Raw genomic sequence first — 461373 nt, forward strand, 5'->3', positions numbered from 1 at the left:
GGATTAGGGGTAAAACAAATGATTTATTACGAAACGAAGGTAAAATTTTATGATAAAAATAATATAAGAGGGCTACGGTTTTATCAAGCAAAGTTATTAGCTTTAATAAATAAATATAGGTTTTTATTGAATATTCATGAAAGACAATTATTTTTTGTAAAAAGATTTGCAACTGATCAATATATGGGTTTAATGATTAAAGCTATGGTTGAAGATATGCAATTTAATTTAGCACTAGTTGCTGATGTCTATAAAGATAGCGACCCAGAGGTTGAAGAAACAATAGCTTGTATTGAAGCTTTAGCAAGGGTGCCTCAACAGGTTATGAAATGGGGTTATCTTACAACTATGGAAACAATGCAAGGATTGTATAAAATATATTACAATGAGGTTATCCCTTCTTTAATCACTAACTATACGCTTATGACTCAGGAAAATTATAAACGTGACCTCTCAAAATCAAAATCTCTCATTCATTTACTGCGTAGGTTAAATATCTTTAGCGCAAAGAAAAGCTTTAAGCCAGTAAGGGAGATATAACGAATGGGCCACGTGCAAAAAAGTCTAGTAAAAATTTAAATAAAACCCTTAAGCGGTAAATTAATTATCCCAGCTAAAGTAATACTATTATCGCAATTATATGATAGCCTTGGCTCCAAGGGAATTTTACCTATGAAGGGAATATTATGTTCTTCAGCAAAATTTTTGCCATTTTGGCTAAACGTTTCAATGATTTTGTGAGATGTTGGTTCAACTAAATAACTCATATTTTCTATAATTCCTAGGATCGGTAAATTAAATTTTTTATATAAGTCAATTGATCTTACCACGTCTATTTGTGACATTTTTTGAGGGGTTGTTACTATTATTACCCCATCTAATTGATAATTTTCTAAAATACTTAAATGTATATCGCCAGTGCCTGGGGGCATATCAATAATTAAATAATCTAACTCATGCCAATCAGTTAAAGACAAGAGTTGATAAATTGTTTTACTAGCTACCGGGCCGCGCCAAATAGCTGCCGAATGATGGTGAATGAGTAACCCAATAGAAATAATTTTAATATTTCTTGATTCTAAAGGTTTCATCTTATTATTGAGAATCTCTGGTACGCCACTAATACCGAAGATATGAGGAATTGATGGGCCATAAATATCTGCATCCATTATTCCTACCTTATACCCTTCGGTATTTAATTGCTCTGCGATTAATGCAGCTATAGTGGATTTCCCAACTCCACCTTTACCAGAAGCAATTAATATTATTTTCTTTACGCCTTCAATAAGATGTTTAGCTTTAACATTACTAGGCTTTTTTGCTATATCTAGACTATTAGTTAAAGCTATATTTATTCTGCCAATATTAGGTATGCTCCTAAGTTGATTGATAGCTTTATTTCTAATATGATTAGCTTCCTGTAGCTCTTTATTCAGTGTATCAATAGCAAAACCAATATTTGTATCTTTAATTATGATATTAGAGATAATATCTATTAATTTTGTATTATCCTTAAAGGTGATATCGGAGATCTTACTTAATATCTCTTGCTTGCTTATATTAGTCATCATTTTCTTAAGTTGTCATTTTTTTATAAAAATTGGTGTAACTTTAAGTAGGTAGTAACAGCTTGACGTAAAGGGAGATACAAGATATAGTACTTTATTAAAGTTCTTTTGTCGATATACTCCTCGTGATATGAATTTGCATGCGTTGTGACTCAATGCTCTCCTAGATTTACTAGGCTTCGCTCCTCAGCCTCGCCGCAAAATCATCGAAAGAGGAGTATATCTCGATATAACATATAAATTAAAAGGCAATAATAACATATGTTTAGACAAATATATGCCCAAATTATGAAAAAATCTCCTTGGGAAGAGTTTGACCAGGACAATGAAAAAGCTGAATATAATATATTTACTAAACCTAGAAAGAGAAATAATTTTAATTTTAACGACTTTTATACTAAGTTTAGTTTTAATAATAATGCAGTGATATTAATCTTATTATCATTAGTTGCTATTTGGTTTGCCTCTGGGATTTATGAAGTAAAAGAAGGAGAAGAAGCCGCAGTAATGAGGTTTGGAAAATTTGTCCGTAAAGGTTCTCCTGGCTTAAACTATCACCTACCTCTTCCTTTTGAACAAGTAGTAATTGAAAAAGTTAATCAATCGCGTCGAATTGAGATAGGGTACAGATCTAGCAGCAGTTTTAAATCTAACATCAGTTTAGATAATACTAAAGCTGTAGTAGCAGAAAGCACCATGCTTACAGGAGATGAAAATATTGTAGCTTTAAATTGTGACGTTATGTGGCATATTAATGATTTAGAGAAATTTATTTTTAACATAGTGAGTCCCGAAGAGTCAGTAAAAATTGCTGCTGAAAGTGCAATAAGAGAAGTAGTAGGTAATACTCCTATATCTTCTATATTATCTGACCAGAAACAAGAAATTACCAATAAGATTGAATTGTTAACCCAAAAAATTCTTGATCAGTATAATGCAGGCGTTAACATAGAAAAAGTTCAATTACTTAAGGCGGAACCGCCAGCGGAAGTGATAGATGCATATAGAGATGTCCAAACTTCTAAGGCGGATAAAGAACGGGAAATAAATCAGGCGCAGTCATATAATAATGATATTTTGCCTAAAGCTCGCGGGGAAGCAGCGAAAATTGTTCAAGAAGCAGAAGGATATAGACAATCAGTGATATCAAGAGCTGAAGGGGACACTAAAAGATTTGCTGCTGTTTATAAACAATATCTGGCTAACAAACTGATAACTAAAGACCGTCTTGCTTTGGAAGCTGTAGAAAACGTTTTAGAAGGTACTAATAAAGTTATTATGAGCACTAATGGTGTATTACCACATATGGCGATCCAGCAAAGTAAAAATAAGGAGTAGTGCTATATGAAAGCAATTTATTATATAAGTTTTGGGGTTTTGGCCTTATTATTATTAGTTACCAATGCCTTGTTTACTGTTGATCAGCGTCACTCTGCAGTAGTATTTCAATTTGGGGAGGCTCTAAGAACTATTGAAAATCCGGGATTAAATATAAAAGTCCCTTTTATACAAAATGTTGAATTTTTTGATAAACGAATTTTAAATGTAGAAGCAGAGGCAAAAGAATTGACTGCTTCGGATGGCAAAAGGGTCATGGTGGATGCTTTCGCTAAATTTAAAATTACAGATCCTGTGATGTTTTATAAAACTGTGCATAATTATCAAGGAGTCAAAATTAGAATTAATAAAATCTTAGAATCTTCGATGAGAAAGGTTATAGGTAGAGTTCCTTTAACCAGTCTGCTTACCAGTGAAAGGTCAGACATAATGTTGAATATTTTAACACAAGTTAATAAGGAGGCTCAAAATTTTGGTCTTGCTGTAATAGATGTTAGGATTCTCAGAACAGATTTACCCAAAGAGAATAGTGCGGCGATTTACCGCCGTATGCAAACTGCTCGTGAAAAAGAGGCCACCCAGATAAGAGCAGAAGGACAAGAAGAAGGGGCGCGTATAAGATCTAAAGCTGATAAGGAAAGTAAAATATTATTGGCGGAAGCTTATATGCAAGCACAAATAATAAAAGGGGAAGGGGAAGGAGAAGCAGGCAGAATATATAATCAGGTCTACTCTATTGACCCCGAATTTTATAAATTTTATAGATCATTAGAAGTATATAAAAATACATTTAAAAAAACTGATACTTCTTTGGTTCTTTCACCGGAGGCAGAGTTATTAAAATATCTAAATTTAGGTAAATAATAATATTTAAGTAATTATATGATTATAAGTATTTGTAAATTTGATAATTTGCTAAAAATTTTATTTCTAATTTTTGTAATAAATCTACCTTTTTTATCTTATATTTTTGCTGAAGATGCTACTCCGCATCAGGATACTGTGCCTATAGAAGGTCAAGAACTCACGGAGCCCCTAGTAAAAAGCGAGGTTACGCCTCATTATCATAGTTTTGCAGATATTGTAGAACCATTAGTGCCAGCAGTAGTAAATGTATACACTGTACAATACAACCAAAAATTAGACAATAGCTCGAAAAAATCTTTTGAAAAATTTCCACTAGAGCATTTTAATGAGCTTTTAGAAAAGTTTAACCTTCCTTTTAATTTTGATGAGATATATTCCAACCCTAAATCTATTCCTTTAGGTTCTGGCTTTATTATAGATCCTGCTGGCTATATCGTTACTAACCATCATGTAATTGAAAATGCAGATAAGATCTATATTAAGTTAATGGATAATAGAGAATTACCTGCTACCTTAATAGGAAGTGATAAAAAAACTGACTTAGCTCTTATAAAAATCGATAGTGAGAGCGCTTTGCCTTTTGTAAAATTTGGGGATTCAGGGAAAGCAAGAGTGGGGGATTGGGTCATTGCTATTGGTAACCCATTTGGTAAGCTAGGTGGTACTGTTACTGCTGGCATTATATCTTCAAAAGGTAGAGATATTGATGACGATACTAATGTTATAGTGGATTTTATACAGACGGATGCAGCTATTAACAATGGTAATTCTGGTGGTCCTATGTTTGATGTTGAAGGCCAAGTGATAGGCGTAAACACAGCCATTTTTTCACCTTCAGGGGTCAACATTGGTATAGGATTTGCTATACCCTCCAATACCGCTAAGACTGTTATAGAGCAGCTAAAGAAAAATGGCAAGATTAACCGAGGAAGATTTGGCGTAATAATTCAAGAAGTAACCCAGGAAATAGCTGAAGGACTAGACTTAAAGGAAGCTACTGGTGCTTTGGTAGTAGAAGTAAAAAAAGGAGGGGCAGCTGATAATTTTGGTATAAAGCCTGGAGATGTGATAATAGAATTTGCCGGACAGAAGGTAAAAAATTCCAGAAAATTGCAAATATTGGTTGCAGAAACTCCTGTAGAACAAGAAGTAAAAATTATAGTAGTGCGTGAAGGTAATAACCACGAGTTAAGTGGTAAAATTAATGATATTGACCTAGAGCAGCAGCCTAAGGTAATAAGTGAAAAAGTAAGGGAAAACGGTGAAGATAATAAATCTTCAGTTATAAAAGGTAATGTTACTTTCTGTAATCTGACCGATGAGATTAAGCAAAAATTTGCTATTAAAGGTCAAGCTAAAGGTATTATTGTGACGGATATTATAAAAAATGAAAAAAATTATGATTTTAAAATTGGTGATTTAGTAGTAGCAAGCAAACAACAGCCAATTGAATCTGTTGAGCAATTAAGTGCATTATATGAGAATGCAAAAAATGCTAAAAAGCAAAATATAATTTTGTTAGTTAAAAGGCGTAATAATTCTATTTTCGTACCTTTGCCAGTACTAGATTAAAGCTAATTGGGCCTCTTGTGAAACTCATATTGAGCTGGTCAACTCATTTGCTTTCAAGGATTGGGTTTGAAAAGATCATGCGCTTAGGCGCTCACATACCATTAAGCACGCTGCAGTTTGGTGTTCCTCATCTCGTTCAAATGCCCTATGCGGTGCGAGTTTTGAAAAAAGTCTATTGTTAAATTAAAGTGCCTAGGTTATAGGTTTCTATATCTATATAGAGATTTTTTATTATGGATAATAATGTTAAAGTAGTAGTATTAAGTTTTTATAGTTTTGTTAATCTAAGAAACTTAGAATTTTTATTACCGAAGATTTTATATATTGGTAAAAAACTACGAGTGAGAGGGACAATTCTCTTAGCGGATGAAGGTTTTAATGGTTCAGTGTCTGGCATAGAATCAGATGTAAATCTATTGTTAGAGGAAATTATAAAACTTACATTAGCGCAAAATGTGAATAGTAAAGTAAATTATTGTGATAAGCATCCTTTTCAAAAATTAAAGATAAAGCTTAAAAAAGAAATAATTTCTATGGCGGTAGAAAATCTTGATACTCAAAACCTTAAAGGAGAATATATTGAGCCAAAAGATTGGGATAAATTTATTAGCCAGGATAATGTAGTATTGGTGGATACTAGAAATGAGTATGAAACTACTATAGGTACTTTTAAAGGTTCCTTAATTCCTAATACAGAAACATTTAAGCAATTTCCTGGTTGGTTGGAGCAAAATAAAGAATTGTTTTTAGGCAAAAAAATTGCAATGTTTTGCACTGGAGGGATTAGGTGTGAAAAATCAACCGCTTATTCTAGAAAGATAGGTTTTAAGGAAGTGTATCATCTTCAGGGAGGCATTTTACAATATTTAGAAGCTACCAAGAATAATAATAATTTATGGCACGGGGAGTGTTTTGTATTCGATGATAGAAGAGCGGTAACAAGTGATTTAACTCCTGCTGCAGGATATTGGTTAGAGCGTAAATAGCTTTGGCAACTTTTTTCCGTATCTGAATTGGCTAAGCGTAATTTAGGAACCTTCCTGCCTACAAATTCCCTGCTTGATGCGAATGTTGCAAGAGCTCTATTAGACCTCTTGCATAACCTAATCTAATTGGTAATTTTGTCGTCGAAACTCCTCTCTGTTCCTCACGTACGTCTATGTACGCTGCGGTACTCGACTTCGTTGCTCCTAAAAATTCTTCAATTATCTTTAGGTTATGCAAGAGGTCTATTGAGCTTTTATGAATATTTTTCATAAAATTCTACTATTCTATCTTTAACTTCTTTTGAATCATTAAGCAAATTAATTTTTCCTCTAAATTCTGCTGAATTTGTTAGGCCGCTACTATACCAACCTATATGTTTTCTTGCGAGTTGTACCCCGGTATCATTACCATAATACTCTAACATATCATTGTAATGTTCTAATATTATTGATAATTGTTCTTTCATTGTAGGAGGAGGTAATTCTTCCCCTGTTTTAAGATAATGAGCTATTTGTGAGATAAACCAAGGTTTACCATATGCGCCTCTACCAACCATTATTCCGTTAGCCCCCGATTGCTGTAGGCATTCTTTTGCCGCGGTGAGAGAAGTAATATCTCCATTAGCAATGACAGGAATTTTCACTATATCTTTAACTTGTTTAATAAAACCCCAATCAGCTTTCCCTGAGTAAAACTGGCACCTCGTTCTTCCATGAATAGTGATCATTTGTATCCCAAGCTCATAGGCTATTTTGGCAAGAAGCGGGGCATTTCTATTATTCTCATCCCAGCCAGTTCTCATTTTTAAAGTTACTGGAATTTTGACAGCTTTTACTGTAGCTTCCAAGATTTTTGCTGCTAATTTTTCATCCCTCATTAAAGCAGCGCCAGAATATCCCCCTACCACTTTTTTTGCAGGGCAGCCAAAATTTAAGTCAATAATCTTAGCACCCATACCTTCATTCATTTTAGCAGATTCTGCTATCACCTCCGGTTCGCAACCAGCAAGTTGGACGCAGGCAGCGGTAGCTTCTTCTTTGATTATAGCGCATTTTTGTAGCGATTGCCTTGTTTCAATAATCATTGCTCTACTAGCAACCATTTCTGATACTACAAGCCCAGTACTAAATTTTCTTACTAATTTTCTAAAAGGCAGGTCTGTAACCCCGGACATTGGAGCCAATATAACAGGATGAGGTAGAGTGATATTTCCTATTTTAATGCTCATAGAATAATTTAATTGTTTGAAAGAGTAGTATATATATTATTTTCTTTGGTAATTATATCATACTCCCGTTGAGCTATTGAATCGATAAAATGAATATTACCGGAGCTCCCAATATAGGGAGACTGCGTGTTAATAGCGGATAGGAATCGCCCTTGCGTAAATTCAGTACCCATATATTTAGCAGTTAGTTTGCCTAAATCATATGCCATAGTGTGCATAAAAGTTAAGTGAGGAATACCGATATTTTTAGCTTTTTCTGCTATGGTACTATTTAAAATATTTAATGATCCTGTGAAGGTTATATCTATTGGTTCAGGGTAATCCACGTCAATTCTATTATCACCAATTATTATTGCTTTTTTAGCTAAATTATGTTTATTAATACTTGCAAATAGTAAAGGTATGTTTTTTGAGTCGTCAGATATGTAAATAACAGGTTTAGTTGGCACGTCTTCCCTCTCATTTAAATTATCAACGCTAGCTGCTACGGTGGCTACAGACTTTTCTATTGCCTCTGGGAAGGTGGAATAAAACTCACTACGTACTAACGTAGCATTTTTTTGAATTAATATATTTTGAATTACTTGGTTTACAGTATGGGAGTATTGTCCTGCAGGGAGTAGGGCGATAAAGTGTTTATAATTATTATCTGCAAAATAGTTAATTATTTTTGTAAGTTGTTTTAATGGGGCATGACCAAAAACCAAAAGTTTATCATCTGCTAACACCGGATTATTGGACATAGTAATTACAATAATATTATGAGCTTTGGCTTTGTTAGCAATAAGAGTAGTAAGGTTTGAGTATAATGGGCCAAGGATAATTTTTGTTTTACGCGCTATTATTTTTTCCATTGCAGCAAGCACTTGCTTTTCATTAGAACCATCATAAGAAGTAACATGAGAATAAGTTTGTAACCCATCATCTAGCCCCATTTTAATTAATGCATTATATTGCTTACCAAGGGCAGAATTTTCACCTGTTAAGGGCATTAGAATAGCAATTTCTATAGGTTGCTTAACCGCTGCTATTTTTTGTTCATGTATCACTTCTTTATGAGGAGTTTGACAACCAAATAAAGAAAAAAAACATATATTTAATAACAAGATACTTAAAAATTTTTGCTTCCCAATGCTCATAATCCTATGTCTCCATCTTATTTTCTTGCTTAATAACCTTGTTCTAAAAATCACATTATGTATACTCAAACTTTAAAATATTTAAGTAGGTTCTGTAAAAATGCCTATAAATCTACTCATTATACTGCTCGTACTTCAAGAATTGGATTTTATTTTAAATGGCGAGCGCGCGCAGCGTACATGCCAGTACGTGAGCACGTGAGTCCATGATAAAATAAAAAAACAATTTTTGAAAGACGAGTAGTATACATAGAAATGTTCACAGAACCTAGATAATTAACAAGATTTTAAATTATGTTTTTTAAACCAGGACTATATATCGTATCTACACCTATAGGTAATCTAGAGGATATCACCTTGAGAGCTCTGAAAGTGTTGAAGAGTTCTACAATTATTTTCTGTGAAGATACTAGAATATCAAGAAAATTACTAGTAAAACATAATATCCAAGCAAAATTGTACGTGTATAACGATCTGAGTTCTGCAGGTGATCGAGAAAATATCAAGACCTTGATTGATGGTGGAGCGGTAATTAGCTTAATATCTGATGCAGGGACTCCTTTAATCTCCGATCCTGGTTTTAAGCTAGTTAAAGACTTAAGAACATTTAATTATCATATCGATGTTATTCCTGGAGTATCCTCGTTAATTACTGCTATAACAATTTCCGGCTTATCATCTGCTCGTTTCTTATTTTCTGGCTTTTTACCTAAAACTGTTGAAAGTAAAAAGAAGATTTTTAGTGAATTATCTAATATTAATGCAACTTTAATTTTTTTTGAAACCGCTACTAGGCTAAAACAAACTCTACAAACTGCTCTGACAATTCTTGGCAATAGAGAAATATGTGTAGCGCGAGAGCTCACTAAATTATATCAAGAAGTAAAAACTGGCTGCCTAGAAGACATTATAAATTTTTATCAGCATAATATTATTAGAGGAGAAATCGTTTTGCTGATTGCAGGGGCTTCCATGACAATTGATAAAGATAACTTAGAAAATGACTTAAAAAAAATGGTTTGTTTATACTTATCTAAAGGTTGGAGTGCTAAAAGCGTAACCGATATAGCTAATGAAAATTTTGGCAAAATATATAGTAAAAAAACAATATACTCTATAGTTAATAAATTGAAAGATAGTAGTAATTAATAGACTTCCTGCATAAGGCGAAAATAGTTAAGGGATTTTTAAGAAACACCAAGCTGAGCCGAGCTGCGTACAATAGATGCAGCTGAGGAGCGAAGGCGAGTTTTGACGACAAAATCACCCACTAGATTGAATTATGCAGGAAGTCTAATGAATCTAGGCGGGGAGATCCCAGCAGCACCCAAGTACGCTACAGCTATATGAGGAGGCCTCATCTTCTTCAAATCTTCTTCTAAAAGCGAGTTTTGGAAGAGATCCATTGTCGATTTTATGCCGCTTGATCCCTTAAGCTATGTAATCAAAATCAAAATAACAGCCTTTATACGGCTCATCTATTAAGGTATAGTGCCACCATTCACGATAATACCCTTTCCAGCCGTTGGCTTCCATTTTACCGCTTAGATAACTACGTTTTTGTAAATATTCTTCCTCAATTAATTGACTATCAGGGGCAGATGACTCATCCATACAATCTATAGAGTTACCCATATCCACAGTATTATCATCAAAACGAGCAATAAGGCGCCCATCTTTTAAAGTTCTCCAGGTCACCGTGGGTTCTTGCTGTACTGTTTTGCCTAGCTCAATTATGGTTAAGTCTACAGTGCTACCACTACTATGGGCTGATGGCTCTGCAACATATCCTAATTCAAAAATCTTTTCTTTATTAATATAAGGATAATATAATACTTTCATCTTTTGATCATTAGGGTCTTGTGCCCATTTGACAAAATGTCCTACAGCTTTGCTAGGCCTATAAGCATCATAAACTACTAGCGAATAATTATCCTGTTTTATATCTTGTTGGACCTTTTTAAGCGCTTGTGCTGCGGCTTCAGTTATAATAGCTCTTCTTGTCCCATTATAGCCTTCAACTGCTGTTCCTATAAAATTTTTGTTGCTGGAGTACATCATATTTTGGATGATCGTATCGTCGATATCCTCTAAAAATACAAAACCCTTGGGCAGATTAGCGCTGACGTTCAACATACTGATTCTTTTAATAATAGGATTATATTTGAAAAATAGAACTAAATTTGATTATTAATAGCAATAAATTTATTGTCAATATAAAATATTATCCTATTATTCATTTTTAACATTAGACTTTTTGCATAAGTCAAAGTAGTTTCTGGGAATTGTGAGAAGAAACTAAGGGCGCTACCTGTGCGTACCTAGACGTACGTGAAGAATGTCGGCGTGTTTCAATGACAAAATTACCGACTAGATTGACCTATGTAGGCAGTCTATTGCCTTATCTTAAAATTTGGAGAGTGAAATAGGTAGCAATTATGAAGGAAATATTTCAAGTACCAGGCGGGGAGAATAAAGTGCTCTTACATTCGTGTTGTGCGCCTTGTTCAGGAGATTTAATGGAAAAAATGCTAAATTCAGGGATTAATTTTAGTGTTTTTTTTTATAACCCTAATATTCATCCTAAACAAGAATATGAAATACGAAAAAATGAAAATATTCGTTTTGCTAAAAAGATGGGAATAGAATTTGTCGATGTAGATTATGATGTCCAAAATTGGTTTACTAGAGCTAAAGGTATGGAATATGAGCACGAGAGGGGTAAACGGTGCTCTATGTGCTTTGATATGCGTTTTGAGCGTACCGCGCTTTACGCTTATGAACATGGCTTTAAGGTGATTACTAGCTCTCTTGGTATTTCTCGGTGGAAAGATATGGAGCAAATTAACGAGTCAGGCATTAGGGCCGCTTCTCATTATGAAGGGATAACTTATTGGACTTATAATTGGCGTAAAGATGGAGGAGGTAGCAGAATGTATGAGCTAGCAAAACGCGAAAGTTTTTATAAGCAAGAATATTGTGGTTGTATATATTCGCTTAGAGATAGTAATAATTGGCGAAAAATGAATAATCGTCCGGAAATTAAAATTGGTGAAGAGTACTATAAAGAATAATTTTTAATTACAATACAAATCCCTTCTAAAAAAATTTCTTTCGCAGAATTTAGGTATTGCAAGTATTAATAAAATAAAAAAAAGCTGTGGCAAAATTTTCGTTTGATTTAAAATCTCAATATAAAAAAGCTAGAGTAGGTACTATAAATACCCAACACGGACAGATTCAGACTCCTGCCTTTATGCCAGTGGGAACAAAAGGTACCGTAAAAGCTATGTTACCTGAGGCAATTGAATCTACAGGTTCGGATATAGTACTTGGTAATACTTACCACTTAATGCTGCAACCAGGTGCAGAAAGAATTTTTAAGCTTGGTGGGCTTCATAAATTTATGAATTGGCAAAAGCCTATACTTACTGATTCCGGCGGATTTCAAGTTATGTCTCTTTCTAAATTGCGTAAAATTACTGAAGAAGGGGTAATTTTTAACTCGCATATAGATGGCAGTAAGTTTATGCTGTCCCCCGAATATTCAACTGAAATACAACGGCTTCTAGGTAGCACAATTACTATGGCCTTTGATGAATGCACCCCATATCCTAGCACCTATGAACAAGCACAGTTATCTATGGAACTAACAAGCCGGTGGGCTGCAAGATCCAGGAAGGCTTTTAGTCAGAAGGAAGGTTATGGCCAGTTTGGGATTGTGCAAGGAAGTATATATAATGATTTACGGCTTAAATCAGCGGTAGATTTGTTAGAATTAGATTTTGAAGGTTATGCTATTGGAGGATTAGCGGTAGGGGAAGGGCAGGAAATAATGTTTAAAGTGCTCGATTATACAGCGGATTTATTGCCAGTAAATAAACCTCGATATCTTATGGGAGTAGGAAAACCTGCCGATATTATTGGCGCTGTTAGTAGAGGGATTGATATGTTTGATTGTGTGATTCCCACTCGATCTGGTAGGAATGGACAAGCTTTCACTAAACATGGGACGGTAAATATCCGCAATAGTCGATATAAGGATGATAATACGCCGCTAGACGAGGATTGTATGTGCCCTGCCTGCACAGACTATACTAAAGCTTACTTGCATCATTTAGTAAAAGTAAAAGAAATTTTAGGAGCAATGCTTATGACCTGGCATAATTTAATGTATTTCCAGGGACTAATGTTAAAAATTAGGAAATATATTGAGCAAGGAAAAGATTTTGATTTTATAAATTAATCTAAGAATTGATGTTATAACGTAACCAAAGAGGTGAAAGAATTTTTGCTAAAAATTCTTTATGTTTGCGCAATTCTTCTTTAGTTGGTTTTATTACTACAATATCCTTGTGTTGTACTGTAAAGGTTCTAATTGCAGCTTCCTCTATTTGCGTATTATTTTTAATATTAAAGCTGACCTGTCTTCCGCCTGTAAGCTCTACATAAACTTCTGCTAGTAATGCGGCGTCCTTTAATGCCCCATGAAGCTTACGTGCGGAATTATCAACCTTATATCTCTTACATAACGCATCAAGGCTAACTTTCACGCCTGGAAACATTTTGCGAGCTAAAGCGAGGGTATCAATAGTATTAGAAAGTTCTAGAAATTCTGTAGAGGGCATATTCAATAGAGATAATTCATAATTGATAAACTTAATATCAAAAGCAGCATTATGGATAATTAGCTTACTGTCTTTAAGAAAAATTAAAAAATCTTCAGCTATTTGTTTAAATAGAGGCTTATCTTTTAAAAACTCCCCTGATATGCCATGTATCCGATAAGCTTCAGTAGGCATATCCCGCTCTGGATTAATATAAAAATGGAAATGCTTACCAGTCAGCACTTTATTAACCATCTCTATCGCCCCAATCTCAACGATACGGTGCCCATCTCTTGGCTCTAGCCCTGTTGTTTCGGTATCTAAAATTATTTCTCTTAATTGATGCACTTTAATTCCTTAATTAGTTGAAATATTTGTTTATCTAAATCTACTTGATTAACATCTGTATTAATAATAAAATCTGCTTTTTCCATTTTAATTTTTTGAGATAATTGAATTTCCGCTATTTTATTATAATTCTTTAAAATAAACCCGGCTCTACTCTTGGCTCTTTCTAATCTAGTTTTTTCGCGGCAGAAGGTAGTGACACAGAAATCAAAATATTGTTCAAAATCTGCTTCAAATAGTAGAGGTACTTCCGCAAAATTAATTTCTTCCTGACTAGGGTATTGTTTAAAAAGAGATAATTTTTCTACCACAAAGGGGTGAATAAAGTTTTGTAGTTCGTAATGCGCCCCGAAAACTAGAGCAGTGATAGAGAGACTATTTTATGTTAAAATAAATATAAAATAGGAGCAGTCGAAAATGAGTAAGCCAAAAAGTTACAGTAAAGAATTTAAGTTTAAAGTATCGCTAGAGATGATCCGAGGAGATTTGAGTATTGCTGAAATAATCTCAAAATATCAAGTTCCAAGGTCGGTAATGACAAGGTGGAAGAAACAATTTTTGGAAAATGGTGCTGATATTTTTAAGTTTAGCTATGAAAACGGTAATTCCTCTAGTTCTACAAGCGAAATAGAGAAACTGCATGCAACTATTGGCAAATTGAAGGTAGAAAACGATTTTTTGCAGCTCGTATCTGCCAAGTTGAAACTATAAAGAGGAAAGTGATGGTAGATAAGGATTATAAAGATTTAAGTGTTCGTCGGCAAAGTCAGCTATTGAATCTGAACCGCTCCAGCCTATATTACAAGGATTCGGAGAAGGATCAAGATAATTATTTAAGTAATAGAATAGTTGAGATCTATAGTAATTATCCGATATATGGTTACCGGCGAATAACGGCGATACTTAGGAGAGAAGTGGTAATTGTTAACAGCAAAAAAGTCAGGAGGTTGATGAAACTAATGAATTTGCAAGCAATTTACCCTTCGATTAATACAAGTAAAAGAAACCTAAAAGAAGCTATTTATCCATATTTGCTATCAGGGTTAGAGGTTATAAAGCCAAATCAGGTATGGCAGGTGGATATCACTTATTTAAGGGTACAAAGTGGTTTTATGTATTTGGTTGCATTAATCGATGTTTATACTAGATTAGTAGTAGGATATCGTTTATCAAATAGTTTAAATACAGAGAGCTGTTTGCTAGCGTTAGAAGATGCTATAGCTAAATATGGGAAGCCGTCGATAATTAATAGTGATCAAGGTAGCCAGTTTACCAGCGAGGATTGGATTAATGAATTGAGGAGATGCGTCATAAGCATCAGCATGACGGGCAAAGGCAGGTGTAACGATAATGCCCATATTGAGCGTTTATGGCGATCGTTTAAGTATGAGGGGTCGTATTTATACCGGTGTACTTCAGTTTTAGAGTTGAAAAATAATATCCCGAAATGGTTGAATTGGTATAACAATCAAAGGCCCCATCAGGCTTTGGAGTACAAAACGCCGTTTGAGATATATAGTGGATTTATGGATAAGTCTTGCGACTTACCCACAATTCCACTATTACCACAACAGCTACAAAATTATAAAAATAATATTTTTGTAGATAGTTTATGAAAATAATAGTCTCTCTATTTAAAGCTTTTTTGGTCTAAACATAGGGGCGCAGTTCAGTTTGTTTCTTGCTAAATCATCACTATAAATAATTTCAGCTATGTTGGTTTTATTAAAAATTTTTAAATCAGGCATGCTCATCATAGTTTTATAACAAAGCTTTTCGATTTGCAAAATAGTAAAGATCCGGCACTTAAGTCAATAGTATTAAATATATTAAAAGGTCCATTAGGATTACTAACACATCTTGCTCCAGAAGCTCATTCGAGTCTTATTGCGAGCTTATTCAATCTTTTAAAGTATAATGATCCTGAATTGAGGACAACAGTACTAAATATATTAAAAGATCCATTAGATTTATTAGGCCACCTTCAGCCACATGCTCATCCTAATTTTATAACAAAGCTTTTCGATCTTTTAAGCAGCAAAGACTCTGAACTAAAAGCGATAGCCTGCACTTTATTAAAAGAGCCAATAACATTGCTAGCGCGCCTTAGCCCCGGAGCTTATCATAGCTTTATGCCAAAACTTTTTAGCCTTCTAAATAGTCAAGATCAGAGCCTAAAGTTAATAGCCTTAACTGCACTACAAACACCGATTGAACTATTTAAAGTCCTTGATATAAAGGATAGAAAAGCTTTTCAACAAAAATATTCATCTTTTGATAAAGTTTTAACAAAAGATCAAGAAAAACTTAAAGCTTTTGTATCTGACGAAGCATTAGCAATAGATCAAGCTGGCTATGCAACCATTGATGATTTAAAAAATTTAAGCGTAGACAAAATAGCAAGCTTCACTTCCAAAGAAGCAAAAACTGTATATGAAAGTGGAGGCACCTTAACCTTTATGTTAAATTATTCTTTAGACACAAATGAAGGGAAAAAATTATTAGAGTTATACTCGCAAGGAAAAAAAGAAGAAGCAGATAAATACCAAATAATAGAGTGTACTAAAAATATGGTAGCAGCCTATTTATTAGTCGCGAGCCCAAAATTAGTATTATTTAGTCAGACAATGGACAAATTTATTGATCAGCTAGCCATTTCTAAGATAGGAACAAAAGAATCAACAGCTAACAATAAACAGCAAGTGAGAGAAGAGATTAAAGTAGTATTAGAAAATAGTCTCAAGATATTAATAGAGAATCCTGTTCAACAAGGTCTTTTGAGAGTAGCACTGCAGTTTATGGAAGTACATGATTTGAGTAAGCATGTTTCTAAAAAAAATATATTGCCTGATAGTACTGAATAAAATTATATTTAAAGCTAAGATTTTTTATCTTATTTGAGTAAAATCCGATAAACTTTTAGCAAAGAAGAAAACAATATACTGCTCGTACTTCAAGAATTGGATTTTATTTTAAATGGCGAGCGCGCGCAGCGTACATGCTAGTACGTGAGCACGTGAGTCCATGATAAAATAAAAAAAACAATTTTTGAAAGACGAGTAGTATATTAGTAAAAATTTGTTTTGAAAAATCAGTCCAGTATCCTCTTCTTAAATAAAAGGTTATAATCGTTTAGCTATTGCTTCTTGTTCTTTGCATTGCTTTTGGAGTAGTTCATTACAACTAGCCAGCACCTCAGGATCCGATGCTATTTGTTGTAATTTTTCAGTATTATCTGCTAGGAGTTTAATTAAAATATTTTTCTCATTAGTAAAGTAATATTTGAATAAAGTACATTTTGCTTCTTGTCCGTCATCACATATTACTGCGACTGGGACTTTACTTATATCTACCTTACAATTTATGCAAAGTTTTAACAATTTTTCTAGTGTTAGTTTATCGTAAACACCTAATATACTACTTAATTGATGAGCGCCTTTAACGAAACAATTTCCCTCTAATTGATCTTTATAAAATTTCCCTCTATAATCATTTAGTTTCAATATTTCCCACTCTGATTCTAATAATATTTTTGCAAATTCAAAAAGTTTATGCTTTAGTGCGATAAGCAACAAATTGAAAGGCAACTCTCGCACTTTTTGAGTTACTAAATTAGTGATAATGTTGCGAACTTGGAGTCTTTCATAATGTTCTTTATCATATTGTAAAAGTATAGCGGCATGCTCCTGTTTTTCTAATGTTATAGCAAAAAACATAGGAAAGTGAGATTCTTTACACTGTCCATATCCTTCTTCTATAATACCTTTAACATTTCCCTTCATGACTTCAAGTAATAGGTTGTCGGGAATCTTTTCTAATAGCACCTTTAATACTTCTGGCATAGGGTTAATAATAGCATACTCTAACAAAGAAAAACCTTTCCTATTACGTAAAGTGTAATTCGCTGTTTGAAGTATAGAGTTTACTAATTCTATTGTTCCATCTTGTGTGTTTGCAATTTGACACAGCACCTCTATAGGCCCTCTTTTTAATAAAGCAAGCTCCTTTACCTGCATGCTTTTTTTCATCATTTTGAACTATTTGTACAATAGTATTATTATCATATTTGCTACTATTTTCTTCATATTCATTAAGGGTTGGCAATGGTGTTTTATATTGGCATATGATAGACATATTGGCATTAAAGCGCTCGTGATTTATTAAGCTTTTAAGTTTAGCTACATCTTGAGAATTAATTGGTTGTTTACTGTTGTAGTAATCCTTTAATATTTCCATAATTTGGCAAGTAATACTTTGACTATCAATGGTAGAATGGTCATACTCTGGGGGTGGTAACGTATTGAAGTAGTCTAGTACCTTGTTTAGAGAGGGCTCTGCTTTTATTGCTTTATGCTGCGTGGCTTTTGTAAAAGTTTTGTTAGTTTTCTGGATATACCTGCCATTTTTGCTGGCTTTTCTTCCTTAGTTTCCTCAACTTTAATAGTAGAAGATATGCTTAAGTTTTTTATTTCTTTAATACAGTTATTATAATATTCTTTATTAGTACCGGTATTTAAGAAGCTTTGTAACTTTTGGTAATGTATACCAATATTATTATATGCTATATTCAAATATAACATATTGGTGCTGTGGGCTGTGCTATTTCGAATTGGGATGATTTCCGTATAGCTTTTCTTCTCATCCCTACTTATTGGTTCTGGGTTAAAATTCTCCTGAATTTGCAAATATTCTTTGTAATCATTAGTATATTTAGAAATTGAGTTTAAACAATTAGCATTCACCTGGTTAATAAAAATATATAAAGTTCTTGCTTCAAGTTCTTGACTATAAAATAGCTCTTGATTACTTTGATTTGCTAGAATTTCTTTTAGGAAAATAAAGTTAAAAGATAATAATCGATAAAAATCATCTTTAGATATATTACTTTCAGTATTTTTATCATTAGTTAACGGTAATTGCTTAGTAACCTCTGTCATGCATTCATCAATCTGGAAATTGTTTATTGTGCCTTGGATTTCAGGGCTATCTAAAGATTGACCTTGTGGTAATAAGCTTTGACAATATTGAGTAATTAACTGCAACAGATTATTATCAAAAAACTCTACCTCTACATATCCTAATATATTGTCCTTATTTTTATTGTAAAATGCTGATAGATTTATAACATGCGTAGTAGAAAGTCTATCTGCTGCTCTCCACTCATAGCCCTGAGCTATTATTTTTGCTATTTCTTTAAATTCTTCCTTTGCTACATAGTGGTCAGGTAATGCTTTAAAATTGTTAGAAATTTGCTGTAATAAAAAACAAATTATATAAAATTCACTAAATGTTACTTGCCGATTTCCAGACGCTGAGTTGGTATTTAGCTTGTCACAAATATTTTTTAAAACCACCAGTGATTCAAAAATATTTAATAAATTAACATCACCAATGGGAACATTACCTATTCCATAATGTTTTTCTAATTTACTTTTATTATTAGGTAGGAAAATTTGCATAGAAATTCTCTAAAAGATTTGTATATTCATATATATGCAGCTCGGCTCGGCTTCGTTTTGCCTAAAAATCCCTCAACTATTTTTGACTTATGCAGGAAGTCTAATGATCAATAGAAAGTATTTTAAATAGATAGTGCAATAACATAATTCTTTTTTGATTAGATTCTTTTAATATATTTATTATGTGGTAAAGTGATGTGCTGTTCATAATATTAGGGTCATATTCAAAATGCACCCCGCTTAAGATAGCGGTCCCCTTCCCGTATTTGCACTCAATTATTGCGGCATATGAATTGGCAATATTATATTTAGCAAGAATTTTAGTGTTTGAAATATTCTCTGCATTAACAAAGTACCCCCCTCCATTATAGAAAACATAACAATCTTTTAAATGTTGGTTAAAATTAGGATTTATAATTATCTCAGCAGCCCTAGCCCCTCTATCAGAATCATAATAATAATCGCATAAAATTGGTCCTCTAACTGTGCCATTATATAAACCCAGTTCTCGCTTACCAGTTACTTCTATATTGGATGATTTTGCAAATTCTACATAATTACCCCCGTAATAACTACCTGCACATATTCCAAGAAAATTACCTCCTTGTATTATAAATTTTTTTATTAGGTTGTTTCCTGGCCCATTTAATGCCCTAGCATAATGTATGTCAGCTCCACCTGGCAACACTAATAAATGAGTTTCCTGGATCCAGGTTCCACGAATAATTTCTTCTGGTGAAATATAGCTTATGCTATATTTAGAAGAAGTATAGAGTTTTAAGGTATTGTAAGAATGTTTAAGGCTTTCTTCTGATACTCCAGCTCCATTATAAATTTTGATTATCAATGTAAAAGCCTATAAACTATTAAAATATAATTTTTTATACTCCTCTTTCGATGATTTGGCTGCTAGGCATGAGGAGTGAAGCCTAGTAAAATCTAGGAGAGCTATTTGAGCAACGACGCATGCAAATTCATATCAGAGGAGTATATTAATATTTAAGATATTTAAGGGGATCAATAGCAATTTTGCCTTCACGAATAGCAAAATGTAATTGCGGGAATTTTACCTCGCCAGTATGACCAACATGTCCTATTATTTCTCCTTGTGTAACTAGAGCACCTTTCGTAAGTATTAGGTCCCCTAAATGCGCATACGCCGCATATAAATCTCCTTGATCTAATTTGATTATTAATAAATTACCAAATTTTTTATGATGCCCTGCAAAGGCTACTCTTCCCGATGCAATAGATTGCACTACACTGCCCTCATTTGCCGCAATATTAATGCCTTTATTCTCTCCAGTAGGTGTTGGATCACCAAAACGAGTAATAATCTTGCCTTCAATCGGCTTGATGAATTTAGTATTAGTAAGCAATATGGCATCAGGAGCCTTTGACTGACTAAAATTTTTCTCAGTATTTTTTAGGCTATTTTCTTTATTTTTCTTGTTCAATAGCTCCATGCTAGTTTTTATTTTGATAAGCTGAGATTCTTGGAGCACATATGACCTAGAGATATTATTAAGGTTTTCTAACTCTTCAATTGTTTGACCATAATCGTTAGCAATAGAAGCCAGGGTCTCCCCTGCTTGCACTTGATGGTAAATCACTTTTCTATTATCCAATGGTATTTGAGGCACTATTATTGTATCCTCTTGAGCTAATGTATGTTTCACATTAGGGACTTGTAAATAGCCGGTAGTAGGAATAAAAGAGTTTTCCTCTTGCGGAATAGGACTATTGATTATTTCCTCTTCATTATTCTCTATGATCTTGCCATTTTGATAATTTTCTTTCGAGGACAAGATAATTTCCGAAGAATTTTTAGTGTAACTTTTGTTATAATTATATTCAATAGGTGCAGGGGCTTGCTCAGCGCAACCTGAAATTATTAAAATGACTAAACAAAAAAGAGCTAGATTAATCTGCATAAACTTACCAAAAAATTTGCGATTTTATTATGCATTAATCTAACTTTAATGTACAATTATTTCTAAATTTTTTTACTAAAAAATTAGTTATGAAAACTTATAATATTTTAATAGCCAGCGACCATACAGGATTTTTAATAAAAGGTAAAATTATCGATTATCTACGTAACAAAAATATCTCGGTCCTTGATTACGGCACTAATAGTCAGTTAGCAGTTGATTATCCAGACTATTCTAAAAAAGTAGTAGATGGCATCCTAGAAAATATCGCTCCTTTAGGAATTTTAATTTGTGGGACAGGAATAGGCATGTCAATTGCAGCCAACCGCACCTCTGAAATTAGAGCCGCCTTATGCTTTGACTTATTTATGGCGGTAAGAGCAAGAGCTCATAATGATGCTAATATACTAGTACTTGGGGCTAAAATACCCGAGGAAAAACTTGTCTATGAAATGGTGGATAAATTTTTGATTACTAGCTTTGAAGGCGGGCGCCATACTGCACGCTTATCAAAAATAAATTAATCATGTGTCTAGGTTCTGTGCAGACTCAGGGCAGCTAGCGCTCCTCGCGCTTTTTTACGACCCTTCCTCTTCTTGAAGTTGAGCTTCGGCTAACAATAGACCTCTTGCATAACCTAAAGATAATTGAAGAATTTTTAGGAGAAACGAAGTCGAGTACCGCAGCTTACATAGACGTACGTGAGGAACAAAGAGGAGTTTCGACGACAAAATTACCAATTAGATTAGGTTATGCAAGAGGTCTAATTCTTGAAGCACGGGTAGTATATATACTGCTCGTAACTGAAGAGTTGGTATACGAAGGTCAACTTCAAGAAGAGCTAGAAGTGTCAAAGTCGAGAAGCGCAGCGTACTATAGTACGTGAGCATCGCAGATCTTTAGGGCACAACGACGCCAATTCTTGAAGTTCCTAGAGTATATACAAATAATCAGGCTGCAGCTGATCCGCAGTTAGATTGTTGAATAAAGTAAAAATACCTTCCTCCTTCCCTTCAAGCCGGTGATTTTCTTAATCTTACTAGATAATCCTGGGTAAGAATAATTATTTTTATTTAGTATTGAGATGTAGAGACTTAAAAATTTTTCTGTAACTCTCTTGAACTGTTATAAATTAGGCCTATATAGAATATACATTTAACAAGTAATAAATATAAATATGGAGGTGAAGATGTCGTTTAGACCATTATATGATAAAATCGCAATAGAGCCAATTCAACAAGACGAGAAAACTCAGGGGGGCATTATTATTCCTGACACAGCTAAAGAAAAACCAATGCAAGGTATAGTAATAGCAGTGGGTAAGGGAATTAGGAGCGAAGACGGTACTATTCAGCCACTTGAAGTTAAAGTTGGAGATAAGGTGCTCTATGGTAAATGGGCTGGCACTGAAACGAAAATTAATGGGCAAGAATTGATCATCATGAAAGAAAGTGATGTGATGGGAATAATTAGTTAACAATTTTATTTAAAGGAGAGAATATTAATATGGGAGATAAAATAATAACACACGGTGCAGCTGCACGTGAAGAAATATTAAAAGGAGTTGAGCTTGTAGTTAAGACTGTAAGAGTTACTCTAGGTCCAAAAGGCAAAAATATTGTTATTGAGCAATCTTACGGGGCCCCAAGAGTCACTAAAGATGGTGTGACTGTGGCAAAAGCGATTGATGTAAAAAACAAAGAGCAAAATCTTGGAGCTCAGTTAGTAAAATCTGTCGCTAGTAAGACTGCAGATGTTGCTGGTGATGGAACAACTACTGCCACTATTCTAGCACACGCCATTGGTAAAGAAGGGTATAAAATAGTAGCAGCTGGTGGTAACCCTATGGATATAAAACGTGGGATAGAAACAGCGGTTAATATAGTAGTAGAAGCAATTAAAACCGTAAGCAAAAAAATTAGTAATCAAGAAGAAATTGAACAGGTGGCAACTGTATCAGCAAATCATGATAAAGATGTTGGTACAAATATTGCTATTGCTATGGCAAAAGTTGGGAAAGAAGGCGTCATTACTGTAGAAGAAGCTAAAAATTTCAGTTTTGAAGTAGATGTAGTTGAAGGAATGATGTTTGATAGAGGATATTTATCTCCATATTTTGTTACTAATTCCGAGAAAATGATCACCGAGCTGGAAAACCCATATATTTTACTAATTGAAAAGAAATTATCCAATTTACAGCAAATGTTACCTGTACTTGAAGCAGTACTACAATCAGGCCGTCCCTTACTTATTATAGCTGAAGATGTGGAAGGGGAAGCGCTAGCGGCGCTGGTGCTAAACAAATTACGTGGTGGGTTAAAAGTAGCTGCAGTTAAAGCTCCTGGATTTGGTGATAGAAGAAAGCTCATGATGGAAGATATTGCTATTTTAACATCGGGACACCTGATTACTGACGATTTAGGGATGAAGCTTGAAAACGTGAATATTAGTATGCTTGGTACTGCTAAGAGAGTAAATATTTCTAAAGAAAATACTGTTATAATTGACGGTGCTGGTAATAAAGCAGATATTGAATCACGTTGTTCACAAATTCGTAACCAAATTGAGGAATCTAGCTCTGATTACGATAAAGAAAAACTACAAGAACGCTTAGCTAAACTTAGTGGTGGAGTTGCGGTATTAAAAGTTGGCGGTGCCACTGAAGTAGAAGTTAAAGAAAGGAAAGACCGGGTAGAAGATGCTTTGCATGCTACTAGAGCTGCTGTAGAAGAAGGAATTGTTGCAGGAGGCGGGGTCACCTTATTTTATGCTGCTAGAGCTTTAGATAATGTAAAAGGCGCTAATGAAGATCAACAAGCCGGTATTAACATCGTGAAAAAGGCATTACAAGCTCCAGTAAGGCAAATTGCTGAAAATGCTGGAATGGATGGGGCTGTTGTTGTTGGTAAACTTATGGATAGCCAGGACAAAAATTTTGGCTTCAACGCCCAAGATATGGTTTATGTTGATATGATCAAAGCTGGAATTATTGATCCTACAAAGGTTGTACGGACAGCGTTGCAAAATGCTGCCTCAGTTGCTTCCCTAATAATTACCGCTGAAGCTATTATTGTTGATGACGCATCTGATAAGGAGAATTCTGCTATGCCACGTGGTGGCATGGGAGGTATGGGTGGCATGGGAGGTATGGACTTCTAGCTTATATATAGTCACTTAGGTTGAATTAGATACTAGGCGCTAGGAGTGAAGCCTAGGAGAGACTAGGTAAGCGACGAGCAACAACGTAGTTAGTTTAACCTAAGTGACTATATTTCCTCTTCAAGAATTGTTTTTACATTAGACCTCTTCCCCAATTATGCAAGAAGTCTAATGTAAAAGTGCTTTTAGTATAGCTTATGTCATTATGATATATTATATACTGCTTGTACTTCAAGAATTGGATTTTATTTTAAATGGCGAGCGCGCAGCGTACATGTCAGTACGTGAGCACGTGAATCCATGATAAAATAAAAAAACAATTTTTGAAAGACGAGTAGTATACACGATAGTACGCGGGAAGTATAGTATAGTCACTTAGGTTAAACTAGCTACGTTGTTGCTCGTCGCTTACCTAGTCTCTCCTAGGCTTCACTCCTCGCGCCTAGTATCTAATTCAACCTAAGTGACTATAGTCATGCATACTTGAAGCTAAATATTCTGTATATACTCGGTGAATTTCAAGAATTGGCGTCGTCGTGCTCTAAAGATCGAGGCTGCTCATGTACCTTAGTACGCTGCGCTGCGCGACTTTCACACTCCTAGCTCTTCTTGAAGTCGACCTTCGTCTACCACCTCTTCATTTATGAACAGTATACACCTTAATAGACTATGCTATATGCCTCTTGCATTATTTAGCAACAAATGCTTATATTAATTCTTATGAAACTATCCTTATAGGCAAATTGGATTATTCTAATAAAGAAGCTTCTGCATAGAATTCAAAGTAGTTTCTAAAAGCATGCTGGCAGCTATTGCATCGTCTTTATTATTACGTTCTCTTCGGTTAAAGCCTAGAGATTTCAATAAACTATTGGCGGCTTTGGATGAAAGCCTTTCATCTTGGAGATAAATTGGAAGCTCAGTAGCAAGATTTAAGGTATCAGTAAATTTTAGTAGAATTGTCGTCTGCTCGCTAATTGTTCCATCCATATTAATTGGTAAGCCTATAACTATTCCACAAGCTAAGCAGCTAGTAGCTAAATTTAATATTGCTTTAATTTTTTCTTTTTTATCAATTTGATATATAGTATTAAAAGGCATAGCTATAATCTTGCCTGGGTCGGAGAGAGCAAGCCCTGTTTTCCGCATGCCATAGTCAATTGCTATAATTGGTTTATTAATTTGTAATAGTGCTTTAAATTCTAGGAGAGTTTTTGTAATCATGCTAGCTTAGGTTAATATCTATATAATTAATATCTAATACTATTTCACAGAACCTAATTAGTTTTGGGAAATGGTATTAGATACTGCTCGTGCCTCAAGAACCTTACAAAAACAAACCTTCCTCGAAAGTTGAGTAGTATGCTCGAATGCTCTCCAGACTTAGATTTGAAAATGAATGACAAAGGAGTAAGGTCAGTACAAAGGTATAACATAGACCATTAAGGTACGTATAGAATATTTATCTTCAAGTATCTATGACTACTATACTTCCCCGCGTACTATCGTGTATACTACTCGTCTTTCAAAAATTGTTTTTTTATTTTATCATGGATTCACGTGCTCACGTACTGACATGTACGCTCCGCGCGCGCTCCACCCCTGGCAAATAAAATCCAACTCTTGAAATCCATTGCGTATATACTATTTTGCTCCCCTATGAAGATTTTAATCACAAGTAAGTTTAGTCTTTAGCACATCCTTCCATACCGATTCCCACCCTATAGTGTGAGTGATGCCAGGAAAAACTTTAAAGCGCACACACGGCGAAGCACTGGCAGCTACATAAGCGTTAGGGATGCTGCTTGGTACTGTTAAGTCTTTATCCCCTGCAATATGTAGCTGAGGGATGTTATTTATTACCTTAGCGTATTTAATAGGATTTAAGGATTCCTTTAAAGCATATACTTCATGGTGCCGACTAAATCTTTCAATATCCAGATTGCCGGCTATAGTGATTATATTCTGAATATTTTTATTGCGAGCTGCAACTAATATAGCAACGCCTCCCCCTCCTGAGAAACCAATTAAACTAACTGGCCTATTATTACTTATAGCTATTATCGCGGTATTAATTGATTCTATAACTTCTTCAGACAACCTTTTATCTACCCAGTAATCTGAGATACATTTAGGGTTCAATTCAACTGGAGTATATTGACAAGGCCGAGCAATGTAGATTATATTAGGCCTAGGATCAAGGGAAGCCAGTTTTAATAACATCACTTTAGAAGGGGTAGGATTACTAGCAATAGCATAATGCCCTGAAGTTATACTACCGTCTCCCTCAATATAGACTATATATGGGCTATATTTATCTGTGATGCGTTGATAAGTTGTAAGAACAAAACTTCCAGCTGGAACTAACTTTTTTTCAAAACTATTGAATGAGGCTACTTTTTCTGCCTCTTTAATTCTAGTCTCTATATTTGCAGCACAAGCAGCCAAAAATAAAGGACCCAGAATAAGTAATAATATATTTACACCTTTTAGCACGGCTGTTTCTAATTTTTTTTTATAATTCATTATATCCCTACACAAAAATTAGATTTTTTAAGAAGTTATGGAATTCTTAAAAAACAACAAGCTTAAAAAGGTATTTCATCATCTAAATCACTATGGTCAAAATTATTACTAGAATTTTTTGGGGGTAAAGCTTCCGAATTGTTGCTGCCACTTCCTTTGGAATCTAACAGAATAAATTGTGAGTTAAAATTTTGTAATATTATTTCAGTGGTATATTTTTCTTGACCTGAATTATCTAACCATTTTCTTGTATGAATGCTTCCCTGCAAATAAACCTTCATACCTTTTTTAGCATAATTTTTTATCACCCCTACTAAACTTTCATTAAATACTACTACTCTATGCCACTCTGTTTTTTCTTTTTTTTCTCCAGTAACCCGGTCTTTCCAAGTTTCAGAAGTAGCTATGCTAAAACTTACTATTTCTTTACCATCATTTGTTTGTCTAATTTCTGGATCGCGCCCTAAATTTCCTATTAGTGTTGCTTTATTTAAACTACTAGCCACAGTTTATTGCTCATTTTTATGAATATAATTATTGCAATAATAATTTAAAACAACCTATAATGCTACAGGTTTTTTAAAAACCTTACAATAATTTATAGAAAATAATTATGCAAGAATATATTAAAGTTCGTGGTGCTAAAGAACATAATTTAAAAAATGTTAATATTGATATACCAAGGAATAAGTTCGTAGTCATTACAGGGCTGAGCGGTTCTGGTAAATCTTCACTAGCTTTTGATACTATTTACGCAGAAGGGCAACGTAGATATGTGGAGAGCCTATCTTCTTACGCCAGACAATTTTTACATCTTCAGAGTAAGCCTGATGTTGAATCAGTTTCTGGTTTATCTCCGGCCATCGCTATTGACCAGAAGACTACCTCTAAAAATCCCCGTTCTACAGTGGGCACCATAACTGAAATTTATGATTATTTGCGGTTACTATTTGCAAGAGTGGGAGTTCCTTATTCACCCGCGACAGGTTTACCAATAAAAAATCAGACTATATCTGAAATGGTAGATGCTATTAAAGAAATGCCTAAAAATACCAAATTATATATCTTAGCTCCAATTATAAGAGGGCAAAAAGGGGAATTTAGACGCGAAATTCTTGAGTTAAAAAAGCAAGGTTTTAGCCGAGTTATAGTCAATAATGAAATATATGAGGTGGATAACCTTCCAAAATTTGATAAAAATAAAAAACATAATATTGAAGTAATAGTTGATAGGATTACTCTAGAAGAGAATTTAGGTAATAGACTGGCAGATAGTATAGAAATTTCTTTAAAGCTAGCAGATGGCATTATTTATGTTCAGATAGTTAATATTCCTGAAAATGAGAATACAAAATTTACTACAGGACAAAGAGTAATTTTTTCTGAAAAATACTCTTGTCCTGTTTCTGGCTTTCAAATTACTGAAATTGAACCAAGAATTTTTTCATTTAATAGCCCGTTTGGAGCCTGCCCCAAATGTGAAGGTATAGGAAAAGAATTATTTTTTGATAAAGAATTAATTATTCCAGATGTAAAAATTAATATTAAAGAAGGGGCAATAGCTCCTTGGGGGAAAATATCCTCGAAGCTATTTTTAGAAACTTTAAAAGCCTTATCCGAACATTATAACTTTTCATTAGACACCCCTTTTTCACATTTATCAAAATCAGTACAGGATATATTACTCCATGGATCAGGTGAAGATATTATTACCTTTCAATATCATGATGGTTCAAAATCCCAAATTATACAACAACCTTTTGCTGGAATCATACCTAGCTTAGAAGAAAAGGAACGTAAAGCAGATTCTTCTTTAGTAAAAGAAGAATTATTAAAATACAAATCAGAACATAAATGCATAGCTTGTCAGGGCTATAGATTAAAAGAAGAATCTCTATGTATTAAAATTGCTGATATGCATATAGGACAAGCATCAAGCATGAGCATTTTACAGCTCCAAAAATGGTTTAATAGCTTAGATAACCAATTAAACAAAAAACAAATGACGATCGCTGAACGCATATTAAAAGAAATTAAAGAAAGATTACAGTTTCTTATGAATGTCGGGCTCGATTATCTTGATTTAGCTAGAGAATCTGGTACATTATCTGGAGGAGAGAGTCAACGTATTCGCCTAGCTTCACAGATTGGTTCAGGGCTTAGTGGAGTCTTATATGTACTTGATGAGCCGTCAATTGGTTTACATCAGCGGGATAATGCCAGATTAATAGAAACCTTAAAAAAATTGCGAGATCTGGGTAATACTGTGCTGGTGGTGGAGCATGATGAAGAAACTATGTACGAAGCAGATCATATTATAGATGTGGGGCCTGGTGCAGGTATTCATGGGGGGCAAATAATAGCTCAAGGAACAATTGAAGAGATCAAAAATACTGAAGGCAGCATAACAGGAAGATATTTAAGCGGAAAACAATTTATTGCTGTCCCAAAAGTTATTCGCACCCCTCCCCATCCTGGCAAAGTAATAAATTTAAATGGTGCGTCCTCTAATAACTTAAAAAATGTTAATATTACAATACCTTTAGGTAGTTTTACGGCTATCACCGGGGTCTCCGGTAGCGGCAAATCTAGTTTAATAATTCAAACTTTATATAAAGCTGCTTTAAAATATTTAGAGCCATCTGCTAAAATTTCTCCAGGAGAATATCAGTTAATTACAGGGCTGGAATATATTGATAAAGTGATTGATATTAATCAATCACCAATAGGTCGAACTCCACGTTCTAATCCAGCAACTTACACCGGCTCTTTTACTCATATTAGAGATTGGTTCGCGGAATTACCGATGGCAAAAGCGCGTGGGTACAAAGTAGGTAGGTTTTCATTTAATGTCAAAGGTGGTCGTTGTGAATTATGTCAGGGAGATGGTTTAATAAAAATAGAAATGCATTTTTTACCTGATATCTATGTAAAATGTGATGTTTGTAATGGTGATAGGTATAATAGAGAAACTCTAGAAATTAAATATAAAGACAAATCTATTGCTGATGTTTTAATGATGACCGTTGAAGATGCAATGATTTTTTTTGCTACAGTACCTCTAATTTATGAAAAACTTGTTACTTTAAATGAAGTAGGACTAGGCTATATAAAAATTGGCCAATCAGCTACTACGTTATCCGGAGGAGAGGCTCAAAGAGTAAAACTAGCAAAAGAATTATCAAAGCGTTCAACGGGTAAAACTTTATATATACTTGATGAACCTACTACAGGTTTACATATAGATGATATTAATAAGCTACTTAAAGTATTACATAAACTAGTTGATATGGGAAATACTGTGTTAGTTATTGAGCATAACTTAGATGTTATTAAAACAGCAGACTATATTATAGATGTAGGGCCGGAAGGAGGCGATAAAGGCGGGAAAATAGTAGCGGCTGGTACTCCTGCAGATATTGCTGCTTGCCTAGAAAGTTACACTGGACATTATTTAAAAAATTATTTAACCTAAATTTAATATAAGGGCACTTATGGGTTATATAGACAGCAGGTTAAGCAGGAATTAGGATGAAAAAAGCTATAGTTTTAGTTAGTGGTGGTGCGGATTCTGCTACTGTATTAGCGATCGTACAGCAGAAAAATTATGAGATTCATGCTATAAGTTTCAATTATGCTCAACGCAATAACATTGAGCTAGAAAAAGTTCATAAGTTAATTAAAAATTATAATGTTAAGCAACATAAGATTATAAATATTGATTTAGGGAGTTTTAAAGGCTCCGCTATGCTTGAGCCTGGGATAGAAGTACCAAAATACCAGAACGCTAGTGAGATCAATATGGACATACCTATCACTTATGTACCAGCACGGAACACTATATTCTTAAGCTATGCTCTTGGCTTTGCGGAAGTAATAGGAGCTCAGGATATTTTTATAGGAGTGCATGCAACTGATTATGCGAACTACCCTGATTGTCGCCCTGAATATATAGAGGTTTTTCAAAAACTTGCAAATTTGGCAACCAAAGTAGGAGTACAAGGAGGAAATATTGTCATTCATGCTCCATTAATCAATATGTCAAAAACTCAAATTATTAAAGCTGGTTTAGATTTGAAGGTAGACTACTCTAACACAATTTCTTGTTATGACCCTTCAGATGAAGGCTTATCTTGTGCTACCTGCCATGCATGCTTGGTAAGAATTAAAGCTTTTAAAGAAAATAATGTAAAAGATCCTATTAACTATACTCCTCTGCTATGATTTTGCTGCTAGGCGCGATGGTAGAGCCTATGATAATAGGCTCGCTATTTGCGCAACAGACTTCTTGCATAATTAACTTATGCTAGGGAATTTGTAGGAGACACGGCACCTCGACCCACAGCGTACTAATATGTAGGTGAGGATTCGAGTACCGGATCGACGCACAAATTACCAGCATAAGTTAATTATGCAAGAAGTCTAACGACGCATGCAAATTCATATAACGAGGAGTATATACTGCTCGTAACTGAAGAGTTGGTATACGATAGAATCAACTTCAAGAAGAGCTAGGAGTGTCAAAGTCGAGAAGCGCAGCGTACAGTACGTGAGCATCGCAGATCTTTAGGGCATGACGACACCAATTCTTGAAGTTCACCGAGTATATACACTATAATTCTCTTCTATAGCAGAGAATATGGTGAACTCATTTGAGGAAAATTTTCGCAAGATTTAAGACTTAAATATGTTTAATCACTCTTTATATTATCAATTCCCGATATTAGACCTTGATGATATTGTACTTAGAGAACTATCTACTGATGACGCTGAAGAATATCTGAATTACATGATAAAACCTGAAATGTTGCCTTTTTTAACGGATAATAATATCCCTAAAAATATTGCACAAGCTATTGAGGAAGTAAAATATTGGAGTAGCTTATTTCGTAATCGTAGAGGTTTTTATTGGGCTATTGCTCTTAAAAGTAATAATAAGCTCATCGGAACGGCAGGTTTTAATAGCGTTTCGACAATACACCTTAAGGCAGAAATAAGCTATGATCTTGACCCAGCATATTGGGGTCGAGGAATTATGTTAAAATCTATTAAAAATATTTTAAAATTTATCGGATATGCGGGTGTAGTACGTATTCAAGCAACTGTAGTAAACGATAATATTCGTTCAATCAACCTGCTTGAGAGATGCAACTTTACCAAAGAAGGATTACTTAAAAAGTATGAAATTATTCAGTCTGCTCACCGAGATTATTATCTATATGCAAAAATAAATTAGCACTTATAGCCAAAGTGATTTACAGAGAATTTTTATCGAAAAATAGTAGAAAAGAAAAATAGACTTCCTGTATAAGTCGAGAATAGTTAAGGGATTTTTAAGAAAAACGAAGCTAAGCCGAGCTGTGAACAAGGATGCAGCTTAGGAGCGCGGGCAATTTTGACGACAAAATCACCAACTAGATCGACTTATGCAGGAAGTCTAATAGTAGAAATTTTGTGGGAATAGTTTGTTATATTTTAAAAAATTTAACAAACAAAATTTGAGGGGGAAAAGGGAATGAAAAATATTTACAAGCCAAATAATAAAAATAACCTTTTAGTACCTCAAAGCCCAACGGAGGTAAAGATTACAGCCCAATCTACTTTTGATCACTTAAGTTCTAATATTAAAGAGAGTATATTTGTCTGGCTATATCATATTACAGTAGATAATTATACTGCTAATAATATTAAACTAGTTAGCGGGCGCTGGGAGATTTTTGATAAATATGGAAAGGCAGAACTAGAAGATAAAGCCTTAATTAATAACCCTTATATTATAAAAGCAGAACAATCGTTTGAAGGAACAAATATTATCCGTTTATTTTCAGATTCTGGGTTAATTTATGGAAAATATTTTTTTCTAAATTTAGAAACTCATGAAGAGTTTTATGTGAACATAGAGGCGGTATCCTTGGATAATATAGTAGAAGAAAAAAGGTGGAACTAGGTGCTGGGAACATTTCTATATACTTATTTACGTATAGCCAAAGTGATTTATAGTCAATTCAGGAGAAGTTGGTGACACTTGAATTGTTTTTCCTTAGAATTCTCTCGAAACTCGCATCGCGCAGGGAATTTATCAGGAGTAATATTTGGTAGAAACAAGATGAATAAAAATAAAGAGCTACGGTTATATTTGTATTCTTTCGCCCAAAGGTATTGGCTATACTTGTGCGGGCTCGCAGTAGCAGGAGTTTTTGGCGCATTATTTAAAATGTTTGTTAATTATCAAACCAGGGAGATTATTAATATTATTGTCCAAAGCCCAAAAAATGATGTTACAGCAGCTATTTTATTATTTATATTTTATCAAATAATGCATCATATGGTCTATTTTGTTAGTAGGTTATTTGATATGAAGTATAAACCGCTAATTCTTGCCGAGCTAATTGAGAGCATGTATATTAAAACAATGAGTCATTCTCTACATTGGTTTGATTCACATTTGTCTGGAGAAATTGCTAATAAAATTACTGATTTTCAGGATAGTATTTTAAGCCTAATTAATAAATTAGTTCAGACGTTAGTACATCTTGCAGTTATTATATTTGGGATAATATTTCTATTCACAGTCAACAGTATAGTAACAAGCGTCTTAATCATTTTTATTATTGTATATGTACCAATATTGTCAATTTTGTTAAAAAAACAAATGCAGCTTCAAGGTAGATGCGTTAAAGCTAAGCAAGAAGCAGTAGGTATCATAAACGATTCTATTGCTAATGTATTTGGTATTAAGATTATTAGTAATGTATGGAGCGAACTCCAGCTTAAACTTATGCCTGCCCTTAATAAATGGAAAGACTGGGATAAAAAAACTAAATATTATGATGCTTATTATGTAGACCTTGTAGATACTATTTTAGCTGTCATTATGATTGCCGCTCAAATATTTTTGTTAGTATATTTATATCAAAATGGTCAAATTACTGTTGGAGATTTTGCATTTGTTGCTACTACTACCCTTATGATACATGGAGAAGTAGGATATTTATTAGATAATATCCTATTTTCTATTAACCCTAAAATTGCTACTATTCAGGTTTCTTACAATTTTATTAATGCTATATCGGATATAGTAGATAACACAAATGCTAAACTGCTTCCTCGTGTTAAAGGCGATATTACCTATGAAGAGGTAACATTTAGCTATATTAAAGGGACAAATATATTTGAAAATCTTTCTCTACATATCAAAGCAGGCGAACGAGTGGGTATAGTAGGAAAATCTGGGGCTGGTAAAACGAGCTGGGTCAAATGTTTATTAAGGTATTTTAATTTACAAAAAGGACGTATTCTAATCGATGGCTATGATATCTCAGAAGTAACGCAAGAATCTTTAAGAAGCAATATCGCAGTAATACCGCAAGATATTACAATGTTTCATCGTAGTATCCTAGAAAATCTACAACTTGCTCAATATGATGCTACTTTAGAAAATATTCAAGAAGCTTGCAAAAAAGCAAGAATACATGATGATATCGAGCGTATGCCGCATGGCTATCATACAATAGTGGGAGAACGAGGGGTAAAGTTAAGTGGAGGGCAAAGGCAAAGAATTGCCATTGCTAGAGCTATTCTAAAAGATTCTCCTATTCTTATTTTAGATGAAGCTACATCAGCCCTAGATTCTTCTACCGAACTGCTGATCCAAGAATCTATTAAAGCCATTTTAGAAACTAGGAATGCTACTACAATAGTGATTGCTCATCGTTTATCTACCCTTTTATATATGGACCGAATCTTAGTATTTGAGCATGGTAAAATTATTGAAGAGGGAAGCCATCAGGAATTGTTGATTCAAAATGGAAGTTACAAAAAACTTTGGGAGTCTCAAGTCGGTGAATTTATAGCGAATTAAATAAAAAAAGTAAATTTCTTCTTCCGTATATTTTATAGAAAAATAACTATGAGCAATTCACAATTTTATCAGAAAACTTCTCCTTATAAATTAGCAGAAATTATTAAGTTGATAGGTAAAGATTTAGTGTCATTACCTACTAACTATGAGGATATATTAATTCATGATATTAAATCCTTGAAAGAAGCAGGAGCGCAGGATATCAGTTTTTTAATTAATAATAAATATCTCCCCCAGCTTCACGAAACTAGCGCCGCTTGTTGTATTGTACCAGCTAATATAGTATATCCTTCTAGTAATAGGACAATTTTATTAAAAGCAAAAAATCCACATTTTGTTTATACTACCCTAGTTAATTTGTTTTATAAGCCAATCAAACACTATCCCAGGAAAATTATGCCCTCTGCTTATATAGCAGAGACGGCCACCATAGGGGCTAATTGTTATATCGGTCATAATGTAGTTATTGAAGATAATGTGGTAATAGGAGATAATTCTATTATTGAATCTGGGACTTTTATAGATTATGGAGTGACAATAGGGGATAGAGCCATGATATACTCCAACGTCTCTATAAGTTATAGTATAATTGGGGAGGATGTTGTAATATTACCTGGCGCAAGGATTGGGCAGGATGGCTTTGGTTTTTCTACAGAAAATGGAATACATTACAAAATTTTTCATACAGGTATAGTAAAAATAGGCAATAATGTAGAAATAGGAAGTAATACTACCATTGATAGAGGAACTCAAAATGATACTATAATAGAAGATTTATGTAGGATAGATAATTTAGTACAAATCGGACATAATGTTATAATAGGAAAAGGTTCTATTATTGTGGCCCAAGTAGGGATCTCTGGTAGTACAAAACTAGGATCATATTGTGCTCTTGGAGGACAAGTGGGGTTAGCGGGGCATATAATAATAGGAGATAAAGCGCAAGTAGCAGCACAAGCAGGGGTGATGCAAGACGTACAGCCCGGTAGCGTAGTAGGAGGATCCCCTGCTCTGCCAATAAAAGAATGGCTTAGACAAGCAGTAATATTAAAACAGCTGGCAAGCAAAAGAGTAAAAAATGAAAATTAATATTATAGAAATTATGGAGATGTTACCCCATCGCTATCCATTTTTATTAATAGATAGAGTAGAGGAGTTCAAACTTAATGAATCAATTGTGGGTATTAAAAATATCACCTTTAATGAACCACAATTTACCGGACATTTTCCTAATAAACCCGTAATGCCTGGGGTGCTCATTGTAGAAGCTATGGCGCAGCTTTCTGCTATTTTAATAGCAAAATCAATGGATTCTACTAAAAATAAGGATGTATTCTTTATGTCGATCGAGGAAACAAAATTCCGAAAAATTGTGGAGCCTGGAGACACCTTATATATCTATGCTAAAATAGAGCAAAATAGAGGTTTTGTGTGGAAATTTTCCAGCTATGTAAAAGTTAATGACCAGGTAGTAGCAGAAGGCAAATTTACTGCAATGGTTAAAGATAGGAATTGATAATGTTAGTCCCCTACATACATCCAACAGCTATTGTAGACCCAAAGGCGAGAATTGGTAAAAATGTAAAAATAGGCGCCTTTTGTACTATAGGCCCCAAGGTTATCTTAGGAGATGATGTTGAGCTAAAATCTCATATAGTTATAGAAGGCAAGACTCAAATCGGGGCTAATACCCTTATATACCCATTTGCCTCGCTTGGGCAACCTCCACAAATATTTAAGTATGCTGGAGAAGAATCTGAGACTATAATTGGAGAAAATAATATTATTAGAGAATATGTTACTATTCAAGCTGGTAGTAAAGGCGGCGGTATGGTAACAAGCGTGGGTAATAATTGTTTATTTATGGTGGGGGTACATATAGGGCATGATTGCATAGTAGGAAATAATGTGGTATTTGCCAATTATGTTAGTTTAGGGGGGCATGTTAAAGTAGGGGACTTTGCTATTATTGGTGGGCTCTCTGCAGTATTGCAATTTGTGCGTATAGGAGAACATTCTATGACCGGAGGTTTATCAGCAGTAGTAAGAGACTTAATCCCCTTTGGCCTAGCTGCAAGTGAAAGAGCAACGCTTGAAGGGATAAATTTAGTAGGTATGAAAAGACGGGGGTTTGACCCTACCCAAACTCTAGAGGCAGTCAAAGCGGTAGATGAAATATTTACTGGCGAAGGCGTTTTTATTGATAGAATTGAACTAGTTTCAAAAAAATATAAAGAGAATATTATTGTAGAGCAAATCATCAATTTTCTAAAGCAGGATAGCAGCAAAGCATTTTGTCAACCAAAAGCAGCTCAGCATGGTAAGTCAGACTAGTAAGGAAAACTTGGTTGGAATTATAGCAGGAGAGGGAAATTTACCCATATTACTAGCAAATAATTTTATCCAGCAAGGCAAGCAGTGCCATATTGCAGTTTTATCAGATAAAGTAGATTTAATATCATATAGGAATTTTTCATATCAGATTTTTAAAATTGGCATGGTTGGGGCGATAATTGAATATTTTCATCAACATAATGTGAAAGATATAGTACTTGCTGGCGGAATCAAAAGAGTAAATCTACGGTCTATTAAGGTAGATTTGATAGGTTCCCTATTATTAGCTCGTATATTAAAGCAAAAATTTCTAGGAGATAATAAGCTATTAAGCGTAATAATAGCTTTTCTGCAGGAAAAAGGCTTTAATATAATATCTTACTATGAAACCTTAAATGCTAGTACTGAAATTATTACTCTCGCCTTACCTTCAGCACAAGATTTACTAGATATAGAATTAGGAAGAAAATTATTAAATAATATAAGCGCTGTAGATGTAGGGCAGTCAGTGGTTGTAGAAGATGGATATATAATTGGGATTGAAGCAGCAGAAGGAACCGATAGTTTAATCACAAGATGTGCGGCTTTACGTAAAAAATCTGTCGGGGGTATATTAGTTAAAGGAATGAAAAAAGGGCAAGATACTAGAGTTGATATGCCTACGATAGGCCTCAAGACCATTCATAATCTTATTAATAATCACTATAAAGGATTAGCATTAGAAAAAAATAAGGTAATTATTATAGAGCCACAGTTACTTATAGAATCGGCTAATAAATATGGACTTTTTATTCATAATATGTAAACAGATTTTATAAAAATAAATATTTATTAGAATGATATGTGTAGGAATTACTGGTAGTTATGCTTCGGGGAAGACTTTTCTATTAAACTGTTTAGCTAAGTTAGGTTTTAACACTTTTTCTTCTGATGAATATATTAGAGAATTATACAGCCAGCCAAAAATACAAAATATGGTTCTGGCTTTACTTGAACTGCGCCCCTATGTTTAGACCAAAAAAGCTTTAAATAGAGAGACTATTATTTTCATAAACTATCTACAAAAATATTATTTTTATAATTTTGTAGCTGTTGTGGTAATAGTGGAATTGTGGGTAAGTCGCAAGACTTATCCATAAATCCACTATATATCTCAAACGGCGTTTTGTACTCCAAAGCCTGATGGGGCCTTTGATTGTTATACCAATTCAACCATTTCGGGATATTATTTTTCAACTCTAAAACTGAAGTACACCGGTATAAATACGACCCCTCATACTTAAACGATCGCCATAAACGCTCAATATGGGCATTATCGTTACACCTGCCTTTGCCCGTCATGCTGATGCTTATGACGCATCTCCTCAATTCATTAATCCAATCCTCGCTGGTAAACTGGCTACCTTGATCACTATTAATTATCGACGGCTTCCCATATTTAGCTATAGCATCTTCTAACGCTAGCAAACAGCTCTCTGTATTTAAACTATTTGATAAACGATATCCTACTACTAATCTAGTATAAACATCGATTAATGCAACCAAATACATAAAACCACTTTGTACCCTTAAATAAGTGATATCCACCTGCCATACCTGATTTGGCTTTATAACCTCTAACCCTGATAGCAAATATGGATAAATAGCTTCTTTTAGGTTTCTTTTACTTGTATTAATCGAAGGGTAAATTGCTTGCAAATTCATTAGTTTCATCAACCTCCTGACTTTTTTGCTGTTAACAATTACCACTTCTCTCCTAAGTATCGCCGTTATTCGCCGGTAACCATATATCGGATAATTACTATAGATCTCAACTATTCTATTACTTAAATAATTATCTTGATCCTTCTCCGAATCCTTGTAATATAGGCTGGAGCGGTTCAGATTCAATAGCTGACTTTGCCGACGAACACTTAAATCTTTATAATCCTTATCTACCATCACTTTCCTCTTTATAGTTTCAACTTGGCAGATACGAGCTGCAAAAAATCGTTTTCTACCTTCAATTTGCCAATAGTTGCATGCAGTTTCTCTATTTCGCTTGTAGAACTAGAGGAATTACCGTTTTCATAGCTAAACTTAAAAATATCAGCACCATTTTCCAAAAATTGTTTCTTCCACCTTGTCATTACCGACCTTGGAACTTGATATTTTGAGATTATTTCAGCAATACTCAAATCTCCTCGGATCATCTCTAGCGATACTTTAAACTTAAATTCTTTACTGTAACTTTTTGGCTTACTCATTTTCGACTGCTCCTATTTTATATTTATTTTAACATAAAATAGTCTCTCTATCACTGCTCTAGTTTTCGGGGCGCATTACGATGTGACCTAAGGTGGGCTAGTAAATCTAATGGATCTTTTAATATATTTAGTACTGTTGATTTTATCTCAAGATCTTTACTATTGTACAGATCAAATAGGCTTGTAACAAAACTAGGGTAAGCTTCTGTACTAAGGCGGCTTAATAATTCTAAGGGGTTTCTGAGTAGTTGTAATATTGTTGATTGCAACTCAGGAGTTTTACTATTTTGAAGATTAAAAAAGTTTGATATAAAACTAGGATGAGCTTCTGGAGCAAGATGTGGCAGTAGCCCTAGTGGATCTTTTAATATATTTAAAGCTATTAACTTTTGTTCGGGCTCTTGGGAATTTTTCAAGTCAAAAAGGCATGATATAAACCTATGATGAGCGTTAGATTTAAGATATGTTAGCAATTTTATTGGATTGTTTAATGTGTCTTGTATTATTAATTTTACCTCAAGATCTTTACTATCTTTCAAATCAAAAAATCTTGTCACAAAATTATCATGAGCAGGTGGTTTAAGGTATGTTAACAACTCTGATGGATTTTTTAATATATTCAGCACTATTGATTTTAATGCAGGTTCTGAAGTATTTAAAAGATTAAAAAAACTTAAGATGAAGCTAGAATGAACAGGTGATTTAAGATGGATTAATAATTCGAAAGACTGTTTTAATGTATTTTGTAGTAGAGCCTGGATTTTAGGATCTTCATTATTTCGTAAATCAAAAATTCTTAATATAAAGTTAGAGTGAGCTTCTGAGTTAAGGTATCTTAACAATTGTAAGGGCATTTTTAATATATTTATTATTGTGGCCTGTAGTTCAGAATCTTTACTTTCCAAAAGATTGAAAAGGCTTGATACGAAATTAGGATGATCTTCTGCATTAAGTTGTATTAGTAATTTTAGGGGATCCTGCAATATAGCTAGCACTATTAGATTGAGTTCAGGATTTAGACTAATTTGAGGAGAAAAAAGTTTTGGTAATAAACTAGACTGCACTTCGGGATTTAACTCCTGCCACCACTTCGTGGATGTTTGCATCGATTTTTTAAAATTAGTCAGTTGGTTTTTTAATATATTTTTTATATTTTCTAGCGTAGGATCATTATTCAATATTAAATATATCAATAATAAAACTTGTTCTGTCTCAGTAGTGTGCTGCAAAAATGCTATTAATAATTTATTGACATTAGTGCCAGATTTTTCAAAAAAATGTTTTACTAATTCTTTGGGTAATTTGTGTTCATGTAGCACAATAATTTCAAACAATTCTCTCGCATCACAAAAATCTAGAATTTTACTTAATACTTCAATATGAGATTTATTTAAATTACTGCTAGTAGATGATGTATTAAAAAATTTAGTTGGTTCAATTAACATAATTTTGGCCACGTTAGCTAATTCCTTAAATTCCTCAATGGCAAGTTGATCATATTGCTTTAATATGTATAATCTTTGTTTCATCAATTTAACTTTAGCTAATGGTAACTGTAAATCTCCACGTATTATCTCAAAGCTAGTGTCAATAGATTTATTTATATTTTGAATTATTAAATTTACTTGTTGGTTGTCCTTAATCTTGGCAGAATAAGCTACTTCTCTTTCTTTTGTGTTAATAGATGGTCCCTTAATAAATTGAATTCCTGCTGCTGTTAATGCAATATCTTCATCAAGTTTTATATGATCCAGCCTACCATATGCATTACTACCAAACATACTAAAGCTTATAGAAGTTTCTCTAATAGTAAAATTAAACTGTATACTAGCTATACAGGCATGATGTCTTAAAGGAATATTTTTTGTGATAGTTAATTGGTTATCTTCTAATTTAATCATAGTGGTGGGAATGATATGTTTTTTATTAAAAACAATCGCATCATCAAGTTGTTGATTTAAATTTTTTACTAGATCAGGGCATTGATTTATTATTATACGACAATGCGGTTCACTAAGCTTAGCAATAATAGTTTTCCCATTTTGATGCGTTAAAGTTAAAAAATCTTCTAGAGTTTTATATGTTACTCGTCTACTTTCATTACCCGGAACATTGATAGTAGAGGTATTCACAGCAAAGTTAGGAGAGGGATTAAATTCTTCCTTAGTTAATATTTGGTTCTTTTTTTGAATTAACAATTGTTCCATTTGTTCTAAATAAGGCTCTACATTTTCAAACTCATTATGTTTTATCCAAATTTTCATGACCCCATAAAACTGAGTTACTAGCAAGAGAAACCGTGCTGCTTGAAGGTTATTGCCTTTATCATCTTCTAAATCTTTGCCCTGTGGATCTTGGTAATTGCTGGAATGTTCTAAGGATTTATTAATTTTATCTAGTGTATCAGTTAGGGTATCTAAATTTTCTAGTTTTAAGATCTTTTCTAAGCTAGAAGCTTCGGGATTCCACTGCAAATCTGGATTGATTTGTTGTATTTTTTCTTTAAATTCTTCATATAATCTGGGAAATTTATTAGCCTCTTCCCATAAAGGAATTTGAGCTATCATTTCTTTAATTAAATTGTTGGCTTGTTTAATAGGTTCAAGTTTTAACTGATTAAAATCTTCTTCTAAAGCTCTCAGTATTGCGGTAGGTGGTTTAAGCCTATATTCCAGTACCTTTTCCATAAAAACAATGTTAAGCCATTTACTTTGTATATCATATGATACTACTTTATCTACCAAATCCGCTAATTGATTAGTGTTTCTCTCTCTAGTAGCAAGAGCGATAGCTGCATCTGCCATTGTTTTTATCTGTTGTGTTTTACTGGTACTACTCACATCAAAACAAAAATCTTGCCAAGCCTTACCCTCATTATTACTAATAGCATATTGCCCTAACTTTAAAAGTTGGATTAAGTATTCTTTTTGGGTAACAGAAAATTGATAATTATTCTCTTGTTCATATTTATCAATTTGTTGTTGGGATAAATTCTCTTTTGTTCTTTCAGCTCTTTCAATCACTAGCGAACTTGAGAAAATATTTTTTTCCTTATTGCTAGTAATTAAGCCTGTAAACTTTTTTTGAATATTCAAATATCCTGAATAGACTTCCTGCTCCCCTACCTCAGTAAAACCGCGTAGTTTTTTCATTTCATTTAAGTACTCAAATAACGTAGCTCCGTGCAGCATTATCTCTTGAAATAATTCCTGTGAAATATTACCTTCTTTATAAAAATTGTATATACCTCTAAGAACATAGGCTAGCCCCAGCTTAGTGTCACGGTTGCTGCTACCAAGCTGTGCCCTTGTTAATTTCTCTAAATTATCTATAAATCTTTTATCACGAGGTTGGTTAGGTTCTTCTGCTGCTAATTGCTCTTGTTCATATCTTGCTTGCCTATATTGGGCAGCTGCAGCAGCTATGGACAAAAGCCGCGTAGTGCTTTCGAGATTACCTAATTTTGCTTCCGCTAATAATTGACCAACAGTTTTATTTTTAGATAAGGCTTTTATAGCTATTTGCTCTTTACTTAAAAATTCATAAGGGGGAAAAACATATGGTACTGTGGTAACATAAGGTGATAATGGTGAAGCATAAAGTCCTTTAGCCAAAATATTTTGATCATATAGCGATTGTTCAATATTAGTTTGATTAGGAGCTGCAAATATTTTGTCAGGTAATTGATAAATCTTACTACGCTGAGGATCCATTATTACCAGCCCTCCTGTTTCTAATAATTGCCTTACTTGCTCGAGATTGTTTACTTGCATTATTAATACTGCTGCGTTATTAAATACTGCAGCTTCATGAGAGGTGCTAGGAGATGGCTCTTGAATAATCCCTACTTTTACTTGATTATCTTTCCCTAGCTTATTATATTGATCTAATGCTTCCTTAATAGCATGGGAGATGATTACTTGTTCCTTATTAGTAATCACCATAGCTTTATTCACTTTTGGCGTTACTACTTGCAAAGCTTTAATAGTTTTTAATTCGTCAGCGTGGTTAACTAGAAATTTGGGGGCCACAGCAGATGGTTCTAAGCCTTTCCTTCTACCTTCTGGAATTGCTCTTGCTTGTACTATATAGATAGTGTTACTTACCGGCTCAAAAACAAATTCAATATCCATCGGTTTGTTATATTTCCTTACTATGAATTTAGCTAGCTGATGTAAAACAAATACTGTATTATCATCTAGTGATAATACATCACGCACGCTTGAATTATTATCTACTCTTACTAAATGTATCTTACCGTTAGCATCTTGTTGTTCTTGGATTCGAAAATCTTTTCTACAACGTATCTTAGAGATTAAATCATTTTCACTAATATGATACTCATCAGTAGGGCCCTTACTATTTACTACATATTCACCATGGCCAGGTGCAACTTGCAAACTTGTTGCTCCTAAAATACTACTATACATCACTCCAGAATAAACGATTCTTTCCTTTATTTTAGCAAGTTCTTGGCTTGTACTTAAGGCTGCCTTGATCATTTTTTGTGCTAATATCGGCATTACTGGAAAGTCAGTAATTGATTTATCTCCTGCTATTAAACGTTGCGATAGGGATTTCTCACTAAAATAAGATGCCGCTACTTGCGTCATTACTTCTACTATTACCTCTAAATGTGCTTTACAGGGAAAACTTTCATTGCCCCCAGCATTTGCCATATCGGCTTTGTCTTCGTTCACTCCGGTGCTGCGAATCATTAATAACTGATCTTTTCGGATATTATTCTTGTCTAGAAAAGTCTGTATTTGCTGAGTTAGCTCTTTATTCATTGACAGTGGATGTTGGCTAAGAGTGTCAATAATACATTGTTCTATTTTGTTTCTACTCTCTTCTGTATCTGGATCGAACTTTCCTTTATCTAACTGTTGTTGATAGCTGGCTTTGAAGTTATTAAGTAAATCTGCAAAGTTGTGAGCGTATTGATCTAAATGCTGTTTTATTATATTGCCTGCTAGTGGTAAAAATGCTGGCACCTGTATTTTAATAGCAGTTTGCGCTAGTAAATCATTTTCTGAGGAAATAAATTCTTCTATTATTTCCTCTTGTAAATAAATTAAATTAGCTGCTTTAAAGCCATAAATTCTACCATTTCGTTCAATAGAATCAATATACTTATCCTTACAATCTTTATTATCCGCTTTATTATCAGACATAATTCCTCCCTATACCCCATAATATAATTATAGTTTTAATTAATAGTATTCTGTTATATTCGAATGATCCTCAAGTATAATTTGCAAGTCAAATTTAGACGAAGATCCAATTCTTGAAGTACAATCAGTATACTTGATACTATATAGAAGTAACATTTAATTATTAACCACATTAACTATTATTAATAATAGCGCCGTTTATACCGGTATGATATATGAGTTTATTTAGGATGCAATTATTTTATTATGTTCTGTGAAGGTTTTTATCTAATGGTAGGTTTATAGGTATTTTTGCTCACGGAACCTAGACTACTTTTATCGCGCGCATCTCACAGGGGAGTAGAAGGAGATGAGGCATGCCAATTATACTACTCGTCTTTCAAAAATTGTTTTTTTATTTTATCATGGACTCACGTGCTCACGTACTGGCATGTACGCAGCAAACGCTCGCCATTTAAAATAAAATCCAATTCTTGAAGTACGAGCAGTATACCAACACGATATGAGCTCTAAAAGAGGTCTATTGTAGCGAAGAGGTGGTAGACGAAGGGCTACTTTGCCTTAAGCAGGAGGTCTATTGATTCTTGCTCAAATATTTTCATGCGTCAAAATTTTCATGCTTCAAAAATTCTTTTAATTGCTCAAGACTCTCGGACATATTTTTTCTGCCAAATCCAATACGAAAATGATTGCCTACGTGGCTATAGGTCAATGCCGGCAATAGTAAAACGCTTTGTTGTTGAACTAAACGATCACAGAAAATATCTATAGGCTCAACGCCCTTATATTTCACAAAACCGGTACATCCCCCTTGCGGCCTAACCCATTCAAATAAGGGGCTGTACTCTCTGAAAAACTCATCAAGCAGTTTTAAATTATCTGCTACAATCTTGTTATTGCGTGTTAATATCTTATCTTTATTGTGCAGAGAGATAAGTGCTAAAATCTCAGCTGGCGCGCTATTACAGATGGTAGTATAGTGTTTTAGCTGTTCGATTTGCTTGAGTAAAGTTTTGTCCTGACAAGCGATCCAACCAATCCTAAGGCCTGCCATACCAAAGGCTTTGCTCATTACTCCAAGCGACAGCGCTCTACTATACAAACATGTAGCAGGACTTGCCCATGGTTTGCTCGGGGTACCAAGCAGCCTATAAACTTCATCTGAAAATAACCAAATATCCTGAGCCTTGCAAATATCTATCAGACCTGCGAGTTCCTCTTCTTCTATTACTTGACCAGTTGGATTATGGGGAAAGTTGATGATTATACACTTTGTGTTTGGCTTTATTGCTTTCTTAATTGTACTTAAATCAATACGCCAATCATTTTCCTCTTTAAGAGGGACTTCCGATATATCTGCCCCCTTTAATTTAGGGATTTCAAGCAAAGACTGATAACAAGGGGTTAAAACAATCACATGGTCATTATTTTCAATCAGCGCATGAAGGGTACAAAAGATGCCTTCTTCAGCCCCTGCGAAACACAGGATATTATCTGCCTCAAGCCGGTGATATAATTTATTAGCTATGGTTTGGCGTAAGATAGGTAAACCTGGCGTTTCTGTATAGCTGAGGCGTAAATGATCCCAAAGCTTTTTGTCATCAGGCGATGCCATCTCCAAAATCTCAAGCATATTAAAACTTTCTGCATCCGAACAGCAAAGCAGATATTTAGCCGAGAACTCATAGCGTGCTAGATATTCCTCTAGCTTAAATACATTTAGACTCATTTGATCCTTAATTCTTTTAAATATTTAAAAACAGTAGCTCTACTAAGATCTAAGATTTTTGCTATATAATCAGCCGCTTTTTTTTCATTAAAGGCTCCTAAGCCAAATAAATGCTTCACAAGAGCTTTTTTATTTGGTGCACTTAAATTCTTAAAAGATAGGCTGTAATTTTGCAAATAATCATGAACACTAATATGCAATTTTTCCTGCCAGTCATTCACAAAGAGAGACTTTGGCTGATAAGTGGAGACACTTTGCAAAATAACCTCACTTAAAGCATGCATATTGCTGAATAAAGAAATATCTGCGTTAATGCACAGCACCCATTTGCCTTCTAGTACCACTGATATTGACTTCACCAGCTTTCCATCGAAATTGATTTTTGGATAGACTATTTGGTCTAAATTATTTACAACCTCTTTATCAAGTAGTGCAGGGTCACCAACTTTTCTTGGCGACAGATGGCCATTCATATAGATAATGCTGTCAGATTCAATATCATGAATCACAATCTCAATGAGCGGATGCATTAAGCGAACAATTGCATCACATATTGGTATATAGGTAGATAAAGCCATGAATATACTTAATAGTCTGTATATTTGTTTAATATATACTAAACAGTATATATTAGCAAGAATAAAATTGTAGTCTCTTCATTTTTCAACGATTCGCCTGCGCACGGGTTATATTTGGTAAAATTTGTTTTTATTACTATAGTCAATTGATAAGAAGTTGGTGACATCGTCACTCAATGCTTACCTATTATATATACTCGGTGAACTTCGTATACCAACTCTTCAGTTACGAGCAGTATATAGGCTCTACCATCGCTCCTATAGTCACTTAGGTTGAATTAGATACTAGGCGCGAGGAGTGAAGCCTAGGAGATACTAGGTAAGAGACGAGCAGCAACGTAGCTAGTTTAACCTAAGTGACTATAGCACCAAATTCTCCTGAATTGACTATATATTTTCAAGTTATTTTCCATTTTTCTGGAAATTCTGAATATTTAAGAAAGTGCAAGATATTAAACCATATTTTTTTGCTTCTTGACTGATACCAATGCGGTACTTTCACCACTATATGATCGTGCATACCTACAATTTTTGTGCTTTCTACTGTTACTTTACCATCGTTTGGTTTGCCTCGCATGAATACAAAGCATGGGTCTAGAGGCAAGCTACCTGCTATTACTCCACATTTATAGTATATACTACCAAATATCTCACTAAATTCCTCTTGATCAGTAATTAATTGCTGGCCGGCAGGGCCATATAACTTTTGGTACAGTTTGTTATTTTTTAGAAAATCTGCAACCTCGCTTCCTTTATTTGGGGTACCTACTAACACTACTTTACTTAAATTAAGTATTTTATATTTATGCAAATAAGCTCTAATTATTAACCCGCCCATAGAAAACCCAACAAATGAGACATTAGTGTATTTCTCTTGAAGTTTCTGGTTAATCTGGGAGTCAACTATATCAATTAAGTGTTCTATAGGAAATTTAGTAGAAGGATAATCAATATTTAATACGGCCAAACCTTGCTTACAAGCAAATTGCTCCAGTCCTTTTAGAACCTTACTAGATTTATTAAGCCCATGAATTAAAATTAGTAAATGCATTTTAGAGCTCTTCTAAGTAATTTTTATAAAATTCATTATAAAAGATCATATCTGGATCATATTTATTCTTGATTGCTTTAAATTTCTGAAATTTTAAGTAGGCTTTAATAAAATGTTCTCTATGTTCTCTTGTTTGATAAGGTCGATAAGGAAGATAGTAACTACCGTTTAACTCTAAGGCTTTATCGGTCATTTTAATTGCTGCTTTTTTTAGAGCTTGATCAAATTTTTCAAGTTTAGGCCCCCGAAAATACATTACAAAGCATATCATATCTTCTTTTGCATAATTTAACAAAGTTTCAAGATCTTGCTGGACATATCGCAGAGTCAAATTCATCAGATAAGGGCTAATATCTTTCTCAAGTGTTTGCAAGAAACTGACAAATTCACTAAAACGGTTTATAGGAATAAAATATTCTTGTAAGAGATCTATTGTATTTTGGTCTTGAGTCCCATAGATTTTTGTAGAGTGGTATAGTAATTGATTACGAGATAGTGCTTTAAAAACTTTGCTAACCCAGTTACTTGTCTCAATATGCCACCGCAGCTTTTTAAAAAATTGATTATTATAAGTTGAGGCAAATAATAAACTAACAAATTTTTTACCTCTGTTTAAAACGGCAAGTGAAGAATTAGTAATTGGCAAATCAGAATCTTCATATACCCTTACAATCAGCTTTTTTAAAAAATAATTTTTGTGGATGGAGAATCTACCAAAAAACATACTAGCCTTTGTATTATCTTGAACTTCTCTTTGAAAATAATGAGGAAATTCACTGCTATTAAAAACTTGTTGTTTTAGTCCATATAATTTGTTTTGAACTACTTTAAGATCAACATCTATGATAACTCCAAACAACCCATAACCCCCTATTGCTGCTTTAAATAAATCATAATTCTTGTCTCGACTACAGTAAATTACCTTCCCTTCAGAAGTCAAAATATGAAAACCATAAATAGTAGAAATTATCGGCGGCTTATTAGCTTGCCAACCATGAACATTAGTAGAAATTGTACCTCCTACACTAAAATCATAATCTGATTGCATAATAGCAATAGATAAATCCAAGGGATGTAAGAACTCAATCACTTGTTGCCATGTTGCTCCTGCTTGAATGCGCACTAAGTCACCGCTTAAAAGTTTTATATCGTTAAGATGAGATAAATCTAAAACTATTCCTTGGGGGCTATAGCTGTGTCCTCCTTGGCTATGCTGAGTGCCTTTCACAGAGATATGAGCCTTGGTAGTTTTTGCTTTTGCAATTATTTTCCTTATATGTTCTATACTATATTCCTTAGGAATAATTTCATATTCAGAAATTTCAGTATCATGTAAGCTACCTGTATCACGAGTAGCGGGTACAGCTTGTGCGTTAATGGCTAAGAAACATGTCAGAAATAAGATAATTCGCATAATCATTATTAACCCCTGGCATCCTTTTAATTAGACCTCTTGCATAACCTAATCTAATTGGTCATTTTGTCGTCGAAACTCCTCTCTGTTCCTCACGTACGTCTATGTACGCTGCGGTACTCGACTTCGTTTCTCCTAAAAATTCTTCAATTATCTTTAGGTTATGCAAGAGGTCTATTGTTGTTTTCTCTTCAATCTGAAATTGCTGTAACTGATACGCTTAATTCTAATGCTCCTTCTTGTAACATATTAATTTGATCACGTAACTTTGCTGCCTCTTCGAATTCTAAATTACTTGCCGCTTGGTGCATTTCTTTTTTTAACTTATTAATATGCGCTTTTAATTTTACCGGGTGATCTAATAAAGAATGAAGTTGTTTTTTATTATCTAATTTACTATCTAATTTTTCTAATTCAATCAGTGCATGAATATTGTGATTAATAGTTTTAGGTATTATAGAATGTTTTTGATTATATTCTTGCTGCACTTTCCTTCTCCTATGTGTTTCACCTACTGCTTTCTCAATAGATTTAGTAATAATATCAGCGTATAATATTACTCTCCCTTGACTATTGCGTGCAGCCCTTCCAATAGTTTGAATTAGGGAAACCTCTGATCGTAAGAATCCTTCTTTATCTGCGTCTAATATAGCAACAAGCCCACATTCTGGAATATCTAAACCTTCACGTAACAGGTTAATACCTACTAGAATATCAATATTACCTTGACGTAAATCTCTAATAATCTCTATGCGTTCCAAAGTATGTACGTTAGAATGTAAGTATGATACTTTATACCCTAATTCTTGCAGATAATTTGTTAAATCTTCTGCCATTTTTTTTGTAAGAGTTGTTACTAAAATACGTAACCCTTGTGCTATAGTAGCCTGGAGTTCGCTTAATAAATCTTCCACTTGTTTAGTAACTGGCTTTATAATGCATTCTGGATCAAGTAATCCTGTAGGCCTAATAATTTGCTCTACTACCTCTCCTTTGCTTTCTTGTAATTCAAAAGGTGCTGGCGTAGCCGAAACAAATACTGTTTGAGGCCTAAGATCTTGCCATTCTTCGAATTTTAATGGCCTATTATCTAGCGCTGAAGGGAGGCGGAAACCATGCTCTACTAGAGATTCTTTTCTTGCTCTATCCCCGTTATACATAGCTCTAATTTGTGGTACAGCTACATGGCTTTCATCCACAAATAATAATGCATCTTTAGGTAAATATTCGAATAAAGTAGGGGGAGGGGCCCCAGAAGCTTTACCTGTTAAAAACCGTGAATAATTCTCAATACCTTTACAGCTGCCTGTTTCCATCAACATTTCTATATCATATTGAGTACGCTGATTCAACCTTTGGGCTTCTAATAATTTATTATGTTTATTTAGGAATTCCAAACGTTGTTGTAATTCTTCTTCTATTTGAGTAATAGCTGTTTGCACTACTTCTTTTGGTGTTACGAAGTGAGAACTCCCATAAATTACCGCTTTATCTAATTGAACTAATTTCTCTCCGGTCAAAGGATCAAATTCTCTAATATATTCTAACTCATTACCAAAGAATGATAATCGCCAAGCTTTATCGTTATAATGCACTGGAAAAACATCAATATTATCTCCTTTAACTCTAAATGTTCCTCGTTCGAAACCTATATCATTACGCTCATATTGTAAATTTACTAAATCATTAAGTAGCTTATCTCTAATATAAGTTTCTCCAGCTTTAAGTGTTATAGTCATTTGATAATAAAGCTCGGGGGACCCAAGGCCATAAATGCAAGAAACTGATGACACTACTATGACATCACGGCGCTCTAGTAGTGATCTAGTAGCAGAATGCCTTAATAAATCTATTTGTTCATTAATTGAAGAATCTTTTTCTATGTAGGTATCTGTTCTGGCAATATATGCTTCCGGCTGATAATAGTCATAATATGAGACAAAATATTCTACCGCATTATCAGGGAAAATGGCCTTCATTTCTGAATAAATTTGTGCTGCTAATGTCTTATTATGTACCATAATCAGAGTAGGACGCTGCAAATAAGCAATTATATTAGCCATAGTAAAAGTTTTACCTGAACCGGTAATACCCAGTAACATTTGAGAACGTTTTCCTGCTCCAATTCCTTGAATAATTCCCTCAATTGCTCTTGGCTGATCACCAGCTGGAGAATAATTAGATTTAATAGAAAATTCATTTACCATTTATTTGTCACTTGCTAAAAATTGTTGGTCTCGATAATATACTACCCTGTAACTAACTATAGCTATAAAATTGAAGAATTTTTAGTAAATTATAATAAATATAGGGTAAATTCGGTATAACTAGTGCTACCGAATTGAGATTAAACTTAAATATATAGGTAAAATATGAGTACCACACTTTTACATACAGTTATTATTTATACATTATCAACTTGTCCATGGTGTGCGAAAGCTAAACTCCTCTTACAACAAAAAAACGTAGCTTATGAGGAAGTAGTGGTAGATTCCTTTACTCCAGAAGAAAAAGCAGAAGTAGGAAATAAATCCAAGGGAAAAGTAACATTTCCTCACATATTAATTGATGGTCAATCCATTGGTGGGTACGATGACCTGTATGCGCTGGAAGAGGAAGGCAAGCTAGATGAGTTGCTCAAATAGCTCGCCTATTATCTATAGGCTCTACCATCGCGCCTAGCAGCAAAATCATCTAAGAGGTCTATTATCGGGAATTAAATTGTTAGTCTCAAGAAGTCTAATACCATTTCCCAAAACTAAATTAGCACTAGGAGTACGAGCGTCGGCTACCTGCGCGTACATACTAGTACGCAAGGAGGGAGATCATGAAGTAAGGCGGACGTAGATGAGTAGTTTTCGGAAATGTTATAATATCGAATTATCACCACATAGGGTGTACCAGATGAATCGCCAACCACCGCCTCGTAAAAAGAATTTCTTTTGCTTGCTTCTACCGTATTTGTGGGCTCAGGACTTAGCGATTCGCTCGCGTGTTATTAGCTCAATATTTTGTCTTATCATTGCTAAAATAATTAGTTTAGCAATTCCAATTACTTATAAACATACAATAGATAGCTTAACGAATAATTTAACTACCACGATATTTTTAGGTATGTTATTAGCATATGGAGGAACTCGTATATTTTCAGTGCTCTTTGCTGAACTCAGAGATGGAATTTTTGCCAGAGTCGGGCAACGGGCAGCGCGGCAAGTAGCGCTAAAAGTGTTTGAACATATGCATAAGTTAAGTTTAAGCTTTCACCTTAATAGACAAACTGGCGGGATCAGTAGATCAATTGAAAGAGGGGTGAAAGGTATTGAGACTATTTTACGCTTTTCGATTTTTAATATTATTCCTACTGGTTTTGAGATCGTATTAGTTTGCGGAATTCTATGGTTTAGCTATGGTTTGTGGTTTTCTATAATCACCTTAATTACTATGATATTCTATGTACTATTTACTCTCGCGGTCAGTAGGTGGCGTATTGCTTTTGTAAGACAAATGAATGAAAGTGAAAATCATTCTAATACTAAAGCGCTTGATAGCTTATTAAATTTTGAGACAGTAAAATATTTTGGTAATGAAAATTATGAGAGTCAAAGATTTAATCAGTCCTTAATAAAATATGAAAATGCAGCAGTCAAAAACTATGCTACCTTATCTGCGTTAAATATTGGTCAAGGTATTATTATAGCACTAGCGTTAGTTAGCGTTATGCTTTTAGCTGGTTTTGAGGTGCAAGGCGGTAATATGACTATTGGAGATTTTGTTTTAGTTAATACTTATATAATTCAGCTGTCTATACCCCTTAATATGTTAGGTTTTGCTTACCGTGAGGTTAAAAGCGCTATAATTAATATGGAAGATATGTTTAATTTATTAGATATTCCATCTGACGTAGCCGAAAACCCTGATAGTAAACCTTTAAAAATCTCTAAAGCAAAAATTATTTTTGATAATGTTAATTTTGCATATAATCCTAATAGACAAATATTAAAAGGACTCAGCTTTACCATTGAGAGGGGCCACACCTTAGCTATTGTAGGGCATAGTGGTTCAGGGAAATCTACAATTTCTAGACTTATATTCAGATTTTATGATGTCACAACTGGTAAAATTACCATTGATGGGCAAGATATAAGAGATATTACCCAAAATTCTTTACGTCAAGCAATAGGAATTGTTCCGCAAGATACAGTATTATTTAATGATACGATTTATTATAATATAGCTTATGGTAATATCAATGCTACGCGAGAAGAAGTGATAAATGCCTCAAAAAAAGCTCATATACACGAATTTATTACCTCACTCCCTGAAGGATATAACACTACAGTAGGAGAAAGAGGGCTCAAGCTTTCAGGAGGAGAGAAACAACGCATCGCTATAGCCCGCACTATCCTAAAAAATCCTTATATTTACATTTTTGATGAAGCAACTTCCTCGCTTGATACTAATACAGAGAAATCTATTCAAGCTAGTTTAAAAGAATTATCCTCTAACCATACCACACTTATCATAGCCCATCGTTTATCTACTATTATTGATGCTAATGAAATTCTAGTGATAGATCATGGCCGTATCATCGAACGTGGTGCCCACTCAGAGCTTTTGGCGTTAAATGGGCAGTATGCAGGCCTATGGTATAAACAACAGAGTGAGAGCTGATAATTAAGATTTAATTAATTAATTAAATTATCAGTTGACTGAAATATAATAATATATTATATATTAACTCCTGATTGAATAATATCAAGAGATATCATATGTTAAGTACAGTATACATCGTAAAAAATTCTCTATCCACAGGGGTAGCGGCCGCAGCGGGTTGGGTAGCCGCTCGTATAGAGACTCGTACAGAGACTAATATTAAATCCCCTACTGAGCTTGAACGTTATTTAGGAAAGATATGGGCTGAAAATTTTTATTTGCCGCCGGGAATGATTATTGATGGCGGCAGATTCCCCTCACCACATGCAGAAACATATAGTGTATATCAAGCCACAGGTTTTTTATATAAAAAAACAAATTTTGCGAAGGTAAAAGAAGAATTAAGATCTAAAAAAACACTCTCTTATCTGGAAAAATATCTACTTAGAAAATGCACTGCACGGGGAGAATATCCTGAAGAACTGGAAAAATTTACTAAAGGCGGCAGAGAGATAAAAGGATTAAATAAAGAGATACGTGAGGAGCTAACTCTATTATTACAAGAATATGAGGACAAAGTACAAGAACATGCGACACAAAGATCGAAAGAATATACTGAAAAGAAGGAATTATATAAAGATCCGATAGTAAAGGAAGTCTTTGAAAGTGTTGGAGGAAGAATACCTGAAGATTACTGGACACTCCAAGAACTCATGGGTAAAGAAAATTTTCCTGATATATTATCAGAGCTTAGACATAAGTACCCAAGTTCTGCTCAATTTAAATGTAGTGACGAATTATTCCGAAAATGCCCAGTAACTATGTGGACGATAATTGGACCGATTATCGATGAATATAATAATAAGGAAAATATTACGACCGGATTAGATTTCGATATTTTAGATGTCGATACTAAATGCCCAAGAGCTTTTGTACTCTGTGCAGAAGCCTGGGTACAGGCCTGGAAAGAGGCTTGGGCAGCGTCTTATACTGAAGAACCTACTAGTGGGTTTGAACGTGCCGTGGCACAGGAAAGGGCAAAGGCCTGTGTAGCGTCTCGTACAGAGCCTAATACTGAAACTGCGCTTGAACGTTATTTAGGCAATATATTAGCTGACCAGGATGATTGGTCGTCGGTATATTTGTATTTGGTTGGCTGTTATAGCGAAGGCATGCTTCCCAGAAGATATAAAAAAACAGATTTTGCAGAGGTAAAGGAAGAATTAAAATCACAAAAAGTAATCTCTGAGGGGGAAAAATTTCTACTTAGACAATGTACTAAAAGAGAGGGGAAATACCCTGAAGAAGTAGAAAAATTTACTAAAAGCATAGAGATAGCAGGATTAAATAAAGAGATACGTATGGACCTGACTCTATTATTACAAGAATATGAGATAAAGGTACAAAAACATGTGGCACAAAAATCGAAAGAACGTAAGGAAAAGGAAGAATTATATCAAGATCCCATAGTAAAGAAAGTCTTTGAAAGTAATCAAGGAAGAATACCTGAAGATTATTGGACATTCAAAGAACTCCTGGGTGGGAAAAAGCTTACTGATATAATACCAGAGCTTAGCACTCAGTACTCAACTTCCTCTAAATATCAAAATTATATCGAATTACGCAAAAAATGCCCAGACACTGTGGCCCTGATAATTAGGCCGCTTATAGAGGAAAAGGAGAGTATAGAAAAGACTATAGAGAACGATAATAAAATGGATCTATTGATAAAAAAACTTAAGGCACAAGTACTGAAAGAACGTAAGGAAAAGGAAGAATTATATAAAGATCCGATAGTAAAGGAAGTTTTTGAATGGCTTGGAGAAATACCTGAAGATTACTGGCAGCTCAAAGAACTCATGGGTAAAGAAAATTTTTCTGATATGATATCAGAGCTTCGCCATAAGTACTTAAGTTCCAGCCGTCAATTTAAAGATTGTGACGAATTACTCCGAGAATGCCCAGTCACTCTGCAGCTGGTAATAAAAAAGATTATAGAGAAAAAGATTATAGATGAAAAGAATAAAAAGGAAAATACTACGGCGGAATTAAATATCAATACTGAAGCTGCTTCTTCTCTAGACCTTCATCCATCTACTCAAGACAAGGATAAGGTTACTGTGCTAGCTGATTTAGGTGAATTTGATGCAGCAGCTTAGAAAAACTTTCGAACAAAGGCTAAAGTCTAGGTTCTGCGAAGGTTCTATGTAATAGACCTCTTGCATAACCTAATCTAATTGGTAATTTTGTCGTCGAAACTCCTCTCTGTTCCTCACGTACGTCTATGTACGCTGCGGTACTCGACTTCGTTTCTCCTAAAAATTCTTCAATTATCTTTAGGTTATGCAAGAGGTCTAATGAATAGATTTATAGACATTTTGGCTCATAGAACCGCAGCGCACTAAATGTATAGCTTATATCATAATGACATAAGCTATACGCTCCAGTGCAAGGGCACTCGTACTCCTAATGTTAATTTAGTTTTGGGAATATGGTATTAGATAGATAATTTAATAGTCTCCAAAGTTTTTTTAAGCACCGTATTTAAGCCAGTTTTTGCATAAGAGGAAATTATAAAAATTTCCCCTTGTACCACTTCCTGTAATTGATTAAGTTTATCATGTACTTCTTGCTCGAGTAAAGCATCAGCTTTATTCAAACAAACTATTTCTATTTTCTTCTCTAACAAAGCTGAGTAAGAATTTAGTTCATTTCTAATAGTTAAATAATTAGCTTTAATACTTTCACTTGTGGCATCTATTAAATGAATTAGTACATTGCATCTTTCAATATGTTTTAAGAACTTGTCACCAAGCCCATGACCAAGAGAAGCTCCTTCAATTAAGCCAGGAATATCAGCTATAACAAATTCTTCACTGTCTAAATAAACCACCCCCAGATTCGGGGTTAAGGTAGTAAAAGGATAATCAGCAATTTTTGGTTTTGCAGCAGTAGTAGCGGCTAAGAAAGTAGATTTTCCTGCATTAGGCAAGCCGATAAGACCAACATCAGAAATAAGCTTTAAACGTAGATTTACCCATAGCTCCTCCCCTACTTCTCCTTCTGTACTACGTCTGGGAGCTTGATTAATGGATGACTTAAAATGACTATTACCCAGCCCTCCTTTTCCTCCTTTGAGTATTTCAAAACTTTGCTGCTCTGTAGTAAAATCCCAGAGTACGAAATCCATATTCTCTGAAAATATTTGCGTTCCTACCGGCACCTGTAAAATTACTGGCGCTCTAGATTTACCGCTTCTATTTGCGCCTTTCCCATTTTCACCATTTTCTGCTTTAAAATGCTGCTTATATCTAAAATTTACTAAAGTATTTAGGTGAGAATTACTTTGTAATATTATACTACCGCCACGACCGCCATCACCACCATCTGGTCCTCCATTATCAATATATTTTTCCCGGCGGAAGCTCACTGCTCCATGCCCTCCATTACCGGCTTTTAAATATATTTTAGTTTCATCAATAAAATTCATCGCACCTTATATATATCATAGTTAATCTTATTATCTACTGATTCTACCAAACTAGTAGATAATTCATGAACAAAATTTTGTCTAGCCATCCCTAAATTTTTCTTAATCCAGGATTGCTTGGCAGTAATATGTTTAATGGTCGCAGTCTCATATCTTTGTTTTATAAAATTATACATATCATCTATACCGTCAATTAATCCAAAATCAACTGCAGTTTGCCCACACCAAAACTCTCCATTAAACAAAATACTATCTTCTTGAGTTAATTTACCAATACGGCGTTCTTTCACATAATCTATAAAATGCTCATGTATTTGTTTTTGTAAATTCTTAATAATTTTCACATCCTTTTCTTGGACCGGCTGAAATGGATCAAGGATAGCTTTATTCTTTCCTTCAGTATAGACTCTTCTTTCTATCCCCATCTTATTGATGGCAGTAGGAAAGCCGAAACCAGCTGAAATTACTCCTATACTGCCAATAATTGAGCTTTTAGAAGCGTATATCTTATCACCAATACAAGCAAGCCAATATCCCCCTGATGCTGCCACGTCCTCTACAAAGCTATAAACCGGTACTTCTTTTTCAACGGCTAAAGCTCTGATACGTTTGGCAATTAAATCAGACTGCACAGGGGAGCCGCCCGGTGAATTAATAGTCAAACAAATAGCTACCAAGTTTTTGGTATCAAAAGCTCTCTCTATTAACTCATTTAAGGTTTCAATATTTAACCCTAATTTAACGGCATTAACTTTACCTATTACACCATTAAGATGAAGGACCGCAACTATTTGGGGACTTTTAGAACCTATTATAGGTAGCATAGAAAATAACTGCGCGAGCTTCCCAGCTTGACGTTTAGCAATTGCTCTCTCAAACCCAGCACCAGCAATTGAATTATTATTGTGCGCCTTATTATTGCTCATTTATGCTCCTTCTTATCTTGCATGTTATTATTTTTTTTAGGGTTATTATCTAGCTTATCTTCGGCAGTTTCTGCCTCTACTTTTTGCTCTTCTTGCCCCTCTAATTTTTCTTCCAATTTTTGTGCTTTTTTCGCTGGTAATTCCTGGGTTTTTAGATTTCTATGAACTGGCTGATTTAGCGATTGTTCTTGATAACTATTTTTAGGTTCTGGGTGATTTCCTGGAATATGGGACAAAATAATTTGGCGGATCTCGTCATCATACCAATTGATAGAACCTACAAAACTTACCAACTTTTTTCCATCAGTATTAATTAGAATAGCAGTTGGTAGCCCGACTATTCCAAAGGCTTTAAATAGTTGATTTTTAAAGTCATGATAGAGGGGCAAATATCTTATCTCATAATTTTGGTAATATTTTTGCACCACTTCTATTGCCTGATAATCTTGAGAGATAGGAATTATTTCAAATGGTAATTTTCTAAAATCTTTTTGTAATATGTCCAAATCTGGCATTTCTTTCACACAGGCAGGGCACCAAGTAGCCCAGAACACTAATAATATAGTTTTGCCTTCAAACTTATCAAGTGAATGTTTTTCTTCTTTCTCATCAAAGAAAAATACGGAATCAGGGACACTAGATAAATCCAGCATCTTAACACCAGTTTTAATATTTTCGCCTGCTATACTATTATAGGTGATAGATAAGCACATTATAATGAAGATTAAATATTTACTGTACTTCTGATTATTCATATAGATAATGTAAACATATAAGCATGATTATAATACTAAATTTTAAGAGATAATGAAAAATAATATTTTATTAGACTTCCTGCATAAGTCGAAAATAGTTAAGAGATTTTTAGGAAAAACGAAGCTGAGCACCGCAGTGTACGGGGAGGTACATGAGGAGCGGAGGCAAGTTTTGACGACAAAATCACCAACTAGATCGGCTTATGCAGGAAGTCTATTACCTACAGTCTTATGGCTGCTCGTCCTTTTAACTTCTTGCGGGCTCAAAAAGCCATTAGAGGTTCCTAGGCAGGCTCCAACTAATTTATTAAAATAGACTTCTTTCGAAACTCTACTCGAGCTGATAATTTGTATGTCGAATCTAGGCTCGAATCCTCACGTATATTTAAGTACGCTATGATTTGAGGCAAAGAGTCTCCTTCAAATTCCCTGCGCGATGCGAGTTTCGAAAGAGGTCTATTCTATAAAAGAAAATTAATATCTCCTCAAAGTCTTACCTCGCATTACAATATCGAAATCATAAATAGTTAATTCTTCTGAAATCTCAGAGAGAGCATGGTTAACCTCCCCGCAATTTTTAGAACCGGCTAATTTCTGAGTTAAAGAAAGCTGAGTTTGCAAAGTCCCAAGATCACGATGCTCTGCTCGTATATTAACAGAAGCTTTATTAGGATTTCGCCCAGGGTAGATAGTAATAAAATAAAACTCCCCTTTATTATTAGTAGTAGCCGTGCCAGAGCCGGTAAAAGTAGAGCTATTAGCTAAACTAAACATATTCTTGTTAACCCTTGTCCGCAAGGGCTTATACGGGTATTTTCCATCACCTCCAAAATGCCATAAATATATTTTGGCATCTGATATAGGTACACAATTTTGATCTAACAATTTACCTTTTATGATAATTTTTGTGCCGCTATATATAGCTTCTTGGCCCGTTTTCCGCAATAAATTATTCGCAGGCTGAAACTCTTCTGGTTCATAATCATTTATTACGCTTTTACTAATCTTACAACGATTGAGTTTATTAGGAAATTTAGCCTCGCTTGCTATAGCAAGGCTAGAATATAAACATATTATATATAATAAAAGTTTTTTCACTTTGTTTCAGCGTATTATTAAATTTATAATAGACCTCTTGGTAACTCGATGAGGCTCCAAAAAAGGCCTGATTAATAGTTTCTATTGGTTGGCGCAAAAAACTCTATATTATCAATTGATTGCCGCACTGCCCGCCGACTACACCTTATATCCTGATTAATATAAATAGTATGGTATAAAAAATTGTGGTCATCCCTATCTGGGTAATCATTGCGCCAATGGGATCCTCTACTCTCACAACGCCAAAGAGCGGAACATATAGTGGCTTCTGCAGAAACAATCATATTTCCCACTTCTAAATATTCCTGTAATTCGTTATTCCACAATAGTGAACTATCCCCAACTCCGCTACTATTATAAGCTTGTTTAATATTATCAAAAATTTTTATTGCTTCAAACAAATTATTTTGCGACCTAAATACTCCAACGTTTTTTTGCATTAGTAATTTTAGCTCCCGCTTTAATATAGGAGTTTTTCCTGGTTTTCTTTTAAAATGGCCTAAAAATCTATTAACTATAGCTTCTACCAGCTCGTTATTATCAGAATTTTCTCTATAAGATGCAGAATACGCACTATTTACAATATTTTCAACCGTTAACCTAGCAAATACTATTAAATCAAGCAATGAATTACAGCCTAACCTGCCAGCACCATGCACTGAAGTAGATGCAGCTTCTCCTATTGCGTATAGCCTTTCTACTAGCCTCTCTTCTTGATCAAATTTGACCACTTGGCAAAATTGATTAGTAGGCACCCCCCCCATAGTATAATGCGCAGCAGGAGCAATTGGTATAGGTGATTTACTGGGATCTATTTTCAAGAAAAGTTGACAATTTGCAAAAACAGTAGGCAAATTATTTTTAATATATTCGGCTGTTAAATGAGTTAAATCAAGTAATACATGATCTTGATATACCCCGCACCCTTCCCCTGCAGCTATTTCAGTAGCAATAGCTCGCGTTACTATATCTCTTGAGGCTAGCTCCATAAATTTAGGGGCATATTTTGCCATAAAACGCTGATTATGCCTATTAAGTAAAGTGCCGCCTGCGGAGCGCGCAGCTTCAGTGATCAATACTCCAATCTGATTAATAGCAGTTGGGTGAAACTGAATAAATTCCATATCCTGTAAGTTAATTCCTGCTTTTACTGCTAAACCATTTCCATCACCAGTGCAAATTGCTGAGGAAGTTGAGGTATCGTAAATTTGACTATAGCCACCAGTGGCAATAATAGTATGGAGCCCATATATTACATTTAATAAGCCATTTTCTATATCCCAGCTCACTACCCCATAACATTTATTATCCTGCATTATTAATTCAAGAGCAAAATTATAATTAAAAAAAGTTATCTTACCCAAATTTACGGCTGTATTATATAGTTTACTCATAATAGAAGGGCCGGTCCTATCATCTGAATAACAAGCGCGGTATGCTAATGCGCCTGTGCCATAATGGGTACTTTGCCCTCCGTAAATTTTTTGATCAATAAGGCCATCACGGCGCCTATTAAATTGCACGCCTATCTCATTTAGCATTGTTATCGCGTTAACAGCTTGGCTACACATTATCTCAACAGAATCTTGATCTGCTAACCAATCCGCAGCTTTTATAGTATCATAAGCATGCCAGCGCCAATCATCCGGCGTCACATTACCAAGAGCCGCATTAATACCACCTTGCGCAGCGACAGTATGGCTATGCATCGGATGTACTTTGCTAATTACTGCTACTTTATACCCATGGTTGGCTGCATAAATAGCAGCAGCCAAGCCAGACCCTCCAGCCCCAATAATGATTAAATCGTAGTTATGATATTTTTTCAGCTTTTATACTATTTTCAATATTATCTTTGACACAATTTTTTTTATTTTATTAACTGCAGAAGATGATGAAACTAAAACAGTTAAGAGAGCTTTTGTGTTGGTTAGTATATCTCTCCCTAGATCTATTGTCTCTCCATTTTTTAACTTTATAAAACTTATTTTAACATTTGCATAATCCACTTACTAGGTTCTGTGAAGATTTCTATGTAATGAGTAGATTTATAGGCATTTTTACTCACAGAACCGCAGGGTACTAAATAGACCTCTTGCATAACCTAATCTAATTGGTAATTTTGTCGTCGAAACTCCTCTCTGTTCCTCACGTACTTAACATGTACGCTGCGGTACTCGACTTCGTTTCTCCTAAAAATTCTTCAATTATCTTTAGGTTATGCAAGAGGTCTAATGTACGTGAGGATTCGAGAACGAAAATAACGACGAAATCTACCATTAGAGAGAAACCTTCACAGAACCTAATATCTTGTAATAATATCTTGCAATTGGTGAATTAGGTTATATATACTTCTTTGAACTACTACCATCCTAAATAAAAATAAGTAAAAAAACCTAATCTTAGATATAAAATGCCCCACTATACTGATGTTGCTAAAAGAGTTATATTAAAAGAATCTGAAGCATTAATTGAATTATCGAATAACTTACCTAATGATTTTAATCGAGTGGTAGATTATATCATTAATTTTAAAGGTCGTATTATTTTAACTGGCATAGGAAAAAGCGGTTATATCGCTCATAAAATAGCAGCAAGTTTTGCGTCTACTGGTACCGTGGCTTTTTATTTACACCCAGCAGAAGCTAGTCATGGAGATCTTGGGATGGTAACAGAAGGGGATCTGATATTTATGTTGTCTAATTCAGGAGAAACAAAAGAATTATTTGACATAATGAAATATTGCAAGAGGTTTGCTATAAAAATAGTAGCTATGACCATGAATGCCAGTTCAACTATAGCTAGCAACAGTGATTTTTTATTGTTGCTACCTAAAATCAAAGAAGCAGCAGATATTGCCGCTCCTACCACTTCTGCGCTAATGATGCTATCGCTTGGAGACGCACTGACTACTGCGGTACACGAAGCCAGGGGGTTTTCTGCAGAAGATTTTTATGTATATCATCCTGGTGGCAAGATTGGTACAAATCTGATAAAGGTAAAAAACGTAATGAGGATAGGGGATCAATTACCTTTAGTATATAATAAAACTTCTTTTACTGATACAATATTAATTATGAATCAAAAAGCTTTAGGGTGCGCTGTGGTAGTAGAGAAAGATTTACAACTAATTGGTATTATTACAGATGGAGATTTACGTAGGCATATTAATGATAGAATAAACATGAAATATGCTGGCGATGTAATGACCGCTCATCCCCAACACATCTTACCCGATAAGCTAGCGGCCGAGGCGTTAGCTATGATGAATAGTAAATCAATCACTAGCTTACCGGTGGTCAATGAGGAAAAAGTGGTTGGTATTATCCATATTCACGATTTATTACGAGCAGGAATTAATTAATGATCAATAGTATTTCTAATCCTACAATTTTACATAAATATGTTCGATACAAACGTTTAAATGGCTGGTCGAAGGTTTTAACTTTTTTAGCAGTTTTATTAATTTTGTATTTTATTTATATAAATTCAAAATCCCCGGTTAGCCCTATTGATTTTAAGCAAAACGACAATATTACCGAAGAAAACATTATTGATTCAGAAGAGAAATCCAATTATACTGTAAAAATTTTAAACTCTACTTTTAATGGAGTTAATGAGAATCTGAACCCCTACCAAATTAGTACTGCTAAGGCTATTAGAACTATGGATAATAATTATTTATTAGAAAAAATTGCTGCTAAGTATAAAATAAATAATGAGGAAGAGCTGAAGGTAAGCGCGAAAGATGGTATATTAAATGAAATGACGCAAGTATTAGAATTAAAAAATAATGTACAATTCCTATTAGGAGACGGACTTTTAACAACCCCAAAAGCTCAACTAAATTTACTAGATAAAGAAGCTTCCAGCGAGGCAGGGGTGATATTATTATTTAAAAATTCTAAGCTTAAGGCTAATAATTTTAGTTCTACTAATAACAATATGCTGATAAATTTTGAAGGGCAGGTTTCTACTAGTATCAACATTTCAGATTTTTAGGTTATACCATTTTCAAAAACTAATCATTTACGTTCGTCGTATAGCTAAATACCGCAGGTTATATATTGTTCGTACCTGAAGAGTCGGTAGACGAAAGTCAACTTCAAGAAGAGGCAGGAGGGTCAAAGTCGCGCACCGGAGCGTATAAAGTACGCGAGCAGCCTCGATCTTTAGGGCACGACGACGCCAATTCTTGAAGTTCCTAGAGTATATTTCATGATCTCCGCTCCGGTGCAGGGCGCTCATACTCCTAATGCTAATTTAGTTTTCGGAAAAGGTATAAGTATGTGAGCACGTGAGTTCACGATAAAAAAACAATTCGGCAAAGTGAGTAGTATATTTTAATTTTTTAATGAGTTATATATGTTCAATCAATCTATTGACAATAATAATTTGACCATTTTGCCAAAAAAATCACATCCTTTTCATATTGTTGATCCTAGCCCCTTACCAATTTTAACCTCCTTTGCTTTATTGCTTTTATCGGCTGGCATAATAATGTTTATGCATAGTTATAAATTTGGTGAATATATTTTAGGCCTAGCTATTCTCTCAGTAATTTATTGCTTATATTCCTGGTGGAGGGAAGTCATTAAAGAAGGATTAGTCGGGAAATGTCATACTCTAGAAGTTACCACTGGCTTCCGGATAGGTATGGCTCTATTTATTTTAACTGAAATAGCATTTTTTGCTGTATTTTTTAGTTCCTTCCTCAAAACAAGTATTTTTCCCGCTGGAATATTAGATGGGGTTTGGGTCGTCAAGCCCGGTATATGGCCCCCAGCATCCATTAAAACCTTTGATCCATTTGATATCCCTTTCATTAACACATTGATACTTTTATTATCAGGCACAACTGTAACTTGGGCTCATTATGCGCTGGAAGAACATAATCAAAAAGATTGTTTGCAAGCTCTTAAATATACTATAATACTGGGAATCTTGTTTAGTTTAATGCAAGCATATGAATATTATCATGCAGCTTTTGGCTTTAAAGATGGAATATATCCTTCTAACTTCTATATGGCGACTGGTTTTCATGGTGTCCATGTGATAATAGGTACAATATTTTTAAGTATTTGTTATCTTAGAGCTAAAAGAGGAGATTTTGTTAAAGGGAATAATATTTTAGGTTTTGAATTTGCTGCTTGGTATTGGCATTTTGTCGATGTAGTATGGCTGTTTTTATTTATTTTTGTATATATTCTCGGTAGATAAGACCGCAATGAGAGACTTAGCTGCTCAAGACCTGTCTAATTGCGGTTAATATAGTATTTAATCTGTGACTAAAACAGCACGTAAGTGGCCATTTCAAGGTAATTACTTAGTATGGGAATATTAAATACTATATTAACTCTTGAATGGCCAGTGAGTAATGTATAAAATCTGCTTCATGGTAAGAAGTTAGTTTAAATATAGGTAAAATTATGAATGATAGATACTCTGCGGAACAATTTGATAACACCCTGATATGGCGTCTACTTTTTATGTTTTGTAGTATTGCTCTGATTCTCACCGCATCTGATGCTCTTGCTGCTACCCCTAAGGATGATCCAATCGGTACAGTATTTTGTAATTTGGTTAAAGTGTTTCGTGGTAACACAGCCAGAGGTATAGCAATAGTAGGAGTAGTTGTCTTAGGAATCCAAACTCTTAGAGGCCAATTAAAATGGGAAGTAGCTTTAGTAATTGTTACTGGAATAATAATATTATTCAAAGCGCCTGACATTATAGATATGGTAGCTGGAGATGCCTCAACTGCAAGTAAATGTGGAATTAGTTCACTACCAACATCATAAAATAAGATAGGCAAGAACACTATATATGTAGTTAAGCTTTGCTGCATCGCTTTTAAACTCAAAGCTGCAACTTAATTATGGAGTATAATTAGCCATTTACCACTAACATAGCTTTTGTTCAAGATAGGGATATAACTATCCCTATCTTGAATTGAGGTTAAGTAAGTAATCGCTAGTAAGCTTAACATAGTTTTCCGTATTATCTAACATCGCATTTAACTCTTCGCTTGTTAAATATCTAGCGAATTTAGCAGGCGATCCCATCCATAGTTCTTTTGATTTAATAGTTTTGTTTGGAGTCACCAAACTACCCGCGGCTACAAAACCATATGGCTCAATTATCGAATAGTCCATAATAGTGGCTCTCATTCCGACAAACGCATTGTTCTCTATAGTGGCGGCATGGATAAGACAGCAATGCCCTATAGTGACATTATCTCCTATCAGTGCGGGCCCATTAAATCTAGAAGTATGGATAACAGTTCCATCTTGGATATTGGTATTACATCCTACTCTAATTGGAGCGACATCTCCTCTTAGTACACAATTATACCAAATACTTGATTTATTACCTATAATTACATCCCCTATTATGCAAGCATTATCGGCAATGTAAGCTTCTTTATCAATACTAGGACAAATATTATTGTATGAAATTACTTTCGGTGACATAATAATTACCATTTTTATTAGACTTTTTGGATAAGTCGAAGCAGGCTTCGGAATTTTAGAAGAAACGAAGCCTGCTACTATAAGTCAATTAAGATGAATTAGGGACGCCGTTGCTCGCTGCTCACCTAGTAATTCTAGGCTTCGCGCCTAGTCCCTAATTTATATTAATTGACTATAGCGCGCCTTATGCAGGAAGTCTAAAGTATACACTTAATTTTTAAATTTATCACTACTAATGTAGGGTCCCTACTAGTTGATAGCTTGATGTTTACTGTTATTTGTGTTAAAAAGGCTTTCTGTAATCCTTGATAATGTGACCCTCCTAGGTTCTGGGAACATTGCTAGGTAATGAGTAGATTTATAGGCATTTTTGCTTGCTAAGCTCAGCGCCCTGGGGGGCCGCATACTGGGGGGCAGCGAAGGAGCCGAGAACAAAAATAACGACCAAAGCAATAGATAGCAAGGCAATAGATAAAAATGTGCGCAGAACCTAATAACTTAATAGAAAAATATGACTTTTAACAGACCCTCGGCACTCGAAGCAAAAGAAGCGGTAAAAACCTTGTTGAGATTTATTGGGGAAGATCCCGATAGAGAAGGTTTACTTAAAACGCCTGAGAGAGTAATAAAAAGCTATCAAGAAATATTTTCTGGTTATGATCAAGATGTAGAAGATATATTAACTACTAAATTTTATGATACCTGTAATTTTCAAGATTTTATTTTATTAAAGGACATAAATTTTAATTCTTTTTGTGAGCATCATTTGTTACCGATATCTGGTACAGTAGATATCGCTTATATCCCTGATAATTGTATTATAGGGATTAGTAAGCTAGCAAGGGTAGTAGAAGTTTTTGCTAGGAGATTACAAATCCAAGAAAAGCTGACCGTTCAAATTGCTGAAACTTTACAAAAATATATTAAACCTTTAGGAGTCGCGGTCAAGATTTCGGCTCTGCATAGCTGTATGACTCTTAGAGGGGTCATGCAAAATGATACCGTAATGAATACTATGCATTATACTGGCATCTTTGTTGAGCAGCAAAAATATCGCCACGAGTTCTTAAATATAGTTTCCAAAAAATAATCAAAGGCTCTCATGTTATTATCTAAATATTTTTTACCTGTTTTGAAAGAAGTACCCGCTGAAGCGCAGGTGATTTCTCACCGTTTAATGTTAAGGAGTGGAATGATCAGACAGCAAGCGTCTGGCATTTATAGTTGGCTCCCTTTAGGTTTACAGGTCTTGCAAAATATTGTCAACATTGTTAATCACAATATGAATAAAGTAGGTAGTCTTGAGCTATTAATGCCCTGCATACAGCCAGCTTCTTTATGGATAGCGTCGGGCAGGTTTGAAAATTATGGGAAAGAAATGTTAAAATTTCAGGACCGCCATGATAATACCTTATTATTTGGCCCTACTAATGAAGATATGATCACCGATATTTTTAAGAATAATATTAAGTCGTATAAAGATTTACCCAAAAATTTATACCATATCCAGTGGAAATTTCGTGATGAAATTAGACCTAGATTTGGAGTGATGCGTGCGAGAGAATTTTTGATGAAAGATGCTTATTCTTTTGATATAGATCAAGCTAGTGCTGTGCAGCACTATAATAACATGTATCTTGCTTACCTACAAACCTTCCGCGATATAGGGCTGAATGTTGTGCCAGTGTTAGCTGATAACGGGCCTATAGGGGGAAATTTGAGTCATGAGTTTCATATTCAAACAGAAAATGGTGAGAGCACTATTTTCTATGATAAAAAATTCTTAAATTTAATTGATTCCGAAAGCTTGGATATTGAAAAAATACAGTCTTTATATGCAGTAGCAGAAGAAAAACACGATCCAACTAAATGCCCGTTAGCTCCCGAAGAGTTGACTAGTAGTAAGAGTATTGAAGTAGGGCATATTTTTTATATTGGCAGCAAATATTCAAAAGTAATGAATGCAGTAGTAAACGATAAGCACGGGAACTTGGTACCAGTAGAAATGAGTTCTTACGGGATTGGTATTTCTAGATTAGTAGCTGCTATTATTGAAGCTCACCATGATGATAAGGGTATTATATGGCCTACAAATATTGCCCCTTTTTGTGTCTCAATATTAAATTTGAATATATTGGATAATAAATGTAATGAGTTATCGCAAAATTTATATACTCAGTTAAGAGCCAATAATATAACAGTATTATATGATGATACTGAAGAGAGAGCGGGAAGTAAATTTGCAACGCACGATTTGATAGGCTCTCCATATCAAGTAATTGTAGGATCTAAAAAAGCTATAAATAATATTGTGGAATTAAAAAACCGTAAAACTGGTGTGATAGAAGAGTTAGAGGTAGAGGTATTGTGTGATAAAATTATAAATTTAATAAAAATTATTCACTAATATCACTTTTTAATAACTTAAGTTATTTTAATATATATGTTATAATTAATAATATGTTCAAATAAATATTTATATACAGATATATTATGCAACAAAACCTGCTTAAAGAAGGTTATTACCTCGACAGTGATACGGTAGACGGTAATCTAGTATTGCAAGAAATTAAAAGACTAATAAATGGGAAATTAGGAACTGAGAGTATATTAGATGCAGAAGAATTACAGCTAATCTATAAGATTCCTGACCCTAAAAACAAATTATTAAATAATGGTCTTAACTATCCCTTAGAGATTGAGATAACAGAACAAAGCAAGAATTCTACAGCGGTGATTGAAATATTGCCTACCGTAGGCGGGACAGTGCAAGTTAATATTGGTCCTGTAGCTATGAAGGGGGAAACAAAAGATGTGCAGTTAAGCGCTCAAATAGCGGTTTGCTTGGGCATGCGATTAATACATATTGAACCAAATTATTTTCCAGAACAGGAGTACCAATACCAGTACAGTATTTATACGGAACAGTATAGAGTGAATCAGAAGGAACAAAGTAAAAAGTTTGAGATAAGAGCGGGCAAAATTAAAAGTGAAGCTAAAGAAAGTCCAAATAAAGCCGAGATATCTGTGAGTAAAGCTAAAGAAAATAAAGTTATGCAGAAGGTAAGGAACCTTGTTAAGGGCAAGATAACATTATTATCCCGTAATTTTAAAGAGATAGTAGGCGTTAAATTCTCTAAAAAGGATAAAGGCAAAGCAAAAATTAGGGGTAGATAACGCTATAGGCGTGATATATTTATTACAATTATCAATGATAGGAAATTTATCAATAGAATAGACTTGCTAAAGTATTATTAAAATTTATAAAAATGTTACAACCTAGGTTATTAATTAAGCGCTGGTTAATTACCTGCTGCTTAATGGTATTATTGATGATTTTGCTGGGCGGAATCACCAGGCTTACGGATTCTGGCTTATCAATTGTTGAATGGAAACCTATAGTAGGTGTTATCCCCCCGCTCAATAATGCGCAATGGAAGGCTGAGTTTATAAAATATCAACAATTTCCGGAATATCAGCAACGCAATATTCATATAAAACTTGCAGAATTTAAGTTTATTTTTTGGCTTGAATTTATTCACCGTTTGGCTGCTAGGCTGACGGGTTTATTATATTTATTGCCGTTATTATATTTGTTGGTAAATAAGCGCATTGATAAAAAAGCAATGGTGATATATTTAGCAATATTGATATTATTCTTTGTGCAAGGATTTATGGGATGGTATATGGTAAAAAGCGGCCTGACCTTATCGCCATATGTAAGCCATTTCCGTTTAAGTGCTCATTTAGTTATTGCTGTGATCATCTATAATTTATTATTTTATCAGTTGATGCAGAATAATTTTGATATATTACTCGTGCCGCAAGGAACCAAATTAAACTCTCAAAAATTTTGGTGCTTACTCTCTTTTCTACTACTGTATCTTCAAATTACCTTAGGGGGGCTAGTGGCTGGGCTTGATGCAGGTTTAATATATAATAGTTTTCCCTTAATGGGTAATAGCTTTATCCCGGAAGAGATAAATTTTCACTCATTTAATATACAAGGTTTGAATAATCCTGCCATTGTTCAGCTTCTACATAGAATAGGGGCATATATTGTTTGCATTAGCATAATATTTTTAGTAACCACCCTATTAACAACAGCTCATCTTAAGCTTAAGAAAGTTGCATATAGGATCGCTAGTATATTAACGTTACAAATGGGAGTGGGTATAGTTCTCATCCTCTATTCAAGGCCAATCTTAATAGCCTTAGTACACCAAATTTTTGCCGTGATATTATTATCGTGTTTATCATGGTGCTATTTTTTGTTAAAGAGTACAGAAGTGAATAAATAAAATATGATAATATTAGAGGTAAATACGCCTGTACCGTGTCGGTTAGATCGCTACTTAAAAAAATTATATCCTGAACTTACTCAAGGATTAATTGAACGCAGCTTACGCCTTAAAAAAATTATGGTTAACGCCCGTAAGATAGAAGCAAGTTTTAAAGTAACAGGAGGGGATAAAATCTTTATAGCCCCGACCCTTCGCTTTGACTCCCCCAAAAGCGATAAAAGTTTTTCTCAGTCAGCTATTATATTAGCAGGTAAACTATTAAATGATTATTTAATTTATCAAGATGACTATGTGATTGCTATTAATAAGCCAGCTGGCCTTGCTACTCAAGGCGGCAGCAAAATTAGCTTATCTATACGATGCTCTCCAATACTTGAACAGTAGGGGGAATGAGCTTAAATTAGTCCATAGATTAGATAAAGATACTTCTGGTATATTATTAATAGCCAAAAATTATTCTAGTAGCATAAAATTAGTACAATCCTTTCAAGAAAAAATTATCCAAAAAACTTATCTTGCTGTGGTTTTAGGCAATCTTCTAAAAAATGAAGGAGAAATTTCAGCTAAAATAGGAAAAAATAGAGGGGGAGTATATGAAACTGTACAAGATGATCCAAAAAATGGGAAGTTAGCGATAACTTACTATAGGTTATTGGAGACGCTAGGATCTACTGCCATAAGTAAGCTCAAAATATCCTTGATAGAATTTGTTCCCTTGACTGGCAGAATGCATCAGCTGAGGTTTCATGCTAAAATGCTCAACTGCCCTATAATAGGAGATAGAAAATATGGTACTTCAGAATCAATTGCCTTATCTCCCATAATGCTACTACACGCAAAAACAATAATATTACCGGAGCAAATATTTGGTCAAAAAATAGTAATTAATACTGATCTGCCTTGCCAATTTTATAAATTAGTTAACCTGAATTCGACGTAATTTATTCCAAAATGATCGGCTAGGTTGACTGAGGCGGCAAGCCTATTATCACAAAACTAAAGCCTAACAATGCTACGGTAATCCCTATAACTGGAGCTTGATAATATGCAATAGTTGAGGCGTTAGTACCCGTAATTAATAACTCGCTAACTTTTCCTAATACAAATAATATACCTGAGCATATAAAAGTAAACAGAGCAATATATTTTTTTATCTTATTATTTTGTAGATAGGTTTTTGCTGATTCCCTGCTCGATACGAATTCTCCAAGAATACGTGAGGGGCGGAGATCAGGAAGTAAGGCGAGGTGATGATTAGTTTTCGGAAATGGTATAATAAAGTCATATAGCATCAATAACAAAGCCAGCACTGGGGTAATTATAGTTTCATATTTTACTACCCTTACATAATATTCCTTAAAACCATAATCTAAAATATTATATAATAAATGTCCCCCCAGGGCAACGGCCGCTATAACAAAATTTAAAGCTAATAATACTAGATAATACTTATCATATTTTAATTCTCTACCTGTACCATTATAGAATAAAGTTACCCATACTAAAATAAGAATTTGAGTATAAAGAAATTGCAATAAATGCCCACCGCTCCAAAATAGTAGTTCATAATAAAATTCTATACTTATCTCTGTTAACCTAATCACTTTTTGTAACTGTAAATAGGATATAGTAAAACATAGGCAGGATAACAGGAACAATATTACCGTAGAAAAAATCGTGTATTTAATTAACTGAGCACCGCTACCCCAGTCATTGAAATAGATAATAGTATGATATAGAGTATAGAATGCGAATAATAATATAGTGACCCCAAATAAACTCAAACCTAATATAAACAAAATATTTTCCAGCACCGGAATATATTTATTCATTACCGAAAAATTTTGCCCACAAATTAAGGATAAAGCTATTAGCGCCGTAGAAATAAATGCTAATATTACACAAGTGATAGTAAAATAGGAGAGTTGCAGCTTATAACTCCAAACAGCAGCAATACTCGATAAAAACCACACCAGGATGGACAAATTAGTGTGAATAACCAAAGCTGATCTAAGGATTTCGGTAGTTGCAAATAAATTGCTGCCTAAAGGAGTAAGTAAAAATGCTATTAGGATTAAATAAATAGCGGAAAGGATAAGGGCGAAAATGCCATTTTTAAGCCAATAAGTAGCTAATTTATTATAACTTAAATGAGCAAACAAAATATTGTTCAGGCTCCTCTATTGTGCAAGTTCCTCTAGGTTCTGTAAACATAGTAAATTACTTAAAAATGGTGGGTTTGAGAAGACTTGAACTTCCGACCTCACGCTTATCAGGCGTGTGCTCTAACCAGCTGAGCTACAAACCCATTAGACTTATATACTACTCGTCTTTCAAAAATTGTTTTTTTATTTTATCATGGACTCACGTGCTCACGTACTGGCATGTACGCAGCAAACGCTCGCCATTTAAAATAAAATCCAATTCTTGAAGTACGAGCAGTATACTCTTCTGCTATGAATTTGCATGCGTCGTTGCTCAAATAGCTCGCCTATTATCTATAGGCTCTACCATCGCTCCTAGCAGCAAAATCATTGGAAGAGGAATTGCGAAACCGCATGTTTCCCCGCATGCCAGAAAATTACTAAGTAAATACCCTGAAATGGTGGGTTCGCCGGGACTCGAACCCGGGACCCCCTGATTAAAAGTCAAGTGCTCTACCAGCTGAGCTACGAACCCAATAATACTGCTCTTAATGACTCTAAGAACGTGTTGTTTATGCTTTACTTTATCGTGTAAAAAGGCTAATATGTCAACTATTATTTTTTATCTTCGCTATTAGAAATTTCATTTAGCTTAATATTAGCAACACAATCTCAATAGACTTCCTGCATAAGTCGAAAATAGTTAAGGGATTTTTAGGAAAAACGAAGCTGAGCACCGCAATGTACTTAAATGTACATGAGGAGCGGAGGCAAGTTTTGACGACAAAATGACCAACTAGCTCGACTTATGCAGGAAGGTCTAATACACAAAACCAAAGAAATAGCACCTACAGCTGATTATTAGAACTAATTAGCTTCTAGTTATAGAAGAAGCAGGCCAACAAGAAACAAGATGAAGAAAAAATCTATGATTCCCAATTAGGTACCCCATGCACTCAGACGTAGCAATTATTATTCCCTCAAGGCTCAATTCCACAAGGCTTACTCAAAAACCGTTGCAATTGATTGGTAATATTACTATGATTGAGCATGTGCTAAGCCAAGTACAATCTACTGGCTTAAAGAATATTTTTGTTGCCACAGATTCAAATGAGATTGCAGAAAAAGTTACTGGTCATGGGGGCCAATTTATTTTCACACCGACTGGCTGTACTTCTGGCACCGACAGGGTATATGAAGCATTTCAGCTAATTCCCGATAATCATAATATTAATTATATACTTAATGTACAAGGCGACATGCCTTTTATAGACCCCAAAATCATTTTATCGGTTATTGAAAATCTAAAAAGCAGTACTTATGATATAATGACCCCAGTGACAAAAGTTGGCTTACAATTAGCCAATAGTAATAGCAATGTAAAAGTTATTACTGATAATAATAATAGAGCGTTATACTTTTCCCGCAGCGTAATTCCTTATGGGGCTAATGAATTTTTATATCACATTGGTGTTTATGGTTTCCGTAAAAAAGCGTTAGGGCAATTTGTGAAACTACCATCTTCTTCTTTAGAACAAAGTGAAAATCTGGAACAACTCAGAGCTTTAGAAAACAATATGACTATAGGAGTATGCTATGTTAATAACATACCTATTTCTGTAGATACTGAAGCAGATTTAAGGCAAGCTATAAAGTTTCATCAACTACAATAGACCTCTGTCAAAACTCGCATCGAACATGGAATTTGAAGGAGGCTCTTCCGCCTCAGGCCGCAGCGTATTCTGGGGCTGCGAAAGGGCCCCAGGACGAAAATAACTACGGAAATCCAACTATTAAAGGAAAATATTCACTCAGTCTAGACTGCAGTATCCCTAACTTGCTCTATATTAATTATGATAATTGGAGTTTTATTGATCTCCTGTTTTAACGTTTTTCTTATAAAAGATCTTACAGCACTTTCAATTTGTTCATTAAATACTTTACCTTTAATCGATTGCGCTTGAACTTCTATGACGTTAGCGATACCATCTTTTATAATATTAATTAACTGAGCATCATCATTAAGATCTAGAAGCCCAGGCATTGAAACAATTGGTCTACAGCTTAGCATTCCTTTTTTATTAATTAATAACGAAATAACCGCTACTCCAGCTTCTCGCAGGCGGCGGCGCATCTTAAAAATGGACGATTCTGTAGGTAAAAGATAGTTGCCATCGACAGCTAAATAACCTGTTTCTACTTTCGCTATAATTTGTGGATTATAAGCATCAAGTAATAATAAACTACCATTTTCTACCTCAACTGCCTGTTTTATGCCATTTTTACGCGCTAATTTTACATGCTCGTGGATATGCACAGGCTCTCCATGTACTGGGACACAAATTTGCGGTCTGACCAGTTGATACATACGCTTAAGCTCTTCAATAGAAGGATGACCAGAAACATGCACAAAATGATCTCGTTCTGTGATTACTTCCACCCCTAGCCTTACAAAAATATTAAATAAGCGGAAAATTTTCTTTTCATTACCCGGGATAATTTTTGAAGAAAATATAATAGTATCTTTTGGAGCTAACTTGACGTTGGGGTGACTATTATTAGCCATTTTAGCGGTGGCAGCTAGTGGTTCTCCCTGACAACCAGTAGCGATAATCAATAACTCTTCTCTTTTAAACCTAGCTATATCACGCTCATCAACTAATGGCAAAATATCTTGCATATAGCCACTTTCCTGAGCAGCTTGTAAAATCCTGTGTAAACTTCTGCCGGTTAAGACAACTTTTCGTCCCGCAAGTTGACCTGCATGAATCAAAGTGTCAAGCCGTGCTAAGTTTGAAGCAAAAGTTGTTACTACCGCCATTTTAGGACAGCCAGCTATAATATCTACTAAACTTTTTCGCACCGCTCCTTCAGATCCCGAGATACCTTCATTAAATACATTCGTCGAATCGCAAACTAGTGCTAAAACGCCTTCATCTCCATAAGATTTTAATAATTCTTCATCCGCTTTCTCCCCAAGCACAGGGTCCTCATCAAATTTCCAATCCCCTGTGTGCAGAACATTTCCTGCTTCTGTTCGGATCATGATTGCTTGCATTTCTGGGGCTGAGTGAGTTAAGGGCACCATTTCTAGCTGAAAAGGATCCAGATCTATTTTAGCCGAAGGACTTACCGTATAAATCTTAACATCTTTAGTAAAATCATATTCCGCTAACCTGAGTTTTAGGAAATTTGCGGTAAAGGTTGTGGCATATATAGGACATCTTAGGTTACTCCATAAATACTGAACTGCGCCTAAATGATCTTCATGAGCATGAGTTAACACTAATCCCACTAAATCATTTTTATATTTTTCTATAAAGCGGAGATCAGCAACTACCATATCAACACCTGGCAAATAATCGTCTGCGAAGCCACTACCGCAATCAACCATCAGCCATTTTCCTTTATAATGATACAGGTTAACATTTATGCCTATTTCATTTGCCCCTCCTAGGGGTAAAAATAGCAGATCATTTTTGTAATTTTTAAGGTTGAATGACATATTAACTTCTATATTATTATTCTAATTATTGTATTGTTTTAAAATTATTTATAGGACCTTATAGAGGGTGAACCTTGATTATACTGCTCGTACTTCAAAAATCATCATTTTATTTGAAATCGGCGAGCGTTTGCTGCGTACTATGTAAGTACGTGAGTTCACGATAAAATAAAAAAACAACTCGGCAAAGTGATGTAGTATATCCTCTTAAAATAAAGCCTCTTCTCTCTTATAACTTATTCTAGGTCTTCCGTCTATGATTAATACACGATTAGTATACGCTAGTATATCTCTCTCTGGTACTATTTTACTATTAGTTATATTATTCCCGCACATTGATATAGAGTTTTCTGAATTATTTTATAATGATTCAGAAGGATTTTCTTACCGCAATAATGTGCTGGTAAAGTTATGTTTTATCATTATCCCTATCCTTACGATTACATTAGGTATAGTAACGTTATTATACTTACTTTACTTTATTATTAAGGATAAAACTTTCAATAAAATTATATTTTCTTGGGGTTGTTATATAATTCTCTCCATTGCAATAGGACCTGGTTTATTGGTAAACCATATATTTAAAGAAAATTTTGGTAGAGCAAGGCCAGCACAGATTACTAATTTTAATGGTCCAAAAAATTTTACTAAGGCTTTTTGGATTAGTAATGAGTGTGACCATAACTGCTCATTTTCATCAGGGCATGCCGCTATGGGTTATAGTTTTACCTGTCTAGCTTATGTTTTCTCTCCTATATTTTTTACCAGAATTTATAGCTCCGCGTTAATTTTAGGTTCTCTAGTAGGGATAAGTCGTATATTAATGGGAGGACATTTTTTCAGTGATGTATTAGCCTCCTGTTTTGTAGTACTAATTATTAATCATTTATTATATTTATGTTGGCAAAGATTAAGATCAATTTAGATAAAGTAGCAATTACTCACAATAATTCTACTAAAACCTTGGAATTAGTTAAACAATTACAACAGCTATATAAATTTTGCGCTGTGGAAGAGGCAGAGGTTATAGCGGTAGTAGGGGGAGATGGAGAATTGCTACATGCTATACATCGATATATGGACTTAGAGATTCCTTTTTTTGGGGTTAATTCTGGAAATATTGGTTTTTTAATGAATACAGTTACCGCAAAAAATTTAATGCATAATTTACAGGGCGCCAAAATATCCTATGTCCATCCCTTACAAATGCAAACAGAAACTATCGAAGGAAATATATATACTGCTTTAGCTATTAACGAAATATCGATTTTTCGTAAAACTAACCAAGCTGCTAAATTTAGGATCGCCATCGATCAAATCGAGCGTATACATTTAGTAGCAGATGGAGCAATGGTGGCAACCCCAGCAGGTAGTAGTGCTTATAATTTATCAGCCGGAGGACCTATATTGCCGCTTGAATCAAATGTGTTATGCTTAACTCCTATATGCCCCTTTAGACCAAGGCGTTGGCATGGAGCATTGTTGCCATTTTCTACTACAATAAAATTTGAAATTTTAGAGAGCAATAAAAGGCCAGTAAATGTTGCTGCAGATTTTCAAGAATTTAGTGATATTAAATCTGTACTAATCAAATCAGCAAAAAACAGAACGATAAAGCTACTTTTTGATAAGAGAAATACGTTGGAAAATAGAATTATTAAAGAGCAATTTAATGCTTAGGTGCTGTGAGGGAAAATTAGATTTTTTACACCTTATGCATGAAGTCTATATAAATAAACAAAATTATGTAACAAATGTTAATATATAAATATTATATCATAAAAAATATTTTACCGTCGTTAATCACAATTATTTTGTCATTAACTGCGCTAGTATGGATTACCCAGATACTAAAGTTTTTATATTTAATTGATAAGGGGATAAAAATTAGTCATTTTTTTAACTTAATTATTCTCATTATTCCTTCTTTATTATTTATTCTTTTACCTTTTGCTACCATTATCTCGACTATTTACACCTATATTCACCTAAATGAGCGTCGCCATCTAATGATTCTTCAAAATTTTGGGCTAAATAACCTCCAAATTGCTAGCCCCGCTTTATTAATCTCTTTTATCATGATGTTGCTTACTTATTATATTTCTGCAAGTTTATTACCATTATCTTATACAAAACTCAAAGCAGATCTTAGGTCTATGAAGCATAATTATACTACTAATATATTAGAGGAAAAAATTTTCACTACTGTTGCTAAAAATATAACAGTCTATTTTGATAATAAATTAGCAGATGGCACTATGAGGGGCTTAATTATTTTTGATAATCGTAAAGCGGATAGCCATGCAATTTTATTTGCGCAATCTGGTAATCTTAAAATATATAATAATGCTTCTATTTTTCAATTACATAACGGTCTTAGACAAGTACATGACTATAATGGCAATTTAACTAACTTAAAATTTACTTCACTAACGATAGAATTAGGTAATGAGAATCAGGCCGGTTTAATGCCTAATAATAGTAATCGAGAAATTAATGAATATTACATCCATGAGCTGCTTAACCCCCCTGCTGACTTACCTCCACAACGGCGAACGAAATTAATTGCTGAAGGCCACCAACGGCTTATTTGGCCACTGTATAATTTTGTCTTAGTATTCTTAACTTTATCTATATTTCTAAGGCAACCATATAACAAAAAATCCCATTTAAGGCAAGTGTTAATCACGGTATTTTTTATAGTAATTATCACATATTTACACTTTGTGTTTCAAAATTTTACTGCTAAAAACCTAATTTTTATCTTCGCTTGTTATGGCAATGTTATTACTGCTATTATATTGAGTATATATCTATATTTTCGCAGAACTATATGACCTTCCAAGATTTACCTCAATTTCTAAAACTTTTAGAAAAAAATGAGCTGCTTAAACGTATATCCTACCCCGTTTCCACTAATTTAGAGATAACCGAAATCAGCAGGAGGGTTTTAGTTAAGAATGGGCCCGCCCTATTATTTGAAAACGTTATTAAAAATGATGGCACTAAATCTAATATACCAGTCTTAACTAATTTATACGCTAGCACTCAACGTATTGCAGTAGGATTGAATTTAGACAACAAAGAAGATTTAAGAAAATTCGGGGAGTTGTTAGCTTTCCTTAAAACCCCCGAATTACCAGCCTCTTTTAAAGAAATATTTGCCATGCTACCCTTAGCAAAAAGAATATTTGCTATGTCTCCTAAGAGAGTCGTAAAAGCTCCTTGTCAAGACGTGGTAATACATAATCCTGACATTAATATATTGCCAATCCAGACATGCTGGCCTCTGGATGTTTCTCCATTAATTAGCTGGGGAATAGTGATAACGAAAGGACCTACGAAAGAAAAAATCGATAATTATAATCTTGGGGTATACAGGCTACAAGTAGTAGCCCCAAATAAGTTGATTATGCGCTGGCTTAAAATGCGAGGAGGGGCCCAACATCATCAGCGTTGGCAAGCAGCAAAAAATGATGCCTTCCCGGCAGCAATTGTGATTGGTGCAAGCCCCTCCATAACTATGGCTGCTGTTATGCCCATACCTGATAATATTTCTGAGTATAATTTTGCGGGTTTATTAAGGGGTAAATCTATTGAATTAGTAGATTGTGTTAGCATCAATATGAAAGTTCCAGCTCACAGCGAAATTGTCCTGGAAGGATATGTCAGTTTAGACGAGTACCTACCCGAAGGACCATTTGGAGATCATACTGGGTATTATAATGATATAGAATATTTTCCAGTCTTTAATATTAAAGCTATCACTATGAAGAAACAACCAATATATCTTAGTACATATACTGGTAAACCCCCGGATGAGCCTTCTATATTAGGGGAAGCATTAAATGAAATATTTATTCCTATACTGCAACAACAATTTCCTGAAATTATAGATTTTTGGTTACCTCCTGAAGGTTGTTCCTATAGGGTGGCAGTGGTATCTATTCGTAAAGCATATCCCGGACAAGCAAAAAGAATTATGATGGGTATTTGGTCATTTTTAAGGCAATTTATGTATACAAAATTCATTATAGTAGTGGATGATGATATAAATATTCGTGATTGGCCAGAAGTAATCTGGGCTATATCTACTAGAAGCGATCCTGCCAGAGATAGTATGATTATTGAGAATTCTCCAATAGATTATCTTGATTTCGCTTCACCTTTATCAGGATTAGGTAGTAAAATAGGGATCGATGCAACCAATAAAATCTCTCCCGAGACTAACAGAAATTGGGGCAAAACAATAGAAATGACTGATGAAATTATTAAGAAAATTGATAAAATATGGGAATTTCTTAAAATATGAGGTAGGATTGATAACAATTCTAACTTAAAATTGATCTCACATGTTAAATAATAAGCCGATTGATCAGATAATCCATAATATCAAACAAATTAGCGATAAATATCAAGAAATTATATTATATCTTATGCAAGGGAAGGGGAATATCATACCTCCATCACTTATCGATATGGATAAGAATCGCATAATAATGACAAGTATAAGCGAGCAAATGCTCAAAAACCCTGAAAAACTTTGGCAATTAAATATAGAATATATAGAAAAACTTCGATCTCTGATTACTAATTCCTTAGATAAGTTCATCGGGAAAGCTACTGCTCCCCTATTTTCTCCTAATAATAAAGATAGGAGATTCAAAGATTTAGCTTGGGAAAATAGTGCATATTTTGATTTTATTAAGCAATTTTATTTAATGTCGTCCGAATGGTTAGAAAAAAATATTACTCAATATGATTTACTGCCTGATCTTAAACAACATTTGGAGTTTATCACAAGCCAGTTTATTAATGCCTTTTCTCCTACAAATTTTGCTTTTGGAAACCCATTAGTTTTAAACGAAATTTTAAAAACTGGAGGGCAAAACCTGGTCCAAGGTTTAGAAAATCTTCTGATGGATATAAAAAATTCTGATGAAATATTAAATATTAACATTACTGATAAGAATGCTTTTCTGCTAGGACAAAATATAGCAGCCAGTAAAGGCAAAGTTATATTACAAAATAAATTAATGCAATTGATATGTTATGAACCTAAGCAACAAACCCATGCGACTCCTTTACTTATAATCTCTCCTTTTATTAATAAATATTATATCCTTGATCTTTCAGCCCATAATTCTTTGGTAGCATTTCTTACTGCGAATAACTTTCAAGTATTTATGATTTCTTGGGTTAATCCTGACCAATTACTTGCGGATGTAAGTTTTGAAGATTATTTAAAACTAGGAATTCTAGAATCATGTGAATATTTACTACAACTCGGCTATCAAAATATTAATGGGGTTGGCTATTGTATTGGTGGCACTTTACTTGCCTCAGCAGTTGCCTACCTTAAAGCTAATAATTTAAATTATATTAATAGTGTTAGCCTTATTACTACTATTTTAGATTTTAAAAACCCAGGCGAATTAGGTATTTTCATCAATGAACCAGCCATCGCTATAATTGAACAAGAGATGCTCTGCAAAGGTTATTTTGATGGCCGTTATTTATCAAATAGCTTTAGTTTATTAAGAGCTAATGATTTAGTATGGTCTTTTTTTGTGAATAATTATTTACTTGGAAAAACCCCAATGCCCTTTGATTTGTTGTACTGGAATTCTGATCCCACAAATCTACCTGCCACTATGCATAGCTATTACTTGCGTAACATGTACCTAAATAATTTATTAAAAGAACCAAATGGATTAACACTACTTGGTACGCCTATTGATCTTAGCAAAATTGATTGTAATTCATTTTTTCTTGCCGCACAGGAGGACCATATAGCGCCCTGGCAATCAGTATATGAAGGGGTAAAACTATTAAATGGGCATAAAACTTTTTGCTTAACTAGTTCCGGGCATGTGGCGGGGGTAATTAACCCCCCACTCAATTCTAAATATAATTATAAAACGCATAATGATTTAACTGTTGCTAGTGAATCATGGTTGATTAATTCTATAGAGCATCAAGGGTCATGGTGGACTTATTGGCTAACTTGGCTCCAAAATAATAGTGGTATTCAATTACCCTCAATAGATTATAGTAATTTAACCGCAATTGAAGAGGCCCCTGGGAGTTATGTAAAAAAAAGGATTGTTTAGTAGACTACTCGTCTTTCAAAAATTGTTTTTTTATTTTATCATGGACTCACGTGCTCACGTACTAGCATGTATAGCTTATGTCATTATGATACATACACACGCCATGTTCGACTTTTTTTTAAGATTGACAAAAGAATAGGATAGCCTAATAAGGTCATAGTTCAATTATCGAGAAAGAAGCTATGACCCTAGAAGAGTTTATCATTACTGTGTATTGTTTCATAGAAGAAAAAATGACTATAATAACCAAAAATATCAAAGTAAGGAAAGCAGGATTTCCACCTTGCTTAAGTGACGTGGAAGCATTAACAATGGAAGTGGTGGGAGAATTTATCGGTTTGCACCAAGACAAGCAGATATGGGAATATTTTAAACGTCATTTTCAAGAATGGTTTCCCAATCTAAAGAGTAGACCGTCTTATGTGAAGCAATGTAGCGGTCTTTTATCTATTAAGAACATGCTGCTTGCCGACTTGTTTAAGAGTGCAAGCAAATCAGATCTGCATATGATAGATGGGGTACCGATTCCTGTAATAAATTTGGCCCGAGCAACGAGAGGGCGATGTTTTAAGGAATACGCTGACTATGGGTACTGCGCTTCGAAAGATAGCTATTATTACGGTTTTCTAGGACACGTATTAATTAATGAAGAAGGTCGAATAGCTGGATTCATGATAACTCCTGCTAATGGGTCTGAACGTGAAGCTCTGCAAGTAATGTCTCCTAATATTAGTGGCATGGTACTGGGCGATAAAGGCTATCTTGGTCAGGATTTAAAAGATGAATTGGCCACCAAAAACATTGATTTACAAACACCTTTAAAAAAGAATATGAAGGATAATAGATCCAAGAATTTCCTTAAATGGATTACTGCTACTCGTCGTTTAATTGAAACTGTTATTGGTCAGCTTACAGAACGTTTTGCTATTAATGCTATCAGAGTTAAGAGTTACTGGCATCTACAATCTCGCATCGCTAGAAAATTACTTGCTCATACTATTGCTACATTTTTGACAAAGTCTTTAAAACTTGTGCCAACACAACTCGAAAAATTAGTTACCTGCTAAAAAAAAGTCGAACATGGCGTATACACGATAGTATGCGGGAAGCATAGTAGTCGTGCACACTTAAAGATAAATACCCTGTACACACCTTAATAGTCTATGCTATACGCTGCGCGCGCTCGCCATTTAAAATAAAATCCAATTCTTGAAGTACGAGCAGTATATATACTGCTCACTTTGCCGGATTGGATTTTATTTTATCGGAAACTCAAATGCTCACGTACCTAAGGGTACGTGAGCATTTGAGCCTGGACTCTACATACAAATTAGCAGCTCGATGCGAGTTTCGAAAGAATCCTAATAAAAATTAGAAATTCAAACGAACTTTCAAACTACCCTGATGCGCCGCATACTTATTAGCTAAATGGGCATCGTAGCCAAGGCCATATTCTATATTATTAGATTTAGAACTAACACTTACCCCTAGGTTGTAAATTGTTTTTACTACATCATTAACACGACTAAATGGTTTAGGAGCGCCGTGTAGGGTAGCGATAAATTTACCAGCTTTTCCTCCAACATAATGAGAAAGGATAGCATGCGCTTCAGGTACTACTATCATATTATTTGCCATATTCATTGAGGTTGACACTCTAGCTCCAACAACCCCATCAGTTCTACTACTATTACAAGCAGCAATTGTTTTATTTGCAAATGTTGTACCGGTTTCTGTATGAGCTTCATCCTCGGATTTGATATAGCTCACACCAGCTAAAGGAGTTAGCAATACTGAATTATGGAATACAGCGTTATATCCCATTAATACTTCTCCTCCATAAGCTAGGGAGCCATAATTAGCCTTAGCAATTTGCTCTCCGAAGGAGAATTGTCTTCGTTCTCTATTCCTGATTTGAGTTGAGCCACAAGATGCAACCCCTTCTACAAAAAGCTGTTTAGTAAGTTTGTGTGCGCCATAAACAGATAACATGATGGTTTTAGTGCTCATTTTATCACCAGCTTTAAGGTTTTTATACTTAACCTCTGAATTAATAACAGAAATAGCAGCCCCTAATGTAAGGTTATTATTTAGAGCTACGTCCAATCCTCCTATTCCCCCTAACGTTTTTACTGTATATGAAGGCTTACTAACATATTTTTGCTTCTGATGGGCGTGACTATAAATTGGTATTGCCCATGCGCCTGGTTTTGCTTTTGTTGGCCCGTCCTCATCGCCAGCTCCTATTCCTGCGGTTGTCAAATGAGGGCGAACGGCCTCATTTAATCTCCCAAGCACTACAGAATGGCTTGCACTCATATGAGCTTGATGCATAGTTGCTAATGCTTCAGTATTACCTGAAGTATTTTTTATCCCCTCTTCTCCACGAGTTTTTGGGTCCGCAATTTTACCCATATCAGTAGTGAGAGTTACGGCATCCCCTATGGTAGCACTAACTAAATTCTGAGTATTTTGTTGATCTGTGTCATCCCCTCCTGCACCTCTTATATCTCGCTTCACAACTTTTCTTGCGATATTGCTACGTACCAATATCAGCTTGTCATCTTCTCGCTCCTCTGTCCACTCTGCGTAATCCTGACCGACACTTTTTAAATCTATATTTTCTATATCCTTGTTAATAAGTATAAACCTTTCTGCCTTCTCTCCAGGTAAAGTTTGCTCATCATTAACTATGATAGAGAGAGGGGTAGGGGTATGAGGGTTAATAACAACTAAGCCGGACTTTACTTCAATAGAACCCAGCTGGCTATTATTACTAAAAGTAGTAATAATAGAAGTGTCAGGGCCCCAAGTTGAGTCATCCAATATTAATTTATTACTGCCTAAATTAATATTACCATTAATATAGGTGGAACCATCAAGAGTGGTAAGCTTGTTATCATTCCGTTCTAACAGAGTAATATCATTATCGCCAAACTCAATAATCTTGGCATATATAGAGCCTCTTAACTTTTGCTCCTTTCTAGTACCGGTAAAATTAACTTCATCCATCTGCTTGTCTGCTTGACCCACATCGCCTAAAATATTACTATCTCCTTCAAAAGTCACTAGGGAGGGGGAAGCATGGATATTAGCTCCCCCATTGTTATTTTCAATATTGGCTACTAACTCTACCTGATCTCTAAAGGTTAATGTACCCTCCGGCCCAAGTTTAACAATGCCTGCTATTATCTCGCCTGCCTTATAGTGTGCATTAACATTTGTAATATAAGCATAGGTATTTCCGTAGTTCTCCGTATCTTTATTGATATTAACTTCTTTTAATTTTTTATCCTTGGAGCCTAATCCAGGTAATATAACTTTATTACGTTCCCACTCCATTCGCTCAAGATTCACGGTTCCTTGATGATCTATTGCAGTGTTTAATGTAGCATGAAAATTATCAGACTTGATATTGATGGTGCTGTCATCCTGTAATATTATATTAACCAATCGATTTTCCGCACCAATGAGCTGCTGGCGGTCGATGTTATGCACACCGCCTGATAGTAAGACAGTAGGGGTTGGCCCTTCGTTTCTTTCATTTACAATATCCGTACCGTCCAGCTTCATACCTTTGGATAAAGTTACAGTGGCGCCTTTCTGAAAAATAATCTCTTTCAAGGTTAATCCGTACCCCCCTAACTCCACATCTTTTTCTCCTGTTATTATTACCCTATTATCTATTGGATCCCCAAGGCTATGTTGAGCTTCATCTGGAGTACAAGTAGTAATAAATTTTATAGGTTTTTCATTGAGCAAGCTTATTTTTGCCTTTTCCCCGACCGTATTAACGCGCCCTACCGTCCAATCATCCTGTACTATTAATGTAGCATTATCATTCAAAGTCAGATCACGTGTTAAATTCCCTTTCCCTGTTACTTTAAATGTTTTCTCCTTATTAACAACAAGATTACTCAGCGGAACAGTTGTACCAATGCTTCCCTCAATAGTAGCGTCATTAGCAATTAAACTTCCTGTCCTAATATTGGCTGCCCCAGGAGCGCCATTAATATTCCCCTTTAAATTATAACCATCTTTTAACTGTACGTTCGAAAAAGCCTCCGATGAGGTGGTTTCTAAAAACCCAATATCTCCATTCCATGCCCCACTCTTAGTTACCTCTCCTTCTGCAATATTTAATGCTATCCCATCTTTACTAGCTGTGGTCACTTGAGCCTTAAGAGATAACGGGCCTTGCGCGTTGATAGTGAAAGGGTTATCAACCTGTAATTCTCCAAAATTCACTGTTTGTCCTTTAAGATTAAGTTTTACTGGCCCTATAGAACCAGTTATAGTCTTTCCTCCAGCTCCTACCTCTATATTATTAGCATTTATGCTTCCTGCAAGTAACTGTAGATTGGCTACAAAGATATTTCCATCTAGAACTGCCTCACCACTAGGGGAGGCTTCAACTATAAACTCTTCTGCTCTTTCTTCGCTACTTTTACCTATTAAAGGGTTATTGAGAATAATATGGCTAAGTTTACTATTCGGGGCGTGAGATTTAAATGTAACCTTCCCGCTTTTATCTTCCTGCCCTCCTAAAAAGCCATTTTCAATCATAAAAGCTTCATTAGGGCTGCTACCATTAATCTGATAGCCCTCTGCACTATTATATACCTTATCCTTTACATCTGGGTGTTCTGCATCTATATCTACAGCAAGTGCCGATATACTGCTAATTGTTAAAGCGGAAGCTATTGAAACACTAGCCAACCAACCTCTTTGCAGAGTATTTTTTTTTCCCTTGTTACTCATTATTTTTCCTATTTTAAGTTAATTTAAAGGAAATTTTTATAGAAGTAATTTATAGAGATTTTGATAAAAAAATAGTAGAAATTTATAGAAATAGTGGACCTATTTTCAAAAAATTTCTACCATTTCGCAGATAAAATATCCATAAATTAGTCTATAAAAATTTCCTTCACAGACCCTCCTGGCCTTCCCGTAGACTATTTTCATCCGGTGCACTTTAAAATTAGACCTCTTCGAGCTTCGCCTCGAGCTGTGACAGAGCTTGGTTTAAAAGAATTACCACCTAATCTTTTTAGTTGTAATAAAAATAGATTAATAAATTTATTAGTTGTTAATCTTTACATTTAAAAAAATGCAAGTCAATTAAATTATGAAAAAGCGGTATGATAAAGTAACGGATGGTGTTGATTATAGACAATTGATATACTGCTCATACTTCAAGAATTGGATTTTATTTTAAATGGCGAGCGTGCGCAGCGTACATGCTGGTATAGCCTGCGGTATTTAGCTGGTGACACTTGATTTTGCAGGATTCGGTTGTGCTCACGTATTCTCTATACGCTGCGCAACCTCGCCTTTAAATTCAAGTGTCACCAGCTAAATCACTTTGGCTATACGTGAGCCCATGATAAAATAAAAAAACAATTTTTGAAGTATGAGCAGTATATAACCTGAATTAGATATCACTTATTAGGTGCTGTGAAGGTTTCTCTCTAATGGTCGATTTCCTCGTTATTTTCGTTCTCTAATTCTCACCTACACCCTAGTGCGCTGCGGTTTGGGGCGAAGAGTCTCCTTCAAATGCCCTGCGCGATGCGAGTTTCACAAGAGGCCTATTATATCCAACTCAAGTTAATTTAAGTTAACTTATTAGAGAGATATTCATTTTTGATGATAGTTGCCGCTATATTAGAGGGAGAATGAATGGAATTAAAACCTAATTCTATTAGAATTTTTCTACTTTCTTTTAACTGCCTATCAGCTTGTTCCCGATTAGCTAATAATGAGATTAATGTCTTAGCGATTTTTGAGCTAGTACAATTATATTGTATTAATTCTGGTAATATTTCTCTATCTGCCACTATATTAATCAAAGAAATATAATTGACCTTTATCAAAAATTTGATTAGCCAGTAACTTAATAAATTTAATTTATATGCAACAACCATAGGGGTATTACAAGCAGCTATTTCTAAAGTATTAGTGCCAGATTTAGCTAAGGCAATATCCGAAGCGGCAAAAATTTTCAAACGATCAGTTGAAAAAATATAGTAAAAATCTACCGTTGTCAAGAACGGTGTAAGCAGTACTTGGTGATCCATATCCGCTAAAACAAATATTACTAAAAGTTTAGGATACTGATTCGCTATTATATTGATTGCTTCAACAAAAACTGGCATATGCCTTACTATTTCCCCCTTACGACTTCCACAAGTTACTGATAAGATTTTAGTGTCCCAATTTATTTTTGGAGTTAAATCATTGTAGTATATTTGCAACTCTTCTCTCAGCTGTTTTTTACTTTGTCCTTCATAAAAATTTTGCTCTATAACAGGATGGCCAATATATCGGCAATCTAATCCCAATTTCTGGAAATAAGGAGGCTCAAATGGTAATAAAACAAATAAATAATCATAAACCTTAGCATATTTTAATGCTCGCGAAGGCTTATATGCCCAAACTGTGGGAGCCACAATATGGAGAATCTTTAAGTGGGGTCTTAGCTTTCGAATTTTCTGCACTACTCTATAAGTAAAGCCAGGAGAATCTATAGTAATTAATAAGTTGGGCTTTTGCTGCTCAATATCCCTTACCACTTGTTTAATTAATTTAGTAATTTTAAAAAGATGAGGTAATATTTCCGTAAACCCAATAAGGCTTATTTGCTTAATAGGAAAAAGACTTTTCTTTATCCCAGCTTTTTCCATTGATCCTCCTCCTACCCCTACAAAATCAATGTTTTCTCCCTCTATTTTATAAAGATTTTTAAGGCTTTCTATTAAATGACTTCCTATAAAATCACCTGAAATTTCTCCAGCAATCAAATAAACCTTAACCATTTCTCTGTTTCTCACATATACTTAAATTTTTGTTAATGCCTTTAGATTGTATTCCAGCACAGTCAAGTATTGAATGAAATATATAATCATGGCTTAACTCAGAGCCTAAATGAGTTTTTATAGCTTTTACTAGATTAGGATGACGCATTTTAAATAGGTCAGATACCCAAACTATCAACGGTATTGTGGTTTGTTCTGGAATCAACGGGCCTCCATGACCATAATAACCATTCTCCCCTAACGACTCCGCATGATCAGAAACGTATATTAAAAAAGCATTATTATTCTTTAATAACTCTACAAGACTAAATAAAAAAAAATCTGTATATAGAATAGAATTATCATAATCATTTATCAACCCTTCAATACCACAAGTACTAGGGTCTGATTTAGCAACTTGATTACATCCAGGAGTAAATTTTCGAAATTCTTTAGGATATCTTGCAGAATAATTCCAATGGCTTCCTGAAGTATGAACCACTAGGAGTTTTTTCTCCGTCTTGGCCTCCACAAACTGTTCAATATAAGGTAGCATTTTCCCATCATAATCATTCATTTTCAACAGGGCAGATCCTCCAGGAATCATAACAAATTGCACTTCATCATAAATTGTAGATTGTTTTTTACCTTTTAAATATTGTAGTAAAGTTTGAGTGCCAAGCCAGTGAGTATTAAACCCTAAAGACGTAAAAACTGATAAAAAGCTAGTTTCATCTAGGCTCTTATCTAAATCTCTACTTGAGTATCGGGACAAAAGAGACGGCACAGAAAGATAGGTATGATTAGAGGCAGACTGAGCTTTAAATGAAAAAAGATTATTAATTTTTCTTAAATAGGGGGTAGTATCCTTGGAGTAACCATTTATACCAAAATGATCAAATCTTGCTGATTCTCCTATTACCAATACTACAATAAGGTTGTTGTCTGCTTTATCAATAAAAGAAAATTTTTGATTTATATTCTCATGACTGGCGGCTATTTTGCTATTCATAGACAAATATAAGTAGCTATTATGTAAATATTGGAGAGGAAAATACTGACATAATAATTTAAATTGCGGAATAAAAATATTGTTAATGGTGATTAACAGGCAAACTGCTGATAGTAGCTTGTGACTAAATAATTTACTATTAGCAAATGAAAAATATTTTATAGGATATATACAGATAAATAAACTAAAGCCTAACCAAAGCAGTAATTTGATACTGATAATTTCATATAATTCATTAAAATGAGTAGAAAAAACGCTCCCCATCATTTCCTTAGTAGGGGAAATTTTAAAATAGTATAAGTAATAACTAGCGACCGCCCCTGTTATAAATAATAATATTGTTCCTATTATAAAAACCAGCCGCTGAATCGTTAAGCCTAAGAAAATAATAAAAGTAAAAAGATAAATATAAACAGCATCTTTCGTTAATTCTAATATAGCCTTAAAAAAAGTTACCTTATAGTAACCAAATTTATAAGAAAACACTACCGAGTTAAAGAGGCATAAGTAAATAAAAGCAAAAGTTAAAGATAGAGTAATTAATCTAGTATCTAAATTCTTACCCAATAGTTTTATCATATGGCTATAGTAGAAAAATAATTATTATACTCCAATGCTCCCTAGGTTGTGTGGAGGTTTCTATCTAATGGTCTTATCGATCGTTATTTTCGTTCTCGAATCCTCATGTACATTTAGTACGCTGCGGTTCTGTGAGCAAAAATGCCTATAAATCTACTCATTACATAGAAACCTCCACGGAACCTAAAATTATTTTTAGCAAATATTAGGGGAGGGGCGGCATGCGTTTTTGTAGTGCTTACCGCACTCTTTTTCTCTTAAAACACAATAAGTACTTTAGAAGTATACCAGAACTTTTCTTTACATGCGGTTACAAATTTGGAGGAGAGAATATGGTGGCTGTTTCGACAAGTTTGCAAATTCATATCACGAGGAATATACGCTAAGGAAAACAAGAAAATTACTAACTTTTTGTACAAACCTGATATTTGTCACTACCCTATGGTAAAATTGAAGTAAATTCTTCAATTTTACCGCTTAAATTTTATCAAAAACTTAAAAATTATTTTACTAATTTTACAAGTTTTTGTGTTCTATACTAAAGTAATTATTTAACAACAGTTACCGCTCTACGGTTTTGGGACCAAGCAGCTTCATTATCACCAATTACAGCAGGTTTTTCTTTACCATAAGAAATAGTGTCTAATCTACTTTTATCAACTCCCTGACTTTGTAAGTATTGGGATACTGCTTCTGCTCTTCTTTCCCCTAGCGCTAAGTTATACTCTCTTGTACCTCTAGCATCGCAATGACCTTCGATAGTAGCTTTTATGTTGCTATGTCTTTTTAGCCAACATGCTTGTCTATGTAATTGTCCTTTTGCAGTAGAGGAAAGCTCTGACTTGTTGTAATCAAAATGTACTCTATCACCAATAGTTTTTTCGAAATCAGATAATTTAGTATATTCGGTGGCGGTAGGACTTACCGCAGCAATAGTAGTACTTTGCTTTTTAGTAGTACAGCCAGAAAGTAAGAATAGCGCTAGAAAAGCTATTGCGGATTTTTTTAGTAGCATAACAAACTCCTTATAAGGTTAATTAATTGTTTTATACTCTTTTGCTTTAGAGAATTGTTGTTTTGAAAAATATTAAGATGTATGGGATAATACACCTTGAATATTACTTAAGCTTATTCTTTATTAGGCTTCTTTGCTCAACATTACGTCTATTCATTTAGGCGAGGCTCACATTAATAGTATATATTTAAATACCCTATAATTTTAAAGCGAAGAACCTTGCTTAAAAATCCCTGAGCAGAAGCATGTTGTGAAAGGAACCTAGTATACTCCTCTAATATGAAATTTGCATGCGTCGTTGTCAAATAGCTCGCCTATTATCTATAGGCTCTACTATCGCGCCTAGCAGCAAAATCATCGAAAGAGGAGTATATTTAAGAAAAAACCTATTTTCAAGTTCAATTCTGTAAAACACATACTAGTATTACTATTCGTTTAACAAAAATTGCTAAACACTTCACCCATGCATTATACATCATCATATTAATACTTAAAAGCTTAAAATAATACTACGAATAAACTCCTAAACACTATATGTGGTAAAAATATCGTATTAAATCGATTTGAAAGTGATTTTTTAGCCCAAACTAACATTAATTAAGTCTATTAGTAAATCTTTTATTTTTTCTGGTAAAAGACTTATTTTACTGGTATCTACCCCGCCGGCCTGGGCTATATTAGCTTTTCCCCCTCCGCCAGCACCACCAAGAAATATAGAAATTGATGTAGCGAAATTGCCGGCATGTACTTTATTAGTAATTTCTTTACTAACCGCTACAGTGACAGATAATTTACCAGCTTTATTTATATATACAATTACTAAATCACTACATTTATTAGATATTTGTTCAGCTGACAAGCGTAATATTTTATTATCAATATTTTTGACTAATTTATAAATAAATTTTACCCCCGATATATCTATAGAGTCTTGGGTAATTTGTTTCTCATCCAGGTCAAGCATAGCAATCTGCAATGCCATTACCTCCTCTGTCAGCTCTTTTTTACTGCTCACTAGCTCTTTTACTTTATCAGATACTTCATCTCTACTGGTTTTTAAGATTGAAGATAGATTATCGATAATAGCCTCATTATTTCGCATTAACTTTAATACAAATTCTCCACAAATGGCTTCTATTCTTCGAACACCTGCGGCAATCGCATATTCACTGGTAATTTTAAATACCCCAATATCGCCTGTTCTAGTAACATGTGTACCACCGCATAGTTCTAGAGAATAAGCTTTGCCATTGATTAAATTACTACCCATAGACACTACTCTTACCTCAAAATCATACTTCTCTCCGAATAACGCTACAGCTCCTGCTTGAATAGCGTCCTGAGTAGACATTAAAGTAGTAGTAACTTTAGAATTTTCCCTAATAATGTTATTCACCTGCTCTTCAATTAGGATAATTTGCTCTTGGGTTAAGCTACTCATATGGCTAATATCGAAACGCAGTCGGTCATGTGCTACTAGCGAACCCTTCTGGGTCACATGTTTGCCTAATATCTGATGTAACACTGCATGTAATATATGAGTGGCAGAATGATGAATCTTTAAATTTTGCCGGTATTGAACATTAATAGTAAAATCAGCATTGTCTCCCGTTTTAATGCCCTCTCCTGTCTCCAAAATACAGACATGTGCTATTATGCCACCGATGTATTTTAGAGTGTCAATTACCTTAATCCTACAGTTAGCAGTGTTTATAAACCCAATATCTCCCAGTTGTCCACCTGCTTCTCCGTAAAAAGGGGTTTGGTTGCTAATTAAGAGAAATTTATCGTTTATTTTTTCTATGCTATTTACTAAAGTATTATCCTTAATCAAAGCTAATACTTTACCTTCTAGCTGCTCTAGAGAATAACCTAAAAATTCAGTACTCCCAAAGGTAGCTTGAATATCAAACCAAATTTTATCTGTTTTGCTTCATTGGAACCCTTTCCATGCTTTTCGAGCTCTCTCTTTTTGTTCTTGCATCTTATTATTAAAGCCCTCAAGTTCAATTGACACCTGCTTACTCTTTAATATTTCTTCAGTTAAATCAATAGGGAAACCATATGTATCATATAGTTTTGAAAGCTACCTCGCCAGATAGAACAGAGCTATGCTGTGAGTGGGTAAGTTCTTCATCAAGCAATTTTAAGCACGTTCTAGGGTCAATTTAAAGCGTAATTCTTCTTGCTCTAAAATATTACTAATGAAATCTTCTGCTCTCTTTAGTTCAGGGTAAGCATTGCCCATAAGATCTACTAATTTTGGCAATAATCTATGCATTAAAGGTTCAGTTGCCAAGTATGTGTGCATGTCTTATACTGCGGCGCATGATGCGCCTAAGCACATATCCTCTCCCTTCATTTGAGGGCATAATACCATCGCTAATCAAAAAAGCACATGCACGTAAATGATCCGCAATAACCCGATACGAGAATTGCGCATTCCCTTCCGCCTTTACTTTGACTATGTTTTCGGTATAGTCAATTATTTCTTTAAATAAATCTATCTCATAATTATCATGAACATTTTGCATAACCGCACTAATACGTTCAAGTCCCATTCCAGTATCGATAGATTTGTTGGGTAATTCTATCCGAGTATTAGCATCTAATTGCTCAAATTGCATAAATACCATATTCCAGATTTCAATAAAGCGATCCCCATCTTGTTCTTTTGTTCCAGGTAGCCCTCCTTTTATTTGATCGCCATGGTCATAAAAAACTTCTGAACACGGACCACAAGGCCCCGTATCTCCCATAGACCAAAAATTATCATTGGTTTTAATTCTAATAATTCGGTTATCACTTAGGTTGGCAATTTTTTTCCAATAAGAAGCTGCTTCCTCATCAGTATGATAAACAGTAACATATAATTTCTCTTTGGCGAGAGCAAATTCCTGCGTCAAAAGAGTCCAGGTATGGTATATTGCTTCTTCTTTAAAATAATCTCCAAAAGAAAAATTACCTAGCATTTCGAAAAATGTATGATGCCTTGCTGTGTAACCAACGTTTTCTAGATCATTATGCTTACCTCCAGCCCGGAGTGATTTTTGACTAGTTGTAGCTTTAGTATAATTCCTCACTTCTTGCCCGGTAAAAACATTTTTAAATTGTACCATGCCGGAATTAACAAACATTAAGCTAGGGTCGTTATGAGGTATTAAAGAGCTAGATGGAATATGTATATGGTTATTTGCTATAAAATAACTTATAAATTTACTTCTAATCTCTTCAGTGGTAAGTTTAATCATTTAACAATTGCCTTAGGTTCTATGAAAGAAATTTTTATAACTTGATTTATGCATATTTTATCTGCAAAATAGTAGAAATTTTTTGAAATAGGTACACTATTCCTACTATTTTTTCGTTTAAATGAGGATCTTGAAATACGCACAGTATATTGTCAGCACCTGAAGAGGAGGTAGACGAAGTTCCGAGAAGTATACTCTTCGCCTTTCAAGAGTTGTTTTTTCATTTTATCAAAGTTTCGCGTGCTCACGTACTTTAGTTGTACGCTCCGCGCTCTCACTCCTGGCAAATAAAATCCAACTCTTGAAATCCATTGCGTATATATAATAAATTTTCTAGCAACTACTAAATAATATATACTGCTCGTAACTGAAGAGTTGGTATACGAAGGTCAACTTCAAGAAGAGCTAGGAGTGTCAAAGTCGAGAAGCGCAGCGTACTATAGTACGTGAGCATCGCAGATCTTTAGGGCACAACGACGCCAATTCTTGAAGTTCCTAGAGTATATACTAAATAATATATAATTTGCACCTAATATTTATGCTTAGAATATTTAAATTTTTACAAAATTAAGAGCCTGTTAAAAAATATGCTGAAGTTTTTGCTTGGCTATTTTTTATGTAGGAAAAATATTATTATATTAATAGGTGATAAGGGAGTGTTCCTTTTTGCTTTTATACATAATAAAATCATTGATAGTTTATTTATACCGTTAGAAAATCAAGAAAAATTAGAGCTATATAAAGCATTTTTTCAGAAATTTAAAAAGTTTATGTGTTCTTCTTATTAAATAATTCTGATTGTAAACTGCGCCATGATTTAGTGCCAGTGCTTCCCTCAATAGTTAAGACTAATCCGGTTGAGAAATTTATAGAAGAGTATTTTTCCAAGGATAATATAGTGGGCTATAATGTTTATAATGTAACTACTAAACCTAGCGAAATATGGAACACTTTAATCGTCTCTTCTCATTATACTCCATTTTTAAGTACATTACTTGATCATGTGTTACTAAATACTAATCTTAAATTTGGGGGAATGTATTTTGTAGTTTTAGAACTTAATATAATCATTGATAAGATTATCAACCAGATTGATAGAGCGCAATATATAGAACATTTACAAATTTTTGTATGTATTTTGCAAAGTAGTGGAATAAAATTGATTGTAAAACATAAGGGGAATATTATTTCTATCCAAACCTTTGATTATCCTGCTGATAAATCTGATTCTTATATCCAAGGAATAATTGAACAAGAAATCGCAGATTGTTTGATAGAATCTAAAAATTACATTATCAGCTTAGGCCTTAAGGTTTGTATAATTATTATAGTGAATGAGCACTTAAAGACACTACTTGCCAATTCTAAATTTGGAGAACACGAAGTAATAAGTGTCACGAATCATACGTTATTGGGTAAACATTATATTAATAGTGACAAGTTTTTTGATCCTATGCTTGTTAAATTATTTAATAAACATAAAAATTATCCAGCATATAATAAGGATTTAAAGATAATATCTAAGCTTAATATTTTTAGCTCTTTTGTTTTTAAACCATTACTAATTATAATAATAGGATTGGTCATTACATTGGTAGTGGTTAAACTTAAAACTTTAGAAAATTATAAAAAATTAGCTATCTTAAATTTACATTACTCCAGTGTAGAGCAAGAATATTATAATATAAAGCAAAAATATCCATATATTCAAAATGCTACTAACTTAGCTGATCTCTATATTTTTGAGGCATTGTTGCAGATACCTATTCCTATACCCTTTGATATATTAGAAAATTTTGTAAGAAGCCTACCGCCTAGTTTAATTTTAGAAGGAATGAAATGGCACAGGTTAGACCTCAATAATACATTATTATCACCTACGCAATATACCGAGACGACAATATTTTTAAAATTTATTACTGTTAATACCTCTATAGAAGATTCTATAAAGATGCTAAAGCAACAAATAGCAGATTATACCAAAATATTTGGCAATATGGAAATTAGCCTTAGAATATTTAATGATCAAATAGTTAATTTATCTAATAGGGTAGTGATACCTCTTTCTTTGATAATTACTAAACGGTTAGGTTAAGCATGCTTAAAAATTTTATTATCAATTTAAAGAATGTTATCTTTTTTAAGATAGTGATGTACTTCTTAGCAATTGGTATGTTTTTATTTTTACTGCAAATTTTTAATAAAGACTATAGAAGCTCAGTTAAAAAGAGAGACAGCATTGAAGAGTCATTAGCTCAGGAAACATTAAGGCTTTACTCTATAAAAAATTCTGAAGAGACAATATTAAATACCTATTTAAAATATCAGGGTTTATTATCTATTTCATATAAACAAAGTTGTTTAAATAGGGCAAAATTAATAAAAAAGATTACTAGTTTTTCTACAAAATATAACTTAAATGAACCTATCACTACCTCGATCAAACAAGAATTTTCAAGTAATCTCAAGTCAAATATAGGGGTAGAAAAAGAGACCATAAAAATAAGAAATTATGATGCAAAAATAAAATTTGCTACCCAAGATTTTATAACTTTTGGCGCCATTATGAAAGAAATATATGCCTGCATGCCGGAAAATACTATTATATTATCGGTAGAAGTAAAAAAAGAAGATGTGCTAGAGCCGGACGTGATTTATAAATTATCTCCTAAAAGAGCGCCTGATATGATATTTGCAAAACTTACCATGCGTATCAGGGAAATAGCAGCAAATAAACGAATCAACCAATAGAAAGTTTAAAATAAACTTGTGATTAATCAAAGATTAGGTTAGTCTTTTTTTTAAGATAATAAATTAATTTTTAAGTACAATGACAAGAATGTTAAAAGTTATCCTCTTCTTTGCACTGCTTTTACAATTACTCTCGTGCACGCCCGGGGCTCCCTATGAAATAAAAAGTCCTTGCGTATCAATTGAGCCAATAGAAGGAGCTCCTACTTTTGGAAATCCATGTGTTCGGAGACCCGTTAATTTAAAGAACGATATAGTCTAAAATTACTCTCTTTCTGCTAGAGCTTCTCCATATAATGGTACATCAGTATCTGACGCCGTCATTAAGTTATTATATAATTGTTTATCTTCAGGGTGTGCCTTAAAATGTTCAGCTAAAACTTTCTGCAGTGCCTTATCTTCTGCTATCTCCCTTTTAGATCTGGACAATGTCTCGTTGGTAGTTAAACAAGGGATATTTGTTCCGATTCTGTCTGGAGGAGTCTTATTTTTATTTGCTGTTTTAGCCTCCGCTGGATCAAGATAAAAGTCTGTAGCTTCCGTAAAACAATCACCTGTAAACCAGTTATTTACAGCATCTATATAAGTCCCTCTGGTTGCTAAGTGATTAATTTCATGTTGACAAATTACTGCAGAGTGACCTGGATATTTTTTAACCTGAAGCTGTAGATCAGGGAGTGAGTAAAAAGCAATGAGGACTTCGTCATAAGTGTCCACCCATGCTCCCTTGGCTCCTATAGCACTTAAACAGCCATGAGCAAAACCTGTTTTTTCTACGCTATGTCCTACTATTACAGGATTAACAAATGCTTCCTCGGGTACATAAAGTGCTGGGTCTGCATCTTCACGCTTTATAACAAAAATAGCGTAAGGATTTGTAGCTTCGCCTACTTTCTGCAGCTGGTTATGAGCAAGTCCTATGCCACAACTTTTCATATCTGTAAACATCTTATCAATGATGTCCCTAGCTTCTGCCTTATTTGTATCAGTGATAGGAAATTTTATAACTGGTTGATTAAAATAATTAGTTTTTGCTTCTAATTCATTAGTAGCTCTTTGTTCAAAATAAACCTCAGTCTCACCATTTGGCTCATTCGTTGGAAACTTCTTTGTATTTGATACTATACGCATAGCTTTGCCTATTTTTTTACAGAAAGTTAATTATAATAGGTCAGGTTAAATTTGCAATAAACTTCTTAATGACTATATTAATTATGTATAAAATTTATAAATATATTACAGATTACATCTTACCGTCTAGGTGCGCTTCTTGTGCTGAAATAATCTATAGTAATGAAGATTTTTGCTCTAATTGCTGGAAAAAGCTTCACTTTATTACTAAGCCTTATTGTGTTATTTGTGGCCGCCCCTTCAACATATCAATTCTAGAAGGAATGAAGTGCGGAAAATGTCTCCAGGCTAATCATTATTATGATTTAGCTCGTAGCTTGATTAAATTTGATGAGTATAGTAAAAAAATTATTCATAATTTTAAATATAAAGATAAGACTAGTTTAGCTAAAACTTTTACTAAATTACTTTATAATCAATATCAACATGAACTGCATGGTATTGATTATATTATTCCCGTTCCAATGAATAGGTTTAAAAGGTTATTTAGAATGTATAACCCAGCTTTAATTTTAGCTTTAGAAATAAGTAAGAGAATAAGAACGTCAGTGGTTCCAGGGATGTTAATTAAAACGAAATGGACTAAAGCTCAAACTTATTTATCTAAAAATGAACGAGAAAAAAATTTGGCTGGGAGTATTATTATGAATAAAAAATATCAAATTAATGGTAAGAGAATATTGTTGATAGATGATGTATTAACTACAGGGACCACCATTAATAAATGTGCTAAAATATTAAAAGCTGCGGGAGCGCGGTATGTTGTTGTTATGACCATAGCTATGACATAAAAATTCATTAGACTTCTTTCCTATAGTCACTTAGGCTGAATTAGATACTAGGCGCGAGGAGTGAAGCCTAGGAGATACTAGGTAAGCGACGAGCAACAACGTAGTTAGTTTAACCTAAGTGACTATAGCTCGCATCGCGCAGGGAACTGAAGGAGATGAGGCGCGCAAAACCGTAGCGTACTTAGGTGCAACGCAGGATTTGAGCCTAGATTCATTGTCCCAATTATACTCGGTGAACTTCAAGAATTGGCGTCGTCGTGCCTTAAAGACTGCGCTCCTTGCGTACTAATATGTACGCTCCGGTGCGCGACTTTGACCCTCCTTGCTCTTCTTGAAGTTGATTCTATCGTCTACCAACTCTTCAGGTACGAACAGTATACCAGCTCGATACACGTCTTAAAAGCAGTCTATTAAAAAGTGGAGGATTGAATGCCTAAAGTTGATAAGATAAAAGGGGATATCCCCCCTAGAATAAAAATGTCGCCATTGCTTACTGCAGTAAAGCGCGCAGAAATATGTATTTATTTCTGCCAGCAATTATATCCGGAATTAATAAAAAGCCAGGAAATTATTGATCGCTATAAAGAACTGCTTATTCGTGAATTTGAGAAAGTCGACTTAAGTGAGGATATTCCTGAGCTAATTAAAACTAATAATGAGGCTATTACATTTAAATTTTATTATGCCCTTGCTCTTAAGCATACGATTATACGAAGCAAAGCTAAAACTCCTGAGTTTCTTCAGAATGCAGAAGATATTAAATCATTTCATGACATATTTTTGCAACAATGGTATGATAAATCCTCTTCTTTTTCTTTTAGCCCTATCGCTGCCAAGTTAGCAAGAGGAGAGATTATTAAGAGCATTTTGATAGGTTATACCTTACCTGTAATAGAGGAGTCTTTAGATTCGTTATTAATAGGAAAACTAAATTGTGTTGACCACCCACATTTTTGAATAACTTAGCTCAAAAATTTATCTAAGTTATTTTAATGAATATTTCTTATCATTTTAATAATACTTATTAAAAAATTAACTTCTGCTTGACCCATGTCCCTTTATTAGTTAAATACTATTAAGCAATATAATTTTAAGTTGTGTTGTGTGATATTTATAGTTTAAATTAATAAAATTGTAGGAATTTTTTATGGGTAAAGAAGGGAAAATAGAAGTGGTCCATCATAATCTTGAACATGCAAATATTACAGGAGAAGACACGGGTATAATAGGCTTGCACTGGATTAAATTTTGGTTAAAAGCAGGAACTAAAAATCTAGCGCAACAGGTAAATGATCATGCAATGGAAATAGTAGCAGAGAATTGGGGTGTTATGAGCTTAATTCAGGCAAAAGAAAGAGACGAAGTGGTAATGGGAGATAATGATAGCACCATGCAAGGTGACATCTATTAGGTTTGCGCCTCTATTCCAGTAAATTATTATAATTACTAAAGGCTTTACCGTAAATCTTGCGGCAGTTACCAATTATTTTACAATTGGTAACTAAAGGTGACGTAGTTTTCAAGCCATTTTAACCCGTATGATGACTGGTTGGGAATTTAATTCAATATTAGCTTCATAATCTGGGGAAATATTAGTGGCAAATTCACTTAATGTTTGCTCATTAATAAAGTTACTATAGTGATGAATTATGGTTTTTAGTATAGGATCGCTGATAATTTCCAGGTAAATCCGGTCGCTCATTTCAAAATTAGCTTCTTTTCTTGTTTGTTGAATGAAACGGACTAGATCTCTTGCCAACCCTTCTTCAAATAGCTCTTGTGAAATCTCTAAATCTAATATTATTAACGCTTGGTTACCTGTTAGAGCTCTACTATTTTTGTTGTTCTTAGGCTCTAAAATTAACGAAAATTCGTCGCTAGTTAACTGCTCGCCAGCTATTAATAAATATTCACCTTCAACTTGCCATTGATGCTTTTTAGAAGCGGTAATAATATCCTTCACTTTAGAGGGTAGCCGCTTGCCAAGGCTTGGGAAATTAATAGATAATTTATAGTCGGCATGATTTGCTAAATCCTCTTCATAAATTATTTTTTTAACATTAATTTCTTCTTTAATTAGCTCCTCAAATTTTTCAAATGTTATACTATTGATATTGACAATTGTCAGGCTGTTAAGTGGTTGACGAATGCGGATATTCTCCGTATTTCTGATAAATAAAGCATTGGTACAAATATCTAATACTTGGTCCATATTCTGCACTAAATTATAATCTATATCTAACATTTTAAGCTCAGGAAAATCTGTTAAATGAACACTGCTACCTTTATGCTCTGCTCCTGTTATTCCCAAATAAATTTCCTCTGAAATTAAGGGTAATAAAGAAGCCATAGACCTAGCCATAATTTCTAAGCAACTATACAAAGTATCATAGGCACTTTTTTTATCTTGATCTTTTGCACTTTTCCAAAATCTATTCCTACTTCTTCTAATATACCAATTATTTAATACTTCAAAAAAATCAGCTATACTATTATAAGCTATCTGCGTATCGAAATTATCTAGTCCTTGCTTGATCTTTTGCACGGCTATTTTGAGCTTTGATAATATATAACGATCGAGAATATTTGAAGAATTTAAGCTCAATTCCGCTTTAATGCTATCAGCATTAGCATACATGGTAAAGAAATGGTAAGTATTCCAAATTGGCTTTATAAATAACCGCAAAGTATCATATACCATCTGTCCATCTTTATCGATCAATAACTCCTGGCCTTTCACTACGCTTGAAGATAACATAGTCACTCTTAAAGAATCAGAGCCATATTTATCAAATAACTCTAATGGGTCAGCATAATTATTTAAGCGCTTCGATAATTTTTGACCAGTACTATCTAATATCACTCCGTGACAAATACAGTTTAAAAAAGGAGGCTGATCAAATAGGGCAGTGGATAACACCATTAAAGTATAAAACCACCCTCTAGTTTGGGCCGAATATTCTACTATAAAGTCAGCTGGAAAATGATTCTCAAACCAGTCTTTATTTTCAAAGGGGTAATGTACTTGAGAATAGGGCATAGAGCCACTTTCAAACCAGCAGTCAAAGACATCTGTAATCCTACGCATCATTGATTTGCCAGTAGGATCGGAAGGATTTTTACGAGTTAACTGATCAATGAAAGGCCTGTGTAGATCAACTATTTTAACACCAAAATCCTCTTCCAATTCTTGTATTGAGCCATATACATCAATTCTAGGATAGGCGGAATTATCTGATTTCCAAACCGGCAAAGGCGTTCCCCAAAATCTATTGCGACTAATTGACCAGTCTCGTGCATTTTCTAGCCATTTGCCAAATAAATTATCTTTAATATGCAAAGGGATCCAATTAATTTGCTGATTAAGTTTTACCATTTTATTTTTAAACTCGGTAACTTTTACATACCAAGAAGGCACCGCTTTATATATAAGAGGAGTATCCGTTCTCCAGCAATGGGGATAATTATGGATATATTGCTCCGTTTTTAACCAATTTCCTTGCTTTTTCAGCTTAATAATAATTTGGTCATTTGCCTCAAACACCTGTATTCCAGCAAAATCATGCACCTCATTAGTAAATTTTCCGGAATTATCTACGGGACACACTAGCTTTATCCCATAGGATTCACATAGAATTTGATCTTCCTCGCCAAAGCCGGGAGCCATATGCACGATACCTGTACCTTCCCCTTCAACTACAAACTCGCCTGCAAGTATCTTGAAAGCTTCAGGGTGATTAGCAAAATAATCAAATAATGGCTGATAGGTTAGGTTTAATTTGACTAATTCTTCCCCTTTTATTGTAGCGTAATTTTCTTCTCCACTAACCCCTAGTTCCTGACAATACTTAGCTAAAGCGAATTTAGCTAAGATATAACAAGTGCTTCCCTTTGGTACTAAAACATATTCCATCTCCTTTCCAAGTGCTAATCCTAAGTTGGAAGGGAGAGTCCAAGGCGTGGTAGTCCAAGCCAGCATTCTATATTCAGTATATCCAGGAAAATTTGATAATTTTTCGTTAAGTACAAAACTGATAGTGACTGCTTTATCTGTTCTCTCTCTATAAGAATTATCTAGCCTAGTTTCAAAATTAGATAAAGGAGTTTCACAAGCCCATGAGTAAGGCATTACCCTCATTGATTCATATAATAAATCTTTTTTATATAATTCCTTAAAAGCCCAGAACACCGATTCCATAAAGTCTTTGTCCATAGTTTTATAGGAATTAGTAAAATCTACCCATCTTGCTTGCTTAGTTACATACTCATGCCATTGCTCAGCATATTTCATCACTGAAGATTTACAATGTTGGTTAAATTTCTCAATACCAAAATTAATAATTGCTGTTCTCCCAGCAATGCCTAATTCCTTTTCTGCTTGCATCTCTGCTGGTAAACCGTGGCAATCCCAACCAAAACGCCTTTCTACTCTTTTGCCTATGCTAGTTTGATAACGAGCATATACATCCTTAATAAAACCAGTGAGAAGGTGTCCATAATGAGGTAAGCCATTAGCAAAAGGAGGGCCATCATAGAAAACAAATTCATTGTTTATCCCCTCTTTTACCCTAGGTCTTGCCTCTATTGATTTTTGAAAAATGTTATTTTTTTGCCAATAAGTAAGTATTTTTTGTTCAATAGTAGGAAAATGCACATTAGATTTAATATCTGGATAATATTTATTAGACATATTATAAATTTTAATTATTAAGAAAATAGGCGAATAATCGGTAGGTCCACTAGCTTTGGTAATGTAAAAATACTCTTAAACTTAGAAGTTATGTTAACTATATCCGACAAAGATTCAATAATATATTGATCCGTCTCTACACTATTTTCTGAATCATCTTGAAGATAATAAATAATTGAAGTTACATATACCCCTAATAATAAACTTCTCTTAGTGTAATAATTATGATCTGTTGAGCGATCACCGGCATACCGCCAAATTAAATTGCAGGTACGCAACGCTATTTTAATAGCACTTATAGTATTTGTTGGCCTAGCATAATAAATACTATTTTTTAAATGCACAAGCTTAGGTACATAATTTTTAATTCTAATTTTTAAAGCTAAAGCTATTCTGTCTTTTATTTTAATAGGTACTTCATGTTCAGCTAATAGTTTCAACATTTTTTGATCATATTGATTTTCTAAAAAATCAATAATTTCTATTATGCCATTTGGAAAAATTATACGATGGTATCCTTCTGCAAAGCCACATTGTACTTCTGCCTCTGTTAATAACTTATCCCCCCAATCATCAAAAAATAGTAAATCTGCTAAGGCTTGGGTAAATAGCACTTTTAAGTTATGATGTTTTAGTTCAATATCGCTCATAATTCAACTTTTCACCTTGACATAGAAGCTTATTATATAGATAATATTAGCATCATTGCAACAATCTATTTACACTAAAAGGGGGTAATTAAAAGTGATATTAGTGAATGTTCATGCGGGAAACGGCGAACAAGCGATTAAAAATTTAAAAAGAAAAATGCAAAGAGAGCTTGTGTTCCGTTCGATGAAGATGTCTCGTTTCTATGAACCCCCTTCTGTAAAGCGTGTTAGAAAAGATCAAGAAACAGAAAGAAGAAAAAGAAAAGTTGCTCGTAAACAATTAATGGAAGGTTAATAAATTATAGAGCGATTCTACTCCTATGATACTTAGGTTATCATAAAAAATTATTCCTCTGATAACTTAAGTATTATAATATAGTTCAAATATTTTAATAATCCGTAAAGCCTGTATAGTTATTAGGTAGGGTAGTCACTTTTGTCATTACTATCTTTCTCTCCTGTCTTTTCTGTCTCTCCTATCGGAGTGCAGGTGTCAAACCCACCGTGATCGCTGGAACAATACGAATCATTGTTTGAACTACCAGTGCTTACGCTGCTGTCTTTACTCATAAAATCCTCATTATTTTGTTTTTAAAATATTTTAGAAATTCCTAAAGCTTAGCTAAAGCTAACGTTAAAATTCTCCTGCTTCGTGTTCTCTACAATCTCCTGTTCCACAGATATCGCTACAGGAATCGTTACCAGAGTCACTAGGATCCTCAGGATCTGCAATATTATCTTGTCTCATAAAATCCTCACTATTTTTAATTTATTTAATAATATATTATATAAATTAGTAATGATCTAATAAACTAACTTATACTAATTCAAGAGTAACAATAATTTTTTCACAATGCAAGAATATTTGCATTAAAAATGATTGAATTATTATTTATTTTCATATATTAATCTCAACTAATCATCTAAAAACAATAAGGGTTATGGTGTTAAGGGTTATTTTGCTAATTATATACTGGGGTGTTACTTTGGCAACAGTTAGGACATTTGCTATTAATATTGAAGATAAATATACCACCCCGCTTATTCCTCGCGAAATATTATTTGGTCCCTTGGATAAAACTGATGTCGCTATTAGTCCAAATGGGCAATATATAAGCTATTTAGCAAAAAAAGATAGAAGGAAAAATTTATGGATAGTTGATAGCAATGATATAGAAAATATTAAAGTTGTTACAGATGATCCAGAAGGTATTACTAATTATTTTTGGGCACATGATAATAAGCATCTCTTATATCAAAAAGATAATAATGGTGATGAAAATTTTCGTCTTTATAGCTATAACTTAGACACTAATATTACAAAATTATTAACTCCTGAAAATACCAAGGTTCAGATCTATGGCCGGGGTGCCAGAAAACCGAATGAAATACTAATTGGATTAAATAACCGTGATAAACGATATCACGATGTATATAGGTTAAATCTTATAGATTATAGTACAACCTTAATTGCCCATAATAATACATTTTCTAATTTTATTGTTGACCGTGATCTTAATATACGATTTGCTACATTAATTAATAACGAAGGGGAACGTGAATATTTTCAATATAAAAATAATCGGTGGCTTTTTTTTATGAAAGTATCTAGTGAAGACACGCTGGGTACTAGGATGTTTAGATTTGATAATACTGGCTCTAAAGTTTATTTATTAGACAGCCGGGGACTTAATACTACCGCGCTTAAAATATTAGATTTGAATAAGGGCAAATTAACACTAATTGCTGAAGATCCACGTGCTGATATTAGTATTTTTACAGTACATCCAGCTACTATGAAAGTTCAAGCAGTTGCAATTAATTATGATAAAGTCACGTATAAAATATTAGATAATTCCATTAAGAAAGATATGGAGTATTTTAAGAATATCAACTTAAACAATATCAATATTATTAATCGCACTCTAAATGACCAAATTTGGCTTCTATCATCTTATAATGATACTATCTCAACTAAATATTATAAATATGATCGAAGTAACAAACAAATTAAATTTTTATTTAGTAATAAAGTAGCATTAGAACAATATCACCTTGCCCCTATGATACCTGTAGTTATTAAGTCTCGGGATAATTTAGATTTAGTGAATTATATTACCTTGCCTAAAAATATAACGTTATATAATAAAATATATCCGATTAAACCGGTACCATTAGTACTTTTTGTGCATGGAGGGCCTCATGTAAGGGAAGTATGGGGGATGCATTGGGCACATCAATGGTTGGCGGATCGTGGATATGCTGTTCTCAGTGTTAACTTTCGCGGTTCTAGCGGTTTTGGCAAAAAATTCTTTAATGCTGGTAATAGACAATGGGGTTTAAAAATGCAAGATGATTTAATTGATGCTGCTAATTGGGCCATTACCAATAAAATAGCTGATCCTAAAAAAATTGCTATTATGGGTGGAAGTTATGGTGGTTACGCAACGCTTGTTGGGCTTAGCTTTACTCCTAATGTTTTTGCTTGTGGTATAGATATGGCAGGACCAACTAATCTTTTAACATTATTAAGAAATATTCCTCAATACTGGGCGCCAATAATAAATCAATTAAAAGTAAGAGTAGGGCCTTGGGACACAGCTCCGCAAAGAGAAATGTTAAAACAGGTATCTCCATTAACATTTGCAAGTAAGATAATAAAGCCTCTACTGATAATGCAAGGAGCTAATGATCCTCGAGTCAAACAGGCTGAAGCAGATCAAATTGTCCAAGAAATGACTAAGCACAATATTCCTGTTATATATGCTCTATATAAAAATGAAGGACATGGTTTTTCTAAGGCTGCTAATAGATTATCTTTTTTTGCTATAGCCGAACAATTTTTAGCTAAGTTCCTGGGGGGAGCAGCAGAACCTATAGATTTTGACTTAAACGATCCTAATCTCATATTAAATGGAAAGCCTCCTTCTACAAAATTATTGATAGAATTATTAGATAAAAATGCTACTATAAAGGGTATGAATCTTAATTAAGCGCCTTGAGGCTACATAAAATACAAAACTATATATTAATTTATCAAATATGTAAGACTTTTGAACTATCCTGGCGCCATTTGAATTTCGTTTTTATTAGAGGTTTAATCATATCTTTACCCACAGCTTGTATAGTAAATTAATTTGAGGTAGGGCCGAAATAATGTTAAGATTAGGTACAAATATTAAATAATTTAAGTATAAAAAGTTAAAATCATAAATACTGTTCATAAATGAAGAGGGGGTAGACGAAGTTCACCGAGTATACGTGTAGATTTAAGAGCAAGAAGAATAGGATATGTAGGGGCAGGAAATAGCCTAAGAAGAGCATCCAAAATATTTAAGGTAAGTAAAAGTACTATAGAGAGGTGAAAGAGATAGAGCTTTTGCGGCTAAAAAAATGCATAAAAACATGGTATGAGTATCACTGGCCTTTGTAAAAATCTTAAAAATATTACGTGCGAATTTCTATAGTGATATTGTAAATAAGATTAATGATAAGTAAGAAATTTATAATAAACTTAGTACCTTAATGTTTAATTCAAAATATTTATCAAGATTTTGTTATCCTCTGCTTATTTTTACTAGACGCGTATTATTATTTATTAAGGATGTCTTTTTTACCCCTCCCATTTCTCAAAAACCTTTTATTGAGATGATATTTGATAAGAAAGCTGCTAAGGTGCCACGAATCTTACAAAAGCGTTATTCTCTTATCCCTTATTCTACTAATTATCTTTTATTAACAGGCACAATTAATATCAGCATCTCAAAGATATTTAATATATTTGCACCATTATTTAAGTTTATAGGGAGCCTTCCTTTCTATCCAGAGAAAAATATCCCGGTGACTGTAGAGTTGATAAGCGAACAAGCTTCTGATAAAATTTTGATGAATCGTACCTTTCATTATCATCAAAAACCTGCTTATCATTTTAATTCAAAAATTATTCATATTAAAGATAATGTCGTTTTAGAGCTCATGCAATTTGGTATGGCTGCAAAATTAATTTATCGCCTTGAGGCAAATAAGATAATTATGGATTATGGTGGATATTTTCTACAGGTTGGCAGATGGCGAATGCCATTGCCTCTTGGATGGGTTATTGGTAAATTTTCTGCCTGCGAAACGGCAATTGATGATGCAAAATTTAGCATGGTGGTAAGTTTGCAACATCCTGTTTTTGGTAAAATATATCAATATGATGGTATATTTACAATAGAAGAGGATAATAGACCTCTTGCATAACCTAAAGATAATTGAAGAATTTTTAGGAGAAACGAAGTCGAGTACCGCAGCGTACATAGACGTACGTGAGGAACAGAGAGGAGTTTCGACGACAAAATTACCAATTAGATTAGGTTATGCAAGAGGTCTAATGAATAAATTAGTAATGATCCTAGGTGCTGCCGGAACTTTCGGTAGTAAAATAGCAGTTAGCCTTGCCAAAACAAATATTCATCTTATTTTAGCTGGACGTACTAAGGAAAGTTTGCAGTTATTAGCAACTAATATCAAAGCTATTTATCCAAAGGTATTAATAGATATTGCAGTTTTTGATATAATTAAAGAAATTACAGAACAATTAAGATACTTCAAACCATTTATTATCATTAACACTTGCGGACCATTTCAAATAGCAGATTACTCTATTGCCACAACTTGTATCAATTTTGGCATTCATTATATTGATCTTGCAGATAGTAGAAAGTATGTATGCGGTTTTCATGAGGCTTTAAATAGTAGAGCGGAGGAGAATAATTGCCTTGCTATTACAGGCGCTAGTACTGTGCCATGCTTATCTTCAGCAGTACTTGAGCATTATAAAACATCATTTAGCAAACTTGATGGTTTAATATTTGGTATTAGTCCGGGTCAAAAAACAGAGAGAGGGCTAGCTACGACTACTGCTATCCTAAGTTATTTGGGTCAATCATTCCCCCCATATGCTGGAACAAAAGACAAAGTATATGGGTGGCAAGACTTATATTGGCAAACATATCCTATTATTGGCAAACGCTGGATGGCAAATTGTGAAGTACCAGATCTTGATTTATTGCCACAATATTATGGTTTAAAGTCTATCAAATTCTCAGCCGGCATGGAAAGTAATATACTTCATTTTTGTATATGGATTTTATCGTGGTGTGTAAGGCTTGGGGTAATAAAGAATCTAGTAAATTATGCCAAGCCTTTGCTTAAATTGAGTCATCTATTTGATTATTTTGGTACTGCTGATGGAGGCATGCATATGATCATAAGCGGCAAGGATCAAAATAACTACCCTAAAACTATTAAGTGGTTCATTGTAGCTAGAAATGGCGATGGACCTCATATTCCTACCATTCCTGCTATAATACTTACGAAAAAATTATTGCAAAGTGATGTGCATGTTAAGGGAGCTAGGGCATGTATTAATTTAATTACTCTAGCAGAATATTTAACGGAATTAAAAGAATATGATATAAAGATTTACTATAGCACATGAAATAGTAGTTAAGATATTAGACCTCTTGCATAACCTAATCTAATTGGTAATTTTGTCGTCGAAACTCCTCTCTGTTCCTCACGTACGTCTATGTACGCTGCGGTACCCGACTTCGTTTCTCCTAAAAATTCTTCAATTATCTTTAGGTTATGCAAGAGGTCTATTGTACATCTAATACCATTTCCGAAAACTAATCATCACGTCATCGTATAGCTTATATCATTATGATATATACTTCTCGTACTTCAAGAAGCATAAAGTGTAACTGTGCTAATTTTGTTACGGTTGTTTAAAAAATATAATGTTATAACTGTTATATATCAGCTAGGTTCTGTGACGGTTTCTATGTAATGGTAGATTTATAGGCATTTTTGCTCATAGAACCGCAGCGTACCAAATGTATGTGAGGATTCCAGAACGAAAATAACGACGAAATCGACTATTACATAGAAACCGTCACAGAACCTAATCTATTGCCTCCAAAACCTTACTGCTTACCCAGGCCATAGCGCGTTAATCATAATTTGTAGGTGCTATGGAAATTTGTACCTTGATGCGTAAAAATAATGCTTTACTTTTTAAACTTAATTTACTTAACTTGACGATGCTTTTTAAATTTGTTTTAATAAAAATTCATAGATATTCCATTTTTCTTAAAATTGCTCAAATATTTTTGCATAAAACAGTAAGTTGGTAATAGATATAGAATCGGTAAAATGGCTTATCTTAGTTAAGTAGATAATATTATCAAGGATTAATATTATTATATATAAAATCACGTGTTAAGAAGCACTCGTTTCATAAGGTATAATATTATGTTGCATAATCATGGGAAGAAAAAGAAATATACACCTAAGTATGATAAATATATCAAAAGTAATGACGGTTATACTACTAAGGATCAAAAACTAAATTTAACCCTGCCTTTAAAGCACGATCCCTTTGATAATACACAAAGTAATATAATTTTGTCCGATAGGGAGCAGTGGCATAGCAATATCCTAGAAAATAGGTATTCTCAAAATGTCAGTATAAGTAGTAAAGTAGCTAAAAGCCTATTGTTATATTACACCATAGTACAGCTATCTTCATATATTAAACTTGTCACTACTAATCCTGTTATCCAAGCTACGGATATTCATAATGTTTCAACAGATCATAATAATGCTTCACCCTATACTCATACGTTACACAAAAATAGCACTGATGAGATCTCAGATCTCTTATTATTCAATAATAGATCTGAGCCTCCTCTTATAGGTCGTATTACTGGATTTCATAACATAGTACACCCAAAAAAGACATTCCATAAACAAAAACTGGGTTATGAAGAGTTCTATAAGAACAGCATGACCTTAATGAGACAACGTAAATATCCAGAGGCATTAGCAGCTATTGAAAAAGCTATTACATTGAATCCTCGCAATGATCAAATGTTCTATCACAAAAGTATTATCTTAACGCATCAACGCAAACATCCAGAGGCATTAGTAGCTATTGATAAGGCTATTGCATTGAATCCTAAAAATGACCAAATATTTTACTATAAAAGTACTATTTTAAAGTATCAAAATAAATATCCCGAGGCGCTAGCAGCTATTGATGAGGCTATTGCATTGAATCCTAAAAATGACCAAATATTTTACTATAAAAGTACTATTTTAAAGTATCAAAATAAATATCCCGAGGCGCTAGCAGCTATTGATGAGGCTATTGCATTGAATCCTAAAAATGAACAAATGTTTTACTATAAAAGTACTATCTTAAAGTATCAAAATAAATATCCAGAGGCATTAGCCGCTATGGATGAAGCTTTAAAACTTAAGCCAACCTATAAAGTATATTATGAGAAGAGCCTCACCTTAAAGCATCAAAATAAATATCCTGAGGCGCTAGCAGCTATGGATGAAGCTTTAAAACTTAAACCAACTTATAAAGCATATTATGAAAAGGGTCTGATCTTAAAGTATCAAGAACAATATCCAGAGGCATTAACAGCTATGGATGAGTCCTTAAAGCTTAAACCAACCTACGAAGCATATTATGAAAAGGGTCTGATCTTAAAGTATCAAGAACAATATCCAGAGGCATTAACAGCTATGGATGAGTCCTTAAAGCTTAAACCAACCTACGAAGCATATTATGAAAAGGGTCTGATCTTAAAGTATCAAGAACAATATCCAGAGGCATTAACAGCTATGGATGAGTCCTTAAAGCTTAAACCAACCTACGAAGCATATTATGAAAAGGGTCTGATCTTAAAGTATCAAGAACAATATCCAGAGGCATTAACAGCTATGGATGAGTCCTTAAAGCTTAAACTAACCTACGAAGCATATTATGAAAAGGGGCTGATCTTAACACATCAAAGTCAATATCCCGAGGCATTAACAGCTATTGACGAGGCTTTAAAGCTTAACCCAACCTATGAAGCATATTATGAGAAGGCTCTAATTTTGCAACGTCAAAGCAAATATCCCGAAGCATTAACAGCTATTGATGAGGCTTTAAAGCTTAACCCAACTTATGAAGCATATTATGAGAAGGCTCTAATTTTGCAACGTCAAAGCAAATATCCCGAAGCAAAGGAGGCTATGGATGAAGCTTTAAAGTTTGACCCAACCTATGAAGCATATTACTTAGAACCTCCCAACCCCTATTTAAAGGTATCTGAAAATGAACTACAGAGCATAGGAGATTATAGCTATGAAGACGGGGGTTAAAGCGTATACCACTCATTAACTAATAGTTTAGCAATGTTGAGGTGTTAAATTTAAAACGCCATCCTGTAAGCAAGTGAGATGGGCTTTGTAGTATTTGCAAGTGTAGGTTTATCTGAGTCCAAAAATCATGGGATTTAGCTATTAAGCTGGGTGATTCGTACAGGTTATTACCATTTATTTGTAAGAGAGTAACAACAATCTGGCTACTTTTGAGAACTTTATAACTTTCATGGCATCTTAATATTTCAATCCTAAGGTTTTTCAATTCGGGCAAATTTGTATGCCCAAATGCAACAAAGTCTGTTGGAAGATATATTAAAACAGCCCTGAACAAAAAGCTGAATTTACATAAGATATAATATTATGTTGTATAATAATCGTAAGAACAAGAAATATGCCCCTAAGTATGATAAGTATGTTCAAAGCACTGTAGTATCTACTACTAAATATGAAACAATAAATTTAAAGCTTAAAAAACAATATAATACCTTTGATGATACACACAATAATATATTTTTATGCAATGGGGAACAATGGCATGACTATATACTTGAAAATCAGTATTTTCAAAATATTGATATAGGGGGTGGTAACGTAGCTAAAAGACTACTTGTATATTACACTATTATGCAATTATTTGCATATATTAAACCTGTGACTACTAATCCTATTAACCAGGAAGGTTTTGCTCATAATAATGTTTCAGTAAATAATAGGGGAATAGCAAGGCATTATGATATATTACATGAGAACAGTACTAATCCTCTATTATTGCCTCCTTCAACGAATAACTTAAGGCATTCTTCTATTAACCTACTGATCAATAAAAAACATAATTCACAGCATTCCAACTATCAGCCCCCTGCTCAAGCGCTATATGTACAAAGTATGTTATGGGTACATATGGGTAAATATAACGAGGCATTAACAGCTATTAATAGTGCTATTGAATTAAATCCTAAAAATGATCAAATATTCTATCACAAAAGTGTGATCTTAGTACATAAAAGCCAATATGATGAGGCATTAACAGCTATTAATAGTGCTATTGAATTAAATCCTAAAAATGATCAAATATTCTATCACAAAAGTGTGATCTTAGTACATAAAAGCCAATATGATGAGGCATTAACAGCTATTAATAGTGCTATCGAGTTAAACCCTAAAAATGTCCAAGCATTCTATCACAAAAGTGTGATCTTAGTACATAAAAGCCAATATGATGAGGCATTAACAGCTATTAATAGTGCTATCGCATTAAATCCTAAAAATGACCAAATGTTCTATCACAAAAGTGTGATCTTAGTAGATAACAGCCGATATGATGAGGCATTAACGACTATTAATAGTGCTATCGAATTAAATCCTAACAATTATCACTTGTTCTATTATAAAAGCGTTATCTTAGTACATAAAACTCAATATGATGAGGCGTTAATAGCTATTAATAGCGCTATTAATATTCACCCAACCTATAATTTATATTATCATAAAAGTTTTCTCTTGGTACGGCTATTCGATTATACAAATGCATTAATAGCAGTAAGTAAGTCTCTTGATATGTACAAAACCTCTAAGGCATATTATCTCCAAAGTATAATTTTAATACAGCAGGATAAGGGTAATGAGGCAAAACAATCTTTTAGCAATGCTAAATTAATATCTCCAAATGTTCAGGCATATTATGATAATAATCCGAGCTTAAGCTTAGGGATAACAAACAGGGGGGAAGAAGGTTTGATTAACAAGGCTAGGCACTTGAAGAGTATGGGTGACTATAATGGAGCATTAGACGCTGTCAAGAAAGACTTGGATAAAAGTAAAACCTATGAAGCATTATACCTCAAGAGTGAAATCTTAAAAAGTATGGCTAACTATAATGGTGCATTAAATGCTGTAAATGAAGCTTCAGCTATAAATGAAACCTATGAGGCATTATACCTCAAGAGTCAAATTTTGAAAAATATGGGTGAGTATCATGATGCGTTAAGTGCCGTAAATGAAGCTTTGGCTAAAAATGAAACCTATGCGGCATTGCACCTCAAGGGTTTTATCTGCAATAGTATGGGTGATTATGATAGTGCACTAGATGCTGTCAATAAGGCTTTGGCTAAAAATGAAACCTATTATACCTTGTACCTCAAGGGGGTTATCTTAAAAAATATGGCTGACTATAATGGTGCATTAGATGCCGTAAATGAAGCTTTAGCCAAAAGTGAAACCTATGAAGCCTGTTATCTCAAAGGTCTTCTCTGCAATAGTATAGCGGATCATAATGGTGCCTTAGACGCTGTCAATAAGGCTTTGGCTAAAAGGGAAACCTATGAGTCATGGTATTTCAAGGCTGTTATTATTGCGCGTACAGATGGTAAAAATGCATTAGAGGCTATTGATGAAGCGTTAGAGCTAAAGCAAACCTATGAGGCATTTTATCTCCAAGCTATGATCTTTAAGAATAGAGGTGATTATAAAAAAGCCCTCGAGTCCATTAATAGTGCTGAATTGCGAATTAAAGAGCCAGATTATCCAATCTTGTTCAACAAATGCCTGTTTATAACAATACAAGGTAGAGTGACAGAGGACACATTGAAACTTATTGACGATGTTATTAAAATTCATGAAACTTATGAAGCATATTATCTCAAGGCTTTAATGTTAGACCAGATGAGCAGAAGCTTAGCAGCATTAGACGCTGTTGCAAGTGCTATTAAACTTGAAGGCACCTATGAAATATATTCTTATCAAGCTCAACTTTTATACACAGTAGGTCAGTTTCAGAATGCACTAGCATCTATTGCCAATGCTATTCACATTGAAGAAACCGGTGAGATGTATTATTTAGAGGGTCAAATCTATAAAGAGCTAAGCCAATATTCTGAAGCAGAAGTATCTTTTAGGAAGTCACTACAACTCCAAGACAATACTGACGTGCGTGATGCCCTAATTTTTGTCTTAGCACAGCAAAGCAAATATTCAGAGTTAGAACTAGTTAAGGATAATACTACAATAGATCAGCATAGCAACTTAGGCCCAGATATGGATGTTCATACAACTCAAATTGATTTCTACGAGACTCCTACCGAGATAGAGAGTAGTAATAAAGAGTATACAAATTATTATAATCATAGTGTTATGTCACTCCGTAGCAAAGATTATCATGTTGCGTTAGAATTTATTCTGAAGGCTTTAAGTGCCAAAGAAACCGGTGCGGCATATTATATCAAGGGTCTTATCTTAAAAGATCAAGGAAATTACCATCAAGCGTTAATTGACTTTGATACGGCTCTATTATACGATAATAATAATCGGGATAGAGCCTATAGTATACATTGTCAACGAAGTATGATCTATACCAAGCAATCCCTTTATGATGAAGGTTTAGCGGCAGTTAATACCATTTCCCTATTATAAATAGATATATGAACAATTACATATAGATTTTATAGTTTCTATTGAAATAGATTGAATAAATTCAATTACAGCATCTTCAAGTTTAGTTAAACAATCGTAAACTTTATTTTTTAATACCGAATCTTTTAAATGTTGCCACAACCTCTCTACAGGATTTAACTCTGGACTATATGGTGGTAAGTACATAATCTCAATATTAGCTGGTATTGTAAGACCTTTATGCCATCCAGCTCCATCCATCACTAGTATAACTTTTGTAGTTATATGTTTCGCAAATTCATTAAGAAAAACTTGCATACAGGCCTTATCAACATTCGGAATAATTAAACTAAAAGAGTCTCCATCTCTATGATTTGTAGCAGAATAAAGATAAAATGATTTAAATCCCAGCTTTGTAGGAACTGGAGTCCTACTGCCTTTTTCAAACCATCCTAAACCATGTTTTGTATTGGTCCCAAACCTAGTCTCATCAAAAAAATAAATAGGTACCATAGGATTATCTTGGTGTACTTGTTGTAGATTTTTTTTTGAATTCTTCTTGAGAAGATGTGTCAGCTTTGTAATGCCTCTTTCTACCAGTAATATGCCTAAACCCAAGTGCCCCTAGCATTCTATGTATACTAGATTTTTCTATATCTATATCAAATTTTTCTTTTATCACTATCTTTAATTTCTTAATCGTAATACTACTGTCTCTCTTTATCAAAGTTTTAATCTCATCTTTTTGAGCAGTATTTAATTTTGATCTAGAAGGCTTTGCTATGTTCTTGAGACCATCAATGCCTTGATCTCGAAATAGAGCAACCCATCTATGTAGCGAAGATCTGTTGATATCATAAACTTCCGCTACTTTCTTAATACCATGCTTACTCGATGCTAGTATGGCTTTTAATCTTGTTACTACAACACCATTCTTCCCTCCGTTATTCAAAGCTTCCCTTGCTTTTAATACTAATTCGTCATTTATCATTTTTGATACTTTAGGCATTTCCTTGTTACTTCCTATTATTTCATTATTACCTAGCTTTATATCATAAATTACTCATTCTATCAATCTAATATCTCTGCTTATAATGGGGAAATGGTATAATAAAGCTTTACAGCTCAAAAAAACAGGTTTTTTAGGTAATTGTATCAAAGGTAAAATTTTATGGAAACAGGAAGACGACACGATGGCATTATTATTTTTAGATAAGTGCTTAAAGTTTAATCCTGATCCAGAGATATATTATATTAAGAGCTTAATCTTAGACAAACAGCAGAACTATGAAGGAGCGTTAGAAGCTATTAATCGATGTATAAAATATAATGGTGGTGGTGCCAATGTTACAGTTGATCCCAGACATAATATCCAGCAGACTAATGTAGCTTACAAGCTAAAAGATTTAGAGTATTTTACTAGTAGATTAGGTAATATAGATAGTCCATTTCAATATACTGGTGAGACATTGGAGCATAATATGGATTTCTCAATAGGACTAATAGGGGGGGAGATACGGTAGGTTAGAGAGCTCTGTTCATCTATTTACTACAGAATTAAAAGGAATTATAACAGGATAAAATAAAGTTAGAAAGAGTCAATAATTTAGTTTTGGTAAGTTCTTAGTAATTGACTATAGTGAAGAATGGATTGAAAATTCAAGGGCTATAGTCACTTAGGTTAAACTAGGCTACGTTGTTGCTCGTCGCTTACCTAGTCTCTCCTAGGCTTCACTCCTCGCGCCTAGTATCTAATTCAACCTAAGTGACTATAAGTAGGCTCTGTGAACATTGCTCACTTCAACCAAATAAGATGAAACAAAGTGAAGAAATGCTAAAAAAGAGTCAGAAATTTTATCGAATCTCGAAACAATTCGTCTAAGTTTATTTTGGGCCGTTTGGCATTAGCCGTTGTAGTTCTTTCTCTACTAAGGGTTTTACTAAGTAAGGTAAATTCGTATCTAACCATTTAGTTAACGCAGGGCGTAACATTTCAACTATTAACTCCTCTAGAATTTTCCCTTTGCCTGTAGTATGTTCTACCCCTTTATCAGCTATTTCTATTGGAGAATAATTCTTCAGAATATTAGTAGTGTCAGTAGCAGTTTTGCCAGCTACTGACGTCTCTTGTAGTAGCTGTTGTGCATTGAGATCTATCTTATTAGATAAATTTTGATGGGGTTGTTTAGTAGCTGCTAAATTTTTTTTATGTTCTATTATATCGGTTAACTCTAATATGTCGTCATTAGCTTGAGAATCACGATTATTAATCACTTCTTTAATAGATTTTAATATCTCTTCAACGGACATATCCAGATTCTTTTTATACTCTATATTCATAATTTAGGAACCTATAATAAGCTTCTTCTTCAACGATTTAAATTCTTCCTCAGGAGTAAAATATTTTACATTTAATTTTAAGCTTTTTGCGGTTAATTCACCAATTAATGATTTGAGTTGATAAGCTGTTAAAACCTCTTCTTTATGAGCATCAACTTTTGATAATTTAGCTTTATATAAATTCTCTTCCGCTGTTAAAACATCTAAAACTGTTTTAGAGCCAACTAGCTCTTCTTGCATTACTCCATCATATGCCATCTGGCTTGCTTCTACTCCTTGTGTAGTAGCGATAATCTTAGATTTCGCAGCTTCAAATCCTTCCCAGCTTCTAATAACATTTGTTTGCACTTGTTTAATTGTATTATTCAATTGAATTATAGTACTCCTAGTATTATTTTTTGCCTTTCTAATTCTTGAATATTCGACTCCGTGTGAGTAAATAGGAATATTTACTGACAAAGTTGAGGTAACGCTTCTATTATTTACTTTATTATTCTGAAGGTCTTGATAGTCATAAGTAGTCTTACCTGTTTGAACCCTGAAGTCCACTCTAGGTAAAAGAGCTGCTTTAGCTACTAATTCATTAGCTTTATGGCTTTTAACCTCATGCCTAGTTCGGTCGATATTAGGGTTTATATTGATAGCTTTGTTCATTAGAGCCTCTTTGGTACTGGGTATATTATCGGGCAATTGAGGCATTGTAATATTCTCTACCTCTATACCAAAATCCTCAGCAAATTTAGCATTTGTTGCTTGTAAATTAGCATATGCAGTAAGTTCGGCAGTTTCTGCCTTTGCTAAACCAGCTTTAGCAGCAGAGACATCTACTAAGGTGGCTTCCCCTAATTTGAGCTTTTCATCAATTGTCTCTAACTGCTGTTTATTAATTTTTACACTAATTGCAGCAATATTATATTTTTCTTTCGCCTCATAACAACTAATATAAGTAGTTATTAAATCTAATAATACTTTTTGTTCGCCAGCATAATACTTAGCTCGCGATGCTCGAAACGCAGATTGCGCCGCCTTTAACTCTGCTACGCTACTGCCCCCACTAAATATAGGCTGCTCTATTATCAGAGCTCCTTGCTGATTCTGAGTCCCTCTTTTAGTACGCGCAGCCTCTCGAACCATAGGATCTTCACTCAAGTGACCTAGCGCTTTTCCTCTAGTAGTTTCAGCATTAATCTGATACCCCACTTTAGGTAAAAAACCAGAGAATGCTGTCGAAAACTGCTCGATTTCCATTAAAAAATTGGTTCTAATTTGCTTGAGCTCAGAGTTTTGAGTATATGCAACAGTTAAAGCTTCTCGTAATTCTATAGAGAAAGCAGAATAGGGAAGTAAAATAATAATAAAGTAAATAAATCTCTTCATAGTGGGGCTTTCTAAAATGTTTAAGTTATGAGAACCGTTAATAATATACAATGCTTTTAAAGACATTTTTCCTTTAAAACGCGATTCTGTTGTGATAAAGCAAGCACTTAACATAGCAAAAACCGACGGCAAGAGCAATATAACTATAGCTTTTATTTATTAATATAGATAAAATAATTTAGAATTTAAACTTAAAATCAATATTTCATTATGAGTATCATCTCTCCTTCTACTCTTCCTTCCCTTGGACAGCCTACCAAACCTAGGATGTCTTTAGAGGAGGAGATTGCCAAAAAAATAAAAAATTTTTCTGACGATATTAAAAGATTAAAGGACAAAATTATATATCTAAAAAATACATGGGTATATTCAGCCGAGGAACAATTGTCTAAAGACATAGTTAAAGCTTTTGAAGACGTAGTGCAACCTTCTATAGAACAATTAGACCAATATCTTAGGCAACAAGAAGAAATAAAAAAAGAGGCATTATTACTTGAAACTGAGTTTCTAGAGTTAATGATCAAAATGATCCAATCTATTATAAAATTTCAAGAAATTCTAAACAAACTATATCCGGGGGCATCAAAAAATATAATTGATTATATAGATCACCTTTTAATTGCGTTATTAGCAACACATATGCCTATCGTAGCTCTAGTAGTTAAAGTGGGTAGAGATGTAGTATTTGAGCCATTAATAAACCGGATAAAAAGTACTATTAGTGCAGAATCTTTAACAAAAATAAAAGAAAGTTGGCTCAAAAAATCAGCAGACCTATCTGCTCAGCTCACTGAAATACAACAAAATGAAAGCTTCCGTCAAAAATACCAAGCAGCAGCGCAAATTCTTATACTATCGGAGAAAACAGGCTATTCTCCCTTACAGATTGCTGAACTGAGATTAGATCCGCAAGACCTACAGAAATGTGACAGAAAACAATTGGGAGCTCTTCTTGAAGATAAAGCACTGATAGAATCATCTGCCACCAGCTCTAATAGCAAAATTACCCAAGTGATAGACACATTAAGGGAAGGAATTAATACAATTCTTAACAATGTGTTATACGATAAGGATTTTAACAATGCTATCGAACAAGGACTGACTGCAGCCAAAACAAATCTTCAGCAAGCGTTGGTGCCTACGCAAAGCATTTATACACGCCTAACCTCTTCTTGTAAGGCAGTAATAAGTATCCTTAACGTTGAGAAGCTCATTCAGAATAAAGTAGCATCTCTACCTGAAGGTAAAAAAATCATCTCGGAGGTTGGAAACCTAATTAAAAATAACACCCAAAATATTCTACCAAAAATTTTATACAAGTCTTATCAGGCAAAACCATATTTAGAAACTTTAATGGTAATAACTGACAATATCAGATCAATTTATAAACATACTTCTCCTGCTAGCTCTCCTGCTAGCTCTCCTGCTAGAGGCAAGTCTTAAAAATATACTGTTTGTTAATGAAGAGGTGGGAGACGCAAGTCAACTTCGAGAAGAGCGAGGATAGCAAAGCCCCAGAGGCGAAAGCAGTACCGAGCTTAAACAGGCATTGCCGATAAATAGTTGATAGTAATTAAAGATTGTGCTTGAGTACCGTAAACGTCATGAGCTAAGCGAGCGTTTGCTGCGCGCGGCAAGCCAGGAAACCTTGGTTTGTTTGGAGGATTTTTTCTGGATTGCTTCGTCGGCCTTATGCCCTTCTCGCAATGACAATGCTCCGGCATCAACTATTTATCGGCAATGCCCTTAAACAAAGGAAAATTATAACTAACAAGAGGAGCAAAAGAGTATATAGTCAAAGTGATTTAGCTGATGATACTTGAATTTAAAGGTGAGGTTGCATAGCGTATAGAGAATATGTGAGCACAACCGAATCCTGCAAAATCAAGTGTCATCAGCTAAATACCTGAGGCTATACCAACTCTTGAAAGAGGAAGAGTTGGTATATAGCAAGGTTTTACAATGCCACTTTTAGTTTTAGGTAACCTTGGTGAGCTTGATATTTCTTTTGTAGATGACAATCATAACCAACTCCTATCTCAATATTTTGATGGTTAAGCAGTACGCTAGTACCAATATTATATTGTAAGGCTTTGGAGTTTTTATTGTTCTGCGTTGGGAAATATTCATTCGTTCCAACAAATTTAGCCTTTATTAATTGGTTTTTCTTGTTGAAATTCTTCTCTAATCCCGCACTCAGAGCTGGCGTAATTGTAGTACCTTCTGAAACCAGATATTTCTTAGCTACCTGGATTCCAATAGTCCCAGCAACCGGTGATTCAGATTTACTATCCACCGCTACTTTCCCTAAAGTATAGCTGCTATCTTTAGAACGACCAATCTCTAGACCAATGTAAGGTATTATACTTAAGCTTTTATCATCAGTCGGAATTCTATAACCCAGCTTGGTGTCTAAACTATAAGCTGTGTTATTATGTTTTGCTGTGGCTGATTGTGAAGCATCAGCAGGGTTTAACCCTGAATCTTTTACCTTCACTTTACTAAAGCTGACGGACAAAATATTATCCCATATAATATCTTCATTAATTTGGGAATGACTGTATAGGGAGATAACATTGCTTTTAACATCTAGCTTTTTATTTAAGTTATCCTTAAATTTGTAATTACTTAAAATATAGCTATACGCGATTCCGACAATATTATTATCATCAACATTGATATCTCCACCAATAGTTGGCCCAAAATAAGCTGCGCTATACCCCGCTTGATTAGGCAACGTGCCCTGCTTACTAGTACCATATACCCCGCTAATCCAAAGACCTTTAGGAACGCTATTGTCCTCCTCACCAGCAGCTAGTGCTAAGTTATTGACCCTTATTGACGCAAGCCTATCAGTGATAGAAGTCTTAGCAGCCCTAATTACATCTCCTCCAACTGGTGCGCGCATCTCAGTAATACCTTTATCATGCTTAGTTTCTGCTTCTAACTTTGCCTGAGCTGCTGCTGCCGCTTGAGCTTGAGCTGCTGCCTGAGCCTGAGCTTGAGCTGCTGCCTGAGCCTGAGCTTGAGCTGCTGCATCTGGCGTTGCATTTCCGCCGTCGCCTGTAGTTAATTGAATTTGCTGTGCAACGACGGGATTATCCCTAGCTATAGCTGCTCGAATTTGCGCTGCCAAATCTGCGTGGCCACGGGCATCTAAAATAGCTAGAAATTGCTCTACCATCTCTCCCTGTCTACCGTTAGCTATCAAGTCTGCAATTTGTCCTGCATACTGTGCAGAGGAACCTTGCGCTATCAACGTTGTTCGAAGTCGCGCTGCCACCTCCGGGTTGCCTCCTCCCGCTAAAGCTACTAGAGATGGCTCCATAAGGTCTAGAGACTGGTTAGATAATATAGTAGCTGCTGCCGTTTGTGGATCTTCAACTAGCAAAGGATTGGCTCTAGCAAGAGCTACCAATCTTAACTGTCTCTCTGTCATGTCTGCATAGTCCGTTATGAAATCGCGTGCTGTTAGAGCTGGAGCTTGTGGATTTCTATTAGTTGTTTCACCTCCGCCGCCTTCATTTCTAGGGTCCCCTGGCCCTTGGTGAGGACCTGATGGATTCTCTACTACCAACCTACTAACCCTCCTATGTTCTTCATCTGTAGCTTGCTCACCTGGTGCCATGCCTATTGCAGCTAACCCTCTACGTGCAGTATTACGTACACTATTTAGCGCACGCCATGCCCATGTGGCACCTGGCGGTACGGAATTGAGAGCGTTCGAAGGTTCTTCTGGTTGGCTTGCACCTGGTGCTTGAGTTACCATCTCATTGCGAGCTCCTTGCATTGCAGCACATTCTTGTTTTGCAGCTTGCATCTTCTCGTCTACGTTGGCTTTAGCTTTTATTAGAGCGCTTATTATACCCTCCAATTGCTCATCCTTGTCTTTTATAGCGTCACTTAGACTTGCTAAGGCTACAGTGTTATCTTGTTGTAGCGCAAGAATTTCGCGCTTACTATACTCTCTGTGATTATATACCTCTCTTGACAATTGGTTGATTATTTGAGCATGTTTTTCTATATCGGTTTGTAAGGCTTGCACAGTTACAGGCGTTGCCTCGATTAAGTCTGGCAGATCAAGCTGAAAGGCTATTTTATCTTCTAGGGCTTCGCGTAACAGCTCTAAATCTTTTCTATGAGTTAATGCTCGGCTTTTCGTGGCACTCTCTATTGCTGCGGATCTTGCAGAGTCTTCTTGCTCTTTGGTAGCGAGTTTAGAGGCTGCCTTAGCGTCCTCATACTGTGCTCCAATGCTTTGGCATTCCTCTAACTCCTGCTTCAATTGTTGTTCTATAATGCTTACTCGCGTTTTTCTCAAATTTGGGTCTGTTGGTGTAGTATAGGTTTGTCCTACTACATCACTTATCATATTGTGCACTTGTGCGCGAGCTTGTAATAGATTGTTTATTACAGCTAGTGTTTGTTGGTTTTGTTCTGTTATGCTCTTCTCTAGATCTTGTAACTCATTTTGATTGTTGTTTTTTAGAGCATCAAGTTTAGCTTTACTTAGCTGTTCACATAGTTCTAAAGCACCTTTCAGATTGTAAAATTGTTCATCATGCATTGCTATATTTGCATGTATCCTAGCCCACTCTGCAGGGGAAGCAATATCTGCTACCCTCTTTAATTCCTCTCGAAAATGTATTTTGTTCTTTGCTGCATCTTGTAACTTTCCTAGGTCCCCTGTGCGCATTGCTTCATGTTCTGCAGCTACTTCAGCTAATTTGGCAACTGGATCACGGAGCTGAGACCTTTTAGCTGCTTCTTCCTGGATTTTTTCTACTTGTTCTTTCTCTCCCTGAACTTTTAGTACAGCTTGTATGATTTGATCTAAATCCTTTTCTTCCGCTGTTTGACTGGGGGCCCCTCTAGTTAGTCCCGCATATTGTCCAGCTGAATTTACTGCTGAGGCTAACCAATGTGCAGCTGAACCTATTCCTGCTGCCACCCCATTTACCAATGTACTCCCTGCGGCACCCACCCCGCTAGCAACATAGCTTAAGCCCTTTGTTACCGTTTTTAGCTGAGTAGGTGAGGCTGGCTTTACTGTAGGTGGTGGTGATACGGCAGTAGCTCTTCCACTCGGAGCTAGTGGATTCTGTATTGTTAAAGGCAGATAATTTGGTGTTGCATTTAAGGCTGGTTCGTTCTCATCCCCATATAGAGATTCGGGAGGTGCAGATGGCTCTAATCTATTTCGGCCCGCATTAGAATTGCTAGCAACTGATTCGTCCTGTCCATATATAAATTGCACTATACTATTTGGGTCCTCATTAGAATTGCTAGCAACTGAAGATTGTGAGTCCATTCGCCACACCTCTTTTTGAGAGGGCAACGTATGCATCGTAGGTTGCGCTTGTATTATAGAGGGCTGTTGTTGCAACTGGCGTAGAGTGGCTTGAAGGTAATCCTGCTGAGCCGTTAGTTGCTTTAACTTTTGGTCATGATGCTTTTGTTCTTGGGACATTTGCTTCAACTGTTCCTGCTGTTCTGGCGTCTGAGTTGCAGCTGGAGCTCTTTTTAAATCTTCAATTTGAGTTTGAATAGTTCTATTATGCTCTGCTTGGTCTGAATATTGTTGGCGTACTCTTTTTAGCTGTTGGAATAGAGATGACATTGTAGTGTTTAATCCCGCCCCCTGTTGCTGCAACTGTAGAACATCCTGAGTTAGGTTTTGTTGCTGACTCTCGAATGCCTGGACTCTGTTTTGAGTTTGCGTTAGCTGGGGCTTTATTTCTTCAACTTTAGCATTTACTGAGTTCATTCCGGTCTGAATCACTTGCATATTCTGCTGTCTGATAAGCTCTAATGCTTGCTCAGTTATACGATATTGAATCCTATGTTTGTCTTGTGGATCGTTTGCAGTTGAGGTTGAAGCAGCTGAGGGTGAAGCTTGTGCCCCACCGGCAGCTACACCCATATTTGGATTTTCCTGCTGCTCATTACTTAAAAATTCGTGTACTCCCGCCTTGATTAGGGAGTTGTTATTATTAAATGCAGCTCTAGAGTCCCTGTCGTTTGCTATACGCTGGAATACCTTTGGGGCTAACTTTGTCTTGTCTAATTTCTTGCCTGGATCCACCTGCTCCCGATGATTCTCTATAATCTTCTGCTGTCCGGGGGATAACGGTGGCGCTAGGTTGTCTGCAGACCGTAGTGTAACTGGCGCTACTTGATTTGGAATGAGCGGGGCATCTAATGCATCCTGAGATAAACTCCTATCTACTAGCCCCCTTAAAGGTTGGTCCGCCGCCTGCTTTGAAGTTACAAGGGGAACTCGGTTTTGAGTAGCGTCGTGACTTTGTGTAGCTTCGTGCAAAGCCTGGCACATATTATCAGCGTTACTAAATTTTTCACTCAAGGGAAGATCCCGCGTAACCTGTTGCAGCAAATCTTCCTCAGAGAGCTCCGAATTCTTAGATACTAACCTCGCTGCAATGCTCCTATCGCTTACAGGAACAGAGGGAGTCCCCCTCCCGACACCATAAGATGAAGTGGAAGCCAGTAACATACAAAGGCTCGAGGTTACCAGATATTTTAAAGATCGTGATTTATTATTTTTCGTCATTATTTTCTCCATACTAAATATTTTATTAATTTTTTAAGAATATGAGGTGCTGGCTTCCCGCCATTTAACAGCTAATTACATGGATATTTACAGGTGTAACAAATGCGACCTGCGAATGCTGCAGTACTAGGTTTTGGTGCAATTAATAAATAGGTTAATTTTAGCAAATATTAATATTTTAATAGATATTAATATTTAGGCCGTCTTGATCGACAATATAGATTAAATTTTACTCTTGTCAATTAGTTTTGTAATAATTAAATCAATGTCTTGCAAATTTACTGTAATATATGTGTTTTTAAGTAATAAGGTGGGATGGATTATCAAACTAATGGTTAATTTTTTTCGATAACTAAGGGTAGAAATTGACAGGAAAATTAAGAAATTTAGAGTAGCATTTTCTTAACGTAAGAAAGGAAGTAAATTAAAGAATAAGTAATGGTATTGATTAAAGTTATGATAGGGGTAAGGGGGATATCAAAATAAAAAGAGGAAATTAAACCCAGGCAATTTATAGATAAGCTTATAATAACTGCATTAATAATCATTTGCCCTGGGGTGCGGGAAATGATGCGGGCAGACATAGCAGGAATCAGTAAAATACTAGTGACAAGAAGAGCACCAACGATTTTAATAGTTGAAAATACCGCTAAAGATAAAAATATTAAAAACGCTAATTCAATAAATTGAACTTTTACTCCTCTAATTCTAGCAATATCTTGATTGATCACAATTAATAGAATTTGATCGTAAAAATACCAAATAAAAGCAAATACTAAGAGTAGAATAACTAATAAAATTCCCACATCATTTGAGGAAGCGGCTAAAATATCGCCAAATAATAAGTTATTAATATTGAGCTGCGCGGGGTTTAAGTAACTTATTACTAAAGCTAAAGATAGCATAAAGCTTGATACTAAAATCACCACGCTGCTACCAACCGTTTTATTTTTTAGAATAAATACTAAAATGGCGAAGATAAGAGCAACAATTACCCCTGATGAGATAACAGAAAAATGGCAAATAATGCTAATACTTCCAGCAAGTAAGCTAGCATGAGCTAGGCCATCCCCAAAATACACATACTTCTTCCATAAGCTTATACAACCAAGAGGAGCAAAAATTACACTAATTAGGATGACGGTTAATATTATTAAGTACATGAAAAAATTCCCTGGCAACCTAATCTAACAGTTAGTGGATCAATATTTTTGTGCTATATTAGAGAGAATTGTATAATTAGCAAGTAACTATGTCTACCAAAACTTCCATTAATAAACTAGAGCTAGAGAAATTTGAACAGCTTGCTAAAGAGGGGTGGCATGAAGATGGCGAATTTAAAATTTTGCACCAAATTAATCCCACGCGCCTCTCTTACATTATTGATAAAATAAAATCTCAGTTTCATATAAATGACTTTGCGCATTCAGGATTTAAGCTGAATATACTGGATGTTGGGTGCGGGGGAGGGCTGGTGAGCTCGGCTTTAGCTAAATATATACAAAATGGTTCTATCACTGGTATAGACGCGCTACAAAGTAATATTGATATTGCTGAGAGACATGCTCATGAGCAAAACTTACCTATAAGATACCTTAAATCTACGGTTGAAGAGTTAATAACTGAAAATAAACAGTATGAGGTGGTGCTATGTTTAGAAGTAATTGAACATGTAGATAATATCCACGATTTTATTAAAAACCTTTCTAATTTAGTAACACCAAATGGGATGATTATAATTTCTACCATTAACCGTACCTTAAAAGCTTATATGTTAGCTATTATTATGGCAGAATATTTTTTACGTTGGGTAAAAAAAGGTACGCATGATTATCATAAATTTCTAAAACCATCTGAAATTGATTCGATATTTAATAAAAACAACATTGTGCTTAAAGAGTTAAAAGGCCTTACTTATAACCTGCTCAATCAGAATTGGCAATTAAGTGATGATATTGAAGTGAATTATTTTGCTTATTTAACCCCCCGTGCTCCTTTATCCTAGAAATATTAAAAAACATTATGACTAAAATTTCAACACTAGACATTTCAATGCCAAAAATTTCAACACCAGAAAAAGTGATTACTAGATTTGCTCCATCTCCTACTGGGTTTTTACATATTGGTGGAGCACGTACGGCCTTATTTAACTATTTATTTGCTAAACATAATAATGGCCAGTTTCTGCTAAGGATTGAAGATACTGATAAATCAAGGTCATCACAAGAGGCGGTAGAGGCGATATTTACTGGCTTGCAATGGCTTGGCCTCAATTGGGACGGGGAAGTAGTATTTCAATCTAAACGAAATCACTTATACCACGAAGCTGCCTTAAAATTAGTAGAGTCGGGTAAGGCCTATTATTGTTTTACCCCCCAAAGTGAAATAGATAAGCAAAGAGAAATAGCAATAGCACGCAAAGAACATTTTTTATTTGATAGTCCTTGGCGGGAGCTAGGTCCTACTTGCTATCCAAAAGGTACTAAGCCTGTGATTAGACTGAAAGCGCCCAGGCTGGGCCATACAATTATTCACGATAATTTGCAAGGCGATGTAGTGATTGAGAATTCACATCTTGATGATATGGTATTATTACGTAGCGATGGCACAGCTACCTATATGCTAGCGGTAGTAGTAGATGACCATGCAATGCAAATTAGCCATATTATTAGGGGAGATGATCATTTAACTAATACGGCGCGGCAAATTCTACTATACCAAGCTTTTGGTTGGGCCGTTCCGGATATGACCCATATCCCTTTGATTCATGGAGAGGATGGAGCAAAATTATCAAAAAGACATGGTGCTTTAGGAATCCAAGCATATAAAGATATGGGGTACTTACCAGAATCCTTATGTAATTATTTGTTAAGATTAGGGTGGGCTCACCAAAATGACGAAATTATTTCTAGAGTTCAAGCTATAGAATGGTTTAATCTGGCAGGGTTAGGTAAATCAGCAGCTCGTTTAGATTTTGCTAAAATGAATAATTTAAATGCCCATTATTTACGGCAAATTGATGACCAGACCTTAACAGACATGGTTTATAATATTTTGCGTCAACACCATATAATTATTCAACAAGAGCGGGAATATATTCTAAAAGCGATGCCCAGCTTAAAAATTAGAAGCACCAATTTAATTGAACTGGCTAAGTTGGCGAAAATTTACCTAATGCACTCTCCATTAACCTATTCTGAGGATGCTAGAAAAATACTTTATAACTATAATCAAGAGCTAATTAACCAAATTATTCATAAATTAAAAAATTTAGCAACTATCAATCAAGATACAATACAATTAGCGTTCAAAGAGATAGCCCAAGGAAATGGTGTTAAACTAGCTGAGCTCATGCAGCCAATTAGAGCTTTACTAACGGGCGGTACCACTTCTCCTAGTATTTTTGAAATTATTTCTATAATCGGTAGGGACAATACTATTGCTCGGTTAACAATATATAATAACTGAAGGCAATAGATATAGTCACTTAGGTTAAACTAGCTACGTTGTTGCTCGTCGCTTACCTAGTACCTCCTAGGCTTCACTCCTCGCGCCTAGTATCTAATTCAACCTAAGTGACTATAGAAATAAAGTTAGCAACACCCCAAAATATATAGAAGCGGAAAAGCGACAAACTTTTTGCAGAATAATGCTGATTTATTTGTCTGGATATTAACCACGGCTGCAACTTGTTGCCACCTTGGGCAGAGGTTAATTATGCCACGGCAATTTAAAAGTCGCGCTCGAAGGTTGCAACAAGAGATTATTAAGAATAACAAAAATCATTGCGAGAAAGCGTGAAGCGCCGCCCGAAGCAATCACAAGAATTAAATTATCGTGTGTTTGTAGATTTCCCTGGATTGCTTCGTCCGTTGCAGTAAGCAACCTCCTCGCAATGACGTTTGCAGTAATATTTACTTAAAGTCATTTTAGTGTTTTTAATTTTAGAGCGCGACTTTTAAGCTGCTATGTAATTATGCTATATTTAGACACTCACTTTGCCAAATTGTTTTTTTGTTTTATCGTGAACTCCGCTGCTCACCTACTTACATTAGTAAGCTATACGAGTAGTATATTTAGGTTCTATGAGCATTTCTAAATGTCATAGAACCTAAAACAAAAATTAGCCCTATTTTGATCCTCACATCGAGCTGGTAATTTGTCCCGCGAATCTAGCCCTAATCCTTAGAGCATTAGAGTTATTATCGTATTTCCTGCTCTATACAAGCTGCAAAAAGAAGTTTATAGATAATTATTTAAAATATATTTTATTAAATAATGACAAAATTAAAATCCCCTTGCATAATCACTTTAAAGGGCGTGTTTATTTTATCTCGTCTACAACTACAGATTTCACATCCTTGATATCAAGTATAGACTTTCTAATAGTTTCAATGTCCTTAGTATCTCCTACCCTACCGGTCACATGCACCTTCTGGTTAGTGGTTTCAACATTTAAATCATGTCCTGCACTGATCTGATTATCGGTAGTTAAGGCACTAATTTTACCTTTAGCTTTTAAAGTAATGAATACATCAGTTAACGGAGCATCGCTATTTTTAATTTTAAGGTCTTTCGCTACTGCATCCTTCACATTGTTCACACTAATAGCTAATGTGATAGCACGATTATATTGGTCTTGCGTGTCTACTGTACCTTTCAATTCTACTACTCCATCGTTAGTTTCTACTCGAATATCTTTAGCAGGTAGATCATTTGCTTGCAGCAGTTTAGCTTTTACAGCAGCGGTAATTGCGGTATCTTTTGCAGTATCTACTATAGCGGCGCCTGCAGTACTAATCCCTAGTAGCAATACCATAAATAGCGCTGTTATATTAAAGTTTTTTAAGTTCATAATTATTACCTATTACTTAGATGTTAAAAATTATTGTTAAATTTTTTTAGCCCTGAGCTTTCTAGGTTCTGTGAAATTTCTATCTAACAGTCAATTTCCTCATTATTTTCATTCTCAAATCTTCACATACGCTTGTGTACGCTGCAGTTCTGCGAGCGAAAATGCCTATAAATCTACTCATTACATAGAACTGTTCACAGAACCTAGTCTCTGAAAACGCAAATATAAAATAAAACCTATTCAAGAAGATTTGTTCTATCCAAATAGCAGAATATTTTAACGTCTAGGCTATTTCTGCATAATTTTCTAGCCAACACTTCCTAGAAATTATTTCTTCTCTTAATTTTCCTTACAAAACCCAGAAATTTTTTATGGTCGACCTTGTTGACTACAGCTAACAAGATACCATTGTTTATTAATCTCTGTCTACTCTTTTTGTTATAAACTGATTAATATTTCTCTAGGTTAGTTGTTTTTATTAATCTTAATTTTGATATTGATAGGGTATATTTATGAGGGGAGCAGTAAGTATAGTCAATTGATGAGAAGTTGGTGACGATACCACCAACTTCTCATCAATTGACTATAACGGTGAATGGAAGGCCAATTAATCAGTTTATGCCTTAGGTATACTACTCCCTTTGCCAAATTGTTTTTTGATTTTATCCTGAACTCACGTGTTCATATATAGTATAGTCCATTAAGGTGCGTACAGGGTATTTATCTTCGAGTATGCATGACTACTATGCTTCCCACATACCACCATGTATGTATCATAGTAACCTAAGCTATACTTACACATATACGCTGTGCGCTCGTCCTTCATAATAAAATCTAATTCTTGAAGTACAAGATAACGCCATGTTCGACTTTTTTTTAAGATTGACAAAAGAATAGGATAGCCTAATAAGGTCATAGTTCAATTATCGAGAAAGAAGCTATGACCCTAGAAGAGTTTATCATTACTGTGTATTGTTTCATAGAAGAAAAAATGACTATAATAACCAAAAATATCAAAGTAAGGAAAGCAGGATTTCCACCTTGCTTAAGTGACGTGGAAGCATTAACAATGGAAGTGGTGGGAGAATTTATCGGTTTGCACCAAGACAAGCAGATATGGGAATATTTTAAACGTCATTTTCAAGAATGGTTTCCCAATCTAAAGAGTAGACCGTCTTATGTGAAGCAATGTAGCGGTCTTTTATCTATTAAGAACATGCTGCTTGCCGACTTGTTTAAGAGTGCAAGCAAATCAGATCTGCATATGATAGATGGGGTACCGATTCCTGTAATAAATTTGGCCCGAGCAACGAGAGGGCGATGTTTTAAGGAATACGCTGACTATGGGTACTGCGCTTCGAAAGATAGCTATTATTACGGTTTTCTAGGACACGTATTAATTAATGAAGAAGGTCGAATAGCTGGATTCATGATAACTCCTGCTAATGGGTCTGAACGTGAAGCTCTGCAAGTAATGTCTCCTAATATTAGTGGCATGGTACTGGGCGATAAAGGCTATCTTGGTCAGGATTTAAAAGATGAGTTGGCCACCAAAAACATTGATTTACAAACACCTTTAAAAAAGAATATGAAGGATAATAGATCCAAGAATTTCCTTAAATGGATTACTGCTACTCGTCGTTTAATTGAAACTGTTATTGGTCAGCTTACAGAACGTTTTGCTATTAATGCTATCAGAGTTAAGAGTTACTGGCATCTACAATCTCGCATCGCTAGAAAATTACTTGCTCATACTATTGCTACATTTTTGACAAAGTCTTTAAAACTTGTGCCAACACAACTCGAAAAATTAGTTACCTGCTAAAAAAAAGTCGAACATGGCGTAAGATAGTAAATCTAATTAACATTTTGACGATAGCAGGGCATTAACTATAACTGACCTTGAATTTTATGAAGCTGCATGTTATAATCTTTACCTATTAAGTTAAGCTCTATCAATATTAATATTATATTACAAAATTATGGCTGAAGTTTTTTTTAATGGTCCTGCTGGGCGAATTGAAGGACGTTATACTAAATCTAAAGACCCCAAAGCACCAGTTGCCTTAGTTTTACACCCCCACCCCCTTTACGGTGGTACAATGAATAATAAGGTAGTTTATAATATTTATAAAACATTGGCAGATGCTGGTTTTACGGTGCTAAGAATTAATTTTCGGGGGATAGGGAGATCCCAAGGAGAATTTGATCATGGTATTGGAGAAATGACAGATGCGGCCACCGCCCTAGATTGGTTACAGCTCAATAATCCTACTAGCAGTATGAATTTAATAGCCGGTTTTTCTTTTGGTTCATGGATAGCTATGCAACTAATTATGAGACGCCCAGAAATCCATAATTTTATTGCTATATCACCGCCAGTAAATAAATATGATTTTACTTTCTTATCTCAATGTCCTATTTCGGGGTTTATAATACAAGGTGATAAAGATAGTATAGTTTCAGAAGAAGCAGTCCTTGAACTAGCCCATAAATTATCTAAGCAAAAACATATCACAGTAGATTATAAAATAATTCAGGGGGCTGACCACTTCTTCCGTAATAAAATTGATGAATTTATATTGGCAATTCATGACTATATAAAGTTAAGATTATTAAATACGCAAGGAATAACCTTAAGAGAAGGGCCTCTTAACCAAGAAAAATCATTAAACAAAAATCTTCAGAAAGTTTTCTTAGAATAAGGATTAATAAACTTGTATATTGCTCGTATACTGTTTGTAAATGAAGAGAGGGGAGACGATAGAATCAACTTTAAGAATTGGAGCCGCCTTGTCTAAAGATTCCGCAGGGCACTTTGTCTAATCCCCGAAGGTCTAATAGGTAAATTTAGCGACCACGGGCACATGGTCGGAAGGTTTAATTTGGCTACGCCATCTATTATAAATTCTACAATTATCTAAGTAATCTACAGCGTTACTAGAGGCTAGTATCATATCAATACGCATTCCTCTATTCTGTTCAAAACTACCTGCTCTATAATCCCACCACGAAAATTCTTGGTCATCAGGATGAGATAATCTATATAGGTCCTCAAAACCAGAATTTAAGAGTTTTCTTAATTGTTGTTTTTCTAAATCAGTAAAACACGTCGTGCCTTGTAAATTTTTAGCTGAATAAACGTCTATATCAAAAGGGGCAATATTAAAATCTCCCCCTACTATTATTTTAGATTCAAAAGATTTTTTAACTTGTAAATAATGGATTAAACCATCATAAAACTTTAATTTCATTGCAAATTTATCGCTCCCTACCAAGGAACCATTGGGGGCGTACAAGGAAATAAAGGTACAATAGCCTATTGGTGTTTGCAATGAAATCTCTATAGCTCTTGCCTCACCATTAGTACTAATAGGAAAATCCTTTATTATTTCATCAGCAGGGGATTTGGATAAAATAGCTACTCCATTGTAAGATTTTTGACCATATACATAAATATTATAAGGTAAATCTGATAATTCATTTAAAGGAAATTTATCGGTTTCACACTTAATTTCCTGTAATAGTAAGATATCCGGATCTACCTCTACTAACAAGTCCCGTAAATGCTGTAGCCTCATCCTAACAGAGTTAATATTCCAGGTAGCTACTTTCATTTTTAATCTATGAATTGATAATTAGTGAAAAGCATTAATCTTTATCTGCTCCTACATCTGCTGCCGCTTCTATATTATTTATACGGAAGGTTAAGTTAGGAATATTATAATAATAAATTAATAATCTACTAACAATAGATCCAGCAATGACCGTACATATAGAATATTTTATGGTATCATAACTAGGGTTATAAGCATAAATATCTAATAATATAATAAAAACTAACCCCCATAATATGAAGATTTCAAAATTAACCTTTTGCGAAATATTTCTTTTATTAGTTTCGCCATAACTATACACTAAATTCCGTATTACTATCCCAATACTAGATACTATAAAAGCAAAGCAGGGAGCCCAAAATTCTAAAGGTTCAATTTTTTCTATAATGACTATAACCGCGCCAACAACCATAAAATATGCTTGCCCTATAGTATCGCAAATAATAAGAGTATTATTTAATATTTTATTTCCAAAATTATCCTCATATAGATGGTTGTTATAATAATCTAATAATTTAAGAGTAGAGAAGCCGATAAGAACAGCAATAAATACAGGATAAAGATAAGTAGGGGTTAGAATAAGAGGGGCATTATATACGTGGTTGATCGTAAGATCAAGAAACACACTACCAAATATAGTAGGTAGAATTGCTAATATAAAAGTCAAAAAAAATGTAGCATTTTTCTGGGCGGCTATAATAATGCCAGAAATAGCAAATGCTATACTAGCGATACAACCTATTATATATCCCCAAGTTGATCCTATAGACTTAGTAAGTAATACACTGTACAAATTACGCTTAATTAATATTTTATAATCATCGTTATTAATAGAATCTTTAATTGCGTTATTAAACTTTTCTACTAAATCGTTAGAGACAGTTTTTTGACTAAACATTAAATGTAACGGCACTTTAATACCAGTAGATATTTCCTCTATTTGTTCATTAGTATAGCTTAAAATAAGAGTAAGTCCTGTAAGTTTATCGGTAATAAAGCCGTCAATTTCCTTACGTATTAGCGCATTAAATAACTCGGAATTACTTTCATATTTGATTATAATATCATTATTCTTAACTTCATTTAAGTAATTTGTTATTTTTGTATCTCCATAAATAAAGCCTTTCATTATCCCCAGCCGAAAGTTTAAGGAGCGTATTTGAGCTAAAAATTCATGAATAGTAGTAAAGTTAACTTGTTTTTTTCCTGAGCTAAGCACAAATAATGAAATTTCTTCAACCCGGTACGGTATAGAAAAATTAGCAAAACTTGCTCTATCATCAGTATAAGTAGCTCCTGCTACTATGTCACTGATACCATTCTGAATGTTAAATATCGATTTTTCTCCGCTAGAGTTAACATATTTTATATTTACTCCTACCCGATTACTAATTGCATTAATTAATTCTATGTCTAACCCTGCGATTCCATAATTACCGTGCTTATTTATATAAGCAAATTGATAAGGGTCTGCCATATACCAGTTTACAGTTAACTTATCCTTATCCAATACTTCTTCTCTACATGAAGCAGGATATTGATCTTGAATATCAATTAAATCATTATTTCTAATATTAGGAGAAGCAATAGTAAGAAAGCTCTGTGCAATAATAAAAATTACTATAGTGATTTTCAAAAGCTGCATATCTAAATTTTTCCTTATACTCAATGTTAACCTCAATTCGATATAAAAATATTGAATCCTGATTAAATAGACTTCCTGCATAAGTCGAAAAAGCTCTCGGGATTTTTAGGAAAAACGAAGCCGAGCCGAGCTGCGTACATAGCGCCGCTGAGGAGTGGTGGCAAGTTTTGACGACAAAATCACCAACTAGATTGACTTTATACAGGAAGTCTAATAGCAGCAAACTTGATAATTTTACTATTTACATCTTACAGCTATGTTGCCATCAAAGAAGTGAATGTTAAATTCTTGTGTTTTATTTGCAGCAGATTTGGAAGTAATGAAATTTCCGTCTTCAGATCTAATAACAGCAAAACCACGCCGCAATACAGTTTTATAGTCTAAACTTGTAAGTAGCGAATTACTTAAATTTAATTGGTGGTCATAATTCTGTATTTGAATCTTTATAGATCGGAGCATATAATTAACCTGGTGCCGTAATTCTAGTTCCTGATATTCAATTATTTTAATTGGGTTTAATCTTTCTATACCCAAGGTCTCTAGTTTCGCACTTTTAAATTTAAGCAAGTTAGGCAAGGAATCTAGTAGCCGAAAACTTAACTCATCGAGAAGTTGTTGATTATAATCAACACGGGTATTGAGACTTTTTTTAAGATCAGTATTATAACTAATATCCTGCTGTGCATATTTAATAAATTGATTGATACGACTTATTAATGCCTCATAATAAGACCTTACTGTATGTATTAAATTAGCAATTACAGGTACCGCAAATTCTGCCGCTGCGGTAGGAGTAGGGGCTCGTTTATCTGCTACTAAATCTATTAAAGTATTATCTGTTTCGTGCCCCACTGCCGAAATTATAGGAATAACCGAGTTAAATGCACTTCTTACTACTATTTCTTCATTAAAGGCCCATAAATCTTCTGTAGACCCCCCGCCTCTTGCTATAATAATAACGCTTGGCCGTATATGGTAATCCAACTTGTTAAATCCTGTAATTGCATTGGCAATTTCATTTGCCGCATTCTCCCCTTGAACTGTAACTGGCCATATAATCACATGCGAAGGGTAACGGTCTTTAATCCGATGTATAATATCTTTTATCACCGCTCCTGTTAATGAGGTAATGACCCCTATCTTATTAGGTAAAAAAGGCAAGGATTTTTTAGGCTTATCAAAAATTCCTTCTTTTGCTAATTTCTCATGCCGCTCCTTCAAAATTTGCATGAAGGCGCCTAAACCTGCTTGCTGGAGCGTTTCCACGGATAGTTGGTACCGCGAATTCCCAGCATAGCCAGAAAGTTTGCCTCTTGCTACTATTTCCATGCCATCTTGAGGAGTAAAATTAATCCTTGCCAATACAGGGCGCCAACAAGTACAAGCTAAAATAGCGTTATTCTCTTTAAGATTAAAGTAACCATGCCCTGAAGTTGCGATTTTTAACCCAGAAATTTCTCCTTTTATTCTAATATAACCAAAATTGTTTTCTAATAATTCCTTAATTCTATTAGAAATTTCACTAACTGAAAACTCGTAATCTAACTTATCAGTGAGGTCAAGAATTAAATTATCTTCTGCCATATATTGCAAATAGTATACTAAAACAAACAAGATTATCGTTGAATTATTTTATTTTGTCGATGGTTTTATTATGGTCCTACAATAATTCTTTATCCTTTGCTTTAGTCAGAAGTTTTTCTATTTTTTGTTTATCTTTAAATCGCGTTAAAAATTCATTGGTAATATATATAAGGCTCATATCAAAATTAATATGAGGAGCGTCTAAAATAATAGTACAGTCATTAACTGCAAATAGGACTTCCTTATTAGTTAATCTGGTAGGCTCTTCGTTTATAGGTTTATATTTTTCTGTAAGTAATTCATAAAATTCCTCAAATTTATTATTATTAGCGGTAAAAATTACTGCCTGAATAATATTATTATCGTTACATATGACTAATAGCTCTTTCACCCCTGCTAATCCCACATTTGTAATGTCAATATAATAATTATACCCCTCCCAGTAATTTTTTTCTTTCTTTATTATTTTATATTGTTTTTCTACATCTGAGAGGGTGGCTTTATTTAAAGGCAAACCCAAGGGAGCAGGGTTTGCATAAATATTGCAAGTGAAAAGTAATAATAACCAAAATATTCTTCTATTCATAAGCTTTCCTAATTAATATATTATATACTAACCTAATAGTATATAATTTCTAGTATTATTTCAACTAATTATTGAATATTGCTACAGAATGACGCAAAATGATTAGGTTCTGTGAAGGTTTCTATCGATCATTAGATAGAAACCTTCACAGAACCTAGTGAAAAAGCACAATAATTACCTTGTAGGTAAAATCAAAGGTTACTATAATGCGGGGCAAAGCTGTCAAAACATTTTAAGGAGAAACATATGCGCAAATTATTAGACTTCCTGCATAAGTCAAAACAGCACTCGGGATTTTTAGGAAAAACGAAGCCGAGCCGAGCTACGTACATGGCTGCAGCTGAGGAGCGGAGACAAGTTTTGACAACGAAATTATCCACTAGCTCGACACCTACTAGATCGACTTATGTAGGAAGTCTATTGTTAATTGCTATAATCAATACTGTGATTGGTATACCTACTCTGTCATTTGCAGCAGGAGATCAATTTTATCTTAAAGCCCAAGCGGGCACAAGCAAGATAAATGCAACAAAAGATAAACTTTTTAATATAAAAATAAAATCTAAACCTATTGGAATTTTTGGCTTTGGGGCAGGCTGGCATATAACAGAGAATATTAGAACGGATGTAACCCTTGATTTTTTGGCTAAACCCCAGCTTAAAAAATCCTTTAATAAAGGAGGAATTGCCTCTTCTATAAAGCATAGAGGACAAGTTAGCTCATTATTAGTAAACGGTTATGTTGATGTATTTAATCTAACTATTGTTAAATTCTTTGGAGGAGCAGGTTTTGGCTGGGCGCAAGTGAAAGAAAAAGTTCAGTCTTATGTTGGCGCAGCTAAAAAAGTAGAAGGTACTACTAAAACAGCGAATAATTTTGCTTATCAATTAACTGTGGGAGCTGCTACTGAAGTAATAGGTGGAGTAGCAGTGGAGCTTTCATACAGCTGGCGAGATTATGGGCAGACTAAGAAACTGCAAAGTGAGCAGAAGATTGGTAAAACCGCTTATAAAGCCCATAATATGATGATTGGTTTTAGGTTTGATATATAAGTTAAATTATTGACCTGGCTTATGAAATGAACTCGTATAACCAACCTATTATTTTCAGTAGTGAAGAAGAAACAAGAGCGTTCGCTAAAGCTATTGCTGCTAAGGCACAAGCTAATGATATTATAACATTTTCTGGGGATTTGGGCAGTGGCAAAACATTTATGTGCCGAGAAATAATAAAACAATTATGTCACGCGCCTAAAGAGGTGATTAGCCCTACTTTCAACTTATTACAATTATATAAAGCTTCAGAATTTATTATCTATCATTTTGACCTATATCGCTTAAAGCATATAGAAGAAATTTATGAGCTAGGAATAGAAGAGGCATTCCAGGGCAATCTTTGTTTAATTGAATGGCCTCAAATCATAGAGAAAATATTACCGCTGCCAATTACTAAAATTCATCTTCAAATAGTAAAAAATAACCACCGGCACTGTAGAATTGATTATTTAGAATAAGTTGAATTATTTTTTACAATAGACCTAATCTACTTTTGTCTTATTTTTTGGAAGAAGTTTTGTATTAACTTTTGAGAAATGTCAGCAGAAAAACCACTATATATTTCCGGATGATGAAAACAGGCTTTACTGTTAAAAAAGCGTTCCCTGGTTTCTATACCCCCTCGCTGCGAATCAGTTGCCGCATAAAATAACCTACCTATTCTAGCCAACGCTATAGCAGCTGCACACATCGTACATGGCTCTAAGGTAACGTACATATCATATTGTGATAAATTTTTACTTGATAAAAGTTGACACGCTTGATTGATCGCGACAATTTCAGCATGTAATAACGAATTTCTTGCTTGCTCTACCATATTATGAGTCCTTACAATCACTTTATGGCTTATCCTATCAACTAGTATCGCTCCTACTGGCACCTCATTTTTATTAAACGCGATTTGCGCCTGTTTTAAAGCCTCTTCCATAAAAGAATTATTAAAATTAGAGGAAGCTAATTTAGAGGGAGCAAATATTTTCACGATAATTAACCATTTTTTCGTAACCGTAAGGATCTAAATGAATAATTATTTCTGCTCCAGGAAATTTGGATAATAAAGCACTGCAAATTTGATCACTAATGTAATGAGAAGTATATAAGGTCATATCACCATCCATTTCAATATGGCATTGAATAAAGGGCTTATGGGCAGCATATCTGGTTTTCATTTCATGAATACCCTTTACTTCACTAAATTTACTAATTATATGTATAATTTTTTCTCTATCTTCGTCAGGAAATTCTTCATCTACAAGGTTTTTAAAGGCTTTTCGGAATAGAGTATATGCGGTATAGATTATATACAAAGAGATACCCGCGCCAAATAAAGAATCCATAAACCAAAACTTAGCACTTAAATTTATAGAGATAATTATCGCAATGTTGGTCACTAAATCTATAAAATAGTGCAATTTATCTACCTTAGTAATTTCAGCACTAGTTTTTTTTATTACGTAAGATTGATACATAATCAAAATAATAGTGAGAATAATACACACGTACATTACGTTAATTCCATAGTCCAAGTTAGTAGGAATAGAATTATCTAAAAAAGATTTAACGGATGAAATACACGTTAATATTCCCGAGAGAAAGAAGAATATTGCCTGTGAAAAAATTGTTAAGTCTTGAATCTTTTCATGCCCAAAACGATGATCATGATCCGGAGGTTTTAGAGAGAAACGAATAGCGATCAGGTTAATAAATGAGGAGGTGAGATCAAGCATTGAATCAATTAAGGAGGCTAAAACTGACTGAGAAGTGGTGACAAACCAAGCGTTGAGCTTAATAAGTAAAATTAATACTGCTACAATACATGAAGCATAGGAGGCAGTCTTGATAAGATATTGATGCTCTGGGGTGACCATATAAATAAATATTTCAATTGTGTTGTAATACAAAATACATTAATATATTTAAAATAACGCTAACTTTAGTATGTGTCAAACCTTAACAGTTATTGATTTTTTAATTATTTTGGAAAATTAGTCTTGATAAAACGGCAAAGAGTTGAGTTATCAAGCTGTGGCCTATTAAAATGACCCATAATATAGTTAGTTAGGAAATATACTCGCAATGATCCCGCGCGTTGGGTTTGGAAATATACTTCCTGCATAAGTCGAAAATAGTTAAGGAATTTTTAGAAAAAACGAAGCCGAGCCGAACTGCGTACGAGGATATACATGGGGAGCGGAGGCAAGTTTTGGCTACAAAATTACCAACTAGCTCGACTTATGCAGAAAGTATAATGAATGATGAAGGAGCGAGCGCAGATGTGAGTACCTGAGTCCCTAATATTTTTCAAAAACAATTCTGGGATCATTGCAGTTATAGTAATTTAACCCGTTAACTTTAAAAATACATGGTTCTTATGAATTTAATCACTAAAATTATTGCAATTATTTTAGCAGCAACGTTATTACAATCCTGTTCGGGAGAGATGAATAAACAAAGTGGTGGTACGTTACTTGGAGGGGCTACCGGGGCTCTGATAGGCGCGCAATTTGGTAAAGGAACAGGAGCTCTTGTCGCCACAGGTGTCGGCGCTCTAGCAGGCGCCTTTATTGGAGGGCAAATTGGTAGAAGCATGGACGAGCAAGATCGCCGATTATTACAACAAAGTTCTCAAAGAGCCTTAGAAACTAGTGCGGTTGGCCAAGAAGTACCATGGCGTAACCCCGATTCTGGACATTATGGCTCTACGACGCCAACCAAGACTTTCAAGAGTCACTCGGGAGAATATTGTCGTGAATATGTGCAAGTAATTGTTATAGGAGGGCAGAAAGAAAAAGCGTATGGTAAAGCTTGCCGTAAGCCAGATGGGCAGTGGAAGATTGTTAATTAACGTTTAAAGTATTATTAGGCTTGGGGCAAGTTTTTGCTTGCATTAACTGAAAAGTGGGTTATTACCAGTAACTTTTTACATAAGCAATATTAAGGAACTGCTATAATATACTGCTCATACTTCAAGGATTGTTTTTTATTTTTTCGTAAACTCATGTGCTCACATATTTACATAGTACGCTGCACGCGCTCGCCATTTAAAATAATAATGATAGTTCTTGAAGTAGAAGCAAAGCTAAGGGTATCAACGTAAATTTAAGTCATTTATTATTGAAAAAGAAATAAGTGAAATGTAGTAAAATCATTGTAAAAGTAATGTCTGTACCCCTAACGGAAGAGTCTATATTAATAAAATTTAGTAATGTATCCAAAAGATTTGGGACAAGTACCCCACTTTCTAATGTTAGTTTTACGGTCAAAAAAGGAGAAGTAACTACCTTAATTGGTCCTAACGGCGCAGGTAAAACCACTATAGCCAGATTAATTTTAGGGTTGGACCGACCTTCTTCGGGTACTATAAACATTCATACCAATTTAAAGATAGAGTATGTGCCGCAAAAGCTAGATTTTGCTACAAATCTTCCGATTACTGCAGAAAAATTTTTATATCTATTAACTACTAATAAAGCCCAGGAAAATTGGCAAGAGCTATTTGATTTTGTTAAATTAGAGAATTATAAAGATCAGGATATTTCTGAGCTTTCAGGGGGGCAATTTCAAAAGTTAATTTTAGCGGCCACTTTACTAAATAACCCAGATTTAATTATTTTAGATGAACCTACTCAATCTTTAGACGCTACTAGCCAACAAGAATTTTATCAGCTAATTACTCAAATAAAAAAGCGATTTAATATAACAATTTTTATGATTTCGCACGATCTATTTACGGTAATAAAAAATTCTGATCAAGTTATATGTCTTAATGGCCATATATGCTGTAGTGGCAAACCAAATGAATTAGCGCAAAACCCAGACTTTCTAACAGCCTTATCCTCTATTGGTTTTTATATCCACAATCATGACCATAAACATTAAAATATTAGATTTCCTGCATAAATCAAAAAAGCTCTCGGGATTTTTAGGAAAAACCAAGCTAAGCCGAGCTGCGTACATAGAGGATTGTTACGGAGCGGAAGGCCGCGTTTTGACGACAAAATTATCCACTAGCTCGGCACCTACCAGTTCGATTTATGCAGGAAGTCTAGTAACTAAACCTACCTTCGCAGATTCTAGGAGTAAATCCTAGAATTACTAGATAACTTTAATTCAATATTGGTATGCTTGAACAATTAGTTAGTTATTATCCTTTTATAAATTTTATTATCCAAGGAACACTGGTCACCCTAAAATATAGTATGGTATCTGTGTTATTTGGGTTGATTTTAGGGGTGTTATTAGCGGTTTGTAAAATAAGTAAAAGCTATATATTGCGAATATTTGCGGATTTTTATACTTCTATTTTCCGCGGTACCCCTTTATTAATACAGCTTAGTATAATTTATTTTGGAGTACCAAGTTTAATAGGGATTAAGTTTAGTGTCTTTGCCGCTGGCGTTATGGCTTTTTCCTTAAATTCAGGAGCCTATGTCTCGGAAATAATAAGAGCCGGAATTAGGGCGGTTGATCAAGGGCAGTTTGAGGCAGCAAAAGCATTAGGTATACCAGACCTCCTGATGATGCGAGCGATTATATTACCCCAAGCCGTAAGGAATATATTTCCTTCCTTAGTTAATGAGTTAATTAATTTAATTAAAGAATCGGCAATTATCTCAATGATAGGAGAGATGGATTTAATGCGTAGAGCCCAAATAGTATCCCTGGAAACTTACACTTATTTTACCCCTATGTTAATCGCAGGGCTGTGCTATTATGTAATAATAATTATTATTAGTAATTTAGCAAAAATAGTAGAAAAAAAACTTACTATTAACTAAAAATAGTAAAAATTCTTTAGAAAGATCTGCTAATATACTGCTCGTACTTCAAGAATTGGATTTATTTTAAATGACGAGTGCACGCAGCGTATAGCATAGCCCATTAAGGTACGTACAGGGTATTTATCTTCGAGTATCCATGACTACTATACTTCCCCCCAGGGTATTATCGTGTATGTATCGTAATGACATAAGCTATACATGTATGTGAGGATTCGAGCACCGAATTGACGTACAAATTACCGGTAGAAGTAGAATTTTCAAAAGAGGCCTAATAAAAAAACAATTCGGCAAAGTGAGGAGTCATAATAAGGAAATTAAATAATGCTCTGTCAGTCTCCTGTAGATGATTAATCATATATTTTCCTACTACAGGAATATATTTATGAAGTAATATTGCTAAAAACCCTTTGCTTTTATGAAAAAATTAGTTATAGTTCCACGGATATTATGTGAGTTAAATATAGATTCATGATGGAAGGAGCGTAGTTACCGTAGGTAACCTATAGTATTTCAATTAAATTTTTCTATAAAAATTACCTCTCTACCTAATTTACTTCAAATTGATATATTCAACGGTGAATAAATTTCAAAAAGAGAGAAAGCGCTTGATCAGCTGCTAAATCTCATTAATATGATAATAAAAATAAGATAGTTGATTGAATAATAAAATAAATAAGATGCATACTAAGGAATTGCCTTAAGTAGGCCTTTTCCTCATTTGCAGTAAGACCGTTAGTTTGCCGGAATGATTTATTCTTACAAACAAATTAGGTTATTTAAGTATAGAAAAATCTTGGAGTATCAGATGCCAACAAATAATCAATTAGTACGTTTAGGGAGAAAATCAAAGATACGTAAAACAAAATCGCCCGCTTTGGAAGCTAATCCATTTCGAAAAGGCGTTTGTGTGATAGTTAAAACTGTAACTCCTAAAAAACCTAATTCTGCTCTTCGTAAGATGGCGAGGGTACGTTTGAGCAATGGTGAATATGTAAACGCATACATACCAGGGGAAGGGCATAATTTACAAGAACATTCTACGGTCTTAGTAAGAGGAGGCCGAGTGCCAGATCTGCCTGGGGTAAAATATCATATAGTTCGAGGAGTTTATGATACACAAGGTGTAAAAAACCGTAAGCAAGGGCGCTCACGTTACGGTACTTCAGCAAAACAAGCTGTAAAAAAATAATTTGAAATAGAGAGATAAGATGTCACGTCGTCATGCCGCAGAGAAACGAGTTATCCTGCCTGATATGAAATATAACAGCCCTTTAGTTGCTAGATTTATTAATAATATTATGAAGCAAGGGAAAAAGGCTTTAGCAGAAAAAATAGTATATTTAGCTTTAAAAAAAATAGAAAAAAAGCACAGGGTAGATCCTTTCGACACTTTTAACAATGCTATGAATAACGTTAAACCCTATCTTGAGGTAACTTCCGTGCGGGTGGGGGGAGCTAATTATCAGGTTCCATCCCCTGTCGATGAAAGAAGGGGGTACGCCTTAGCGACTCGTTGGATTATTATTGCTGCAAGTAAGCGTTCAGAAAAAAAGATGATTGATAAGTTAGCAGAAGAGTTGTTTGAAGCTTCAAATAATAGGGGAGTGGCTATTAAGAAGAGAGAAGACACTCATAAAATGGCTGAAGCGAATAAAGCATTCGCTCATTTTAGCCCTAAAAAAACGCAACCAAGGTAATAATAATATGTCGAGTATAGAACCACTTTCGCTTGCAAATACCCGTAACATTGGTATTTGTGCTCATATTGATGCTGGAAAGACCACAACCACCGAACGTATTCTTTATTATACTGGGAAGTCTCATAAAATAGGAGAAGTTCACGATGGCGGTGCTACGATGGACTGGATGGAACAAGAGCAAGAGCGTGGTATTACTATTACTTCTGCCGCAACTACTTGTTACTGGAAAGGTAAGCGTATTAATATTATCGATACTCCGGGACATGTGGACTTTACTATAGAAGTAGAACGTTCTTTACGTGTACTTGATGGCGCAGTTGCAGTGTTTGATGGGGTAGCAGGGGTGGAGCCTCAATCCGAAACAGTCTGGCGTCAGGCTGATAAATATAAAGTACCTAGAATGTGTTTTGTGAATAAAATGGACAGGATGGGGGCGAATTTTTATAGATGTGTGGATATGATCCAGGAGCGCCTTGGTGCAAGGCCTTTAGTAATGCAACTCCCTGTTGGCATTGAAGAAAATTTTAAAGGTGTCATTGACTTAGTCCAGATGAGGGCTATTATTTGGAAAGATGAATCTTTGGGTGCAGAGTATGTATATGAAGACATCCCTTCGGATATGTTAGAAATTGCTGAAAAATATCACGCTCTGTTACTCGATATGGTTGCAGAATTAGATGATCAATTAATGGAGCAATATCTATCAGGAGAGAAGGTTTCTGAAGAACAAATTAAATTAGTTATTAGAAAAGGGGTGATAGGTAGGGTTTTTGTTCCAGTATTATGTGGCAGCGCATTTAAAAATAAAGGGGTGCAACCTTTATTAGATGCAGTCATTGATTACTTACCTTCTCCTATTGATATTGGCACGGTGAAAGGTATAGATCTGAATACTGATGAAGAAAAGGATTTTAAGATTTCTATTTCTGAACCTTTCGCTGCTTTAGCCTTTAAAGTAATGACAGATCCTTTTGTAGGTTCCCTGACATTTGTTAGAATTTATTCAGGTAAAATTACTTCAGGTGTTACAGTAATAAATACAGTAAAAGGTCAAAAAGAGCGAGTAGGCAGGATGCTTCTTATGCATGCGAATGAAAGGGAAGATATTAAAGAAGCAATAGCTGGCGATATTGTGGCGTTAGCTGGCCTTAAGAATACTACTACTGGGGACACTTTATGTGTTCCAGATAAACAAATTATTTTAGAGAGAATGGAGTTTCCTGAGCCAGTAATTGAATTAGCAGTAGAGCCAAAATCAACGGTAGATCAAGAAAAAATGGGATTTGCCTTATCTAGGCTAGCTGCAGAGGACCCTTCCTTTAGGGTAACTTCTGACCAAGAAACTGGGCAAACCGTGATTAAGGGTATGGGTGAGCTACATCTAGAGATCATTGTTGATCGTATGAGGCGGGAATTTAAAGTAGAAGCAAATGTAGGGGCGCCGCAGGTAGCATACCGGGAGACAATTACTAAAACTTGTGAAGTGGATTATACTCATAAAAAACAATCTGGTGGTGCGGGGCAATTTGCGCGTGTTAAAATAATATTTGAACCCCAAGAACCTGCAACAGGATTTATTTTTGAAAGTAAAATCGTTGGAGGGTCGGTACCAAAAGAATTTATCCCAGGAGTAGAAAAGGGCTTGAATAACATTCGAGATACAGGTGTAGTAGCTGGATATCCGATGATTGATTTTAAAGCCACTTTAATAGATGGAGCATTTCATGATGTGGATTCAAGCGTTTTAGCGTTTGAGATTGCAGCAAAAGCTGCTTTTAGAGAAGGGATGCCGAAAGGTAACCCGAAATTGTTAGAGCCTATTATGAAAGTTGAAGTTGTCACTCCGAATGAATATATGGGAGATATTATTGGTGATTTAAATAGTCGTAGAGGCCAAATGCAAAGCATGGATCCTAGAGGAAATGCTCAAGTGATTATTGCTAATGTACCTCTTGCTGAAATGTTTGGGTATGTCAATACCCTTAGATCTTTGTCACAAGGTAGGTCACAATATAGTATGACTTTTTCTCATTATGATCCAGTTCCGCAGCAAGTAGCTGAAGGGATTAAAAGTAAGAAGTAATAGGAATAGACTTCCTGCATAGGTTGAAAAAGCGCTCGGGGTTTTTAGGAAAAACGAAGTCGAGCCGAACTGCATACTCAAATGTACATGAGGAGCGGAAGGCCACGTTTTGACAACAAAATCACCCACTAGATCGACTTATGCAGGAAGTCTAATATAAAAACATATGGTTTTCTTAATACAGTATGCTGTGTTTAATAGGAAAGAGCTCGCAGTCTATTAATTTTACTTAACACTAGCGGTATTACTAGCTATACTAATATTAAAGGTGGGGTATAACGTTATTACCTAGGTAGGAAACCTTCACAGGACCTAGTATATAAAAAATAGACTTCTTTTAAAACTTGCATCGTGCAGGGAATTTGAAGGAGAAGAGGCGTGCAAAACTGCAGCGTACTTAAGTGCAGCTGAGAATTTGAGCCTAGACTCATTGTTCCCATTACCAACTTGATACAAGTTTTAAAAGAAGTCTATAGAGTAAACATTTTTGTTCCTACTAGTTTGGGAATATATAGCGTTTTTAATTAACCAGAAGAACATAGTGTAGTAGTAGAAATAGCACTGCTACTAATAAGAAAAAGCTAATATTATTAATAACGCCTGAGTCCGTATTAATAATAATTAGAAATGATATTTTCTTAAAAAACGTTTGATTTTATAAGAAAAATATGATAGGAGTGTAGCTCAATTGGTAGAGCGTCGGTCTCCAAAACCGAAGGCTGCGGGTTCGATTCCTGTCGCTCCTGCCAACTATAAGAGTTTGTATGAATGTTAAAAGAAAATAGATTATATAAATTTTACGAGCAAGTAAAACAAGAAGCGTATAAAATTATTTGGCTTAGTAAGAAAGAACTTATCACTTCAACTGCTATAGTAGTGGTAGCTGTGTTGATTTTTAGTCTAATTTGTCTAGTATTAGACTATGGTATCCATACTATCATGCAAGTTTTGCTTAATATTGGGAAGTAAAAATAAATGTTAGGAAAAATTGTTGGAGCCCAATGGTATGTTATCCATACATTATCAGGATCAGAAAAGGGCGTAAAGCAAATGATCTTGGATCAAATTACTAAGCAAAACATGGCTGAGTTTTTTGAAGAGATCATTGTACCAGTGATTGAGGTTCCGGAAGTTAAACGTGGTAAAAACGTTAAAACTGAAAAAAAATTTATGCCAGGTTATATTTTAATTAAAATGATAATGGCGGATGGCTCATGGCATTTGGTAAAAAACGTAGCTAAAGTTACTGGTTTTTTAGGTAGTAAAAGTACCCCCCAGCCTCTTAGTGAAAAAGAAGTACAAAATATTTTTAGTAAATTAGAATCTGAAACTAAGGATGCTAGGATTTCAAAATTATATGAGATTGGAGAAATAGTGGTAGTTACCGAGGGCCCATTTGAGACTTTTACAGGAATGGTAGAAGAAATAGATTATGATAAAAATCGTTTAAGAGTTGCTATATCTATTTTTGGCAAAGCAACTCTTATAGAGTTGAATTTTACTCAGGTTAAAAAGAATACTTAAACTTTAATTTAAAACTACTTATAGAATGGGATTTTTAGATGCCCAAATAGTAGATGATTTTAAGTTGTGCACAATTTAGTGTGAATATGGAAAACTATAATAAGTCAAGCAGTAAGATTTGAAAAGCAGATAAGTGTAAAGCAATTTTCAAGTTTCTATTATGGTTTAAGGACTAGCGGTATAAAGCAGAATACAATATTTATAAAGAAAAAGTATATAGGGGTAACCCCCTTTTTTAAACCTAACTAATATAGAGTGAAATAGAGTAAGGATAAAATTATAATGGCAAAAAAAATAACAGCATATATTAAGCTAACTGTTCCTGCGGGGAAAGCTAACCCTTCTCCTCCCATTGGTCCTGCTTTGGGCCAGAAAAAACTTAATATTATGGAATTTTGTAAAGCTTTCAACGCTGCCACTCAAAATATTGAAGTCGGCACTCCGATACCGGTAGTGATCACGGCTTATGAAGATAATAGTTTTACTTTCGTAATAAAAACTTCTCCAGCATCTTATTATTTAAAGCAGTTTGCTAAAATTACTAAAGGTTCTAGTGCTACTAAAAAGGACGTTTTAGTAGGAAAAGTTACGATGTCAGATTGTATAAAGATTGCTACAATAAAAATGGTTGACTTGAATGCTGATGATGTGATGGCAGGTGCTAAGAGTATCCGTGGCACTGCTGAATCTATGGGTATTGAAGTAGTAGAGGATTAATTATGGTAGTTCAGGAAAAAAAAGTGAGAAAGGAAGAGCAATGCTCTGGCGGAAAGAAAATGCATCAAGCCAGAAAAAAACTATCCACAGTGGAAATAAGCGGTTTAGCGGAGGGAATAGAAGCGTTAAAAAGTGCGTCATATACTAAGTTTGATTCTACTTTGGAAGTAGTTTTAAAATTAGGGGTAGATCCCAAACATTCAGATCAGATGGTGCGTGGTGTTGTGTCATTGCCTGCAGGTACGGGTAAAGTTACAAGAGTAGCAGTATTTTGTAAAGAGGAAAAAGTAGAAGAAGCAAAGGCAGCGGGGGCAGATATTGCGGGCTCAGTAGAAATTATTGACGATATTAAAGCGGGGAAGATTAACTTTGATGTTTGTATCGCCACCCCAGATATGATGGCAGTAATAGGTACAGTAGCGAGAATTCTGGGTCCGAAAGGTTTAATGCCAAACCCTAAACTTGGTACTGTAACTACAGATATCGTTACAGCAGTCAAAAATGTAAAAAGTGGTTATGTAGAATTTAGAGTAGAAAAAGCTGGGATCATCCATGCTGGAGCGGGTAAGTTATCATTTACTACCCAAAATTTATTGAGTAATATTTTAGCTTTGATTACCGCTGTAATCAAAGCTAAACCTGCTGGTGCTAAAGGAAATTATTTAAAAGCAATATATCTGTCCTCCACTATGGGCCCCTCAGTGAAAATGGATGTAACAACTATATTGTCAACGTTATAAGGGGAGTGCAAAGTGTTAAGAGCAGATAAACATGAATTTGTTAGGGATTTTGAGGAAATATATAAGAGCTCTAGTTCAGTTATAATTACTCATTATCATGGACTTACCGTAAGCCAAATTACTGCTCTACGTAAGTCTCTTAAAGCGAAAGGCGTGGGGTTTAGAATAGTAAAGAACACTTTATCTAAGATAGCAGCTTCAAGGGCAGGTTTTAATGATATTGCCTCTTTACTTACTGGTCCCACAGCAGTAGCATACTCTAAAGATCCTATTGATGCCGCAAAAGTCGTGGTAGAATTTACAAAAATTAATGAATCCTTAAAAATAGTGGGCGGTTTAGTAAATAATGAAATACTAGATGGAAATGCTATACGCCAATTAGCTAAATTGCCATCACTAAACGAACTTAGAAGTAAAATTATCAGTGTATTACAAGCTCCTGCAGCTAAAGTGGGGGTATTACAAGCGCCGGCATCGGGGCTTGCTAGGGTTTTTCAAGCTTATATAGATAAAAATTAATTAAAAGATTTTAAAAGGAAGAAAATTATATGGTAAACTTAGAAAAAATTGTAGAAGAATTATCAACTCTTACAATAATACAAGCTTCTGAACTCTCAAAGATGCTTGAAGAAAAATGGGGCGTTTCAGCTGCGGTGCCAGTAGCAGTGTCGGCTGCTCCAGGGATAGTGGAAGCTAAAGCTGAAAAAACAGAATTTGAAGTTGTATTGACAAGTATTGGAGATAAAAAAATTGAAGTTATTAAAGTTGCTCGAGAGCTTACAGGGCTTGGCTTAAAAGAGGCTAAAGAGTTAGTCGATGCAGCACCAAAAACTATTAAATCTGGTGTCAATAAGGAAGAAGCAGAAAATTGTAAAGCAAAGCTAGAGGCAGCTGGGGCAAAAGTAGATATAAAATAATTAAATTTGATATAATATACTGTTTGTGTTCTTATACCCTGAAGCCTATTGTAGGTTATAAGGGTTATTTTAGCATAGATAATTTTATTGAGCATGTAGAGGGGCAGGAATTAAATTTGAGAAATATTCTTGTCAGGTACGCAAGTTATAACAGGCTATATGCTTTAGTAAAATAATCTTTTTGCTCGAGAAGTTTGGGGTTATTTCTTTACTTTAGTTGTTGATAGAATACTCCTAAATAAAGCCCATACCCAAAAATTTTCTTCCTGTAGTTTATAACTTTAGTAGATGTGAGTATTAGTTAGGGTTTGTACCATATCAATACACATTATAGTGTGATAAATAGAGAAGGGAACTGAAGCATTTTCTTGAACGGTATAGAGAAAGAGAAGGGTCCAGTTCAAAAAGTTTTATATTCTGGAAAAACTTGAAGATGTGCAAGCTATTTCCAGCTTTTAAAATATATTATTTTTCTAATTTTACTGTTAAGAAGATAATGAAAAATATTAGATTTTGCCAGGAGGAGATATTGGCTACTATAAAGATAAATCTTTACCTTTAATAAGACTTATAGCAAAGTAACGGCTGAAGAATAATGATATTTCACGATATATTACTTCATATAATATTTCAGGGTACAAGATCTCCGCATGTCATTGCATACTAATAACTTAAGTTTATTTTTTAATCAAATTCTTTTTAATATTTTTATTTGGATGCTTTGTTGCCATATGGTTTGGAGGAGGTTATTATACCAAACTTGGGGTTATATAACATCTCTCTATATGATATCCTACTTTTATAGACCTCTTTCTCGACTTATATTGAGTAGGAAATTTAAAAACGGCTCAGAGTACAAAACTGCAGCGCACTTGGGTGTGGCTGAGGGTCGCCACCTAGATTCGACACGCAACTTACTAGCTCGATACGAACTAAAAAAGAGAGCTAATACGGTAAGAAATTTATTGGATTTATGTAGAAGCAAACACACTTCTAGTGTCAGTCCACTATTTTATACCTTTGTAAAACAAAAAGTTTTAGATTTTTTGTTTTACAGTAGTACGCTGCCGCTAGCAGGTACGAATTTTACGGTGCAGTTTTTGAGCTCGAATAGGTTTAGCTTGCAGTTTGAAGAAAGAAAGCTTAGTTTATTTCTTTGGTAGGCGTTGGCAAAGAAATAGAGAATATTTAAAAAATAAATTATTTACGTTACCTTAGGCTCTATGGTCAGAAATCAAATCTATTATTTTTTAAGTTGTCTTTTAGTAAAATATACTAAGATTTTTACGGTAACAGTATATTTATTTTAAAAAATCTTAGTAATTTGTAGCAAAAGTAATTTGCAGAAAAAAGGGCTAAAACGGGGTAATTAAATTTTTATTTACAGAAGCTGGGGTAAACTTTAAAAATTTGACCCTGTTATGTTACCTTAAGCAGAATTTGATATAACAAGTTGTATAATATTATTTAAGTAAAAAGTAATGTAGCTTTATTTATAGCCTTAGAGTTGTTTAATATAATGTATTAATAGCTTAAATTTTTATTATGCAGATAAAGGTCCTCTTTCGAAACTCGTATCGAGCTGGTAATTGGAATAATGAGTGTAGGCTCAAATCTTCAGCTGCACTTAAGTACGCTGCAGTTTTGCGCGCCTTATCTCCGTCAAGTTGCCTACCAGGGGTGAGTTTTAAAAAGAAGCCTAATGGATAAATAGGTAAACTCTGGGATATACAAGAGAAGGGCTACAAAGGGCCAACTGAGTTTTTATTGCATGCCGACATGACAATACTGGGCCTTGGAACTCTGACTATTGCCTCAAAGCAGTAATAAAAGCAGCTACTAAGGAAAAATTGAAGATAGTACAAGTCAGTATAGTCAATATACTGTTCGCACCTGAAGAGTTGGTAGACGAAGGTCAACTTCAAGAAGAGCGAGGAGAGTCAAAGTCGAGCACCGGAGCGTACATATTAGTACGTGAGGAGCGCAGACTTTAGGGCACGACGATGCCAATTCTTGAAGTGCAGCGAGTATATACTGTTCGTAAATGAAGGGGTGATAGATGCAGGTCAACTTCCAGAAGAGCTAGGAATGTGAAAGTCGAGAGGAGCGCAGTGAACTTAAGGTAATAAGGGCAGTGTCGTTTTGTAGGGCTCGAGGCAGCCAATTCCTGAAATTTACCGAGTATTATGTGTTTTTTCTTTATTGTTAAAAGAATTTTAATATTATGTAGTGCCATCTTGGAGGAAGAGTGAAGCTGCTTGCATGTATTAGTGAAGATTTGAGGGAACAAATTAAAACCTCTACACTTCAATTTTAAGCTGATATTAGTATCCACTTAATAGTAACTGCTTCGTAAGTTAATTTGAATTTTTGTTACGGCCTATCTGCTTTAATAAAGCGAAATCACTGCGCTAAGGGAAGTATACTGTAATTAGCTAATATAAATATACTTCCTGCGTAAAGCGGCCCAATCTATCCTGGAACTTTGTGGCTTTGGGGCGGGCGGGGGCTGTAATGCGTCTATATACGCTCTAGTAGTTGACTTCGTTCTTTTTAAAAATTCCGAAGAGCTATTTTGACTTAGGCAGGTGGGTTATTATTTATTATTGTAAGCTATTTGTTAGTGAAAGTGAATAAGTTTTAAAAAAAAACTTTAAAAAAATAGTTTTGTGTATTGCAAAAAATTTTATAAGTTGTGTAACAAAGCGCTAAAATCAAGGGGTTTTAAGTCAAGGCCGCAGTGCCTATGGGCTCTTTTAAATAAAATATATAAATTAATTGAGAGATTATATGGTAACGCAATCCCTATCAATTAACAAACGTATAAGAAAAAATTTTGGACACATAAATTTGGTAGCCTCTATACCAAATTTAATTGAGGTACAAAAAAATTCTTATGAAAAGGGGTTTTTACAATTTGGAATAAAATATATTGATCGTGAAAATAAAGGGTTACAGTCCGTATTAAGTTCTATTTTTCCGATTCATGACCCTTCTAATACTGCCTATTTAGAATTTGCGAAATATGAATTTGATAACCCTAAATACGATGTGGAAGAATGTACCCAAAGAGGCCTTAGTTATGCTGCCCCTCTTAAAGTAACATTACGTTTAAGTATTTGGGATATTGATGAAGATACTGGCGCTAAAGAAATTAAAGGAATTAAAGAACAAGAAGTCTATATGGGAGATATTCCTTTAATGACCAAGAATGGCACCTTTATTATTAATGGCACAGAAAGAGTAGTAGTATCACAAATGCATAGGTCACCAGGAGTATTTTTCTATCATGATGATGGTAAAATTCATTCTTCTGGTAAATTTTTATATTCTGCAAGGATTATACCATATAGAGGATCATGGTTAGACTTTGAATTTGATGCGAAAGATATAATATATTTTAGAATAGATAGAAAAAGAAAATTATATGTTACTACTCTTCTAAGGGCCATAGGAATGACTACTAGTGAAATTATTAAATTTTACTACGATACGGTGATATGTTTTGCTCAGAACGGAAATTGGGCAACTAAATTTATGCCAGAATCTATTGCGGCCCATAGGTTGATTAATGATTTAATAGATGCTGATAGTGGGCAGGTAATACTCGCGGCGGGTCAAAAAATTACTCCTCGTTTAGCAAAAAAATACGCGAAAGATGGAGTAAAAAATGTTCTAGTAGAACCTGAATATTTAGTTGGTAAATACCTCTCGCAAGCATTGATTAATCCTAATAATAATGAAGTATTGGTAGGAATTGGAGAAGTAATAACAGCGGATATGTTAGAAGCTATTATAAGTCTTAAGATTTCTTCTGTTAACGTGCTAGCTATCAACCCTCAATCAGGGCCATATATAAGAAATACCCTGTTTGCTGATAAAAACCAGGATTATGAATCCGCCTTGGTTGACATATTCCGAGTATTAAGACCAGGCGAGCCTGCGAATATTGAAGCGGCCAAAACATTATTTAATAGTTTGTTCTTTGAGCCAGAAAGATATGACCTCTCAGAAGTTGGACGTATAAAAATCAATTCAAGATTAGAGCTTAATATCCCAGAAACCACAACTATTCTTACTACTCAAGATATCAAACATATTTTAAAAGTGTTAGTAGAGCTTAAGGACGGTAAAGGTTCAATAGATGATATTGATCACTTGGGTAATAGACGAGTGAGATCAGTGGGGGAGCTGATTGAAAATCAGTTTAGGATTGGGCTTGTCCGCATGGAAAAATCAGTACTGGAAAGAATGTCAGTTGTTGACCTTGATGCAGTTATGCCGCATGACTTAGTAAATTCTAAAGTGTTAGTCTCAGTAGTAAAAGAGTTTTTTAGCACCTCCCAATTATCTCAATTTATGGATCAAACGAATCCATTGTCTGAGATCACACATAAAAGAAGGCTCTCAGCGTTAGGACCCGGAGGGCTAAGTAGGGATAGAGCGGGTTTTGAGGTGCGAGATGTGCATCCTACTCATTATGGTCGTATTTGCCCAATTGAAACACCAGAAGGACAGAATATCGGTTTGATTAATTCTATGGCCACTTATGCTAGGGTTAATAAACATGGATTTATTGAGAGTCCTTATAGAAAAGTAGTAAATGGACATATAACAGATGAAGTAATTTTTTTATCGGCTATTGAGGAAGGGAAATATAAGATTGCTCAAGCTAATGCGTCCACAGATGATAAAGGTTTATTAAATGAAGAATTAGTCAATTGCCGCATTGAAGGTGGAAATTTTATTATGGTTCCTCCTAGTGAAGTAGATTATGTAGATGTAACCCCAATGCAAGTGGTATCTGTCGCCGCATCTCTTATCCCATTTTTAGAGAATGATGACGCTAATAGAGCTTTAATGGGATCAAACATGCAACGTCAAGCTGTTCCTCTTATTAAAAGTGAAGCCCCTTTAGTTGGTACTGGAATTGAAGGAATTGTAGCGCAAGATTCCGGAGCCTCAGTTGTGGCATTACATGATGGTATAGTTGAGCAAGTTGACTCAACTAGGATAGTTGTAAGGACTAAAGAGCAGAAAACCGATGGCTCACCTGGAGTGGATATTTATAACTTGTTGAAATTCCAAAGGTCTAATCATAATACCTGTATTAATCAAAAACCTTTAATTAAGGTGGGTGATCATGTAAGAAAAGGTGAAGTAATTGCAGATGGGCCAAGTACTGATAATGGTGAAATCGCTTTAGGTAGGAATGTGCTTGTAGCTTTCCTACCATGGAATGGTTATAATTTTGAAGACTCAATTTTAATATCTGAACGTATCGTAAAGGATGATGTATATACGTCAATTCATATTGAAGAATTTGAAATCATCGCTAGAGATACCCGGCTTGGGCCTGAAGAGATCACTAGAGATATCCCAAATGTTAGTGACGAAAGCTTACGCCATCTTGATGAAGTAGGGATAGTGTATGTGGGCGCAGAAGTCAAACCAGGAGATATTTTAGTAGGAAAAGTTACTCCTAAAAGTGAATCACCCATGACGCCGGAAGAGAAGTTGCTTAGAGCAATTTTTGGCGAAAAAGCTTCAGAAGTTAGAGATTCATCATTACATGTCCCTCCAGGTGTTAATGGTACTGTGGTAGAAGTACGGGTATTTTCACGTAGGGGCGTAGAAAAAGATGAGAGAGCGGTCGCGATTGAGAAGCAACAAATTGAAAAATTATCAAAAGATAAAGAAGATGAACTTCATATTATAGAACATTTTGTTTTTATGCAATTAGAAAAGCTTTTAGAGGGGCAAGTGGTGGTCAGTGGTCCTAAATCCATAAGAGCGGGCCAGTTGATTAATGATAAAGTGCTAGAAAGCTTAAGTAAGGGGCAGTATTGGCAGCTAATTGTTGAAGATACTAACGTGATGAATAAGATTGAGCAAATTAAACGCCATTATGATGAAAAGAAAGACTCACTTAATAAGCGCTTTACCAGTAAAGTAGAAAAATTGCAAAGTGGTGATGATTTGCCTCAAGGAGCCCTTAAAGTTGTCAAGGTATTTATTGCTACTAAGCATAAGCTGCAGCCTGGAGATAAGATGGCAGGAAGACACGGAAATAAAGGGGTTATTTCACGTATTATGCCAGTCGAAGATATGCCATTTTTAGAGGATGGCACGGTAGTAGATATTGTTCTTAATCCGCTTGGCTTACCTTCGCGTATGAACGTAGGGCAGATTCTAGAAACGCATCTGGGCTGGGCGTCAATAAAACTCGGTGAGAAAATCGCTTTTATGATGGCAGAACATCTTAATAACAATATTGATATAAATGAGCTCAAAACTTTTATTTCTAAAGTCTATGGGCATAATTCAATGAAAAAAAATGTAGACAAAATGTCTAAGGAAGAAATTACAGATTTCTGTCACGACATAAATAAAGGCGTATATTTTTCTACCCCTGTTTTTGATGGAGCAAAAGTAGAAGATGTAAAAGAAATGTTAAAGCTTGCTGATCAAGATTTATCGGGTCAAATTCGGTTAATTGATGGAAGAACAGGCGAATATTTTGATCGTGATGTTACAGTTGGCTATAAATATTTATTAAAATTACACCATCTAGTCGACGATAAAATACATGCTCGTTCTATTGGGCCGTATAGTTTAGTAACGCAGCAGCCTTTAGGAGGTAAGTCTCATTTTGGAGGACAAAGATTTGGTGAGATGGAGTGTTGGGCTTTGCAAGCTTATGGAGCTGCTTATACCTTGCAAGAAATGTTAACAGTAAAATCAGATGATGTAGTAGGAAGAATTAAGATTTATGAATCTATTGTTCGGGGGGATAATAATTTTGAATCTGGTATCCCGGAATCTTTTAATGTGATGATCAAAGAGTTTAGATCATTATGTTTAAATGTTAAGCTAGAAGATACCACTTCAAGTTAAAAAAGTAGTGAAAATTCAATAATCCTCTTTCGTAGCTCGCGTAGAGCAGAGAATTTAAAGAAGACTTTTCGCCCCAAACCTCAGGGTACTTAGGGTACCCTGAGGATCTCTGCCTATATTTGACCTGCAAATTCTCTACTGGATATGGATTATTCAAGAAGTCTACTATTTCCTTCATAGAATTAGGAAGATAGGGGAATTTGGCGTTAGCCTGCTAGTCCCAATGGGCCAAGAGAGCTAAGTCACGAAAGAAGTGAATAATTTAATTAAAAGCACAAATAGCCTAATATAAAATTTTTTAAGGAAGAATGTTTATGACGGGAATAATAAATTTTTACGGGCAATTAAGTAGTACGCAGCAATTTGATCAGATCAGAATTAATATTGCTAGTCCGGATCAGGTTCGTTCATGGTCTTTTGGAGAAGTTGCAAAGCCTGAAACAATCAATTATCGCACCTTTAAACCAGAGAGAAGAGGGTTATTTTGTGCTACGATTTTTGGGCCAGTTAAGGATTATGAATGTCTTTGTGGTAAATATAAACGGATGAAATATCGGGGCATTACTTGTGAAAAATGCGGTGTTGAAGTTACTACTTCTAGAGTAAGAAGAGAAAGGATGGGGCATATAGAGTTAGCAGCGCCGGTAGCTCACATATGGTTTTTAAAATCCTTGCCCTCAAGAATTAGTACCTTATTAGATATGACTATGAAAGATCTAGAAAAGGTTCTATATTTTGAAAATTATGTGATAGTAGATCCAGGCTTATCTGCCTTACAAAAAGGAGACCTATTATCAGAGGATGTGCTGCAAAAAGCTCAAGATGAATATGGAGAAGACAATTTCACTGCTTCTATAGGAGCGGAAGTGGTGCAACAAATGTTGTCCGAGCTAAATTTAGTAGAATTGAAAAAAAGCTTACAAGAAGATTTATTAAACACTTCTTCGGAAGTTAAAAAGAAAAAAATTGTCAAAAGATTAAAATTAGTTGAGGACTTCCTAGAATCTGAAAACAAACCAGAATGGATGATTATGAATGTCCTGCCAGTGATTCCACCGGAAATCAGGCCTTTAGTTATGCTTGATGGGGGAAGATTTGCAGCTTCTGATCTTAATGAACTTTATAGAAGAGTTATTAATAGGAATAATCGATTAAAAAGACTATTGGAATTGAAGGCGCCAGATATTATCGTTAGAAATGAAAAAAGGATGCTACAGGAGTCTGTTGATGCATTGTTTGATAATGGGCGCCGCGGTAAAGTAGTAAAAAATACTAACAAACGCCCATTTAAATCTCTTAGTGATATGCTAAAGGGAAAGCAGGGTAGATTCCGTCAGAATTTGCTTGGTAAGAGAGTAGATTACTCTGGTCGGTCTGTCATTGTTGTGGGCCCAGATCTTAAGTTACATCAATGTGGTTTACCAAAGAAAATGGCATTAGAATTGTTTAAACCATTTGTTTATTCAAAACTTGAATTATATGGAATTGCTACCACTATAAAAGCGGCAAAGAAAATGGTGGAGGCTGAAAAGCCGGAAGTATGGGATATTTTAGAAGAAGTAATTCGCGAACATCCTGTTCTTCTTAACAGAGCTCCTACTTTACATCGTTTAGGGATTCAAGCATTTGAGCCGTTGTTGATCGAAGGGAAAGCTATTCAATTACACCCGTTAGTATGCGCCGCCTTCAATGCTGATTTTGATGGTGACCAGATGGCGGTACATATACCTCTCTCGATCGAAGCCCAGCTTGAGGCGCGAGTTCTCATGATGTCTACTAATAATATCTTAAGCCCTGCAAATGGGCGTCCAATTATTGTGCCGGATAAAGACATAGTATTAGGGCTTTATTATCTGACTATGGCTTTTGATAATGAACCTGGGGAAGGAATGAAATTTGCTAACATGTCTGAAATTGAACATGCGTTGCACCACAAGGTGATCACAATTCACTCTAAAATTAAGTTTCGTCGTAATTTGTTAAATGCAGAAGGGCAAATTGTGTCAGTTATGGTGGATACCACGCTTGGCAGGCTAATTATAGGGCAATTATTACCTGATAATTATAATGTCGCGTTCAAAGTGGTAAATAAAGCAATGACCAAAAAAGATATATCTGGTGTAATTGATTTAGTGTATCGTCATTGTGGGCAAAAAGCTACCGTTATTTTTGCCGATCAATTAATGAAGTTAGGATTTAAATATGCTTGCTCCTCTGGTATTTCTTTCGGTATGGACGACATGGTGGCCCCAAAATCCAAAAATTATCATATAAATTCAACTTTAGCAGAAGTAAAAGAATTTGAACAACAATATGCGGATGGCCTAATTACTTATGGCGAAAAATATAATAAAGTCATTGATTCTTGGTCTAGGTGTACTGATAAAGTGGCCAATGATATGATGAAAGAAATTGCCACCACCCCAGTGAATGATAAGCCTAACCATCAGAAAGTAAATGCCATATATATGATGGCTTCTTCGGGGGCCCGGGGTTCAGCCGCTCAGATTAAACAGCTAGCTGGTATGAGAGGTTTAATGGCTAAGCCATCAGGTGAAATTATTGAGACTCCTATTATTTCTAACTTCCGTGAGGGGCTTACTGTACTTGAATATTTTAATTCAACTCATGGTGCTCGTAAAGGCCTTGCTGACACTGCATTGAAAACTGCTAATTCTGGGTACCTAACAAGGAGGTTAGTTGATGTTGCCCAAGATTGTATAATCACTGATGACGATTGTGAGACAAATAAGGGAATAGAAGTAAGAAGTATAATGGATGGGGGAGAAGTAATTGTCTCCCTTGCTGAACAAATCTTAGGTAGGACTGTAGCAATTGAAGTATATCACCCTTTAACTAATCAATTACTATTATCTGCAGGGGAATTGATTAATGAAACTAAGTTAGAAGAAATTGAATCATCTGGTTTAGATGTGGTCATGGTAAGATCTGTTTTAACTTGTGAAATTGCGGATGGGATATGTGTAAAATGTTATGGTCGAGATCTGGCTACTGGCTCATTAGTGTCAGTAGGAGAAGCAATTGGCGTGATTGCAGCGCAATCAATTGGTGAACCGGGTACGCAGCTAACTATGAGAACATTCCATATTGGAGGGGCAGCTACTAAAGGAGTAGAGGTATCATCGATCGAAGCTTCCCATGATGCAAAAATCAAAATTCTAGGGCGGAACGTTGTGGTTGACTCGGCAGGGCGTAAAATTGTAATGGGCCGATCATGTGAGTTATTGTTATTGGACAATAATGGAAATGAAAAAGCAAGGCATAAAGTACCATATGGCGCTAGGTTAATCGCTGATGATACTGATAAAGTGAGTAAAACAGAAAAATTAGTTGAATGGGATCCTTATACTATTCCAATTATTACCGAAAAATCTGGTAAAGTCTTATTTAAAGATATGGTAGAAGGAGTATCACTCCGAGATGTTACGGATGAAGCAACCGGTATTTCTAGTAAGGTTATAATTGAATCTAAACAATATTCTCGTGGAGCGGAACTACGGCCTCGGGTCCAGTTAGTTGATGAAAATAATAATACTATAATGTTATCTAATGGCTTAGAGGCTAGGTATTATATACCTGTCAATGCTATTTTAAGTGTTGAAGATGGGGCGCAAGTATCAGTAGGGGATATTTTAGCCCGTATTCCTAGGGAATCTACTAAAACTAAGGATATTACTGGCGGGCTCCCAAGAGTTGCTGAACTAGTAGAAGCTAGGCGCCCTAAAAACCATGCTGTCATCGCAGAAATAGACGGTAGAGTTGAATTTGGTAAAGATTATAAGTCAAAAAGGCGTATTGTTATTCATCCAACTGATGGTTCTATGCCAATTGAATATATGGTGCCAAAAGGCAAACATGTGGTTATTAATGAAGGTGATTTTGTAAAAAAAGGAGATATGTTGATTGACGGCAACCCAGTGCTTCAAGATATCCTAAAAGTAATGGGAGTTGAGGCGCTGACAAGCTATATGGTTGGGGAGATTCAAGCAGTGTATCGTCTGCAGGGGGTGAAAATCGATGATAAACATATTGAAGTAATAATTCGTCAGATGCTACAGAAGGTAGAAGTAACAAATTCTGGAGATACTACTTTAATGGTTGATGAAAAGATTGATCATAGGGAATTCGCAGAAATTAACGCTAAAGCTATCAGTAACGGCCTAAGACCAGCTGAGGCACAACCAATTTTACAAGGTATTACTAAAGCTTCTCTGCAGACTAGGTCGTTTATTTCTGCTGCTTCCTTCCAAGAGACTACAAGAGTTTTAACAGAGTCAGCTATAGCTGGAAGAGTTGATAAATTACGTGGTCTTAAAGAAAACGTGATAGTAGGAAGGTTAGTGCCAGCGGGTACAGGATTTTATATGAATAGAATGCGTAAACTAGCTGCAAAATTAGATCAAGAAGAGAGCGCTTCATAAAAATGAGGCGCCCGATTTTTCTCAATGGGGCTATAATAGACTTCCTGCATAAGTCAAGCTAGCGGCGATTTGTCCCTAGCTTGGTAATCTGTCTTAGGAAGCTAGACAAAATAACCTATGCTTATAAATATAGAAACTCGAGCAAGGCAGTTTAAAAGTCCCACTCTAAAATTGAACAAGACTAAAATGGCTTTAAGTAAAATATTACCGCAAACATCATTGCGAGGAGGTTGTTTACTGCAACCGACTAAGCAATCCAGGAAAATCTACAAAATCACGATAATTTAATTCTCGTGATTGCTTCGGGTGGCGCTTCACGCCTTCTCGCAATGACGTTTGTTATTCTTGATAATCACTTGTTGCAACCTTTGAGCGCGATTTTTAAATTGTCGTGAGAATCGAATTATACCATAGCTCCATTCCAGTTAAACCAGAATAGATTATATAGATTATTTTGTCTAGCCTCCTTAGTTTGGTAGTATTGTCCTTTTAGTTGGATAATTTTGTCGTCGGAACCCTCCTCTCTCTGCTCCTGAGATGCGTCTATGTATAGTATAGTCCATTAAGGTGCGTACAGGGTATTTATCTTCAAGTATGCATGACTACTTTTGGGTTGGAGGGTTGATTTAGGGAGGGAAGAAGTAGTATAAGGTTGATATTTTTTGAGAAACTATGCACCAAATACTACTTCAAGAATTGATTTTATATATAGACGGAAATAAATCAAGATTAAAATGTTTGTCTGGGATGATAATCAGTTTAATAACTGGAGGTTCTATCGACCCAAAGGGTTTAGCGCTTGGTATTTCAGGTGATGCTAAAGCATCGTCAAAAATCCATAGGATTTATCGATTGTTAAAAGAATTTACTTTTGATTATATGAAGGTTGCATCATTACTGTTAAGCTTGTTCGGTGTAGGAAATTATGTTGTAGCAATGGATCGAACAAATTGGAAATTTGGTAAAACAGATATTAATATTTTGTTTTTAGTAATTGTAATTGGTAAGATATCAGTGCCAATATATTGGCATTCTTTATCGCATGGTGGAGCTTGTTCTAAAGAATTTATGGAAGAATTTTTGCAGAAGTTTATTGACAATTTTGGGGTTGAAAAAATAAAATATTTACTTGCTGATCGAGAATTTATGAATAAAGAATGGTTAAATTTCTTAATAGATAATCATATAAGATTTGCTATTCCCCTAAGAACGGATCACCAAATTCGTCTTGAGAAAGGTTTAAAAACTTTAACGATTGGAAAAATAGACCTCTTGCATAACCTAATCTAATTGGTAATTTTGTCGTCGAAACTCCTCTCTGTTCCTCACGTACGTCTATGTACGCTGCGGTACTCGACTTCGTTTCTCCTAAAAATTCTTCAATTATCTTTAGGTTATGCAAGAGGTCTAATATTTAATGATCTCAAAGCCTTAAAATATAAGGTTTACGCCATGTTCGACTTTTTTTTAAGATTGACAAAAGAATAGGATAGCCTAATAAGGTCATAGTTCAATTATCGAGAAAGAAGCTATGACCCTAGAAGAGTTTATTATTACTGTGTATTGTTTCATAGAAGAAAAAATGACTATAATAACCAAAAATATCAAAGTAAGGAAAGCAGGATTTCCACCTTGCTTAAGTGACGTGGAAGCATTAACAATGGAAGTGGTGGGAGAATTTATCGGTTTGCACCAAGACAAGCAGATATGGGAATATTTTAAACGTCATTTTCAAGAATGGTTTCCCAATCTAAAGAGTAGACCGTCTTATGTGAAGCAATGTAGCGGTCTTTTATCTATTAAGAACATGCTGCTTGCCGACTTGTTTAAGAGTGCAAGCAAATCAGATCTGCATATGATAGATGGGGTACCGATTCCTGTAATAAATTTGGCCCGAGCAACGAGAGGGCGATGTTTTAAGGAATACGCTGACTATGGGTACTGCGCTTCGAAAGATAGCTATTATTACGGTTTTCTAGGACACGTATTAATTAATGAAGAAGGTCGAATAGCTGGATTCATGATAACTCCTGCTAATGGGTCTGAACGTGAAGCTCTGCAAGTAATGTCTCCTAATATTAGTGGCATGGTACTGGGCGATAAAGGCTATCTTGGTCAGGATTTAAAAGATGAATTGGCCACCAAAAACATTGATTTACAAACACCTTTAAAAAAGAATATGAAGGATAATAGATCCAAGAATTTCCTTAAATGGATTACTGCTACTCGTCGTTTAATTGAAACTGTTATTGGTCAGCTTACAGAACGTTTTGCTATTAATGCTATCAGAGTTAAGAGTTACTGGCATCTACAATCTCGCATCGCTAGAAAATTACTTGCTCATACTATTGCTACATTTTTGACAAAGTCTTTAAAACTTGTGCCAACACAACTCGAAAAATTAGTTACCTGCTAAAAAAAAGTCGAACATGGCGTAAGGTTTGTGCTGGAATATTGTGGGATAGAAAAGTCAATTTTGCTGCATATAGAAATGATAAAAATGAACTGATGGTTTTGGTGTCATCAATTGAGGTCGAAGTTGATATTTTCGCTTTATAGGTACCGCTGGTCCATCGAACGGTTGTTTAAGCATCTCAAAAGCGGAGGCTTTGATATTGAAAAAAGTCACTTAGTAAATTTGGATAGATTCAAAAAATTATTGGTGGTAACTGCTATTGCTTCAGCTTTAATAGTTAAGAATGGCTTAATACAAAATTCACTAAACCCAATCCGTATAAAACTCCAAAAAACCACTGAAAAACAATTATTTTCATTATTTACTTACGGGTTTGATCATATTAAAAATATCTTTTATCAATCTATCATTAATAGCTGTAACTCAACTAATACGCACCTTATTAATACCTCCAAAAATAGAACTTCTTACTACTTACTCTGCCTCCCTACAAAAATCGTAGGGTACTATGGTTTGCAAGGCCTACAGCAACTTTTTGGAGCCTAACTAATCAGTACTATTTGGCAATTGCACCGGTTTCTCGTTCTCGAATCCTCACGTATAGCATAGACCTAAGGTACGTACAGAGGATTTATCTTCAAGTATCCATGACTACTATACTTCCCGCATACTATCATACATGTATCATAATGATATAAGCTATACATTTAGTACGCTGCGGTTCTGCAAGAAAAAATGCCATAAATTTACATCATGGAGAAAACCATTTATGGAAGTATTGATATTGTTTTAAGGAGTTATACTTCCTAGAAGAGTAATTGATGATGCTCCTTCTACTGGAGTTGGGAAATCATAATTAATTATTGCTGTATTATTAGGAAGCGGAGTAAAATTATCCTCATTTATGTTGTTCTTCTCCTCATCTCTAATGCTAATTTTGGCATTATGAGTCATAATAGTAGTACTATTATTATCGTCAGCATTACTTAAATTCTCAGTATTTATTATTTCTATACACTTGGTTTTTACCTTGTTTATTAAGAATTTTAATTCCATGCTAGGTATTAAGTCCTTTAATGCTGTGTTCCATTGATTCAACAATTCGTCAATAGCCTTAGTTGATTCAATAGATGTAGAGGGTTCACTTTTAGCTGTGCGTAGTAGTGAAAATATTTTATTACTATAGTCAATTGTTATGTTTATCACTTTAATTTTCTCTTTAGCAACATTACTCCAACATATATTAGCTATGTTAGGGAGAGATATACATTCCAATAAAAACTCGGATTCTTCCTTAATCTTATAGTTACCTTGTTCATCCTTCCCAAAGAGGGCCTTCCCTATCGCGCGAAAATTAGAGCTTACACTCTGGCCGCTCGATATCGCACTAAGTGCCGCAAGATTGGTATTAAATTTTTGCGAGTCAGAGGGCAAATTAGCTATAGCTTGTAACAATTTAAACATTTTTTTATCTAAAAAAGAATCAATATATGTGAATTGCCTCAGCGGTGAGGGACTTACTCCGTCAAAAGAAGACAGTTCAAGTATATGTTTTTCTCCTGCATCTCTCCATTTTTGTTCCAGTATCTCAAATACTGCCTGTACCTTATCTTCAGGGGCTAATAACCTGATATTTTTTCTAATAAGAGGCCTAGGCACTGAGCAAACAAATTCTACTTCTGGTTGGCCAGCATAATTATTGTAATTTGCATGAGTAGTTGTCGAAGTAAACTGAGGAGAATTTTGTGGTATACCCTTTGTAGGGGCGGATTTCACTATTACCGATACAGGAATAGAGGTAGGTATTTCTGGCATTAATCGCACTGGGGGCGTTAAATACTCCGCAGAAGTGGATTGCGGTAAAATTGTTAATATTTCCTTAGCAGGATTAGCATTGGTAGCAGAGTAATTACTCTGCGGGTACGCACTGATCATCTCTTGACAAGTACTATTCTGCTGATCTCCTATTCCTAAATTACCTCCATTTTCTACGAGAAACTTAATTATTTTACTATAATGCTCTTTATCTCTAGACAATAATTCATCTCTAGACAATAATTTTTGTGCAAGGCGTAAAGGAGTCTTGCCTTTGTGATCTTGTGCATTTATATCCGCCTTCTTTTCTACGAGCAACCTAGTTAACTTTGTATTTCCTATTTTAACGGCAACGTGTAACTCAGTAGTAGTATTAGGTAGCGGGGTCTGCAAATGAGTAGCATGCTGGATCAACAGTTCAGCTACTTCATTATTCTTTACTTCAATGGCGCAATTTATAGGAGTGTAACCGCTGTGATCTCGTATACTTAAATCTGGTTCGTTATATCTTAACAAGCAAGCAGCCATTTTAAGATCCCCTAATATAGCTGCAGTATGTAATGGTGTTTGACCAAAGGTATTTTTATAATTTATATTAGCTCCAGCCTCTATAAGAGCTTTAACTGCTTCATGGTGTGTATTGGCAATCGCCAGATGTAAAGGAGTATAATGTGACTGATTTGGTATCGTGATATTAAGCGTAGGGATTAGTTCCCTAATTAACTGATCCTTTCCTTCTTCAGCTAAAATATGTAATAGAGCATCGCCATCGTTATCTTTATGCTCTAAGTCAATTTTATTATCTGCATAAAAGTGTATAATTGCTTCCGGACCATATTTTGTAGTTAGTTGACGTAATGTCCGATTATCAAAAACCTCACTTATTTCCTTTTGTATTAGTTCTGACTCAGTAAGAGTTTCCTCAATAATGTGCTCATCTTCTATAACGTTAAGTAGAATATTATCAGTTGTAGTTACAATAATTATATTATCATCACTACTATCTTGAGATACTGCTGTTAGTTGTTGTTCACTATGTTGTTGTTCATTTATCAAAGTAGGGGAGCCTATGTTTATCTCTGCCTCATCCAGCGTATACTTCTCCTGCGATATATAAGTGATAGCGCCATGTTCTATAAGGATATCTGCAACCTCCATATCGCTAGCAAAAAATGCAATAGCAAAGAGGGCCTCTCCTTCAGAGTTTGCTACTTCTATACTGTAATTACAACTTGTATATTCCTGTATTAACTTTTCTAATTCAGTCAAGGTACTAAAATCTTTACCTATATGGTGTTGAAGTTTTTGTTGTCCCTTCCTATCTTCCTCTAGTAAAATGTCAGCGATTTGATTGCGGCATTCCTTATAATGAAGGTCGATTTTTTGCTTTTTACTACTGGGCTTTTCAGTTGCGTTATTTATAGTATGCTGACGTTTTGACATAAATACTTAGAGAATTAAAGTTGTTTATAATAACGCTAATAACAATGTTAATAGATTATAAATAAGTTAATGTTTAATAGTTTAGACATGATATATAATGCTATTAATATTACAAGTATTTTATTTGACAGCGGCCTGAGCAGCGTTTATTTCATTAGAGATCATATTATTATTCAATCATATATTTTCTAACAAGTTAGTATAATACTATTTCCAAAAAATAATCATCCTCTGTAGTATGAACGCAAGTTTAGGATAAGAACAAAGGAGGATTAGCAGAAGTAACTAATTTCAAGCTAAGTTTTTTAATAGCATATCCTACCACACAAGCCAAAATATGGATTAGAAAATTAACAGGTGATCTATTTCTTGCATGCTCTAGATTCATGCAATTTTTGAGTACATTAAATACTGACTCAATTAGAGCTCTTTTCTTTAACAGTACTTTATCTTCTATTCCAAGTAAATGTTTTGTCATATCTTTGCGAATACTGGTAAATAAACGTAAGCTTTTAGCAAAAAGTTTGTTAAATATCTCCTTTGATATATAAGCCTTATCACCAAATAATTTACCTTCTAACCCTTGAGTTATAGACAAAACAGTAGAGATATCACTTCTATTTCCTTTAGTAATTTTAACTGCCATTATCTCTCCTTTATTGTTAATAATTAAATAGACCTCTTGCATAACCTAAAGATAATTGAAGAATTTTTAGGAGAAACGAAGTCGAGTACCGCAGCGTACATAGACGTACGTGAGGAACAGAGAGGAGTTTCGACGACAAAATTACCAATTAGATTAGGTTATGCAAGAGGGCTAATGTAATTTAAATCCCATCAACCACCCATAACTACTCATACCAATTTTAGCAATTTTACCAAATACTTTATTGCTACCTGTACGTTTATTATGGCAAATTGCTAATTTTGTAGAGTCGATGAAATATATCCCTGTATCTTCTCCTCTTAATAATTGCATTAATATTGCTAATGGTAGTATTAGCCTAGGCCACAGCTGAATTATACGGCTATAGCTTGGCAAGTTAAAATAACCTCGATATTTATAGGGTAAATGGTATAAGTAATAATTTTTAAAATCTTTGCAAGGAGATAAATAAAAATATAATACTATAGTTAATAATTCACAAAGAGTTAAACTTCCTTGTCTTTGGCGCTTCCTATCAGAAACAATCAACTTCTTACCTTCCCATTCTTGATAAATTTTACAAAAATTATCTATTAAATAATATACTGTTGTGATACATTTTTTCATGTTGAGTTATCTTGATTTTCTTTAAAAAATTTCTTATAACTCAACATCTTTGATTTGAAAAGCCCTTTCTTATTACTTCTCTAAACTCTCCTTATCCTAAACTCGCGTTATAAATATCGAGGTTATTTTAACTTGCCAAGCTATAGCCGTATAATTCAGCTGTGGCCTAGGTTAATACTACCATTAGCATTGTTAATGCAATTATTAAGAGGAGAAGATACAGGCATTGCCGATAAATAGTTGATGCCGGAGCATTGTCATTGCGAGAAGGAAATGGCCTTGTTGCATGGAGAATAAGAGTTGGAAGAGGCGGAATCCCCAAAAAGTTAAGCAGCGTTAACTAAGTTAACAATTTTGCATTTTATTCGCGCCTGTGTCATTCTAGCTTGTTCACTTTTATTGCTTAAATAGTCAGAACTATGGCTTTTTATTTGCCACATAGTAGTTTCAACTAAAGATCTCGCATGATAGCCACTCTTTTCTTTCCATGATTTACACGCTAATGAAGTATCCCCGTTAATAGTATTATACTGAATGTATCTGATAGCTTCATCTCTTTCATATAAAATCTCATGGTATTTTTTCTTGATATTTCTATTATCTTTGGCTATTCGTGCATGCCTTATCGGCGGTATAAGTTGGCGTGCCTTTTTTAATTTAATTGCTGCTCGACAATTCACTGTATCATAAGCCATATCACCACATACTGCTGATATTTCTTCTGGTATCGAATCAAGCAATGATGACAACTCAGCACCATCATTGGCTGTAGATTTTGTATATCTGCTCTCCAAAATCTCTCCAGTTGCAACGTTTATTGCTACATGTAATTTACGCCATTTCTCATAACCTGCTAGCTGATTCTGTTGGTGTTTCTTTCGATTCCATTCAGTATGAGTATAAAGCGATAAACCTGTTGAATCTACAGCTATAGCCAAAGTGATTTAGCTGGTGACACTTGAATTTAAAGGCGAGGTTGCGCAGCGTATAGAGAATACGTGAGCACAACCGAATCCTGCAAAATCAAGTGTCACCAGCTAAATACCGCAGGCTATACTACTATAGATTCTTTCTTTGTCTTGACTAACTCTTTATTACCTAGCACAACATTTAATTTAGATGCACGGCGAGAAACAGTAGTATAATCTGGTATCTTAAGTTCAAGCTTCATTGATTTCAATACAGATTCCACAAAACCCTGTGCTTGTCGATATGGTAATTGATAAAATTCTCGCATCAACAAACATAACTCTATTACATATTCACTATATATTACTTTGCCCCCATGTTGTCGCTTACCACTATAATACCAATTGCTTATCGCTTCCTCAGAGATAAAAAAATTTATGCTTGCTATTTTCTTTAGTTTCTGGTTATATTGCGACCAGTTGCGCTTTTTTCGATGTATGGTCATACACCTTTATTAGCGCAACTATCTCCTCTTGACAACCTATTTCTTCCAACTCTTATTCTCTATGCAACAAGGCCACAAGAGTTGCAAAGAATATCTTGAAATCATTTGATATGATGTGGTTATTTGTAGATAACCCAGAAATAGAACCGACTAATAACCATGCCGAGCGGCAAATAAAGCATCACGTAAAATATAGGAAAAATTCCTTGACTATTTTCAACTCTACCAGCTGTACCGCTATATTGGCGTTTGACCCCAGCTGATTTGTTACCTTTCTTTAAAAAACCAGTGTCGTCTACTACAAACACACCAATTGCTCCTAGCTCCGAAATCAATAGTTTTTAGTTACAATCACGAGCAGCATCTTCATCAAAACTACCTCGTTTCAGCATATTTTGAAAACAATATGGATTAACACTACCAACAGTTTGGGCTATTTGCCAGCTGTTTTTACGTTCTACTTTACACAACAATCCTTTGATGTAATTTAATCCAGCTTCCCATCCTTTACTTCGAGTAAAATAATTTCTAAATTTTGTCCATCTTTCTAATAATTGTTTTTCTAAATCACTTATTTCTATTTCCATCCTTATTATAGCCTAGATTATTTTACTTCATCATAGTCTACTATCATTCTTTCCATATTTCAATCTACAACTGTAGTACTAGATATATTAGATATTATTATTAATATCTATAACGCGAGTTGCCAATTAATTTCTAGCAGTGCAATTTATCTTGTTGAGGCAGAGCTCTGCCAAAATTTTGGAGCAAGTGATCTCGTATTTTATCAGCAGAATTTATTTCCTCAATCTCTAAAAGAGCGAATGCCTTTGTTACTCGCAGATCTTTCATTGAATCATCTTGTTTGTAAATAATTTGCTGAATAAAATTTTTAATAGATTCAATTCCTTCACCATGATAATGTAATCTTATAATTTCTTCTCCTACATCACTAAATTTAACTCGATCTTTACGTGATAAAAATAATAATGGGTTACCTGTGGGGAGATATTCTGCGAGAAATGAAACACTATCGGTGATCATAGCTGATGATTTTAAGAATAAATTACAGTAGTCTCCATGATTATAGATAGAAACATTTGTACATTGCAGTAATAATGATAAATACTGAATATAACTCTCTTGAGTCATAAAAGTTGTTTTGTCAAGAGCATACAAAAGATTAGGATGAGGCTTGAAGATAAAATCAATTTCTGAAAATGAAGAAAAAACTTCTATAATGTCCATACATATTTGGTCAAAAGTCCCAAGATTAATACTTGGGTAACACAAGGCTATTGTCCAATGAGGAGCCCATATTATGATAGGTCGTTTAGGTTTATTAACTTTTATTTTTCTAAAATCCAAAAGATCAAATTTTGGATAACCTGTCAGTACTACATTACTACTATAACGCATTGTATATTTTTGATATAGTTGTACTTCACGACGAGTACTAGCATAGATTGCCCAGGCACTATGATGAAAATCTTGAGCAAATTGATAATTTTCTGCATTTATCAGCAGAAAACCATAAGACAAATAGCAAGTACGGCAATATGTACTAACATATTCCATCTTGTAAACATCAGGAAATGCTGCACTACCTAAAGTATAAAAAACGACATCAGCATCTTCAGGAGCAATCGGAGGATAATCGGTGTTATGGCCCCATACTATATCTGCTGCAATACTTCGCTTAGAAAAAAAATCGACTACTTCAGAGTATGATTTATCAGGTTGCACATCTACGCGTCTAAAAACAATAACTTTTAGTTCAAACTCAGAATCCAACAACAATTTATAATAAACCGATTGAAAAACATCCCATAATGCAGTATCCGCTACCATAAACACAACTTTAATAGGTTTTAAAGAAGCACCTCCTACTTGCTTGTAAAACCTATCAAGTAACTTATGATTTCCTTCCCACATATTGTATTTCTGACGATCAATAAGCTGTTGATTAAAATTAAAATAAGAATAACTATCATTCGCTACTTGAGCAATATCTTTTTTAATATTCAAAATTTCATTTAAGGGCATATTACCTTTAAGTATTTTACAATAAATCAAAAATTACTCTATCTGTAATCATTTTAGTAGCTAATGCGTAATCTATAGGAGTATCTATTTCATATACATCTAACTCAAATGCTTTGATAGGTATCATATCTTCAAAAAGCTTATAAATATATCCTAAGAGATCAAGATTAATTTGAAAGTCATGAATATATGCTATTCCACACCACTCATAGTTAGATTTAATATCAGTAGAAAATGCATGAATATAGCCATTTTCAATATTGACAAATACTGCTTCTTGTGATCTGTGTTTTGTCACACCTACAATACTTTCTTTACTATTTCTACATTCTTCAATAAATCTACAAAAATCCTGTTTATTAATTATAATATCTCCATCCAACAAAATAAACGGCTTATTTAAGTATCTAACTGCTAAAATGAGGCTGGTAATATTAGTAGTAGTCAGATATTGATCATTACGTACAAAAATAATATCTCTCCTAATTTTATTAACATGCTCTATAACCTCTTCTTCTTTAAATCCTATAACTATTCTAATATTCTGAAAATCTTTTAGTAGATTTAATTGATAATTAATAATTTTTTTATCGTGAATTTCCACTAAACATTTTGGTGTATTCATACCTAGCCTACTTCCTATCCCAGCTGCAAGTATTATAACATGTTCAGGATATTGCATAAACTTTTCTCATGGTAAGTTATATAATCCGCTAATTTAATTAAAGATAATACTGGTGAGTGAACACCACCAAAAGCAATTTTAATATCAGCTTGCTCAAACATAGATACATCATTCATACCATCTCCTATTGCAATAATGCGTTCATATCCTTGATTCCTTAAATCTTTTATTGCATTTGCTTTATTAAGAATAACTTGTACTCCTTTCAGCTTATTTCCTATATAATCAGCTTTAGAAGAATAATAATTACACCCTATTTTTTTTACTAACTTTTTAATCCATACATCTAAATTCCCAGTAACTATATAAGAATGTTGTGAATTTATTTTGATAAATTCAATAATTTGGTTATGAAGAGGTATATTTTCTATAATATTTTGTACTTGTGTAATAGGAAGATCTTTTAATAAACGTACTCGAAGACAGAAGGATTGCTCGAATGGTAAAAAGCCCTCTATTGTAGCGCGAGTTAAGACAGCAATTTCAGGTTCTATACTGATTTCTCTGGCCAAGATTGGTAATACTTCAAGCTTTGTTAACGTACCATCCATATCAAAGCAAAATGCTGACTTCAATTTAATCCCTTCTTAGTATATAAAATTTTTGTTTTGTTTCACTATTATTAGCCAGCGATTCATCAAATAATAGTGATTTAGATAAATAAAAACCCTTAGATTCAAATATTTTAAATAAATTTTTATATTCTGCATCAGTTCTATATATGGCACTATAATTACTCTCTAATTTATCTGAGTAAAAATTATCTAAAGTAATTCTATCTTCTAATAAAGAAACTGATTCTCTAATATAAATTACTGCTGATTTATTCTCCTCTAGGTAATCTAAGATATTAGTGTATACTTGGCTTACTGCAAAATCATTTAGATACATCATTGTACCTACAATAAAAACTACATTAAATTTTTTGTATTTAATCACATTATTATTGTAAAAATTAGTAACATCATAGTTACTGAAGAAAAAATTATCATTATATAAAAAATTCTGTTGAGCAATTCTAATAAATTTTTCTGAAAAGTCTAGTCCATAATAATAACTGATATTGTTAGGTATCATTTGGGCAATACGACCATAACCACATCCGAGATCTAAAACTTTACTATCTTGATTGATCAATATCTCTGTTAAAATTATCTCTTGTTCATATAAATTTCTTCTTACTGGTAAGTCCGAATCTTGATTCTGTAACATGATAGCATGCAAAGGACTATTAATAGATTCTGTTCTAGAGTCAAAAAGAGTTTGAATATTCTTAAAATTAACTTCTTTTATTTTTCCATATATTTTTTTATCATGCATAATCTCTAAACTTGAACAAATTAAAAACTTAAGTTTTGACAAAAATTCTTCTAATAGTGAAAATTATAGCTCTTGTTTTTGTTAATTTTATGACAGAATTGGACCTATTTATTCAATTTGAGTGCATAATTTATCAAAAACTTCAGCAACTTTAGCCAATATCTCTGGTTTATATTCACCTATATTATTAACTAATTCTAAATTCCTATTAAATAAAGCTTTGGTAATTTTACTACTTTTTCCGAAACTTGACTTAATAGGAATTTAGAAATTATCTAATGCTCTATATATACTTGACCATCCTCGGCAAAAATATTTATTTGTTGTTAGCTCCACAATTGACTGTGCCTTAATATCAATTGGGCATTAATGATATTAACAGTGCTAGGCTAACTGCTTTATTGTATGGAAAATTTTTTTATCTCTTTTAGTAATTCTATCACCATAATCTAATCTTTCTAGCATTATCTCAATACTTCAGCAATTCCCGCTAATAATCTTCTAGAAACAGCATAGGGTCAAGGTTTTGCTAATAAAACAGTGCGAAAATTAAATTCTGAGTTAGGCTTAAGTATCGGGCTTGCCAGACCTAGCGGGAATTGCTGAATAAAATATTTGATAATATGCAAATATTTTGCTAAGTTTAAAATAGTTGCAGAAGTTTTTACTTAAGTCAAAGAATGCCAGCAAATAAGATACAACATACTATACTGGACCGATTTTTCAAGACAAATTTTCACTAATTTTGTTGGCATTGCCTAGTATAGCTTAGATCATTAAGGTATGGACATAGCATATATCCCCAACTATGCATAGCTATTAAACTTTCTGGATACTATTTTGTCTGTACCTTATTAATCTAAGCTATACTACAGTTGTAGATTAGTAGAAATTTTAAGAATTGAGCATTTGTATGACAAATTTTTATGATATATTGATATTTTTGGGGCCAAAATAAACAAAAATATTAAACCTTTACTATAATTTTTCTAATCTACAACTGTAGTACTAAAAAACCTGATCATCGAGTAAAAGGCTGTGAGAGATTTTTATTAAACAGGCGCAGTAGATATGACGTTAATGATTTGGCTTTCTATACAGTATTTTCTAAGGTGGATACATCATTAGAAGAGGTAATGAATGCGGCAGGAGCTCGGTGGTCGATAGAAGAATGTTTTGAGATGGCTAAGAGTGAACCTGGTCTTGATCAGTATGAAGTTAGAACACAAACTGGTTGGTATCGTCATGTAACATTAGACCTCTTGCATAACCTAATCTAATTGGTAATTTTGTCGTCGAAACTCCTCTCTGTTCCTCACGTACGTCTATGTACGCTGCGGTACTCGACTTCGTTTCTCCTAAAAATTCTTCAATTATCTTTAGGTTATGCAAGAGGTCTATTGTCAATGATTGCTTTGACAATGTTAGTGATCACCAAAGCTCAACTGATGCCAGCAATTTTAGAAGATTCATTGGAAGAATTTAAAAAAACCGAAAAAAATGATAAATTATACGGTTCAAGAGATAAGAAGATTTTATTATTTTATAATAGAGCAATCGCAACTCCTGACAAAAAAATTTATCTTTACCTCCTCTGCCTGGCGTCGCAAACACCAATACCTAGCTCGCATATAGCTTAGAGAATGAAAATGGCGACAAGGTGTTTAAAATATTATCTTCTTTGATTTCTATTAAGCGGTTGATTTAAGCCCTTGCTAATGTCGCCTTTTTATCTGGATAAGCTATATATAGCATAGTACAGTAAGATGTAGACAGAGCGAAGAGGAAGAGATATAAATTAAAGGAGATACTAAAGAGAGAGAATAAATGGCATCAGCTTATCATCCATATGAATTACGTATAAGAGTTATATCGCATAGTACCCTACGATTTTGGGTTGGAGGGTTGATTTAGGGAGGGAAGAAGTAGTATAAGGTTGATATTTTTTGAGAAACTATGCACCAAATACTACTTCAAGAATTGATTTTATATATAGACGGAAATAAATCAAGATTAAAATGTTTGTCTGGGATGATAATCAGTTTAATAACTGGAGGTTCTATCGACCCAAAGGGTTTAGCGCTTGGTATTTCAGGTGATGCTAAAGCATCGTCAAAAATCCATAGGATTTATCGATTGTTAAAAGAATTTACTTTTGATTATATGAAGGTTGCATCATTACTGTTAAGCTTGTTCGGTGTAGGAAATTATGTTGTAGCAATGGATCGAACAAATTGGAAATTTGGTAAAACAGATATTAATATTTTGTTTTTAGTAATTGTAATTGGTAAGATATCAGTGCCAATATATTGGCATTCTTTATCGCATGGTGGAGCTTGTTCTAAAGAATTTATGGAAGAATTTTTGCAGAAGTTTATTGACAATTTTGGGGTTGAAAAAATAAAATATTTACTTGCTGATCGAGAATTTATGAATAAAGAATGGTTAAATTTCTTAATAGATAATCATATAAGATTTGCTATTCCCCTAAGAACGGATCACCAAATTCGTCTTGAGAAAGGTTTAAAAACTTTAACGATTGGAAAAATAGACCTCTTGCATAACCTAATCTAATTGGTAATTTTGTCGTCGAAACTCCTCTCTGTTCCTCACGTACGTCTATGTACGCTGCGGTACTCGACTTCGTTTCTCCTAAAAATTCTTCAATTATCTTTAGGTTATGCAAGAGGTCTAATATTTAATGATCTCAAAGCCTTAAAATATAAGGTTTGTGCTGGAATATTGTGGGATAGAAAAGTCAATTTTGCTGCATATAGAAATGATAAAAATGAACTGATGGTTTTGGTGTCATCAATTGAGGTCGAAGTTGATATTTTCGCTTTATATAGGTACCGCTGGTCCATCGAACGGTTGTTTAAGCATCTCAAAAGCGGAGGCTTTGATATTGAAAAAAGTCACTTAGTAAATTTGGATAGATTCAAAAAATTATTGGTGGTAACTGCTATTGCTTCAGCTTTAATAGTTAAGAATGGCTTAATACAAAATTCACTAAACCCAATCCGTATAAAACTCCAAAAAACCACTGAAAAACAATTATTTTCATTATTTACTTACGGGTTTGATCATATTAAAAATATCTTTTATCAATCTATCATTAATAGCTGTAACTCAACTAATACGCACCTTATTAATACCTCCAAAAATAGAACTTCTTACTACTTACTCTGCCTCCCTACAAAAATCGTAGGGTACTATGGATTACGCCACTCTGGTGGTACAAAATTACCAACGAAATTATAGAAGATAGTATCATTGCTACTACAAGTAGAAATATGAGGAGAGGAAGGAAAGTAGACTATTTGCTGCATAACCCTGCCTGCTGAACACCAGGTTCAGAAAGGGTTTGAGAGCAATTTTCACAGCTGTTTTGACTAGCCTGAGCAGCATATATGCAGCATATGGAATTTTGAGGAAGCTTAAGGAAACCCTGAAAGGCTGATAAGTATATGGTGGGCGATGAGAGACTTGAACTCCCGACCCTCTCGGTGTAAACGAGATGCTCTAGCCAACTGAGCTAATCGCCCTTACTAAATATTTATGATAGCAAAGTATATAATATTTGGGTTATAAGAATTATTTTGATATCATAATGCTAGTGCCTAAAAGAGCAATATACTTTCTCTTGGGCGTATTCTTGCCCTCAACTATTTAGAGGAAGGAACTAACTTGAATTTTTAACTACTTAATCTTAATCACCCAATAAATAGTAAATATACTCTTTCGCTCCCAGAATTATTTTTTTCATTTTATTGTGAACTCATATGCTCACGTAACTTATATACTGCTTTAGCTCCTTGGCCATGCATTTGCGATCTAATTCGAGGGGTCGCGCGAGTATATTCTTATCTTACACTCTAATAATCTCTAATTTGTAAAATCGAAGCTAAAGTGAATTTTAATTCTTAAAATATGAGCAGTATACTGCATTATTTTTTAAAAAAAAGCAAGTAATTTCTACTGCCACTTATGGCATTGCCGATAAATAGTTGATGCCGGAGCATTGTCATTGCGAGAAGGAAATGGCCTTGTTGCATGGAGAATAAGAGTTGGAAGAGGCGGAATCCCCAAAAAGTTAAGCAGCGTTAACTAAGTTAACAATTTTGCATTTTATTCGCGCCTGTGTCATTCTAGCTTGTTCACTTTTATTGCTTAAATAGTCAGAACTATGGCTTTTTATTTGCCACATAGTAGTTTCAACTAAAGATCTCGCATGATAGCCACTCTTTTCCTCCCATGATTTACACGCTAATGAAGTATCCCCGTTAATAGTATTATACTGAATGTATCTGATAGCTTCATCTCTTTCATATAAAATCTCATGGTATTTTTTCTTGATATTTCTATTATCTTTGGCTATTCGTGCATGCCTTATCGGCGGTATAAGTTGGCGTGCCTTTTTTAATTTAATTGCTGCTCGACAATTCACTGTATCATAAGCCATATCACCACATACTGCTGATATTTCTTCTGGTATCGAATCAAGCAATGATGACAACTCAGCACCATCATTGGCTGTAGATTTTGTATATCTGCTCTCCAAAATCTCTCCAGTTGCAACGTTTATTGCTACATGTAATTTACGCCATTTCTCATAACCTGCTAGCTGATTCTGTTGGTGTTTCTTTCGATTCCATTCAGTATGAGTATAAAGCGATAAACCTGTTGAATCTACAGCTATAGCCAAAGTGATTTAGCTGGTGACACTTGAATTTAAAGGCGAGGTTGCGCAGCGTATAGAGAATACGTGAGCACAACCGAATCCTGCAAAATCAAGTGTCACCAGCTAAATACCGCAGGCTATACTACTATAGATTCTTTCTTTGTCTTGACTAACTCTTTATTACCTAGCACAACATTTAATTTAGATGCACGGCGAGAAACAGTAGTATAATCTGGTATCTTAAGTTCAAGCTTCATTGATTTCAATACAGATTCCACAAAACCCTGTGCTTGTCGATATGGTAATTGATAAAATTCTCGCATCAACAAACATAACTCTATTACATATTCACTATATATTACTTTGCCCCCATGTTGTCGCTTACCACTATAATACCAATTGCTTATCGCTTCCTCAGAGATAAAAAAATTTATGCTTGCTATTTTCTTTAGTTTCTGGTTATATTGCGACCAGTTGCGCTTTTTTCGATGTATGGTCATACACCTTTATTAGCGCAACTATCTCCTCTTGACAACCTATTTCTTCCAACTCTTATTCTCCATGCAACAAAGCCTAAACAAGCTAGGAACAGTGAATTTCTGATTAGCAGCTTTTACAATAGAGCTTCCTATTTCTTGGGCCATTAATTGCAGTTTCTTAACCCGGCTAGGTTTTTCCTCATTATCTTGACTTGCCGCTAGCGTCTCACCACTTGCTATTGCTGGATTTATATTTATCCATTTTTTATATACCTAATCAATTTTTAATGCCCATGTTGCATCTTGTTAGTACTAGGCGCAATACTCCCTTGCGGTACAGAAGACGGTGCAATAATATTTGACTTTCCCTTTGCTTCCTTCATAAGGTGATCAAGTGACCTTTTTCCTATATCTCTTGCCTGCCTGACGAGGGCTTGTTTCTGCATCATCTTCTCTATTTCTTTTATTTCAGCCTCATTTGACACATATTTCTTACTCGTTTCCGCCAGTTCAGGATCCTGCTTCTCTGCCTTCTGAATTGCTAAATGTATAGCTATTATCATTTCTTTACATTCTTCTTCATCTTGTTTTGGTGATAGCAGTTGTTTCTTCTCGAATTTTGCCTGAAAATTTTTTATCTTTTCTTCTAGTTGGTCGAACTCTTGAGATTGGGGCTTTTTACCTGCTAGTCTTTTTATTACTGAGGCGGGGTTTAAAGTAGGAATTATAGAAGCTATAATATCGTATATAATCTTTTTTCTTTCATATAAACCCTGTAGTCTTTTAAAATTATTGAATTCTCTAGGATTTTCTTGCGCCATACCCTCCACATCATACAGCCTCTGATTCTGCTCCTTTAATTTTTCTTTTTTCTCTTCTAAATTTTCCCGACTGAATGAACTTTTTGAGCCCTTCCTTAAATCTGTCTTCTTTTCATTACTTAGCTGTGTGTTCGTCGGTGTGGGTGTCGTACCCGTACTCAACCCCCTCTCCGCGTTAGAAGATTCATTATCTTTTTTTTTGCTGTCTAATGTAGCGTATTGTTCTACTACAATATTCTTTCTCCTCTCGAGATCATTAAGTAGTTTTCTTATGGGGGCTTCTGGGGCCAATTTCTCAGCTTCTACTAGTTTAGTTAAGCGTTTTAACTGGACGTTTAGTGCTGCCATATCTACGTGGGGAGGAAAATTCTGCTTAACATTCTGCTCAACTTTTGTCATCATCCCTTTTAATACCTTTTTTACTTTCTTATTTAGTGCTGGGCTAGTTTCATCTTGTCCTGGCATATTTTACTCCTCCATATGTTGATTTTCTCATCGTATATTTTCCTCAGCTAAGTATTCTTTGATAGGAGAGTCTTCCATACTAGATAAGCTATTCGGGTTATTCTCTTATACAACTGGGTATCCTTCTGTAAACTTATATATCGTAAGCCTATTTAACACGTTAACTTCCTTCAAATCGCATTGTTGTTTGAAAGATTTTACTCCGGCAGCTATATGGATTTCTTTTATAGTATTGATTTTGAACACTATTTTTTATTATTCCCGCCCCTCTTATTGGCGATTATTTTGTTATTGCTTTAATAGTAATACAATTCTCAACTATTTAAAAATTATTTACCTTAATTCATAATATAAATAATAATTTATATTATATTTATGTTAATAAATCTAAACTATTAACTAGCAAAGTAGGAAGATGTAAGGGGTAACTAAAAGAGTTGTAATAGAAAAAAGTTGATAATTCTTAAATTTTTATTAACTTTATAAAAATTTATATACAAATCACTAAGAATTACCTTCTAATTAGAGATAGAATACTGATGAGAACAAAATAAATACTAAAGGGCCAAACCAAAACAAGATAATAAAAATTAGGTCATTAGACCTCTTGCATAACCTAATCTAATTGGTAATTTTGTCGTCGAAACTCCTCTCTGTTCCTCACGTACGTCTATGTACGCTGCGGTACTCGACTTCGTTTCTCCTAAAAATTCTTCAATTATCTTTAGGTTATGCAAGAGGTCTACTCAAAGATATTACTTTAACTTATGACATTTTTAACCAATTTAATAGTTGTGGGTAAAGATATGACTATAAAGTACGTGAGCACGTGAGTCCATGATAAAATAAAAAAAACAATTTTTGAAAGACGAGTAGTATAATCTACTTAAGGGTGGGTAGATGTAATAGATCTGATCTTTTACCAAGCTCTTGATAAATACTTACATCTATATTGCCTCCGGATAACAGCACTAACACTTTTTGAGGAGTAGATTGTTTTTTTAACCAGTTCACTACGCCTACCATATTTAAAGCACATGAGGGTTCACAGGTAACTTTTAATAAATGTGTTAACCAGCTAGTCCAATAATATATTAAATGTTCCTCTGCTAGAAAAAAATCATCTAGTTTTTTTAAATAGTGAAATGTACGTTCGGAAACACTTAAAGTACGTAAACCATCTGCTACAGTTGGCGGAGAATCAGTAAATCTATATATAGTATTTTGTTTTATAGATAAAAAAGCATCATTCGCCTGACTTGGTTCCACTCCTATAAGCAAACTAGATGGAGATAATAATTCCTTTGCTAGATATGACCCTGCAAGTAATCCCCCTCCACCGCACGCAGCGAAAATAGCATTTGGGTAAAAGCTTAATTGTTGCAGCGCTTCATAACACATTGTACTTGCTCCCACTATGCTAGACTCGCTATCAGAAGGATGCAAGTAATAAAAACCATTTGCTATGTCAGCTTTTGCTCTGTTTTCTGCTACCTGTCTAGTCTCAGTAAGTATTACTTCAGCGCCATAATATTTTGCTGCTTGTTGTTTAATCAAAGAAGTATTTTTAGGTAAATAAATTCTAGCGTGAAGATTAAGGATCTTGGCGGCCCATGCAAGCCCAAGCCCATGATTCCCTGTACTATATGCTACTACTTTAGTAGGTAAGGATTTTTTTTCTTTTTGTTCTAATAAATGATTTAATACTCCTCTTACTTTAAAGGCGCCAGTTTTTTGCAATGATTCAGCTTTAAAAAAAATTTCATGCCCTAACATTTCATTTAAAGTGCTAGATTGAATTATAGGAGTTAAATATAGATATTCTTTTATTCTATTACTTGCTATTGCTATAGGATGTACATGCTGAATTGATAGTTTCATATGACTACAGTTAATTCCGTTAATTCTTAGTAAACATGGAGTTTTATTTTTAGCTATACCCAAGGGATCATTCTAGTATAGCAGTAATATACTCTTCGCCTTTCAAGAGTTTGTTTCTTCATTAGACCTCTTGCATAACCTAATCTAATTGGTAATTTTGTCGTCGAAACTCCTCTCTGTTCCTCACGTACGTCTATGTACGCTGCGGTACTCGACTTCGTTTCTCCTAAAAATTCTTCAATTATCTTTAGGTTATGCAAGAGGTCTATTTTATCAAAGTTTCGCGTGCTCACGTACTTAGTTGTACGCTGCGCGCGCTCACCCCTGGCAAATAAAATCCAACTCTTGAAATCCATTGAGTATACCATTTCCGAAAACTAATCATCTACGTTTGCCTTGCTTCATGATCTCCGCTCCTTGCGTACTAATATGTACGCTCCGGTGCAAGGGCACTCGTACTCCTAATACTAATTTAGTTTTGGGAAATGGTATAAGTAATATACGTTCAGTTTAAAAGCGGTACTCAAAGATCTCTTCCTTTCAAGCTTAAATAGCTAGAGTATACCCTTTTGCTATATCAATTAACCTTGCCTAGGTGCAGCCCATTTACGGGCTTACCTACCATATAGTGACAAGAATGAAACTGTAGTACCGTAAAAACCTTGCCCCATTGATAATAATTTAAATTGTTTAACTGTTTTTAATATCATAAAATTGCTTGAAATCCTAGTATGATAATATTATATAGCTAACAGCTGCCCTAGTATATAAATTTCTTAAGGTTTTTGTATGATAAATAAAGAAAAATTACCCCTACTTGTATTAAGGGATATGGTGGTATTTCCTGGTATGATTGCCCCTATATTTGTTGGCCGAGCAAAATCTATTCATGCCCTACTTAGTACCGATAATATAGATAATAATAGGCAGATACTTTTAGTATTACAAAAACAACAAAACCAAGATTCCCCAAAGATCCAAGACCTTCATTCGGTAGGAGTCATTGCTAAAATTATCCAAACTGTAAGAGTGCAAAATAATGCAAAAGTTCTAGTGGAAGCAACTAGTAGAGTTAAGCTTTATAATATCACTAATAATGAAACATTCGAGGCTGAATACAGCATAATAGAGGATGAAGAAGTAACAGATATAGAAAGTTTAAAAGTTGCTACCACAAATGTTATTGAACTATTTTTAGACTATACTAGGAACCATAAAAAAATTAATCCTGAGATCACCGAAACTATAGCAGCAGAAATTAAAAAAGATCCTACAAACTTTAGTTATATTACCAATGTTCTCTCTTCTCATTTGGTCGCCCCGTTATTAATAAAACAAACCCTATTAGAGGAAACAAAACCGCAAGCTAGAGTTAAAACTATAATAGATACTTTAATATCTGGAATGGCCCAATTAGAAGCTGAACAGTCTTTACAACAAAGATTAAAAAAACAGATAGAGAAAACTCAACGTGATTATTATTTGCATGAGCAAATGAAAGCTATCCAAAAGGAGCTTGAAGATGATAAAACTGACTTTTCAGATATAGAGAAAAAAATTCGCACCCTAAAGCTTTCTAAGGAAGCTAAAGAAAAAGCAGAAAATGAATTAAAAAAATTAAAACTGATGAATCAAATGTCAGGAGAATCATCAGTAATTCGTAACTACCTAGATACTTTGTTAGCTATGCCATGGGGGAAATCTGATAGTACTAAAATTGATATCACTAAAACAAGAAACATTTTAGATCGCGACCATTTCGGCCTAGAAAAAGTCAAAGATCGTATTATCGAATATTTAGCAGTGTTACAACGTTCAAAAAAAATTAAAGGCCCTATATTATGTTTAATTGGACCGCCAGGGGTAGGTAAAACTTCATTAGTGAAATCAATTGCCGAAGCAATAGGCAGAAAATACACTAAATTTGCTCTTGGGGGCGTGCGAGATGAATCAGAAATTAGAGGCCATAGAAAAACATATCTTGGGTCTATGCCCGGTAAAATCATAAATTTAATTAAAAAATCTAAGACCAGTAACCCGGTGATGTTACTTGATGAAATCGATAAAATGGGTTCTGATTTTCGAGGGGATCCTGCTTCGGCATTACTAGAAGTACTAGATCCAGAGCAAAATAGCCACTTTGTTGATCATTATTTGGAAGTGGAGTATGATATATCGGAAGTAATGTTCATTGCTACCGCAAATTCTTATAATCTACCTAGGGCCCTATTAGACCGTATGGAAATAATTAACGTTTCTGGGTATGTGGAAGAGGAAAAGCTACAAATTGCTAAAAACTATTTAATTCCTAAGCAGTTTAAAATGCATAATATGCGGGAAAATGAGCTCTTCATTGAGGATCCAGCCCTTTTAGAAATAATTCGCTATTATACCAAAGAATCTGGGGTTAGATCCCTTGAAAGAGAAATTAGTGCTATCACCCGCAAAGCTTTACAAAGAATTTTAAGTAATAAAGCAATTAAAAGTATCTCTATAGCGTCCACAAACCTGGAAGAATATCTCGGAGTACAAAAATATAATTTTGGCTTAGCTGAGAAGGAAGATCAAATCGGCAGTACTACTGGCTTAGCATATACAGAAGTAGGAGGAGAATTACTAACTGTTGAAGCATTAACATTTCCGGGCAAGGGAGAAATTAAAACTACCGGGAAGCTGGGAGATGTAATGAAAGAGTCAGCCCAGGCAGCTTATAGTTGTTTTCGTTCCAGAGCAAATAGTTTTGGCCTAAAATATGAGGATTATAAAGATCTAGATATTCATTTACATGTGCCTGCAGGGGCAATACCTAAAGATGGGCCTTCTGCCGGCTGTGCTATATTTACCACTATTGTCTCACTTATGACTAAAACCCCGGTTAAACGAACTATAGCAATGACAGGAGAAATTACTTTAAGAGGGATGGTATTGCCTATTGGAGGATTAAAAGAAAAACTATTAGCTGCTAGTAGAGGGGGGATTAAAATAGTGCTAATACCTGCAGAAAATGTCAAAGATTTAAAAGAAATTCCTATTACTATAAAAAATAATTTAGAAATCTTGCCAGTATCCACAATTGATGAAGTATTAAAATGCGCTTTAGTGAATACTAATTTTATTGCTACTCCAGGTTAACTCTACCTTAACCTGCACCGTAGTAACATATACTGCTCGTATACTACTAGTCTTTCAAAAATTGTTTTTTTATTTTGAATGGCGAGCGCGCACATCGTACATGTAAGCAGGTGAGTTTTTGATAAAATAGACCTCTTTCCCAGCTTGCATCGGGCAGGGAATTTGAAGGATACCCTGCCCACCGAACCGCAGCGTATTTAAATGTATGTGAGGATTCGAGGCTAAATTCATTGTCCCAATTACCAGCGCGCGTAGAGTTTCGAAAGAGGTCTAATAAAAAAACAATTAGGCAAAGTGAGTAGGTATATGAATAGTTTATTTTCTTTCTTAGGCCTTTTAATGCTGTTTACTTTTCAAATATATGCAAGTGACAGTATAGTCAAACCCGGCCTATTTTATAATCATTATGTACAAGATCAGCATGTTATTCATGTATTAACTATTGACCCTAAATATTTTTCTGTAGAGTTAGTTAAAGCCCATAATCAAGTAATTGGGAGAGAAACAGTAGAAGCTATTGGATTACGCACAGGAGCGGTCGCTGCTATTAATTCTGGTTTTTTTGAAATTGGTAATAGTGAGGATGGGCGTCCAAGCCTGACATTAATGATTCATGGTCAACTTTTTGGTCTTAGAAAACAATTGCAAAGTTTACTGATACTAGATCAAGGTAACTTGCAAATTACCCAAGGAACGGCCAAAATTTCTCTAGAAGTAGATAAAACATTAATTATCCCAAATCAAATTAATTTTTTTTCTAACTCTAAGGATATTAGTCTATATAATGATGTATGGGCGCCTACTTCATTAACGCCTTATACTAATAGAGAAGTTCTGATAGATAATAATTTTATTGTAACTGAAGTCAGTAATCATGGGGATAATCTAATTCCCATAAAAGGTTTAGTGTTATCTTTTCCAGCTGCAAGAGCTTTACCTGTCATAAAACAAGGAGATCATGTAAAACTGCATTTAGAATTTATAGATAAAGATAATAGTCCTATCAAGCTAAGTAAAACTGCCTCAATAGTAAGTGGTATACCCCTATTAGTGCAAGATGGAAAAAGCGTAAATAAATGGGCCTATTGGGCAAGGGATAACTGAAGCTCATGCCCGTACTGCTTTAGGAGTACGATCAGATGGCACTATAATTATAGTTGTTGCTGAGCATCTTTATAAACAATCTATCAAATCTCTTACATTAGGACAAATTAGCACAATTTTAAGAAAAGAAAAAAACATCGCCAGGGAAAAATTAACCATTTCTGAGGTTGTAAAGATTTTAGAAAAAAAATTTAGTGATAAAGAAGTGAGAGGATTAACTATACAAGAACTAGCGGATTACATGACTGCGCTTGGATGTGTAGTAGCAATTAATTTAGATGGTGGGGGATCTTCTACATTGTTTATGGAGGGAAAAATTCTTAATAATCCTACTGGAGATAAAGAGGAAGCCTTAGGAGAAAAGGTATTACGGCCAGTATCAGATGCAATTATAATAAAACAACTCTAAAGGCTACTTTACACCATTAAAGAGGCTACTGTCAAACGCTATTACTATGACAGCCATCAGCAGCTTAAAGAGCACTTGCATAACTTTATCAATGCCTATAACTTTGCGAAAAGGCTTAAAACTTTAAAAGGACTAACTCCTTATGAATTTATTATAAAATCCTTCCAATTAGAACCAGAAATATTTATAGTAAATCCACACCATTACACCCTGGCACTAAACACACCTAGCTGAATTTTATAGTAGTGTTGATATACAAAGCGCAGAGCTTCAGTTCTCTTTCTGGTAAAACTCCTTGGGAGAAATATAAAGATCTAAAATCTTTCGTTCCTTTTATACGAGAAATTGAAAAAAATTATGACCCATTAAAAGAACCGTTTATTATGCAAAATTACAAATATAATAACAAATTAAAGGTAATTAATAAACCTAAAAACACATAATCCGTGTCATTAGTTAGGAATTGACCAAACAGTCTTGTTGTATAGTCACTTAGGTTAAACTAGCTACGTTGTTGCTCGTCGCTTACCTAGTATCTCCTAGGCTTCACTCCTCGCGCCTAGTATCTAATTCCACCTAAGTGACTATAACTATCTCTATAAATCACCCATCAATTTCCTGAGAATGAATAGTCACCTACTAAAAATGAAATAAGATTTTACGTAAATGGTCTAAGCCTACCCGAAAGAAAGATTGAGCTTTACGTTGATATTTTCTGAGTTTTATCTGCACAAGGTTATGTTGCCAAGTGCCTACTTATGCGGTTTGATTGGCAAATAGATTAAAATTTTTGATATTTATCCACCATCCAATTGATAAATGTACTATCCACAGACTGTTTTTTGAGAGAATATTGATACACTTCTTTTATTAAATCAATAAGATTGGTGAATGGGAAATTTAAATTTCTTTCAATTAGAATCTCTATAGTGGCGCTCGTTGCGTTACTAAAGATCTCCATTTGTTCCATAGAAAGCAGCTCTCCTTTAAACTCTTCTTCCTCAATAAAAATTGAATCTAAGCTCACGTCAAGTGCTTTGGCAATTAATTGCAAAGTATGAGCACTTGGGTTTTTAGAGGTTCCAGAGATAATACTGTATATAGTATTTCTATTTAAACCCGTTGTTTTTTCGATATCTATAGCAGATATTCTTTTTTGAGTCATCAACTCATTAATTTTATTATTAACACTTACCATTAAATATAATTTCATAATATGAGTTAGTTAATTAACTATAACATTTAGGAGCTAAAATGTAAATAATGGAATAATATTTAATATATAAAAACAATATATCATGATAATTTGATGATAAATTAAATTATCTGCTTTACATATTAAAAAATAAGTGTAAAAATTAAAAGTAACACTGGCTAAGAACGCTAGAGTTAAAGTTAAGCGTTTTAAATAACTAAAAGTTGAAGGAGTATTATTTTTATATCGTATACTCGAATTATCCATAGAATGGGATTTTCAAAGAGATCTCTCTCGCAACTTGCATCTAACAGGGAATTTGAAGGAGCCTCTTCGCTCCAAACCGCAGTATACTCAAGTGTATGTGAGGGTTTGAGTCTAGATTCAACCTGCAAATTACCAGCTCGATACGAGCTGAGGCAGAGGTCTAACGGATGGTGAGCGAGAAGAGAAAAGACTTCTTGCAGAATTCGTATCGAGCAGGGAATTTGTAGGAGACATGGAACGCAAGGCCCGCAGCGCACTAGGGGGCAGCTGAGGATTCGAGGGATCGACGCACAAATTACCAACAGGAGTAGAATTATGATGCAAGAAGTCTAAAGCAGTACCTAAGGTAGGTAGGCACTCTGCGTCCATAATATTTTTAAAAAATAATTTTTTAAATCATTCGAGTATAGCTGAATTTTATGCTGGAGTTGCCTAAGGCCGAATAATACCATTTCCCTATTATAAATAGATATATGAACAATTACATATAGATTTTATAGTTTCTATTGAAATAGATTGAATAAATTCAATTACAGCATCTTCAAGTTTAGTTAAACAATCGTAAACTTTATTTTTTAATACCGAATCTTTTAAATGTTGCCACAACCTCTCTACAGGATTTAACTCTGGACTATATGGTGGTAAGTACATAATCTCAATATTAGCTGGTATTGTAAGACCTTTATGCCATCCAGCTCCATCCATCACTAGTATAACTTTTGTAGTTATATGTTTCGCAAATTCATTAAGAAAAACTTGCATACAGGCCTTATCAACATTCGGAATAATTAAACTAAAAGAGTCTCCATCTCTATGATTTGTAGCAGAATAAAGATAAAATGATTTAAATCCCAGCTTTGTAGGAACTGGAGTCCTACTGCCTTTTTCAAACCATCCTAAACCATGTTTTGTATTGGTCCCAAACCTAGTCTCATCAAAAAAATAAATAGGTACCATAGGATTATCTTGGTGTACTTGTTGTAGATTTTTTTTTGAATTCTTCTTGAGAAGATGTGTCAGCTTTGTAATGCCTCTTTCTACCAGTAATATGCCTAAACCCAAGTGCCCCTAGCATTCTATGTATACTAGATTTTTCTATATCTATATCAAATTTTTCTTTTATCACTATCTTTAATTTCTTAATCGTAATACTACTGTCTCTCTTTATCAAAGTTTTAATCTCATCTTTTTGAGCAGTATTTAATTTTGATCTAGAAGGCTTTGCTATGTTCTTGAGACCATCAATGCCTTGATCTCGAAATAGAGCAACCCATCTATGTAGCGAAGATCTGTTGATATCATAAACTTCCGCTACTTTCTTAATACCATGCTTACTCGATGCTAGTATGGCTTTTAATCTTGTTACTACAACACCATTCTTCCCTCCGTTATTCAAAGCTTCCCTTGCTTTTAATACTAATTCGTCATTTATCATTTTTGATACTTTAGGCATTTCCTTGTTACTTCCTATTATTTCATTATTACCTAGCTTTATATCATAAATTACTCATTCTATCAATCTAATATCTCTGCTTATAATGGGGAAATGGTATAAGTAATAGCCTTCCTGCATAAGTCCATCTAGTTGGTAACTTTGTCTTTGCAACCGGGGGTATGAAGCTTTGTAGCTGCTGCTACGTAGCCCCTAGTAGCCGGCTTTGTTCCTTCTACAAATTCCGAATAGGGCTACTTTGATTTATATACGCAATAGATTTCAAGAGTTGGATTTTATTTGGCAGGGGTGAGCGCGCGGAGCGTACAACTAAGTACGTGAGCACGTGCAACTTTGATAAAATGAAAAAACAACTCTTGAAAGGCGAAGAGTATACATACATTCTACGCTAAGGTGGCACAAGCTTTATGAGTAATTACTGAGCCCACGAACCCATGGAAGGTAAAAAAGCAATTCGGCTAAATAAGTAGTAGCTATATAAATCAAACTATAAAAATTCCCTTTGCCAAACCTAGGTTCTGTTGACAAAATTTTTTAGTAGACTTTTTGAGCAGATTTTTACCAAAAATATAAGTGAATTTTGCAGAAATAGCCCTCCTATTTCCAAAAATTGTCCTGTATTTGCAGGAAAACCATGCCAGAAAAGGGCCTAAAAATTTTGTCAACAGAACCTAGCGCCCTGAAAGCAAACTTGCTATTAGGCCTTGTTTTAACTTCACTAGGGACTTTTATGGCTAGGGAAATTTGATAAAGTTGCCTAAATATTATTCATCAGTTGATTGGGTAAGTGTTCTAATTTAACTTTATAGAAAATTAAATTTTTTAAAAAATAAAATAATAACAAATTGTATTAATTACTAAAACTTATAACTAGGTATAGAGAGGTAAATGTGTCAATAAATAAAAATAATATTAATGAAAACTGGCAACATGAGAAAGGAATGAAAGAATTAGAAGGAAAAATATTTGCGCTGTCTGGGAATGTGTTAGCACTTAGAATAGAATTAACTGAAGATCATAGGAAAATAGAAAGTTATTTCAGAGTATTAACTGATCAATTATTTGAGATGCAAAAGAATATAGAGTTTATCCGCGCTTATCTGGATATTCAAGTAGCAGATGATGAAGGGTGGGAAGAGGCGAATAATAAATAAGGTTAGACAGAGCCTTATAATACCATTTTCCCAAACTAATCATCTACGTTCGTCGTACTTCATGATCTCCGCTCCTCACGTACTAATATGTACGCTCCGGTGTAGGGCACTCGTATACTGCTCGCGCCTGAAGAGTTGGTAGACGATAGAATCAACTTCAAGAAGAGCTAGGAGTGTGAAAGATAGGGATAGGAAGAAACCTCACAGCTCCTCCCTCCCACACCACCGTACATACGGGTTCGTATACGGCGGTTCAGGCGGTTGATCAAGTTAAACATTTTAATCTTGGCAAACCAAGCTCTTCAAAATACTTGTTTGGCATAGCTATACATAATGCAGGACTAGAACTAATATGCCAAGGTCCTTTATTAGTTCCAGCTGTTTGGACGGAAAGGTTATATCCAACACCTCTACGTCGAAGTTGAATAGCTTTGTTCTTTCCAATCTTCCACTGACGCCAGAAAGCACAACGTAACCTCCTGCGTATCCATGCTTCTAAGCCTGTCAATACTGAAGGTGTTTGACAATGCTTATAATAGCTCAACCATCCTGTGAGATATTTTCCTAGATCAGTTATTACTCTCTCCATACACATGCCTTTGCCAGCTTGTGTATATTTTCTAATTTTCTTCTTGAGTTGTTTTATTACCTCTGGCGCAATTCGCCTCTTCGGCATCTTGCCACTCGTAAAGCTAAATCCTAGAAAAGAACAACGATAAGTCTTTGCTCCCACACTTTTCTGCTCATTTACTTTTAGTTTGAGCTTCTTTGATATAAAGAATTTCAGGCCATTCATCACTCGATTTCCTGACCTTTCAGTCTTTACGTACACATTACAGTCGTCTGCATAACGGCAGTACCGATGTCCACGCCGCTCAAGTTCTTTGTCAAGTAGATCGAGCATAACATTTGATAGCAAGGGCGAAAGTGGCCCCCCTTGAGCGGTTCCTTCTTCCCCATAACTCACCAATCCATTTTGCATTATACCTGCATTCAGAAATGCACGCAAAAGCTTAAGAACCCTCTTGTCGGTTATTCGTTTTTACATTTCACTCATCAGTTTATCGTGATTCACTAGACCTCTTGCATAACCTAAAGATAATTGAAGAATTTTTAGGAGAAACGAAGTCGAGTACCGCAGCGTACATAGACGTACGTGAGGAACAGAGAGGAGTTTCGACGACAAAATTACCAATTAGATTAGGTTATGCAAGAGCTCTATTGAAACAGTTTTTGATTTTCTAAAAAATAAAATGAATCTTGAGCATACAAGACATAGATCTCCTATTAATGCTTTTGTTCATATTCTTTCTACCCTAGTTGCTTATTCTCTAAAAAAAACTAAACCTTCCACAAAACTTGACTTTAATCTATATATTCATAACTCCCTTATCCAGAATTAACGTAACATTATGTTTTTTTAATACTTTATGTATAGTAGCAGTAGAAAATGAAATTTCATATAAGCGCTTTAGCTCATTCTGAATACGCCTCGCACCCAATTTTCTTCCTTGTCTTAAACCTAGTATTCGTTGCTCTTCTGTATCATTTATTTTTTGCCCAGGAGATGTCTTTGGTTTTTTGCTTAGATCGTGTAGTCCTGCTACACCTAATAACTCATAACGTTTGTACCATTTGCGTAAAGTAAACCTTGAAATATCATAATAGTTACAAACCTTTCCCGCGTTACCCACCTCTTCATATAATTTAACCCAATTTAAGCGTAATTTAATCTTAGGTGCCATTCGTTTATTTTAATAATTAAACTACATTTAATCTTACATTATTATTGTAACTATGTCTATAAATCACACAAATTAAAACATAAGCATGATTTTAAGTTTTAGATAACTAGATCGCTCTACCAGCTCTCGAGTTATACTTAATATTTAGTAGTTTGCGAGTTTTATGGTATAATGAGTAACGTGTAAAACTATCAAAACTCTTAAATAAATTACTATTTATGTCTATTTCAAAATTTTTAGATCCTAAGAACGATGTTGCATTTCGCCGTATATTTGGCTCGGAGAAGAATAAAGACATTCTTATTCATTTCATTAATGATGTGCTAGAGCTTAAAAGTGGTGATAGAATTAAAGAAGTAACTTTTTTGCCCACTATCCAGGACCCTGAAATTGCTTCAAAGAAGCAAAGCATAGTAGATGTTTTATGCAGGGATGAAAATGGCGTCTCGATTATTATTGAGATGCAGGTATCTCCACAAGAAGGTTTTGAGAAACGAGCTCAGTATTATGCAGCTAAAGCCTATTCACGGCAGTTAAATAAAGGCAAAGAAGAAGGAGCTAGATATATAGATCTAAAGTCGGTAATATTTATTGCTATCAGTGATAATATTATTTTTAAAGATAAAGTTTGTTATAAATCTGATCATATTATTTTAGATAAAGAGAGCTATACTCATGATTTACAAGATTTTTCTTTTACTTTTATAGAACTACCAAAGTTTAAAATCACTGATATCAATTTACTAACTAATATTATAGAGAAGTGGTGTTTTTTCTTTAAGCATGCAGACGAAACTAGTGAGGCAGACTTACCTAGGATCATAGGATCCGATCACGTGATAGAGAGGGCTTATGAAGAATTAAACCAGTTTAATTGGACGGAAGAAGAATTGCTAATTTATGAGCAAGAGACTAAACGTATTATAGATAATAAAGCAGCAGAAGATTACCTGATAAAAACTGCTGAAGCCAGGGGTGAGGCTAGAGGAGAAGCTAGAGGAGAAGCTAAAATGATAAAAATGATGAGAGATAATGGTTATTCTGTTGAAGAAATCGCTAAAATGACAGGATTATCAGTTACTAAAATCAATGAATTATTAAAAACACAATCCTAAAAAATTGATAAAAGTACTTGCGTTATTTTAAAAGGTCAATTATGATGGAGCTATACTATAATTAGGGGGTGTTGTAATCTAAATTTCGTGAGATTTTTATACAATTACTTGGTATGTAATTTTAGTGATGGGGAAATAATTTGCTAAAAAAGTCACACTATATTCTGAATATGCGCTTTTACCCAGTAAATTACAAATGCATTAAATATTTTTAATTTCTTCCTCAAAATATTGTCTGATTTAAAGCGTTTTTAGTGGTAAGTTTATATCTCAACTTATAAAACTATGTCAACGTTATTTCTTCTAAAAACAGTCTTATTTCAGTAATTCGCGCTAGTAATCTTCTAAAAACAGCAGAGGGACAAGGTTTTACTGATAAAACAGTGCGAAAAATAAATTCTGAAGTAGGATTAGGGATCAAGCTTGTCAGACCTAGCGGGAATTGCTGGTCTTATTTTGTCTTTTTCAAACACAAACCATTTTACTAACTATATTAGTTGTTTTGCGATTGTATATTTTGTCTTATTTGCTGCCCTTCTGTGACTTAAGTAAAAATTTCTGCAACAGTTTGAAACTTAGCATAACATTTGCATATTATCAAATATTTTATTTTGCTAATTGTAGGATAAGCAGAGCACATTACTATACTATTTTCCTGACCCTCTTCACTACTCTTAAAAAAATTCCTCATTTTATTAGAACACATCTTCCGGAAAAAAAAGAGCTTTCCCAATAGAACGCCTATTTGCTTAATTGGGAAGAAATATTTCCCCGCTTTTTTTCTCGTTCAACAAAAGAAAGGCTAGGATTAGGTAGAACAACATCTAAAGTGTTTTTTTCTTTATTCTCTTTAATATTTTGCAACTCTTTTATTGATTCTGGCACGGATAAACCTTTTTTATGTAAGTTTACCATAATATCAATATTTTCTAGCGCAAACTTACACATAATAGGATTTGCATGTTCTAATTGCCGTAAGAAGGGGTTTATTTGATTAAAGTTAGTAATAATATGTTCAACTAAATCAGGGTCTTTCTCTCGTACTGCAGTTAGTTGCTGCAAAGATATACCCACACCATGTAAGGCTAGAATACTAGATGCATTTTCTACTAGCCAGTTAGCCAGTGCATGATTTTCAGGCTCTTTATTATAGATATCTACTAATTCGTTAATTGGTAAACCATCGTTCGTAAGCCATTCAATCGACTCTCTTCCTTCCATTAACCAAAAAACTAGCTCATAATCTTCCTTATTCCATATTTCCTGCAGTTTGTCATTAGACAAGCCCAAGCTTTGCAATTTTTCTAAATGCTCGGTGCAGAGCATTAGCTTTTGAGTTGTTTTAGGATCTGTATCACGTATATCTATCAATTTGTCATAAGGGAAACCTGCTTGATTTAATAGGTAAACACTTTTTCCGTTTTTTACTAACCATTGAGCTTTCTCCGGATTTTGATCATCTATGTTCTTTAATTTATCCAAGGATAAACCTGCACTAGTTAAATAATCAAATTGTTGAGCATGTTCTATTACTATGCCTTTATGTACTTCATACTCTTTTTTGTATTGTGTTAATGACTTTAACAATTGGGAGATATTAAGACTATTTAATTGTTCTAAAGGACGGTATAAATTTTGAGTAATTTTATGAAATTGTTGTTGTACTTCAGAAGATTGAATTGCGTTATACCATTGCTGATTAGTTGGGTCTTGGGGATGCACAATACCATGTTCGCAAAGATATGCAAAATTTTGTTGTCCCTCATGCACTAGCCTTTCTAAATCTTCTAGGCTTTGATAATCAAATAGATTAGGATCCTCAATAATACATGGTGTAAAACCATTTTTTATTAACTCCCTATTTAATATTAATACTACAAATGTACGACTATTAAAATCCAAATAAGGATGAGTTCTTTCTAAGTCTCTCACCATTTTTAATATATTATGTAATGTCTTTTCTTCGTTGTTATATCTTTCAATTATCTTATATAAATATTGTTCCGTTATTTCCTGGCTTTCTGCTCTATGAAACCAAGGCTTCCTATGTCGGTATGGTAGCTCTTCCAATCCTACACTTTTCATAAGTTCTTGTGCGTCGAACTGCTTTAACTCGGTTTCTGTAACAGTGAGGGACATTCTAAAAGCTATGCTACTATTAGGAATCTTAATAATATCATCTACTTTCATACGATCAATATTATTACCATAGCTACCTTCTCTATATAATGCTATACGAACTTGCTCAACAATTTCTCGCGATAAATCATTATCAATAGATGACAGCATATTTTTATAGGCGTTTAATATACCATTAGTACACCCTGGCTCCACTTCTTCCCATTTTGCAAAAGCCTGCCGATCACTGTGCCTATCAGCATTGAATAGACCTAATCTTATTGCTGTGCTAGGATCATTTAATACTAACTGTAAATCCTGTAAACTTTTATTATCTTGTGGCATTTTTATTTCCCATTTTATTAATTATCTCTTTACATAGGCAAGCAGTTCAGCTAATACTTTTATGCTATTATGTTGAGCCGCTACATGTAGTGCGGTATCACCATCTTTATCTCGGTGAGTTAGAAAGCTGGCATCCCTGTCTATTCTTGTTGATTCATTCATAAGATTATTAAGCACATCAATGAACTCTTGCTTTACAGGTTTTGATAGATTCGGATCCTCCCATAATTCTCTTAACTGATTTAAGCCAGTCTGAAGAGCTGATGTATTCTTCTCGTTCATCCTCATTTCTAAATTTCTTCTGGTCCTCCTCTTCAAAATCCTTATCCTTATTCAGCAATGCCCGCTAAGTCTGGCAAGCCTGATACCTAAGCCTACTTCAGAATTTATTTTTCGCACTGTTTTATAAGTAAAACCTGATCTCTCTGCTGTTTCTAGAGAATTATTAGCGGGAATTGCTGATCCTTATTAACAAATATTGACAACTGATTTATCATCTCCAATATGTCATGCTTCCTAACCCCAAGTACGGCACTGTTAACAAAATAAGTTATAAGCTTTAATAAGAGCAAGAGCGATAAAGCTGAGGAAGGTACAGTCAAGTTTATCAAATCGCATAGCAATTCGTTTGTTTTCTTTAAGCCTACCAAAAAGTCTTTCAATAATATGTCGTTTTCGATAAAGTGTAGTATCGTAAAAATCTTTTGGGGTTAAGTTAGAATCATTAGGTAAATACACACCTTTTAAGGGTATAACTGGGATAGCATTTTTCGATTTAATAAAGTTCCTAATATTTCTGCTATCGTATCCCTTGTCTGCTACAACAAAGCCTATTTTGTCCCAAGGCCAATCGTGCCATAATTGCTCTACTGTTTTACAATCTTGTCTTTGAGAGGGAAATAGCTGACAATTAACTAAGCTATTTTGAGTAATAGATAAATGCATCGTAGTTCCTAACCCTTTTCTACCTCTCCCTATTGATTGTGGCCCTTTCTTTTTTTAAAGCACCTCCTCCATGTCTATGCAAAGGTATAATTGATCCATCTACAAACACTATATCCATTAACAATTGCTTGAAGCTCTGTAAATAATATAATAAACGCCAAAAAAATCCTTTTTCACTCCATCTCTTATATCTTGTATATATTGTATGCCAATTACCATATTCTACAGGAAGATCACGCCATGCGATACCAGTCCTTAGCACATATAATACCCCACAAAAAAACTTATAATGGCTTACTGTCATAGGACGACCTGGTTTCTTTAACTCTCTTTTGATAGCTGGCTCTACCAACTCTTCAAACTTACTTTCACTAATTGGGTATTTTCTTTCTGCTTTCATAATTGAACCTTCTTACTTGCTCAATTATTCTATCCCATATTTTCTCATTTACAACTTATTTTGTTAACAGTGCCACAGCATAATCGGTTAAGCTATTGACAAGGAGTATGCTAATGCTTCAAAAAAATCAGTAAAATTTACGGCAATTTTACGAATATGATTTTTTATCCTAAACCAGTGATTCTCTATTGGATTTAAATCAGGCGAATAAGTAGGCAACAATATAATACTCGCTCCTACACTTTCTACTAATGTTCGTAATGCGCCCCGAAAACTAGAGCAGTGATAGAGAGACTATTTTATGTTAAAATAAATATAAAATAGGAGCAGTCGAAAATGAGTAAGCCAAAAAGTTACAGTAAAGAATTTAAGTTTAAAGTATCGCTAGAGATGATCCGAGGAGATTTGAGTATTGCTGAAATAATCTCAAAATATCAAGTTCCAAGGTCGGTAATGACAAGGTGGAAGAAACAATTTTTGGAAAATGGTGCTGATATTTTTAAGTTTAGCTATGAAAACGGTAATTCCTCTAGTTCTACAAGCGAAATAGAGAAACTGCATGCAACTATTGGCAAATTGAAGGTAGAAAACGATTTTTTGCAGCTCGTATCTGCCAAGTTGAAACTATAAAGAGGAAAGTGATGGTAGATAAGGATTATAAAGATTTAAGTGTTCGTCGGCAAAGTCAGCTATTGAATCTGAACCGCTCCAGCCTATATTACAAGGATTCGGAGAAGGATCAAGATAATTATTTAAGTAATAGAATAGTTGAGATCTATAGTAATTATCCGATATATGGTTACCGGCGAATAACGGCGATACTTAGGAGAGAAGTGGTAATTGTTAACAGCAAAAAAGTCAGGAGGTTGATGAAACTAATGAATTTGCAAGCAATTTACCCTTCGATTAATACAAGTAAAAGAAACCTAAAAGAAGCTATTTATCCATATTTGCTATCAGGGTTAGAGGTTATAAAGCCAAATCAGGTATGGCAGGTGGATATCACTTATTTAAGGGTACAAAGTGGTTTTATGTATTTGGTTGCATTAATCGATGTTTATACTAGATTAGTAGTAGGATATCGTTTATCAAATAGTTTAAATACAGAGAGCTGTTTGCTAGCGTTAGAAGATGCTATAGCTAAATATGGGAAGCCGTCGATAATTAATAGTGATCAAGGTAGCCAGTTTACCAGCGAGGATTGGATTAATGAATTGAGGAGATGCGTCATAAGCATCAGCATGACGGGCAAAGGCAGGTGTAACGATAATGCCCATATTGAGCGTTTATGGCGATCGTTTAAGTATGAGGGGTCGTATTTATACCGGTGTACTTCAGTTTTAGAGTTGAAAAATAATATCCCGAAATGGTTGAATTGGTATAACAATCAAAGGCCCCATCAGGCTTTGGAGTACAAAACGCCGTTTGAGATATATAGTGGATTTATGGATAAGTCTTGCGACTTACCCACAATTCCACTATTACCACAACAGCTACAAAATTATAAAAATAATATTTTTGTAGATAGTTTATGAAAATAATAGTCTCTCTATTTAAAGCTTTTTTGGTCTAAACATAGGGGCGCAGTTCAGTTTCTATTTCTTTTCTCTTATGAAAGTTAATATTTTATCCATAACTACTACTTGTCCTTGCTTTAGTTCTCTAATTAAGAAATCTTTTATATAAGTTTCGAATAAAATAGAATTACATGTTCCTTCGAATAGTAAAGGTGCAATAATCTGCTTATTACAAAGTCCTGCTATCATCGATACCCTTCTTTTGTGCTGATAGACTTTTTTGTCATAGCACCTTGATCCCTTTGCGCTCCAGCCGTTAGTAGGACATGCGTTATCTTCTATACCAGACTCATCTAAATATACTAACTTCTCTAGCGGTATTTTTTCTATCTCTTTGATAAACTTCTCCCTTGCAACTTCATCTCTTTTAGGATGAATAAAAGTTTTTTTTATAACTATAACCTAATTTTTGAATCCCATGCCAAATAGTAGTAGCACCACATTTACCAAAAATTCTTGCTAATTCTTTTAAACTTTTATCTTGGTTATTATCAATAAATTCCTTAAATTCTTCCATATCCTTTATCTTATTATTATGTCCTTTTTGATACCCCTTTTTAGGTGTTATATCACCCCCTTCTTTTTTTATATTTTGCCATTTATGTAGTGTTTGCCGTGAGATATTTAGTAACTCCTTGACTTTACTTACACTCATTCCTGCTTCTATTAGCTTTATCGCTCTTATTCTTAATTCGTATGGATAAGGTTTGCTCATTTTAATCATAAGTTTTTTTATATGTATAGCTTATAACTTCTTATTAACCGTGTCAATAGCTTAATCGATTATGCTGTACTATGAGAGAATACGTGAGCACAACCGAATCCTGCAAAATCAAGTGTCACCAGCTAAATGTCGCAGGCTATACGCTGCGCGCTCGCCATTTAAAATAAAATCCAATGCTTGAAGTACGAGCGTATATACAAGAAATTAATTATATTAATCCAGTCATTAGAGGCTGGTACCAATATTACGGGAAATTCTATAAGACTACATTGAAATGGCTATGGAGAAATCTTAACCATTACTTAAGTTGCTGGGTTAGGCGCAAATATAGCAAATATCAAAGGCACAAAGTCAAGGCATGTAGATATTTAGCGAACATAGCCATAACAAAACCTGTTTTATTCTTTCACTGGAAATTAGGGTATGTCCTAACGGCTTAGATATTGGGAGCCGTATGAGCTGAGAAGTTCACGTACGGTTCTGCAAGGGGCTTGTGGTGTAATCCCTCAGGACTACTCACCATAGTAGAAATATTAGGAACTTTATTAAATCGAAAAATGCTATCCCAGTTATACCCTTAAGGTGTGTATTTACCTAATGATTCTAACTTAACCCCAAAAGATTTTTACGATACTAAACTTTATCGAAAACGACATATTATTGAAAGACTTTTTGGTAGGCTTAAAGAAAACAAACGAATTGCTATGCGATTTGATAAACTTGACTGTATAGTATAGTCCATTAAGGTGTGTACAGGGTATTTATCTTCAAGTATGCATGACTACTATGCTTCCCGCGTACTCTCGTGTATGTATCATAGTAACCTAAGCTATACCTTCCTCAACTCTATCGCTCTTGCTCTTATTAAAGCTTATAACTTATTTGTTAATAGTGCCATAGCTTGTATCATTATGATATAGACACAATAGTGTGTTGGCAGTATAGTAGTCATGGATACTTGACAGTAAATACCCTGTACGCACTTTAATGGCCTATACTATATCATAAATCAAAGAAAGTAAAAGAATACCTGGTAAATAGCACAATAGAATTAATATTTTTACCTCCATATAGCCCTAATCTTAATCCTATTGAACGATTATGGAAGTTTATGCATAGAATTGTAACAAATAATAAATTTTACCATAATTTTGCTCAATTTGCAGAAGCTATAGATAGATTTTTTGGTAACATTGATCAGTACAAACATAAATTGAGTACTCTCATAACTGATCAATTCCAAACCATTCCCCTTAACCATTTCTCCAACTCTTCAGGTTAATTGAGTATATCTGATACTTAACACTTAACTGACAAATGCACAATGGTTGAGCATGTTATTTAATTTTTTTGCTCATTTTTTATCAGGACAAGTTAATATATAGGATATGGTACCGTTTTTCTCAACTATTCTTTTCATGAAGCCATGCTGTATCAATTCTTCTATAGTTGCTTCTATTTCCTCAGTAGTTTTGCCCTGCATTACTGCCATATCTTGTATACTAATAGATTGCTGCATATTATTTATCACCTAATTCTTTAATTTTTCTAATGATTCTTTAGTCAATCCGGTATATTTAATAATCTTTTCCATTGGTTCATTATTTAAGAACATTTCTTTTGCGCTAGCTATAGCTTGTTTAGCTTCGCCAATCCCTATACCTTCTTCTTTGCCTATTTGGATACCTTCTTCTATTCCATCTTGTTTATATTTCTTGATAGTATTGGTTTGGATTCGGAGCCATTTCAGGTGATCTTCGTAATCTTCTCTTTCCGCCTGGCTAAAGTTCATCACTTCAAGTACATTTAGAGCTTTTTTCAGCCCTATTCCTTCTAGGTTTTGCGGCAGGTTATCTTTGTCTAATAAATTATATTTAGTTAAAAAGGCTGCCCAAATATCAAGAGAAGTCTGTATTTTGGCAATTAGACCTGATAGCTCATTGCCAACCGCATCAGCAAACTTCTTTAACTCTATAGTATGAAGCTCTAAATCTTTAAAATATTTACAACCATTATCTTTCTCAACAATATGAAATACATTATGATACTTATCAGATTCTGGGATACTAGTAAAGTTCAGAATATGAATACCTATGGCTTTAGAAAGAAGAGAATAATCTTCAGATTCCTTTAATTGCTCGGTATAAAGTTTAGCCCAGTAATATAAGGCTCTTTTATCATAGTCAGCTTCATCACTAATTTGGATTTCAATATTGAATCTTTTACCATCAATTCCTAATGCTTTAATGTCAAGGATAGATAATTTATCATTTCTAAAGTTTTTAGGATTATAGGGGTTAAGTAGAGTAAGCTGCGCTACTTGATCTTCTTGAGACACGATGGAATTGATTAAGGAAATAAGTAAGTCCTTATTTTCTTCAACACCGAAGATTTTCTTAAAAGCAATGTCGACGCGAGGGGTAATTCTTTCCATATTTATGAGTTTCACTAGAATTTATTATTGTAAGTAATTATACCATAGAAACGGCAAAGGTACTATCATAAAGGAAGATAGCTTTGAGCTTTTCTACGTTTAGTGATAGCATAGAATAATTGAACCTTCTTACTTGCCCAATTATTCTATCCCATATTTTCTCATTTACAACTTATTTTGTTAACAGTGCCATACTAAAATGCATTGAATTAGAATGAAGTAACTTTAAATATTATATATTTTTTTTAACGAGAAATGATTAGTAGTCAAATAAAAATCCTTATAATTCTTAGTTTAATATTAATATAAATAATGGTAAAAAAGTTATGCTGAATAGAGACAATATTGCTAATGTTATTAAATTTCAGGCACCATTTGAACGCCTTAAATCATATATTAATTGTCCTGATATTGCCTTACAAAGCAATAATTACCCAAGCAATTATTGATGCCACTAATATATCCGAATTACCTGTAGCAAAAAAATTGGAACAAGAAGCAAAGGCTTGGATCTTTGGAGGCGGTGAATCATTTAAATCTACCTGCCTAGAAGGGGGGATTGAACCTACTTTTGTGGTAAAAGTTACTAAAGAAATTATAAAACTACATAAACGTCAGTCTAGATTTAGGAATTCCTTTAAAAAAACGCTAACTTCGATAAATCCCCTTACCCAATTTATTTCGGCTAGCAAAATGGGAAGAACTCAAAACATTAAGCGCAGGCATATTTAAATAGTACTTACCATTATAGTCTTTGGCTGATAAGTGACGCAATCAGTGCTCGTCGCAGGTTACTTAAATTACAGCTTGCTTTATACAAGCCTAGGCTCAAAAGAAATAACTAAACTATAACAGAAGGATACCATAAAATTTTCTACTAATCACCAATACAATCTAATGCGTGCTTACACTATACTCTTCGCTTTTCAAGAGCTGTTATTTCATTTTATCAGGGATTTGCGTGCTTATGCGCTACTTTGTATACTGCGCGCGGCCAGATAAAAGTCAACTCTTTGAAATCCATGAAGTATACCTCAAGGGAATTAAATGACTCTTGAGGTATATACTGCTCGTACCTGAAGAGTTGGTAGACGATAGAATCAACTTCAAGAAGAGCGAGGAGTGGCAAAGTCGAGCAGCGCAGCGTGCTATAAAGTACGTGAGCAGCCTCGATCTTTAGGGCACGACGACGCCAATTCTTGCAGTTCCTAGAGTATACTTCAACGCAAAGGCAGCAAAGAGGGCCAGGCAGCTTCCGTTTTGATACTCTACGTTCTGGGCAGGAAATTTTTATAACTTGAGTTATGCGTATTTTATCTGCAAAATAGCAGAAATTTTTTGCAATAGGCACTATTTCTACAAGCGAGCTTGGCAAGAGGTCTAATGATTACTTAGTCTCTTTTTATATTATATCGCCCTTAAAAAAGAGTAAACTTTTAGATAACACGCTATATTTTAAGCAGTGACTACCGCTTTAACCGTTGTATCCGTTTTAATATTTACTCGAAGTTTTTCTTGAATTCTCGCGGCTTTACCACTTAACTTTCTTAAGTAATAAAGTTTAGCACGCCTTACAATGCCATATTTAACTACTGTTATGGAGTGAACCATAGGAGAACAAATCATAAATCTTCGCTCTACTCCTTCTCCATGGCTTACTTTCCGTACAACGAACGACGAAGCAATCCCACTATTTCTTCTCGCAATTACTACCCCTTCATAGGCTTGTAATCTCTCAACTACTTTTTCTTTGCCATCTTTTTCAAATGAGCGATCAATTATTTTGACCATAACTTTTATGGTATCCCCTGCTTTAAAAACAGGAATTTTTTTATTTTCTGTTAGCTTGACAACTTGTTGTTGTTCAAATTCTTTAATAATGTTCATCGACTCCCACTCCTAGTAACACTTAATAATTCTGGCCTACGTTTTTTAGTAATTTCAATAGATTGCTGTTGTTTCCACTCTCTAATTAACTGATGATTACCAGACAACAAAACATCAGGGACTTTTTTTTCTCTCCACTCTACTGGTCTAGTATATAAAGGGCATTCAAGCAAACCGCTAAATTCCCCATTCTGTTCAAAAGATTCTGATTGTAATGTCTCTTTGTTTGTTAATACATTAGGAAGTAATCTAATCAAACAATCCAGAATAGCGAGCGCTGCTATTTCGCCCCCTGATAGAATATAATCCCCTATACTGATTTCGACAATATTATACTCTTCAATTAGGCGTTCGTCAATCCCTTCAAAGCGTCCACATAAAATTATTATTTCGCTTTTTTTAATAATTTCATGAGCCATAGCTTGGGTAAATAGTTTTCCTCTGGGGGAGGGATAGTATATTTGTACATCCTTTTGAGTAGATAGTACATGTTCTATGCAATTTCCCCCCACGTCTGGTCGCATTATTAACCCATTCCCCCCACCATACGCCTCATCGTCAACTTTTTTATGTTTAGTTAAGCCGAAGTTTCTAATGTTAATTATCTCATAATCCCAAATCCCGTTCCGAAGGGCTTGCCCTGCAAGAGAATATTGTAAAGGCCCAGGGAACATATCAGGAAATATAGTTAATATTGAAGCGTGTAATAAAGACATGCAAAAAATATAATAATTATAAACAAAAAAATTGCTTTGATTTATATTATAGTTTATATAATTAAACAATATATACTGTTAGATATTTATTGTCCTCAGTTTTTACTGCGTACTGTAAATATCTAAGTAGATGTAAGACATATCTTGTTAACTAAACTAGCAGCAGCACTAAAGTATAGCAAAGTGCATTATCGTAAAAAACTTATTTACTATCTCGGGGCATAGCGCAGTCTGGTAGCGCATCTGGTTTGGGACCAGAGGGTCGGGAGTTCAAATCTCTCTGCCCCGACCATAAAAGAACAAAAATCACATAATTATAGTGTCTTGCAGGCACTGAATTCCTAGTACTCATGACATTTTCCCTATTATTGAGGTTAAGGCTTAAAGTGTAGGAAAAATTGCATTATCTGTCAATCTTTATTCATATTATGCTCAGGGCTGCCTCATATAAAAAATTATATAAGTAATATTGAATAAAAATTATTATAGTAGTGGTTACAAATAAGTGAGTGGTAACCATGAGAGAAGAAGAATTACGAGAAAGTTTTGAAGACTTTATTAATGGAATAAATGATCATAGAGTTGATAGGAATAAGCTTCATAGTGTGGAGGAGATTTTATTTTTTGACTTTAACTGCAATTATTTGTGGAGCAGAAGGTTGGCGAGATATTGAACGATTTGGCAGGTTAAAATTAGAATTTTTACGTACGGTGTTTCCATATGCTAATGGAATTCCTTCTGACGATACGTTACGACGTTTTTTTCGAGTACTTGATCCTAAAACATTCAGCACATGCTTTACCGTTTGGGCAAGTAGCTTAAAACTTCCAAGTAGCACACATATAGCTATAGATGGGAAAGTGTCTCGTCATACATTCGATGGTGATAAGAATCCATTACATATGGTATCAGCTTTTGCTAGTGAATGTCGAACAGTGTTAGCACAAGAGAAAGTATCTGATAAAAGTAATGAAATTACAGCAATACCTAAATTACTTGGTATTCTAGACATAAAAGGAGCTATTGTTACCATTGATGCTATGGGCTGTCAAAGAGAGATTGCCCAAGCAATTATCGATAAAGAAGCAGATTACATATTATCATTAAAAGGTAATCAAGGAAATTTACACCAAGATATTAAGTTAGTATTTGCAGATAAAGAGTTGCTGAATGAATTGTCAGTTGATATCAATCAAACAACTGACGGAAGTGAGCATGGACGTATTGAAGAACGGATTTATCGAGCTGTTACTATGCCACAAGAATTACAGGAGCAACATAATTGGCCGGAGCTTAAGACAATTATAGAGGTTATAAGTAAACGAGAAATAAAAGGAGTTTTATCTGAAGAAACAAGATATTACATTAGCTCTTTAGAGCAAGAAGCAGTAAAAATCGGTATGGCAATCCGATCTCATTGGGCTATTGAGAATAGTGTGCACTGGATTTTGGATGTTAGTTTTAGAGATGATGATTCACGTATTAGAAAAGGTAATGCTCCTCAAAATATAGCTATTATTAAACACATGGCATTGAATGTATTATACCATTTCCCTATTATAAATAGATATATGAACAATTACATATAGATTTTATAGTTTCTATTGAAATAGATTGAATAAATTCAATTACAGCATCTTCAAGTTTAGTTAAACAATCGTAAACTTTATTTTTTAATACCGAATCTTTTAAATGTTGCCACAACCTCTCTACAGGATTTAACTCTGGACTATATGGTGGTAAGTACATAATCTCAATATTAGCTGGTATTGTAAGACCTTTATGCCATCCAGCTCCATCCATCACTAGTATAACTTTTGTAGTTATATGTTTCGCAAATTCATTAAGAAAAACTTGCATACAGGCCTTATCAACATTCGGAATAATTAAACTAAAAGAGTCTCCATCTCTATGATTTGTAGCAGAATAAAGATAAAATGATTTAAATCCCAGCTTTGTAGGAACTGGAGTCCTACTGCCTTTTTCAAACCATCCTAAACCATGTTTTGTATTGGTCCCAAACCTAGTCTCATCAAAAAAATAAATAGGTACCATAGGATTATCTTGGTGTACTTGTTGTAGATTTTTTTTTGAATTCTTCTTGAGAAGATGTGTCAGCTTTGTAATGCCTCTTTCTACCAGTAATATGCCTAAACCCAAGTGCCCCTAGCATTCTATGTATACTAGATTTTTCTATATCTATATCAAATTTTTCTTTTATCACTATCTTTAATTTCTTAATCGTAATACTACTGTCTCTCTTTATCAAAGTTTTAATCTCATCTTTTTGAGCAGTATTTAATTTTGATCTAGAAGGCTTTGCTATGTTCTTGAGACCATCAATGCCTTGATCTCGAAATAGAGCAACCCATCTATGTAGCGAAGATCTGTTGATATCATAAACTTCCGCTACTTTCTTAATACCATGCTTACTCGATGCTAGTATGGCTTTTAATCTTGTTACTACAACACCATTCTTCCCTCCGTTATTCAAAGCTTCCCTTGCTTTTAATACTAATTCGTCATTTATCATTTTTGATACTTTAGGCATTTCCTTGTTACTTCCTATTATTTCATTATTACCTAGCTTTATATCATAAATTACTCATTCTATCAATCTAATATCTCTGCTTATAATGGGGAAATGGTATTACAGAAGGCTAAGCAAAAAAGGGATTCTATCAAGCAGCTTAGAAAAGCAGCTGGTTGGGATAATAATCAACTACTCACTATCTTAACGCCATGTTCGACTTTTTTTTAGCAGGTAACTAATTTTTCGAGTTGTGTTGGCACAAGTTTTAAAGACTTTGTCAAAAATGTAGCAATAGTATGAGCAAGTAATTTTCTAGCGATGCGAGATTGTAGATGCCAGTAACTCTTAACTCTGATAGCATTAATAGCAAAACGTTCTGTAAGCTGACCAATAACAGTTTCAATTAAACGACGAGTAGCAGTAATCCATTTAAGGAAATTCTTGGATCTATTATCCTTCATATTCTTTTTTAAAGGTGTTTGTAAATCAATGTTTTTGGTGGCCAACTCATCTTTTAAATCCTGACCAAGATAGCCTTTATCGCCCAGTACCATGCCACTAATATTAGGAGACATTACTTGCAGAGCTTCACGTTCAGACCCATTAGCAGGAGTTATCATGAATCCAGCTATTCGACCTTCTTCATTAATTAATACGTGTCCTAGAAAACCGTAATAATAGCTATCTTTCGAAGCGCAGTACCCATAGTCAGCGTATTCCTTAAAACATCGCCCTCTCGTTGCTCGGGCCAAATTTATTACAGGAATCGGTACCCCATCTATCATATGCAGATCTGATTTGCTTGCACTCTTAAACAAGTCGGCAAGCAGCATGTTCTTAATAGATAAAAGACCGCTACATTGCTTCACATAAGACGGTCTACTCTTTAGATTGGGAAACCATTCTTGAAAATGACGTTTAAAATATTCCCATATCTGCTTGTCTTGGTGCAAACCGATAAATTCTCCCACCACTTCCATTGTTAATGCTTCCACGTCACTTAAGCAAGGTGGAAATCCTGCTTTCCTTACTTTGATATTTTTGGTTATTATAGTCATTTTTTCTTCTATGAAACAATACACAGTAATGATAAACTCTTCTAACGTTAATTCTGGATAAGGGGAATATGGGAGGATAATAGATAATAAACGCCATGTTCGACTTTTTTTTAAGATTGACAAAAGAATAGGATAGCCTAATAAGGTCATAGTTCAATTATCGAGAAAGAAGCTATGACCCTAGAAGAGTTTATCATTACTGTGTATTGTTTCATAGAAGAAAAAATGACTATAATAACCAAAAATATCAAAGTAAGGAAAGCAGGATTTCCACCTTGCTTAAGTGACGTGGAAGCATTAACAATGGAAGTGGTGGGAGAATTTATCGGTTTGCACCAAGACAAGCAGATATGGGAATATTTTAAACGTCATTTTCAAGAATGGTTTCCCAATCTAAAGAGTAGACCGTCTTATGTGAAGCAATGTAGCGGTCTTTTATCTATTAAGAACATGCTGCTTGCCGACTTGTTTAAGAGTGCAAGCAAATCAGATCTGCATATGATAGATGGGGTACCGATTCCTGTAATAAATTTGGCCCGAGCAACGAGAGGGCGATGTTTTAAGGAATACGCTGACTATGGGTACTGCGCTTCGAAAGATAGCTATTATTACGGTTTTCTAGGACACGTATTAATTAATGAAGAAGGTCGAATAGCTGGATTCATGATAACTCCTGCTAATGGGTCTGAACGTGAAGCTCTGCAAGTAATGTCTCCTAATATTAGTGGCATGGTACTGGGCGATAAAGGCTATCTTGGTCAGGATTTAAAAGATGAGTTGGCCACCAAAAACATTGATTTACAAACACCTTTAAAAAAGAATATGAAGGATAATAGATCCAAGAATTTCCTTAAATGGATTACTGCTACTCGTCGTTTAATTGAAACTGTTATTGGTCAGCTTACAGAACGTTTTGCTATTAATGCTATCAGAGTTAAGAGTTACTGGCATCTACAATCTCGCATCGCTAGAAAATTACTTGCTCATACTATTGCTACATTTTTGACAAAGTCTTTAAAACTTGTGCCAACACAACTCGAAAAATTAGTTACCTGCTAAAAAAAAGTCGAACATGGCGTTAAGATAGTCATTTTTTCTTCTATGAAACAATACACAGTAATGATAAACTCTTCTAGGGTCATAGCTTCTTTCTCGATAATTGAACTATGACCTTATTAGTCTATCCTATTCTTTTGTCAATCTTAAAAAAAAGTCGAACATGGCGTATAATAAGGATTGCCAAGGGAGGCAACCTACAGTATTGAAGTTTTTGAACAAAAAAACAAACTGTAGGCATGAAGAAAGATATCACAGAATTATATAGTTTTATAGATGATTTTTGTAAAATTTATCTTGAATATGAAAAGAGCAAATTATTACCATCCAATAAGCAGAGAGATCGCGCTTGTAATATGAGTTTAAGCGAAATGTTAACAATAATAATTATGTTTCATACATCGCATGCTAAGAACTTTAAATTTTTCTATAAAACTTACGTCGAATATTTACATAAGAACGACTTCCCTAGCGCCCTAAGCTATAACAGATTTGTTGCTTTAATGCCGCGATTATTCATGCCCTTAAATATGTTGATTCATTTATTATTTGGGCAAGAAACAGGTATTTATTTTATTGACTCTACAACAATTAAAGCTTGTCACAATAAACGACGCTATAGTAATAAAGTTTTTAAAGGATTAGCCAAACATAGTAAATCCTCTATGGGATATTTTTATGGCTTTAAATTACATTTAATAATTAATAACCAAGGAGAAATTATGGCATTAAAAGTGACTAATGGTAATGTAGATGATAGAGTTCCGGTAGCGCAATTAACTAAAGGATTAACTGGCATTATGGCCGCTGACAAGGGATATATCAAGCAAAATTTGTTTTTAAATTTATATGAAAGAGGCTTAAAAATGATTCATGGAATTAAGAAAAATATGGCGAATAAATTAATGGATTTAAAGGAAAAAATCTTGCTTCGAAAACGAAACTTAATTGAAACAGTTTTTGATTTTTTAAAAAATAAAATGAATCTTGAACATACAAGACATAGATCTCCTATTAATGCTTTTGTTCATATTCTTTCTACCCTAGTTGCTTATTCTCTAAAAAAAACTAAACCTTCCACAAAACTTGACTTTAATCTATATATTCATAACTCTCTTATCCAGAATTAACGTTTCTAGGGTCATAGCTTCTTTCTCGATAATTGAACTATGACCTTATTAGGCTATCCTATTCTTTTGTCAATCTTAAAAAAAAGTCGAACATGGCGTTATTATAGCGATTTTAGCCATTTTCTTAAGGCTACACGCGCGGTTAATCTATTAGTAGATAAAAAATTTACTTTGACAACGATTTAGCTTTATTAAATAATTCTGTAGCGTCCTTAGATTTTCCAAGTTTTTGTAATACTTGACCTTTTTCTTGATAACTTTCAGTAAGTTCAGGTTTGTATTGTATAGCCAGGTCAAAATTTTCTATAGCTTCTTGGTATCTTCCTAACTTTATTAAAGATATACCCTTGTTATAATATGTCGGTGCATCATTAGGTTGGTATTTAATTGCTAAATTATAATTTTCTATAGCTTCTTGATATTGCCCTAACCTTTCAAAAGCTACTCCCTTGTTGTGATAGGCATTTGAATAATCAGGTTGGTATTTTATAGCTATGTTATAATTTTCTATAGCTGCATGTTGTTTTCCTAATTCTGATAAAGCATGTCCTTTTTCTAAATAGCTTTCCACATAATTAGGTTGATATTTAATAGCGAGATCAAAATTCTCTATAGCTTTTTGATATTTTTCTAAGTGTAATAAACAACATCCTCTTTCCAAGTAGCTTTCTGCATAATCATGTTTATGTTTAATGGCTAGGTCAAAATTTTCTATGGCATCTTGATATTTTTTAAATCTTTTAAAAGCTATTCCTTTATCATAATAGGATTTTGCAGCAGTGAGATCAGAATCGTTAGTTAAATCCTGATCTTGGATATTTTGTTGCAGTCTATGTTTGTTAGTAACCTCTTGGTTTAAAGATTCTTTGGCGGTTACAATTGTTATATTAAATAATAGCAATGACAGGATAGTTACAACTAACTTTTTTATCATACTCATAAATTACTTTTTATTTTTAAAATATTAATTTTTATTATCCTTGTTATTGCTTAAAGGCAAAGTAATATTTTGCTTTTTGATAGCATCTGTATTTAACCTCATATTATCCACTACTCGTCCCGCAGTTCTAACAATTGTTGAATTGCTGGTTTGATCAAATTGCTCTTTTAATTTGTTACTATCATCCTTGATATCAACAGTCGTAATTTCAAGATCTACTGCTTTCTCTCTTTCTGAGCTGGACAATTGATTGTCAAGTATTTCATCTACATTTTGACTATACAATTTTTTGCCTTTATTTAAATCAGATTTTACTGATTCGGCTAATGCTTTTGATGCACCTGTGCTATCTGTCACAGTAGCTTGCTCTTGTAATCTATTATTTGATTCTAGATAGTTGGTTTTCAGGTCCTCTTGTGTTGTCATTGGTGTATTGTTAATGATAGAATCAATTGACTGTAGATCTTTAACTTGAGGGTGACTATCGTTCCAATTACTTTGGGGTAATGGTTTATTTATACCAACTACTTCTTGTGCTATGTTCATAGCTTCATGACTGTGGTGGCTTGCCCATCTAGCTGCTTGTTCCTTGCTGGTTACTCCTGGGATATTTCGAGCAATAATTGCTTGTAAAACTGGTTCATTCATGTTGCGGTCAATAGTAGCGGAGTTACTCTCAACATAGTTTCTTTGGTTGGATAATTGTTGCATTGTTTGCGTTGTTTTAGCTATTTCTCTACTAACTGATTGTTGTTCATTCCAGGTACTAATTAAATCTTGGCCTAATGATCTAACTTCATCATTGCTAGTACTAATCCGATTATCTCTTTGAGCTGATTTTACTTTTTCTAAAGCATCATTATAGGCTTTTTGTTTGCTTGCTGATGTATCATAGGCTTCAGTTTTACTATTATTAGCACCTACTCCTCCACCTGCATTAACAACTCCTAAATTTAACCCTAAACTTGCATTAGTACTAGTAGAGGTTTCTTTTCTTTCACTACTACCGTAATTTTCGTTAAGAGATTGCCCTTGTAAAATAGATTCTTTGATCGCTTGATTTTCACTAAATGAAAAACCTTTAATCATTGAATCACTTTGGGCCCATTTTAAGGTCAGACTCTCGGATTGTCTTTGTTCTTGAGAATTAAGTTCACTCGATCTATTAGTTAATGACCCCATTTTACTTTGCGCAGTCATAAACTGGCTTTGAAGACTATCTGACCAAAGCTGAGAGGAACGAAAATTAGTTACCAGCGAGTCAACAGATTCAGTAATAAACTGCAGGGCTGCCGCACTTAAATATACTGTAAGATAGTGAGTAGTTGATTATTATCCCAACCAGCTGCTTTTCTAAGCTGCTTGATAGAATCCCTTTTTTGCTTAGCCTTCTGTAATACATTCAATGCCATGTGTTTAATAATAGCTATATTTTGAGGAGCATTACCTTTTCTAATACGTGAATCATCATCTCTAAAACTAACATCCAAAATCCAGTGCACACTATTCTCAATAGCCCAATGAGATCGGATTGCCATACCGATTTTTACTGCTTCTTGCTCTAAAGAGCTAATGTAATATCTTGTTTCTTCAGATAAAACTCCTTTTATTTCTCGTTTACTTATAACCTCTATAATTGTCTTAAGCTCCGGCCAATTATGTTGCTCCTGTAATTCTTGTGGCATAGTAACAGCTCGATAAATCCGTTCTTCAATACGTCCATGCTCACTTCCGTCAGTTGTTTGATTGATATCAACTGACAATTCATTCAGCAACTCTTTATCTGCAAATACTAACTTAATATCTTGGTGTAAATTTCCTTGATTACCTTTTAATGATAATATGTAATCTGCTTCTTTATCGATAATTGCTTGGGCAATCTCTCTTTGACAGCCCATAGCATCAATGGTAACAATAGCTCCTTTTATGTCTAGAATACCAAGTAATTTAGGTATTGCTGTAATTTCATTACTTTTATCAGATACTTTCTCTTGTGCTAACACTGTTCGACATTCACTAGCAAAAGCTGATACCATATGTAATGGATTCTTATCACCATCGAATGTATGACGAGACACTTTCCCATCTATAGCTATATGTGTGCTACTTGGAAGTTTTAAGCTACTTGCCCAAACGGTAAAGCATGTGCTGAATGTTTTAGGATCAAGTACTCGAAAAAAACGTCGTAACGTATCGTCAGAAGGAATTCCATTAGCATATGGAAACACCGTACGTAAAAATTCTAATTTTAACCTGCCAAATCGTTCAATATCTCGCCAACCTTCTGCTCCACAAATAATTGCAGTTAAAGTCAAAAATAAAATCTCCTCCACACTATGAAGCTTATTCCTATCAACTCTATGATCATTTATTCCATTAATAAAGTCTTCAAAACTTTCTCGTAATTCTTCTTCTCTCATGGTTACCACTCACTTATTTGTAACCACTACTATAATAATTTTTATTCAATATTACTTATATAATTTTTTATATGAGGCAGCCCTGAGCATAATCGGTTAAGCTATTGACAAGGAGTATGCTAATGCTTCAAAAAAATCAGTAAAATTTACGGCAATTTTACGAATATGATTTTTTATCCTAAACCAGTGATTCTCTATTGGATTTAAATCAGGCGAATAAGTAGGCAACAATATAATACTCGCTCCTACACTTTCTACTAATGTTTCTATTTCTTTTCTCTTATGTGTAGAAGTCAAGATTTGATCTTACAGGCAGGGTATTTTGTGTATCTGATTGTCGGATAAATTTTGATTGTCAGATATTTCCTTATAGTACATGCTCTGGTTAGATTTTTCAAGAGCGATGTGTTTCGAATCCAAAAAAGTTTGCATAGGTGTTTTGCCATAACAATACTTTCCTGAATGTGATCTATATCTGGTATACTGGAATAGCCATTCATCTACATCTCTTTGCAGCTCCTCTATTGAATTATAAATTTTCTTCCTAAATGCAGTATCATAAAATTCTTGTTTCATAGTCTTATGCAATCTTTCACAAATACCATTGGTTTGAGGTGAGTTTGCTTTAGTTTTGGTATGTTCAATTCCCTCCACACTTAAATATAATTCATATGCGTGATTTTCTAAGGTCCCACAATATTCAGTACCTCTATCTGTCAAAATTCTCAATATATCTATATTATGTTCTGTAAAGAACGGTATAACACGATCATTCAATATTTCTGCACTAGTAATAGGTGTTTTATCAGTATAGAGCTTAGCTTCTGCTACACGTGAATATGTATCAATAACTGTTTGCTGGTAAATCTTACCAACTCCTTTAATAGTACCTACATAATATGTATCTTTACGCCATGTTCGACTTTTTTTTAAGATTGACAAAAGAATAGGATAGCCTAATAAGGTCATAGTTCAATTATCGAGAAAGAAGCTATGACCCTAGAAGAGTTTATCATTACTGTGTATTGTTTCATAGAAGAAAAAATGACTATAATAACCAAAAATATCAAAGTAAGGAAAGCAGGATTTCCACCTTGCTTAAGTGACGTGGAAGCATTAACAATGGAAGTGGTGGGAGAATTTATCGGTTTGCACCAAGACAAGCAGATATGGGAATATTTTAAACGTCATTTTCAAGAATGGTTTCCCAATCTAAAGAGTAGACCGTCTTATGTGAAGCAATGTAGCGGTCTTTTATCTATTAAGAACATGCTGCTTGCCGACTTGTTTAAGAGTGCAAGCAAATCAGATCTGCATATGATAGATGGGGTACCGATTCCTGTAATAAATTTGGCCCGAGCAACGAGAGGGCGATGTTTTAAGGAATACGCTGACTATGGGTACTGCGCTTCGAAAGATAGCTATTATTACGGTTTTCTAGGACACGTATTAATTAATGAAGAAGGTCGAATAGCTGGATTCATGATAACTCCTGCTAATGGGTCTGAACGTGAAGCTCTGCAAGTAATGTCTCCTAATATTAGTGGCATGGTACTGGGCGATAAAGGCTATCTTGGTCAGGATTTAAAAGATGAATTGGCCACCAAAAACATTGATTTACAAACACCTTTAAAAAAGAATATGAAGGATAATAGATCCAAGAATTTCCTTAAATGGATTACTGCTACTCGTCGTTTAATTGAAACTGTTATTGGTCAGCTTACAGAACGTTTTGCTATTAATGCTATCAGAGTTAAGAGTTACTGGCATCTACAATCTCGCATCGCTAGAAAATTACTTGCTCATACTATTGCTACATTTTTGACAAAGTCTTTAAAACTTGTGCCAACACAACTCGAAAAATTAGTTACCTGCTAAAAAAAAGTCGAACATGGCGTATACTTGATATTATAGTGCTCAAGCCTAAATGCTAATGGTAAATACGAAGCAAAACTCCTGTCCTTCGTTACTTCGATATCAATAACTCGGAGCCTATCTCCGTCAACAGCACTAAATACATACGCTTTATTTTCTTTTTTTTAATGTAAGTAAAAAGCTCATCTAACTCCACTATATTAATATCTTTTTCTTGAACTTCCTCTATCTTCTCAATAAAGGCATCCTTAACCACTTTCCCCATCTTTTTTATCCAAACTGACACCACTGAATTATGTATTTTCTTTACCCTAGCTATTGCTCTAATACCCATTGAATTAATATACATCATTACCGCTTCTAATTTAAAATCTGCGCTATACTTAGATGCTTTGCCTCGAAACACACTATTACAAACTTTACATTTATATCTTTGTATAGCTTAAGTCATTGAGGTATGGACAAGTCAAGGGGGAAGTGATATAAGATTTAGGGAAGATAATAAAGAGAGAGAATACATGGCAGCCCCTTATCCATATGAATTACGTATAAGAGTAATATCGGCCCTAGAATCTAAGATGCCAGTAGCAAAGATAACGGGAATATTTAAGGTTTGTAGAGAGACAGTATATAAATTTAAAAATGACAAATTACTTAATAAAATATGTAATTTTTTAAAAAATTGATAATTGCCTCAACTAATCTGGTGGTTATCAATAGAAAATAACGAAAACTTCTTATAAATATCTATTCCCCAATTTTTGTAGCGGAATGGGAGTTCAAGTATCCATGCCTACTATATTTCCCGCGCACTACCGTATATGTATCGTAATGACCTAAGCTCTACCATCGTAGGGCTAGGCTTCGCGCCTAGCCCCTAATTCATCTTAATTGACTATAGTACAAGAACCGAAGGGCTTTTTATAGAGCCATAACGAACATAATTCTATCATTTAATTAACCGAAATTCGATATAAAAATATCTATTTTTATATCGAATTACTTACAGCTCGTATCAAAGAGCGAATTTAAGGATAGGGTATTCCTTTCTCTTCAAGAAGAGGTAGGAAGATCCTATCTTTCTCTATCTTTCTCTTTAATTTTACTATCCTTTAAAAATTTTAAGTTAGCATTACTAACCTGTGATGTATATTGGCCCTTATCTAGGTTTGATAATACATTTACTGGCTCAACTACTTTATCTGTAGGACCCTGCTGATTTATCTTATAAAATTTGGCTTCTGCTAATAATTGTTGATCTGCTAAAAACTCATTATCATTTTTATTCAAGTCAGCTCTTAACTGGCCAATTTTCCCTTGCTCTTTGATAAAAAACTTATCAAATTTTAAAAGCATCTCTCCAATTTTCTCTCCAATTTTAGGGGCATATTTTACTGCTAAGATAGTAGTAGGAGCTACTATGAGAGCAAAGTACATTCCCGCTGTAGCAACGGTTATTGCGCCAACCGCTATACTACAGATAGCTGTAACCATTTTACTGCTTGTTTGTTTAAATTCTTCAATTTTTCTAGAATGCTGGGCGGTAATATTTGCTATTTTATTAAGCTCTAAATTAATTTGATTAGTTATTGCGACTATATTTGGGGATTTTTTTAGAGCTCGCATTACGATAACCTCAAATATTGTAGGTTCAATTTGAATAAAATTTATTTTATCATGATTATTTTTTTCTTTTAATAAAGCTTTTAGCACTAATTTGAGAATATTGATTTCTTCCAAAGTTAGCTTATCAAAATATATATTTATTAAAGCATTAATTATTAAATCTGCTGATTTATTAATAATATTATTTTGCTCTTGAAAATTCATTAGATCGGTAGAGATAGCAACTGCAAATAACATTAATACTGTGGTAAAACTATCATCTGTTATAACTTTCTGCCCAATAAAAGTAGTTAATTTATACAAACAATTATTTATATGCTTTTTTATTTTAGGATTTGGGTGCAGCCTAATTTCGTGATCAATACTTATTATACACGCCAGTGTTGAGCACACTTGCTCGGGTAGATTGTTAAGTAGAGCGTGCCTAACCATTCTCTCTGACATCGTAATATTGTTAAGATTAAATCTCTTAATAATGTTCGTAGGCAGGCTCATCAGTTTATCCTATTAATTTATTATTAACTCTCTTTATGCCCTTTGCTTCTCAAGTAACAGTATACCAACTCTTCAGTTACGAGCAGTACACACTACTGGTTACCTTGCTATGTTCATCAAACTACCATCTTCTAGCCATAATATTTTACACGTAATTTCTTTATCTGGATATAATTTCTCAACTAAGTGGTGATAAAAATTTAGCTGATCAATATAAGCTTCGTTAATTAATCCAGCTCTTTTTGGGGGAAGCGCATCTGTTTTATAATCTATAATAGTAACTTTTCCATTACTAATAGCAAGTAAATCAATTCTACCTATTTTGATCTCACCATTAAAATTTATTCCTATTGTTACTTCCGTTTTTAGTTCTTGGGAAGCAAGAGTCATAAATTCTGGGTTATTAAGTAACTTCTCAAGGTTATGGAGAATTTTTTCTTGTAGAGGCAAAGGTAAATTATTAATATAAGGATGTTTGCTGGCTTGAGAAAAATTATTAATTTTTGCGGCATCTTCAAGAATCTTATGAAATATTTTACCGTACTCTAAGTGTTTTATGGGAAGCAAAGGGGAGGTAAAGGGGAAATTTTGTTTTGTAGGTTTTAATATTTTATTTAGGAGCAATGGATCAAAAAAGCACCCTGCTTGCTTGCTTTTTTCTACTACTGTAGCAGGTTCAAACGTTATTTGCTTAGCTGCGCTAATAATATTGAGATCACATGTATGTTCTATTTCTGCGCTAGAGCCATAAACTATAATATTAGACCTCTCTCTACACTCAGCTAACCCCGGGTGCGCTGTGGTTTTATGCTCCTTATCTTCTTCAGATTGCTTGCTTGATGTCAGCTGTGCAAGAGGTCTATTATCTTCATACGATTTGCCTTGAATTTTCATTGCTCTTAACACTAATTCATACCAACAATTTTGAGGGATAGTATTACTCAGTTGAAAGCCGCAAATAATTAAATGGTCTTCAGCTCTAGTCATTGCTACATAAAGTAATCTAATATATTCCTGCATATCTTTGAGTTGCTGTTGTTCTTTAAGGGCTTTAAAAAATTCTGGGCTATTAGAAGTTTTAGTAGTGGCGTATAGTCCGTCATTATGATCCCAAATAAATTTATTATTGCTAACAGGGAGTGAAGTAGTATCACACAAAATAACAATTGGAGCTTGTAACCCTTTAGCAGCATGTACTGTCATGATTCTTATTTTGCTGGAGGCTTCTAAGTTTCTTTTCACTTCTATTGTATTATTTTCAAACCAATAAACAAAGCTCTGTAATAAGCTATTTACATTATTAGCATAATTAAAGCTTAAATATATTAATTCGTTAATTAAGTCATTACTATCAAAGCCATTATTTGCTACTAAGGTTTTTCTAATATTAAAACAATCAACGATAAGAGAAAAAAAATTTCCACAATGAGTAGTTTTATATATTTGTATGAAGTGACATAATTTTTCATATATAGCCGCATATAGGGGGAGAGTAGATAGAGTTTCCCAAATAGATCTTGCTCCTCTTTCTATTGCCAGGCTCTGTAATGTTGTCTCATTAATTCCAATAATAGGAGATTTTAGTAAACTAGCTAAATTCAAATCATCTTGGGGGAGTAGTACAAATTTTGCTATGGACATTAAATCAAGTACAGATAAATTATTATTTAAAGTTACTCTGTCAATATCTTCAACCTGCACATTATATTTTTTAAGAGAGTTAATTATTTCAGAAACTAACTCATCTCTTTTGCGTACTAATATCATAAAGTCAGATTCTTTTACTGCTGCTTTAGTAGTAGGCAAGATTCGTTTACTTAATATTTGCTGTTTTATAAAACTAGCTATTTGATCTGCAATTACCGCTTTAGCAGTTTCGGCTTTATTAGGATTTGGTAAAGGCCAAAACAATTTATTTGTTGCCTCTGCTTTTACTAAAGGCCAAATTTCTACCTTCCCTTTATCACCCGTGCGGAATGGTAAGATTTTAGGATTTTCTGCAGGAAATAGCTGGGGAGTAGCATTTTTAATTTGTTCTAAAGTGATATAGACTATGTCGAGGATGGCTGCAGTTGATCTATAAGACCACTCTAAGGTGATATTCTTAAAGTTTCTATTAGATCGAGAAAAATTTTGTTGTAAGTTTTGATTAACAGAAGCAAAACAATTAAGATTTGCTCCTTGAAAACTAAAAATAGACTGTTTTTGGTCTCCTACTACAAAAATACTATTATCATGTTTAGTGGGAGTGCAAAAGTCTGCTATAATAGTAGTGATAATTTGCCACTGTTCTTCGCTAGTATCTTGCGCTTCATCAACAAGCAAATGGGAGATCCATCCATCAAGTTTATATAATATCCAGCTTTTTAAATCCTTATTATTTAATAATAGTTGAGTATGATAAATTAAATCATCATAATCCAGTAAATTATGTTTAGTTTTATAATTATCATATTTATCTAGGAAAATTTTAGCTAGTAACGTTAAGGCCTGGGAATAATGTTCCATAGCTTGCATTTTTCTTTGCTGGTCCACTTTAAAGACTTCTTCTTGCAGATACTCCAGAGCCTTTAATAAATCCGGCTGCTTAGTGGCTATAGATTTAGGTAAAATATTTTTTCTCTTAACCAAATCCTTAGTAAGGAAAAATTGCATAATGTCCTGGTTAGAGTCTATACTTAAGGAGTATTTAGTAAATAAGTTGCGTATTTTAACGGACAGTTCCTGCGGAAGGGAAGAATTACAGCTCAGGAATGCGCTAGCACCAAATTCTCCTGAATTGACTATATCTTGGTATTCTGTTATATTATATGCTCTTTTAGCCAATAATTTTCTGAACTTCATTTTTTGTTGAATTATTTCTAACAAAATATCATTAATAGTTATTTCGTGAAAATTAGTAAGGAAGAAGTTCATCAACTGATTATATTCCGGTTCTAAATAGATTTGATTCTTTATTCTTTGGGCAATTCCTGCGGCGGTAATATCATCAAGGATATCAAATTCTGGGTTAATACCTGCTTCGAAGGAAAATAATTTAAGTAATTTTTGACAAAAGGCATGAATAGTATAAATATTAATACCTTGATTAGAATGCAGTAATTGGTGATACAAAGTTTTTGCAGATTGTATTTCGTTGGCAAGCGGCTCTTTGGCAAGAAGCAGCCGCAGTTCTTTAATTAGGCTTTCTGGAGTGATTGAAGCAAAATGAAGAAGCTTACTTCTAATTCTACTCTGCATTTCAAAAGCAGCAGCATTGGTAAAAGTTAAACATAAGATCTTCTCAACAGAGGTACCGCTAATTAGTAACCTTAATACTCTGTCGGTTAAAATTTTGGTTTTACCAGTACCCGCTGAAGCTGATACCCATACTGAGTATTCAGGGTTTGCTGCTTGTTGTTGTAGTTTATTCATAACATAAATATAAGTAAATAGACTTCCTGCATAAGTCAAAAAAGCTCTCGGGATTTTTAGGAACAACGAAGCTGAGCCGAGCTGTGGACAAGGATGTATACTCGGTGAACTTCGTATACCAACTCTTCAGTTACGAGCAGTATACATGAGGAGCGGAGGTAAGTTGTGACGACAAAATCACCAACTAGAACGACTTATGCAGGAAGTCTAATTTATGAATTAGTACCCTTAATTATTGTAGAAAATTCTTTAAGTACTGCTTTATAAAGTTTGCGTTTAAAAGGAATAATGATGGATAATAATTCCTCAATTCTAGACCAGCGCCATTCTTCAAATTCCGGAGCGCTAGTATTAATATTTATATCTTCGTTAGTCCCAGTAAACCTAATGAGGAACCATTTTTGTCTTTGGCCACGAAAATTTCCATTCCACAATTTGGGGATTAAAATTTTAGGTAAATCATAACTATACCAATATTTGCTTTCAGCAATAATATGGCCTTTAGTAGAACCCAATTCCTCGGACATTTCCCGAAGGGCAGCATTGCTAGGAGTCTCTCCTAAATGAATACCCCCTTGTGGCATTTGCCAGGCAGAAATTTTGGTATCAATTCTTTTTCCCACAAATATTCTATTATTTTGGTCTATTATCATCATGCCTACGCTAGATCTATAAGGTAAGTCGCGATAATTTTTATAAAGGAATTCATTTTTCATGATTTTAGTTTTTGGTTGCAGAATATTACCATCTGATTTCCTTATTATTTTAGCTCTAGCCAGCTTTATCTCTAGCCAAGTTTGTCTCCATGTCCTAACATGATAACCTTATTTTTGCCCATTTTTTTTGCTTTATATAAAGCCTTATCCGCCCGTCCTATGAAACTACTAATAGTTTCCCCAGTTTTATATTCTGCTACACCAATAGAAAGAGTTTTCTTAATAGTTTTTTTTTGCGTTTTAATTTTAAAATCTATACATTCTATTTCGTTTCTTGCTCTTTCTGCTATATAACTACCTTCTTGAATGCTGGTATCATCTAACAGGATAGTGATTTCCTCGCCGCCATATCTTGCAATTAAATCTGTAACTCTAAAAATACTTTTAAAAATATTAGCAATAGTGATTAATATTATGTCCCCTGCTTGATGCCCATAAGTATCGTTCACTTGTTTAAAATCATCAATATCACACATTAATAAACATAGAGGACTATTATTACTATTAGCTTTTTTTACCATTTGTTTTATATGAGTGTCAAAATAATGCCTATTAAACATACCGGTCAATCCGTCTTTAATAGATAAGTTAATGCTTAACTCTAAGTCATTTCTTAAATTATCTTGATAGCGTTTTTTTCGTAGTTGGGTTTTAATTCGAGCTAATAACTCATTTTTGTCTACCGGATAGGTAAAATAATCATTGATGCCTAGTTCCAGGGCTTTGAGAACTACCGGAGTATCTTCTTCAGCTGCCTGTAATATTAGTGTTATATCGTGGAATTTAGTTCTGGATCTTAACATTACACTGATGCGCAACGGGTCTTCTTCTTCCAAGTCACAGCTAATAATCACTAAATCTGGGATATAATTAGGATTATCTTGAAGTTCATTAATATTAGTCACTACTTTGATGTGGGTAGTAAGTGTTGCCAGAATATTACTGATGTTTTTTGTTTGTACTATATCGTTATTAATTAATAATATTTTACTATTAGAAAAATTATCTTTCATTTCTATAGCTGAGGCCCCAAGCTCAGCATTGGTGGTATTCCTAAGCTTTAGCTCATCTATTATGGCTTTCATCCTTGCAAGAGATCTTACTCTGGCGAAAAGAGCAGTATCATCAATTGGTTTAGTCAGGAATTCGTCTGCCCCAGCTTCCAGCCCTTTTATTCGATCTTCAGTGTCCGATAAGGCGGTAACCATAATCACCGGTATATGGGTAGTAGAAGGGTTATTTTTAATTCTTCTGCAAGTTTCAAAACCATTCATATCGGGCATCATAACGTCGAGCAGAATGATATCAATTTTATTATTCTCCAGTATAGTAAGAGCCTTTTTGCCGCTACTAGCGGTAAAGACGATGTAATATTCTCCTAAAAGTTTTGCTTCTAATAATTTAACATTTGATGCTATATCATCTACTACAAGTACATTTGCGGTCATCTTAGTCTTACAAGTTTATACGTTTTTTAAATTTACTATACTTAACGCAGTTTTCCAATTATTTATTAGGTTTTGTGAACATTTCGGTCTAATAGTCGATCTCGTCGTTATTTTCGTCCTGGAATCCTCAGCTGCTCTTAGGGCACTACAGCTTGGCAAGCAAAAATGCCTATAAATCTCCTTGTCATATAGAAATGTTTATAAAACCTAGTTAAAAAATCGCGTAATAACTTGTGTTTATAACAGTTATTGTATATTTTGACTAACAGATTTGTATGATTTATATGCTAAAGCTTTGAAGAACCGTAATTTTGTTTTTAAGAGGTATACTGCTCGTACTTTAAGAACTGGATTTTATTTTAAATGGCGAGCGTTTGCTGCGTACATGCCAGTACGTGAGCACGTGAGTCCATGATAAAATAAAAAAACAATTTTGGAAAGACGAGTAGTATAGCCTGACGCTCCTTATCTGCATTTATATATAGCCAAATCACTTTGGCTATACGCTCTAGTAGCAGGCTTCGTTTTTTCTGAAAATTCCGATAGGGTAACTTTGGGTTATTGACGAAGGTTGAAAGTAATAATTTTAGATAAGTGATTATTAATATGAAAATTACCGCAAATTCCATTAGAGCTGGGAATGTTATAGTTTATAATGAAGAGTTATGGGTTGTAAGTAAAACTCCTGACCATACCAAGCCAGGTAAGGGCGGGGCTTACGTCCAGGTGGAGATGAAAAATTTAAAAACTAAAAATAAGCTTAATGAACGTTTTAGTTCGTCTGAGTATATAGAAAAAGCGCAACTTGAACATAAAGCTTTGCAATTTTTATATTTAGAGGATAATCATTTAGTGTTAATGGATAATGAAACGTTTGAACAAATTTTAGTGAATAAAGAAATCCTGGGGCAACGTTTACCTTTGCTTGAGAATAATATGACGTTAAAGGTACAGTTTTATGAAGAAGAACCTTTAGAGATTGAATTACCCCAAACAATTATTGTCGAGATTATGCAAACTGATCCAGTGATTAAAGGTTCTACTGTTACCTCTTCCTATAAGCCAGCTATTTTAATTAATGGTGTAAAAGTAATGGTACCTCCTTACTTAGTTTCAGGAGAAAAAATAGTGATCAAAACTGAAGATATAAGCTTTGTTGAAAGAGCAAAATAAATATCTTAGGGTAGTATCTTATGGAAATTATAACTAATGCACTGATTATTGCCTCGCGTAAAGTTGTAAAGTTTTTACGTAGAGATTTTTTCGAATTGGAAATGCTGCAAAGATCTAATAAAGGAAATTATGATTTTTGTCAAAAATCATATGTAAAAATTCAAGGCCTATTAAGTACAGAACTCCAAAGATATAGCAAGCATATATTTTTCCCTAATGATAAATTTATCCTAAATGCTCTAGATTCCGAAGATATGATATTAATGATAAATCCCATTGATAGCTTTAATAATTTAGAGAGAAGTCTACCATTTTTTGCTTTATCTATAACCTGTCTAAAGAAAATCAATAAAGTCTTCACTGCGATTTGTACGGTAATAAATTTTCCAGCCCTGGATCAGATTTATTACGCTGAAAAAGGGCGAGGAGTCAAATCAGAAAATAGTAATATTAATCTTAGTAGATTAAGAGTTTCAAGCCGCTCAAATATTAGTACTTCACTAATTGCTGTTGATAATATTAACACAGAGCTAAAATTTTTTAAAGATACTATGATCTTTGGTTCTCATTGTTATAGTATCTTAATGTTGATAGCAGGCAAGGTTGATGCGGTTTATTTTTCCTCTTTGGATTATACTTTAAAGCCTGGTTTTGAACTGTTGGTTTTAGAAGCAGGGGGTACAATTATAGATAATGATAAAACGTTTATTGCTACTAATTGTGAACTGGCAAAAGAATTTAAATGTAAAATAATATAAAAACTTTATTGGTAATTTAATTTTTTTGTTATAGCATATTCGTAATAATTTTGGTTGCAGCTTCGATTTATTATTAAAAATTATAGTCTTAGGTTTGTTTATGAAAAAATTCAGTGTTAATTGTGATTTTGGAGGGCAAATGGCTCCTTTTACTATATATATAGGTCAACCTGAGCCGGGCCATCATCCCTTGCATTTTCAAGCGGATTGGTTATCAAAACAGCGTGGTGGCACCATACCTGCAGAAGTGATGGATGCGGTAACTAAATTACAAGATCTAGCTAACAAGAATAATGTGTTGGTAGAAGAATTATGTGTCTATGCGCTTGGTTCTGCTCAAGAAAATGTTAATGAAGAGGCAAAGCAGAAGGCAGAGCAAGATGATCATCAGGAGGTAGAGCAAGACGATAATCAGGAGCCACAACCAGATGAATGATAAAAGAGTTGGATTTGTATTATAAGGGAGCGTACATATCAGTACGTGAGCAGGAAAATCCCTGATAAAACGAAAAAATAGCTCTTGAAAGACCAAGAATATACAAGATTATTGTCCAGTTTGTTAGAAGTTATAGAGAAATTTTTAGAGGAAAGAAATGAAGCAATATAGTGATTTTGCACGAATAATTCATCGGGAAGGTTATATATTTATTATAAGTTTTGCCGTGGTTACCTTTTTACTAGCTACCTTTAGTAGTACTCTTGGTTATATAGGCTTTATTATAACAATTTGGTGTATATATTTTTTTAGAAACCCTGATCGATTTACTCCTATTGATGATGATATAATAGTGAGTCCTGCAGATGGGATAATCCAAAAAATAAGTGAAGCCATTCCTCCTGCAGAGCTGGGGCTAGGTGAGCAGGAAATGATCCGCATAAGCATCTTTTTAAATATTTTTAATGTTCATGTGAATCGTATACCCGCCAATGGTAAGATTCTATCTTTATATTATAATCCAGGCAAATTTTTGAATGCTTCTTTAGATAAAGCAAGTATACATAATGAACGCCAATCAGTTTTAATGGAAACTAAAGGGGGGAATAAAGTTATCTTTGTTCAAATCGCAGGATTAATAGCTAGGAGAATATTGTGCGATTTGGAAGAGGAAGCAGAGGTGAAAGCAGGTGAGAGATATGGTATTATACGTTTTGGTAGTAGAGTAGATGTTTATTTACCCCTTAAAACTGCAATTTGTGTTACTGAAGGCCAAACGGCAGTTGGAGGTGAAACTATCATTGCAGATTTTAAGATGAAAAAAATATCTGAACTGAAATTTGAAAGACGATAATTTAACTATATACTACTCGTCTTTCAAAAATTATTTTTTTATTTTATCATGGACTCACGTGCTCACGTACTGGCATGTACGCTGAGCGCGCTCGCCATTTAAAATAAAATCCAATTCTTGAAGTACGAGCAGTATACTCCTCTGATATGAATTTGCATGCGTGGTTGCTCAAATAGCTCCCCTATTATTAACTATAGGCTCTACCATCGCGCCTAGCAGCAAAATTATCGGAAGAGGAGTATAGATTTCCTTACATAGAACCTAATATTAAAACCAAAAACTTTAAAATTGTGTAAATGATATAGGTATAAGTTGCTAAAAATACGTAAAGTTAAAATAATAAAACCAATTCCTTTTATAAAATTATTACCTAATTTTATTACTTTATTAGGTCTAGTAGTCGGCGTTAGTGCTATTAGATTTGGTTTAGATGGTAGATGGGAAAAAGCAGTATATTGTGTGTTAGTGGCAGCAGTAATTGATGGGATTGATGGTCGAATAGCCCGTATGTTGAATGCTACTACTCCATTTGGAGCAGAACTAGATTCGTTGTGTGACTTTGCTAATTTTGGGGTGATTCCAGCTTTTCTGCTATATTTATGGTCTTTTCAGCAATACGAATATAAAGTCCTCTCCTGGGGGTGTATATTATTGTTTATTGTATGCATGGTCCTTAGATTGGCACGCTTTAATACTGCTATTTTTCATGCAGTGCATAATAAAAAAATGGAGCGCTTTTTTACTGGGGTTCCTGCGCCTTGTGGAGCCGTGCTTGCTGTAATCCCGATGATTTTGGATTTTGAAATAAGTAGTATTTTAGGAATTAGTATACGTGCTCATACCGTGAGTATAGATTTATACATTGTGGTAGTTTCTTTTTTACTGGCTAGTAGATTGCCCACTTTTTCTACGAAGAATATTAATATAAAGCATGAATATTTATTCCTGTCAATGTTTGTGTTTACAGTGATTATAATAAGTTTTATAATATATCCATGGTATTTATTTCCGTTAATCGCTTTGTTATATATATTTTCTATACCTGTTTGTTATTTTGTTAATAAAAAATTTTATTAAATTATTATCGCTAGTTTATGCTCAACTTATATAACAAGTATAAGGCTCATCCTTATTCTAAATATGTGCTGATATTAGGCGGCATATTGGCTATATACTTGATGTATAGAGTGTATATTTGGGCTAATACTGAATCCACAGATAATGCGTATATTGACGCGGATATCTCTAATGTTAGTTCTGAAGTTAGCGGAGTGGTGGTAAAGATATATGTGGCAGATAATATGCTGGTAAAAAAAGGGGATATTATAGCTGAGATTGATGATAGGGATTATAAATCACGCCTTGCTTCGATTGAATCTGCTGTTAAGACCTCTCTTAAGAATGTGGAGGTTATAAAACAAGAAATTTTAATAGGAGAAATAAGTTTAAAACAAAGTAGAGAGGCTTTAGAGTTCGCGGATGCTAATTTTGAAGCCAATTCAAAGGACTATAGCAGGACCGTCGAGCTTAATAAAGAAAGTTTTGCTAGTAATAAAATATTAGATAACTCAAAAGTGAGCTTTACTAAAGCTAAGACCGAATATAACCAAGCGCAATTAAATTTACAAATGGCCGAGCAGAAACTCTCTCTTTTAACTTTACAAAAAGATGTGGAAGAAGAAAAATTAAAAGGATTATTACAAGATAAAAATGTGATAGCACGCAGTTTGGATAATACTAAACTTTTAGCTCCGGTAAATGGAACCATAGCAAATAGTAGCTTACAAGTCGGGAATTTTATTAATCAAGGTAGGGTAGTATTTTTTATTGTGCCAGATAAAATGTATGTAAGAGCTAATTTTAAAGAGACCCAAATTGGAAAATTTGTAGTGGGGCAACAGGTTAAATTACAATTTGATTCTTTACCTAAAAAAGTAGTATATGGTAAGATACGTAATTTCTCTCCTGCTACTGGCTCAAAATTTAGCCTGATACCTTCAGACAATGCTACAGGGAATTTTACTAAAATTGTTCAGCGAATACCTGTTTTGATAGATTTTGAGTTACCTGAAAACATTAAAAGTAATAAATTAATTCCCGGAATGTCCTTGGTGGTATCTGTTAGAACTAATTAACCTTATATAAGGCTTACTGCATAAGTCGATCTAGTTAGTGATTTTGAGTTGGTGATTTTGTCGTCCAGAATTTTGTCGTCAAAACTTGTCTTCGCTCCTCATGTACGTCTATGTACGCTGCGGTTCTGCGCCCCTCATCTTCTTCAAATTCCCGATACAAGCTTCGAGAGAATTCTAATTTTTAAATTTCTGATAGGCCGATAATATGGCGCCACGTTCTAATTATACTAATTTATCCAATAAACAACTTCTTGCATTTTTTGCCATGGTTATAGGGATGTTCATGGCAATATTGGACATCCAGATTGTCGCTAGCTCTTTATCGGTGATTGCCGCGGGTCTCTCTGCTTCTAGTGATGAATTATCTTGGGTTCAAACCTCCTATTTAATAGCTGAGGTCATTATCATCCCAATGACCGGCTTCACAGCTCGGCTTCTTTCTACCCGCATTTCTTACTTTGTTGCTACCTTAGGCTTCACTATCATGAGTATCTTCTGTTCGCTTGCTACCAATATTGAAACCATGATTGTTTTTAGATTCTTACAAGGATTTTTTGGGGGAGCGATGATCCCAACCGTTTTTAGTGTAATCTATATAATTTTTCCACCTTCAAAACGCCCAGTAATTACCGTAATAGTAGGTTTAGTAGTCACCATAGCCCCAACACTTGGCCCTACTCTTGGAGGCTATATCACCGAGTTCTTATCTTGGCATTTTATGTTTTTATTAAATGTTATTCCTGGTATTTTTGTATGTATTGTCGTATATTTATATGCGGATTTCGACAAGCCAAATTACAATTTAATGAAGAATTTTGATTGGGCGGGTATCGGCATACTTAGTATTACTCTTGCATGTTTACAGTATGTATTAGAAGAAGGTAGTAAAAAAGGATGGTTCCAAGATAGTTATATATTATTCTTAATAATTTTGATTATTGTAGGTTTTATTTTATTAATTTTTAGAGAACTGACTTTTTCAAATCCAATTTTAGACCTAACGACTTTTGCGAATAAAAATTTTACTTTCGGTTGTGCCTATTCTTTTGTAATTGGAATTGGCCTTTATGGGGCAGTATATTTATTACCGCTATTTTTATTTGTGATTGCGGGTTTTAATACGGTACAAATCGGTTTTACTATGATGGTGACGGGAATCGCGCAATTCTGTTCTGCTCCTTTAGCTGGAAAAATGTTAGGTTCTGGCATAGATTTGCGCATTATGCTAGCTTTTGGGCTAGGTATGTTTGGCTATGGCTGTTATTTAAATAGTTTCTTAACAGTAGAGGCAAAGTTTTATGAGTTTCTCCTGCCGCAGTTTGTCAGAGGTTTGGCCTTAATGTTTTGTTTTTTACCAACTAATAATATTGCTCTTGGATCGATGAGTAAAGAAAAAGTAGGAAACGCAAGTGGATTGTACAATCTCACGCGTAATCTAGGGGGGGCAGTGGGGCTTGCAATTATCAACACTATGCTGACTGATAAGACTAAAACTTTTACTCAATATATTAATGAAAATATTCCTGCCACTTCTGTTACTGCTCTAATGAAAATAGATTTTTTGCAGCAATTTTTAAATGGAAAAGTAATTGATCATGAGAAAGCAGCGCTTTTTTTATTAGCAAGTAATATACATGAGCGCGCATTTGTAATTGCGATAAATAATGTATTTCAGTCTATCGGTTTATTATTTTTTATAGTTATGTTGTTATTGCCTTTTACCGGAAATACTAATATTAAGAACGATGAGATGAATGTACACTAAGATTTTTACGGCCGCTACTTTATTATTACTCTTATTTGGCCTGCTAGGGTTTCCTAGTAAAGGGGTGGATAGTTTATATTTAGGCTTGCCTGTCATATCCTACTTATTTGCAAGAAAATTTAAGTTGATACCAAGGCGCTTTTATTTAAGTTATCGTGCTATATTATATTTTATTTGGTTAATAAAAGAAATACTGATATCTAGCTTACTAGTTATAAAAATTATATGGCGTAGGGATCTTAATTTAAATCCAGTCTTTGAGTGGATAGAACATGAGCAAGGCAATGATCCAGATATTGTATTATATGCTAACTCTATTACTGTTACTCCTGGAACAGTAACGCTTGATATCGCCAATAATATGTTATTAGTTCATGCTTTGGAGCGCTCATCAATTGATAATCTAAAAATTACTAATCTAAAAATTGGTAGTTTAGCTATGGGGAAAAGGATTAAAAGAATTTCTTAGAACTGTTTTAGAATCAGGAATAAAATATATGAATAAAGATTTAACACAGACGAGTTTTTTATTTGGTAGCAATGCGGTTTTTATAGAAGAACTGTACCAGATCTATTTATTAGATAAAAATGCGGTAGATGAAAGCTGGCACAATTATTTTCAAAATATTAACGATAGTAAGCAAAAGCAAGTTAATAAAAGTACTGCAAAAGTTATTACAATAGCCAAAGAAGAGTTACTCAATAGATTTCAAGAGTCGGGTTTTATTGGGCAGGGTGGACGCGTGGAGGAGAGTACATGTCAGTACTCCAGCACGCAAATTCCTGATAAAATGAGAAAACAACTCTTGCAAGACGAAAAATATACCTCTTTCAATACTCAGGAATCTTTTCATATAGCAAATACATTGCGTGCAAAAGCTATGATTGCTGCTTATCGTAAATATGCTCATTATTTAGTACAGCTAGATCCTCTAGAGCTTGAGACCCCTAAAACTAAAAATGATTTAGGACTTAATATAGAAAGTTTTGGTTTCACTAATGGCCAGTTAAATAGCATTATAGAGCTTGACAATGAATTATTTGCAGTCAAATCTTGTACTCTTGCTAGATTAGTTGAATTACTTGATCAATCCTATGGTAAACATATAGCGGTAGAGTTTGATCATATAGTAAATGATGAAGAAAAAACTTGGTTATTTGAGCAGGTAGAAAATAGTCAAAGTAATCTGGCTTTACTACAAGATAAGAAAAAGATATTAAAAGATTTAATTGAAGTGGAAGGATTTGAACAATATTTACATGTAAAATTTCCTGGGGCGAAACGTTTCTCGATAGAAGGAGCCGAAGCGGCAGTAGTAGCTATAGATCAAGCTATAGATATTTCTATGGCTCAAGGGGTAGAAGATGTGGTAATAGGGATGTCGCATCGCGGTAGGATTAGTACTTTAGCTAAAGTAATGGCAAAGCCTTATAAAGCTATAATGGCAGGTTTCATAACTGGTAGCGCCTTCCCAGATGATTTAAAGATTTCCGGGGATGTAAAATATCATGTTGGATATTCTGCAGATAGAGAAAGAGCAGGGAGAACCACCCATCTTTCTATGGCCTTTAATCCTTCCCATTTAGAGGCAGTTAATTCTGTAGTAGCAGGTCAAGTGCGAGCAAAACAAGATACAATAATGGATATTGATCGTAAGGCTGTGCTGGGTATCTTAGTTCATGGAGATAGTGCTTTTTGTGGGCAAGGGGTAGTTGCTGAAAGCTTATCGATGTCAGAGTTACAGCCTTATAATATAGGAGGTATTGTTCATTTTGTTGTTAATAATCAGTTAGGATTTACCGCTAATAGTATTGATAGTCGGATCAGTAGATATTCTACGGAGTTTGCTAAGGTAATTAATGTGCCTATCCTACATGTGAATGGAGATGATATTGAGGCAGTATTACAAGCTACTAATATTGCCATGAATTATAGGCATAAATTTGCAAGAGATGTAGTGATTGAAATAATTTGTTACCGTAAATATGGTCATAATGAAGGCGATGAACCTATGTACACTCAAGCTATTATGTATAATATCATTAAAAACAAACTACCACCCCCTACGATTTATGCTAACACCTTATTAAAGGATAAGTTAATCCAGGAAAATTATTTATCTACACTAAAAGAACAATTTAAGCTAAAATTAGATGAAGCATATGAACAATCTAAAAAATACCAACCTAAAGCGCAATTTTTAGAAAAATTATGGACTGGTTATAAAAGGGAAGATAAAACAGAGGTAGTTACCGGCGTTAATATAAGTATTTTAAAAGAACTAGGGATAAGACTCTGTCAAGTACCCGGAGGCTTTCCTTTAAACGCAAAACTTATTAAACTATTTGAATTAAGAGAAAATACTTTAAGGCAAGATAAACCTATTGATTGGGCCACTGGCGAACAATTAGCGTTTGCTACTTTACTACGTTCAGGTACCAATATACGTTTTACAGGTCAAGATTCTGAGCGGGGCACTTTTTCCCATCGTCATGCAGTATTACATAGTCAACTAGATTCTAAAACTTATCTTCCATTAAACAACATAGCTAAAAATCAGGGAATCTTTGAAATTTCTGATAGTAATCTATCTGAATATGCAGTATTAGGTTTTGAATTTGGTTATTCATTAGTAAACCCCAAAAATTTAGTAATTTGGGAAGCTCAATTTGGAGATTTTGCGAATGGAGCTCAAATTATATTTGATCAATTTATTTCTAGTTGTGAAGATAAATGGCTAAGAATGAGCGGATTAGTAGTGCTATTACCCCATGGATATGAAGGACAGGGGTCAGAACATAGTTCTGCAAGATTAGAGCGATTCCTACAACTTGCGGCTAATAATAATATTCAAGTAACCTATCCGACAACGCCAGCCTCATTTTTTCACTTACTACGCCGGCAAATATATAGCAGTAGCCGCAAGCCATTAATAGTTATGTCCCCAAAATCTTTATTAAGGCATAAAATGGTGGTCTCCCCTCTTTCAGCTATGGATGAGAATACTAGCTTTATTCCAGTATTAGATGAAATGAACAAGGAGATAGATATTACAAAGGTAAAGAAAATAATATTATGTACTGGTAAAGTATATTATGATTTGTTGGAAATGAGATCTAGCAAGAATATGTTAGATAGAGCTATTATAAGGCTTGAGCAATTATACCCTTTCGCAAAAGATATGTTAATTAAAATATTAGCTCGATATGGTCAAGCTAAAGAATTTATTTGGTGCCAAGAAGAGCCCAAAAATATGGGAGCTTGGGGTTTCATTAGAGAGCGTTTAAATGATTGTTTACAAGAGCTATCAATTAATAATCAGTTTCAATATGTAGGAAGAGAAGAATCCGCTTCGCCAGCTACTAATTTACCCAATATCCATAATAAACAACAACAGCAATTGCTAGAGGATGCCATAAAATAAAGTGAAGCTCAAAGAATTTAACAATTAGTTACTGCTGATTATTCAATAAGTTTTCAAGAAATAAATAGGAGAATATAATAATATGACTATTGACATTATAGTTCCATCTTTAGGAGAATCTGTATCCGAAGCTACTATTGCCAAGTGGCATAAAAAACCAGGGGATCTTGTCAAAGTGGATGATTTAATTTTAGAGCTCGAGACAGAAAAAGTGACGCTGGAAGTCAATGCTCTTTCTGCCGGCGTGATAAGTAAAACATTCAAAAATGAAGGAGAAACGGTTGCTGTTGGAGATAGTGTAGGGCAGATAACAGAAGGTGAAATTTCTCCTTCTGCTGCAGCTAACTCGTCGCAGGCGCTTAATATTCCGCAATCTGCAAATATTAATAAAAATGATCACCCTATAGCTCCTTCAGTACAGAGATTAGTAGCTGAAAATAAATTAAATATTCATGACGTAGCAGGTAGCGGTAGAGAGGGTAGGGTTACTAAAGGGGATGTATTGGAGTTTATGAAACCAACCTCTACTCCTATAATGCCAGTACTACCAATGAGAAGTGAGATTAGTATAGTGCCAGGGAAGGTAGAACGTGTTAAGATGTCCAGACTTCGTAAGACTATAGCAGAGCGTTTAAAAGTTTCTCAAAATACCGCAGCTATCCTAACAACTTTTAATGAGATCGATATGTCAAAGGTGATTAGCCTCAGGACCCAATATCGTGAAGAATTTGAGAAGAAGCAAGGAGTGAAGCTAGGATTTATGTCATTCTTTGTCAAAGCTACTATTGATGCTTTAAAGGTAGTACCGTCTGTAAATGCCGAAATAGAAGGGGATGATATAATATATAAAAATTATTATGATATTGGAGTGGCAGTTGGGAGTGAGCAAGGCTTAGTAGTGCCAATAGTCAGAGAAGCAGATAAATTAAGCTTTGCGGCAATAGAGAAAGAAATAGGGGCTCTTAGTAAAAAGGCTAAAGAAGGCAAATTATCTATGCAGGATTTAACTGGCGGAACCTTTACTATTTCAAATGGGGGGGTATACGGTTCGCTGTTATCTACTCCTATTATTAATCCTCCCCAATCTGGCATTTTAGGCTTGCATAAAACTGAAGAGAGGCCAGTAGCAGTTAATGGAAAAGTAGAAATACGCCCTATGATGTACGTTGCTTTATCATATGATCATCGTATTATTGATGGTAAGGAAGCTGTAACTTTTCTAGTGAAAATAAAGGAATTAATTGAAAATCCAGAAAGGCTGTTACTGAATCTTTAGTTCAAATACCTCTGATATAAGTAATTTATAGATAATATTACTAAATTATTCAGAATCATTATCTTTCTCCTTCAGCTTATAGTAAAATATACTTATGAATTAGTGATATAGTCAATCCAGAAGAAGTTGGTGACATCGTCACTCAATGCTTGCCTATTATAATATAGGCGTCGCTCCTAGCACCAAATTCTTCTGGATTGACTATAACTAATTAGATTTAAGCCAATTTTCTTTAGGGTTAACAGGCTAACCCATAATTACTTTTGGATAGCGGTGGGTATAAAATGATATTAGACTTCCTGTATACTACTCGTCTTTCAAAAATTGTTTTTTTATTTTATCATGGACTCACGTGCTCACGTACGCTGCGCGCGCTCACCATTTAAAATAAAATCCAATTCTTGAAGTACGAGCAGGATATAAGTCTATTAATTACTTAAATAATGGCAATATATGACTAAACAAAATAATAGCGTAAAGGAGATTAAACCTCAGGCACAATTGATGCAAGATATAAAAAAGGAAGGAAGTGCTCCCTCCCCAGCTCCAGAGATGGAAAACATAGCAGATAGGTTGAAGATAGAAGAGCTTATACGGGAGGCTACAAAAGTTCGGGATGGCGCATGGGAAAAGTTATCTGCCAGAGATAGATTAGGTTATATTGATGAAGCGAAAACTCAGAATGGAGAATATGAGAAGTTAGTAGCAAAGGTAGAGTTATTGAGTAATCAAAGAGATCAAATAAAGCACAGAGTAGAAGAGAAAGAAGAAACTACAAGCATATTTTCAACATGGACTAAGTATATTCCTAACCTTACGAGATCATTTACTCCAATTCTTACAAGTTTACAAGAAATAGAGAAGACAGGAAAGGTCGTGTTCTATGGTTACCAGTACTGGGCAAAAAATAATCAATCAAAAGCTGCTAATATACCTGCTGATCAAAGCAAAATTTTAGAAGCAGCAGCAACCACCACGCTACTAAATCTGATTGAAAATGCAACTATAATGGAGCATTTTCTCCCTACAAATAAAAATGTGGAACAACCAATTATTGTAAGAGATTTAGTACTTAACTTCGTTATTCCTAACATTACTAATTGCCCTAATATATTTGCAGGCGTTGAGGAAAATTTTGTTAAGCAACTAATAGCGATTTCATTAAACTTATTAGGTGTTACCTTAAAGGAACAAGAGTTAAATAAAAAAGTACGGGGCATTGTAGAGCAATTAAGAGCTACCGATGATCATCCAGTGCAAAATATTTTTATAAATAGTGCAGAAATATTATTGGATCCTAAAATACGAGTAGTAGTTGAAAATGATTTAATTACATTGCTAGAAAATCCTAATAGTCAGAAAGAACTGACCAAAATTGCTGCAAATTATCTAGGGGAGTATAATGCTATTCCTATAGCACTATTAGAGAATACTATTGCTTTAATAGCTAACAATAATTCAGCTTTTTTGAGAACTGTTCCGGGATTTCTAAATATTTATAAAGCTTATCTAGAGTACCAAAAAACAACAGTGGACTTATCGGCTGATCAAAATAGCCTTGATATTATCAAGGAAGATGTAACAAAATTACCACAAGCTCTAATCTCCTCTGTTTTAGGCAATAGTCAGGAAATCGTGAATTCCTTAGCTCCTATTTTAAAAGCAGAACTGCCAAACTACTTAGCAGCGAATCAAGAAAATATATTAGATTTGATAAAAACCACAGCAGTCCAAAAAAACCTACTATCTTCCACTACGGCTAGTTTGATTATTGAGGTGGCGCCAAATGCTATTCCATTTGTGAATGATTTCTTACCTTTAATAATAGAACTGACTGAAGAATGTGTCAAAGAGCAAGGAAAGTTAAAAGATATAGCCGAATATATACAAATCATTATGGGTTCTACGGAGGCAGAACGTATAGCAAAAACTACTGAGTTATTAAAATTCTTGGGGGAATTTAAGGATAAAAATCCCGAAATTAAGGCAATTATAGAGAAAAAGTTACCCGATCTTTTAGGGAAGCATGCAGAAAATCTTGGTGATATTGTTGAAAGGTTGTTATTGGATAGTGAGTGGGGAAAAATATTACACCCTAAGGGCGAGAACATTATTAAGTTTTTAAGTGATATATTCCAGGAATTTAGTGAAGAAATAGCTGACATACCAGCTTTATATAGTCAGAAGAAATATAGAGCAATGGTGGTAGCTCTAGCTCCATTATTATTCCCCTTGTTAAAGAACGAGAATTTTCGCCACCTGATGAGTGAAGTAATAGTGAACTATTGTAGTTATCTTGTAGAGAAACATGTGACCTCAAATATTACGGGTAATAAAATAACGAGTGAAGAAGTAAATAAAATTATAGAAGATAATTGTCAAGTAGCTAAAGGGCAACCTAAAGATGCGGAAAAATATGATTTGGCTGAAGCATTTAAAATAAAAGGAGTAAAGAGTAAGGGTACTACAATTAATTTAGAGCAAGTTTCCATATATAAAAAATTAGAAAATTGTAAAATAATTAACTTTATCTTGAATAAAAGTGTCTTTATCAATACTTCTTTTAATAATTCCATTTTGCAAAATTGTTCTTTCAAAGGAGCACGTTTAGCCAGAGCCAGTTTTGTAGGGGCAGTATTACAAGACTGCTCTTTTCAAGATGTGAAATTTACTGGCGAGCTAAACCTAGAAGGTATCAGGATTGATACAAAAACAGCCGACACGTTCATACCCGCAATTCGGGAATATAACCACAACTACCCCGACCAAAAAATAGATTTAAATAAAATAACAATTACCAGAAAGCAAGAGGGGCCGGAAATACCCTCTCTAAGCCCTACTCATTGGCAGAGGCGTGCAAACAAAAGTTCTAACGCACCAAATAAAGTCTCCCCAACCCGCTTTAGAGGCTAAAGTAAGGGAAGAGGGGAGCTTCCTCAGAACCTAGTCCAACTTGGGCCCTTAAAATATACTTATGAGCGTTCAAGAACTATTTTTGACTTATGCAGGAAGTCTATTATCTTAATTTAAACATTTTTATATCGAATTTAAGGTAATTTGCAAAGTTATGAAAATAGTGTTTGACATTGTGGTGAATAGTAGATATAAAACTTCACACAGGCTGAATAAATTCTGTAGCTGTTTAAAAAGTTGATAAAACTGAAAACAAATACCTACTACGATTAATAAAATAAAAATTTATGATCGCGAGTAGATACTGTATAGTGCAAAATTAGTTCTGCACACATCATACAATCTCAAGCTTTAAAAGAACAAAGTAAATAAAATAAGAGCATTTGGTGGATGCCTTGGCACTAGAAGGCGATGAAGGACGTAATACGCTGCGATAAGCTTTGGGGAGCTGCGAATAAGCTTTGATCCAAAGATTTCCGAATGGGGGAACCCATCTGCTTAGCAGATATCATATAATAAATACATAGTTATATGAGGCAAACCCAGCGAACTGAAATATCTCAGTAGCTGGAGGAAAGGACATCAACCGAGACTCCGTTAGTAGTGACGAGCGAACGCGGACCAGGCCAGTGGCTTCAAAATAAAAACTAGAACAACATGGAAAGGTTGGCCATAGAGGGTGATAGCCCCTTATAGGTAAAAAGTTTTGAAGTCCTTGAGTAAGGCGGGACACGTGAAATCCTGTTTGAATATAGGGGGACCACCCTCTAAGCCTAAGTACTCTCTAGTGACCGATAGTGAACAAGTACCGTGAGGGAAAGGTGAAAAGTACCCCAATGAGGGGAGTGAAATAGTACCTGAAACCGAATGCTTACAAGCAGTCGGAGCAGACATTTGATGTTCTGTGACGGCGTACCTTTTGTATAATGGGTCAGCGACTTAGTTTATCTAGCAAGCTTAAGCCGTGAGGTGTAGGCGTAGCGAAAGCGAGTCTTAATAGGGCGAATTTTAGTTAGATGAATTAGACCCGAAACCGAGTGATCTAGCCATGGCCAGGTTGAAGGCGGAGTAATATTCGCTGAAGGACCGAACCCACTACTGTTGAAAAAGTAGGGGATGAGTTGTGGTTAGGGGTGAAAGGCCAATCAAACTCGGATATAGCTGGTTCTCCGCGAAATCTATTTAGGTAGAGCGTTATAGCGATTACCGTCGAAGGTAGAGCACTGGATGAGCTAGGGGGTCCTACCGACTTACCAAACTCAACCAAACTCCGAATGTCGACGAGTACAGCATAGCAGACAGACTATGGGTGCTAAGGTCCATAGTCGAGAGGGAAAAAGCCCAGACCACCATCTAAGGTCCCTAAATCATGACTAAGTGTTAAAGGATGTGGGAAAACCATAACAACTAGGATGTTGGCTTAGAAGCAGCCATCATTTAAAGAAAGCGTAATAGCTCACTAGTCTAAATAAGTTTTCCTGCGCCAACAATGTAACGGGGCTTAAGTCATGTACCGAAGATGTGGATTTGTACTGTAATAGTACAGATGGTAGCGGAGCGTTCCGTAAGCCTGTGAAGGTAAACTGTGAAGTTTACTGGAGGTATCGGAAGTGAGAATGCTGACATAAGTAGCGATAAAGAATGTGAGAAACATTCTCGCCGAAAGTCCAAGGGTTCCTGCGTAAAGTTAATCTGCGCAGGTTTAGTCGGCCCCTAAGGTGAGGCTGAAAGGCGTAATCGATGGGAATCAGGTTAATATTCCTGAACCTGAGGGATGTGACGAAGATAGTAAATTGTATACGCTGATTGGATTGTGTATGCAGTGAATAGCTTCCAGGAAATAACACCCTCGCTAAAGACCGTACCCCAAACCGACACAGGTGGACAGGTAGAGTATACCAAGGCGCTTGAGAGAACGATGCTGAAGGAACTAGGCAAATTGCATCTGTAACTTTGGGAGAAGGATGACCTATATATGGGCAACCATTTATAGGTGACACAAACTAGGGGGTAGCGACTGTTTATTAAAAACACAGGGCTCTGCAAAGTCAATAGACGAAGTATAGGGTCTGACGCCTGCCCAGTGCTGGAAGATTAAAAGGAGGGGTGCAAGCTCTGAATTGAAGTCCCAGTGAACGGCGGCCGTAACTATGACGGTCCTAAGGTAGCGAAATTCCTTGTCGGGTAAGTTCCGACCCGCACGAATGGCGTAACGATTTCCCCACTGTCTCCAGTATCGACTCAGCGAAATTGAATTCTCCGTGAAGATGCGGAGTTCCCGCGGTTAGACGGAAAGACCCCGTGAACCTTTACTATAGCTTTGCACTGGTATTAGGAATTAGATGTGCAGGATAGGTGGGAGACTATGAAGCAGTGGCGTCAGCCATTGTGGAGTCACCCTTGAGATACCACCCTTTTGATTCTTGATATCTAACCGAGGTCCTTGAAGCAGGATCCGAGACAATGCATGGTGGGTAGTTTGACTGGGGCGGTCGCCTCCCAAAGAGTAACGGAGGCGCGCGATGGTTAGCTCAGGTTGGTCGGAAATCAACTGTTAGAGTGCAATGGCATAAGCTAGCCTGACTGCGAGTCTGACAAGACGAGCAGAGACGAAAGTCGGTCATAGTGATCCGGTGGTTCCGTGTGGAAGGGCCATCGCTCAACGAATAAAAGGTACTCCGGGGATAACAGGCTGATGATTTCCAAGCGTCCATAGCGACGAAATCGTTTGGCACCTCGATGTCGGCTCATCACATCCTGGGGCTGGAGAAGGTCCCAAGGGTTCGGCTGTTCGCCGATTAAAGTGGTACGTGAGCTGGGTTTAGAACGTCGTGAGACAGTTCGGTCCCTATCTGCCGTGGGTGTAGGAAGTTTGAGAGGATCTGCCTTTAGTACGAGAGGACCGAGGTGGACGTACCTCTGGTGGACCAGTTGTCGCGCCAGCGGCATGGCTGGGTAGCTAAGTACGGAAGGGATAACCGCTGAATGCATCTAAGCGGGAAACCCACCTCAAAACTAGACTTCCCTATTAGAGCCGTGGAAGACCACCACGTTGATAGGTCAGGTGTGGAAGCATGGTAACGTGTGTAGCTAACTGATACTAATAGCTCGATTGTTTTACTTTGCTGAGGTTGTACTTTGTGTGCAGCATTAATTTTGTAAAAAAGTAAATTGTTTTTAGTTTTATCAAATTGTTTACGTAATTATTCAAGAAATTGAATAATTAAGCTTTGCTAAGAAGACTAGATAAAATAACCTATTCTATTGAACTAGAATAGAGTTATGGTATAACTCTATTCTCTATATTCATAAGCATAGGTTATCTTGTATAGTCTTCTAAAGCTTTAGAGCTGAAAGTGAAGTATAGTCTTTGATTTTATTTTAAAAAAATGAAAGTTATTTTGTATTTTTATTATAAGTCATAATATATACTCACAGTGATATAGCAAATTTATATTGTTAGCTTGGTGGTTATAGCACGAATGAAACACACGATCCCATCCCGAACTCGACCGTGAAACTTCGTAGCGCTGATGGTACTATACCCTGAGGTATGGGAGAGTAAGTCGCTGCCAAGCTTACAATATAAGTTTTCGTGACCGTTCACGATTTTTTTTAAGAGAGTTGATTAATTAATTCCTGGAAAGGGTTTAAACATTGGAGTTTTGAGGAGGCAAAAATAGATTTAGCCCGTTCTAAAAATCTATCACCTCTTGTTGACCATGTAAAAAATGAGTTTTTTCTGTATTTCACGTGATGCTTTATTTGCCTCTCGGCATGGTTATTGGTTGGCTCTATTTCAAGATTATCTACAAACATCCACATCATATCAAATGATTTTAAGATATTTTTTGCCACTCTTCTGGCATGCTCACATCCGTTGATATTCAATATAGTTGTCAGATAATATAACATTCTCTCATTAATTTTTCTCATTATTCGTAAATATCGCAGCTTATCTATTTTCCCATAGTACCCTACGATTTTTGTAGGGAGGCAGAGTAAGTAGTAAGAAGTTCTATTTTTGGAGGTATTAATAAGGTGCGTATTAGTTGAGTTACAGCTATTAATGATAGATTGATAAAAGATATTTTTAATATGATCAAACCCGTAAGTAAATAATGAAAATAATTGTTTTTCAGTGGTTTTTTGGAGTTTTATACGGATTGGGTTTAGTGAATTTTGTATTAAGCCATTCTTAACTATTAAAGCTGAAGCAATAGCAGTTACCACCAATAATTTTTTGAATCTATCCAAATTTACTAAGTGACTTTTTTCAATATCAAAGCCTCCGCTTTTGAGATGCTTAAACAACCGTTCGATGGACCAGCGGTACCTATATAAAGCGAAAATATCAACTTCGACCTCAATTGATGACACCAAAACCATCAGTTCATTTTTATCATTTCTATATGCAGCAAAATTGACTTTTCTATCCCACAATATTCCAGCACAAACCTTATATTTTAAGGCTTTGAGATCATTAAATATTAGACCTCTTGCATAACCTAAAGATAATTGAAGAATTTTTAGGAGAAACGAAGTCGAGTACCGCAGCGTACATAGACGTACGTGAGGAACAGCGTAATGCGCCCCGAAAACTAGAGCAGTGATAGAGAGACTATTTTATGTTAAAATAAATATAAAATAGGAGCAGTCGAAAATGAGTAAGCCAAAAAGTTACAGTAAAGAATTTAAGTTTAAAGTATCGCTAGAGATGATCCGAGGAGATTTGAGTATTGCTGAAATAATCTCAAAATATCAAGTTCCAAGGTCGGTAATGACAAGGTGGAAGAAACAATTTTTGGAAAATGGTGCTGATATTTTTAAGTTTAGCTATGAAAACGGTAATTCCTCTAGTTCTACAAGCGAAATAGAGAAACTGCATGCAACTATTGGCAAATTGAAGGTAGAAAACGATTTTTTGCAGCTCGTATCTGCCAAGTTGAAACTATAAAGAGGAAAGTGATGGTAGATAAGGATTATAAAGATTTAAGTGTTCGTCGGCAAAGTCAGCTATTGAATCTGAACCGCTCCAGCCTATATTACAAGGATTCGGAGAAGGATCAAGATAATTATTTAAGTAATAGAATAGTTGAGATCTATAGTAATTATCCGATATATGGTTACCGGCGAATAACGGCGATACTTAGGAGAGAAGTGGTAATTGTTAACAGCAAAAAAGTCAGGAGGTTGATGAAACTAATGAATTTGCAAGCAATTTACCCTTCGATTAATACAAGTAAAAGAAACCTAAAAGAAGCTATTTATCCATATTTGCTATCAGGGTTAGAGGTTATAAAGCCAAATCAGGTATGGCAGGTGGATATCACTTATTTAAGGGTACAAAGTGGTTTTATGTATTTGGTTGCATTAATCGATGTTTATACTAGATTAGTAGTAGGATATCGTTTATCAAATAGTTTAAATACAGAGAGCTGTTTGCTAGCGTTAGAAGATGCTATAGCTAAATATGGGAAGCCGTCGATAATTAATAGTGATCAAGGTAGCCAGTTTACCAGCGAGGATTGGATTAATGAATTGAGGAGATGCGTCATAAGCATCAGCATGACGGGCAAAGGCAGGTGTAACGATAATGCCCATATTGAGCGTTTATGGCGATCGTTTAAGTATGAGGGGTCGTATTTATACCGGTGTACTTCAGTTTTAGAGTTGAAAAATAATATCCCGAAATGGTTGAATTGGTATAACAATCAAAGGCCCCATCAGGCTTTGGAGTACAAAACGCCGTTTGAGATATATAGTGGATTTATGGATAAGTCTTGCGACTTACCCACAATTCCACTATTACCACAACAGCTACAAAATTATAAAAATAATATTTTTGTAGATAGTTTATGAAAATAATAGTCTCTCTATTTAAAGCTTTTTTGGTCTAAACATAGGGGCGCAGTTCATTATGAACCTCTTGTTAGCAGATTCTTTACCTCTTTGCAATCTTCTCCTTACTTGTGGGTAAAGATATGACAACTAAGTACGTGAGCACGCAAAACTTTGATAAAATAAAAAAACAATTTTTGGACGAAGAGAATATATAACTATATTCTCGCGATCCCTTCCTCTATTAAGGCTTGAGCTTTTTGGGCATTACCCCACCCCTGCACTTTAACCCACTTTCCTTTTTCTAAATCCTTATAATGTTCAAAAAAATGCTTGATACGATGTATTAATAGCGGACAAACATCGTCTAAGCTCTTGACTGAGTCAAAGCTAATATCCAATTTTGAAGTTGGCACTGCAATGATTTTTTCATCCAAGCCAGATTCATCTTCCATCATTAACACCCCTATAGGCCTGGATTTAATGACACAGCCAGGCATAACGGGATAATGAGAGATTACTAAAACATCCACTGGATCTCCATCATTTGCTAAAGTATGCGGGATAAAACCATAATTGCAAGGATAAAACATTGCAGTTTGTACAAACCTATCAACAAATATTGCCCCGGACTCTTTGTCCATTTCATATTTTACTGGGTCACATTTCATTGGGATTTCTATAATAACATTTATCTCATTGTCGCCAGTTTTACCTTTAATTTTATCAATTAACATATAGTTTACTTTCTTAATTAGTAGGGTTTTTTATTATACTCAAAGGATCACTTGAGTATACTGCTCGCATCTGAAGAGTTGATAGACGATAGAATCAACTTCAAGAAGAGCGAGGAGTGGCAAAGTCGAGCAGCGCAGCGTACATAAAGTACGTGAGCAGCCTCGATCTTTAGGGCAAGACGACGCCAATTCTTGAAGTTCAGCGAGTATATATATGCACAAATACCATATTATATTAATTGCTGGTGTAAAATAATTCTTCTATTAAACTTATAGCGCTTGCTTTCAAATTTAAGTCATAGTCTATAGTCTCATTTATTATCTTTTTAAGGTTAGAAAATTTTTTGATTAAGCAATTGCTAGAATTAAAAGGAAGCTGACTATAAATTTTGTTCTCTAATTGACTTAAAATAATATCGCAGTTAAGAGATTTTTTAGTAATTTTATTAACTAAATATAATAGACTGCAAGCAAAATCTTCCCATAATTCTTTATTTTTACCAGCCACTTCTTCTATAAGAGCTAATCTTATAGAAGGTTGAGGGCAGTCAGCTATATAGGTAATAAATTTAATATACTTATCGCTATTATCTAAATAATTTGGTAATTTGACATTAAACTTACAACATCTAGACCTTAAGGTAGAGATTATAGCCGCAGCTCTTGAAGTCACAAGAAAAATCACCCCATTTTTAGGCGTCTCTTCTAAAAGTTTTAAACAAGCATTGGCTGCATTTAAGTTCATCAAATCTGCTTGATAAATAATAGCTACTCTATATTTAGAAATAGCAGGGGTCTTATAAAAAAATTTATGCAATTCTCTAATTTGGTCAACCGAGATATCAGTAGCCCCTGCTTCTCTTAATATTAATTGATAATCAGGGTGATTTTTTAATTGCATTTTACTTAAGAATAGTTCAGTTGCTATAAATACATGCAAATCTTCTAAAGTCGCGGCTATGTCAGGTGTGTCAATCAGCCAACTATTATAAAACCTACCTTGCGCTAACCTAAATTTAAGATGTTCTTGTATCAATTTATGAGTATTCACGATGCTATCGACTAGAGGATAGGTTTTGATTATTTTACAATAATTTCACTGTCAAATATATTGTATAGTTAAAAGCAACTAGTGATATTATAATTATTATTCGTTACATGCTTCTTTAAATTTTTTACCAGCTCTGAATACTGCTTGCTTATAAGCAGCAATATGCATTTTTTCTCCAGTTTTTGGATTACGTCCTTCACGGGCAGACCTATCTTGTATTTCTAAGGCACAATACCCAATTATATGAAACCCTTTCCCCTGCTTAGCTAATTTTATCATGGTATCCAGAACCCAATTCAAAGCTTTTTCAGCAGCAGCTTTTGGGCGATCAGTTCCCTCTGTCATTTCGCTTAGAAATTCGCTTTTGTTTGCTGATTTTCCTTTATTCATAATATCGACTCTCTAAATAAATTATTAACATTTTGGACATATATTCAAGTAATAGCAGCACAAAAATAATGCTAACAAGCTCTATTAAACTTGATTTCTTACATTATAACAAACAGTTGTCTCACTGCAACCTAGACGTCCCTAGAATTTTTGAATATATTTATTTTACCATTTAATTTAAATAAAATTGTATCTATTTTACATCAAATTAGCTTTTTCTCCTTTTAATAGCATCTGTTATTTAAATGTTTCAGTAGATTTGGGATGCGGATTTTTGTGGAAAATATAAGCAAATTCTGTCTTACTTGATTAGACTTCCTATATCAGTCGAAAATATAATCAAAATAATTCCCTTACTCCCCGCTAATTTATAGTTAAAATTTTTTTATTAATATGAGGCTACATGCTGCCTTTCCCTCAAGTTTAGATAGATTTTTTTATTGTGGAATAGTATACATTATATTAGATCTCCTCCGCAGCTCGCATCAAGTGGGAATTTGAAGTAGGCTATTCAGCTTTAAGTCGCAACTCCCTAGGGTGCAGGTGAAGTTTTGAGTGCCAGGTCAACGTACAAATTCCTGGGCGATCGAGGTCCGAAAAAAGTCTATTAATTGTCCAAGCAGATTTAGAAAAGGTGTCCTTATAATATGTTGTTAAGTGAAATATGTATTACCAGGCCGGTATTTGCTACCGTTTTAAGTTTAATAATAATGATTTTAGGCGCGATATCTTTTACTAAATTAGATATTAGAGGGACGCCGGACATTTCCTTCCCAGTCATCACTATAAATGCCGAATATCCTGGTGCTGATGCGCGTTATATGGAACAAGAAGTGACGACCCGCCTGGAAAAAGTGCTCAAAACTGTCAAGAATATTGATTATATCACCTCTGAAAGCACTACTGGTAGTAGCGTTATTAATTTAACTTTTTTATTATCTACTGATATTGAATTAGCACTTAATGATGTTAGATCTAAAATCTCAAATATAAATTACTTATTGCCGCAAGATATGAAGCTGCCAAATGTCACAAAAATGAATTCTGATAATTTTCCTGCCTTATTTCTAAGCATTAATAGTGATATATATGACGATTTAACATTAACCAAAATTGTAGAAGATATAGTAAAAACCCCATTAGAAAAGCTTGAAACAATAGGTCAAGTAAATGTATATGGGGGTAAATACTACTCTATGCGGATAGAGCCTGACCCTGTTAAATTATACGAATATAAAATGTCCGTATTAGAAATAGAAAACGCCCTAAAAAAGCAGAATAAATATTATCCTGCAGGATTTATTCAAACAAATACTCATGACTTTATAGTAAGACTAGATGCTTCTTTAAGCAAACCTGAAGAATTTGCAAAAATTATATTAAAAAAGCAAGGTTCTACTATAATAAAATTGCAAGATATTGCAAAAATATATTTAGCCCCCCCCGATCCCCAAATAATTTTCCGATATAATGGTAAAAGTGCTATTGCACTTGGCTTAATCAAGCAATCAAAGGCAAACATTCTTAAGTTATCTAAGGAAGTTAAAGAAGCACTAGGCACTATTAAAGGAAATTTACCTGCTGGTACAGTTATTGATATAGCGTATGATGGCTCAGTGCCGGTAGATGCGTCTATTAAATCAGTATTTCATACTATTTTAGAAGCATTAATATTAGTGATATTAGTAATTTATTTATTCCTAGGCTCAGTACCTATTACTATAATACCATTAGTTACTGTGCCAGTATCGTTAATTGGTACCTTCAGCGCTATGTATTATTTAGGGTTTTCTATTAATATTTTCACCTTATTAGCTATGATATTAGCTATTGGCTTGGTAGTAGATGATGCAATAGTAATGCTTGAAAATATTTTTAGATATAACAAAATGGGGTATCATGCTAGGGAGTCAGCACTCCTTGCCTCTAAAGAAATAGGTTTTGCTATTATTGCGATGACTATTACCCTGGCTTCAGTGTTTTTACCTATAGCGTTTATAGACGGGTTTATAGGTAAACTATTTATTGAATTTGCTTGGACTTTAGCCTTTTGTGTTTTGTTATCTGGTTTTGTAGCTTTAACTTTAACGCCGATGATGGCAAGTAAGATGTGTAATGAGCAGAATACCAAGACTACCTTAAATTTCTTAATAAAATTTGAACAAATTATTAAGTTAACTCAAGAGAAATATTTATATTATTTAGATTTGACCTTTAAGAATAAAAAATATTTTATATTTATTATTGTGCTATCGCTAGTTATATTATGCTTCAGTTTGATGTTTATCCCAAAAATATTTGTCCCCCAAGAAGATGACGGATTTTTACAACTCTCTTTTACGGGGCCCGAAGGGTCTAGCCTGAATAAAACAGACAAGACTGTAATCGAAACTGCCACAATACTTAATTCATATCCAGATATATTAGGCTACTTAACTATCAGTGGAGGGGGCGGCAATGATAGGGCCTTTGGTTTTATCTTGCTGCAAGATTGGGGCAAAAGGACAATGTCTCAAAATGCTATCAAGGAAGAGCTGAACAAACAATTTGCTCACATAACTGGTATGACAATTTTTGCTATGAATCCCCGTTCTCTTGTTAGTGGCAACGCTAAAAGTCCTATTGAATTTACTTTACAAACCTCACTAGAATATGAAGAATTAGGAGCCCTAACTCAACAATTTGTTAACTCGATGAAAAAAAATCCTGTTTTTATGAACATTAATAGTGATTTAAAATCTTTTTCCCCTACTATTGAGATAATTGTTGATCGAGATAAAGCTTATCTTTATGGAGCAAGTTTGGAAAATATAGGCTCAACTTTACAATATTTAATAGCAGGTAAGCAAATAGGGGATTTTAGAATGGGGAACAACCTATATGACGTAACATTACAATATAGTTTAAAACATCGAAGCAGTAAAAATGATTTTAATAAAATTTTAATACCTACAAATGAGCCGAATAATAGCCTGCTACCCCTAAATGCGGTTGCTAGATTGCGTGAAACAGTTTCTATTAAATCTTACAATCACTATAATAATTCTAGATCTGTAACAATTACCGCAGACCTAGCTCAGGGGCAAAAAATTAAGGATGCAGTAACCGAAATAAATAAAATAGCAGATAAATTACTAGATAAAAGCACTACTATATTACAATATATTGGAGAGATAAAGCAAATGAAAGAATCCAATAGTAATATAATTTCTACCTTCCTATTTGCTTTATTATTTATTTATTTGGTACTTTCGGCTCAATTCGAGAGTTTTACAGATCCTATTTTAATTCTTGTAGCTGTACCATTCTCCATTACCGGAGGGGTGGTAACTTTATTCCTATCTGGTAATAGTCTTAATATGTATAGTAATATAGGATTAATTACTTTAATCGGTTTAGTTACCAAAAATTCTATTATGTTAGTAGAATTTGCTAACCAGTTAAGGAAAAAAGGTATGAATATTATGGACGCGATAATGCAAGCAGCTAGTTTACGGCTTAGGCCTATTTTAATGACAAGTTTAGCTACTATTTTTGGCGCAATATCTTTAGTTATTTCTTCAGGCGCGGGAGCTGCAGCGCAACATTCCATTGGATTAGTAATAATCGGGGGAATGAGCATTGGCACTATTTTTACTCTCTTTGTTATTCCAGTTTTATATCAAACTTTTAAAAAAGAATCGATTAATTTATGATTATACTAGGAATCGATCCATCTTTAACTGCTTTGGGCTGGGGGGTAATAAATTCCAGTAATCCTTTAAAGTATTTAGCTAGCGGCATTATCAATACCCGCGCAACTGAAGCAATGCATAAAAGATTAGCTTTCATTACCTCTACTTTAGATAAGGTAATAATACAGTACCAACCTAAGGTGATTGGAATGGAGGAAACGTTTGTTAATAAAAATAATGCTTCATCTTTAAAATTAGGATATGCAAGAGGGGCGGTAATGGCACTTATTGGCCGCTATAATATAATGTTCCAAGAATTTACTCCAAATATTATTAAGAAATCAGTGACCGGTTATGGTCATGCTGAAAAAAATCAAATATTACAGATGATTAAACTATTATTAGCGGACTCTTCTGTCGTTAACAATTTTGATGAGGCGGATGCTCTTGCAGTAGCTTATTGTTGTTGGGTCCATGCTACAAGTAAGCTGCTTTAAATAACTTATATAAAATACTATAATTATGATTGATAGAGCTTTATTAGATTTGGTAGAGCAAATTAAGGAAAAAATGGTTTCCCGCCATCTTACTATATCGGTGGCGGAATCATGTACCGGAGGGTTGCTCTCCTCTTGCTTAACTGCTATAGAAGGAGCATCAAGCTATTTTTCCCATGGTTTTGTTACTTATTCTAATCAAGCCAAAATAAGCTTACTGAATATTCCTAACCAAATTATAGAACAATTTGGTGCGGTATCTCAAGAAGTAGCAGAATCAATGGCGATAGGAGCAATGAATAAAGCGAAAAGCTCTATTGCAATAGCTATAACTGGCATTGCAGGACCGGGGGGCGGCACGCCCCAAAAACCAGTAGGAACAGTATGGATTGCTATTACTTGCCCAACTAAGGTTGTTTCAGGCGTTGCTCCTAATAAACAACAATTAAGAGAATCATTAACAAAAGCTGAAACATTTCAAGGATTAACCTCAATTAAACGCAATTTTATTACTAAAAGCTACCTATCTGTTTTGAGCCCTAGTAATCCTCTCATTCCCCCTTTAGATAATCGGCAAATGATCCGTTATCTTAGCTGTCAAAAAGCTCTACAAATTATCCTGCACCATATCACTTAAGCCTTTATTTACGCGTAATATACTACTCGTAACTGAAGAGTTGGTATACGATAGAATCAACTTCAAGAAGAGCAAGGAGGGTCAAAGTCGCGCACCGGAGCGTACATATTAGTACGTGAGGAGCGCAGTCTTTAGACACTACGGCGCCAATTCTTGAAGTTCCTAGAGTATATATTCTAAATCTGATTGGCTGAATATTACTGGGTCTTTGTTAATTTGTAATCTTGAATATAGTTGTTGCATAATATAGCAATTGATAGTTTATTTATTTGCAAATTTTTTAAGGTACCATGACTAATATGTCTAAAATCCTCTCATAGAAATTAATTTTTTCATACAAGTTAATTTTATTTTGATTAGTCAAATCAATTTAGATATAACTTAAATTATGTTTTAATTGGAGGTAGCAATTCTAGCGAAATTGCCCACTAGTAATTAAACAGACGAGTATCAACTTAATGAGGTAATTATGTCTAAAAATGTAGGTGATGAGGTTTCACCAGATCAAAATAATAATAAAATTATAGCGGCGTATGCTGATGAAGATCAGGCAAAGGAGATAGAGCAAGGTCAACAGAAGATTATGAATTCTTTAAAAGCGGATCCGAGAGACTATAACCGTACGTTAGAGTATGTAAAGCCAATATATAAAATTATTCAGGACCCAGCATTCTATTTTCAAGAGAAGCTTTATAAATCTGTTAATAGCATAAGTACGAAGGTCAGGGACGACGCTGCAAAACATAAGGATGCGAAGTATAGTGAAGAAGTATTATTCCTTACCAATAAATTAACGATAGTTGCACAACTCAGGTTGCGTGACTTTAAAGACACGAAAAAGAGCATAGAAAAACTAACTGCCACTGCTAATAAGTGGGACGACCCTGATAAAATTTGTCAGGTAGGGGAAACATTGGTGGAAATTCTCCCTATTTTAGAATCATCTTATTTTGAACCAAAACACAACAAGTCAGTTGAAGAATTAAAGGATTGCATAGGTAATAAACAAAAGATGTTAGTCGAAAAAATGATAGAGCATATACAATTTCAAAAGGATGTCATGCACTGGCAGGAAACTATAGCGTTAGCAATAAAATGGCTTAATTCTACCCAAGACAATAATGCTACTATATTTAAATTAATTGCTGAGGCTTATTATCAACAAACAGAGGGTCTAGATCTCCAAAACCTAAATCCAACAGGTCAAGAGGATAATTTTGCTCTCCTAAAAAATTCTGCGGAATATTGCCTAAAAGCATACCCAGGCCCGGAGGTAAAAGAAAAAGTAAAAGAAAATTGCCAGCTTGCTGTTAAAATAATGAATAAATTGGGAGAATTAAACACACCAGAGGCCACCAAAATTTCTCTAGAACTCAGCGAAAAAGGAAATAAATGGGCGGCAGAATCACATGATTCCGTATATAAACAATTTTTTGAAAGTTTAGAAAATATTAATAAGGCTTCCACCACTCAACTACCATCTGCTGCTACTTCTATGTATCCTAACCTCCTTACAGAGACTGCGTATACATTGGATACAGCAAATAATAATTTCTCTCCTTCTACCGCTACTTCCCCCATTCCAGCGGTGCGTAAGAATGTGGCTTATCCTGGGCTGTCAAGTTCTAGCCCTGAGCAGATAAATAAATCACTACCAACGAGTGGATCGCAAGATAATTTTAATGCTAACCCACCATCTCCACAACTACAGAATAGTGCACGTCCGCATTTAAGAAAGATAGTAAATACTTATAAAATGGAGCGTAATAATTCCCTTAACCCGGCTGAGCAAGAGCAACAGTACCCACATACATTAGCTCAGGTGGGCAAGGCCCTAAAGGAATTGGAGCTCGCTCCTCCGCAATTGCGGGCAGTGTTTCATAAGCTTTTGTCATCAAATAAGGATGGTAATGATAGAGATACGATTGATACGCTAATAGCACAATATACTTCAATAAATAATCTATTCGCAGAGGGAGACTCTACTTCACTATTAGGGGCACCATCTGAAATATAGAATAGCTATAGATTAGTTAACTTTAATGAGACATAATCTGAATTCAATATAATAAATTATATTGAATTCAGATTATAAAGAAAAAGATTGCCCTAAATACACTTCTTTGACTTGATAGCTTGAAGCTATTTCTTGGGGGTTACCTTCTAATAGTACCTTGCCATTATAAATAACATACGCACGATCTACTATATTCAGAGTATCTCTAACATTATGATCAGTAATCAAAATACCAATATTCCGATCGCGCAGGTGAGAAATTAAGTTTTTAATATCTTCAACTGCTAGAGGGTCAATCCCAGCAAGCGGTTCATCAAGCATAATAAATTTAGGGTTTGCAGCTAAAGTTCTTGCTATTTCTAACCTTCTCCTCTCCCCCCCAGATAGCCCTATCGCTAACACATCTCTTAAGTGAAAAATTGAAAATTCTTTAAGTAAATCTGAAGTTTTTTGCTCTATAAGTTCCTTATCATTTTCTAAAATTTCTAGTACTACCCTAATATTATCCCCCACAGATAATCCACGAAAAATTGAGGGTTCTTGCGGGAGATAGCTAAAGCCAAATTTAGCTCTTAAATAGATCGGCAGATGAGTAATATCATAATTATTATAAAATAACGTGCCTGTATCAGGATGACTCAACCCTATAATAATGCTAAAACAAGTAGTCTTTCCTGCCCCATTTGGGCCAAACAGACCTACTATTTCACCTGCTTGCAAATATAGAGATAAATCTTTTAATATCACTCTTTTGTTATAAGATTTCGAAATATTATTTACTTGCAGCCTGTCTATCATTCTATGAATATTTTTAAAAATCTACCTTATTCAGTTTCATATAATACACTAATTTCTCTGTTTTAATAATAATTTCATCATGTTGGATCATTATATTACCAGATAATACCAGCTCTTGTTTATCTAAAGAATATTTAGCTGAATCAGCAATTAATATTTCGTGGGTATTAGTCCTTTTAGCGGTAAGCTTTTGTGGCATCACTATATAATCAATAGCGGTTTTATTATTAACTTTTTTATAAAAAACTTTTAATTTAGTAGTTTTAACCATCATATCCTCAAACCATAGAATCACTGTCCCGGTAAAACAGGCTTGTTGCTTATCTTGATCAATGACTAAGTTATCAGAATTAATATGTAGTTTCTGTAAATTATTAGTTTTATCCGCCATTACCGGGTTAATTATTGTTAGGCATAATATATAGGCGATGCCTTGTAAAAATTTATTATTAAAACCCATGATGATACTTTACCTATTTCTGTTAAAGATTATATAATAGACTTTCTATATAAGTCAAAGATAGCCTTAGAAAATTGTAATCTTATTATAAAAATACTTGACTAAATTAGTAGGATATCCTAAACTTATAATTAGGAATAAATATAACTTTTCTATGCAATTGACCACTAAAGCAAGATACGCAGTAATGGCGATTTTAGAAATGGCATCTAAAGCCGCTAACCACCCGATTACTTTAGCTGACATTTCGCAACATCAACATATACCAATTAATTACCTAGAACAAATTTTTGCTAAACTGCGAAGAGCTAACTTAGTAAAATCAGTCAAAGGCCCCAAAGGTGGTTATATCATTAATTCAGCCTTAAAGGATCTCACGATTGCTAATATTATTGATGCAGTGGAAGAGAATATTGAAATGACTAGGTGTATGCGTAAACCTAACGCTAATTGTATGCCGAATAAAATTCAATGTAATAGCCATTATTTATGGATTGGCTTAGGTAATCATATCAGGGATTATTTTAATAATATCTCAATAGAAGATGTGTTGGTGTCAAATCAATATAATAAAACAGATTTAGTATAAATCACCCTTATGTTATACTTGGATCATAATGCAACTACTTGTTTGCATCCTAAAGTTAAGGAGCTGGTCGTAGATTTACTTGAAGGCCCATATAATCCCTCTTCTATCCATACAAATGGGCGTTATGCAAAAAATATAATAGAAACGGCAAGAATGCAGATTGCAAAATCTGTAGGTCTTGATATAAATAGCCGAGAATATGAGCTGATTTTTACTTCTTCCGGAACTGAAAGTAATAATTTATTGATTAATAGTTATATGGACGGAGAAATTTTTATCTCTGGAATAGAACATTTATCAATTTTTGCTCATACTAAATACCGTGATAATCTTAAAATTGTTAACGTTAATAACGATGGCATTGTTGATAGCCAGCATTTGGCAGAATTATTATCCGCAAGTAACAGTCACAAAAAACTTGTCTCTATTATACTGGCAAATAATGAAACTGGGGTTATCCAAAATATACAGGCATTAGTAAAGCTTGCAAAACAATATGGGGCGGCTTTTCACAGTGATTGCGTACAAGCAGTAGGTAAAATAGCTGTGAATATTAAAGAATTAGGGGTAGATTTTGCCACTATTTCTTCTCATAAATTGGGAGGATTGCAAGGAAGTAGCGTTTTGGTTGCTAAGCAAAACTATATGCTTAAAGCTATGCTAGTAGGTGGTGGACAGGAAAAAAACATTAGAGCAGGTACAGAAAACGTATTAGCAATTGCCTCTTTTGGTTTAGCTTGTGAAATAGCAGCGCAAGAAGTAAAACACAGATATCATAATATGAAAAAGCTGCAGGATTATTTGGAACTTAATTTGTTAACGTATCCTAACCTTACTATAGCCTCAAAAAATGCTGAAAGATTGCCCAATACTACTCTTATGGTAATTGCTGGAGGTGAAGCGCACACCAAATTAATAGCGCTAGATTTACGTGGGATAGCTGTAAGTATAGGTTCGGCCTGCTCAGCCGGAAGAGTAGGTAAATCTCATGTGTTGTCTGCTATGGGGTTTAGTGATATGGAGGCTAAATCTTCGATCAGGATTAGCTTTAGTCATGATCAAACCTGTCAAGATGTAATAACTTTTATTAATGCGTTTGAAGAAATATATCCCCGATATAGAGAGTAATTTAGAATGAATGAGCTAGAACAATTAAAAGAGCAAGTAAAAGCAGGTGGTAAGACGTTGCCGATCTATATGGATTATCAGTCAACTACCCCTCTTGACCCAAGGGTGCTAGAGGCGATGTTACCGTATTTTACTACTAAATTTGGAAACCCCCACTCTAGGAGTCACTCTTTTGGGTGGGAAGCTGAAGAAGCGGTAGAAATTGCTAGAGGGCAAGTGGCAAAGCTTATTAATGCAGAGCCTAAGGAGATTATTTTTACTTCTGGAGCAACTGAAGCGAATAATCTAGCAATTAAGGGAATTGCCAGATTTTATGGTAGTAAAAAGAACCATATCATAACTGCGGTTAGTGAGCATAAATGTGTATTAGATGCTTGCAGGCACCTGGAAGATGAAGGTTTTAAGGTAACATATTTGCCAGTTCAAGCTAATGGGTTAATTAATATAGAAACATTCAAGGATGCTATTCAAGATAACACTATGTTAGTGTCAGTCATGGCTGTTAATAATGAGACGGGAGTCATTCAGCCCCTTAAAGAGATTGGTAAAATTTGTAGGGAGAGGGGGGTGTTCTTTCATTCGGATATCGCCCAAGGATATGGTAAAATTGCAATTGATGTTAATGAATATAATCTAGATTTAGCGAGTATTTCAGGTCATAAAATCTATGGTCCTAAAGGAATAGGCGCTTTATATATAAGAAAAAAACCACGAGTGCGACTAGTGCCAATTTTCAATGGGGGAGGACAGGAAAGAGGGATGCGTTCCGGTACTTTACCTACTCCCTTAATTGTTGGGCTAGGGGTGGCGGCTGCAATAGCTTCAGCAGAGATGGAAAAAGATACTAAGCATGTAGAAGAACTTTTTAATAGATTTTATGAAAATATTACTAAGGAAATATCAGAAATTTATTTAAACGGTGATAAAGATGCTAGATATAAGGGAAATTTAAATTTAAGTTTTTCGTATGTTGAGGGCGAGTCCTTAATTTTAGCAATTAAGGACTTAGCAGTATCCTCTGGTTCTGCGTGTACTTCCTCTTCACTTGAGCCATCATATGTATTAAGGGCAATGGGTGTGGATGAAGAATTAGCGCATACTTCTATTAGGTTCGGTATAGGCAGATTTACTACTCGTGCAGAAGTAGATTATGCTGTAAAATTAATCACCTCTAAGATTAATAACTTACGGGATTTAAGCCCTCTCTGGGAAATGGTACAAGAAGGAATAGATTTGAAGCAGATTAAGTGGGCTACTCACTAAATTGGTAGAAAATACAAAAAATATAATTAAGGAGAGCAAAGTGGGATATACAGAAAAATTAATAGAGCATTATGAGAATCCCCGCAACGTGGGATCCTTGGATAAAGGAGACTCCTATGTGGGCACAGGGCTTGTAGGGGCTCCTGCCTGCGGGGATGTGATGAAGCTGCAAATTAAGGTGAGCAAAGAGGGGATTATTACTGATGCTAAATTTAAAACCTTTGGCTGTGGAGCAGCAATTGCTTCTAGTTCTTTAGTAACAGAATGGGTGAAAGGTAAATCTATCGATGAAGCAGGGTCTATAAAAAATACCGAAATAGCTAAGGAATTATCCCTACCACCAGTAAAATTGCATTGCTCTTTATTAGCGGAAGATGCAATTAAGGCAGCGATAGCTGATTATAAAAAGAAAAAATCTTAACGCCAGTAACAGTTATGCATAAGAATATTTTAATATTGACTGATAGAGCGATAGAGCAAGTTAAATTATTATTAGCTAAACGTAATAAGCCGGCTTTTGGCATTCGAGTCGGAGTAAAATCTGGTGGCTGCTCCGGTATAGTATATTACATAGAATATGCTGATGAGAAAAATAAATTTGATGAAGTAGTGGAAGTAAACAATGTTAAGATACTAATTGACTCAAAAGCCTTAATGTATCTTATAGGAAGTATAATGGATTATGTAGAAGATAAATTTAAGACAGGTTTTGCTTTTACTAATCCGAATGAAAAAGGTAGTTGTGGTTGTGGCAAATCTTTTAGTGCTTAAGATTTTAATTTCTCAATAGCCTTACTTCTTCCAAACTCCATTATTATTAGTAATTTAAAAGAAGCAAAATGATTTTCAAAGCCTAATAAAATTTCTGCTACTTTAGCCTGCTGCAGCAGGCCACTCTGAACTGCGCCCCTATGTTTAGACCAAAAAAGCTTTAAATAGAGAGACTATTATTTTCATAAACTATCTACAAAAATATTATTTTTATAATTTTGTAGCTGTTGTGGTAATAGTGGAATTGTGGGTAAGTCGCAAGACTTATCCATAAATCCACTATATATCTCAAACGGCGTTTTGTACTCCAAAGCCTGATGGGGCCTTTGATTGTTATACCAATTCAACCATTTCGGGATATTATTTTTCAACTCTAAAACTGAAGTACACCGGTATAAATACGACCCCTCATACTTAAACGATCGCCATAAACGCTCAATATGGGCATTATCGTTACACCTGCCTTTGCCCGTCATGCTGATGCTTATGACGCATCTCCTCAATTCATTAATCCAATCCTCGCTGGTAAACTGGCTACCTTGATCACTATTAATTATCGACGGCTTCCCATATTTAGCTATAGCATCTTCTAACGCTAGCAAACAGCTCTCTGTATTTAAACTATTTGATAAACGATATCCTACTACTAATCTAGTATAAACATCGATTAATGCAACCAAATACATAAAACCACTTTGTACCCTTAAATAAGTGATATCCACCTGCCATACCTGATTTGGCTTTATAACCTCTAACCCTGATAGCAAATATGGATAAATAGCTTCTTTTAGGTTTCTTTTACTTGTATTAATCGAAGGGTAAATTGCTTGCAAATTCATTAGTTTCATCAACCTCCTGACTTTTTTGCTGTTAACAATTACCACTTCTCTCCTAAGTATCGCCGTTATTCGCCGGTAACCATATATCGGATAATTACTATAGATCTCAACTATTCTATTACTTAAATAATTATCTTGATCCTTCTCCGAATCCTTGTAATATAGGCTGGAGCGGTTCAGATTCAATAGCTGACTTTGCCGACGAACACTTAAATCTTTATAATCCTTATCTACCATCACTTTCCTCTTTATAGTTTCAACTTGGCAGATACGAGCTGCAAAAAATCGTTTTCTACCTTCAATTTGCCAATAGTTGCATGCAGTTTCTCTATTTCGCTTGTAGAACTAGAGGAATTACCGTTTTCATAGCTAAACTTAAAAATATCAGCACCATTTTCCAAAAATTGTTTCTTCCACCTTGTCATTACCGACCTTGGAACTTGATATTTTGAGATTATTTCAGCAATACTCAAATCTCCTCGGATCATCTCTAGCGATACTTTAAACTTAAATTCTTTACTGTAACTTTTTGGCTTACTCATTTTCGACTGCTCCTATTTTATATTTATTTTAACATAAAATAGTCTCTCTATCACTGCTCTAGTTTTCGGGGCGCATTACGTTCTTTGAGTTCTTCGCTTACAATTACTTTGTGAATAGGCGCAAAAAATTGGTATAATTTCTTTAGCTTTTCCCTATACTTATTTATATCTAATAAATCTAGAGACCAAATAGAGGGGACCCCATATAATAGTTCTAGTAATTCTCTATTTTGTACTATATTAGCGAGTTTCATATGAGAAATCTCCCATCTATCGGTGGTAATAATAGATTGGTGAAAGACCGCTTGAAATAACGGTACGCGGTATTTGGGTTCATATCTGGCTTTAATATAATCGATAGGGGCTTCTACTGGCTTAAAAAAAATTTCTGGTCTAGCAGGGGGCCAGTATTTACCATATTGATCATGCTTTTTAGAAAAACTCCAATGAATAGAGTTATGTACAGAAAGGTTGCCATGAGCAAAAGCTATGTATGGCACTGCCCACCATGCAGCCGTCTCGGAGCCAAGAACCAATTTTTTACTTAAAGAGATATAATTCATTCTTTCAATTCGGTTTATACGATCCTGACTCTGAGTCATTGGGTGCAGGGGAGAATAATCATTAAATAATTCTCCAGTAGCATCGCAATCAAGAAAATATGAATTAATACCAGTGTTGGCAAAACTATCTATTCTTTTATATATCGTTTTATTCTTAGGATGTTCTGCTGCTAACGCTGCTGAGCCAAGATGGCAACCAACCCCGCCAAAACCAACATTTACTTTACCATCTTTATTTATTATACAAGACTGAGGATAATGCCCCGGAAATATGCTATTAATAGATCTAGCATTCTTAGGATTTTCCATAGTATGAAAAGAATCATAGGGGCCTATCAAATACCCCAAGGAGGTAGCTTTTTGTATCAATTCTTTTGTTACTAAGTTGCCGCCTATACGTTCGTCTTGATCATAGCCTAACCATAAATTGTGTAGTCCAAGGTCGTATAGCTTATCTATAGCTTCCTGAGTTCTACCAGTGCCCCAAAGGTAAATATGCAAAGCCCCATATAATTTCTCTATATTTTTATTAGCTATAGCTTTTTCTTGCAGGGTCTCTAGTTTCCCTTTTGATAACAAATATTTTTTGTATTCTAACGCTGGCGCTATAGGAGATTTCTCACCTATAGCGATACTCAATTTAAATTCAGGAATATTAATATTATCTGTTTTATAAAATTTATGCGCTAGCTGTACATATATTTTTTGATCTAAAGATAATTTAAAAGATAATTCACTATCTAAATCATCATGCAGTATATATACTGTTGAGCCTGCATCATGATATATTCCCCAAAAAGGCATTGTTAGGCTTTCATTAACCTGTAGTTGAGTATTGAGCAGCTGCTTTTGCCAGAATTTGTCGTGCTGGGGAATAAATAATCCTTCACTACTTGGATAAATAATTGCTTGGCTTTCGAGGGTATTGCCGCTTCTGGGAAATATTAACTCTTGTTCTTTATTACTTTCTATGTGAAAAACTAACCTCTCTTCTTGTAGAGATAATTTAATTTTAATACCATATTCAGGATAATACCAACTTGCATTGCTTTTATCGCATATTAATTCAGTAACGGAGCCTAAGTGCATAGGAGTATCAGCTAGCACTATCATATTTTTCTCCATAATTTTACTAGCTTTGACTAATAGAGTAGAGGGAGTAACTTCGCCATGCCACTGTTCCGTTGCAAATGAAACTTTTTTATCAATGCTTCCACAAGAAAAGGATGAAGCAGTACTATAAGAAAAAATTATTAAGAGGATCACTCCTAATCTATTTGCTATAGAACATGTATTTACTATGAACATGGGGAATTTTAATATGTTTACACAACCTAATTCTTGCGGCTTTTTTAATATAGTGCAATGTTTTTCTATAACCACTTAGCTCTTTGATCCTATAATTTTATTAATTCTGTTTTTTTGGCTAAAGCTTCTATTCCATTTAGGTCAGTAGCGGTAACCCATAATTGTAATTTTAATTCTAAGAAAAGCTCAATTAAATACCCTCTTCTTGCTTCGTCGAGATGAACAAAAATCTCATCTAGTAGCAAAATCGGCATAGCCCTATTTGCCTTAAGACAATAATTAACCTGAGCTAATATTAAGGCAACTAACATTGCTTTCTGTTCACCAGTGGAACAAAATTTTGCTAAGGTATTTTTTTCTCTATGACTGACCAGAAAATCACTCTTATGTACTCCAAAATTTGTACGGTTAGAGATTTTATCACGGTTACGTAATACTAGGAAATTCTGCTTGATATAATCCAGCTCTATCTTATTATTATTTAAAATCTTTTCTTCAATAATTCCATTAAGTGATAAAGTAGCTTTAGGAAAATTATTATCCAAATCGTCAATAGTTTTTTGTATATCTTGTAAAATTTTTAACCGGTTAATGGTAATTTCTACAGATAATTCTGCCATTTTACCTTCAATGACACTAAGCCAGTTGTCATCTATTTGCTCTTGCGTTAAGGCTTGACTACGCATGGTCATGTAATATTCATACTTAGACACCGCTTTAGCATGAGCTGGAATAAAATTATATACTATCCTATCAAAAAATTTTCTTCTATCACTAGTGCTAGCAGCAAATATACCATCCATTTGCGGAGTAAGCCAGACCATGGAAGTAAATTTACTTAGCTCATTGTTTGGTATTTTACTTCCATTAAATTCCACCACTCTTCTACTCGCTTCCCGCTTAAAATTGGTTATAATTTCTGCAGGGCCTAGCTTACTTTGGAATAAGGTATAAACTTCACAGTGATCTGCTAGCTGCTTGCATATATTTTCTAATTTTGCTGACCGTAATCCTTTACCAGGGAAAAATAATGATATGGATTCTAGGATATTTGTTTTGCCGCTACCGTTTTCTCCTATTAAAATAACAGAATTATTATCAACATTGATCTCAAAATGCTGGAAATTGCGATAATTTAATAATTTTAATTTATTTAGATAAATATTATACATTCCTAAAACTTATTTCAGTGAACAACTCATTATACCAACTTTTACAACAACAGTTTTAGGCAAGAAGCTTATAAAAAATTTATCCAATAGTTCTGCCCCCTCCTTTAAAATTCTGATGCGCCTTTTCTAGTTGTTTAATAAATTTTATAGGGTATTTCTTGAGATCGCTTTTAGATCCCCCCTCATATTTTTTAGCATAGTCAAGTCCACCTTTTATGAAATTATAAGCAAAATTTTCCTTTTTTGTTTCCCCGGCAATCCTTTTAGGGTTCATAAATTTGTATATTTGATACACAGCAAAATTTTTTATTATACGTTTTGTATCTTTTAGAATTTTATCATTTATAACATATAAATTATCTTTAGGTTTTAACAGCCCGCGAGTAGCCTCCTGGATTAATAGGGAGCGTTGAAAAATTAGATAGCGGCTGACTTCTGCTATATTATTGGCAATCAGTTTTTCATCGGCTTTAGGGTCTAATTCCTTAAGTTTTTTTATATTAAATTTTCCTAAATATTTCTTTATTATTAGGATAACCAGGGCTTGCAGTTTAGTGAGATCTAAGGTTTGCTCACTAAGGCAAGCCAAAATTTGCTCTATTTCTTGAGTAAAAGAATCATCGTTATTTAATGCATTAAAAATTTCCACCGCCTTTATAGACTCAAGCTCCCCCCCATAAGTAGCTCCCATTAATGCTTCTTTAATTTTCTCAGTTAATTCTTGTAAACTTTTGGGTTTCTTATCCTCTGTTTCCATTTATTAAGCCCCCTTTACTAATGATTAACCTATAAAGCCGCGGTGCTGCTCGACTTTGCCAGGTGCTCACTCTTCTTCAAGTTGACCTGCGTCTAACACCTCTTCATTTACGCACAATATATTGAAGTTCTTACAGGTCTTATTATGAATCTTATAAAATAAATTAAGAATAAGAAACAAAAATCTGACAAATTATCTTTCTTGGCAAGAAAAATGTCCCCGATAGGTCTTATATAAAATAATACCTCTTTGATTTTCCAGTAAATTTTTGCATAAAATAGCAGAATCTAGGGCTTTTTGTCTTTTAGTAAATTTATATTCTTTATTTAAACATAAATCGCTGATATTAATATTTTGCCATATAAGCCCGTCAAAAACCTTAGCTTTAATATAGCCACTAACCTTTAAGTTATCATAATCTCCTTTAGTGACACTAATAGCATCATCATTTAATAACAGCTTAATATCGCCTATCTTTGGATTAATTATTTCAGTAATATATTTAATATAAACTTTACCAGTTAATACTATCTGCCTAGGTATCATATATTAATTTCCTTTTATCCTATTTCCTGTTTTACAATAGACCTCTTGCATAACCTAATCTAATTGGTAATTTTGTCGTCGAAACTCCTCTCTATTCCTCACGTACGTCTATGTACGCTGCGGTACTCGACTTCGTTTCTCCTAAAAATTCTTCAATTATCTTTAGGTGATGCAAGAGGTCTATTTAAGTATACTACTCGTCTTTCAAAAATTATTTTTTTATTTTATCATGGGCTCATGTGCTCACGTACTGGCATGTACGCTGCGCGCGCTCGCCATTTAAAATAAAATCCAATTCTTGAAGTACGAGCAGTATACGCTGCAGTTTGGCACGCCTATCTCCTTCAAATTTCCTACGCGATGTGAGTTTCGGAAGCAGTCTATTGTATAGTGAATTCTGTGGAATTAGCAATAAAGTTATTATTAGCTTATTGAAGCTTTGTGCAGGAAATTTTTATAGCTTGATTTATGCGTATTTTATCTGCAAAATAGCCGAAACTTTTTGAAATATGTACACTATTTCAACAAAATTCCCACTATTTTTCGATTACAATACTCTATAAATCACTTCTATAAAAATTTCCTTCACAGAACCTAGTAGTGTAGTATACTCGGGAACTTCAAGAATTGGGGTGATGACTTTTTCTCAAAGGACGGCAATGCCTAACTTCCCGTATTCTTCGAGCAGCGATTAAGGGCATCTATCAAGCTTCCTGAGCTAATATTTGAGCTGTGTCTTAGGCATTGGGCTATACACTTATTTCTTTGGTGGTTTTGTTCAGGTATTTTTCCCAATTCTCCAGATAATTTGTCTAAATTTGCCTGAAGCTGAAAGTGTTGTGCAAGAGCTATAAGGTGCTCTTGTGAGGTAATTATTCCCTGACTCTCACTTTTTAATTCATTATCTCGTAAGATTCTAATAGCATTATTCAATAAAGGTATACTTCTAGTACCTCTTAAGGATTTATTCCCAAACCACACTAACGAGTCTACTATTTCTAAATCACTTATACTGACCCACGTAAGACACCCTGTCTCCGTAGCATTAGGTTGGAAAGAATTCATTGCTCGCTCAGACTTGAAGGAGGGTTCATAGATAATTGGCGATTTAGCCAATTTGCCTAAATCAATTAGATAATACGAAACTTTAGTATGTAGATTTGTTACGTTATCAATCCCATAATTATCTGCGTTATATATTTCTATAATCATGTCAGGAGTAACAATACCGTTATAACCAGTTTCTTCTTTAAATTCACGTATTACCGTATCAATTACATTATAATCTCTATTATATTTAATCTTTTGGGAGTTAAGATAATTTTTTATATCATCGGGGTTGAGATTGGTGATATAAGGGTTTTCTCTGACCGCCTTTTCATAATATAGGGTAATTCCTTTATTTATTTCTTCTAAATATTGTTTAGTAATATGTGGGGCGGTATTTTGAACCGTTAAGTTATCTGATAGACGTATTTCTACCCCTTTAGTGGTATTATCATCTTCAGCTTTATCTCTTACCTCTGCTTCAGCAAAAGATAAGGTGATCATTTTTGTTCCCTCTACCCCCGCCCCATGAGTATATCCCCCAATTTGATCATATTGTCCTACAAGTCCTTCTGCTATGCTATTTCTAACTTTTAGCTTCTCCATCAGCATCAATTTGTGTTCGCCCGTTACAGAATCTGTATAAGTTACTATCATTAAGGCTCCACTACCTTGTTTATCATAGGGGTGGGCGATGATTGAACGCCTGCCTTCTGGAGTGATATTATTATAAAATTCCTTACCAAATTGAGTAGCACTTTTGGTCGCCTCGACCGCAATTGCATCATTTAATGTTTGGTTATAGCGGAGCAGAGATTTAATTAAATTAAAGGCGAATTCTTGGTTATTCCTAGCATGCAATAACACTACACTAGGAGTGTAGTAATTATATAACAGTGTAATTACTACACCCAAAAATACTCCCGATAGAATTTTCGCAAAGTTATCTTTTTTGGACATTTTATTTTAATAATAGATATTAATGTTCAACAATCAGTGGGGCAGCCAATTCAGCTGCCTTAGTATGTATACTACTCGTCTTTCAAAAATTGTTTTTTATTTTATCATGGAATCACGTGCTCACGTACTGGCATGTATGCTGCGCGCGCTCGCCATTTAAAATAAAAAACAATTCTTGAAGTACGAGCAGTATACTCATTTGCGCAGCCTATCTCTTTCAAATTCTCTGCTGATGCACGCTGAGAAAGGACTCTATTATTTTTCTTCAAACTCTGAATCTGTAGATGTATCTCCTGGATTGTCAGAAGGCTGGGTTAAGTCTTCTTTATTATACTCTTTTAGTATATACCCTCGTCCCCACACTGTATCAATATAGTTGGTTCCTCCAGCAGCATCAGCTAATTTTTTACGTAATTTACATATAAAGACATCTATAATTTTAATCTCTGGCTCCTCAATACTACTATACAGATGATTTAAAAACATTTCTTTACTTAAGACTGTTCCTCTACGCATGACTAATAATTCTAGAATCGCATATTCTTTATTGGTCAAATGCACTTTTGTGCCTGAAACTTCTACCGTCCTAGTATCAAGGTGCATCGTGACTTTATCAAACTTAATAACTGATTCAGAATGACCTTTGGAACGACGGCTAATAGCATGAATACGCGCAACTAGTTCAGCACGGTTAAATGGTTTAGTTAAATAATCATCTGCTCCACTGGTAAGACCTTTTATTTTTTGATCCACTGTAGTAAGACCCGATAAAATTAATATTGGAGTTTTGACTTTAGCAGAGCGTAATCTGAGTAACACCTCAAGCCCATCTATATCTGGTAACATAAGGTCTAAGATAATTAAATCATAGTTATAGATTTTACCTATCTCTATACCCTCTGCCCCAAATTCTACTACTTCACAAATAATTCCTTCTGAAGCTAACGTTAGTTCAATAGAACTCGCTACTTCACTATCATCTTCTATCAGAAGTACTCTCATTATTCTCTTCTCCTTTATACAATTTGTTTTTTTATTTTTATCAGCGATACTTTTTCGTTATCACTGAGCATTTATAAACTATAAGTTAACAACGTCATCCTATCAATAATAAAAATATTATCTACCATAGTCAATTTATATGATCTAATTTCTTATCACTATTTTAATTTAATTATTAGGTTGAGTTATTTTTTAGCAAAAATTAATAGGATTTTTACCAATAACTCATTCTTAATATTTTTAAAAACCAGTTTTATTTTAAATAAACAGAACTAAAATTAAGACATTTTATTAAGCTGACACCCAGTGCGCAACAAGGTTTTTCGCTCACTTAGGGCAATATCAGGTTAAAGATGTTCTGCAGTCCTAATACATAATTTCTTAGCAGTTAGTATATAACTATTCATCCTTTCAGAATTGTTTTTTTATTTTATCGTGAACTCACGTGCTCACGTACGCTGCGGTTTTGCAAGAGAAAATGCCTATAAATCTATTCATTCTATAGAAATGTTTGCAGAACCTAGTTAGTGCTGCTGAAGTGCCTAAATTAAGACAATTTAATAGTCATTAATTTCCCTCTTCTTCTTGCAATTTTTTATTATATAATGTCCCAAAATCAATTGGGTCAATCATTAACGGCTGAAAGCCCCCATCTTGGGTTACATCAGAAATAATTTTTCTTGCAAACGGAAAAATCATTGCCGGACAATGAATCGCCAATACCATTTTATGCTGTTCTGTAGGAATATTAATTAAATTAAAAATCCCAGCATATTTTAACTCAACTATAAATAGCTTATGGTTTTCATTCCTAGCTTTAGCTTCTATACTTAATTCTACCTCATAAAAGTTCTCTTCCGGTAAACTAACAATATTAAGGTCCAAAAATAAGTCAATTTGTGGGTTACGATCTAAAGCTCCTAAAGAGCCTGGAGCGTTCGGATTTTCAAAAGAAAGATCTTTTATATATTGAGCATTTATAGAAATATGGGGCATTTCTTGGTGCTTATGTTCTGTCATAATTTTAAGTGTTCCTTATATTTACAAATTATTTAACACCAGCTTGCAAGCTGCTGACTAATGGATAAAGTTATAGCAAAGAAGCATATATTAGCTAATAGCACAACCGCAGTGAAGCTTAATAGCATAAGGTTTTAGCTTATTTAATTGCTTGTCCCTCATTACTGATAACTATCTTCTCTCCAAGTTCTTATATTCTTTTATCTTATTCCATTATTACTTCATTAGACCTCTTGCATAACCTAATCTAATTGGTAATTTTGTCGTCGAAACTCCTCTCTGTTCCTCACGTACGTCTATGTACGCTGCGGTACTCGACTTCGTTTCTCCTAAAAATTCTTCAATTATCTTTAGGTTATGCAAGAGGTCTATTTTATCAGCGAGTAAGTAAAACTAATATTTATATATCGTTTCCTTGCTCTTAAACTTAATTTTCAATTAAAATGAATTTCCTATAAAGCGTATAAGTAATCATTATATTTTTTAATTTTAAAGGGTCGTTCTTTTAAAATATCAAGGAAAATCAGGGAGTATATCGCTTAATTTTCCAGTTATAACAAATTACTAATCATTTCACAATCGTTAATTGAAATTATTTAAGTTATTGGCAAAGTAATCTCCTGTTGCCGCATATACTTCCCTTGCCGGTCAGCATATGATATATTACAAATTTGATCTCCTTGAAAGAACAAAAATTGACACGCACCTTCGTTAGCATAAATTTTTGCGGGTAAAGGGGTAGTATTGGAAAATTCCAATGTCACATGTCCTTCCCATTCTGGTTCTAAAGGTGTTACATTCACTATGATCCCACACCTAGCATAAGTGGATTTCCCTACACATACTACTAATACATCTCTAGGTATAATAAAATATTCTACGGTTCTTGCTAAAGCAAAGCTATTTGGGGGGATAATGCACACATCGACTTCTTTATCTACGAGGCTATGCTTATCAAAATTTTTAGGATCCACAATAGTAGAATTAATATTAGTAAATATCTTAAACTGCGTTGAAACCCTGGCATCATATCCATAAGAAGATAGCCCGTAAGAAATAATTCTATTTACCCCATTTATCTTAACCTGTGCTTCAGAAAAAGGGGCGATCATATTATGCTCTAAGCTCATTCTCTTAATCCACTTGTCCGACATAATTGCCATAGTAATTCATATTTAATTTCATTAAATAACTTCAGAATATAAATGATATAATTAAAAAATAAAAGTAATAAAATTTTTTATTAATCTTAATTAATAATCTTGCCCTATATGTTTGTTCATCATCCGTACTTCGTCACTCTTAATTCTTTCTCTAGCAATAGGCAGGGTAAAGCAAGGTTAAGAACCTTAAATTATCTAAGTCTCTAAAATTATAATATGAGCTGATAATTTTTTAACGTTAATTTAACGTTAATTTAAATGGCTAATCTAAAGTTTGTATTACCAGTAAGTGCGAAGCTTTGAAAATTAAAGTTAAACAAACCATTCGGTTTTTAACCCTAATTATAATATTTTTGATACTACTTAATTAACAACTAAATGTATAATTTGCGGCTATATTTAGGCAGAAATTATATTTATCAAGTGATAATTTTAACACTACAGATAAAAATACCGCAAAAATAAAATGTTATTTAACAATTTTAGCTATATTAAATTTAGTTTAATGATATGATGCACGATAGTTATAAATTCAATCCTAAGTAGCTTTTTGAAAAATATTCAGGAGTACTAGGAGAGATATACTAACTCGTACTGCAAGAGTTATAATTTTATTGCTGCATATGTATTTCTAGTATGGGAGCACATGTAGGCTCCAATAAAATACAATTCTTGAAAGAGGGAGTGAGTATATATTAAATCATATAAATATTTTAGGTATATAATGAAAAAATTACTAATGTTCTTAGGCATGACCTGTCTTAGCAGTACTGTTATTGCCGCTAACTGCAGTTTTCCTACGGATGCAGCAACCGATACTGAAATAAAATTAGAAGGATTCTATGGCTTTCAAGCTGGCTATAGTAAGCAAAATAAACTACAAGGTCTTGGTAAAAATATCACAGACAACAGAAAAAGAATTGCGTTTTTTACCGAAGCTGCTTTTTCTGCCACTATAAAACAAGAACTTAATAATGTGGTTGCTGGTGCCAAGATAGTTTTAGTTCCTACAACTAAGCCCAAAACTTCTGTAAGTGTTAACGGATCGCATCTATTCTTAGAAACAGATTATGGAAAAGTAGAATTAGGGTCTCCTTATGACGCTGGTGCTAAAATGCGTATTACTGGTTATAAAGTAATTGCTGCTACCGGGACCAGTTGGAATAAATATATACAGCTTGATAGCCCAAATATGTTATATCAAGGGTTAAAGCCAGATTTTGATACTTCTGATAGTTTTTATATGGAATCATTTTCTAATGGTTTTAACGATATGACCAGTAAAACAGAAGCGGCAAGAAAAATATCTTATTATACTCCTAAAATAGAGGGTTTTCAATTTGGTATTTCTTATACGCCTGATTCTGCTAACACTGGAGGAAATCGGGAGCTAAAAAATTTAGATATTAACGATAAAAATTTTAATAGTAAGTCAAAAACTGGTCTCAAAACTATTATTTTACCAAATGACAATGTAGTAATACTCAACCAAAATGTTAAAGATGCTGTTTCCGCAGGGATTTCGTATCAGCACGAACTTTTAGATGATGTGGCAATGGAAGTGGCAGTCACTGGAGAATTTGCTAAACCCGCACGAAAACTTTTAATATTAGATAATGAAAAAGATAAAAATATTCAAGAGGAGCGTAAACTATCAAACCTAAAAGCTTACAATATAGGTGCGGTATTAACTTATGGTAATTTATCTTGCGGAGCTTCATATGGGAGCTTAGGAAAAAGCTTAACTACTCCAGCGTATCACAAAGTTGGCCGGGCTACCGAATATTATAATGGGGCAGTTGCTTACACCCAAGGCCCGATTAAGACAAGTATTTCATATTTTAGATCACTAAGATATAAAAATACTACAGATGCTGTCAGTTTAGGTACTGAATATTTAGTAACTCCAGGTATGCTACCCTATGCTGAGATATCTTATTTCCAAGCTAAAGGCAAACCTGTTTACATGCTGGAGGCCCCTAAAACAAAAACTAGAGGTACTGTCGCTTTAATAGGTGCAAAGCTTAAATTTTAATAAATATTATTTTAGTTTGGCTTGTCAATTACCATTTTGGTTAAGGGTCTTTTAAGTATACTCTTTGGATCTCAAGAACTGGATTTTATTTATAGTGAATTTAGTTGAATTAGATACTAGGCGCGAGAAGAGAAGCCTAATACTATTGGTAAGCGAGGAGCAACAACGTTGCTGATTCAAATCAATTCACTATAGCAGAGGTGAGCACGTGGAAGTAACGTATTCGTATATGAGTACGTTACTTCTTAATAAAGTAGACTTCCTGCATCAGTCGAAAAAACTCTCGGGATTTTTAGGAAAAACAAAGCTGAGCATCGCAATGCATGGGAATGTACATGAGGAGCAGAGGCAAGTTTTGACGACAAAATCACCAACTAGATCAAACTGATGCAGGAAGTCTTTTATTGTTGAGTATAACTTTAGTAAGACAATGAGTTATTAAAGATGCTGTCCTCAATTAAGCATAAAGGATTTGCTGTTATTTTATCCTTCCCATCAGCTGCTGGCAAATCCAGCTTAGCCAAAGCTTTATTAAAAATTGATTTTAATCTAACATTATCTATCTCAGCTACTACCAGGAAAGCAAGACCTAATGAAGTTGATGGAATTAATTATTATTTCAACTCCCCTAATGAATTTGATAAATTAATTAGGCAAGACGCCTTGCTTGAATATGCGCATATCTATGGTAATTATTATGGTACCCCCAAGGATCCTATAATAAAACTTCTGAAACAAAATAAGGATGTTTTATTTGATATAGATTATCAAGGTATGGTAGCTATCAAGCAAGTATTAGAAAATGTTGTAACCATCTTTATATTACCGCCAAATCTTAACACCCTCAAACAACGAATTCAAGATAGAGGGCAAGACAGCAGGGAGGTAGTAGAATCTCGGCTAAAATTAGCTACTACAGAAATAGAATATGCAAAAGATTATGATTACATAGTGGTCAATGATAACTTTGAAGTAGCACTAAAAACAATTCACTCTATTATTATTGCTCAGCGAACAAATAGAGTAAGGCTTGATCTAGAGCATTTCTTATCCCGCCTAAAAACACCTCTTAATTAACGCGGCTTTGTTAACATTTCTATCTAATACACTGTTTGCACCTGAAGAGTTGCTAGACGATAGAATCAACTTCAAGAAGAGCGAGGAGGCTTAAAGTCGAGCAGCGCAGCGCGTACTAAAGTACGTGAGCAGCTTCGATCTTTAGGGCACGACGACGCCAATTCTTGAAATGCATCGAGTATACACTAGACCTCTTGCATAACCTAAAGATAATTGAAGAATTTTGAGGAGAAACGAAGTCGAGTACCGCAGCGTACATAGACGTACGTGAGGAACAGAGAGGAGTTTCGACGACAAAATTACCAATTAGATTAGGTTGGTCTACTCTAGTACTACAATGTAGTATTAGGAACTCCAAAAATTAGACTTCTTTCGAAACTCGTATCAAGCTGCTAATTGGGACAAAAAGTCTAGACTTAAATCCTTACCCCCACTTAATTACGCTGCTATTTGGGGGAGTCTACTTCCAATTCCTTGTGCGATGCGAGCTGCAAAAGAAGTCTATTTACAAATCCTGCATAAAAACCATTTATCTACGCTATGGTAATTTTACAATAGTTAAGAATATTTAATCTATCTAAAATAATATTACTAAGTTTTATTAAATGTATTTTAATAAAAAATAAGTTACTCTTTTTAATAAGGTATGAACAAAAAGTAATATTCTATTCATTATCTTAATACGAGACTTGCTGAATAAGACAAATTAGCCTTGGGAGATTTTTAGAAAAAACTAAGCCAGCTCCCGCAGGCGTACATAGAAGTAAGAGAAGAGCGCCGGTAATTTTCAATGATAAAATGACCGGCGAAATTGACTTATGCAGGAAGTGTAACATCAAATCATCAAAAAGGTAGTATTATGTCTAAACCAGAAATTAGATACATTATAAAAGAGAAAGCCTGCTTATCAAATGGCGAAGGTTTAAGTGGGCAGGGGCGGTTCAAGTCAGGTGAAGCATTAGTTGCGCAAGTTATTACGTATTCTATAGACATTGATCTTGACAATATCGACATTCATTATGTTGATCATAGTAATAAGGTCGGCTCAGGAAATTGGTTTATAAAAAGTAATGTGCAGAATCTATCTATTGGCTCTATCTTTTGCCCTCAAACTAACTCCCCAAGTGTTGTATTATTTAATAACGATAAGACAACTGAGATTTCACCCGAATTAAAAATTAAATTAACAGGTACCGGTAATTTACCTGCTGTACCAACTGATAATTATACTGGTTTTACGGATATTATTAGTACTAAAACTAATTTAACTCTAGAAGCAGATACGGTAAGTAAAGATATAATAACTTTAAAAACGCGTTTTGCAGGCGAAGGTTTTGGTATAAATAAGCTTAACGTTATCACTAAAATTAACCATGACGTTACAGGGCAGCAACTAAATAGTGAAGGGCGTATAGGAGTTCATGAAACTAATATTGGCTCAATCTATACCTTGATCATTGGAAATAATCTGGATGTTCACAATGAGGTGTCTTTAAAACATATTTCTCTTAATACTACAGATGGCTTAAAGAAATATAAAGATGCAGACCAGATAAACTTTATTAATCAAGAGTCTAGATTAATAATCGAAAATAATGATCCTGCAGAATACAGCATAGTTCTTAAAAACAATATAGATCCAGGGCTTAGTAAGTTTGGAAGTAGAGGAATAATGGAACTTAAAGGACGATTAAAAATTGAAGAAGGATCTTTTGGTACGCAAGAACACCCATTAAGTACTTTGGCGTATGATTCTGACACCGTCACATTTGCTGTTGGTGCAACGCATTTTGCCCAAAATGTTGTTAATTATACGCATGATAATATACAAATGCTAGGGAGTGAATTGAGTAGTGTAGGTTGTATAGAATAAATTGGCCAAACAATAAGCAGAGCTAACGAGACTAGACAAAATAACCTTGATAAGCATAGGTTATTTTGTCTAGTCTCGTTAGCGGGAATTTTTAGCCAGATTTTTCTATTTTCTATATGAAACAACAAGTAAATTTTTTAAAAAAAACATTTTTATTTATTACCATTAGTTCCCTATTAACGATTAACGATAGTATGGGGACAGTAATAAGACAAATCCTAGAAAGCGAGTCCTCCCTTTCAATAGGAAAAGGCCTTGATAACGAGGCGAACCCTTTTCTTACTAACTCTGCCCTCCGACTTGCAGCTGATAATATTACTAAAATAGATGCTACTGCAACAGCCATACAAGCCATCGATATTAACGGTAAAAGCACAAATCTTCCCCCTAGCCCAATTCTTCTAACTAATTTACAATTTATTGGGGACTGTTCTGTTGGTTCTGTAGTAAATTTGATTAATCAGAATCAAATCATAGTAAGCATAGGCCAATCTAAAGTTGAAAATCCACCTCAAGATAATATAGAATCAAATCTTACATTAACCGGTACTAATATTCCAGAATTCCAAGGAAAATTAAATGATTATAGTGGAATATCAAAAATTGTTTTTGCTTCTCGAGATTCTACCTTAAATATAGAGTCTGCTGATAACCAACCAATTTATTTTGATCGTAAATTGGCGTGTGGTGAAAGCAGCTTGGGCTCGACTTTAAATGTTATTTCTAATTTCTTTATTCGGGATCTAAATGGTGCGTATATACCTAAGATCAATATCGGATCTACTAGTAATGGGAATACTACTAAACCAGCAATATTGCGCATAAGCTGTGGTATAAAAGACATAAAAGAGCTAGAAGTTGTTGATTTTCACTTCTTGGTTAATGGGGGGGGAATTAATTTCGTGGATAAGGATTCAAAATTACAATTCCAAAATGATAAAGGGGACAAGCGTACAGTATATTTACATGACGACTTAGCGTCAGAAGATAATAAAGGTATAGTTGAATTCGACAGCATTGGTAGTGAAAGTACAATAATAATTTCGGACTCTGCGGTACCGGGGGGCTTTCCGCGCAGAGGAACAATTGGTAAGAGTGAGGAGGTAACAAAGGCTGATGGTAGCAAGGAGATAATAATAACAAGGATAAAAGAAGTATGTACGACAGGAGAGGGTCATAATATTTTTAATATACCAATTTTTGCTGGAAGTGTTGAAGCTTACTCAAGGAATACAGTGACTAGTGAACTTATTTTCAATAAAGAAGTGACAGCAGATATTAATTTTCATGATGCTAGTAAAATGGTGGCAAAGGCTAATATCATAGGAAATATAGATTATAGAAATCTTAATGCGAATGTTACGATTGAGGATAACAAGACAATTAAGGGTAATGTGATTAGTACCGGGGGTAAGAACGGAGAATTAAACTTTCCAGTCGGGGGAGAAGTTACAGGAAATATTGGGGATGAAAAAAATGGAATAAAAGAGGTGAATCTAGCCAAGGGAACATTGAAGTTAGGTAATGCTAGGGCGGATATTAATTTTAATGGAGATAGTACATTACTTGCCAATGGTAATATTACAGGAATTTTAGATTTTAAAAATTCTCATTCTAAAATTATATTGGCTAAAGATAAGAAAATTACCGGTGAGGTAGTCAGTAGTGGTGGCACGAATGGAGAAATAAACTTTGAAGATAGCGGAGAGGTTGCTGGGGATATTGGCGCTTCAGATAAGGAAATCATGAATGTGAATATAAAACACGGAACTGTAAAATTAGCCGATGTTAATGCTAAAAATATTAAGCTAGATGAGGGGACTGGAGATGAGAGGACTGTGGAATTTGCTGGTAGCAATTTAAGAACTATAGATGTGCCTTTGGTAACTGTAGATAAAGATCCATTAAAGAGATCTATAGAACAGTTTCACTACAAGACCCGAGTAAATGTTGATCAATTTAATATGCCTGTGAATGTGCTAGCTAAGTTCAACAATGCAGCTTTTATTGAAAAGCAGGTACAGGGGGGAATTTTAGAATTTAACGATGATGTATGGCTGAATAATGGAATAGTAAAGGCCAAGAAAGTGACCTTTGGTGCTAACAAATCGGCGTTTCTAGTAAAAAATATTGAAGCTAATAATATTATTGCGGATCAAGCTAAAATAGTAATATTAGAGGATATGAGCATAACTGGGGATTTGGCTGCTAACAATATGGCGCTTGACTTAAGCAATAAAATATTAACTGTTACTGATACTAAAAAATTTAGTGGAACCCTGGAAATTGATAGTAGTTATGATAGTAGTAAACTTGAGGGCGGTTATATAAATATCATTGACGGGGCTAAAATACAATTTTCTGAAGTAGAGAAAATGATTATTAACGTAACGATTAAGTCAAATATTGATCAGATACCAATAGGCACTAAATATGCCTTAGTACGGGTAGGAAATAATGGTAGAATTGAAGGTCCGCCAAAAAGTGTAGTATTAAATGTTAAGGACCAAAATCGCTTTACTGAGTGGGAAATAGATAAAGAGGGTAAGAATTTATTTTTATATAGTAAGTTAGAGGAAGAGGTGACGACTGACCCTGTGGTTGTAAAGCCTGACCCTCACGAGGACGCTACAGGTACTGTGCCTACAGTACCGACTGAACACACTGACCCTGTGGTTATCCCTGAGCCTCCCGTGGAAGTACCGACTGATCCCACTGACCCTGTGGTTGTAAAGCCTGACCCTCACGAGGACGCTACAGTTACTGTACCTACCGTACCGACTGAACATGTTAATAGCTCTATAATTGGTCTTGGTGGTAGCGATAGAGGAGAGTCTTGTCATAATAATGGAAGTTGTGATACTAGGGTTACCCAGAATTTAAGCGCAACTAGCGAGCAACAAAAATTTGCTCAGCAATTAGGAAATGTTGTAGACCATAATAGTGACGCTGCTAAAGTAAAGCATATGTTATGCGATATGGCAAAAGGACATCAAGGAGCAGAAAGTAGAGAAGTAGTAAATAGGCTTACTTCTCGTACTCCACCCTCATCTACAGTAATGAATTTCTTAGTCTTGGCAGCTACTCAAGAAATACATAATAGAATATCAGAGCTTGGTAAGTTGTTACGCACCCAGAACCCAATCATTCAAGCGGCGGGTGATGAAGTAAGACTAAGAAGCGGAGTATGGATTAGCCCGTTTTATAGTCAAGCAAGCCAAAAGATGAAAAATGACATTAGCGGCTATAAACTTAAAGCTAGTGGGGGGATGTTTGGAATAGATTATCAAATTAATGATAATTTATTGATTGGAGGAGCTTATAGTCGGAGCCAGGTAGTAGTAAGCCATAAAGATATAAAGAAGGGAGATAAAACTAAAGCTAGGGTGAATATATTTTTATTATATGGTCTACAACATTTAACAGATAAATGGTACTTAGAAGGCATAATATCTTATGCTTCAAGTAAGGTCAAAAATAATGAAGGGCGCAGGGCATTGAATAATCTAGAAAGAGCTATCGGACGTTATAATGCTATTAGCTATGGAGGACAATTAGTTGCTGGTTATAATTACCCAATTGGTAATACAGATATTACCCCGCTTATAGGCCTGCGGTATACAAAATTTCATGAGGGAAATTATCAAGAAGCAGGAACAGCATGTCAAAACTTAACCGTCAAGAAACGAGTATATAATAAAACAGAAGCATTAGTAGGTATGCGGGTCTCCACGACTATTATAGAACAATGAACTGCGCCCCTATGTTTAGACCAAAAAAGCTTTAAATAGAGAGACTATTATTTTCATAAACTATCTACAAAAATATTATTTTTATAATTTTGTAGCTGTTGTGGTAATAGTGGAATTGTGGGTAAGTCGCAAGACTTATCCATAAATCCACTATATATCTCAAACGGCGTTTTGTACTCCAAAGCCTGATGGGGCCTTTGATTGTTATACCAATTCAACCATTTCGGGATATTATTTTTCAACTCTAAAACTGAAGTACACCGGTATAAATACGACCCCTCATACTTAAACGATCGCCATAAACGCTCAATATGGGCATTATCGTTACACCTGCCTTTGCCCGTCATGCTGATGCTTATGACGCATCTCCTCAATTCATTAATCCAATCCTCGCTGGTAAACTGGCTACCTTGATCACTATTAATTATCGACGGCTTCCCATATTTAGCTATAGCATCTTCTAACGCTAGCAAACAGCTCTCTGTATTTAAACTATTTGATAAACGATATCCTACTACTAATCTAGTATAAACATCGATTAATGCAACCAAATACATAAAACCACTTTGTACCCTTAAATAAGTGATATCCACCTGCCATACCTGATTTGGCTTTATAACCTCTAACCCTGATAGCAAATATGGATAAATAGCTTCTTTTAGGTTTCTTTTACTTGTATTAATCGAAGGGTAAATTGCTTGCAAATTCATTAGTTTCATCAACCTCCTGACTTTTTTGCTGTTAACAATTACCACTTCTCTCCTAAGTATCGCCGTTATTCGCCGGTAACCATATATCGGATAATTACTATAGATCTCAACTATTCTATTACTTAAATAATTATCTTGATCCTTCTCCGAATCCTTGTAATATAGGCTGGAGCGGTTCAGATTCAATAGCTGACTTTGCCGACGAACACTTAAATCTTTATAATCCTTATCTACCATCACTTTCCTCTTTATAGTTTCAACTTGGCAGATACGAGCTGCAAAAAATCGTTTTCTACCTTCAATTTGCCAATAGTTGCATGCAGTTTCTCTATTTCGCTTGTAGAACTAGAGGAATTACCGTTTTCATAGCTAAACTTAAAAATATCAGCACCATTTTCCAAAAATTGTTTCTTCCACCTTGTCATTACCGACCTTGGAACTTGATATTTTGAGATTATTTCAGCAATACTCAAATCTCCTCGGATCATCTCTAGCGATACTTTAAACTTAAATTCTTTACTGTAACTTTTTGGCTTACTCATTTTCGACTGCTCCTATTTTATATTTATTTTAACATAAAATAGTCTCTCTATCACTGCTCTAGTTTTCGGGGCGCATTACGCAAGAGAGGAAGCCGGTAATTCTAGTACCTGAAATATATGGGATGATTAATTATGATTTAACAGGTAAATCACTGCCAATCAAGGCCACCCTATCAGGAATAAATGAAGCTTTACCGACCAAAACCTTTAAAGCCACAAAAGTATTTTTGAACTGTGGAGTTGGTTTAACTGCTCAATATAACAATACCATTGAATATGGCATAAAATATAATGCAATTATTGCGAACAAGTACCTAGCCCACTATCCTAGCTTAAAACTTAAAATATATTTTTAGTTGCAGGTATACTCTTGCGCTTCCCAGAATACGAGTAGTATAATTAGACATTTTCTTTGAGCCAAATTAGCAATTTTTTATACCAACTTAAATTAGCGGTATTTCCTATATTAAAAGAGTTTTTTTGTATTTTTAAGAATTGATTTTTGACCATCCCTATGGCAGTAGAATAGATATAAGGATTATAATCTTCGGTAAAACCTTCTAATATCTCTGGCTTACCAATTCTTACTTGTCTTTCAAAAATTTTACTTGCTAGCTCCTTTACGCCCCGTAACATTGATCCACCGCCAGTTATCACAATACGGTAAGCTAGGGTATTATCAGCAAGAACCTTACTATACTCTGCTTGCACCATACACAATATTTCTTCTACCCTTGGGTTTATTACCTCGGCAAGATGCTTTGAAGTAATCATTGCTCCTTCATTATCTGTTAAATCTATACCGTTATCCTCTAAGTGAATAATATTATCTTTATCAAAAGCTGAGGGTATAGCATTACCATATAAAATTTTCAGCTTTTCTGCGGCGTTAATAGTTATGGAAAACACTTTGGCTATATCAGAGGTAATGTGAAAACTTCCTATATTTATATATCCGGTATATATTAATTTACCAGAAATAAATATCCCCAAACAAGTAGTTCGAGCCCCCATATCAATTACAATAGAACCTAATTCTTTTTCATCTGTAGTAAGGCAAGCTAAGCCTGAGGCATAAATTGCCAGCACTATATTATTAATTTCAACATGGCATTTTGCAAAACAATTAGTAAGGTTTATAAGCATATTAGCGCTTGCAGTAATAATGTGTAATTCACATCCTAACTCTTTACCATACATGCCAATTGGGTCTTCAATAGTATTATGATCCAGTTCAAACCCTAAGGGGAAATAATCTATTATCTCCTGATCTTTAAGTTTTAATTCACCAAGGGCTTTTTGGACCAACCTTTTGACATCTTGTTCTACAATTGGTTGGTTATGTGAGAGCTTTATTTTACTATTTATATAATAGGACTTAGTGCCATAGCCTGTTAAGGATACAGTGATTTCTTTAATATTCTTTCCGCAATCTTTTTCTAATTCATAAATAGCTCCAATAATGCTATTTTCTGCCCCTTTTATATCTAATATAACCCCTGATCTAACTCCTTTCGAATGATATAAATTTTGACTTACTATTTTTATTTCTTCTCTTTTATCAATATATGCGGCAATAGTGGCTATTTTGCTACTACCAAGGTCAAGAGCAATAAAATTAGATAATTTAGATTTCATAATTTACTTAAATCTATAATATTTCCAAAAGATAATTGGTAGGGGTATACTTAATGGATTTCAAGAGCTAGATTTTATTATTTTTTCAAGGATTTAGGTGCTCATGTATATTACTTTCATGCCCCTACTGCTCAAAATAGAATGAGCGTCCTTGAGGTTACGAGAATATATACTGCTCGTACTTCAAGAATTGGATTTTATTTTAAATGGCGAGCGCGCAGCGTACATGCCAGTACGTGAGCACGTGAGTCCATGATAAAATAAAAAAACAATTTTTGAAAGACGAGTAGTATACTTAATATTTTTCTACATAAGCCTTACTTGAATCTCTTAAATCTATTACTTTATAATTCTGATTAAATAACATATTTTCCTCATTTAGCTTTACAAGGTAGTTTAAGGCGTGCTTAAAATCGGCATCTGGCATTTTTATTGTAATGTTCTGCTCTAAATTGAGATTCCAGCGCCTTGACCCATATCGTACTGCAGAGATAATTTTTGTCTTTAATGCCGGGCACGGCTCCAAATACTCAATTAATTTGCTAGTATTAATATTAGCATCTGAACCTACCACGTGCAGCAGATTAGAGAAATTCTCTATATTATTAGTAATTTTATATCCTTCTTCATCAATAAGCGAAATTTGACCATTAAACTGCCAAATAGCAATAGGGACCCGTTCAACTAGCCTAATATAAAGCGTACATGGCAACCTGCGTTCAATAACTGTGACATTTTTTACCCAAGGGTTACCCTTTAAACTATTTTTAATTAAAGCTAGATCTAAAGAAAAAATAGGAGTACCTTTATCAGCATTTAAAGTAGCCAATATATCTTCTTCATTAATATTATCTTGTCCTTCTATTAAAACATTTTCAAGTCTAAAACCTATATCTGAAGTATACTCATAAATATTTTGAGTGATTTCCTGTTTTATAGTACTAAAGGAGGAGGTAAAGAAAAATAGACACAAAAAAATTAGCAAAATTATTTTAAAGCACAATATTAATCTAATATATATTAGAGCAAACTTTCGGCGCAAAGGAATATTAATTTTCTTTTTCTTAGAAACATTTTTCTTCTGCGTCATGTCTCAAAACTTGCTGTCTTAATTATTTCTTCTACTAATGAAGTGAAATTTATTCCTTGTAAAGCAGCTATTTCTGGAACAATTGATAATGGCGTCATCCCAGGGTGGGTATTAATTTCCAATACAAAGAACTTATCGCTCCTTTGATCAAAAATAAATTCTACCCTTACTACCCCTTTACAATTCATAGTATAATATATTTTCTCGGATTCTTTTAATAATTTCTCATAAATAGCGGGAGGCAAGGGAGCTGGGCATAAATGTTTGGCATAGCCTTCTGTATATTTAGTATCATAATCATAAAAACGTCTTTTTAGCAGCTGTATTTCTAACACTCCTAATCCTTTGCCGTTTAGTACGGCCACCTGTACTTCCCTACCTTTTATATATTCTTCCACTAAAATCTGATCACCATAAGGAAAATCGTAATTAGCAAAGTTAAAATCATCTTCTGGTAATACTATCTCTACCCCTATACTGGATCCTTGAGCTAGAGGTTTTATAACGTAGGGCCGGGGCATAGGATCATTCTTAATATTGCTAGATTTATTAACCACAATACCCTTAGGGGTATTGATAATATTCGCAATAAACCAAAATTTTGAATAGGTTTTGCTAAATGCTAAAGACGAGGCAAAAACTCCGCTATGAGTATAAGGAATACGTAAAATATTTAGTAAACCAGGAAGACAACCATCTTCTCCATAAGTACCATGTAGGCAATTATAAACAATATCGGGTTGTATTTCTAAAAGAATGCGGGCAATATCTACTCCCATATCTATAAAAGTTACCTTATACCCAGCTTTGATCAGGATTTTGCCTACCTCCCGTGATGATACTAAAGATACTTCACGTTCAGCTGACATCCCTCCCCCTATTAGGGCTATATGCTTTTTTCCTTCATTATTTAATAAGGTTACTTTAGAATTAGCAATAAAACTAGTAGTATATTTATTCATATTTTCCTATCCGCTTAATCTCCCATTCCAAGCTGATTCCACTATCCTGCAGTACCTTCTCTCTAACCAAATCCCCTAAAGTCTCTAAATCATGAGCAGATGCATTTCCGTGATTTATCATAAAATTACAGTGTAATTTAGATATTGACGCTCCGCCAACTTGATATCCTCTCATCCCCGCTTTATCAATTAATTGCCATGCTTTGCAATCTTTAGGGTTGGCAAAGGTGCTACCTCCTGTCCGTTCTTTAATAGGCTGAGTAGTCTGCCTAACGCTACTTATTGTATTCATCGTGGAGGTAATCATCTCCTGATTCCCTATTATTCCTTTTACAATAGCCCTAATTATAATCAAATCATTGGGTAAATTAGTACCACGATATTTAAAGCCTATTTCTTCATTAGTAATAGTTATAAACTCTCCTTTTGCAGTTATCGCCTCAATACTTAATATAATATCCTTAAATTCTGAATTATACGCTCCCGCGTTCATTACCACCCCGCCGCCAACAGTACCGGGTATCCCAATTAAAAATTCAAAGCCACTAATTGAATTTTCTTGGCTGAATTTAGCAAGATTAAAATTTAGGCAAGCCCCTCCTACGGATATTGTATTATCAGGCATTAATTCTATATTAGTAAAATTTTGTCCTAATTTTATTACTACTCCCTCTACCCCTTTATCTCTAATAATAATATTGGAGCCGGTACCTAAAATAGTGACAGCAATATTTGGGGGTTTTGTTAATAAAAAATTCGCTAAGTCATGAGAATTAGCAGGCTTAAAAAAAATTTCAGCTTCCCCCCCTACTTTAAACCAGGTTAGGTGTTTTAGAGGATAATTCTTTCTATATTCTCCTTGCACTTCAGGTAATTGCATCATGGATCTAATTTAAATTTTTTAGTGATTACTCTAGGTTCTGTGAAGGAGCTTCAAGAATTGGCGTGCGTCTGCGCCCTAAAGATCGAGCTGTTTAAAGTTGGCAAATTGCCCGGCCAAACTATTAGCCCAGCTAGAGATACTTCCTGCTCCCATCATAATGATAATATCTCCAGGCATTGCTTTATCCATAATTACTTTAGGGATATCTTCAGGAGAGGCCAGAAAGGAGGCCTTCAAGTGGGCGCCGCTATTCTGAATTTGTTCCACCAGGCTTTTACCAGTTATGCCTTCTATTAATTTCTCGCCTGCTGCATATATATCAGTTATATATAGTTGATCCGCTTCACTGAAACAAGTAACAAAATCATTAAACAAATATTGCACTCTCGAATATCTATGAGGCTGAAAAATTGCTATAACTTTACCATTTTGTTTATCGGCAATATTTCTAGCAGTCATAAGGGTAGCTTTTACTTCCTCTGGATGGTGAGCATAATCATCAATCACTGTAGCCCCGTTATATTCCGCAACTTTGGTAAATCTTCGTTTCACACCTTCAAAATTACTAAACCCATCCTTAATGATTTTAATACCAAAATCAAGTTCTACAGCTACCGATATAGCTGCTAAAGCATTCAGTACATTATGTCGGCCCGGGGTAGGTAACGTAACTTGCTCTATAGTGATAGTCCCATTGACATTAGGGAGGGTGATTTTTACATCAAATGTAGATGAAGCAATACCAAAATCTAAATTAAATGCTTGTATATTGGCATCTTTAGAATCTATCCCATAAGTAATAATTTTGCGATCTAGGATTTCATCTACTAAATTCCTTACTACCTTATGATCAATACAAGCAACTGCAAAGCCGTAGAATGGCAAATTAGTGACAAAACTTCTAAAAGCTGCAATTAAGCTATTAAAATCCTTGTAAAAATCTAAATGTTCAGGATCAATATTAGTGATCACCGCAATTGTTGATGGTATATGGATAAAAGTGGCATCTGATTCATCAGCTTCTGCGATTAAATAACTTCCTGAGCCAGTATATGCATTAGTAAAGCGGTTATTAATAATACCGCCATTAATAACGGTAGGGCAAAGGCCAGCTGCCTCAAATAAACAAGCCACAAGTGAGGTGGTAGTAGTCTTGCCATGTGATCCTGAAATTGCTACCGAACATTTTAACCGCATTAATTCAGCTAACATTTCCGCTCGCCTAATTACCGGTATTTTTCTGCGCAACGCTTCTTGAATTTCAGGATTATCTTTATTGATCGCAGTGGATACCACTACATATGACACATTAGTAATATTCTGGGCATGATGGCCAATATAAACCTTAATCCCGCTATTTTCTAATCTTTTTGTGTTATAATTTTCAGCGATATCAGAACCTTGCACTTTATAACCAAGATTATGTAATATTTTAGCGATTCCGCTCATACCAATTCCGCCGATACCCACAAAATGGATAGTGTCAAGTGTACCGTTTATTTTTTTTAGCTCTAATAGAATCATTGTCTTTCATGAATAAAATTGATATATACCACTCAACTTTGCTAATTGTTTTTTTATTTTATTGTGAACTCACACGTTCATGTACTACTTTGTACACTGTAATTGCTTCTCACACCATGTCAAATAAAATGAGGGCTCTTGAAATCCATTGAGTATAGTTTATTTACTATAAATATATATCATTAAGAGTAAACCTAATAAATGCTAATCTTTTATTTTATTAGTTAAAGCCGGGGCAAAAAAATCTCCTTGCATCCCATCAACTTTTAAATCGATCAGAAATTTAGCTATCTCACCATTTTCCACAAATTCTGCTACCGTAATAGCGCCTATCTCTTCAGAAATTTTTATTAATCTAGAAATAAAAGCTTGTGATTGTGCATTACTGGTAATATTACGTACATAGCTACCATCTATCTTAATAATATCTATTGGTAAGTTTTGTAATTGATCAAAAGAAGTAAAACCACTTCCAAAATCATCTAAAGCAAATTTACAGCCAAATTTCCTCAGTTTTAGCATGAAAGAGGATATTTGTTCATAATTATTATTAAAAGTAGTTTCCGTAATTTCAATGATTAGCCTTTCTGCTACATTATAAGTTTGTAATAGTTTTTCTGCTATTGCTAATAAGGGAGGATCTAATATACCAATATTAGAAATGTTCACTGCTAATTTTAGATCCTTATTGGCAGCTAACTCCTTAATTGCCATTTCTAAGACTATTTGATCTATTATAAAAATTAACCCTTTCTTTTCCGCTTCTAGAATTAGGCTTCCTACGGAAATTAAGTTATTTTTAGCATCAGGGATTCGTAGTAAACATTCATAATAGCTGATGCTCATTGTTTTACGATCAATAACAGGCTGGTAAGCAAATACCATACTTTTATTGCATAAGGCCCTCCTCAAAAGATTAAGTTGCCGATTAGCATTTTTAACAGCTTGTATGTTATATTGCTTATTATCATATTCCCGATAATATAACTGATCGCCTTGATAAGAAAGTAACCAATTTAATAGCATATATATTTCTTGTGCATTTCTACTGATTTTAGGAAATTCTATACTAGCAATGCCGCAGCCTATATAAAAATCTGCTTGAGCATTTTCAACATAAAGCTGGGATAATAAATGGATTTTTAGAGCAATTTCACGTACTAGCTGTTGTTCTTTTATAGGTAAAACTAGTAAGATTCGATCTGCTGCTATTTGTTTATATATTGAGATGTGTAGATTAGGTTTCTTAGTAGTTACATTACTTAATAATATTAAGGTTGATAAATATGACTCTATACTTCTGGTGCTTATACTCCGGAAATACTTATCTGATTTATCCCAAGTAATTAGTTCACCACAAACTTCTTGAATAATTTTATCTAAAATACCAATTACTTTACTGTTAGAATTATCTATAGAATTTAATTCATCATAATTTAATAACTTAAAAGCAATACAATAGCCTTTCTGTATCTCATCAATTTTTAACTGGAAACTGTGACTTTCAGTTATTTTGTCATCTAGTTCTGGCATAATTACTTTATAAATACAGTTTTACTAAATAATGAATTTCTAATATAATGATACAAGTAAAAGTTTTAGATACATAAGCCCATGACCAGGATAAATAGAATAAAAAGCAAATTAGAGGTGTTAAAACCACATTATTGCGAAATACTTGATGAAAGCTCTAAACATTCAGCCCATACGGGCGGAGCTATAGAAAGTCATTTCATTATTAAAATTGCTGCAGATATTTTTACAGGCAAAACTTTATTAACGCAACATAAGATGATTAATGAGCTTTTAGTAGATGAACTAGCAAATGGGTTACATGCATTAACTATTAACATAAAAACTTAAAAACAATATAATAATTTAATATGAAAGCAAATAATTTTTTAAAAGTAATTTTAGGCACTGGTGCAGTAATGCAGAAAGCTGCTAATAGCGCTATTTCAGAAGGTTGTAAGTTAGTAGAAGATAAAATAGTTAAAGGTAATTATGTTACTAGGGAAGAATTTGAAGTAATGCAAACTTTGGTAATAAAATTACAAAGTGAATTACGGGAATTACAAAAGCTTACAATATTGACCCAAGATAAAAATGATTGAATATTCTGTAAAGTTGTAGTCAACACTTAAAAATTTTGTTAAAAATATGTTGAATAAAAGGATTAAAATTATGAATCATAGCAATGGAAAAGATAGCACAGAAGAAGAAAAATTACTCTCTTTTAAGGAGAGACCAGCAGAGGCAGTGGCTGAGGACACATTTCTCGCATCTGTATTAGCTAAATTAGAGGCAGGTGAGAGTGGATTCACTCAAAGACAGGAGGAACTTAAGATTAACCAATATATTCAAGTAGAAGTAACAGTAGAAAGAGGAGAGGAAAAACATAACAGCATATTAACCTTGGTTCTTGAAGATGAGCAACCCAATAGAGAAAACTACCTTAACTTAGCAAGGGAGCTTCTAAATAGTGGCAAAATAACTACCTTAATATATTCAGGTTTACAATCTGCAGAAATCACCACTTTAAGTGAGGCTTGGCAGAAATGGGGGCACGTTGCTACTCCTTCTCATAGCTCCCTAGTAAATATCCATCAACCCTGGCACACTCTTACTCTCTTTGCAGAACAATCAGAACCAGTGGTAGAGTTAAGGGGAGATAGGGTAGAGGCTCATTCTTGTATTATATTGTGATGATTTATACTCATTAGGTTAGACTAGATCACTTATCAATAATGCTCACTTATTTTGTCTATTCATGCTAGGTTCTTATATCTACTTATAACATATCTCTAAAATATAAGAACCTAGTTTTACGCCCAAATTTACTACTACGTAAGGTGAGTTAATAAATATTTAACAAAAAAAGGGAGTAAAGTGTATGATGTATAAAATCCCCGAAAAAAGCCTAGCTAGTAAAGAAAAATTTTTAGAGGAGGTACAGTCAATTTTAGTGAGTTCTGAGGAGGGTATTTACTCGACGTGTTATCAAGGAATACTAATCAATAAGCAAGCGGGAGTATTCTTACATAGAAATGAAGAACCAAATATTAGTAGGAGCATACTAGAGCTTCTAGATAGCCCACCACCTAGCCCGAAGAAAGAGGTTATTTATAAGGCTGCAGTAGTGCTACCAAAACTTCAGGTCACCTTAATCTTGGATTTGGAGGCATCTCCTCATAACAGACAAGACTTAATAGAATTAGCGGCTGACGCCTTACTGTCATATCCCTCAATTACTCAGCTCAAGCATTCAGGTTTAAAGCCAGAAGAAATCGCTACTTTAACTCAGCGGTGTATTAATCAGGAAGTAGGGATAGCTGAGCAGGAAGGAAAAATGTTACCTGCGGAAGAAATCGCTGATTCCCCTCCTTGCATCTATTCTAGCTCATCGTTCTCAGAAGAACCGGGTGAGGAAGGAACGATAGGATTAGTAGGAGAAAATTCTCATACAGTAGATTACAATTGATAAGTATACTGCTCGTACCTGAAGAGTTGCTAGACGAAGTTCAGCGAGTATATAGAAATTTAAGGAATAGATTTATTTCGGTTAACTCCCTCTATGCCTAAAATCTTTATAGAATTTTCACTTTAAAGCTATGCCTATGGTAAGGTGAAATACCATATAATTTTATCGCTTCTAAATGTTCTTTTGTGCCATATCCAGAATTCTTATGCCACATATAGTGGGGAAATTCTTTAGAATACTCATACATTAAACGATCTCTCGTCACTTTCGCGACAATAGATGCAGCGCTGATAGAAAGCGATAAATTATCTCCATTTATTATACTAATAAACCGTAAATCCTCAAATTTCATATTACCATCTATTAGGACAGTAGCAGGAGTAGCGGGTAAGTTGGCTACGGCAATAATACAGGCTTTTTTAGTGGCTTCTAAAATATTGATCGCATCTATCTCGTCTTGGTGAACTATTCCAATCGACCAAATATAATGTTGAGTAATTTTATCATATAGTAATTCACGCGTTTTTTTGTTGAGTTTTTTAGAATCTTTTATTCCCTCTATAATTTTTGTTTGATCAATAATAACCGCCGCTGCTACTACCGGTCCTACCAAAGGGCCTCTACCTGCTTCATCTACTCCAGCTACTGGACTTAAATATTTTTGTTCTACTTTAAACATTCTGTTTGCCCCTTAATAATTTAACCTTAATAATTTAATTTGTGCTAAACAGGCCGCTACTGCTGTTTCAGTTCTAAGAACCGATGAACCTAAGCTTATAGAGTGGCAATTATCAGTTGATACAAGTAGCTTTAATTCACTAGCAGAATACCCCCCTTCTGGCCCTACTATCATGATAATACTTGCGGGAAGGGTTGTCGCAAACCTGAATAAAGTGTTATTATCCTCTTCATTTTCGTTAGCATATAATATAAATTTATTATAATATTGTTCCAGGAATAGAGGAAGTACTATGGTCGGCTCAAGAGTTGGAGGCACCAAACGCTCAGATTGCTGCGTATATTCTATAATACATTTTACTAATTTTTGACTATTAATATTACCCGATTGAACTCGCTGTGTTACTAACGGTACAATTTTGGTGGCTCCAAGTTGCACTGCCATATTTATTGCATCTAGCATCCTGTCATTTTTAATAATAGAGAGACCCAAAATAATTTCTGGTTCAGGGGTTATTGCTCTAAAAACATTGTTAATTTGTGCAGATAAATTATTTTTGGTTATATCAGTAATCTGTGCTATAAATTCTCCATCTTGATTATTAAAAATTCTAAAGCTATCACCTACTCGGAGCCTTAATACTGTTTTAAGGTAATGCATATTATCTCGTGAAAGTTCTAATAAGCAACTTTCAATTAGTTTAATATTAGCGTATATTCTAGGGATTTGAGAAAACTTCATAATTTTAGGTTATTTATGCATGAGAGTGAACAAGATAATAATATAGTAAAAAAGCAAAAAGAAAACCCAAAGGAAATAGGAGGGGTTAAAGGGCAAGAGCCAACTACCCATGGAGATTGGCAACATAAAGGTAAAGTAACTGATTTTTAAAAACCATTAATAATATCTCGGAAATGCCAAACTGTTCTCAAGTAAAAATACTACCTTATGAACCACAAGAACTATTTTATTTAGTACTTGATATCCAGTCATATCCTAAATTTTTGCCTTGGTGTAAAGCTGCTAAAATTCTTTCAGAAACAGACAATCAAATTATAGCAGAACTAGTAATACAATTAAAAGGTTTCTCAGATAGCTATAAATCTCGGGTTACCTATACCAATAATTTGATTTATTCCATTGAGGTAGAAGCAATTTCAGGCCCATTTCAGTATTTAAAGAACTCATGGAAATTTTCTCCAATAGATACTGGTACGCAAATAGAATTCTTCATTGATTTTCAAATGAAATATACAATAATTAATAAATTAGTTGAGATGTTCTTCAACGAAGCGACCCAAAAAATAGTTAATGCTTTTGAAGCAAGAGCTAAAATTCTATTAACTCCCATAATATAACAAGTTTTTAATGACATGACTAACGAAAATTCTCTGTTAATAATTGATGGTTACGGTTTTATATTCAGAGCATATCATGTTCAACCGCCTTTAAGCTCGCCCCAAGGATTACCTATTGGAGCGGTATATGGCTTTACTTCCATGCTGTTAAAAATATTAAATGATTTTAAACCTAAACATGCGGTAGTAGTGTTTGATAGTGGGGGCAAGAATTTTCGGCACAAAATTTACGAGCCATATAAAACAAACAGACCCACGCCTGCGCAGGATTTAATTGATCAACTACCGCTAGTACGTCTAGCAGCGGCGAGCTTAAATTTTACTATAATTGAGAAAGAAGGATATGAAGCAGATGACATTATCGCCACTTTAGCTCATAAAGCTACTGCTGCTTCTAAAGATACTATCATTATTTCTTCAGATAAAGATTTAATGCAGCTAATTAATATCCATACTAAAATGTATGATCCTATGAAAGCAAGATATATCTCCCTGAAAGAAGTAGTAGAAAAATTTGGGGTTGAGCCTAACCAGCTAAGAGAAGTAATGGCATTAATTGGTGACAAATCAGATAATATTCCCGGCGCACCTGGTATTGGCCCTAAGACTGCCGCTTCTCTTATTAAACAATTTGGTTCTGTAGAAGAAGTTTTAAAATCACTGAATCAAATAGCTAATGCACGTCAAAGAGAAATTTTAACGAAGTCCCAGGAATTGGTTTTACTATCATGGCAACTAGTAGGCTTAGAATACAATGTGAATATAGAATTTGATCTTAATCAATTTTCTTGGACCCCTCCTGCCAGTGAAAAAATCTCTAATTTTTTAATTGAATATGGTTTTAAATCATTATATCAAAGAGTAGAAAATTTATTTCAGGTACAAATCCCTAAGGTAGTATTACATACTTCTAACGAAAAAATGAAATTCGAAATTCAGGAAATTCTCTTACCTGACGAACTAAATTCTTTGATGGAGGAAGCTGAAAGAGTTGGTGTCGTGGGTATTTATTTGTCAACTCATCAAACACAACATTCATACCTATTATTATCGATTGCTAATAAATACTATCAGCTTAAATTTGCTTCGCCACAAGGTAGCGAGATGCCTAAGACACTAGAACTCTTTCAAGATTCGCAGCGAGCTGTGAATTTGTCCGCCAAATCTAGCCAGAGCTGCATACCTGTACCTTCGTACACTGCGGTTTCGTGCGCCTCATCTCCATCAAATTGCCTGCTCGAGGCGAGCGGTGAGCAAGGCTTACAGTCCGATAATTTTGGTGAAAATAATTCCAACCAATGGTTTATGGAGTCTATAATTAATTTGTTAAAAGATCAATCCATTAAAAAAATTACTTATAGACTAAAAACCCTGTTAAAATTCTTTGATAATATTGCCGATCAAATCGCCTCTGTGGAAGATTTAGAATTAATGCAATATACAATATCGGCAGGTAAACCACAAAAAGATTTAGTAGAACAACTAAAAAAAGCGGATTCAGAAAACGCCATAGTAGAAATTCTAGGCAATTTTAGTGGAAATTATCAAAAATTGTTACTAGAACTAAAAAATAACCGTTCATTAGCTCTATATAAAGAGATTGATTTACCTTTATGTTACTTACTTGATAAAATGGAAAAGGTAGGTATTAAGTTAGAGGGCAGCTACCTTCAAAAATTATCAAATGAATTTGGTGTTGAAATTGCTACTCTAGAACAGGAAATTTTCGCTATTACAGCTATTCAATTTAATATTGCCTCCCCCAAACAATTAGGCGAAGTATTATTTGAGAAGATGCAATTACCATTTGGTAAATTATCACCTAAAACAAAATCCTATTCTACTAGTGTAGAAATTTTAGAAAAGCTTAGTGATACAGGTTTCAAGGTAGCTGATTTATTGTTAAGATGGCGACAACTAACCAAATTAAAAAATACTTATACCGACAGTCTGCCTCTACAAGTAAATCCGGCTAGTGGCAGGATACACACAACGTTTTTACAAACTTCCACTACTACCGGTAGACTTAGTTCGCAAGATCCTAATTTGCAGAATATTCCTATTCGCTCTACTGAAGGGAATAATGTGAGAAAAGCTTTTATTGCAGAAGTTGGGCATAAATTAATCTCAGCAGATTATTCGCAGATTGAGCTGCGAATTTTAAGCGATATAGCAAATATCCCGTCATTAAAACAAGCTTTTATCGAAGGCAAAGATATCCATAGTAAAACAGCATGTAATATATTTAAAATAGCAGAGGAGGATTTAACATCTGAGCATCGCCGTAAAGCCAAAGCAATAAATTTTGGAATTATTTATGGTATTAGTGCTTTTGGATTGGCAAAGCAGTTAAACATTTCAGGAGCTAAGGCTGCCGAATATATTAAGAAATATTTTCAGGAATATCCAGAAATTCAAAAATATATGGAATATACTAAAAACTATGCCAAGGAACATGGATATGTTATAAATCTTTTTGGGCGCAAATGTTTTGTTCCTTTAATATTAGAAAAAAATTATACGCTGCAGCAAGTTGCAGAAAGAGCAGCCATTAATGCCCCAATTCAGGGCACCAATGCTGATATAATCAAAATAGCTATGATCGAGTTGGACTACGCCCTAAAACAATTACAATTAAAAACTAAATTAATTCTCCAAATTCATGATGAATTACTATTTGAAGCACCTATTGATGAAATAGAAATAGTTACAAAAGTTATCAAAAGCACCATGGAAAAGGTTCCTAGATTAACTGTGCCAATTATTATAGAGATGAAAACAGGCAATAATTGGTTTGAGATACATTAATCCTCTCGCATAATTCATATCAGAGGAGTATATTAATGAGGAAAGCTCTCTAAAGATTTCAATTTCAGCTCTTCAATATTGAATGTTACAATAACGACCGCCCCTCCCTCAAGGCAATTAGCTATATCCAATGTTCCTGCGTGGTCTTGAGCTATTTTCTTAATAATAGCCAATCCCAGACCGCTACCTTTAGATCTAGTTGTGATATAAGCTTCTGCTGCTTTATTAATTAAATTAGGAGGAAAACCTACCCCGTTATCGGTTACTGTAATCATTATTTGACCTTGTAATATACTAATGGAAGTAGTAATAATCCCCAGCTGCGATCTAGCCATTTGAATAGATTCTTCAGCGTTTTTTAATAAGTTAACCATAATCTGATTAATTTGGGTAGTATCACAAATAAAATCTATATAAACGTCAGTAGTAGTGAAGTTATATAATATTTTGTCATTAATTAATTTACGTGAATCAACTATATTCTTTACCAGCGGTACTAAGTCACAATTGGTAAATATTGGAGCAGGTAGCCGGGCAAAGTTAACAAATTCTGATACAATTTTCTTAATATCATTAGTATGACTGATAATCATCTGAATATATTTATTAAATTCTGTTTTATCCTCCACTTGATTGCTAAATTTTCGTAGTAATCTTTCCGAAGCAAGATGAATGGGCGTTAAAGGGTTTTTAATCTCATGCGCTACTTTTCGGGCGACATCAGACCAGGCAAGAGCACGCTGGGCTATCATTAAATCCCTTTGCTGGCGATCAATTTGTTTTACCATCCTATTAAATGCTGATGATAAGACACTTATCTCATCTTTATTCACCTGGCTCTCTGGCACCTGTATCGTTAAGTCCCCTGCTTTTATTTTCTCTGTAGCAATAACTAATTTTCTAATAGGATTTATTATTTTTTGGGCAAAAATCAAACCCCAGCTTATAGCAACTAATAAAAGTAATAAGGCAATAAAAATAAACACTATAGAAAATTTAATCTGCATACTGGATATATGCTTCTTAAGGCGATAATATTCCTCAGCTGCCCCATTAGTTTTATCTATATGGTCAATAATCTTATCATCAATTAGCCTACCCACTAATAAATAAATATCATTATGATCTTTAAGTTTAATAAGCATTCTAAGCATAGTAGGATCAGTCTTGATTTCAATTATTTCTCCTGTATTAGCTCTTTGTATTAGGTAATCTGGGATGTTCAAAAATGACAGAGCAAAGCTTAAATAAGTATTAGCAATAATGGTATTAGTAGGTTTATGAAAAACTATCGCTTCTACCAAAGAACGTGCTTCAACCTCACCATCTAATATTTTAGTAAATAAAGCTTGATTATGTATTAAATCATAGTAATAGTACATATCGCTTAAGTCATCAGCAACAGATATAGCTGTTTCCCGTAGTTGCAGCCTATGTTCATCTATATAAGATTCTGCTACAATGATTGACTGGTCTAGAACAGCCGAGATCTTGTGATCAAACCAAGCTTGAATGCCAAAATTGAAAAAATATGCAGAAAAAACAGATACAATAATTGTGGGAATAGCCGTTACTAAACTAAAAGCAATAATAATGCGGTTTTGTAATTTTGAAACTCTTCCCTGGCTATCTTCTCTAGTTATAAGATTTTGTAAAAATTTACGAGATACTACAATACCAAGGAGTAAAATTACTACTAAGTCTATAAGGAGCAGACCTATTACCCTACTTGGATCAGGACCAAGATAATGATCATCAATAGAAATTGAGTAATAGGTGCCCCAAACCAATATTATGGCTATTACTGTGAGGATAAATAATAACTTCCTGCTATTAAAATATTTTTTAAATCCTCGATGATAATTAAACATCTTATAATTCAAATTCCAATCTTCAATTTAAGCAAATTCAAGTAATACCTGGCCACTAGTCACTTGATCTTTTTCATTAACCAATATTTTGGCAATTTTTCCGCTACGTTCAGCAATAATTATATTCTCCATTTTCATAGCAGTTAAAACCATAATCTCTTGCCCGATAATTATCTCACTTCCTTCCTGTACCTTAATGGCGATAATTTGTCCGGCAAGTGGTGCTTGTAATTCCATTTGTTCTTCGCAAGTAGATTTAGTAATCATCAGCGCTTCTAATTCAGATAGTCTTGTAGAACGCACATATGTTGTAACATTAATACCTGAATGTGATAATATGTACCCCGTGGTAATATTTTCAATCTTTACATTAGCTTTTCGGCCATTTACTACCCCAGAAAAAAGCCTACTCCCTAAGGCCCAATTACTGCGTATATATATTCTGTCATGCTCCTGTCTTATATTATATCCATCCTCTACTGACTTAATGAGCACTGGGAATAAGTTATCATCAATTGAAACAACCCACCTAGTGCCGATTTTATTTACTTGATCAATCGTTTGTCCGGCAATCAATGAGGCTCGTTTCTGTTCAGTAATATAAATAAAAATTGTAGTAGCTAAAAATATTTTTGTAATATCTGAAGTTAGGGTAGCTCCAGAAAAACCATGCGGATACTCTTCCTCTATAAAGGAGGTATTGATATCTCCTGCTATAAAACGCGGATTAGATATTAAAGCTTCTAAGAAACTAATATTATGAGAAATGCCTCGAATAATATACGAACTCAAAGAAGATCTCATAACCTCTATTGCTTGTTCGCGTGACTCTCCATAAGTGCATAATTTTGCAATCATAGGGTCGTAAAACATGCTGACCTCTCCGCCAAGCCCTAAGCCTGTATCCACCCTGATATTGGCATTTTTTGGCGGCTCAGAATATTCAGTAATTCTGCCACTAGATGGTAAAAATCCCCGCATTGGATTTTCTGCGCAAATTCTGGCTTCAAACGCATGCCCCTTTAATTTAATATCTTCTTGGGAAAAGGATAATTTCTCGCCTGCAGCAATTCTTATCATTTCTTCTACTATGTCAATGCCTGTCACCATTTCAGTCACAGGATGTTCAACTTGCAATCTCGTATTCATCTCAAGAAAATAAAAATTTTTATCTAAATCAACTATGAACTCGACTGTACCTGCGGAGTAATAACCAACTTTATTTGATAACGCCACTGTTTCTTCATACATTTTTTGTCTTATTTCTGGGGTAATAAAGGAGCTCGGTGCCTCCTCAATTACCTTCTGGTGATAACGTTGAATAGAACATTCACGTTCACCAAGACAGACACTATTACCGTACTGATCAGCTATTAACTGTATTTCAATATGCCGCGGTGATCTAATTAATTTCTCAATAAATAATCTTCCATCACTAAAATTATTTACTGCTTCAAGCTTAGCTGATTCGAAGGCATTAGCCATTTCTTCAGAATTTTTCACTACCCTCATCCCACGTCCACCTCCCCCTGCTGCTGCCTTAACTATTACAGGAAAACCTATTTTTTTGGCAATTTCTACTGCCTGACTGATGTTGCTAATAGTGCCAATATAGCCTGGCACCGTACTTACACCCGCTTCAATAGCAATTTTTTTTGCCTCTATTTTGTCCCCCATTTTCTTAATAGCAGAAGCATTGGGGCCTATTAAAGTCACTCCTTCTCTTTTTAAAATATTAGCAAAATTAGCATTTTCTGATAAAAATCCATATCCTGGATGTACTCCGTTTGCTCCGCTCGTTCTAATAGCATTTATAATATTTTTGATCGATAAGTAGCTTTCGGTAGCTGGAGAATTGCCAATATAATAGGCCTCATCAGCATATTGTACATGCATTGAATGGGTATCAGCCTCGGAATATACCGCCACTGATTTAATACCCATTTTTTTTAAGGTCCTCATTATCCTTAAAGCTATTTCACCACGATTAGCGATTAAAATTTTATCAAATAACGGCTTAGTCATAAAATCTCGTGCTTAAAAATATATTATAAAAAATAATGCATACTAGAAATACAAATTTAAGAGGCAGGGGGTAGAATTAAAGAGGTAAATTATCATGCTTTTTCCATGGCAATTGTACTTTCTTATTTTGAAGAATATTTAACGCTTTACATATACGCCATCTAGTGTTCTGAGGTTCTATAATATCATCCAAATAGCCTCTTGATGCCGCAACAAACGGAGAAGTAACAGTATTTTTATATTCCTGGATTTTTTGTTTTTTTAATTCTGGATCCTTACATTCCTCTTTAAATATTATTTCTGCTGCACCTTCCGCTCCAAGTACTGCAATTTCCGAATTATACCAGGCATAATTAATATCACCTCGCAAATGTTTGGAATTCATCACTATATAAGCGCCGCCGTAAGCTTTTCTAGTAATAATAGTGATTTTAGGGACAGTTGCTTCAGCATAAGCATATAATAATTTTGCTCCATGCTTAATAATTCCGTCATGCTCCTGGTCAGTGCCAGGCAAAAAGCCTGGTACATCAACTAACGTTACTATCGGAATATTGAAGGCATCACAAAAACGTATAAACCGGGCAGCTTTTCTTGACGCATTGATATCTAAACATCCGGCTAAATGTAATGGTTGATTAGCAATAAATCCGACAGATCTTCCTTCCATGTACCCAAAGCCAATAATTATATTTCTAGCAAATTCTGGCTGTAATTCAAAAAATTCTCCTTCATCAATAATGCGTTCGATTAGCTCTTTCATATCATAAGGTTTATTTGGAATAGTGGGAACTAAAGTATTTAATGACATATCAACCCGATCTGCGGGATCCTCAGTTTTGCGCTTTGGTAAGGGGCTACAATTCGACAAAGGTAAAAAATTAAAAAACCTTCTAGTTTCTAGAAGAGCTTCTATATCATTTTTAAAAGCAAGATCAGCTACGCCGCTTTTAGCAGTATGCATACGGGCTCCCCCTAGCTTTTCTTGGCTTACTTCTTCTCCTGTCACTGTTTTAACTACTTCTGGCCCCGTCACAAACATATAAGAGCTGTTCTTAACCATAAATATAAAATCTGTTAAAGCAGGAGAATATACTGCTCCCCCTGCACAAGGTCCCATAATTAAACTAATTTGCGGAATAATTCCAGAAGCAATGACATTACGTTGAAATATCTCTCCATACCCCCCTAGTGCATCCACACCTTCCTGAATTCTTGCCCCTCCTGAATCATTTATACCAATAACTGGCGCTCCTACTGCCAAAGCGGCATCAAGGATATTGCATATTTTCTTCGCATGATATTCACCTAAGGAACCTCCTAACACTGTAAAATCTTGGCTATAGACAAAAACTAATCTACCATTTATAGTACCTTGGCCAGTGATTACCCCATCTCCAGGAAATTTTTTGTTCTCCATCCCAAAATTATTACATCTATGCTCAACGAACATTCCTATTTCTTCAAAACTTTCGGTATCTAGTAGAGCTTCTAGTCTTTCGCGTGCAGTTAATTTACCTTTCTTATGTTGAACTGCTATCCGTTCTCCCCCTCCCCCTTGGCGTGCATTATTACGCTTTTCTTCAAGTAATTTAGCAGAATGTATAATATGTTGCGTCATATTTTTGTTATTATATTTTTGTTATTATATTTCATTACCATCATAATTCGTAGTATAATAAGAAAATGTTGAAAAGATAGTAGAAAGTTATTTACCTAAAAATCTCGAGCGCTTTTTCGACTTATGCAGGTAGTCTACTTATAGAGTAAATTCTAATGATAATTTGAGGAGGACTTTATAGCTGAAAATAATAAGTCACCCAAACTTAATGACAAGAAGTTGATAAAATTATCGACTGCTTTAAAAGCAAATTTAGTCAGAAGAAAAGAAATTCAAAAAATTAAGGATAAACTAGCGGTTAACCCAGATGATCTTGATACTAATAAGCATGAAGAGTGAAGTACAGCAGTTAGTGGGAAGAGCAGGAAACAATTCGGCAAAATGAGTAGTATATACTGCTCGCACCTGAAGAGTTGATAGACGAAGTTCCTAGAGTATACTGCTCGTACTTCAAGAATTGGATTTTATTTTAAATGGCGAGCGCGCGCAGCGTACATGCTAGCACGTGAGTCCATGATAAAATAAAAAAACAATTTGTGAAAGACGAGTAGTATATATAGCATAAAAGGATAGATTATGAGTAGTTTGATTAAGGTTTCTGCTTCATTATTATCAGCAAATTTCGCTAGATTAGGGGAAGAAATTGTAGCTTTAGAAAAAGCAGGGGTAGATATGATACATATAGATGTAATGGATGGCCATTTTGTTCCGAATTTAACTCTAGGCCCTCCGGTAATCAAATCCTTAAGGCCCTATAGCAAGTTGCCCTTTGATGTCCATCTTATGATTGATTCTCCCGAAAATTCAATTAAAGATTATGTAGAGGCAGGTGCTGATATCATTACTATTCACCCAGAGACTACTAAACATCTTGATAAAACCTTAAACTATATTCAAAGCTTAGGGGTTAAAGTAGGAATATCTTTACTTCCATCTAGCTTACCAGAGTCTTTAGATTATGTAATGAATAAGATAGATATGATTTTAGTAATGACCGTAAATCCTGGTTTTTCGGGACAACAATTTATCTCGAATCAATTAAAAAAAGTTGAAATTATTTCAGAAAAAATCAAACAATCTAATAAAACTATACTTCTGTCAGTAGATGGTGGCATAAATAATATTACCGCTAAAGACTGTATTAAGGCAGGGGCAAATATTTTAGTAGCAGGAAATTTTATCTTCCAAACTAAAAACTACAAAAACCAAATAGAATTATTAAAATATTAGAAACGAAACGCAGCCCCTAAAACAAAACAGCTTCTTTATAAAAAGAGTAGAAATAGAGGGGGGCAATCAGTCTATTATTGCACGGAATCTTGCCTCTCCTCAACTTGTTTAGTATCTCTTGAATAATCTTGAGCTTCTGATTCAGTTCGTGCTACAATTACTGTAACATCACTGCTCAGTTCAGCGTGCAACCTTACCTCTACTACAAAAACTCCTGTGGTTTTGATTGGTTTATCAAGCACAATGTTTAAATACGAAATTGGGTGAGCAGAAATTTTCGATAACATTTCAGCGATCTCTTTATTATTCACTGAACCAAATAACCTACCATCATCAGCAGATTGTCTAATAAACACTATCTTTTTGCCAGTGATATTATTACTAATAACCGATGCTTCAGTTCTTGTGTTTGCATCTTTTGTTTCAAGCTCGTGTTTCTGATTTTCTATCAATTGTTTATTATGTGCCGTTGCTCTAATCGCTAATTTATTAGGAAAAAGGTAATTTCGAGCAAATCCGTTTTTTACATCACAAACTTCTGCAATCTTCCCCACGTGCCTTACAGGCTTAACTAAAATAACTTCCATCTTTTTCCTCTACTTTAGACTTGAAACATAAAAGGCATCAATGCTAAAATTCTAGCAATTTTTATAGCATTTTTTAATTTTCTTTGTTTCTTAGCGCATACGTTAGTAATCCTACTAGGTAACATTCTTCCCCCTTCGGATACAAATTTTAATAATAAATCAGGGTTTTTATAATCAATTTCAGGAGCGTCTGCCACCGATAGAGGGCAGCCTTGACGTTTTCTAAAAAACACCCGTTTATTCGTTCGATCAGCCATTCTACTCATTGGCTTAGAGTCAGTATTTTCATTTGTTAACATTGGTTTCTCCACCTTTATTCTAATTTGTTCCGTAATCTCTATGGAGTAACGGTTACATCAACTATTCCTTCATTTTCTGTATGTTTGCTTTTTAAAATCGTGGAAGGTTCATTACTAATTGAGTCAACTTTAATATTAATAAATCGAATAATATTTTCACTGAGCTTCATTTTTCTTGCCATTTCTTTTATTACCGAAAAGTCAGCTTTAATACCTAGGAAAACATAATGTCCTTTCTTATTATTACCAATTTTGTAAGCTAAACTTCTCAGCCCCCAATATTCAGTTTTAATAATTTCTCCTACCTTTTCTTTAACAATTTTAATAAAATCATCGGTAATTTTATCTACATCAGCCAATGAAACATCTTGACGAATGATAAAAACTGATTCATAAAAAGCCATATAACAGAATCTCCACCTATAAAAATAAGCCATTTATAACAATTAATAACATTTTATTCAAGTATTATCTTCTATTAGGTTGTAATTAATCAAGTTAAGTAATATCTGGTGTCTAGTATTTCACCTCACGCAGCCTTTTTTGAAAAATTAAAATATACTATTTTTTGATAACATCTATAAATAGTGAGATATATGTAATTTAGGTTAACGTTAGACAGTAATATAATAAATGCCCTTAATATAATATAGCACTTTTTGATTATTAAAGTAATATGGAATAACAATGTGTGGTTTTAATTCATTACCGGTATTTATCGCTTAATGGCTTAGGTCATACGAGTTGAGCTTTAAAGTGAGCTAGGGGTGAGCCAGGATTTCAGATTATTTGAAATTTATAATTGTTGCTTTAATTAATTTGACATTATTATATTTTAATATATTAAGTATTGTGTTAATATTATGTTAATATCTTAATAAATCTATTAAATAAGTTACTTTAGTGTTTGACAAATTACCTCCGAGAATTCTTATTTTAGAACTCACCAAAAGCAGCAATATTTCATTATTTAATATTGTAGAAAGATCATGGTTTAATATCGTTAAAGTGTGTACCTTAGACAAGGCTATAGCTTCTGCCCACTCCCTCCCGCCAGATATAATTATTATTGATGCGGTAGAACAAGATGAACCTACTATGAAAGCGGCAGTTAAGTTAAGGGAAATTAGTGGCATAGAAAAAATTCCAATAATTTTTCTGCTAAATTCCCAAGAACAAAAACCAACCTTCAAGCTGGAAAACAATGAATTTGTAGACTTACTGGTTAAGCCGTTTACGTCAGAACAATTAATTACTTTAATAAGAAATTTACTTAGACGCTCTAATTGGATACTGAAAAATAAAATTATTCAATATAAAGATATAAGTATTGATCTTACTAATTATAAAGTAACAAAAAATGGCGAGGAAATTCATTTAGGCCCTACGGAATTTAAAATTCTACATCTTCTGCTTAAGTCTCCAAAGGTGACATTTTCACGGCAAGATATTATAGATAAAGTATGGCCTACCAGTAAGAATATAGATGCCCGCACGGTTGATGTACATATAAATAGAATAAGAAATTCAATAAGACATAAAGATTCTCAAGTATTTATCAAAACCGTCCGCTCGCTAGGGTATTGTATTGATTCTTTAAGTTAAGTTGCATTTCTCCTGTTACTGTTTGTTCATTTAGCTGTTTGCTCATTTGGCTCAGAGGTCTATTAAATATCTACTAGATTCAGCAATATAATTTTGTTATAAAGTAATTGGGAATTGATAAAATAACTTTAGCGAGAATATATCTGTTATCTGAATTGAAATTTGATGAGAAGCAATTGCTTATTCTAAATAAGCTTAAGGAATATGCAGCGCAAATAGATAATAAGTCTTTTTTCAACTTTTTTACTGATAAAACTTCAGTAAAAAAAGGGGTATACCTATATGGGAATGTGGGTAACGGGAAAACTGTATTAATGCAATATTTTTATCAGTTACTGTCTAGTAAAAGATTAATCACCCATTATCAACAATTTATGCAATTAATCCATGCAGATATCCATCAATTACAAAATCACCGAGACTCAAAGAATAACGTTATTAAAAAAATTGCGTATGCTTACGCTACAAAATATAAAGTAATCTGTCTAGATGAGTTTGAAATTAAAGATATCACTGATGCGATGATAATCGGCCCTTTAATTTTTGAGCTTATAAAACATAAGATATTCATCTTTATTACTAGCAATACTAAGCCTGATTCTTTATATCAAGACGGGTTGCAACGAGAGTCGTTTTTACCCATAATTGAAAAAATTTTCCAAATATTTGATGTACTACATTTAGATAGTAGGCATGATTATAGGAAAGACAAAATTATAAAATTGTCTCAAAGTCGTATACTGTATCCAATGAATGACAATAATAAACTTATAATGCAAAAACTTATCTTAGCTCTCAATCAAGAAGGGCGGCTAGCTCCTAGAGCGGTAGAAGTTTTTGGCCGCCTAATCCATTTTAAAACAGCTAATCAGCACATACTAGCTACTACCTTTGAAGAATTATTTTTAAGGCAATTTAGCTCTATTGATTATGTAAATATTTGTCAAAAATTTTCTATTATAGTGGTCGAAAATGTGCATATAATAGAACCTGGTAATACAGATTTAGCGGTAAGGTTTATCAATTTCGTTGATAATGCTTATTTCTATAAAGTGATATTGTTTATGTGCTTAGAAACGGAACCTACCAAAATATATCAAAACGGCCACCGCAGTCAGGAATTTCAGAGAACAATTTCAAGATTATATGAAATGAATAGTGATGCGTATGCCAACAGCTAAACGCGGTAAATTTATTACATTTGAAGGGGGAGAGGGATGCGGAAAATCTACCCAAAGTAATATGCTATGCCAATATTTATTATCACGAGATATTCCAGTAGATTTAACGCGTGAAGTAGGAGGTACTATTTCAGCGGAAAAGATGCGGGAAATTTTAATATATCAAGAATTATTACCGATGTCTGAGTTACTGCAAATTATGGCAGCACGTTATGAACATATTCATAGAAGAATTATCCCAAAACTGAATGCAGGCACCTGGGTGATTTGCGATAGGTTTATAGATTCTACTGCTTGTTATCAGGGCTCACATATAACAGATAAATTGCCTATACCGAAAAATAAAGAGCAGCCATTGATCTCAATAGAGAAGGTGTACGAACTACATCACGCTCTTATTTCTTCTATTATGCCTGACTGTACATTTTGGATTGACTTAATTCCAGAAATTGCTTTATCAAGAGCGCGAGCGCGAGGGGATAATAATAAATTTGAGCACAAAGAGATAGTGTTCCACCAGGAAGTATATAATAGATTTCAATATATATCGTCGCAATTTGTAGATAGAATAGTGCAAATACCAGCTTTAACTCGTAGTATAGAAGAAATCCATGAAGCGATAGTTAGACATTGTAAGCAAAAATTTAGTAAACTTATTGAGTAATAAATTTGTTTTATGATATAATTAGTTTACTATATCTAATATTTCTTAAGACAATTGAAATATACTTCCTGCATAAGTCGCTCTAGGGGATGATTTTGCTGCTAGGCGCGATGGTAGAGCCTATAGATAAGAGGCGCGCTATTTGACAACGACGCATGCAAATTCATAGCAGAGGAGTATAATATTATTAAATAGGTAAGCTAGATGGCGCAAGATAAAATAGACTCCCTGCATATCCAAAAAGTATGTGTTATTGGTTCTGGAGTAATGGGCTCAGCAATCGCAGCTTTAATAGCCAACTCATCATGCCACGTCGTGTTACTCGATATAGCTAGCAATAATCCAAACGATAGGAACGCGGTTGTTAAAAAAGCGATAGACAACATACAGAAACAACGCCCGCCCTCTTTATCTCATCCTAGTAAATTAGCTTTTATTAAAATTGGCAATTTGGAAGATGATTTACAGTTAATCACAGAATGTGACTTAGTTATCGAAGTTATTATAGAACAAATTGATATCAAATATAAGTTATATAACAAAATTATACCGTACTTGAAAAATGATACTATTCTAGCTTCTAATACTTCAACTTTACCTTTAAAGCAATTAAAAGAAAAGATGCCAGATTCTGTAAAATCTCGGTTTGTTATTACGCATTTCTTTAATCCCCCAAGATATATGGAATTACTTGAGCTCATCACCGACCAAACAGTAGATCCAGTAGCGATAGATAAAATCACTAGTTTTCTAACTGTTAACTTAGGTAAAACTATTGTTAAAAGCAATGATACCCCAGGATTCATTGCTAATAGAATAGGGTGCTATCTACTTGAACTAGTAGTACGCACCGCCATAAAAGCTAATTTAAATCCTGTAATTATAGATAAAATTTTTACCAATTTACTAAAATTACCAAATACGGGGATTTTTGGTTTATATGATCTCATAGGTCATGATGTAATGAAGTTAATTTCTACGTCATTAGTTAACTCCTTACCAATGAATGATCAGTATAGAAAAATTTATATTCCTACTCCAGTTCTGGAGAAGATGATTGCAAAAAATTTAATAGGGAGAAAAGGGCTAGGAGGGTTTTACCGGTTATCAGTCATAAATAAGGTCAAAACTAAAGAAGTGATAAATTTCCTAGATCTATCCTACACTCCAATAGACTTTCTACCTAAGTCAAAGAGAGAGGAGGAACTTTTAGAAGAAACGAAGCCGGCAGCTTCTGCGCGCGCAGACATGCGTGAGGAGCAAAGGCAAGTTTCGACAACAAGATTAGCAGATCGATACGAGCTACAAGAGACGTCTATACTCCTCTCAGATGATTTTGCTGCTAGGCGCGATGGAGCGAAGCCTATAGATAATAGGCGAGCGATGAGTAACGACGCATGCAACTTCATATCAGAGGAGTATATTAATGAATTATTAGACAGCGACTCTATCTATGGTCAGTTTTTTAAGAGTATCTTAGTAGAATTTTATCTTTACTTAACCAGCTTAATTCCAGAGGTAACTGATAATATTTATGATATCGATAAAGCAATGAGGCTTGGTTATAGTTGGAAACTAGGCCCGTTTGAGCTGCTTTATAATATAAAAGATGGTTTTGAATGGCTTAAGAAAGAAGCTACTATTCGGAACCTCCCTTTACCAAAATATATCGCAAATAATCACTATCAAACTATTGACAGAAGCAAATTTCAAGTGGCCAGAATTAACTTACAAGAAAGCCAGATCTTATTAAAGAATGATGGTGCTCAAGCTTTTTTATATCAAGATAGATTAGTTTTTAGCATGAGTACAAAAATGAATTGCCTGAATGAGGATGTTTTTATTCTGCTACTCGAAGCTATAGATTTGGCCGAACAAAGAGAGAAAGATCTTTATATTGTCCCTTTAACTGATAATTTTTCTGCTGGCGCCGATTTAAAATTGGTAGCCCATTATATAAAAACTAATAATTTTGCTAAATTGGATGGCTTGCTAGAGTTGGGCCAACAAGCTATGATGCGGTTAAAATATTCGCGCATAAACATTATTAGTTGTGCAGTTGGATTTGCGCTGGGGGGAGGGTGTGAAATTTTACTCCACTCTGATTTTATTCTAGCTAACCAAGAGTTAAACGCTGGACTTGTAGAAGTAAGTCGTGGGCTGGTCCCAGGTTTTGGCGGTATTAAGGAAATGTTTTACCGTGCTAAGGGTAATGAAGATAGGTTAATCAAAAACATTACCAATATTCTGACTGCTAATAAAACCAGTTCTGCGGATTATTTTATATTAGATTATGGGATTACCTCTGCCCAAATAAACATGAATAAACAACTGATATTTTCGGAGGCTTTGCAGTTGAATTTGCCTAACAAAGTAGTAAAAGTAGATAAAAAAATTACTTTGCCGCAAATTATCTTATCCGAAAAATTAGATGTATCACAATATGATGAGTTGCAAATTTGGCTATTAGATAGATTTCAAGAGATTATTGCTATGCAAGAAATTGACGAACAAGGGATATTAGATCAGGAGCGCAAGATCTTTTTAGAACTGGCCCAGAATCCTAAAAAGGATTTAGGCTTTTAAATTGCGGTTTTTTTTAAGGATCGAGAGAGCAATAATTTATAACTAATAAAGGTGAGGAGTATTGCTAAGAATGCGCATATGTCTCCGAATTGCGAATAGAGAGTTTTAAATTTGAGTTTAATTGGGATTAAATTATCAATATAACTTATTTCATTAAGTTCTAGAGATTGGACAATTCTACCTACGGGATCTATTATAGCAGATATACCATTATTAGCTGTTCTAATCATAGGCAGGCCATTTTCTATACTACGCATCCGGCTAATTTGCAGATGTTGAGAGGGTCCCGACGATTTACCATACCACGCATCGTTAGTGACATTAATTATCAAATCTGCCATTTCATTAGAAGTACGAACGAAATTAGGGAAAATTGATTCATAACAAATAAGCGGCTTGATAGTAAGATTATGGCTATCAATTTTAACAAGCCTGCCATCTCCTGCAGTATAATCTAAAAATCCAGGCGTTAGTTTTTTTAAAGGTAATAACTTTTTCAGGGGCATATATTCACCAAAGGGCACTAGGTGAGACTTATGGTATTCAAATAATTGTTCCCCTTCTGGAGTTAAAGCGTATAAGCTAGTATAAATTTCTAAATCATTATCTATTTTACCATTTTCTGTTACTCCGCCAGTAATTAAAATTGCTCCTTTATTTTTTAACAGCTGCAATATTTTTAGTTTAACCGGCTCGTAAATATAGGGTACTACTAAGGCAGCTTCTGACCATATAATCAAATCTACTTTTCCTGGTTTCTCAGATAACTTAATATGTAAATCTAAATTTTTCCAAAATTCTGCAAAATCCCATTTAGCAGTCTGCGGTATACTGGGCTGCACTAATCTAATTTTAACATCAGAAAAAAGAGTAGGGTTATTATATAATCTAAACACACCATATGAAGCTATTACCAGAAGGATTATTAATGAATTTAACAATAGACCTCTTGCATAACCTAATCTAATTGGTAATTTTGTCGTCGAAACTCCTCTCTGTTCCTCACGTACGTCTATGTACGCTGCGGTACTCGACTTCGTTTCTCCTAAAAATTCTTCAATTATCTTTAGGTTATGCAAGAGGTCTAATAATAATTTTAATTTATGGTAATCTTTAGAGAAAATAGCATAAAAACTACTTGATATATATACAGTAAAGAAACTCAACCCATATATCCCCACAAGGCTAGTGACCTGAATTAAAGAATCAGAGAAGGAAAGAGCATAGCCTAGTAAATTCCAAGGTAATCCAGTAAATAGCCAGGATCTTAACCATTCAAAAAATACCCAGCTAACACAAAATATAAATTGATAATAATTATATTTTTTGGCTAAAAACGCAAAGCCACAGGTTGAAGCAATAAAAAATGCCAGAATAATTGGTAAACCGAATAACGCAAAAGGGATAGCCCACCAAAATTCTTCAATATAAACAGAAACCCCTATACTAACCCAATACATACTAGTTAAAAAATGGCCAAAACCAAATATAAAACCCTTGATAGTAGCTTCTTGCCAATTGTTAGCTACTTCTACTTGATAGCATAATAAAGCAATCGCTAGTAATCCTGGGATAAAAAAGATAGGAGCAAAAGCTAATCCACTTAACGAGCCGGCTGCGAAAATTAATTTTTTAGAAGTTAATTTTTTAGAGGTAAACATTCTGATTATTACTTAGAAAGAATTATTTACAAAAATATACATCGTGCTATTGTTTGAACAAGCTTTAATTATATAGCATGATGTATATTTAGCTATTGTATTTATAATATAATCTCTTTGATATAAGAAGCAGTATTTTTATATAATAGTGGGCGTTATACTGATAAGGGAAAAGTCTAAAGCACCTTGGCCAGTAGCCTATAATTTTTATTCATGATTAAAATTATGTTAGACTTTAGGATTTACGGAGAATATATGCAAAATAACATTGCTGGGTTACTTAATGGGAAAAAAGGGTTGATCACAGGAGTTGCTAACAATTTATCAATATCTTGGGCTATTGCTCAAATAGCTAAAGAACATGGGGCGGACTTGGCCTTTACTTATCAAGGAGAAATACTTGAAAAACGTGTCATGCCATTGGCAGAAGAGGTGGGATGTGATTTTGTGGTGCCCTGTGATGTAACTGATGAAAAATCTCTTGATTCGGTATTTGAAGTAGTTAAAAAAAAGTGGGGAAAGTTGGACTTTTTAGTACATTCGATAGCTTTTTCTGATAGAAATGAGTTAAAAGGAAGATATATAGATACAACATTACCAAATTTCCTTAATAGCATGAATATATCATGTTATTCCTTAACCGCCTTAGCAAGGCGCGCTGAATCTTTAATGAAAGATGGTGGGCAAATCATTACTTTAACCTATTACGGGGCACAAAAAGTTGTACCAAATTATAACGTAATGGGCCTGGCTAAAGCGGCACTAGAGACTAGTGTAAAATATCTTGCATCTGATATGGGAGTGAATAATATTCGAGTAAATGCAATATCTGCTGGGCCTATAAAAACTCTAGCCTCTAGTGGTATTAATGATTTTAAAAGCATGTTATCCATGCATGAGAATGCGGCCCCATTACGCAAAAACACCACTCAGCGTGATGTTGCGGGCGCTGCGTTATACCTACTTAGTGATTTATCATCGGGAGTTACGGGAGAAATACATTACGTAGATTGTGGGTTCAATACTACAATTGGCATGCAACCTAAGTAATACCATTTCCGAAAACTACATTAGCTTTAGGAGTACCAGTACAGTAGTATTAGGAGTACGAGTGCCCTGCACCGGAGCGTACATATTAGTACGCAAGGAGGGAGATCATGAAGTAAGGCGAACGTAGATGATTAATTTTCGGAAATGGTATAATAAGCCTATTATATACGATGCGCTCCTAGCTTTTCTTAAAGTTCCTAAAGTAACCTCAATTCGATATAACAATATTTAATGGATAGCAAAATGTTAGAAGCAGCAAGCATAGAAAATGCAATTCAATCCAATGCTTGGCCTTTTTTAGAAGCGAAAAAAGTCTTAGACAGAATTGGCCATACTCCCCCTGCTAAAGGTTATGTACTATTCGCAACAGGTTATGGACCATCAGGCTTGCCACATATTGGTACCTTTGCAGAAGTTGCGCGCTCCATCATGGTTCAGCAAGCTTTTAAACAATTATCAAATATCCCAACTAGGCTGCTGTGTTTTTCTGATGATATGGATGGGTTACGCAAAGTGCCAAGCAATCTCCCTAACCCCGAAATGTTAGCCTCGCATCTAGGTAAATCTTTGACCGCTATTCCAGATCCTTTTGGGGAGGCCCTAAGTTATGGGGATTATATGAATTCTAAATTACGCTCCTTCTTAGATAAATTTGGTTTTGAATATGAATTTTTTAGTAGTACGCAGTGCTATAAGTCTGGAATGTTTGACCAAATGATGCTTAAAGTCATTGAAAAATATGATGAAATTATGGCTTTAATGTTACCAAGCTTTAGGAACGAGAGAAGGGCCACTTACTCCCCCTTCATGCCAATTTGTCCAAAAACTGGTATTGTATTGCAAGTACCTATTGTTAAAACTGATCTTAAAAACGGCACAATAACATACAAAGATGAACTCGATAATTTATTAGAAGTACCAGTAACAAAGGGACATTGTAAGCTCCAATGGAAACCTGATTTTGGTATGCGTTGGGCGGTGTTGCAGGTTGATTACGAAATGTATGGCAAAGACCATATGCCTAATGCAAGATTATATTCAGAAATTTGCCGAATTTTAGGGGGCACGGAACCTGTACAATTCTTTTATGAATTATTTCTTAATGAACAGGGTGAAAAAATTTCTAAATCTAAAGGTAATAGTATTACTGTTGAGCAGTGGTTACAATATGCCCCTATAGAAAGTATGGCCTTATTTATGTACCATAACCCAACACGAGCCAAACGTTTACATTTTGATGTTATACCTAAAAATGTTGATGAATATATTATTTTCAATAAAAAATATCATGCAGAAACTGATCTAGTAAAGCGGTATAGCAATCCTGTGCATCATATTCATCACGGTCAAGTTCCTATCATTGAAACTTTTGGTCTTAGTTTTAGCCTGCTGTTGAATCTTGCTTCCGCTTGTAACCCAGAAGATAAGACGGTGCTGTGGGGGTTTATTAATAAATATACCCCAGAAGCCACGCAAGAAAATGCTCCTTATCTTGATCATTTAATAGATTTTGCAATCCGCTATTATAATGATTTCATTAAAGCGAATAAAATATATGTAACCCCTAACAGTAAACAAAATATTATATTACAGCAATTGGTAGAGATGTTGTCCAGCTTACCTGGAGATAGCTCGGCGGAACAGGTACAAGAAAAAATTTATGAGATTGGTAATAACCATGGCTATCAGAATTTACGAGAATATTTTCAAGAATTATATCAAATATTGTTAGGGCAAACTGAAGGCCCACGGTTAGGTACTTTTGTAAAACTTTTTGGTATTCAAGAAACGATTAATTTAATAACTCAGCGCATTACCTACTGAGTTTCACAATATCATGAAGGGACTATAATTAATTGTTCTAGGTTCTTATATCTACTTATAACATATTTCTAAGATATAAGAACCTAGGCAATGCATATAATTATGCTTATATGAGTAAAATAAGACTTGACAAATATCTAGTACAATTAAAGTTAGTTGATAATATTGATTTGGCTAGAAGCCTGATAATCCAAGGCAAAGTATACATTAATCAGAAGGTTAGCATAAAGCCTGGCACGCAAATTTCGCCTAATTCTCCTGGCCCTCTCGATATTATTATCAAACAACCAAAGCATGATTATGTGTCACGAGGAGCTTTAAAGCTAATAGCTGCGTTAGAACATTTTAATATTGACCCGCAAGATTTAATCTGCTTAGATATAGGGGCAAGTACAGGCGGCTTTACTGAAGTTTTATTACGTAAAAAAGCTAAAAAGATTTTTGCAGTAGATGTAGGTTATGGAGAATTACATTACAAATTACGCAATAATCCTACAATTTCTGTTATTGAACGAACAAATGCTAGATATTTAACCATCAACCAGATTACTCTCCCTCCTGACCTTATTGTTTGTGATGCTAGCTTTATTAGCCTCACAAAAATATTACCTACTTCAATTGAGCTCGCATCCTCTACCTGCAGGTTAGTAGCCCTAATTAAGCCGCAGTTTGAAGTAGGAAAAACCGAGGTAGGAATAGGGGGGATTGTACGGGATTCCTTCTTACGCCAGCGAGTATGTGATGAGATTAAACACTGGTTAGAGTCCTATAATTTTAATATATACGGGATAATACCAAGCCCTATTTTAGGTGCAAAAGGTAACCAAGAATTCTTAATTTATGGGCAAAAATTACCAAAAAACTAACAGTAGACTTCTTTCGATACGAGCTCTCAAAGAACTCTACTAAAAACAACAATTCGGCAAAGGCAGTATATACTCTTCGCCTTTCAAGAGTTGTTTTGTCATTAGACCTCTTGCATAACCTAATCTAATTGGTAATTTTGTCGTCGAAACTCCTCTCTGTTCCTCACGTACGTCTATGTACGCTGCGGTACTCGACTTCGTTTCTCCTAAAAATTCTTCAATTATCTTTAGGTTATGCAAGAGGTCTATTTTATCAAAGTTTCGCGTGCTCACGTACTAATATGTACGCTCTGCGCGCTCACCCCTGGCAAATAAAATCCAATTCTTGAAGTACGAGCAGTATATAGTGTTTTTATATTAATCTTAGTAAGCAATGTTTTTTCTTGCCTAAGGTAACTCTTATAACCTGTTGGTCATCGGCAAAACTTTTATCAATCATAATATTCTCATCCTGTATTAGCTGATCGTTAATTTTGACCCCTTTGCCTCTAATTAACCTACGTCCTTCAGATTTTGAGCTAGCAAGTCCTGCTTCATGCAGCAGTTCATAAACTGCAATGCCTCCTCCTAATCTTTCCTCCGGGATGTCTATTGTGGGAAGCTGCGATCCCATTTGGCCTTGTTCAAACACATTAGTGGCAGTTTCTAATGCTAACTCAGCAGCCTGATTACCATGGCAAATTTGAGTTAAATTAAAGGCTAATTGCTTTTTAGCAGTATTAATATCTGTAATAGTAAGGGCCATAAATTTTTGCATCTGCTCCTCAGTAAATTCAGTATATATCTTAGCAAAACGAATTACATCTTGATCCGCACAATTTCTCCAATACTGATAATATTCATAAGGACTTAACATCTCGCTACTGAGCCATACAGCCCCCCCAGCAGTTTTACCCATCTTATGGCCTGCTGCTGTAGTTAGCAAAGGAGTAGTGATCCCAAATACCTCTTTGTTCATTAGCTTTTTTGTTAAATCAACTCCCATTACTATATTACCCCACTGGTCGCTACCTCCTATCTGCAGTGAACAATAATATTCTTTATTTAAATAATAAAAATCATAAGCTTGTAACAACATATAATTAAACTCCAAAAAACTCATATGCTGCTCACGATCTAAACGTAATCTTACAGATTCCATCGACAACATCCGATTTACTGAGAAAAAGCTACCAAAATCGCGAAGAAAATCTAAATAATTTAAGGATTCTAGCCACTGCGCGTTATCAATCAATAAAGCCTCATCAGCCCCTTCCCCAAATCGAATAAACTTGGCAAGAGTATTCTTAATTCCTGCTGCATTTTTAGCAATTTCTTCTTTGTTCAGAGCATTCCTTGCCGTATCTTTACCAGTAGGATCTCCAATTTTACTAGTAGCTCCCCCGATAATGACAATAGCTTTATGGCCATATTGTTGCAATAAACGTAATATCATAATTTGCATAAGGCTACCAACGTGCAAAGATTCTGCAGTACAATCGAACCCTATATAAGCAACTATCTTACCCTTATTCATCACTTCTGTTAATCTCTCTAAATCAGTACATTGATATAGAAAGCCTCTATCTTTAAATTCCTTAATAAACATATATTTTCTTAAAATTGAGATATATACTGCTCGCACCTGAAGAGTTGGTATACGAAGGTCAACTTCAAGAAGAGCTAGGAGTGTCAAAGTCGAGAAGCGCAGCGTACTATAGTACGTGAGCATCGCAGATCTTTAGGGCACAACGACGCCAATTCTTGAAGTTCCTAGAGTATACTCCTCTGATATGAATTTGCATGCGTCGTTGCTCAAATAGCTTGCCTATTATATATAGGCTCTACCATCGCGCCTAGCAGCAAAATCATCGGAAGAGGAGTATATTAGACTTCTTATGGTATTAATGTTAAATCTCTACCCTTCAGTTATAATAATTTTTGGGATCATCCCCTCTCCCCCTGCTACTTCTACCAGTGCATTACTTTCTAAGCTTTGAGTAGACCTCTTTCCAAGCTCTCTTGCTGCTTGAGTGCTCAAATTCTCAGCTGCGCCCAAGCACTCTGAGGTTTGGGGCAAAGGCTCTTCTCCACCTTCCCTATTCGATGCGGGTTTCACAAGAGATTTAGTATCTGTAATTGCTACTTCACCAGCTGCTACTTCATCCCTTTCTAAAGAGTCACACAGTAAATTTTTTCCTAGACCCGGCGTTAATTTCTTACTAAGCGCAGTAGCAGAAAACCCCAGGAATTTACCAAGTGTATACACTATACTATTGCTATTACCTTCTTGAATATTATTATCAACCCTACCATATATCTTATATCCCAATAATTCATAGTTAATATTGAGGGAATTTAGCCTCGCCGCGGCTTGTAATGCTTTGTCCCAACAATCGGTAATTTCAGATTCAGTACCGATCTTAACTATTTTTTCTTTTTGTCCGGGCTGATATAGCCCATAAAATTCTCCAACATCAGGTCTATTACAGTGAGTCTTATGGGAATATTGTACTACTCTTAAAAGATCACCACTCCAACCTATTGGTTTGAATTGTTCTGTAGTTCTATCACATGATAATCCATGTAATTCATCTATAATATTTCCTTTTTCATCATATCTAACGTAAAATAAATGAGCGGCGCCAATAGGTATTCTCCAACCTATAAAAGGTAAGGTTATTCCAAGACTAAATTCCCTTAACGCTATTTTATGTATAAGCGCGGTTTCTTGATTGGGTGTCTCCTGATCTTCTAGCGGCATAAATTATCCTCATAAATAAAAATTTCTACTAGGTTTTTATATCTACTTATAACATATTTCTAAGATATAAGAACCTAGTAATAATATTTTAAAAAAACTAAAAAAGCAACGTACCAAATCATATAGGCTTTCTCCACGGAAGTAACTTTCTGTAACAAAATTACCAAAGATTAGCAAAATTACCAATTAGAGTAGGTTATGTAAGAAGTTTATTGCACCCTATCATTCCATATTGTATAACTACAGGCAAAAATTATTTTGGTATTTATGAATAAATGGATCTACTATTTTGGGGCTAAAGGTAGTAACGGTAATGCACAAATGCAAGATATTTTAGGAAGTAAAGGGGCCGGCCTAGCTGAAATGTCTAACTTAAAATTACCTATTCCAGACGGATTCACTATTACTACCGAGCTTTGTGATTATTTTTACCAAAATAATTATAATTTACCGCAGGATTTTATTCAAGATCTAAGGCTAGCGATTAAAAACTTAGAAACAACTACAGGCAAAATTTTTGGTGATAATACAAACCCCTTACTACTATCTGTACGTTCTGGGTCCCAAGCCTCTATGCCAGGGATGATGGATACTATACTTAACCTTGGGATCAATGATGAAGTATGTGCAGCCTTATTACGTACTACTAACAATCAACTATTTGCTTTTGATAGTTATCGTAGATTCCTAGAAATGTATGGCTCTATGGTAATGGCGATTCCCCAGGGAATATTTAAAGATATTTTAGAAATCCAGAAAAGCAAACATAATATCTATCAAGAAAGTGAATTTACTTGTGAGTTCTTTAAAAAAATAATAGAGGAATTTAAAGATATCATTTTAAATAATTCTACCACTAACTTCACTGATCCTTACCTGCAGTTAGAACAATCCATTACAGCAGTATTAAAATCGTGGATGAGTGAAAGAGCCATAACTTATCGAAAACTAAATAACATACCAGACAGCTTGGGTACCGCAATTAATGTGCAGTCAATGGTTTTTGGAAATCTTGGCAATGATTCTGCAACAGGGGTAGTGTTTACCCGTAATCCTTCAACCGGCGAGAATAAGATTTTTGGCGAATATTTAATTAACGCGCAAGGGGAAGATGTGGTATCGGGCACTAGAACTCCTAGCGTTATTACTGCAACTGAGCTAGATTTAGAGCGTTCCATGCAACATCTTATGCCTGAATCATTTCATCAACTGCAAGAAATTTGTAGGAAATTAGAATTACATTATTTAGATGCTCAAGATATAGAATTTACCATTGAAAAAGGGAAATTATATTTATTACAAACACGCAGGGCTAAAAGAACCGCATTAGCTAGCATTAAAATTGCTACAGATATGGTTGAGGAAAAGCTTATTACTAAACAACAAGCCTTAATGCGTATTGAGCCGGAATCATTAAATCAGCTTTTGCATACTGCAATTGATTATAGTAAGACCAGCGATCCTATTGGGAAAGGGTTACCTGCTTCACCAGGCGCCGCGACCGGGATAGTAGTTTTCTCACCTTACGACGCTGAAAAAATGTCTCATCATCATAAAGTAATTTTAGTACGTCATGATACTAGTCCTGATGATATAAGTGGTATGCATATTGCAGCAGGAGTACTCACACGTAAAGGCGGCATGACCTCCCATGCAGCGGTAGTTGCAAGAGGGATGGGAAAACCTTGCGTATGCGGAGCCAATGATATCATAATAGATGAGAAGAAACAATTATTTAAAGCAGGTAATAGTATAGTGCATTATGGGGAAGTGATTACTATAGATGGAACAACGGGGAAAATATTTTTAGGAGAAGCGCCGTTAATTCAACCTACTTTCACTAAAGAATTTCAAACGATTTTAGAATGGGCAGATGAGATAGCAACTTTAAAAGTCAGAAGCAATGCTGAAACTATATTAGATACCTCTACTTCTGTGAAATTTGGTGCTACAGGGATTGGCTTATGTAGAACAGAGCATATGTTTTTTGATACTAATAAAATTCCTTTAGTACGAGAAATGATTATTGCTCCTAGTAACGAATATAGGAAACATGCCATAGAGAAATTACTACCCTTACAAATACAAGATTTTAAAGCGATATTCCGAATTATGCATGATAAACCTATCAATATAAGATTACTTGACCCGCCTCTTCATGAATTTCTACCCACTACAGAACTTGATAAACAAAACTTATCCAACTCTATGAATTTACCTTTAAGTATAGTGCAGCAGCGCTTGCATGCATTATATGAAGTAAATCCTATGCTAGGCCATAGAGGTTGCCGTTTAGGTATTACTTACCCTGAAATTTACCAAATGCAGGTAAAAGCAATCTTAACGGCGGCCAGGGAACTACAAGTCGAAGAAGGTAAAAATACTATTTTAGAATTAATGATACCTTTAATTAGTGAAGTTAATGAACTTAAAACTTTGAAAGAATACATAAAAAACATTATTACAGATATCGAGACTATTTATAAATGTAAATTTGATTTAACCCTTGGCACTATGATTGAACTTCCAAGAGCCGCTTTGCAAGCTGAGAAAATCGCCGCGGAAATAGATTATTTTAGTTTTGGCACTAATGATTTGACCCAAACCACCTACGGTATTTCTAGGGACGATGTTGCATCATTTTTCCCAGATTACTTAGAGAAAAAAATCTTTGCCTTTGACCCTTTTAATAAGTTAGATGTAGAAGGGGTAGGGGAACTGATTACTATAGCTATCAAACGTGGTTTACAGGCTAACCCTAAATTAAAATTGGGAGTGTGTGGTGAACATGCGGGTAATCCTGAATCGATAGATTTTTTCTATAAAGCTGGTATCCACTATATTTCCTGTTCGCCTTATCGCATCCCTATTGCACGAGTTGCAGCAGCGCAAGCAAAAATAAAGATGGATAATCAAGAATAAATCTTAAATGAGGAAATGTAATGTATATTAAAATACAGCTAATACTATCAATAATTTTATTCACAATACCTAATTGTTATTCTAATAATGATAATAACCTCTATCAAGACCCAATTACAAATGAAGGGGAAAATGATATTTTACCTAAATATATTAGGAATACTGTAAAGGTAAAGAAAGGTAGTTATGTTGATATTGTAAATTTCCTCCCCTCGGAAACTACATTTTCTATTAAAGAAGCTGGACAAAAAATTATAATACCAAAAGAACCAACTCAAAGAGACCGAATATTAGAGATGAAATTTGGCCCAAGTAAAACTGAGCAACAACAACTCAAAAAAGATTTAGACACTCAAACTCTTTTTGAGCTACAACGGCGACATTTGGACCTGTTGTTGCATCAGCAGATGTTGCGTCAACAGCAGGAGCAGCGGAAGCAAGAGAGTGGCGGGCAGCAGTTCAAGGCAGAAAATACTATAGCTAGCCCGTTCATTTTCTAGATATTTTCTTAATTACATATACCATCCGCTCTACATTTACGCTAATGTACTAATATCAAAAACCTATTCGGGAGCTATAAGTCGCAATAAATGGATAATAATTTTAATAAAAAAACTCCCTCTATAGTTTCGGTAGATCGGTACAATTTTTGGCTTAACCTTTATAAACCTAAAGGTATCAGTTCCGCTAAGCTGGTGGCTATTATCAAAAAATTTTTTAAAAATGAGAAAGTAGGACATTGTGGTACGTTAGATCCCGAAGCAGAGGGGGTGTTGCCTTTAGCAATTGGGCAGGCCACCAAATTAGTACGGGTGCTAGTGGATGCAAAAAAAACTTATATTTTTACCGTAGAATTCGGTAAAAAAACTGATACCGCCGACAGTAGAGGTAAGATAATAATGGTTACTGATATTCTCCCCACTAAACTACAATGTTTCAATATATGTAAAAATTTTATTGGACCATTATTACAATATCCCCCCGCCTTTTCCGCTATAAAAGTTAATGGAGTTAGATCTTATAAATTAGCACGTGAAAATTTGTCCGTGGAATTAGCCCCGCGGAATATAGAAATATATAAACTTGAATGTCTTAATTTCAATTCTAGCAGTAATCAAGCTACCTATATAGTTGAATGCTCTAAGGGGACATATATCAGGTCGCTAGCAGAAGATATAGCTTTATCCTTGCAAAGTTTAGGATTTGTGGTAGAATTGCAGCGCACCAAGGTTGGTTTATTTACCGCAGAAGAGGCGATTAAATTAATTGAACTTGACTCTGACACCAGACTTCTTCCCCAAATCACAATAGACTTCTTGCATAAGTCGAAAAAGCTCTCGGGATTTTTAGAAAAAACGAAGCTGAGCCGAGCTGTGGACAAGGATGCAGCTGAGGAGCGGAGGCAAGTTTTGACAACAAAATCACCAACTAAATCGCCTTATGCTGGAAGTCTAATAGCTGGCGAATTTGAGAGGCATACTAAATGCAAGGTCTTACCATACTTAAATAGAGCTAAGGACTGGAATTTAGGCGCCGGCCACAAATCTTCCACAGAAGCAGAAGCTGAAAAGAGGGTGAATCAAGATATTATTAAAAAATTTCTTGTAGACAACAGTATAAAGATTGAAGCAGTACTGGACGACATCCTGGTTCTTAACGTTACCCTGGAAGAAGCACAACAGATTATTTATGGTCAAAAATGTTATTTCGACTATCCTAAAAATATTGATCTAATATGGCTAAAATATAATGATACTCTCTTAGCGATTGGTAGCGTTAACGAAAACTGTTTTAATTCTTTTCGAGTATTTAACCTATAAAAATGGAGATTACGATGTCGATTACCGCAGAACGCAAACAACAAGTAATTGGGCAGTATGCCACTAGTGAAAATGATACCGGTTCCAGTGAAGTGCAATGTGCAATTCTAACTGAAAGAATTAATAATTTAACTGAGCATTTTAAAACTAATCATAAAGACTTTTCGTCAAGGAGAGGTTTATTAATGTTAGTAGGTCGCAGGCGGCGATTGTTAGATTACATAAAGAAAAAAAGTGTAAGTAATTATTTGGCATTAATAAATAAGCTAGGGATAAGAAAATAAAATAAAGCCCGGTTTAGACCGGGCTTTTTATTAATTAAATAAGGAATAATAATGTTTAAAGAGATAACACGAAAGATAGAATTGAATGGGAAAATAATTGAATTATCAACAGGTAAAGTAGCATGCCAAGCGGATGGAGCAGTCATAGCCAAAATGGGGGAATCTGTAATATTATGTACTGCCGTTAGTGCTAAAGAAGTAAAAGAAGGAATAGGATTTTTCCCTCTTACCGTACATTATAGAGAAATGAAATTTGCAGTTGGACAAATACCTGGAGGATTTTTTAAAACTGAAGGTAAAAACAGCGAGAAAGAAGTTTTAGTATCACGTCTAATAGACAGGCCGATTAGACCATTATTTCACCCTGCTTTTTTAAACGAAACGCAAGTAATATGTACAGTTTTATCATATGACCCTGACTGTAATACTGACACATTAGCAATTATTGGAGCATCAGCAGCGCTAGCATTATCCGGAGCCCCATACCAAGATATAGTCGCAGCTAATAGAGTGGGGTTGATAGAAAATAAATTAGTCTTAAACCCTTCCTTCTATCAATTAAAAAATAGTAAATTAGATCTAATAGTAGCTGGGACTAAAACTTCAGTGATGATGGTAGAATCCGAAGCTACTTTGTTATCAGAAGAGCAAATGTTAGAAGCTATTGAATTTGGCCATAAAGCATGTAAGCCTATAGTGGAAATGATCGAAGATTTAGTAAAAGTCGCAGGTAAGCCTAAATTACCACTTACTGAATTATATCCTAGCAGCTTACAGGACCAAATTAAAAGTTTAATAGAAGTAGATATTAAACAGGCGTTTGCTGTGAAATTAAAGCAAGAAAGAAATATAGCAGTAAAACAGCTATCAGAAAAAGTTCTCCAGCATTTTGGAGAAGATCTGGCTAATAATAATCTAACTAAAGCTCAAATTGAATTTGCTTTGAAAGGGGTAGTATCAGCAATGTTACGGCAAGATATATTACATAAAAATCTTCGTATTGATGGAAGAAAACCAGAGGAGATCCGAAACATCGAATGTGAGGTATCAATTTTACCTAAAACTCATGGCTCCAGCTTATTTACTCGAGGAGAAACACAAAGCCTAGTTGTTACTACCCTTGGCACTAACCAAGATGAGCAAATCATTGATAGCTTGGACGGAGAATATAAACAACGCTTTATGCTGAATTATATTTTCCCCCCTTACTGCGTGGGAGAAGTAACGCCAGTAAAAGCCCCTAGCCGTAGAGAAATAGGGCATAGTAAACTAGCCTGGCGCGCGCTAAACCCTGTACTTCCTACTAAAGAACAATTCCCTTATTCTATCAGAGTGGTATCAGAAGTTACTGCTTGCAATGGTTCTTCTTCCATGGCAACTATATGCGGTAGTTCTATGGCCCTCATGAATGCAGGCGTTCCTATTAAAGCTCCTATAGCTGGCATCGCGATGGGATTAATTAAAGAAGATGATAAATTTATAATATTATCGGATATTATAGGAGATGAAGATAACTTAGGCGATATGGATTTTAAAGTAGCCGGTAGTCTTGAAGGAATTACAGCGCTACAAATGGATATCAAAATATCTGGCGTAACTTTCGAGATTATGAAACAGGCTTTAACCCAAGCTAAAATGGGCCGTATTCATATTTTACAGGAAATGCATAAATCTATCAATAAAGTCAATGAGAGTATTAGTCAATATGCTCCGTGTATTTATACCTTTAAAATTGATAAAGAAAAAATAAGAGATGTTATAGGACCGGGCGGTAAAGTAATACGTGAAATTTGCGAAGTTACAACTGCTAAAATTGATATAAGTGATGATGGTACTGTCTCTGTTTCTGCGGTAGGAAAAGAAAAATTAGACTTGGCTATCTCTAAGATTAAAGCAATTATCTTTGAACCAGAAATAGGCCATATATTTAATGGAACAGTGGTTAAAATATTAGAAGCAGGAGCGTTTATTAATTATTCACCTAACCGCGATGGTTTTGTCCATATTAGCGAAATTTCTAAAGAACGTATTGAATCGGTCTCTAGCATTTTAAAACATGGGGAAGTAGTACGGGTTAAACTTATAGGTTTTGATAATAAAGGGAAGGCAAAATTAACTATTAAGAACATAGATATAGATACTCTCCCTCTAGCTAATGGGAAAGCAAATAGCCCTACCGAAGGATATAGTAGAGAAGCTGCTGATAGTAGCGTCAGTAAGAGAGCTGTTGCTAAGAAATGGCAAAATAACGATACTAAAGTAGCCGCTGATGAAATTATCAAAGAACGTAAATATTTCTCCTAGAATTTTAATTAAAAGTTTGTTATCATATACTGAATATATACTAAAAGGTTTGAAGAATTAGACTTTAAAATTAGGGGCGAGCGTGCTCTATTTACTAGCGCCCGTACGCCCTTAACATTTTGAAAAAATTTTTCTTCAAAAGCAAAAAAGTATATATACTGCTCATACTTCAAGCACCTGGTATATATTCGGTCAACTTCAAGAATTGGCGTCGTCATGTCTAAAGATCGAGGCTGCTCACGTACTTTATAGTACGCTGCGCTGCTCGACTTTGCCACTCCTCGCTCTTCTTGAAGTTGCTTCTATCGTCTACCAACTCTTCAGGTACGAGCAGTATATTCCTCATTAATAGGTAATTATGACGAAATATTCACCCCCCCACGGCCCCGAAATATCCAAAGAATTTTTAAGAAATAATCCAGAATTTTCACTGGATAGCCCGGCAGAACTAACAAACTTAGAATTTGGTAAATGTAATTATTATACTGATAGAAAAGAAACCTCCTTACTTCAATATATTATTCAAACTTGCTCATTTGCCTCCTTTGATGCTACCTTAGCTAAAATGTGCCTTTCTGACGGCGGCAATATCCAAGAGTTAAAAAATAATGCCTCCTCAGTACATTATATTATAGATAAAGATGGATCGATTTATCAATTAGTATCAGATAATAAAAAAACCTGGGCTGTGAAAGGGGGCGAGCTAAAAACTGGTAGTATCTTAAATCCTAATATACCAAATGATCTAAAAGATGATGAGATGAATCACGTCTCTATAAATATTATGTCTATCAATACCGGGAGCGAACCTTTCCCGCTAATACAAGTTGAACAAAATATATCTTTATGTAACTATCTAACATTTACACACCATATTGACCAACGTAATGTGATTGCTTTATCAGATTGTGAAGTAGGGTCTTGCCTTGCTCCGGGTCCATATTTTCCATGGAACAAATTTGCTCAACATGCAATAGGGAGGTGGTCTAATATCGCGCGAAAAGATAATCCAGATATAATAATTTCTCATTTACCTTACAACCAGGTTGTCCCCTCCCATCCCGAAGAGCTGCTAACGCTTGTAGAAAAATTTCAAAAATTAGGCATATTAACAGACGATTATATGGTTGATTCCAACAATTATCCTCAGTTACAGGACAGTATGCTGAAATTTAACTTACATCATCTGGGGCCTCAAATTATAGAACACCCTGAACGGAAGCAGCTTTATGATGCAATATTATCTAAGAATCCCACGGAGCCTTATGCTAAAGCCAGATTAGCTCGCTGGGATGAAAATAGCTCTAATATACTTGATGACCTTATCGGAATAACAAAGATGGGAGAGCCCACATTGTGGGATGCGAGTAATCATATGGCATTTTGTTGATTGAGCTGCCTTGGATACTCTTCGCCCATAGTACCCTACGATTTTTGTAGGGAGGCAGAGTAAGTAGTAAGAAGTTCTATTTTTGGAGGTATTAATAAGGTGCGTATTAGTTGAGTTACAGCTATTAATGATAGATTGATAAAAGATATTTTTAATATGATCAAACCCGTAAGTAAATAATGAAAATAATTGTTTTTCAGTGGTTTTTTGGAGTTTTATACGGATTGGGTTTAGTGAATTTTGTATTAAGCCATTCTTAACTATTAAAGCTGAAGCAATAGCAGTTACCACCAATAATTTTTTGAATCTATCCAAATTTACTAAGTGACTTTTTTCAATATCAAAGCCTCCGCTTTTGAGATGCTTAAACAACCGTTCGATGGACCAGCGGTACCTATATAAAGCGAAAATATCAACTTCGACCTCAATTGATGACACCAAAACCATCAGTTCATTTTTATCATTTCTATATGCAGCAAAATTGACTTTTCTATCCCACAATATTCCAGCACAAACCTTATATTTTAAGGCTTTGAGATCATTAAATATTAGACCTCTTGCATAACCTAAAGATAATTGAAGAATTTTTAGGAGAAACGAAGTCGAGTACCGCAGCGTACATAGACGTACGTGAGGAACAGAGAGGAGTTTCGACGACAAAATTACCAATTAGATTAGGTTATGCAAGAGGTCTATTTTTCCAATCGTTAAAGTTTTTAAACCTTTCTCAAGACGAATTTGGTGATCCGTTCTTAGGGGAATAGCAAATCTTATATGATTATCTATTAAGAAATTTAACCATTCTTTATTCATAAATTCTCGATCAGCAAGTAAATATTTTATTTTTTCAACCCCAAAATTGTCAATAAACTTCTGCAAAAATTCTTCCATAAATTCTTTAGAACAAGCTCCACCATGCGATAAAGAATGCCAATATATTGGCACTGATATCTTACCAATTACAATTACTAAAAACAAAATATTAATATCTGTTTTACCAAATTTCCAATTTGTTCGATCCATTGCTACAACATAATTTCCTACACCGAACAAGCTTAACAGTAATGATGCAACCTTCATATAATCAAAAGTAAATTCTTTTAACAATCGATAAATCCTATGGATTTTTGACGATGCTTTAGCATCACCTGAAATACCAAGCGCTAAACCCTTTGGGTCGATAGAACCTCCAGTTATTAAACTGATTATCATCCCAGACAAACATTTTAATCTTGATTTATTTCCGTCTATATATAAAATCAATTCTTGAAGTAGTATTTGGTGCATAGTTTCTCAAAAAATATCAACCTTATACTACTTCTTCCCTCCCTAAATCAACCCTCCAACCCAAAATCGTAGGTTACTATGCTCTTCGCCTTGCAAGAGTTGTTTTTTCATTTTATCAAAGTTTTGCGTGCTCACGTATAGCATAGACCATTAAGGTGTGTCTAGAGTATTTATCTTCAAGCATGCATAACTACTATGCTTCCCACATACTATCGTGTATACTCGGTCAACTTCAAGAATTGGCTTCGTCGTGCCCTAAAGATCTAGACTGCTCACGTACTTTAGTACGCTGCGCTGCTCGACTTTGACTCTCCTCGCTCTTCTTGAAGTTGATTCTATCGTCGTCTACCAACTCTTCAGGTACGAACAGTATATAGGAGTGGTTGAGTTGGTGCATTCGATTGGATTTGAACCAACGACCTCTGCCTTCGGAGGGCAACGCTCTATCCAGCTGAGCTACGAATGCGTATTCGAATATATATGGTTAAGAAGTCTATAGCAGTTTTATGGAAAAAGAATCCATTATATCTTCTGCAGAAGTAGAGAGCTTCGCAAGCAGACTATTACAACCTTAACTATTATCTAATTAAATGTGGTAGTTATACTATTTCCGAAAACTAATCATCACGTCGCCTTACTTCACGATCTGTGGTCCTTGTGTACTAAGATGTACGTTCCGGTGTAGGGCACTCATATTCCTAATGCTAATTTAGTTTTGGGACATGGTATTATTGCAAAGTACGTATCCTTCCAGAAAAAAAGCCAAGCGTACCCTCCCGCCTACTAGATTTTTTGGAAAAACTATTAAATGGGGCGAATGACGGGTCTTGAACCCGCGACCCTCAGATCCACAATCTGATGCTCTAACCAACTGAGCTACATCCGCCATAATTATCTTCAGGCTATGAGCCTTATATTTTTTTTGCTTAGATCGGCTTATCTATCACATTATCAGAAACTTATACTATTTCCGAAAACTAATCATCACGTCGCCTTACTTCATGATCTCCGCTCCTCACGTACTTATATGTACGCACCAGTGTAAGGCACTCGTACTCCTAATGCTAATTTAGTTTTGGGACATGGTATTATCTGCGCATGTACTGCTTAAAGGAATAGCTATCTCGCTAATTCAAAGCCATTCATTCCCATCCCTATAATTGCAGCTAAAGTAAATTATAATTACCTTTAAGTCAAGCATATTTATATAACCTTAATTGCCCAGCATTTTAAAAGTCGCACTCAAATGTTCTCTTGAGTTGGCTTTGAAGATATCATGGGCCCAGCTGCTCGTATCTTAGAGGGGACTGCGTTCACTCCTTTGTCCAACAAGGCTAATCTAATTGTTGCCTACTTACTCCATGCTTAGTTTTATTCCATTTAAAAGGAATAAAAATTATTTCCCAAATAGCTTTATAGCCTGCTATAGTATGCAATAAGAAATAGAATGGCCATAAAAATAAGGCTATGATATCTAATGTTTTGAAATTATTAACTTTACTTTTCTTAATCCATAAAATAAAAAATGCACTACCATAAAGGTAGGAAAAAGCAAAGAAAGTATTAATCCACCACAAATAATGGATAATTGAGACATTATTGATTTTGATCATTATTATTAAAAATGGTAGGCAACAAAAGCTATAAGAAGAGAAGCCCACCAAGATTAAAATGACTAATATATCTGTTAAATGAAATTTCCTATATTTATCTTCCTGGGCTATAAATACTAAAAATGTTTGTAAAAATCCTTTTATCCAACGAGATCTTTGGTTGATCCAGCTCAGTATATCTATAGGTGATTCTTCATAGGTATAAGAATCTAGAATCCATACTTTATAATTAAATGAGGAAAGTCTAATGCCTAAATCCGCATCCTCAGTTACATTATAAGCATCCCAAAATCCTACTTTTTGTAATATATCTAATTTAAAATGGTTGCTTGTTCCTCCAAGTAACACGGGTAAATTCATTAAGCTTAACCCGGTTAGTAAATACTCAAACCATATACAATATTCTATACTGAAAAACTTAGTGAGTAAATTTTCATTTTCATTATAGAAAGTAAGTTTAGCTTGTAAGCATACATATTCTTCCGGCAGTCTATCAAATTCCATTACTGCTTTCAGTAACTGATCAGAGGCAGGGCGATCTTCTGCATCATATATGACCACATATTTACCTTTACAATATTGCATCGCATAATTTAAGGCTTTTGGTTTAGTTCTAGGTAAACTAAAAGGTACTTTGATTAAATGCATATATGAAGGTAAGGTATATAAAATGCTTTCTTGAGTCATTGAAAGATCATCGGCTTCAACAATAATTTTAACATCTAATTTACTTTTAGGGTAGTCAAGATTAATAATATAATTAATGAGCGATTTTAACTTATTGGATTCTTTATATAAGGGGAGTAAAATTGTATAAATGGGTAAATGTTGAGGATAGCAATTTAGAACATAGCTCTTGTCCAATAGACTTTCTGCATAAGCCGATCTATACCCCTCTGATATGAATTTGCATGCGTCGTTGCTCAATGCTTGTCTATTATCTATAGGCTTCGCTCCATCGTGCCTAGCAGCAAAATCATAGCAGAGGAGTATAGTAGGTGCCGGCCTAGTGGATGATTTTAAGGAATCGATTTGACAAGTCTGCATGCTGCTGGTATGGCATTGCATCTTACCTGCTTGGCTACTTTTTTTCTTTATATGCTTTTCTTGACCGATTATAGCTCGTTTAAATAATATCAACTTTAAGGTGTTTTGCGAAAAATAACAGATTACGTTAAGTATATGAAAAAAATGCTGAAAATTTAAGAATATACCAAAATATATGAGCAATAATGTAAGAATTTCTTTAGTATAATTAATATTTTTTGTTACTATTGAGCCTGTGATAAACTCCAGGAGGTATTTTGCTCTAATAATATTTAAATGACTAAAATTTTGTTCTAAAATTTGATAAAAATCTTCTTTTTTTATCAATTGAATGTTTGTGTTATTGTATATTATTGCTAATTGCTTTAGATAAGTAACATCATTTATTGCTAATATTGTATCATCATTATCATCCTGATAAATAAAATACCCAAATTTTACATATTGATTTACCTTACAGTAATCATAAATTTTAATATTAGTTTGTGCAGATCTTAATAAAGGCAATATTTTATTATTATGCAAAATATTGATTAGCTGTTCGTTATCAATCATTCCTACCTCAATTATTACGCTCAAAAAATAATTGTCTCTATTAGCAGCAATATATTGCAATTTAATTAGAGACATTTGCAGATTAGTAATTATCTTTCTGCCGCAGCTTGCCTTGAGCAGGGAATTCACAGAAGGGTCTTCTTCACAAGCCGCAGTGCACTCGGGTTTGCGTGAGGAGCCTCCCCTAAATTCGCTGTGCAAATTACCAGCTCGGTGCTGGCGAAACAAGAGATCTACTAATTTTTCTATAACCTTTAACCAGTTTTTATTAATATTCATTATATATCTATCCACATTGAAAACGTTACTCCTGATACTTTATAATTAGGTTTAACCAAGCTTTTATCTGAAAAATAGCCTATTTGGGCTATTAAACTATTTTGCTTTAAATTACCAAATTTAATATGTTTTGCAACTGATAATTGATTATATATGGTTTTATTATAAATATCATTATAATTCTTACGTCTAATATAATATTTCACAAAATTTACTAGCATAATACCATTGTTAAATTTTATACCTTTAGTTGCGGAAACGGCGTAATACCTTTCTGCTTCTCTGCCTAGAGGTAGGCTTTGCCCAAAAGCCACACTCTTGTCAGTGAACACTGAAACATTTCCCTTTATTTTAGAAGTGCCTGAGCATAATAATAATTCATAGGAAAATTGTCGCTTGCTGTCATATTGGGCGATAGTTAATTTCGGTTGGAAGGAAATGATATGGCTATTATTTTGAAAAAGCTTAATTTTATAAAAAGTACTAATCTCTTCACTACTTAAAGTTTTACTCTTGTACTGAGTACCTTGCAGTTGATTATCTTTGTAAAAAAATTGTAGCCCTATATTTTGGTTTTTACTAATCCCATATTCTACTGAAAATGCTCTACTTAACATCTCGGGGTATGCAGTTAATTCTTGTGAAGTACGCTCTAAACGGCTAATTTGAGTAAATAATTTTTTATAAAATGCTGAAGATTTAGCAACTAACTTCAATTGTTTCCTTAACTCTTCTAACTGCCTCTCTATTGCTAAACGCAGATCTGCCCTGGCACGCTTCATGGCTTTAGAATGCTGATCGATATTACTGAGAGTAATTGTATATCTATATTGCCCTGGCTCTATTAACCAAGCGGAAGCATATCCGTTATTAGTTACTATGATTACTAGAAAGAAGTCTAATAAATAAGGGTATTTTAAATCATATGATAGACCCTTATAAGCTTTCCTTATCCAGTTAAAACAGTTCCAGGGCAGAGATTTTTTCATCTAGAAAGTTACCAACAATTTAATTTTACCAAAATACAGCAATTTAAAGTTTAGTAAATTAATATAAATTATAAAATGAATATTTCAATAGAATTAAAATTATTAGTTGAAATAAAAAACAATAGGATTATAATAGACTTTTTGCAACACTTGCATCGTGCAGGGAATTGGAAGGAGGGGAGGCGCGCAAAACTGCAGCGTATAGCATAGACTATTAAGGTGTGTACAGGGTATTTATCTTCAAGTATGCACGACTACTATCCTTCCCACATGCTATCGTGTAGGTATTATAATGACACAAGCTATACTTAAACTATATATACTGCTCGTACCTGAAGAGTTGGTAGACGAAGGTCAACTTCAAGAAGAGCAAGGAGGGTCAAAGTCGCGCACCGGAGCGTACATATTAGTGTGAGGAGCGCAGTCTTTAGACACGACGACGCCAATTCTTGAAGTTCCTAGAGTATACCAGCTTGATAAGGGCTTCGAAGTAAGGTTATTCACTGTATAACCCTACTTCGCCACTTAGCCGGTGATGCTCAACTTCATATTCGTAATTGTGAGCAATCGTACTTTGTGCCTGAACTTTTAATTGATTTAATTTCTCTAAAGAAATACTTTGATCACGTAAAGTTTCCATAAAATCAGGTTTCAGTTCGGTCATTTTAGTATAAGTCTGTATAGCGTCTTGAATTTTAGTTAAGCTTAGTTTCCACCAACTAGTGGCCCTATGATAGTATTCTGCCTTGGCCTCAATATCCTGACATTCCATTGCCTCGTGCTGGTTTGCAGTGGCCGTTTGTATTATATTATAGATTAAATTATTTAAGATTAGAGCTTTAGCAGAGTAGATTGCAACATCGCTAGGAGAGAATGTTATTATCTTATCACATACCTCTACAGCCTCGTCATAATGTTTTAAAGAATTCAAAGCGGTAACTTTATTGCGATAAGGCGTAATACAATTAGGGGACAGTGCTATTGCTTTATCACACGCTGCAATCGACTCTTGATATTGACCTACCCCATTTAAGGCTACTGCCTGTTTACAATACAAAGCATGAACAGCAGGGTTAAGCTTTATTGCTTGATTAATAGATTCGATAGCTTCCGGATACCGGGCTAAAGTTAGGAGTAATAAACTTTTATTATAATGGCTGTCAATAAAATCAGCTTTTAGTTCTATCACTTTATTAAACCATAGTATGGCTTCGCTAAATTGTCCTACACCCATGAGAGCTATAGCCTGTTGATAATAAAGAGAGGGGTCTTGGCCTTCATGTATATTTGTCTTAATATTCAGATCATTATCTATATTAGCTTCCCCTAATTCTATATTAGTAGTACTAGGTAATTCAGGCGCTGGTAATTGAGCTGAGAGGACTAAATTCAGATCCTTGCTTATATTGTTTTGCTTTATAAAATTAGTCCCGTAGGAATTTAACAGAGCTGCCTGATCCTGCGCTATATACTTACTGCAATCACTTATCTCTTGCTTGTTATTCCAGTTTATAGAAGCAGGCAAATGCATAAGAGAGTTAATTAAGCGCTCTATTTCTGCTAGTAATTTAAGCAAAAAATATAGATGCCCTACTTCCTCCGTCTTTAACGGGGGACCCCTAGTCTCATGTTTCATGTGTTCTTCCAATACGCGGCTAGGTGAATGTTTCCAAACTAGTCTATTAACCACAGCAGGAGGTTCCGGTATTATAATTATTGGAGGTTTTTCTTTAACTATTAAGGCAGGAGTAGGTGATAGAATTTCTCGCAGAGCAGGCGAGGATTGTACTATTTGCGGAATAAAGAGGTGGGTAAGGGCGGCTAGTAAGGACCAAGAATTTAAGGTAATAAAGCTTGTTCCCCCGCTAAAAGGAGATATAGAGGCAATAGCTAAGCTGGAGAAGGGTCCTTGCTGTTTCATTATATTCTTTTTACTGCCCGCTATTAATCTTTTGTTAGCATTTTGTAATTCTTTGGGCTTCAAAGTTTGTTTAGTATTGGCTTTTTGGGAATTATGTTTAGCTATAGAGTAGAGAGCATTGCTCAATGCTCGCCTATTATCTATAGGCTTCGCTCCATCGCGCCCCGCAGCAAAATCATAGCAGAGAAGTATAGTTGGTAAATTTATCTGACTAGTTGAAGTCAGCAGGCTAAGTTTATTTTCTGGTACCACTACTGGTATTGAGATATCGTTATGCCTTTTATAATAACTTAATGGGGGACCATAGGTAACATATGGTGTATATATTTTATTTTCTACAATAGGTTTGTTTTTATATTGATAATGCGCTGCAGTCCCGGATTGGGCCCTCTTATGCATTTCGTGAGTACGTATCTGGATTTCGATTTTTTGCTTAGTTGGAGTAATAATAACGATATGTAAAGATTGATAACCATTGCTTTTCGGTTTAATAATAAAATCTTTAAAACGTCCTGGTATAGTATTATAGTGTTGGCTAATAATGTGTAGTACTTGATAACATTGTTCCTTGGTATTTACGATAATTCTAAAAGCAATAATGTCATGTAATTGGGCGATATCTATACTTTTTTGTATAACTTTTGTCCTAATTGAATGCAGAGATTTAATTCTATAAGTTAACTTTATGGATATAGAGGCGGTGTGTAAAATATGTTGTAGCTTATTGATAGTATTATTAACTAACTGGTCGATGTTAGGGTATATTGTTTGCAAATAAGTTAAAACTGATATTCTAATATCTGGCTGTAAAATTTTAAAACATAGATCCTGCAATATAGTTCTAATATTATCAATTCCCATACGTGCTAGCAAAGGGATATAAATTTCTATTATTTCAGTGGCAATGAGTTGTTGTTTGGGAAAGGGCTGCCTAGAATCAAATATACTTACTTCATGTAATAAATAAGATAATTTTATCAGTAATACTTGTAACCTTATATCTTCGTTTAATGATAATAATAGTTTAAAGATTTTAGAGGTTTGGTCCTGATAAGGTAAATAATTAACTTGGCTTAAGGTAAGTATACCATTGAATAGCTGTGCGGTTTCTAAGTTAAAGTTATATTTAATTGCTTTAAAGGTCAGCTTGGTTTTTTTTGAAATACTATAAAGTAACGCTGCAACTAGCGAGCTACCCCTCATCCGCATCGCTATAATAATTTGCGCTATTTCAAATGGATAACTATTATAGCTGCCATAATATTGAAGAGCTAAATCTAAAACTTTTTTAACTTGCGATTCATCACAGTTAAGGTCATAAGCTTTAAGTAGATTTAAAACATGTTCACCATTCATTTGATCTTATGAGCCCCTGAAGTTCTAACACTTTATATAGATTTATTATACCATTTCCCAAAACTAATCATCATGTCGTCGTACTTTATGATCTCTGCTCTTCACGTACTAATATGTACGCGTTGGTGCGAACAGTATATAGTCAATTCAGGAGAATTTGGTGCTAGGAGCGATGGTAGAGCCTATATATAATAGGCAAGCATTAGACCTCTTGCATAACCTAATCTAATTGGTAATTTTGTCGTCTAAACTCCTCTCTGTTCCTCACGTACGTCTATGTACGCTGCGGTACTCGACTTCGTTTCTCCTAAAAATTCTTCAATTATCTTTAGGTTATGCAAGAGGTCTATTGAGTGACGATGTCACCAACTTCTCATCAATTGACTATAGTAGACGAAGGAAAAGTGAGCCTAGATATTTCACGCAGCTGCAGCATGCTAGGACCATTAGTACTCTGCGTATACTACTCGTCTTGCAAAAATTGTTTTTTTATTTTATCATGGACTCACGTGCTCACGTACTGGCATGTACGCAGCAAACGCTCGCCATTTAAAATAAAATCCAATTCTTGAAGTATGAGCAGTATACTCCTCTGATATGGATTTGCATGCGTCGTTGCTTAAATAGCTCTCCTATTATCTATAGGCTCTACCATCGCGCCTAGCAGCAAAATCATAGCAGAGGAGTATATTTGTTAAAGTGCTCTTTAGTTAAATTATCATATCTTTGCAACAAGGTTAATATCACTTCTAGCTTATCTAATTTCACCATGCATGTTCCATCACTTGGAGCATTATCAGGATCTTGATGGACTTCCATAAAAATTCCAGCGACCCCAACGCTAACTGCTGCTCTTGCCAATATTTCAACATACTTCCTCTCCCCCCCACTGCTATCCCCAATTCCTCCAGGTTGTTGCACAGAATGCGTGGCATCAAAAATTACTGGCGCTCCAGTTTCCATCATTATTGGCAAACTACGCATATCTGATACTAAGGTATTATACCCAAAACTGGCCCCACGCTCTGTAAGCATAATATCTTTTGCCCCAAATTTTTCAAGTTTAGCATGTACATTTTTCATATCCCATGGGGCAAGAAATTGTCCTTTTTTTACATTCACAACTTTATTAGTTTCTGCGGCCGCTCTTAGTAAGTCGGTCTGTCTACATAAAAAAGCAGGTACTTGTAATATGTCAGCCACCTCTGCCACAATAGAGCATTGAGTTTCGGTGTGGATATCAGTAAGTATAGGACAATTGAAGGTCATTTTTATTTTAGATAAAATTTCTAGGCCCTTATCAAGCCCAATCCCTCTTTCCCCCTTTACTGAAGTCCTATTAGCTTTATCAAACGATGATTTATAGATAAATGGGACATTAAGCTTAGCGGTAAGAGCCACTAGCTTTTCCGCCATAAATAAGGAATGTTCTAAGCTCTCTATCTGGCAAGGGCCAGCAATAAGAACAAATGGGAGTTCATTAGAAATCTTTATATTATTTAAGATAATTATTTTTTGCATTTTTAACCCCTTACTATTTAGCAATCGGTACCCCAGTATTTTCTAACTTAGTATCAATTTGTTCAATTATACTAGAGTTTTTGCGAGACGAAAGATTAGCAAGAATAATAGCATTAATAATAAACAAGGTGGCAAGTATCACTGTAGTCCTAGTTAAAAAGTTAACTACCGTCCGGCCTGCCATAACTCCCATATTGTTGCCTCCTATACTGCTAAGCCCATCATTCCCAGTTTTTTGCATCAATATTACTATGATTAACAATGCGGCTATTACAATATGAATAAAAAGTAATATATTTATCATTTATAAACATCCATAATTTAACATTTGAAATAAAATCGGTGGGTTAAGAGAAGATTTCCCTACCATAACTCCATCAATATAAGGTAAGCGTAGTATTTGTTTTGTATTATCTAAATTTACAGAACCACCATACACCAACCTGACATTATTTGCAACTTGGCTTTCCTTAAGGAATGAATTTATCAGCATAAATATCTCTATTAATTCCTCTTGCAGTGGAAGAGAGCCAGTTCCTATAGCCCAAATTGGTTCATAGGCAATTATGATATTTTTATTTTTATTTAACATCTTGTAACTATTAGGTAATGTTTCGGTAAGCTGACTTAACAAAAATCCTTGATAATTCTTATTTTGTCTTGCCTTTAAATCTTCCCCAATACAAATAATAGGAGTGATATCAGCTTGGAGGCATTTCTCTACTTTTTGTTTTATTATTTCATTTGTTTCATTGAATAAATTTCTCCTATCACTATGACCAACAATAGCATAATTAATATTACTCAGTTTGAGTAATAAGCTGGAATATTCGCCAGTATAGCTTCCTTGCCCTTCATACCGGCTTACATTTTGAGCGCAAAATGTAAGAAATTTAAATTTATCCGATAAATAAGCAAGATAAAGGGAGGGAGGGGCTATAATCAGGCTATTATCATATTTTAGTGCTGATAACTTAATACAAAATGCGCATGCATCCGTTAGGCTCATATTCATTTTCCAATTGGCAATGATTAGTTTTTTCATAAAATTACTGATAAGTAGAGAAAATAACTTGCAGATATTAAAGCACAGAACTATTTTAGTAAAGGTTTACTAGGTTCTGTGAACATTTTTATGTAATGAGTAGATTTATCAGGCTTCGCTCGCCTACAGTACACATAAGGTGGGTAAGGATTCCAGAACGAAAATAACCACGAAATCGACCAGTAGATAAAAATGTTCACAGAACTTAATGAGACTTCCTGCATAATGAAACATAGAAACTAAATAGTAATGTATATTTTATGCTAAATAATATTAGAAAGACTGCCGATAGTTTTGTAATGAAAATTCTGTTTGGCATGATTATCTTTGCCTTTGTTGGTTGGGGAATTAAAGATGTACTGCAATCTAATAGCAATTTTGACGTAGTTAAATTTACCCATGCCAAAAACATTCGCCAAGATGAGTTTTTGAAAGCAAAAGCTGAACAAATTCATCTCATTCAAAGTCAGACCAAGGTGACTCTTAATGAAGAAGATATAAAGCAATTACGCCTAGATGATTTTATCCTTAAAAGGCTTATCAATAATAGTATCTTGAGTTATTTGGTGAGTTACTACGACCTAGATATATCTGATAATACTATACTGCAGGTTATCAAAGAATCGCCTAACTTCAAAAATGAACAAGGCGTATTTGATTTAACCTTATTTAAAAATTTATTAAAAAATTCTTATATTAATGAAGTGCAATATTTAGCGCGATTAAAAGAGCAGATATTAACGAATACGGTAATTAGTATTTTTGTAGAAGGGATACCAGTATCTGACACGCTGGTACAAAATATTATTAATTACCTAGCGGAAATAAGAGAGGTAGATTTGCTGCAAGTTAATTTGCAGCACCAACCTAAAGGATTAACAATCCCTCCCCCTACTCAAGTTCAGCTGGAAGAGTTTTATGAGACCCATAAGAATTTATTTAAATTACCAGAAAAGCGTAGTATAGCTTATATAACAATAACCAATGAAATATTACAAAAATTAGAAACTGTTCATAACCAATTAATAAGAGAACTAGGGGACGAGGTAGCAGCTGGCTCAAGTTTAATAGAGATTTCTCAGAAATATAAATTACCCTTGCAAAATATAAACTATATAACTTACAATGAAGCCCTTAAGAATGCTGATATTTTGCACAATGCTGATAATATTTTTAAACTAACAGAAGGGGAATTATCATATCCACTCGAGCACCCAAATCAGGATTCTTGTATATTAGTAGAAGTTCAAGAAATTCAACCAGCTAAAATACAAGAATTTGCAGTAGTTAAAGATCAGGTGCAAAAATTATGGAAAGAGCAATATTTAAAAGATTTTAACCTTAAAAAAATACAAGCTCTCTCTACAGAATACGTCTCTGGTAAAAATATTGTCATGCCAGGAATATCTATTAATCGAGCAGCACATTTTATCCGAGAGGAGATACAAGATAATAAGCAATTACCTGAAGGTTTATTATCATCAATTTTCCAAGCCCCTCTTAATTCCAACACTCCCGTTTTTCAGTCTCAAGGTAACGCATATTTTGCGCATATTAAATCAATAAGAATTGATAAGGTAAAAAAACATGCTATTCAGGATAAAAATAAAGAGAATATTGCTAATAATATAAAAGATGGGGTTATTGAGGAACTGATTAACTATCTCATAAAGCACAATAAAATGACAATAAATCTTTAAGGATAGACTGCCCCTTACTTCAACAAGCAAATCTCTATAAAAATAAATATTTTTATAGAGATTTGAGTTTAGTTAACGCCTAGAGCTTGTTTTATCAAACAAGCAACAATACTATTATACTGAGCAGCTACTTCTAAGGCGGTCCTACATTGATTGTCTAAAATGTTAATATTTATACCGCGAATAAGCAAAAATTTTGCTACATAATAGTTGTTTAGTTTAGCCGCTTCATGTAAAAGGGTATAATCGTATCTGTCCTGTTTTTGTAAAATTGGGTAATAATCTAGGATAGTTTTTAAGGCTATTAAATTATTTTGTCTAATAGCTTCAAAAGCGTTATCTAGTAAGATTCTATTAAGGGCAGGAGGCTGAGTCAAATTATAATGATCAATAAAATTATCCACTTTATTCCTATTTGCTTCTTGTTTTTGCCGGTCGTAAATTTGTCGAAACATAGTAATAAATGACCTAATCTCCATTTGCTCTATTCTAGCTTCTTCCGTAAGTACTCCTAATACTATCTCATCATTTGGTAAATGTAGCATTTGGATTTCATCTTGAATAAACAGGGCTAATTCCTTGCTGTCTTCTTCCGAATTATTCTTTTCAAGAACTGTATTTATTCTTGCACTTGTTGCCTCTTTTATGGGAGTTTTAGGTATTGCTTCTTGCTTATTCATCTCCTCTCCGACTATTCCTGAGGTATTTTTCTTCTTACTACTTTTATCTTCTTCTATAATTGGTTGACTTTCTTTGACAAATACTGGTACAGGGGTTTGTTCCTGAGGTTTTGTGGGTATTATATCTTTATCTAATAGAGGAATAGGAGAAGCAGATGCAGCCTTTCCCTCTTCTGTCTTAATATGAATCTTTTCTTTTGGTTGTTCTGGTAAGAGCTTAGGAATAACTGGAGCTGGCGTACTAGTTAGGGGAGGAGAAGAGGGTGCTGTTTCCTCCCTAGATATTCCTCTCTCTTCTTTAACTTGTTGGGGTTTTGGCACCTTAGTAGTTAAAGGATTTTCTTCAGGCTGAGAAAGGATAGGCGATAAAATCTTTAGAGCTTTCTCCTCCGGTAGAGCATTTGTAGTGGAGTCTGCTGGCACAGATGGCAGCACTGGCGAGGTGTGAGGTGAAGGCGGTGGTTTTAATTTATATTGAGAATCTGGAGGTAGCGAAGGAATCACATCATCAATATTTTGGGTATCTTTAACGGAATTTAGGTCAGGTAGGGGCTTCGGTACTTGGTTAATTACTTTTCTTTTTTCTAATATATTTTCGTTGTCTAAAATTGGTAATTTTTTATCCCCTAAATCGATGAGAGGCTCGCCTTCTTCTATATTACTATCAGCCGTTGGCTCTTGTACGCTCTGCTTTTTTGGCTGTACTGCTGGAGAATCAGATTTTTTAGGCTTAAAAATTTTATCAAAAAAGGATTGGGTATTGCTTGATTTGGTATTCTCGGAGTTGGGTAACTCGGTCGGAAGAGGAGGTAACGCAGAGTTAGCTTTGTTAAGGAATAAAAAAATAGCTACTAACATTATTACTATAGATTTATTAAAGCTTAATTTAATTAATGACTTTAGAATAATCAAATTCTTATGTTTTTTCCCCAAAGTAAAGTGCATTCTAATACCTACATATGTTTCTTGTTATATAGCATGTGAATCTTAAGGTAAAATAAAAAAACAATTCTTGAAAGTAAATTTCTATTAATTGGTTCATATCGGAGTAGTATTATACTACTCACTTTACCGAATTGTTTTTTTATTTTATCGTGAACGCAGGTGCTCACGTACTGGCATGTACGCTGCGCGCGCTCGCCATTTAAAATAAAATCCAATTCTTGAAGTTGATTCTATCGTCTACCAACTCTTCAGGTACGAGCAGTATACGCATTAAATCTATAACTTTTTATCCTTCCATGCAATGGTAAGTCTTTATATTATGGGTAATAAATTAGAGCAGTTTTGAATGAATAATAAAAATTACTTTCAATAGAATTAGTAGTAGCAAAATAAGCGGGATCCGATATAGTGAGTTGATTTAAATTTATAATAAAGTCCCAGTAGTTGCCAGCGTAACTAATTTAGCTGGATTGACTACCAAAAGAGAGGTGTATTCTGTAAAGCTAGCTATTTTATACTATCAATATATTTAATTTTTGATAAAATAGATTAATGGTGGGGAGATAATATATTAAGAGAGGGTTATAACGTCTTAAATCTTTTACAGCAGCCTTATTGTTGTACTAGGTTTGGATAAGAAGGGCCCAGATTGAGTTCTTTGTAGCTACAAGTTATAAGATTTTCTGGTAATAGATGAAATGATAATAGCTAATACATGGCTCATTTTTGTTAAAAAATAGCTTCAAATTAAAATTCTTGAAGTACGAGCAGTATATATACGCAATGGATTTCAAGAGTTGGATTTTATTTGCCAGGGGTGAGCGCGCGGAGCGTACAACTAAGTACGTGAGCACGCGAAACTTTGATAAAATGACAAAACAACTCTTGAAAGGCGAATAGTATACCTCTATTCTCGATAAGAAATCATATCTTATTTAGAATTCGTATATACTGCTCGTAACTGAAGAGTTGGTATACGAAGGTCAACTTCAAGAAGAGCTAGGAGTGTCAAAGTCGAGAAGCGCAGAGTATATAGTACGTGAGCATCGCAGATCTTTAGACATGACGACGCCATTCTTGAAGTTCACCGAGTATATATTGAGTTATATGGTTGGATTAATAGAGACTTGCTGCATAAGTCAATCTAGTGGGTGATTTTGTTGTCACAACGTGGCCTGACGCTCCTCATATACATCCCCGTACGCAGTTCGGTTCGGCTTCGTTTTTCTAAAAACCCCGAGCGCTTTTTCGACTTATGCAGGAAGTCTAATATTACAATTGTTACTAAATTATCTAAGGACAGTTTATGAAGATATCAATATCAGGTCAACATATTTCTGTAGGCAATGCGCTACAGGAATATGTTAGAAACCGCACTTTACAAATAACTGGAAAGTATCTTATTAATGCAATTAGCGCAAATATTCATTTCTCTAAAGATGGATTTCAATTTATTTGTGATATTATAGTTAATGATGGGACTAGTAGGCATATGCTATTAAAGAGCAATTCTACTTCGGATGAAATATACTCATCATTTGATATAGCGATTTCCAAGTTGGAAAAACAACTGAGAAAATATAAATCTAAACTTAAAGACCGTCATGACAAAATTAAAATATCGGAACTGGCTCCTGAAGCAATAAAATATGTTATTACTCCTAATAATCAGCACGAAGATGATAACATAACAGCTGATAACCCAGTAATTATAGCGGAAAAATCCATAGAAATATTGAATTTATCAGTAAGCGCAGCAGTAATGAAAATGGATCTTGAAAACCTACCAGCTTTGATGTTTCAAAATGTTAATACTAATCGTATCAACGTAGTTTATTATCGCCGCGATGGGAATATCTCTTGGATAGACTCTAAATAATTTAAAGCTGAATTGTGGAGTATACTGGTGGGCAGTAGTGGGTTCGAACCACCGACCTTTACGATGTCAACGTAATGCTCTAACCAGCTGAGCTAACTGCCCTTAATGAAATTATTAAAATTATTTTTTGAAGTAAGGTTATATTCCTCATAAGGCTTGTATACTCTTTCAAAGGCGCGTATATACTCGATGAACTTCAAGAATTGGCGTGTTCATCGTGCCCTAAAGATCGAGGCTGCTCACGTACTTTAGTACGCACCGCTGCTCGACTTTGAGCCTCCTGCCTCTTCTTGAAATTGTTTCTATCGTACTGCCAACTCTATCATGGGCAAGCGATATATATACTGCTCGTCTTTCAAAAATTGGATTTTATTTTAAATGGTGAGCGTTTGCTGCGTACATGCTAGTACGTGAGCACGTGAGTCCATGATAAAATAAAATCCAATTTTTGAAAGACGAGCAGTATATTATGTTATATAGCTTAGATTCGATTATCTTACGCTATATTCTGTCTCTCTATTTTTATTTAATTAGCTCTACAGAACCTAGTATATAATAACAAAAAATTCAAGTTCTATTTGCACTATTTTCCATATTCTGTTATGATCCTCCACAAAATTTGTATAATATACTTAATTGATTGGGAGAATGGAGAGCAACAAGTGAGAACGCGCGGAGATAATATATTGAATATTGGTACGCAAGAGTTTCAACTTTTTAAAAAACCAATTCTTCAAAGTGTAAAGAGTATATATGACTCTCAGGTCTAAAGCTTTTGATATTAATAATAAGTTTGTAGTAAGTTTAGATGGACCAGCTGCTTCTGGCAAAGGTACAATTGGTCGCCTCCTAGCCGCTAAGCTTGAATTAGCTTACTTCCAGTCTAGTAAAGTATATAGAAATTTAGCATTAAGTTGTATAAATAATAAGATTGATCCTAATGATCAAGAAGCAGTAATTAAATTGTCGCAAGATATCAGTATTGTACAAGATAAAGAGCTGGGCGCAGAAAATATTGGTATGATAGCCTCGCAAGTTGCAATAATACCAGAAGTAAGAAGTAATTTAGGGGAATATTTAGTAGAATTGATAAGAATAACTCCGAGAATTATTATGGAAGGAAGAGATATTGGAACAGTCATTGCGCCTTCAGCTGACTTAAAAATTTTTATTAACGCAGATATTAAGGTCCGCTCGGAGAGAAGGTATAACGAATTACATAAAAGTGGTACACGATATACATTATCTGATATTTTAGCTCAGTTAGAAATAAGGGATCAAAGGGATAGGGAGCGTATTAGCTCTCCTTTAACAATTCCTGAAGGTGCTTTGGAAATTGATACTTCTCTTTTAGCTCCACAAGAGGTATTAGATAAAATAATAGAATTTATTTCTATGCGGTAATATGGCTTTGAGATAAGTGCTATCAAGACCCTGCATTACAGAAAATATCAAGAATTAGTTGTAGAAACTGCCCTATAATCTGGTTATGATTTTTAAATGATCTCCTATTTTGTGCTTTATGATACGCAGTGGAAATAGGGGAGCAGTGTTAGACTTCCTGCATAAGTCGATCTAGTGGATGATTTTGTTGTCACAACTTGGCCTGACGCTCCTCATGTACATCCCCGTACACTGAGGTGCTCAGCTTCGTTTTTCCTAAAAATCCCTTAACTATTTTCGACTTATGCAGGAAGTCTATTGACTATGAAATACCTGGTTGCTGCGGAGCACAAATCACAAAAAATTTGATTTGTGCTTTGCTAATATCTCCTTAAAATATATAAAAAGAAATATATAGAAAGATTTGGTGTTTAGAGACCTTGTCCTAATGAAAGCAGCAAGTATAGAATTTGGCCAAGAGGACTATTAATTGACTAGGTTCAGTGCCCCTAGTATTAGTTCAGTTTATTTTTAACCTTTAAAATTTCATGCTAGATTGCACAAGCTAGTATTAGAGAAAAATATGCAAATAAAATTTAAGAAAAAATTCGTCCCGCAACTTGCTGAAACAAATATTCAAGCTAATGAACAGTTTGAAGAAATGCTCGATACTATAAGTACTAGCCACGTAAAAGAAGGCACTGTCGTTAAAGGACAGGTGGTCGGGGTTACTAAAAGTATTATTATTATTGATGTAGGACTAAAAAATGAAGGTAGAGTACCTATCGAAGAATTTGATTTGGCCCATAACCAGCCTTTACCTGCGATGGGGGAGATAGTTGATGTATATATTGAAAAACTAGAAGGGCGTAACGGCAAAACTATTCTAAGCCGAGAAAAAGCTATTAGAGAAGAAGCATGGGGACATTTAGAAACTGCATGTGCAAAAGGCCAATTTGTTGATGGGGTAATATTTGGCCGAGTTAAAGGAGGTTTTACCGTTGATTTATCAGGAGTTGTTGCTTTCTTACCAGGGAGTCAAGTAGACGTTAGACCTATAAAAGATGTGTCTTCGCTAATGGGGATTAAACAGCCATTTCAAATTTTAAAGATGGATAAAAAACTTGGTAATATAGTAGTGTCTAGGAGAGCTATACTTGAAGAATCACGATCTGAAGCACGCGAAGAAATGTTATCGAAAATCAAGAAGGGAGTAATATTAGAGGGAATGGTAAAAAATCTTACTCATTATGGGGCCTTCATTGATTTAGGGAATGTTGATGCTTTACTACATGTGACAGATATATCATGGAGTAGAATCAATCACCCTTCGGAAGTGTTAGCGATAGGGCAAAAAGTTAAAGTAATAGTGATTGAGTATAACGAAGAAACGAAAAAGATTTCTCTTGGCATGAAGCAACTAGACCATAACCCATGGCAAAGCATAAAAGAGGAGTTTCCAGTTGGCAAAGCCATGATTGGTAAAGTAACAAATATTGCTGACTATGGGGTATTTATTGAGTTAAAAGATGGAATTGAAGGGTTGGTTCATTCAAGTGAAATTAATTGGGTTAAAACAAATCAACATCCTAAGAAAATGCTGACTATAGGCCAGGAAGTTCAATTTAAAATTCTAGAAGTGGATACCAATAAACATAGAATCTCTTTAAGTATTAAACAATGTCAAGAAAACCCACTAGTTGAATTCGCTCACAAACATCCGGTTGGGAGTATCATTGAAGCGGCTCCGATCAGGAATATTACGGATTTTGCATTATTTGTGGCTCTTGAGGATAATATTGATGGGATGATTCATGAAACTGATATTAGTTGGGAAGGTAATGGGGCTGAGTTATTAAAATCCTATAAAAAGAATGATTTAATAGACTGTAAAGTATTATCAATAGATATTGAGAAAGAACGCATAGGATTGGGTATCAAGCAGTTAACTGAAGACACCTTACCCGAAGAGTTTGAAACTTACAAAAAAAATATGATTATTCCTTGTTCAGTGATTGCACTTAAAGAGGATGGGATCGAAGTTGCTTTAGATGAACAAGTCATAGGCTTTATTAAGAAATCTGAGCTTTCAAGCGAAAGGGATGATCAGAAAGTTGAAAAATTTTGCGTTGGTGACAAAATAGAGGCGAAAGTTATTGCTATAGATAAAGCATCACGTAAAATTACTTTATCAATCAAAGCTCTTGAATTGGAAGAAAGGAAGAAAGCTATCAAAGAATACGGCTCTAATGATAGCGGAGCTAGTCTTGGAGACATTCTAGGGGCGGCACTTGATAATAGTAAGCATCAAAAATAAGTGATATACGCTACTCATTCTGCCGAATTGTCTTTTATTAGACTTCCTGCATAAGTCGATCTAGCTGGTGATTTTGTCGTCAAAACTTGCCTCCGCTCCTGAGCTGCGTACATGAATGCAGCTCGGCTCAGCTTCGTTTTTCCTAAAAATCCCGAGTGCTTTTTTGACTCATGCAGGAAATCTAAAGTATGAGCAATATGCTGGGCAGTTAATAATTAGAAATTTTGTATGGATAGCTTAATAATTCAAGGGGGAATCCCTCTGAAAGGGGATATTAATGTTAGTGGTGCTAAAAATTCAGCATTACCAATTATGGCCGCCTCTTTACTTACCAGTAAACTTAGCTTAAATAATATTCCAAATCTTACGGATATTACTACCATGAAAACTCTCCTCAACGAGATGGGTAGTATCATCACGGTGACAGAACATCCGCAGCATTTAAGTATAGAAATTGACAGCAGTAAAGTGAATAACCTTGTTGCTCCTTATGATATTGTATGTAAAATGCGAGCTTCGATTTGGGTACTTGCTCCTTTGCTTTCCAGGTTTTCTGAAGCAAAAGTTTCCCTACCGGGAGGGTGCGCTATAGGAGCTAGGCAAGTTGACCTACATATCGCGGTGTTACAAGCTATGGGAGCAGACATTAAGGTTGATCATGGTTATATTAATGCTAAAGTTAAAGGTAGATTGAACGGGGTAAATTTCACCTTTAATAGAATATCGGTTGGTGCAACCATTAATGCTATAATGGCTGCTACTTTAGCTAACGGAGAAACAACTTTATTGAATTGTGCTAGGGAGCCAGAAATAGTTGATTTATGCCATTGTTTAAAAAAGATGGGATCTGAGATTTATGGAATAGGGAGCAGCACAATTAAAATTATTGGTAAAAGCCATTTAAACAATGCCACTTACTCAATTATGCCCGATCGTATTGAAGCGGGTACCTATATGATAGCAGCAGCAATTACTAAAGGTGATTTAAATATTTACGGTATCGAATATAAGATAATTAAAAATCTGGTCGTAAAACTACTTAAAGCAGGGATACAAGTCTTACCTATTGATAGAGGTCTCAAAATTACTTACGTAGGTAAAATAGATCCTGTCAATATTCAAACTAACCCGTATCCGGGTTTTGCCACTGATTTACAAGCCCAATTCATGAGCTTAATGTCTTTATGTAGCGGCTACTCTATAATTACAGAAAATATTTTTGAAAATCGTTTTATGCATGTGCCTGAATTATGTCGAATGGGCGCTCGTATTACGATTAAAGGGAATAGGGCACGAATATCGGGGGTGCAATCTTTAGTGGGCGCAGAAGTGATGGCAAGCGACCTTAGAGCCTCAGTATCATTAGTCTTAGCTGGGCTCACAGCTCAGGATCAAACTATAATCCATAAAATCCACCATTTAGATCGGGGCTACCAAGCTTTAGAACAAAAATTAATAAATTGTGGGGCAGAGATACGGCGTGTCCGAAAAGATACCTTGTAGGTTCTGTAGGCTTCCTGTATACTACTCGTCTTTCAAAAATTGTTTTTTTATTTTATCATGGACTCACGTGCTCACGTACTAGCATATACGCTGCGCGCGCTCGCCATTTAAAATAAAATCCAATTCTTGAAGTACGAGCAGTATACTCTCTAATCTCAAGCGGAAGACAATATAAATTGGCTGGGATTTTTAATTCTATCTTCAATTTCATGACGAAAATGACGAATTAGCCCTTGTATAGGCCAAGCTGCAGCATCTCCTAGAGCGCAAATAGTACGCCCTTCTATCATTTTGGTAGTATCTAATAGTTGATCTATTTCTTCCATTCGAGCCTGTCCTTTCACTAATTTCATCATAATACGCCACATCCAGCCTGTCCCTTCTCGACAAGGAGTGCATTGCCCACAAGATTCATGCATATAAAATTTACTAAGGCGTGCGATTGCATAAATGATATCAGTAGAATTATCCATAACAATTATTCCGCCAGTTCCTAAGGCTGACCCTAGAGCTTTCAAGCTATCAAAATCCATGGTAGCTTCTTCGCATAATAATTTTGGAAGTAATGGGATGGAAGAACCGCCCGGGATAATAGCTTTAAGGTTATCCCAGCCTCCCCGTACGCCGCCAGCATATTGATCAATTAATTCTCTCAAAGGAATTCCTAAAGTTTCTTCAACATTACATGGTTTATTAACATGACCTGAAATACAAAAAATCTTAGTCCCAGTATTATTGGGTTTGCCCAGGGACGCAAACCACTCACCGCCACGGCGAAGTATGGTAGGAACAACTGCAATCGATTCAACATTATTAATGGTAGTAGGGCAGCCATATAAACCAAAGCTAGCTGGAAAGGGGGGTTTTAACCTTGGAAATCCTTTGTTACCTTCTAGACTTTCAAGTAATGCTGTTTCTTCGCCACAAATATAGGCGCCAGCGCCTCGGTGCAGGTAAATATCAAGCCTATATTCTGTACCGCAAACATTGGGGCCAATAAAACCAGCTTCATAAGCTTCATCTATTGCCCTTTGGATATTTGAGGACTCATTATAAAATTCACCGCGAATATATATATAGCAAGTATGGGCCTTAATAGCAAAGCTAGCAAGTACGCATCCTTCTAGTAGCTTATGGGGTTCATACCTTAAAATATCTCGGTCCTTACAAGTACCAGGCTCGGACTCATCGGCATTCACTACTAAATAACTAGGTTTAGGATGTTCTTTAGGCATGAAGGACCATTTAGTACCAGTAGGGAATCCAGCCCCCCCTCTCCCTCTAAGCCCAGATTTTTTTACTTCTTCAATGATCCATTCTCTACCTTTATTAATAAGATCCTTGGTATTATCCCAGTCTCCTCGTTTCTTACTACTATCTATATCACATTTTTCTTGGCCATTAAGATTAGCAAAAACCTTATCACTATTTTTTAACATAAATTATTACTACAAATAATCAGAGGGTTGATTTTCAATTTTCCACTTGTGGTTATATATTAGCCTTCCTGCACAGGTCGAGCTAGTAGACCTCTTTCGAAACTCTACTTCTGTTGGTAATTTGTACGTCGAGTCTAGGCTCGAATCCTCACGTACGTCTATGTACGCTGCGGTACTCGACTTCGTTTCTCCTAAAAATTCTTCAATTATCTTTAGGTTATGCAAGAGGTCTACTATTTTTTCGACTTATGTAGGAAGGCTATTAAGTTAGGGTTAGTAACTTAAAATTAGCGTATCTCTCTCTATCCTAAAACTTTTAAATCGTTCTAATACCGACATACCTAATAGCGATATATCCAGTCCTCCCATACCAACATGGGCTCCCACTTTCCTAAAATTGCTATCCCCTAACTTGATATTATCTAATTCCACATAAGCAGCCTTGCTTACCCCATTAGCGGTAGAATAAGTTTTGGTAAACTTCATCGCTGATAAGTCAAAATTTAGTTTCTTTGCATCTTTGGTTGTTAAGGCTACATCTCTGGCGCCAGTATCCACCATAAACCTAATTTTTACTCCATTAACAAAAGCATCAATATAAAAATGTCCATCACTATTGCGGTGAGTTACTATTTCCCCGTGCGTATTAACCCAACTATATGAAGGTACCAGTACCGCTATAACTCTTTGTGATACATAATTTAACTCAAATCTAAAAGCATAACCAATAATTATAACAAGCAATATCCCTATCCAAATTAGCAGTTGCGTCGAAAATAAAATAATATTTTTTTGAAGGAAAGCATTATAAAGAAAAATTAAGGCCCATAAGGCCCCTGCCACCCCCATAAAAAGTGCAGCAAGATCTATATCCTCCCAAGAGAAATCTGGTAGTTTATTTCCTACCATTTTATATATAACAAAAGTGACAATAGTGCTAATAAAAAGAATTATTATGAATTTTATTATGATTTTCATTAATTCACATTAACTCCCCTATATTTTCCAAAAATAACCTAGCCCTATGAGATTCAGGTTGCGCAAAAAATTTCTCACTAGGCTGGTCTGCTAGTACTTGTCCCTGATTCATAAAAATTATCCTATCGGCTATCATTTGAGCAAACTTAATATGATGAGTCACTATCACCATGATTACTTGAAGCTTTAATAAGGTGATGCTTTCAATAATATCTTTAATATTTTCAGGATCTAGCGCAGAAGTTGGCTCATCAAATAGCATTATTTCTGGGTCCATCATTAAGGCCCGACAAATTGCTACCCTTTGTTTTTCCCCTCCAGACAGGTTAACAGGAAAGGAGGCGATTTTTTGCTGTAGGTTAAATTGAGCAAGTAATTTTTCTGCCTTTATCATTGCCGCTTTTTGTCCTATTTTTAACACATTGACCGGCGCATATATCAAATTATCTTGGACATTAAAATGTGGAAAAAGATTAAAAGCTTGAAACACCATACCAGTTTTAAGACAAAGTTCTCTTTTATTTTTTTGATTCAACTTTTGATCATTAATAAAAACATCTCCGTTAGTTGGGGTTTCCAAACCATTAATAATACGTAATAGAGTTGATTTCCCACTTCCAGAAGAACCTAAAATTGCTATAGTTTCCTTTTTGTTGAATTCTAGGCTTACTTCTTTAAGCGCATAAGTTTTATGATAGCACTTAGACACTTTATCAATTTTTATCATATTAAACCACTAATTTATAACCATCGTATAATGGCTTGATATTAGAGGGTAAGATTTTTAGTATTTCATGATAATCAATGAAATGATTCATATTAGTTAATAATATTTGTTGAGGGTTAAATTCCTTATTCCATTGTAAAATTTTATCTAAACCTGCATGATGGTCATTAGATTTATACGCCATACAATCTAAAATCCAAACTTTAATATCTTGTAAAAAGCCCTTAGATTCTTCTGGAAAATCTGCAACATCACTAGAATACACAAAATCCCCTATTCTTATTCCTAAACTATCTATAGAGCCATGATTTTGTCTAAAGAATTGTACTTCTATAGTGTTAATAGTACATTTTGTAAAAAAATCTATAGATTTGCCAACTAATTTTTCAGGAGCAAATAAATACTGATTACGTGCTACTATCCTGTCTATCGTGTCATAATCCGAAAATATCGCTAGTGGTTTTTTTTGAATAAATGGGAATACCCGTAAATTATCGATTCCACTAACATGATCGGCGTGATCATGGGTTAAGATAGCTGCATCTACTTTTTTAACTTTCTCTCTTATTAATTGGTCTTTAATATCAAAACCAAAATCAATAAGAATTTGACTATCATCATCATCGATATATATTGATGATCTGGTTCTTTTATTATAGTTTGATTGAGAAGTGCAAATATTGCATTCGCAACCAATTACAGGAACGCCAAGTGACGCACCACACCCTAGTACTGTAACTTTTAGCATGATATTTATTTACTTAAACCAAATTAAAAATGTTTGAATTTTTATATAACTTCCTAGGCCTGAATCAAGAAATATTTTTATATCTTAATAAAATAACAAATTATTCTAACATACTAGTCTATATTCTCCAAATCATCTCTTATTGTTTTAATATTAGTAATTTTGCTATAGCTTATTTTATATATAGCATCTACTTTTATATCCGCTTAAAAAAGATTCAAGATTTTGGCCAGTTCTATATAAAATTCTGGCCGATATATAATAGGTTATTTCTTCTGGGAATAATCTATATCATATTTGGTTTAACTTATACTCTATTAAAATTTTCTGTTAATCTCCCTAGGCCATTTTGTTCACTACCGGACCATAGCTTTACCACTATTGCTGATGTGAGCTTAGAGAGATGTTTATCAAGCTTTCCTAGTAGTCATGCGGGCCTTACATTAATAGTGGCCTATAGCATTTGGTCAAATATAACAATTCCTCAAAAAATTGTTACTGCCCTAATAATGCTATTAGCTGCTCTCTCACGTATTACCTTAGCCATGCATTATCCAGCAGATATTATATATAGTTATATTATCACTGCCTTCATTATAATAATTAGCAAAACAATATTTAGAACTTTTTCTAATAATTTAATAAAACGCATTGGGGAGATTATTATAAAAAAATTATATATTTAACTTAGGTTCTGTGAAGGAAATTTTTATTTTGAATAAATTCAAGTTATGATTATAATAGGATCATTCGAATATACTAAAAAATTTTGTATGTAGTTTTAAATTTATGCAAAATATAGAAATTATTAAAACAAACTCTCCTTCTGTGTTGTGCTTGGGTAAAGAACCACCTTTTGATCACCCAACAATTTATTTAGCAATAGACCCGAATATTGGATCTATTAGGTGCCCATATTGCAGTAAAAATTTCGTGTTAAATTCTAAATGACCTAAATCTAAAGTAGCATATAATAACAGATAATAAACTTTAGAATTTTAGGATAACTATCATGAAAAAATCTTTACGATGGCTAATAATAATATGGCTAGGCATATCGTATAATAAGGCTTTGGCAGCGCAACAGATTACTAATCTGATTATACCTATTAGTTATTTTGTAAACCACGAAAAGCAGCTTAAAGAAATTAAAGAACATTTAAGCCAGCATAGAAAAGTAAGTATTATCGGGACTAGTGGTATAGGAAAGACTCAGCTCGCAAGAATATATGCCCAAAAAAACCAAGATTTGTACAATATTATTTGGTTTTTCGATTGCAACCTCAATTTAAAAGAAGAATTTATAAAGTTAGCTAAACAGCTTAACCAGTTTCTCAAAGCTAATATTTCGGAAGAAGCTAATTCGGCCCAGGAGGAAGTGATTAATTACCTGTTCCATCAAAAAAAATGGTTATTGGTATTTGATAACCTGAAGATTGGGGAAAATAAGAAAATCAAAGAGATAATAGATTGGCATCATAAAGGGGCGCTTATCTTTTGTTCGCAAGATAGTAAAGGGCTACCCAATGTTTTGGAAATGAATTTACTGGCGGAAGAAGATGCTATTAAGTTAACCAAAAGCTTATTAGCTACCCAAAATGTGCAAGATAGTGAATTTTTAATAAAAGCCTTCAGTGGGTATCCAATATTACTAGTACAAGGGGCGCAGTTACTCAATAAAATTAAGGGTTTAAGTAGAGAAGAATATAAAAAAAAGATTTATCAATCCGCCGATAAAATAGAAGTAAATATCAACAGAGCTATTAACGAACTGTCTCCTAGTGCCGTTAGTTTACTGAGTAAGATTGCTTTAATAAATAATCAGGGTTTTTCTTATGAAATGCTGCGTGCTATTATCCAAAATGAAGATACGATAAAAGAGGATATTTCCCAATTATCTAAATTTTTATTAATCAGTTATATTGATACAGGCCCCAAGAACCCAATTTTTGAAATGCATGATATCATTGCTGACAAAGTACGAGAAATAAATGGTAATAAAAATAATAAAGAGTATTTAGAGGATATAATAGTTAAATTAGTTAACTTCATCCCTGACGATATTATCAAGGCCTATCACTTTAGAAATTCTAAAACTATCCACGATAACTTTGAAATAATTGTCAAGAATGCCCAAAAATATAATATTAATATATATAAATTATTGCTCCTGAATGAAAATTTAATGACACAATATATTGATTCTTTCAACAATTATAAGGCAGAAAAATTAGTAAATTGGTTTAACAAAAATAAACAAGAAGGAAAATTTAAAGTATGGGTAATGAGCAATTATGAAAAAGCTGCATACGCTTCTTATTTAGAACTTATAGGAATGTATTATAGATATATATGCCAGTGGGGTAAGGCGCTTGAATATTATACTGAAGCAAAAGGAGTACTGAGTGTTATTAAAGGGTATGAAGCCTTTAAATATGATATATTTCACCTTCTGGCTGATATTAATATTCGCTTAGGAGATTTACCACAAGCAGAAAAAAATATTCAAATAATGGAAAACATGCTTAATAGTGGGTTAGTATCCGGAGGGGATATAATCAGCCTCTATACTGTTAAGGCATGTTTATTATACACACAAGGGAAATATATTGAGGCGTTAGAAAAGCTTAATCAATCTATCAAAACGCTATTTGACATGGGTACTGATAGTAATGATACAGTATTATCTGTTCGTTATTTATGTAAAGGGGCAATATTAAATTCAATTGGTAGATATAGAGAAGCTTATAAACAAGTTGAGCAAGCATATAAGATATATAGCAATGTAAAAAAAGAAAATCCTGCAATATTTTCTCGAATTTATATTCAGTTTGCTAGGAGTGAATTAGGACAAGAAAAGTTGCCTAAAGCTTTGGAGCATATTAATAAAGCTATTGGTATATTATTAGCGGATGAACTGCGAAATCCAAAAAATATCGCTTACTCAGAAGATCCTGAGCTGGCAGCTAGCTATGTAGTACAAGGAGAAGTCTTGTTTGCTAAAAATCATCTGAGGAAAGCAATAGAATCATATAAAAAGGCTCACATGATATATTCTTACCTGTATGGAAAGAATTTAAAAAATGTAGCGCAGGTAAGCTACCTATACCTACAAGGAGCTAAAGCTGCATGTAAGTTAAAGAATGTATATAATTATACTATCTTTCGTTATCAGCAGCTAAAGGAATTTGGGGAAAACCATCCCAATACTATTGCTATGTTAAAATATTGTAAACAGTATAAGGGAGTTGCAGATCATAAAAATTAGAGTTTTTATAACTGTCCCTAGGTTCTGATATCTACTTATAACTTATTTCTAAGATATAAGAACCTAGATCTACTAGTTAGTGTTGTTGCATAAGGGAAATGAATATATTATGTCAATTAAGATAAAATTTTTATCAGATAGTACAATAAATCGTATAGCTGCAGGTGAAGTAATAGAAAAGCCAGCTTCTGTAGTCAAGGAATTGGTAGAAAATGCGATAGATGCCTTAAGTACTAAAATAGATATAGTGCTTGAGCAAGCTGGTAAAAATCTGATTATCATTTCTGATAATGGCATAGGTATGTCAGAGGAAGAATTAAAAATTGCTATAGAACGTCATACTACTTCTAAGCTGGATGAGGCAGATTTACTTAATATTAACAGCTTTGGTTTTCGAGGTGAAGCATTGCCTTCCATAGGGGCAGTTAGTAAAATGCAAATTACTTCCAAAGCTCGCGGTAGTGATAGAGCTTATCAAATACAAATTAGCAGTAGTAAAGGTAAAGAAACTAACCCGACAATTCATAATGAAGGGACTACAATTGAAATAAGAGATTTATTTTGGACTACACCGGCTCGGTTAAAATTTTTAAGATCGGATAAGTCAGAACTAGCTGCCTGCATTGATATAGTAAAGAAAATTGCCTTAGCGCACCCTTCAATCTCTCTTAGCTTAACACATGATGGCAAAGCTCTGATAAAAGTCAAAGGGCGAGAAGGAGATCGTGAGAATATTTTGCAACAAAGAGTCATAGAACTATTAGGGGCGGATTTTATAGAAAATGCGGCAAATATTAACTTACAAAGGCCGGGGCTTTTAATATATGGTTTCACTAGTATTCCTACTTTCAACAGAGCTTCTACTGGTGATCAGTTTCTATTTGTTAATAACAGGCCAGTAAAAGATAAACTATTACAAGTCGCTTTAAGAATAGCTTATCAAGATTATTTAGCGAAAGATAGGCATCCTGCTGCTGTGTTGTTCCTCCAAATAGACCCCCAGCTAGTGGATGTTAATGTTCACCCGGCCAAAACAGAAGTAAGGTTTCATGATCCCAATACTATCCGTGGTTTACTAATAGGAGCAATCAAAGACGCTTTAGCCACTAAAAGTCATATGGTATCCACGAATATTGCTGCTACTACCCTTGGGCTCTTTAAAAATTATAGTACGCTCAACACACCTTATAATAAACCTGAATCGCGCAAGGAAATTATAGCAAATAGCTTCTCGGATAATAAGATACAGGGTAATTATAAAGCCCAGGCTTTGAGCACTAATAATTTTCAGCCACAATTAGTAAGAACCCAACCTCATGCTAAAGTTGAGGCTCATGCTAAAGTTGAGATGATAGAGGCAGATATTCTTAATACTGATAATTTAATAAGCAAAAATACAAGTAGTCAGGATACAAATAGCCAAGATATAAGTAGCCAAGGTGAATTTAGCAGCGCTAATTCTGCACCAATATATCCTCTTGGAGCAGCAAGAGCGCAACTTCACGGTACTTATATCATCTCACAAACCAATGATAGTATTGTTATTATAGATCAACATGCTGCTCATGAACGTTTAGGGTATGAAAAAATTAAAAAAATGATTAGTAATAACGGATTAATTAAACAGCGGTTATTAATTACAGAAATAATAGAATTACCTGATGAAAATAGAGCAAATTTGCTATATAACCACAAAGATGATTTATCTACATTAGGTTTAAGTATAGAAAAATTTAGTGATCGATCAATTATAGTATCAGAAGTCCCAAGTTTGCTAGAAAGTGTTAATATAGAGCAATTAATTCAAGATTTAGCAGATAATTTATCTGAGCTTGGAGAAAATATTTCCTTGATTCAATTGATTGAACATGTTACAGAAACATATGCATGCCATTATTCGATCCGAGCTGGTAGGAAATTATCTGCAGACGAGATGAATGCATTATTACGACAAATGGAAGACACCCCCTTTTCTGGCCAGTGTAATCATGGGAGACCAACCTACATCGAACTCAAACTTAAAGATATAGAACGTTTGTTTGGTCGTACGTAAGGCGTATGGCTTGGAAAGGAAATAATTAATAATAGACTTCCTGCATAAGTCGAAAATAGTTAAGGGATTTTTAGGAAAAATGATGCTGAACCGAGCTGTGGACAAGGATGAGGCTGAGGAGCGGAGGCAAGTTTTGAGGACAAAATCACCAACTAGTAAAATCACCAACTAGATCAACTTATGCAGGAAGTCTAATAAACCTCAAAGTATAATTATTATGTAGGTTTAACATTAGCATTAATAATTAAAAAAAAATAATAAGATGTTTCATTATAATAAAATATTTAATAATCATATAGATGAAATCAAGAGAGAAGGAAGGTATCGAGAGTTTGTGCCTGTTCAAAGACAAGCGGATAATTTCCCCTCAGCCTGGTACAATAATAAAAATATAGTAATGTGGTGTATTAACGATTATCTGGGAATGAGTAAACACCCCAGCGTTACTAATGCTGCTCTGGACGCGATCTCTCAATATGGGATTGGGTCAGGAGGAACAAGAAATATTGGCGGTAATAATAGTTGTATAATACAGTTAGAAAAAGAACTAGCGGATTTACACCAAAAGGATATGGCATTAGTGTTTACTTCTGGTTATGTGGCAAATGATACGACCCTGGCGACTCTTGCTAAAATAATGCCAGAGATAGTTTTTTTCTCAGATGAGCTCAATCATGCTTCTATTATTTCTGGGATTCGTAACTCAAAAGCTGAGAAATATATATATCATCATCTTGATACTGAACATTTGGAAGGGTTATTAAAACAAATTGACATTAATAGGCCCAAAATTATTGTTTTTGAATCTGCTTACTCTATGGATGGCTTATTCTCTCCTGTAAAACAAATTATAGATTTAGCCAAAAAATATAATGCTCTTACTTTTATTGATGAAGTGCATACAGTGGGATTATATGGCCGAAGTGGCGCTGGTATTGCGGAACTTTATAATTGTGCTGATCAAATTGATATTATTCAAGGAACTCTAGGTAAAGCTTACGGTACTATTGGAGGATATATAGCAGCAAAACAGCAGATTATTGATTCCATTAGATTAAGCGCCCCCGGCTTTATATTTACCACCTCATTGCCGCCGGTTATCGCTGCTGCGGCTACTACTAGTATTGCTCATTTAAAACATTCTAGTATTGAAAGAGAAATGTATCAAAAAGTAATAGCAAAAGTTAAGAAATCTTTTAATGACGCTAACGTACCATATTTTAAAAATGACAGCCATATTATACCAATAATTATTGGCGATCCTGTAAAGGCTAAATATATTTCTAAAGTGTTATTAGACAAATATAATATTTATGTTCAACACATTAATTTTCCTACTGTGCCACGAGGTACAGAACGCCTGAGGATCATACCAACGCCAGATCATACTGACGCAATGATAGAGGAACTTACTAAAGCTTTAGTGGAAATTTTTAGTACACTCGCCATATCTCAAACAATTAATTCGCATTTTATAATAAAAACTCCGCTGATCCCTGCAGCATAAACTTTTGTGTTGCAATAAGTTCTTGCAGACAAGATATAAGTAATTTGATATAGTCCATTATCTTTATAATCTATAAAACAGAAATAAATAACATGAAATTAATATTTATTGTATTATTGTTAAGCATCAATACCCCTCTATTTTGTTATTCTTCTCTCCTTAATTCAGATGAATTTAACGCTGCCCATGGTAAACAAACTAGCGCGATATCCAAAGACACAGTCTTCAAATTTACCACCCCTGACTCTAATAGGTCTGACTTATACCTACGAGGGTATGTACAAAGTATCTTTATTAATAGTTATGGTTTACCCAGCAGCGCTGTTACAGTGCGGGAAGGAGTTATAATAATTGATAAAAAAAAGTTACACGGTAATAATCCCGGGCAGATTTTAGAGAAGGTAAAACAAGCTACCGCTTCCCTTAAAGAAGTAAAAGACGTCCAATTACGTGAATATAATGCTCCTAGCAGTAATAAATACAATAAATTAAATCTTAGCAATCCTGATAATGTAGAGGCGCAAGAAACAAGAGATATTGCCATGCCAACTCATAGTTTGTTTCAGCCTTTAATTGCCGACCCAAAATGGCCGCGCTTTACTTTAGCTTATCAATATTGTATCAAAGCTGAATTACTAAAACATGCATTTGCCCCTAACTTTGGAGCCAGTTTTCCTTTATATAAGGTGGTCAATCAAGTAACGAATAAGGAATGGGAAGTAGGCATACAAGCGGGACTATTTGGGCTGTTAGATATTGGCACTAATCCTACTGCGTTGATTAATGCTGATTATTATATCGCTGTCCCTCTGACCTATAGTAAAGGTCCCTGGTCTGGGCTGACTCGGCTATATCATCAAAGCTCTCATTTGGGAGATGAATTTATGTTAACTAAGGATGGTAAGAAGACTGAGCGTATTAACCTGAGTTATGAAGGGATAGATGCTTTAATATCATATAATTTTGATATATTCCGTATATACGGGGGAGGAGGGTATATTATCCATAAAGATCCCGGCTATATAAAACGGGGCAAGGTTCAAGTAGGAGCAGAATATTATTCTCAATCTACTTTTATGAATGGTCAGCTCCGCCCCCTAATAGGTGTCGATATCAAAGCGGAAGCCCTTAGTTCCTGGACCCCTGGGATATCTTGTAAAGCAGGAGTGCAGCTAGAGAATTCTGCTCTTATCAGTAATAAAGTGCAATTTATGCTAGAATATTATTCAGGTAAATCTATGCATGGGCAATTTTATAAAAATAAAATAAAATATATTGGAATAGGAGTGCAAGCTTTCTTATAAAGTAGGCGTCTTGGTCAAGTTCGTATATATACTACTCGTCTTTCAAAAATTGTTTTTTTTATTTGATCATGGACTCACGTGCTCACGTATAGCTTAGGTTACTATGATACATACACGAGAGTACGCGGGAAGCATAGTAGTCATGCATACTTGAAGATAAATACCCTATACACACCTTAATGGACTATACTATACTAGCATGTACGCTGCGCGCGCTCGCCATTTAAAATACAATCCAATTCTTGAAGTACAAGCAGTATACTCCTCTTCCGATGATTTTGCTGCTAGGCGCGATGGTAGAGCCTATAGATAATAGGGGAGCTATTTGACAACGACGCATGCAAATTCATATCAGAGAAGTATAGAACCTTCACAGAACCTGATATAAACCCGGGACGCCTGCTCGCTGCTCACCTAATAGTTCTAGGCTCTACCATCGCGTCTACTCCCTAATTCACCTTAATTGACTATCCAAATCTACAACATTCCTATCTCCACTTGTCTTAATTTTCATTTCTGAAGTGTTGAAAATCATCTTTGCCGGTTATTGCAAGCTTCCCTAATTAATGTTTAATTTTAGAAGTTAATAATCAATTAATTTTTTAACTAAAAATTAATTGATAACTTTATGAAACTTTATATAATGCGGTTTGTTTTATATCCACTTCAGCTGTTGGCAGTATATGTGAGGATTCGAGAACGAACATCACGACGAAATCGACCATTAGATAGAAACCTTCACAGAACCTAATAAACTTATTAAATTATGCCACGTAACTATAGTCAGAGCCATAGATATCATAATCCATCTTTTAGATCTTATACATCGCTTAAACAATCTAAAGCAATTCAAAAGCAAAACTCTCGGTATGACAACAAAAAGACTGCAGAGTCCTTGGAACAACGTGACAATGAAATACAGCTTAACCAATCTATAGAGATTAAATCAGTAAAATATGCTTTTGGCATAATATGTATTTTATGTAATAGTAATTTAGTATTGCCGGCCATAGCTACGGCTAATTCTATGCAAGCCAACAAAATCAGTGCTGGGGCATATCATAATGAACATAATAAAGTGCAGGAACCATGTGCCGTTATAACTCACCCTTTTCATTTTACTGCCACTTCTTGTGCCGGTCTTGACCATGCAATAATTCAAGATTGTCTTGGTGCAGCTAGTAACAAAATGTTTCAACTAATGCACCCATACTTACCTACTGTCAAGCAAGAATGTATAGTGAGAAAAGGTCTCGATACCGAGCAATGGAATAGTAACGCTACAGCAGGGGATCATAGATCTACAGGTAATAAAGGTAATAATATTATAACCTGTGAAATAAGGATTAGAGAAGGATACCAAAATCATCCAAAAGTTATTCAGCATGAGCTTGTGCATGCTTTCCATAATCAATATAGCCCGCATGGCCGTGGAGGTTGGAGTAGGCTCTTTGAAGAGCTGCCCCAATATATTGCAGTATCTGATAACAAAGGATTGATACCAGATTCTTACTGTAACGCCATGTTCGACTTTTTTTTAGCAGGTAACTAATTTTTCGAGTTGTGTTGGCACAAGTTTTAAAGACTTTGTCAAAAATGTAGCAATAGTATGAGCAAGTAATTTTCTAGCGATGCGAGATTGTAGATGCCAGTAACTCTTAACTCTGATAGCATTAATAGCAAAACGTTCTGTAAGCTGACCAATAACAGTTTCAATTAAACGACGAGTAGCAGTAATCCATTTAAGGAAATTCTTGGATCTATTATCCTTCATATTCTTTTTTAAAGGTGTTTGTAAATCAATGTTTTTGGTGGCCAACTCATCTTTTAAATCCTGACCAAGATAGCCTTTATCGCCCAGTACCATGCCACTAATATTAGGAGACATTACTTGCAGAGCTTCACGTTCAGACCCATTAGCAGGAGTTATCATGAATCCAGCTATTCGACCTTCTTCATTAATTAATACGTGTCCTAGAAAACCGTAATAATAGCTATCTTTCGAAGCGCAGTACCCATAGTCAGCGTATTCCTTAAAACATCGCCCTCTCGTTGCTCGGGCCAAATTTATTACAGGAATCGGTACCCCATCTATCATATGCAGATCTGATTTGCTTGCACTCTTAAACAAGTCGGCAAGCAGCATGTTCTTAATAGATAAAAGACCGCTACATTGCTTCACATAAGACGGTCTACTCTTTAGATTGGGAAACCATTCTTGAAAATGACGTTTAAAATATTCCCATATCTGCTTGTCTTGGTGCAAACCGATAAATTCTCCCACCACTTCCATTGTTAATGCTTCCACGTCACTTAAGCAAGGTGGAAATCCTGCTTTCCTTACTTTGATATTTTTGGTTATTATAGTCATTTTTTCTTCTATGAAACAATACACAGTAATGATAAACTCTTCTAGGGTCATAGCTTCTTTCTCGATAATTGAACTATGACCTTATTAGGCTATCCTATTCTTTTGTCAATCTTAAAAAAAAGTCGAACATGGCGTTACTGTAAAGCTACACAGCGATATCATACAAATAATATGGGTAGTTTTGATGATATTTTACGCTCTAATGAGAGCGTATATACTCTAGGTCCTGCTTATGTAGGCTATTTTGAGGCTACTCACCCAGGGTTAATAAGAGATCATATAATATGCGTGAGTAATAGCCGCGCAGAGTATAATAATTGTGACGTTAATCGTGACAAATGTCGTGATATGAATCAGCCTTTTAAAGAAGGCTGTTATAATGCTAGATCTGAATGTTATAGTAATCTAACCCAACCATGTACAGATGCTCGTAGCAGTTGTCACCAGCATAAAGAGAATGAACGTACATTATGTACAGCAGCGCGGGACCAATCAATGTTCGTCTTACAAACCTCAACGTTCATTATGTGAGGTAGCTTACCATAGCTGTGACCGGAAGATAATATCTTCATATTCAGAATGCTATAGTGATTATATACAATGTGCTAACAGTTCTAAGATCGTTAATGATACCACTTGCAATGATAAATATAGTAACTGTATGAAGCAGAATGAGCCTGCTCAACTACATTGTGACGAAGATAAGAAAAAATGCCTAACTCTAGTAGATGAAAAGTGTTTAACCCCTTTGCGAGAACGTTATAATACACAAGAATTTAATGAGTATTTAACAAATGGTTGTCAAGTTGATATTAACTTCCATAATATTGTTAAAGGCCCTAAATATTCTCTAGGAAATGAGCAAGTTATTCCTCCTATTCCCTCACCCACTAATTATGCTAAGATAACAACAAATCCAGTGATCCCTCAACTTATTACTACAACTACCTCTCCTACTAAACTCACTACCTCTAAAGTTTCTGCTCCTAATTCTATAACAATAACCTGCGATAATAATGTAGAAAATTGCCGAGTTTCCTATTATCCACCTTTAAATAATAATGAAAAGATTATAGTTACCTTACAAAAACAAGGGCAGAGCAAACAGAAAATCCACTGTGATCCGGGGGTTACTGTGTGGGTCAATGATCAACATGATAATGTGATAGCAAATGGTATAAGCCCTGAGCAGGTGAAGTATTTAGAAAACATCAGATGTACGCAAAGCAAAGGCCACCAGCAGACCTCTCCTACGGTACCCAGTACTAGATCACCTGATACTGAAGCTGTTGCTGATATCCCCAATATTTTTAATAATCCCACTTACCGCACCCTACCTAATTCTTTAGCTTCTGATACAACTTTTGCTGCACAGAATAATGCTGCAGTGTCAACACCATCAGCTGACCCTGGGGATATATCCCGTAATATGCTTTTTAGTATATTTTCTATACTAGGGGTAGGGGTGGGGGCCCTACTGGCGGGGTGCGGATATTATATGTACAGAAAGCGCGAACACAATAAAAAAACCGCTAATCGTGATCCAGAGAACAATATTACACATATCGAGGATCCCAGTAAAAAGACAAAAGATAAAAAATTATATCATAGCCCTTATAGTAAGCCAATCAAGCAAAAGCCATATAGTAGTGTACAGAAAAAGCAAAAAGTTATAAACAAAAAGCAAGTAGAGGAGAGTGCTACACTTGTGCTAGAGAATGTAGAGGATGAGGGGATTACAATAGAGCACAATGATGATAAGCTGGATCGAAAAGCAATGCTGCCACATCTTATAGCTGTCTTCCCAGCCCTCAACAATAATCTACAAGAGGAACGCGAAAATTATGGAGAGGGAGCCGGTATGTTTGTAGATGAGACGAATGATCACGCAGAGTTACCAGTTCCAATGGTAGGAGAGGGTAGTGATTTGCTCTAGGTTCCTTTACAGACTCTAAAACTGACGTGATAATATTATTATTAAAATTATATTTAAAAATAATAATAATATTATTTAACTATTAGTGCTAGATGGTGTCATTGGTATAAGATATAATAGTAAAGGTATGTTAAGAAAGATGCATGAAGTGAGGACACAGTAATAATTAACCGGGCACCGATTAGAAGCTAACCATATCAAGAGAGGAAATGATGCAGGAAGAACCTACCAATGAAATATTTTTAGATAATATGATATCTAAAAAATTGGCTAACTCTCAATTAATAAATCACCAACACAATACTCCTGAATTTAAAAAAGCTTCTAAGAATTTTATAAAATTACTAGAAAAATCCAAGCAATTTAAACCTATAAAAACAGCGGTAGTGCATCCAACAGATAAAGAATCGTTGCTGGGAGCTATTAGAGCAGCGCAGCTGGAAGTTATTACCCCGATTTTAGTAGGTCCGAAGCAGAAAATTGAAACTATCGCCCAAGAGTGTGAGGTGAGTTTAGATAACTATCAACTTATTGACGTAGCGCATAGTCATGAGGCAGCAGCAAAAGCCGTGGAGCTGGCAAGTCAAGGGGAAGTGTACTCTTTAATGAAAGGCGCGTTACATACTGATGAATTAATGTCTGTAGTAGTAAGAGAATTACGGACCGAAAGGCGTATGAGTCATGCTTTTCTAATGTCAGTAGCCACCTTTTATAAGCCATTTATTATTACTGATGCGGCGATTAATATTCGTCCGAGCTTAGAAGAAAAGAAAGATATAATCCAAAATGCTGTTGATTTAATGCAAGCCTTAGCTATGCATGAAGAAGAAATTAAAGTTGCGGTGTTGTCAGCTGTTGAAACAGTTACTTCAACTATTCCAGCTACTTTAGATGCGGCTGCTTTATCTAAAATGGCCGATAGAGGTCAAATTAAGAATGCTATAGTTGATGGTCCTCTTGCTTTTGATAATGCCATATCCTTATATGCGGCTGAAGCAAAAGGTATTAAGTCAAAAGTTTCAGGTAATGCAGATATCTTAATGGCCCCAGATTTAGAGTCAGGTAATATGCTAGCTAAGCAGTTAAAATATTTAGGAAATGCGCTTATGGCAGGTATAGTACTTGGAGCGCGTGTCCCCGTGATCTTAACTAGTCGTGCAGATCCTATGGATATGCGAGTGATTTCTTGTGTTCTTGCTTCTTTTCTTTATAATGTTAAAACTAAAATATTGAAACCATAGTAAGGCATTATGCAAGAAGTAGTATTAACAGTTAATGCGGGATCATCGACCTTAAAAATTGCTATATTTACTATTCATGGTAAAGAAATTAGAGATTGTCTTTATAGAATTTTATTAGAAGTTTTAGATAATAAATTATTATTTCATGTAAATAATGGCAAAAACTCATATCAAGTGGATACCAAGCCTGTAGAAGATGATATAATGAGTTTGATGATTAATAGCTTTGAGAGTTGGTGGGAAGGAATAAAAGGAGATTTAAATTTACTTGCTATTGGGCACCGTATTGTTCATGGGGGAAGAGTTTTTACTAAGCCCATCCTAGTAGACCAGCAAGTGATTGAGCAGCTAATAAGCCTAATACCATTAGATCCCCTTCATCTGCCATATAATCTGCAAGCATTAAACCTATTTCAAGAGAAATATAACCAACAAAATCATATTGTTTGTTTTGATACGGCTTTCCATACTTCACAGTCTCGTTTAGCTAAGTCCTTTGCCTTACCTAAAGAGTTTTATGAGGAGGGAGTATATCGGTATGGATTTCATGGGTTATCTTACCAATGGATTACTCAAAACTTTAGAAAGCTGATAGGGCACGAATTGCCCAAACGCACTATAATAGGTCATCTAGGTAATGGTGCTAGTATGTGTGCTATCTACGAGGGCAGAAGTATAGCTACTAGTATGGGTTTTAGTGTCATAGAAGGTTTAATGATGGGGACTCGTTGTGGTTCTATCGATCCTGGGGTAATATTATATCTTTTAGATAATAAAAAAATGTCTCCTAAGCAAATAGAAACATTATTATATCGCCAATCAGGATTATTTGGGGTCTCTGGTGAAAGTGCCGATATAAGGACCTTATTATCAATTAACGACCCTGAGGCAAAATTTGCGATCGAACTTTTTATTTATAGAATACAGTTAGAAATTGGGCGCTTGTGTGCCGCACTTCAAGGTTTAGATAGTTTAGTTTTTACCGCGGGGATTGGAGAAAATTCAGCGATAATTCGCCATCTAATTATTACAGGATTAGAGTGGCTTGGAATTACCATAGATGAGAGAAAAAATCAAGAAAATCAGTATTGTATTAGTAGAGAAGATAGTAAAGTTAAAATATTCATTATTCCTACTAATGAAGAAGGAGTAATAGCACAAGATGTTATAGATGTTTTACATGATAAATGATATATTCCTCTGATATAAATTTGCATGCGTCGTTGCTCAAATAGTATTATCTATAGGATCTATCATCGCGTCTAGCAGCAAAATCATCGGAAGAGGAATATTATGTATATACTCTTAGGTTTTATAGGGAGACAAAATTTTTTGTGGCATTGTTGCGATCAAGTCTTATAGTTGCGTTTTTTACGCTAGTTTCCCGAATATTTGGCCTTGCTAGGGAATTATTTATTGCGTCATTATTTGGAGCTGGCAGTATAGCCGATAGTGTGAATGTAGCTTTTAAATTTCCTAATTTATTTAGGCGAATTTTTGGGGAAGGCGCTTTATCGGTGGTGTTTGTTCCTATCTTCAATGCCAAGCTTTTAGAATCTCCTGTAGCAGCACGCTATTTTACTGGGGCAATTTTTACTATCTTACTAATTACCTTAATAATAATAGTAATATTAATGCAAGTGTTTATGCCTTCATTAATGTTTATTATGGCGCCGGGTTTTTATGAAGATGTAGAAAAATTTAACTTAACAGTCACTTTGTGTCGCATTACTGTTCCTTATCTAATTTTTATCTCCATTACTGCTTTATTAGGAGGGGTTTTAAATTCACTTAGAAGGTTTGCAGCTTTTGCCTTCTCACCAATTATTTTAAGCGTTTCTGTTATAGTGATTACAGTATTATTGCAACAACAAGTAGAAGCCCCGATATCGGTATGTATATCGTTATTAGGGGCGGGCATATTGCAAGTGATATTTATGTTTTGTTGTATTATTAAGGGAGGGTTATCTTTTCCATTAATATTTGCTCCTTTTGATCAAGATGTGAAAAAATTTTTATTCAATATGGGCCCCGCAACTATTAGTTCAGGAGTGCAGCAGCTGAACATATTTATATCGCAATCAATAGCTAGCTTTATCGAAGGAGCTATCTCAATCTTAACTTATGCAGATAGAATATATCAATTTCCTTTGTCGATAATCGGGGTAACTTTTAGTACGATATTATTACCAGAATTATCTCAATCCTACCGTCAAAATAATTTAGTAAGAATAACCAAGATTCAAAACAATGCTATTAAAATAGGCCTGTTACTATCTTTGCCGGCTAGCTGCGGTATCATAGTACTATCGCAACCAATTATTCATATAATATATGAGAGAGGGGCCTTTATCTACGAAGATACAGTTAAAACAGCGGAGGCTATTTCTGTTTTTGCTTTAGGTTTACCGGCCTTTATATTTACCAAAATTTTAATGCCTATTTTTTATGCTAATCAGGATACTAAAACCCCTCTAAAAGTTACTGTATATTCTTTGTCGCTTAACACTATATTAAATGTTATATTAATGATACCATTCGGTCATATTGGCATCGCCCTTGGTTCATCTATAGCTGCTTGGTATAACGTATATCTATTATATATATATACTAAGCAATATAGACATTTTTCTCTTGATTTAGCCCTCTGTTTTTTTACAGTAAAAACCTTACTCGCTTGTATGATGATGATGATAGTAATTTTAGTCATTAAACATTATTGCTTTTCCTATTATTTCTCTCACTTATTATGGGTCAAAACCTTTATGTTAGCAGTCACTATATTATGTGGAATAGTAATATATTTTGCAGTAATTTTTTGTCTTAAACTCTATCCTAAATGATAAAATAATTTATACCTTTTGTGGTGCTCAGCTTCGTTTTTCCTAAAAATCCCTTAACTATTTTCCACTTATGCAGGAAGTCTAATTTTCATCCTTTATTTTTAAATCTAATTCTATAAAATATTTGCGCATACAACAATTTTTTATTTAAATAGCATTAAAATATCAAAATTTTAAATAAAAAGATAAAATCTATAAGTAGTCCTCTTATCTTTTGTTGACAATTACTCAGAAAAAGTTTAGCATGGCACTTGAGTTTAATAATTAACTCTTTAATAGTAGTGAAAGCCTTGTAAATATTAATTATCTGGTTTAATTTCTACGAAGAGTTTCAAGTTAAGTTCAGATAAGTAAACTCTATACTAAAAGGTTTTTATGACTACTAAAGTAGGTAAGGTTAAATGGTATAATCCAACCAAAGGTTTTGGTTTTATTGAGCCAGATGATGGAGGAAATGATATTTTCGTCCATGTAACAGCTTTAGAACGTGCTGGGATCTCTACCTTAAATGAAGGACAGCGTGTTGGTTTTGACCTCGAAGAAAGCAAGGGAAAAATCTCGGCTGTTAACCTGCAACAAATAAAATAATATTTATTTTAAAACTGCAACCAACTACTCAAAATTTATGAGTGGTTATCAAACTAGTGAATTTTGGGTAGTATCATCTTTCTTATGCCCCGTGTGTTATCTTTATGGCTCAGTGTTTTACTATAAATGTAGCTATCATTTGTTTTATTTGAGGTTATATTCATTATTTAGAAACACAGAGAGGCTAGTCTTAAGGAACGTATAAAAACTTTGTTTTTTTATAAGCGCATTTATTAAATATAACTTATACCACTTCCTTCTTTAGCAATCTTTTAAACGGCCAGTTACTATATACTCGGATTACTGATGCGAATTGGCTTTTGCAAATAACAGATAAATGGATATGCAATATGTGTATATGCTAAGCGTCTGATATTTTCAAATACAATTCCCTTTATGAAGAATAATGATAGTAATGTGAATTGTCTCTAAACTATATTGATCCTTATTTTGAAGTATATTAGAAACATGTTACGCATAGGAGAAATTAGGATATAAGAAATTAGGTCTTTATGCCAAATTGTACTAATGCGGGTAATTAGGCAGAAAAACCTAATAGAATTTATACTCTTCGTCTTGTAAAGAGTTGTTTTTTCATTTTACCAGGGATTTGTGTGCTCACGTACTGACATGTACGCTGTGCGCGCTCACCACTTATAATAAAATGAGGGCTCTTGAAATCCATTGAGTATGCTATAGAAATTTGTTTTTAATTAAAGATAAAAATATTGGATTTATAATGAAAAGTTTTAATTTACCAGAAGAAATAATATTCTCGTTAGAGAAAATGAAGATAACCTCCCCAACTGAAATTCAAAAAGAGGCAATACCAATTGCTATGCAAGGTGAAGATATTTTGGCATCTAGCCAAACCGGCTCTGGCAAAACCCTTGCCTATTTATTGCCTATAGTTACTTCCTATCTTAACACTAAAACTATGTCACTAGTGCTTGTGCCCACTAGAGAATTAGCTACTCAAGTGCAGGATACCCTTGCTAAAGTAACTGCTAAAATTAAGCTCCCTACTGCAGTTTTAATAGGAGGGCAACCAATGTATAAACAATTTGCGCAATTAAGAGCGAATCCTAAGGTAGTAATTGGGACGCCTGGTCGTATTATCGATCATTTGCTACGTGGTACTTTAAAATTAGATACTACTGGGCTTGTAGTGCTTGATGAAATGGATAGAATGCTTGACATGGGTATGAAAGAACAATTAGAAGAAATTAATAAATATATAGCGACAAAAAGGCAGGTTTTAATGTTTTCTGCAACTATGCCAAAACATATTATTGAATTATCTAAAAAGTATGTAGTTAACCCTAAACGTATTACTATTGGCTCCACTACTAAAGCGGCCTCTCAAATTACGCAAGAAACTTTACGTCTTACCGATAAAGAAAAATTTGCTGAGCTAATAAAACAATTAAATGCAAGAAGTGGCTCTATAATTATCTTTGTTAAAACTAAACGTGGTGCTGAACAGCTTGCAAAAATGCTGAAAATTGAAGATCATAAAGCTGAAGCGATCCATGGAGATTTATCGCAAGGCAGGCGCGAACGGGTTATTTCATCATTTCGTGCTTCTAGACATAGAATTATGGTAGCAACCGATGTCGCCTCCCGGGGCTTAGATATTCCTCATACCCAGCATGTGATCAATTATGATTTACCTATGTGTCCAGAAGATTACTTGCATCGTATAGGGAGAACAGGTAGAGCAGGGGCAACAGGGGCTGCCTTGTCCTTCATTTCTCCTGAAGATAGTATTAGATGGAAAGCGATTGATCGCCTCATAAATCAAGGAGAAACAACCTTAAGAAAAGATATGATGGGAGATAAAAATCGTAAAAGGGTATTTAATAGTAATAAGGTAGGAGCAGAAAAAAGAGGTTACTTTTCTTATAAAAATAATCGTGATGGCGATAAAAAACCTTATGAGTCTCGTCGTCGTCCTAGCAAAGTATCATAAAAGATACAATGGGCTTCCTGCATAAGTTGATCTAGTTGGTGATTTTGTGGTCAAAACTTTCCTCTGCTCCTCATGCACATTTGAGTACACAGTGCGGCGAGGCTTCGTTTTTTCTAAAAACCCCGAGTGCTTTTTCGATTTATGCAGGAAGTCTACTGAACCGAAATAATTTATCAAAAAATGCATAAAAAGACTTGCTTTTTTTAGTAATTTTGATTAGTGTCCGGTCTGGATTTCATATAGCTCAAGGTTGATATATACTTTTTTGTCCTCAGGAATTAAATTTATTTTGAGTAGTAGGCGTGCGGAAGTAACATATACGTTACATAACACCCGAATGCTTGAAAAATGGAAAACAATTCTGGGGAGCTTTCTAGTATACCATTAAACTGCCCGCGTGATGGAATGGTAGACATAACGGACTTAAAATCCGTGGGGCGCAAGCCCTTGCCAGTTCAAGTCTGGCCGCGGGTACCATTCCACTAATTTTGATAAGTTACGCATATGTTTATTCAAACTGAAACCACCCCTAATCCAAACGCAATAAAATTCTTACCAAACCTGCCTATTAGCCCAGATCAGCCATTTCATTTTAGTAATATAGAGGAGGCATTGGTAAAAAGTAGCTTAGTAGTTGAATTATTTGGAATCGATAAGGTCAAATCTATTTTTCTAGGGAGGGACTTTATTACTATCACTAAAGAAGAAACAGGGGAATGGCTGATTTTAAAGCCAGAGATTATGATGGTGATAATGGATTATTTTACCTCAGGCTTGGTTGTTTTTGATAGGCAACATAACGAAGCAATTATAAGGGATATAGAGGGGTTATCTGAAATTGAAAAACAAATTATAGAAATTATTGATTCACGAGTTCGTCCTTCTGTTGCTATGGATGGGGGGGATATAATATATCGAGGGTTTGAAGGGGGAATAGTAAAATTAGAGCTAAGAGGTGCCTGTGCTGGCTGTCCTAGTTCTACTATCACTTTAAAAAATGGCATTGAATCTATGCTAAAGCATTTTATCCCTGAGGTAGAAGCTGTAGAAGCAGTAGATTAATTGTAGACAAAAGATTCTTAGTGTGCTTAAATTCGCGTATTTTATTTAGTTTATTAAGGAATTATGTCAAGATTAGCTATAGTCACTGGCGGGACAAGAGGAATAGGTAAAGCTATTTCAATTGCTCTACGCAATAAAGGGCTTACTGTTGTAGCAAATTTTTGCATCAATAAACAGGCAGCTCAAGAGTTAAATGACAATTTTTCTATTAAAACCAAGCAATGGGATATTCAAGATTATGCTGCCTGCTTTAAAGCTGTTGAAGAGGTGGAAAATGAATTTGGAGGTCACGTCAGTGTATTAGTAAATAATGCAGGTATTACTAGAGATGTAATGTTACATAAAATGTTAGAAAAAGAATGGCAAGAAGTGATTGATATTAATTTAACTTCGTGCTTTAATATGTGTAATGCCGTAATTAATAAAATGAGGCAGCAAAATTATGGGCGAATTGTTAATATTAGTTCAATTAACGCTCTTATGGGCCAGGTAGGGCAAACTAATTATTCAGCAGCTAAAGCTGGTATTATAGGATTCACTAAAGCTCTAGCTAAAGAGTCAGCTGCAAAAAATATAACAGTCAATTGTGTAGCTCCTGGCTATATTATGACAGAAATGATTGACAAAGTCCCAGCACAAGTTGTAGAGCAAATAATACAAGCTATTCCAATGAAAAGGTTTGGTAAGCCAGAAGAAATAGCAAGAGCTGTAGAGTTTTTAGTAGATGAGGAGGCGGGGTTTATTACCGGTGAAACCTTGTCGATTAATGGGGGGCACAATATGTTGTAAATGTTGGTGAGGTAGAAGCAAGTAATATACGTTAATTCTGGATAAGGGATAGCAAAAATGCTTTAGGGATAATGGATGCAAGGTTTTTGAATATGTCTAATATTGTGTTTTTTTCAATATTCCCATTGAGGCTCTTTGTATTGTATATAGGAAAGCCTTTTTTCTTTTCCTTATCCAGAATTAACGTAACATCTACTCCTATTCAAGTGCCAGCAGCTAAATACCGCAGGCTATATACAGGGCGTTTTACACCTCTTATACCATTTCCAAAAACTAATCATCACGTTCGTCGTACTTCATGATCTTCGCTTCTCACGTACTAATATGTATACTCAATGGATTTCAAGAGATGGATTTTATTGTGAGTGGTGAGCGCGCGGAGCGTACAACTAAGTACGTGAGCACGCGACACTTTGATAAAATGAAAAAACAACTCTTGAAAGGCGAAGAGTATATAGCTTATGTCATTATGATACATACACGATAGTACGCGGGAAGTATAGTAGTCATGGATACTTGAAGATAAATACCTGGTACGCACCTTAATGGGCTATGCTATACGCTTCGATGCAGGGCACTCGTGCTCCTAATGCTAATTTAGTGTTGGGAAATGGTATTATTTCTGTGAAGATAAATAAAAGGCTATTGCGGCAGCATTTGAGACATTTAAGCTTTCTACTTGTGGGGAAATTGAGATCTTTGCTAGAGAATCACAGGTTTCTTTGACTAAACGTCTGATTCCTTTATCTTCCGATCCCAGTACTATTACTACTTTTCCTGACAGCATTTTAGTGGTCAACAGTTGGTCTGCATGACCATCAAGTCCAATGATCCAAAAATTTTGTTTTTTAAAATATTCTAATGTTCGTCTGAGGTTAGTCACTTTAATAATTTGTACTAATTCCAGAGCACCAGAAGCTGTTTTTGCGATAGTAGAATTTTCATCTGGTGTATTGTCTGCTGGTAAGATTATAGTAGCAATGTTAAAAGAAGCAGCGCTGCGAATAATTGCCCCAATATTTTGGGGATCTGTAATCTGATCTAGAACCGCAATGGTACAATTAGGGTTCACTGTATTAATATCTGTAATATGGTCAGAAAATATAGTTTTAACATAGGCAGCTATTCCTTGATGATTGTGATTTAAGCCAAATAGACGGGTTAAGAAATCCATTTTGGTAATCTCATAGGGAAAATTAGTTAGTAAATTTTTGTTTGAGTAAAAAATTTCTTCGGTACATAAAATATTTTGAATATGGCGTCTGGGATTCTTAAGAGCAGCTAATACAGTATGTTTGCCATATATATAATGAAACGCTTTAGTGTTTTTATTTAACATCTTATTAAAACCTAGACTAATTAATTCTTGACACAAACTACTATTTATTATAGAAAGTTACAACTGATAAACGTTTGGAGTGTATAAATTTAGTATTGGCTTGTTTAAGTTCCTTAAGGAGAGTAAAAAGAACCTAATATTGGATGAATGCTTTGAGTGATAAGTAGTGAAATTTGTTAAAGTAGGGTTAGTGATTCTACGAAAATTTACCATTTTACTGAGATTGTTAAAAATTACTGCTACACTTGAATGATCTTTAAAGATTGCATTTTAAAAGAGGGGCAAGGTAGTGCTAAAAGTACGTAAACATATAACCCCTATGTTTAAAAACAATTCGTAGAAATGGTAATAGAGTATATTGGGATTTTTCTTCATAGAAACTAAATTAGCTCAGTAAAAATAAGCAAGGGATTGTATTGACGCTTGCGCTATTTATGTTGTGCTTTACGTTTTATTGGATTAGTTAATACTTGCGTAAGTTCTTCGGAGGAATGGCCGAGTGGTCAATGGCAGCAGACTGTAAATCTGCCCGCGTAAGCGTACGAAGGTTCGAATCCTTCTTCCTCCACCACATTGGTTAGGTGAGATACGCGGGTGTAGCTCAATGGTAGAGCCCCAGCCTTCCAAGCTGGTTGCGTGGGTTCGATTCCCATCACCCGCTCCAAAAGTGTAGTAATTAGTTGTTGGAAATTGGGTAAATTTGTATTGTTAAATTGTATTAAACCTTAAAATTGTGGAGAAATAAATTATGGGGAAGATAAAATTTGAGAGGATAAAACCTCACTGTAATATAGGGACTATAGGTCACGTAGATCATGGTAAGACTTCTTTGACGGCAGCCATAACGGTAGTGTTAGCAGAAGAAGGGGGTGCAAAAGCTACTAAATATGATGAAATTGATGCAGCTCCTGAAGAAAAAGAAAGAGGTATTACTATTTCAACAGCGCATGTGGAATATGAAACTGCACAAAGACATTATGCTCACGTAGATTGTCCTGGACATGCTGATTATGTAAAAAATATGATTACTGGTGCTGCTCAAATGGATGGGGCTATATTAGTAGTCTCTGCTGCTGATGGCCCTATGCCTCAAACTAGAGAACACATCTTGCTTGCAAAACAGGTAGGGGTGCCTACTATGGTAGTTTTCTTGAATAAGGTTGATATGGTTGATGACCCCGATTTGCTTGAATTAGTTGAAATGGAAGTAAGAGAATTGCTATCTCAATATAACTTTGATGGTGACAACATACCAGTGATTAAAGGGTCAGCTTTACAAGCGCTAGAAGGGAAGCCAGAAGGCAAGGCTGCTATTAAGGCGCTAATGGAAGCAGTGGATCAATTTATTCCTCAACCTACGAGACATACGGATCGTCCTTTCTTGATGCCTATAGAAGATGTCTTTTCTATTTCTGGACGAGGCACTGTAGTGACGGGTAGAATTGAGAAAGGTATAGTAAAAATTGGGGAAGAAGTAGAGATTGTTGGGATCAACGATACTCAAAAGACTACTTGTACTGGTGTAGAAATGTTTAAAAAGCTCTTAGATCAAGGGGAAGCGGGTGATAATGTAGGTATATTACTACGTGGTACTAAGAGAGAAGATGTATGTAGAGGACAAGTGTTAGCTAAACCTAACAGTATCACTCCCCATACTGAATTTGAAGCTGAAGTATATGTTCTCACTACAAAAGAAGGGGGGCGGCATACAGCGTTTACTACTAATTATCGACCACAATTCTACTTCAGAACTACTGATGTAACTGGGGAAATTACTTTGCTAGAAGGTAAAGAAATGATTATGCCAGGCGATAACGCAAAATTAAAGGTAACATTAATTGCTCCTGTAGCTATGGAAGAAGGAGTGCGTTTTGCTATTCGTGAAGGCGGTAGAACTGTGGGCGCAGGCGTTGTAGTACAAGTACTCAAATAAATCGGGTGAAGTAAACAATTCTCTTTGATAGTTGTTTACTTTTTAGGGATTAATATTGCTTATAAAATATGTTTTAATAGCCATGCTGTTTGTAAAAAGGTTAGTTAATGAAGAATAATCAGAAAATTAAGATCCGCCTAAAGTCTTTTGATCACCGCGCATTAGAGTATGGTACTAAAGAAATAGTGGGAGCTGTAAAAAGAACAGGAGCTGATATAATTGGTCCGATCCCGCTTCCAAGAACAATTGAAAGATTTACGGTTAATAGATCTCCGCATGTAAATAAAAAATCACGGGAACAATTTGAAATTAGAATTCAAAAAAGGCTTTTAATAATAAGCTATCCAACTCCTCAAACAGTTGATGCTTTAAAAAAAGTTGATTTACCTGCAGGAGTTGATGTTGAGATTAAGTTAGAGAGTGTGGAATAATGAGAACCGGTTTAATTGCTAAAAAAATTGGTATGACTTTAAGCTTTAATGAGAAAGGTGAAAGAACTGCTGTAACTTTTCTACAGGTAGAAAATTGCCAAGTAGTGGGGCATAAGACTACAGAAAAAGAGGGGTATGATGCTTTAATTATTGGAGTAAAAAATCAAAAACCTACTAAAGTGAACAAATCCTTAAAGCAAGTATTTGCTAATATCAAAGTGACCCCTAAAGCAAAACTAAAAGAATTTAGAATTTCTAAAGATTGTTTTATTGAAATAGGCGCGGAATTATACGTAGATCATTTTGTGAATGGTCAATTTATAGACGTAATAGGCACTACTATAGGTAAAGGATTTGCGGGAGGTATGAAAAGGCATAATTTTAGAGGACTCGAAGCTTCTCATGGCGTATCAATATCTCACCGTTCTCATGGCTCTACTGGCGGTAGACAAGATCCAGGTAAAGTTTTCAAAGGTAAGAAAATGGCCGGGCACATGGGAGGCGTGAGAGCAACTGTTCAGAACTTGAAGGTAGTAGATACTAATAAAGAACAAGGGATTATTATAGTGAATGGTAGTATTCCGGGCTCTAAAGGATCTTATGTCTATGTTCAAGATGCTATAAAGAAAACTGTCGTAGGGTAGGATAAAGTATATGAAAGCCGAATTAATAAATCTTGAAAATCAAGCGGTAGGAGAAGTTGATTTAGATAACTCAATCTTTGCGTTAGATTATATTAGAGAGGATATTATTAAGCTTGTTATTGATTGGCAATTGCTTAAAAATATGTCGGGTACTCACCAGACAAAAACTGTATCACAAGTATCTGGTACAACCAAGAAACCTTTTAAACAGAAAGGGACAGGTAATGCAAGGCAAGGTTCATTAAGGTCTGCTCAAATGAGAGGTGGAGGAATTTCGCATGGCCCGGTAGCAAGAAGTCATGAAGTAAAATTACCCAAAAAAGTAAGAAAGCTTGGTCTGAAACATGCTTTGTCAGGAAAATTTGCTGCAGGTAAACTCTTAATATTAGATTCCTTAAATTTAGAGCAGGCCAAAACTTCTTACCTACGGAAATTGTTAGAGAATTTTAGGGGTAAAAGTTATTTTATTGTTGGTGGTGAGGATATTAATTTAAATTTTGCTTTAGCAGTAAAAAATATTCCTAATGTTACTGTAGTGCCACAAATAGGAGCTAATGTGTATGATGTAATACGCCATGAGTATATTCTATTATCCAAAGAAGCTGTAGAGGCTTTAGAAAAGAGGTTAAAGTGAATTCGTATCAACATTATGATCTAATTAGAGCTCCTATCGTTACTGAAAAGTCGACTGCTTTATCTGAGCAAAATAAATTTACTTTTCATGTTGCGGCTAGTGCTAAAAAAGCTACTATCAAGATAGCGATTGAAAAAATATTTCAGGTCAAAGTTAAAAAAGTTAATATAATGAATGTGAAAGGTAAGAACAAAAGATTCAAAGGTATTCAGGGGAAACAGTCGGATAAGAAGAAAGCAATTGTGACCTTAGAAAAAGATTACGTTATTGATTTTACTGGAGGTATGAGATAAATGGCTTTAAAAACATTTAATCCGATCACCCCCTCGCTTAGAGAATTAATACAAGTTGATAAGTCTAGCCTTTGGAAAGGCAAACCCCATAAGGCTTTAACACAAGGATTAAGTAAAACAGGTGGTAGAAACAACTTAGGTAGAACTACCGCTTGGCATAGGGGTGGGGGGCATAAGAGGCTTTATCGGATAATTGATTTTAAGAGAGATAAGGTTGAGGTTTTTGCTACTGTTGAGAGGATAGAGTATGACCCTAACAGGACTGCTTTTATAGCGTTGATTAAGTTTGATGATGGTATCTATTCATATATCCTAGCGCCGCAGAAGCTTACAATTGGTGATAGGTTAATATCAAGTAATGAGGCGGATATAAAGATCGGTAATTGTTTACCATTAAAATACATACCAGTGGGCACAACTTTACATAACGTAGAAATGAAAATTGGCAAAGGTGGACAATTAGCTAGATCCGCTGGAACCTCAGTTGATCTAGTAGGCAAAGATTCGGGTTATGCACAAATAAAGCTACGTTCTGGAGAGTTTAGATTGGTTCCTTTAGATTGTAGGGCAACTATAGGAGTGGTCTCAAATCCAGATCAAAAAAATGCGAATTTAGGGAAGGCCGGAAGGAATAGGTGGCTAGGTTGGCGGCCGCATGTTCGGGGGGTCGCAATGAATCCAGTAGATCATCCGCATGGTGGGGGAGAAGGGAAAACATCGGGTGGACGTCACCCAGTGACACCATGGGGATTCCCGACTAAAGGTAAAAAAACACGTAAGAATAAGCTTACAACAAAATTTATTATTAAGAGAAGAAAGTAAGTAGGGAATTATGGCACGTTCGGTTTGGAAAGGTCCTTTTGTAGACGGTTATTTAATAAAAAAAGTACATACACTAATTGATTCGGGTAAGACGGAAACGATTAAAACCTGGTCTCGTAGATCCACTATCTTACCATTTTTCGTCGGGATAACATTTTTTGTCCATAATGGAAATAAATTTATACCTGTGGCAGTAAATGAAGAAATGGTGGGCAGAAAATTAGGTGAATTTTCTCCTACTAGAACTTTTCATGGTCATGGAGCAGATAAAAAAGTTAAGAGAAAATAAATATGGTTCAGGTAAATCAAAATTCTGCTATAGCAATTGTGAAATCTATTAGAGTGAGTCCAAGAAAATTAAATTTAGTTGCTACATCTATTAGGAATATGAAGGTTGCTGAAGCCTTAGTCCAGCTTACATTCTCCCCTAAAAGAATTGCTAATGAAGTAAAAAAATGTCTCCAATCTGCTATTGCTAATGCAGAAAATAATTTTGGTTTAGATGTGGATACATTACTTGTTACTTCTGCAACTGTAGGTAAAGGGTTAGTAATGAAAAGGATTATGCCAAGAGCTAAGGGGCGTGCAACAAGAATTAATAAATTTTTCAGTAACTTGTATATTACAGTTACTGAAATTGAGGGGAAATAAAATATGGGGCAAAAAGTTAATCCACATGGCTTTAGAGTAGGTCCAACATTAATCAAAAGCTGGGATTCAATATTATATGCGGAGAAGCAATATAAGGTTCTTTTTATTCAGGATTTAGATATTAGAGACTTAGTAAATAACAATTATTCACAAGCACAAGTAAGTAGAGTATTAATAGAAAGGCCCTCTAATAAGAGTGTTATAATTAATATATTTGCTAAAAATCCTAAAGTTATTATTGGAAAAAGTGGTAATGATATAGATAAATTAAAAAAGGATATTCAAAAAATTACTAGCTTAGAAGAGATATATATTAATATACATGAAATTAAAAAACCTAACATAGATGCGGTTATTATTGCTAAAACTATTGCTATGCAACTTAAGAAAAGAGTATCATTTAGGAAAGCCATGAAAACTGCTATCCAAGCCTGCTTAAAGCAAGGGGCGTTAGGTATAAAAGTTGCTTGTTCTGGTCGGTTAGCTGGCGCTGAAATAGCAAGGACCGAGTGGTATAGAGAAGGGAGAGTCCCTTTACATACTTTAAGAGCGGATATTGATTATTCAAAGGCAGAAGTCATAACGACTTATGGTGTGATAGGGGTAAAAGTGTGGGTTTATAAAGGGGACCATGTTGAAAACAGAAAAAAATATAATTAATTTTGAAGAAAAATAATGTTAGCGCCGAAAAAACAAAAATTTAGAAAAGCTCATAAGGGAAGAGTGGCTTCGAAAGCTAAAGCAGGTACATTATTAGCTTTTGGCGCCTTTGGCTTAAAATCATTAGATAGTTTAAGAGTCACTGCAAGGCAGATAGAAGCTGCGCGGAAAGCGGCTACTCGTTGTATGAAAAGACAAGGTAAGCTATGGATAAAAATTTTTCCTGATTTACCTGTCTCTAAAAAGCCTGCGGAAGTTAGGATGGGCAAAGGGAAGGGGAATCCAGAATTTTTTGCAGTGAGAGTATCCCCTGGAAGAATAATGTTTGAAATCGAAGGTGTTACAGACGAGATAGCAAACAGGGCTTTAGAGCTTGCTAGTGCAAAATTGCCCGTAAGAACAAGGATAGTGAGGCGTTATGAATAATTCTGGGGTCTCTCCCAAAGAGCTTAGTGCTCAGTCTATTGATGAGTTGATTAAAAAGAGAATTCAATATAAGAAAGAATTTTTTAATTTGAGATTTCAGAGTACTTTGGGTGAATTAAAGAATACTAGTAGATTTGCGGTTGTAAAAAAAATTATTGCCCGTATTAATACTGAGTTAAATATAAGAATAAAAACTGGAGAATAGAGAAATGCCCAGAAGAGTACTGCAAGGCGTTGTTGTAAGTTCAAAAAATGACAAAACAATTAAAGTAAGAGTAGAACGTAGATTTAAACATCCTATCTATAAAAAAATTGTCAAAGTTTCTAAAAAATATGCTGCTCATGATCCAGAGAATAGTCATAAAGAGGGGGATAAAGTTAGTATAATAGAAAGCCGTCCGATCTCAAAAACTAAGTCTTGGTTAGTAGTACGAGAAGAATAATTTTTATCTTTCGTTATTATTGCAGTTATTTTGTTATGTTATTAAATTTGTAGTGGAAGTTTGTTTATGATTCAGATGGAAAGCGTCTTAAATGTTGCCGATAATTCTGGGGCAAAAAAAGTTAGATGTATTAAAGTACTTGGCGGTTCTCATCATATGATAGCAAATCTTGGAGATGTTATTGTAGTATCTATAGTAGAAGCATTGCCTGGTAAAAAGGTTAAAAGTGGGGATGTACATAAGGCTTTAATTGTGAGGACAAAGTCAGGGGTTAGAAGAGCAGATGGTAGCACAATTAAATTTGATACTAATTCTGCAGTGCTGCTAGATAAGCAGGGGGAGCCAATGGGCACTAGAGTATTTGGTACGGTGACTAGAGAATTAAGAGCGAAAAAGTTTGTTAAAATTATGTCGCTTGCAGAGGAGGTGTTATAAATGATAAAACTAAAAGTTAGGAAAGGGGATGCAGTTGTTGTTATTACCGGAAAAAATAAAGGTAAAAAAGGTACGATATTAAAGATTTTACCCAAAGAAAATAAAGCTATTGTGTCTGGGGTAAATATTGTGCGTAGACATACTAAACCTACCCAAGCAAGTGAGGGGGGAATAATAGCTAAAGAACTACCTATCCATATTTCTAATATAGCGCATGTAGATCCTAAGACGGGTTCCAGTACTAAGATTGGTTTTAGTATTTTAGAAGATGGTACTAAAGTAAGAATAGCAAAAAAATCTGGGGAAGTTATTGATAAGGAAGGTAAATAATGTTACTTAGATTTAAAGAATTATATATTAAAGAAATTTTAACAAATTTACAAAATAAGTTTGTTTATAATAACAAGCATCAGCTGCCTAAAATTGACAAAATAGTTATTAATATGGGTGTTGGTGAAGCAGTAGCAGATTCTAAAGTGATTAATAATGCTATCAATGATTTAACCCTGATTTCAGGGCAAAAACCTTTAGTGATAAAAGCAAAAAAATCTATCGCTACTTTTAAATTACGTGAAGGAATGAAAGTAGGTTGTAAAGTGACTTTGCGAAAAGATAGAATGTATGATTTTTTAGAAAGGTTAGTTATTGTTGCCTTGCCACGGGTTAAAGAGTTTAGAGGATTTTCAACCAAAAGCTTTGATGGAAATGGTAATTTTACCTTTGGCATCAAAGAACAGATAGTTTTTCCTGAAATTAATTACGATAAAGTAGATGTAATTCGGGGTATGGATATAACCATTGTTACAAGTGCGAAAACTAATGAAGAAGGAAAATTTTTACTGTCAGGCTTTAATTTGCCTTTTTATAATTAATTATTTAGAAGAAAAAAATGGCTAAAGTAAGTTCTATACAAAAGAATAACCGAAGAAAACAAATGGCCCAACGTTTATACACTAAGCGTGTTAAACTAAAAGAAAAAATTTATGATAAAACTTTATCTTTAGAAGAAAGATTTGCACTAGTTATGCTCCTAGCTAAATTACCGAGAGATTCTGCTCCAATTAGAATCAGAAATAGATGTGAAATTACAGGACGTCCTAGAGGAGTATATAATAAATTCGGATTATCAAGGAATAAATTAAGAGAGCTTGGGAGTAAAGGTTTAGTGCCTGGGTTAATAAAAGCAAGTTGGTAAAATAATAGGTTTATTTAATATGTCAATGACAGATAGTATTGCAGATATGTTGACTAGAATTAGAAATGGTCAAAAAAGTAAGCTAATAAGTGTATCTCTGCCCGGTTCAAAAATAAAATGTGCTATTTTAAGGGTATTAGAAGGAGAAGGCTACATAAAAGGTTATGGAGTTTCTCAGGATAAAAATATAAGCCAGATAGATGTGTATTTAAAATATTCTATTAAAGGAAATCCTGCTATATGTAAAATTGATAGGGTGTCCAAGCCCGGAAAAAGAGTATATTCCTCTATAAATAAGTTAAAAGGATATTATAATAATATGGGGATTTATATTCTGTCTACTTGTCGAGGGGTATTGTCTGATAGGGAAGCTCAAGAACAGAAGGTAGGCGGCGAAGTAATTTGTAAAGTGTTTTAAGGGATAAAAATGTCACGTGTTGGAAAGTTGCCGGTATTTATACCTTCAGAGGTACAAGTTGAGTTGAATGGGCTGCAGATTAACGTAACCGGCCCGCGAGGGAAGTTAACTAAAACTTTTTGTGGAAATATAGTCATTTCTTTGCAAGATCGCTTACTATTTGTTAAACCATTAACAAATAGTAAAAAGGCCAGAAGTATGTGGGGCACCGCAAACAGAATTATCAATAATATGGTAAAAGGGGTTAAAGAAGGGTTTGTAGTAGAGTTGGAAGTGAATGGAATAGGCTATAAAGCATGGGTAAAAGATCAATATTTAAACCTAATGCTTGCTAAAAGCCATAACACTAAAATAGAAATACCTGTAAACATTAAAGTTAACGTGCCAAAACAAAATCAGATTATTTTAGAAGGTGCAGATAAAGAGCAATTAGGCCAGTTTCAAGCTATTATTAAAAGACAAAGGCCGCCTGAGCCATATAAAGGTAAGGGTATTAAAAAGAAAGGACAATACGTTCAAAGAAAAGAAGGCAAGAAGAATTAAAAATTAAGAGTAAAATATGCGTAATGCAAAGTTAAAATTTGAAACTAGAAAACTCAGGATTAGAAAAACAATATCACAAGTTTCTAATAGGATTAGATTATCTATTTTTAAGTCAGGGAAGCATATCTATGCGCAAGTTATAGATGATAAACAATCTATAACAGTCACTTCGGCTTCTACTTTAGACAAGGAAATTAGGCAGCTTAAAAAATCAAATTGTAATATTAGTGCGGCTATAAAAGTGGGAGAACTAATAGGGGAACGCGCTGTACTTAAAGGAGTAGAAGAAGTGGTATTTGACAAAGGTGGTTATAAATATCATGGTATTGTTAAGGCATTGGCTGATGCAGCAAGAAACAAAATAAAATTTTAAGTTTAGGTTTTAAAATGGCTAAAGCTACAAAAAATATTGGTGAAGCATTATCGGAAACGCTAGTAGATGTTAGTAGAGTTACTAAAGTAGTAAAAGGGGGCAGAAAATTTTCTTTTTCTGCTTGTATAGTGACAGGAGATAAAGCCGGCAAGGTTGGATATGGCCATGGTAAAGCGAAAGAAGTAACGGAAGCCCGGGCTAAAGCTACACAAGAAGCAAGAAAAAATATAACTAAAATTCCTCTTTATCAAGGTAGGACAATCCACCATGATGTTATAGGTAGAAGTGGGGCGGCGAAAGTTATTTTAAGAAGAGCTAAAGCTGGTACGGGTGTAATTGCTGGGGGAGCAATGAGGGCTATTTTTGATTCTTTAGGGATTCATGATATTGTTGCTAAATCTTTAGGATCTAATAATGTATATGCGATGATTTCAGCAACTTTTGACGCTTTATCTCAACTTTCTTCTCCTAGAAATATTGCTGAAAGGAGAGGAAAAAAAATTAATGAAGTATCTACTAAAAATTATAAAGTTAGCACACAATTATAATTGAATAAACCTTTATTTTATGTCATAGAGTTATTAGCTTAATAGAGAAAAACTTATTTTAGAAGAGAGTAAGGTAAGTGAATACGGCATCTAAGATAAGAGGGAGAGAAATATAATGCTAAAAATTTTTTTAGAGAAGTAAAACTAAAACACCTAGTATAAAAATAAATTTATCTAATAACTTGATTTAAAATTACTTTTTACTAAATGGAAGCAAAAATTAAGTGTAGGAACTATGGCTACTGATAATCAAGTACAAAAAATAAACAATTCAAGAATTAAAATTACTCAAGTTGGGAGTAAGATAGGGCGTAAATATATTCAAGAGCAAACTTTAATTGGTCTGGGATTAAATAAAATGCATAAATTCGTTATTTTAGAAAATACTAATTCTATTAGAGGGATGATTCAAAAGGTACAGCATTTATTAAAAGTTGAAAACATAAATTAGAGTTTAGAAAATGAAGTTAAATGAATTGTCTAATAATTTAGGGGCAAAGAAAGAGAAAAAAAGAGTAGGCCGGGGTATCGGAAGTGGAAAAGGTAAAACCTGTGGTAGAGGAGTTAAAGGGCAAAAATCTAGGTCAGGAGTAGCAATTACAGGATTTGAAGGGGGACAAATGCCTATTATTAAGAGGCTGCCAAAAAGAGGTTTTAGTTGCCCTAATGCTAAAAAATATCAAATTATAAATATCCTGGATATAGAACTTGTAATAGCGGAAGGCAGATTGAGCAATAATGAAGTAATAACAAAAGCAAAAATGTTGCAATTAGGTTTAATAAAAAAAACTACTGCCCTAGTAAAATTACTTTCCACAAGAAGTAATGAATTTAATAGCGCTATGTCATTTCAATTAGATGCTTATTCAGCAAATGCGAAGAGAATAATTGAGCAATCTGGCGGCCAAATATTATAATTTATGAGCTTAAATTCCACAAAAAAATCTAATCAGGACTTAATTAGTAGAATTATTTTTACTATTTTAGCGCTTGTAGTCTGTAGAATTGGTTCTTTTATTCCGATCGCAGGTATTGATTCAATAGCCCTGCATACAGTAGTTCAGCAGAACCAATCAGGGATATTAGGGATGTTTAATATGCTATCTGGAGGTTCTCTAGGCAGGATGTCTATTTTTGCTCTAGCAATTATGCCCTATATAACGGCATCAATTATTATTCAATTGATGACAATAGCCTATAAGCCTTTAGAGAATTTAAAGAAAGAAGGAGAGTCAGGTAAGAGAAAAATCAACCAACTCTCTAGATATCTAACAGTTTTATTAGCTTCTTTTCAAGCATATGGGGTTGCAATAAGTTTAGAAAATGCTGTAACTAATGTAGGACCAGTAGTTATTATCCCCGGGTTAATTTTTAAAGTTACTACTGTAATTACTCTAGTAGTAGGAACTATGTTTCTTATGTGGCTTGGGGAGCAAATTTCTGGTCGAGGGGTTGGTAATGGATCTTCCTTAATTATATTTATAGGTATAGTGTCGGGGGTACCTAGCGCTGTTATAAACATGTTCGAATTGTCTAGGAATGGAGGCTTATCTCCTATAATAGTAATTGCTATTTGTTTGGGGATCATTCTTATTGTTACTATGATAATTTTCTTTGAAAAAGCCCAAAGGAAAATTTTAGTGCAATATCCTAAAAGACAGGTAGGTAATAAAATTTATGGAGGGGAAGCAACCCATATGCCTCTTAAGCTTAATACCGCCGGGGTGATTCCGCCGATATTTGCTAGTTCGATTTTGTTGTTTCCTATTACAATTGCTAATTTTTCTAATAAACAATCCGAGACTATGAATTGGTTAACCTTCCATTTAGGGCATGGAAAACCTTTATATATATTGTTATATATTACCTTAATAATGTTTTTTAGTTTTTTTTATACAGCAATAGTGTTTAATTCCGAGGAAACTGCAAATAATTTAAAAAAGTATGGTGCTTATATTCCGGGGAAAAGACCTGGGAAAAATACAGCAGAGTATTTTGATTACTTGCTCACTAGATTAACAGTGATAGGGGCGGTCTATTTAAGTTGTATTTGTGTAGTACCAGAAATGATAATGAACCAGTATGCGGTCTCTTTTTCCTTAGGGGGTACGAGTTTTTTAATTGTTGTTAATGTGGTCTTAGATACCTTTACCCAAGTTCAATCTTATTTATTTAGTAGTAGGTATGAAGGATTGATTAAAAAAATGAAGTTAAAAAATTAGTATACATTAAAAATCTAATTTATATTTTATAACATAAAAATATGTAGTTATTTTATGCCAAAAATGAGTTTAAAGTGATTATAGCACTTATGGGCCCCCCTGGTTCAGGAAAAGGAACTCAAGGAAAGTTATTAGCCAAAAAATTAAATTTACCACATATATCTATCGGAGATATATTTAGAGGCATGGTAAAAGCTGAGAATAATGACAGTAAATTATTACAATTTTATATGTCCCAGGGTAAATTAGTACCTTCTGAATTAGTTAATGATATAGTACATAAGTTTTTATCTCAAAAAAAATATGAGAAGGGGTATATTTTAGATGGATACCCTCGTAATTTAGCGCAAGCGAAATATTTTAATATTTTAGTAAAGCAAGATATTAAAATATTGTTTTTTTCTATAGAGGATCAAACAATTATTAAAAGAATCCTTGGTAGATTTAGCTGTATAAACTGTGGTCAAATCTATAATAGATTTTTTATTAAGTTAAAAGCTGATAATATTTGTGATGTTTGTGGCTCAAATCAATTTATTCATAGACAAGATGATGATGAACAAACAATTAAACAAAGAATAGAAGAATATAAAATAGAAACTAATCCATTAATGGATTATTATAAAAGTAATCAGCAGTTACATAGCATTGATGCTAACGAGAATAGGGAAGATATAGAACTCGCCATAGACAAGCTATTAAAAACAGTTTGACTTTATGGTATATTTTTATATTATCCCTTTTAGCTGTTATAGAAATTTTGGAGGTTATTTGTGGCAAGGATAGCAAGTGTTAATATTCCAGTACACAAAAGATTAATAATAAGTTTGACGTATATTTATGGGCTTGGTGATTCCGCTGCAGGAGAAATATGTCGAAAGGCTAGAATATCCGAAAGTAAACGAGTGAAAGAATTAACCGATCAAGAGCTTATTGTTTTGCGTGGTATTATTGAAAAAGAATATAAGGTTGAAGGAGACTTACGAAGAGAAGTAAATCTTAATATTAAGAAGAAAAAGGATATTAGATGTTATCAAGGACTTAGACATATAAGGAAACTGCCGGTTCGTGGTCAAAATACTCACTCTAATGCGAGGACAAGAAAAGGAAAAGCAGTGGCAATTGCTGGTAAGAAAAAAGTTACAAAGTAATATGGTATAATAATGAGTCAGGTTAGCAGTAAAATCAAGAAAAAAAAGAAAAATATAACTCTTGGAGTTGTGCATATAAAGACAACTTTTAATAATACTATTGTTACTTTTACGGATGTGCAGGGGAATGCTATAGCGTTCTCTACTGCGGGTACTAATGGTTTTAAAGGGGCTAGGAAAGCTACTCCTTATGCTGCTCAAGTAACGGTAGATAAAGCATCTGAGTTAGCAAAAGAGCATGGTATGAAAACTGTCTCAATTAGAGTGCAGGGTGCTGGTGCTCAAAGAGAATCTGCTATGAGAGCAGTTTTTAGCCAAAATTTTATAGTAACATTAATTCTAGATGTTTCCCCAGTGCCGCATAATGGTGTTAGATCACCAAAAAGAAGAAGAGTATAGAAGTTCAATAGGTAAGAAATGTTATCGTTAAATAAAAACTGGAACTCCCTAATAAAACCCTCCAAAATAGTTTATGACAACCCAGCGGGGAATAATTATATGGCAAAGGTTATTGTCGAACCTTTAGAGAGAGGATTTGGTTTGACAGTAGGGAATGCTATGAGAAGAATTTTACTCTCATCTCTTCAAGGGGCAGCTATAACCTCAATTAAAATCCCAGGGGTTGTTCATGAATTTTCTGCTATTCCTGGGGTTAAAGAAGATTTAGTTGATGTAGTATTAAACCTTAAGTCCGTAGTGATTAAAATGCATGCTTCAGGCAGAAGAACGGTCAGATTAAATGCTATCGGTCCTTGTATAGTAACTGCTGGTATGATCACTGCAAGTCATGATGTAGAGATACTATCGCCCGATCATATAATTTGTACTTTAGCAAAAGGTGCGCAGCTGGAGATGGAGTTAGGGTGCGAAACAGGTAAAGGATATGTCCCTGCTATAAGCAATGAAGATAGTAGTTCAGCAATAGAAGTAATACCGATAGATGCTTTATTTAGTCCAGTAAAGCAAGTAACTTATAAGATAGAGAATACTCGGGTAGGGCAAGTTACAGATTATGATAAATTAATTATGACTGTTGAAACTGATGGTAGTATTTCTCCTGAGATGTCAATAGCGCTAGCTGCAAGAATTTTGCAAGATCAATTACAGCTATTTATTACATTTGAAGAACAAGAAGAAGATAAACAAGATAAGCTAGAAGAATTATCATTTAATCCTGCCATGTTAAAAAAGGTTGCAGAATTAGAATTATCTGTGAGGTCTCAAAATTGTTTGCAAAACGCTAATATAATTTATATAGGTGATTTGGTTATTAAGACAGAAGCAGAAATGCTCAAGACCCCAAACTTTGGTAGAAAGTCATTGAATGAGATTAAGGATATACTAGTAGGATTTGGATTGAAATTTGGTATGGATATATCAGGGTGGCCACCAGAAAATATACAAGAGCTATCTAAGCGTTATGAAGATCCATATTAATTAAGGTAGGAACATGCGGCATAAAATTAAGGGAAGAAAGCTTAACAGAACGAGTAGTCATAGAAAGGCTATGTTTGCTAATATGACTGTAGCACTTGTGATGAATGAGCAAATTAAAACCACTTTACCTAAAGCTAAAGAATTTAGACCATACATTGAAAAGTTAATTACTCAAGCCAAGAAATCGGATTTAGTGGCTAGAAGGGGATTACTTTCTAAAATCAAAGATAAAGTTGCCACTGAAAAGCTGTTAACTGTTTTAGGGAAGAGATATAATGAGCGTCCTGGAGGTTATACTAGAATAATAAAAGCAGGTTTCCGTTATGGTGATATGGCTCCCCTAGCGTATATTGAATTAGTTGATAGGGATATAAATAGTAAAGGTTGTATGAATCCAAAAATTACTGATACAAAACATGAAGAATAAAATTAATGCGTTTATAGGATAATAAGTGATATGGCTAATCATTCAGCGGCAAAAAAGGCAATTAGGCAAACAATAAAAAAGACTCTAATTAATAAAAGTAGAGCGAGTAAAATTAAAACATATATTAAGAAAGTGTTGCAAGAAATTAGCAAAGGTTCTGACAAAACTGCCAAAGCTGCTTTAATAGTTGCTCAATCCGAGATAATGAAAGGAGTAACAAAAAATATTGTTAAATTAAATACTGCTTCACGCACTATCAGCAGGCTATCTCAAAAGATAAAAAATATGGTAGGATAGAATATAGACCTAATTATTTGCCATATTATCCTGATTTATTACATCATAGCCAATGAAGCGGAATTTTGCCAAAAAACCGCAGGTTAAGAGTAATAATATCAGTGGCCTTTTGACTGCGCATTAACTGTTTTAGGCAATAATCCTCTTTTAAAGCTAGTTATTTGAGTTCGAAATTATAGATATAGCATAGACTATTAAGGTGCGTACAGAGTATTTATCCTCAAGCATACATGATTACTATGCTTCCTGCATACTATCGTGTATGTATCATCATGATCTAAGCTATTGCAACTATTAAGTTCAAGGCTCTATCTTTTTAAGTGTATAAATTTTGAAATAAACCCTTAAATCTTACCTTTAAATTTTATCAAAAAATGGGCCAAGGCTCCTCCCAATTTTGGATAGGAATAGTCCATTTTCGCGTAATGTAATCTATTGTCAGGTATGGCACTGTTAACAAAATAAGTTATAAGCTTTAATAAGAGCAAGAGCGATAAAGCTGAGGAAGGTGCAGTCAAGTTTATCAAATCGCATAGCAATTCGTTTGTTTTCTTTAAGCCTACCAAAAAGTCTTTCAATAATATGTCGTTTTCGATAAAGTGTAGTATCGTAAAAATCTTTTGGGGTTAAGTTAGAATCATTAGGTAAATACACACCTTTTAAGGGTATAACTGGGATAGCATTTTTCGATTTAATAGACCTCTTGCATAACCTAATCTAATTGGTAATTTTGTCGTCGAAACTCCTCTCTGTTCCTCACGTACGTCTATGTACGCTGCGGTACTCGACTTCGTTTCTCCTAAAAATTCTTCAATTATCTTTAGGTTATGCAAGAGGTCTAATATTTAATGATCTCAAAGCCTTAAAATATAAGGTTTGTGCTGGAATATTGTGGGATAGAAAAGTCAATTTTGCTGCATATAGAAATGATAAAAATGAACTGATGGTTTTGGTGTCATCAATTGAGGTCGAAGTTGATATTTTCGCTTTATATAGGTACCGCTGGTCCATCGAACGGTTGTTTAAGCATCTCAAAAGCGGAGGCTTTGATATTGAAAAAAGTCACTTAGTAAATTTGGATAGATTCAAAAAATTATTGGTGGTAACTGCTATTGCTTCAGCTTTAATAGTTAAGAATGGCTTAATACAAAATTCACTAAACCCAATCCGTATAAAACTCCAAAAAACCACTGAAAAACAATTATTTTCATTATTTACTTACGGGTTTGATCATATTAAAAATATCTTTTATCAATCTATCATTAATAGCTGTAACTCAACTAATACGCACCTTATTAATACCTCCAAAAATAGAACTTCTTACTACTTACTCTGCCTCCCTACAAAAATCGTAGGGTACTATGCACCAAAACCATCAGTTCATTTTTATCATTTCTATATGCAGCAAAATTGACTTTTCTATCCCACAATATTCCAGCACAAACCTTATATTTTAAGGCTTTGAGATCATTAAATATTAGACCTCTTGCATAACCTAAAGATAATTGAAGAATTTTTAGGAGAAACGAAGTCGAGTACCGCAGCGTACATAGACGTACGTGAGGAACAGAGAGGAGTTTCGACGACAAAATTACCAATTAGATTAGGTTATGCAAGAGGTCTATTTTTCCAATCGTTAAAGTTTTTAAACCTTTCTCAAGACGAATTTGGTGATCCGTTTTTAGGGGAATAGCAAATCTTATATGATTATCTATTAAGAAATTTAACCATTCTTTATTCATAAATTCTCGATCAGCAAGTAAATATTTTATTTTTTCAACCCCAAAATTGTCAATAAACTTCTGCAAAAATTCTTCCATAAATTCTTTAGAACAAGCTCCACCATGCGATAAAGAATGCCAATATATTGGCACTGATATCTTACCAATTATAATTACTAAAAACAAAATATTAATATCTGTTTTACCAAATTTCCAATTTGTTCGATCCATTGCTACAACATAATTTCCTACACCGAACAAGCTTAACAGTAATGATGCAACCTTCATATAATCAAAAGTAAATTCTTTTAACAATCGATAAATCCTATGGATTTTTGACGATGCTTTAGCATCACCTGAAATACCAAGCGCTAAACCCTTTGGGTCGATAGAACCTCCAGTTATTAAACTGATTATCATCCCAGACAAACATTTTAATCTTGATTTATTTCCGTCTATATATAAAATCAATTCTTGAAGTAGTATTTGGTGCATAGTTTCTCAAAAAATATCAACCTTATACTACTTCTTCCCTCCCTAAATCAACCCTCCAACCCAAAATCGTAGGGTACTATGGTATCAACGCAACAACAAGATTTAGATTCTCAAAGACATCGTCTTACTAAAGCCGGTGCTCTCAGTACATGACATAAAGGTTAACAAGGAAAAAAACAGTGGATAACGCATGATTAAAGTCCTATAACTTAAGTTGTCTAAGACTTAAGGAGAAGGAGAATGACTTCAGCGTTATCACAACTATTAGGAAACTATTTTTTTAAGAGTTTTGCAAGTATAAAATTAATCGAGCAGATAATAACAGGATTGTTCTATGTCAGAGATGTCAATCTTACTCAACTAGCTTTGGTAGTTCAAGGAGCTGGCAATGACAGGGCTGCCTCATATAAAAAATTATATAAGTAATATTGAATAAAAATTATTATAGTAGTGGTTACAAATAAGTGAGTGGTAACCATGAGAGAAGAAGAATTACGAGAAAGTTTTGAAGACTTTATTAATGGAATAAATGATCATAGAGTTGATAGGAATAAGCTTCATAGTGTGGAGGAGATTTTATTTTTGACTTTAACTGCAATTATTTGTGGAGCAGAAGGTTGGCGAGATATTGAACGATTTGGCAGGTTAAAATTAGAATTTTTACGTACGGTGTTTCCATATGCTAATGGAATTCCTTCTGACGATACGTTACGACGTTTTTTTCGAGTACTTGATCCTAAAACATTCAGCACATGCTTTACCGTTTGGGCAAGTAGCTTAAAACTTCCAAGTAGCACACATATAGCTATAGATGGGAAAGTGTCTCGTCATACATTCGATGGTGATAAGAATCCATTACATATGGTATCAGCTTTTGCTAGTGAATGTCGAACAGTGTTAGCACAAGAGAAAGTATCTGATAAAAGTAATGAAATTACAGCAATACCTAAATTACTTGGTATTCTAGACATAAAAGGAGCTATTGTTACCATTGATGCTATGGGCTGTCAAAGAGAGATTGCCCAAGCAATTATCGATAAAGAAGCAGATTACATACTATCATTAAAAGGTAATCAAGGAAATTTACACCAAGATATTAAGTTAGTATTTGCAGATAAAGAGTTGCTGAATGAATTGTCAGTTGATATCAATCAAACAACTGACGGAAGTGAGCATGGACGTATTGAAGAACGGATTTATCGAGCTGTTATACCATTTCCCCATTATAAGCAGAGATATTAGATTGATAGAATGAGTAATTTATGATATAAAGCTAGGTAATAATGAAATAATAGGAAGTAACAAGGAAATGCCTAAAGTATCAAAAATGATAAATGACGAATTAGTATTAAAAGCAAGGGAAGCTTTGAATAACGGAGGGAAGAATGGTGTTGTAGTAACAAGATTAAAAGCCATACTAGCATCGAGTAAGCATGGTATTAAGAAAGTAGCGGAAGTTTATGATATCAACAGATCTTCGCTACATAGATGGGTTGCTCTATTTCGAGATCAAGGCATTGATGGTCTCAAGAACATAGCAAAGCCTTCTAGATCAAAATTAAATACTGCTCAAAAAGATGAGATTAAAACTTTGATAAAGAGAGACAGTAGTATTACGATTAAGAAATTAAAGATAGTGATAAAAGAAAAATTTGATATAGATATAGAAAAATCTAGTATACATAGAATGCTAGGGGCACTTGGGTTTAGGCATATTACTGGTAGAAAGAGGCATTACAAAGCTGACACATCTTCTCAAGAAGAATTCAAAAAAAAATCTACAACAAGTACACCAAGATAATCCTATGGTACCTATTTATTTTTTTGATGAGACTAGGTTTGGGACCAATACAAAACATGGTTTAGGATGGTTTGAAAAAGGCAGTAGGACTCCAGTTCCTACAAAGCTGGGATTTAAATCATTTTATCTTTATTCTGCTACAAATCATAGAGATGGAGACTCTTTTAGTTTAATTATTCCGAATGTTGATAAGGCCTGTATGCAAGTTTTTCTTAATGAATTTGCGAAACATATAACTACAAAAGTTATACTAGTGATGGATGGAGCTGGATGGCATAAAGGTCTTACAATACCAGCTAATATTGAGATTATGTACTTACCACCATATAGTCCAGAGTTAAATCCTGTAGAGAGGTTGTGGCAACATTTAAAAGATTCGGTATTAAAAAATAAAGTTTACGATTGTTTAACTAAACTTGAAGATGCTGTAATTGAATTTATTCAATCTATTTCAATAGAAACTATAAAATCTATATGTAATTGTTCATATATCTATTTATAATAGGGAAATGGTATTACTATGCCACAAGAATTACAGGAGCAACATAATTGGCCGGAGCTTAAGACAATTATAGAGGTTATAAGTAAACGAGAAATAAAAGGAGTTTTATCTGAAGAAACAAGATATTACATTAGCTCTTTAGAGCAAGAAGCAGTAAAAATCGGTATGGCAATCCGATCTCATTGGGCTATTGAGAATAGTGTGCACTGGATTTTGGATGTTAGTTTTAGAGATGATGATTCACGTATTAGAAAAGGTAATGCTCCTCAAAATATAGCTATTATTAAACACATGGCATTGAATGTATTACAGAAGGCTAAGCAAAAAAGGGATTCTATCAAGCAGCTTAGAAAAGCAGCTGGTTGGGATAATAATCAACTACTCACTATCTTACAGTATATTTAAGTGCGGCAGCCCTGCAGTTTATTACTGAATCTGTTGACTCGCTGGTAACTAATTTTCGTTCCTCTCAGCTTTGGTCAGATAGTCTTCAAAGCCAGTTTATGACTGCGCAAAGTAAAATGGGGTCATTAACTAATAGATCGAGTGAACTTAATTCTCAAGAACAAAGACAATCCGAGAGTCTGACCTTAAAATGGGCCCAAAGTGATTCAATGATTAAAGGTTTTTCATTTAGTGAAAATCAAGCGATCAAAGAATCTATTTTACAAGGGCAATCTCTTAACGAAAATTACGGTAGTAGTGAAAGAAAAGAAACCTCTACTAGTACTAATGCAAGTTTAGGGTTAAATTTAGGAGTTGTTAATGCAGGTGGAGGAGTAGGTGCTAATAATAGTAAAACTGAAGCCTATGATACATCAGCAAGCAAACAAAAAGCCTATAATGATGCTTTAGAAAAAGTAAAATCAGCTCAAAGAGATAATCGGATTAGTACTAGCAATGATGAAGTTAGATCATTAGGCCAAGATTTAATTAGTACCTGGAATGAACAACAATCAGTTAGTAGAGAAATAGCTAAAACAACGCAAACAATGCAACAATTATCCAACCAAAGAAACTATGTTGAGAGTAACTCCGCTACTATTGACCGCAACATGAATGAACCAGTTTTACAAGCAATTATTGCTCGAAATATCCCAGGAGTAACCAGCAAGGAACAAGCAGCTAGATGGGCAAGCCACCACAGTCATGAAGCTATGAACATAGCACAAGAAGTAGTTGGTATAAATAAACCATTACCCCAAAGTAATTGGAACGATAGTCACCCTCAAGTTAAAGATCTACAGTCAATTGATTCTATCATTAACAATACACCAATGACAACACAAGAGGACCTGAAAACCAACTATCTAGAATCAAATAATAGATTACAAGAGCAAGCTACTGTGACAGATAGCACAGGTGCATCAAAAGCATTAGCCGAATCAGTAAAATCTGATTTAAATAAAGGCAAAAAATTGTATAGTCAAAATGTAGATGAAATACTTGACAATCAATTGTCCAGCTCAGAAAGAGAGAAAGCAGTAGATCTTGAAATTACGACTGTTGATATCAAGGATGATAGTAACAAATTAAAAGAGCAATTTGATCAAACCAGCAATTCAACAATTGTTAGAACTGCGGGACGAGTAGTGGATAATATGAGGTTAAATACAGATGCTATCAAAAAGCAAAATATTACTTTGCCTTTAAGCAATAACAAGGATAATAAAAATTAATATTTTAAAAATAAAAAGTAATTTATGAGTATGATAAAAAAGTTAGTTGTAACTATCCTGTCATTGCTATTATTTAATATAACAATTGTAACCGCCAAAGAATCTTTAAACCAAGAGGTTACTAACAAACATAGACTGCAACAAAATATCCAAGATCAGGATTTAACTAACGATTCTGATCTCACTGCTGCAAAATCCTATTATGATAAAGGAATAGCTTTTAAAAGATTTAAAAAATATCAAGATGCCATAGAAAATTTTGACCTAGCCATTAAACATAAACATGATTATGCAGAAAGCTACTTGGAAAGAGGATGTTGTTTATTACACTTAGAAAAATATCAAAAAGCTATAGAGAATTTTGATCTCGCTATTAAATATCAACCTAATTATGTGGAAAGCTATTTAGAAAAAGGACATGCTTTATCAGAATTAGGAAAACAACATGCAGCTATAGAAAATTATAACATAGCTATAAAATACCAACCTGATTATTCAAATGCCTATCACAACAAGGGAGTAGCTTTTGAAAGGTTAGGGCAATATCAAGAAGCTATAGAAAATTATAATTTAGCAATTAAATACCAACCTAATGATGCACCGACATATTATAACAAGGGTATATCTTTAATAAAGTTAGGAAGATACCAAGAAGCTATAGAAAATTTTGACCTGGCTATACAATACAAACCTGAACTTACTGAAAGTTATCAAGAAAAAGGTCAAGTATTACAAAAACTTGGAAAATCTAAGGACGCTACAGAATTATTTAATAAAGCTAAATCGTTGTCAAAGTAAATTTTTTATCTACTAATAGATTAACCGCGCGTGTAGCCTTAAGAAAATGGCTAAAATCGCTATAATAACGCCATGTTCGACTTTTTTTTAAGATTGACAAAAGAATAGGATAGCCTAATAAGGTCATAGTTCAATTATCGAGAAAGAAGCTATGACCCTAGAAACGTTAATTCTGGATAAGAGAGTTATGAATATATAGATTAAAGTCAAGTTTTGTGGAAGGTTTAGTTTTTTTTAGAGAATAAGCAACTAGGGTAGAAAGAATATGAACAAAAGCATTAATAGGAGATCTATGTCTTGTATGTTCAAGATTCATTTTATTTTTTAAAAAATCAAAAACTGTTTCAATTAAGTTTCGTTTTCGAAGCAAGATTTTTTCCTTTAAATCCATTAATTTATTCGCCATATTTTTCTTAATTCCATGAATCATTTTTAAGCCTCTTTCATATAAATTTAAAAACAAATTTTGCTTGATATATCCCTTGTCAGCGGCCATAATGCCAGTTAATCCTTTAGTTAATTGCGCTACCGGAACTCTATCATCTACATTACCATTAGTCACTTTTAATGCCATAATTTCTCCTTGGTTATTAATTATTAAATGTAATTTAAAGCCATAAAAATATCCCATAGAGGATTTACTATGTTTGGCTAATCCTTTAAAAACTTTATTACTATAGCGTCGTTTATTGTGACAAGCTTTAATTGTTGTAGAGTCAATAAAATAAATACCTGTTTCTTGCCCAAATAATAAATGAATCAACATATTTAAGGGCATGAATAATCGCGGCATTAAAGCAACAAATCTGTTATAGCTTAGGGCGCTAGGGAAGTCGTTCTTATGTAAATATTCGACGTAAGTTTTATAGAAAAATTTAAAGTTCTTAGCATGCGATGTATGAAACATAATTATTATTGTTAACATTTCGCTTAAACTCATATTACAAGCGCGATCTCTCTGCTTATTGGATGGTAATAATTTGCTCTTTTCATATTCAAGATAAATTTTACAAAAATCATCTATAAAACTATATAATTCTGTGATATCTTTCTTCATGCCTACAGTTTGTTTTTTTGTTCAAAAACTTCAATACTGTAGGTTGCCTCCCTTGGCAATCCTTATTATACGCCATGTTCGACTTTTTTTTAAGATTGACAAAAGAATAGGATAGACTAATAAGGTCATAGTTCAATTATCGAGAAAGAAGCTATGACCCTAGAAGAGTTTATCATTACTGTGTATTGTTTCATAGAAGAAAAAATGACTATCTTAACGCCATGTTCGACTTTTTTTTAGCAGGTAACTAATTTTTCGAGTTGTGTTGGCACAAGTTTTAAAGACTTTGTCAAAAATGTAGCAATAGTATGAGCAAGTAATTTTCTAGCGATGCGAGATTGTAGATGCCAGTAACTCTTAACTCTGATAGCATTAATAGCAAAACGTTCTGTAAGCTGACCAATAACAGTTTCAATTAAACGACGAGTAGCAGTAATCCATTTAAGGAAATTCTTGGATCTATTATCCTTCATATTCTTTTTTAAAGGTGTTTGTAAATCAATGTTTTTGGTGGCCAACTCATCTTTTAAATCCTGACCAAGATAGCCTTTATCGCCCAGTACCATGCCACTAATATTAGGAGACATTACTTGCAGAGCTTCACGTTCAGACCCATTAGCAGGAGTTATCATGAATCCAGCTATTCGACCTTCTTCATTAATTAATACGTGTCCTAGAAAACCGTAATAATAGCTATCTTTCGAAGCGCAGTACCCATAGTCAGCGTATTCCTTAAAACATCGCCCTCTCGTTGCTCGGGCCAAATTTATTACAGGAATCGGTACCCCATCTATCATATGCAGATCTGATTTGCTTGCACTCTTAAACAAGTCGGCAAGCAGCATGTTCTTAATAGATAAAAGACCGCTACATTGCTTCACATAAGACGGTCTACTCTTTAGATTGGGAAACCATTCTTGAAAATGACGTTTAAAATATTCCCATATCTGCTTGTCTTGGTGCAAACCGATAAATTCTCCCACCACTTCCATTGTTAATGCTTCCACGTCACTTAAGCAAGGTGGAAATCCTGCTTTCCTTACTTTGATATTTTTGGTTATTATAGTCATTTTTTCTTCTATGAAACAATACACAGTAATGATAAACTCTTCTAGGGTCATAGCTTCTTTCTCGATAATTGAACTATGACCTTATTAGGCTATCCTATTCTTTTGTCAATCTTAAAAAAAAGTCGAACATGGCGTTTATTATCTATTATCCTCCCATATTCCCCTTATCCAGAATTAACGTTAGAAGAGTTTATCATTACTGTGTATTGTTTCATAGAAGAAAAAATGACTATAATAACCAAAAATATCAAAGTAAGGAAAGCAGGATTTCCACCTTGCTTAAGTGACGTGGAAGCATTAACAATGGAAGTGGTGGGAGAATTTATCGGTTTGCACCAAGACAAGCAGATATGGGAATATTTTAAACGTCATTTTCAAGAATGGTTTCCCAATCTAAAGAGTAGACCGTCTTATGTGAAGCAATGTAGCGGTCTTTTATCTATTAAGAACATGCTGCTTGCCGACTTGTTTAAGAGTGCAAGCAAATCAGATCTGCATATGATAGATGGGGTACCGATTCCTGTAATAAATTTGGCCCGAGCAACGAGAGGGCGATGTTTTAAGGAATACGCTGACTATGGGTACTGCGCTTCGAAAGATAGCTATTATTACGGTTTTCTAGGACACGTATTAATTAATGAAGAAGGTCGAATAGCTGGATTCATGATAACTCCTGCTAATGGGTCTGAACGTGAAGCTCTGCAAGTAATGTCTCCTAATATTAGTGGCATGGTACTGGGCGATAAAGGCTATCTTGGTCAGGATTTAAAAGATGAATTGGCCACCAAAAACATTGATTTACAAACACCTTTAAAAAAGAATATGAAGGATAATAGATCCAAGAATTTCCTTAAATGGATTACTGCTACTCGTCGTTTAATTGAAACTGTTATTGGTCAGCTTACAGAACGTTTTGCTATTAATGCTATCAGAGTTAAGAGTTACTGGCATCTACAATCTCGCATCGCTAGAAAATTACTTGCTCATACTATTGCTACATTTTTGACAAAGTCTTTAAAACTTGTGCCAACACAACTCGAAAAATTAGTTACCTGCTAAAAAAAAGTCGAACATGGCGTTAAGATAGTGAGTAGTTGATTATTATCCCAACCAGCTGCTTTTCTAAGCTGCTTGATAGAATCCCTTTTTTGCTTAGCCTTCTGTAATACATTCAATGCCATGTGTTTAATAATAGCTATATTTTGAGGAGCATTACCTTTTCTAATACGTGAATCATCATCTCTAAAACTAACATCCAAAATCCAGTGCACACTATTCTCAATAGCCCAATGAGATCGGATTGCCATACCGATTTTTACTGCTTCTTGCTCTAAAGAGCTAATGTAATATCTTGTTTCTTCAGATAAAACTCCTTTTATTTCTCGTTTACTTATAACCTCTATAATTGTCTTAAGCTCCGGCCAATTATGTTGCTCCTGTAATTCTTGTGGCATAGTAACAGCTCGATAAATCCGTTCTTCAATACGTCCATGCTCACTTCCGTCAGTTGTTTGATTGATATCAACTGACAATTCATTCAGCAACTCTTTATCTGCAAATACTAACTTAATATCTTGGTGTAAATTTCCTTGATTACCTTTTAATGATAGTATGTAATCTGCTTCTTTATCGATAATTGCTTGGGCAATCTCTCTTTGACAGCCCATAGCATCAATGGTAACAATAGCTCCTTTTATGTCTAGAATACCAAGTAATTTAGGTATTGCTGTAATTTCATTACTTTTATCAGATACTTTCTCTTGTGCTAACACTGTTCGACATTCACTAGCAAAAGCTGATACCATATGTAATGGATTCTTATCACCATCGAATGTATGACGAGACACTTTCCCATCTATAGCTATATGTGTGCTACTTGGAAGTTTTAAGCTACTTGCCCAAACGGTAAAGCATGTGCTGAATGTTTTAGGATCAAGTACTCGAAAAAAACGTCGTAACGTATCGTCAGAAGGAATTCCATTAGCATATGGAAACACCGTACGTAAAAATTCTAATTTTAACCTGCCAAATCGTTCAATATCTCGCCAACCTTCTGCTCCACAAATAATTGCAGTTAAAGTCAAAAATAAAATCTCCTCCACACTATGAAGCTTATTCCTATCAACTCTATGATCATTTATTCCATTAATAAAGTCTTCAAAACTTTCTCGTAATTCTTCTTCTCTCATGGTTACCACTCACTTATTTGTAACCACTACTATAATAATTTTTATTCAATATTACTTATATAATTTTTTATATGAGGCAGCCCTGCTGGCAATGATAATTCTCGATATCGCAAACTACAAAGATTTTTTTCTGGCTTTAGTTTTTGTTATACTGCACTGGCTAAATTATTAGTAGCATTTGCCAAAATTGAATCAGAAAAATGGTTGTTGGCTTTGGATCGTACTAACTGGAAATTTGGCAAGCTTGATATCAATATTTTAGTATTATCAATCTGCCATAATGGCATAGCTATACCAATCATGTGGGACATGTTACCAAAAACTGGCGTTTCAAATAGTGGTGAACGTCAGAAATTAATAGGTAGATTTTTGCAAGTATTTGGAGTAGAAAAAATATCAGCATTGCTTGGAGATCGTGAATTTATCGGTGATGACTGGTTGAAATTTCTAGCAGATCGTAATATTCCATTTTATATAAGAATTAAGCAAAATTTAACTATTGGTAGATCAGAAAACGAATTAGTGACAGCAAATCCATTAGTAAAGAAGTTACAGAATAATGAATATAAAGTACTCAGAGGTAAGAGATATTTAGGTAAGAACTATAAAGGACCTAAAGTTTCTGTGGCTGCTTTGCGTAACGGAGAAGGAGAATTAGTAATTATAGCAACCAATGACAACCCCTATCAGGCCTTGGATATTTACAAAAAACGCTGGGAAATTGAAAATCTTTTTGCATGCCTTAAGACGCGTGGCTTCAACTTTGAAAATACCCATTTAGTACATTTGGATAGAATAAACAAATTATTAGGGATATTAGCTATAACTTTTACCTTTGCTTATACTGTGGGCTTATGGCGGCATTCTATCTGGCCTATAAAATTGAAAACTCACGGCAGAAAGGCTATGTCACCTTTTAGGTATGGACTTGATTACTTACGAAGAATATATTTAAACCAAGGGCAAATGTACAAGGAACTATCCAGCATTATTGATATATTTATCAAGCCTCTAATCCCCAAATTACCAACAATTATATCATGTTAACCTTTATGTCATGTACTGAGGCCGGTGCTATTAAGATTTTTGAAGATGTGATAAGTGGTAAAATCTTTGACAGACCTGGACTAGAAGAGTTAATTGCTTATGCCAGACCAAATGATTTACTTTGTGTAGTAAGGCTTGATCGTTTAGGTCGTAGCCTAAAGGAATTGCTTGAAACTGTAGAATATCTCAAAGAATGCAAGATTGGTTTAATGTCCCTTGAAGAAAAGATAGATACATCTTCCGCTGCAGGTGAATTGGTATTTCATGTATTTGGTGCGATTGCACATTTTGAAAGAAGATTAATTGCAGAACGTACTAAGGACGGCATAAACGCTGCTAGATTAAAAGGTAAAATACCTGGTCGCCCTACTTTGAACAAAGAAAAACTAGATTCAGCGCTAAAGTTAATTGAAACAGGTCTCTCTCCAACCGCGGCTGCTAAGCAATTGAATATTGGGCGTTCTACAATATATCGTGAGCTTAAATATGCAAGATAGGTGTTTTTCATTAGTCCATTATGTCTTGCTGAACTCCTCTCTGATAAATGACATCTAGAAAATAATATTGTACCACAATAGTACAAGAAAATCTAATATTTTTATTAATTGTACTATAATTTCTTCAGTTCACTGTAGTACAATAAAACTCTACTTTGTTTGTACTATATTCTGTGATAAAGCATACAAATTCCATTTGTTTCAAAAACTACTCTAGATCATTGCTAAAACCATTTATAGAAGTATCTATATTGTTTTGAGAAAATATATTTCCTAGAAGATAAGTTGATGTTTCTTCTACGGGCGTGAGGAAATCACAATTAATTATTTCTATATTATTAGGGGGTGGAGTAAAATTAACCACGTCTATGATTTCATCCTCATCTATATCATTAATTTCGGCATTAGGATCCATAATAGTAGTACTATGATCATCTTGCACATTACTTAAATTCACATTATTTATAATTTCTATACACTTTGTCTTTACCTTATTTATTAAGACTCCTGAATCCTTGAGGGATATTACGTGCTCTAATATTTGTCCACATTGAGTTCTCCATTCTTCAATAGTCTTAGTTGCTTCAATACATTTAGATGGTTCACTTTTTACGAGTTGTAGTAGTGGTAATAAGATCCTACTATCTTCAATTAAAATTTTAATCACCTGCACTATATCTTTAGCTTTAAAATCCTTATTATTACGTGTCGCGGCTATATCAGTTAAAGATATACAACCCAATAAAAACTTTGTTTCCTCCTTAATATTGTAGTGGTCTTGGGTATTCTTAAGAAAGAACGCCTCCCCTATATCTATAAAATCTTTTACTGAATTTCTTCCGTGTACCATACGATTCAGCGTCTTAATGGTGTCATTAAATTCTTGTAAGTTCGTGGCCAAATCATTAGCTATAGCTTGTAATAGCTTAAACGGTTCTGGTGTCTTAATGAAAGAAGCAATATATTGCGCTTGCTTATGCTCCGAAAGACTTACCACTGTAAAAGAGGAGAGCGTAAGTTTATATCGTTCCCCTGCTGCTGCCCATTGCTGCTGTAAACTATCAAATGCTGCTTTCACCTTATCTAATAGATCTCTTTCGGAGTTCGCTTTTAGTACCGGATTTGAAGGAGGCTCAGAGGGACAAACTGCAGCACACCGAAGTGTATATGAGGATGGGAGCCTAGACTCGACGTGCAAACTACCAGCGGCAGTAGCGTTTCGAAAGAGGTCTAATTTCTCTTCTTCTGAGGGTATATTCAAAACTAAAAAACATATACTTTGTATTATAGGCCTACTTTCTGTAGGTGTGTTTTCTTCCCATATTGGTGGAATAAGATTATTAATATTAGGATTTATCAATATGGATGAGTTATTATGATCTATACTATCCCCCTTTACAGGAGCCTCAGCAAAATTTGGTTGCATTTCTTTTATAACGACGGATTTAACTATTACTGGTACGGGAACAGCTGTGGCTATTCCTTGTGCTGGCGGCGTTATACATTTCTCTAAACTGCGTGTTTGTTGTACCTGTTCTAGTATTTCCTTAATAACATTAATTATCTCTGGGCAGGGGTTATTCTGCTGATCTCCTATTTTAAAATCAGCTCCATTTTTAAAGAGTCGTATAATTATTGTAGTATAGTGTTCTTTATCTTTAGACAATAATCTTGCGGCAAGATGTATAGAAGTATTGCCTTCGTTATCCTGGGCATATATATCTACCTTCTTGTCTAAGAGCAAATCAATTATTTCTATATTTCCTGTTTCGATAGCAATATGTAATAGAGTATTGCCTTCTTTATCTTTATAATCTAAGTTAACTTTATTATTTAAATAAAACTGTACAATTTTTTGTAAGCTATATTTTTCAGCTAGTTGGCGCAATGGATAAATATTAAAATCCTTACTTATTGCGTTTTGATTAGAATTTCTATTGTTTGTTCTATTAGTTGTAGCAGTTTCCTCAATAATTTTGTTATCTTTTTCAACATTAAGCTGAATATTATCAGGGTTAGTAGTTTGAGGTATTGCTACTAGTTCTTGATCATTGTTTTGGTCATTTATAACAGTAAGGGATCCTATAGTTATTTCTCTCTTGTCCAGTGGATACTTCTCTTGAGGTATATAAGAGTTAGCTCCATGTTCTTTAAGGATATTTACAACCTCACAATCGTCAGCAAAAAATGCAATAGCTACCAGAGAGTCTCCTTCAGAGTTTTCTACTTCCATACTGTATTTGAAACTTGCATATTCTCGTATTAGCTGTTCCAAGTCAGTAAGTGTACTGAAATCTTTACCATGATGTTGTTGGAGTTTTTGTTGCTCTTTCTTATCTACCTCTAAGCAAATGGCAGCAATTTGATTACGGTATTCCTTATGACTAATGGCAATTTTTTGCTTTTTGCTATTGGTATTTTTAGCTGCTTTATTTATAGGATGCTGACGTTTTGACATAAATACTTAGAAAATTAATAGGTTGTTTATAACAATTCTAATAATGTTAACAAATTTTCAATAAATTAATTATTTGTTAATATTATTTAGGCATTATATATAATCCTATTAATATTACAAGTATTTTATTGTGATAAAAAATTATAGGTATAATTTTGTTTTACCTGTTCTTTCAACTTTTTGCTTCTTGCTAGGAGGAGAGTGAGAAGCATCAGAGATTTTATTACTTTTAGTAGAGACCCTTGTAGTTTTATGTCGCGCGTTTATAAGGTCAAGCTCAGATTTCATTAGGTGAGCATAAATAGTTGGATGAGATTCTATTTTATCCCAAACATTCCTACTCTTGTGATCTTTGCTTAACCGAATGCCATTGTTAACATCAGAATCCCATTTATAGCGCTTCTTCCATTTGCTCCTATTACTTTACTTAATAGTTGATTATGACTATACTCCTCTGGTATGAATTTACATGCGTTGTTGTTCGTCGCTCTCCTAGATTTTATTAGGCTTCGCTCCTCACGCCTAGCAGCAAAATCATCTGAGAGGAGTAGATACTATTAAACTATACTAATAATTTAGAGGCACTCTTACTAATATGATTAAACAAAACAACAAAAAGCTCCTTATTTCCCCAATAAATAATTTTAATAACCAATTATATGAAAAGTACAAAAACTATTTAACTAAAAGGGCAAGCGAGGCTAATCAAGAATTAATTAATACTATTTCCCATTGTTAACAGGTCAGATAGCTTACCGAACATAATTGTGCTATAGTGTTGCAATCAAGGTTTTTGATAAAATCACATACTATGTTTTCTAAATCGGCCAAATTCTCATAGATCTTATTGTATAAAACTGCTTTTTTAATGTACAACCATAATCTCTCTACCGGGTTTAACTCAGGGCTATATGATGGCAAGTGGATAATTTGAATGTTTTTGGGTATGACTAAATCCTCGGACTTATGCCAACCTGCACCATCCATAATCATTATAACTTCAAGATCCGTTAGCTCTTTGCTAAATTCTGATAAAAAAACATTCAGACAAACAGTATTGGCATAGGGTAACATTAAACTGAAGGATTCTCCATTTTTTGGGTTTGCAGCGCTATAAAGATAAAAATTTTGAAATCCAAGTTTGACTTTTACTGAACTCCTGACGCCTTTCTTCAACCAACAATGACCTATTTTTGAATGAGTACCAAACCTTGCCTCATCAAAGAAAAAGATCGCTTTCTTTAAATTTGCATTAGATTGTAGTTTTAGAGGAAGATTTTTTTTTAAACTCTTCTACCAAATTTGGATTTTGTTTGTAGTGCTTTGGTCTCGGGGTTATATACGAATAGTTTAGCTTATGCATTATTCTATGAACAGTAGATTTACCCAGGACTATACCATATTCCTCCTCTATTTTTACCTTTAAGGTAGCAATAGTAATATTTGGATTTGCCTCAATAATGCCTTTGATTTCCTTTAGCTTATCTTCATCAAGTTTTTGCTTCCTGCGGCGCGTAGCAGGAGCTTTCAGGTTTTCAATCCCAGTAGATTTAATATGCTTTATCCAGGAACCAAGAGTATTCCTTGAAACATTATATACCTTAGCTACTTCTGTAATAGAATGTTTACTGGCTGCAATCACTGCATTTAGCTTCTTGCTTACATATCCGTAATTCCCCAATTTCTTCAGCTCTTTCGTGGCTATTTCTACTACCTCCTGATCCAGTAATTTTGATTTGTTTTTCATTAGACCTCTTGCATAACCTAAAGATAATTGAAGAATTTTTAGGAGAAACGAAGTCGGGTACCGCAGCGTACATAGACGTACGTGAGGAACAGAGAGGAGTTTCGACGACAAAATGACCAATTAGATTAGGTTATGCAAGAGGTCTATTCTGTTACCTATTTTCTCATCGTAAGAAAATTATAACAGAAATACAACCTATATTCTAGCGCTAAATAGCCTAGTTAATAATGGGAATTGGTATAATACCCCACAAAAAAACTTATAATGGCTTACTGTCATAGGACAACCTGGTTTCTTTAACTCTCTTTTGAGAGCTGGCTCTACCAGCTCTTCAAACTTACCTTCACTAATTGGGTATTTTCTTTCTTCTTTCATAATTGAACCTTCTTACTTGCCAATTATTCTACCCCATATTTTTTCATTTACAACTTATTTTGTTAACAGTGCCGTACAACTGTTATAGCAGATAAGGGATATGATAGTGATGCTTTTATAAAAAGCTTAGAAAGTAAAGGGTGTAAGGTTGTTATTCCACCTAAATCTAATCGCAAAGTACAGCGTGAATACGATCAACATATCTATAAAGAACAACATTTAATAGAATGTTTCTTTAGTAAACTCAAACATTTTAGACGGGTATTTGTTAGATTTGATAAAAAAGCTTCCTCCTTCATAGGCTTTATTGCTTTTGCTTCCCTGATCCTGCGGCTAAGATAAAGGTGCACACAACCTAGCAAATTATAGAAATTTATTCCCCTATTTTTAAACCTGTCCCGGTAATTGTTGGTTACAGTGCTTATCGGTTTAAAATACCAAATGAAATCCGTAGATTAGTAGTAGCTAGCTTCAGTTAATTTTTTGACCATAAGTTCATATTATGCTGAGTACAATATTCTAGCATAGCAGTACTGTTAGGGTGTCGTAGACCAAATTCTTTAATTTGAGGCTTACCAAAGAACTTATAATTATATAAATCCTTAGCCTTACACGCCGCTTTAGCTCCTTGAAGATATAGATAACTCACTTGAGCAACATTCTTTGAATTATTTCTATATAAATAAAAATAAATAACGTTAGCTTTCTTGTAAGATTCTATTGCTGTTTTAAGGTTATTCTTCATAGAAAAAATTTCTCCTTGCACTACATAACTGGCGGCTAAGTCGGGATCTTCTGATTGTTCGATATCTTTGGGGTTTCTTCTATAATCAGCTAATAATATTTCTATGGCTTTATTAATATGCACTAAGGCCTTATCCACCTTCCCTTGTTCCATATCACTTTTAGCAAATTGCGTATAAATACGCGCATATATTTCATGCCCTTCCGGTTTGACTGGCTTATTCATATCATATAGTTGTTTAGCTTGAGAATGAGCAGCATGATGTTTACCAAGAAAATTGAGTATTTCTGCTCTTAACATATAATAGTTTGTTAGAAATAAATCATGAGCTCCTGCCCCATTATTGATTAATGTGTTTATAGTTTTACCGACTTGATGGAGAGCGTCTTCATATTTTCCTTGCATAAAAAATAATCTTGCTTTAGCAAAATATAAAGTAATAATATCAGCATTTTCTGCTAATACTCCCTTAAACATCTTGTCCATTATCTGAATATTTTGTTCGGCTTCTGGAAGTCGACCTAATGCTATATTAGCTAATACTAAGCAATATACTACGTTGCATTTAAAAGCTTCATATCCTTTTACACTATCAAAGACTTTTTGGGCTCTAGTATAATATTCGATAGCCACTGTATCATTTGCACATCTTTTATAATATACCCCTATTAACCCTAAGTAAGTTGCATATAAAGCTTTTTCATCATTATTCATTAACCAGAGTTTAAATTTTTTTTCCTTCTCATTTTTATTAAACCACTCTACTAACTTTTGTGTATTATCCAAATCTAAAGAGTTAACATATTGTACTATTAACTGTAAATTGAGCCCAACCAATTTATAAACATTGATGTCATACTTAGCAGCATTATTCGATAGTATCTCAAAATTACCTTGAATAGTTCGGGAAATTCTAAAAATATGAGCCTTTATTACACTTTTTGGTATATATTGAACTAACTTACCGATTATATCCTCTAAATAATTTCGGTTATTCCTATTACCATTTATTTTCTGCACCTTATCTGCAATAATATCATGCATTTCGAAAATTGGATGCTCTTCATTGGAATCAATATTATTAATTAAGAGAAATTTGGAGAGCTTGTAAATATCATCGTCTAGGGTATCTGGATTATCAGTAATAATACTTAGTATCTGCTTAGAAAAACTTTGGTTATTCATTAAGGCTATCTTTCCCAGTAAACTAACCGCACTAGGCTGTAACTCCTTAATAGCCATATTTATATTTAATTCTATTTTATCTGCGGATTGATAAATTTTTCTCTTATATTCTTCTTTATCTAAACCTTTAATTTTATTCAATAATTGTGCGGCCTGTACAATTAATATAGGATAACCACTAAAGGCAGTAATTAAAAATTCGATATCTTTATCATCATAACTATCAAGTAAATTTTTTGCTAACGTAATTGTGTTCTCTCTATCAAATAAACTCATTTCTAAGGCATTGGCATTTGGCAAATGCCCGCTTTCTTGGGAACAAAACATAATATCTCCGTTATGCTCCCACTCTATTATATCTTTAACTTTCTTATTCTCTCCAATTTTCAAGTTATCAAATATTAATAACCATTTACCTTTATGTGCTAAATATTCTAATACGCCTTTCTTAGCATCTCTCGCTTCTTCAACTATATTAGCTTTCAATATTTGATTAAGTTGTTTGGCTAATTTAACAAATTCCTCATTTAAATTCAAATTGCAATCAAAAAACCAAATAATATTGTAATTATCCTTATGTTCATAAGCATATGCCCTAGCAAACTGGGTTTTTCCTATACCACTAGTCCCAATAATACTCACTTGTCTATATTTATTTAGATATTCTCTAGCTTCTTTAAGCTGTTTTTGGTGATTAACAAAATAACTTACTGGAACGATTAAGTTAGTTATTTTTTCTTTTCCAAAAGAACTACTGTGCATAGATAATAATAATATTAATAATAGACTTCCTGCATAAGTTAATCTAAAGGGTAATTTTATAGCTGAAACTCGCCTCTGCTTGACAGGTGCCTCTATGTATGCTCTAGTAGCATGGTTCGTTTCTTCTACAAATTCCAAAGGGTTGTGGGACTTATACAGGAAGTGTAATATAATGGAATATTTCCAGGAATTAAGTTTAAAAGCGTGCGGCAGGCCGAGCTCAGTATAATATATAAATAAACGCCCCCTTGCCATGCGTAAGAACCAGATTATATAATCAACTGACGAGAAGTTCGTGACATCGTCACTCAATGCTTGCCTATTATATATAGGCGTCGCTCCATCGCTCCTAGCACCAAATTCTCCTGAATTGATTATAGAAACAAAATTATATAAATAGCTAGTCATTATTTTTTTTAGGGAAAGAGTTTAATAAAATCACATTATTTTCTATTTTTACAAGTTTATTATTATTTTGCTGCTTGTGGCGCTTTATTTCAATGGTATTATATTTATTACGCTCTATTTTTAAATTAAACCCATTAGTTTTTAGTACATTAAATACCTGTATAAGATTAAGCACAAAGGGATTAGCATGAGTTTTAAAAAATTGAGAAGACAACTTAAATAATTCTTTTTCTGAAATTATAGCCTCGCCATCATATTCAAAATTCAGCTCTATTTCATCTTTTGCTCCACCAATGGTTAATTTAATATTATATATATTACCTGCAGATTGTTTTTTAAGCAAGAAAAATAAATAGCTAATTATGCTATAAATAATTTGGTGGAGTGCGGCACTAGACGAAAAGTTTATCTCCTTAATATCACTTGTGATTTCAATCAGGATATTATCATCTTCTTGTTCGAATCTATTTTTAAATAAACAAATTAATTGGTTAATATTCACTTCTTCCATTTGGTCTGCTTGATATAACACTATAGAACAAGGCACGGCATCATTAAGCTTTTTTAACTTTGAATTTTTACTTTTACTTTCTGCAATATTAAATACATCGTTAATGAACGCTATTTGATTAGCTTGTTGAGCAAAGAGGTAGTTTATTTCTAAATCTTTTTGTTTGTTAAAATCATTCTCCCATATCTTTTTCATTAAAGTCGCTTTGCAATTTTTTAATTCTTGCTGATACATTTTTGTTACATAGGCTAACTGTGATTCATATTTTTTATGATAATATAGTGCATAGTTATTTTGGAAATAGCGTAGTGATTTATACAACACAACATATATTAGCAGTATATTAGCGGCGAAGAAGATTATTAATATCCAAAAGGGTTCTTTAATACCTTCCTCTATTTTATTCCATACCTGATTATCAATAGCTAAACTAATGCTAATTTGAGTGAAATCATTAATGTTATAGCCCTTCTCTAATTGATAAGCTTGGGTTGTAGTGTTTTGAATTTTAGTATTGGAATACAATAATTTTTTATTTAGCTCTATTTTATAATAAATAAATTCTGGAATATGCTGATTTAGTAAGGTCCCGAAACGGAAAAGGTTATAACTAAAACATTTTCCTGCATTACATATTTCAATATCACTTCCAGTGCTATTGAAGATATTTTTACTGCCCGCATTAGCAGGTAACTGATGCGCTATCACCGCTATTTTGTTTAAGCTTAATTCTATTAATTGGTGATAGTATTTCTCTAAAATTTGTATTTTTTCTATTTTACTTTTTTTATTATAATATTGATGTAAAAAAATTATTAAAATAAAATAAAATATAAATATTAAGAAAATTAACTTAATAAAATTCTGCTTCAATTTAGTCGGATAATTTGAATATTGTTCTGTCATAATAAATAAAAAAAAGTAATATAATAATATATTTATCCTCTAGCTTCTATATCTCTAGCTTCTGTGACGGTTTCTATGTAATGAGTAGATTTATAGGCATTTTTGCTCACAGAACCTAGGATGAGATAAAATTATAATCATAGATATCAAGGTGTACTATAAGTTTTTTAAAACCTTTTAAATTTTTTTATTTATTGCTAGGGATGGAAGTATAGCTAAAGTGATTGACGCATTAGGCTGCTTTGGCAGCTTGTATTGAGCAAGAATTTTAAGAAGATGCTTCGCTCTAAACTGCAATAGACCTCTTGCATAACCTAAAGATAATTGAAGAATTTTTAGGAGAAACGAAGTCGAGTACCGCAGCGTACATAGACGTACGTGAGGAACAGAGAGGAGTTTCGACGACAAAATTACCAATTAGATTAGGTTATGCAAGAGGTCTAATGTATAGCTTATATCATTATGATACATATACTGCTCGTATCTGAAGAGTTGGTAGACGATAGAATCAACTTCAAGAAGAGCGAGGAGTGGCAAAGTTGAGCAGCGCAGCGTACTATAAAGTACGTGAGCAGCCTCGATCTTTAGGGCACAACGACGCCAATTCTTGAAGTTCCTAGAGTATACACGATAGTATGCCAAGAGCAGAGTAATGCATGCTTGAAGTACTCTGTAATCACCTTAATGGCCTATGCTATACGAGCGTATATCTTGTGCACGTTGTGGGGGAAAATCTTCATTTGACGCCAATTTTTGAGAATAAAAAAGGGTATTTAATAGATAACAGAACTTAAAAATTTACTTTAAATTTCATTATTCCGTGATGACTATAATAACGTTTATATAAATGATAATGATATTCTAAAGAAATTTGAAGATTTTTTATATGAGTAACAAGACTCGCTCCAACATTGTAGGTTGTTTTAGGAGGTTTCGATAGAATATAATTTTGTATCGGATAAAAATTTCCTACACTTATAGTTCTCGTTATTTGCTGAGCTTTAGGGTTGAAATTATATTCTATTCCCCCTTGCAAAATTAATCCCAAACTAATTGAGTCAGTAATTTTCTTTAATGGTAAAGAGAGCTTAGTGCCTATAATACCCGTCAGCATATTACGTGATTTAGAATTATGTAATAAATTAGGTAGGTTATTATGCATGTCATAAAGAGAAAAACCATACCTTAAGCCAATATTTGGTGCAAGGATTAAATTATACTTAGTAGGATATTGATAATTCAATAAAGCTTCTAGGCTATAATTAGTGACTCGGTATTTTTCAGTAAGATGGTATTGAGTGTTATTCAATAAATAGGGAGTAATATTGTTAACGTCACTACGTGACACTAATGCTAGGCCCTGTACAGTAAAGTTAGAATATAAATTTTTCTGGCCATAAATAGAGAATACATGACTTGTTGCTATTCCTCTATCCTTAACTTGATTAGTTTTACATTTAAATATGGAATGTATGTTGCTATATGCTATACCTATCAGATTATTGTTAATTTCGGCGTCAAAGCCAATATTTCCACCACGATTATGGCCAGTGTAACCAGCAGCATTATCTACTAATCTTTGTTTAATAAATCCATATAATCCACTTATCCATATTCCTCTTTGGATATTATCATTCTCCTCACCCGCCGAAAGAATTGTTTTAATAGGAAAAACAGAGACCCCAGTAAAGCGGTTATTAATAAAAAATCTGATAATATTCACAATGTCTGTAAAATAATAATTTGGTATTATTTTAGGAGGAGGTGGACCGCCCCCGTCCCCTGGCCCTATAGTAGCTGGTGATGGAGCTCCCGCTCCTGACGCTCCTGTAGGTAAAGGTGGCGGAGATGCAGGCCATTCTTGCGGAGGTGTTGGCTCCCCACCTCCTGGCACTGGAAGAGGAGCAGGTGGAGCGTCGTCTCCTGAAGGGGCTAGAGGTAAAGGCGGTCGTGGCGCTGGCCCTTCTTGAGGAGGCGGCAGGTGCTCATCTTCTAATGTTGTAGGAGAAGTTGGCGGAGTGCCACCTGCTGATATTTCTTGAGATAAAGGCGGCGTGGGAGTGGTCCTTTCTTGAAAGAGCGGAATAATTTCTGCTCCAGATCTTTCTTCTCCTAAGTTTTCTCGGCCTGGGGGTACCAGATCTGCTTGCTCTGAAGATGCTTCGGGTATTCTTGGCGCTTCTTTTTCTATTATTAGCGTGGTAGGATGTGAAATCCCTCCCCCTGCGCCTAGTAGCGGCATTTGGCCAATAGGATCATCAGACAAATTTCTCTTAGCTCTCTTGCCGGGCGGCTCTCTACCTTCTAATTCCAATGGTGATATTACATTCGGGGTACCTTCAAGTATTCTTGCCTCCCTTTCAGGAAAATTGCTATCTAACCCTTGAATTTGAAGCGGCGGTGAAAATGACTCATCCCAATCTATAGGGATAGGTGAATTTTCTTTGGATGAGTTATCCTGATCTGGATCTATCTCGTCTTGATACCCTGAATCGTTCATAATAGTGGAGTTGTCATGAGAGGAGGTAGAACTATTTCGTCTTGAGCCATGATGACTTTCAATAGGTAAGGAGCGCTCTATGGAGAAAATGTCTCTATCTTGAGAGGAGTGAGGTGTACTAGAAGGGCGTTCTATTAACAGTGTAGGCGCGGCTTCTAAGAATTCGCCAAACCCTTGATCCTCATCTGCTGCCTTTTTTTGAGGGATATCTTTACTATTTTGACTGGCTGGGCTTACTAAATCTAGATTATTAGGAGACAAAATGGGAGCAATAGTTACGGGTTCTTTCCTGCCAGAGAGAGATTTGACCATATTCGGTTTTACAACTTCTTCTGTGCCCTTGTTAACAGGTACATGACTATAATCCCCTGCGGGAGTTCGTTCTAAGCCAGGTAAAGATGTAGACCTTTTTAGGGGAACTTGCAGCGCTCCGTCGTACGAATTATCCCAATCTGGTGAAGGTAGTGAAGTAGTGGGAGTTGAATCCCAATCCCACTCTTGTAGGTCGTCAGGCCAAGTATTAATACGCAAATCCTGCTGGTTATCCTCCTGATCTTTATCCCATAACTCTATTTCTTTATTACATTCCTCTATTTCTTTCTCAACTAGTTTTGAGCCTTTATCAATCTCACTCTGTAGTAGCTCTATTTCTTTTGTCGCATTTTCTGAGGCAATATCTTGGATGCTACTTTCTTGACGTGTTGATTCCGCATTTTTTATGAGTTCTGTTGTGAGTGTTGTTGAGTGAGTATCCAAGGAGGGCGGCGGCGGGCGGGTCTCATCAGGCTCGAAGCTGTATTTCCGGCCAAAAGAAGTAACCTTAGGCGACGTGGAAGCCGGGGGAACAGATATAGTGCTTGAAGAAGGTAAGCCATCGTCCTCCTTCCCAGCTTTTGCTGGATATGTTATTATAGTTGCTAAACCAATACTTACACAAATTAATAGGGCGTATTTAAAAAAAGTAAGTATTGTGAGCATATGGCTCATAAACTTCTCATATTAGTTAGTAATAGTTTAAACTCATTTTCAAATCCAACTCGAGGGATCACTCGAGTATAAGTCAGCAAGGAACATAGTACATTGATAAAAATTTGCGCTTAAGCTGCTCCGCGCCGCTTAATCCCTTGAACTCCTATTACTTTTTGAAGATAACCTGGTATACTCTTCACCTTTCAAGAGTTGTTTTTTCATTTTATCAAAGTTTCGCGTGCTCACGTACTGTTGTACGCTCCGTGCGCTCGCCATTCGCAATAAAATCCAATTCTTGAAGTACGAGCAGTATATATGAAAAGGACTTAATAACTTCTTATCAGTATTATGCTTATTGATGGTTGAATTTTCTTACCTCTTGCCTTAATATCATCTCTATATTTCAATGTGTAATTCATATAGTAACCTTTAACTTATACTTGACAATAATTTCTTTGTCAATCTACCTGAGTAAAAATACTGCCACCATATTAGTACTTATAGTTAATACAGTTGCTAAGTGTTACTATTTTGTTATCACCAAGAATTAGAAATTCTTCGATTCTTTTCTACTATTTGCAATAGAAGCTAAATTGTTATATAAACAGAAGGTAACTTGACGTTTATTTGTGTTATTTCGCATTTAACCCCCAATTTATACCGGGTTATAGTCAATTCAGGAGAATTTGGTGTTAGGAGTGATGGTAGAGCCTATATATAATAGGTAAGCATTGAGTGACGATGTCACCAACTTCTCATCAATTGACTATAGTGATTAAACTCAATGAATAAGGTATACTCGAAGGGATGTATACTCTTTTGTTCTTCAAAGTTGGCTACGAAAATGTTATAATTTTGTTCCTAATATACCAATGTACGCTGCAGGGGAGACGTATAGCCAAAGTGATTTAGCTGGTGACACTTGAATTTGCAAGATTCGGTTGTGCTCACGTATTCTCTATAACGATACGCTGCGCAACCTTCCCTTTAAATTCAAGTGTCACCAGCTAAATCACTTTGGCTATATTGCATGGTGTAATTCTTCAAATCATTTGAGTATACTGCTCGTACTTCAAGAATTGGATTGTATTTTAAATGGCGAGCGTGCGCAGCGTACATGCCAGTACGTGAGCCCATGATAAAATAAAAAAACAATTTGTGAAAGAAGAGTAGTATATAACAATTTAATATTGAATTTAGGGCTCTACAGCTTAGTGAAATTTTTTAAAATAAAATAAATAGAGAGAGATGCCAACAGTCGATATAGATATATTAGGGGAAATAGTGGAAATATGTGCTTTAGAGGATAGCTTAAAAAAGCATAAACTAATAGGAGAGGCGCAAGAATTAACCCCAGCCCTTCTGAATCTATCTGTTGAATTGCAAAAAGCAATTTTACCTGATGAAAAAATTGAAATAGTTAAAAAACAACTAACGAACATCACAGATATTATAGATCAAACTATTGGAATAAGATATCAATTTTCTGGCAAATTGGACGTTTTAGAACGAGCAAAAATTAGTTTGGAATTAGAAGAAATAAAACCAGCGGCTGTGATAGTAGATCCAGAGATTTCAACCCGCAAAATAGCAAGCTATGATAGGAAAATTGGGGAAATTGAAGCAGAGATAAATTTATGCCAAGATTCGATTGGGGATTGTGAAAATATACTTTTCAATAGCCAACAAGGCCAGGTCTTATTAGAAAGGGACCTTGATAGTAAGAAAACTCAGCTAGCAAAAGCAGAAAAGGATTTAGAAGCATCATATCAACTTAATTACTACGAATTAGCAAACCTAAATTCTAAGCATGATGAAGCGTTATTTTTTCTGCAACAGGAAGCAAAAAGTAAATTTGTTGCGGCATTAGAGCATAATAAGGAAGTGATACAAGAGAAGTTAAGGAAGTTGGAGGAGGAGCAAGATGGTTTTGAGAAATTATTAGAAAAACAACGTCAAGAGCATATGATCCTACAACAGATACAAAATGGAGCGAAACGTCTTAGCGAGGATCTGCAGTTAAAGTTAGATCAAGCTGGCGGAATAATGGAGGCATTAAATGTTTATGATGAGCAGATTAATAATTTGCAATATACTATGGAAGAATTAGATAAGAAAATTGGGGATGTTACGTTAGAAGAGTTAGAAGTTACCAAAAATTTAGATAATATTGATTCTATAGTAGAGAATAATTATTTATCTGATCCAGAAATAGAGGCGCAATGGCAAGCAAAGAAACAGGAATTAGAGAGAATAAGAAACAGGATAATAGTAGAGAGAGACGCAGAAATGCAAGAAGCTAAGAATGCTATCTGGGAGCAGCAAAAGGGAATACCAACAATTCAACAGAAAATTTGTAATAATGAGGCAGATATTAAGGAAGGTGAATTAAATTTAGAACATTTTAGGGAAAAATTAAGAGAATTAGAGAAGGAAAAACAAGAGGTTTTGCAGAAAAAAGCATTATTAAAGGAGCAGCTCAAAGAGGAAAAGGAAGCAAATAGGGCATTAGATACATCTGATGACAGTAATCTTTCCCTTACAGCGTTAAATAAAGAGATATATAAGCTGCGCGATAATATTGAGCATATTGAAGAAATGGTGTGCAAGCAGGGTGCTTTGCTACAGCGACTAGAGGGACTATTAGATAAATTAAGTTTATCTAAAAGAGAGATGGAAACTGACGAACAAAATCCCTATATGACCCCATCCATATCAAGAAGCAGTCCATTAGAGGAGGAAGTGTCTTTAAAAGAACTGGCCGAAGCCAAAGCTGCTATATTTAACGTAGAGAATAATAATAGTAAGACAGAGACTCTCAGGGATATTATAGCAGCCGATGAAGGATTTGAAAGTGATATAGGGGGGAAAGAAGGAACGCGAAAGCAAGATACTCTATTACTTGATGGAAACTTTAGTAGTGATGAACAGGAAGAAGATATAGGGGCTCAGGATATAGATGAGCAAGATATAGAGGAGCAGAAGAGAGACGAGCAGAATATAGACGAACAGGAGAGAGATGAAAGTGACTATTTATCAGACCTCTTGCGCAATGCTACTTCTGCTGGGAATTTATATGACGAATCTATAGTCAATTCAGGAGAATTTGGTGCTAGGAGCGATGGAGCGACGCTATATAATAGGCAAGCATTGAGTGACGATGTCACCAACTTCTCATCAATTGACTATAGCCTCAAATCCTCGCCTACACTGGAGTATCCCGCAGTTTGGTCCTCCAAGTCTCCTGCAAATTACCAGCTCGATGCGAGCTATGAAAGAGGTCTAATGAATAGCACTTTAGTAGCAGAAGAAGCTACAGATCAGAATCTAGGGGAGGAGGTACTTATCTTAAGCGATAGAGCTACTCCTGTAGATGATGCTAAAACGTACGAAGATGCTGAGCCCCCGCCTAAATTGTTAGTAGGTGAGGAAGATTACGATCCAAGAGCAGTCATAATACCTGATGAAGGATTTGAAAGTGATATAGGAGGGAAAGAAGGAATACGAAAGCAAGATACTCTGTTACTGGATGATCACCTTAGCAGTAATGATGAACAGGAAGAGAATATAGACGAGCAGAGTATAGATGAGCAGAGTATAGATGAGCAGAGTATAGATGAGCAGAGTATAGATGAGCAGAGTATAGATGAGCAGAGTATAGATGAGCAGAGTATAGATGAGCAGAGTATAGATGAGCAGAATATAGATGAGCAGAATATAGATGAGCAGAATATAGATGAGCAGAATATAGATGAAAGTGATGATTTAAGGGATAGCACTTTAATAGCAGAAGAAGCTGCAGATCAGGATCTAGGGGATGAGGTGGGAGCAATAAATAGCCCTAGTAGCCTTGAGCAATATCCAAATATTGTAAAGGAAGAAGTAGTGGGGGTAAAAGATAATACTGCTCAGATAGTTCATTCTGTAGCAATAGCGCCAGCAGAAGAATTAACGGTAGAAGTAGAGCCTAAAGTAGAGGTGGATCTAGTAGCAATAGAACCTACTCTTCCCGAGGTAGTATACTCGGATGATTCTATGCATCGGAGCGTACAACCCGAGATGAGTACAGGAAGGAGTAAGAGAATAAAGAGAGACCTGAATGCTCCAGAGTTTTATGAAGACAATTCTGCAAATCATGAAAATCTAGCGTCCAATATTGCGATGGATATAATAGTGGTACCTACAAATGAGCCTGTAAATCTAGTGAGGGAAGGGGCAGAACCGGTACCCTTCAAGCGATCTCCTTCCTCTTTAGTTGCGGCTAGAGACTTGGCATCAGAGCGCACGCCTGTCAGCGCAGAAACCACATCCCCTCCTCTATCTCAATATAGGGCACAAATAAATCCTCCAAGCAAGATGGTGACTTTATATTACTCTGCTACTAAAATAGATGAAATTACAAATAGGGGAGAAAGCTCAAATAGCTTAGGAGTAGTTAATGGTTTACTTAAAATAATGGCTCCCAACCGCGATAATGAGGCAAATGGGAGTGTTACTAAAACAAATCTTCGGGCTCCCGAAGATAAAATTCCAATGTCTAAAATTAATCCGCCAATTTTTGCTAATAATCATCTCAATGAAAATGGGGCTATTAGTAATAAGCAATTAAACGGTAACCAAATTATACAAAATAATATGGCCACCCCTTTAATTAATAATACTTTCCCGTTAGGGGGGCAAGTAGACTTCTTATTGCCAATACTACCTTTTATTTTTATGCAAACTCATAAAGATAAATGGATTAATAGAATGAATAGGAGAAAACACAAAAATATAATTTTAACTACACGCCACTCAATTTCCATTTCTGGCTAGATTCTGTGAACAGGTGATTTTGTTGAATAGACTGATTAAAAATCCTCCTGCTATAATTATGACAGATAACCACAAAAAGCCCATCAAAGGCTTATAGTATATTTTTGCATGAATTGTTTCCTCATCAATTTTATTTAAAACTGCATATAGATCGTAGGTTAAATATGAATATATATTACTTTCTTGAGATAATTGCTGTTCTATTATATAGAACCTATTTTCAGGCTTTAATATAGTAAGATGATTTTGCTTATCCTGGAGCCAGAATTCTGCAATTTGACGATAGTAGTTTTGGGTAGCTGAATATCTGATACTTTTAAGGGTAGCTTTGAAATCTTCTGTAGTGATATTATCCCCAACTTTCCCTATAAAATTTAATTCGCTTTGTAATAATGCGTTTAGGGTAATAGATAAAGCCAGCAGCCCAAAGCCAAAATGCCCTAATATCATAGAAGGGTTCATTACTTTGTTATTATTGAACATTCTCTCTACGCAAGAGCTTGCCGATTCTAACATTAGAAAAAGAGAAAATAGGATGATAGTTCCTGAAATAAAACTGCATGAAATTTTTTGGGAAGTAAGGATAGTTATAATTAATGAGCTTACGAATAATAACAGGCTTTTTTTATTAGACCTCTTTCCAAACTCTACTCCTACTGGTAATTTTGTCGTTGACACTTGTCTCCGCTCCTCAGCTGCGTCTATGTACGCAGCTCGACTCGACTTCGCTTCTGAAAATTCTGAAGGCTGTGGCTTAGGCAGAAAATCTATTTTAGTAGTTGAAGCTATTTTAGTAGTTGAGGCAATAGCTGCTAGTAAAATTGTGGGAATAATAAAGATGATAAAGTTATTAATAAAAAAACTTTCTCCTATACTAATGGATTGATTATATAAGATAGAGTAAGCTACCGGATAGATAGTAGCATATAATAAAATGCTCAGAGCTATTAAAAAACAACTACCCCCTATTATCATAAGTTTTTCAAGAATAGGGGTGGGGGCGAGCAGAGGGGGGATAGGAATATTCTTATTTTTTATAATCAATATTAAGCTTGATAGAGCAATAATAGTAAATATCACTAACATATATATTGCTCGCTCTTGCGATAAGGCAAAAGAATGAATTGAGGTGATTAGACCTGAGCGTACTAAAAAAGTACTAAATATGGCAATTAAAAAGGTAATAATGGATAGGTAGATGGTCCAATTAAACATTCGTCCAGATTGAAGGGTTACTTTAGATGAATGATATAATACAATGCCTGATAACCAGGGGAGTAGAGAGATATTTTCTACGGGATCAAAAAACCAAAATCCCCCCCATCCTAGCTCCCGGTAAGCCCACCATGAGCCTAAAGCTATTCCTAAAGTCAAAAATAATATCCCTAAATTTGCGAATAGTTTAATGATTTTTAAATGAGGTAAAACAGTAGGAGAGAGAAGCAAAATAATACAGGCCGAGCTAAAAGGGGCAACATAACTAACATACCCTAAATATAATATAGGAGGGTGGATTAGTAGCGCGATGTCCTGAAGCATAGGGTTTAAGCCTAGGCCTTGGGGGGGGTGAAAAGATAGGCTATTAAATGGATTGGAGGTAAAATAAATGAAAAGCCCAAACATTAGCTGTATTAATGAGAGAATAATTATGGATATGCTGATTTCATCGCCCCTCTTTATCCCTTTGGTAAAATTGAGAAGGAAAATATAAATTACACTAATGACCTGCAACAGGCATAACCATAGCAGAATAGACCCTTCATGGCTTGCCCAACTGGCAGCAATTTTAAATATTAAGGGTTTTAAAGTACTGGAGTTGAGAAAAACATTTTGAATAGAAAAGTCTGATATGATAAAGCCATAGACTAATGCGGCAAATCCTAACAACCCAAATAACGCACTGCAATAAAAAAAGGCAATGGTTAAATTTTTATTATTAAATGCACTAGACCTCTTCGGACACTTTACTTCTGCTGGTAATTTGTACGTCGAATCTAGGCTCGAATCCTCACGTACATTTAAGTACGCTGCGGTTCGGGGCGAAGAGTCTCCTTCAAATCCCCTACCAGAAGCGAGTTTCGAAAGAAGTCTACTATTTACAATCTTTAAGTATCGTTCTTGAAAGTAAATATCACATAATGCCATAGTAATGGCTAGGGCACTGAACATTATTGCAGATATTTGGCAGAACTGGCCAATATTACTGATCATTTGCAACTTCTATAGGAGGGAGCACAGTTACTTTAACGCTATTAATTCTATTACCTACTTTTTTACTGACTACTATATCTAAATTAAATATTTTAAGAGACTCCCCTTGATTTGGGATACGTTTAAGAGTATGAATAATCACCCCTGCTATTGTAGTAGCATTTTCATCTGATATATTCCAATTTAATTCTCTATTAACATCTCGGATAGTAGCAGATCCATCAATTATAAATTCTGTTTCTGATAATTTCATGATTATATTAATAGGGTAATCATGTTCATCAATAATCGGCCCCACAATTTCCTCTAAAATATCTTCTAAAGTAATAATACCTTGTAAATCCCCATATTCGTCAACTACGCAAGCAAAATGATTTTTCTTTTCGCGGAAAGCATTAAGTTGATGGGTTACTAATGCGTTGTCAGGTATAAACCAGGGCATGTTGATTAAGGTAGTAATATTAATTTTTGTTGTATCATTATTATGTTCATATAGCACTCTAAAAAGATCACGGGTATGTAACACGCCAATTATATTATCTTGGCTGTCTTGCCATAAAGGTATTCTAGTATGAGGGCAAGATAGGGCCCGCTTTACTATTTCATCTTTAGGTAAGTCTATATTGATCGCTACTATATTACTTCTATGAATCATAATTTCTGAGACGGTCATTTGCCTAATGTCTAATATCCCACCTAACATATCGCGGTCCGCTTTATAAACATTCCCTTCCTGGTGGTAATGTTCAATCACTCCCCGGACTTCTTCAGCTCCTGAGATCTTTTGATGTAAATTAATGCGAAAAATAAAACAAAATAATTGAATTATAGTGGTAAAAGCCGAATTAATTGGCTTAAATAACTTAAGCATCGATAGGATAATAGGCGAGGCAACTAAAGCTAATTGTTCTGCTTTGGCTACGGCAATAGCTTTGGGAATGACTTCCCCAAAAATTATGATCACAAACGCCATAACCGCGGTGGCAACGACGGTTCCGCTATCTCCTAGCCAATCTATAAACATGCTGGTGGCAATTGTGGTGCAAATAGTGTTACTAAGAGTATTGATTATTAATAAGGTACCGATTACTTTTTCTTTATTTTTCAGTACTTCTAAAGCTCCTATAGAATGTTTAATGTTTTTTAGCTTAAGTTTTTGTATTTTGCCAGGAGAAGATGCAGTAATAGCCGTTTCGGTGGCAGAAAGAATAGCAGACCATCCTATCATTATAGTGACAATGATTATTAAAAAAATCGCCATTTATCCTTTGATCTAATTGTTTGATATAAGTTGATTATATGAGTGACTATCAAATTTCTCTACTACTTTTTTTGGAAATGATGGGATATTTTGATATAATATTGGAGCTGCGGTTTATATTAAAATTTATAGCCGCCCCTGTAGCGGCAGGTAGCCTAATTGCTCAGAGCAAAAGTTTGGGATTTAAACTTATCCCAAACTTAGATATCGATATGCTATGGCTGTACTTATAATGGTAAAGCATTTTTAAGGTGCAGGGTGAACTATGTACTTATATATTGTGTTTGTTTAAGTGCCCTTGTCTCAAGTAATTAAAGAACATACTTATCACAATAGGCAAAGTATAAGTATATGTTTAATTAAGGTCACTACTAGACTGATTACCTCCATGGCCTATTAACTCAGCAGAATGATTTTGATATTGACTCTCTGCGGGGTTATCTGAGTTTTCCATTCGGGTTGTATATATATTATATGTCTCACTCTCAATATCAGAAATCCGATCTTTGAATCGCTTTTCCACATCCTCTATTTTTTGTCCTAAAGTTTCCATCTTTAAAGCTATGGTTTCTAGGTTATTTGTTAAATAGTCCTGCAGCTTTTGGGTATGCCGGTCTATGGTAGTAGAGATAAAAGAATTATTCGGTTTTATATTTGTTATCATATCCTACCTATTTTTTGTTAATTAATCAGTTAACTTTTTGCTAATAAAAACCGCTTTTTTCACTATCGATTGTATTAATCTAAAATAAAAAGATGGTTTTTGCTTAACTGTAGATTAAGATATTAACTATTAGTTAATATCTTAATCTAGTTTAATATAATATGATAATTAAAAAGGTCAACTGCTTTATGAAAAAAAATTAATATAATAGATTATAATTGTTAATTTTTATTTCTAATCCTTGTTTACGTGAAGGGGGCTGATTCAGAAAATCTATTATGCCAGTTCCTGATCAATGTATTACAACCCAGCCTTCCGCAATACCGTTGGAGTCTTCTCCTATCCCATTCACATATTCTCCGCTCTCAGCCACATAGCTTGAGGCAAAAATATCCATGCTTACATTCTCCTCCTCTCGCGTAATGATGTCATACTCTTCTGAGTGCCGATCAGCATCAAGTGGGGAAATGCTCTCTATACTTTCCTCGGGAGTAGAAGAAGCGGGGACGATTGCTAAGTTGTGGTTGTAGTCTGGGTTTTCTGTATTATCCTCTTCCACTGTATTAGAAAGGGATAGTAGTTTCAAGGAAGCGAGCGCACAATTCATAGCACTTAAATCCCACTCCTGCATCTCAACCTGCATAACTCCTTCCTTCACGACAGAAGAGAGGAAGAATTTTTCTATTATATTTTTAGGATCTGTATTAGATGGCTCCCTAAAACGTAGTACGTTGTAGGCAGCATAGACAAATAAGCCCATACTGTCTCTATCTCCCCCGATAGAGACAGTGACTACATTTTCGGAATCACGGTCAGCACCAGCGTCACTGCCTTCGCTATCATTCTTACTATCAGCATCAGATTGTGTAGGGGTTAGCCACCCTTGTACCGCAGATACTACTTTTGGCCAGACATAATCCACAAGCTTCGATAACAGCACTCCTAGTGCTATATATGGAATTTGTGCACCCCATGAGTTCTCATGTTCTTTATAATAATTTGGGAATTCATCTTCCTCTCCTCTCTGAACATCATAATAATTGCTTAAAGCAACATTTGTTAGAGCTGTATCACATTGGCCATCTAGGCGCTCATATAGTACAATTTCATTTTTCATATCTTTCCTATTTGTTGTTAATTAATGGGTTAATTCTTTCCTAGTCCCAGCTACAGTTTTTCTTTATATAGTTCTGAACTTAGAAAATTGCAGCTTGCTAGTAGGTTTTGTGAAGGTTTCTATCTAATGGTTGATTTCGTCGTTATTTTCGTGCTCGAATCCTCACATACACTCTAGTACGCTTGCGGTTCTGTGAGCAAAAATGCCTATAAATCTCATTACATAGAAGCCTTCACAAACCCTAGCAAGGATCGATTAAGATTATTAATATAATAGTTAAAATATTAAATTATATTAATCTACTGTAAGGTATAGATAATAAAAAAAATAAATCAAGTATTTTTAACGCCATGTTCGACTTTTTTTTAAGATTGACAAAAGAATAGGATAGCCTAATAAGGTCATAGTTCAATTATCGAGAAAGAAGCTATGACCCTAGAAGAGTTTATCATTACTGTGTATTGTTTCATAGAAGAAAAAATGACTATAATAACCAAAAATATCAAAGTAAGGAAAGCAGGATTTCCACCTTGCTTAAGTGACGTGGAAGCATTAACAATGGAAGTGGTGGGAGAATTTATCGGTTTGCACCAAGACAAGCAGATATGGGAATATTTTAAACGTCATTTTCAAGAATGGTTTCCCAATCTAAAGAGTAGACCGTCTTATGTGAAGCAATGTAGCGGTCTTTTATCTATTAAGAACATGCTGCTTGCCGACTTGTTTAAGAGTGCAAGCAAATCAGATCTGCATATGATAGATGGGGTACCGATTCCTGTAATAAATTTGGCCCGAGCAACGAGAGGGCGATGTTTTAAGGAATACGCTGACTATGGGTACTGCGCTTCGAAAGATAGCTATTATTACGGTTTTCTAGGACACGTATTAATTAATGAAGAAGGTCGAATAGCTGGATTCATGATAACTCCTGCTAATGGGTCTGAACGTGAAGCTCTGCAAGTAATGTCTCCTAATATTAGTGGCATGGTACTGGGCGATAAAGGCTATCTTGGTCAGGATTTAAAAGATGAGTTGGCCACCAAAAACATTGATTTACAAACACCTTTAAAAAAGAATATGAAGGATAATAGATCCAAGAATTTCCTTAAATGGATTACTGCTACTCGTCGTTTAATTGAAACTGTTATTGGTCAGCTTACAGAACGTTTTGCTATTAATGCTATCAGAGTTAAGAGTTACTGGCATCTACAATCTCGCATCGCTAGAAAATTACTTGCTCATACTATTGCTACATTTTTGACAAAGTCTTTAAAACTTGTGCCAACACAACTCGAAAAATTAGTTACCTGCTAAAAAAAAGTCGAACATGGCGTATTTTTAGGAATATTATAATATTAAAGTGCTTTTCCTTAGGTCGCCGCGATAGGGATGCCTATAACGCTTGAGTGATAAAAATCTAATAGACTTCCTTCATAAGTTCGATCTAGTGGGTGATTTTGTAGTCAAAACTTGCCTACGCTCCTCATGTACATTTGAGTACATTATGGTGCTCAGCTTCGTTTTTCCTAAAAATCCCTTAACTATTTTTGGCTTATGAAGGAAGTCTAATAAGTCAGTGGAAAAAACACTTGATTTATCTTTATTTCTCTCTATACCTTACAAGCGGTTAATAAGCATTAATATTTTAATATTTATAGAACTATTTAACCAACAACGGCTGTAATGCTTTAGGGATACAAAATAAACTTAGCAAATGTAAGCTTTTGTTAAATAAAAAGAATTATTAATTAAAAAAGGACAGAGTAGTATGAGATTACCAGATAGAGAGTTATCACAAAGCCAGGACATAAGGAGAGAGCAAATGAATAAAAGAGAAGAGGGGATAAATAGTTTGATGCGCGCTAAATTTCAAGTGCAGCAGGCCTGTGCTAAATTCTCACAATGGGGTTCGCCTCCTTGGGGATTTATGCCGGATATTTGCCAAAAATTTTTCCTAGCCAATGGTAAAAATCTATGGGAGGAGTTAGGTAAGCCGATGTCCAGTTATCAGAATTGTCCAGCAACAATATTTTGTGATGACGTGATAAAAATAATTGATAAGCATATAAGCTGTGAGCACGAGTGGCAGAATCGGGATAGGTGGGTCTTTCACAATGAGGGATATAAGGTGGAGAAAAGTGGTGGAAAATTTACAATATTGCACAAAGAACCCTCTACTCATTTATCCCAAGTAACATCCGTTTCTAGTAGCCCTACCAAAGCAATGCTTCCAGATAAATCGGCGTCAATAAAGGCAGGTAAGATATCTATTGAACCAGGGGATATAGATGTTAGTGATGGTTCTTGGAATGTTCTTCTTCCCTCTGATGCTATACGGCCCGTTTATGAAAAGCCTGTCTTGGCTGTTCCTAGTGAGACAACCACATTAAGTGCTACCAGTAGCTCTGCTACTACAGTTTTGCTTCCTACTACAAGTTCTACTGCAGCTACTACCCCAGGACTTACCGCTACTATTCCTACTACCTCTACTAGTGAGCCCAGTACTTCTACTACTCCTCTTCGTATCACCGCGAGACATCGTACCACTGCTAAAGCTACCTCGAGACCGAACACCAAATCCGAAACGAACCCACCTACTACGCTACAAATGGTGCAAGATGATTTTGCCCTAATAATAGAGGACTTAGCGAAGAAAACTTCTACCCAAAACTCTGCCGTTTTAGGAGCTATAAATTTTGTGAGTACGCTCATAGGAGCAGTTACGTCCGTCCTCCCTAAAAGTACAACTCCTGGAATAGGATATTCAAAAGTCCTAGGGCTAACAAGCGCTGAGGTTACAACTCCGGGATTTAGCGCAAATGGGACAGCAAATGAGGGGGGGGGTAACGATATAGTATACCCGAAAGATCACCCAATATTTGGGCTGCGACTTCCGGGTAATGGCAGCGATATAACAGTAGGGGGAGTGTTGAATCACACTATCGATGAGTTTAGAAAAATTATAACCCAGGATAATAGTAATAAACCTCTGAGTCCTGCGCAGTTAAGTTGGATAATAGCAGCATGCGTAGGAGGAGCATTACTGTTAATTTCTGGTGGTAGTTATATAATATATAGATATTGTTGTAAGCCAGCGGGGGGGGAATATAATGTGAGGGAAGCGGATCAGGAACGTTCACTGGATATAGGCAACGAAGCACCAGGAGCTGACTTACTAGCCGAAGCAAATGAGGTAGACGGCGTTGTGGTTACAAACGAAAATGATGCTTTAATAGAGTCAGCAGAAGTCCCACTAAGGTCAAATGCTAACCTTCTCTCAAGCCTCTTACCAGAGCCTAACGACAGTCTTTCACCGACGAATTCACTGCAAATACCGACCTCAGAAAGCAAGGCGTTGCTGCGAAAGAATTCTGAAACGCAGGAAAATTCTAATGTCTCACCAAAGCCTTTTCCGCCGAAGTTAATACAGGAGATAACCGAGAAGATAGCCGAAAAAAAATTTCAGGACTCCCAAAAAAGTGCCACCCCTAAAAAGACAGAATCTACTATGACAGTCACTATCGAGCTAGCCGAAGTAAATAACGGCCACTCCAAGCCAGCTAGCAAGGTTCCGAATTTATACGTAAGTGGGGGCAGTCAAGAGCTTAACAGCCCTGAAGTAGGTAAAGCACCACACATACAACCAGGGACAGTTTCAAAGACAGCTCCGCCCACTCCCCCGCGTCCTAACAAGCCCCTTCCCCCTGTACCTCCCGCCTTATTAGCTCCTGCAAAGGTAGAGCCAAAACCAACGGTTAAGTTGCTCCCCCTAAATGAGGAGGCTCCCCTACAGACCATATCAAGCGAAGAAAAGGGTAATAGGGAAACTCCTCAAGACCTTAATTATTGGATTAAGGAGCTAGATCGGATTAATCAGCTAGGGGATATAGTGGACTCAACCACTGCCACCCGCTATACGCCGCCCTCACCATCCGAGGTATTCCATAATTACGGCCCTACAACGGTCGCTATGGGGGAGGATGCGCCGCTTGTAGGAGTGGCTCCAGAATCACACCATGACTTATAGGCTGAAGCTCCTCTATAATTAGAGGCTAAATTGGCCCATATTTCGTTATTATCCTACCTACTTGATACTCTTCTACAAAGAAGAGTATCCTCTTCGCCTTTCAAGAGTTGTTTTTTCATTAGACCTCTTGCATAACCTAAAGATAATTGAAGAATTTTCAGGAGAAACGAAGTCGAGTACCGCAGCGTACATAGACGTACGTGAGGAACAGAGAGGAGTTTCGACGACAAAATTACCAATTAGATTAGGTTATGCAAGAGGTCTATTTTATCAAAGTTTCGCGTGCTCACGTACTTTAGTACGCTGCGCTGCTCGACTTTGAGCCTCCTCGCTCTTCTTGAAGTTGATTCTATCGTCTACCAACTCTTCAGGTGTGAGCAGTATATATATCGAACTTCAAGGCATCAATTATTCAGCGTTGACGGTTAAAGCTAGGTTAACCTCTCCTGCCATTGAGACTACTTCACAATTTTCTGTCTCAGGCCTATTTAATACTGTTAATTCTAGTGAGCTGCTAGTATTTTCTGATGAAGGAGGTGAATTTTGATACTTTTTACACCAGGCGTCTTTACAGAATTTCCCTATTGCTCCCAATATAGCAACGCTTGCGGCTATCCCCCCTACTGCTAATACTATCTGCAGAGCCACCACAGCGTGGGGCTTATATTCAGGTCGCATCATATCTCCTTCTTGGATCATGCAGCTGTTATTCCTAATGAGCCCACTATGAATAGCTAAACTGTGGAAATCGCCATGGCCTTCATTTACTTCCTGTACTATTATTGCAGGGGAATCTTCTATTAACGTTATTGTCTCATCGACATTAGTGATATTATCGCCTAGCTCAATTATTATCTTTAATGACTTATGTAGCGCCTGATTAAAGTCTACCACACGAGTCAAGTTTTTCATTACCTTGCACAGAAATTTTGTTGCTTCCTTAATTTGAACTCCTTCTATTTTTTCTCCCTCATTACTAAGATCAATATAAGCAGTCAATGGCTTACTCTTAAGCCACTCTACTATCTTATCGCCACACTTAACGACCAGGTGTTGGTATATATTATCTAGTACAAGCTTAAATTCTTTAGGCGAAAAACGACAATCTAGAAGCCAATAATCTAAATTAAAATGCCCCCTCTCAAGTTTGCACGGATATTCCCCTATTTTAGAGAGTATTTCGGTAATATTTTTCTTTATACTACAATCTATTCTTAATACTCCTTGTGTCAAATTGATAAGATTCATTATATTAGTCCTTATTATTTATTAAAAAATTAACTGTTTGTTAAGTGAGCTATGATATAGATATTCTAAAGGTATTACAACTGAATGATTGAATATGGGGGTATAATATATAAATATAAGTAGGTGAGTTCACAATAAAATAAAAAAACAATTCGTTAACGTGAGGAATTTATATTAATTGACTCTACCGGTTTTTCAGGTGCAAACAGTATGTAATAGAGGATTTAAATTAGCTTTAGTGAATAGAGTGGTAAAATTTCTGGTAGTAATGCGGGCAACTTCGTTAAAGCCGATCCCTTTTAATTCGGCTATTTTCTCTGCTACATACTTGACAAAAGCTGGTTCATTTGGTTTCCCTCGCATAGGATTTGGGGCTAAATAAGGGGAATCGGTCTCGATTAATAGACGATCTAGGGGTATATAGCGCACTATTTCTTGCAAGTCCTGGGCATTTTTAAAAGTCACAATTCCCGCAATTGAGATATACATACCAATGTCAAGCATTTTCTTGGCAAAATATTTAGAAGCAGTAAAACAATGAATCAAGCCAGGAAAAGGAGAATTTTTCATCTCAGTGCTTAAAATATCGTTGGTATCCTCTTCCGCCTCTCTAGTATGAATTATAATTGGTAGCTGGCTAAGGCTCGCTGCCTTTATAGGTTCTATTAAAGAACTAATTTGATTAGCTTTTTCCGTTGTGTTGTAATAATAATCAAGGCCTGTCTCCCCAATTCCAATAATTTTGGGATGATGAGAGTAATTTATAATAGCTTCATAAGGAATAATTTCTTTTACTTCATTAGGATGCACTCCACAGGAAGCAAATATATTATCATATTGTTCAGCGATACTAATAATATCTGGCAACTCTTCAATAGTAGTGCAAATAGTCTGCATATATTTAACACCGTTATTTTGGGCGTTACTTAAAATTTCTGATAAATTATTTTTTAACATGTTAAGGTGACAATGAGAATCCACTAATGTAAGCTGTTGCCATTCCTGGTCTTGGTCGGGAGGTTGCTGGTTAACTGTATAAATCATGATGTTGTCTCAATTTTAGATATTACTATATTAGCAATTCTAGCTACTTCATTAAGAGGGGTATATGTATAAGGTACAAGTTTAGAGGTAGAGTTATTTAACATTTTAGCTATTCCTAATTTTACCAGCTGTTGTACGAAAGATAAATGCTTATGGGATTTAAAATTTTTAGGGCATAATATATATAATGGCTTGCCAGTAGAAGCTGCCTCACTACACATAGAAATTGAGTCAGCAGTGGCAACTATATAATCTGCCTCTGCTAGCATTCCCAGATAGGGATTGGGCGGTCCTTCTGCTTGTGTGGGGTCATAGATAATAGCAGTATGAGGTATATTATTTGTGATAATTTGTTTGACTCCCCCTGGGGTCCGTCTACTAAAACTAATAAAAAGAGTATGATGCTGGTCTTGCACAATATTAGATAATGTACTTGCAAATTCTCTAGCATTTTCAATAGTAAAATTATAATTTTTACTATTGCCTCCTATAATGACCGCAATAAATTTTCCAAGTTGCGGATATTTTTGATGTAGTGCTTTGCCGGCAGTAGCTATTTTAGCTTGAACATTATTAAGGGCGCCAGTAATTCTCAGGATATTGAGCTCATTGTTATTTATTTTATCATGGTAGGGTAAAATCACTAGCTCAAATTGCTGCAAGGGTAAATTAGGATGCATAATTTGAATGATTTTTATTTTATTACCAGATTTGCGACGTAAGTAGCTTGCTAAGCTTGCTGTTCTTCTACCGGCCGAAATGATTACATTAGGAAATTTACTGGCGTCATTCGAGTCGAATGAGCTGCTTTTAATATGAATGGGAGTAACCGCTAGTAAGCAATTTGGTAACTTAACCCAGAAATTATATTCAATAGGTTTTAATTCGTAGTTCCATCCTATGTGTTCTGCTAGGCCGATAGCTTGGTTTATGTTGCCAATTCGACTATCAGCAAGGATCCATACGGTAAGTTGCTTTTTTGGTTTATTATAAGCCATATTGTTATTTATAATTATTTTAAGCTTTTTGAATCGTTAATCCTTCAGCCTCTCTTGCTATCTTAACTGTATCATCGCTTTGGATATTACCGCCAAGAATCAGCTTAGCGAAATTATTTTGTAATTCTCGCTGGATAACTCTTTTTAAAGGCCTAGCACCAAACATTGGATCATATCCTTTATCCGCAAGGTAATCTATTGCAGATTCCTCAAATTGTAAGGTAATATTTTGTAGAGATAAAATATTTTTTAAATGATCGAGCTGGATTTTAACAATATCATGGATATTATTTCGGCTTAATTTATGAAACATAATAATCTCGTCTAGCCTATTTAAAAATTCTGGTTTAAATATTGCTCGTACATGTTCCATTATTTGTTCTTTAATTTGGCTATCTTCGTCTTCTTCTTTTTGATTAATGAGTATTTCTGCGCCAATATTAGAAGTCAGAATGATAATAGTATTTTTAAAATCAACAGTTACCCCTTGACTATCAGTTAAATGGCCTTCATCAAGTATTTGTAGCATAATATTAAAAATATCAGAATGTGCTTTTTCTACCTCATCAAATAAAATAACTTGATAAGGTCGCCTACGTACTGCCTCGGTTAACACTCCCCCTTGTTCATAACCTACATATCCTGGAGGCGCTCCAATCAAACGGGATATAGAATGTTTCTCCATATATTCTGACATGTCAATCCGTAGTAAAGCATTACGATCATCGAATAAAAAGAGTGCTAGTGCTTTAGCTAGTTCAGTTTTACCAACGCCAGTGGGACCTAGGAATAAAAATGATCCTAAAGGATGATTCACATCTTGCAGGCCAGCCCGCGCACGACGCACTGCATCGCTTATGCTTTTAATCGCTTCATCTTGCCCTATCACTGTTTCACGAATTTTATCCTCCATGTTAAGAAGTTTTTCCCGTTCACTAGAGAGCATCGCCTCAATTGGTATACCTGTGATCTTAGAAATAATGATTGCTATATCATTTTCGGATACAACTTCTTGGAAGGTGGTATGGTGCTCAATAGCCATTGCTTGTTGTAGCTTGTTAGTTAAATCAGGAATAACTCCATATTTTAACTCACTAGCCCGTGCCAGTGAGCCAGATCTTTCTGCTCTTTCTAATTCTAATCTAGCTTTTTCTAACTCTTCTTTTAGCTTTTGTTCAATTTGGATTTTGTCTTTCTCTGCTTGCCAATTAGTAGTCATATCATAAGAAAGTACTTCAAGCTTTTGTAGTTCTTCTGTTAAATTAAGAATTTTCTTTTTAGAGATGTCATCATCTTCTTTTTTTAGAGCCGTTAATTCAATTTTGATTTGAATTATTCGGCGATCAAGCTCATCTAATTCTTCTGGTTTACTAGATAATTCTATTTTTAACCTGCTACAGGCTTCATCAATTAAGTCAATTGCTTTATCTGGTAAATAACGATCAGTAATATATCTATTAGATAAAGTACTAGCCGCGACAATCGCGCTGTCAGAAATCCTTACACCATGATGTAATTCGTATTTATCTTTAATACCCCTTAAGATAGAAATCGTATCTACCACAGTTGGCTCATTAACATATACTGCTTGAAATCTCCTTGCTAGTGCCGCATCTTTTTCAATATACTTACGATATTCATCTAAAGTGGTAGCGCCAATACAATGTAGTTCTCCTCTTGCAAGCATTGGTTTAAGTAAATTTGAAGCATCCATTGCTCCCTCTGTTTTACCGGTGCCTACTAAAAGATGTAACTCATCAATGAATAAAATAATTTCTCCGCTTGAGTTCTTAATTTCACCAAGTACTGCTTTAAGTCGTTCTTCAAATTCTCCGCGGTATTTAGCTCCTGCAATTAAAGCGCCCATATCCAGCTCTATAATACGACAATTGGCTAGAGTTTCCGGAATATCATGGGCAAACATTCTTTGAGCCAGACCTTCGATTATGGCTGTTTTACCTACTCCTGGTTCTCCTATTAATACAGGGTTGTTTTTCATTCTCCTTGATAAAACCTGTATAGTCCTTCTAATTTCTTCGTCTCTACCAATTATTGGGTCTAATTTACCAAGTTCTGCTAATTCTGTTACATCTCTTCCATATTTCTTTAAAGCATCGTAACTTCCTTCTGAAGATTCACTATCCGCCTTTTTACCCTTTCGTAGAGAAAGAATAGCGGCGCTGATTTTTTGGTTCGTAATTGCATTATCTGTTAAAATTGTTCCCGCTACAGTCTTATCATACGATAAAGCTTCAAAAATTCGTTCTACAGTTATAAAATTATCCTTATGTTTTTTAGCAAGCTCAGAAGCCTTATCTAACAATTTTATTGTTTCTGAAGCGAGATATAACTGACTGCCTCCTTGTACCTGTACTTTTGGAATTTTAGCAAGTTCAATTGTCAGCAAGTTATTTAGATTATCTAAATTAACCCCTAAAGTATTAATCAGATTAATAATGACCCCGCTTTCATCTTTTAATAAAGCCTCTAGGATATGTAGAGGTAATATTTGTTGATGATCATTTTTTGCTGCTAGATTTTGGGCGTTAGAAATCACAGACTTGGCATGGGTGGTAAATTTTTCTATATTCATTTTATGACCCCATAAACTTAAAAATTCAGAAGATAATAAGTGTTATATAGTTAGAGTAATCGTATAATGCAAGATATCAATTATTTGAAATTATGTTCTGTCTCAAAGATGAAATGACCGACTAGATTGAATTATGCAAGAAGTTTATTAAAATAATCAATTACCTTGATTATTTTCCCTAAATCTTATAGAAATCTTTTTAAACCAGTTCAGGTTATAAATTATTTAAATTATTTTAGAACATAATGAATCATAACATATTTAATCTAGTAGCTGCTGTGCTGTTGTCACTTGGTATTATTGTCGGTTGGCAATATTTTTATGATAAACCAAGATTAAAAAAAATTGAACAACAAAATAAAATATACCAACAAACTCAGCAGTTAAGACAACAAGCGTTAGACCGCAATAAGATATTATCGTCTTCTACTCAAGACGCGCAAGCTACTGCTTCACCACGAGTTAAGATAAATTCTAAAGTACTTTCTGGATCTATTGCCTTAAAAGGGTTACGGTTCGATGATTTAATCTTGTTGAACTATAAGCAAGATTTAACTGAAGATAGTAAAGCAGTAATATTATTTTCTCCTTCAACTTCTAAAGAAGCATATTTTGCTGAAATAGGGTGGTTTAGTAGTAACAAGCAGCTAGAGCTACCAAATAGTGATACACTTTGGGAAGCGGATAGTGAGGAGATAACTCCTACAAAGCCTATTAAGCTTTCCTGGGTTAATCAGGCGGGAATTAAGTTTCTTGTGAATATAAGCATGGATAATAATTACTTATTTAAGATAGATCAAACTATAGTAAATAATAGTAAACATTCCATAGCAGTGCAATATTATGGGCTCATTAATAGGCAGTATCAAGCTAAGGAAAAGGCCGTTAATATTCTGCATCAAGGCCCCATCAGTTCTATTGATGGACGGCTTAAAGAATGTTCTTTTGATGATATTAAAGATAAGAAGGGCGTTAAATTTCCCCCCGCTAGACTTGAGTGGATTGGTATCACAGATAAATATTGGTTGGCTGCTTTAATACCTGATAAAGTAAGTAGCTACAGTTCTAATTTCAATTATGCTGCGAAAAATGGCGAGGCAAGATATCAAACTGATTTCCTCTCTCCTCTTAAAGAGATAGAAGCGGGAACAGAATTCACTGTTTCCCAGAAATTATTTGCTGGTGCTAAGAAAGTAGATTTATTAGATCAATATGAAAAACAATATAATATTGAATTATTTGACCGAGCTATTGACTTTGGTTGGTTTTATATAATAACTAAACCAGTTTTTAATACTTTGAACTTTTTTTATAATTATGTAGGTAATTTTGGTATTAGCATATTAATTGTTACTGTTATTATCAAACTTTTAATGTTTACTTTAGCGAGTAAATCATATCGTTCTATGAAAAAAATGAAAAACCTGCAGCCCGAAATAGAACGGATTAGAGCTCTCTATGCTGAAGATAAAATGCGGCTTAATCAAGAAATTATGGCATTATATAAAAAAGAGAAGGTTAATCCTATTGCTGGCTGTCTACCATTAATCGTCCAAATCCCAGTATTTTTTTCTATTTATAAAGTATTATATGTTACCATTGAGATGAGGCATGCTCCATTTTTTGGTTGGGTAAAAGATCTATCGGCCGCAGATCCTACAACAATTTTTAACTTATTTGGGCTGCTGCCTTTTACTCCGCCAAATTTCCTAATGATCGGGGTCTGGCCTATTATTATGGCTATCACTATGTTTTTACAACAGAAAATGAGCCCAGAACCGGCGGATCCTATCCAAGCGCAAGTAATGAAATTCATGCCTTTAATCTTTCTCATTATGTTCAGTAGTTTCCCAGTAGGATTATTGATTTATTGGTCTTGGAACAATATTTTATCTATAATCCAACAATATTATATTAATAAATTAGAGAAAAATGTCCGTTGATAAAGTTACTAAAATTTTCCGGCAAGAAGCAAAATTTATTGCCGGCGTGGCTACAATAAAACAATTTCCAAAAAGTTTCCTGCCCGAAATAGCCTTTATTGGGAAATCAAATGTTGGTAAGTCTAGCTTAATTAATAATATATGTAATAATTCTGGGCTAGCTAAAGTATCTCGCACCCCGGGGCGTACTAGACAAATAAATTTTTTTTTGCTTAGTAATAAGATGGTTTTGGTAGATCTGCCTGGATATGGTTTTGCCAAGGTACCAATTAGTATAAAACAACAATGGGAAGAATTAATAGTCTATTACTTAAAAAATAGCTTAAACCTTAAAATAGTAAATTTATTAATAGATGCTAGAAGGGGACTTAAACAACATGATATGGACATTGCGAAATTGTTAATTTCGTACAACAGAGATTTCCAAATTGTTTTGACTAAGGTAGATAAAATAACAAATAGAGAAAACCTAGCTTCCGATATACAGAATTTTCTTGCAACTTTAGACCGCTCATGTAATGTAATCTATACAAGTATTAGGAGTAAGGAAGGTGCAAAAGAATTGCAATTTAGTTTGGCAAAATGCATCAAATTATAAAGATAAAAAAGATAAAGGTTTTGCTCATACAAAAAATACAACTCTAATTAAAGAGATCCTAAGGGGTAGTAGTGAAATTAGAGACCAACTCTTAGTGGTTAAGCTACCTTCCCTGATTATTGAAAATGATGAATTGTTAACTAATTTTGCAGAAATAATACATTTGCTTGATAGTTGTGGAGTAAAAATCTTTATAGTTCATGATCATACTAATTTGGTAAATGATACGCTAAAATTATTTGGCTTTGAGGACAAAGTTATCAATAATGTGAAGATAGCTGACTATAAAAGGTCTCAAATTATGGAGATGGTTTTATCAGGTTATATTAATAAACGTATAGTTTCAAAGCTTTGTAGTGTAGGATGCTATGCTATTGGTATTTCTTGTAAAGATGCTAATCTGATTCAAGCAAAACAATCCAAATTATCCCATAGGCGCGCTACTAACCAGGATGTTATAGATATTGGTTTTATCAGTGAACCTGTCATAGTAAATCCTGAAATTCTAATAAATTTTGAAGATAATAATATTATTCCTGTTATTTCGCCCGTAGCAAGTGATGAAAATGGCAATACCCATTTATTAGATGTCAATTTGACTGTTTCCCTAATTTCTTCTTCCTTAGACGCAGATCACTTGGTCTTATTTTATGAAGAATCAGAATTTGAAGGAATGCAAGGGTTAAAGGTGCGAGATGTTAATACACTTAAAGCCATGCTGAGCCTTACTAATGAACCTAAAAAAATTTCTTTAATTGAAGCTGCTCTCAACGCTATTCAGAGCAGCACTGAGTGCGTGCATTTTGTGGATGCCACATTCCCTGACTCTATGTTATTAAGTATGTTTATAAATAAAGAGAATGCATTATGACAGGTAGACTATCTTCCGATCCTTTGTTTGTAGGTTTAACAAGGCCGGCAATGATATTTGGAGTAAGTATCAAGTTTTTTGCGCTTAATATGATTATTGCAATGACTCTGTTTATTCAGAGCAACAGTATAATGAACTTATTCGTTGCTTTTGTGATCCATATAATTGGGTATATAATATGCTTTAAAGAACCTAGATTTGTGGAAATATTTTTAAATAAATCTTCGAGATGTAGTCAATGCCCTAATAGGTCATTCTATGGAGCGAATTCATACGGGATTTAGAAGTCTATATACTGCTCTGCTATGAATTTGCATGCGTCGTTACTCAGTGCTTCCCTATTATCTATAGGTTTTACCATCGCGCCTATCAGCAAGATCATCGAAAGAGGAGGGGGTATTATCTATAGATATCGCCTTATCAGCAAGAGATATTAAAAACATAAGGACGAATGATAAAATTATTTTTAACAAAAACGGCTAAGGAAGCAAGAGCAAGAAAAGAAAAAGCCACTTCTCACTTTATTCCATACAAATGTCATTGGAATAGTAATACTATTCTAACTAAAAATAATGAATTACTACAGGTAATAAAAGTAGGAGGTTTTTCCTTTGAGACTGCAGATGATGAAGATTTAGATATTAAAAAAAATATCAGAAATTCTTTACTGAAAAATATGACTTCAGGCAACATAGTATTGTATTTTCATACTATTAGAAGACGTAAGCCAGTATTTTTTGAGGGGGAAGAATATACTGTTGACCCTACTATCAAAATGCCTAATGACTTTATAACATATTTAACTACTGAATGGCGTAGGAAACATGCTACCGGTTCTAGATCATTTTTTAATGAATTATATATTAGTATTGTTTATCGGCCTGATAAAGCTGGGGCTGCCGCTGTAGAGTATTTTCTGAAGTTATTAAAACAAAAGTCGGATAAGTCAGCGTGGGAAAATGATATGCGCGAAATGTATGAAAACCTACAGGAAATGACTTCAAGAATTATCAATACCTATAGTAGCTATGGTGCGACCCTGCTCAGCATCCAAAAATCTAAAAGCGGTTACTATTGTGAAATATTAGAATTTTTGGGGGCCTTAGTAAATTGTGGCTCCACAATGCCAATGGCAGTCTCAAGAAATTCAATTGACCAATATCTACCCACCCATAGATTATTTTTTGGGAATAGATCTATAGAAGCCCGTGGCCCAGCGGGTCGAAGATATGCAGGGATCATCAGTATTTTAGAATATACTCCTCATACCTCTGCGGGTATTTTTGATGGTTTTTTACAAATGCCATTTGAGTTTATAATGACCCAAAGTTTTATTTTTGCTAATAGGTCTGTGGCAATTCATGGTATGCAGTTACAGCAAAATCGGATGATTCAAGCAGGAGATAAAGCAGTATCTCAAATTGCTGAAATATCGCAAGCATTAGATATGGCTACCAGTGGTGATATTGGGTTCGGTAATCACCATTTTTCTCTTTTATGTTGTGATAATAATTTAAAATCTCTAGAAGATACTTTATCCATGGCCTCAGTTGAGCTTTCAAATGTTGGAATTCAGCCGGTGCGCGAAAAGATTAATATGGAACCAAGCTATTGGGGGCAACTTCCTGGAAATATGGATTATATAGTTAGAGGTTCTACTATCAATACTCTGAATATGGCTAGTTTTGCCTCTATGCATAACTACCCATTAGGTAAAATATTTAATAATCACTGGGGAGAATACGTTACTGTACTTGATACTACTTCTGGAACACCGTTTTATTTTAATTTTCACGTTAGAGACGTAGGGCATACCGTAATAATAGGGCCTACTGGGGCTGGTAAAACAGTGTTGATGAATTTTTTATGTGCTCAAGCACAAAAATTTAAACCTAGAATGTTTTTCTTTGATAAAGATCGAGGAGCGGAGATATTTATAAGAGCTATAGGAGGTATTTACACCCAAATTGATCCTTCAGTAAATTGTGGTCTTAACCCTTTACAGCTTAAGGATACAGGAGAAAATAGAACTTTTATATTAGAATGGCTTAAAGTATTAGTATCCTCTAACGGAGAATCAGTAACAGCAGAAGATAATAAAATTTTATCACAAGCAGTAAGTGGAAACTTTAGGTTAGCGCAAAAAGATAGAAAATTAAAAAATGTTATTGCATTTTTAGGTATAGATGGTCCAGGTAGCTTAGTCGGTAGGATTGGTATGTGGGTTGGCAAAGGTTCGCATGCTAGAGTATTTGACAATGATGAGGATAATATTGATTTACTCAAGGCTAGGGTATTTGGTTTTGACATGACGGATTTATTAAAAGATCCGATCAGCTTAGCGCCTGTATTGTTGTATATTTTTCATAGAATTAACATTTCTTTAGATGGCCAAAGAACTATGATAGTGCTGGATGAAGCCTGGGCTCTAATTGATAACCCAATATTTGGCCCTAAAATTAAAGATTGGTTAAAAGTACTTCGCAAGCTGAACACTTTTGTAATTTTTGCCACTCAGAGCGTTGAAGATGCGGCTAAAAGCAGAATTAGTGATACTCTTATTCAACAAACTGCTACGCAAATATTTTTACCTAATCTTAAGGCTACGGATGTGTATCGCTCGGCTTTCATGTTGAGCCAGCGTGAATATTTATTGATTAAAACTACTGATCCATCAACGCGTTACTTTTTAATAAAACAAGGAGTAGATGCGGTAGTAGCAAAAATAAGTTTAGATGGTATGAGCAATATCATTAATGTTCTGTCGGGCAGAGTGGAGACGATATTGTTATTAGATCGCATTAGAGAGCAATATGGTGATGATCCTGAAAGATGGCTGCCTATCTTTTATGACGAGGTGAAAGAGCTTTATTAAAATTAGGCTTCCTGAATAAGTCAATCTAGTGGGTAATGTTCTAGGTGGTAATTTTGTCATTGTCACTTATATTCTGTGATAAAAGATTTTACCAAGCAAACTACCACGCACGAATTAATAATAAGTAATTATTATATTAAATTAAGGTTATAATGCTGCTTGTTCATAAAAGTACGCCTAAAATAATGATTTATGTAAGAAATATATTGCTACACTGTGCTACTATTATTAAAGTTAAGATAAATGTTATATTTTATCACGCAGCTATTTTATATAAGCTATTAAAAATGATTCAAAAATCAGTAAAACTTTTATTTTGTCCTATAAAGGTGTTTATTAAGTTGTTAATTTTATGTAGTACATTAAATATAATTGCTACTTCCAATATTTACGCTGAAAATACTCTTGACACTGACAAAGGTGCTGACAATACTCTTGAAACCTACAAGGGTGAGGAAGGTAGCACTTTTAACACTATAGTGGACACGATCACAAAGTTAACTTGTGAAACGCAAGGACTAGGACAATTATTAGTACGTACAGAATTTGCCCATACTTGTATTCCGGCACCAGTTTTTACCGTGGCTATTGCTAATATACTGTCTCCAATCCTGTATATAGATACTATGACGCGTCTTAAAATAAATGATCCTGAATTATTTGATAGTAATAATAAGCACTGGAAATGTAAGAAGGATGGGCCTAATGGAGAGTGCATTAATGAATTTCCGGGGGGACAATGCGCCAGGAATAATAAAATTCCCTATAAACCTGGTGAGGACCCAAAGTTGACATTTGCGGTATGTAATAATGCAAAATTGCTAGTTGTTAATGCTACGGCAATAGGGAAAACGCTGGTGATACTAGCCAAGGCGATATTTACTAATACTGAGCCATGGAAGGAAATCGCGTATATTTGGCGTGATTCAAAATTAGAATATCATGATATTTATAATATCAAAGATGGTCAGACAGTTTTTATACCTGATATACCACCAGTTTGGGTTAAAGGCCGACAGTTTAAAGATACTATGTGTATTACAGTTAAAGGGATCACGTGGGAGGATCTGCCGGTGGGCTGCAAATACATCAGTGAACCTAACCCTATTTCTATTTACCAAAGTTTTATAAGCCCAGGTGGTACTGTCCCAGACAAGAAAGGCGCCCCTACAGATCCAATGGCACTAGTTGAGTGTGGTGCGGCATCTTCTACTTGCTATCAAAGAGCTTATAATAATTCCAAGACGGCCATAGTAATTACCGCGCCGTTAATAGAATGTTTTAAGGAAATGACCGCTAGGCTATTGTTAAGTAGGGATGTTTGTACTTTTGATAATGTTAATCATATTATTAATTCTAACAAACGAGAGTCTAGTATATTGTTCCAATTTCAACGTAAAATGCATAGGACAGTCACGGCTTTATTAACAATATATGTAATTTTCTTTGGCTTTAAACTCATACTTTCCGGAGATATTCCCCCCAAAAAAGATATAATTAATTTTGTGCTGAAAATGTTATTTGTCACCTATTTCGCAGTAGGGATTAACATTAATCCAGGGGGAGGGGATAACGATTATGGCAGATTAGATGGCATGATCCAATGGGCCTTCCCCTTATTATTGGGGGGGATAGATACATTAGCTGGATGGGTTATGAATGCTGCCCCTTCTGAGTTATGTAAATTTGACGATACAGACCTTGCCTATGATGCCAAGCTGGCTTATATGCCCTTATGGGATGCTTTGGACTGCCGAATAAGTCACTATTTAGGGCTAGATATGTTGTCTACCTTGTTAGTAGAAAATGCATCTAAAGGATTTGACTTTTTTAGTTTTTCAGCGCCCCCATATGTATATTTATTGATTCCGGCAATTATTTCAGGAAACCTGACCCTAATATCTCTTGCTTTGGCTTATCCTTTGTTGGTAATCTCGGTGGGAGCCTTTATGATTAATGCGACAATTATGTGCATGATCAGTATAGTGATCCTAAGTGTGCTGGCTCCTCTCTTTGTTCCGATGTTATTGTTTGATTATACTCGTGGTTATTTTGAGGCCTGGGTAAAATTGCTCATATCATTTCTGCTGCAGCCAATGGTAGTAACAACTTTTATGATTTTGATGTTTTCAGTTTATGATTTTGGTTTTTACGGTCATTGTAGGTATAAGAATACAATAATAGAGAATAGTGTAGAAGATATACTAATAACAGGTAATATTGCCCCCAAAAGGCAAGTTAAGATATTTTATATTGATACTGCATTTGATACATATCCCTCCCAGGAGGAGGCTAAAAGTTGCCAAAATAGTTTAGGCTATATGCTGAATAATCCATTAAAGACCGCTTTTGATTTTACTAAAAAGACGGTGCAGGAAATAGTGCAAAATAAGCCCGGTACTATGAGTACCCAGGCCTACATGGACCAGTTTCCATATTTACAAGGTATTCAGATGAGCCCTGGCATGTTTTTTGATATGCCTAAAATGATTTTTGAGAAAATCAAAGATATAATTTTAGCTTTGATTACTGCATGCTTTACTTTATATCTCATGTATCATTTTAGTGCTCAATTGGCAAGTTTTGCTGCAGATATGACAGAAGGGGTAGCGTTGCATAATGTCACTATTAACCCGCAAGCAATTTTTAAAGCTGGGATGGCAGCAGCAGCGGCAGCTAAAGGGATGATGCCAGGGGATAAAGCAGCAGGTGGTCCTTCAGGGCCTAAAGATATGGTAGCGGGAGGCGGCGGCGGACCTGACGATTCTTCCTCTAGTTCAGGGCCCGCAGATTCTGTCTCTACTGCTTCTTCGCCAGGGGATGAAGTAGCAGCGGGCGGGAATAGTAGTATAAGGACTGCTAGATCGGCTACAAGTAGCGGTATAGGAAGGGGTGGTATTAAGAGTATGCCCGGCTCTTTGCCTCAGGATAGTATATCTATGCCTAATGAACAACAAGGCGTTGATCATGAACAAGTAGAAGATGGAGGAAGTGGGGCAGTAAGGGGAGGGATACAAGATTTGCCTATTTCTAGACCTTCTACTCTTCAAGATAATAGAGAGGCAAATGAGCCTTCAGGAGAAGCAGGAGCAGCTAGGGAAGTAGCGACAGTAGAAGAGGTAATTAAAAAGATTAAAAAGGCGCAAGCAGATAAAGAAGCAGGGGCTAACTTGCAGAAAATTTCTACAGATCACGCTGAAACAAGTGACAACAAAGTTGAGGCATTGTCTGACAGGACTCAACAAACGGCAGATCGTGGCTTGCAACCTGGACAGCAGAGTGATGCTGAGCAAGAAATAAAGCATCATGAAATGCAAGATAGTAACGCAAAGCTTAATTCACCAGCTTTAAAGAGTAATAAAGAAGATTTATCGCCAGCTTCCAGAAGAGATACTATCTCATCTGGGGCGTCAAATAGAGAGACAATAGTGGGAGACAAGGAAGAGTTACAGCAACCTACTTCAGGAAGAGATAAAACTAATATCAAAAAAGATGGCCCTGATGAAAACTCATAAAGTCATAAAATTTTTGATTCAACTTTACCTTATATTTTTTTCTACAGCAGGTTGGGCGCAGTTTGGGGAGTCATGTCCCTCTACACCCCTACCTTCCTTTGGAGCCGATAATTATTTAAAGAATGATACTGCCTATGGCCATATTATATATAGCATCGATATGCTCAGTATCAGGGATGGTTGTAAAGAGACAGATCCGCAATTTAAATTTTGTATTAAACAATCAAAACAGGGACTAGGGGGAAGCGTAACTTGTAAAGCCGTTACTCTTAATGTAGGAGAAAGGAAAACCCTTGGGGAGCTAGATGACGATTCTAATCTTGGAGGAAATTATTTGCTAAAAGATATTCCTTTGACAGTAAAAATTCTGTCTCAGGGGCAGATGTGCTTAACTATGCCAACTTCTAGAGGAGAAATGCCAGTAGCATGTAAGCCTACTTTATCTCCCCTACCGCCTCCTCCTGTTCCCCCTATAGATGAGCGCTGTAAGGTGGCAGGAGATAGCTGTTATAGCGGCAATACTAAAAGCCAATCATTATTTAACTTTTCGGGGGTAGCAGTAGAGTGTGTAAAAGAAACCTTAGACAAAGTTTTTTTCCAATATAATAACTGTAATACCAAAGAGATGAATTTGATCGCGCTGAATCCTTTTGCCAATTTCCAAGAAGCACTAAAAACCTCGGTGAGAATGGCATTAATAATGTATGTGATGGTTTTTGCGGTTAATATGATTTTAAGTAAAGAATACGGGAACCTTGATAAGATAGCCTCCTTTATTATCAAATTATTATTAGTGACTTATTTTGCTGCAGGGATAGGGCCAGTATATTTTCAGCAGGGTAAAGAAACGCGGGCAAATGGTATGCTAGAATATGGATTACCTATACTTACTAAAATCGCCCCACAATTTGCGCAAATAGTGTTTAATGCTGCTGGTTCTAAAGGGTTATGTACGTTTAGTGTTGAGAAATACCAAACGGGTTATAGTCATTATGGAATCTGGGATGCCATTGACTGTAGGATAGGTTATTATCTTGGTCTAGAGGTGCTTACTAATACTGTCGAGTTCCTGAAATCTATCCCTAATACTATTGCTGGCGCGGACAAAGGGGCGTCTATCAAATTTACTTCTTCAGCAGATAAGGCAGTTAATGTATTAACGAGTCCGGGTACTTTTAGATTTTTCCCGGTAATGTTTGGGTTTTTTATGGCCGGTAATATAATATTAGTAGGTGCCGGAATAGCCTTTTGTGTAATATTTACCTCAATAGTTTTATATTTTTTAACAAATTATTTAGTATGTTTAATTACTATTTATGTGATGACCTATATTTCTCCTATATTTATTCCTATGGCCTTATTCACCAGAACTAAGGCATATTTCGATGCATGGCTAAAAATTTGCCTTTCCTGTGCTTTACAACCGGCAGTAATTGCAGGATTTATTGCTTTGCTAGTTACGATGTATGATTCAGCCTTATATGATAATTGTCAATTTGTAAGGTATGATTATCTTGATAGTAATCAGAGAGGGTTTAGTACTTTTGAAATTAGATTGCCTGAATCAAATGTGGAAAACTGTGAGAAGAGTGCAGGCTATAAACTTTTGAAATATTATTCAGGATATGGTTGGGAGGAGCATCCTTTCCTATTATTCGCTATTAAATCTATCCCTAAAGATGGATTATCTTTAATAGTGAGTATGCTGTATGTATTAGTTTTTTCAGTGATTTTTTATTATTTTTCGCAATCAATTGGGCAATTTGCTTCAGAGGTTACTGGCGGACCTAACATGGACCATGTAACAGCAAGCCCTACTAAGGTAGTAGATATGGTTAAACAAGGGGTGGCTTATGCCAAAGCTGCGGCAGAAGCATCGGCAGGAAAAATGCCTGATAAGAATCCGGCCTCCGCAGCGCGGAAAGGAGGAGAGGAAGCTAAAGGCTCATCGGGGGGTAATGAACCGAGTGACCAAAGTAGCGCTGGATAGAGGTTTATTAAGGGGCTAGGTTCATAGAAGCTAGATCACAGGTTAATTCGGATAGTATGGTATGAAAGGCGATTTAATTAAAATATTAGGGATATTAGCAATAGTAGCGATATTAGTTAGTCTTATTTTGGCGGTGCTAGGGATGTTAGGCTCCGTTAAGCTAGCTGATGGTTGTTTCCTGCGGTATGACCCCGACGCGAAGAAAGGAGGGCTTTCGGATAGTATTACCAATACTGTTATGCTCGAGGCGCGCGCAAACTATACTGCTAAAGCTAATGCCAAGCCAGGTAGTCAAGGGGTGGCGCTGGAGTATGATCCACAGCGTTATGGGGAATGGTTGAATGTAGGGCTGAGCGTGGTTGCTAACCAGCAAGTTAAATTTAAAATAGAAGGAGAAATAAGCCTATGTAGGGCATATATGCCTGAAAATAATATTGCTCAGCAATCAGGTTCAGCGTCAAATTCGGATAAGAGTCAGCAGAAACTAATCCCTATCCCTAGGCTAGAAGAAGATTATAGCGATCCCCTACCGTTAATCTTTGACGCTACAACTGATGAATGGCGCAATATCACTGAATTATATAATAATGATAGTGTAGTAATATCTGTTCTGCCAAATCAGGAGCCTGATAAGGATGTACCTACTAATACTATTGAGGTGCCAAATATTTTTAAACTGGTTAAAGATGGAGCTAGATATAAAGAAGATGTGATATCTGCAGATTGCCGTGCAGGAGAAAGAAAATATAGTCCCTTATGTGGCAGATATTCGATATATTCGGGCCAGTATGTGAGTGGTTGTAGATTTCCAAATGACTGTAGTAAAGAGGACTGTGCTAGCAAGGTGATAAGTCGGAAATGTCGTAGTAAGGCTTTGGGCTATGTTTTTGATGCACCAGATCGGCACTGTGATTGGGCTGAAAATATTAAAATAGGGGGAAAGTCAATAGGAGGAAGCTGGTGGGTAGATACCTGTGATAGGACACAGGATTATTGGAAGAACGTTATGAGACAAGCTCCAGAACCTTATCAAGATGATGGATATTTTACTTTACCCGCAGATAAAGATATTAATAATATTGATAAAAATTTTTGCAATGCTGTTTACCAATGTTCTACTGTTACCCCAGTTTCTGGTAGTTGTAAGGAAGACGTAACCCTTAAAGATAAAGAGTATATCCAAAGTGAGGAGTACCAAAAGAAAAGATATTTCTGGTTTACCGCGCCTACTGGTCTTTTATATAGAATAGATAATAATCAAAGCCCCAGCAACGCTAAGTCTTTAGGCCCTAAGTATGACATTGCAAAAGAGGATACGAATGATGAATTTTATAAAGGTTTGAATAGTAGACGTTCTCAGAATCAAAAACACAAGATTATTTATAAGCAAGTACCCTTCCTTAATAAGGATGAAAAAAAGAGCTATTTACAATATCGTTTTTGGTCAAAATTTAATGATTATAGCAAAAATACCGGCGGATATGTTTTATATATAAAACATACTAAATGCCGTAGAAATAATGGTAATAGTTTTGATGACCCTATCGTGCCGCAGCGGGGTAAGGTTGAATATATGATAGTGCCTGGGGAGGGGGACCCTAATAAACCTAATTCATATATCCAGTATGAGCTTAAACCAGAGGACAATAAAGGTAATGCTAGCATTACGGCGCCGCAAAACGGCAATGTTTGGATGAGAATCTATAATAGAAAGCAGGATTACGAAGAAAGTTATGGGCGGTATAGAGTAGTGATGTTTACTTCAGAGCCGGTAGGAAGCTTTACTGCGGATATTCTGAACCCATTATTTAAGTTATTAAAAGGCAAAGTTGAAGATGCGTCAAAAACAGTTTTTCAGAATATGACTTGTTATGGGGGGGAGGGTAACTGTACTAACTTTTTTAACTATATAAAGGCTGTTTTAATCCTCTATGTTATGAGCTATGGGGCGATGTTTCTCCTAGGGATGGTAAAGCTTAATCAGCAGGATTTGCTGATCAGAATAGCCAAAATAGCGATAGTTAGTGGTTTAATGAATAAGAGTACTTTTGACTTTTTTAGTGCTGATATATTTGGATTTATTACTAATTTTTCTGATGGTATCATGGCTAACATGAGTGGATATAGCATGTTCACAACCACCAATAAAATTACTAATCCATTTATGTTTTTAGATGCGGTAATGAGTAAGATCTTATTTGGTAAGACTTTTTCTGCGCAGCTATTCTCTTTTCTTTCCATGGGACTTAGTGGATTAATATATTTTGTGATTACCTTTATCGCTGTGGCAATAGTGGTTATCACAGCTCTAAGAGCGATCGCAGTATATATTATGGCCTTTATGGCAACAGCGGTGTTAATTGGTATAGCCCCATTATTTTTCACCTTCATGCTTTTTGATTTTACTAGATATTTATTTGAGAATTGGGTGAGATTTACCATTAGATATATGATAGAACCTGTGGTTTTAATGGCTGGTATTATTATAATGACCCAGCTATTTACAATTTATTTAGATTTCGCGCTTGGCTTTAGTGTATGCTGGAAATGTGCTTTACCTATAAAATTCCCTATCCCTAATATAGGGGGCTTTAACCCGGCTTTCTTAGATCAGCCAATTTTCTGTATTAGCTGGTTTGCTCCTTGGGGGATGGATTATCGCTCTGGGATGATGGGGGTAAATATGCAACATTTTATTGCTTTAATAATTATTGCTTATGGTATGTATGGTTATGTAGAGTTTTCTGGTAGAATGGTAGCAAAGTTAGCAGAAGGGGGAGGACCTCTTGCCACCTCCATGGGCAATAAGATGTCTTCAGCGGTAGGGCAGCGTGCCTTGGGTACAGTTGGGTTAGACGCGCAAAGTAGAGGCGATATTACCAACAGAGCTAAGGACAGGCTCAAAGCTCGAAATAAAGCGCTTGATAACGCTAATAAAGCGAGGAAAAAACTTAATACAAATCAGCAACCGCAAGGATCAAACACTGAAAATGAAGGAGATTCTAATGAATAATTTGCTCCGCCAACAAAGAAGAATAAGATGAAAGATTTTAGGGATATAATTTTAGATATAGGCTTAATAGTAAAGCAACAACTATTGCTTATATACCCTTTTAATATGAATTTGTATGCGTCATTACTCAAGGCTCGCCTATTATCTATAGGCTTCGCTCCATCGCGCATAGCAGCAAAATCATCTGAGAGGAGTATACTCTGCGCCTTTCAAGAGTTGTTTCTTCATTTTATCAAAGTTTCGCGTGCTCACGTACTTAGCTGTACGCTCCGCGCGCTCACCCCTCACAATAAAATCCAACTCTTGAAATCCATTGAGTATATAGTAAATATATTCGCTAGCTTTTCTGGATTGTGGTGGGCAAAGATTAAAAACTCATTAATTGTCTATTTTAGTATTATAATTTTAACTTTATTAAGCGCTTATTCTGTTAAAGCTGCTTCTACTGATGAAGATAAAACAGAATGGATGCAAGATGATATAGAAGGTCTTAAAAAGAGATATAGTAGTAGCAGTTTAGAAGTGCCCAATACACTTGATAGTGCTATGCAACAAGGTAGCACTACTCTAGATCTTACTAAGTCAAATTGGGTGGCTACTACTCAACAGGTAGAAGCACATAAGGCCGTTAAATTTGATTGGAGCACTAGCGGGGCTACAGCAGTAAAAAATCAAAAATATAAAGTACTGTACCGTATTGATCCAAGATTCACAAAACCCCAAATATTCATTAAAATCTTTAATTCTAAGACTAATAAATATGAAGCAATTGATTATCCTGATTTTCGTATTAAAGATCCTACTAAAGATTATCCGAGCTTAGCATTAAAACTAATGCCAGATTATGTTACATATTTTACTTTTAAGGACGATAAAACAAAGATTTTGGTAGAACCAGGAGATGTCCTCAATATTACTCTCATGGACCCTGATGATTTTTTTATCAAAGATACTGCGCCAGATCAATTAGATAAAAACCTTGATCAATCTCCTATATCTCTATCCATGATTTACACTGAGAGTGTCCTTAAGAATCAGTTGATATATGCCTCTGCAAAAGCAGTATGTAACGCGATTAGTGCTTCTAGAAATGATATATGCCAAACTACTCCTACCATTCTAATTAAGGATAGCACGAGTGATAAGAGGGCGCTTGTTGGCAAACCGTTGGCTCAATCCGTCTTAGACATAATGAAACCAGAAAGTTGTGATGAAGGAAAAAACGAGATTATAGATTCCGGACCAGTATGTTATTATGATCAAGGAAGAGGGATGAAAATATTGGTGAATAACACACCTATTAAGCGTGAAAAAGATAGTTTTGTATATTCTGCTGAGCTGGACAAATATTTTTTGTATTATAAATCTAATATTAAGGGATATTTAGATTTCACAACTGACTGGAAAATTTCGCAAGATATGTTTGTAACAAATGCTAGCACTCTAATGGAAGATTGGGGTTCTCCTGCCACTATTGCTGAGCTGCAAGGTAAGTTTAGTAGTCAAGATTTGGGAGCTTCTTATCTACATTTTGGCCGTTATATTATGCAGGTAGAAGTAGGTAATAGTGAAGCACGAGAACTGACTGTACAACAACACAAGGATATCCAGGTTAAATATGTTATAGTAGGCAATGGTAAAGCCGCTCCTACTGATACAACCTCTGGGACATTAATTGGCCAAAGCGCTGCTTTTGATGCTAATGAATCTGGCAATTTATGGTTGAAAGTAGAAAATCCTAACCCGCAAGTAAGTGGAATAATCCAGGTAAATTATGCCTCTTATACTGGTAGCACCTGGTTTTCAGATATTATATATTCAAAGGCAGTAGAGCCAATTATTAGCACATTCCGTAAATACACTAAAACTTTCTACACAAACTTGACTCTAGATTCCTCCGTCAAGAGGATTGGTAAGCTTGCATTATTATTGTATGTATGTATTTATGCCATAACATTTTTAGCAGGTGCCGTGCAAATTACTGCTAAGGATTTATTAATAAGGGTTTTTAAAATAACTTTAATAGTCATTTTATTGGGGAAAGATAGTTGGGAATTTTTTAATACTTATTTATTTAGTGCCTTTACGGACGGTACTTATTATATAGCGAAAAATGTAATAGGTGTTACTAGTAACAATGCTAATATTTTTGGCTTTATTGATCCAATATTTGCGAGATATACAAATTGGGCATTTTGGCGTCTATTATTTATAGAATTAATACAAATTCATAATGGGTTTACTATTATCGCCCTTATGGTAATATATTCTTTAACCCTATATTTCAGAGCAATTTTAGAAGTGATAGTTAGTTATGTTATAGCATATGTTGGAGTGTCAGTAATGATATCGTTAGCACCTTTATTCTTCATATTATTATTATTTGAAAAAACAAAAAGTATTTTTGATAATTGGATATCTACGTTATTTAACTATGTGATACAACCAAGCATATTATTAATATTTTTCTTATTAATAGACCAAATTATATCGGAACAACTCTTAAAAACTGTGGTTAGGGCTGAATGGGGCACATTAATAAAAATAGCAATAGGATTAGATTTACATTATTTAGGGATACCTTTAGAGTTTCCTTCTTTAACCTTACCGTTTTTACCAGGGATACCTTTCTTTATACCTCAACCTGCGCCCCTTAATAATATAGAGGCTTTTAGGAATCCTACAGGTACTTTTTTAGTAGTATTTAGTAGTGCGTTACTATTTTATTCTTTTTGTTTAATGTCTAAAGGATTGGTAAAATATGTTACAGTAGTAGCAGGGCAATTAACAAATGTGGCACCGGCAATGAAGGAAGGAGCTCGTCAACAGCCTGAAACTCCTACAACCTCTATAGTCTCAGATATTGATAAGGTTATTAGGTCGGTCAAGGATGTGGCCTTTGCTCCTGCAAGAATATTTAAAAATAAAGTAATAGATCAGAACTATAAGGCGCCAGAGCCGCAGGGTAAAAAGAAAGAATATACGGGCAAAATATTTGCTTCACGATATGATAGAGATACGCAAGACCCAGAGTAATAGAAATTGGTAAACCATTAACCTTTTTTAAATAACATTGAATATTTTTATAAAGCCAAGTATAAATTGGTTTAAGCCTAGGTGTTTGATACATGAAGAACTTATTTATTATCTTATTAATTTCTATATTTTGCCTTTCAGGTTGTACTGGCGATAGGTGTATCGATGCAGATGACTTTGGCTTCATTAAATTAATTATTTCTTCAAGATATAAAAAAGAAACAATCTCTATGAAGCAGCAAGATAATCAAACAGTGCCTTGGGTTGATAGTAACTATAAAGTCAATGGTCACCCCTTAACTATATTAGTAAAAACTTGGGACTATAAAAAGGGAGATAAAAATAACGAGGGCGAATTATCAGCATGGGGCCCTTGGTATGGGACCGAAGACAATTTCCATACTTTATCTGATTTTTGCGTTAGATTGCAAGCGTGTCGTTTTATAGATAATAAGATGTGCAGCCCAAATAAGAAAGATGCAGATATTATGAATGCTCCATGCCTATTTAAAAATGGAGTAGGATTATATTTATTAATTGCAGAGAGGGATACTAATCCAAATGTCTCCGATACCACCGAACGTACTCCTCAAGGAATTACTCAACATCTAGGAGAGCAGAATATTCAGTATAATTTATATGATCTGACCAAACGCGGGGAAATGTTACGGGCAGGAGGGATAAATTATCAATATGATAACGATGATAAAAAAAGAACTGACTATTCTCAATGTCCCTTATATTTTAAGATTTTAGATAAATTTTATGATGATAATAATGGACAATATCGCCTAGTAATTAAGTCAGGAGTTAGTGATACTAGGCCGGATCCTCTTGAATTTCTTACTACCCTAATAACAGAAGAATTATTTGGTAAGAAAAAAAAATATGCTCAGTTATTTGAGATTGATAAAGATCAACCAAAATTATCTACTCCGGATACAAAAGAAGGGATAGTGAAATCTGTCTATGAGAATATTATTAAGACCCCGGGATATAGAGTCACGGTTTCAGCTTTATTGACTTTATATGTAATGTTTACTGGCTTTTCTTTTCTAATAGGTAACGTTAATTTTACCCATACTGAATTAATAGTGAGAGTATTAAAGGTCAGTATAGTATCTATATTACTCAGCTCTACCGATAGCTGGCAATTCTTTAATGATTATTTATTCGTATATTTTGTCGATGGAGTACAGGAAATATTGCGGATAATAAAAGAGGCGAGTAATACCGGTCCTGGCTCTTCTAGTCTTATAGCGCTTATGATCGCTCCCCAAACGATGGCCAAACTTTTCTCCTTACTATTTGTAGATGCCCTCGGGTTTATTTATATATTCTTCTACTTGATAGCTTTATATTTTATCTTCATGTTAATATTTAAGGCTACTATTATATATCTGACGGCTTTGATAACTATTGGGATGATTATAACAATGGCTCCGATATTTATCTGCTTCATACTCTTTGGTATCACACGTTCCTTATTTGAGAATTGGTTAAGACAATTAATTAGTTATGCTATCCAGCCTATTATATTATTCACAGGGCTTGCTTTTATTTCGATGATTATTAGAACAGAAATATATTCTACCTTAGGTTTTGCGGTATGTAAGCATGATTTTCCACGCTTAGGAAATCTAGGACAGCTTTTTAAGGGAACTGATGATTTAGATAGCAGTATTGAAAGCTCATTATTTTATTGGTGGTTTCCATCGCCACTGAAAAGAGTCCATGAGGCCATACAGGCTGATATATTAGTACCTGTAGATCATGAGGATAAGTCCAAGTCCCCTAGTAAATATTGCCGCGCTTATGAATGTATTGAAAAGCGATATATTGAATTTCCATTTTTAGACCCAGAGACAGATAAAGCAAGGATTCAAAACTTCATTAGCGGTAAATTTGTTTCTCTAGATGGATTATTCTTAATTTTTGTATGTATTTATTTACTTAGTAAATTTAATGATATAGCTGTTTCAGTTGCGCGTTTCTTATCTAGTACCAGTGGAAATCTTACAAGACTAGAAGAAGCGGGTCAGCTAGCTTACACCCCAATACACGCCCAGCTTAATAGACCAATGAATTATGTAGTTGGTGGTACTCAAAAACGGATAAGTAGAGCAATAGATTCAGCTATCACTCAGCCTATTGCTCAGTGGTATGAACAGAAGATGGAGGGACGCGTGGCTCAAGAAGCATTAGATCCTGCCTCAGTTAAGTCTAGTATTTTGGATGAGATCAAGAGAAACTACGGTATAAATTATAGTGATGTGGATGTTAATGCAGGGCAGGATTACCGTAAAGCAATTGAGTCGATTTTGAGTAAGGGGAAAATTGAGGATGCTAATATAGACCAACTGACTGGTCAAAGTTATTCTGATCTATTAAATAGTTTAGCACATCTTAAATATGAGAAAGCTTATGGTGCTTTGGATGAGAATCAGCAGAAAGAGCTGGGGGCTTTAATCAGCCTTGATACTGGTAAAACCTTAAGAGAATTGGCAAGTAATGCACAATTTACCCAACAGTTCCAAGAGGCTTATGTAGAGTCTCATGCACAAATGTCACAAAGAGGCATCGGTTACTTTGGAAAAAACATTCATGCTTTACGTGTCTTGCAAGAAATGAAGGGTCGTGTTAAGAGTAAGGAAGCATTACGTGAACAGAAGCGTAAGAATAGAGGAGAAAAAATTTATGCAGCTTATACAGGTTTAAAACGAGCTGTTGTTACTTCTATAGCCGGTAAGGAGATACGAGATGCTTATGAGGGCAATCTAACTAGTGCCGAATGGCATGATTTTGATTATAATGATGCAAGACTGCGAACTTATAGTGAAGCGCGTCAAGATCAGGAAAGAGATCTAAAAGCGAAGGAGTTGAACAATAAAATTAATCAAGAAACCATTATTGCCAAGGATGATATATTATCGCCTGAATATTTAGCAAGACTTGAGCAACAGCAGAGATATGCTGATATTGAGTATTATGAAAAGTTAGCTAATCAGAAACTTGCTTCGGAAATATATAGTAGCTTGAGTGCTAGTCAGGACGCGCATGGTCGTGATATAGAGCCGGCACTAATGGGAGAGCGGTTTATGCGTGAGAAAGCAACAGACCAGCAAACACACGATATGATAGATGAAATTTATAGAAAAGAAAAACTATTAATTGAGAAGGACAGATATATAAGGCGAGAAGAGCATTATAAAATTATGCGTGAAAAGGCCGCTGATGATATTAATCAGGGAGGAGATGTAGAAGCGGCTATAGGGGCATTGGATTATAGTACTAAAATATTGGAAAAAATTGCTAAAAGAAAAGAATTTATTAAAGAAGAGGCTAACTCTTATATTAGAGATATTAATAAACATCGTGTGAAAGCTAAAATGTCTGAATATGTTAAAGCAGAAGAAACAGAGTAAATGGGAAGGAATTAAAATTTTTTCTATATATTGCTTGTACTTCGAGAAGTGGATTTTATTTTGACTGACAAGTGCGCACAGCGTATATGTGAGTGCACGATAAAATAAAAAATAATTCTTGAAAGGCGAGTAGGTTCTTATATCTACTTATAACATATTTCTAAGATATAAGAACCTAGTTACAGGCTATGTGAGCTCCAAGAATTATATGAACTATATTTTTGTAACTTCTACTTTATAATTTTATTAAAATATGTTATACTGAATATAAATAAATCCATCTAACCAACCTATCTTAATTATATGTTTGAGCGCTTTGTACTGTAAGGAGCGAATGCATAGAGGAACCACAGGGCTTGATTCTCTTGTTATCTCTCTTGCATAATTCGTATTGAACAGGGAATTTGTCGTAGGAGACAGGGAGCTTAAGGATACGCGGTGCATCGGGGTATAAGGAGTAAAATTTTAAATAGGACTTTACTAACAACATAATATTGTAAGGGTAGGGCAAGGATCTACCTATCTTAAAAAAATTTCTATATTTGTCGTAAGAACGTCGCAAGAAAGGGGCTAAAGAATTTTGGTCACAGAATTTTTAGGGTCTTTAACATTTCAATAATCTATTCTAGTTTTATAATGGAAAGGAGTAAGCATGCCAACATCATCTGAGTTTAAAATAGGAGAAAGAATTGTGTATCCATCCCATGGGGTTGGAGAAATAATGAACATAGAGCATCAAGTCATAGCTGGGACCACTATCAAGGTATATGTAATATCGTTTCCTCAAGATAAAATGACTTTAAAAGTGCCTGTTAATAGGGCTGCGGTATCAGGCCTTAGAAAGTTGGTGGGTAAAAATGATCTACTCTTAATATATTCCACTCTTCAAAGTAAACCTAAGCAAGGTAATAGAATGTGGAGTAGAAGAGCACAAGAATACGAGAGTAAAATAAATTCTGGTAACGTAGTTGCGGTCGCAGAGGTAGTAAGGGATCTGTATAAAAATGTTGATAGTGATAGATCTTATAGTGAAAGAACAATTTATGAATCAGCCTTAAATAGATTAGCAGGAGAATTAGCCATTCTGGAAAATATTAAGTCTGAAGAAGCAGTCAGTAAATTAGTAGAAGTATTAAGAGATAAGATTGCTGCATAAGCAAGAGAGCTGTTGTGCAGCTCGCGTCTGAGCTATAGTCAATTAATATAAATTATGGACTTCGTTCGCTTCATTAGACTTCTTGCCCCTTTGTTACAAAAATTATAGGGTACTATGCTCATATATCCCCGAGCGCTTACGATTTGGGATGAAGAGTCTTCTTGAAGTTTCCTGTGAGATGCGAGCTACGGAAGAGGAATAATATAAATTATTACAACTCAAATCGAATTGAGGGTGATTTAGGATTTATCAGTTTTTATAAAACTGGTGGTTTTTAACTCTATAAGTTCTTTATGTTTGGCCTTCAGATTTTTTAGAGAATAATCGCCTTCATAATATCCTTGCATATTAATGATTCTTTCTAAATAAAAATTTAGTTGTTCTGGAGAATTTTCTATCCTATTATCCTCAATTTCCATATCTTGTGTATAGTCAATTGATGAGCAGTTGGTGACATCGTCACTCAATGCTTGCCTATTATATATAGGTGTCGCTCCATCGCTCCTAGCACCAAATTCTCCTGAATTGACTATAATATGAGATATCACCTGCTGCTTAATATCAGAAAGGTAACTTTTCAATTGTTGAACCTTTTTGATAATAACGGGGATATCCCCTGGTTTAGTTATTATCATAGCTACAAGCATTACTACTAATATCTCACCTAATGACATATCTTGCTACCTTTTGAGAGGTTAATTGTACTTAATATGATATAGATAGTCCTGGATACTTGAAGATAAATACCCTGTACGCACCTTAATGGTCTATGCTATACGCAGCTCGGCTCCGCTTCGTTTTTCCTAAAAATCCCTTAACTATTTTCGAACTTATGCAGGAAGTCTAATGACAGTTAGACATTATGTCCTGAGAATGCACCATTTATGGCAGCATTTCTTTGCTAAATTACGGACTCTTAATATATAGGCGGCTCGTTCAGTTACACTAATTACTCCCCTAGCGTTTAATAAATTAAAAAGGTGACTAGCCTGAATACAATAATCATAGGCAGGGAGAGGTAAATCCGCGGCCAACAAGTCATTACACTGCTTCTCGCTATCCATAAAATGTTGAAATAATATAGGGACATCCGCCAATTCTAAATTAAACTTTGAAAATTGTCTTTCCGCTACAAACTCTACTTCACCATATGTTAGAGCTTTTTCTCCCACTTGTCCATTCCAATCTAAGTTTTTTACTTCATCTATTCCTTGGATATATAAGGCTAAACGTTCTAAACCATAAGTAATTTCACCCGCAACTGGACGACACTCAATACCGCCAATTTGTTGCATATAAGTAAATTGGGATACTTCCATTCCATCACACCATATTTCCCAGCCAAGGCCTGCAGCCCCAAGAGTAGGGGATTCCCAATCATCTTCAACAAATCGTATATCATGTTTGGATAAATCTATCCCAAGATAATCTAGACTTTTTAGGTAGAGTTCTTGGATATTATCAGGGGAGGGCTTTAGTATCACTTGAAATTGATAATAATGCTGCATTCTATTAGGATGTAGCGCATATCTACTATCACTAGGGCGGCGCGAGGGTTGAACATACGCTACAAACCAAGGTTTACTGCCCAGGCTTCTCAGTACAGTAGCGGGATGGAAAGTGCCGGCACCCACGTGCGCATCATATGGCTGCAAAATTGCACAACCATAATTTTGCCAATAGTGTTGTAATTCCAGAATAATTTGCTGAAACGATAATTTCTTCATGGTGGTTAATTTATTATTAATTCTGTTCCTGGTTACTCCAAGTGCCCATAGGATGTTGTTTATAACATTTAACGGCTGGGGAGGGAGCAGCAAGATTAGATATTGTATTGATCATCTTATCTAAATTAACTCCCTCCTCATATATTATAATTATCCTTTGAAAATGTCCAATATAAGGGGCGTTGCTTAAAATTTCTTCTATATTAAATGGCGCTAGGATAATTAACACATTAGCCTGATTAGGATTTTCTAATTCAGAAGTTAAGTATATAGGTTGTTTCTCTGGCAAGGGGTCTAGCTTGCTGCCATGAGGGATAAATTGTTTTCTAGAATAAGTCCATATTAATTTATTGAGTAACTCTTGTGCTTCTATATCGGGAGTTAATATTATTATTTTAAACTTATTATGATAAGATTTCTCCACTAGCTGGCAAGCAGTTTTATAAAGTGAACCTTCGCTAGCATGGTATAAGCTAAACTGCTGCATAAAAAATTCTAAACTCAAAAAATTAAGAACGCAAAGATCAAGTATTTATATTAAAAATTTTTAATATAAATACTATATCATCGGCTGCTTCTTTTAAATAATCAAAACGATCGGAAGATCCTTGATGACCTGTATCCATATTAGTCTTTAATAATAAGATATTATTATCGGTTTTCATAGCACGCAGCCTTGCTGCCCATTTTGCGGGCTCCCAGTAACCAACCCTAGGATCCGACAATCCAGCAGTAATAAATAAACTTGGGTAATTTT

The 461373-nt window shown here is 34.6% G+C and carries 412 protein-coding genes, 11 tRNA genes, 2 rRNA genes and 19 pseudogenes (2 of these 444 cut by a window edge); 253 read left to right on the plus strand and 191 right to left on the minus strand.

Features of this window, described 5'->3' with window-relative positions:
- Nucleotides 1–540, plus strand: partial view of a DUF2748 family protein gene (locus tag AAGD44_RS05030; protein ID WP_341763658.1) — the 3' portion only. It extends 786 nt beyond the left edge of the window; 540 of the gene's 1326 nt are visible here — the last part of the coding sequence; its start codon lies beyond the left edge, outside the window; the stop codon is at nt 538–540.
- A 35-nt stretch (nt 541–575) separates the two neighbouring features.
- Here the strand turns inward: AAGD44_RS05030 and AAGD44_RS05035 are convergent, their stop codons facing one another.
- Nucleotides 576–1568, minus strand: a complete 993-nt coding sequence (locus AAGD44_RS05035) for an Mrp/NBP35 family ATP-binding protein (RefSeq protein WP_341764686.1) — start codon at nt 1566–1568, stop codon at nt 576–578.
- Between the two features lie 261 nt (nt 1569–1829).
- Here AAGD44_RS05035 and hflK point away from each other — a divergent pair, with 261 nt between their 5' ends.
- From hflK to AAGD44_RS05055, 4 genes are all read left to right on the plus strand, one after another.
- A complete protein-coding gene (hflK, locus tag AAGD44_RS05040; protein WP_341763659.1) occupies nt 1830–2906 on the plus strand; it encodes an FtsH protease activity modulator HflK in 1077 nt (358 codons plus the stop codon).
- Nucleotides 2907–2912: 6 nt separating this feature from the next.
- Complete coding sequence (locus tag AAGD44_RS05045) at nt 2913–3770, plus strand: protease modulator HflC (protein ID WP_341763660.1); 858 nt, start codon at nt 2913–2915, stop codon at nt 3768–3770.
- Between the two features lie 48 nt (nt 3771–3818).
- Complete coding sequence (locus AAGD44_RS05050; protein ID WP_410521011.1) at nt 3819–5345, plus strand: Do family serine endopeptidase; 1527 nt, start codon at nt 3819–3821, stop codon at nt 5343–5345.
- Between the two features lie 233 nt (nt 5346–5578).
- Nucleotides 5579–6331: a rhodanese-like domain-containing protein gene (locus AAGD44_RS05055; protein WP_341763662.1), complete on the plus strand. Its 753-nt coding sequence runs from the start codon at nt 5579–5581 to the stop codon at nt 6329–6331.
- A gap of 58 nt (nt 6332–6389) precedes the next feature.
- Here the strand turns inward: AAGD44_RS05055 and AAGD44_RS05060 are convergent, their stop codons facing one another.
- The 3 genes from AAGD44_RS05060 to AAGD44_RS05070 are packed head-to-tail and all read right to left on the minus strand — an operon-like array spanning nt 6390 to nt 8699.
- A complete protein-coding gene (locus tag AAGD44_RS05060) occupies nt 6390–6569 on the minus strand; it encodes a palindromic element RPE1 domain-containing protein (protein WP_341763663.1) in 180 nt (59 codons plus the stop codon).
- Between the two features lie 16 nt (nt 6570–6585).
- Nucleotides 6586–7560, minus strand: coding sequence for a tRNA dihydrouridine synthase DusB (gene dusB / locus AAGD44_RS05065; RefSeq protein ID WP_341763664.1), 975 nt, complete (start codon nt 7558–7560; stop codon nt 6586–6588).
- A gap of 8 nt (nt 7561–7568) precedes the next feature.
- Complete coding sequence (locus AAGD44_RS05070; protein WP_341763665.1) at nt 7569–8699, minus strand: penicillin-binding protein activator; 1131 nt, start codon at nt 8697–8699, stop codon at nt 7569–7571.
- A gap of 57 nt (nt 8700–8756) precedes the next feature.
- Here AAGD44_RS05070 and AAGD44_RS05075 point away from each other — a divergent pair, with 57 nt between their 5' ends.
- Both AAGD44_RS05075 and rsmI read left to right on the plus strand, forming a co-directional pair.
- A complete protein-coding gene (locus AAGD44_RS05075) occupies nt 8757–8909 on the plus strand; it encodes a hypothetical protein (RefSeq protein WP_341763666.1) in 153 nt (50 codons plus the stop codon).
- 84 nt (nt 8910–8993) lie between these two features.
- Nucleotides 8994–9848, plus strand: a complete 855-nt coding sequence (gene rsmI, locus AAGD44_RS05080; RefSeq protein WP_341763667.1) for a 16S rRNA (cytidine(1402)-2'-O)-methyltransferase — start codon at nt 8994–8996, stop codon at nt 9846–9848.
- 282 nt (nt 9849–10130) lie between these two features.
- Here rsmI and AAGD44_RS05085 read toward each other — a convergent pair whose 3' ends face one another.
- Nucleotides 10131–10835: a M15 family metallopeptidase gene (locus AAGD44_RS05085; RefSeq protein WP_341763668.1), complete on the minus strand. Its 705-nt coding sequence runs from the start codon at nt 10833–10835 to the stop codon at nt 10131–10133.
- A gap of 302 nt (nt 10836–11137) precedes the next feature.
- Between AAGD44_RS05085 and AAGD44_RS05090 the strand changes: the two genes are divergently transcribed.
- Nucleotides 11138–11773, plus strand: coding sequence for an epoxyqueuosine reductase QueH (locus tag AAGD44_RS05090; RefSeq protein WP_341763669.1), 636 nt, complete (start codon nt 11138–11140; stop codon nt 11771–11773).
- A gap of 86 nt (nt 11774–11859) precedes the next feature.
- Nucleotides 11860–12945: a tRNA guanosine(34) transglycosylase Tgt gene (tgt, locus tag AAGD44_RS05095; RefSeq protein ID WP_341763670.1), complete on the plus strand. Its 1086-nt coding sequence runs from the start codon at nt 11860–11862 to the stop codon at nt 12943–12945.
- A gap of 1 nt (nt 12946) precedes the next feature.
- On the opposite strand, the gene dnaQ is transcribed toward tgt, so the two are convergent.
- Both dnaQ and AAGD44_RS05105 read right to left on the minus strand, forming a co-directional pair.
- Nucleotides 12947–13654, minus strand: a complete 708-nt coding sequence (dnaQ, locus tag AAGD44_RS05100; RefSeq protein ID WP_341763671.1) for a DNA polymerase III subunit epsilon — start codon at nt 13652–13654, stop codon at nt 12947–12949.
- Nucleotides 13642–14022: a dephospho-CoA kinase gene (locus AAGD44_RS05105; protein WP_341764687.1), complete on the minus strand. Its 381-nt coding sequence runs from the start codon at nt 14020–14022 to the stop codon at nt 13642–13644. The genes dnaQ and AAGD44_RS05105 overlap by 13 nt, the downstream gene beginning before the upstream one ends.
- Nucleotides 14023–14071: 49 nt before the next feature.
- Here AAGD44_RS05105 and AAGD44_RS05110 point away from each other — a divergent pair, with 49 nt between their 5' ends.
- The 3 genes from AAGD44_RS05110 (at nt 14072) to AAGD44_RS05120 (ending at nt 16518) form a co-directional block, all read left to right on the plus strand.
- Entirely contained in the window at nt 14072–14365 is a 294-nt protein-coding gene (locus AAGD44_RS05110; RefSeq protein WP_341763459.1) for a hypothetical protein, read from the plus strand.
- Nucleotides 14366–14376: 11 nt separating this feature from the next.
- Complete coding sequence (locus AAGD44_RS05115) at nt 14377–15270, plus strand: IS3 family transposase (protein WP_341763476.1); 894 nt, start codon at nt 14377–14379, stop codon at nt 15268–15270.
- A 165-nt stretch (nt 15271–15435) separates the two neighbouring features.
- Nucleotides 15436–16518: a hypothetical protein gene (locus AAGD44_RS05120; protein ID WP_341763672.1), complete on the plus strand. Its 1083-nt coding sequence runs from the start codon at nt 15436–15438 to the stop codon at nt 16516–16518.
- A 258-nt stretch (nt 16519–16776) separates the two neighbouring features.
- Here AAGD44_RS05120 and AAGD44_RS05125 read toward each other — a convergent pair whose 3' ends face one another.
- The 5 genes from AAGD44_RS05125 to AAGD44_RS05145 form a co-directional block, all read right to left on the minus strand.
- Entirely contained in the window at nt 16777–17523 is a 747-nt protein-coding gene (locus tag AAGD44_RS05125; RefSeq protein ID WP_341763673.1) for a hypothetical protein, read from the minus strand.
- A gap of 16 nt (nt 17524–17539) precedes the next feature.
- Nucleotides 17540–17890 carry a hypothetical protein gene (locus AAGD44_RS05130; protein WP_341763674.1) on the minus strand — a complete coding sequence of 117 codons (351 nt, stop codon included), beginning with the start codon at nt 17888–17890 and terminating at the stop codon, nt 17540–17542.
- A 104-nt stretch (nt 17891–17994) separates the two neighbouring features.
- The gene (locus AAGD44_RS05135) at nt 17995–19113 is read right to left on the minus strand and encodes a hypothetical protein (protein ID WP_341763675.1); all 1119 of its coding nucleotides are present in this window, start codon (nt 19111–19113) and stop codon (nt 17995–17997) included.
- A 100-nt stretch (nt 19114–19213) separates the two neighbouring features.
- On the minus strand, nt 19214–19960 hold the full coding sequence (locus AAGD44_RS05140) for a BPL-N domain-containing protein (RefSeq protein WP_341763676.1): 747 nt from the start codon (nt 19958–19960) through the stop codon (nt 19214–19216).
- A gap of 145 nt (nt 19961–20105) precedes the next feature.
- Nucleotides 20106–21047 carry a LysM peptidoglycan-binding domain-containing M23 family metallopeptidase gene (locus AAGD44_RS05145; RefSeq protein WP_341763677.1) on the minus strand — a complete coding sequence of 314 codons (942 nt, stop codon included), beginning with the start codon at nt 21045–21047 and terminating at the stop codon, nt 20106–20108.
- 89 nt (nt 21048–21136) lie between these two features.
- Here AAGD44_RS05145 and rpiB point away from each other — a divergent pair, with 89 nt between their 5' ends.
- The 4 genes from rpiB to groL all read left to right on the plus strand — a co-directional run bounded on the left by rpiB (nt 21137) and on the right by groL (nt 24206).
- Nucleotides 21137–21571 (plus strand): ribose 5-phosphate isomerase B, encoded by a 435-nt coding sequence (rpiB, locus tag AAGD44_RS05150; RefSeq protein ID WP_341763678.1) that lies wholly within the window; start codon nt 21137–21139, stop codon nt 21569–21571.
- A 104-nt stretch (nt 21572–21675) separates the two neighbouring features.
- Nucleotides 21676–21933: a palindromic element RPE1 domain-containing protein gene (locus AAGD44_RS05155; protein ID WP_341763679.1), complete on the plus strand. Its 258-nt coding sequence runs from the start codon at nt 21676–21678 to the stop codon at nt 21931–21933.
- 303 nt (nt 21934–22236) lie between these two features.
- Nucleotides 22237–22524 carry a co-chaperone GroES gene (locus tag AAGD44_RS05160; protein ID WP_341763680.1) on the plus strand — a complete coding sequence of 96 codons (288 nt, stop codon included), beginning with the start codon at nt 22237–22239 and terminating at the stop codon, nt 22522–22524.
- Between the two features lie 29 nt (nt 22525–22553).
- Nucleotides 22554–24206: a chaperonin GroEL gene (gene groL, locus AAGD44_RS05165; protein WP_341763681.1), complete on the plus strand. Its 1653-nt coding sequence runs from the start codon at nt 22554–22556 to the stop codon at nt 24204–24206.
- Between the two features lie 753 nt (nt 24207–24959).
- On the opposite strand, the gene ruvX is transcribed toward groL, so the two are convergent.
- The 3 genes from ruvX to ssb form a co-directional block, all read right to left on the minus strand.
- Nucleotides 24960–25430 (minus strand): Holliday junction resolvase RuvX, encoded by a 471-nt coding sequence (gene ruvX, locus AAGD44_RS05170; protein ID WP_341763682.1) that lies wholly within the window; start codon nt 25428–25430, stop codon nt 24960–24962.
- A 444-nt stretch (nt 25431–25874) separates the two neighbouring features.
- Nucleotides 25875–26732, minus strand: a complete 858-nt coding sequence (locus AAGD44_RS05175) for an alpha/beta hydrolase (protein ID WP_341763683.1) — start codon at nt 26730–26732, stop codon at nt 25875–25877.
- A gap of 62 nt (nt 26733–26794) precedes the next feature.
- Entirely contained in the window at nt 26795–27238 is a 444-nt protein-coding gene (gene ssb / locus AAGD44_RS05180; RefSeq protein WP_341763684.1) for a single-stranded DNA-binding protein, read from the minus strand.
- A 104-nt stretch (nt 27239–27342) separates the two neighbouring features.
- Here ssb and uvrA point away from each other — a divergent pair, with 104 nt between their 5' ends.
- The 10 genes from uvrA (at nt 27343) to AAGD44_RS05230 (ending at nt 37940) form a co-directional block, all read left to right on the plus strand.
- Nucleotides 27343–30207, plus strand: coding sequence for an excinuclease ABC subunit UvrA (gene uvrA, locus AAGD44_RS05185; RefSeq protein ID WP_341764688.1), 2865 nt, complete (start codon nt 27343–27345; stop codon nt 30205–30207).
- A 56-nt stretch (nt 30208–30263) separates the two neighbouring features.
- A complete protein-coding gene (gene queC, locus AAGD44_RS05190) occupies nt 30264–30956 on the plus strand; it encodes a 7-cyano-7-deazaguanine synthase QueC (RefSeq protein ID WP_341763685.1) in 693 nt (230 codons plus the stop codon).
- 463 nt (nt 30957–31419) lie between these two features.
- Entirely contained in the window at nt 31420–31968 is a 549-nt protein-coding gene (locus tag AAGD44_RS05195) for a GNAT family protein (protein WP_341763686.1), read from the plus strand.
- A gap of 279 nt (nt 31969–32247) precedes the next feature.
- Nucleotides 32248–32679, plus strand: a complete 432-nt coding sequence (locus AAGD44_RS05200; RefSeq protein WP_341763687.1) for an ApaG domain — start codon at nt 32248–32250, stop codon at nt 32677–32679.
- Nucleotides 32680–32838: 159 nt separating this feature from the next.
- Nucleotides 32839–34593 (plus strand): ABC transporter ATP-binding protein, encoded by a 1755-nt coding sequence (locus AAGD44_RS05205; protein ID WP_341763688.1) that lies wholly within the window; start codon nt 32839–32841, stop codon nt 34591–34593.
- A gap of 48 nt (nt 34594–34641) precedes the next feature.
- Nucleotides 34642–35682 carry a UDP-3-O-(3-hydroxymyristoyl)glucosamine N-acyltransferase gene (gene lpxD, locus AAGD44_RS05210; protein WP_341763689.1) on the plus strand — a complete coding sequence of 347 codons (1041 nt, stop codon included), beginning with the start codon at nt 34642–34644 and terminating at the stop codon, nt 35680–35682.
- Nucleotides 35672–36109 (plus strand): 3-hydroxyacyl-ACP dehydratase FabZ, encoded by a 438-nt coding sequence (gene fabZ / locus AAGD44_RS05215; protein WP_341763690.1) that lies wholly within the window; start codon nt 35672–35674, stop codon nt 36107–36109. The genes lpxD and fabZ overlap by 11 nt, the downstream gene beginning before the upstream one ends.
- A 2-nt stretch (nt 36110–36111) precedes the next feature.
- Nucleotides 36112–36927: an acyl-ACP--UDP-N-acetylglucosamine O-acyltransferase gene (lpxA, locus tag AAGD44_RS05220; protein ID WP_341763691.1), complete on the plus strand. Its 816-nt coding sequence runs from the start codon at nt 36112–36114 to the stop codon at nt 36925–36927.
- On the plus strand, nt 36911–37732 hold the full coding sequence (locus AAGD44_RS05225; protein WP_341763692.1) for an LpxI family protein: 822 nt from the start codon (nt 36911–36913) through the stop codon (nt 37730–37732). Before lpxA ends, AAGD44_RS05225 begins: the two co-directional genes overlap by 17 nt.
- Before the next feature lie 31 nt (nt 37733–37763).
- Nucleotides 37764–37940: a hypothetical protein gene (locus AAGD44_RS05230; protein ID WP_341763693.1), complete on the plus strand. Its 177-nt coding sequence runs from the start codon at nt 37764–37766 to the stop codon at nt 37938–37940.
- A gap of 34 nt (nt 37941–37974) precedes the next feature.
- On the opposite strand, the gene AAGD44_RS05235 is transcribed toward AAGD44_RS05230, so the two are convergent.
- The 8 genes from AAGD44_RS05235 to uvrB all read right to left on the minus strand — a co-directional run bounded on the left by AAGD44_RS05235 (nt 37975) and on the right by uvrB (nt 51326).
- Nucleotides 37975–38868, minus strand: coding sequence for an IS3 family transposase (locus AAGD44_RS05235; RefSeq protein WP_341763476.1), 894 nt, complete (start codon nt 38866–38868; stop codon nt 37975–37977).
- 11 nt (nt 38869–38879) lie between these two features.
- The gene (locus AAGD44_RS05240) at nt 38880–39173 is read right to left on the minus strand and encodes a hypothetical protein (RefSeq protein WP_341763459.1); all 294 of its coding nucleotides are present in this window, start codon (nt 39171–39173) and stop codon (nt 38880–38882) included.
- Between the two features lie 50 nt (nt 39174–39223).
- Nucleotides 39224–44347 (minus strand): PEP/pyruvate-binding domain-containing protein, encoded by a 5124-nt coding sequence (locus tag AAGD44_RS05245; RefSeq protein ID WP_341763694.1) that lies wholly within the window; start codon nt 44345–44347, stop codon nt 39224–39226.
- 598 nt (nt 44348–44945) lie between these two features.
- Nucleotides 44946–46076 (minus strand): aminotransferase class I/II-fold pyridoxal phosphate-dependent enzyme, encoded by a 1131-nt coding sequence (locus AAGD44_RS05250; protein WP_341763695.1) that lies wholly within the window; start codon nt 46074–46076, stop codon nt 44946–44948.
- Nucleotides 46073–46654, minus strand: coding sequence for a transcriptional regulator (locus AAGD44_RS05255; RefSeq protein ID WP_341763696.1), 582 nt, complete (start codon nt 46652–46654; stop codon nt 46073–46075). The genes AAGD44_RS05250 and AAGD44_RS05255 overlap by 4 nt, the downstream gene beginning before the upstream one ends.
- A gap of 397 nt (nt 46655–47051) precedes the next feature.
- A complete protein-coding gene (locus AAGD44_RS05260; RefSeq protein ID WP_341763697.1) occupies nt 47052–47705 on the minus strand; it encodes an esterase/lipase family protein in 654 nt (217 codons plus the stop codon).
- A gap of 1 nt (nt 47706) precedes the next feature.
- Complete coding sequence (locus tag AAGD44_RS05265; protein WP_341763698.1) at nt 47707–49119, minus strand: FAD-binding oxidoreductase; 1413 nt, start codon at nt 49117–49119, stop codon at nt 47707–47709.
- 191 nt (nt 49120–49310) lie between these two features.
- Nucleotides 49311–51326, minus strand: coding sequence for an excinuclease ABC subunit UvrB (gene uvrB, locus AAGD44_RS05270; RefSeq protein ID WP_341763699.1), 2016 nt, complete (start codon nt 51324–51326; stop codon nt 49311–49313).
- Between the two features lie 165 nt (nt 51327–51491).
- Between uvrB and grxC the strand changes: the two genes are divergently transcribed.
- The 3 genes from grxC to AAGD44_RS05285 all read left to right on the plus strand — a co-directional run bounded on the left by grxC (nt 51492) and on the right by AAGD44_RS05285 (nt 55931).
- Complete coding sequence (gene grxC / locus AAGD44_RS05275; protein ID WP_341763700.1) at nt 51492–51764, plus strand: glutaredoxin 3; 273 nt, start codon at nt 51492–51494, stop codon at nt 51762–51764.
- Between the two features lie 259 nt (nt 51765–52023).
- Nucleotides 52024–53790 (plus strand): ABC transporter ATP-binding protein/permease, encoded by a 1767-nt coding sequence (locus AAGD44_RS05280; protein WP_341764689.1) that lies wholly within the window; start codon nt 52024–52026, stop codon nt 53788–53790.
- A 98-nt stretch (nt 53791–53888) separates the two neighbouring features.
- Nucleotides 53889–55931 (plus strand): hypothetical protein, encoded by a 2043-nt coding sequence (locus AAGD44_RS05285; protein WP_341763701.1) that lies wholly within the window; start codon nt 53889–53891, stop codon nt 55929–55931.
- 19 nt (nt 55932–55950) lie between these two features.
- Here AAGD44_RS05285 and AAGD44_RS05290 read toward each other — a convergent pair whose 3' ends face one another.
- The 4 genes and pseudogenes from AAGD44_RS05290 to AAGD44_RS05305 form a co-directional block, all read right to left on the minus strand.
- Nucleotides 55951–56121, minus strand: coding sequence for a palindromic element RPE1 domain-containing protein (locus AAGD44_RS05290; protein ID WP_341763702.1), 171 nt, complete (start codon nt 56119–56121; stop codon nt 55951–55953).
- A gap of 148 nt (nt 56122–56269) precedes the next feature.
- Complete coding sequence (gene obgE / locus AAGD44_RS05295; RefSeq protein WP_341763703.1) at nt 56270–57262, minus strand: GTPase ObgE; 993 nt, start codon at nt 57260–57262, stop codon at nt 56270–56272.
- A complete protein-coding gene (locus AAGD44_RS05300) occupies nt 57259–58188 on the minus strand; it encodes a S49 family peptidase (protein WP_341763704.1) in 930 nt (309 codons plus the stop codon). The genes obgE and AAGD44_RS05300 overlap by 4 nt, the downstream gene beginning before the upstream one ends.
- Nucleotides 58189–58355: 167 nt before the next feature.
- Nucleotides 58356–58943, minus strand: a pseudogene (locus tag AAGD44_RS05305) (TlpA disulfide reductase family protein); the annotation flags it as partial.
- Nucleotides 58944–58995: 52 nt separating this feature from the next.
- Here AAGD44_RS05305 and AAGD44_RS05310 point away from each other — a divergent pair.
- Nucleotides 58996–59259: a hypothetical protein gene (locus AAGD44_RS05310; protein WP_341763705.1), complete on the plus strand. Its 264-nt coding sequence runs from the start codon at nt 58996–58998 to the stop codon at nt 59257–59259.
- Between the two features lie 158 nt (nt 59260–59417).
- Here AAGD44_RS05310 and AAGD44_RS05320 read toward each other — a convergent pair whose 3' ends face one another.
- From AAGD44_RS05320 to AAGD44_RS05330, 3 genes are all read right to left on the minus strand, one after another.
- The gene (locus tag AAGD44_RS05320; protein WP_341763706.1) at nt 59418–60041 is read right to left on the minus strand and encodes a dioxygenase; all 624 of its coding nucleotides are present in this window, start codon (nt 60039–60041) and stop codon (nt 59418–59420) included.
- Nucleotides 60042–60112: 71 nt separating this feature from the next.
- Nucleotides 60113–61870, minus strand: coding sequence for an FAD-dependent oxidoreductase (locus tag AAGD44_RS05325; protein WP_341764690.1), 1758 nt, complete (start codon nt 61868–61870; stop codon nt 60113–60115).
- 319 nt (nt 61871–62189) lie between these two features.
- Nucleotides 62190–62321 (minus strand): hypothetical protein, encoded by a 132-nt coding sequence (locus AAGD44_RS05330; RefSeq protein WP_341763707.1) that lies wholly within the window; start codon nt 62319–62321, stop codon nt 62190–62192.
- Nucleotides 62322–62454: 133 nt separating this feature from the next.
- Here AAGD44_RS05330 and AAGD44_RS05335 point away from each other — a divergent pair, with 133 nt between their 5' ends.
- The 4 genes from AAGD44_RS05335 (at nt 62455) to AAGD44_RS05350 (ending at nt 65842) form a co-directional block, all read left to right on the plus strand.
- Nucleotides 62455–63405 carry a KpsF/GutQ family sugar-phosphate isomerase gene (locus AAGD44_RS05335; RefSeq protein WP_341763708.1) on the plus strand — a complete coding sequence of 317 codons (951 nt, stop codon included), beginning with the start codon at nt 62455–62457 and terminating at the stop codon, nt 63403–63405.
- Nucleotides 63405–64043, plus strand: coding sequence for an LPS export ABC transporter periplasmic protein LptC (gene lptC / locus AAGD44_RS05340; RefSeq protein WP_341763709.1), 639 nt, complete (start codon nt 63405–63407; stop codon nt 64041–64043). Before AAGD44_RS05335 ends, lptC begins: the two co-directional genes overlap by 1 nt.
- 363 nt (nt 64044–64406) lie before the next feature.
- Complete coding sequence (locus AAGD44_RS05345; protein ID WP_341763710.1) at nt 64407–65261, plus strand: cytochrome c oxidase subunit 3; 855 nt, start codon at nt 64407–64409, stop codon at nt 65259–65261.
- A gap of 209 nt (nt 65262–65470) precedes the next feature.
- Nucleotides 65471–65842 (plus strand): TrbC/VirB2 family protein, encoded by a 372-nt coding sequence (locus AAGD44_RS05350; RefSeq protein ID WP_341763711.1) that lies wholly within the window; start codon nt 65471–65473, stop codon nt 65840–65842.
- Between the two features lie 141 nt (nt 65843–65983).
- On the opposite strand, the gene AAGD44_RS05355 is transcribed toward AAGD44_RS05350, so the two are convergent.
- Entirely contained in the window at nt 65984–66514 is a 531-nt protein-coding gene (locus AAGD44_RS05355) for a gamma carbonic anhydrase family protein (RefSeq protein WP_341763712.1), read from the minus strand.
- Nucleotides 66515–67025: 511 nt separating this feature from the next.
- On the opposite strand from AAGD44_RS05355, the gene folE reads away from it, so the two are divergent.
- From folE to AAGD44_RS05380, 5 genes and pseudogenes are all read left to right on the plus strand, one after another.
- Nucleotides 67026–67604 (plus strand): GTP cyclohydrolase I FolE, encoded by a 579-nt coding sequence (gene folE, locus AAGD44_RS05360; protein WP_341763713.1) that lies wholly within the window; start codon nt 67026–67028, stop codon nt 67602–67604.
- A gap of 12 nt (nt 67605–67616) precedes the next feature.
- Nucleotides 67617–68921 (plus strand): proline--tRNA ligase, encoded by a 1305-nt coding sequence (proS, locus tag AAGD44_RS05365; protein WP_341763714.1) that lies wholly within the window; start codon nt 67617–67619, stop codon nt 68919–68921.
- Between the two features lie 86 nt (nt 68922–69007).
- A complete protein-coding gene (locus AAGD44_RS05370) occupies nt 69008–69691 on the plus strand; it encodes a hypothetical protein (RefSeq protein ID WP_341763715.1) in 684 nt (227 codons plus the stop codon).
- 92 nt (nt 69692–69783) lie between these two features.
- Nucleotides 69784–70815 (plus strand): COX15/CtaA family protein, encoded by a 1032-nt coding sequence (locus tag AAGD44_RS05375; protein ID WP_341763716.1) that lies wholly within the window; start codon nt 69784–69786, stop codon nt 70813–70815.
- A gap of 6 nt (nt 70816–70821) precedes the next feature.
- Nucleotides 70822–71758 (plus strand): annotated as a pseudogene (locus AAGD44_RS05380) (RluA family pseudouridine synthase).
- Between the two features lie 19 nt (nt 71759–71777).
- Here AAGD44_RS05380 and AAGD44_RS05385 read toward each other — a convergent pair.
- From AAGD44_RS05385 to AAGD44_RS05395, 3 genes are all read right to left on the minus strand, one after another.
- Entirely contained in the window at nt 71778–72980 is a 1203-nt protein-coding gene (locus tag AAGD44_RS05385; protein WP_341763717.1) for a hypothetical protein, read from the minus strand.
- A gap of 69 nt (nt 72981–73049) precedes the next feature.
- A tRNA-Ile gene (locus AAGD44_RS05390) sits at nt 73050–73126 on the minus strand.
- A gap of 295 nt (nt 73127–73421) precedes the next feature.
- Nucleotides 73422–73497: transfer RNA gene (locus AAGD44_RS05395), tRNA-Lys, on the minus strand.
- A gap of 415 nt (nt 73498–73912) precedes the next feature.
- Between AAGD44_RS05395 and AAGD44_RS05400 the strand changes: the two genes are divergently transcribed.
- Nucleotides 73913–74635 (plus strand): 3-deoxy-manno-octulosonate cytidylyltransferase, encoded by a 723-nt coding sequence (locus tag AAGD44_RS05400; RefSeq protein WP_341763718.1) that lies wholly within the window; start codon nt 73913–73915, stop codon nt 74633–74635.
- 143 nt (nt 74636–74778) lie between these two features.
- On the opposite strand, the gene AAGD44_RS05405 is transcribed toward AAGD44_RS05400, so the two are convergent.
- A complete protein-coding gene (locus tag AAGD44_RS05405; RefSeq protein WP_341763719.1) occupies nt 74779–76467 on the minus strand; it encodes a ribonuclease J in 1689 nt (562 codons plus the stop codon).
- Nucleotides 76468–76723: 256 nt separating this feature from the next.
- Between AAGD44_RS05405 and AAGD44_RS05410 the strand changes: the two genes are divergently transcribed.
- The 6 genes from AAGD44_RS05410 to AAGD44_RS05435 all read left to right on the plus strand — a co-directional run bounded on the left by AAGD44_RS05410 (nt 76724) and on the right by AAGD44_RS05435 (nt 83647).
- Nucleotides 76724–77392, plus strand: coding sequence for a phosphatase PAP2 family protein (locus AAGD44_RS05410; RefSeq protein WP_341763720.1), 669 nt, complete (start codon nt 76724–76726; stop codon nt 77390–77392).
- Nucleotides 77383–78147: an NAD kinase gene (locus AAGD44_RS05415; RefSeq protein ID WP_341764691.1), complete on the plus strand. Its 765-nt coding sequence runs from the start codon at nt 77383–77385 to the stop codon at nt 78145–78147. The genes AAGD44_RS05410 and AAGD44_RS05415 overlap by 10 nt, the downstream gene beginning before the upstream one ends.
- Before the next feature lie 74 nt (nt 78148–78221).
- Entirely contained in the window at nt 78222–79304 is a 1083-nt protein-coding gene (locus AAGD44_RS05420; RefSeq protein WP_341763721.1) for an LptF/LptG family permease, read from the plus strand.
- The gene (locus tag AAGD44_RS05425) at nt 79301–80779 is read left to right on the plus strand and encodes a UbiD family decarboxylase (protein WP_341763722.1); all 1479 of its coding nucleotides are present in this window, start codon (nt 79301–79303) and stop codon (nt 80777–80779) included. The genes AAGD44_RS05420 and AAGD44_RS05425 overlap by 4 nt, the downstream gene beginning before the upstream one ends.
- A 40-nt stretch (nt 80780–80819) precedes the next feature.
- Nucleotides 80820–82580: a class I poly(R)-hydroxyalkanoic acid synthase gene (gene phaC / locus AAGD44_RS05430; protein WP_341763723.1), complete on the plus strand. Its 1761-nt coding sequence runs from the start codon at nt 80820–80822 to the stop codon at nt 82578–82580.
- Nucleotides 82581–82762: 182 nt separating this feature from the next.
- Nucleotides 82763–83647 carry an IS982 family transposase gene (locus AAGD44_RS05435; RefSeq protein ID WP_341763539.1) on the plus strand — a complete coding sequence of 295 codons (885 nt, stop codon included), beginning with the start codon at nt 82763–82765 and terminating at the stop codon, nt 83645–83647.
- 304 nt (nt 83648–83951) lie between these two features.
- Here the strand turns inward: AAGD44_RS05435 and AAGD44_RS05440 are convergent, their stop codons facing one another.
- The 6 genes and pseudogenes from AAGD44_RS05440 to alaS all read right to left on the minus strand — a co-directional run.
- Complete coding sequence (locus AAGD44_RS05440) at nt 83952–87341, minus strand: autotransporter outer membrane beta-barrel domain-containing protein (protein WP_341763724.1); 3390 nt, start codon at nt 87339–87341, stop codon at nt 83952–83954.
- An 854-nt stretch (nt 87342–88195) separates the two neighbouring features.
- Nucleotides 88196–89398: a lipid-A-disaccharide synthase gene (gene lpxB, locus AAGD44_RS05445; RefSeq protein ID WP_341763725.1), complete on the minus strand. Its 1203-nt coding sequence runs from the start codon at nt 89396–89398 to the stop codon at nt 88196–88198.
- Nucleotides 89391–90968, minus strand: a complete 1578-nt coding sequence (locus AAGD44_RS05450) for a phosphoethanolamine transferase (protein ID WP_341763726.1) — start codon at nt 90966–90968, stop codon at nt 89391–89393. The genes lpxB and AAGD44_RS05450 overlap by 8 nt, the downstream gene beginning before the upstream one ends.
- Nucleotides 90969–91515: 547 nt before the next feature.
- Nucleotides 91516–91983 (minus strand): peptidoglycan-associated lipoprotein Pal, encoded by a 468-nt coding sequence (gene pal / locus AAGD44_RS05455; RefSeq protein WP_341763727.1) that lies wholly within the window; start codon nt 91981–91983, stop codon nt 91516–91518.
- A 577-nt stretch (nt 91984–92560) separates the two neighbouring features.
- Nucleotides 92561–93424, minus strand: coding sequence for a DHHA1 domain-containing protein (locus tag AAGD44_RS05460; RefSeq protein WP_341764692.1), 864 nt, complete (start codon nt 93422–93424; stop codon nt 92561–92563).
- 201 nt (nt 93425–93625) lie between these two features.
- Nucleotides 93626–95234 (minus strand): annotated as a pseudogene (gene alaS / locus AAGD44_RS05465) (alanine--tRNA ligase); the annotation flags it as partial.
- A gap of 587 nt (nt 95235–95821) precedes the next feature.
- On the opposite strand from alaS, the gene AAGD44_RS05470 reads away from it, so the two are divergent.
- The 4 genes from AAGD44_RS05470 to AAGD44_RS05485 all read left to right on the plus strand — a co-directional run bounded on the left by AAGD44_RS05470 (nt 95822) and on the right by AAGD44_RS05485 (nt 98247).
- The gene (locus tag AAGD44_RS05470) at nt 95822–96022 is read left to right on the plus strand and encodes a hypothetical protein (protein WP_341763728.1); all 201 of its coding nucleotides are present in this window, start codon (nt 95822–95824) and stop codon (nt 96020–96022) included.
- A complete protein-coding gene (locus tag AAGD44_RS05475) occupies nt 96007–97329 on the plus strand; it encodes a hypothetical protein (protein WP_341763729.1) in 1323 nt (440 codons plus the stop codon). The genes AAGD44_RS05470 and AAGD44_RS05475 overlap by 16 nt, the downstream gene beginning before the upstream one ends.
- A 2-nt stretch (nt 97330–97331) precedes the next feature.
- Nucleotides 97332–97985, plus strand: coding sequence for a hypothetical protein (locus AAGD44_RS05480; protein ID WP_341763730.1), 654 nt, complete (start codon nt 97332–97334; stop codon nt 97983–97985).
- 79 nt (nt 97986–98064) lie between these two features.
- The gene (locus AAGD44_RS05485) at nt 98065–98247 is read left to right on the plus strand and encodes a DUF2706 domain-containing protein (protein WP_341763731.1); all 183 of its coding nucleotides are present in this window, start codon (nt 98065–98067) and stop codon (nt 98245–98247) included.
- 2 nt (nt 98248–98249) lie between these two features.
- On the opposite strand, the gene AAGD44_RS05490 is transcribed toward AAGD44_RS05485, so the two are convergent.
- Nucleotides 98250–99116 (minus strand): peptide deformylase, encoded by an 867-nt coding sequence (locus AAGD44_RS05490; RefSeq protein ID WP_341763732.1) that lies wholly within the window; start codon nt 99114–99116, stop codon nt 98250–98252.
- Nucleotides 99117–99199: 83 nt separating this feature from the next.
- Between AAGD44_RS05490 and AAGD44_RS05495 the strand changes: the two genes are divergently transcribed.
- From AAGD44_RS05495 to AAGD44_RS05505, 3 genes are all read left to right on the plus strand, one after another.
- Entirely contained in the window at nt 99200–99907 is a 708-nt protein-coding gene (locus AAGD44_RS05495; protein WP_341763733.1) for a ComF family protein, read from the plus strand.
- Between the two features lie 429 nt (nt 99908–100336).
- Nucleotides 100337–100864 (plus strand): hypothetical protein, encoded by a 528-nt coding sequence (locus tag AAGD44_RS05500; protein ID WP_341763734.1) that lies wholly within the window; start codon nt 100337–100339, stop codon nt 100862–100864.
- 190 nt (nt 100865–101054) lie between these two features.
- Nucleotides 101055–101318 carry a hypothetical protein gene (locus tag AAGD44_RS05505; RefSeq protein WP_341763735.1) on the plus strand — a complete coding sequence of 88 codons (264 nt, stop codon included), beginning with the start codon at nt 101055–101057 and terminating at the stop codon, nt 101316–101318.
- A 108-nt stretch (nt 101319–101426) separates the two neighbouring features.
- Here the strand turns inward: AAGD44_RS05505 and ileS are convergent, their stop codons facing one another.
- Nucleotides 101427–104597: an isoleucine--tRNA ligase gene (ileS, locus tag AAGD44_RS05510; RefSeq protein WP_341763736.1), complete on the minus strand. Its 3171-nt coding sequence runs from the start codon at nt 104595–104597 to the stop codon at nt 101427–101429.
- A 17-nt stretch (nt 104598–104614) separates the two neighbouring features.
- Nucleotides 104615–105247: a COQ9 family protein gene (locus AAGD44_RS05515; protein WP_341763737.1), complete on the minus strand. Its 633-nt coding sequence runs from the start codon at nt 105245–105247 to the stop codon at nt 104615–104617.
- A gap of 94 nt (nt 105248–105341) precedes the next feature.
- Here AAGD44_RS05515 and rpsU point away from each other — a divergent pair, with 94 nt between their 5' ends.
- On the plus strand, nt 105342–105542 hold the full coding sequence (gene rpsU, locus AAGD44_RS05520; protein WP_341748434.1) for a 30S ribosomal protein S21: 201 nt from the start codon (nt 105342–105344) through the stop codon (nt 105540–105542).
- Between the two features lie 122 nt (nt 105543–105664).
- Here rpsU and AAGD44_RS05525 read toward each other — a convergent pair whose 3' ends face one another.
- Nucleotides 105665–105817 carry a hypothetical protein gene (locus AAGD44_RS05525; protein WP_341763738.1) on the minus strand — a complete coding sequence of 51 codons (153 nt, stop codon included), beginning with the start codon at nt 105815–105817 and terminating at the stop codon, nt 105665–105667.
- Between the two features lie 416 nt (nt 105818–106233).
- Between AAGD44_RS05525 and AAGD44_RS05530 the strand changes: the two genes are divergently transcribed.
- The 4 genes from AAGD44_RS05530 (at nt 106234) to AAGD44_RS05540 (ending at nt 110729) form a co-directional block, all read left to right on the plus strand.
- Entirely contained in the window at nt 106234–108240 is a 2007-nt protein-coding gene (locus AAGD44_RS05530; protein WP_341763739.1) for a S9 family peptidase, read from the plus strand.
- Between the two features lie 264 nt (nt 108241–108504).
- A complete protein-coding gene (locus tag AAGD44_RS07840; RefSeq protein WP_410521012.1) occupies nt 108505–108612 on the plus strand; it encodes an IS630 transposase-related protein in 108 nt (35 codons plus the stop codon).
- Nucleotides 108613–108772: 160 nt separating this feature from the next.
- Nucleotides 108773–109489 (plus strand): DUF4166 domain-containing protein, encoded by a 717-nt coding sequence (locus tag AAGD44_RS05535; protein ID WP_341763740.1) that lies wholly within the window; start codon nt 108773–108775, stop codon nt 109487–109489.
- Complete coding sequence (locus AAGD44_RS05540) at nt 109482–110729, plus strand: saccharopine dehydrogenase NADP-binding domain-containing protein (RefSeq protein ID WP_341763741.1); 1248 nt, start codon at nt 109482–109484, stop codon at nt 110727–110729. The genes AAGD44_RS05535 and AAGD44_RS05540 overlap by 8 nt, the downstream gene beginning before the upstream one ends.
- An 8-nt stretch (nt 110730–110737) precedes the next feature.
- Here the strand turns inward: AAGD44_RS05540 and AAGD44_RS05545 are convergent, their stop codons facing one another.
- Nucleotides 110738–110884, minus strand: coding sequence for a palindromic element RPE1 domain-containing protein (locus tag AAGD44_RS05545; protein ID WP_341763742.1), 147 nt, complete (start codon nt 110882–110884; stop codon nt 110738–110740).
- 660 nt (nt 110885–111544) lie between these two features.
- Between AAGD44_RS05545 and AAGD44_RS05550 the strand changes: the two genes are divergently transcribed.
- Nucleotides 111545–113452 (plus strand): tetratricopeptide repeat protein, encoded by a 1908-nt coding sequence (locus AAGD44_RS05550; RefSeq protein ID WP_341763743.1) that lies wholly within the window; start codon nt 111545–111547, stop codon nt 113450–113452.
- 363 nt (nt 113453–113815) lie between these two features.
- A complete protein-coding gene (locus AAGD44_RS05555; RefSeq protein ID WP_341763744.1) occupies nt 113816–116863 on the plus strand; it encodes a tetratricopeptide repeat protein in 3048 nt (1015 codons plus the stop codon).
- Here the strand turns inward: AAGD44_RS05555 and AAGD44_RS05560 are convergent.
- Nucleotides 116858–117355: an IS630 family transposase gene (locus AAGD44_RS05560; RefSeq protein ID WP_341763542.1), complete on the minus strand. Its 498-nt coding sequence runs from the start codon at nt 117353–117355 to the stop codon at nt 116858–116860. The two genes, AAGD44_RS05555 and AAGD44_RS05560, sit on opposite strands and share 6 nt — an antisense overlap.
- A gap of 4 nt (nt 117356–117359) precedes the next feature.
- Entirely contained in the window at nt 117360–117851 is a 492-nt protein-coding gene (locus AAGD44_RS05565; RefSeq protein WP_341763541.1) for a helix-turn-helix domain-containing protein, read from the minus strand.
- 85 nt (nt 117852–117936) lie between these two features.
- Here AAGD44_RS05565 and AAGD44_RS05570 point away from each other — a divergent pair, with 85 nt between their 5' ends.
- The gene (locus tag AAGD44_RS05570) at nt 117937–118365 is read left to right on the plus strand and encodes a hypothetical protein (RefSeq protein ID WP_341763745.1); all 429 of its coding nucleotides are present in this window, start codon (nt 117937–117939) and stop codon (nt 118363–118365) included.
- 361 nt (nt 118366–118726) lie between these two features.
- On the opposite strand, the gene AAGD44_RS05575 is transcribed toward AAGD44_RS05570, so the two are convergent.
- A complete protein-coding gene (locus AAGD44_RS05575; protein WP_341763746.1) occupies nt 118727–119152 on the minus strand; it encodes a DUF2497 domain-containing protein in 426 nt (141 codons plus the stop codon).
- 33 nt (nt 119153–119185) lie between these two features.
- Entirely contained in the window at nt 119186–120559 is a 1374-nt protein-coding gene (locus AAGD44_RS05580) for a TolC family protein (protein ID WP_341763747.1), read from the minus strand.
- Between the two features lie 210 nt (nt 120560–120769).
- Between AAGD44_RS05580 and AAGD44_RS05585 the strand changes: the two genes are divergently transcribed.
- The gene (locus tag AAGD44_RS05585) at nt 120770–122002 is read left to right on the plus strand and encodes a hypothetical protein (RefSeq protein ID WP_341763748.1); all 1233 of its coding nucleotides are present in this window, start codon (nt 120770–120772) and stop codon (nt 122000–122002) included.
- Nucleotides 122003–122516: 514 nt separating this feature from the next.
- Here the strand turns inward: AAGD44_RS05585 and AAGD44_RS05590 are convergent.
- Both AAGD44_RS05590 and AAGD44_RS05595 read right to left on the minus strand, forming a co-directional pair.
- The gene (locus AAGD44_RS05590) at nt 122517–127073 is read right to left on the minus strand and encodes an autotransporter domain-containing protein (protein WP_341763749.1); all 4557 of its coding nucleotides are present in this window, start codon (nt 127071–127073) and stop codon (nt 122517–122519) included.
- A gap of 443 nt (nt 127074–127516) precedes the next feature.
- Nucleotides 127517–128293, minus strand: a complete 777-nt coding sequence (locus tag AAGD44_RS05595) for a metal ABC transporter permease (RefSeq protein WP_341763750.1) — start codon at nt 128291–128293, stop codon at nt 127517–127519.
- A gap of 89 nt (nt 128294–128382) precedes the next feature.
- Between AAGD44_RS05595 and ubiG the strand changes: the two genes are divergently transcribed.
- Complete coding sequence (gene ubiG, locus AAGD44_RS05600) at nt 128383–129135, plus strand: bifunctional 2-polyprenyl-6-hydroxyphenol methylase/3-demethylubiquinol 3-O-methyltransferase UbiG (RefSeq protein WP_341763751.1); 753 nt, start codon at nt 128383–128385, stop codon at nt 129133–129135.
- Nucleotides 129136–129182: 47 nt separating this feature from the next.
- On the plus strand, nt 129183–130598 hold the full coding sequence (gltX, locus tag AAGD44_RS05605; protein ID WP_341764693.1) for a glutamate--tRNA ligase: 1416 nt from the start codon (nt 129183–129185) through the stop codon (nt 130596–130598).
- A gap of 856 nt (nt 130599–131454) precedes the next feature.
- Here the strand turns inward: gltX and AAGD44_RS05610 are convergent.
- Both AAGD44_RS05610 and AAGD44_RS05615 read right to left on the minus strand, forming a co-directional pair.
- Nucleotides 131455–131985, minus strand: a complete 531-nt coding sequence (locus AAGD44_RS05610) for a BON domain-containing protein (RefSeq protein WP_341763752.1) — start codon at nt 131983–131985, stop codon at nt 131455–131457.
- A 700-nt stretch (nt 131986–132685) separates the two neighbouring features.
- Complete coding sequence (locus AAGD44_RS05615; RefSeq protein WP_341763753.1) at nt 132686–132901, minus strand: hypothetical protein; 216 nt, start codon at nt 132899–132901, stop codon at nt 132686–132688.
- Nucleotides 132902–132925: 24 nt separating this feature from the next.
- On the opposite strand from AAGD44_RS05615, the gene AAGD44_RS05620 reads away from it, so the two are divergent.
- Complete coding sequence (locus tag AAGD44_RS05620) at nt 132926–133810, plus strand: IS982 family transposase (RefSeq protein ID WP_341763539.1); 885 nt, start codon at nt 132926–132928, stop codon at nt 133808–133810.
- Nucleotides 133811–133967: 157 nt separating this feature from the next.
- The gene (locus AAGD44_RS05625; RefSeq protein WP_341763754.1) at nt 133968–134690 is read left to right on the plus strand and encodes an alpha/beta hydrolase; all 723 of its coding nucleotides are present in this window, start codon (nt 133968–133970) and stop codon (nt 134688–134690) included.
- 132 nt (nt 134691–134822) lie between these two features.
- Here the strand turns inward: AAGD44_RS05625 and xth are convergent, their stop codons facing one another.
- The 4 genes from xth to AAGD44_RS05645 form a co-directional block, all read right to left on the minus strand.
- Nucleotides 134823–135602 (minus strand): exodeoxyribonuclease III, encoded by a 780-nt coding sequence (xth, locus tag AAGD44_RS05630; RefSeq protein ID WP_341763755.1) that lies wholly within the window; start codon nt 135600–135602, stop codon nt 134823–134825.
- Nucleotides 135603–135636: 34 nt separating this feature from the next.
- The gene (locus AAGD44_RS05635; protein WP_341763756.1) at nt 135637–137247 is read right to left on the minus strand and encodes a transporter substrate-binding domain-containing protein; all 1611 of its coding nucleotides are present in this window, start codon (nt 137245–137247) and stop codon (nt 135637–135639) included.
- A gap of 237 nt (nt 137248–137484) precedes the next feature.
- Nucleotides 137485–138831: an exodeoxyribonuclease VII large subunit gene (gene xseA / locus AAGD44_RS05640; protein WP_341763757.1), complete on the minus strand. Its 1347-nt coding sequence runs from the start codon at nt 138829–138831 to the stop codon at nt 137485–137487.
- Nucleotides 138832–138907: 76 nt separating this feature from the next.
- Nucleotides 138908–139417, minus strand: a complete 510-nt coding sequence (locus AAGD44_RS05645; protein ID WP_341763758.1) for a hypothetical protein — start codon at nt 139415–139417, stop codon at nt 138908–138910.
- 246 nt (nt 139418–139663) lie between these two features.
- Between AAGD44_RS05645 and AAGD44_RS05650 the strand changes: the two genes are divergently transcribed.
- Nucleotides 139664–140470, plus strand: a complete 807-nt coding sequence (locus AAGD44_RS05650; protein ID WP_341763759.1) for an outer membrane protein — start codon at nt 139664–139666, stop codon at nt 140468–140470.
- 26 nt (nt 140471–140496) lie between these two features.
- Nucleotides 140497–140931: a tRNA (adenosine(37)-N6)-threonylcarbamoyltransferase complex ATPase subunit type 1 TsaE gene (gene tsaE / locus AAGD44_RS05655; RefSeq protein WP_341763760.1), complete on the plus strand. Its 435-nt coding sequence runs from the start codon at nt 140497–140499 to the stop codon at nt 140929–140931.
- A 29-nt stretch (nt 140932–140960) separates the two neighbouring features.
- Here tsaE and AAGD44_RS05660 read toward each other — a convergent pair whose 3' ends face one another.
- Entirely contained in the window at nt 140961–141401 is a 441-nt protein-coding gene (locus AAGD44_RS05660; RefSeq protein WP_341764694.1) for a nucleoside deaminase, read from the minus strand.
- A 31-nt stretch (nt 141402–141432) separates the two neighbouring features.
- A complete protein-coding gene (locus AAGD44_RS05665) occupies nt 141433–142341 on the minus strand; it encodes a cation diffusion facilitator family transporter (RefSeq protein ID WP_341763761.1) in 909 nt (302 codons plus the stop codon).
- A 227-nt stretch (nt 142342–142568) separates the two neighbouring features.
- On the opposite strand from AAGD44_RS05665, the gene AAGD44_RS05670 reads away from it, so the two are divergent.
- From AAGD44_RS05670 to AAGD44_RS05760, 19 genes are all read left to right on the plus strand, one after another.
- Nucleotides 142569–142760 (plus strand): hypothetical protein, encoded by a 192-nt coding sequence (locus AAGD44_RS05670; RefSeq protein ID WP_341763762.1) that lies wholly within the window; start codon nt 142569–142571, stop codon nt 142758–142760.
- Nucleotides 142761–142844: 84 nt separating this feature from the next.
- Nucleotides 142845–143318 carry an RT0821/Lpp0805 family surface protein gene (locus AAGD44_RS05675; RefSeq protein WP_341764695.1) on the plus strand — a complete coding sequence of 158 codons (474 nt, stop codon included), beginning with the start codon at nt 142845–142847 and terminating at the stop codon, nt 143316–143318.
- A gap of 314 nt (nt 143319–143632) precedes the next feature.
- A complete protein-coding gene (locus tag AAGD44_RS05680; RefSeq protein ID WP_341763763.1) occupies nt 143633–144352 on the plus strand; it encodes a metal ABC transporter ATP-binding protein in 720 nt (239 codons plus the stop codon).
- Nucleotides 144336–144563 carry a hypothetical protein gene (locus AAGD44_RS05685; protein ID WP_341763764.1) on the plus strand — a complete coding sequence of 76 codons (228 nt, stop codon included), beginning with the start codon at nt 144336–144338 and terminating at the stop codon, nt 144561–144563. The genes AAGD44_RS05680 and AAGD44_RS05685 overlap by 17 nt, the downstream gene beginning before the upstream one ends.
- Before the next feature lie 31 nt (nt 144564–144594).
- Nucleotides 144595–145251 (plus strand): amino acid ABC transporter permease, encoded by a 657-nt coding sequence (locus tag AAGD44_RS05690; protein ID WP_341763765.1) that lies wholly within the window; start codon nt 144595–144597, stop codon nt 145249–145251.
- Between the two features lie 808 nt (nt 145252–146059).
- Entirely contained in the window at nt 146060–146443 is a 384-nt protein-coding gene (gene rpsL / locus AAGD44_RS05695; protein WP_341763766.1) for a 30S ribosomal protein S12, read from the plus strand.
- Between the two features lie 19 nt (nt 146444–146462).
- Complete coding sequence (rpsG, locus tag AAGD44_RS05700) at nt 146463–146951, plus strand: 30S ribosomal protein S7 (RefSeq protein WP_341763767.1); 489 nt, start codon at nt 146463–146465, stop codon at nt 146949–146951.
- Between the two features lie 7 nt (nt 146952–146958).
- Nucleotides 146959–149037 (plus strand): elongation factor G, encoded by a 2079-nt coding sequence (gene fusA, locus AAGD44_RS05705; RefSeq protein WP_341763768.1) that lies wholly within the window; start codon nt 146959–146961, stop codon nt 149035–149037.
- A gap of 673 nt (nt 149038–149710) precedes the next feature.
- Nucleotides 149711–149786 (plus strand) — tRNA-Trp (locus AAGD44_RS05710).
- Nucleotides 149787–149805: 19 nt separating this feature from the next.
- The gene (gene secE, locus AAGD44_RS05715) at nt 149806–150006 is read left to right on the plus strand and encodes a preprotein translocase subunit SecE (protein ID WP_341763769.1); all 201 of its coding nucleotides are present in this window, start codon (nt 149806–149808) and stop codon (nt 150004–150006) included.
- Nucleotides 150007–150012: 6 nt separating this feature from the next.
- A complete protein-coding gene (nusG, locus tag AAGD44_RS05720) occupies nt 150013–150561 on the plus strand; it encodes a transcription termination/antitermination protein NusG (protein WP_341763770.1) in 549 nt (182 codons plus the stop codon).
- A 282-nt stretch (nt 150562–150843) separates the two neighbouring features.
- The gene (gene rplK, locus AAGD44_RS05725) at nt 150844–151278 is read left to right on the plus strand and encodes a 50S ribosomal protein L11 (protein WP_341763771.1); all 435 of its coding nucleotides are present in this window, start codon (nt 150844–150846) and stop codon (nt 151276–151278) included.
- Nucleotides 151279–151280: 2 nt separating this feature from the next.
- Nucleotides 151281–152018 carry a 50S ribosomal protein L1 gene (gene rplA, locus AAGD44_RS05730; protein WP_341763772.1) on the plus strand — a complete coding sequence of 246 codons (738 nt, stop codon included), beginning with the start codon at nt 151281–151283 and terminating at the stop codon, nt 152016–152018.
- A gap of 12 nt (nt 152019–152030) precedes the next feature.
- Complete coding sequence (rplJ, locus tag AAGD44_RS05735) at nt 152031–152537, plus strand: 50S ribosomal protein L10 (RefSeq protein WP_341763773.1); 507 nt, start codon at nt 152031–152033, stop codon at nt 152535–152537.
- Nucleotides 152538–152566: 29 nt separating this feature from the next.
- Nucleotides 152567–152935 (plus strand): 50S ribosomal protein L7/L12, encoded by a 369-nt coding sequence (gene rplL, locus AAGD44_RS05740; RefSeq protein WP_341763774.1) that lies wholly within the window; start codon nt 152567–152569, stop codon nt 152933–152935.
- Between the two features lie 1850 nt (nt 152936–154785).
- A complete protein-coding gene (locus AAGD44_RS05745; RefSeq protein WP_341763775.1) occupies nt 154786–154929 on the plus strand; it encodes a hypothetical protein in 144 nt (47 codons plus the stop codon).
- Between the two features lie 796 nt (nt 154930–155725).
- Nucleotides 155726–159832, plus strand: coding sequence for a DNA-directed RNA polymerase subunit beta (rpoB, locus tag AAGD44_RS05750; RefSeq protein ID WP_341763776.1), 4107 nt, complete (start codon nt 155726–155728; stop codon nt 159830–159832).
- Nucleotides 159833–160146: 314 nt separating this feature from the next.
- Nucleotides 160147–164274, plus strand: a complete 4128-nt coding sequence (gene rpoC, locus AAGD44_RS05755) for a DNA-directed RNA polymerase subunit beta' (RefSeq protein ID WP_410520975.1) — start codon at nt 160147–160149, stop codon at nt 164272–164274.
- A 672-nt stretch (nt 164275–164946) separates the two neighbouring features.
- On the plus strand, nt 164947–165564 hold the full coding sequence (locus AAGD44_RS05760) for a transposase (protein ID WP_341763778.1): 618 nt from the start codon (nt 164947–164949) through the stop codon (nt 165562–165564).
- On the opposite strand, the gene AAGD44_RS05765 is transcribed toward AAGD44_RS05760, so the two are convergent.
- Nucleotides 165470–165676 carry a palindromic element RPE1 domain-containing protein gene (locus AAGD44_RS05765; protein WP_341763779.1) on the minus strand — a complete coding sequence of 69 codons (207 nt, stop codon included), beginning with the start codon at nt 165674–165676 and terminating at the stop codon, nt 165470–165472. The genes AAGD44_RS05760 and AAGD44_RS05765 overlap by 95 nt on opposite strands.
- Nucleotides 165677–165805: 129 nt before the next feature.
- Here AAGD44_RS05765 and AAGD44_RS05770 point away from each other — a divergent pair, with 129 nt between their 5' ends.
- The gene (locus AAGD44_RS05770) at nt 165806–166690 is read left to right on the plus strand and encodes an IS982 family transposase (protein WP_341763539.1); all 885 of its coding nucleotides are present in this window, start codon (nt 165806–165808) and stop codon (nt 166688–166690) included.
- A 165-nt stretch (nt 166691–166855) separates the two neighbouring features.
- Nucleotides 166856–167236, plus strand: a complete 381-nt coding sequence (locus tag AAGD44_RS05775; RefSeq protein ID WP_341763780.1) for a hypothetical protein — start codon at nt 166856–166858, stop codon at nt 167234–167236.
- 243 nt (nt 167237–167479) lie between these two features.
- Here AAGD44_RS05775 and AAGD44_RS05780 read toward each other — a convergent pair whose 3' ends face one another.
- Nucleotides 167480–169948: an ankyrin repeat domain-containing protein gene (locus AAGD44_RS05780; protein ID WP_341763781.1), complete on the minus strand. Its 2469-nt coding sequence runs from the start codon at nt 169946–169948 to the stop codon at nt 167480–167482.
- Nucleotides 169949–170198: 250 nt separating this feature from the next.
- Nucleotides 170199–171221, minus strand: a pseudogene (locus AAGD44_RS07845) (transposase).
- 105 nt (nt 171222–171326) lie between these two features.
- On the opposite strand from AAGD44_RS07845, the pseudogene AAGD44_RS05800 reads away from it, so the two are divergent.
- Nucleotides 171327–171449: pseudogene (locus tag AAGD44_RS05800) on the plus strand (IS982 family transposase); the annotation flags it as partial.
- Between the two features lie 98 nt (nt 171450–171547).
- Here AAGD44_RS05800 and AAGD44_RS05805 read toward each other — a convergent pair.
- Entirely contained in the window at nt 171548–172159 is a 612-nt protein-coding gene (locus AAGD44_RS05805; protein WP_341763783.1) for a transposase, read from the minus strand.
- A 113-nt stretch (nt 172160–172272) separates the two neighbouring features.
- A complete protein-coding gene (locus AAGD44_RS05810; RefSeq protein WP_341763784.1) occupies nt 172273–172635 on the minus strand; it encodes a transposase in 363 nt (120 codons plus the stop codon).
- Between the two features lie 71 nt (nt 172636–172706).
- Between AAGD44_RS05810 and AAGD44_RS05815 the strand changes: the two are divergent.
- Nucleotides 172707–172841 (plus strand): annotated as a pseudogene (locus tag AAGD44_RS05815) (IS66 family transposase); the annotation flags it as partial.
- Here the strand turns inward: AAGD44_RS05815 and AAGD44_RS07850 are convergent.
- The 6 genes and pseudogenes from AAGD44_RS07850 to AAGD44_RS05845 form a co-directional block, all read right to left on the minus strand.
- A pseudogene (locus tag AAGD44_RS07850) lies at nt 172833–172946 on the minus strand (transposase); the annotation flags it as partial. The pseudogenes AAGD44_RS05815 and AAGD44_RS07850 sit on opposite strands and share 9 nt — an antisense overlap.
- A gap of 30 nt (nt 172947–172976) precedes the next feature.
- Nucleotides 172977–173222 (minus strand): hypothetical protein, encoded by a 246-nt coding sequence (locus AAGD44_RS05825; RefSeq protein ID WP_341763785.1) that lies wholly within the window; start codon nt 173220–173222, stop codon nt 172977–172979.
- A gap of 133 nt (nt 173223–173355) precedes the next feature.
- Nucleotides 173356–174684 (minus strand): hypothetical protein, encoded by a 1329-nt coding sequence (locus AAGD44_RS05830; protein WP_341763786.1) that lies wholly within the window; start codon nt 174682–174684, stop codon nt 173356–173358.
- 16 nt (nt 174685–174700) lie between these two features.
- Nucleotides 174701–175309, minus strand: a complete 609-nt coding sequence (locus tag AAGD44_RS05835) for an NTP transferase domain-containing protein (protein ID WP_341763787.1) — start codon at nt 175307–175309, stop codon at nt 174701–174703.
- Nucleotides 175310–175341: 32 nt separating this feature from the next.
- A complete protein-coding gene (locus tag AAGD44_RS05840; protein ID WP_341763788.1) occupies nt 175342–175944 on the minus strand; it encodes an HAD family phosphatase in 603 nt (200 codons plus the stop codon).
- Nucleotide 175945: 1 nt separating this feature from the next.
- Nucleotides 175946–176689 carry a class I SAM-dependent methyltransferase gene (locus tag AAGD44_RS05845; protein WP_341763789.1) on the minus strand — a complete coding sequence of 248 codons (744 nt, stop codon included), beginning with the start codon at nt 176687–176689 and terminating at the stop codon, nt 175946–175948.
- Nucleotides 176690–177834: 1145 nt separating this feature from the next.
- Here AAGD44_RS05845 and AAGD44_RS07855 point away from each other — a divergent pair.
- Nucleotides 177835–177954 (plus strand): annotated as a pseudogene (locus AAGD44_RS07855) (IS701 family transposase); the annotation flags it as partial.
- On the opposite strand, the gene AAGD44_RS05850 reads toward AAGD44_RS07855, so the two are convergent.
- Nucleotides 177908–178081 carry a palindromic element RPE1 domain-containing protein gene (locus AAGD44_RS05850; RefSeq protein ID WP_341763790.1) on the minus strand — a complete coding sequence of 58 codons (174 nt, stop codon included), beginning with the start codon at nt 178079–178081 and terminating at the stop codon, nt 177908–177910. The pseudogene AAGD44_RS07855 and the gene AAGD44_RS05850 overlap by 47 nt on opposite strands.
- Nucleotides 178082–178095: 14 nt before the next feature.
- Here AAGD44_RS05850 and AAGD44_RS05855 point away from each other — a divergent pair, with 14 nt between their 5' ends.
- Both AAGD44_RS05855 and AAGD44_RS05860 read left to right on the plus strand, forming a co-directional pair.
- Complete coding sequence (locus tag AAGD44_RS05855) at nt 178096–178329, plus strand: hypothetical protein (protein ID WP_341763791.1); 234 nt, start codon at nt 178096–178098, stop codon at nt 178327–178329.
- A 316-nt stretch (nt 178330–178645) separates the two neighbouring features.
- Nucleotides 178646–179263, plus strand: a complete 618-nt coding sequence (locus AAGD44_RS05860; RefSeq protein WP_341763778.1) for a transposase — start codon at nt 178646–178648, stop codon at nt 179261–179263.
- On the opposite strand, the gene AAGD44_RS05865 is transcribed toward AAGD44_RS05860, so the two are convergent.
- On the minus strand, nt 179169–179375 hold the full coding sequence (locus tag AAGD44_RS05865; protein WP_341763779.1) for a palindromic element RPE1 domain-containing protein: 207 nt from the start codon (nt 179373–179375) through the stop codon (nt 179169–179171). The two genes, AAGD44_RS05860 and AAGD44_RS05865, sit on opposite strands and share 95 nt — an antisense overlap.
- Before the next feature lie 56 nt (nt 179376–179431).
- Between AAGD44_RS05865 and AAGD44_RS05870 the strand changes: the two genes are divergently transcribed.
- Complete coding sequence (locus AAGD44_RS05870; protein WP_341763792.1) at nt 179432–179950, plus strand: transposase; 519 nt, start codon at nt 179432–179434, stop codon at nt 179948–179950.
- A 207-nt stretch (nt 179951–180157) separates the two neighbouring features.
- On the opposite strand, the gene AAGD44_RS05875 is transcribed toward AAGD44_RS05870, so the two are convergent.
- From AAGD44_RS05875 to AAGD44_RS05905, 7 genes are all read right to left on the minus strand, one after another.
- Nucleotides 180158–180234 (minus strand) — tRNA-Val (locus tag AAGD44_RS05875).
- 548 nt (nt 180235–180782) lie between these two features.
- Complete coding sequence (locus tag AAGD44_RS05880; protein WP_341763793.1) at nt 180783–181394, minus strand: transposase; 612 nt, start codon at nt 181392–181394, stop codon at nt 180783–180785.
- Between the two features lie 113 nt (nt 181395–181507).
- Complete coding sequence (locus tag AAGD44_RS05885; protein WP_341763784.1) at nt 181508–181870, minus strand: transposase; 363 nt, start codon at nt 181868–181870, stop codon at nt 181508–181510.
- A gap of 263 nt (nt 181871–182133) precedes the next feature.
- Entirely contained in the window at nt 182134–183135 is a 1002-nt protein-coding gene (locus tag AAGD44_RS05890; RefSeq protein ID WP_341763794.1) for a hypothetical protein, read from the minus strand.
- A 590-nt stretch (nt 183136–183725) separates the two neighbouring features.
- Nucleotides 183726–183872, minus strand: coding sequence for a palindromic element RPE1 domain-containing protein (locus AAGD44_RS05895; protein ID WP_341763795.1), 147 nt, complete (start codon nt 183870–183872; stop codon nt 183726–183728).
- A gap of 145 nt (nt 183873–184017) precedes the next feature.
- Nucleotides 184018–185016: a serine/threonine dehydratase gene (locus tag AAGD44_RS05900; protein ID WP_341763796.1), complete on the minus strand. Its 999-nt coding sequence runs from the start codon at nt 185014–185016 to the stop codon at nt 184018–184020.
- A 53-nt stretch (nt 185017–185069) separates the two neighbouring features.
- Nucleotides 185070–185276 carry a palindromic element RPE1 domain-containing protein gene (locus AAGD44_RS05905; protein WP_341763797.1) on the minus strand — a complete coding sequence of 69 codons (207 nt, stop codon included), beginning with the start codon at nt 185274–185276 and terminating at the stop codon, nt 185070–185072.
- 532 nt (nt 185277–185808) lie between these two features.
- Between AAGD44_RS05905 and lon the strand changes: the two genes are divergently transcribed.
- The 4 genes and pseudogenes from lon to AAGD44_RS05925 all read left to right on the plus strand — a co-directional run.
- Entirely contained in the window at nt 185809–188148 is a 2340-nt protein-coding gene (gene lon / locus AAGD44_RS05910) for an endopeptidase La (protein ID WP_341764696.1), read from the plus strand.
- Nucleotides 188149–188454: 306 nt separating this feature from the next.
- Nucleotides 188455–189252 carry a hypothetical protein gene (locus AAGD44_RS05915; RefSeq protein WP_341763798.1) on the plus strand — a complete coding sequence of 266 codons (798 nt, stop codon included), beginning with the start codon at nt 188455–188457 and terminating at the stop codon, nt 189250–189252.
- Nucleotides 189253–189457: 205 nt separating this feature from the next.
- Entirely contained in the window at nt 189458–189661 is a 204-nt protein-coding gene (locus tag AAGD44_RS07860) for a phosphodiester glycosidase family protein (RefSeq protein WP_410520976.1), read from the plus strand.
- Nucleotides 189662–189895 (plus strand): annotated as a pseudogene (locus AAGD44_RS05925) (IS3 family transposase); the annotation flags it as partial. It abuts the gene before it with no gap.
- Between the two features lie 547 nt (nt 189896–190442).
- Here AAGD44_RS05925 and AAGD44_RS05930 read toward each other — a convergent pair.
- From AAGD44_RS05930 to AAGD44_RS05940, 3 genes are all read right to left on the minus strand, one after another.
- On the minus strand, nt 190443–190859 hold the full coding sequence (locus AAGD44_RS05930) for a helix-turn-helix transcriptional regulator (RefSeq protein ID WP_341763799.1): 417 nt from the start codon (nt 190857–190859) through the stop codon (nt 190443–190445).
- A 723-nt stretch (nt 190860–191582) separates the two neighbouring features.
- Complete coding sequence (locus AAGD44_RS05935; protein WP_341763542.1) at nt 191583–192080, minus strand: IS630 family transposase; 498 nt, start codon at nt 192078–192080, stop codon at nt 191583–191585.
- Nucleotides 192081–192084: 4 nt separating this feature from the next.
- Nucleotides 192085–192576 carry a helix-turn-helix domain-containing protein gene (locus AAGD44_RS05940; protein WP_341763541.1) on the minus strand — a complete coding sequence of 164 codons (492 nt, stop codon included), beginning with the start codon at nt 192574–192576 and terminating at the stop codon, nt 192085–192087.
- A gap of 890 nt (nt 192577–193466) precedes the next feature.
- Here AAGD44_RS05940 and AAGD44_RS05945 point away from each other — a divergent pair.
- The gene (locus tag AAGD44_RS05945) at nt 193467–193730 is read left to right on the plus strand and encodes a hypothetical protein (protein WP_341763800.1); all 264 of its coding nucleotides are present in this window, start codon (nt 193467–193469) and stop codon (nt 193728–193730) included.
- Between the two features lie 265 nt (nt 193731–193995).
- On the opposite strand, the gene AAGD44_RS05950 is transcribed toward AAGD44_RS05945, so the two are convergent.
- Nucleotides 193996–194739 carry a group II intron maturase-specific domain-containing protein gene (locus AAGD44_RS05950; protein ID WP_341763801.1) on the minus strand — a complete coding sequence of 248 codons (744 nt, stop codon included), beginning with the start codon at nt 194737–194739 and terminating at the stop codon, nt 193996–193998.
- A gap of 74 nt (nt 194740–194813) precedes the next feature.
- Between AAGD44_RS05950 and AAGD44_RS05955 the strand changes: the two genes are divergently transcribed.
- Nucleotides 194814–194975: a palindromic element RPE1 domain-containing protein gene (locus AAGD44_RS05955; protein ID WP_341763802.1), complete on the plus strand. Its 162-nt coding sequence runs from the start codon at nt 194814–194816 to the stop codon at nt 194973–194975.
- 8 nt (nt 194976–194983) lie between these two features.
- On the plus strand, nt 194984–195133 hold the full coding sequence (locus tag AAGD44_RS05960) for a hypothetical protein (RefSeq protein ID WP_341763803.1): 150 nt from the start codon (nt 194984–194986) through the stop codon (nt 195131–195133).
- Here the strand turns inward: AAGD44_RS05960 and AAGD44_RS05965 are convergent.
- The gene (locus AAGD44_RS05965; RefSeq protein ID WP_341763804.1) at nt 195101–195475 is read right to left on the minus strand and encodes a helix-turn-helix domain-containing protein; all 375 of its coding nucleotides are present in this window, start codon (nt 195473–195475) and stop codon (nt 195101–195103) included. The genes AAGD44_RS05960 and AAGD44_RS05965 overlap by 33 nt on opposite strands.
- Before the next feature lie 218 nt (nt 195476–195693).
- Between AAGD44_RS05965 and AAGD44_RS05970 the strand changes: the two genes are divergently transcribed.
- Nucleotides 195694–196590, plus strand: coding sequence for an Rpn family recombination-promoting nuclease/putative transposase (locus tag AAGD44_RS05970; RefSeq protein ID WP_341763805.1), 897 nt, complete (start codon nt 195694–195696; stop codon nt 196588–196590).
- A gap of 741 nt (nt 196591–197331) precedes the next feature.
- On the opposite strand, the gene AAGD44_RS05975 is transcribed toward AAGD44_RS05970, so the two are convergent.
- The 5 genes and pseudogenes from AAGD44_RS05975 to AAGD44_RS05995 form a co-directional block, all read right to left on the minus strand.
- Entirely contained in the window at nt 197332–199053 is a 1722-nt protein-coding gene (locus AAGD44_RS05975) for a hypothetical protein (protein ID WP_341763806.1), read from the minus strand.
- Between the two features lie 21 nt (nt 199054–199074).
- Nucleotides 199075–199335, minus strand: coding sequence for a hypothetical protein (locus tag AAGD44_RS05980; RefSeq protein WP_341763807.1), 261 nt, complete (start codon nt 199333–199335; stop codon nt 199075–199077).
- Between the two features lie 255 nt (nt 199336–199590).
- On the minus strand, nt 199591–199998 hold the full coding sequence (locus AAGD44_RS05985; RefSeq protein ID WP_341763808.1) for a transposase: 408 nt from the start codon (nt 199996–199998) through the stop codon (nt 199591–199593).
- Between the two features lie 19 nt (nt 199999–200017).
- A complete protein-coding gene (locus AAGD44_RS05990; protein ID WP_341763809.1) occupies nt 200018–200398 on the minus strand; it encodes a transposase in 381 nt (126 codons plus the stop codon).
- 87 nt (nt 200399–200485) lie between these two features.
- A pseudogene (locus AAGD44_RS05995) lies at nt 200486–200650 on the minus strand (transposase); the annotation flags it as partial.
- An 84-nt stretch (nt 200651–200734) separates the two neighbouring features.
- Between AAGD44_RS05995 and AAGD44_RS06000 the strand changes: the two are divergent.
- Together AAGD44_RS06000 and AAGD44_RS06005 are read left to right on the plus strand one after the other, a co-directional pair.
- Nucleotides 200735–201028, plus strand: a complete 294-nt coding sequence (locus AAGD44_RS06000; RefSeq protein ID WP_341763459.1) for a hypothetical protein — start codon at nt 200735–200737, stop codon at nt 201026–201028.
- A gap of 11 nt (nt 201029–201039) precedes the next feature.
- Nucleotides 201040–201933, plus strand: a complete 894-nt coding sequence (locus AAGD44_RS06005) for an IS3 family transposase (protein ID WP_341763476.1) — start codon at nt 201040–201042, stop codon at nt 201931–201933.
- A gap of 60 nt (nt 201934–201993) precedes the next feature.
- On the opposite strand, the gene AAGD44_RS06010 is transcribed toward AAGD44_RS06005, so the two are convergent.
- Together AAGD44_RS06010 and AAGD44_RS06015 are read right to left on the minus strand one after the other, a co-directional pair.
- Nucleotides 201994–202374 (minus strand): transposase, encoded by a 381-nt coding sequence (locus tag AAGD44_RS06010; protein ID WP_341764697.1) that lies wholly within the window; start codon nt 202372–202374, stop codon nt 201994–201996.
- Entirely contained in the window at nt 202343–202690 is a 348-nt protein-coding gene (locus AAGD44_RS06015) for a helix-turn-helix domain-containing protein (RefSeq protein WP_341763810.1), read from the minus strand. Before AAGD44_RS06015 ends, AAGD44_RS06010 begins: the two co-directional genes overlap by 32 nt.
- Nucleotides 202691–202872: 182 nt before the next feature.
- Here AAGD44_RS06015 and AAGD44_RS07865 point away from each other — a divergent pair, with 182 nt between their 5' ends.
- From AAGD44_RS07865 to AAGD44_RS06020, 3 genes and pseudogenes are all read left to right on the plus strand, one after another.
- Nucleotides 202873–203139 (plus strand): group II intron maturase-specific domain-containing protein, encoded by a 267-nt coding sequence (locus AAGD44_RS07865; protein ID WP_410520977.1) that lies wholly within the window; start codon nt 202873–202875, stop codon nt 203137–203139.
- A gap of 186 nt (nt 203140–203325) precedes the next feature.
- Nucleotides 203326–203421: pseudogene (locus AAGD44_RS07870) on the plus strand (IS5/IS1182 family transposase); the annotation flags it as partial.
- A gap of 272 nt (nt 203422–203693) precedes the next feature.
- Nucleotides 203694–203981 (plus strand): transposase, encoded by a 288-nt coding sequence (locus AAGD44_RS06020; protein ID WP_341764698.1) that lies wholly within the window; start codon nt 203694–203696, stop codon nt 203979–203981.
- 72 nt (nt 203982–204053) lie between these two features.
- Here the strand turns inward: AAGD44_RS06020 and AAGD44_RS06025 are convergent, their stop codons facing one another.
- A complete protein-coding gene (locus AAGD44_RS06025) occupies nt 204054–204218 on the minus strand; it encodes a hypothetical protein (protein ID WP_341763811.1) in 165 nt (54 codons plus the stop codon).
- A 12-nt stretch (nt 204219–204230) separates the two neighbouring features.
- Nucleotides 204231–205133, minus strand: coding sequence for an Rpn family recombination-promoting nuclease/putative transposase (locus tag AAGD44_RS06030; RefSeq protein WP_341763812.1), 903 nt, complete (start codon nt 205131–205133; stop codon nt 204231–204233).
- 375 nt (nt 205134–205508) lie between these two features.
- Here AAGD44_RS06030 and AAGD44_RS06035 point away from each other — a divergent pair, with 375 nt between their 5' ends.
- A complete protein-coding gene (locus AAGD44_RS06035; RefSeq protein WP_341763813.1) occupies nt 205509–205865 on the plus strand; it encodes a hypothetical protein in 357 nt (118 codons plus the stop codon).
- Nucleotides 205866–206588: 723 nt separating this feature from the next.
- Here AAGD44_RS06035 and rplS read toward each other — a convergent pair.
- Both rplS and trmD read right to left on the minus strand, forming a co-directional pair.
- Nucleotides 206589–207020 carry a 50S ribosomal protein L19 gene (gene rplS / locus AAGD44_RS06040; RefSeq protein WP_341763814.1) on the minus strand — a complete coding sequence of 144 codons (432 nt, stop codon included), beginning with the start codon at nt 207018–207020 and terminating at the stop codon, nt 206589–206591.
- Complete coding sequence (gene trmD / locus AAGD44_RS06045) at nt 207017–207736, minus strand: tRNA (guanosine(37)-N1)-methyltransferase TrmD (protein ID WP_341763815.1); 720 nt, start codon at nt 207734–207736, stop codon at nt 207017–207019. Before trmD ends, rplS begins: the two co-directional genes overlap by 4 nt.
- Nucleotides 207737–207951: 215 nt before the next feature.
- Here trmD and AAGD44_RS06050 point away from each other — a divergent pair.
- The 3 genes from AAGD44_RS06050 (at nt 207952) to AAGD44_RS06060 (ending at nt 209326) form a co-directional block, all read left to right on the plus strand.
- Nucleotides 207952–208028, plus strand: a tRNA-Pro gene (locus AAGD44_RS06050).
- Between the two features lie 226 nt (nt 208029–208254).
- Entirely contained in the window at nt 208255–208410 is a 156-nt protein-coding gene (locus AAGD44_RS06055; RefSeq protein WP_341763816.1) for a hypothetical protein, read from the plus strand.
- Entirely contained in the window at nt 208361–209326 is a 966-nt protein-coding gene (locus AAGD44_RS06060; protein WP_341763817.1) for an ISAs1 family transposase, read from the plus strand. Before AAGD44_RS06055 ends, AAGD44_RS06060 begins: the two co-directional genes overlap by 50 nt.
- Here the strand turns inward: AAGD44_RS06060 and AAGD44_RS06065 are convergent.
- The 3 genes from AAGD44_RS06065 to AAGD44_RS06075 form a co-directional block, all read right to left on the minus strand.
- Nucleotides 209295–209792 (minus strand): IS630 family transposase, encoded by a 498-nt coding sequence (locus AAGD44_RS06065; RefSeq protein ID WP_341763542.1) that lies wholly within the window; start codon nt 209790–209792, stop codon nt 209295–209297. The genes AAGD44_RS06060 and AAGD44_RS06065 overlap by 32 nt on opposite strands.
- Before the next feature lie 4 nt (nt 209793–209796).
- Nucleotides 209797–210288, minus strand: a complete 492-nt coding sequence (locus AAGD44_RS06070; RefSeq protein ID WP_341763541.1) for a helix-turn-helix domain-containing protein — start codon at nt 210286–210288, stop codon at nt 209797–209799.
- A 206-nt stretch (nt 210289–210494) separates the two neighbouring features.
- Nucleotides 210495–211478, minus strand: a complete 984-nt coding sequence (locus tag AAGD44_RS06075) for an IS982 family transposase (RefSeq protein ID WP_341763540.1) — start codon at nt 211476–211478, stop codon at nt 210495–210497.
- A gap of 24 nt (nt 211479–211502) precedes the next feature.
- On the opposite strand from AAGD44_RS06075, the gene AAGD44_RS06080 reads away from it, so the two are divergent.
- The 3 genes from AAGD44_RS06080 (at nt 211503) to AAGD44_RS06090 (ending at nt 213700) form a co-directional block, all read left to right on the plus strand.
- On the plus strand, nt 211503–212387 hold the full coding sequence (locus AAGD44_RS06080) for an IS982 family transposase (RefSeq protein WP_341763539.1): 885 nt from the start codon (nt 211503–211505) through the stop codon (nt 212385–212387).
- 236 nt (nt 212388–212623) lie between these two features.
- Nucleotides 212624–213514 carry an IS982 family transposase gene (locus AAGD44_RS06085; protein ID WP_341763461.1) on the plus strand — a complete coding sequence of 297 codons (891 nt, stop codon included), beginning with the start codon at nt 212624–212626 and terminating at the stop codon, nt 213512–213514.
- Between the two features lie 39 nt (nt 213515–213553).
- The gene (locus AAGD44_RS06090) at nt 213554–213700 is read left to right on the plus strand and encodes a hypothetical protein (RefSeq protein WP_341763538.1); all 147 of its coding nucleotides are present in this window, start codon (nt 213554–213556) and stop codon (nt 213698–213700) included.
- Here AAGD44_RS06090 and AAGD44_RS06095 read toward each other — a convergent pair.
- The 5 genes and pseudogenes from AAGD44_RS06095 to AAGD44_RS06115 all read right to left on the minus strand — a co-directional run.
- Complete coding sequence (locus tag AAGD44_RS06095; protein WP_341763537.1) at nt 213681–214448, minus strand: tetratricopeptide repeat protein; 768 nt, start codon at nt 214446–214448, stop codon at nt 213681–213683. The genes AAGD44_RS06090 and AAGD44_RS06095 overlap by 20 nt on opposite strands.
- Before the next feature lie 30 nt (nt 214449–214478).
- Complete coding sequence (locus AAGD44_RS06100; protein ID WP_341763536.1) at nt 214479–215654, minus strand: hypothetical protein; 1176 nt, start codon at nt 215652–215654, stop codon at nt 214479–214481.
- Between the two features lie 98 nt (nt 215655–215752).
- On the minus strand, nt 215753–216874 hold the full coding sequence (locus AAGD44_RS06105; protein WP_341763535.1) for an ISAs1 family transposase: 1122 nt from the start codon (nt 216872–216874) through the stop codon (nt 215753–215755).
- Between the two features lie 96 nt (nt 216875–216970).
- Nucleotides 216971–217171, minus strand: a complete 201-nt coding sequence (locus AAGD44_RS06110; RefSeq protein ID WP_410520978.1) for a transposase — start codon at nt 217169–217171, stop codon at nt 216971–216973.
- 9 nt (nt 217172–217180) lie between these two features.
- A pseudogene (locus AAGD44_RS06115) lies at nt 217181–217783 on the minus strand (integrase core domain-containing protein); the annotation flags it as partial.
- Between the two features lie 84 nt (nt 217784–217867).
- Between AAGD44_RS06115 and AAGD44_RS06120 the strand changes: the two are divergent.
- Nucleotides 217868–218752, plus strand: a complete 885-nt coding sequence (locus AAGD44_RS06120) for an IS982 family transposase (RefSeq protein WP_341763539.1) — start codon at nt 217868–217870, stop codon at nt 218750–218752.
- An 88-nt stretch (nt 218753–218840) separates the two neighbouring features.
- On the opposite strand, the gene AAGD44_RS06125 is transcribed toward AAGD44_RS06120, so the two are convergent.
- Entirely contained in the window at nt 218841–219101 is a 261-nt protein-coding gene (locus tag AAGD44_RS06125) for a hypothetical protein (RefSeq protein ID WP_341763818.1), read from the minus strand.
- A 166-nt stretch (nt 219102–219267) separates the two neighbouring features.
- Here AAGD44_RS06125 and AAGD44_RS06130 point away from each other — a divergent pair, with 166 nt between their 5' ends.
- Nucleotides 219268–219435, plus strand: coding sequence for an IS630 transposase-related protein (locus AAGD44_RS06130; protein WP_341763819.1), 168 nt, complete (start codon nt 219268–219270; stop codon nt 219433–219435).
- A gap of 388 nt (nt 219436–219823) precedes the next feature.
- On the opposite strand, the gene AAGD44_RS06135 is transcribed toward AAGD44_RS06130, so the two are convergent.
- From AAGD44_RS06135 to AAGD44_RS06155, 5 genes and pseudogenes are all read right to left on the minus strand, one after another.
- Nucleotides 219824–220870, minus strand: coding sequence for an RP853 family protein (locus AAGD44_RS06135; RefSeq protein WP_341763820.1), 1047 nt, complete (start codon nt 220868–220870; stop codon nt 219824–219826).
- Nucleotides 220871–220969: 99 nt separating this feature from the next.
- On the minus strand, nt 220970–221764 hold the full coding sequence (locus AAGD44_RS06140; RefSeq protein WP_341764699.1) for a PD-(D/E)XK nuclease family protein: 795 nt from the start codon (nt 221762–221764) through the stop codon (nt 220970–220972).
- Nucleotides 221765–221776: 12 nt separating this feature from the next.
- Nucleotides 221777–224284 (minus strand): annotated as a pseudogene (locus AAGD44_RS06145) (UvrD-helicase domain-containing protein); the annotation flags it as partial.
- A gap of 212 nt (nt 224285–224496) precedes the next feature.
- Nucleotides 224497–225000 carry an RNA pyrophosphohydrolase gene (locus tag AAGD44_RS06150; protein ID WP_341763821.1) on the minus strand — a complete coding sequence of 168 codons (504 nt, stop codon included), beginning with the start codon at nt 224998–225000 and terminating at the stop codon, nt 224497–224499.
- A gap of 71 nt (nt 225001–225071) precedes the next feature.
- Nucleotides 225072–226448, minus strand: coding sequence for a PleD family two-component system response regulator (locus tag AAGD44_RS06155; RefSeq protein ID WP_341763822.1), 1377 nt, complete (start codon nt 226446–226448; stop codon nt 225072–225074).
- A gap of 606 nt (nt 226449–227054) precedes the next feature.
- Between AAGD44_RS06155 and efp the strand changes: the two genes are divergently transcribed.
- From efp to AAGD44_RS06185, 6 genes are all read left to right on the plus strand, one after another.
- The gene (gene efp, locus AAGD44_RS06160) at nt 227055–227621 is read left to right on the plus strand and encodes an elongation factor P (RefSeq protein ID WP_341763823.1); all 567 of its coding nucleotides are present in this window, start codon (nt 227055–227057) and stop codon (nt 227619–227621) included.
- 20 nt (nt 227622–227641) lie between these two features.
- On the plus strand, nt 227642–228379 hold the full coding sequence (locus tag AAGD44_RS06165; RefSeq protein ID WP_341763824.1) for an inositol monophosphatase family protein: 738 nt from the start codon (nt 227642–227644) through the stop codon (nt 228377–228379).
- Between the two features lie 100 nt (nt 228380–228479).
- A complete protein-coding gene (locus tag AAGD44_RS06170) occupies nt 228480–228815 on the plus strand; it encodes a DUF2610 domain-containing protein (protein ID WP_341763825.1) in 336 nt (111 codons plus the stop codon).
- Nucleotides 228816–228972: 157 nt separating this feature from the next.
- Nucleotides 228973–229668 (plus strand): phosphatidylserine decarboxylase, encoded by a 696-nt coding sequence (locus AAGD44_RS06175; protein WP_341763826.1) that lies wholly within the window; start codon nt 228973–228975, stop codon nt 229666–229668.
- Nucleotides 229669–229980: 312 nt separating this feature from the next.
- Nucleotides 229981–230745 (plus strand): phosphatidylcholine/phosphatidylserine synthase, encoded by a 765-nt coding sequence (locus AAGD44_RS06180; protein ID WP_341763827.1) that lies wholly within the window; start codon nt 229981–229983, stop codon nt 230743–230745.
- A 17-nt stretch (nt 230746–230762) separates the two neighbouring features.
- Entirely contained in the window at nt 230763–231803 is a 1041-nt protein-coding gene (locus AAGD44_RS06185; protein WP_341763828.1) for an HlyD family secretion protein, read from the plus strand.
- Between the two features lie 34 nt (nt 231804–231837).
- Here the strand turns inward: AAGD44_RS06185 and AAGD44_RS06190 are convergent, their stop codons facing one another.
- Nucleotides 231838–231963 (minus strand): hypothetical protein, encoded by a 126-nt coding sequence (locus tag AAGD44_RS06190; protein ID WP_341763829.1) that lies wholly within the window; start codon nt 231961–231963, stop codon nt 231838–231840.
- A gap of 45 nt (nt 231964–232008) precedes the next feature.
- Between AAGD44_RS06190 and AAGD44_RS06195 the strand changes: the two genes are divergently transcribed.
- The 7 genes from AAGD44_RS06195 to rrf all read left to right on the plus strand — a co-directional run bounded on the left by AAGD44_RS06195 (nt 232009) and on the right by rrf (nt 244760).
- A complete protein-coding gene (locus AAGD44_RS06195; RefSeq protein ID WP_341763830.1) occupies nt 232009–233568 on the plus strand; it encodes a DHA2 family efflux MFS transporter permease subunit in 1560 nt (519 codons plus the stop codon).
- Complete coding sequence (locus AAGD44_RS06200) at nt 233558–234037, plus strand: Na+/H+ antiporter subunit E (protein WP_341763831.1); 480 nt, start codon at nt 233558–233560, stop codon at nt 234035–234037. The genes AAGD44_RS06195 and AAGD44_RS06200 overlap by 11 nt, the downstream gene beginning before the upstream one ends.
- A 28-nt stretch (nt 234038–234065) precedes the next feature.
- A complete protein-coding gene (locus tag AAGD44_RS06205) occupies nt 234066–236993 on the plus strand; it encodes a 2-oxoglutarate dehydrogenase E1 component (RefSeq protein ID WP_341763832.1) in 2928 nt (975 codons plus the stop codon).
- 82 nt (nt 236994–237075) lie between these two features.
- A complete protein-coding gene (odhB, locus tag AAGD44_RS06210; RefSeq protein ID WP_341763833.1) occupies nt 237076–238269 on the plus strand; it encodes a 2-oxoglutarate dehydrogenase complex dihydrolipoyllysine-residue succinyltransferase in 1194 nt (397 codons plus the stop codon).
- 453 nt (nt 238270–238722) lie between these two features.
- A complete protein-coding gene (locus AAGD44_RS06215) occupies nt 238723–241182 on the plus strand; it encodes a pentapeptide repeat-containing protein (protein ID WP_341763834.1) in 2460 nt (819 codons plus the stop codon).
- A 362-nt stretch (nt 241183–241544) separates the two neighbouring features.
- Nucleotides 241545–244307: ribosomal RNA gene (locus AAGD44_RS06220) — 23S ribosomal RNA — on the plus strand.
- Nucleotides 244308–244645: 338 nt separating this feature from the next.
- A 5S ribosomal RNA gene (rrf, locus tag AAGD44_RS06225) occupies nt 244646–244760 on the plus strand.
- Nucleotides 244761–244797: 37 nt separating this feature from the next.
- On the opposite strand, the gene AAGD44_RS06230 is transcribed toward rrf, so the two are convergent.
- On the minus strand, nt 244798–245625 hold the full coding sequence (locus AAGD44_RS06230) for an IS66 family transposase (RefSeq protein WP_341763835.1): 828 nt from the start codon (nt 245623–245625) through the stop codon (nt 244798–244800).
- Nucleotides 245626–245845: 220 nt separating this feature from the next.
- On the opposite strand from AAGD44_RS06230, the gene AAGD44_RS06235 reads away from it, so the two are divergent.
- Both AAGD44_RS06235 and AAGD44_RS06240 read left to right on the plus strand, forming a co-directional pair.
- A complete protein-coding gene (locus AAGD44_RS06235) occupies nt 245846–246139 on the plus strand; it encodes a hypothetical protein (protein WP_341763459.1) in 294 nt (97 codons plus the stop codon).
- An 11-nt stretch (nt 246140–246150) separates the two neighbouring features.
- On the plus strand, nt 246151–247044 hold the full coding sequence (locus AAGD44_RS06240; RefSeq protein ID WP_341763476.1) for an IS3 family transposase: 894 nt from the start codon (nt 246151–246153) through the stop codon (nt 247042–247044).
- 197 nt (nt 247045–247241) lie between these two features.
- Here AAGD44_RS06240 and ppa read toward each other — a convergent pair whose 3' ends face one another.
- The 3 genes from ppa to AAGD44_RS06255 form a co-directional block, all read right to left on the minus strand.
- Entirely contained in the window at nt 247242–247760 is a 519-nt protein-coding gene (gene ppa, locus AAGD44_RS06245; RefSeq protein WP_341763836.1) for an inorganic diphosphatase, read from the minus strand.
- Nucleotides 247761–247995: 235 nt separating this feature from the next.
- Nucleotides 247996–248796, minus strand: coding sequence for a DNA polymerase III subunit delta' (locus AAGD44_RS06250; protein ID WP_341764700.1), 801 nt, complete (start codon nt 248794–248796; stop codon nt 247996–247998).
- Between the two features lie 111 nt (nt 248797–248907).
- Complete coding sequence (locus tag AAGD44_RS06255) at nt 248908–249201, minus strand: HU family DNA-binding protein (protein ID WP_341763837.1); 294 nt, start codon at nt 249199–249201, stop codon at nt 248908–248910.
- 647 nt (nt 249202–249848) lie between these two features.
- Between AAGD44_RS06255 and AAGD44_RS06260 the strand changes: the two genes are divergently transcribed.
- The 4 genes from AAGD44_RS06260 (at nt 249849) to AAGD44_RS06275 (ending at nt 256026) form a co-directional block, all read left to right on the plus strand.
- Complete coding sequence (locus tag AAGD44_RS06260) at nt 249849–252896, plus strand: efflux RND transporter permease subunit (RefSeq protein WP_341763838.1); 3048 nt, start codon at nt 249849–249851, stop codon at nt 252894–252896.
- A complete protein-coding gene (ruvC, locus tag AAGD44_RS06265; protein WP_341763839.1) occupies nt 252893–253372 on the plus strand; it encodes a crossover junction endodeoxyribonuclease RuvC in 480 nt (159 codons plus the stop codon). Before AAGD44_RS06260 ends, ruvC begins: the two co-directional genes overlap by 4 nt.
- Before the next feature lie 25 nt (nt 253373–253397).
- Nucleotides 253398–254009: a CinA family protein gene (locus tag AAGD44_RS06270; RefSeq protein ID WP_341763840.1), complete on the plus strand. Its 612-nt coding sequence runs from the start codon at nt 253398–253400 to the stop codon at nt 254007–254009.
- Nucleotides 254010–254478: 469 nt separating this feature from the next.
- Nucleotides 254479–256026 carry a hypothetical protein gene (locus AAGD44_RS06275; protein ID WP_341763841.1) on the plus strand — a complete coding sequence of 516 codons (1548 nt, stop codon included), beginning with the start codon at nt 254479–254481 and terminating at the stop codon, nt 256024–256026.
- Nucleotides 256027–256098: 72 nt separating this feature from the next.
- Here the strand turns inward: AAGD44_RS06275 and lptB are convergent, their stop codons facing one another.
- Complete coding sequence (gene lptB, locus AAGD44_RS06280) at nt 256099–256821, minus strand: LPS export ABC transporter ATP-binding protein (RefSeq protein WP_341764701.1); 723 nt, start codon at nt 256819–256821, stop codon at nt 256099–256101.
- A 16-nt stretch (nt 256822–256837) separates the two neighbouring features.
- Nucleotides 256838–257284, minus strand: coding sequence for an LptA/OstA family protein (locus AAGD44_RS06285; protein WP_341763842.1), 447 nt, complete (start codon nt 257282–257284; stop codon nt 256838–256840).
- Nucleotides 257285–257438: 154 nt separating this feature from the next.
- Between AAGD44_RS06285 and AAGD44_RS06290 the strand changes: the two genes are divergently transcribed.
- The 5 genes from AAGD44_RS06290 to AAGD44_RS06310 are packed head-to-tail and all read left to right on the plus strand — an operon-like array spanning nt 257439 to nt 261035.
- Nucleotides 257439–257873 carry an Rrf2 family transcriptional regulator gene (locus tag AAGD44_RS06290; protein ID WP_341764702.1) on the plus strand — a complete coding sequence of 145 codons (435 nt, stop codon included), beginning with the start codon at nt 257439–257441 and terminating at the stop codon, nt 257871–257873.
- A gap of 9 nt (nt 257874–257882) precedes the next feature.
- A complete protein-coding gene (locus AAGD44_RS06295; protein WP_341763843.1) occupies nt 257883–259001 on the plus strand; it encodes a cysteine desulfurase family protein in 1119 nt (372 codons plus the stop codon).
- 6 nt (nt 259002–259007) lie between these two features.
- A complete protein-coding gene (locus AAGD44_RS06300) occupies nt 259008–260264 on the plus strand; it encodes an IscS subfamily cysteine desulfurase (RefSeq protein ID WP_341763844.1) in 1257 nt (418 codons plus the stop codon).
- A 40-nt stretch (nt 260265–260304) separates the two neighbouring features.
- Nucleotides 260305–260685 carry a Fe-S cluster assembly scaffold IscU gene (gene iscU / locus AAGD44_RS06305; protein ID WP_341764703.1) on the plus strand — a complete coding sequence of 127 codons (381 nt, stop codon included), beginning with the start codon at nt 260305–260307 and terminating at the stop codon, nt 260683–260685.
- Nucleotides 260686–260699: 14 nt separating this feature from the next.
- The gene (locus tag AAGD44_RS06310) at nt 260700–261035 is read left to right on the plus strand and encodes an iron-sulfur cluster assembly accessory protein (protein ID WP_341763845.1); all 336 of its coding nucleotides are present in this window, start codon (nt 260700–260702) and stop codon (nt 261033–261035) included.
- 182 nt (nt 261036–261217) lie between these two features.
- Here AAGD44_RS06310 and AAGD44_RS06315 read toward each other — a convergent pair whose 3' ends face one another.
- The 11 genes from AAGD44_RS06315 to dcd form a co-directional block, all read right to left on the minus strand.
- The gene (locus AAGD44_RS06315) at nt 261218–262111 is read right to left on the minus strand and encodes an IS3 family transposase (protein WP_341763476.1); all 894 of its coding nucleotides are present in this window, start codon (nt 262109–262111) and stop codon (nt 261218–261220) included.
- Between the two features lie 11 nt (nt 262112–262122).
- The gene (locus tag AAGD44_RS06320; RefSeq protein WP_341763459.1) at nt 262123–262416 is read right to left on the minus strand and encodes a hypothetical protein; all 294 of its coding nucleotides are present in this window, start codon (nt 262414–262416) and stop codon (nt 262123–262125) included.
- Nucleotides 262417–262466: 50 nt separating this feature from the next.
- Nucleotides 262467–264362 carry a glycoside hydrolase gene (locus tag AAGD44_RS06325; protein WP_341763846.1) on the minus strand — a complete coding sequence of 632 codons (1896 nt, stop codon included), beginning with the start codon at nt 264360–264362 and terminating at the stop codon, nt 262467–262469.
- Nucleotides 264363–264376: 14 nt separating this feature from the next.
- On the minus strand, nt 264377–265459 hold the full coding sequence (recF, locus tag AAGD44_RS06330; RefSeq protein WP_341763847.1) for a DNA replication/repair protein RecF: 1083 nt from the start codon (nt 265457–265459) through the stop codon (nt 264377–264379).
- Between the two features lie 79 nt (nt 265460–265538).
- Nucleotides 265539–266216, minus strand: a complete 678-nt coding sequence (locus AAGD44_RS06335) for a DUF5394 family protein (protein WP_341763848.1) — start codon at nt 266214–266216, stop codon at nt 265539–265541.
- Nucleotides 266217–266408: 192 nt separating this feature from the next.
- The gene (locus AAGD44_RS06340; protein ID WP_341763849.1) at nt 266409–266762 is read right to left on the minus strand and encodes a hypothetical protein; all 354 of its coding nucleotides are present in this window, start codon (nt 266760–266762) and stop codon (nt 266409–266411) included.
- Between the two features lie 663 nt (nt 266763–267425).
- Nucleotides 267426–268769 (minus strand): hypothetical protein, encoded by a 1344-nt coding sequence (locus AAGD44_RS06345; protein WP_341763850.1) that lies wholly within the window; start codon nt 268767–268769, stop codon nt 267426–267428.
- 255 nt (nt 268770–269024) lie between these two features.
- Nucleotides 269025–269771: a response regulator transcription factor CtrA gene (gene ctrA, locus AAGD44_RS06350; RefSeq protein ID WP_341763851.1), complete on the minus strand. Its 747-nt coding sequence runs from the start codon at nt 269769–269771 to the stop codon at nt 269025–269027.
- A 567-nt stretch (nt 269772–270338) separates the two neighbouring features.
- Nucleotides 270339–270791 carry a protein-export chaperone SecB gene (secB, locus tag AAGD44_RS06355; RefSeq protein WP_341763852.1) on the minus strand — a complete coding sequence of 151 codons (453 nt, stop codon included), beginning with the start codon at nt 270789–270791 and terminating at the stop codon, nt 270339–270341.
- Nucleotides 270792–271007: 216 nt separating this feature from the next.
- Nucleotides 271008–271154, minus strand: coding sequence for a palindromic element RPE1 domain-containing protein (locus AAGD44_RS06360; protein WP_341763853.1), 147 nt, complete (start codon nt 271152–271154; stop codon nt 271008–271010).
- Nucleotides 271155–271387: 233 nt separating this feature from the next.
- Nucleotides 271388–271954: a dCTP deaminase gene (dcd, locus tag AAGD44_RS06365; RefSeq protein ID WP_341763854.1), complete on the minus strand. Its 567-nt coding sequence runs from the start codon at nt 271952–271954 to the stop codon at nt 271388–271390.
- A 724-nt stretch (nt 271955–272678) separates the two neighbouring features.
- Here dcd and AAGD44_RS06370 point away from each other — a divergent pair.
- From AAGD44_RS06370 to AAGD44_RS06390, 5 genes are all read left to right on the plus strand, one after another.
- Complete coding sequence (locus AAGD44_RS06370; protein WP_341763855.1) at nt 272679–273989, plus strand: porin; 1311 nt, start codon at nt 272679–272681, stop codon at nt 273987–273989.
- Between the two features lie 229 nt (nt 273990–274218).
- Nucleotides 274219–274377: a hypothetical protein gene (locus tag AAGD44_RS06375; protein ID WP_341763856.1), complete on the plus strand. Its 159-nt coding sequence runs from the start codon at nt 274219–274221 to the stop codon at nt 274375–274377.
- A 56-nt stretch (nt 274378–274433) separates the two neighbouring features.
- Entirely contained in the window at nt 274434–275066 is a 633-nt protein-coding gene (gene gmk / locus AAGD44_RS06380) for a guanylate kinase (protein ID WP_341763857.1), read from the plus strand.
- An 859-nt stretch (nt 275067–275925) separates the two neighbouring features.
- Nucleotides 275926–276939 carry a hypothetical protein gene (locus AAGD44_RS06385; protein WP_341763858.1) on the plus strand — a complete coding sequence of 338 codons (1014 nt, stop codon included), beginning with the start codon at nt 275926–275928 and terminating at the stop codon, nt 276937–276939.
- A 116-nt stretch (nt 276940–277055) separates the two neighbouring features.
- Entirely contained in the window at nt 277056–280691 is a 3636-nt protein-coding gene (locus tag AAGD44_RS06390; protein WP_341763859.1) for an autotransporter outer membrane beta-barrel domain-containing protein, read from the plus strand.
- A gap of 53 nt (nt 280692–280744) precedes the next feature.
- On the opposite strand, the gene AAGD44_RS06395 is transcribed toward AAGD44_RS06390, so the two are convergent.
- Nucleotides 280745–281638 (minus strand): IS3 family transposase, encoded by an 894-nt coding sequence (locus AAGD44_RS06395; RefSeq protein WP_341763476.1) that lies wholly within the window; start codon nt 281636–281638, stop codon nt 280745–280747.
- A gap of 11 nt (nt 281639–281649) precedes the next feature.
- On the minus strand, nt 281650–281943 hold the full coding sequence (locus AAGD44_RS06400; protein ID WP_341763459.1) for a hypothetical protein: 294 nt from the start codon (nt 281941–281943) through the stop codon (nt 281650–281652).
- A gap of 122 nt (nt 281944–282065) precedes the next feature.
- Here AAGD44_RS06400 and AAGD44_RS06405 point away from each other — a divergent pair, with 122 nt between their 5' ends.
- Nucleotides 282066–282299 (plus strand): hypothetical protein, encoded by a 234-nt coding sequence (locus tag AAGD44_RS06405; RefSeq protein ID WP_341763860.1) that lies wholly within the window; start codon nt 282066–282068, stop codon nt 282297–282299.
- A gap of 43 nt (nt 282300–282342) precedes the next feature.
- On the opposite strand, the gene ftsA is transcribed toward AAGD44_RS06405, so the two are convergent.
- The 6 genes from ftsA to AAGD44_RS06435 all read right to left on the minus strand — a co-directional run bounded on the left by ftsA (nt 282343) and on the right by AAGD44_RS06435 (nt 289588).
- Nucleotides 282343–283581 carry a cell division protein FtsA gene (gene ftsA / locus AAGD44_RS06410; protein WP_341763861.1) on the minus strand — a complete coding sequence of 413 codons (1239 nt, stop codon included), beginning with the start codon at nt 283579–283581 and terminating at the stop codon, nt 282343–282345.
- Nucleotides 283582–283876: 295 nt separating this feature from the next.
- On the minus strand, nt 283877–284671 hold the full coding sequence (locus AAGD44_RS06415; protein ID WP_341763862.1) for a cell division protein FtsQ/DivIB: 795 nt from the start codon (nt 284669–284671) through the stop codon (nt 283877–283879).
- Complete coding sequence (locus AAGD44_RS06420; protein WP_341763863.1) at nt 284668–285633, minus strand: D-alanine--D-alanine ligase; 966 nt, start codon at nt 285631–285633, stop codon at nt 284668–284670. The genes AAGD44_RS06415 and AAGD44_RS06420 overlap by 4 nt, the downstream gene beginning before the upstream one ends.
- Nucleotides 285626–286516: a UDP-N-acetylmuramate dehydrogenase gene (gene murB / locus AAGD44_RS06425; protein WP_341763864.1), complete on the minus strand. Its 891-nt coding sequence runs from the start codon at nt 286514–286516 to the stop codon at nt 285626–285628. Before murB ends, AAGD44_RS06420 begins: the two co-directional genes overlap by 8 nt.
- Nucleotides 286517–286591: 75 nt before the next feature.
- Nucleotides 286592–288040, minus strand: a complete 1449-nt coding sequence (gene murC / locus AAGD44_RS06430; protein WP_341763865.1) for a UDP-N-acetylmuramate--L-alanine ligase — start codon at nt 288038–288040, stop codon at nt 286592–286594.
- Between the two features lie 204 nt (nt 288041–288244).
- Complete coding sequence (locus AAGD44_RS06435; RefSeq protein ID WP_410521013.1) at nt 288245–289588, minus strand: EAL domain-containing protein; 1344 nt, start codon at nt 289586–289588, stop codon at nt 288245–288247.
- 66 nt (nt 289589–289654) lie between these two features.
- Between AAGD44_RS06435 and AAGD44_RS06440 the strand changes: the two genes are divergently transcribed.
- The 4 genes from AAGD44_RS06440 (at nt 289655) to AAGD44_RS06455 (ending at nt 291521) form a co-directional block, all read left to right on the plus strand.
- Nucleotides 289655–289903: a BolA family protein gene (locus AAGD44_RS06440; protein WP_341763867.1), complete on the plus strand. Its 249-nt coding sequence runs from the start codon at nt 289655–289657 to the stop codon at nt 289901–289903.
- Between the two features lie 20 nt (nt 289904–289923).
- Nucleotides 289924–290154 carry a hypothetical protein gene (locus AAGD44_RS06445; RefSeq protein WP_341763868.1) on the plus strand — a complete coding sequence of 77 codons (231 nt, stop codon included), beginning with the start codon at nt 289924–289926 and terminating at the stop codon, nt 290152–290154.
- A 46-nt stretch (nt 290155–290200) separates the two neighbouring features.
- Entirely contained in the window at nt 290201–290746 is a 546-nt protein-coding gene (locus tag AAGD44_RS06450) for a hypothetical protein (protein WP_341763869.1), read from the plus strand.
- Nucleotides 290747–290933: 187 nt separating this feature from the next.
- A complete protein-coding gene (locus tag AAGD44_RS06455) occupies nt 290934–291521 on the plus strand; it encodes a hypothetical protein (protein WP_341763870.1) in 588 nt (195 codons plus the stop codon).
- Between the two features lie 106 nt (nt 291522–291627).
- On the opposite strand, the gene AAGD44_RS06460 is transcribed toward AAGD44_RS06455, so the two are convergent.
- Both AAGD44_RS06460 and AAGD44_RS06465 read right to left on the minus strand, forming a co-directional pair.
- Nucleotides 291628–292200 (minus strand): ribonuclease HII, encoded by a 573-nt coding sequence (locus AAGD44_RS06460; protein WP_341763871.1) that lies wholly within the window; start codon nt 292198–292200, stop codon nt 291628–291630.
- 12 nt (nt 292201–292212) lie between these two features.
- Nucleotides 292213–292941 (minus strand): 16S rRNA (uracil(1498)-N(3))-methyltransferase, encoded by a 729-nt coding sequence (locus AAGD44_RS06465; protein ID WP_341763872.1) that lies wholly within the window; start codon nt 292939–292941, stop codon nt 292213–292215.
- 36 nt (nt 292942–292977) lie between these two features.
- Between AAGD44_RS06465 and AAGD44_RS06470 the strand changes: the two are divergent.
- The 3 genes and pseudogenes from AAGD44_RS06470 to polA form a co-directional block, all read left to right on the plus strand.
- Nucleotides 292978–293091 (plus strand): annotated as a pseudogene (locus tag AAGD44_RS06470) (DUF1674 domain-containing protein); the annotation flags it as partial.
- Nucleotides 293092–293114: 23 nt separating this feature from the next.
- On the plus strand, nt 293115–293558 hold the full coding sequence (locus tag AAGD44_RS06475; RefSeq protein ID WP_341763873.1) for a type II toxin-antitoxin system RatA family toxin: 444 nt from the start codon (nt 293115–293117) through the stop codon (nt 293556–293558).
- A gap of 15 nt (nt 293559–293573) precedes the next feature.
- Nucleotides 293574–296366, plus strand: a complete 2793-nt coding sequence (gene polA, locus AAGD44_RS06480; RefSeq protein WP_341763874.1) for a DNA polymerase I — start codon at nt 293574–293576, stop codon at nt 296364–296366.
- A gap of 32 nt (nt 296367–296398) precedes the next feature.
- Here polA and AAGD44_RS06485 read toward each other — a convergent pair whose 3' ends face one another.
- The 3 genes from AAGD44_RS06485 to AAGD44_RS06495 all read right to left on the minus strand — a co-directional run bounded on the left by AAGD44_RS06485 (nt 296399) and on the right by AAGD44_RS06495 (nt 301883).
- On the minus strand, nt 296399–298237 hold the full coding sequence (locus AAGD44_RS06485; protein WP_341763875.1) for a sensor histidine kinase NtrY-like: 1839 nt from the start codon (nt 298235–298237) through the stop codon (nt 296399–296401).
- Between the two features lie 27 nt (nt 298238–298264).
- On the minus strand, nt 298265–300262 hold the full coding sequence (locus AAGD44_RS06490; RefSeq protein WP_341763876.1) for an acetyl/propionyl/methylcrotonyl-CoA carboxylase subunit alpha: 1998 nt from the start codon (nt 300260–300262) through the stop codon (nt 298265–298267).
- A 76-nt stretch (nt 300263–300338) separates the two neighbouring features.
- Nucleotides 300339–301883 carry an acyl-CoA carboxylase subunit beta gene (locus AAGD44_RS06495; protein ID WP_341763877.1) on the minus strand — a complete coding sequence of 515 codons (1545 nt, stop codon included), beginning with the start codon at nt 301881–301883 and terminating at the stop codon, nt 300339–300341.
- A 576-nt stretch (nt 301884–302459) separates the two neighbouring features.
- On the opposite strand from AAGD44_RS06495, the gene rpe reads away from it, so the two are divergent.
- Nucleotides 302460–303113, plus strand: a complete 654-nt coding sequence (gene rpe, locus AAGD44_RS06500; protein WP_341763878.1) for a ribulose-phosphate 3-epimerase — start codon at nt 302460–302462, stop codon at nt 303111–303113.
- Nucleotides 303114–303187: 74 nt separating this feature from the next.
- Here rpe and rplI read toward each other — a convergent pair whose 3' ends face one another.
- The 3 genes from rplI to rpsF are packed head-to-tail and all read right to left on the minus strand — an operon-like array spanning nt 303188 to nt 304403.
- Nucleotides 303188–303700, minus strand: coding sequence for a 50S ribosomal protein L9 (gene rplI / locus AAGD44_RS06505; RefSeq protein WP_341763879.1), 513 nt, complete (start codon nt 303698–303700; stop codon nt 303188–303190).
- A 14-nt stretch (nt 303701–303714) separates the two neighbouring features.
- Nucleotides 303715–303999, minus strand: a complete 285-nt coding sequence (rpsR, locus tag AAGD44_RS06510) for a 30S ribosomal protein S18 (protein WP_341763880.1) — start codon at nt 303997–303999, stop codon at nt 303715–303717.
- A 38-nt stretch (nt 304000–304037) separates the two neighbouring features.
- A complete protein-coding gene (gene rpsF, locus AAGD44_RS06515; RefSeq protein WP_341763881.1) occupies nt 304038–304403 on the minus strand; it encodes a 30S ribosomal protein S6 in 366 nt (121 codons plus the stop codon).
- 499 nt (nt 304404–304902) lie between these two features.
- Between rpsF and AAGD44_RS06520 the strand changes: the two genes are divergently transcribed.
- From AAGD44_RS06520 to AAGD44_RS06535, 4 genes are all read left to right on the plus strand, one after another.
- Nucleotides 304903–305604 carry a response regulator transcription factor gene (locus tag AAGD44_RS06520; RefSeq protein ID WP_341763882.1) on the plus strand — a complete coding sequence of 234 codons (702 nt, stop codon included), beginning with the start codon at nt 304903–304905 and terminating at the stop codon, nt 305602–305604.
- Between the two features lie 137 nt (nt 305605–305741).
- A complete protein-coding gene (zapE, locus tag AAGD44_RS06525; RefSeq protein WP_341764704.1) occupies nt 305742–306785 on the plus strand; it encodes a cell division protein ZapE in 1044 nt (347 codons plus the stop codon).
- Nucleotides 306772–307449, plus strand: coding sequence for a dTMP kinase (tmk, locus tag AAGD44_RS06530; RefSeq protein ID WP_341763883.1), 678 nt, complete (start codon nt 306772–306774; stop codon nt 307447–307449). The genes zapE and tmk overlap by 14 nt, the downstream gene beginning before the upstream one ends.
- A gap of 204 nt (nt 307450–307653) precedes the next feature.
- Nucleotides 307654–310035 (plus strand): 3-hydroxyacyl-CoA dehydrogenase/enoyl-CoA hydratase family protein, encoded by a 2382-nt coding sequence (locus tag AAGD44_RS06535; RefSeq protein WP_341763884.1) that lies wholly within the window; start codon nt 307654–307656, stop codon nt 310033–310035.
- Here the strand turns inward: AAGD44_RS06535 and lnt are convergent.
- Nucleotides 310032–311696 (minus strand): apolipoprotein N-acyltransferase, encoded by a 1665-nt coding sequence (gene lnt / locus AAGD44_RS06540; protein WP_341763885.1) that lies wholly within the window; start codon nt 311694–311696, stop codon nt 310032–310034. The genes AAGD44_RS06535 and lnt overlap by 4 nt on opposite strands.
- A gap of 255 nt (nt 311697–311951) precedes the next feature.
- On the opposite strand from lnt, the gene AAGD44_RS06545 reads away from it, so the two are divergent.
- From AAGD44_RS06545 to AAGD44_RS06555, 3 genes are all read left to right on the plus strand, one after another.
- Nucleotides 311952–312746, plus strand: a complete 795-nt coding sequence (locus tag AAGD44_RS06545) for an enoyl-ACP reductase (RefSeq protein WP_341763886.1) — start codon at nt 311952–311954, stop codon at nt 312744–312746.
- Nucleotides 312747–312989: 243 nt separating this feature from the next.
- Complete coding sequence (locus AAGD44_RS06550; RefSeq protein ID WP_341763887.1) at nt 312990–314570, plus strand: lysine--tRNA ligase; 1581 nt, start codon at nt 312990–312992, stop codon at nt 314568–314570.
- 110 nt (nt 314571–314680) lie between these two features.
- Nucleotides 314681–315436, plus strand: a complete 756-nt coding sequence (locus tag AAGD44_RS06555; RefSeq protein WP_341763888.1) for a TlyA family RNA methyltransferase — start codon at nt 314681–314683, stop codon at nt 315434–315436.
- 39 nt (nt 315437–315475) lie between these two features.
- On the opposite strand, the gene AAGD44_RS06560 is transcribed toward AAGD44_RS06555, so the two are convergent.
- The 3 genes from AAGD44_RS06560 to AAGD44_RS06570 form a co-directional block, all read right to left on the minus strand.
- Entirely contained in the window at nt 315476–315676 is a 201-nt protein-coding gene (locus tag AAGD44_RS06560; RefSeq protein WP_341763889.1) for a palindromic element RPE1 domain-containing protein, read from the minus strand.
- Nucleotides 315677–315788: 112 nt separating this feature from the next.
- Nucleotides 315789–317024 (minus strand): tyrosine--tRNA ligase, encoded by a 1236-nt coding sequence (gene tyrS, locus AAGD44_RS06565; RefSeq protein WP_341763890.1) that lies wholly within the window; start codon nt 317022–317024, stop codon nt 315789–315791.
- 309 nt (nt 317025–317333) lie between these two features.
- Nucleotides 317334–318179: a hypothetical protein gene (locus AAGD44_RS06570; RefSeq protein WP_341763891.1), complete on the minus strand. Its 846-nt coding sequence runs from the start codon at nt 318177–318179 to the stop codon at nt 317334–317336.
- 267 nt (nt 318180–318446) lie between these two features.
- Here AAGD44_RS06570 and ppdK point away from each other — a divergent pair, with 267 nt between their 5' ends.
- The 7 genes and pseudogenes from ppdK (at nt 318447) to AAGD44_RS06605 (ending at nt 326899) form a co-directional block, all read left to right on the plus strand.
- On the plus strand, nt 318447–321101 hold the full coding sequence (gene ppdK / locus AAGD44_RS06575) for a pyruvate, phosphate dikinase (protein ID WP_341763892.1): 2655 nt from the start codon (nt 318447–318449) through the stop codon (nt 321099–321101).
- A gap of 20 nt (nt 321102–321121) precedes the next feature.
- On the plus strand, nt 321122–321601 hold the full coding sequence (locus AAGD44_RS06580; RefSeq protein ID WP_341763893.1) for a hypothetical protein: 480 nt from the start codon (nt 321122–321124) through the stop codon (nt 321599–321601).
- A 90-nt stretch (nt 321602–321691) separates the two neighbouring features.
- A pseudogene (gene truB, locus AAGD44_RS06585) lies at nt 321692–322366 on the plus strand (tRNA pseudouridine(55) synthase TruB); the annotation flags it as partial.
- Nucleotides 322367–322687: 321 nt separating this feature from the next.
- Nucleotides 322688–322921: pseudogene (truB, locus tag AAGD44_RS06590) on the plus strand (tRNA pseudouridine(55) synthase TruB); the annotation flags it as partial.
- 14 nt (nt 322922–322935) lie between these two features.
- On the plus strand, nt 322936–323205 hold the full coding sequence (gene rpsO / locus AAGD44_RS06595) for a 30S ribosomal protein S15 (RefSeq protein ID WP_341764705.1): 270 nt from the start codon (nt 322936–322938) through the stop codon (nt 323203–323205).
- A gap of 51 nt (nt 323206–323256) precedes the next feature.
- Complete coding sequence (gene pnp / locus AAGD44_RS06600) at nt 323257–325509, plus strand: polyribonucleotide nucleotidyltransferase (protein ID WP_410520979.1); 2253 nt, start codon at nt 323257–323259, stop codon at nt 325507–325509.
- A gap of 358 nt (nt 325510–325867) precedes the next feature.
- Nucleotides 325868–326899, plus strand: coding sequence for an N-acetylmuramoyl-L-alanine amidase (locus AAGD44_RS06605; protein WP_341763894.1), 1032 nt, complete (start codon nt 325868–325870; stop codon nt 326897–326899).
- On the opposite strand, the gene AAGD44_RS06610 is transcribed toward AAGD44_RS06605, so the two are convergent.
- A complete protein-coding gene (locus AAGD44_RS06610) occupies nt 326789–327400 on the minus strand; it encodes a transposase (protein ID WP_341763895.1) in 612 nt (203 codons plus the stop codon). The genes AAGD44_RS06605 and AAGD44_RS06610 overlap by 111 nt on opposite strands.
- A 56-nt stretch (nt 327401–327456) precedes the next feature.
- Between AAGD44_RS06610 and AAGD44_RS06615 the strand changes: the two genes are divergently transcribed.
- A complete protein-coding gene (locus AAGD44_RS06615) occupies nt 327457–327663 on the plus strand; it encodes a palindromic element RPE1 domain-containing protein (RefSeq protein ID WP_341763779.1) in 207 nt (68 codons plus the stop codon).
- Here AAGD44_RS06615 and AAGD44_RS06620 read toward each other — a convergent pair.
- From AAGD44_RS06620 to AAGD44_RS06640, 5 genes are all read right to left on the minus strand, one after another.
- The gene (locus AAGD44_RS06620; protein WP_341763778.1) at nt 327569–328186 is read right to left on the minus strand and encodes a transposase; all 618 of its coding nucleotides are present in this window, start codon (nt 328184–328186) and stop codon (nt 327569–327571) included. The genes AAGD44_RS06615 and AAGD44_RS06620 overlap by 95 nt on opposite strands.
- A gap of 389 nt (nt 328187–328575) precedes the next feature.
- Nucleotides 328576–328652, minus strand: a tRNA-Arg gene (locus AAGD44_RS06625).
- 343 nt (nt 328653–328995) lie between these two features.
- Nucleotides 328996–329072 (minus strand) — tRNA-His (locus AAGD44_RS06630).
- A gap of 448 nt (nt 329073–329520) precedes the next feature.
- A complete protein-coding gene (locus AAGD44_RS06635; protein ID WP_341763896.1) occupies nt 329521–331680 on the minus strand; it encodes a glycosyltransferase family 2 protein in 2160 nt (719 codons plus the stop codon).
- Entirely contained in the window at nt 331680–332669 is a 990-nt protein-coding gene (locus AAGD44_RS06640; protein WP_341763897.1) for a hypothetical protein, read from the minus strand. The genes AAGD44_RS06635 and AAGD44_RS06640 overlap by 1 nt, the downstream gene beginning before the upstream one ends.
- A 292-nt stretch (nt 332670–332961) precedes the next feature.
- On the opposite strand from AAGD44_RS06640, the gene AAGD44_RS06645 reads away from it, so the two are divergent.
- On the plus strand, nt 332962–333084 hold the full coding sequence (locus tag AAGD44_RS06645; protein ID WP_341763898.1) for a hypothetical protein: 123 nt from the start codon (nt 332962–332964) through the stop codon (nt 333082–333084).
- 81 nt (nt 333085–333165) lie between these two features.
- Here AAGD44_RS06645 and AAGD44_RS06650 read toward each other — a convergent pair whose 3' ends face one another.
- The 4 genes from AAGD44_RS06650 to AAGD44_RS06665 all read right to left on the minus strand — a co-directional run bounded on the left by AAGD44_RS06650 (nt 333166) and on the right by AAGD44_RS06665 (nt 338512).
- Nucleotides 333166–335946: an HD domain-containing protein gene (locus AAGD44_RS06650; protein WP_341763899.1), complete on the minus strand. Its 2781-nt coding sequence runs from the start codon at nt 335944–335946 to the stop codon at nt 333166–333168.
- Between the two features lie 672 nt (nt 335947–336618).
- Nucleotides 336619–337467, minus strand: coding sequence for a 3-deoxy-8-phosphooctulonate synthase (gene kdsA, locus AAGD44_RS06655; RefSeq protein ID WP_341763900.1), 849 nt, complete (start codon nt 337465–337467; stop codon nt 336619–336621).
- 13 nt (nt 337468–337480) lie between these two features.
- Nucleotides 337481–337771 carry a preprotein translocase subunit SecG gene (gene secG / locus AAGD44_RS06660; RefSeq protein WP_341763901.1) on the minus strand — a complete coding sequence of 97 codons (291 nt, stop codon included), beginning with the start codon at nt 337769–337771 and terminating at the stop codon, nt 337481–337483.
- Nucleotides 337772–338512, minus strand: a complete 741-nt coding sequence (locus AAGD44_RS06665; RefSeq protein WP_341763902.1) for a triose-phosphate isomerase family protein — start codon at nt 338510–338512, stop codon at nt 337772–337774.
- A 260-nt stretch (nt 338513–338772) separates the two neighbouring features.
- Between AAGD44_RS06665 and AAGD44_RS06670 the strand changes: the two genes are divergently transcribed.
- Nucleotides 338773–340212, plus strand: a complete 1440-nt coding sequence (locus tag AAGD44_RS06670) for a peptidylprolyl isomerase (protein WP_341763903.1) — start codon at nt 338773–338775, stop codon at nt 340210–340212.
- Between the two features lie 68 nt (nt 340213–340280).
- On the opposite strand, the gene AAGD44_RS06675 is transcribed toward AAGD44_RS06670, so the two are convergent.
- Nucleotides 340281–341837 carry an ankyrin repeat domain-containing protein gene (locus AAGD44_RS06675; RefSeq protein ID WP_341763904.1) on the minus strand — a complete coding sequence of 519 codons (1557 nt, stop codon included), beginning with the start codon at nt 341835–341837 and terminating at the stop codon, nt 340281–340283.
- A gap of 1306 nt (nt 341838–343143) precedes the next feature.
- Here AAGD44_RS06675 and hpf point away from each other — a divergent pair.
- Complete coding sequence (gene hpf, locus AAGD44_RS06680) at nt 343144–343716, plus strand: ribosome hibernation-promoting factor, HPF/YfiA family (RefSeq protein WP_341763905.1); 573 nt, start codon at nt 343144–343146, stop codon at nt 343714–343716.
- Nucleotides 343717–343741: 25 nt separating this feature from the next.
- Here the strand turns inward: hpf and AAGD44_RS06685 are convergent.
- Nucleotides 343742–343818 (minus strand) — tRNA-Val (locus AAGD44_RS06685).
- Between the two features lie 651 nt (nt 343819–344469).
- Here AAGD44_RS06685 and cmk point away from each other — a divergent pair.
- From cmk to murA, 3 genes are all read left to right on the plus strand, one after another.
- Nucleotides 344470–345120, plus strand: coding sequence for a (d)CMP kinase (cmk, locus tag AAGD44_RS06690; RefSeq protein ID WP_341763906.1), 651 nt, complete (start codon nt 344470–344472; stop codon nt 345118–345120).
- Nucleotides 345121–345682: 562 nt separating this feature from the next.
- Nucleotides 345683–347416: a 30S ribosomal protein S1 gene (locus AAGD44_RS06695; protein WP_341763907.1), complete on the plus strand. Its 1734-nt coding sequence runs from the start codon at nt 345683–345685 to the stop codon at nt 347414–347416.
- A 228-nt stretch (nt 347417–347644) separates the two neighbouring features.
- On the plus strand, nt 347645–348919 hold the full coding sequence (murA, locus tag AAGD44_RS06700; RefSeq protein ID WP_341763908.1) for a UDP-N-acetylglucosamine 1-carboxyvinyltransferase: 1275 nt from the start codon (nt 347645–347647) through the stop codon (nt 348917–348919).
- Between the two features lie 155 nt (nt 348920–349074).
- Here the strand turns inward: murA and nuoF are convergent, their stop codons facing one another.
- From nuoF to AAGD44_RS06725, 5 genes are read right to left on the minus strand one after another with little or no spacing between them, the layout of a single operon-like run.
- Nucleotides 349075–350358 carry an NADH-quinone oxidoreductase subunit NuoF gene (nuoF, locus tag AAGD44_RS06705; RefSeq protein WP_341763909.1) on the minus strand — a complete coding sequence of 428 codons (1284 nt, stop codon included), beginning with the start codon at nt 350356–350358 and terminating at the stop codon, nt 349075–349077.
- Between the two features lie 9 nt (nt 350359–350367).
- Nucleotides 350368–350583, minus strand: coding sequence for a palindromic element RPE1 domain-containing protein (locus AAGD44_RS06710; protein ID WP_341763910.1), 216 nt, complete (start codon nt 350581–350583; stop codon nt 350368–350370).
- Nucleotides 350584–350631: 48 nt separating this feature from the next.
- Nucleotides 350632–351336 carry a TIGR02281 family clan AA aspartic protease gene (locus AAGD44_RS06715; RefSeq protein ID WP_341763911.1) on the minus strand — a complete coding sequence of 235 codons (705 nt, stop codon included), beginning with the start codon at nt 351334–351336 and terminating at the stop codon, nt 350632–350634.
- 4 nt (nt 351337–351340) lie between these two features.
- Entirely contained in the window at nt 351341–352063 is a 723-nt protein-coding gene (locus AAGD44_RS06720; protein WP_341763912.1) for an amino acid ABC transporter ATP-binding protein, read from the minus strand.
- A 1-nt stretch (nt 352064) separates the two neighbouring features.
- Entirely contained in the window at nt 352065–352811 is a 747-nt protein-coding gene (locus tag AAGD44_RS06725) for an MBL fold metallo-hydrolase (protein ID WP_341763913.1), read from the minus strand.
- Between the two features lie 29 nt (nt 352812–352840).
- On the opposite strand from AAGD44_RS06725, the gene AAGD44_RS06730 reads away from it, so the two are divergent.
- From AAGD44_RS06730 to AAGD44_RS06760, 7 genes are all read left to right on the plus strand, one after another.
- Nucleotides 352841–353497 (plus strand): phosphatase PAP2 family protein, encoded by a 657-nt coding sequence (locus tag AAGD44_RS06730; RefSeq protein WP_341763914.1) that lies wholly within the window; start codon nt 352841–352843, stop codon nt 353495–353497.
- 103 nt (nt 353498–353600) lie between these two features.
- On the plus strand, nt 353601–353762 hold the full coding sequence (locus AAGD44_RS06735) for a zinc-finger domain-containing protein (RefSeq protein WP_341763915.1): 162 nt from the start codon (nt 353601–353603) through the stop codon (nt 353760–353762).
- Between the two features lie 61 nt (nt 353763–353823).
- Nucleotides 353824–356079 (plus strand): tetratricopeptide repeat protein, encoded by a 2256-nt coding sequence (locus tag AAGD44_RS06740; RefSeq protein ID WP_341763916.1) that lies wholly within the window; start codon nt 353824–353826, stop codon nt 356077–356079.
- Nucleotides 356080–356194: 115 nt separating this feature from the next.
- Complete coding sequence (gene mutL, locus AAGD44_RS06745) at nt 356195–358132, plus strand: DNA mismatch repair endonuclease MutL (protein ID WP_341764706.1); 1938 nt, start codon at nt 356195–356197, stop codon at nt 358130–358132.
- 262 nt (nt 358133–358394) lie between these two features.
- Nucleotides 358395–359639, plus strand: a complete 1245-nt coding sequence (gene hemA / locus AAGD44_RS06750) for a 5-aminolevulinate synthase (protein ID WP_341763917.1) — start codon at nt 358395–358397, stop codon at nt 359637–359639.
- Between the two features lie 92 nt (nt 359640–359731).
- Nucleotides 359732–360943 carry a DUF1207 domain-containing protein gene (locus AAGD44_RS06755; protein WP_341763918.1) on the plus strand — a complete coding sequence of 404 codons (1212 nt, stop codon included), beginning with the start codon at nt 359732–359734 and terminating at the stop codon, nt 360941–360943.
- A gap of 766 nt (nt 360944–361709) precedes the next feature.
- On the plus strand, nt 361710–362495 hold the full coding sequence (locus tag AAGD44_RS06760; protein ID WP_341763919.1) for a hypothetical protein: 786 nt from the start codon (nt 361710–361712) through the stop codon (nt 362493–362495).
- On the opposite strand, the gene AAGD44_RS06765 is transcribed toward AAGD44_RS06760, so the two are convergent.
- Entirely contained in the window at nt 362481–363365 is an 885-nt protein-coding gene (locus AAGD44_RS06765; protein WP_341763539.1) for an IS982 family transposase, read from the minus strand. The two genes, AAGD44_RS06760 and AAGD44_RS06765, sit on opposite strands and share 15 nt — an antisense overlap.
- Before the next feature lie 24 nt (nt 363366–363389).
- On the opposite strand from AAGD44_RS06765, the gene AAGD44_RS06770 reads away from it, so the two are divergent.
- The 10 genes from AAGD44_RS06770 to AAGD44_RS06815 all read left to right on the plus strand — a co-directional run bounded on the left by AAGD44_RS06770 (nt 363390) and on the right by AAGD44_RS06815 (nt 373745).
- Nucleotides 363390–363845: a hypothetical protein gene (locus tag AAGD44_RS06770; RefSeq protein ID WP_341763920.1), complete on the plus strand. Its 456-nt coding sequence runs from the start codon at nt 363390–363392 to the stop codon at nt 363843–363845.
- Nucleotides 363846–363975: 130 nt separating this feature from the next.
- On the plus strand, nt 363976–365250 hold the full coding sequence (locus AAGD44_RS06775; RefSeq protein ID WP_341763921.1) for a hypothetical protein: 1275 nt from the start codon (nt 363976–363978) through the stop codon (nt 365248–365250).
- A 209-nt stretch (nt 365251–365459) separates the two neighbouring features.
- Nucleotides 365460–366491: a phosphate acetyltransferase gene (locus AAGD44_RS06780; protein ID WP_341763922.1), complete on the plus strand. Its 1032-nt coding sequence runs from the start codon at nt 365460–365462 to the stop codon at nt 366489–366491.
- Nucleotides 366492–366500: 9 nt separating this feature from the next.
- Nucleotides 366501–367682 carry an acetate/propionate family kinase gene (locus tag AAGD44_RS06785; RefSeq protein WP_341763923.1) on the plus strand — a complete coding sequence of 394 codons (1182 nt, stop codon included), beginning with the start codon at nt 366501–366503 and terminating at the stop codon, nt 367680–367682.
- Between the two features lie 143 nt (nt 367683–367825).
- Nucleotides 367826–369334 (plus strand): murein biosynthesis integral membrane protein MurJ, encoded by a 1509-nt coding sequence (gene murJ, locus AAGD44_RS06790; RefSeq protein WP_341763924.1) that lies wholly within the window; start codon nt 367826–367828, stop codon nt 369332–369334.
- A 375-nt stretch (nt 369335–369709) separates the two neighbouring features.
- Nucleotides 369710–369922, plus strand: coding sequence for a cold-shock protein (locus AAGD44_RS06795; protein WP_341763925.1), 213 nt, complete (start codon nt 369710–369712; stop codon nt 369920–369922).
- 739 nt (nt 369923–370661) lie between these two features.
- A complete protein-coding gene (locus AAGD44_RS06800; protein WP_341763926.1) occupies nt 370662–371894 on the plus strand; it encodes a DEAD/DEAH box helicase in 1233 nt (410 codons plus the stop codon).
- A gap of 391 nt (nt 371895–372285) precedes the next feature.
- Nucleotides 372286–372371 (plus strand) — tRNA-Leu (locus tag AAGD44_RS06805).
- A 27-nt stretch (nt 372372–372398) separates the two neighbouring features.
- Nucleotides 372399–372956, plus strand: coding sequence for a NifU family protein (locus AAGD44_RS06810; RefSeq protein WP_341763927.1), 558 nt, complete (start codon nt 372399–372401; stop codon nt 372954–372956).
- Between the two features lie 63 nt (nt 372957–373019).
- Nucleotides 373020–373745: an SDR family oxidoreductase gene (locus AAGD44_RS06815; RefSeq protein WP_341763928.1), complete on the plus strand. Its 726-nt coding sequence runs from the start codon at nt 373020–373022 to the stop codon at nt 373743–373745.
- A gap of 616 nt (nt 373746–374361) precedes the next feature.
- Here the strand turns inward: AAGD44_RS06815 and rlmB are convergent.
- Nucleotides 374362–375084 (minus strand): 23S rRNA (guanosine(2251)-2'-O)-methyltransferase RlmB, encoded by a 723-nt coding sequence (gene rlmB, locus AAGD44_RS06820; protein WP_341763929.1) that lies wholly within the window; start codon nt 375082–375084, stop codon nt 374362–374364.
- Between the two features lie 485 nt (nt 375085–375569).
- Between rlmB and AAGD44_RS06825 the strand changes: the two genes are divergently transcribed.
- The 31 genes from AAGD44_RS06825 (at nt 375570) to rpsT (ending at nt 391067) form a co-directional block, all read left to right on the plus strand.
- Nucleotides 375570–375655 (plus strand) — tRNA-Tyr (locus AAGD44_RS06825).
- A 19-nt stretch (nt 375656–375674) separates the two neighbouring features.
- Nucleotides 375675–375748 (plus strand) — tRNA-Gly (locus AAGD44_RS06830).
- 84 nt (nt 375749–375832) lie between these two features.
- Nucleotides 375833–377017 carry an elongation factor Tu gene (tuf, locus tag AAGD44_RS06835; protein WP_341763930.1) on the plus strand — a complete coding sequence of 395 codons (1185 nt, stop codon included), beginning with the start codon at nt 375833–375835 and terminating at the stop codon, nt 377015–377017.
- Between the two features lie 107 nt (nt 377018–377124).
- Complete coding sequence (gene rpsJ / locus AAGD44_RS06840; RefSeq protein ID WP_341763931.1) at nt 377125–377448, plus strand: 30S ribosomal protein S10; 324 nt, start codon at nt 377125–377127, stop codon at nt 377446–377448.
- The gene (gene rplC, locus AAGD44_RS06845) at nt 377448–378092 is read left to right on the plus strand and encodes a 50S ribosomal protein L3 (RefSeq protein WP_341763932.1); all 645 of its coding nucleotides are present in this window, start codon (nt 377448–377450) and stop codon (nt 378090–378092) included. Before rpsJ ends, rplC begins: the two co-directional genes overlap by 1 nt.
- A gap of 10 nt (nt 378093–378102) precedes the next feature.
- On the plus strand, nt 378103–378726 hold the full coding sequence (gene rplD, locus AAGD44_RS06850; RefSeq protein ID WP_341763933.1) for a 50S ribosomal protein L4: 624 nt from the start codon (nt 378103–378105) through the stop codon (nt 378724–378726).
- Nucleotides 378723–379019: a 50S ribosomal protein L23 gene (locus AAGD44_RS06855; protein WP_341763934.1), complete on the plus strand. Its 297-nt coding sequence runs from the start codon at nt 378723–378725 to the stop codon at nt 379017–379019. The genes rplD and AAGD44_RS06855 overlap by 4 nt, the downstream gene beginning before the upstream one ends.
- Nucleotides 379020–379841: a 50S ribosomal protein L2 gene (gene rplB, locus AAGD44_RS06860; RefSeq protein WP_341763935.1), complete on the plus strand. Its 822-nt coding sequence runs from the start codon at nt 379020–379022 to the stop codon at nt 379839–379841.
- A 10-nt stretch (nt 379842–379851) separates the two neighbouring features.
- A complete protein-coding gene (gene rpsS / locus AAGD44_RS06865) occupies nt 379852–380130 on the plus strand; it encodes a 30S ribosomal protein S19 (RefSeq protein WP_341763936.1) in 279 nt (92 codons plus the stop codon).
- A gap of 2 nt (nt 380131–380132) precedes the next feature.
- Complete coding sequence (gene rplV / locus AAGD44_RS06870) at nt 380133–380492, plus strand: 50S ribosomal protein L22 (RefSeq protein ID WP_341763937.1); 360 nt, start codon at nt 380133–380135, stop codon at nt 380490–380492.
- A gap of 3 nt (nt 380493–380495) precedes the next feature.
- Nucleotides 380496–381152, plus strand: coding sequence for a 30S ribosomal protein S3 (rpsC, locus tag AAGD44_RS06875; RefSeq protein WP_341763938.1), 657 nt, complete (start codon nt 380496–380498; stop codon nt 381150–381152).
- A gap of 15 nt (nt 381153–381167) precedes the next feature.
- Nucleotides 381168–381578, plus strand: coding sequence for a 50S ribosomal protein L16 (gene rplP / locus AAGD44_RS06880; protein ID WP_341763939.1), 411 nt, complete (start codon nt 381168–381170; stop codon nt 381576–381578).
- Complete coding sequence (gene rpmC / locus AAGD44_RS06885; protein ID WP_341763940.1) at nt 381571–381783, plus strand: 50S ribosomal protein L29; 213 nt, start codon at nt 381571–381573, stop codon at nt 381781–381783. The genes rplP and rpmC overlap by 8 nt, the downstream gene beginning before the upstream one ends.
- 4 nt (nt 381784–381787) lie before the next feature.
- Nucleotides 381788–382021, plus strand: a complete 234-nt coding sequence (rpsQ, locus tag AAGD44_RS06890) for a 30S ribosomal protein S17 (protein WP_341763941.1) — start codon at nt 381788–381790, stop codon at nt 382019–382021.
- A gap of 66 nt (nt 382022–382087) precedes the next feature.
- Nucleotides 382088–382456 (plus strand): 50S ribosomal protein L14, encoded by a 369-nt coding sequence (gene rplN / locus AAGD44_RS06895; protein WP_341763942.1) that lies wholly within the window; start codon nt 382088–382090, stop codon nt 382454–382456.
- Nucleotides 382457–382786, plus strand: coding sequence for a 50S ribosomal protein L24 (rplX, locus tag AAGD44_RS06900; RefSeq protein WP_341763943.1), 330 nt, complete (start codon nt 382457–382459; stop codon nt 382784–382786).
- Nucleotides 382786–383328 (plus strand): 50S ribosomal protein L5, encoded by a 543-nt coding sequence (rplE, locus tag AAGD44_RS06905; protein WP_341763944.1) that lies wholly within the window; start codon nt 382786–382788, stop codon nt 383326–383328. Before rplX ends, rplE begins: the two co-directional genes overlap by 1 nt.
- Nucleotides 383329–383345: 17 nt before the next feature.
- Nucleotides 383346–383651 (plus strand): 30S ribosomal protein S14, encoded by a 306-nt coding sequence (rpsN, locus tag AAGD44_RS06910; RefSeq protein ID WP_341763945.1) that lies wholly within the window; start codon nt 383346–383348, stop codon nt 383649–383651.
- 19 nt (nt 383652–383670) lie between these two features.
- Nucleotides 383671–384069 carry a 30S ribosomal protein S8 gene (gene rpsH / locus AAGD44_RS06915; RefSeq protein WP_341763946.1) on the plus strand — a complete coding sequence of 133 codons (399 nt, stop codon included), beginning with the start codon at nt 383671–383673 and terminating at the stop codon, nt 384067–384069.
- A 9-nt stretch (nt 384070–384078) separates the two neighbouring features.
- The gene (rplF, locus tag AAGD44_RS06920; RefSeq protein WP_341763947.1) at nt 384079–384612 is read left to right on the plus strand and encodes a 50S ribosomal protein L6; all 534 of its coding nucleotides are present in this window, start codon (nt 384079–384081) and stop codon (nt 384610–384612) included.
- Nucleotides 384613–384628: 16 nt separating this feature from the next.
- Nucleotides 384629–384985 carry a 50S ribosomal protein L18 gene (gene rplR, locus AAGD44_RS06925; RefSeq protein WP_341763948.1) on the plus strand — a complete coding sequence of 119 codons (357 nt, stop codon included), beginning with the start codon at nt 384629–384631 and terminating at the stop codon, nt 384983–384985.
- A gap of 14 nt (nt 384986–384999) precedes the next feature.
- Entirely contained in the window at nt 385000–385533 is a 534-nt protein-coding gene (gene rpsE, locus AAGD44_RS06930) for a 30S ribosomal protein S5 (RefSeq protein WP_341763949.1), read from the plus strand.
- Between the two features lie 235 nt (nt 385534–385768).
- Nucleotides 385769–385984, plus strand: coding sequence for a 50S ribosomal protein L30 (gene rpmD, locus AAGD44_RS06935; RefSeq protein ID WP_341763950.1), 216 nt, complete (start codon nt 385769–385771; stop codon nt 385982–385984).
- A gap of 10 nt (nt 385985–385994) precedes the next feature.
- Entirely contained in the window at nt 385995–386450 is a 456-nt protein-coding gene (rplO, locus tag AAGD44_RS06940; protein ID WP_341763951.1) for a 50S ribosomal protein L15, read from the plus strand.
- A 3-nt stretch (nt 386451–386453) separates the two neighbouring features.
- Complete coding sequence (gene secY / locus AAGD44_RS06945) at nt 386454–387755, plus strand: preprotein translocase subunit SecY (RefSeq protein WP_341763952.1); 1302 nt, start codon at nt 386454–386456, stop codon at nt 387753–387755.
- A gap of 74 nt (nt 387756–387829) precedes the next feature.
- Nucleotides 387830–388468, plus strand: coding sequence for an adenylate kinase (locus AAGD44_RS06950; protein WP_341763953.1), 639 nt, complete (start codon nt 387830–387832; stop codon nt 388466–388468).
- Between the two features lie 60 nt (nt 388469–388528).
- Nucleotides 388529–388906 (plus strand): 30S ribosomal protein S13, encoded by a 378-nt coding sequence (gene rpsM / locus AAGD44_RS06955; protein WP_341763954.1) that lies wholly within the window; start codon nt 388529–388531, stop codon nt 388904–388906.
- 12 nt (nt 388907–388918) lie between these two features.
- Complete coding sequence (rpsK, locus tag AAGD44_RS06960) at nt 388919–389305, plus strand: 30S ribosomal protein S11 (protein WP_341763955.1); 387 nt, start codon at nt 388919–388921, stop codon at nt 389303–389305.
- 18 nt (nt 389306–389323) lie between these two features.
- Nucleotides 389324–390343, plus strand: a complete 1020-nt coding sequence (locus AAGD44_RS06965; protein WP_341763956.1) for a DNA-directed RNA polymerase subunit alpha — start codon at nt 389324–389326, stop codon at nt 390341–390343.
- Nucleotides 390344–390356: 13 nt separating this feature from the next.
- A complete protein-coding gene (gene rplQ, locus AAGD44_RS06970) occupies nt 390357–390770 on the plus strand; it encodes a 50S ribosomal protein L17 (RefSeq protein ID WP_341763957.1) in 414 nt (137 codons plus the stop codon).
- A 30-nt stretch (nt 390771–390800) separates the two neighbouring features.
- The gene (gene rpsT / locus AAGD44_RS06975) at nt 390801–391067 is read left to right on the plus strand and encodes a 30S ribosomal protein S20 (RefSeq protein ID WP_341763958.1); all 267 of its coding nucleotides are present in this window, start codon (nt 390801–390803) and stop codon (nt 391065–391067) included.
- Nucleotides 391068–391726: 659 nt separating this feature from the next.
- Here rpsT and AAGD44_RS06980 read toward each other — a convergent pair.
- The gene (locus tag AAGD44_RS06980; RefSeq protein ID WP_341763959.1) at nt 391727–391900 is read right to left on the minus strand and encodes a palindromic element RPE1 domain-containing protein; all 174 of its coding nucleotides are present in this window, start codon (nt 391898–391900) and stop codon (nt 391727–391729) included.
- Between the two features lie 56 nt (nt 391901–391956).
- On the opposite strand from AAGD44_RS06980, the gene AAGD44_RS06985 reads away from it, so the two are divergent.
- Nucleotides 391957–392481 (plus strand): transposase, encoded by a 525-nt coding sequence (locus AAGD44_RS06985; protein ID WP_341763960.1) that lies wholly within the window; start codon nt 391957–391959, stop codon nt 392479–392481.
- 72 nt (nt 392482–392553) lie between these two features.
- Nucleotides 392554–392760 (plus strand): palindromic element RPE1 domain-containing protein, encoded by a 207-nt coding sequence (locus AAGD44_RS06990; protein WP_341763779.1) that lies wholly within the window; start codon nt 392554–392556, stop codon nt 392758–392760.
- On the opposite strand, the gene AAGD44_RS06995 is transcribed toward AAGD44_RS06990, so the two are convergent.
- Complete coding sequence (locus tag AAGD44_RS06995) at nt 392666–393283, minus strand: transposase (RefSeq protein WP_341763961.1); 618 nt, start codon at nt 393281–393283, stop codon at nt 392666–392668. The two genes, AAGD44_RS06990 and AAGD44_RS06995, sit on opposite strands and share 95 nt — an antisense overlap.
- A 240-nt stretch (nt 393284–393523) precedes the next feature.
- Here AAGD44_RS06995 and AAGD44_RS07000 point away from each other — a divergent pair, with 240 nt between their 5' ends.
- From AAGD44_RS07000 to AAGD44_RS07030, 7 genes are all read left to right on the plus strand, one after another.
- Entirely contained in the window at nt 393524–393709 is a 186-nt protein-coding gene (locus AAGD44_RS07000; protein ID WP_341763962.1) for a hypothetical protein, read from the plus strand.
- Nucleotides 393710–393760: 51 nt separating this feature from the next.
- On the plus strand, nt 393761–394525 hold the full coding sequence (locus AAGD44_RS07005; RefSeq protein WP_341763963.1) for an ISAs1 family transposase: 765 nt from the start codon (nt 393761–393763) through the stop codon (nt 394523–394525).
- Nucleotides 394526–394592: 67 nt separating this feature from the next.
- The gene (locus AAGD44_RS07010; RefSeq protein WP_341763541.1) at nt 394593–395084 is read left to right on the plus strand and encodes a helix-turn-helix domain-containing protein; all 492 of its coding nucleotides are present in this window, start codon (nt 394593–394595) and stop codon (nt 395082–395084) included.
- A gap of 4 nt (nt 395085–395088) precedes the next feature.
- A complete protein-coding gene (locus tag AAGD44_RS07015) occupies nt 395089–395586 on the plus strand; it encodes an IS630 family transposase (RefSeq protein WP_341763542.1) in 498 nt (165 codons plus the stop codon).
- 18 nt (nt 395587–395604) lie between these two features.
- Entirely contained in the window at nt 395605–395991 is a 387-nt protein-coding gene (locus AAGD44_RS07020) for an ISAs1 family transposase (RefSeq protein ID WP_341763964.1), read from the plus strand.
- Between the two features lie 98 nt (nt 395992–396089).
- Nucleotides 396090–397265 (plus strand): hypothetical protein, encoded by a 1176-nt coding sequence (locus tag AAGD44_RS07025; RefSeq protein ID WP_341763536.1) that lies wholly within the window; start codon nt 396090–396092, stop codon nt 397263–397265.
- Between the two features lie 30 nt (nt 397266–397295).
- The gene (locus AAGD44_RS07030) at nt 397296–398063 is read left to right on the plus strand and encodes a tetratricopeptide repeat protein (protein ID WP_341763537.1); all 768 of its coding nucleotides are present in this window, start codon (nt 397296–397298) and stop codon (nt 398061–398063) included.
- On the opposite strand, the gene AAGD44_RS07035 is transcribed toward AAGD44_RS07030, so the two are convergent.
- The 3 genes from AAGD44_RS07035 to AAGD44_RS07045 form a co-directional block, all read right to left on the minus strand.
- Complete coding sequence (locus tag AAGD44_RS07035; RefSeq protein ID WP_341763538.1) at nt 398044–398190, minus strand: hypothetical protein; 147 nt, start codon at nt 398188–398190, stop codon at nt 398044–398046. The two genes, AAGD44_RS07030 and AAGD44_RS07035, sit on opposite strands and share 20 nt — an antisense overlap.
- Nucleotides 398191–398229: 39 nt before the next feature.
- Complete coding sequence (locus tag AAGD44_RS07040; RefSeq protein ID WP_341763461.1) at nt 398230–399120, minus strand: IS982 family transposase; 891 nt, start codon at nt 399118–399120, stop codon at nt 398230–398232.
- A gap of 236 nt (nt 399121–399356) precedes the next feature.
- On the minus strand, nt 399357–400241 hold the full coding sequence (locus tag AAGD44_RS07045; RefSeq protein WP_341763539.1) for an IS982 family transposase: 885 nt from the start codon (nt 400239–400241) through the stop codon (nt 399357–399359).
- A gap of 24 nt (nt 400242–400265) precedes the next feature.
- Between AAGD44_RS07045 and AAGD44_RS07050 the strand changes: the two genes are divergently transcribed.
- On the plus strand, nt 400266–401249 hold the full coding sequence (locus AAGD44_RS07050) for an IS982 family transposase (protein WP_341763540.1): 984 nt from the start codon (nt 400266–400268) through the stop codon (nt 401247–401249).
- Here AAGD44_RS07050 and AAGD44_RS07055 read toward each other — a convergent pair.
- Nucleotides 401246–402379: an ISAs1 family transposase gene (locus AAGD44_RS07055; RefSeq protein ID WP_341763596.1), complete on the minus strand. Its 1134-nt coding sequence runs from the start codon at nt 402377–402379 to the stop codon at nt 401246–401248. The two genes, AAGD44_RS07050 and AAGD44_RS07055, sit on opposite strands and share 4 nt — an antisense overlap.
- A 105-nt stretch (nt 402380–402484) precedes the next feature.
- Here AAGD44_RS07055 and AAGD44_RS07060 point away from each other — a divergent pair.
- Nucleotides 402485–403426: pseudogene (locus AAGD44_RS07060) on the plus strand (IS4 family transposase); the annotation flags it as partial.
- 5 nt (nt 403427–403431) lie between these two features.
- The gene (locus tag AAGD44_RS07065; protein ID WP_341763965.1) at nt 403432–403923 is read left to right on the plus strand and encodes a recombinase family protein; all 492 of its coding nucleotides are present in this window, start codon (nt 403432–403434) and stop codon (nt 403921–403923) included.
- Between the two features lie 208 nt (nt 403924–404131).
- Here the strand turns inward: AAGD44_RS07065 and AAGD44_RS07070 are convergent, their stop codons facing one another.
- From AAGD44_RS07070 to AAGD44_RS07080, 3 genes and pseudogenes are all read right to left on the minus strand, one after another.
- The gene (locus AAGD44_RS07070) at nt 404132–406381 is read right to left on the minus strand and encodes an ankyrin repeat domain-containing protein (RefSeq protein ID WP_341763966.1); all 2250 of its coding nucleotides are present in this window, start codon (nt 406379–406381) and stop codon (nt 404132–404134) included.
- Nucleotides 406382–407116: 735 nt separating this feature from the next.
- Nucleotides 407117–408128: pseudogene (locus AAGD44_RS07075) on the minus strand (IS630 family transposase).
- Nucleotides 408129–408323: 195 nt separating this feature from the next.
- Nucleotides 408324–408503 (minus strand): hypothetical protein, encoded by a 180-nt coding sequence (locus AAGD44_RS07080; RefSeq protein WP_341763967.1) that lies wholly within the window; start codon nt 408501–408503, stop codon nt 408324–408326.
- 84 nt (nt 408504–408587) lie between these two features.
- On the opposite strand from AAGD44_RS07080, the gene AAGD44_RS07875 reads away from it, so the two are divergent.
- Nucleotides 408588–408845, plus strand: coding sequence for a transposase (locus AAGD44_RS07875; RefSeq protein WP_410521014.1), 258 nt, complete (start codon nt 408588–408590; stop codon nt 408843–408845).
- 133 nt (nt 408846–408978) lie between these two features.
- Here AAGD44_RS07875 and AAGD44_RS07085 read toward each other — a convergent pair whose 3' ends face one another.
- Together AAGD44_RS07085 and AAGD44_RS07090 are read right to left on the minus strand one after the other, a co-directional pair.
- Nucleotides 408979–411603 carry a tetratricopeptide repeat protein gene (locus AAGD44_RS07085; protein WP_341763968.1) on the minus strand — a complete coding sequence of 875 codons (2625 nt, stop codon included), beginning with the start codon at nt 411601–411603 and terminating at the stop codon, nt 408979–408981.
- Nucleotides 411596–413020, minus strand: a complete 1425-nt coding sequence (locus tag AAGD44_RS07090) for a hypothetical protein (RefSeq protein ID WP_341763969.1) — start codon at nt 413018–413020, stop codon at nt 411596–411598. Before AAGD44_RS07090 ends, AAGD44_RS07085 begins: the two co-directional genes overlap by 8 nt.
- A 305-nt stretch (nt 413021–413325) precedes the next feature.
- Between AAGD44_RS07090 and AAGD44_RS07095 the strand changes: the two genes are divergently transcribed.
- Complete coding sequence (locus AAGD44_RS07095; protein ID WP_341763970.1) at nt 413326–413508, plus strand: palindromic element RPE1 domain-containing protein; 183 nt, start codon at nt 413326–413328, stop codon at nt 413506–413508.
- A gap of 302 nt (nt 413509–413810) precedes the next feature.
- Here the strand turns inward: AAGD44_RS07095 and AAGD44_RS07100 are convergent, their stop codons facing one another.
- A complete protein-coding gene (locus AAGD44_RS07100; protein WP_341763971.1) occupies nt 413811–416507 on the minus strand; it encodes an autotransporter outer membrane beta-barrel domain-containing protein in 2697 nt (898 codons plus the stop codon).
- A gap of 1230 nt (nt 416508–417737) precedes the next feature.
- Here AAGD44_RS07100 and AAGD44_RS07105 point away from each other — a divergent pair.
- Complete coding sequence (locus tag AAGD44_RS07105) at nt 417738–421304, plus strand: hypothetical protein (RefSeq protein ID WP_341763972.1); 3567 nt, start codon at nt 417738–417740, stop codon at nt 421302–421304.
- Here the strand turns inward: AAGD44_RS07105 and AAGD44_RS07110 are convergent.
- The 4 genes from AAGD44_RS07110 to AAGD44_RS07125 all read right to left on the minus strand — a co-directional run bounded on the left by AAGD44_RS07110 (nt 421284) and on the right by AAGD44_RS07125 (nt 426557).
- Nucleotides 421284–423515, minus strand: a complete 2232-nt coding sequence (locus tag AAGD44_RS07110; protein ID WP_341763973.1) for a cytochrome c-type biogenesis CcmF C-terminal domain-containing protein — start codon at nt 423513–423515, stop codon at nt 421284–421286. The genes AAGD44_RS07105 and AAGD44_RS07110 overlap by 21 nt on opposite strands.
- Nucleotides 423505–424776, minus strand: a complete 1272-nt coding sequence (locus tag AAGD44_RS07115; protein WP_341763974.1) for an HlyC/CorC family transporter — start codon at nt 424774–424776, stop codon at nt 423505–423507. Before AAGD44_RS07115 ends, AAGD44_RS07110 begins: the two co-directional genes overlap by 11 nt.
- Before the next feature lie 355 nt (nt 424777–425131).
- Complete coding sequence (locus AAGD44_RS07120; RefSeq protein WP_341763975.1) at nt 425132–425440, minus strand: hypothetical protein; 309 nt, start codon at nt 425438–425440, stop codon at nt 425132–425134.
- A gap of 292 nt (nt 425441–425732) precedes the next feature.
- Nucleotides 425733–426557 (minus strand): hypothetical protein, encoded by an 825-nt coding sequence (locus AAGD44_RS07125; RefSeq protein ID WP_341763976.1) that lies wholly within the window; start codon nt 426555–426557, stop codon nt 425733–425735.
- Nucleotides 426558–426986: 429 nt separating this feature from the next.
- On the opposite strand from AAGD44_RS07125, the gene AAGD44_RS07130 reads away from it, so the two are divergent.
- From AAGD44_RS07130 to AAGD44_RS07140, 3 genes are all read left to right on the plus strand, one after another.
- Nucleotides 426987–427871 carry an IS982 family transposase gene (locus AAGD44_RS07130; protein ID WP_341763539.1) on the plus strand — a complete coding sequence of 295 codons (885 nt, stop codon included), beginning with the start codon at nt 426987–426989 and terminating at the stop codon, nt 427869–427871.
- Between the two features lie 454 nt (nt 427872–428325).
- A complete protein-coding gene (locus tag AAGD44_RS07135; protein WP_341763977.1) occupies nt 428326–430584 on the plus strand; it encodes a hypothetical protein in 2259 nt (752 codons plus the stop codon).
- Between the two features lie 127 nt (nt 430585–430711).
- Nucleotides 430712–430906 carry a palindromic element RPE1 domain-containing protein gene (locus AAGD44_RS07140; RefSeq protein ID WP_341763978.1) on the plus strand — a complete coding sequence of 65 codons (195 nt, stop codon included), beginning with the start codon at nt 430712–430714 and terminating at the stop codon, nt 430904–430906.
- A gap of 86 nt (nt 430907–430992) precedes the next feature.
- Here the strand turns inward: AAGD44_RS07140 and AAGD44_RS07145 are convergent, their stop codons facing one another.
- The 4 genes from AAGD44_RS07145 to clpB form a co-directional block, all read right to left on the minus strand.
- Nucleotides 430993–431817, minus strand: a complete 825-nt coding sequence (locus AAGD44_RS07145; protein ID WP_341763979.1) for a hypothetical protein — start codon at nt 431815–431817, stop codon at nt 430993–430995.
- A gap of 210 nt (nt 431818–432027) precedes the next feature.
- Nucleotides 432028–432876, minus strand: coding sequence for a TatD family hydrolase (locus AAGD44_RS07150; RefSeq protein ID WP_341763980.1), 849 nt, complete (start codon nt 432874–432876; stop codon nt 432028–432030).
- Nucleotides 432873–433874, minus strand: a complete 1002-nt coding sequence (locus tag AAGD44_RS07155; RefSeq protein ID WP_341763981.1) for a mitochondrial fission ELM1 family protein — start codon at nt 433872–433874, stop codon at nt 432873–432875. The genes AAGD44_RS07150 and AAGD44_RS07155 overlap by 4 nt, the downstream gene beginning before the upstream one ends.
- 19 nt (nt 433875–433893) lie before the next feature.
- Nucleotides 433894–436467: an ATP-dependent chaperone ClpB gene (clpB, locus tag AAGD44_RS07160; protein ID WP_341763982.1), complete on the minus strand. Its 2574-nt coding sequence runs from the start codon at nt 436465–436467 to the stop codon at nt 433894–433896.
- Nucleotides 436468–436712: 245 nt separating this feature from the next.
- Between clpB and yidC the strand changes: the two genes are divergently transcribed.
- The 11 genes and pseudogenes from yidC to AAGD44_RS07215 all read left to right on the plus strand — a co-directional run bounded on the left by yidC (nt 436713) and on the right by AAGD44_RS07215 (nt 458889).
- Nucleotides 436713–438410 carry a membrane protein insertase YidC gene (gene yidC, locus AAGD44_RS07165; protein WP_341763983.1) on the plus strand — a complete coding sequence of 566 codons (1698 nt, stop codon included), beginning with the start codon at nt 436713–436715 and terminating at the stop codon, nt 438408–438410.
- Nucleotides 438400–439008 carry a ribosome biogenesis GTP-binding protein YihA/YsxC gene (yihA, locus tag AAGD44_RS07170; RefSeq protein WP_341763984.1) on the plus strand — a complete coding sequence of 203 codons (609 nt, stop codon included), beginning with the start codon at nt 438400–438402 and terminating at the stop codon, nt 439006–439008. The genes yidC and yihA overlap by 11 nt, the downstream gene beginning before the upstream one ends.
- Nucleotides 438962–439879 (plus strand): acetylglutamate kinase, encoded by a 918-nt coding sequence (locus AAGD44_RS07175; RefSeq protein WP_341763985.1) that lies wholly within the window; start codon nt 438962–438964, stop codon nt 439877–439879. The genes yihA and AAGD44_RS07175 overlap by 47 nt, the downstream gene beginning before the upstream one ends.
- Nucleotides 439876–440163 carry a VirB3 family type IV secretion system protein gene (locus tag AAGD44_RS07180; protein ID WP_341763986.1) on the plus strand — a complete coding sequence of 96 codons (288 nt, stop codon included), beginning with the start codon at nt 439876–439878 and terminating at the stop codon, nt 440161–440163. Before AAGD44_RS07175 ends, AAGD44_RS07180 begins: the two co-directional genes overlap by 4 nt.
- A gap of 170 nt (nt 440164–440333) precedes the next feature.
- Nucleotides 440334–442754 carry a VirB4 family type IV secretion/conjugal transfer ATPase gene (locus AAGD44_RS07185; protein ID WP_341764707.1) on the plus strand — a complete coding sequence of 807 codons (2421 nt, stop codon included), beginning with the start codon at nt 440334–440336 and terminating at the stop codon, nt 442752–442754.
- Nucleotides 442755–442939: 185 nt separating this feature from the next.
- Nucleotides 442940–446269 (plus strand): type IV secretion system protein, encoded by a 3330-nt coding sequence (locus AAGD44_RS07190; protein WP_341763987.1) that lies wholly within the window; start codon nt 442940–442942, stop codon nt 446267–446269.
- Complete coding sequence (locus AAGD44_RS07195) at nt 446256–448259, plus strand: type IV secretion system protein (RefSeq protein ID WP_341763988.1); 2004 nt, start codon at nt 446256–446258, stop codon at nt 448257–448259. Before AAGD44_RS07190 ends, AAGD44_RS07195 begins: the two co-directional genes overlap by 14 nt.
- 61 nt (nt 448260–448320) lie before the next feature.
- Entirely contained in the window at nt 448321–451272 is a 2952-nt protein-coding gene (locus AAGD44_RS07200; protein WP_341763989.1) for a type IV secretion system protein, read from the plus strand.
- A 27-nt stretch (nt 451273–451299) separates the two neighbouring features.
- Nucleotides 451300–454308, plus strand: coding sequence for a type IV secretion system protein (locus AAGD44_RS07205; RefSeq protein WP_341763990.1), 3009 nt, complete (start codon nt 451300–451302; stop codon nt 454306–454308).
- A gap of 92 nt (nt 454309–454400) precedes the next feature.
- Nucleotides 454401–455912: pseudogene (locus tag AAGD44_RS07880) on the plus strand (type IV secretion system protein); the annotation flags it as partial.
- A gap of 2473 nt (nt 455913–458385) precedes the next feature.
- On the plus strand, nt 458386–458889 hold the full coding sequence (locus AAGD44_RS07215; RefSeq protein ID WP_341763992.1) for a CarD family transcriptional regulator: 504 nt from the start codon (nt 458386–458388) through the stop codon (nt 458887–458889).
- A 239-nt stretch (nt 458890–459128) separates the two neighbouring features.
- Here AAGD44_RS07215 and AAGD44_RS07220 read toward each other — a convergent pair whose 3' ends face one another.
- From AAGD44_RS07220 to AAGD44_RS07235, 4 genes are all read right to left on the minus strand, one after another.
- Nucleotides 459129–459563 (minus strand): DUF2672 domain-containing protein, encoded by a 435-nt coding sequence (locus AAGD44_RS07220; RefSeq protein WP_341763993.1) that lies wholly within the window; start codon nt 459561–459563, stop codon nt 459129–459131.
- A 186-nt stretch (nt 459564–459749) separates the two neighbouring features.
- Nucleotides 459750–460616 (minus strand): glycine--tRNA ligase subunit alpha, encoded by an 867-nt coding sequence (locus AAGD44_RS07225; RefSeq protein WP_341763994.1) that lies wholly within the window; start codon nt 460614–460616, stop codon nt 459750–459752.
- Nucleotides 460617–460632: 16 nt separating this feature from the next.
- Nucleotides 460633–461103 carry a DNA polymerase III subunit chi gene (locus AAGD44_RS07230; protein WP_341763995.1) on the minus strand — a complete coding sequence of 157 codons (471 nt, stop codon included), beginning with the start codon at nt 461101–461103 and terminating at the stop codon, nt 460633–460635.
- A gap of 37 nt (nt 461104–461140) precedes the next feature.
- Nucleotides 461141–461373, minus strand: partial view of a S9 family peptidase gene (locus AAGD44_RS07235; RefSeq protein WP_410520980.1) — the 3' end only. 1819 nt of this gene lie beyond the right edge of the window; the window shows 233 of its 2052 coding nt (coding positions 1820–2052); its start codon lies off the right edge, out of view; it ends in the stop codon at nt 461141–461143.

It is taken from the genome of Candidatus Tisiphia endosymbiont of Beris chalybata, assembly GCF_964026555.1.
GTDB lineage: Bacteria > Pseudomonadota > Alphaproteobacteria > Rickettsiales > Rickettsiaceae > Tisiphia.

Excerpts from the sequence above, each read along its gene's own strand:
- murA (WP_341763908.1), top strand. The coding sequence starts at position 347,645 with ATGGATAGCTTAATAATTCAAGGGGGAATCCCTCTGAAAGGGGATATT.
- AAGD44_RS07015 (WP_341763542.1), top strand. The coding sequence starts at position 395,089 with ATGGTACCTATTTATTTTTTTGATGAGACTAGGTTTGGGACCAATACA.
- AAGD44_RS06450 (WP_341763869.1), top strand. The coding sequence starts at position 290,201 with ATGTTGAATAAAAGGATTAAAATTATGAATCATAGCAATGGAAAAGAT.
- AAGD44_RS06775 (WP_341763921.1), top strand. The coding sequence starts at position 363,976 with ATGAAGCAGAATGAGCCTGCTCAACTACATTGTGACGAAGATAAGAAA.
- AAGD44_RS06755 (WP_341763918.1), top strand. The coding sequence starts at position 359,732 with ATGAAATTAATATTTATTGTATTATTGTTAAGCATCAATACCCCTCTA.
- rpsF (WP_341763881.1), bottom strand. The coding sequence starts at position 304,403 with ATGGCTTTTTATGAATCAGTTTTTATCATTCGTCAAGATGTTTCATTG.
- AAGD44_RS07190 (WP_341763987.1), top strand. The coding sequence starts at position 442,940 with ATGATTTATGTAAGAAATATATTGCTACACTGTGCTACTATTATTAAA.
- lptC (WP_341763709.1), top strand. The coding sequence starts at position 63,405 with ATGATCAATAGTATTTCTAATCCTACAATTTTACATAAATATGTTCGA.
- ppa (WP_341763836.1), bottom strand. The coding sequence starts at position 247,760 with ATGTTAATTGATAAAATTAAAGGTAAAACTGGCGACAATGAGATAAAT.
- rplP (WP_341763939.1), top strand. The coding sequence starts at position 381,168 with ATGTTAGCGCCGAAAAAACAAAAATTTAGAAAAGCTCATAAGGGAAGA.
- AAGD44_RS05690 (WP_341763765.1), top strand. The coding sequence starts at position 144,595 with ATGCTTGAACAATTAGTTAGTTATTATCCTTTTATAAATTTTATTATC.
- AAGD44_RS05310 (WP_341763705.1), top strand. The coding sequence starts at position 58,996 with ATGAAAAATAATATTTTATTAGACTTCCTGCATAAGTCGAAAATAGTT.
- AAGD44_RS05595 (WP_341763750.1), bottom strand. The coding sequence starts at position 128,293 with ATGTACTTAATAATATTAACCGTCATCCTAATTAGTGTAATTTTTGCT.
- AAGD44_RS06095 (WP_341763537.1), bottom strand. The coding sequence starts at position 214,448 with ATGATAAAAAAGTTAGTTGTAACTATCCTGTCATTGCTATTATTTAAT.
- AAGD44_RS06255 (WP_341763837.1), bottom strand. The coding sequence starts at position 249,201 with ATGAATAAAGGAAAATCAGCAAACAAAAGCGAATTTCTAAGCGAAATG.
- AAGD44_RS06075 (WP_341763540.1), bottom strand. The coding sequence starts at position 211,478 with ATGACCTTATTAGGCTATCCTATTCTTTTGTCAATCTTAAAAAAAAGT.
- odhB (WP_341763833.1), top strand. The coding sequence starts at position 237,076 with ATGACTATTGACATTATAGTTCCATCTTTAGGAGAATCTGTATCCGAA.
- AAGD44_RS06310 (WP_341763845.1), top strand. The coding sequence starts at position 260,700 with ATGCATAAGAATATTTTAATATTGACTGATAGAGCGATAGAGCAAGTT.
- AAGD44_RS05585 (WP_341763748.1), top strand. The coding sequence starts at position 120,770 with ATGAGTATCATCTCTCCTTCTACTCTTCCTTCCCTTGGACAGCCTACC.
- AAGD44_RS07090 (WP_341763969.1), bottom strand. The coding sequence starts at position 413,020 with ATGACAGAACAATATTCAAATTATCCGACTAAATTGAAGCAGAATTTT.
- AAGD44_RS05255 (WP_341763696.1), bottom strand. The coding sequence starts at position 46,654 with ATGGCTTTATCTACCTATATACCAATATGTGATGCAATTGTTCGCTTA.
- secE (WP_341763769.1), top strand. The coding sequence starts at position 149,806 with ATGTTAAAAGAAAATAGATTATATAAATTTTACGAGCAAGTAAAACAA.
- AAGD44_RS06370 (WP_341763855.1), top strand. The coding sequence starts at position 272,679 with ATGAAAAAATTACTAATGTTCTTAGGCATGACCTGTCTTAGCAGTACT.
- rplL (WP_341763774.1), top strand. The coding sequence starts at position 152,567 with ATGGTAAACTTAGAAAAAATTGTAGAAGAATTATCAACTCTTACAATA.
- AAGD44_RS05160 (WP_341763680.1), top strand. The coding sequence starts at position 22,237 with ATGTCGTTTAGACCATTATATGATAAAATCGCAATAGAGCCAATTCAA.
- murC (WP_341763865.1), bottom strand. The coding sequence starts at position 288,040 with ATGATTCTATTAGAGCTAAAAAAAATAAACGGTACACTTGACACTATC.
- AAGD44_RS06445 (WP_341763868.1), top strand. The coding sequence starts at position 289,924 with ATGAAAGCAAATAATTTTTTAAAAGTAATTTTAGGCACTGGTGCAGTA.
- AAGD44_RS05580 (WP_341763747.1), bottom strand. The coding sequence starts at position 120,559 with ATGAAGAGATTTATTTACTTTATTATTATTTTACTTCCCTATTCTGCT.
- AAGD44_RS05440 (WP_341763724.1), bottom strand. The coding sequence starts at position 87,341 with ATGAGTAACAAGGGAAAAAAAAATACTCTGCAAAGAGGTTGGTTGGCT.
- AAGD44_RS06635 (WP_341763896.1), bottom strand. The coding sequence starts at position 331,680 with ATGAATATTAATAAAAACTGGTTAAAGGTTATAGAAAAATTAGTAGAT.
- AAGD44_RS06065 (WP_341763542.1), bottom strand. The coding sequence starts at position 209,792 with ATGGTACCTATTTATTTTTTTGATGAGACTAGGTTTGGGACCAATACA.
- AAGD44_RS05660 (WP_341764694.1), bottom strand. The coding sequence starts at position 141,401 with ATGGAAGAGGCTTTAAAACAGGCGCAAATCGCGTTTAATAAAAATGAG.
- AAGD44_RS06730 (WP_341763914.1), top strand. The coding sequence starts at position 352,841 with ATGTTTGAATTTTTATATAACTTCCTAGGCCTGAATCAAGAAATATTT.
- AAGD44_RS07115 (WP_341763974.1), bottom strand. The coding sequence starts at position 424,776 with ATGGCGATTTTTTTAATAATCATTGTCACTATAATGATAGGATGGTCT.
- AAGD44_RS06780 (WP_341763922.1), top strand. The coding sequence starts at position 365,460 with ATGATGCAGGAAGAACCTACCAATGAAATATTTTTAGATAATATGATA.
- AAGD44_RS05285 (WP_341763701.1), top strand. The coding sequence starts at position 53,889 with ATGTTAAGTACAGTATACATCGTAAAAAATTCTCTATCCACAGGGGTA.
- AAGD44_RS06455 (WP_341763870.1), top strand. The coding sequence starts at position 290,934 with ATGATGTATAAAATCCCCGAAAAAAGCCTAGCTAGTAAAGAAAAATTT.
- AAGD44_RS05250 (WP_341763695.1), bottom strand. The coding sequence starts at position 46,076 with ATGAGTCTAAATGTATTTAAGCTAGAGGAATATCTAGCACGCTATGAG.
- AAGD44_RS05435 (WP_341763539.1), top strand. The coding sequence starts at position 82,763 with ATGACCCTAGAAGAGTTTATCATTACTGTGTATTGTTTCATAGAAGAA.
- rpsQ (WP_341763941.1), top strand. The coding sequence starts at position 381,788 with ATGCCCAGAAGAGTACTGCAAGGCGTTGTTGTAAGTTCAAAAAATGAC.
- AAGD44_RS05980 (WP_341763807.1), bottom strand. The coding sequence starts at position 199,335 with ATGAACGAGAAGAATACATCAGCTCTTCAGACTGGCTTAAATCAGTTA.
- lpxA (WP_341763691.1), top strand. The coding sequence starts at position 36,112 with ATGTTAGTCCCCTACATACATCCAACAGCTATTGTAGACCCAAAGGCG.
- AAGD44_RS06420 (WP_341763863.1), bottom strand. The coding sequence starts at position 285,633 with ATGAATAAATATACTACTAGTTTTATTGCTAATTCTAAAGTAACCTTA.
- rpsT (WP_341763958.1), top strand. The coding sequence starts at position 390,801 with ATGGCTAATCATTCAGCGGCAAAAAAGGCAATTAGGCAAACAATAAAA.
- rplF (WP_341763947.1), top strand. The coding sequence starts at position 384,079 with ATGTCACGTGTTGGAAAGTTGCCGGTATTTATACCTTCAGAGGTACAA.
- AAGD44_RS06405 (WP_341763860.1), top strand. The coding sequence starts at position 282,066 with ATGATTAATTATGATTTAACAGGTAAATCACTGCCAATCAAGGCCACC.
- AAGD44_RS07045 (WP_341763539.1), bottom strand. The coding sequence starts at position 400,241 with ATGACCCTAGAAGAGTTTATCATTACTGTGTATTGTTTCATAGAAGAA.
- AAGD44_RS07130 (WP_341763539.1), top strand. The coding sequence starts at position 426,987 with ATGACCCTAGAAGAGTTTATCATTACTGTGTATTGTTTCATAGAAGAA.
- AAGD44_RS06135 (WP_341763820.1), bottom strand. The coding sequence starts at position 220,870 with ATGAGCCTGCCTACGAACATTATTAAGAGATTTAATCTTAACAATATT.
- AAGD44_RS05590 (WP_341763749.1), bottom strand. The coding sequence starts at position 127,073 with ATGTTACTGGCTTCCACTTCATCTTATGGTGTCGGGAGGGGGACTCCC.
- AAGD44_RS07120 (WP_341763975.1), bottom strand. The coding sequence starts at position 425,440 with ATGATAACAAATATAAAACCGAATAATTCTTTTATCTCTACTACCATA.
- lnt (WP_341763885.1), bottom strand. The coding sequence starts at position 311,696 with ATGTTTACCTCTAAAAAATTAACTTCTAAAAAATTAATTTTCGCAGCC.
- uvrB (WP_341763699.1), bottom strand. The coding sequence starts at position 51,326 with ATGGTAAATGAATTTTCTATTAAATCTAATTATTCTCCAGCTGGTGAT.
- ctrA (WP_341763851.1), bottom strand. The coding sequence starts at position 269,771 with ATGAGAGTACTTCTGATAGAAGATGATAGTGAAGTAGCGAGTTCTATT.
- grxC (WP_341763700.1), top strand. The coding sequence starts at position 51,492 with ATGAGTACCACACTTTTACATACAGTTATTATTTATACATTATCAACT.
- xth (WP_341763755.1), bottom strand. The coding sequence starts at position 135,602 with ATGAAAGTAGCTACCTGGAATATTAACTCTGTTAGGATGAGGCTACAG.
- AAGD44_RS07135 (WP_341763977.1), top strand. The coding sequence starts at position 428,326 with ATGAGATTACCAGATAGAGAGTTATCACAAAGCCAGGACATAAGGAGA.
- AAGD44_RS05550 (WP_341763743.1), top strand. The coding sequence starts at position 111,545 with ATGTTGCATAATCATGGGAAGAAAAAGAAATATACACCTAAGTATGAT.
- hpf (WP_341763905.1), top strand. The coding sequence starts at position 343,144 with ATGAAGATATCAATATCAGGTCAACATATTTCTGTAGGCAATGCGCTA.
- AAGD44_RS05555 (WP_341763744.1), top strand. The coding sequence starts at position 113,816 with ATGTTGTATAATAATCGTAAGAACAAGAAATATGCCCCTAAGTATGAT.
- AAGD44_RS06390 (WP_341763859.1), top strand. The coding sequence starts at position 277,056 with ATGAAACAACAAGTAAATTTTTTAAAAAAAACATTTTTATTTATTACC.
- rpsH (WP_341763946.1), top strand. The coding sequence starts at position 383,671 with ATGTCAATGACAGATAGTATTGCAGATATGTTGACTAGAATTAGAAAT.
- AAGD44_RS05480 (WP_341763730.1), top strand. The coding sequence starts at position 97,332 with ATGCTTAAAAATTTTATTATCAATTTAAAGAATGTTATCTTTTTTAAG.
- AAGD44_RS05620 (WP_341763539.1), top strand. The coding sequence starts at position 132,926 with ATGACCCTAGAAGAGTTTATCATTACTGTGTATTGTTTCATAGAAGAA.
- AAGD44_RS07005 (WP_341763963.1), top strand. The coding sequence starts at position 393,761 with ATGAGAGAAGAAGAATTACGAGAAAGTTTTGAAGACTTTATTAATGGA.
- rpsS (WP_341763936.1), top strand. The coding sequence starts at position 379,852 with ATGGCACGTTCGGTTTGGAAAGGTCCTTTTGTAGACGGTTATTTAATA.
- AAGD44_RS05680 (WP_341763763.1), top strand. The coding sequence starts at position 143,633 with ATGTCTGTACCCCTAACGGAAGAGTCTATATTAATAAAATTTAGTAAT.
- AAGD44_RS05900 (WP_341763796.1), bottom strand. The coding sequence starts at position 185,016 with ATGAAACTATCAATTCAGCATGTACATCCTATAGCAATAGCAAGTAAT.
- AAGD44_RS06400 (WP_341763459.1), bottom strand. The coding sequence starts at position 281,943 with ATGAGTAAGCCAAAAAGTTACAGTAAAGAATTTAAGTTTAAAGTATCG.
- rplA (WP_341763772.1), top strand. The coding sequence starts at position 151,281 with ATGGTAGTTCAGGAAAAAAAAGTGAGAAAGGAAGAGCAATGCTCTGGC.
- AAGD44_RS05205 (WP_341763688.1), top strand. The coding sequence starts at position 32,839 with ATGAATAAAAATAAAGAGCTACGGTTATATTTGTATTCTTTCGCCCAA.
- proS (WP_341763714.1), top strand. The coding sequence starts at position 67,617 with ATGTTATTATCTAAATATTTTTTACCTGTTTTGAAAGAAGTACCCGCT.
- rpsL (WP_341763766.1), top strand. The coding sequence starts at position 146,060 with ATGCCAACAAATAATCAATTAGTACGTTTAGGGAGAAAATCAAAGATA.
- AAGD44_RS06015 (WP_341763810.1), bottom strand. The coding sequence starts at position 202,690 with ATGAGCAAACCTTATCCATACGAATTAAGAATAAGAGCGATAAAGCTA.
- AAGD44_RS06760 (WP_341763919.1), top strand. The coding sequence starts at position 361,710 with ATGCCACGTAACTATAGTCAGAGCCATAGATATCATAATCCATCTTTT.
- AAGD44_RS07050 (WP_341763540.1), top strand. The coding sequence starts at position 400,266 with ATGACCTTATTAGGCTATCCTATTCTTTTGTCAATCTTAAAAAAAAGT.
- efp (WP_341763823.1), top strand. The coding sequence starts at position 227,055 with ATGAAAATTACCGCAAATTCCATTAGAGCTGGGAATGTTATAGTTTAT.
- rpsO (WP_341764705.1), top strand. The coding sequence starts at position 322,936 with ATGTCGATTACCGCAGAACGCAAACAACAAGTAATTGGGCAGTATGCC.
- AAGD44_RS06025 (WP_341763811.1), bottom strand. The coding sequence starts at position 204,218 with ATGCAGCAATCTATTAGTATACAAGATATGGCAGTAATGCAGGGCAAA.
- AAGD44_RS07155 (WP_341763981.1), bottom strand. The coding sequence starts at position 433,874 with ATGGCTTATAATAAACCAAAAAAGCAACTTACCGTATGGATCCTTGCT.
- nusG (WP_341763770.1), top strand. The coding sequence starts at position 150,013 with ATGTTAGGAAAAATTGTTGGAGCCCAATGGTATGTTATCCATACATTA.
- AAGD44_RS05330 (WP_341763707.1), bottom strand. The coding sequence starts at position 62,321 with ATGGTAGATTTCGTCGTTATTTTCGTTCTCGAATCCTCACGTACATTA.
- AAGD44_RS05810 (WP_341763784.1), bottom strand. The coding sequence starts at position 172,635 with ATGACCATACATCGAAAAAAGCGCAACTGGTCGCAATATAACCAGAAA.
- rplS (WP_341763814.1), bottom strand. The coding sequence starts at position 207,020 with ATGAACATTATTAAAGAATTTGAACAACAACAAGTTGTCAAGCTAACA.
- AAGD44_RS05195 (WP_341763686.1), top strand. The coding sequence starts at position 31,420 with ATGTTTAATCACTCTTTATATTATCAATTCCCGATATTAGACCTTGAT.
- AAGD44_RS06580 (WP_341763893.1), top strand. The coding sequence starts at position 321,122 with ATGTATATTAAAATACAGCTAATACTATCAATAATTTTATTCACAATA.
- gltX (WP_341764693.1), top strand. The coding sequence starts at position 129,183 with ATGCCAAAAATTTCAACACCAGAAAAAGTGATTACTAGATTTGCTCCA.
- AAGD44_RS07205 (WP_341763990.1), top strand. The coding sequence starts at position 451,300 with ATGAAAGATTTTAGGGATATAATTTTAGATATAGGCTTAATAGTAAAG.
- AAGD44_RS05970 (WP_341763805.1), top strand. The coding sequence starts at position 195,694 with ATGTCTATTTCAAAATTTTTAGATCCTAAGAACGATGTTGCATTTCGC.
- AAGD44_RS06030 (WP_341763812.1), bottom strand. The coding sequence starts at position 205,133 with ATGGAAAGAATTACCCCTCGCGTCGACATTGCTTTTAAGAAAATCTTC.
- AAGD44_RS05420 (WP_341763721.1), top strand. The coding sequence starts at position 78,222 with ATGTTAATATATAAATATTATATCATAAAAAATATTTTACCGTCGTTA.
- AAGD44_RS06100 (WP_341763536.1), bottom strand. The coding sequence starts at position 215,654 with ATGACTGCGCAAAGTAAAATGGGGTCATTAACTAATAGATCGAGTGAA.
- fusA (WP_341763768.1), top strand. The coding sequence starts at position 146,959 with ATGTCGAGTATAGAACCACTTTCGCTTGCAAATACCCGTAACATTGGT.
- rplC (WP_341763932.1), top strand. The coding sequence starts at position 377,448 with ATGAGAACCGGTTTAATTGCTAAAAAAATTGGTATGACTTTAAGCTTT.
- AAGD44_RS05830 (WP_341763786.1), bottom strand. The coding sequence starts at position 174,684 with ATGCCCTTAAATGAAATTTTGAATATTAAAAAAGATATTGCTCAAGTA.
- dusB (WP_341763664.1), bottom strand. The coding sequence starts at position 7,560 with ATGAGCATTAAAATAGGAAATATCACTCTACCTCATCCTGTTATATTG.
- rplN (WP_341763942.1), top strand. The coding sequence starts at position 382,088 with ATGATTCAGATGGAAAGCGTCTTAAATGTTGCCGATAATTCTGGGGCA.
- AAGD44_RS06130 (WP_341763819.1), top strand. The coding sequence starts at position 219,268 with ATGGCAGCCCCTTATCCATATGAATTACGTATAAGAGTAATATCGGCC.
- AAGD44_RS05405 (WP_341763719.1), bottom strand. The coding sequence starts at position 76,467 with ATGTCATTCAACCTTAAAAATTACAAAAATGATCTGCTATTTTTACCC.
- AAGD44_RS05940 (WP_341763541.1), bottom strand. The coding sequence starts at position 192,576 with ATGCCTAAAGTATCAAAAATGATAAATGACGAATTAGTATTAAAAGCA.
- AAGD44_RS05515 (WP_341763737.1), bottom strand. The coding sequence starts at position 105,247 with ATGAGCGATATTGAACTAAAACATCATAACTTAAAAGTGCTATTTACC.
- AAGD44_RS06815 (WP_341763928.1), top strand. The coding sequence starts at position 373,020 with ATGTCAAGATTAGCTATAGTCACTGGCGGGACAAGAGGAATAGGTAAA.
- AAGD44_RS05845 (WP_341763789.1), bottom strand. The coding sequence starts at position 176,689 with ATGCATGATAAAAAAATATATGGAAAAATAAAAGAAGTTAATTTTAAG.
- AAGD44_RS06785 (WP_341763923.1), top strand. The coding sequence starts at position 366,501 with ATGCAAGAAGTAGTATTAACAGTTAATGCGGGATCATCGACCTTAAAA.
- AAGD44_RS06720 (WP_341763912.1), bottom strand. The coding sequence starts at position 352,063 with ATGATAAAAATTGATAAAGTGTCTAAGTGCTATCATAAAACTTATGCG.
- AAGD44_RS06080 (WP_341763539.1), top strand. The coding sequence starts at position 211,503 with ATGACCCTAGAAGAGTTTATCATTACTGTGTATTGTTTCATAGAAGAA.
- rplD (WP_341763933.1), top strand. The coding sequence starts at position 378,103 with ATGAAAGCCGAATTAATAAATCTTGAAAATCAAGCGGTAGGAGAAGTT.
- AAGD44_RS05860 (WP_341763778.1), top strand. The coding sequence starts at position 178,646 with ATGCACCAAATACTACTTCAAGAATTGATTTTATATATAGACGGAAAT.
- AAGD44_RS05645 (WP_341763758.1), bottom strand. The coding sequence starts at position 139,417 with ATGAATAGAAGAATATTTTGGTTATTATTACTTTTCACTTGCAATATT.
- AAGD44_RS06795 (WP_341763925.1), top strand. The coding sequence starts at position 369,710 with ATGACTACTAAAGTAGGTAAGGTTAAATGGTATAATCCAACCAAAGGT.
- AAGD44_RS06965 (WP_341763956.1), top strand. The coding sequence starts at position 389,324 with ATGTTATCGTTAAATAAAAACTGGAACTCCCTAATAAAACCCTCCAAA.
- yihA (WP_341763984.1), top strand. The coding sequence starts at position 438,400 with ATGTCCGTTGATAAAGTTACTAAAATTTTCCGGCAAGAAGCAAAATTT.
- AAGD44_RS06620 (WP_341763778.1), bottom strand. The coding sequence starts at position 328,186 with ATGCACCAAATACTACTTCAAGAATTGATTTTATATATAGACGGAAAT.
- AAGD44_RS06125 (WP_341763818.1), bottom strand. The coding sequence starts at position 219,101 with ATGATGTATATTAATTCAATGGGTATTAGAGCAATAGCTAGGGTAAAG.
- AAGD44_RS05400 (WP_341763718.1), top strand. The coding sequence starts at position 73,913 with ATGCACTCAGACGTAGCAATTATTATTCCCTCAAGGCTCAATTCCACA.
- AAGD44_RS06605 (WP_341763894.1), top strand. The coding sequence starts at position 325,868 with ATGACGAAATATTCACCCCCCCACGGCCCCGAAATATCCAAAGAATTT.
- AAGD44_RS05085 (WP_341763668.1), bottom strand. The coding sequence starts at position 10,835 with ATGTTGAACGTCAGCGCTAATCTGCCCAAGGGTTTTGTATTTTTAGAG.
- AAGD44_RS06285 (WP_341763842.1), bottom strand. The coding sequence starts at position 257,284 with ATGGGTTTTAATAATAAATTTTTACAAGGCATCGCCTATATATTATGC.
- rplE (WP_341763944.1), top strand. The coding sequence starts at position 382,786 with ATGTTACTTAGATTTAAAGAATTATATATTAAAGAAATTTTAACAAAT.
- AAGD44_RS06395 (WP_341763476.1), bottom strand. The coding sequence starts at position 281,638 with ATGGTAGATAAGGATTATAAAGATTTAAGTGTTCGTCGGCAAAGTCAG.
- AAGD44_RS06275 (WP_341763841.1), top strand. The coding sequence starts at position 254,479 with ATGTCTAAAAATGTAGGTGATGAGGTTTCACCAGATCAAAATAATAAT.
- secY (WP_341763952.1), top strand. The coding sequence starts at position 386,454 with ATGAGCTTAAATTCCACAAAAAAATCTAATCAGGACTTAATTAGTAGA.
- AAGD44_RS06570 (WP_341763891.1), bottom strand. The coding sequence starts at position 318,179 with ATGCCGCTAGAAGATCAGGAGACACCCAATCAAGAAACCGCGCTTATA.
- hemA (WP_341763917.1), top strand. The coding sequence starts at position 358,395 with ATGTTTCATTATAATAAAATATTTAATAATCATATAGATGAAATCAAG.
- AAGD44_RS06995 (WP_341763961.1), bottom strand. The coding sequence starts at position 393,283 with ATGCACCAAATACTACTTCAAGAATTGATTTTATATATAGACGGAAAT.
- AAGD44_RS06695 (WP_341763907.1), top strand. The coding sequence starts at position 345,683 with ATGCAAATAAAATTTAAGAAAAAATTCGTCCCGCAACTTGCTGAAACA.
- AAGD44_RS06140 (WP_341764699.1), bottom strand. The coding sequence starts at position 221,764 with ATGAAAATTCAAGGCAAATCGTATGAAGATAATAGACCTCTTGCACAG.
- rplB (WP_341763935.1), top strand. The coding sequence starts at position 379,020 with ATGGCTTTAAAAACATTTAATCCGATCACCCCCTCGCTTAGAGAATTA.
- AAGD44_RS06000 (WP_341763459.1), top strand. The coding sequence starts at position 200,735 with ATGAGTAAGCCAAAAAGTTACAGTAAAGAATTTAAGTTTAAAGTATCG.
- lpxB (WP_341763725.1), bottom strand. The coding sequence starts at position 89,398 with ATGGTTAAGGTTTATTTGATTGCTGGAGAAATTTCAGGTGATTTTATA.
- AAGD44_RS06200 (WP_341763831.1), top strand. The coding sequence starts at position 233,558 with ATGTACACTAAGATTTTTACGGCCGCTACTTTATTATTACTCTTATTT.
- AAGD44_RS06490 (WP_341763876.1), bottom strand. The coding sequence starts at position 300,262 with ATGACTAAGCCGTTATTTGATAAAATTTTAATCGCTAATCGTGGTGAA.
- AAGD44_RS07125 (WP_341763976.1), bottom strand. The coding sequence starts at position 426,557 with ATGAAAAATGAAATTGTACTATATGAGCGCCTAGATGGCCAATGTGAT.
- AAGD44_RS07055 (WP_341763596.1), bottom strand. The coding sequence starts at position 402,379 with ATGAGAGAAGAAGAATTACGAGAAAGTTTTGAAGACTTTATTAATGGA.
- AAGD44_RS05625 (WP_341763754.1), top strand. The coding sequence starts at position 133,968 with ATGGCTGAAGTTTTTTTTAATGGTCCTGCTGGGCGAATTGAAGGACGT.
- tuf (WP_341763930.1), top strand. The coding sequence starts at position 375,833 with ATGGGGAAGATAAAATTTGAGAGGATAAAACCTCACTGTAATATAGGG.
- AAGD44_RS06475 (WP_341763873.1), top strand. The coding sequence starts at position 293,115 with ATGCCAAACTGTTCTCAAGTAAAAATACTACCTTATGAACCACAAGAA.
- AAGD44_RS05280 (WP_341764689.1), top strand. The coding sequence starts at position 52,024 with ATGAATCGCCAACCACCGCCTCGTAAAAAGAATTTCTTTTGCTTGCTT.
- ruvC (WP_341763839.1), top strand. The coding sequence starts at position 252,893 with ATGATTATACTAGGAATCGATCCATCTTTAACTGCTTTGGGCTGGGGG.
- rpsJ (WP_341763931.1), top strand. The coding sequence starts at position 377,125 with ATGAAGAATAATCAGAAAATTAAGATCCGCCTAAAGTCTTTTGATCAC.
- rpsE (WP_341763949.1), top strand. The coding sequence starts at position 385,000 with ATGGCTAAAGCTACAAAAAATATTGGTGAAGCATTATCGGAAACGCTA.
- AAGD44_RS07100 (WP_341763971.1), bottom strand. The coding sequence starts at position 416,507 with ATGAGCCATATGCTCACAATACTTACTTTTTTTAAATACGCCCTATTA.
- AAGD44_RS05570 (WP_341763745.1), top strand. The coding sequence starts at position 117,937 with ATGGGGAAATGGTATAATAAAGCTTTACAGCTCAAAAAAACAGGTTTT.
- AAGD44_RS05355 (WP_341763712.1), bottom strand. The coding sequence starts at position 66,514 with ATGTCACCGAAAGTAATTTCATACAATAATATTTGTCCTAGTATTGAT.
- secG (WP_341763901.1), bottom strand. The coding sequence starts at position 337,771 with ATGATAAATATATTACTTTTTATTCATATTGTAATAGCCGCATTGTTA.
- AAGD44_RS06300 (WP_341763844.1), top strand. The coding sequence starts at position 259,008 with ATGAATGAGCTAGAACAATTAAAAGAGCAAGTAAAAGCAGGTGGTAAG.
- AAGD44_RS06640 (WP_341763897.1), bottom strand. The coding sequence starts at position 332,669 with ATGAAAAAATCTCTGCCCTGGAACTGTTTTAACTGGATAAGGAAAGCT.
- AAGD44_RS06165 (WP_341763824.1), top strand. The coding sequence starts at position 227,642 with ATGGAAATTATAACTAATGCACTGATTATTGCCTCGCGTAAAGTTGTA.
- AAGD44_RS06070 (WP_341763541.1), bottom strand. The coding sequence starts at position 210,288 with ATGCCTAAAGTATCAAAAATGATAAATGACGAATTAGTATTAAAAGCA.
- AAGD44_RS05650 (WP_341763759.1), top strand. The coding sequence starts at position 139,664 with ATGCGCAAATTATTAGACTTCCTGCATAAGTCAAAACAGCACTCGGGA.
- AAGD44_RS06105 (WP_341763535.1), bottom strand. The coding sequence starts at position 216,874 with ATGAGAGAAGAAGAATTACGAGAAAGTTTTGAAGACTTTATTAATGGA.
- AAGD44_RS05055 (WP_341763662.1), top strand. The coding sequence starts at position 5,579 with ATGGATAATAATGTTAAAGTAGTAGTATTAAGTTTTTATAGTTTTGTT.
- AAGD44_RS05375 (WP_341763716.1), top strand. The coding sequence starts at position 69,784 with ATGTTACAACCTAGGTTATTAATTAAGCGCTGGTTAATTACCTGCTGC.
- AAGD44_RS05070 (WP_341763665.1), bottom strand. The coding sequence starts at position 8,699 with ATGAGCATTGGGAAGCAAAAATTTTTAAGTATCTTGTTATTAAATATA.
- AAGD44_RS05410 (WP_341763720.1), top strand. The coding sequence starts at position 76,724 with ATGATTAATACACGATTAGTATACGCTAGTATATCTCTCTCTGGTACT.
- rpmD (WP_341763950.1), top strand. The coding sequence starts at position 385,769 with ATGGCTACTGATAATCAAGTACAAAAAATAAACAATTCAAGAATTAAA.
- dcd (WP_341763854.1), bottom strand. The coding sequence starts at position 271,954 with ATGGCAATTATGTCGGACAAGTGGATTAAGAGAATGAGCTTAGAGCAT.
- AAGD44_RS06725 (WP_341763913.1), bottom strand. The coding sequence starts at position 352,811 with ATGCTAAAAGTTACAGTACTAGGGTGTGGTGCGTCACTTGGCGTTCCT.
- groL (WP_341763681.1), top strand. The coding sequence starts at position 22,554 with ATGGGAGATAAAATAATAACACACGGTGCAGCTGCACGTGAAGAAATA.
- AAGD44_RS05110 (WP_341763459.1), top strand. The coding sequence starts at position 14,072 with ATGAGTAAGCCAAAAAGTTACAGTAAAGAATTTAAGTTTAAAGTATCG.
- folE (WP_341763713.1), top strand. The coding sequence starts at position 67,026 with ATGACTTTTAACAGACCCTCGGCACTCGAAGCAAAAGAAGCGGTAAAA.
- AAGD44_RS05235 (WP_341763476.1), bottom strand. The coding sequence starts at position 38,868 with ATGGTAGATAAGGATTATAAAGATTTAAGTGTTCGTCGGCAAAGTCAG.
- rpsN (WP_341763945.1), top strand. The coding sequence starts at position 383,346 with ATGGCTAAAGTAAGTTCTATACAAAAGAATAACCGAAGAAAACAAATG.
- AAGD44_RS05665 (WP_341763761.1), bottom strand. The coding sequence starts at position 142,341 with ATGGTCACCCCAGAGCATCAATATCTTATCAAGACTGCCTCCTATGCT.
- AAGD44_RS05045 (WP_341763660.1), top strand. The coding sequence starts at position 2,913 with ATGAAAGCAATTTATTATATAAGTTTTGGGGTTTTGGCCTTATTATTA.
- AAGD44_RS07040 (WP_341763461.1), bottom strand. The coding sequence starts at position 399,120 with ATGAAGAAAGATATCACAGAATTATATAGTTTTATAGATGATTTTTGT.
- rplK (WP_341763771.1), top strand. The coding sequence starts at position 150,844 with ATGGCAAAAAAAATAACAGCATATATTAAGCTAACTGTTCCTGCGGGG.
- rplR (WP_341763948.1), top strand. The coding sequence starts at position 384,629 with ATGCGTAATGCAAAGTTAAAATTTGAAACTAGAAAACTCAGGATTAGA.
- queC (WP_341763685.1), top strand. The coding sequence starts at position 30,264 with ATGAAAAAAGCTATAGTTTTAGTTAGTGGTGGTGCGGATTCTGCTACT.
- rplQ (WP_341763957.1), top strand. The coding sequence starts at position 390,357 with ATGCGGCATAAAATTAAGGGAAGAAAGCTTAACAGAACGAGTAGTCAT.
- kdsA (WP_341763900.1), bottom strand. The coding sequence starts at position 337,467 with ATGCAAAAAATAATTATCTTAAATAATATAAAGATTTCTAATGAACTC.
- AAGD44_RS05350 (WP_341763711.1), top strand. The coding sequence starts at position 65,471 with ATGAATGATAGATACTCTGCGGAACAATTTGATAACACCCTGATATGG.
- AAGD44_RS06800 (WP_341763926.1), top strand. The coding sequence starts at position 370,662 with ATGAAAAGTTTTAATTTACCAGAAGAAATAATATTCTCGTTAGAGAAA.
- AAGD44_RS05770 (WP_341763539.1), top strand. The coding sequence starts at position 165,806 with ATGACCCTAGAAGAGTTTATTATTACTGTGTATTGTTTCATAGAAGAA.
- rlmB (WP_341763929.1), bottom strand. The coding sequence starts at position 375,084 with ATGTTAAATAAAAACACTAAAGCGTTTCATTATATATATGGCAAACAT.
- nuoF (WP_341763909.1), bottom strand. The coding sequence starts at position 350,358 with ATGTTAAAAAATAGTGATAAGGTTTTTGCTAATCTTAATGGCCAAGAA.
- AAGD44_RS05485 (WP_341763731.1), top strand. The coding sequence starts at position 98,065 with ATGACAAGAATGTTAAAAGTTATCCTCTTCTTTGCACTGCTTTTACAA.
- AAGD44_RS05855 (WP_341763791.1), top strand. The coding sequence starts at position 178,096 with ATGATTGCTTTGACAATGTTAGTGATCACCAAAGCTCAACTGATGCCA.
- rpoC (WP_410520975.1), top strand. The coding sequence starts at position 160,147 with ATGACGGGAATAATAAATTTTTACGGGCAATTAAGTAGTACGCAGCAA.
- AAGD44_RS05685 (WP_341763764.1), top strand. The coding sequence starts at position 144,336 with ATGACCATAAACATTAAAATATTAGATTTCCTGCATAAATCAAAAAAG.
- AAGD44_RS06340 (WP_341763849.1), bottom strand. The coding sequence starts at position 266,762 with ATGATACCTAGGCAGATAGTATTAACTGGTAAAGTTTATATTAAATAT.
- AAGD44_RS05345 (WP_341763710.1), top strand. The coding sequence starts at position 64,407 with ATGTTCAATCAATCTATTGACAATAATAATTTGACCATTTTGCCAAAA.
- AAGD44_RS05965 (WP_341763804.1), bottom strand. The coding sequence starts at position 195,475 with ATGGCACCTAAGATTAAATTACGCTTAAATTGGGTTAAATTATATGAA.
- AAGD44_RS05915 (WP_341763798.1), top strand. The coding sequence starts at position 188,455 with ATGAATAGTTTATTTTCTTTCTTAGGCCTTTTAATGCTGTTTACTTTT.
- AAGD44_RS06740 (WP_341763916.1), top strand. The coding sequence starts at position 353,824 with ATGAAAAAATCTTTACGATGGCTAATAATAATATGGCTAGGCATATCG.
- AAGD44_RS05610 (WP_341763752.1), bottom strand. The coding sequence starts at position 131,985 with ATGAACTTAAAAAACTTTAATATAACAGCGCTATTTATGGTATTGCTA.
- rpe (WP_341763878.1), top strand. The coding sequence starts at position 302,460 with ATGAGTAGTTTGATTAAGGTTTCTGCTTCATTATTATCAGCAAATTTC.
- hflK (WP_341763659.1), top strand. The coding sequence starts at position 1,830 with ATGTTTAGACAAATATATGCCCAAATTATGAAAAAATCTCCTTGGGAA.
- cmk (WP_341763906.1), top strand. The coding sequence starts at position 344,470 with ATGACTCTCAGGTCTAAAGCTTTTGATATTAATAATAAGTTTGTAGTA.
- recF (WP_341763847.1), bottom strand. The coding sequence starts at position 265,459 with ATGTATAATATTTATCTAAATAAATTAAAATTATTAAATTATCGCAAT.
- AAGD44_RS05825 (WP_341763785.1), bottom strand. The coding sequence starts at position 173,222 with ATGGAAATAGAAATAAGTGATTTAGAAAAACAATTATTAGAAAGATGG.
- AAGD44_RS06215 (WP_341763834.1), top strand. The coding sequence starts at position 238,723 with ATGACTAAACAAAATAATAGCGTAAAGGAGATTAAACCTCAGGCACAA.
- rplO (WP_341763951.1), top strand. The coding sequence starts at position 385,995 with ATGAAGTTAAATGAATTGTCTAATAATTTAGGGGCAAAGAAAGAGAAA.
- AAGD44_RS05115 (WP_341763476.1), top strand. The coding sequence starts at position 14,377 with ATGGTAGATAAGGATTATAAAGATTTAAGTGTTCGTCGGCAAAGTCAG.
- AAGD44_RS05930 (WP_341763799.1), bottom strand. The coding sequence starts at position 190,859 with ATGGTAAGTGTTAATAATAAAATTAATGAGTTGATGACTCAAAAAAGA.
- rpmC (WP_341763940.1), top strand. The coding sequence starts at position 381,571 with ATGAATAATTCTGGGGTCTCTCCCAAAGAGCTTAGTGCTCAGTCTATT.
- AAGD44_RS06055 (WP_341763816.1), top strand. The coding sequence starts at position 208,255 with ATGAGAGAAGAAGAATTACGAGAAAGTTTTGAAGACTTTATTAATGGA.
- AAGD44_RS06715 (WP_341763911.1), bottom strand. The coding sequence starts at position 351,336 with ATGAAAATCATAATAAAATTCATAATAATTCTTTTTATTAGCACTATT.
- AAGD44_RS05130 (WP_341763674.1), bottom strand. The coding sequence starts at position 17,890 with ATGGAAATATTAAAGGATTACTACAACAGTAAACAACCAATTAATTCT.
- AAGD44_RS06260 (WP_341763838.1), top strand. The coding sequence starts at position 249,849 with ATGTTGTTAAGTGAAATATGTATTACCAGGCCGGTATTTGCTACCGTT.
- AAGD44_RS05470 (WP_341763728.1), top strand. The coding sequence starts at position 95,822 with ATGCTGAAGTTTTTGCTTGGCTATTTTTTATGTAGGAAAAATATTATT.
- AAGD44_RS05335 (WP_341763708.1), top strand. The coding sequence starts at position 62,455 with ATGCCCCACTATACTGATGTTGCTAAAAGAGTTATATTAAAAGAATCT.
- AAGD44_RS07020 (WP_341763964.1), top strand. The coding sequence starts at position 395,605 with ATGCCACAAGAATTACAGGAGCAACATAATTGGCCGGAGCTTAAGACA.
- AAGD44_RS06195 (WP_341763830.1), top strand. The coding sequence starts at position 232,009 with ATGGCGCCACGTTCTAATTATACTAATTTATCCAATAAACAACTTCTT.
- AAGD44_RS06465 (WP_341763872.1), bottom strand. The coding sequence starts at position 292,941 with ATGAAGTTTTCTCAAATCCCTAGAATATACGCTAATATTAAACTAATT.
- AAGD44_RS05090 (WP_341763669.1), top strand. The coding sequence starts at position 11,138 with ATGAAGGAAATATTTCAAGTACCAGGCGGGGAGAATAAAGTGCTCTTA.
- xseA (WP_341763757.1), bottom strand. The coding sequence starts at position 138,831 with ATGGCAGAAGATAATTTAATTCTTGACCTCACTGATAAGTTAGATTAC.
- AAGD44_RS05505 (WP_341763735.1), top strand. The coding sequence starts at position 101,055 with ATGGGTAAAGAAGGGAAAATAGAAGTGGTCCATCATAATCTTGAACAT.
- AAGD44_RS05535 (WP_341763740.1), top strand. The coding sequence starts at position 108,773 with ATGTTTAATTCAAAATATTTATCAAGATTTTGTTATCCTCTGCTTATT.
- AAGD44_RS06645 (WP_341763898.1), top strand. The coding sequence starts at position 332,962 with ATGACACAAGCTATACTTAAACTATATATACTGCTCGTACCTGAAGAG.
- ileS (WP_341763736.1), bottom strand. The coding sequence starts at position 104,597 with ATGTCTAATAAATATTATCCAGATATTAAATCTAATGTGCATTTTCCT.
- AAGD44_RS05225 (WP_341763692.1), top strand. The coding sequence starts at position 36,911 with ATGGTAAGTCAGACTAGTAAGGAAAACTTGGTTGGAATTATAGCAGGA.
- AAGD44_RS06345 (WP_341763850.1), bottom strand. The coding sequence starts at position 268,769 with ATGTCCAAAAAAGATAACTTTGCGAAAATTCTATCGGGAGTATTTTTG.
- ubiG (WP_341763751.1), top strand. The coding sequence starts at position 128,383 with ATGTCTACCAAAACTTCCATTAATAAACTAGAGCTAGAGAAATTTGAA.
- rpsK (WP_341763955.1), top strand. The coding sequence starts at position 388,919 with ATGAGTCAGGTTAGCAGTAAAATCAAGAAAAAAAAGAAAAATATAACT.
- AAGD44_RS05560 (WP_341763542.1), bottom strand. The coding sequence starts at position 117,355 with ATGGTACCTATTTATTTTTTTGATGAGACTAGGTTTGGGACCAATACA.
- AAGD44_RS06670 (WP_341763903.1), top strand. The coding sequence starts at position 338,773 with ATGCTAAATAATATTAGAAAGACTGCCGATAGTTTTGTAATGAAAATT.
- pal (WP_341763727.1), bottom strand. The coding sequence starts at position 91,983 with ATGCTACTAAAAAAATCCGCAATAGCTTTTCTAGCGCTATTCTTACTT.
- AAGD44_RS05885 (WP_341763784.1), bottom strand. The coding sequence starts at position 181,870 with ATGACCATACATCGAAAAAAGCGCAACTGGTCGCAATATAACCAGAAA.
- AAGD44_RS06315 (WP_341763476.1), bottom strand. The coding sequence starts at position 262,111 with ATGGTAGATAAGGATTATAAAGATTTAAGTGTTCGTCGGCAAAGTCAG.
- AAGD44_RS06090 (WP_341763538.1), top strand. The coding sequence starts at position 213,554 with ATGACCTTATTAGGCTATCCTATTCTTTTGTCAATCTTAAAAAAAAGT.
- AAGD44_RS05500 (WP_341763734.1), top strand. The coding sequence starts at position 100,337 with ATGCCTAAAGTTGATAAGATAAAAGGGGATATCCCCCCTAGAATAAAA.
- lpxD (WP_341763689.1), top strand. The coding sequence starts at position 34,642 with ATGAGCAATTCACAATTTTATCAGAAAACTTCTCCTTATAAATTAGCA.
- AAGD44_RS06440 (WP_341763867.1), top strand. The coding sequence starts at position 289,655 with ATGACCAGGATAAATAGAATAAAAAGCAAATTAGAGGTGTTAAAACCA.
- AAGD44_RS05890 (WP_341763794.1), bottom strand. The coding sequence starts at position 183,135 with ATGCCAGGACAAGATGAAACTAGCCCAGCACTAAATAAGAAAGTAAAA.
- AAGD44_RS05760 (WP_341763778.1), top strand. The coding sequence starts at position 164,947 with ATGCACCAAATACTACTTCAAGAATTGATTTTATATATAGACGGAAAT.
- AAGD44_RS07195 (WP_341763988.1), top strand. The coding sequence starts at position 446,256 with ATGAAAACTCATAAAGTCATAAAATTTTTGATTCAACTTTACCTTATA.
- clpB (WP_341763982.1), bottom strand. The coding sequence starts at position 436,467 with ATGAATATAGAAAAATTTACCACCCATGCCAAGTCTGTGATTTCTAAC.
- ppdK (WP_341763892.1), top strand. The coding sequence starts at position 318,447 with ATGAATAAATGGATCTACTATTTTGGGGCTAAAGGTAGTAACGGTAAT.
- AAGD44_RS07150 (WP_341763980.1), bottom strand. The coding sequence starts at position 432,876 with ATGATTTATACAGTTAACCAGCAACCTCCCGACCAAGACCAGGAATGG.
- AAGD44_RS07000 (WP_341763962.1), top strand. The coding sequence starts at position 393,524 with ATGACTTCAGCGTTATCACAACTATTAGGAAACTATTTTTTTAAGAGT.
- AAGD44_RS05565 (WP_341763541.1), bottom strand. The coding sequence starts at position 117,851 with ATGCCTAAAGTATCAAAAATGATAAATGACGAATTAGTATTAAAAGCA.
- AAGD44_RS06810 (WP_341763927.1), top strand. The coding sequence starts at position 372,399 with ATGTTTATTCAAACTGAAACCACCCCTAATCCAAACGCAATAAAATTC.
- trmD (WP_341763815.1), bottom strand. The coding sequence starts at position 207,736 with ATGTCTTTATTACACGCTTCAATATTAACTATATTTCCTGATATGTTC.
- tmk (WP_341763883.1), top strand. The coding sequence starts at position 306,772 with ATGCCAACAGCTAAACGCGGTAAATTTATTACATTTGAAGGGGGAGAG.
- AAGD44_RS05200 (WP_341763687.1), top strand. The coding sequence starts at position 32,248 with ATGAAAAATATTTACAAGCCAAATAATAAAAATAACCTTTTAGTACCT.
- AAGD44_RS07105 (WP_341763972.1), top strand. The coding sequence starts at position 417,738 with ATGCCAACAGTCGATATAGATATATTAGGGGAAATAGTGGAAATATGT.
- AAGD44_RS06185 (WP_341763828.1), top strand. The coding sequence starts at position 230,763 with ATGCTCAACTTATATAACAAGTATAAGGCTCATCCTTATTCTAAATAT.
- AAGD44_RS05780 (WP_341763781.1), bottom strand. The coding sequence starts at position 169,948 with ATGTCAAAACGTCAGCATACTATAAATAACGCAACTGAAAAGCCCAGT.
- AAGD44_RS07180 (WP_341763986.1), top strand. The coding sequence starts at position 439,876 with ATGACAGGTAGACTATCTTCCGATCCTTTGTTTGTAGGTTTAACAAGG.
- rpsR (WP_341763880.1), bottom strand. The coding sequence starts at position 303,999 with ATGTTAACAAATGAAAATACTGACTCTAAGCCAATGAGTAGAATGGCT.
- AAGD44_RS06150 (WP_341763821.1), bottom strand. The coding sequence starts at position 225,000 with ATGAAAAATGAATTCCTTTATAAAAATTATCGCGACTTACCTTATAGA.
- obgE (WP_341763703.1), bottom strand. The coding sequence starts at position 57,262 with ATGAATTTTATTGATGAAACTAAAATATATTTAAAAGCCGGTAATGGA.
- tyrS (WP_341763890.1), bottom strand. The coding sequence starts at position 317,024 with ATGTTTATTAAGGAATTTAAAGATAGAGGCTTTCTATATCAATGTACT.
- polA (WP_341763874.1), top strand. The coding sequence starts at position 293,574 with ATGACTAACGAAAATTCTCTGTTAATAATTGATGGTTACGGTTTTATA.
- AAGD44_RS06175 (WP_341763826.1), top strand. The coding sequence starts at position 228,973 with ATGAAGCAATATAGTGATTTTGCACGAATAATTCATCGGGAAGGTTAT.
- AAGD44_RS05230 (WP_341763693.1), top strand. The coding sequence starts at position 37,764 with ATGATATGTGTAGGAATTACTGGTAGTTATGCTTCGGGGAAGACTTTT.
- AAGD44_RS06550 (WP_341763887.1), top strand. The coding sequence starts at position 312,990 with ATGTTAGAAGCAGCAAGCATAGAAAATGCAATTCAATCCAATGCTTGG.
- fabZ (WP_341763690.1), top strand. The coding sequence starts at position 35,672 with ATGAAAATTAATATTATAGAAATTATGGAGATGTTACCCCATCGCTAT.
- AAGD44_RS05035 (WP_341764686.1), bottom strand. The coding sequence starts at position 1,568 with ATGACTAATATAAGCAAGCAAGAGATATTAAGTAAGATCTCCGATATC.
- AAGD44_RS07220 (WP_341763993.1), bottom strand. The coding sequence starts at position 459,563 with ATGTCATTAGGTGAGATATTAGTAGTAATGCTTGTAGCTATGATAATA.
- yidC (WP_341763983.1), top strand. The coding sequence starts at position 436,713 with ATGAATCATAACATATTTAATCTAGTAGCTGCTGTGCTGTTGTCACTT.
- AAGD44_RS07225 (WP_341763994.1), bottom strand. The coding sequence starts at position 460,616 with ATGAAGAAATTATCGTTTCAGCAAATTATTCTGGAATTACAACACTAT.
- AAGD44_RS07200 (WP_341763989.1), top strand. The coding sequence starts at position 448,321 with ATGAAAGGCGATTTAATTAAAATATTAGGGATATTAGCAATAGTAGCG.
- AAGD44_RS05835 (WP_341763787.1), bottom strand. The coding sequence starts at position 175,309 with ATGAATACACCAAAATGTTTAGTGGAAATTCACGATAAAAAAATTATT.
- AAGD44_RS06320 (WP_341763459.1), bottom strand. The coding sequence starts at position 262,416 with ATGAGTAAGCCAAAAAGTTACAGTAAAGAATTTAAGTTTAAAGTATCG.
- AAGD44_RS07030 (WP_341763537.1), top strand. The coding sequence starts at position 397,296 with ATGATAAAAAAGTTAGTTGTAACTATCCTGTCATTGCTATTATTTAAT.
- AAGD44_RS07085 (WP_341763968.1), bottom strand. The coding sequence starts at position 411,603 with ATGACTAGCTATTTATATAATTTTGTTTCTATAATCAATTCAGGAGAA.
- AAGD44_RS06295 (WP_341763843.1), top strand. The coding sequence starts at position 257,883 with ATGTTATACTTGGATCATAATGCAACTACTTGTTTGCATCCTAAAGTT.
- AAGD44_RS06085 (WP_341763461.1), top strand. The coding sequence starts at position 212,624 with ATGAAGAAAGATATCACAGAATTATATAGTTTTATAGATGATTTTTGT.
- AAGD44_RS06290 (WP_341764702.1), top strand. The coding sequence starts at position 257,439 with ATGCAATTGACCACTAAAGCAAGATACGCAGTAATGGCGATTTTAGAA.
- AAGD44_RS07025 (WP_341763536.1), top strand. The coding sequence starts at position 396,090 with ATGACTGCGCAAAGTAAAATGGGGTCATTAACTAATAGATCGAGTGAA.
- AAGD44_RS05300 (WP_341763704.1), bottom strand. The coding sequence starts at position 58,188 with ATGAGCAATAATAAGGCGCACAATAATAATTCAATTGCTGGTGCTGGG.
- AAGD44_RS06765 (WP_341763539.1), bottom strand. The coding sequence starts at position 363,365 with ATGACCCTAGAAGAGTTTATCATTACTGTGTATTGTTTCATAGAAGAA.
- AAGD44_RS05975 (WP_341763806.1), bottom strand. The coding sequence starts at position 199,053 with ATGCCACAAGATAATAAAAGTTTACAGGATTTACAGTTAGTATTAAAT.
- AAGD44_RS06335 (WP_341763848.1), bottom strand. The coding sequence starts at position 266,216 with ATGGAAACAGAGGATAAGAAACCCAAAAGTTTACAAGAATTAACTGAG.
- AAGD44_RS05370 (WP_341763715.1), top strand. The coding sequence starts at position 69,008 with ATGCAACAAAACCTGCTTAAAGAAGGTTATTACCTCGACAGTGATACG.
- AAGD44_RS05490 (WP_341763732.1), bottom strand. The coding sequence starts at position 99,116 with ATGCGTATAGTATCAAATACAAAGAAGTTTCCAACGAATGAGCCAAAT.
- AAGD44_RS07070 (WP_341763966.1), bottom strand. The coding sequence starts at position 406,381 with ATGTCAAAACGTCAGCATCCTATAAATAAAGCAGCTAAAAATACCAAT.
- rpiB (WP_341763678.1), top strand. The coding sequence starts at position 21,137 with ATGAAAACTTATAATATTTTAATAGCCAGCGACCATACAGGATTTTTA.
- rpsG (WP_341763767.1), top strand. The coding sequence starts at position 146,463 with ATGTCACGTCGTCATGCCGCAGAGAAACGAGTTATCCTGCCTGATATG.
- AAGD44_RS06545 (WP_341763886.1), top strand. The coding sequence starts at position 311,952 with ATGCAAAATAACATTGCTGGGTTACTTAATGGGAAAAAAGGGTTGATC.
- AAGD44_RS06415 (WP_341763862.1), bottom strand. The coding sequence starts at position 284,671 with ATGACGCAGAAGAAAAATGTTTCTAAGAAAAAGAAAATTAATATTCCT.
- AAGD44_RS05240 (WP_341763459.1), bottom strand. The coding sequence starts at position 39,173 with ATGAGTAAGCCAAAAAGTTACAGTAAAGAATTTAAGTTTAAAGTATCG.
- AAGD44_RS05245 (WP_341763694.1), bottom strand. The coding sequence starts at position 44,347 with ATGTCTGATAATAAAGCGGATAATAAAGATTGTAAGGATAAGTATATT.
- gmk (WP_341763857.1), top strand. The coding sequence starts at position 274,434 with ATGCTGTCCTCAATTAAGCATAAAGGATTTGCTGTTATTTTATCCTTC.
- AAGD44_RS07230 (WP_341763995.1), bottom strand. The coding sequence starts at position 461,103 with ATGCAGCAGTTTAGCTTATACCATGCTAGCGAAGGTTCACTTTATAAA.
- AAGD44_RS06205 (WP_341763832.1), top strand. The coding sequence starts at position 234,066 with ATGAATAAAGATTTAACACAGACGAGTTTTTTATTTGGTAGCAATGCG.
- AAGD44_RS06240 (WP_341763476.1), top strand. The coding sequence starts at position 246,151 with ATGGTAGATAAGGATTATAAAGATTTAAGTGTTCGTCGGCAAAGTCAG.
- AAGD44_RS06555 (WP_341763888.1), top strand. The coding sequence starts at position 314,681 with ATGAGTAAAATAAGACTTGACAAATATCTAGTACAATTAAAGTTAGTT.
- AAGD44_RS05990 (WP_341763809.1), bottom strand. The coding sequence starts at position 200,398 with ATGAAAGCAGAAAGAAAATACCCAATTAGTGAAAGTAAGTTTGAAGAG.
- AAGD44_RS06735 (WP_341763915.1), top strand. The coding sequence starts at position 353,601 with ATGCAAAATATAGAAATTATTAAAACAAACTCTCCTTCTGTGTTGTGC.
- murB (WP_341763864.1), bottom strand. The coding sequence starts at position 286,516 with ATGATGCAATTACCTGAAGTGCAAGGAGAATATAGAAAGAATTATCCT.
- AAGD44_RS05145 (WP_341763677.1), bottom strand. The coding sequence starts at position 21,047 with ATGCAGATTAATCTAGCTCTTTTTTGTTTAGTCATTTTAATAATTTCA.
- AAGD44_RS05450 (WP_341763726.1), bottom strand. The coding sequence starts at position 90,968 with ATGATAAAACTATTGGGTAAGAATTTAGATACTAGATTAATTACTCTA.
- AAGD44_RS05635 (WP_341763756.1), bottom strand. The coding sequence starts at position 137,247 with ATGCAGCTTTTGAAAATCACTATAGTAATTTTTATTATTGCACAGAGC.
- ftsA (WP_341763861.1), bottom strand. The coding sequence starts at position 283,581 with ATGAAATCTAAATTATCTAATTTTATTGCTCTTGACCTTGGTAGTAGC.
- AAGD44_RS06675 (WP_341763904.1), bottom strand. The coding sequence starts at position 341,837 with ATGCACTTTACTTTGGGGAAAAAACATAAGAATTTGATTATTCTAAAG.
- AAGD44_RS07065 (WP_341763965.1), top strand. The coding sequence starts at position 403,432 with ATGTCATGTACTGAGGCCGGTGCTATTAAGATTTTTGAAGATGTGATA.
- AAGD44_RS07110 (WP_341763973.1), bottom strand. The coding sequence starts at position 423,515 with ATGATCAGTAATATTGGCCAGTTCTGCCAAATATCTGCAATAATGTTC.
- AAGD44_RS05960 (WP_341763803.1), top strand. The coding sequence starts at position 194,984 with ATGAATCTTGAGCATACAAGACATAGATCTCCTATTAATGCTTTTGTT.
- AAGD44_RS06770 (WP_341763920.1), top strand. The coding sequence starts at position 363,390 with ATGACCTTATTAGGCTATCCTATTCTTTTGTCAATCTTAAAAAAAAGT.
- AAGD44_RS06170 (WP_341763825.1), top strand. The coding sequence starts at position 228,480 with ATGAAAAAATTCAGTGTTAATTGTGATTTTGGAGGGCAAATGGCTCCT.
- rplV (WP_341763937.1), top strand. The coding sequence starts at position 380,133 with ATGGTTCAGGTAAATCAAAATTCTGCTATAGCAATTGTGAAATCTATT.
- AAGD44_RS06485 (WP_341763875.1), bottom strand. The coding sequence starts at position 298,237 with ATGTTTAATTATCATCGAGGATTTAAAAAATATTTTAATAGCAGGAAG.
- rplX (WP_341763943.1), top strand. The coding sequence starts at position 382,457 with ATGATAAAACTAAAAGTTAGGAAAGGGGATGCAGTTGTTGTTATTACC.
- AAGD44_RS05935 (WP_341763542.1), bottom strand. The coding sequence starts at position 192,080 with ATGGTACCTATTTATTTTTTTGATGAGACTAGGTTTGGGACCAATACA.
- AAGD44_RS05260 (WP_341763697.1), bottom strand. The coding sequence starts at position 47,705 with ATGCATTTACTAATTTTAATTCATGGGCTTAATAAATCTAGTAAGGTT.
- AAGD44_RS05175 (WP_341763683.1), bottom strand. The coding sequence starts at position 26,732 with ATGAATTATAAAAAAAAATTAGAAACAGCCGTGCTAAAAGGTGTAAAT.
- AAGD44_RS07080 (WP_341763967.1), bottom strand. The coding sequence starts at position 408,503 with ATGAAAGAAGAAAGAAAATACCCAATTAGTGAAGGTAAGTTTGAAGAG.
- AAGD44_RS06650 (WP_341763899.1), bottom strand. The coding sequence starts at position 335,946 with ATGAATGGTGAACATGTTTTAAATCTACTTAAAGCTTATGACCTTAAC.
- tsaE (WP_341763760.1), top strand. The coding sequence starts at position 140,497 with ATGAACTCGTATAACCAACCTATTATTTTCAGTAGTGAAGAAGAAACA.
- AAGD44_RS06270 (WP_341763840.1), top strand. The coding sequence starts at position 253,398 with ATGATTGATAGAGCTTTATTAGATTTGGTAGAGCAAATTAAGGAAAAA.
- AAGD44_RS05265 (WP_341763698.1), bottom strand. The coding sequence starts at position 49,119 with ATGCGAATTATCTTATTTCTGACATGTTTCTTAGCCATTAACGCACAA.
- rsmI (WP_341763667.1), top strand. The coding sequence starts at position 8,994 with ATGTTTTTTAAACCAGGACTATATATCGTATCTACACCTATAGGTAAT.
- AAGD44_RS06460 (WP_341763871.1), bottom strand. The coding sequence starts at position 292,200 with ATGTTTAAAGTAGAACAAAAATATTTAAGTCCAGTAGCTGGAGTAGAT.
- AAGD44_RS07215 (WP_341763992.1), top strand. The coding sequence starts at position 458,386 with ATGCCAACATCATCTGAGTTTAAAATAGGAGAAAGAATTGTGTATCCA.
- secB (WP_341763852.1), bottom strand. The coding sequence starts at position 270,791 with ATGACAGAACATAAGCACCAAGAAATGCCCCATATTTCTATAAATGCT.
- AAGD44_RS05495 (WP_341763733.1), top strand. The coding sequence starts at position 99,200 with ATGTATAAAATTTATAAATATATTACAGATTACATCTTACCGTCTAGG.
- AAGD44_RS05675 (WP_341764695.1), top strand. The coding sequence starts at position 142,845 with ATGAATTTAATCACTAAAATTATTGCAATTATTTTAGCAGCAACGTTA.
- AAGD44_RS06495 (WP_341763877.1), bottom strand. The coding sequence starts at position 301,883 with ATGACGCAACATATTATACATTCTGCTAAATTACTTGAAGAAAAGCGT.
- AAGD44_RS07865 (WP_410520977.1), top strand. The coding sequence starts at position 202,873 with ATGCTTGAAGTACGAGCGTATATACAAGAAATTAATTATATTAATCCA.
- AAGD44_RS05135 (WP_341763675.1), bottom strand. The coding sequence starts at position 19,113 with ATGCAAATTTTCCTACCTAATAATAAAAGTAAATTAGAAAAACATTAT.
- pnp (WP_410520979.1), top strand. The coding sequence starts at position 323,257 with ATGTTTAAAGAGATAACACGAAAGATAGAATTGAATGGGAAAATAATT.
- AAGD44_RS05460 (WP_341764692.1), bottom strand. The coding sequence starts at position 93,424 with ATGAGTAGCTTAACCCAAGAGCAAATTATCCTAATTGAAGAGCAGGTG.
- rpsC (WP_341763938.1), top strand. The coding sequence starts at position 380,496 with ATGGGGCAAAAAGTTAATCCACATGGCTTTAGAGTAGGTCCAACATTA.
- rplI (WP_341763879.1), bottom strand. The coding sequence starts at position 303,700 with ATGGAAGTTATTTTAGTTAAGCCTGTAAGGCACGTGGGGAAGATTGCA.
- AAGD44_RS06120 (WP_341763539.1), top strand. The coding sequence starts at position 217,868 with ATGACCCTAGAAGAGTTTATCATTACTGTGTATTGTTTCATAGAAGAA.
- AAGD44_RS05525 (WP_341763738.1), bottom strand. The coding sequence starts at position 105,817 with ATGAGTAAAGACAGCAGCGTAAGCACTGGTAGTTCAAACAATGATTCG.
- rpoB (WP_341763776.1), top strand. The coding sequence starts at position 155,726 with ATGGTAACGCAATCCCTATCAATTAACAAACGTATAAGAAAAAATTTT.
- AAGD44_RS06155 (WP_341763822.1), bottom strand. The coding sequence starts at position 226,448 with ATGACCGCAAATGTACTTGTAGTAGATGATATAGCATCAAATGTTAAA.
- AAGD44_RS06665 (WP_341763902.1), bottom strand. The coding sequence starts at position 338,512 with ATGAAAAAACTAATCATTGCCAATTGGAAAATGAATATGAGCCTAACG.
- AAGD44_RS06385 (WP_341763858.1), top strand. The coding sequence starts at position 275,926 with ATGTCTAAACCAGAAATTAGATACATTATAAAAGAGAAAGCCTGCTTA.
- AAGD44_RS06005 (WP_341763476.1), top strand. The coding sequence starts at position 201,040 with ATGGTAGATAAGGATTATAAAGATTTAAGTGTTCGTCGGCAAAGTCAG.
- AAGD44_RS06375 (WP_341763856.1), top strand. The coding sequence starts at position 274,219 with ATGAGTACGTTACTTCTTAATAAAGTAGACTTCCTGCATCAGTCGAAA.
- AAGD44_RS05425 (WP_341763722.1), top strand. The coding sequence starts at position 79,301 with ATGACCTTCCAAGATTTACCTCAATTTCTAAAACTTTTAGAAAAAAAT.
- AAGD44_RS06235 (WP_341763459.1), top strand. The coding sequence starts at position 245,846 with ATGAGTAAGCCAAAAAGTTACAGTAAAGAATTTAAGTTTAAAGTATCG.
- AAGD44_RS05615 (WP_341763753.1), bottom strand. The coding sequence starts at position 132,901 with ATGACCTTATTAGGCTATCCTATTCTTTTGTCAATCTTAAAAAAAAGT.
- AAGD44_RS07010 (WP_341763541.1), top strand. The coding sequence starts at position 394,593 with ATGCCTAAAGTATCAAAAATGATAAATGACGAATTAGTATTAAAAGCA.
- AAGD44_RS06535 (WP_341763884.1), top strand. The coding sequence starts at position 307,654 with ATGGCGCAAGATAAAATAGACTCCCTGCATATCCAAAAAGTATGTGTT.
- AAGD44_RS07035 (WP_341763538.1), bottom strand. The coding sequence starts at position 398,190 with ATGACCTTATTAGGCTATCCTATTCTTTTGTCAATCTTAAAAAAAAGT.
- AAGD44_RS05075 (WP_341763666.1), top strand. The coding sequence starts at position 8,757 with ATGTATACTCAAACTTTAAAATATTTAAGTAGGTTCTGTAAAAATGCC.
- ruvX (WP_341763682.1), bottom strand. The coding sequence starts at position 25,430 with ATGATTACAAAAACTCTCCTAGAATTTAAAGCACTATTACAAATTAAT.
- AAGD44_RS05985 (WP_341763808.1), bottom strand. The coding sequence starts at position 199,998 with ATGCATTTATCTATTACTCAAAATAGCTTAGTTAATTGTCAGCTATTT.
- AAGD44_RS05575 (WP_341763746.1), bottom strand. The coding sequence starts at position 119,152 with ATGTCCGTTGAAGAGATATTAAAATCTATTAAAGAAGTGATTAATAAT.
- phaC (WP_341763723.1), top strand. The coding sequence starts at position 80,820 with ATGTTAAATAATAAGCCGATTGATCAGATAATCCATAATATCAAACAA.